The 458,842-nt window shown below is 68.2% G+C and carries 392 protein-coding genes, 1 pseudogene and 2 riboswitches; of the genes and pseudogenes, 205 read left to right on the top strand and 188 right to left on the bottom strand.

The annotated features are described in order from the left end of the window. Positions 1–212 precede the first annotated feature (212 nt). The gene (locus tag SB816_RS10140; RefSeq protein ID WP_410546874.1) at positions 213–5,888 is read left to right on the top strand and encodes an autotransporter outer membrane beta-barrel domain-containing protein; all 5,676 of its coding nucleotides are present in this window, start codon (positions 213–215) and stop codon (positions 5,886–5,888) included. 93 nt (positions 5,889–5,981) lie between these two features. On the opposite strand, the gene recJ is transcribed toward SB816_RS10140, so the two are convergent. Together recJ and SB816_RS10150 are read right to left on the bottom strand one after the other, a co-directional pair. Further along, positions 5,982–7,682 carry a single-stranded-DNA-specific exonuclease RecJ gene (recJ, locus tag SB816_RS10145; RefSeq protein WP_054502166.1) on the bottom strand — a complete coding sequence of 567 codons (1,701 nt, stop codon included), beginning with the start codon at positions 7,680–7,682 and terminating at the stop codon, positions 5,982–5,984. Further along, complete coding sequence (locus SB816_RS10150) at positions 7,664–8,602, bottom strand: hypothetical protein (protein ID WP_054502167.1); 939 nt, start codon at positions 8,600–8,602, stop codon at positions 7,664–7,666. The genes recJ and SB816_RS10150 overlap by 19 nt, the downstream gene beginning before the upstream one ends. A gap of 190 nt (positions 8,603–8,792) precedes the next feature. Here SB816_RS10150 and SB816_RS10155 point away from each other — a divergent pair, with 190 nt between their 5' ends. The 3 genes from SB816_RS10155 to SB816_RS10165 all read left to right on the top strand — a co-directional run bounded on the left by SB816_RS10155 (position 8,793) and on the right by SB816_RS10165 (position 11,594). After that, complete coding sequence (locus SB816_RS10155; RefSeq protein WP_231132972.1) at positions 8,793–10,025, top strand: lipoprotein-releasing ABC transporter permease subunit; 1,233 nt, start codon at positions 8,793–8,795, stop codon at positions 10,023–10,025. After that, positions 10,018–10,707, top strand: a complete 690-nt coding sequence (locus tag SB816_RS10160; RefSeq protein WP_054502169.1) for an ABC transporter ATP-binding protein — start codon at positions 10,018–10,020, stop codon at positions 10,705–10,707. The genes SB816_RS10155 and SB816_RS10160 overlap by 8 nt, the downstream gene beginning before the upstream one ends. Before the next feature lie 71 nt (positions 10,708–10,778). Next, a complete protein-coding gene (locus SB816_RS10165; protein ID WP_410546875.1) occupies positions 10,779–11,594 on the top strand; it encodes a TatD family hydrolase in 816 nt (271 codons plus the stop codon). A gap of 59 nt (positions 11,595–11,653) precedes the next feature. Here the strand turns inward: SB816_RS10165 and SB816_RS10170 are convergent, their stop codons facing one another. Together SB816_RS10170 and SB816_RS10175 are read right to left on the bottom strand one after the other, a co-directional pair. Further along, the gene (locus tag SB816_RS10170; RefSeq protein WP_410546876.1) at positions 11,654–13,051 is read right to left on the bottom strand and encodes a sensor histidine kinase; all 1,398 of its coding nucleotides are present in this window, start codon (positions 13,049–13,051) and stop codon (positions 11,654–11,656) included. Next, on the bottom strand, positions 13,051–13,746 hold the full coding sequence (locus SB816_RS10175) for a response regulator transcription factor (protein ID WP_175142909.1): 696 nt from the start codon (positions 13,744–13,746) through the stop codon (positions 13,051–13,053). Before SB816_RS10175 ends, SB816_RS10170 begins: the two co-directional genes overlap by 1 nt. 224 nt (positions 13,747–13,970) lie before the next feature. Between SB816_RS10175 and SB816_RS10180 the strand changes: the two genes are divergently transcribed. From SB816_RS10180 to SB816_RS10205, 6 genes are all read left to right on the top strand, one after another. After that, the gene (locus tag SB816_RS10180; protein WP_410546877.1) at positions 13,971–15,992 is read left to right on the top strand and encodes a ligand-gated channel protein; all 2,022 of its coding nucleotides are present in this window, start codon (positions 13,971–13,973) and stop codon (positions 15,990–15,992) included. Positions 15,993–16,057: 65 nt separating this feature from the next. After that, entirely contained in the window at positions 16,058–17,032 is a 975-nt protein-coding gene (locus tag SB816_RS10185; protein ID WP_410546878.1) for a siderophore ABC transporter substrate-binding protein, read from the top strand. A gap of 54 nt (positions 17,033–17,086) precedes the next feature. Beyond that, positions 17,087–18,058 (top strand): ABC transporter permease, encoded by a 972-nt coding sequence (locus SB816_RS10190; protein ID WP_395757828.1) that lies wholly within the window; start codon positions 17,087–17,089, stop codon positions 18,056–18,058. Further along, positions 18,051–19,028 carry an iron chelate uptake ABC transporter family permease subunit gene (locus SB816_RS10195; RefSeq protein ID WP_410546879.1) on the top strand — a complete coding sequence of 326 codons (978 nt, stop codon included), beginning with the start codon at positions 18,051–18,053 and terminating at the stop codon, positions 19,026–19,028. The genes SB816_RS10190 and SB816_RS10195 overlap by 8 nt, the downstream gene beginning before the upstream one ends. After that, a complete protein-coding gene (locus tag SB816_RS10200) occupies positions 19,025–19,783 on the top strand; it encodes an ABC transporter ATP-binding protein (protein WP_175142825.1) in 759 nt (252 codons plus the stop codon). The genes SB816_RS10195 and SB816_RS10200 overlap by 4 nt, the downstream gene beginning before the upstream one ends. Before the next feature lie 262 nt (positions 19,784–20,045). After that, on the top strand, positions 20,046–22,142 hold the full coding sequence (locus SB816_RS10205) for a TonB-dependent receptor (protein ID WP_410546880.1): 2,097 nt from the start codon (positions 20,046–20,048) through the stop codon (positions 22,140–22,142). 43 nt (positions 22,143–22,185) lie between these two features. Here the strand turns inward: SB816_RS10205 and thiM are convergent, their stop codons facing one another. Continuing rightward, positions 22,186–23,007 (bottom strand): hydroxyethylthiazole kinase, encoded by an 822-nt coding sequence (gene thiM, locus SB816_RS10210; RefSeq protein WP_054502176.1) that lies wholly within the window; start codon positions 23,005–23,007, stop codon positions 22,186–22,188. A gap of 62 nt (positions 23,008–23,069) precedes the next feature. Next, positions 23,070–23,203: riboswitch (TPP riboswitch) on the bottom strand. 122 nt (positions 23,204–23,325) lie between these two features. Between thiM and SB816_RS10215 the strand changes: the two genes are divergently transcribed. From SB816_RS10215 to SB816_RS10245, 7 genes are all read left to right on the top strand, one after another. Beyond that, positions 23,326–23,832: a sigma-70 family RNA polymerase sigma factor gene (locus SB816_RS10215; RefSeq protein WP_410546881.1), complete on the top strand. Its 507-nt coding sequence runs from the start codon at positions 23,326–23,328 to the stop codon at positions 23,830–23,832. After that, positions 23,829–24,809: a FecR domain-containing protein gene (locus SB816_RS10220; RefSeq protein WP_410546882.1), complete on the top strand. Its 981-nt coding sequence runs from the start codon at positions 23,829–23,831 to the stop codon at positions 24,807–24,809. Before SB816_RS10215 ends, SB816_RS10220 begins: the two co-directional genes overlap by 4 nt. 131 nt (positions 24,810–24,940) lie before the next feature. Then, positions 24,941–27,421 (top strand): TonB-dependent siderophore receptor, encoded by a 2,481-nt coding sequence (locus SB816_RS10225; RefSeq protein ID WP_410546883.1) that lies wholly within the window; start codon positions 24,941–24,943, stop codon positions 27,419–27,421. Further along, positions 27,421–29,301 (top strand): PepSY-associated TM helix domain-containing protein, encoded by a 1,881-nt coding sequence (locus tag SB816_RS10230; protein WP_410546884.1) that lies wholly within the window; start codon positions 27,421–27,423, stop codon positions 29,299–29,301. Before SB816_RS10225 ends, SB816_RS10230 begins: the two co-directional genes overlap by 1 nt. A 72-nt stretch (positions 29,302–29,373) precedes the next feature. Beyond that, positions 29,374–29,805 (top strand): bleomycin resistance protein, encoded by a 432-nt coding sequence (locus tag SB816_RS10235; RefSeq protein ID WP_054415789.1) that lies wholly within the window; start codon positions 29,374–29,376, stop codon positions 29,803–29,805. 2 nt (positions 29,806–29,807) lie between these two features. Further along, positions 29,808–30,131 carry a hypothetical protein gene (locus tag SB816_RS10240; protein WP_410546885.1) on the top strand — a complete coding sequence of 108 codons (324 nt, stop codon included), beginning with the start codon at positions 29,808–29,810 and terminating at the stop codon, positions 30,129–30,131. Positions 30,132–30,335: 204 nt separating this feature from the next. After that, positions 30,336–30,950: an ATP-binding cassette domain-containing protein gene (locus SB816_RS10245; protein ID WP_410546886.1), complete on the top strand. Its 615-nt coding sequence runs from the start codon at positions 30,336–30,338 to the stop codon at positions 30,948–30,950. 13 nt (positions 30,951–30,963) lie between these two features. Here SB816_RS10245 and SB816_RS10250 read toward each other — a convergent pair whose 3' ends face one another. Next, the gene (locus SB816_RS10250) at positions 30,964–31,725 is read right to left on the bottom strand and encodes an SDR family oxidoreductase (protein WP_410546887.1); all 762 of its coding nucleotides are present in this window, start codon (positions 31,723–31,725) and stop codon (positions 30,964–30,966) included. A 259-nt stretch (positions 31,726–31,984) separates the two neighbouring features. On the opposite strand from SB816_RS10250, the gene SB816_RS10255 reads away from it, so the two are divergent. Continuing rightward, positions 31,985–32,716, top strand: coding sequence for an SDR family NAD(P)-dependent oxidoreductase (locus SB816_RS10255; RefSeq protein WP_410546888.1), 732 nt, complete (start codon positions 31,985–31,987; stop codon positions 32,714–32,716). Positions 32,717–32,748: 32 nt separating this feature from the next. Here SB816_RS10255 and SB816_RS10260 read toward each other — a convergent pair whose 3' ends face one another. The 10 genes from SB816_RS10260 to SB816_RS10305 form a co-directional block, all read right to left on the bottom strand. Next, on the bottom strand, positions 32,749–35,292 hold the full coding sequence (locus tag SB816_RS10260) for a fused MFS/spermidine synthase (RefSeq protein WP_410546889.1): 2,544 nt from the start codon (positions 35,290–35,292) through the stop codon (positions 32,749–32,751). A 76-nt stretch (positions 35,293–35,368) separates the two neighbouring features. Next, positions 35,369–37,024: an arylsulfatase gene (locus SB816_RS10265; RefSeq protein ID WP_410546890.1), complete on the bottom strand. Its 1,656-nt coding sequence runs from the start codon at positions 37,022–37,024 to the stop codon at positions 35,369–35,371. A 46-nt stretch (positions 37,025–37,070) separates the two neighbouring features. Next, entirely contained in the window at positions 37,071–38,093 is a 1,023-nt protein-coding gene (locus SB816_RS10270) for a haloacid dehalogenase-like hydrolase (protein ID WP_410546891.1), read from the bottom strand. After that, positions 38,090–39,451: a hypothetical protein gene (locus SB816_RS10275; RefSeq protein ID WP_410546892.1), complete on the bottom strand. Its 1,362-nt coding sequence runs from the start codon at positions 39,449–39,451 to the stop codon at positions 38,090–38,092. Before SB816_RS10275 ends, SB816_RS10270 begins: the two co-directional genes overlap by 4 nt. Continuing rightward, positions 39,448–40,959: a VWA domain-containing protein gene (locus tag SB816_RS10280; protein WP_410546893.1), complete on the bottom strand. Its 1,512-nt coding sequence runs from the start codon at positions 40,957–40,959 to the stop codon at positions 39,448–39,450. The genes SB816_RS10275 and SB816_RS10280 overlap by 4 nt, the downstream gene beginning before the upstream one ends. Then, positions 40,944–41,969, bottom strand: a complete 1,026-nt coding sequence (locus SB816_RS10285) for a VWA domain-containing protein (protein WP_269872391.1) — start codon at positions 41,967–41,969, stop codon at positions 40,944–40,946. The genes SB816_RS10280 and SB816_RS10285 overlap by 16 nt, the downstream gene beginning before the upstream one ends. Next, positions 41,956–42,453 (bottom strand): DUF4381 domain-containing protein, encoded by a 498-nt coding sequence (locus SB816_RS10290; RefSeq protein ID WP_269872390.1) that lies wholly within the window; start codon positions 42,451–42,453, stop codon positions 41,956–41,958. The genes SB816_RS10285 and SB816_RS10290 overlap by 14 nt, the downstream gene beginning before the upstream one ends. Then, on the bottom strand, positions 42,450–43,394 hold the full coding sequence (locus SB816_RS10295) for a DUF58 domain-containing protein (protein WP_410546894.1): 945 nt from the start codon (positions 43,392–43,394) through the stop codon (positions 42,450–42,452). Before SB816_RS10295 ends, SB816_RS10290 begins: the two co-directional genes overlap by 4 nt. Positions 43,395–43,404: 10 nt before the next feature. Next, positions 43,405–44,376 carry an AAA family ATPase gene (locus tag SB816_RS10300; RefSeq protein WP_269872388.1) on the bottom strand — a complete coding sequence of 324 codons (972 nt, stop codon included), beginning with the start codon at positions 44,374–44,376 and terminating at the stop codon, positions 43,405–43,407. A gap of 91 nt (positions 44,377–44,467) precedes the next feature. Beyond that, the gene (locus SB816_RS10305) at positions 44,468–45,616 is read right to left on the bottom strand and encodes a formylglycine-generating enzyme family protein (RefSeq protein ID WP_410546895.1); all 1,149 of its coding nucleotides are present in this window, start codon (positions 45,614–45,616) and stop codon (positions 44,468–44,470) included. A gap of 581 nt (positions 45,617–46,197) precedes the next feature. Here SB816_RS10305 and SB816_RS10310 point away from each other — a divergent pair. Further along, positions 46,198–46,965 (top strand): hypothetical protein, encoded by a 768-nt coding sequence (locus tag SB816_RS10310; protein WP_269872384.1) that lies wholly within the window; start codon positions 46,198–46,200, stop codon positions 46,963–46,965. A gap of 15 nt (positions 46,966–46,980) precedes the next feature. Then, on the top strand, positions 46,981–47,949 hold the full coding sequence (locus SB816_RS10315; protein ID WP_269872382.1) for a hypothetical protein: 969 nt from the start codon (positions 46,981–46,983) through the stop codon (positions 47,947–47,949). A 28-nt stretch (positions 47,950–47,977) separates the two neighbouring features. Here the strand turns inward: SB816_RS10315 and SB816_RS10320 are convergent, their stop codons facing one another. Further along, positions 47,978–49,888, bottom strand: coding sequence for a tetratricopeptide repeat protein (locus tag SB816_RS10320; protein ID WP_410546896.1), 1,911 nt, complete (start codon positions 49,886–49,888; stop codon positions 47,978–47,980). Positions 49,889–50,149: 261 nt separating this feature from the next. Here SB816_RS10320 and SB816_RS10325 point away from each other — a divergent pair, with 261 nt between their 5' ends. After that, a complete protein-coding gene (locus tag SB816_RS10325; RefSeq protein ID WP_410546897.1) occupies positions 50,150–53,584 on the top strand; it encodes an autotransporter domain-containing protein in 3,435 nt (1,144 codons plus the stop codon). Positions 53,585–53,678: 94 nt separating this feature from the next. Here SB816_RS10325 and SB816_RS10330 read toward each other — a convergent pair whose 3' ends face one another. The 5 genes from SB816_RS10330 to SB816_RS10350 all read right to left on the bottom strand — a co-directional run bounded on the left by SB816_RS10330 (position 53,679) and on the right by SB816_RS10350 (position 57,568). Beyond that, positions 53,679–54,065, bottom strand: a complete 387-nt coding sequence (locus SB816_RS10330) for an Hsp20/alpha crystallin family protein (protein ID WP_269872379.1) — start codon at positions 54,063–54,065, stop codon at positions 53,679–53,681. Between the two features lie 34 nt (positions 54,066–54,099). Beyond that, positions 54,100–54,543: an Hsp20/alpha crystallin family protein gene (locus SB816_RS10335; RefSeq protein ID WP_076413142.1), complete on the bottom strand. Its 444-nt coding sequence runs from the start codon at positions 54,541–54,543 to the stop codon at positions 54,100–54,102. Positions 54,544–54,817: 274 nt separating this feature from the next. Beyond that, positions 54,818–56,440, bottom strand: coding sequence for a chaperonin GroEL (groL, locus tag SB816_RS10340; protein WP_049073230.1), 1,623 nt, complete (start codon positions 56,438–56,440; stop codon positions 54,818–54,820). Between the two features lie 31 nt (positions 56,441–56,471). Continuing rightward, positions 56,472–56,789 (bottom strand): co-chaperone GroES, encoded by a 318-nt coding sequence (locus SB816_RS10345; RefSeq protein ID WP_410546898.1) that lies wholly within the window; start codon positions 56,787–56,789, stop codon positions 56,472–56,474. Positions 56,790–56,947: 158 nt separating this feature from the next. Further along, positions 56,948–57,568, bottom strand: coding sequence for a diguanylate cyclase (locus tag SB816_RS10350; protein WP_410546899.1), 621 nt, complete (start codon positions 57,566–57,568; stop codon positions 56,948–56,950). Positions 57,569–57,784: 216 nt separating this feature from the next. Here SB816_RS10350 and SB816_RS10355 point away from each other — a divergent pair, with 216 nt between their 5' ends. The 6 genes from SB816_RS10355 (at position 57,785) to SB816_RS10380 (ending at position 61,463) form a co-directional block, all read left to right on the top strand. Then, on the top strand, positions 57,785–58,381 hold the full coding sequence (locus SB816_RS10355) for an NAD(P)H-dependent oxidoreductase (RefSeq protein ID WP_175188678.1): 597 nt from the start codon (positions 57,785–57,787) through the stop codon (positions 58,379–58,381). 19 nt (positions 58,382–58,400) lie between these two features. Next, positions 58,401–59,000, top strand: a complete 600-nt coding sequence (locus SB816_RS10360) for a TetR/AcrR family transcriptional regulator (protein WP_116792188.1) — start codon at positions 58,401–58,403, stop codon at positions 58,998–59,000. A gap of 78 nt (positions 59,001–59,078) precedes the next feature. Then, entirely contained in the window at positions 59,079–59,471 is a 393-nt protein-coding gene (locus SB816_RS10365) for a hypothetical protein (protein ID WP_348995429.1), read from the top strand. 78 nt (positions 59,472–59,549) lie between these two features. Beyond that, positions 59,550–60,806: a hypothetical protein gene (locus SB816_RS10370; protein ID WP_410546900.1), complete on the top strand. Its 1,257-nt coding sequence runs from the start codon at positions 59,550–59,552 to the stop codon at positions 60,804–60,806. 209 nt (positions 60,807–61,015) lie between these two features. Beyond that, positions 61,016–61,180: a type II toxin-antitoxin system RelE/ParE family toxin gene (locus SB816_RS10375; protein ID WP_244976825.1), complete on the top strand. Its 165-nt coding sequence runs from the start codon at positions 61,016–61,018 to the stop codon at positions 61,178–61,180. Next, the gene (locus SB816_RS10380) at positions 61,173–61,463 is read left to right on the top strand and encodes a HigA family addiction module antitoxin (protein WP_200904303.1); all 291 of its coding nucleotides are present in this window, start codon (positions 61,173–61,175) and stop codon (positions 61,461–61,463) included. Before SB816_RS10375 ends, SB816_RS10380 begins: the two co-directional genes overlap by 8 nt. 100 nt (positions 61,464–61,563) lie before the next feature. Here SB816_RS10380 and SB816_RS10385 read toward each other — a convergent pair whose 3' ends face one another. Then, the gene (locus SB816_RS10385) at positions 61,564–61,893 is read right to left on the bottom strand and encodes a DUF202 domain-containing protein (protein ID WP_410546901.1); all 330 of its coding nucleotides are present in this window, start codon (positions 61,891–61,893) and stop codon (positions 61,564–61,566) included. 36 nt (positions 61,894–61,929) lie between these two features. Next, positions 61,930–62,283 carry a DUF202 domain-containing protein gene (locus tag SB816_RS10390; RefSeq protein WP_410546902.1) on the bottom strand — a complete coding sequence of 118 codons (354 nt, stop codon included), beginning with the start codon at positions 62,281–62,283 and terminating at the stop codon, positions 61,930–61,932. Between the two features lie 216 nt (positions 62,284–62,499). Here SB816_RS10390 and SB816_RS10395 point away from each other — a divergent pair, with 216 nt between their 5' ends. The 8 genes from SB816_RS10395 (at position 62,500) to dld (ending at position 73,413) form a co-directional block, all read left to right on the top strand. Beyond that, a complete protein-coding gene (locus tag SB816_RS10395) occupies positions 62,500–63,756 on the top strand; it encodes an MFS transporter (RefSeq protein WP_254607586.1) in 1,257 nt (418 codons plus the stop codon). Positions 63,757–63,799: 43 nt separating this feature from the next. After that, positions 63,800–65,296, top strand: a complete 1,497-nt coding sequence (locus tag SB816_RS10400) for an NAD-dependent succinate-semialdehyde dehydrogenase (RefSeq protein ID WP_269872370.1) — start codon at positions 63,800–63,802, stop codon at positions 65,294–65,296. Between the two features lie 27 nt (positions 65,297–65,323). Then, a complete protein-coding gene (locus tag SB816_RS10405) occupies positions 65,324–66,748 on the top strand; it encodes a Rieske 2Fe-2S domain-containing protein (RefSeq protein ID WP_410546903.1) in 1,425 nt (474 codons plus the stop codon). 17 nt (positions 66,749–66,765) lie between these two features. Beyond that, positions 66,766–67,719, top strand: a complete 954-nt coding sequence (locus tag SB816_RS10410; protein WP_410546904.1) for a PDR/VanB family oxidoreductase — start codon at positions 66,766–66,768, stop codon at positions 67,717–67,719. A 12-nt stretch (positions 67,720–67,731) separates the two neighbouring features. Further along, complete coding sequence (locus tag SB816_RS10415; protein ID WP_410546905.1) at positions 67,732–69,342, top strand: GMC family oxidoreductase; 1,611 nt, start codon at positions 67,732–67,734, stop codon at positions 69,340–69,342. Next, positions 69,339–70,118 carry a GntR family transcriptional regulator gene (locus SB816_RS10420; RefSeq protein WP_054502196.1) on the top strand — a complete coding sequence of 260 codons (780 nt, stop codon included), beginning with the start codon at positions 69,339–69,341 and terminating at the stop codon, positions 70,116–70,118. Before SB816_RS10415 ends, SB816_RS10420 begins: the two co-directional genes overlap by 4 nt. 26 nt (positions 70,119–70,144) lie before the next feature. After that, the gene (locus SB816_RS10425; protein ID WP_410546906.1) at positions 70,145–71,602 is read left to right on the top strand and encodes a sulfatase-like hydrolase/transferase; all 1,458 of its coding nucleotides are present in this window, start codon (positions 70,145–70,147) and stop codon (positions 71,600–71,602) included. Positions 71,603–71,721: 119 nt separating this feature from the next. Then, on the top strand, positions 71,722–73,413 hold the full coding sequence (gene dld, locus SB816_RS10430; RefSeq protein WP_410546907.1) for a D-lactate dehydrogenase: 1,692 nt from the start codon (positions 71,722–71,724) through the stop codon (positions 73,411–73,413). Positions 73,414–73,470: 57 nt separating this feature from the next. On the opposite strand, the gene SB816_RS10435 is transcribed toward dld, so the two are convergent. Continuing rightward, positions 73,471–74,991, bottom strand: coding sequence for a flagellin (locus tag SB816_RS10435; RefSeq protein WP_205760210.1), 1,521 nt, complete (start codon positions 74,989–74,991; stop codon positions 73,471–73,473). Positions 74,992–75,114: 123 nt separating this feature from the next. After that, positions 75,115–75,972 carry a LysR substrate-binding domain-containing protein gene (locus tag SB816_RS10440; protein ID WP_410546908.1) on the bottom strand — a complete coding sequence of 286 codons (858 nt, stop codon included), beginning with the start codon at positions 75,970–75,972 and terminating at the stop codon, positions 75,115–75,117. 122 nt (positions 75,973–76,094) lie between these two features. On the opposite strand from SB816_RS10440, the gene trpB reads away from it, so the two are divergent. The 3 genes from trpB (at position 76,095) to SB816_RS10455 (ending at position 80,702) form a co-directional block, all read left to right on the top strand. Beyond that, a complete protein-coding gene (gene trpB, locus SB816_RS10445) occupies positions 76,095–77,303 on the top strand; it encodes a tryptophan synthase subunit beta (RefSeq protein ID WP_410546909.1) in 1,209 nt (402 codons plus the stop codon). Then, positions 77,300–78,088, top strand: a complete 789-nt coding sequence (gene trpA / locus SB816_RS10450) for a tryptophan synthase subunit alpha (protein WP_144657927.1) — start codon at positions 77,300–77,302, stop codon at positions 78,086–78,088. Before trpB ends, trpA begins: the two co-directional genes overlap by 4 nt. Before the next feature lie 163 nt (positions 78,089–78,251). Next, positions 78,252–80,702, top strand: coding sequence for a DNA internalization-related competence protein ComEC/Rec2 (locus tag SB816_RS10455; protein WP_410547124.1), 2,451 nt, complete (start codon positions 78,252–78,254; stop codon positions 80,700–80,702). Between the two features lie 17 nt (positions 80,703–80,719). On the opposite strand, the gene SB816_RS10460 is transcribed toward SB816_RS10455, so the two are convergent. Both SB816_RS10460 and SB816_RS10465 read right to left on the bottom strand, forming a co-directional pair. Then, entirely contained in the window at positions 80,720–82,036 is a 1,317-nt protein-coding gene (locus SB816_RS10460; RefSeq protein ID WP_410546910.1) for an ArgE/DapE family deacylase, read from the bottom strand. 33 nt (positions 82,037–82,069) lie between these two features. After that, entirely contained in the window at positions 82,070–83,386 is a 1,317-nt protein-coding gene (locus SB816_RS10465) for an MFS transporter (RefSeq protein WP_054502205.1), read from the bottom strand. A 137-nt stretch (positions 83,387–83,523) separates the two neighbouring features. Here SB816_RS10465 and SB816_RS10470 point away from each other — a divergent pair, with 137 nt between their 5' ends. Next, entirely contained in the window at positions 83,524–84,504 is a 981-nt protein-coding gene (locus SB816_RS10470; protein ID WP_054502206.1) for a LysR family transcriptional regulator, read from the top strand. Positions 84,505–84,526: 22 nt separating this feature from the next. On the opposite strand, the gene SB816_RS10475 is transcribed toward SB816_RS10470, so the two are convergent. After that, the gene (locus SB816_RS10475) at positions 84,527–85,420 is read right to left on the bottom strand and encodes a TonB family protein (RefSeq protein ID WP_336235066.1); all 894 of its coding nucleotides are present in this window, start codon (positions 85,418–85,420) and stop codon (positions 84,527–84,529) included. A 16-nt stretch (positions 85,421–85,436) separates the two neighbouring features. After that, positions 85,437–86,324 carry a LysR family transcriptional regulator gene (locus SB816_RS10480; RefSeq protein ID WP_116792528.1) on the bottom strand — a complete coding sequence of 296 codons (888 nt, stop codon included), beginning with the start codon at positions 86,322–86,324 and terminating at the stop codon, positions 85,437–85,439. A 149-nt stretch (positions 86,325–86,473) separates the two neighbouring features. Here SB816_RS10480 and SB816_RS10485 point away from each other — a divergent pair, with 149 nt between their 5' ends. Continuing rightward, a complete protein-coding gene (locus tag SB816_RS10485; protein WP_410546911.1) occupies positions 86,474–88,117 on the top strand; it encodes a GMC family oxidoreductase in 1,644 nt (547 codons plus the stop codon). A 137-nt stretch (positions 88,118–88,254) separates the two neighbouring features. On the opposite strand, the gene cfa is transcribed toward SB816_RS10485, so the two are convergent. Further along, the gene (gene cfa, locus SB816_RS10490) at positions 88,255–89,430 is read right to left on the bottom strand and encodes a cyclopropane fatty acyl phospholipid synthase (RefSeq protein WP_054502210.1); all 1,176 of its coding nucleotides are present in this window, start codon (positions 89,428–89,430) and stop codon (positions 88,255–88,257) included. 393 nt (positions 89,431–89,823) lie between these two features. Here cfa and SB816_RS10495 point away from each other — a divergent pair, with 393 nt between their 5' ends. From SB816_RS10495 to greB, 4 genes are all read left to right on the top strand, one after another. Continuing rightward, on the top strand, positions 89,824–90,396 hold the full coding sequence (locus SB816_RS10495; RefSeq protein WP_064526851.1) for an AAA family ATPase: 573 nt from the start codon (positions 89,824–89,826) through the stop codon (positions 90,394–90,396). A gap of 139 nt (positions 90,397–90,535) precedes the next feature. Continuing rightward, positions 90,536–91,471, top strand: a complete 936-nt coding sequence (locus tag SB816_RS10500; protein ID WP_064526849.1) for an alpha/beta fold hydrolase — start codon at positions 90,536–90,538, stop codon at positions 91,469–91,471. Positions 91,472–91,561: 90 nt separating this feature from the next. Then, positions 91,562–92,407 (top strand): 3',5'-nucleoside bisphosphate phosphatase, encoded by an 846-nt coding sequence (locus SB816_RS10505; RefSeq protein ID WP_054502213.1) that lies wholly within the window; start codon positions 91,562–91,564, stop codon positions 92,405–92,407. 89 nt (positions 92,408–92,496) lie between these two features. Then, positions 92,497–93,048: a transcription elongation factor GreB gene (gene greB / locus SB816_RS10510; protein ID WP_024069367.1), complete on the top strand. Its 552-nt coding sequence runs from the start codon at positions 92,497–92,499 to the stop codon at positions 93,046–93,048. A 182-nt stretch (positions 93,049–93,230) separates the two neighbouring features. Here greB and SB816_RS10515 read toward each other — a convergent pair whose 3' ends face one another. The 3 genes from SB816_RS10515 to SB816_RS10525 all read right to left on the bottom strand — a co-directional run bounded on the left by SB816_RS10515 (position 93,231) and on the right by SB816_RS10525 (position 96,183). Further along, positions 93,231–94,262 carry a DctP family TRAP transporter solute-binding subunit gene (locus SB816_RS10515; RefSeq protein WP_049073254.1) on the bottom strand — a complete coding sequence of 344 codons (1,032 nt, stop codon included), beginning with the start codon at positions 94,260–94,262 and terminating at the stop codon, positions 93,231–93,233. A gap of 74 nt (positions 94,263–94,336) precedes the next feature. Further along, on the bottom strand, positions 94,337–95,635 hold the full coding sequence (locus SB816_RS10520; RefSeq protein WP_410546912.1) for a TRAP transporter large permease: 1,299 nt from the start codon (positions 95,633–95,635) through the stop codon (positions 94,337–94,339). Beyond that, complete coding sequence (locus SB816_RS10525) at positions 95,632–96,183, bottom strand: TRAP transporter small permease (RefSeq protein WP_054502215.1); 552 nt, start codon at positions 96,181–96,183, stop codon at positions 95,632–95,634. Before SB816_RS10525 ends, SB816_RS10520 begins: the two co-directional genes overlap by 4 nt. Positions 96,184–96,550: 367 nt before the next feature. On the opposite strand from SB816_RS10525, the gene purL reads away from it, so the two are divergent. Continuing rightward, positions 96,551–100,600, top strand: a complete 4,050-nt coding sequence (purL, locus tag SB816_RS10530) for a phosphoribosylformylglycinamidine synthase (protein WP_410546913.1) — start codon at positions 96,551–96,553, stop codon at positions 100,598–100,600. Positions 100,601–100,872: 272 nt separating this feature from the next. Then, positions 100,873–102,498 (top strand): methyl-accepting chemotaxis protein, encoded by a 1,626-nt coding sequence (locus SB816_RS10535; protein WP_395756690.1) that lies wholly within the window; start codon positions 100,873–100,875, stop codon positions 102,496–102,498. Positions 102,499–102,575: 77 nt separating this feature from the next. Here the strand turns inward: SB816_RS10535 and SB816_RS10540 are convergent, their stop codons facing one another. Together SB816_RS10540 and SB816_RS10545 are read right to left on the bottom strand one after the other, a co-directional pair. After that, the gene (locus SB816_RS10540; protein WP_410546914.1) at positions 102,576–103,298 is read right to left on the bottom strand and encodes a LysR substrate-binding domain-containing protein; all 723 of its coding nucleotides are present in this window, start codon (positions 103,296–103,298) and stop codon (positions 102,576–102,578) included. A gap of 36 nt (positions 103,299–103,334) precedes the next feature. Continuing rightward, positions 103,335–104,108, bottom strand: coding sequence for a MipA/OmpV family protein (locus SB816_RS10545; RefSeq protein WP_116792521.1), 774 nt, complete (start codon positions 104,106–104,108; stop codon positions 103,335–103,337). Positions 104,109–104,248: 140 nt separating this feature from the next. On the opposite strand from SB816_RS10545, the gene SB816_RS10550 reads away from it, so the two are divergent. Both SB816_RS10550 and SB816_RS10555 read left to right on the top strand, forming a co-directional pair. Beyond that, the gene (locus tag SB816_RS10550) at positions 104,249–104,917 is read left to right on the top strand and encodes a response regulator transcription factor (RefSeq protein WP_410546915.1); all 669 of its coding nucleotides are present in this window, start codon (positions 104,249–104,251) and stop codon (positions 104,915–104,917) included. Further along, complete coding sequence (locus SB816_RS10555) at positions 104,914–106,272, top strand: ATP-binding protein (RefSeq protein ID WP_410546916.1); 1,359 nt, start codon at positions 104,914–104,916, stop codon at positions 106,270–106,272. The genes SB816_RS10550 and SB816_RS10555 overlap by 4 nt, the downstream gene beginning before the upstream one ends. Before the next feature lie 54 nt (positions 106,273–106,326). On the opposite strand, the gene SB816_RS10560 is transcribed toward SB816_RS10555, so the two are convergent. Continuing rightward, complete coding sequence (locus tag SB816_RS10560; protein WP_054502222.1) at positions 106,327–107,313, bottom strand: Bug family tripartite tricarboxylate transporter substrate binding protein; 987 nt, start codon at positions 107,311–107,313, stop codon at positions 106,327–106,329. Positions 107,314–107,331: 18 nt separating this feature from the next. Beyond that, complete coding sequence (locus SB816_RS10565) at positions 107,332–108,285, bottom strand: alpha/beta fold hydrolase (RefSeq protein WP_410546917.1); 954 nt, start codon at positions 108,283–108,285, stop codon at positions 107,332–107,334. 110 nt (positions 108,286–108,395) lie between these two features. Between SB816_RS10565 and SB816_RS10570 the strand changes: the two genes are divergently transcribed. From SB816_RS10570 to SB816_RS10580, 3 genes are read left to right on the top strand one after another with little or no spacing between them, the layout of a single operon-like run. After that, entirely contained in the window at positions 108,396–109,313 is a 918-nt protein-coding gene (locus SB816_RS10570; protein ID WP_144657909.1) for a LysR family transcriptional regulator, read from the top strand. Between the two features lie 48 nt (positions 109,314–109,361). Beyond that, on the top strand, positions 109,362–110,834 hold the full coding sequence (locus SB816_RS10575; RefSeq protein ID WP_020928243.1) for a M20 family metallopeptidase: 1,473 nt from the start codon (positions 109,362–109,364) through the stop codon (positions 110,832–110,834). Positions 110,835–110,847: 13 nt separating this feature from the next. After that, positions 110,848–111,282, top strand: coding sequence for a hypothetical protein (locus SB816_RS10580; RefSeq protein WP_410546918.1), 435 nt, complete (start codon positions 110,848–110,850; stop codon positions 111,280–111,282). Positions 111,283–111,392: 110 nt separating this feature from the next. On the opposite strand, the gene crcB is transcribed toward SB816_RS10580, so the two are convergent. Continuing rightward, a complete protein-coding gene (gene crcB / locus SB816_RS10585; RefSeq protein ID WP_054485157.1) occupies positions 111,393–111,764 on the bottom strand; it encodes a fluoride efflux transporter CrcB in 372 nt (123 codons plus the stop codon). 163 nt (positions 111,765–111,927) lie between these two features. Further along, positions 111,928–111,991: riboswitch (Fluoride riboswitch) on the bottom strand. 104 nt (positions 111,992–112,095) lie between these two features. Here crcB and SB816_RS10590 point away from each other — a divergent pair. From SB816_RS10590 to SB816_RS10600, 3 genes are all read left to right on the top strand, one after another. Beyond that, entirely contained in the window at positions 112,096–112,653 is a 558-nt protein-coding gene (locus tag SB816_RS10590) for a DUF1415 domain-containing protein (protein WP_054502228.1), read from the top strand. Between the two features lie 247 nt (positions 112,654–112,900). Continuing rightward, positions 112,901–113,893 (top strand): Bug family tripartite tricarboxylate transporter substrate binding protein, encoded by a 993-nt coding sequence (locus SB816_RS10595; RefSeq protein WP_144657906.1) that lies wholly within the window; start codon positions 112,901–112,903, stop codon positions 113,891–113,893. A 9-nt stretch (positions 113,894–113,902) separates the two neighbouring features. Next, positions 113,903–115,201, top strand: a complete 1,299-nt coding sequence (locus SB816_RS10600; RefSeq protein WP_410546919.1) for an alpha/beta fold hydrolase — start codon at positions 113,903–113,905, stop codon at positions 115,199–115,201. Positions 115,202–115,284: 83 nt separating this feature from the next. Here SB816_RS10600 and SB816_RS10605 read toward each other — a convergent pair whose 3' ends face one another. Genes SB816_RS10605 through SB816_RS10615 form a run of 3 tightly spaced genes read right to left on the bottom strand, consistent with a single transcriptional unit; the run spans position 115,285 to position 132,390 of the window. After that, positions 115,285–116,043 (bottom strand): SapC family protein, encoded by a 759-nt coding sequence (locus SB816_RS10605; protein ID WP_410546920.1) that lies wholly within the window; start codon positions 116,041–116,043, stop codon positions 115,285–115,287. 9 nt (positions 116,044–116,052) lie between these two features. Further along, positions 116,053–130,710 carry a filamentous hemagglutinin N-terminal domain-containing protein gene (locus SB816_RS10610; RefSeq protein ID WP_410546921.1) on the bottom strand — a complete coding sequence of 4,886 codons (14,658 nt, stop codon included), beginning with the start codon at positions 130,708–130,710 and terminating at the stop codon, positions 116,053–116,055. Positions 130,711–130,734: 24 nt separating this feature from the next. Beyond that, positions 130,735–132,390, bottom strand: a complete 1,656-nt coding sequence (locus SB816_RS10615) for a ShlB/FhaC/HecB family hemolysin secretion/activation protein (protein WP_054502233.1) — start codon at positions 132,388–132,390, stop codon at positions 130,735–130,737. Between the two features lie 486 nt (positions 132,391–132,876). Here SB816_RS10615 and SB816_RS10620 point away from each other — a divergent pair, with 486 nt between their 5' ends. After that, positions 132,877–133,701: a DNA-binding response regulator gene (locus SB816_RS10620; RefSeq protein WP_175142794.1), complete on the top strand. Its 825-nt coding sequence runs from the start codon at positions 132,877–132,879 to the stop codon at positions 133,699–133,701. After that, positions 133,694–136,378, top strand: a complete 2,685-nt coding sequence (locus tag SB816_RS10625) for an ATP-binding protein (protein ID WP_410546922.1) — start codon at positions 133,694–133,696, stop codon at positions 136,376–136,378. The genes SB816_RS10620 and SB816_RS10625 overlap by 8 nt, the downstream gene beginning before the upstream one ends. A gap of 14 nt (positions 136,379–136,392) precedes the next feature. On the opposite strand, the gene SB816_RS10630 is transcribed toward SB816_RS10625, so the two are convergent. Then, positions 136,393–137,061, bottom strand: coding sequence for an O-methyltransferase (locus SB816_RS10630; protein WP_336235055.1), 669 nt, complete (start codon positions 137,059–137,061; stop codon positions 136,393–136,395). 83 nt (positions 137,062–137,144) lie between these two features. Between SB816_RS10630 and SB816_RS10635 the strand changes: the two genes are divergently transcribed. After that, complete coding sequence (locus SB816_RS10635; RefSeq protein WP_054502236.1) at positions 137,145–137,807, top strand: TetR family transcriptional regulator; 663 nt, start codon at positions 137,145–137,147, stop codon at positions 137,805–137,807. A gap of 60 nt (positions 137,808–137,867) precedes the next feature. On the opposite strand, the gene SB816_RS10640 is transcribed toward SB816_RS10635, so the two are convergent. The 5 genes from SB816_RS10640 to SB816_RS10660 form a co-directional block, all read right to left on the bottom strand. Next, positions 137,868–138,866: a DUF4105 domain-containing protein gene (locus SB816_RS10640; protein ID WP_410546923.1), complete on the bottom strand. Its 999-nt coding sequence runs from the start codon at positions 138,864–138,866 to the stop codon at positions 137,868–137,870. Further along, on the bottom strand, positions 138,863–140,242 hold the full coding sequence (locus SB816_RS10645) for an HdeD family acid-resistance protein (RefSeq protein ID WP_410546924.1): 1,380 nt from the start codon (positions 140,240–140,242) through the stop codon (positions 138,863–138,865). The genes SB816_RS10640 and SB816_RS10645 overlap by 4 nt, the downstream gene beginning before the upstream one ends. Before the next feature lie 135 nt (positions 140,243–140,377). After that, positions 140,378–141,829, bottom strand: a complete 1,452-nt coding sequence (locus SB816_RS10650; RefSeq protein WP_054502434.1) for an NCS1 family nucleobase:cation symporter-1 — start codon at positions 141,827–141,829, stop codon at positions 140,378–140,380. 243 nt (positions 141,830–142,072) lie between these two features. Next, positions 142,073–142,867 (bottom strand): alpha/beta fold hydrolase, encoded by a 795-nt coding sequence (locus tag SB816_RS10655; RefSeq protein WP_410546925.1) that lies wholly within the window; start codon positions 142,865–142,867, stop codon positions 142,073–142,075. 75 nt (positions 142,868–142,942) lie between these two features. Beyond that, complete coding sequence (locus SB816_RS10660; protein WP_410546926.1) at positions 142,943–144,244, bottom strand: UDP-N-acetylglucosamine 1-carboxyvinyltransferase; 1,302 nt, start codon at positions 144,242–144,244, stop codon at positions 142,943–142,945. A gap of 238 nt (positions 144,245–144,482) precedes the next feature. On the opposite strand from SB816_RS10660, the gene SB816_RS10665 reads away from it, so the two are divergent. Then, positions 144,483–144,914, top strand: a complete 432-nt coding sequence (locus SB816_RS10665; protein WP_064527078.1) for a DUF1801 domain-containing protein — start codon at positions 144,483–144,485, stop codon at positions 144,912–144,914. Positions 144,915–144,930: 16 nt separating this feature from the next. On the opposite strand, the gene SB816_RS10670 is transcribed toward SB816_RS10665, so the two are convergent. Further along, entirely contained in the window at positions 144,931–145,413 is a 483-nt protein-coding gene (locus SB816_RS10670) for a hypothetical protein (protein ID WP_175166800.1), read from the bottom strand. A gap of 61 nt (positions 145,414–145,474) precedes the next feature. On the opposite strand from SB816_RS10670, the gene SB816_RS10675 reads away from it, so the two are divergent. Beyond that, on the top strand, positions 145,475–146,272 hold the full coding sequence (locus tag SB816_RS10675; RefSeq protein WP_054502243.1) for a hypothetical protein: 798 nt from the start codon (positions 145,475–145,477) through the stop codon (positions 146,270–146,272). A gap of 61 nt (positions 146,273–146,333) precedes the next feature. Here SB816_RS10675 and SB816_RS10680 read toward each other — a convergent pair whose 3' ends face one another. The 4 genes from SB816_RS10680 to SB816_RS10695 form a co-directional block, all read right to left on the bottom strand. After that, entirely contained in the window at positions 146,334–146,972 is a 639-nt protein-coding gene (locus SB816_RS10680) for a hypothetical protein (RefSeq protein WP_054502244.1), read from the bottom strand. Between the two features lie 179 nt (positions 146,973–147,151). Beyond that, positions 147,152–147,559, bottom strand: coding sequence for an EF-hand domain-containing protein (locus tag SB816_RS10685; RefSeq protein ID WP_410546927.1), 408 nt, complete (start codon positions 147,557–147,559; stop codon positions 147,152–147,154). A gap of 152 nt (positions 147,560–147,711) precedes the next feature. Then, the gene (locus tag SB816_RS10690) at positions 147,712–148,620 is read right to left on the bottom strand and encodes a DNA/RNA non-specific endonuclease (protein ID WP_081273576.1); all 909 of its coding nucleotides are present in this window, start codon (positions 148,618–148,620) and stop codon (positions 147,712–147,714) included. Positions 148,621–148,783: 163 nt separating this feature from the next. Continuing rightward, positions 148,784–149,611, bottom strand: a complete 828-nt coding sequence (locus SB816_RS10695; protein ID WP_054502245.1) for a hypothetical protein — start codon at positions 149,609–149,611, stop codon at positions 148,784–148,786. Positions 149,612–149,870: 259 nt separating this feature from the next. Between SB816_RS10695 and SB816_RS10700 the strand changes: the two genes are divergently transcribed. From SB816_RS10700 to SB816_RS10710, 3 genes are all read left to right on the top strand, one after another. Then, entirely contained in the window at positions 149,871–152,036 is a 2,166-nt protein-coding gene (locus SB816_RS10700) for a TonB-dependent siderophore receptor (protein ID WP_240317357.1), read from the top strand. A 143-nt stretch (positions 152,037–152,179) separates the two neighbouring features. After that, positions 152,180–153,355 carry a sensor domain-containing diguanylate cyclase gene (locus SB816_RS10705; RefSeq protein ID WP_064527072.1) on the top strand — a complete coding sequence of 392 codons (1,176 nt, stop codon included), beginning with the start codon at positions 152,180–152,182 and terminating at the stop codon, positions 153,353–153,355. A 107-nt stretch (positions 153,356–153,462) separates the two neighbouring features. Next, positions 153,463–154,257, top strand: a complete 795-nt coding sequence (locus SB816_RS10710; protein ID WP_240317356.1) for a hypothetical protein — start codon at positions 153,463–153,465, stop codon at positions 154,255–154,257. Positions 154,258–154,319: 62 nt separating this feature from the next. On the opposite strand, the gene SB816_RS10715 is transcribed toward SB816_RS10710, so the two are convergent. Continuing rightward, entirely contained in the window at positions 154,320–154,742 is a 423-nt protein-coding gene (locus SB816_RS10715) for a hypothetical protein (protein WP_063570071.1), read from the bottom strand. 203 nt (positions 154,743–154,945) lie between these two features. Here SB816_RS10715 and SB816_RS10720 point away from each other — a divergent pair, with 203 nt between their 5' ends. The 6 genes from SB816_RS10720 (at position 154,946) to SB816_RS10745 (ending at position 159,857) form a co-directional block, all read left to right on the top strand. Continuing rightward, positions 154,946–155,926 carry a Bug family tripartite tricarboxylate transporter substrate binding protein gene (locus tag SB816_RS10720; RefSeq protein ID WP_410546928.1) on the top strand — a complete coding sequence of 327 codons (981 nt, stop codon included), beginning with the start codon at positions 154,946–154,948 and terminating at the stop codon, positions 155,924–155,926. A gap of 59 nt (positions 155,927–155,985) precedes the next feature. Then, entirely contained in the window at positions 155,986–156,942 is a 957-nt protein-coding gene (locus tag SB816_RS10725; RefSeq protein ID WP_082391539.1) for a tripartite tricarboxylate transporter substrate binding protein, read from the top strand. 85 nt (positions 156,943–157,027) lie between these two features. Beyond that, a complete protein-coding gene (locus SB816_RS10730) occupies positions 157,028–157,672 on the top strand; it encodes a flavin reductase family protein (protein ID WP_020928207.1) in 645 nt (214 codons plus the stop codon). A gap of 37 nt (positions 157,673–157,709) precedes the next feature. Further along, a complete protein-coding gene (locus SB816_RS10735; protein WP_410546929.1) occupies positions 157,710–158,324 on the top strand; it encodes a glutathione S-transferase family protein in 615 nt (204 codons plus the stop codon). Positions 158,325–158,337: 13 nt separating this feature from the next. Beyond that, positions 158,338–158,952 carry a carboxymuconolactone decarboxylase family protein gene (locus SB816_RS10740; RefSeq protein ID WP_410546930.1) on the top strand — a complete coding sequence of 205 codons (615 nt, stop codon included), beginning with the start codon at positions 158,338–158,340 and terminating at the stop codon, positions 158,950–158,952. Beyond that, positions 158,949–159,857, top strand: coding sequence for an amidohydrolase family protein (locus SB816_RS10745; RefSeq protein WP_410546931.1), 909 nt, complete (start codon positions 158,949–158,951; stop codon positions 159,855–159,857). Before SB816_RS10740 ends, SB816_RS10745 begins: the two co-directional genes overlap by 4 nt. Positions 159,858–159,870: 13 nt before the next feature. On the opposite strand, the gene SB816_RS10750 is transcribed toward SB816_RS10745, so the two are convergent. The 6 genes from SB816_RS10750 to SB816_RS10775 form a co-directional block, all read right to left on the bottom strand. Further along, positions 159,871–160,833 carry a LysR family transcriptional regulator gene (locus tag SB816_RS10750; protein WP_049073298.1) on the bottom strand — a complete coding sequence of 321 codons (963 nt, stop codon included), beginning with the start codon at positions 160,831–160,833 and terminating at the stop codon, positions 159,871–159,873. Positions 160,834–160,896: 63 nt separating this feature from the next. Beyond that, positions 160,897–161,868, bottom strand: a complete 972-nt coding sequence (locus SB816_RS10755; protein ID WP_054502253.1) for a Bug family tripartite tricarboxylate transporter substrate binding protein — start codon at positions 161,866–161,868, stop codon at positions 160,897–160,899. Positions 161,869–161,912: 44 nt separating this feature from the next. Continuing rightward, entirely contained in the window at positions 161,913–164,243 is a 2,331-nt protein-coding gene (locus tag SB816_RS10760) for an acyl-CoA dehydrogenase (RefSeq protein ID WP_410546932.1), read from the bottom strand. Further along, entirely contained in the window at positions 164,240–165,463 is a 1,224-nt protein-coding gene (locus SB816_RS10765) for a CaiB/BaiF CoA transferase family protein (RefSeq protein WP_410546933.1), read from the bottom strand. Before SB816_RS10765 ends, SB816_RS10760 begins: the two co-directional genes overlap by 4 nt. Positions 165,464–165,557: 94 nt before the next feature. Next, complete coding sequence (locus tag SB816_RS10770) at positions 165,558–166,355, bottom strand: enoyl-CoA hydratase/isomerase family protein (protein WP_020928199.1); 798 nt, start codon at positions 166,353–166,355, stop codon at positions 165,558–165,560. 35 nt (positions 166,356–166,390) lie between these two features. Further along, a complete protein-coding gene (locus SB816_RS10775) occupies positions 166,391–167,611 on the bottom strand; it encodes a CaiB/BaiF CoA transferase family protein (protein WP_054429765.1) in 1,221 nt (406 codons plus the stop codon). A gap of 182 nt (positions 167,612–167,793) precedes the next feature. Here SB816_RS10775 and SB816_RS10780 point away from each other — a divergent pair, with 182 nt between their 5' ends. The 4 genes from SB816_RS10780 to fhuE all read left to right on the top strand — a co-directional run bounded on the left by SB816_RS10780 (position 167,794) and on the right by fhuE (position 172,823). Next, complete coding sequence (locus SB816_RS10780) at positions 167,794–168,939, top strand: alpha-hydroxy acid oxidase (RefSeq protein WP_410546934.1); 1,146 nt, start codon at positions 167,794–167,796, stop codon at positions 168,937–168,939. 155 nt (positions 168,940–169,094) lie between these two features. Then, entirely contained in the window at positions 169,095–169,769 is a 675-nt protein-coding gene (locus SB816_RS10785; protein WP_410546935.1) for a hypothetical protein, read from the top strand. A 64-nt stretch (positions 169,770–169,833) separates the two neighbouring features. Beyond that, complete coding sequence (locus SB816_RS10790) at positions 169,834–170,427, top strand: hypothetical protein (RefSeq protein WP_336235041.1); 594 nt, start codon at positions 169,834–169,836, stop codon at positions 170,425–170,427. Positions 170,428–170,627: 200 nt separating this feature from the next. Further along, positions 170,628–172,823 carry a ferric-rhodotorulic acid/ferric-coprogen receptor FhuE gene (fhuE, locus tag SB816_RS10795; protein ID WP_410546936.1) on the top strand — a complete coding sequence of 732 codons (2,196 nt, stop codon included), beginning with the start codon at positions 170,628–170,630 and terminating at the stop codon, positions 172,821–172,823. 83 nt (positions 172,824–172,906) lie between these two features. Here fhuE and SB816_RS10800 read toward each other — a convergent pair whose 3' ends face one another. The 4 genes from SB816_RS10800 to SB816_RS10815 form a co-directional block, all read right to left on the bottom strand. After that, positions 172,907–173,509, bottom strand: a complete 603-nt coding sequence (locus tag SB816_RS10800; protein ID WP_054447826.1) for a hypothetical protein — start codon at positions 173,507–173,509, stop codon at positions 172,907–172,909. A 57-nt stretch (positions 173,510–173,566) separates the two neighbouring features. Continuing rightward, positions 173,567–174,010 carry a DUF695 domain-containing protein gene (locus SB816_RS10805; RefSeq protein ID WP_054514974.1) on the bottom strand — a complete coding sequence of 148 codons (444 nt, stop codon included), beginning with the start codon at positions 174,008–174,010 and terminating at the stop codon, positions 173,567–173,569. Positions 174,011–174,180: 170 nt separating this feature from the next. Next, the gene (locus tag SB816_RS10810; RefSeq protein WP_410546937.1) at positions 174,181–175,044 is read right to left on the bottom strand and encodes a prephenate dehydratase; all 864 of its coding nucleotides are present in this window, start codon (positions 175,042–175,044) and stop codon (positions 174,181–174,183) included. A 23-nt stretch (positions 175,045–175,067) separates the two neighbouring features. Continuing rightward, positions 175,068–175,949 (bottom strand): LysR family transcriptional regulator, encoded by an 882-nt coding sequence (locus SB816_RS10815; RefSeq protein ID WP_054482633.1) that lies wholly within the window; start codon positions 175,947–175,949, stop codon positions 175,068–175,070. A gap of 85 nt (positions 175,950–176,034) precedes the next feature. On the opposite strand from SB816_RS10815, the gene SB816_RS10820 reads away from it, so the two are divergent. From SB816_RS10820 to SB816_RS10845, 6 genes are all read left to right on the top strand, one after another. Further along, a complete protein-coding gene (locus SB816_RS10820) occupies positions 176,035–176,880 on the top strand; it encodes an HpcH/HpaI aldolase/citrate lyase family protein (RefSeq protein ID WP_410546938.1) in 846 nt (281 codons plus the stop codon). A gap of 34 nt (positions 176,881–176,914) precedes the next feature. Next, positions 176,915–178,228, top strand: a complete 1,314-nt coding sequence (locus tag SB816_RS10825) for a CaiB/BaiF CoA transferase family protein (RefSeq protein ID WP_410546939.1) — start codon at positions 176,915–176,917, stop codon at positions 178,226–178,228. Positions 178,229–178,279: 51 nt separating this feature from the next. Further along, positions 178,280–179,278, top strand: coding sequence for a cyclase family protein (locus SB816_RS10830; RefSeq protein ID WP_410546940.1), 999 nt, complete (start codon positions 178,280–178,282; stop codon positions 179,276–179,278). 70 nt (positions 179,279–179,348) lie between these two features. Continuing rightward, on the top strand, positions 179,349–180,335 hold the full coding sequence (locus tag SB816_RS10835; RefSeq protein ID WP_327762635.1) for a tripartite tricarboxylate transporter substrate binding protein: 987 nt from the start codon (positions 179,349–179,351) through the stop codon (positions 180,333–180,335). A 65-nt stretch (positions 180,336–180,400) separates the two neighbouring features. Then, positions 180,401–180,856, top strand: coding sequence for a carboxymuconolactone decarboxylase family protein (locus SB816_RS10840; protein WP_410546941.1), 456 nt, complete (start codon positions 180,401–180,403; stop codon positions 180,854–180,856). A 217-nt stretch (positions 180,857–181,073) separates the two neighbouring features. Beyond that, on the top strand, positions 181,074–181,790 hold the full coding sequence (locus SB816_RS10845) for a hypothetical protein (RefSeq protein WP_144419121.1): 717 nt from the start codon (positions 181,074–181,076) through the stop codon (positions 181,788–181,790). A gap of 18 nt (positions 181,791–181,808) precedes the next feature. Here the strand turns inward: SB816_RS10845 and SB816_RS10850 are convergent, their stop codons facing one another. Further along, positions 181,809–182,207 carry a hypothetical protein gene (locus tag SB816_RS10850; RefSeq protein WP_144419122.1) on the bottom strand — a complete coding sequence of 133 codons (399 nt, stop codon included), beginning with the start codon at positions 182,205–182,207 and terminating at the stop codon, positions 181,809–181,811. 220 nt (positions 182,208–182,427) lie between these two features. On the opposite strand from SB816_RS10850, the gene SB816_RS10855 reads away from it, so the two are divergent. Continuing rightward, complete coding sequence (locus tag SB816_RS10855) at positions 182,428–184,341, top strand: B12-binding domain-containing radical SAM protein (protein ID WP_410546942.1); 1,914 nt, start codon at positions 182,428–182,430, stop codon at positions 184,339–184,341. Here the strand turns inward: SB816_RS10855 and SB816_RS10860 are convergent. Next, on the bottom strand, positions 184,277–185,320 hold the full coding sequence (locus SB816_RS10860; RefSeq protein ID WP_410546943.1) for a helix-turn-helix transcriptional regulator: 1,044 nt from the start codon (positions 185,318–185,320) through the stop codon (positions 184,277–184,279). The genes SB816_RS10855 and SB816_RS10860 overlap by 65 nt on opposite strands. A 226-nt stretch (positions 185,321–185,546) precedes the next feature. Between SB816_RS10860 and SB816_RS10865 the strand changes: the two genes are divergently transcribed. Further along, positions 185,547–187,664 carry a TonB-dependent siderophore receptor gene (locus SB816_RS10865; RefSeq protein WP_410546944.1) on the top strand — a complete coding sequence of 706 codons (2,118 nt, stop codon included), beginning with the start codon at positions 185,547–185,549 and terminating at the stop codon, positions 187,662–187,664. Positions 187,665–187,756: 92 nt separating this feature from the next. Here SB816_RS10865 and SB816_RS10870 read toward each other — a convergent pair whose 3' ends face one another. Then, positions 187,757–188,629, bottom strand: a complete 873-nt coding sequence (locus tag SB816_RS10870; protein WP_410546945.1) for a leucine-rich repeat domain-containing protein — start codon at positions 188,627–188,629, stop codon at positions 187,757–187,759. A gap of 552 nt (positions 188,630–189,181) precedes the next feature. Here SB816_RS10870 and SB816_RS10875 point away from each other — a divergent pair. Next, positions 189,182–189,637: a GIY-YIG nuclease family protein gene (locus SB816_RS10875; protein ID WP_155755626.1), complete on the top strand. Its 456-nt coding sequence runs from the start codon at positions 189,182–189,184 to the stop codon at positions 189,635–189,637. A gap of 70 nt (positions 189,638–189,707) precedes the next feature. Further along, a complete protein-coding gene (locus SB816_RS10880; protein ID WP_155755627.1) occupies positions 189,708–190,415 on the top strand; it encodes a hypothetical protein in 708 nt (235 codons plus the stop codon). 475 nt (positions 190,416–190,890) lie between these two features. Here the strand turns inward: SB816_RS10880 and SB816_RS10885 are convergent, their stop codons facing one another. Next, on the bottom strand, positions 190,891–192,903 hold the full coding sequence (locus tag SB816_RS10885) for a DUF4034 domain-containing protein (RefSeq protein ID WP_410546946.1): 2,013 nt from the start codon (positions 192,901–192,903) through the stop codon (positions 190,891–190,893). Between the two features lie 274 nt (positions 192,904–193,177). On the opposite strand from SB816_RS10885, the gene SB816_RS10890 reads away from it, so the two are divergent. From SB816_RS10890 to SB816_RS10905, 4 genes are all read left to right on the top strand, one after another. After that, the gene (locus tag SB816_RS10890) at positions 193,178–193,600 is read left to right on the top strand and encodes a hypothetical protein (protein ID WP_156330738.1); all 423 of its coding nucleotides are present in this window, start codon (positions 193,178–193,180) and stop codon (positions 193,598–193,600) included. Continuing rightward, a complete protein-coding gene (locus tag SB816_RS10895) occupies positions 193,600–195,018 on the top strand; it encodes an FAD-dependent oxidoreductase (protein WP_175142771.1) in 1,419 nt (472 codons plus the stop codon). The genes SB816_RS10890 and SB816_RS10895 overlap by 1 nt, the downstream gene beginning before the upstream one ends. Before the next feature lie 97 nt (positions 195,019–195,115). Further along, positions 195,116–195,760, top strand: a complete 645-nt coding sequence (locus SB816_RS10900) for a hypothetical protein (RefSeq protein WP_410546947.1) — start codon at positions 195,116–195,118, stop codon at positions 195,758–195,760. A 135-nt stretch (positions 195,761–195,895) separates the two neighbouring features. Then, positions 195,896–196,108, top strand: a complete 213-nt coding sequence (locus tag SB816_RS10905) for a hypothetical protein (RefSeq protein WP_175142770.1) — start codon at positions 195,896–195,898, stop codon at positions 196,106–196,108. Between the two features lie 113 nt (positions 196,109–196,221). Here SB816_RS10905 and SB816_RS10910 read toward each other — a convergent pair whose 3' ends face one another. The 7 genes from SB816_RS10910 to SB816_RS10940 all read right to left on the bottom strand — a co-directional run bounded on the left by SB816_RS10910 (position 196,222) and on the right by SB816_RS10940 (position 202,656). Then, positions 196,222–196,533 (bottom strand): hypothetical protein, encoded by a 312-nt coding sequence (locus SB816_RS10910; protein WP_175142769.1) that lies wholly within the window; start codon positions 196,531–196,533, stop codon positions 196,222–196,224. Between the two features lie 347 nt (positions 196,534–196,880). Continuing rightward, complete coding sequence (locus tag SB816_RS10915; protein ID WP_410546948.1) at positions 196,881–197,729, bottom strand: class I SAM-dependent methyltransferase; 849 nt, start codon at positions 197,727–197,729, stop codon at positions 196,881–196,883. 150 nt (positions 197,730–197,879) lie between these two features. Further along, complete coding sequence (locus tag SB816_RS10920; protein ID WP_410547125.1) at positions 197,880–198,674, bottom strand: ABC transporter substrate-binding protein; 795 nt, start codon at positions 198,672–198,674, stop codon at positions 197,880–197,882. A gap of 132 nt (positions 198,675–198,806) precedes the next feature. Beyond that, a complete protein-coding gene (locus SB816_RS10925; protein WP_343719818.1) occupies positions 198,807–199,577 on the bottom strand; it encodes an MBL fold metallo-hydrolase in 771 nt (256 codons plus the stop codon). Between the two features lie 4 nt (positions 199,578–199,581). Beyond that, positions 199,582–200,553 (bottom strand): Bug family tripartite tricarboxylate transporter substrate binding protein, encoded by a 972-nt coding sequence (locus SB816_RS10930; RefSeq protein WP_410546949.1) that lies wholly within the window; start codon positions 200,551–200,553, stop codon positions 199,582–199,584. A 27-nt stretch (positions 200,554–200,580) separates the two neighbouring features. Next, complete coding sequence (locus tag SB816_RS10935; RefSeq protein ID WP_410546950.1) at positions 200,581–201,627, bottom strand: Ldh family oxidoreductase; 1,047 nt, start codon at positions 201,625–201,627, stop codon at positions 200,581–200,583. Between the two features lie 36 nt (positions 201,628–201,663). Then, positions 201,664–202,656, bottom strand: a complete 993-nt coding sequence (locus SB816_RS10940; protein ID WP_410546951.1) for a Bug family tripartite tricarboxylate transporter substrate binding protein — start codon at positions 202,654–202,656, stop codon at positions 201,664–201,666. Between the two features lie 109 nt (positions 202,657–202,765). On the opposite strand from SB816_RS10940, the gene SB816_RS10945 reads away from it, so the two are divergent. Continuing rightward, on the top strand, positions 202,766–203,665 hold the full coding sequence (locus SB816_RS10945) for a LysR family transcriptional regulator (protein WP_006387054.1): 900 nt from the start codon (positions 202,766–202,768) through the stop codon (positions 203,663–203,665). A 135-nt stretch (positions 203,666–203,800) separates the two neighbouring features. Here the strand turns inward: SB816_RS10945 and SB816_RS10950 are convergent, their stop codons facing one another. The 9 genes from SB816_RS10950 to SB816_RS10990 are packed head-to-tail and all read right to left on the bottom strand — an operon-like array spanning position 203,801 to position 214,366. Continuing rightward, positions 203,801–204,970 carry a CMD domain protein gene (locus SB816_RS10950; protein ID WP_082401910.1) on the bottom strand — a complete coding sequence of 390 codons (1,170 nt, stop codon included), beginning with the start codon at positions 204,968–204,970 and terminating at the stop codon, positions 203,801–203,803. Between the two features lie 24 nt (positions 204,971–204,994). After that, the gene (locus SB816_RS10955; protein WP_410546952.1) at positions 204,995–206,353 is read right to left on the bottom strand and encodes an acyl-CoA thioester hydrolase/BAAT C-terminal domain-containing protein; all 1,359 of its coding nucleotides are present in this window, start codon (positions 206,351–206,353) and stop codon (positions 204,995–204,997) included. 10 nt (positions 206,354–206,363) lie between these two features. Beyond that, positions 206,364–207,935 (bottom strand): ABC transporter substrate-binding protein, encoded by a 1,572-nt coding sequence (locus SB816_RS10960; protein ID WP_049054664.1) that lies wholly within the window; start codon positions 207,933–207,935, stop codon positions 206,364–206,366. Between the two features lie 31 nt (positions 207,936–207,966). Continuing rightward, positions 207,967–209,007 carry an ABC transporter ATP-binding protein gene (locus tag SB816_RS10965; protein ID WP_410546953.1) on the bottom strand — a complete coding sequence of 347 codons (1,041 nt, stop codon included), beginning with the start codon at positions 209,005–209,007 and terminating at the stop codon, positions 207,967–207,969. Then, positions 209,004–210,026, bottom strand: a complete 1,023-nt coding sequence (locus SB816_RS10970) for an ABC transporter ATP-binding protein (RefSeq protein WP_410546954.1) — start codon at positions 210,024–210,026, stop codon at positions 209,004–209,006. The genes SB816_RS10965 and SB816_RS10970 overlap by 4 nt, the downstream gene beginning before the upstream one ends. Continuing rightward, complete coding sequence (locus SB816_RS10975) at positions 210,023–210,925, bottom strand: ABC transporter permease (protein ID WP_024069310.1); 903 nt, start codon at positions 210,923–210,925, stop codon at positions 210,023–210,025. The genes SB816_RS10970 and SB816_RS10975 overlap by 4 nt, the downstream gene beginning before the upstream one ends. 29 nt (positions 210,926–210,954) lie before the next feature. Continuing rightward, complete coding sequence (locus SB816_RS10980; RefSeq protein ID WP_054415963.1) at positions 210,955–211,929, bottom strand: ABC transporter permease; 975 nt, start codon at positions 211,927–211,929, stop codon at positions 210,955–210,957. After that, positions 211,926–213,401, bottom strand: a complete 1,476-nt coding sequence (locus SB816_RS10985; RefSeq protein ID WP_410546955.1) for a SidA/IucD/PvdA family monooxygenase — start codon at positions 213,399–213,401, stop codon at positions 211,926–211,928. The genes SB816_RS10980 and SB816_RS10985 overlap by 4 nt, the downstream gene beginning before the upstream one ends. After that, positions 213,398–214,366 carry a LysR family transcriptional regulator gene (locus SB816_RS10990; protein ID WP_054502285.1) on the bottom strand — a complete coding sequence of 323 codons (969 nt, stop codon included), beginning with the start codon at positions 214,364–214,366 and terminating at the stop codon, positions 213,398–213,400. The genes SB816_RS10985 and SB816_RS10990 overlap by 4 nt, the downstream gene beginning before the upstream one ends. A gap of 636 nt (positions 214,367–215,002) precedes the next feature. Here SB816_RS10990 and SB816_RS10995 point away from each other — a divergent pair. From SB816_RS10995 to SB816_RS11005, 3 genes are all read left to right on the top strand, one after another. Further along, entirely contained in the window at positions 215,003–215,506 is a 504-nt protein-coding gene (locus SB816_RS10995) for a CinA family protein (protein ID WP_410546956.1), read from the top strand. A 14-nt stretch (positions 215,507–215,520) separates the two neighbouring features. Continuing rightward, positions 215,521–216,030, top strand: a complete 510-nt coding sequence (locus SB816_RS11000; protein ID WP_082401922.1) for a DUF421 domain-containing protein — start codon at positions 215,521–215,523, stop codon at positions 216,028–216,030. Positions 216,031–216,104: 74 nt separating this feature from the next. Next, entirely contained in the window at positions 216,105–216,332 is a 228-nt protein-coding gene (locus SB816_RS11005) for a hypothetical protein (protein WP_116792470.1), read from the top strand. A 55-nt stretch (positions 216,333–216,387) separates the two neighbouring features. Here the strand turns inward: SB816_RS11005 and SB816_RS11010 are convergent, their stop codons facing one another. Beyond that, entirely contained in the window at positions 216,388–217,539 is a 1,152-nt protein-coding gene (locus SB816_RS11010) for a DJ-1/PfpI family protein (RefSeq protein ID WP_410546957.1), read from the bottom strand. Positions 217,540–217,684: 145 nt separating this feature from the next. Between SB816_RS11010 and SB816_RS11015 the strand changes: the two genes are divergently transcribed. The 3 genes from SB816_RS11015 to SB816_RS11025 all read left to right on the top strand — a co-directional run bounded on the left by SB816_RS11015 (position 217,685) and on the right by SB816_RS11025 (position 222,814). Beyond that, positions 217,685–218,692, top strand: a complete 1,008-nt coding sequence (locus SB816_RS11015) for a GlxA family transcriptional regulator (RefSeq protein WP_410546958.1) — start codon at positions 217,685–217,687, stop codon at positions 218,690–218,692. A 106-nt stretch (positions 218,693–218,798) separates the two neighbouring features. Continuing rightward, positions 218,799–220,034, top strand: a complete 1,236-nt coding sequence (locus tag SB816_RS11020; RefSeq protein ID WP_410546959.1) for a GGDEF domain-containing protein — start codon at positions 218,799–218,801, stop codon at positions 220,032–220,034. Positions 220,035–220,105: 71 nt separating this feature from the next. Then, a complete protein-coding gene (locus SB816_RS11025; protein WP_410546960.1) occupies positions 220,106–222,814 on the top strand; it encodes an autotransporter outer membrane beta-barrel domain-containing protein in 2,709 nt (902 codons plus the stop codon). Positions 222,815–222,974: 160 nt separating this feature from the next. Here SB816_RS11025 and SB816_RS11030 read toward each other — a convergent pair whose 3' ends face one another. The 4 genes from SB816_RS11030 to SB816_RS11045 all read right to left on the bottom strand — a co-directional run bounded on the left by SB816_RS11030 (position 222,975) and on the right by SB816_RS11045 (position 227,553). Then, positions 222,975–223,481, bottom strand: coding sequence for a GNAT family N-acetyltransferase (locus SB816_RS11030; RefSeq protein WP_082401924.1), 507 nt, complete (start codon positions 223,479–223,481; stop codon positions 222,975–222,977). Positions 223,482–223,646: 165 nt separating this feature from the next. Further along, complete coding sequence (locus tag SB816_RS11035) at positions 223,647–225,170, bottom strand: amidase (RefSeq protein ID WP_064525742.1); 1,524 nt, start codon at positions 225,168–225,170, stop codon at positions 223,647–223,649. An 11-nt stretch (positions 225,171–225,181) separates the two neighbouring features. After that, entirely contained in the window at positions 225,182–226,168 is a 987-nt protein-coding gene (locus SB816_RS11040) for a Bug family tripartite tricarboxylate transporter substrate binding protein (RefSeq protein ID WP_100503481.1), read from the bottom strand. Further along, a complete protein-coding gene (locus tag SB816_RS11045) occupies positions 226,165–227,553 on the bottom strand; it encodes a D-serine ammonia-lyase (protein ID WP_410546961.1) in 1,389 nt (462 codons plus the stop codon). The genes SB816_RS11040 and SB816_RS11045 overlap by 4 nt, the downstream gene beginning before the upstream one ends. 123 nt (positions 227,554–227,676) lie before the next feature. Between SB816_RS11045 and SB816_RS11050 the strand changes: the two genes are divergently transcribed. Then, on the top strand, positions 227,677–228,636 hold the full coding sequence (locus SB816_RS11050) for a LysR family transcriptional regulator (RefSeq protein WP_410546962.1): 960 nt from the start codon (positions 227,677–227,679) through the stop codon (positions 228,634–228,636). Positions 228,637–228,724: 88 nt separating this feature from the next. On the opposite strand, the gene SB816_RS11055 is transcribed toward SB816_RS11050, so the two are convergent. Both SB816_RS11055 and SB816_RS11060 read right to left on the bottom strand, forming a co-directional pair. Further along, on the bottom strand, positions 228,725–229,042 hold the full coding sequence (locus SB816_RS11055; RefSeq protein ID WP_410547126.1) for a hypothetical protein: 318 nt from the start codon (positions 229,040–229,042) through the stop codon (positions 228,725–228,727). 66 nt (positions 229,043–229,108) lie between these two features. Further along, positions 229,109–229,528, bottom strand: a complete 420-nt coding sequence (locus SB816_RS11060) for a GNAT family N-acetyltransferase (protein ID WP_205412702.1) — start codon at positions 229,526–229,528, stop codon at positions 229,109–229,111. Between the two features lie 61 nt (positions 229,529–229,589). Here SB816_RS11060 and SB816_RS11065 point away from each other — a divergent pair, with 61 nt between their 5' ends. Then, the gene (locus SB816_RS11065) at positions 229,590–229,832 is read left to right on the top strand and encodes a hypothetical protein (RefSeq protein WP_064523154.1); all 243 of its coding nucleotides are present in this window, start codon (positions 229,590–229,592) and stop codon (positions 229,830–229,832) included. Positions 229,833–230,093: 261 nt separating this feature from the next. On the opposite strand, the gene SB816_RS11070 is transcribed toward SB816_RS11065, so the two are convergent. Both SB816_RS11070 and SB816_RS11075 read right to left on the bottom strand, forming a co-directional pair. Further along, on the bottom strand, positions 230,094–231,059 hold the full coding sequence (locus SB816_RS11070) for a 2-hydroxyacid dehydrogenase (protein ID WP_410546963.1): 966 nt from the start codon (positions 231,057–231,059) through the stop codon (positions 230,094–230,096). A gap of 185 nt (positions 231,060–231,244) precedes the next feature. Beyond that, positions 231,245–232,240, bottom strand: a complete 996-nt coding sequence (locus tag SB816_RS11075; protein WP_054502295.1) for a Bug family tripartite tricarboxylate transporter substrate binding protein — start codon at positions 232,238–232,240, stop codon at positions 231,245–231,247. A 174-nt stretch (positions 232,241–232,414) separates the two neighbouring features. On the opposite strand from SB816_RS11075, the gene SB816_RS11080 reads away from it, so the two are divergent. Then, entirely contained in the window at positions 232,415–233,305 is an 891-nt protein-coding gene (locus SB816_RS11080) for a LysR family transcriptional regulator (protein ID WP_054482681.1), read from the top strand. A gap of 165 nt (positions 233,306–233,470) precedes the next feature. Here the strand turns inward: SB816_RS11080 and SB816_RS11085 are convergent, their stop codons facing one another. From SB816_RS11085 to SB816_RS11100, 4 genes are all read right to left on the bottom strand, one after another. Next, positions 233,471–234,055 carry a hypothetical protein gene (locus SB816_RS11085; RefSeq protein WP_410546964.1) on the bottom strand — a complete coding sequence of 195 codons (585 nt, stop codon included), beginning with the start codon at positions 234,053–234,055 and terminating at the stop codon, positions 233,471–233,473. Beyond that, on the bottom strand, positions 234,052–235,356 hold the full coding sequence (locus SB816_RS11090) for a YcxB family protein (protein WP_410546965.1): 1,305 nt from the start codon (positions 235,354–235,356) through the stop codon (positions 234,052–234,054). Before SB816_RS11090 ends, SB816_RS11085 begins: the two co-directional genes overlap by 4 nt. A gap of 355 nt (positions 235,357–235,711) precedes the next feature. Then, the gene (locus SB816_RS11095) at positions 235,712–236,101 is read right to left on the bottom strand and encodes a DCC1-like thiol-disulfide oxidoreductase family protein (protein WP_006387081.1); all 390 of its coding nucleotides are present in this window, start codon (positions 236,099–236,101) and stop codon (positions 235,712–235,714) included. Between the two features lie 249 nt (positions 236,102–236,350). Then, positions 236,351–236,971, bottom strand: a complete 621-nt coding sequence (locus tag SB816_RS11100; protein ID WP_410546966.1) for a DUF2239 family protein — start codon at positions 236,969–236,971, stop codon at positions 236,351–236,353. Between the two features lie 209 nt (positions 236,972–237,180). On the opposite strand from SB816_RS11100, the gene guaB reads away from it, so the two are divergent. The 3 genes from guaB (at position 237,181) to SB816_RS11115 (ending at position 241,863) form a co-directional block, all read left to right on the top strand. Next, entirely contained in the window at positions 237,181–238,641 is a 1,461-nt protein-coding gene (gene guaB, locus SB816_RS11105; protein ID WP_006387084.1) for an IMP dehydrogenase, read from the top strand. A gap of 120 nt (positions 238,642–238,761) precedes the next feature. Further along, entirely contained in the window at positions 238,762–240,354 is a 1,593-nt protein-coding gene (gene guaA, locus SB816_RS11110) for a glutamine-hydrolyzing GMP synthase (RefSeq protein WP_410546967.1), read from the top strand. A 306-nt stretch (positions 240,355–240,660) separates the two neighbouring features. Further along, entirely contained in the window at positions 240,661–241,863 is a 1,203-nt protein-coding gene (locus tag SB816_RS11115; protein ID WP_031688679.1) for a tyrosine-type recombinase/integrase, read from the top strand. Between the two features lie 89 nt (positions 241,864–241,952). Here SB816_RS11115 and SB816_RS11120 read toward each other — a convergent pair whose 3' ends face one another. Both SB816_RS11120 and SB816_RS11125 read right to left on the bottom strand, forming a co-directional pair. Next, positions 241,953–242,198 carry a helix-turn-helix transcriptional regulator gene (locus SB816_RS11120; protein ID WP_410546968.1) on the bottom strand — a complete coding sequence of 82 codons (246 nt, stop codon included), beginning with the start codon at positions 242,196–242,198 and terminating at the stop codon, positions 241,953–241,955. A gap of 79 nt (positions 242,199–242,277) precedes the next feature. Beyond that, positions 242,278–243,258, bottom strand: coding sequence for a LuxR family transcriptional regulator (locus tag SB816_RS11125; protein ID WP_226342120.1), 981 nt, complete (start codon positions 243,256–243,258; stop codon positions 242,278–242,280). Between the two features lie 91 nt (positions 243,259–243,349). Between SB816_RS11125 and SB816_RS11130 the strand changes: the two genes are divergently transcribed. From SB816_RS11130 to SB816_RS11170, 9 genes are all read left to right on the top strand, one after another. Further along, the gene (locus SB816_RS11130; RefSeq protein ID WP_031688685.1) at positions 243,350–243,571 is read left to right on the top strand and encodes a hypothetical protein; all 222 of its coding nucleotides are present in this window, start codon (positions 243,350–243,352) and stop codon (positions 243,569–243,571) included. A gap of 15 nt (positions 243,572–243,586) precedes the next feature. Beyond that, positions 243,587–244,465 (top strand): helicase RepA family protein, encoded by an 879-nt coding sequence (locus SB816_RS11135; protein ID WP_031688686.1) that lies wholly within the window; start codon positions 243,587–243,589, stop codon positions 244,463–244,465. Beyond that, complete coding sequence (repC, locus tag SB816_RS11140; RefSeq protein ID WP_031688687.1) at positions 244,455–245,324, top strand: replication protein C, IncQ-type; 870 nt, start codon at positions 244,455–244,457, stop codon at positions 245,322–245,324. Before SB816_RS11135 ends, repC begins: the two co-directional genes overlap by 11 nt. Before the next feature lie 630 nt (positions 245,325–245,954). Next, on the top strand, positions 245,955–246,242 hold the full coding sequence (locus tag SB816_RS11145) for a TraK family protein (protein ID WP_031688689.1): 288 nt from the start codon (positions 245,955–245,957) through the stop codon (positions 246,240–246,242). 293 nt (positions 246,243–246,535) lie between these two features. Further along, on the top strand, positions 246,536–246,907 hold the full coding sequence (gene traJ, locus SB816_RS11150; RefSeq protein ID WP_031688691.1) for a conjugal transfer transcriptional regulator TraJ: 372 nt from the start codon (positions 246,536–246,538) through the stop codon (positions 246,905–246,907). Positions 246,908–247,172: 265 nt separating this feature from the next. Then, the gene (gene trbJ, locus SB816_RS11155; RefSeq protein WP_031688693.1) at positions 247,173–247,958 is read left to right on the top strand and encodes a P-type conjugative transfer protein TrbJ; all 786 of its coding nucleotides are present in this window, start codon (positions 247,173–247,175) and stop codon (positions 247,956–247,958) included. A gap of 17 nt (positions 247,959–247,975) precedes the next feature. Then, positions 247,976–248,251, top strand: coding sequence for an entry exclusion lipoprotein TrbK (trbK, locus tag SB816_RS11160; protein WP_031688695.1), 276 nt, complete (start codon positions 247,976–247,978; stop codon positions 248,249–248,251). Then, positions 248,248–249,864, top strand: a complete 1,617-nt coding sequence (gene trbL, locus SB816_RS11165; RefSeq protein WP_410546969.1) for a P-type conjugative transfer protein TrbL — start codon at positions 248,248–248,250, stop codon at positions 249,862–249,864. Before trbK ends, trbL begins: the two co-directional genes overlap by 4 nt. A 66-nt stretch (positions 249,865–249,930) precedes the next feature. Beyond that, positions 249,931–250,161 carry a type I toxin-antitoxin system ptaRNA1 family toxin gene (locus SB816_RS11170; RefSeq protein ID WP_011347386.1) on the top strand — a complete coding sequence of 77 codons (231 nt, stop codon included), beginning with the start codon at positions 249,931–249,933 and terminating at the stop codon, positions 250,159–250,161. A gap of 425 nt (positions 250,162–250,586) precedes the next feature. On the opposite strand, the pseudogene SB816_RS11175 reads toward SB816_RS11170, so the two are convergent. Beyond that, a pseudogene (locus SB816_RS11175) lies at positions 250,587–250,694 on the bottom strand (type II toxin-antitoxin system ParD family antitoxin); the annotation flags it as partial. A gap of 164 nt (positions 250,695–250,858) precedes the next feature. Here SB816_RS11175 and SB816_RS11180 point away from each other — a divergent pair. The 5 genes from SB816_RS11180 (at position 250,859) to SB816_RS11200 (ending at position 254,638) form a co-directional block, all read left to right on the top strand. Then, a complete protein-coding gene (locus SB816_RS11180; RefSeq protein WP_410546970.1) occupies positions 250,859–251,428 on the top strand; it encodes a recombinase family protein in 570 nt (189 codons plus the stop codon). Between the two features lie 43 nt (positions 251,429–251,471). Continuing rightward, the gene (locus tag SB816_RS11185; RefSeq protein ID WP_410546971.1) at positions 251,472–252,362 is read left to right on the top strand and encodes a sce7726 family protein; all 891 of its coding nucleotides are present in this window, start codon (positions 251,472–251,474) and stop codon (positions 252,360–252,362) included. Positions 252,363–252,369: 7 nt separating this feature from the next. Then, positions 252,370–253,314, top strand: a complete 945-nt coding sequence (locus tag SB816_RS11190; RefSeq protein WP_410546972.1) for a sce7725 family protein — start codon at positions 252,370–252,372, stop codon at positions 253,312–253,314. A 5-nt stretch (positions 253,315–253,319) separates the two neighbouring features. Then, a complete protein-coding gene (locus SB816_RS11195; RefSeq protein ID WP_410546973.1) occupies positions 253,320–254,342 on the top strand; it encodes an RES family NAD+ phosphorylase in 1,023 nt (340 codons plus the stop codon). 65 nt (positions 254,343–254,407) lie between these two features. Next, positions 254,408–254,638 (top strand): hypothetical protein, encoded by a 231-nt coding sequence (locus tag SB816_RS11200; protein ID WP_410546974.1) that lies wholly within the window; start codon positions 254,408–254,410, stop codon positions 254,636–254,638. Between the two features lie 464 nt (positions 254,639–255,102). Here the strand turns inward: SB816_RS11200 and SB816_RS11205 are convergent, their stop codons facing one another. The 5 genes from SB816_RS11205 to SB816_RS11225 all read right to left on the bottom strand — a co-directional run bounded on the left by SB816_RS11205 (position 255,103) and on the right by SB816_RS11225 (position 260,356). Further along, positions 255,103–255,507: a hypothetical protein gene (locus SB816_RS11205; protein WP_410546975.1), complete on the bottom strand. Its 405-nt coding sequence runs from the start codon at positions 255,505–255,507 to the stop codon at positions 255,103–255,105. Further along, positions 255,494–255,949, bottom strand: a complete 456-nt coding sequence (locus SB816_RS11210) for a hypothetical protein (protein WP_336235003.1) — start codon at positions 255,947–255,949, stop codon at positions 255,494–255,496. Before SB816_RS11210 ends, SB816_RS11205 begins: the two co-directional genes overlap by 14 nt. 52 nt (positions 255,950–256,001) lie before the next feature. Then, positions 256,002–258,260, bottom strand: a complete 2,259-nt coding sequence (locus SB816_RS11215) for a TonB-dependent siderophore receptor (protein WP_410546976.1) — start codon at positions 258,258–258,260, stop codon at positions 256,002–256,004. A 156-nt stretch (positions 258,261–258,416) separates the two neighbouring features. After that, entirely contained in the window at positions 258,417–259,256 is an 840-nt protein-coding gene (locus SB816_RS11220; protein ID WP_026382904.1) for an AraC family transcriptional regulator, read from the bottom strand. Positions 259,257–259,582: 326 nt separating this feature from the next. Continuing rightward, the gene (locus SB816_RS11225; RefSeq protein WP_144657800.1) at positions 259,583–260,356 is read right to left on the bottom strand and encodes a hypothetical protein; all 774 of its coding nucleotides are present in this window, start codon (positions 260,354–260,356) and stop codon (positions 259,583–259,585) included. Positions 260,357–260,589: 233 nt separating this feature from the next. Between SB816_RS11225 and SB816_RS11230 the strand changes: the two genes are divergently transcribed. Next, complete coding sequence (locus tag SB816_RS11230) at positions 260,590–261,726, top strand: hypothetical protein (RefSeq protein ID WP_372412656.1); 1,137 nt, start codon at positions 260,590–260,592, stop codon at positions 261,724–261,726. Between the two features lie 30 nt (positions 261,727–261,756). Here the strand turns inward: SB816_RS11230 and SB816_RS11235 are convergent, their stop codons facing one another. The 6 genes from SB816_RS11235 to SB816_RS11260 form a co-directional block, all read right to left on the bottom strand. Further along, positions 261,757–262,731 carry a zinc-dependent alcohol dehydrogenase family protein gene (locus SB816_RS11235; RefSeq protein WP_410546977.1) on the bottom strand — a complete coding sequence of 325 codons (975 nt, stop codon included), beginning with the start codon at positions 262,729–262,731 and terminating at the stop codon, positions 261,757–261,759. Positions 262,732–262,810: 79 nt separating this feature from the next. Further along, entirely contained in the window at positions 262,811–263,113 is a 303-nt protein-coding gene (locus SB816_RS11240; RefSeq protein WP_054415662.1) for an ArsR/SmtB family transcription factor, read from the bottom strand. A gap of 163 nt (positions 263,114–263,276) precedes the next feature. After that, complete coding sequence (locus SB816_RS11245) at positions 263,277–264,032, bottom strand: SMP-30/gluconolactonase/LRE family protein (protein WP_410546978.1); 756 nt, start codon at positions 264,030–264,032, stop codon at positions 263,277–263,279. A gap of 13 nt (positions 264,033–264,045) precedes the next feature. Next, positions 264,046–265,014 carry a zinc-binding alcohol dehydrogenase family protein gene (locus SB816_RS11250; RefSeq protein WP_064528828.1) on the bottom strand — a complete coding sequence of 323 codons (969 nt, stop codon included), beginning with the start codon at positions 265,012–265,014 and terminating at the stop codon, positions 264,046–264,048. A gap of 22 nt (positions 265,015–265,036) precedes the next feature. Further along, positions 265,037–265,525 carry a YybH family protein gene (locus SB816_RS11255; RefSeq protein ID WP_269875496.1) on the bottom strand — a complete coding sequence of 163 codons (489 nt, stop codon included), beginning with the start codon at positions 265,523–265,525 and terminating at the stop codon, positions 265,037–265,039. 133 nt (positions 265,526–265,658) lie between these two features. Continuing rightward, the gene (locus SB816_RS11260) at positions 265,659–266,105 is read right to left on the bottom strand and encodes a MarR family winged helix-turn-helix transcriptional regulator (RefSeq protein ID WP_054415657.1); all 447 of its coding nucleotides are present in this window, start codon (positions 266,103–266,105) and stop codon (positions 265,659–265,661) included. Positions 266,106–266,300: 195 nt separating this feature from the next. Here SB816_RS11260 and SB816_RS11265 point away from each other — a divergent pair, with 195 nt between their 5' ends. From SB816_RS11265 to SB816_RS11275, 3 genes are read left to right on the top strand one after another with little or no spacing between them, the layout of a single operon-like run. Continuing rightward, on the top strand, positions 266,301–266,858 hold the full coding sequence (locus SB816_RS11265) for a hypothetical protein (protein ID WP_410546979.1): 558 nt from the start codon (positions 266,301–266,303) through the stop codon (positions 266,856–266,858). Positions 266,859–266,860: 2 nt separating this feature from the next. Next, positions 266,861–267,874 carry a hypothetical protein gene (locus SB816_RS11270; protein WP_410546980.1) on the top strand — a complete coding sequence of 338 codons (1,014 nt, stop codon included), beginning with the start codon at positions 266,861–266,863 and terminating at the stop codon, positions 267,872–267,874. Between the two features lie 54 nt (positions 267,875–267,928). Next, positions 267,929–269,137: a hypothetical protein gene (locus SB816_RS11275; RefSeq protein ID WP_336234993.1), complete on the top strand. Its 1,209-nt coding sequence runs from the start codon at positions 267,929–267,931 to the stop codon at positions 269,135–269,137. Between the two features lie 5 nt (positions 269,138–269,142). Here the strand turns inward: SB816_RS11275 and SB816_RS11280 are convergent, their stop codons facing one another. Further along, on the bottom strand, positions 269,143–270,081 hold the full coding sequence (locus SB816_RS11280; RefSeq protein ID WP_054502328.1) for an AraC family transcriptional regulator: 939 nt from the start codon (positions 270,079–270,081) through the stop codon (positions 269,143–269,145). A 169-nt stretch (positions 270,082–270,250) separates the two neighbouring features. On the opposite strand from SB816_RS11280, the gene SB816_RS11285 reads away from it, so the two are divergent. Then, positions 270,251–271,105: an SDR family oxidoreductase gene (locus tag SB816_RS11285; protein WP_410546981.1), complete on the top strand. Its 855-nt coding sequence runs from the start codon at positions 270,251–270,253 to the stop codon at positions 271,103–271,105. 20 nt (positions 271,106–271,125) lie between these two features. Here the strand turns inward: SB816_RS11285 and SB816_RS11290 are convergent, their stop codons facing one another. Further along, positions 271,126–271,962 carry an SDR family oxidoreductase gene (locus SB816_RS11290; RefSeq protein ID WP_410546982.1) on the bottom strand — a complete coding sequence of 279 codons (837 nt, stop codon included), beginning with the start codon at positions 271,960–271,962 and terminating at the stop codon, positions 271,126–271,128. Positions 271,963–272,035: 73 nt separating this feature from the next. On the opposite strand from SB816_RS11290, the gene SB816_RS11295 reads away from it, so the two are divergent. Beyond that, the gene (locus SB816_RS11295) at positions 272,036–273,055 is read left to right on the top strand and encodes an AraC family transcriptional regulator (RefSeq protein WP_410546983.1); all 1,020 of its coding nucleotides are present in this window, start codon (positions 272,036–272,038) and stop codon (positions 273,053–273,055) included. Here SB816_RS11295 and SB816_RS11300 read toward each other — a convergent pair. Continuing rightward, a complete protein-coding gene (locus SB816_RS11300; protein WP_175166867.1) occupies positions 273,002–273,439 on the bottom strand; it encodes an RrF2 family transcriptional regulator in 438 nt (145 codons plus the stop codon). The two genes, SB816_RS11295 and SB816_RS11300, sit on opposite strands and share 54 nt — an antisense overlap. A gap of 87 nt (positions 273,440–273,526) precedes the next feature. Between SB816_RS11300 and SB816_RS11305 the strand changes: the two genes are divergently transcribed. Continuing rightward, positions 273,527–274,501, top strand: a complete 975-nt coding sequence (locus SB816_RS11305; protein ID WP_054502332.1) for an alpha/beta fold hydrolase — start codon at positions 273,527–273,529, stop codon at positions 274,499–274,501. Positions 274,502–274,543: 42 nt separating this feature from the next. Here the strand turns inward: SB816_RS11305 and SB816_RS11310 are convergent, their stop codons facing one another. Further along, entirely contained in the window at positions 274,544–275,449 is a 906-nt protein-coding gene (locus tag SB816_RS11310) for a LysR family transcriptional regulator (RefSeq protein WP_054502333.1), read from the bottom strand. Between the two features lie 175 nt (positions 275,450–275,624). On the opposite strand from SB816_RS11310, the gene SB816_RS11315 reads away from it, so the two are divergent. The 3 genes from SB816_RS11315 (at position 275,625) to SB816_RS11325 (ending at position 279,050) form a co-directional block, all read left to right on the top strand. Continuing rightward, positions 275,625–276,950 (top strand): amidohydrolase family protein, encoded by a 1,326-nt coding sequence (locus SB816_RS11315; protein WP_054502334.1) that lies wholly within the window; start codon positions 275,625–275,627, stop codon positions 276,948–276,950. A gap of 65 nt (positions 276,951–277,015) precedes the next feature. Then, on the top strand, positions 277,016–278,209 hold the full coding sequence (locus SB816_RS11320) for an arabinose transporter (protein WP_410546984.1): 1,194 nt from the start codon (positions 277,016–277,018) through the stop codon (positions 278,207–278,209). A 52-nt stretch (positions 278,210–278,261) separates the two neighbouring features. Next, positions 278,262–279,050 (top strand): SDR family NAD(P)-dependent oxidoreductase, encoded by a 789-nt coding sequence (locus SB816_RS11325; RefSeq protein ID WP_054502336.1) that lies wholly within the window; start codon positions 278,262–278,264, stop codon positions 279,048–279,050. Positions 279,051–279,094: 44 nt separating this feature from the next. On the opposite strand, the gene SB816_RS11330 is transcribed toward SB816_RS11325, so the two are convergent. Next, complete coding sequence (locus SB816_RS11330) at positions 279,095–279,928, bottom strand: AraC family transcriptional regulator (protein WP_144657769.1); 834 nt, start codon at positions 279,926–279,928, stop codon at positions 279,095–279,097. 134 nt (positions 279,929–280,062) lie between these two features. On the opposite strand from SB816_RS11330, the gene SB816_RS11335 reads away from it, so the two are divergent. The 3 genes from SB816_RS11335 to SB816_RS11345 are packed head-to-tail and all read left to right on the top strand — an operon-like array spanning position 280,063 to position 282,298. Next, positions 280,063–280,767, top strand: a complete 705-nt coding sequence (locus tag SB816_RS11335; protein ID WP_064528853.1) for an O-methyltransferase — start codon at positions 280,063–280,065, stop codon at positions 280,765–280,767. Between the two features lie 17 nt (positions 280,768–280,784). Next, positions 280,785–281,501 (top strand): siderophore-interacting protein, encoded by a 717-nt coding sequence (locus SB816_RS11340; protein WP_269875519.1) that lies wholly within the window; start codon positions 280,785–280,787, stop codon positions 281,499–281,501. A gap of 50 nt (positions 281,502–281,551) precedes the next feature. Then, a complete protein-coding gene (locus SB816_RS11345) occupies positions 281,552–282,298 on the top strand; it encodes a BPL-N domain-containing protein (RefSeq protein WP_175189490.1) in 747 nt (248 codons plus the stop codon). Positions 282,299–282,310: 12 nt separating this feature from the next. On the opposite strand, the gene SB816_RS11350 is transcribed toward SB816_RS11345, so the two are convergent. Further along, on the bottom strand, positions 282,311–283,849 hold the full coding sequence (locus tag SB816_RS11350) for an FAD-dependent monooxygenase (RefSeq protein ID WP_410546985.1): 1,539 nt from the start codon (positions 283,847–283,849) through the stop codon (positions 282,311–282,313). Positions 283,850–283,915: 66 nt separating this feature from the next. Between SB816_RS11350 and SB816_RS11355 the strand changes: the two genes are divergently transcribed. The 3 genes from SB816_RS11355 to SB816_RS11365 all read left to right on the top strand — a co-directional run bounded on the left by SB816_RS11355 (position 283,916) and on the right by SB816_RS11365 (position 286,205). After that, complete coding sequence (locus tag SB816_RS11355) at positions 283,916–284,509, top strand: TetR/AcrR family transcriptional regulator C-terminal domain-containing protein (RefSeq protein ID WP_054502342.1); 594 nt, start codon at positions 283,916–283,918, stop codon at positions 284,507–284,509. Between the two features lie 413 nt (positions 284,510–284,922). Continuing rightward, positions 284,923–285,684 (top strand): cobalt ABC transporter substrate-binding protein, encoded by a 762-nt coding sequence (locus SB816_RS11360; protein ID WP_054502343.1) that lies wholly within the window; start codon positions 284,923–284,925, stop codon positions 285,682–285,684. A gap of 110 nt (positions 285,685–285,794) precedes the next feature. Continuing rightward, on the top strand, positions 285,795–286,205 hold the full coding sequence (locus SB816_RS11365; protein WP_410546986.1) for a MerR family DNA-binding protein: 411 nt from the start codon (positions 285,795–285,797) through the stop codon (positions 286,203–286,205). Between the two features lie 26 nt (positions 286,206–286,231). Here SB816_RS11365 and SB816_RS11370 read toward each other — a convergent pair whose 3' ends face one another. Then, positions 286,232–287,176 (bottom strand): LysR substrate-binding domain-containing protein, encoded by a 945-nt coding sequence (locus tag SB816_RS11370; RefSeq protein ID WP_410546987.1) that lies wholly within the window; start codon positions 287,174–287,176, stop codon positions 286,232–286,234. 120 nt (positions 287,177–287,296) lie between these two features. Between SB816_RS11370 and SB816_RS11375 the strand changes: the two genes are divergently transcribed. Next, positions 287,297–288,514, top strand: coding sequence for an MFS transporter (locus SB816_RS11375; RefSeq protein ID WP_410546988.1), 1,218 nt, complete (start codon positions 287,297–287,299; stop codon positions 288,512–288,514). Between the two features lie 20 nt (positions 288,515–288,534). Here SB816_RS11375 and SB816_RS11380 read toward each other — a convergent pair whose 3' ends face one another. Continuing rightward, positions 288,535–289,434 carry a LysR substrate-binding domain-containing protein gene (locus tag SB816_RS11380; RefSeq protein WP_144657759.1) on the bottom strand — a complete coding sequence of 300 codons (900 nt, stop codon included), beginning with the start codon at positions 289,432–289,434 and terminating at the stop codon, positions 288,535–288,537. A gap of 129 nt (positions 289,435–289,563) precedes the next feature. On the opposite strand from SB816_RS11380, the gene argH reads away from it, so the two are divergent. Continuing rightward, positions 289,564–291,087 carry an argininosuccinate lyase gene (gene argH / locus SB816_RS11385; RefSeq protein ID WP_410546989.1) on the top strand — a complete coding sequence of 508 codons (1,524 nt, stop codon included), beginning with the start codon at positions 289,564–289,566 and terminating at the stop codon, positions 291,085–291,087. 38 nt (positions 291,088–291,125) lie between these two features. Beyond that, positions 291,126–292,103: a Bug family tripartite tricarboxylate transporter substrate binding protein gene (locus SB816_RS11390; RefSeq protein ID WP_410546990.1), complete on the top strand. Its 978-nt coding sequence runs from the start codon at positions 291,126–291,128 to the stop codon at positions 292,101–292,103. A gap of 59 nt (positions 292,104–292,162) precedes the next feature. Here SB816_RS11390 and SB816_RS11395 read toward each other — a convergent pair whose 3' ends face one another. Beyond that, the gene (locus SB816_RS11395) at positions 292,163–292,654 is read right to left on the bottom strand and encodes a GNAT family N-acetyltransferase (protein WP_410546991.1); all 492 of its coding nucleotides are present in this window, start codon (positions 292,652–292,654) and stop codon (positions 292,163–292,165) included. A 343-nt stretch (positions 292,655–292,997) separates the two neighbouring features. Between SB816_RS11395 and SB816_RS11400 the strand changes: the two genes are divergently transcribed. Next, the gene (locus tag SB816_RS11400; protein ID WP_410546992.1) at positions 292,998–294,032 is read left to right on the top strand and encodes an AraC family transcriptional regulator; all 1,035 of its coding nucleotides are present in this window, start codon (positions 292,998–293,000) and stop codon (positions 294,030–294,032) included. Here the strand turns inward: SB816_RS11400 and SB816_RS11405 are convergent. Further along, positions 294,016–294,921: a LysR family transcriptional regulator gene (locus SB816_RS11405; protein ID WP_054502351.1), complete on the bottom strand. Its 906-nt coding sequence runs from the start codon at positions 294,919–294,921 to the stop codon at positions 294,016–294,018. The genes SB816_RS11400 and SB816_RS11405 overlap by 17 nt on opposite strands. Before the next feature lie 156 nt (positions 294,922–295,077). On the opposite strand from SB816_RS11405, the gene SB816_RS11410 reads away from it, so the two are divergent. Next, positions 295,078–296,484, top strand: a complete 1,407-nt coding sequence (locus tag SB816_RS11410) for an MFS transporter (protein WP_410546993.1) — start codon at positions 295,078–295,080, stop codon at positions 296,482–296,484. 131 nt (positions 296,485–296,615) lie between these two features. On the opposite strand, the gene SB816_RS11415 is transcribed toward SB816_RS11410, so the two are convergent. Beyond that, on the bottom strand, positions 296,616–297,191 hold the full coding sequence (locus SB816_RS11415) for a hypothetical protein (RefSeq protein WP_144657751.1): 576 nt from the start codon (positions 297,189–297,191) through the stop codon (positions 296,616–296,618). Between the two features lie 359 nt (positions 297,192–297,550). On the opposite strand from SB816_RS11415, the gene SB816_RS11420 reads away from it, so the two are divergent. The 4 genes from SB816_RS11420 (at position 297,551) to SB816_RS11435 (ending at position 302,166) form a co-directional block, all read left to right on the top strand. Then, positions 297,551–298,264, top strand: a complete 714-nt coding sequence (locus SB816_RS11420; RefSeq protein WP_049073369.1) for a gluconate 2-dehydrogenase subunit 3 family protein — start codon at positions 297,551–297,553, stop codon at positions 298,262–298,264. Between the two features lie 3 nt (positions 298,265–298,267). Beyond that, on the top strand, positions 298,268–300,043 hold the full coding sequence (locus tag SB816_RS11425; protein ID WP_049073370.1) for a GMC family oxidoreductase: 1,776 nt from the start codon (positions 298,268–298,270) through the stop codon (positions 300,041–300,043). 10 nt (positions 300,044–300,053) lie between these two features. After that, positions 300,054–301,370, top strand: a complete 1,317-nt coding sequence (locus tag SB816_RS11430; RefSeq protein ID WP_410546994.1) for a c-type cytochrome — start codon at positions 300,054–300,056, stop codon at positions 301,368–301,370. A gap of 124 nt (positions 301,371–301,494) precedes the next feature. Beyond that, entirely contained in the window at positions 301,495–302,166 is a 672-nt protein-coding gene (locus tag SB816_RS11435) for a lysozyme inhibitor LprI family protein (protein ID WP_054502355.1), read from the top strand. A gap of 122 nt (positions 302,167–302,288) precedes the next feature. Here SB816_RS11435 and SB816_RS11440 read toward each other — a convergent pair whose 3' ends face one another. Continuing rightward, positions 302,289–302,798, bottom strand: a complete 510-nt coding sequence (locus tag SB816_RS11440; RefSeq protein ID WP_410546995.1) for a GNAT family N-acetyltransferase — start codon at positions 302,796–302,798, stop codon at positions 302,289–302,291. A gap of 252 nt (positions 302,799–303,050) precedes the next feature. Between SB816_RS11440 and SB816_RS11445 the strand changes: the two genes are divergently transcribed. From SB816_RS11445 to SB816_RS11455, 3 genes are all read left to right on the top strand, one after another. Next, on the top strand, positions 303,051–303,260 hold the full coding sequence (locus SB816_RS11445; protein WP_054502357.1) for a hypothetical protein: 210 nt from the start codon (positions 303,051–303,053) through the stop codon (positions 303,258–303,260). A 77-nt stretch (positions 303,261–303,337) separates the two neighbouring features. Further along, entirely contained in the window at positions 303,338–305,098 is a 1,761-nt protein-coding gene (locus tag SB816_RS11450; RefSeq protein WP_410546996.1) for a VRR-NUC domain-containing protein, read from the top strand. Next, positions 305,095–307,365 (top strand): ATP-dependent DNA helicase, encoded by a 2,271-nt coding sequence (locus tag SB816_RS11455; protein WP_410546997.1) that lies wholly within the window; start codon positions 305,095–305,097, stop codon positions 307,363–307,365. Before SB816_RS11450 ends, SB816_RS11455 begins: the two co-directional genes overlap by 4 nt. A gap of 102 nt (positions 307,366–307,467) precedes the next feature. On the opposite strand, the gene SB816_RS11460 is transcribed toward SB816_RS11455, so the two are convergent. Further along, positions 307,468–307,872 carry a group III truncated hemoglobin gene (locus SB816_RS11460; RefSeq protein WP_064528918.1) on the bottom strand — a complete coding sequence of 135 codons (405 nt, stop codon included), beginning with the start codon at positions 307,870–307,872 and terminating at the stop codon, positions 307,468–307,470. A gap of 173 nt (positions 307,873–308,045) precedes the next feature. Continuing rightward, the gene (locus SB816_RS11465; protein ID WP_175166879.1) at positions 308,046–309,575 is read right to left on the bottom strand and encodes an MFS transporter; all 1,530 of its coding nucleotides are present in this window, start codon (positions 309,573–309,575) and stop codon (positions 308,046–308,048) included. A 172-nt stretch (positions 309,576–309,747) separates the two neighbouring features. On the opposite strand from SB816_RS11465, the gene SB816_RS11470 reads away from it, so the two are divergent. The 10 genes from SB816_RS11470 (at position 309,748) to SB816_RS11515 (ending at position 321,721) form a co-directional block, all read left to right on the top strand. After that, entirely contained in the window at positions 309,748–310,632 is an 885-nt protein-coding gene (locus tag SB816_RS11470; RefSeq protein WP_116792417.1) for a LysR family transcriptional regulator, read from the top strand. Positions 310,633–310,855: 223 nt separating this feature from the next. Beyond that, positions 310,856–311,362, top strand: a complete 507-nt coding sequence (locus SB816_RS11475; RefSeq protein WP_054502362.1) for a PaaI family thioesterase — start codon at positions 310,856–310,858, stop codon at positions 311,360–311,362. A 176-nt stretch (positions 311,363–311,538) separates the two neighbouring features. Beyond that, positions 311,539–313,011 carry an amidase gene (locus SB816_RS11480; RefSeq protein ID WP_410546998.1) on the top strand — a complete coding sequence of 491 codons (1,473 nt, stop codon included), beginning with the start codon at positions 311,539–311,541 and terminating at the stop codon, positions 313,009–313,011. 197 nt (positions 313,012–313,208) lie between these two features. Then, positions 313,209–314,828 carry a methyl-accepting chemotaxis protein gene (locus SB816_RS11485; protein ID WP_054502364.1) on the top strand — a complete coding sequence of 540 codons (1,620 nt, stop codon included), beginning with the start codon at positions 313,209–313,211 and terminating at the stop codon, positions 314,826–314,828. A 6-nt stretch (positions 314,829–314,834) separates the two neighbouring features. After that, entirely contained in the window at positions 314,835–315,371 is a 537-nt protein-coding gene (locus SB816_RS11490) for a chemotaxis protein CheW (RefSeq protein WP_410546999.1), read from the top strand. Further along, the gene (locus SB816_RS11495) at positions 315,368–316,714 is read left to right on the top strand and encodes a CheR family methyltransferase (protein WP_410547000.1); all 1,347 of its coding nucleotides are present in this window, start codon (positions 315,368–315,370) and stop codon (positions 316,712–316,714) included. The genes SB816_RS11490 and SB816_RS11495 overlap by 4 nt, the downstream gene beginning before the upstream one ends. Next, the gene (locus SB816_RS11500) at positions 316,707–317,372 is read left to right on the top strand and encodes a chemotaxis protein CheW (RefSeq protein WP_054502367.1); all 666 of its coding nucleotides are present in this window, start codon (positions 316,707–316,709) and stop codon (positions 317,370–317,372) included. Before SB816_RS11495 ends, SB816_RS11500 begins: the two co-directional genes overlap by 8 nt. Then, a complete protein-coding gene (locus SB816_RS11505) occupies positions 317,369–319,630 on the top strand; it encodes a hybrid sensor histidine kinase/response regulator (protein WP_410547001.1) in 2,262 nt (753 codons plus the stop codon). The genes SB816_RS11500 and SB816_RS11505 overlap by 4 nt, the downstream gene beginning before the upstream one ends. Then, entirely contained in the window at positions 319,627–320,643 is a 1,017-nt protein-coding gene (locus SB816_RS11510) for a chemotaxis response regulator protein-glutamate methylesterase (RefSeq protein WP_054502369.1), read from the top strand. The genes SB816_RS11505 and SB816_RS11510 overlap by 4 nt, the downstream gene beginning before the upstream one ends. Before the next feature lie 34 nt (positions 320,644–320,677). Beyond that, positions 320,678–321,721: a PleD family two-component system response regulator gene (locus tag SB816_RS11515; RefSeq protein WP_054502370.1), complete on the top strand. Its 1,044-nt coding sequence runs from the start codon at positions 320,678–320,680 to the stop codon at positions 321,719–321,721. Between the two features lie 39 nt (positions 321,722–321,760). Here SB816_RS11515 and SB816_RS11520 read toward each other — a convergent pair whose 3' ends face one another. Then, positions 321,761–322,240, bottom strand: a complete 480-nt coding sequence (locus SB816_RS11520; protein WP_410547002.1) for an Lrp/AsnC family transcriptional regulator — start codon at positions 322,238–322,240, stop codon at positions 321,761–321,763. A 179-nt stretch (positions 322,241–322,419) separates the two neighbouring features. On the opposite strand from SB816_RS11520, the gene SB816_RS11525 reads away from it, so the two are divergent. Continuing rightward, positions 322,420–323,706 carry a cystathionine gamma-synthase family protein gene (locus SB816_RS11525; RefSeq protein ID WP_395756613.1) on the top strand — a complete coding sequence of 429 codons (1,287 nt, stop codon included), beginning with the start codon at positions 322,420–322,422 and terminating at the stop codon, positions 323,704–323,706. Positions 323,707–323,725: 19 nt separating this feature from the next. On the opposite strand, the gene SB816_RS11530 is transcribed toward SB816_RS11525, so the two are convergent. From SB816_RS11530 to SB816_RS11555, 6 genes are read right to left on the bottom strand one after another with little or no spacing between them, the layout of a single operon-like run. After that, positions 323,726–324,370 carry an NTP transferase domain-containing protein gene (locus SB816_RS11530; RefSeq protein ID WP_395756612.1) on the bottom strand — a complete coding sequence of 215 codons (645 nt, stop codon included), beginning with the start codon at positions 324,368–324,370 and terminating at the stop codon, positions 323,726–323,728. Positions 324,371–324,377: 7 nt separating this feature from the next. Beyond that, a complete protein-coding gene (locus SB816_RS11535) occupies positions 324,378–325,412 on the bottom strand; it encodes an XdhC family protein (protein ID WP_410547003.1) in 1,035 nt (344 codons plus the stop codon). Then, positions 325,409–327,709 carry a molybdopterin cofactor-binding domain-containing protein gene (locus tag SB816_RS11540; RefSeq protein ID WP_410547004.1) on the bottom strand — a complete coding sequence of 767 codons (2,301 nt, stop codon included), beginning with the start codon at positions 327,707–327,709 and terminating at the stop codon, positions 325,409–325,411. Before SB816_RS11540 ends, SB816_RS11535 begins: the two co-directional genes overlap by 4 nt. Positions 327,710–327,738: 29 nt before the next feature. Then, positions 327,739–328,383 (bottom strand): isochorismatase family protein, encoded by a 645-nt coding sequence (locus tag SB816_RS11545; protein ID WP_054434741.1) that lies wholly within the window; start codon positions 328,381–328,383, stop codon positions 327,739–327,741. Then, entirely contained in the window at positions 328,380–329,453 is a 1,074-nt protein-coding gene (locus SB816_RS11550; RefSeq protein WP_054502377.1) for a 2,5-dihydroxypyridine 5,6-dioxygenase, read from the bottom strand. Before SB816_RS11550 ends, SB816_RS11545 begins: the two co-directional genes overlap by 4 nt. 35 nt (positions 329,454–329,488) lie before the next feature. Then, positions 329,489–330,322 (bottom strand): alpha/beta fold hydrolase, encoded by an 834-nt coding sequence (locus SB816_RS11555; RefSeq protein WP_410547005.1) that lies wholly within the window; start codon positions 330,320–330,322, stop codon positions 329,489–329,491. Between the two features lie 314 nt (positions 330,323–330,636). On the opposite strand from SB816_RS11555, the gene SB816_RS11560 reads away from it, so the two are divergent. The 4 genes from SB816_RS11560 to SB816_RS11575 all read left to right on the top strand — a co-directional run bounded on the left by SB816_RS11560 (position 330,637) and on the right by SB816_RS11575 (position 336,828). Continuing rightward, positions 330,637–331,794: an FAD-dependent monooxygenase gene (locus tag SB816_RS11560; RefSeq protein ID WP_064528902.1), complete on the top strand. Its 1,158-nt coding sequence runs from the start codon at positions 330,637–330,639 to the stop codon at positions 331,792–331,794. Positions 331,795–331,838: 44 nt separating this feature from the next. Further along, complete coding sequence (locus SB816_RS11565) at positions 331,839–332,369, top strand: (2Fe-2S)-binding protein (RefSeq protein ID WP_175166887.1); 531 nt, start codon at positions 331,839–331,841, stop codon at positions 332,367–332,369. After that, positions 332,366–335,302: a c-type cytochrome gene (locus SB816_RS11570; protein WP_410547006.1), complete on the top strand. Its 2,937-nt coding sequence runs from the start codon at positions 332,366–332,368 to the stop codon at positions 335,300–335,302. Before SB816_RS11565 ends, SB816_RS11570 begins: the two co-directional genes overlap by 4 nt. 209 nt (positions 335,303–335,511) lie before the next feature. Then, positions 335,512–336,828, top strand: a complete 1,317-nt coding sequence (locus SB816_RS11575; protein ID WP_006385090.1) for an MFS transporter — start codon at positions 335,512–335,514, stop codon at positions 336,826–336,828. 96 nt (positions 336,829–336,924) lie between these two features. Here SB816_RS11575 and SB816_RS11580 read toward each other — a convergent pair whose 3' ends face one another. The 3 genes from SB816_RS11580 to SB816_RS11590 all read right to left on the bottom strand — a co-directional run bounded on the left by SB816_RS11580 (position 336,925) and on the right by SB816_RS11590 (position 340,924). Continuing rightward, positions 336,925–337,392, bottom strand: a complete 468-nt coding sequence (locus SB816_RS11580; RefSeq protein ID WP_026384857.1) for a MarR family winged helix-turn-helix transcriptional regulator — start codon at positions 337,390–337,392, stop codon at positions 336,925–336,927. A 93-nt stretch (positions 337,393–337,485) separates the two neighbouring features. Then, positions 337,486–338,676 carry an MFS transporter gene (locus SB816_RS11585; RefSeq protein ID WP_410547007.1) on the bottom strand — a complete coding sequence of 397 codons (1,191 nt, stop codon included), beginning with the start codon at positions 338,674–338,676 and terminating at the stop codon, positions 337,486–337,488. A 1-nt stretch (position 338,677) separates the two neighbouring features. Continuing rightward, positions 338,678–340,924: a TonB-dependent receptor gene (locus tag SB816_RS11590; protein ID WP_410547008.1), complete on the bottom strand. Its 2,247-nt coding sequence runs from the start codon at positions 340,922–340,924 to the stop codon at positions 338,678–338,680. 126 nt (positions 340,925–341,050) lie between these two features. Here SB816_RS11590 and SB816_RS11595 point away from each other — a divergent pair, with 126 nt between their 5' ends. Further along, the gene (locus SB816_RS11595) at positions 341,051–341,671 is read left to right on the top strand and encodes a TetR/AcrR family transcriptional regulator (RefSeq protein WP_336236276.1); all 621 of its coding nucleotides are present in this window, start codon (positions 341,051–341,053) and stop codon (positions 341,669–341,671) included. 101 nt (positions 341,672–341,772) lie between these two features. Here the strand turns inward: SB816_RS11595 and SB816_RS11600 are convergent, their stop codons facing one another. Next, positions 341,773–343,317 carry an MFS transporter gene (locus SB816_RS11600; protein ID WP_336236275.1) on the bottom strand — a complete coding sequence of 515 codons (1,545 nt, stop codon included), beginning with the start codon at positions 343,315–343,317 and terminating at the stop codon, positions 341,773–341,775. Between the two features lie 155 nt (positions 343,318–343,472). Here SB816_RS11600 and SB816_RS11605 point away from each other — a divergent pair, with 155 nt between their 5' ends. After that, positions 343,473–344,348: a LysR family transcriptional regulator gene (locus SB816_RS11605; protein ID WP_006385087.1), complete on the top strand. Its 876-nt coding sequence runs from the start codon at positions 343,473–343,475 to the stop codon at positions 344,346–344,348. 77 nt (positions 344,349–344,425) lie between these two features. Here the strand turns inward: SB816_RS11605 and SB816_RS11610 are convergent, their stop codons facing one another. The 4 genes from SB816_RS11610 to SB816_RS11625 all read right to left on the bottom strand — a co-directional run bounded on the left by SB816_RS11610 (position 344,426) and on the right by SB816_RS11625 (position 348,211). Next, the gene (locus tag SB816_RS11610; protein WP_054502385.1) at positions 344,426–344,872 is read right to left on the bottom strand and encodes a universal stress protein; all 447 of its coding nucleotides are present in this window, start codon (positions 344,870–344,872) and stop codon (positions 344,426–344,428) included. A gap of 133 nt (positions 344,873–345,005) precedes the next feature. After that, on the bottom strand, positions 345,006–345,692 hold the full coding sequence (locus tag SB816_RS11615) for a GntR family transcriptional regulator (protein ID WP_054502386.1): 687 nt from the start codon (positions 345,690–345,692) through the stop codon (positions 345,006–345,008). Between the two features lie 108 nt (positions 345,693–345,800). Continuing rightward, positions 345,801–347,204 (bottom strand): dipeptidase, encoded by a 1,404-nt coding sequence (locus SB816_RS11620; RefSeq protein ID WP_410547009.1) that lies wholly within the window; start codon positions 347,202–347,204, stop codon positions 345,801–345,803. Positions 347,205–347,236: 32 nt separating this feature from the next. After that, on the bottom strand, positions 347,237–348,211 hold the full coding sequence (locus SB816_RS11625) for a tripartite tricarboxylate transporter substrate binding protein (RefSeq protein ID WP_410547010.1): 975 nt from the start codon (positions 348,209–348,211) through the stop codon (positions 347,237–347,239). A gap of 133 nt (positions 348,212–348,344) precedes the next feature. Between SB816_RS11625 and SB816_RS11630 the strand changes: the two genes are divergently transcribed. Both SB816_RS11630 and SB816_RS11635 read left to right on the top strand, forming a co-directional pair. After that, the gene (locus SB816_RS11630; protein WP_410547011.1) at positions 348,345–349,259 is read left to right on the top strand and encodes a LysR family transcriptional regulator; all 915 of its coding nucleotides are present in this window, start codon (positions 348,345–348,347) and stop codon (positions 349,257–349,259) included. Between the two features lie 212 nt (positions 349,260–349,471). Continuing rightward, positions 349,472–350,515: a D-cysteine desulfhydrase family protein gene (locus SB816_RS11635; RefSeq protein ID WP_054502447.1), complete on the top strand. Its 1,044-nt coding sequence runs from the start codon at positions 349,472–349,474 to the stop codon at positions 350,513–350,515. A gap of 60 nt (positions 350,516–350,575) precedes the next feature. On the opposite strand, the gene SB816_RS11640 is transcribed toward SB816_RS11635, so the two are convergent. The 6 genes from SB816_RS11640 to SB816_RS11665 are packed head-to-tail and all read right to left on the bottom strand — an operon-like array spanning position 350,576 to position 359,298. After that, the gene (locus SB816_RS11640) at positions 350,576–351,562 is read right to left on the bottom strand and encodes a tripartite tricarboxylate transporter substrate binding protein (protein WP_054415546.1); all 987 of its coding nucleotides are present in this window, start codon (positions 351,560–351,562) and stop codon (positions 350,576–350,578) included. Between the two features lie 60 nt (positions 351,563–351,622). Then, a complete protein-coding gene (locus SB816_RS11645; protein ID WP_410547012.1) occupies positions 351,623–353,602 on the bottom strand; it encodes an acyl-CoA synthetase in 1,980 nt (659 codons plus the stop codon). A 17-nt stretch (positions 353,603–353,619) separates the two neighbouring features. Further along, positions 353,620–354,753, bottom strand: a complete 1,134-nt coding sequence (locus SB816_RS11650; protein ID WP_269874989.1) for an acyl-CoA dehydrogenase family protein — start codon at positions 354,751–354,753, stop codon at positions 353,620–353,622. A 9-nt stretch (positions 354,754–354,762) separates the two neighbouring features. Further along, positions 354,763–355,959, bottom strand: a complete 1,197-nt coding sequence (locus tag SB816_RS11655) for an acyl-CoA dehydrogenase family protein (RefSeq protein WP_054415542.1) — start codon at positions 355,957–355,959, stop codon at positions 354,763–354,765. A gap of 11 nt (positions 355,960–355,970) precedes the next feature. Next, positions 355,971–357,152, bottom strand: coding sequence for an acetyl-CoA C-acyltransferase (locus SB816_RS11660; RefSeq protein ID WP_175166899.1), 1,182 nt, complete (start codon positions 357,150–357,152; stop codon positions 355,971–355,973). Between the two features lie 25 nt (positions 357,153–357,177). Further along, positions 357,178–359,298, bottom strand: a complete 2,121-nt coding sequence (locus SB816_RS11665) for a 3-hydroxyacyl-CoA dehydrogenase NAD-binding domain-containing protein (RefSeq protein WP_410547013.1) — start codon at positions 359,296–359,298, stop codon at positions 357,178–357,180. A 283-nt stretch (positions 359,299–359,581) separates the two neighbouring features. On the opposite strand from SB816_RS11665, the gene SB816_RS11670 reads away from it, so the two are divergent. The 4 genes from SB816_RS11670 (at position 359,582) to SB816_RS11685 (ending at position 363,635) form a co-directional block, all read left to right on the top strand. Then, positions 359,582–360,508 carry a LysR family transcriptional regulator gene (locus SB816_RS11670; RefSeq protein WP_116792390.1) on the top strand — a complete coding sequence of 309 codons (927 nt, stop codon included), beginning with the start codon at positions 359,582–359,584 and terminating at the stop codon, positions 360,506–360,508. Between the two features lie 433 nt (positions 360,509–360,941). Next, positions 360,942–362,240 carry a hypothetical protein gene (locus SB816_RS11675; protein WP_410547014.1) on the top strand — a complete coding sequence of 433 codons (1,299 nt, stop codon included), beginning with the start codon at positions 360,942–360,944 and terminating at the stop codon, positions 362,238–362,240. Next, positions 362,222–362,809 (top strand): hypothetical protein, encoded by a 588-nt coding sequence (locus tag SB816_RS11680; RefSeq protein WP_054502396.1) that lies wholly within the window; start codon positions 362,222–362,224, stop codon positions 362,807–362,809. Before SB816_RS11675 ends, SB816_RS11680 begins: the two co-directional genes overlap by 19 nt. Before the next feature lie 94 nt (positions 362,810–362,903). Beyond that, positions 362,904–363,635, top strand: a complete 732-nt coding sequence (locus SB816_RS11685) for a hypothetical protein (protein ID WP_410547015.1) — start codon at positions 362,904–362,906, stop codon at positions 363,633–363,635. Positions 363,636–363,659: 24 nt separating this feature from the next. Here the strand turns inward: SB816_RS11685 and SB816_RS11690 are convergent, their stop codons facing one another. Beyond that, complete coding sequence (locus tag SB816_RS11690) at positions 363,660–364,115, bottom strand: DUF2000 domain-containing protein (RefSeq protein ID WP_410547016.1); 456 nt, start codon at positions 364,113–364,115, stop codon at positions 363,660–363,662. Positions 364,116–364,196: 81 nt separating this feature from the next. Further along, positions 364,197–365,477, bottom strand: a complete 1,281-nt coding sequence (eno, locus tag SB816_RS11695; protein ID WP_410547017.1) for a phosphopyruvate hydratase — start codon at positions 365,475–365,477, stop codon at positions 364,197–364,199. 206 nt (positions 365,478–365,683) lie between these two features. On the opposite strand from eno, the gene SB816_RS11700 reads away from it, so the two are divergent. The 3 genes from SB816_RS11700 to sodC all read left to right on the top strand — a co-directional run bounded on the left by SB816_RS11700 (position 365,684) and on the right by sodC (position 368,689). Continuing rightward, positions 365,684–366,553: a LysR substrate-binding domain-containing protein gene (locus SB816_RS11700; RefSeq protein WP_144657696.1), complete on the top strand. Its 870-nt coding sequence runs from the start codon at positions 365,684–365,686 to the stop codon at positions 366,551–366,553. A 157-nt stretch (positions 366,554–366,710) separates the two neighbouring features. Then, positions 366,711–367,955 (top strand): DUF445 domain-containing protein, encoded by a 1,245-nt coding sequence (locus tag SB816_RS11705; RefSeq protein ID WP_144658017.1) that lies wholly within the window; start codon positions 366,711–366,713, stop codon positions 367,953–367,955. A gap of 206 nt (positions 367,956–368,161) precedes the next feature. Continuing rightward, complete coding sequence (gene sodC, locus SB816_RS11710; RefSeq protein ID WP_054502402.1) at positions 368,162–368,689, top strand: superoxide dismutase family protein; 528 nt, start codon at positions 368,162–368,164, stop codon at positions 368,687–368,689. 16 nt (positions 368,690–368,705) lie between these two features. Here the strand turns inward: sodC and SB816_RS11715 are convergent, their stop codons facing one another. The 6 genes from SB816_RS11715 to SB816_RS11740 all read right to left on the bottom strand — a co-directional run bounded on the left by SB816_RS11715 (position 368,706) and on the right by SB816_RS11740 (position 373,424). Then, on the bottom strand, positions 368,706–369,347 hold the full coding sequence (locus tag SB816_RS11715) for a glutathione S-transferase family protein (RefSeq protein ID WP_054502403.1): 642 nt from the start codon (positions 369,345–369,347) through the stop codon (positions 368,706–368,708). A 149-nt stretch (positions 369,348–369,496) separates the two neighbouring features. Continuing rightward, positions 369,497–370,717 (bottom strand): MFS transporter, encoded by a 1,221-nt coding sequence (locus SB816_RS11720; protein WP_116792383.1) that lies wholly within the window; start codon positions 370,715–370,717, stop codon positions 369,497–369,499. 101 nt (positions 370,718–370,818) lie between these two features. Next, positions 370,819–371,610: a type I methionyl aminopeptidase gene (map, locus tag SB816_RS11725; protein ID WP_269874999.1), complete on the bottom strand. Its 792-nt coding sequence runs from the start codon at positions 371,608–371,610 to the stop codon at positions 370,819–370,821. Further along, the gene (locus SB816_RS11730) at positions 371,611–371,856 is read right to left on the bottom strand and encodes a ParD-like family protein (RefSeq protein WP_054415514.1); all 246 of its coding nucleotides are present in this window, start codon (positions 371,854–371,856) and stop codon (positions 371,611–371,613) included. It lies immediately after the preceding gene. Between the two features lie 89 nt (positions 371,857–371,945). Next, a complete protein-coding gene (locus tag SB816_RS11735) occupies positions 371,946–373,106 on the bottom strand; it encodes a PAAR domain-containing protein (RefSeq protein ID WP_410547018.1) in 1,161 nt (386 codons plus the stop codon). A gap of 36 nt (positions 373,107–373,142) precedes the next feature. Further along, entirely contained in the window at positions 373,143–373,424 is a 282-nt protein-coding gene (locus SB816_RS11740) for a hypothetical protein (RefSeq protein WP_231132841.1), read from the bottom strand. A 146-nt stretch (positions 373,425–373,570) separates the two neighbouring features. On the opposite strand from SB816_RS11740, the gene tssA reads away from it, so the two are divergent. Continuing rightward, the gene (gene tssA / locus SB816_RS11745; RefSeq protein ID WP_343719177.1) at positions 373,571–374,683 is read left to right on the top strand and encodes a type VI secretion system protein TssA; all 1,113 of its coding nucleotides are present in this window, start codon (positions 373,571–373,573) and stop codon (positions 374,681–374,683) included. A 35-nt stretch (positions 374,684–374,718) separates the two neighbouring features. Here tssA and SB816_RS11750 read toward each other — a convergent pair whose 3' ends face one another. The 5 genes from SB816_RS11750 to SB816_RS11770 form a co-directional block, all read right to left on the bottom strand. Beyond that, on the bottom strand, positions 374,719–375,513 hold the full coding sequence (locus SB816_RS11750; RefSeq protein ID WP_410547019.1) for an OmpA family protein: 795 nt from the start codon (positions 375,511–375,513) through the stop codon (positions 374,719–374,721). A gap of 2 nt (positions 375,514–375,515) precedes the next feature. After that, complete coding sequence (gene tagF, locus SB816_RS11755; RefSeq protein WP_054415506.1) at positions 375,516–376,499, bottom strand: type VI secretion system-associated protein TagF; 984 nt, start codon at positions 376,497–376,499, stop codon at positions 375,516–375,518. Continuing rightward, on the bottom strand, positions 376,496–380,200 hold the full coding sequence (tssM, locus tag SB816_RS11760) for a type VI secretion system membrane subunit TssM (protein ID WP_064522809.1): 3,705 nt from the start codon (positions 380,198–380,200) through the stop codon (positions 376,496–376,498). Before tssM ends, tagF begins: the two co-directional genes overlap by 4 nt. Before the next feature lie 119 nt (positions 380,201–380,319). Continuing rightward, complete coding sequence (locus SB816_RS11765) at positions 380,320–381,711, bottom strand: hypothetical protein (protein WP_410547020.1); 1,392 nt, start codon at positions 381,709–381,711, stop codon at positions 380,320–380,322. Positions 381,712–381,775: 64 nt separating this feature from the next. Next, positions 381,776–382,627 (bottom strand): M15 family metallopeptidase, encoded by an 852-nt coding sequence (locus SB816_RS11770; protein WP_054504393.1) that lies wholly within the window; start codon positions 382,625–382,627, stop codon positions 381,776–381,778. Between the two features lie 370 nt (positions 382,628–382,997). Between SB816_RS11770 and SB816_RS11775 the strand changes: the two genes are divergently transcribed. Genes SB816_RS11775 through SB816_RS11800 form a run of 6 tightly spaced genes read left to right on the top strand, consistent with a single transcriptional unit; the run spans position 382,998 to position 391,543 of the window. Further along, a complete protein-coding gene (locus SB816_RS11775; protein ID WP_054504394.1) occupies positions 382,998–383,750 on the top strand; it encodes a hypothetical protein in 753 nt (250 codons plus the stop codon). Positions 383,751–383,776: 26 nt separating this feature from the next. Continuing rightward, positions 383,777–386,653, top strand: a complete 2,877-nt coding sequence (locus SB816_RS11780; RefSeq protein ID WP_175166908.1) for a type VI secretion system Vgr family protein — start codon at positions 383,777–383,779, stop codon at positions 386,651–386,653. 8 nt (positions 386,654–386,661) lie between these two features. After that, on the top strand, positions 386,662–387,621 hold the full coding sequence (locus tag SB816_RS11785; RefSeq protein ID WP_410547021.1) for a DUF4123 domain-containing protein: 960 nt from the start codon (positions 386,662–386,664) through the stop codon (positions 387,619–387,621). Between the two features lie 45 nt (positions 387,622–387,666). Further along, on the top strand, positions 387,667–388,434 hold the full coding sequence (locus SB816_RS11790) for a hypothetical protein (RefSeq protein ID WP_410547022.1): 768 nt from the start codon (positions 387,667–387,669) through the stop codon (positions 388,432–388,434). Further along, the gene (locus tag SB816_RS11795) at positions 388,427–390,736 is read left to right on the top strand and encodes a hypothetical protein (RefSeq protein ID WP_410547023.1); all 2,310 of its coding nucleotides are present in this window, start codon (positions 388,427–388,429) and stop codon (positions 390,734–390,736) included. The genes SB816_RS11790 and SB816_RS11795 overlap by 8 nt, the downstream gene beginning before the upstream one ends. A 27-nt stretch (positions 390,737–390,763) precedes the next feature. Continuing rightward, entirely contained in the window at positions 390,764–391,543 is a 780-nt protein-coding gene (locus SB816_RS11800) for a hypothetical protein (RefSeq protein WP_410547024.1), read from the top strand. A 36-nt stretch (positions 391,544–391,579) separates the two neighbouring features. On the opposite strand, the gene SB816_RS11805 is transcribed toward SB816_RS11800, so the two are convergent. The 6 genes from SB816_RS11805 to tssJ all read right to left on the bottom strand — a co-directional run bounded on the left by SB816_RS11805 (position 391,580) and on the right by tssJ (position 400,645). Continuing rightward, a complete protein-coding gene (locus SB816_RS11805) occupies positions 391,580–391,969 on the bottom strand; it encodes a hypothetical protein (RefSeq protein ID WP_410547025.1) in 390 nt (129 codons plus the stop codon). A gap of 32 nt (positions 391,970–392,001) precedes the next feature. After that, complete coding sequence (locus SB816_RS11810; protein WP_211485659.1) at positions 392,002–392,496, bottom strand: hypothetical protein; 495 nt, start codon at positions 392,494–392,496, stop codon at positions 392,002–392,004. A 127-nt stretch (positions 392,497–392,623) separates the two neighbouring features. Then, the gene (locus SB816_RS11815) at positions 392,624–397,750 is read right to left on the bottom strand and encodes a type VI secretion system Vgr family protein (RefSeq protein WP_343719386.1); all 5,127 of its coding nucleotides are present in this window, start codon (positions 397,748–397,750) and stop codon (positions 392,624–392,626) included. Positions 397,751–397,775: 25 nt separating this feature from the next. Beyond that, a complete protein-coding gene (icmH, locus tag SB816_RS11820; protein WP_054504401.1) occupies positions 397,776–398,555 on the bottom strand; it encodes a type IVB secretion system protein IcmH/DotU in 780 nt (259 codons plus the stop codon). Between the two features lie 50 nt (positions 398,556–398,605). Beyond that, positions 398,606–399,952, bottom strand: coding sequence for a type VI secretion system baseplate subunit TssK (gene tssK / locus SB816_RS11825; RefSeq protein WP_269876043.1), 1,347 nt, complete (start codon positions 399,950–399,952; stop codon positions 398,606–398,608). 75 nt (positions 399,953–400,027) lie between these two features. Next, on the bottom strand, positions 400,028–400,645 hold the full coding sequence (tssJ, locus tag SB816_RS11830) for a type VI secretion system lipoprotein TssJ (RefSeq protein WP_231132838.1): 618 nt from the start codon (positions 400,643–400,645) through the stop codon (positions 400,028–400,030). A gap of 156 nt (positions 400,646–400,801) precedes the next feature. On the opposite strand from tssJ, the gene SB816_RS11835 reads away from it, so the two are divergent. The 15 genes from SB816_RS11835 to SB816_RS11905 all read left to right on the top strand — a co-directional run bounded on the left by SB816_RS11835 (position 400,802) and on the right by SB816_RS11905 (position 420,856). Next, complete coding sequence (locus SB816_RS11835; protein WP_410547026.1) at positions 400,802–401,539, top strand: hypothetical protein; 738 nt, start codon at positions 400,802–400,804, stop codon at positions 401,537–401,539. 66 nt (positions 401,540–401,605) lie between these two features. Continuing rightward, a complete protein-coding gene (gene tssB / locus SB816_RS11840) occupies positions 401,606–402,130 on the top strand; it encodes a type VI secretion system contractile sheath small subunit (protein WP_054504404.1) in 525 nt (174 codons plus the stop codon). Further along, positions 402,123–403,616, top strand: a complete 1,494-nt coding sequence (gene tssC / locus SB816_RS11845; protein ID WP_068959502.1) for a type VI secretion system contractile sheath large subunit — start codon at positions 402,123–402,125, stop codon at positions 403,614–403,616. Before tssB ends, tssC begins: the two co-directional genes overlap by 8 nt. 40 nt (positions 403,617–403,656) lie before the next feature. Continuing rightward, entirely contained in the window at positions 403,657–404,160 is a 504-nt protein-coding gene (locus SB816_RS11850; protein ID WP_006384074.1) for an Hcp family type VI secretion system effector, read from the top strand. Positions 404,161–404,230: 70 nt separating this feature from the next. Next, complete coding sequence (gene tssE, locus SB816_RS11855) at positions 404,231–404,716, top strand: type VI secretion system baseplate subunit TssE (RefSeq protein WP_054504406.1); 486 nt, start codon at positions 404,231–404,233, stop codon at positions 404,714–404,716. Positions 404,717–404,769: 53 nt separating this feature from the next. After that, positions 404,770–406,608 (top strand): type VI secretion system baseplate subunit TssF, encoded by a 1,839-nt coding sequence (gene tssF / locus SB816_RS11860; RefSeq protein ID WP_054504407.1) that lies wholly within the window; start codon positions 404,770–404,772, stop codon positions 406,606–406,608. Next, a complete protein-coding gene (tssG, locus tag SB816_RS11865) occupies positions 406,572–407,672 on the top strand; it encodes a type VI secretion system baseplate subunit TssG (RefSeq protein WP_054504452.1) in 1,101 nt (366 codons plus the stop codon). The genes tssF and tssG overlap by 37 nt, the downstream gene beginning before the upstream one ends. 19 nt (positions 407,673–407,691) lie before the next feature. Next, entirely contained in the window at positions 407,692–410,376 is a 2,685-nt protein-coding gene (tssH, locus tag SB816_RS11870) for a type VI secretion system ATPase TssH (protein ID WP_410547027.1), read from the top strand. A gap of 16 nt (positions 410,377–410,392) precedes the next feature. Next, positions 410,393–413,092, top strand: a complete 2,700-nt coding sequence (locus tag SB816_RS11875) for a type VI secretion system Vgr family protein (RefSeq protein ID WP_410547028.1) — start codon at positions 410,393–410,395, stop codon at positions 413,090–413,092. Between the two features lie 14 nt (positions 413,093–413,106). Next, on the top strand, positions 413,107–413,952 hold the full coding sequence (locus SB816_RS11880) for a DUF4123 domain-containing protein (protein WP_167517703.1): 846 nt from the start codon (positions 413,107–413,109) through the stop codon (positions 413,950–413,952). Continuing rightward, positions 413,942–416,581 (top strand): T6SS effector BTH_I2691 family protein, encoded by a 2,640-nt coding sequence (locus SB816_RS11885; RefSeq protein ID WP_410547029.1) that lies wholly within the window; start codon positions 413,942–413,944, stop codon positions 416,579–416,581. The genes SB816_RS11880 and SB816_RS11885 overlap by 11 nt, the downstream gene beginning before the upstream one ends. Beyond that, positions 416,581–417,510 (top strand): DUF6708 domain-containing protein, encoded by a 930-nt coding sequence (locus SB816_RS11890; protein ID WP_144657653.1) that lies wholly within the window; start codon positions 416,581–416,583, stop codon positions 417,508–417,510. The genes SB816_RS11885 and SB816_RS11890 overlap by 1 nt, the downstream gene beginning before the upstream one ends. 46 nt (positions 417,511–417,556) lie before the next feature. Then, on the top strand, positions 417,557–418,291 hold the full coding sequence (locus tag SB816_RS11895; RefSeq protein ID WP_410547030.1) for a putative type VI secretion system effector: 735 nt from the start codon (positions 417,557–417,559) through the stop codon (positions 418,289–418,291). A 100-nt stretch (positions 418,292–418,391) separates the two neighbouring features. Beyond that, positions 418,392–419,438, top strand: coding sequence for a hypothetical protein (locus SB816_RS11900; RefSeq protein WP_410547031.1), 1,047 nt, complete (start codon positions 418,392–418,394; stop codon positions 419,436–419,438). 77 nt (positions 419,439–419,515) lie between these two features. Continuing rightward, complete coding sequence (locus tag SB816_RS11905; protein ID WP_054504414.1) at positions 419,516–420,856, top strand: carotenoid oxygenase family protein; 1,341 nt, start codon at positions 419,516–419,518, stop codon at positions 420,854–420,856. A 112-nt stretch (positions 420,857–420,968) separates the two neighbouring features. On the opposite strand, the gene SB816_RS11910 is transcribed toward SB816_RS11905, so the two are convergent. The 6 genes from SB816_RS11910 to SB816_RS11935 form a co-directional block, all read right to left on the bottom strand. After that, positions 420,969–421,715, bottom strand: a complete 747-nt coding sequence (locus tag SB816_RS11910; protein WP_410547032.1) for a DUF2894 domain-containing protein — start codon at positions 421,713–421,715, stop codon at positions 420,969–420,971. Next, positions 421,705–422,361, bottom strand: coding sequence for an OmpA family protein (locus SB816_RS11915; protein WP_054504415.1), 657 nt, complete (start codon positions 422,359–422,361; stop codon positions 421,705–421,707). Before SB816_RS11915 ends, SB816_RS11910 begins: the two co-directional genes overlap by 11 nt. After that, the gene (locus SB816_RS11920; RefSeq protein ID WP_410547033.1) at positions 422,358–425,657 is read right to left on the bottom strand and encodes a DUF802 domain-containing protein; all 3,300 of its coding nucleotides are present in this window, start codon (positions 425,655–425,657) and stop codon (positions 422,358–422,360) included. Before SB816_RS11920 ends, SB816_RS11915 begins: the two co-directional genes overlap by 4 nt. Positions 425,658–425,667: 10 nt before the next feature. Next, a complete protein-coding gene (locus SB816_RS11925; protein ID WP_064522771.1) occupies positions 425,668–426,555 on the bottom strand; it encodes a DUF3348 domain-containing protein in 888 nt (295 codons plus the stop codon). A gap of 172 nt (positions 426,556–426,727) precedes the next feature. Beyond that, positions 426,728–427,369: a PQQ-binding-like beta-propeller repeat protein gene (locus tag SB816_RS11930; RefSeq protein WP_064522769.1), complete on the bottom strand. Its 642-nt coding sequence runs from the start codon at positions 427,367–427,369 to the stop codon at positions 426,728–426,730. Between the two features lie 36 nt (positions 427,370–427,405). Then, positions 427,406–428,623 carry a helix-turn-helix domain-containing protein gene (locus SB816_RS11935; protein WP_410547034.1) on the bottom strand — a complete coding sequence of 406 codons (1,218 nt, stop codon included), beginning with the start codon at positions 428,621–428,623 and terminating at the stop codon, positions 427,406–427,408. A 183-nt stretch (positions 428,624–428,806) separates the two neighbouring features. Between SB816_RS11935 and SB816_RS11940 the strand changes: the two genes are divergently transcribed. Continuing rightward, complete coding sequence (locus tag SB816_RS11940) at positions 428,807–430,036, top strand: SMI1/KNR4 family protein (RefSeq protein ID WP_054504420.1); 1,230 nt, start codon at positions 428,807–428,809, stop codon at positions 430,034–430,036. Positions 430,037–430,048: 12 nt separating this feature from the next. Here the strand turns inward: SB816_RS11940 and SB816_RS11945 are convergent, their stop codons facing one another. Continuing rightward, a complete protein-coding gene (locus SB816_RS11945) occupies positions 430,049–431,479 on the bottom strand; it encodes a CoA transferase (protein WP_175166924.1) in 1,431 nt (476 codons plus the stop codon). A gap of 110 nt (positions 431,480–431,589) precedes the next feature. On the opposite strand from SB816_RS11945, the gene SB816_RS11950 reads away from it, so the two are divergent. Further along, positions 431,590–432,801 carry a citrate/2-methylcitrate synthase gene (locus tag SB816_RS11950; protein ID WP_410547035.1) on the top strand — a complete coding sequence of 404 codons (1,212 nt, stop codon included), beginning with the start codon at positions 431,590–431,592 and terminating at the stop codon, positions 432,799–432,801. Positions 432,802–432,832: 31 nt separating this feature from the next. On the opposite strand, the gene SB816_RS11955 is transcribed toward SB816_RS11950, so the two are convergent. Together SB816_RS11955 and SB816_RS11960 are read right to left on the bottom strand one after the other, a co-directional pair. After that, positions 432,833–433,312 carry a DUF6882 domain-containing protein gene (locus SB816_RS11955; RefSeq protein WP_054504422.1) on the bottom strand — a complete coding sequence of 160 codons (480 nt, stop codon included), beginning with the start codon at positions 433,310–433,312 and terminating at the stop codon, positions 432,833–432,835. Between the two features lie 202 nt (positions 433,313–433,514). Beyond that, positions 433,515–434,324 carry a nucleotidyltransferase domain-containing protein gene (locus SB816_RS11960; protein WP_169537871.1) on the bottom strand — a complete coding sequence of 270 codons (810 nt, stop codon included), beginning with the start codon at positions 434,322–434,324 and terminating at the stop codon, positions 433,515–433,517. A gap of 135 nt (positions 434,325–434,459) precedes the next feature. Here SB816_RS11960 and SB816_RS11965 point away from each other — a divergent pair, with 135 nt between their 5' ends. Both SB816_RS11965 and SB816_RS11970 read left to right on the top strand, forming a co-directional pair. Beyond that, entirely contained in the window at positions 434,460–435,002 is a 543-nt protein-coding gene (locus SB816_RS11965; RefSeq protein ID WP_410547036.1) for a MarR family winged helix-turn-helix transcriptional regulator, read from the top strand. Further along, positions 434,999–435,760: a DNA alkylation repair protein gene (locus tag SB816_RS11970; RefSeq protein ID WP_410547037.1), complete on the top strand. Its 762-nt coding sequence runs from the start codon at positions 434,999–435,001 to the stop codon at positions 435,758–435,760. The genes SB816_RS11965 and SB816_RS11970 overlap by 4 nt, the downstream gene beginning before the upstream one ends. Before the next feature lie 61 nt (positions 435,761–435,821). Here SB816_RS11970 and gstA read toward each other — a convergent pair whose 3' ends face one another. Further along, on the bottom strand, positions 435,822–436,427 hold the full coding sequence (gene gstA, locus SB816_RS11975; RefSeq protein ID WP_410547038.1) for a glutathione transferase GstA: 606 nt from the start codon (positions 436,425–436,427) through the stop codon (positions 435,822–435,824). Between the two features lie 111 nt (positions 436,428–436,538). Here gstA and SB816_RS11980 point away from each other — a divergent pair, with 111 nt between their 5' ends. The 3 genes from SB816_RS11980 (at position 436,539) to SB816_RS11990 (ending at position 438,825) form a co-directional block, all read left to right on the top strand. Next, positions 436,539–437,414 (top strand): LysR family transcriptional regulator, encoded by an 876-nt coding sequence (locus SB816_RS11980; protein WP_175166929.1) that lies wholly within the window; start codon positions 436,539–436,541, stop codon positions 437,412–437,414. Positions 437,415–437,494: 80 nt separating this feature from the next. Then, positions 437,495–437,923, top strand: coding sequence for a GNAT family N-acetyltransferase (locus tag SB816_RS11985; RefSeq protein WP_054504427.1), 429 nt, complete (start codon positions 437,495–437,497; stop codon positions 437,921–437,923). Positions 437,924–438,018: 95 nt separating this feature from the next. Beyond that, complete coding sequence (locus tag SB816_RS11990; protein ID WP_410547039.1) at positions 438,019–438,825, top strand: DUF169 domain-containing protein; 807 nt, start codon at positions 438,019–438,021, stop codon at positions 438,823–438,825. Positions 438,826–438,866: 41 nt separating this feature from the next. Here SB816_RS11990 and SB816_RS11995 read toward each other — a convergent pair whose 3' ends face one another. After that, positions 438,867–439,769, bottom strand: a complete 903-nt coding sequence (locus tag SB816_RS11995; RefSeq protein ID WP_175143772.1) for a LysR family transcriptional regulator — start codon at positions 439,767–439,769, stop codon at positions 438,867–438,869. Between the two features lie 107 nt (positions 439,770–439,876). Here SB816_RS11995 and SB816_RS12000 point away from each other — a divergent pair, with 107 nt between their 5' ends. Both SB816_RS12000 and SB816_RS12005 read left to right on the top strand, forming a co-directional pair. Next, positions 439,877–441,085, top strand: a complete 1,209-nt coding sequence (locus SB816_RS12000) for a CynX/NimT family MFS transporter (RefSeq protein ID WP_410547040.1) — start codon at positions 439,877–439,879, stop codon at positions 441,083–441,085. Between the two features lie 84 nt (positions 441,086–441,169). Next, positions 441,170–441,838: an HAD family hydrolase gene (locus tag SB816_RS12005; protein ID WP_175143774.1), complete on the top strand. Its 669-nt coding sequence runs from the start codon at positions 441,170–441,172 to the stop codon at positions 441,836–441,838. A gap of 68 nt (positions 441,839–441,906) precedes the next feature. Here SB816_RS12005 and SB816_RS12010 read toward each other — a convergent pair whose 3' ends face one another. From SB816_RS12010 to SB816_RS12055, 10 genes are all read right to left on the bottom strand, one after another. Beyond that, the gene (locus SB816_RS12010) at positions 441,907–442,290 is read right to left on the bottom strand and encodes a c-type cytochrome (protein ID WP_054504456.1); all 384 of its coding nucleotides are present in this window, start codon (positions 442,288–442,290) and stop codon (positions 441,907–441,909) included. 173 nt (positions 442,291–442,463) lie between these two features. Next, positions 442,464–443,417 carry a DMT family transporter gene (locus tag SB816_RS12015; RefSeq protein ID WP_410547041.1) on the bottom strand — a complete coding sequence of 318 codons (954 nt, stop codon included), beginning with the start codon at positions 443,415–443,417 and terminating at the stop codon, positions 442,464–442,466. Between the two features lie 128 nt (positions 443,418–443,545). Next, positions 443,546–444,418, bottom strand: a complete 873-nt coding sequence (locus SB816_RS12020; RefSeq protein ID WP_175166932.1) for an AraC family transcriptional regulator — start codon at positions 444,416–444,418, stop codon at positions 443,546–443,548. 105 nt (positions 444,419–444,523) lie between these two features. Then, positions 444,524–445,816, bottom strand: a complete 1,293-nt coding sequence (locus tag SB816_RS12025; protein WP_054504432.1) for an RNA polymerase sigma factor — start codon at positions 445,814–445,816, stop codon at positions 444,524–444,526. Continuing rightward, the gene (locus SB816_RS12030; RefSeq protein ID WP_054504433.1) at positions 445,813–446,220 is read right to left on the bottom strand and encodes a VOC family protein; all 408 of its coding nucleotides are present in this window, start codon (positions 446,218–446,220) and stop codon (positions 445,813–445,815) included. The genes SB816_RS12025 and SB816_RS12030 overlap by 4 nt, the downstream gene beginning before the upstream one ends. Before the next feature lie 42 nt (positions 446,221–446,262). Continuing rightward, positions 446,263–446,676, bottom strand: coding sequence for a YciI family protein (locus SB816_RS12035; RefSeq protein WP_054504434.1), 414 nt, complete (start codon positions 446,674–446,676; stop codon positions 446,263–446,265). 159 nt (positions 446,677–446,835) lie between these two features. Next, entirely contained in the window at positions 446,836–447,189 is a 354-nt protein-coding gene (locus SB816_RS12040; RefSeq protein WP_054504435.1) for a YciI family protein, read from the bottom strand. A gap of 127 nt (positions 447,190–447,316) precedes the next feature. Further along, positions 447,317–448,447, bottom strand: a complete 1,131-nt coding sequence (locus SB816_RS12045) for an OmpA family protein (protein ID WP_269875567.1) — start codon at positions 448,445–448,447, stop codon at positions 447,317–447,319. Further along, positions 448,444–449,307 (bottom strand): motility protein A, encoded by an 864-nt coding sequence (locus tag SB816_RS12050; RefSeq protein WP_054504437.1) that lies wholly within the window; start codon positions 449,305–449,307, stop codon positions 448,444–448,446. Before SB816_RS12050 ends, SB816_RS12045 begins: the two co-directional genes overlap by 4 nt. A gap of 278 nt (positions 449,308–449,585) precedes the next feature. Beyond that, complete coding sequence (locus tag SB816_RS12055; RefSeq protein ID WP_116792345.1) at positions 449,586–450,182, bottom strand: GNAT family N-acetyltransferase; 597 nt, start codon at positions 450,180–450,182, stop codon at positions 449,586–449,588. Between the two features lie 107 nt (positions 450,183–450,289). Here SB816_RS12055 and SB816_RS12060 point away from each other — a divergent pair, with 107 nt between their 5' ends. Next, positions 450,290–451,807 carry an NYN domain-containing protein gene (locus SB816_RS12060; RefSeq protein ID WP_336235402.1) on the top strand — a complete coding sequence of 506 codons (1,518 nt, stop codon included), beginning with the start codon at positions 450,290–450,292 and terminating at the stop codon, positions 451,805–451,807. Positions 451,808–451,848: 41 nt separating this feature from the next. Here the strand turns inward: SB816_RS12060 and SB816_RS12065 are convergent, their stop codons facing one another. Continuing rightward, complete coding sequence (locus tag SB816_RS12065; RefSeq protein WP_410547042.1) at positions 451,849–452,679, bottom strand: AraC family transcriptional regulator; 831 nt, start codon at positions 452,677–452,679, stop codon at positions 451,849–451,851. A gap of 106 nt (positions 452,680–452,785) precedes the next feature. Between SB816_RS12065 and SB816_RS12070 the strand changes: the two genes are divergently transcribed. Then, a complete protein-coding gene (locus tag SB816_RS12070; protein WP_144658011.1) occupies positions 452,786–453,070 on the top strand; it encodes a hypothetical protein in 285 nt (94 codons plus the stop codon). Here SB816_RS12070 and SB816_RS12075 read toward each other — a convergent pair. Then, positions 453,060–454,058, bottom strand: a complete 999-nt coding sequence (locus SB816_RS12075; RefSeq protein ID WP_116793403.1) for a YgfZ/GcvT domain-containing protein — start codon at positions 454,056–454,058, stop codon at positions 453,060–453,062. The genes SB816_RS12070 and SB816_RS12075 overlap by 11 nt on opposite strands. Before the next feature lie 157 nt (positions 454,059–454,215). Between SB816_RS12075 and mltG the strand changes: the two genes are divergently transcribed. The 5 genes from mltG to SB816_RS12100 all read left to right on the top strand — a co-directional run bounded on the left by mltG (position 454,216) and on the right by SB816_RS12100 (position 458,832). Further along, a complete protein-coding gene (mltG, locus tag SB816_RS12080) occupies positions 454,216–455,346 on the top strand; it encodes an endolytic transglycosylase MltG (RefSeq protein WP_395756570.1) in 1,131 nt (376 codons plus the stop codon). Next, entirely contained in the window at positions 455,343–455,966 is a 624-nt protein-coding gene (gene tmk / locus SB816_RS12085; RefSeq protein WP_054504442.1) for a dTMP kinase, read from the top strand. The genes mltG and tmk overlap by 4 nt, the downstream gene beginning before the upstream one ends. After that, positions 455,963–457,012 carry a DNA polymerase III subunit delta' gene (gene holB / locus SB816_RS12090; protein ID WP_054504443.1) on the top strand — a complete coding sequence of 350 codons (1,050 nt, stop codon included), beginning with the start codon at positions 455,963–455,965 and terminating at the stop codon, positions 457,010–457,012. Before tmk ends, holB begins: the two co-directional genes overlap by 4 nt. A gap of 76 nt (positions 457,013–457,088) precedes the next feature. Further along, positions 457,089–457,859, top strand: a complete 771-nt coding sequence (locus SB816_RS12095; RefSeq protein WP_410547043.1) for a TatD family hydrolase — start codon at positions 457,089–457,091, stop codon at positions 457,857–457,859. A gap of 40 nt (positions 457,860–457,899) precedes the next feature. Next, positions 457,900–458,832, top strand: a complete 933-nt coding sequence (locus SB816_RS12100) for an ankyrin repeat domain-containing protein (RefSeq protein ID WP_395756567.1) — start codon at positions 457,900–457,902, stop codon at positions 458,830–458,832. Positions 458,833–458,842: the final 10 nt, after the last annotated feature.

Below are 458,842 nucleotides of genomic sequence, written 5' to 3' on the forward strand. Positions count from 1 at the left end.
CATCCTCGTGGATGCGCCCGTTTTCTTTTGTGGCGCCGAGCGTCATTTGGTCCTGCTTCGAGGCGGCGGCGAAACTTTCCGCCAGTTTTGTGCCGAAAATGCTGAGGAGTATTGCGTCAATGATTCATTCTCGTTGACGCGTTTTCCCCTGGCAGTTTTGCGGCTCGGCCTCGGTCATTCTGACCGTAGCGGCCGCGGAGTTCAAAACCATCATGACCCTTGCTTCCTCGCGCGCCGCTTTCCGCCTGCAGCCCCGGCCAACCCGCAGCCACGCCAAGTCCAGGCGTTTCATTCCCCGCAAAACCACCACCGCCCTCTACGTCGCTCTGGCGCTCTCGGGGCAGGCGGCCGGCGTGCATGCGGCAGAAGTGGCAGGGGAGACGCCCACGAAAACGGCTGGCACGCAGAGCATCCTGCTGACCAAGGACAACACGCCGTTCTTGGCGGCGCAGCCCGCCGGGCTGGATGGCCACAACGGCAGTGCCAAGGGGCAGCCCTATGCGTCCGCGACCGATGGCGAAACGGCGTATGTCTTCACCACGCAAGACGGTTCGCTGCGCGACAACAACGTGGTGCGGGTAAACAGCGCCCTGGTCGGTGGCGCGGCGGGGACCCCGGCCGTCAAGGTTGGCGAAAATGGCGCCCGCGGCGCGGACGCCATTCATGGCAGCAATCTTCGGATTGTCATCGGCGGTGGTTCAGTCAAGGGGGGCGCAGGCGCCCATGGCATGAATGGCCGCGGCGCTGTCGAAGGCGGAGATCCGCCGGTAAAGGGCGGCAATGGCGGCGATGGCGGTGCGGCCATTGTGGGCAGCGACCTGGACATTGTGTTCACCGATTCCACGCCCGCAGGATCAATCAGCGCTGGAACGCCCGGGTTTGGGCGGCAGGGCATTGGCACGGCAGGAGGCGAGGCCCAGGAAAGCGGGGTCCACGGCCGCTATGGGGAGGCTCTCCACTTCACCGGCGGCAACAACCTGCTCACGCTCGAGCGAGGATCCACCATCAACGGTAGCGTGGTGCTGGATGCGCCTGTCGGCTCGTCCAGCAGTTCGCTGCATATCTTGAATAATGCGGCAGAGTGGATTGATTTGAACGGAACGCACCAAACAGGTTTCGCCGACATCAAGCAAGGGCCACAGCGCAGTAAGCTGGCGGCCACCTTGTTTCCCGCCGATGATTCGGCTGCCGTGATAAATCGCATGCGCATGCCGCAACTCGCCATTGGCGAAGGCGCTACGCTGATGGTGTCGGGAACGGGCTTGACGCGGATCGGCGACCTGGTCTTCAAGGATGGCAGCACCTTCTCCGTCATTGCCCGCAGCGCGCTCAAAGGCGACGGCACGAAATCCAGCAATCCGGAAAGTCTGCGGCTCATCCTCAATAACAGCAAGGCCACCATCAGTAGAACCGGCACGACGTTCAACCTGGCCGGCATCACCGACGGCAGCGCGACCGATCAGTTGCTGTTTGTTACCCAGAATCAAGTCGAATCGGAAGTCTTCGTCGAGGGCGATTTCGCCAAGACCGCCGTCGGCGGCATTGTCGTCACCGACACCTCGCCGGTCGATTACCTGACGTTCGCATCCGGCATTGCAATGGGCGGGGAGCGGACCCAAGAGGAGGTCGACAAGCAGGATACATTCGGCGGGATGCTCCCGCTCCTGCCTGTGATACCGGCCCACCCCATCGGCTACCAGGCCACCTACAAGCTCAGTTGGCTCGAAGACCCCGCCAAGGCACACGGTACCTTCACGATTGCCGAAGGCGGCGACTTTACCCTGGGCGCGGCGCTGAGCGACATCAAGGACCTTCCGGCGTCCAACAAGTGGGATGGCAAGAGCCTGACCAAAGCCGGCCCGGGCGTGTTGCAGTTGACGGCGGCGAACCTTTACACCGGCGCCACCACGATCTACGGGGGCGTGCTGAAGACCGGGATCGCGGACGCGTTTGCAAAAAGCAGCGAGCTGACGATTGGCCCAAGTGCCACGTTGAACCTTGGCGGATTCTCCCAGGCCGGGAGCGAAGACAGGGCCATCATCAACAACGGCGTCATCCTGTTCAACAGCATGAATGCCGGCAAGACGGGCACAAATTCGGCGAGCCTGACCGGTAACCTGCTCAATGCCGGCACGCTCGATCTCGACAACGGCGACGATACCGTTGGCAAGACGTTGCGGATCATTGGCAATTGGACTGGCAGTACCGACAGCCTCATCAAATTGGCCGCCGCTCTTGGCAACGGCGACGACAGCGTTGCCGACAAAGTCGAAATCACCGGCACCGCCACCGGCTCCACCAAAGTCCAGGTGCGCAATATCAATGGCGCGGGGACGACAGGCACGACAAACGGCATCACCCTGATCACCGCTGGCGAAGATAGCGCAAGCGGCGCCTTCACCCTGAGCTCCGGAACCCTCACCGCCAACGGCCTGGTCTATTCGCTCCTGAACAAGGCCGATTCGGCCAATCAGAAAGTCTGGTATCTGAGCAGCGCCAAGGATAATGATGGCGATGTGCCGGCCCCTCCTGCTCCCGAGCAGCAGGCCCCCCCTTCTGCAGGTGAGCACCAGGACACTGACAACGTCATCCGTCCCACGATCGAGGCCGGCACCACGCTGCCCTTCGATTTCTCAAGGGCGCTGACCGCCGAAGAGAAGGCGCAATATGTCGTCAACGCAGACGGGGACATGATCTTCGCCGAGGGCGTCACGCTGGACATGACGATGCCCGGCATCACCGAGGCAGAGAAAAGCGGCGTCGGGATCGCAAGCGTCACCGGGGCCATCAAGGGCGATTTGCCCAACGTCATCCTCAACGGCGCGGCGCAACCCGATTATTTGACAGCCAACGTGTCCAGATCTCCGGACGGCAAGACCCTGCAAGCCGGCTACAAACTCAGTTGGAACGAAACGGCCGATAAGGCGCACGGCACCTTCACCGTTGGCGGCGGCAGCTTCGAGCTCGGCGCGGCGCTGGCCGACACGGGGGCGAACACCAACGGCGCCACGCCGTGGGACGGCAAGACGCTGACCAAGAACGGCCCGGGCACGCTGGTGCTGGCAGCCAGCAACCGCTACACCGGCGACACCATCATCAACCAGGGCGAACTCAAAACCGGCGCCGAAAATGCTTTCTCCACCAGCGCCAATCTGACGATTGCCGCGGATGCCAAGCTCAACATGGGCGGCTTTGCCCAATCCGTGGGCGGCAACACGCACGGCGCCATCACCAATCGCGGCATCATCGCGTTCAATGACAGAGGCGAGGGCAGCAAAGGCGCCAGCCCGATGAGCCTGGCCGGCAACGTCAGCAATGCCGGCAGGCTCGAGCTCGACACCGGCGACAGCACCGTTGGCAAGACCTTCCAGGTCCAAGGCGACTGGTTCGGCGATGTCGGCAGTTTGATTTCCTTGACCGCGGCACTGGCGGGCGATGACAGCAATACCGACAAAGTCGACATCACTGGCGCCGCCACCGGCACCACCAGAGTCAAGATCCGTAATGTCGGCGGCGCGGGGGGCGAAACCACTGCCGATGGCGGCATTACCCTCATCACCACGGGCAGCAGCGTGGCCAATGCTTTCGTGCTGGACAGCCCGGTCACCGCGGGCGGCTACGTCTATAAGCTCAGGCAAGGCAAAAAAGACGCCACCGGCAAGGTCAACGAGGGCATTTGGGTGTTGAGCAGCTTGGCGGACACGTTCATTTCGACGATTCCGTCAACGAAACCGCTCGTCATCACGACAGGGCAGGCGCCCGGCGTCGACAACCTGAAGGACTACATCAATGAAGATGGAAACCTGAATATCGCCGCCGGCGATCCCATCAAGTTGACCGACGCCCATCCGCCCGCCACCAGCGAAGCGTTGGGCACGCCTCGGGTGATCCTGACCTTGCCAAATACCGGGCCCGCTGGCAACGATACCAACGGCATCCATCTCAACGGCACGCCCAGCGTCACCGTCTTCGATACGAGCGCGACCGAGATCGATTACCTGACGCCTCGCCTCCAGGTCGCGACGGGCGACGCCAAGAAGCTGGAACTCAGCTACAAGCTCCGTTGGAATGAGGACGACAAGAATAAATCGAGCGGCAACTTCACCATTGCCGAAAACGGCGCGTTCAAACTGGCGACGGCGCTAGCCGATGTGTCGGGGGTCGATGCGGCCACCAATGATTTCAAGTGGGACGGCAAAACCCTGACCAAAAAGGGCGCGGGCACGCTGGAACTGGCGGCCGCCAGCACCTACACCGGCGCCACCACCGTCGAGGCGGGTACGCTCAAGACCGCGATCGTCAACGCGATTGCCAATACCAGCAATGTGACCATCCGTCCTGGCGCCACGCTCAATTTGGGGGCGACGAACCAGAACTTCGCCGGGATCGAGAACCAGGGGACCCTGGTATTCAACGACGTTCAAGCCAACGGGACGCCGGTATCCACGCCGGTCACCCTCAAACTCGGCGCCGCCGGCACGAGGGGCAAGTTTCTCAACAGCGGCACGCTCAATCTCAAGAACTGCGACTCTTGCGCCGTGCAGACCTTTACCATCGACGGCGATTGGGAAGGCAGGGAGGGCAGCGCGGTGATTCTGGGCGCGGTGCTGGGGGGCGACGGCAGTCCCGCCGACCAGCTCATCATTCAAGGCGTGGCCAGCGGCAAGACCGCGGTGACCGTTGAAAATGAAGGCGGCGCGGGCGGCCAGACCGTGGAAGGCATCACCCTCATCACCGTGGCCGAAGGCGCGAGCGGCACCGATACCTTCGTGCTTGCCAACGACGTCACCGCGGGCGGGTATGTCTATTCGCTCAACAGCAAGGAAAATGCCGACAAGAAAGCCAACGGTATCTGGTATCTGACCAGCGCCAAGCGACCGTCGGCGGGCTCCGACGACATCAGGAATCACAACGTCAGTCCCTTGTTCGGCGCCTACGCCAGCAACCTGCTTGCGGCGAACACGCTGTTCAACACCAGCTTGAGCGATCGCGAAAGCGGCGAATCCGTCGACCCCGTCACCGGCGCGCGCGGCCGCGTCTGGGCCAGGGTCGCAGGGGGAACCACGCACGGCATGATGTTCGACGGTGCAAACCGCTTCAGTGCCGACCGCAGCCTGCTGCAATTGGGGGGCTCGATCATCGCTGGCAGTATCAACGGCCAGGATGCGTGGCGCGTCGGCCTCATGGCGGGCCATGGTCAGCAACGCAGCAAGACCCGCAACGCCGCCACCGGCAACGCCCGGGGTCAGGTGGACGGCTATAGCGCTGGCGTGTATGGCACCTGGTATCAGGACGGCCAAAGCCACCGCGGCGGCTACGTCGATGGCTGGCTGCTCTACAACTACTTCGACAATAGCGCTGAAGGCAGCGGCCTCAAGGAAAAATACAAGGCCGACGGCATGACCGCCTCGATCGAAGCCGGTTATGCCATCGACGTGGCATCCTTCAGCAATGGTGGCGGCCGCGAACACCGCCTGAGCGTGCGGCCGCAAGCGCAGATCATGTACGGCGGCGTCAAGGCCAGGACTTTCGTGCAGCAGGACGCGGGCCCGACCACGGTCAAGGGGGAGGGCGATGGCAATATCCAGACGCGCCTCGGCGCGCGCCTGGCCATGGTCAGCAGCTCGGCCACCGCTGGCGCCAGCCTTGCCGGCCAGGTCGAAACCGCGCTTGAATTGAACTGGTTGCACAACACCAACAAGTACGGGGTCACGATGGGCGCCAATCGCAACTGGATGCTTGGTGCGGAAAACGTCGGCGAAGCCAGGATCGGCGTTTCGGGCAACCTCAGCGACAACCTTGCGCTGTCAGCCAACGTCACCCATCAACAGGGCGACCACGGCTACCGGGACACCCAGGGCGGCCTGAGCCTGAAGTACCGGTTCTGAGCCGGGAAGGGTGCGCCCAGCCAGCCTGGTCGCACCCTCATGGCTGCAAAGGGGGCACAGCCAGTCCGCGCGGCGGGCGCCGGGCGGGCAACATCACCCGGCGTGTTCGATCACCAACTGCACCGACACCATTCCGTTCCACACGTTCTGCTCCAGCCGGTAGGCCGCCTGGATGTGCTCGGGCAAGGACTGGTCGTGGCCGAACCAGATGGCATCGAAGCGCTGGTGACCGCGTTCGAGCGACAGTTTCAGGTGCTTCTCGCCGACCAGGCGCTGGTTGCGCACCACGAATTCGTCCAGGAACAGCGGCGCGGCAAAACCCGCGCCCCAGACCTGTTGTTGCAGCAGGCCGGCGACCTCGGCGTTGGCGTAACCGGATTCGAGCGAACCGTCGGTCTCGATGACCGGCTCGAAGCTGTCGCGTCCGGTCAGTTCGCGCACGGCGGCATCGAAGGCCGGGGCGAAGGCCGGGAAGTCCTGGCGGCCCAGCGTCAGGCCGGCCGCCATGGCGTGGCCGCCGAACTTGCGAATCAGGTTGGGGTGGCGCTTGGACACCAGGTCCAGCACGTCGCGCAGGTGCACGTCGGGAATCGAACGGCCCGAGCCGCGGATCTCGTCGTCGCCGGCCGGCGCGAAGGCCAGGGTGGGGCGCCAGAATTTCTCTTTCAGGCGCGAGGCCACCAGGCCGACCACGCCCTGGTGCCAGCCCGGGTCGAACACGCAGACCGTGGCGCCGGGCGCGGCGTCGGGCGCTTCCATGGCCGCCATGGCCTGTTCGCGCATCTCGGCCTCGATGGTGCGGCGCTCGCGGTTGATGTTGTCCAGCTCGCGAGCCATCTCCAGCGCCTGGGCCTCGTCGTCGGTGGTCAGGCAGGCGATGCCCAGGCTCATGTCGGCCAGACGGCCGGCGGCGTTGATGCGCGGGCCCAGCGCGAAGCCCAGGTCGAAGCCATTGGCGGCGCGCGGCTCGCGCCCGGCCACGGCGAACAGGGCGCGCAGGCCGGGCTGCAGGCGGCCGCTGCGCATGCGCTGCAGTCCCTGGGTCACCAGCAGGCGGTTGTTGGCATCGAGCTTGACCACGTCGGCCACCGTGCCCAGCGCCACCAGGTCGGACAGCGCGTCCAGGCGCGGCCCGCCATCGGGGGCGTAGACGCCGCGGCGGCGCAGCTCGGCGCGCAGCGCCAGCATCATGTAGAAGATGACGCCGACGCCGGCCAGGTTCTTGGACGGGAAGCCGCAGCCCGGCTGGTTCGGGTTGACGATAGCCAGGGCGTCCGGCAGCGTGTCGCCGGGCAGGTGGTGGTCGGTGATGACCACGCCAATGCCGGCGGCGTTGGCCGCGGCCACGCCGTCGACGCTGGCGATGCCGTTGTCCACGGTGATGATGATGTCGGGCTTGCCGGCGCGATGGCGGCAGGCCAGCTCGACCACGGCGGGCGACAGGCCGTAGCCGGTCTCGAAGCGGTTCGGCACCAGGAAGTCGACATCGGCGCCCATGGCCGACAGGGCGCGCAGGCCGACGGCGCAGGCGGTGGCGCCGTCGCAGTCGTAGTCGGCCACGATCAGCAGCTTCTTGCCGGCCTGGATGGCGTCGGCCAGCACGCCGGCGGCGTGCGCCGAGTGCGTCAGGCCGGCCGGCGGCAGCAGCGCGGGCCAGGCCAGCTTGGTCTGGTCGGGATGGGTGACGCCGCGCGCGGCCCACAGGCGCGCCAGCAGCGGGTGGATGCCCGAGGCTTCCAGGGCGTGGCAGGCGGCGAGGTCGGCGCGGCGGACGGTTAAGCGGGGTGAGACCACCAGGCGCTCCAGTTTTTCTTGGGCGCGGGCAGCAAGCCGAGCAGGCCCCCGCGCGGTTTCAGGGTGAGGGTGGCGCTGCGATCGTCGCCCAGCAACAGCAGTTCTGCGGGCTGGTCCGGCAGGCCCTTGGGGCCGGCCAGCGCTTGCAGGCGCTGCTCGAGCGCGGCCAGGGCGTCGAGCCAGGCGGCCCAGTCGCCCGCGCGTTGCGCGGCATCCAGTTCAGTCATGACCTGTTCCGGGCCGGCCGGGCGCATGGCCCACGGCGTGCCGCCGCCATACAGCCACAGGGCGTTGACGGGCGGCAGGCCGCGCGCGGCGCGCGATTCGTTGGCGGGATGCTCGTGCCAGGACATCTGGATCTCGTTGAGCAGCCGGCGCCAGGGCCGGGATTCGGCATCCTGGCGCCACCAGTCGTTCAGGCGCTGGCCCGCCACCGCCAGCGGGCTGGCGGTCTGGGGCCGCAGGCCGTCCGGCAGGCGCAGGCGCCAGCGGGCGGCCGTCAACGGTTCGACGGCAAAGCCGGTGTCTTCGAACAGCGGACGGGCGGTCTCCAGCAGCGCGGCGGTCTCGGCGTCGCGCAGGTCCATCTGGGTCGGGTCGAGCAGGGTGGCCTGGTCGGTGCCCAGGGCCAGGTGGACCAGTTCGGCCAGCCAGATGGGGCCGTCGCCGGCCTGGCCGTCGGCCAGCAGCGGGCCCAGTCCGGCGCCCGGCAGCAGGCCGGGTTCCGTGGCGTAGCCGGCGCGGCGCAGTTGCCAGGCTTCGAACGCGGTACAGCCCTGGGTACGGATGTCGTGGGCCTGGACTCGGGCGCTGCCGGCCTGCAGCCAGTGGTGCAGGGTAGGGGCGCGCTCGGGCAGCAGCTTGGCCAGTTCTGCGGCGACGGGAAGGGCGGGCAGGGCGCCCGGGATGACGATCAGCATGGCCAGGATTGTAGTCGCTGGCCGGACCCGGACCCAGGCCGGGAACTAAGCCCGGCCCCGACTGCCATAGCTTGTCACGGCTTGTCTTCCATTCCCGCATTCCGGGGACGGTTTTGCGGCCGGTTAATGCCATAATGCGCTCGTGCTGAAAATACCCTACGAACTCTGGATCGGCGCCCGCTATGCCGGGTTGGCCCGCATCCGCCAGCGACGCGGCCGCCGCGATCGCTTCATCTCTTTCATCGCCGCCAGTTCCATGGCAGGCATCGCGCTGGGCGTCGCCGCCCTGATCGTGGTGCTGTCGGTCATGAACGGCTTTCAGAAAGAGGTCCGTGACCGCATGCTGTCGGTGCTGCCGCACATCGAGCTCTACATCCCGGGCGCCGCGCCCGAGCGGGTGCTGGAGCAGTGGCAGCAGTTCGCCGACGCCGCCAAGCGCAACCCCGAGGTCAAGGCCGGCGCGCCATTCGTGGCGGCGCAGGGCATGCTGGTGCGCGGCCAGGCGCTGCGCGGGGTGCAGGTGCGCGGCATCGACCCGGCCACCGAAGGCAACGTCTCGGACCTGCCGCGGCAGATGGTGGCGGGCAAGCTGGCCGACCTGAAGCCGGGCGGCTTCGGCGTGGTGCTGGGCAACGAGCTGGCCGACGGCATGGGCGTGAAGGTGGGCGACACCTTGCTGATGCTGGCGCCGCAGGGCTCGATCAGCCCGGCCGGCTTCGCGCCGCGCATGCGCCAGTTCACCGTGGTCGGCGTGTTCTCGTCGGGCCACTACGAATACGATTCCTCGCTGGCCTTCGTCGACAACGACGACGCGGCCAAGGTCTTCCGCGATAGCGGCACCGCCGGCGTGCGCCTGCGCATCGCCGACATGCAGAAGGCGCCCGAGGTGGCGGCCGAGCTGCGCAACGTGCTGCCGCCGTACGTCATGGCGAGCGACTGGTCGCGCAACAACCGCACCTGGTTCGCCGCCGTGCAGACCGAAAAGCGCATGATGTTCCTGATCCTGGCGCTGATCGTGGCGGTGGCCGCGTTCAACCTGCTGTCGTCGCTGGTGATGGCGGTCAAGGACAAGCAATCGGACATCGCCATCCTGCGCACGCTGGGCGCGGGGCCGGGCGAAGTGGCGCGCATCTTCCTGGTGCAGGGCGCGCTGATTGGCGTCATCGGCACGCTGCTGGGCGTGGCGGGAGGCATCGTGATCGCCTACAACGTCGACGTGATCGTGCCGTTCATCGAACGCCTGCTGGGCGTGCATTTCCTGCCGCGCGAGATCTATTTCATCAGCGCCTTGCCGTCCGACCCGCAGGTGGGCGACATCGTGACCATCGGCGTGACCTCCCTGGTGCTGTCGCTGCTGGCGACCTTGTATCCCAGTTGGCGCGCCTCGCGCCTGCAACCCGCACAGGTGCTGCGCCATGACTGATACCGTGACTCCCGCGCTGCAGGCGGACAACCTCGTCAAGATCTATGACGAGGGGCCGGCCCGCATCGAGGTGTTGAGCAACGTCAGCCTGAGCGTGGCGCGCGGCGAAATGGTCGCCATCGTCGGCGCGTCCGGCTCCGGCAAGAGCACGCTGCTGCACATCCTGGGCCTGCTGGACGTGCCCACCAGCGGTTCCGTCTCGGTCGACGGCCATTTGGCCGTCGGGTTGTCCGAAGCGAAGAAGAGCCAGGTGCGCAACCGCAGCCTGGGCTTCGTCTACCAGTTCCACCACCTGCTGCCGGAATTTTCGGCGCTGGACAACGTGGCCATGCCGCTGATCGTGCGCCGCGAGAACCGCGACAAGGCCCGCGAGGCGGCGCGCGAGGTTCTGGGCCTGGTTGGCCTGGCGGCGCGCGAAGGGCACTTTCCGGGGCAACTGTCGGGCGGCGAACGCCAGCGCGTGGCGCTGGCGCGCGCGCTGGTGACGCGGCCGGTGTGCGTGCTGGCCGATGAGCCCACCGGCAACCTGGACCGCCATACCGCGCACAACATGTTCGAACTGCTGACGCGGGTCAATCGCGAGTCGGGCACGGCATTTGCGATCGTGACCCACGACCCCGAGCTGGCGGCGCGCGCCGACCGTCAGTTGCTGATGGAAAACGGCCGGCTGGTCTCGGGCTGACGCCCGCGGCCGGTCCGTGGGCCGGGCGGCGCGATGATTGTGCAGGAAACCCGGGCAAGGAGGCCGCGCCCATGCTGATCGACACCCATTGCCACCTGGACGCCGCCGAGTTCGATGCCGATCGTCGCCAGGTCATCGGACACGCGCTTGAAGCCGGCGTCCAGGCCATCGTCATTCCCGCCATCGAACGGGCCAATTTTGCCGTCGTGCGGGAGCTTGCCGGGCAGGTGGCCGGCGGCGCCTACGCGCTGGGCATCCATCCTCTTTATGTGCAGCGCGCCGACGATGCCGATCTGGACGCCCTGCGCGACGCCATCCGGCAGTCGCTGGGCGATCCCCGTTTCGTCGCCATCGGCGAGATCGGACTGGATTTCTTCGTGCCGGAAATCGCCTCGGGCGAGCCGCGCGCGCGGCAGGAACGTTTCTACGCCGCCCAACTGGCCATGGCGGCGGAATTCAAGCTGCCGGTGCTGCTGCACGTGCGCAAATCGCAAGACATCCTGCTGAAGTACCTGCGGCGCCACGAGCGTATCGGCGGCATCGCGCATGCCTTCAATGGCAGCGCGCAGCAGGCCCAGGCCTTCGTCGAGCAGGGCTTCGCGCTGGGGCTGGGCGGGGCCATGACCTACGAACGGGCATTGCAGATCCGCCGCCACGCCACTGACGTCGACCTGCGCCATCTGGTGCTGGAGACCGACGCGCCGGATATTCCCCCGGCCTGGCTGCATCCGCCGCAGCGGCGCAACCGGCCCGGCGAGCTGGCCCGCATCGCCCAGGTGCTGGCCGGACTGCGCGGTATCACGCCGGCGCAGGTGGCGCAGGCGACCACGGCCAATGCGCTGCGGGTGTTGCCGCGGCTGTCGGCCGCGATCCTGGCCGACGACTGATCCCTGACTATTGGTGCCCGGCGACTGATTCCTGACGATTGGCGACGCGGCCGCGTGGGTCAGGCGGCCATGCGCGGCAGCTCGATGCGCACGCTCAGCCCGTGCGGGGCGGCGTTGCGCGCCGAGATGCGGCCCTTGTGGGCCGTCACGGCGGCGCGCGCGATGCTCAAACCCAGGCCGGCGCCGCCGGGGGGCGCGTCCGCGGCGGGGGCGCCCTGGTAGAACGGTTCGAACAGATAAGCCAGTTCCTTTTCCGGCACGCCTGGGCCGTTGTCCTCGATTTCCAGGCAGGCTTCGCCGGCGTCGGCCAGCAGGCGCACCTGGATCGCGCCGCCCGCCGGCGCGAAACGCAGGGCGTTGCGCAGGACGTTTTCGATGGCGCTGGCCAGACTGTCGCGGTCGGCCGCGATGCGCAGCGGCGGCGGACGGTGCCAGCCAATGGCGATCTGGCGTTCGCCGGCCTCGAAGCGCGCATCCTGCACCACGTCGTCGACCACGTCCGCCAGGTCCAGCGTATCGGTGGGCAGGGGCAGGGCGCCCATGCGCGCCAGCCGCAGCGTGCTGCCCACCAGCGTGTCCAGGCGCTCGCATTCGCGTTCCATGCGGTCCAGTTGCAGGTCCTGGCGCTCGTCCTTGCGGCGCGCCAGTTCCACGCCCAGGCGCAGGCGCGCCAGCGGCGAGCGCAGTTCGTGGGCGATGTTGCGCAGCAGTTGCTCGCGCGTATCGACCAGCGCCTGCAGGCGGCCGGCCATGGCGTCGAAGTCGCGCGCCAGCAGGCCCAGTTCGTCCTGGCGCCGCGACAGCGCGCCGGGGGTGCGGGTATCGAGCCGGCCGGCGGCCAGGGCGCGCGCGGCGCCGCGCATTTGGTCCAGCGGCGCGGCCACGTGGCGCGTCAGCGCCCAGCAGAAAGGGGCGGTGATGGCCAGCGCGAACAGCAGCAGGCCCAGCGCCACCGGCGTCAGTCCCAGCACTTCCCAGTGCGAGGAGTCGAACGGCAGGAACAGCATCAGCAGTTCACGGTTGTCCGGCAATGTCAGCAATTGCGGATCCCACCACGACACGCGCAGCGCGGCCGGATCGGCGGGGACTTCGATGGAGGCGGCGATCAGGCCTGGATCGGGCGCGGCGCGGAAGGCCGCCAGCCAGTCGTCCAGGCGGGTCGGCAACCGGCGGCCGAGGATGTCGCGGTCGTGCGTGTCGACGATATAAATCTTGAGCGCCGAATAGCGCGCGTCCATGGCCTCGACCCAGCGCCGCAGGCCGTCGGCGCCTTCGCCGCGGGCGATCTGGGCCGCGTCGCGCGTCAGGTTGCCGGGGTTCAGGCCGTCGAGCGAATCGACGCGGTACCAGGCCACCACGGCGGTCAGCATCATGCCGCAGACCGTGATGACGGCCATCGCGCCCCAGAAGGTCAGGAAGGCGCGCCAGAACAGGGAGCGGACGGGCAGCCCGCGCATCAGGCCGCGCCGGCCAGCACGTAGCCCAGACCGCGCAGGTTGCGGATGGCGGGGGCGTCGCCGGCCTGGTCCAGTTGCAGTTTCCGGCGCAGGCTGCTGATGTGGGTGTCGATGCTGCGGTCGTAGCGATCGGCGGCGCGGCCCAGCGCGTACAGGCTGATCTGTTCGCGCGGCACCACTTGGCCCGGGGTGCGCATCAGGACTTCGAGGACGCGCTGTTCGGCGCCGGTCAGCAGCACTTCCTGCTCGCCCAGGCGGGCGCGGCCGCTGGCGGCGTCCAGCGATAGCGCGCCGACGTTCAGCTCGGGCGGGGAGGGGGCGGGCTTTTCCTCGAAGCGGCGCAGCACGGCGCCGATGCGGGCCTTGAGTTCGCGCGGACCGAAGGGTTTGGCCAGGTAGTCGTCGGCGCCCAGTTCGAGTCCCAGCACCCTGTCGGTTTCACCGCCGTGGGCGGTGAACATGATGACGGGGCGGCGCGAGTGGCGGCGCAGATGGCGCAGCAGATCGAGGCCGCTGCCGTCCGGCAGCATCAGGTCGAGCAGCACCAGATCGAAGCAATCTTGCATTGCAAGTGGCAGACCTTGGGCGCTGTTGTGCGCCAGGGTCAGTTCGATGTGGCCGGGCTCTAGGTACTCGCGCAGCATCAATGCCAGGTCGACGTCGTCGTCGATCAACAGGATGCGGCGCGTTGCCATGGGGGAGGGTATGGGCATGCGCTTGGGTTCTGTTGCCACGGCAGCATAGCGGGTCGCCGGCGGCAGAAGTGTCAAGAAGTGCGAAGAAAGTAAAAGTTGCGGAAAGCGTGTTGCAGCTCACGCTTGGCCTCAATTCTAATATGAGAATAGTTTTCATTAAAAATTGAAGCGGAGCGGGGCTGCGCGCGGGGCGCGGCCCTTCCGGGACGGGAGAGTCTGAAATCATGAGCTGCAACGATCTGGCCGCGCGCCGCGCATTCGGCCCGCGTACCGGCCTGGCTGTCGCCTTGTGCGCCAGCGGCCTTGCCGCCGGTCATCCGGTCTTGGCGCAATCGGCCGCGCCGGCCGACGCCAGGACGCTGGATACCGTGGTGGTGACGGCCAGCGGCTACGAGCAGCAGATCCAGGACGCGCCGGCCTCGATCAGCGTGATCACGCGCCAGGATCTCGAAAAGAAGTTCTACCGTGATGTCACCGACGCGCTGGTCGAAGTGCCGGGCGTGGTGGTCACCGGCGGCGGCGACCGCCAGGACATCAGCCTGCGCGGCATGGGCCCCAAGTACACGCTGATCCTGATCGATGGCAAGCGCCAGAACTCGCGTGAAACCCGCACCAACTCCGATTCCGGCGGCGTCGAAGGCGGCTGGACGCCGCCGATCTCGGCCATCGAGCGCATCGAGGTGGTGCGCGGGCCGATGTCGTCGCTGTATGGTTCCGACGCCATGGGCGGGGTGATCAACATCATCACCCGCAAGGTGCCCAACGAGTGGGGCGGCGAAATCCGCATGGACACCACCATCCAGGAAAGCAGCAAGTCCGGCGACATCTACCAGGGCAACTTCTACCTGGCGGGCCCGATCAAGAATGACCTGCTGGGCCTGCAGATCTACGGCCAGGCGACCCAGCGCGACGAAGACAGGATCGTCGAGGGCTACCGCAAGCGCAACGCCACCAACATCACGGCCAAGCTGGCGCTGACGCCCAACCGCGACCACGACATCGTGCTGGAAGCCACGTCCAGCCGCCAGAAGTACGAGAACACCCTGGGCAAGACCGTGGCCCCGCTGGCCCCCGGCGTGGCCTGCGCGCGTACGGGCTGCCCGGCCTCGTCGGAAACCGACTACCGCAGCAGCAAGTGGGCGCTGTCGCACACCGGCCGCTGGGGCTGGGGCGTGTCCGACAGCTACGTGCAGCAGGAAGAGTTCGACAACCGCTCGCGCCAGATGAAGATCAAGAACCTGGACCTGCAGACCAGTTGGACGCTGCCGCTGGGTTCGCACATGCTGACCCTGGGCGGTACCTACCTGACGCAGCGCCTGACCGACCAGACCGGCAACCAGCTCGCCGGTGGTCCCAGCAAGGTGGAGCGCTACCAGTGGGCGCTGTTCGCCGAGGACGAATGGCGCCTGGTCGAAAGCTTCGCGCTGACCGGCGGCCTGCGCATGGACCAGGACGAGAACTTCGGCAGCCATTTCAGTCCGCGCCTGTACGGCGTGTGGCACATGGCCGAGCGCTGGACCCTGAAGGGCGGCGTGTCCACCGGTTTCCGCGCGCCCGACCTGCGCCAGACCGTGGCCGGCTGGGGGCAGGTCAGCCGCGGCGGCAACATGTACGGCAACCCCGACCTGACGCCCGAGAAGTCGGTGACCCAGGAACTTGGCCTGCTGTATGACGACGGCGAGGGCTTCAATGCCGGACTGACCCTGTTCAACAACAACTTCAAGGACAAGATCACCCGCGTCGCGTGCCCGCTGTCGCAGTGCACCGATGGCCCCAACCAGTTCGGCTCCAACCCCACCACCTACATGAACGTGGACAAGGCGGTGTCGCGCGGCGTCGAGGCCAACCTGAAGCTGCCGCTGGGCCGCGACTGGTCGCTGACCAGCAGCTACACCTTCACCAAGTCGGAACAGAAGTCCGGCCAGTACCAGGGCCAGCCGCTGAACCAACTGCCCAAGCACCTGTTCACCACCACGGTCAACTGGCAGGCCTCCGACGCGCTGCAAGCGTGGGCCCGCGTCAACTACCGCGGCAAGGAAAGCCAGCCGATTACCGGCCCGTCCTCGACCTCGCTGGTGGCGCCGTCGTACACCTTCGTCGACCTGGGCGGCTCGTATGCCGTGAACAAGAAGGTGTCGGTGTACGCCGGCATCTACAACCTGTTCGACAAGCAGGTCGGGTACGACGACTACGGCTACGTCGAAGACGGCCGCCGTTATTGGCTGGGCGTGGGCGTGAAGTTCTGAGCCCGCGAGCAACAACCGGGACGCGCCGCCGCCTGGCGGTGTTCCCGCAACCTGGAGAGACAAGCATGACGATGAAGCAAACCTTGGCAGGGCGCGCCGGCCGCTGGCTGGCGTGTGCCACCACGGCCCTGGCCCTGGGCGCCGCCAGCGCCCCGAGCATGGCCCAGGACGCGGCCCGGAGCGTGCCGGTCAAGCACGCGCGCGGCGAGACCGCCGTGCCGTCCAACCCGGCCAAGACCGTGGTGCTGGACCTGGCGGTGCTCGACACCCTGCACGCGTTGGGCGTGGACGTGGCCGGCGTGCCCAGCGCCGCCAAGCTGCCGCCGCAGCTCGCCCAGTACGCCGACAAGCGCTACCTCAAGGTTGGCAGCATGTTCGAGCCCAACTACGAGGTAATCCACGCGGCCCAGCCGCAGGTGATCTTCGTGGCCGGCCGTTCGGCGCCCAAGTACGACGAATTGGCCAAACTGGCGCCCACGGTCGACCTGACGGTTGACGCCAAGGACCTGGTCGGCAGCGTCACGCGCAACACCGAAACGCTGGCCGCCATCTATGGCAAACAGACCCAGGCCAGGGAAAAGCTGGACGCGCTGCGCGCCTCGATCGCGGCGCTGCATGGCCAGGCGGGCAAGGCGGGCACCGCGCTGATCGTGCTGACCACCGGCGGCAAGATGAGCGCCTATGGTCCCGGCTCGCGCTTCGGCGTGATCCACGACGCGTTCGGCTTCGCGCCCGCCGCCAAGGACCTGAACGTGTCGAACCACGGCCAGGCGATCTCGTTCGAGTTCATTGCCCAGACCGATCCCGACTGGCTGTTCGTGATCGACCGCGACGCCGCCATCGGCCGCGAAGGCACCTCGGCCCAGCGGATGCTGGACAACGACCTGATCCGCCCGACCAAGGCCTGGAAGCAGCAGCGCGTGGTCTACCTGAACGGCTACAACTGGTACCTGCTGGGCAGTGCCGGCCTGACGGCCATGCAGCAGAACGTGGACGATATCGCCCGCGCGCTGTCGGGCGCCAAGCCGGACGCCAAGTAAGCGCATGGTCCATCGGATGGCGTCGGAGTCGGCCGGGTGAAGCAGGGCGGGATGATGACCGGCTGGGCCGGGCTGGCGGCCTTGTTGCTGCTGTTGCTGTCGTTGTGCGTGGCCAGCGTCAGCCTGGGCGCGGGGTCGTTTTCGTTCGCCGCGCTGGCCGGCGGGCCGGACGCCGAGCGCGCCTGGCGCCTGCTGCTGGTCAGCCGCGTGCCGCGCACGCTGGCCCTGCTGCTGGCCGGCATGGCGCTGGCGGTGGCTGGGCTGATCATGCAGATGCTGGTGCGCAACCGCTACGTCGAGCCGACCACGGCCGGCACCGTCGAGTCGGCCACGCTCGGCATCCTGGTGGTGACGCTGCTGGCGCCGGACACGCCGGTGATCGGCAAGATGCTGACGGCCACCGGCTTCGCGCTGGCGGGCACGCTGCTGTTCCTGGCGCTGCTGCGGCGCGTGCCGCTGCGCACGCCGTTCATCGTGCCGCTGATCGGCCTGATCCTGGGCGGCGTGATCCATGCGGTCACCACCTTCGTCGCCTATCGCTATGACCTGCTGCAATCCCTGCATGCCTGGACCACCGGGGATTTCTCCGGGGTGCTGCGCGGCCGCTACGAACTGCTGTGGATCGGCTTTGCGCTGGCGGCCGCGGCCTATCTGGCGGCGGACCGCTACACCGTGGCCGGCATGGGCCGCGAGTTCGCCGCCAATCTCGGCCTGAACCATGCGCGACTGACGCTGGTGGGTCTGCTCATCGTGTCGGCGATTTCCGCCGTGGTGGTGGTGACCGCCGGCGGCATTCCATTCCTGGGCCTGATCGTGCCGAACGCCGTCAGCCTGATGCTGGGCGACAACATGCGCCGCGCGATTCCGTGGGTGGCGATGCTGGGGGGCGTGTTCGTGCTGGCCTGTGACATCATCGGCCGGCTGGTGATCCATCCCTACGAGGTGCCGCTGGGCACGGTGGTGGGCGTGGTGGGCAGCGTCCTGTTCCTGTGCCTGTTGCGCAGCCGGGGAGCGCGCCGTGGCTGAATCCGTGTCGCGCCTGTTGCCTTCGCCGCAGGCCTGGCGCCTGGCGCTGCTGGCCACGGCCGCGTTGCTGTGCGTTGTCGGTTTCATGACGCTGGGCGCCAACGGCCAATGGGCTTTCGTGCTGCCGTTCCGGGGCGGCAAGCTGGCGGCGATGCTGCTGGTGGCCTACGCGGTGGCGGTGTCGTCGGTGCTGTTCCAGACCGTGACGCACAACCGCATCCTGACGCCGGCCATCATGGGCTTTGACGCGCTCTACCTGCTGATCCAGTCGCTGGTGGTGTTCGGCTTCGGACAGGCGGCCGGCGCGGTCAACCATCCGGTGGCGGCCTTCGTGCTGGAAGTGGGCGCGATGACGGCCTTCGCCTGCCTGCTGTTCCGCTGGCTGTTCACGGACGCCGTGCGCAGCCTGCATTTGATGATGCTGGTGGGCATCATCTTCGGGCTGCTGTTTCGCAGCCTGTCCAGCTTCGTGGTGCGCCTGATCGACCCGAACGAATTCCTGGTGCTGCAGGACCGGATGTTCGCCAACTTCAATTCAGTGCGCACCGAACTGCTGCCGATCGCGCTGGCGGCTGTGGCCGCGGCGACGCTGCTGGTCTGGCGCATGCGGCGCCGCTACGACGTGCTGGCGCTGGGCCGCGAGATCGCGCTGAACCTGGGCGTGGACTACCGCCGCACCTTGTTGCTGACGCTGGCCGCCATCGCGGTGCTGGTGTCGGTGTCCACCGCGCTGGTGGGGCCGGTGACGTTCTTCGGGCTGCTGGTGAGCAACCTGGCCTATCAGGCGATGGGGTCGGACCGGCACCGACACACCGTGCCGGCCGCGGTGCTGCTCAGCGTGATCTTCCTGGTCGGCGGGCAGACGTTGCTGGAGCGCGTGCTGCAACTGAGCACCACGGTCAGCGTGGTCATCGAATTCGTGGGCGGAGTGATGTTCCTGGCCCTGATCTTGCGCAGGGGACGCCAATGATCGATATCCAACAAGTCAGCAAGCAATACGGCGACAGCGTGGTCGTGGACCGGGTGTCGCTGGCCTTGCCGGCCGGCGGCGTGACCGCCATCATCGGCCCCAACGGCGCCGGCAAATCGACGCTGCTGTCGATGATCAGCCGCCTGTTGCCGATGTCCGCCGGCCGCATCCAGGTGGACGGCCTGGACGTGACGCGCAGCGACAGCCGCGAACTGGCGCGGCGCCTGGCCATCCTGCGGCAGGACAACCACCTGCCGCTGCGCCTGACGGTGCGCGACCTGGTGGCGTTCGGGCGCTATCCGCATTCGGGCGGCCGCCTGACACTGGACGACAAGGTCCATATCGACCGGGCCATCGCCTACCTGGACCTGGAACCGCTGGCCGGCCGCTACCTGGACGAGATGTCCGGCGGCCAGCGCCAGCGCGCGTTCGTGGCGATGGTGCTGTGCCAGGACACGCGCTATGTGTTGCTGGACGAGCCGCTGAACAGCCTCGACATGAAGCACGCCGTGGCCATGATGGGCACGCTGCGGCGCGCCGCCGACGAACTGGGCAAGACCGTGGTGCTGGTGCTGCACGACATCAACTTCGCGTCCAGCTATGCCGACCGCATCGTGGCGATGAAGGCGGGCAGGGTGGCGCATTGCGGCACGCCCGCCGAACTGATCCGTCCCGAGGTGCTGGGCGACCTGTACGAATTGCCGATCGACGTGCACGAAATCGGCGGCAAGCGCATCTGCGTGTATTACCGCTGACGGTCGCGGGGAGCGCGCTGGGTCGCGGGACGACGCCGGCGCGCGGCGGGAAATTTCCGGGGACGGAATACGAGCGGACTGGGACATCCGGCCCGTCGCGCACGCTTCGCACAGACATGCTGAATAACATCTGAATTGGACGCGTGTCTCATTTATCGTGGCCCCCAGGCAACGTAATGATAAAAGCATTGCGAGTGATTCTCGTTGTCAAGAGAATGGCGGTTTCTTCCATTTCAAACGACTTCGAAAAGACCCGCAGGCCATGCACGTCCTCCGCCCCCTCACCGCCGCCCTGTTCGCCGCGGCCCCCTTGGCCGTCCACGCCCAGGCCGCCGCGCCCGCCGCCACCCTGCCCGCGATCAGCGTCGTCGGCGCCGATGACACCGCGCAAAGCTACAACCCGCCCGCGTCCACCAGCGCCACCAAGATCGACGCGCCGCTGCGCGACATTCCCCAGACGGTGAACGTGGTGTCGGCGCAGGTGCTGCGCGACCAGCACGCCATGTCGGTGCAGGACGCGCTCAAGAACGTGCCGGGCGTCAGCTTCTCGACCGGCGACGGCCAGCGCGACCAGGTGTCGATCCGCGGCTTCACCGCGATCGCCGACCAGTTCGTCGACGGCTTCCGCGATGACGCGCTGTACTTCCGCGACCTGTCCAACGTCGAACGCATCGACGTCATCAAGGGGCCGGCGGCGGTGCTGTACGGCCGCGGTTCGTCCGGCGGCCTGATCAACCGCATCACCAAGAAGCCGGGCGAGGACATCTCGCAGGTCGGCCTGAGCTACGGTTCGTGGAACGACCGCCGCCTCGACCTGGACCTGGGTCGCGCCAACGACAGCGGCAGCATGGCCTGGCGCCTGACGGGCGCGGTGGAAAAGGGCGACAGCTACCGCGACAAGCAGTTCATCGATCGCAAGGCGATCGCGCCGTCGGCCCAGTTCAAGCTGGGCGAGAACACCACCTTCCTGCTGCAGACCGAATTCCTGGAAGACCGCCGCCTGACGGACTTCGGCATCCCGGCCTACCATGGCCGGCCGGTGGACGTGGACCCGTCCACCTACTACGGCGCCGAGAACGCGCGCGACACCGACTACACCCAGACCCGCGTGCAGTCGTACGCCGGCACGCTGACGCACCGCTTCAATGACAACTGGTCGCTGCGCAATGCCACGCGCTACTACCACTACACGCTGAACCGCAACAACACGCTGCCGGGTTCGGTCAACGAAGCCGCGCAGACCGTGTCACTGACCCACGGCAACGTGCTGCGCGACGAACACGGCTGGACCAACCAGACCGAGCTGATGCAGCGCGTGCACTGGGGATCGGTGCGCCACGACATCCTCTACGGCGTCGAGGTGGGCCAGCAGAACAAGGACCTGGTGAGCTATTCCAACCCCAACGTGGCGGTGGTCAACCTGTTCGATCCGCAACTGCCGACGCTGCGGCGGCAGGCCGTGGGCGCGCCTGGCTCCGACAACCTGGGCCGCTTCAGCACGCTCGGCCTGTATGTGCAGGACATGGTGTCGCTGGGCGAGCACTGGAAGGTGCTGGGCGGCGTGCGCCATGACCGCTTCGAGCAGAAGACCGAGGACCGCCGCAGCGGCCAGAACCTGCAGCGCACCGACTCCAACCTGAGCCCGCGCCTGGGCCTGGTGTTCCAGCCGGACAGCGTGCAGTCGTACTACGTGTCGTGGAGCCGTTCCTACCAGCCCTCGGGCGAGGCCTTCGCGCTGGCGGCCAACAACGTCGACCTGGCGCCGGAGAAGACCACCAACTATGAAGTCGGCGCCAAGTACGATTTCCTGGATGGCAAGCTGTCGACCACGGTGTCGGTGTTCCGCCTGGAGCGCACCGACATCAAGGTGACCAACCCGGTGACCAACACGCTGGTGCCGGTGGGCACGCAGCGCACCGACGGCGCCGAGTGGACCCTGTCAGGCGACCTGTCCAACGGCTGGCGCGCGATGCTGGGCTATGCCTATCTGGACGCGCGCGTGACGCAGTCGGTGGCGCGCGACGCCGGCAAGGACGTGGAGGGCAAGCGCGCCACGCTGACGCCGCGCCATGCCGGCAACGTCTGGATCACCAAGGACCTGGGCGACGGCTTTGGCGCTGGCGCCGGTCTGAACCTGGTGGGCGCGCGCTTCGCCAACCCGGGCAACACGGTTACGCTGCCGGGCTACCTCACGGCGGACGCGGCGGCGTGGTGGCGCCAGGGGCCGTACTCGGTGCAGTTGAACGTGTACAACCTGTTCAATGCCGGCTACATCGTCTCGGCGCACGGCACCAGCCCCAACCTGAACATGCCGGGCGCGCCGCGCAACGCCATGCTGAGCCTGCAGTACCGCATGTAAATGGAAAGGCGTCCGCGCGCCGACAGGGCGCGCGGATGTGGTTTCAGCGCAGTGGCGACTCGGCCGTCAGGCTGTCGGTCTCCAGCGCCGCCAGCGCGTCGAGGAAGCGCCACGCGAACGAGCCGGGGCCTTCCGCCAGCGCCCCGGCGCGCCGGCCGGCGATGCCGAAGCAGGACAGCGCCGCCACCGCCGCGGTGTAGGCGTCAGCGCGCGCCACCGCCGCAAAGGCGCCGACCACCGCCGTCAGCGCGCAGCCCGTGGCCGTGACCTGAGGCATCAGCGGCGATCCGCCGGCCACGCGCACCTCGCGCTGGCCGTCTGTCACGAAATCCACTTCTCCCGTCACCGCCACCACCGTGGCGCGGGCCCGCGCCAGCTCGCGCGCCGCCTGCTCGGCCTGCTGCACCGGGTCGCGCGCATCCACGCCCTTGCTGGCGCTCTGGCCGCCTCCCAGCGCGATGATCTCCGACGCGTTGCCGCGGATCACGGCGGGCCGCAGGTCCAGCAGGCGCCGCACCGCGTCGCGGCGGAACGCGGTGGCGTGGTGCGCCACCGGATCCAGCACCCAGGGCGTGTCCGCCTGGCTGGCGGCGGCGGCGGTCCGCAGCATGCTGTCCAGCCAGGGGGCCGAGAGCGTGCCGATATTGATCACCACCGCGCCGCTGATGGCGGCGAATTCGGGCGCTTCCTCCGCCGCGTGCACCATTGCTGGCGAGGCGCCGATGGCCAGCAGCGTATTGGCCGCGGTGTTCATCGACACGAAGTTGGTCAGGCACTGCACCAGCGGCGCGTCGCGGCGCACGGCCGCATACAGGTCGCGCGAAGCCAGCGCCAGGTCGGACAGGGTAGGAGTGAGGGAGGCCATGCCGGCGGGTCCTTGCAAGGGGACAACGGGCGGGGCGGGGCGGCGTGGCGCGGCATGGCGGGCCGGCGGGATGCGCACCTTCCCTACGCCAGGATTGTCTGGATCAGGTTCAACGGGTCTCTCGCGCCGCGTGCCGCGCTGGGCGCGGCCGCCATCGGAATCTCAGCTTCTTGCCGAAGCTCCCCGGGTGGATGGGGCTATGTTCGGAGGGGGGAGGGGGAATGTCAAGCTGCGCGGACTGCGCGCTTGCCGATGCCTGTCTCCTTTCACTACAATGGAGAATGGTTATCATTCATAAGCCCGCAAGGGCGCGCGGCCATGCCCCCCACGACGCAGGATCGAATCGAATCGCTTTATGTGGATCACCACGGCTGGTTGCACGGTTGGCTGCGCCTTCAGTTGGGCAATTCTTTCGAGGCCGCGGACCTGGCGCATGATGTGTTCGTGCGCCTGTTGCGCCGGCCGGCGGCGGCGGATGCGCGCGAGCCGCGGGCTTTTCTGAGCACCATTGCGCGCGGCCTGCTGGTCGACCATTGGCGGCGGCGCGAACTGGAGCGCGCCTGGCTCGACGTGCTGGCCCGCACGCCGGAAGCGCAAGTGCCTTCGCCCGAAAGCCGTCTGCTCATCCTCGAGGCGCTGATCAAGATCGACCAGATGCTCGACACCCTCAAGCCCAAGGTGCGCCAGGCCTTCCTGTGGGCCCAGCTCGAAGGCTTGACCTGCCGGCAGATCGCCGAGCGGCTGGACGTGTCGCTGACCACCGCCGAGCGCTACGTCGCCAGCGGGCTGCGCCAGTGCTACCTGTTCCGCTTCGAGCCGACATGAGAGCGCCGGGCGCGGCGGCGCCGATTGCCGCCTCCATTGTCGACCAGGCCATCGATTGGTCGGTCAAGCTCAACTTCGGCCAGGCCGACGCGCGCACCCGCGCGGCGTTCGAGCGCTGGCGCCGGGCCGCGCCCGAGCACGAGCTGGCCTGGACCCGGGTGCAATCGCTGAACGCGGATTTCAATACGGTCCCACAAGGATTGGCGTTGGATACGTTGACCGCCCTGAACGGTGCGCGCCGGCGCCAGCGCCGCGTGGTGCTCAAGAGCCTGCTGCTTGCCGGCGGCGTGTTGGGTATGGGCTGGGCGGCGCGCGAGCAGGTGCCGTGGCAGCGGCTCACGGCCGACGTCAGTACCGGCCTGGGCGAACGCCGGGCCCTGACGCTGGCCGATGGCACCCGCCTGGTGTTGAACACCGACAGCGCCGTGAGCCTGCGGCTGGACGGCGCCGAACGCGTGGTGGTGCTGCATCGCGGCGAGATATCGCTGGACACGGGCAGCGACCCCGGCTCGCCGGCGCGGCGGCCATTCCGGGTGCGCACGCCCTATGGCGTCGTCGAGGCGCTGGGCACTCGCTTCGTCGTGCGGCTGGACGACGATGGCGCCCGGGTCAGCGTGCAGGAGCACGCCGTGGCCCTGACGCCGGCCGAAGGCGGCGAGCGTGTCATCGTGCAGGCGGGCCAGCAGGGCTGGCTCGACCGCTGGCACGCACAGCCCCTGCAGCCGCCGGCCATGGAAAGCGCGGCCTGGGTCGAAGGCGCGATCGCCGGCAAGAACATGCGGCTGGCCGACCTGCTGGCGGAACTGTCGCGCTATCGCCGCGGGCGCATCAACTGTGCCCCCGAGGTGGCGGACCTGCGGGTATCGGGCACCTACCACGTCGACGACACTGACCGGGCGCTGGCCTTCCTGGCGCAGACCCTGCCGGTCCGGGTGCGCTACTGGACGCGCTACTGGGTGACGGTCGGCCCGGCCTGAGGCCGTCATGCCGCGTCACGATCCGGCCTTGAAAAGGGCCGAAAAAAAGTTGCTGAAAAAATGAGGGGATTCGCGTTCTTGTCCGGCCTACAGGGAAAGACACCTTTCAACCTGGCCTTCAAGACTACGCAATGACACTCGCTCGTACCCCGAAGACGGCGCGCCTGGCGCCCGTTCCCACCGTGCTGCGCACGGCCCTGTCCGGCATCCTGTGCGGCGCCGCCCTGGCGGCCTGGCCGGTCGCCGCCGTGCGGGCGCAAGCCGCGCCCGCGGTGCAGGAGGCCGAGCGCGGCTTCGCCATCGCCGCCGGCCCGCTGGACCAGGCGCTGAACCAGTTCGCGCGCGCCGCCGGAGTGAATGTGTCGTTCGATGCGTCCCAGGTCGAGCGCGCGCAGACGCAGGGCCTGAACGGCCGCTGGACCACCGCGGGCGGCCTGGCGGCCTTGCTGGCCGGCACCGGCTTCGAGGGCGTGCGCCAGCCCAGCGGCGGCTACGCGGTGCGGCGCGCCGCGCGCGGCAGCGCCGTCACGCTGGACGCGGTGACGGTGACCGGGCAGGAATACCGCAGCATGTCCGAAGGCACCGGCTCCTACACCGTGCCCTCGGTCATGATCGGCAAGGGCGACCAGCGCCTGCGAGACATCCCGCAGTCCGTCAGCGTGGTGACGCGCCAGCGGCTGGACGAGCAGAACCTGACCTCGGTCTACGACGCGCTGGAAAACACCACCGGCGTGACCCTGCAGCAGAGCCCGCAGGGCGGCAAGTACATCTATTCTCGCGGCTTCGAGGACAGCGTCATCCAGTACGACGGCGTGCCGCTGGAACGCGGCTTCTACGGCCGCGCCAGCAATTACTCGGGCGGCACCGCCATGTATGACCGCGTCGAGGTGCTGCGCGGCGCGGCCGGCCTGCTGCAAGGCTCGGGCTCGCCCGGCGGCGCGGTGAATCTGGTGCGCAAGCGTCCGCTGGCGGAAGACCGCTACATGGTCGAGACCAAGGCCGGCAGTTGGGACCGCTATGGCCTGCAGGTCGATGGCAGCGGGGCGCTCAATGCCGATGGCAGCCTGCGCGGCCGCGCGCTGGTGGACCGCCAGGACAACCACTCTTTCGTCGACCGCGTCCACATGAAGAACACGACCTTCTACGGCACGATCGAATACGACTTCACGCCATACACCCAACTGAACCTGGGCTACAGCTATGAAGACCTGCGCGGCCGCCCGTCGATTTCCGGCCTGCCGCGCTACAGCGACGGCGAGGAGATCGACTTCAAGCGCTCCACCAGCTACGGCGCCAACTGGAACCGGCAGCAAACTTCGAACCAGGGTTTCTATGCGGACTTCACGCACGCCTTCAACGACGACTGGCGCTTCAAGGCCACGGGCGCCTACGTGCAGGAAAAGCAGTACCTGAAGTACACCGCGTCCAGCCGCGGCGTGAGTCCGGTCACGCAGATGGCCCAGGTCAACGTCGCGCGCACGGTCGCCGACCTCGACGCCTCCGGCATGGACGCCAACCTGACCGGCAAGTTCTGGGCCTTCGGCCGCACCCATGAGGTAGTGGTGGGCGCCAACTACGCCCACACCAAGATCGACACGTCGTATTCGTACATCACCAACTACGCCACCTTCAACGCCTTCCAGTTCAATCCGGACCTGCCCGAGCCGACCACGGCCGCGCTGCGCGCGTTCACCGATGAAGTCCGCCTCGGCACGAGCCGCGAGCTGGGCTTCTACGGCGCGACCCGCCTGCAACTGACCGATCCATTGAAACTGGTGCTGGGCGGCCGTTTCAGCCGTTCCACCCGCATCTGGACCACGGACACCACCAGCGCCGGCAGGCTGACCAACGGCCAGACGGTGCAGGCCAATACCCACTTCACGCCGTATGCGGGCCTGATCCTGGACCTGTCGCCGCAGTGGACCACCTACGTCAGCTACACCGACATCTTCCAGCCGCAGAGCGAGGTCAACGCGTCCGGCCAGTCGCTCAAGCCGATCGTTGGCGAGAACTACGAGCTGGGCCTGAAGGGCGAGCTGCTGGACGGCCGCGTCAATACGGCGTTTGCGATCTTCCGCATCGACCAGAGCAACCGCGCCCAGGTGGACTTCAGCTCCAGCCCGACCTGCGCCGAGAACTACTACTGCTACACCGATGCGGGCAAGGTGCGCAGCCAGGGCTTCGACGCGGAAATCAACGGCGAAGTCACCCGCGGCTGGAACGTCTATGCCGGCTATACCTTCAACACCACCCGCTACCTGAAGGACGTCAGCAGCGAGGGGCAGGCGTTCGCCTGGCACACGCCCAAGCACATTTTCCGGCTCTGGACCACGTACCAGTTGCCGGGCGACCTGAACGCCTTCACGCTGGGCGGCGGGGTCAACGTGCAGAGCGGGCAGTCGCGCCAGATCGGCGCGCTCACCGCCAAGGCCAGCGGCCGCGCAGTGTGGAACGCCTACGCCAAGTACCAGATCAACCGCAACTGGGCCGCCACGCTCAACCTCAACAACATCTTCGACAAGACTTACTACAGCGCCATCGGCAACATGGTCAACGGCGTGCACTATGGCGATCCTCGCAATGCCATGCTGACGCTGCGCGGCACGTTCTGATGCGCCAGGGCGGGCTGCGCCAGCGCATGGCCTGGCTGCACACCTGGTGCGGCCTGGTCTGCGCCTGGCTGCTGTGCGTGATCTTCCTGGCCGGCACGCTCAGTGTGTTCCGCGCGCCGATCTCCCATTGGATGGGCGCCGAACCGACCCTGCCGCGCGACATGCGGGACGTTGGCAAGCCGGCGGTGCTTGCCGCCGCCGGGCGCTTGCTCGACCAGGAGGGCGCGGGCGCGCGCTTCTGGCGCATCGAGCTGCCGCCAGCGGGGGATCGGGCCTTGCGCCTGATCTGGCGCGATGCGAGCGGCGTGACGCGCGAGGCGGCAATGGACCCGCGCAGCGGCGAGCGGCTGCCCCAGCCCTGGGGCCGCAAGACCGAGGGCGGCCGCCACTTCATGGTGCTGCATTACACACTCTATGGCGGCGATTTCGGCTTCTGGCTGGTGGGCTGGCTGTCGGTCGGCATGCTGGTGGCGCTGCTGAGCGGCGTCGTGGTGCACAAGCGCATCTTCAAGGACTTCTTCACCTTCCGGCCGGGCCGGGGCGCGCGTGCCTGGCTGGACGGCCACAACGCCAGCGCGGTGCTGACGCTGCCGTTCCAGTTGATGATCGTCTATACCGGCCTGGCGATCTTCTATACCAGCTACATGCCGGGACCGCTGCGGGTCCTGTACGGCGAACAGGGCATGACGCGGTGGCGGGCGGAACTGGCGGCGGCAGGGCCGGGCGCCGACGCCGGCGCCGCCAAGGTGGACGCCGGGTTGACGCCGGGGGTGGCCGCGCGCCTGCAACTGGGCGTCTTTCTGGATGCCGCGCAGGCCGCGATGGGCGGTCCGGCGCGGATGGTCATGGTTGAGCGTCCCGGCCAGCCCAACGAGACGATCCGCGTGTTTGGCCGCGTCGACGAGGACGCCGCCGTGCGGCGTTTCACCGCCCAGGCTGGCCGCGCCGCGTTCCGCGCGGCCACCGGCGAGATGACCGAGCTGCGCCGGGCCGACGCCCCGCCCGGCGCCGACGTGGCGCATGGCGTGATGGAGCGGCTGCATCTGGCGGCCTATGGCGGCTGGCCCCTGCGCTGGCTGTACTTCCTGTTCGGCCTGGCGGGCACGGTGATGATCGCCACCGGCGCGGTGCTGTACGCCGTGAAGCGGCGCGCCCGGCACGATGGCGCATTCGGCGCGGCCACGCCGGTTTTCCAGCGGGTGGTCGAGTCGCTCAATGTCGCGGCCATTGCCGGTAGCGCGGTGGCCTGTATCGCCTATTTCCACGGCAATCGCCTGATCCCGGCGGACTGGCCGGCGCGCGAATCCTGGGAGATCCGGGTGTTCTTCCTGGTGTGGCTGGCGACCTTGCTGCATGCGCTGCTCCGGCCGCCGTCGTGCGCGTGGCGCGAGCAGTTCGGCGCGGCGGCGCTGCTGTGCCTGTCGCTGCCGCTCGTCAATGGCTTGACCACCGGGCAGTCGATTCACACCTATGTCAGGGCGGGCGACGTGATCGCCGCGTCGGTGGAGGGCGTCGTTCTGCTCGCCGGCTTGCTGTTCCTGTGGTTGGCCGGGAAGGTGGGGGGCGCACGCTGGTCGCCGCCGCTGGCGGGCCGCACGCCACCCGCGCCGCCTGGTTATCGCTGGCGCGTCCTGGCGCGCGTTGCGGTGGCGGTGGCGGGCGGCTATGCGCTGGCAGCCCTGGTCGCGATCGCCCTGGCGCAATGGCTGGCATCGGTGGGTTGGGTCGGCCGGCCGGTGGCCGTCGTGGCGGGCACCTTGTGCGCATTCCTGTTCTATGGGTTGGCGGTGATGTGGGTGTTCGCCGTGCGGCGGGCGTGGCTGTATCTGCTGGTGGCGGTGGCGGTGCTGGCGGCGTGGGTCTGGGTGGCAGGGGCGTGACGTTGCCGGGACGGGATGCGGCCGGCGTCGTTTCTGTCATCATGTCGAATAATCAAAAAAGCGGAGACACGCATGACCGAATTACGCCGAGCCCGAATGGTTCCGGAGTTGCTGGTGGCCGACCTGTCGCGCAGCCTGGCTTTCTGGATGGACCTGTGCGGCTTCAAGATTGCCTATCGACGCGAGGCGGAGGGCTTTGCATACCTGGACCTGGACGGCGCGCAGTTCATGCTGGAGGAAGTGCGCGGCGATGACAACTGGATCACGGGCCCGCTGGAGGCGCCGCGCGGACGGGGCGTCAATTTCGAGATCAAGGTGGCCGCCATCGAGCCCTTGCTGGAGCGGCTGGCGGCCGCCCGCTGGCCGTTGTACCGGGAACCCGAAGCGCGCTGGTATCGCAGCGATGCGATCGAAGTGGGCGTGCGCCAGTTCCTGGTGCAGGACCCCGATGGCTATCTGCTGCGCTTCTCGGCCTGGGTCGGCGATCGACCGGCGGCGCATTGACGATGCGCGCGCTGATCCTGGCGCTGGCCGCGCTGGCCGTATCGTTCGTGACCACGGCTCATTCGGCGAACATCCCCTGTTCCGGCAAGAAGGGCGGCGTGGAACGCTGTGCCGGGGAGAAGTTCCTCTGCCGTGATGGTTCGATCAGCGCCTCGAAGCGTGTCTGCACGGGCCCGGACGGCGCCGCCCAATCCCTGGTGTCGCCGCCACCCGCGTCCGGTTCGAGCGGCACGTGCCACTGCCGCGACGGCCAATACTGTACGGGCCCGCGCGGCGGAACCTTCTGCTATTCGGACAGCGGAAAAAAGTCGTACCTGAGGAAGTGACGCGCTGCCGTCACGTGGCCTCGCGCTTCAAGTGCTTCCAGACCTTCGCCATCGAGGCCAGGCGGGGGCGAGTAGCGGTGGCCGCGCCGTCGCGCATGGCCGGGGCCTGGCGTGTCGTCGCGTGGTCGGGGGCGGCCCGGCGGGTTGCGCGGCAGGCACCGCGCGGTCCTGGCGGGGCGGCACGTTCCTGCGTACACTGGCGCCATGCTGCGCATTGACCATCTCACCAAACGCTACGGCGACCATCTCGTCTTCCAGGGGCTGACGCACACCTTCGGCCCCGGCTGCGTGGCGCTGTGCGAAGAGGACAGCACCGGTAAATCCAGCCTGCTCGCCATCATCGCGGGCGTGATCGCGCCGGATGGCGGCGAGGTCTGGATCGAGGGCCATTCGCTGGGCGGGGCGCCCCAACTGGCCAAGTCCCGCCTTGCCTACGTGCCCGACAACTGCCTGGCGTCGCCGCAGCAGACCGGGCGCGGGTTGCTCCAGCAGGTCGCGGCGGAGAAGGGCGTGGCGGTGGATGACGCGGTGCTCGACCTGGCCGCGCGGCTGGGGCTGGAACCGCACCTGGACAAGCGCTTCGAGCAGATGTCCACGGGCACGCGCCGCAAGGTCTACCTGACCGCGGCCGCCCTGGGCGATCCGGCCGTGGTCATCGCCGACGGCCCCAGCAACGGGCTCGATACGCCGGCGCGGCGTGAACTGGCCGAGCTGTTCCTGGCCTGGGGCCGGGACCGCGTGGTGCTGTTCGCCAGCCACGATCCCGAACTGGTGCAGGCCTGCGGGGCGACCGTCATGGAGGTGGCCGCGCTGCGCTAGCGCGGCGCTCCGGTTACTTGCCTCCGGTGACGTCGACGAACGTCCCGGTGACGTACGAGGCCTCGGCGCCGGCCAGCCACAGGATGGCGCGCGCCACTTCCTCGGGCTGGCCGCCGCGGCCCATGGGCACGGTGTCCTTGATGCGGTCCACCCGCCCCGGTTCGCCGCCGCTGGCGTGCATCTCGGTATAGATGTGGCCGGGACGCACGCAGTTCACGCGGATGCCTTCGCGCGCCACTTCCTTGGAAAAGCCGATCGTGAAACTCTCCAGCGCGCCCTTCGAGGCGGCGTAGTCCACGTATTCATTGGGACTGCCGAGCCGCGCCGCGCCCGATGACACGTTGATGATGGCGCCGCCCCGGCCTTTGTGGCGCTGGGACATGCGCCGGGCCGCCTGTTGCGCGCACAGCATGGGGCCGATGGCGTTGACGGCGAAGATTCGTTGCATCCGTTCGAACGTCAGGTCTTCCACCCGCGATTGCCGCGCGATGATCGCGGCGTTGTTCACCAGCACGTCCAGACGGCCGAATGCCTGGTCGATGGCGGCGAACAGATGGGTGACCTGTTGCGGGTCCGCGCTGTCGGCGCGCACGGCCAGGGCGCGGCGCCCCAGGGCCTGGACGTCGGCGACCACCGCCCGCGCCGCCACTTCGTTCAAGACATAGCTGATCGCCACGTCATAGCCCTGCGCGGCGGCCAGCCGCGCGGTGGCGGCGCCGACGCCGCGGCTGCCGCCGGTGATCAGGATGACGGGGGCTTGGGATTCGGTGGCCATGAAAAGGGGCTCCTGCTGCGAAGTTCGGGATGGGTGCGTCGGGCGCGCCTGCGCCGCGCCGGTCACTATACTTCGCGCGGATCCGCGCCTCCAAGGCTGCTTCACGCGACGGGCGCCGGAATTCCCGGATGCGCCGGCGGGTCAAGGCGTCATCGGGCGCGCGATGCCGATACACTGCAGTCGCCTGCGCATGGCGCGGTGTCGACGGCGGCCGCGCAAGGCTTGCCCGGCCCGCGCCCGGTTTTCAAGGAGTGGATTCATGGCACGCATCTTCATCACCGGTTCGGTCGATGGCCTGGGACTGGCGGCCGCGCGCGCGCTGCTGGCGGACGGCCACATGGTGGTCGTGCACGGGCGCAATCGCGAGCGCCTGGGCGCCGCGCGGGAATTGTTGTCGCAAGGGGCGCTGGCGGTGGTGGGCGACCTGGCCGACCTGGCGCAGACGCGGGAGCTGGCGGACCAGCTCAATGCGCTGGGTCGGATGGACGCGGTCATCCACAATGCCGGCGTCTTCACCGGCCCGGCCATCCTGCCAGTCAATGTCATCGCGCCGTATGTGCTGACCGCCTTGATGGCGCGGCCGCGACGGCTGGTCTACCTGAGCAGCGAAATGCACTACGACGGCAGGCCGGACCTGGACGGCATGGCCTGGGATGGCGGCCGCGAAAGCGGCTCGTATTCGGACAGCAAGCTGTTCGTGACGGTGTTGATGGCGGCCGTGGCGCGCCGCTGGCCGGATGTGATCAGCCAAGCGGTCGATCCCGGCTGGGTGCCCACCAAGATGGGCGGGCCCAACGCGCCGGACGATCTCAGCCTGGGACATGTGACTCAGGCCTGGCTGGCGACGACCGATGACGCGGCGGCGTCGCGCAGCGGCGGTTACTGGCACCACCAGGCGCGTCGCGAGCCACATCCCGCCACGCACGACGAGGCCTTCCAGGCGCGTCTGCTGCAGGCCTTGCGCGGCGCCACGGGCATTGCGCTGCCGTAGCGGTCTGCCCTCCCGTGGGCGCGCAGGCCGGCCTAGCGGGAGTCGGCTGTGTCCGTGCCGCTCATGAACCAGCGCAAATAAGCGTTGTTACGGCCGGCGCGGGCCAGCACGGGGGCGTCGCGTGACCAGCCCTCGCGATCGCCACGATACGCGGCCAGCGCGCTGCGATAGAACAGGTCCAGCACCGCGCGCTCGCCGTCGATGTCGGCGGCCCACTGGACGGGCGGACCCGCCAGCGGCGGCGCGTTGCGCTGCGCCATCAGCGCCGGCAGCGTGCGCACGATCTCGCGCGGCCGGACCCAGGGGGCGTATTCGATGGACGGCCTGTCATCCGTGACCGGCGCGGCGCCGCCGGCGAAGCGCGCCAGTCCCTCGCGGTCGGTCACCCAGGTCGCCAGCAGTGCCGCGACCGAGGGCACGCCGACCTCGGCCAGGGCGTCATGCAACGCTGGCACGGCAAAGCGCCGCGCCATGCGCTCCGGCACCAGCGGCAGCGGATCGGGCGATCCCACCAGCAGCATTTCATGCAGTTCCGTGGTCCAGAGCGAGGCATGCGGGAACACCGCGATGAAGCTGGCCACCAGAGCGCGCGTGTCGTCCAGGTTCTGCGTCGGCAGGGGCAGCCACTGCGCCACGATGCCGTGCGGATTGAGGCGGCGCGCCGCCAGTTCGTAGAAGTCGCGGGAATACAGGTTGACCACGCCCGCGGCCGACGGCGGCGGCGGTTCCAGCGTGATCAGGTCGTAGGTGTCGGCGCTGGCCAGCAGCTCGCGCCGGCCATCGCGCAACCGCACCTGCAGGCCGCTGTCGCGATAGGCGTCATAGGCGCCATGAAAGTGTGGCGCGGCCCGCAGCACGCCGGGCAGCAGTTCGGCAACCACCCTGCGCTTCAGGCCGGGATAACGCGACAGCGCGCCCGCCGTGATGCCGGTGCCGTAGCCGATGACGAGCGCGGATTCGGGCTCGCCGGCATGCACGATCAGCGGCAGCAGGGCCTGCAGCCGCATGTAGCGCAGCGATGGCATGGCGTCGCCCGAGTTCGAGACGCCCTGGATGTAGAGGCGATTGAAGCGCTGCGCGCCGCGGCCATTCTCGACCACCGCCACGGTGCCGCCGTGACTCTCGTGATGGAACACCAGCGGTTTGCCGCGCGCGCCCGGCATGAGCCGCGCCAGGTGGTCCTGTGGCAAGGCCCAACCGATGATGAGCACGGCGACGCCGAGCGCGCCGGCCAGCGCCGGGGCCATGGGGGCGGCCGCGCGGCCACGCCAGGTGGCCGCCACGCCCACGGCGCAGGCGGTCGCGGCCAGCAGCGTCAGGCTGCGGATCGTACCCAGCCAGGGCAGCAGCACGAAGGCGACCAGCGCGGTGCCGGCGATGCCGCCCAGCGTGTTGCCCGCCAGGGCCAGGCCCGCGCCGTGGCTGCGGCGTTCGCCCGGGGCGACGATCTGCAGCACCGCTGGAAAGGCCGCGCCGAGCAGCAGCGTGGGCAGCAGCACTACCGCGCCCGCGGCCACGGCGAAGCGCGCGCTCATGCCGGCCAGGCCGCTGTCGACGAGGCGGCGCATGGCGGCCTCGGCCAGGTCCTGGGCCGGCGCCAGCCAGACGCCCAGCAGGGCGGCTTCGGCCAGGGCGATCAGGCCGGCGCCCGCCACCAGCGCCGCGAACACGCGCCACGGATCGCCGAAACGGTGGCCCCAGCGCGCGTACAGCGCCGCGCCCAGCGCCAGCCCGGCCAGGTAGACCGCCAGCACCACCGAGAACGCGAAGGCCCGCGTGCTCATGAACGGGATGATCATCTGCGACCACAACACTTCGTAGCCCAGCGCCACGGCGCCGGCCACCGCGTACAGGGCCACGGCCAGCCGGGCCTCGGACGACAGGCGCGGCGCGTCATGGAGGGCGGGGCTGTCGGTGGCGCGCGCCGGCCGCCGGCCGCGCAGCGTCCACGCGCCCCAGGCGGCGGCCAGGTTCAGGGCCGCGGCGGCCAGGGCGGTGCCCTGCACGCCAAGCGCGGGAATCAGCAGGAAGGCGGGCAACAGGGCGCCGGCGATGGCGCCCGTGGTGTTGGCCGCGTACAGGGCGCCGCCGTCATGGCCGGCGCGGCCGGCGCCGACCGCGCGCAGCAGGATGGGCAGGGTGCCGCCCATGAAGAAGGGCGCCAGCGCGACCACCGCGAACAGGGCGGCCCAGGCCAGCAGCGGCTGCTGCAACTGCCAGCGGGCGAACAGGCCGGCGCTGTGCGCCAGCGCGACGGTGACCGCCAGCGCGGACAGGCCGATCGCCAGTTCGACGATGGCGTACAGGCGCCAGGGATTGGCGTGCCGCTCGGCCAGCCTGCCCAGCCGCCAGCTACCCGCCGCCAGCCCCAGGAAGAAGGCGCTGACGGCCGTGGCGATGGCGTGAACCTCGACCCCGACGATCAGGGAAAGCTGCTTGATCCACAGGATCTGGAATATCAATGAGGCCGCGCCCGACAAGCCCAGCAGCGCGCAGGCAGGCGCCAGGCTTGCGCCCGAGCCTGCCGCGCTGGCGGCTTCCTTCGGTGGCGCGCTCGCCACGCCTGCTTGTGCCATACGGGACGCTCCATGGAATGAAAGGACTGCCATCACACGCAGGCGGCGCCCGCCGAAGCGGGCGCCGCCCGGCGCGTCATGAGCCGGCCTTGCCTTGCTTCTTGGCGGCTTCTTCGAAGTGCTTCTCGATGGCCTTGTCCACCGCTTCCTGCACCTGGTCGACGCTGAAGCTCGCCGGCCGCTGGCTGGGCGGGTACTCGATGAAGGTCTGCAGGAACTCCGACGCCTTGGCCGAGCCGATGAACGCCAGGTAGGCATTCTTGGACAGCCAGTCGTTGTACTGGTCGGAGACGATGTCGGCGCGTTCGTACGGATCCATGCGCAGGTTGAACACCTTCGGCACGCGCAGGCACACGAACGGGTCGCTCCAGACCGCGAAGCCGCCCGGCGCGCGCTGCTCGCAGAACACGACCTTCCAATTCTCGAACCGCATGGCCACCAGCAAGCCATCGTCGTTGAAGTAGTAGAAATCGTCGCGCGCGCTCTTGTCCGACTTGCCGGTCAGGTAGTCGAGCTGGTTGTAGCCATCCAGATGGACCTTGTAGCTCTTCTGCCCGCCGCTGGGCGCCCAGCCCTTGAGGAGGCGATCCTTCACGTCGGTGTCACCCACCGCCGCGAGCAGGGTCGGGAACCAGTCCATGCCCGACACGATGCCGGTCTTGGTTGTGCCCGGCTCGATCTTGCCCGGCCATCGCACCATGGCAGGCACCCGGAACGCGCCTTCCCAGTTCGAGTCCTTTTCGTTGCGGAAGGGCGTGGTGGCGGCGTCGGGCCAACTGAACTGGTTCGGCCCGTTGTCGGTGGTGTAGACCACGATGGTGTTGTCGGCGATGCCCAGGTCGTCGAGCTTCTTGAGCAGCTTGCCCACGTCCTGGTCATGCTCCCACATGCCGTCGGCGTAGTCGTTGCCCGGCATGCCGCTCTTGCCCTTGTGCTCGGGCCGGATGTGGGTGTAGATGTGCATGCGCGTGGTGTTCATCCACACGAAGAACGGCTTGTCATCCTTGGCGTGCTTGTCGATGTAGTCCAGCGCCGCGCCCACGGTCTCGTCGTCGATCGTTTCCATGCGCTTGGTGGTGAGGGCGCCGGTGTCCTCGATCTTGCCGTCGGCCGAGGCCTTGATCACGCCGCGCGGCTTGTAGGCCGCGATGATGGGATCCTTGGGGTTCTGCGGCCAGTAGGGGCGTTCCGGCTCCTCTTCGGCATTCAGGTGGTAGAGGTTGCCGAAGAACAAATCGAAGCCGTGTTTGGTCGGCAGGTACTCGTCGCGGTCGCCAAGGTGGTTCTTGCCGAATTGCGCGGTGTTGTAGCCATGCGACTTGAGCGCCTGCGCCAGCGTGATATCGCGATCCTGCAGGCCCACCGTGGCGCCCGGCACGCCGACCTTGGACAGGCCGGTGCGGCGTGGCGACTGGCCCGTGATGAAGCTCGACCGTCCGGCCGTGCAACTGTTCTCCGCGTAGTAGTCCGTGAATATCGCGCCTTCCTTGGCGATGCGATCGATGTTCGGCGTGGTGTAGCCGACCACCCCTCGTGTGTAGGCGCTGATGTTCGCCTGCCCGATGTCATCGCCGAAGATCACCAGGATGTTTGGCTTCTTTGCGGCTGCGTCGCCCTGGGGCTTGGCCTGCCCCGCCGGCGTCTGCGCCGCTGTCTGCGCCTGCGCGCCGCCCATGGCCACCAGGCCGCTGGCGGCCAACAGCGCGGCTCCCCACCATCGTCTTGCCTTCATGACTGCTCTCCTTGCCCGCTCGGGGCGCGTTGATGCACCACAATCACTACTGCTCGAACGCATACACCTGCTTCCAGTCTTGCTGCATGTCCACCACCGTCCACCCCTGACGGCGAGCCTCGTCCAGCGCCTTGTCCAGGCGGCCGACCTTCGAATCCCGGTCGTAGGCCCATTCGCGCCGCGCGTCGGTGTGATGTACCAGCGCGGCCAGCCGCGGTCCGGGCCCGGCGGCGGTCCACTGCAGCATCTGCAGGTCGCCGTCCGAGTTGCCGAAGGCCAGGATCGGCCGCTTGCCGATATGGCGCTGGATGGCCACGGGTTTGCCCGGCCCGTCATCGTTGAATTCGAGCTTGGCGGTGCGCCACAGGGTGGGTTTGCCGTCGCGCACGTCGTAGGTGGTCACGAACGTCGTGCCGATCATCTGCTCGGGCGGAATGCCATACGCCTGCTGGGCCCACGCGCGCATGAATTCGACTTCGCCGCCCGAGACGATGTAGGTCTTGAAGCCGTTGGCCCGCAGGTAGTCGAGCAATTCGCGCATCGGCTGGTAGGTCATGGCGGTATAGGGCTGCTGGAAGCGGGGATGGCGCGCCGTGCCGACCCAGTGCCTGACGCTGTCGGCGAAGGCCTCGGTCGTCATATCGGCATGCGTGACGCCGACGATCTTGGCCAGCCCTTCGGCGCCGCTGGCCGCCAATGCCGCGTGGTCGCCCGCGAGCGCCGCCTGGTAGGGTTGCTCGCGCCGCCACTGCGGGTGGCTGGGCGCCATCTCCTTGACCCGGTCGAGCGAGAACAGCAGTTCGAAGTACGCCGGCTGTTCGCTCCAGAGCGTGCCGTCGTTGTCAAACACGGCAATGCGATCGGCCTCGGCCACGTAGCCCGTTGCGCCCGGCGTGGTCACGGTCCGCACGAATTCCACGATGGCGCGGCGCGATGGGCCGTCGTTCCACGAAGGCAGCGCGGCGGCCTGCTGCGGGCGTTGGCCGGCACAGGCCGACAGCAGGCTGATCGCCAGCACTGCGCACAGCAGGCGCCAGCGGCGCCAGACCTGCATTCCCCAGTCACTCATGCGTTGCTCCTCGCGGGCCCGCGGCCCGTTGCCGATGCGCCCTCCGGGCGCGGATTCAGGTGACGCGGCAGGGCGTGCGGCGCGGGCCGCATCGCGGCGGCCAGCCACGCCTGACGCCAGGCTCGCGACGTGGCAAGCCATTGCGTGCGCGCTGTCGGGTCCTGGCGTGTCGGGCCGTAGGTGGCTTCGAGGAGGGCGGCGCCCGCCTCTTGCTGTGGTGTCGGCGATGCGCGCAGCGCGTCCCGCAGGGCCGGCGCGTGGGCGGCGCGGCGCAACCAGCGATAGAACGCGGTGAGGCCGGCGTCAGGGCGCCCGCACGCGCGCCGCCATTGCCGCCACGCATAGCGTTCGCCGGCGCGGTAGCGCGCCAGGGCTGTCCGGCAATGAGCGCGCGCCGCCGTCGCCATGCGTTGAATCGGCGCGCGCATCAGCCAGGCGAGCAGCGCCAGCCCGACCACGGCGGCCGTGGTGTGGATCCAGGCCATGGGAATCACCCAGCGCAGGCCCTGGCGCAGGTGCGCCAGGTCGTCGGCCAGCGAGAAAGGTGGCGTGGCGGCAGGCGCGGCGCCGACCTGGAAAGCCCGGGCCGGCAGTCGGGCCGGGGCGGACCCCGCGCCCGGCTCGTTCCATGACAGGGCGGGCAGGGTGGACTCGCCGGCCGCCAGCGGCTCGTAGTCGGCGCGGTCGATGCGCTGCCCGCCGAGGAAGCCGCCGCGGCCGTCGGTCAGTGTCGTCACCGCCGGTTCGTGCGGATAGCGCCTGAAGCCTGGCACGTCCCGCAGCGGGGCGGGCGGCAGCAGCATCGGCTGCATCCCCATGGCGCGCTGGGTGACCGAACGCGTGATGCGTCCGCCCACGACAACCGGATCGGGCGCGAGGGTGAATGTCTGCGACACCTCGGGCGCGCGCGCGGCGGATGGCGCGGCCGCCGCTGCCGCCACCGCGAACGAGAGCGCCTGGCTGGCGCCGGCGGCGTCGCGCTGGCCGGGGCCGACCTTGGCGCTGACCCGCAGCGGCGGCACCGTGACGGTGCCGGCCGTGAGAGGGCTGAGCAGGTAGGTATAACGCAGGCCGCTGTAGGCCACGCCATCGATGGTCTGGTGCAGGATCTCGCCTTCGCCCGAGGCGGGGGTCACCATCACGCCCGGCAGGGCCAGCGCGGGCAGCCGCGGCGGCTGGGTGAACCAGGTCGGCGTCAGCACCTCCAGCCGCAACGGCACGGTGGCGCCCGGCGCGATCGCATCCGTATCCTCGATGCTGGCGCGCACGCGCAGCTCCGGCGGCGCGTCCTGCGCCGGGGCGGCGCCGCCGGCCAGGGCAAGCGCGCACAGCAGACAGGCTAGCAGGCCGGGCTTCATGGCGCGGCCTCGCGCAGGCTGTCTTCCACGGCGAACTTGCCTCGCAGGAACTGGGCGGGCGACAGCGTCAGGTTGCGCAACCACACGTCTTCGGAGACGGCCTTGGGCGTTGCGGCCGCCTTCATCCGGGCATCCTTGGCGGCGCGGTCCTGGCGGCTCTGGTCGGGCGGCTCGGCCTCGTCGCCCTGGTCTTCCTGCTTCATGGCGGCCAGCAGGCGGCGCAGGATGTCGCGATTGAAGATGGCCTCGGGCCAGCCCGGCCGTTGGGCCAGCGCCTTGTCATAGGCCGCCAGCGCGGCGTCGTATTGATGCAGGCGGGTCTGGCAGTTGCCGACGTAAAAGTGCGCCTCGGGCTTGTCCAGGGCTGAGAAGGCCGTCAGCGCCGCGGCGTAGTCGCCGGCCGCATAGGCGGCCCGACCCTTCCAGTAGGGGTCGACGAAATGCGTCGCCGCTGCCGCGTAATCGCGGTGCTCGAAGGCGCGCCGGCCCTGCTGGTCCGGGGTCAGGAAGGCGTCGGCCCAGACGCCGGCCTGAACCGCCTGCGGCGCGGTCCAGATGGCGGCCGCCAGCAGGCAGGCAGACCACGTCACACGCCAGCCTCGCCGCAGCGCCAGCAACGCCAGCAAGGCGATCGGCCAGCACAGCCAGTAGCCGGCGTCGCGCCAGTGCGGCTGCGCGCTGGCGGCGTCCTGCACTGCGCGAAAATGCTGCTGCGCATGCAGGCGGACCCAGTCCAGGTCGTCGGCCGTGCGCGTCAGGCTGCCCAGCGGCGCGTGCGCGGCCTGCGCCAGATCGCGCAGCGCGCCGGTGTCCAGGCCATTGACGCCCACGGCCATGACCAGCACCTGCAGGTCCGGCGCGGCGCGGGCGGCCTTGCCCACCGCGTCCAGGGTGGCGGGGTCGGCGCCATCGGTCAGCAGCAGTACCGAGCCGCCGGCGCGCTCGGCGCGCAGCACCTGGCCGGCCAGGGCAATCGCCCCCGCGACGTCGCGGCCGCGCGCCGGCAGCAGGTCGGTGGCCAGCGCCTGCGCGAACAGGTCGAGCAGGGCGGTGTCGTCGGTCGGCGGCAGCACCAGGTGGCTGGTGCCGGCATACGCCACCAGCCCGGTCTTGGCGCCTTTGCGCTGGGCGGCGATGTCGCGCACGCTGCGCTTGACCGCTTCCAGCCGGCTGGGCGGCACGTCCGCCGTGTCCATCGAGGCGGACAGGTCCACCGCCAGCACCAGCGGCGCCACGTTGTCCAGATAGGCGGGTTCGTCGCGCTGCCAGGTGGGGCCGGCCGCGGCGATCGCGCCGAGCGCCAACAGCGCCGCCAGCACGTCGATGGGCCGCGGACCGCGGCTGGCCGCCGAGCGCAGCAGCAGGTAGGGCAGCAGTTGCGGCGCGATGCCGCTGTGCTGCGGTCGGGCGTGCATGGCGCGCCAGCCGATCCAAAACAGCGCGGCGGGCGCCAGGCCCAGCAGCCACAACGGCCGCAGGAAATGGAAGGCGCTCAGGTCGATGTCCATGCGCTGTCCTCTTTCGCCCGCGCGGCCGGCGCCGGCCGGCCATCCCGCCGCCACGCCCACAGCGCCGCGACGCCATGCCACAGCGCCAGCAGCAGCATCGCCAGACCCACGGGCGCCCAGAAGAAATCGCGCTTGGGTTGGTGGCTCAGCGTATCGACCTGGCGCGGCGTGATCTGGTCCAGGGTCGCGTAGACCTGCTGCAGGCTTTCGCGGTCATTGGCCTGGAAGAAGCGTCCGCCGGTGGTCTGTGCGACGTGTTCGAGCAGCGCGAAGTCGACCTTGTCGTCGCCGCGGGCCCGCGGGTCGCCCATGCCGATGGTGTGGACGCGGATGTGATGCCGCGCGGCCAGGGCGGCGGCCCGCTGCGGCGGCACCGCGCTGCCGGTGTCGTTGCCGTCTGTCAGCAGGATCAGCACCTTGTCCGGTTCGTCCATGGCGTCGAGCATGCGGATGCCCAGGCCGATGGCATCGCCGATGGCGGTGTTGGGTCCGGCCATGCCAACCGCCGTGTGCCGCAGCAGCAGTTGCAGCGCCGCGTGGTCCAGCGTCAGCGGCGCCTGCGGATAGGCGGCCGTGCCGAAGACGATCAGCCCCAGCCGGTCGTCGCCGCGCCGGGTGATGAAGTCGGCCACTACCGCCTGCACGGCGCGCCAGCGGCTGACCGGCAGGCCCTGTGCGTCGCGGAAGTCAGCGGTGTCCATGGACTGCGAGATATCGAGCGCCAGCAGCACGTCGCGCACGGGACGGCTGTGCGTGAGCGGCGGCTCCACCCATTGCGGCCGCGCCAGGGCCAGCGCAAGAAGCAGCCACACCGCGACGCCGAGCCACAACTGGCCGTTGCCGCCGGCGGGTTCGGGGCGGTGCGGAGAACGGCCGGTGAGCGTGGCGATCTGCTCGAAGAACGGCATGCGCAGCGCCTCGCGGCCCGGCCTGTAGGGCGGCAGCAGGCGCCAGGCGACCCAGGCCAGGGGCGCCAGCGCCAGCAGCCATGGATATTCAAGCCGCCACATGGTGTCGCTCCATCCAGGCGCGCGTTTCGCTCAGCAACTGCCGTGTCTGCGCCGGCGGGAGGCCGCGCAGGGTATCGTCGGGCGCATAGGCGATCAGCGCCAGCAACCTTGCGCTGTCAGGCGCCAGCGCGACGCTGCCGGTCGCCAGCGCCCGGACCCAGGCCTCGCCGCTGAGGGCGCCGACGCCACCGCGCTTGCTCCCCGGCTGCGCCGCCAGCGCGGTGCGCTTGATCAGCCCGGGCAGGGCGCGCAAGGCCAGCGGATCGGCCTGCACGGCCAGGTCGAGCCGGCCCAGTTCGGCCAGCGCCTCGCGCCGGTAGCGGTTGCGGCGCCGGTGGCGCTGGGCGGCGAGCAGGCCGCCGCCCAGCAGGCCCAGCAGGATGACGGCCAGCACCAGCCAGCCCCAGGTCTGCGGCCAGTAGGGGACGGGCGCGGGCAGCGGCAGCTCGCGCAATTGGTCGAGGCCGGGCGCCTCGGCGCTCATGCCGGGCCTCCCGGCGCTGGCATGCGCCCGAGTTCGCGGCGCAACTGCGTCAGTTCATCCGCGGCCGTGTCGATCGACAGCAGCGGCACCTGGCTGCGGCGCAGCAGGTCCGCCACATCGCGCAGGCGGCCGCTGAAGAAATCCGCAAGGGGCCGACGCTCGCGTTCGCGGCCGATCGCAACCTCGATCTGTAGTTCGCCCTGCGAAACCACCAGCCGGCCTCGGCGCGGCAGGTCCTGCGCCATGGGGTCATACACCAGCATTGCCAGCACGTCGTTGTGCGCAGCCAGCAGCCGCAACAGTCGCAGTGTCTGCGCGTCGGCGCCGACGAAGTCGCTGATGACGCAGACCAGTCCATCGTGTGGCATCAGGGCTTGCGCGGCGCTCAGCGCCTGGTTGAGCGCGCCGTCGGCCGCGCGGGCAGGGCTGTCGGCCGACAGCGCGCCGTTGGCGCGGGTCACGGCGGCGAGCATCGCGCGCACCCGGTCGCGGCTGCGCAGCGGCGCGATGGCGCGGCTGCCTTCGTCACCGAAGACGATGCCGCCGACCCGGTCGCCGGCCCGGTAGACCGTCCAGGCGGCCAACGCGGCCAGCCGCGCGGCGACGGCGCATTTGAAGGCGCGCACCGAGCCGAAATACATGCTCATGCGCTGGTCCACCACGATCAGCGCCGGCCGGTCCCGTTCCTCGGTGTAGGAGCGCACATAGGGCTTGCCGTAGCGCAGCGAGGCGCGCGCATCCAGTTGCCGCAGATCGTCACCCGCCACATAGCGGCGCAGCTCCGAGAAGTCCAGGCCACGCCCGCGCAGCCGCGACGCATGCATGCCCGCCAGCACGCTGTGGGGCTTCTGGCGCGCGCCGAGCGAGAGCCCGCGCACGGCCAGCTCCAGCCCGATCAGCTCGGACAGCGGCGGATGCACGGGATGCGGGGGCGTGCTCATGGACAGGTTCCTAGGCCGGCACGGCGACGGTGTCGAGCAGCCGGTCGATGGCCGCCTCGGGGGTCACCCCTTCGGCCACCGCGTCGTACGACAGGTGCAGGCGATGGCGCAGCACCGGCCGCGCCACGGCGCGCACGTCGTCGGGCGTGCTGAATGCGGCGCCACAGAGCCAGGCGTGGGCGCGCGCGGCGCGGTCCAGGGCGATGGCGCCGCGCGGGCTGGCGCCGATCTGGAGCCAGCGCCCCAGGTCCGCGTCGCACTCGGCTGGCTGGCGCGTGGCGTTGACCAGGTCCACGATGTATTCGTCGACGGCAGGCGCGACTTGCACTGCCGCGACCTCTTCGCGACAGGAGAACAGCGCTTCCTGCGACAGGGGCGCCCCTGCCTGCGAGCCCCCCGTGGCGGCCGGATGGCGCAGCAGCGCCAGCATCGCCACCTCATCGGCGGCGGCGGGATAGTCGAGCCTGATCTTCATCAGGAAGCGATCCATCTGCGCTTCCGGCAGGGGATAGGTGCCTTCCTGCTCGATCGGGTTCTGCGTGGCCACGACCATGAAGAGCGCCGGCATCGGCCGGGTGGTGCCGCCCACCGTGACCTGCCGCTCTTCCATGGCCTCCAGCAGCGCCGACTGCACTTTGGCCGGGGCGCGGTTGATCTCGTCGGCCAGTATGATGTTGCCGAACAGCGGCCCCTGCTGGAACTGGATGCGGTGGCCGCCCGCGCCATCGGCCTGCAGCACGTCGGCGCCGGTGATGTCGGAAGGCAGCAGGTCTGGCGTGAACTGGATGCGGCTCATGCGCGCGTCCAGGTTGGATGCCAGCGCCCGCACCGTGCGGGTCTTGGCCAGTCCGGGCAGGCTTTCCAGCAGGATGTGGCCGTCGGCCAGCAGGCCGACCACGATCATCCTGACGACCGCGTCCTGGCCCAGCACCTGTTGGTTGATGGCGCGTTCGAGCGCGAGAATGGCATCGCGTTGACTCATGAAGACAAGCCCCTCCCCATGTGGTGGCTTCGTTCATGCGGGCGCCTGCCACGGACGGCGTGGCGGCGCGGCAGTTCCAATGCGTGTTATTTCAACGTTGTGCCAGGGCGTCCTGGCGGGCCCGCGCGACCTTCCATTGTTCCGGCGTCATCACCGTGCGAAAGCCCAGGTGCGACATGCCGTTCATGGGATCGTTGCCGCGCCTGGCGCTGGCGCGATAGCTGATGCAGTAGGTATCGCTGCACAGGAATGACCCGCCGCGAACCACCCGCTTGGGCGCGTTCTGCGGCACGTTGCCGTCGTCAGGGTCGAAACTGTCTTTCGGCCCGGCCGGGTCCAGAGGGGGCTGGCGGTATTGCGATTGGGTCAGGAAGGCATCCCTGCGATACCAGTCGGCCGTCCACTGCCAGACGTTGCCCGCCATGTCGTACAGGCCATAGCCATTGGGCGGAAAGCTCGCCACGGGCGTCGTGCCCACCTGCACCTTTTCATCGGTCACGACCGGGAAGGGCTGGCGCTGCTGGGTATCCCAGATGTTGGCCATGGCCTGGCCGCGCGGGGCGAGCTCGTCGCCCCAGATGTAGGTGGCCTGCTCCAGTCCGCCGCGCGCCGCGAATTCCCATTCCGCTTCGGTGGGAAGCCGCTTGCCCGCCCACGCCGCATAGGCCTGCGCGTCTTCGTACGAAACCTGCACGACCGGATGATCGTCCTTGCCTTCGATGCTGCTGGCCGGCCCCTGCGGGTGCCGCCAGTTGGCGCCCGCCACGAAGCGCCACCAGCGGCTGTAGTCGCGCAACGAGACTTCCTGCTCCGTGCCGGTGAAGACCATGGCGCCGGGCACCAGGGCGGCGTCGATGGGGCGGGGTGTGCCTGGCGGCAATTGCACCGCCAGGTCTTCCCAGCGCGGCTTGCGTTCGGCGGTGGTGAGATAGCCGGTGGCGTCGACGAAGCGGCGGAATTCGGCGTTGGTGACGTCGTGGGCGTCCATCCAGAAACCGGTCAGGCGCACCCTGTGCGCCGGGCGCTCGTTCGGTTGCGACATGCGGTGGTCATTGCCCATCAGGAATTCCCCGGCGGGAATCCAGGCCATGCCTTGCGGGCCGTTCTTGCCGTCGCCCATTCTGGCGGGGTGCTGCTTCGAGGGGGCGGGCGTGGACGTGCTCGCGACGTAGCCGCCCAGCGCGGTGGCCGCGACGATGATGGACGCGACCGTCAAACCGATCTTCAATTGCTGTTTCACGTGACCTCTCCGAATTGATGCGCACTGCCAAAACGGAATGCCGGCCCTAGAGCCTGACGGGGACACCACAAACCTGCCTGATCGAACTGACTAAACGATTATCGAATTATTGCGACTATCGAATTAATGCGGATACAAAGCTAATACGATCAATGGAGAAAAACCTAGCGCATTATCGAAACAACATGTAATGGCGCTCTGTTGCGGCGCGGAAATATCGCGAATGGAAAAGTCCGGTGCGGTTCCCTTCGCGGATAATGCCCGGCCACGCCACACACGTTGGATATTCGCAAAAATGTTGATATCGCCTGGCGGATCGGTTAATAACTGAAAACCCCACCACGACAAACCAGGGCGTGGCGCGGAAATAATGCGGATTATTCTCCGTGCGCATTCGCCCTGGCCGCAGTCCGCAGGTTGTCATTGGCCGCTTTCCAGGGTGATCGATGAAACACGCTGCTCCGCCTTTCCGAAGATACGAGTCATTTACGGCGCGGCGAGGCGCGCGCATCGGCCTGCCCCGGCAGGCATGAAACACATCCGATTGGATTGAGGACGCATGAGCACGCACAGGTGACGGCATGGACTATTCCCTGATTCTGTTTCTTCTGGCGCTGGCGTTCTTCCTGCTGTTGTTGCTGGCCATTAACGTCGGCAGGCGGCTCGGCCGGGGCGGCGACGAGAAAAGCCGCGCGGGATCGGCCGCCGTCGAGGCCTCGGTGTTCGCGCTGCTCGGGCTGCTGATCGCCTTCACTTTCTCGGGCGCGGCTCAGCGCATGGCGGAGCGTCGCAATCTCCTGGTGCTGGAGGTCAACGCCATCGGCACGGCCTGGCTGCGGATCGACATGCTTGCCGCGCCCGCGCAACCCCCATTGCGCGACGCATTCCGCCGCTATGTCGACGAGCGCATCAACTACTACCGGCATGTGGCCGACCTCGAGGCGCGCGAGGCGATCGCCGCCAGGGTGGCGGCCTTGCAGAAGCAGATCTGGCAGGGCTCCATCCACGCTGCCAACGACAGCGTGCCGCCGTTTGCCGCGTCGTACATCAATGCGGTCAACGAGATGTTCGACGTCGCCACCACGCAATCGGCCGCGCAGAAGGTGCATCCGCCCCTCATGGCCTACCTGTTCCTGTGCCTGCTGGCGCTGCTCAGCGCCGGACTCGTCGGCATGAACCTCGCCGTCGCCAACCGATCTGGCTGGATGCACCAGATGGTCTATGCGTTGGTCATGACCGCCGCGCTTTACATCATCATCGATTTCGAATTTCCCCGGATAGGCGCCATCCGCATCGACCAGAGCGACGCGTTACTGCTGTCGCAGCGGCAGGCCATGGTGGACCCATAGGCGAGGAACCGGATCATGGCGACATTGACGTTGCGGTGGCGGCGGCCGGAATGGTGGCTGGCGGGGCTGCTGGCCTGGACCACGCCACCGCCGGCCGCGGCGCAGGGCCTGCGGTTGACGCACGATGACCTGCAAAAGCGCGCCAATGGCGTGCTGGCGCTGATGTCGTTTTCGATCGTTCCGGACATCACCACCAGTTCGCTGAAAATCGGCAGCGGCGGCGGTTCGACCGCGGGTTCGAACGAGTTCTTCATGACCCAACTTGGCGGCGGCGACACGATATCCAAATCGGTGCCGATCTATCTGGAGGGCGTGCTGGCCGCGAGCCGCTACGACCCGACCTTCGTCGCCACCCAGGGCGCCGAAACGCGGCGGATTCCGACGCGCTGGAACAGCATCTCCGCCACGGGCGGGATCGGCTGGGACTTCAAGCTCGCCGACGAACTCAAGCTGCGCCCGATCTTCAACTTCGCGCTGGGCAATGTCTCGAGCGACCTGCGCGCGGCCAGTTGGTACGTGGGCCGCCAGACGGGCCGCGATATCGACTTTCTCGACAAAGGGTCGCTCAATGCCTATGGGCTGGGCGGGTCCTTGATGCTGGACTACGAGCATTATCGGCCGGGCTATGAGGTTGACGTGGAATTGCGCTATTCCGACATCCGCCTGCAGAGCTTCAACAGCTCGGCGGCGGTCACCGGACGGGCGACCGCGCAATCGGCCAACCTGTGGGCGCGTTACCGCGCGCCCACCGGCCTGACGGCATTGCAACGGCCGCTGCGTTACGTGTTGGAACTGACCCATTCGGAATTCCTGGGGGACCAGCGCGGCATTCTGGGATTCGATCGCCTGACGTCGCTTGGAGCCGGACTGGAGTTGGACTCCAGCGCCTATGACGTCTTCATCACCCGAACCCGGCTGGTGGGCCGCTATGTGCTTGGCACCAATGTGCGCGGCTTTTCCGTGGGCCTGGCGGTCAGTTTCTGAAGTTGCCCGCCAGCGATGGCCGGGGATCTCATTCGTCGGCGGAACGGGCCGTATGCAAGGCGCGCAGCGCGACCGCCACCTCTTCCAACACCGGCTGCCACGCATCCGGGGCCGATTGGCGGAACAGGCGCACCGACGGATACCAGGGACTGTCGCGGCGCTCGCGCAGCCAGCGCCAGTCGGACGCGAAGGGCAATAGCGCCCAGGCCGGGCAGCCCAGCGCGCCGGCCAGATGAACCGGCGATGAATCCACCGACACCAGCACATCCAGCAGGGTCAGGATGGCCGCGGTGTCGTCGAAGTCGTGGATATCCTGGCCCAACGGCACCAGGTTCAGGCCCGGCGGGGGCGAGGCCGCCTGGGCGGACGCCTCGCCGACCTGCAGGCCGATGAAAGTGACGCCAGGCTGTGCCAGCGGCGCCATATCGGCCAGCGCCAGGGAACGCTGCGCGTCGCGCGGATGGGTCGGCCTGCCCGCCCAGGCCAGGCCGACCAGGGGGCGCGGCAGGTCCGCCAGCCGCGCGCGCCAGCGAGCCACGCGGGCCGGGTCGGCGCGCAGGTAGGCGGTGCGCACGGGCAGGTCGTCAAGGCGCAGGCCCAGCGCCAGCGGCAGGCTCATCAGCTCGCAGTGCAGATCGAACGGCGGCGGCGGCGAACCGGCGACGATGACTTCATCAATCCCGTCGCTGCGCCGCGCCAGTGCGTGGCATGGCTCCTTGACCTCCAGGACGATGCGCGCGCCGCTGCGCGCGCGGGCCAGTGCCACCAGTTGCAGGAACTGGAAGGTATCGCCGTAGCCTTGCTCGTCATGCAGCAGCAGCGTCTGGCCGGGGATGGGCCGGCCGTCCCAGCGCGGCTTTTGCACGTGGCGGGCCAGCGCCGCCGTGTGCGCCAGGTGATAGCGGTAGCGGTATTCGCGCCAGCCGGCATCGAAATCGCCCTCCGTCAGCAGCACCTCGGCCAGCTCGAAGCGCGACCCCGTGTCGCCCGGCTCCGCGCGCAGCACGTGCTCCAGGGCGTCGCGCGCTTCCCGCAGCTTTCCTTGCGGCCGCAGGGCCTGGACCAGCAGGCGCAGCAGAGCGACATGACTCCCCGCCTGCGCCAGCGCGTCGCGCAGCAACGTTTCGGCCTGGGCGTAGCGGCCCTCGCGGAGCAGCGCCTCGGCCTCGCCCAGCGCATGTTCATCGGGCGGCGCGGCCAGCGCCGGGACGCCGCCGGGAATTGCCCGGGCCTGGCCAGGCCGTGGCCGCGCACGTTCCAGCGCGGCCAGATTCAGGTGCGCCTGCGGCAGCAGCGGATCGAGCTCGATGGCGCGCCGGATGGCGGCCAGGGCGGCCTCGTGCCGGCCCTCGTCGCCCAACGCCACCGCCATGTTGCTCAAGGCCTGCGCGTAGTCCGGGTCCAATTCCAGGGCGCGCCGGTAATGCGCCAGCGCCTGCGGGTTGTCGCCCAGGCGCTTGCAGGTGTTGCCCAGGTTGTTGTGGGCCTGCGCGCTATCGGGCAGCAATGCGGCCACGCGCTGCAGGCAATCGAGGCTGGCGGCCAACTGGCCTGCCTCCTGCAGGATGATGCCCAGGTTGTTCCAGCCCTCGGCCAGCCCCGGATCGGCGGCCACCGCGCGGCGGGCGGCCGCCTCGGCTTCGTCGAGCCGTCCCTGCTGGCGGCACACTTCCGCCAGATTGCTGCAATAGGCGGCCGGCGCCGCGGGCGACTGGCAGGCCGCGCGCAGATGCGCCAGCGCCAGCGCTGGATGGCCGTACGCATGCGCGATCAGGCCGAGCAAATGCCGCGCGTCGGGCTGGTCGGGAACCGCGTCCAGCACGCGCAGGCAAAGGTCTTCGGCTTGCGCGGCCTGACCGGCGTTCCAGTGCGTGTGGGCCAGGGCGATCGCCTCGCGGACGGTCAACGGCGGGGCGGCGCGGTCGGCGGTCGGGCCCAAGAAGGTCGCTCCTTGTAAATCGGCATTGGCGGCAAAAGTGCGATTATCTTCGCGGTGGGCAGGAATTGACCAGTGATTGCGCCTTTTCTTTTCGCTTCAGCCGCCCTGGCGCGGGCTATATTGTGCGCAAATATTCCGCCCATCGGCCAAAAAAGGTCGGCTCGTCCTGTCGTGGGCGCGCCGCGCTGATCGCATGCGTTCGTGCCACCTTCACGGTGGGCCAGGATGACGCAGGCCGTCGCAAAAACAAGGGATCCCGCTTTGAACCACATCTACCGTCTGGTATGGAACCGTCGCCTGCGCGTCTGGCAAGCGGCGTCGGAACTGGCATCGCAAGCGCGCGCGGGCGGGATCTCGCCCGGCCCCGTCCTGCCTTGCCTGCCGCGCCGTCATGCGCTGAGCGCCGCGCTGGCGCTCGCGCTGGCCGGGACCGGCGGGGCGGCCCAGGCGGACTGTATCCGCGTCGGCCTTCTCGTTCAATGCGCCTCGCCAGCCAATCCTGTCACGCCGTCCTACGCGGATGCGTCCAATAACCTGGAGGTCACCGTGACTGGCACGGGGTCGTTGGGCGTCATACCGCCCGGCGGCGGCACCGCGCTCAGCCTGACCGGCAGCAACGTGACCGTGTCGAACGATGGCAGGATCGACCCCAACCCGCTTGGCGTGAATTCGGCCGGGTCGACCGGCGTGTTCGTCGGCAACAGTTCGGCCGGCGTCACACGGGTGACCAATGGGATGACGGGGACGATTGTCGGCGTCACCCCCGGCGTCGGCGGCGGCTCCAGCCTGCCGTCGCTCCTGGGCATGGCCGTGGCCGTGCAGAACGGCAGCGGCGGGACGAGCTATCTCACCAACGCTGGCATGATAAGCAGCAGAGATGTGGACGGCACCGTCACCGCGGCGGCGGACAAGGCCGTCATTGCCGCTTACGGCGGCGCGAAGGTGGAATTCCTCAACGACCGTACCGGCACCATCGTCGGCCGCGTCGCGTTCGCAGCCGCCGGCATTTCCGGCGAGGGGCACAGTTTCACCAATGCCGGGACCATCGTCGGCGGCGTATCGCTGGGCCAGGGCGGCAACAACACCTTCACCGCCGTTTCGGGTTCCGTCGTGTTTCGCGGTTCGGGATCCTCGTCAGCCGACCTGCCGGTGGCCGGTCAGCCCGGGCTTGCCTTCGCGCCAGCCGGCACGGTCGATGGCGGCGTGGGCGGGGGCAACACGCTGGTGCTGCAGAACGCGCTGCCGTCCGCCGGCACCGGCAGCGGCACGGGAGGGGCGGTCACCGCCATCTCGGGGCTGACCTACATCAACTTCCAGAACCTGCGTATCAACAGCGGTTCCTGGATATTGCAGGATTCGCCCCTGGTCTCCGGCGGCAGCGTGACGCTCAACGGCGGCCTGGCGACGCTGCAGCACGGCGCCATGCTAGGACTCGGCCCGATCAGCGCGAATGGGGGCGCGATCGCCGCCGCCGGTGTGCCGGGGGCGTTGAGCATGTCGAATGACTTCGTGCTGGGCCCTGGCGGGCTGACGGTCACCGGCGCCAACGGCATGACGCTGTCCGGCACACTGTCCGGCGCGGGGGGGCTGAGCCTGACTGGCAGCGGCACCGTCATCCTCACCGGCGCCGGTAACCATGCCGGTGGCACTTTCGTGCAAGCGGGCACCCTGCAGATAGGCAACGGCGCGAACTCGGGCAGCCTGGCCGGCGATGCGGACATCGCGGCGGGCGCGGCGCTGGTCTTCAATCGCAGCGATACGATCCGCTTCGACGGGATACTGCGCGGCGCCGGACAGGTGCGCCAGGCCGGCGCCGGCACCCTGGTGCTGGCCGGCGAGAACGCCTTCGCGGGCACCACGGTGGTCGACGCGGGCACGCTGCAAGTGGGCGATGGTGGCCATCGCGGCTCGTTGAGCGGCAATATCGTCAACAACGCCAACCTCCGGTTCGATCGCGCGGACGACTCCGCCTACGGTGGCGCGATTTCCGGCGCGGGCGCAACGACGAAGCTGGGAGCCGGGACGCTCGCGCTGACCGGCGACAGCAGCGCCTACACGGGCGCGACACAGGTGGCGGCCGGCACGTTGCAGGTGGACGGCAAGCTTGGCGGCCAGGTGCTTGCCGCGAGCGGGTCGACGCTGTCCGGCTCCGGAACGCTGGGCGATGTGACCATCGCGTCCGGCGCCACCCTGGCGCCGGGTAGCGCCAACCTTCCCACGGGCCGCATGAACGTGCAGGGGGACCTGACCTTCCAACCGGGAGCCGTCTACCGCGTCGCCACCACGCCGGATGGCTTGGCCAGCAGTGTGCGGGTGGCCGGCGGCGCCAACCTGGCGGGATCCGTGCTGCATATCGGTCAGAACGGCAACTATGCGCCCGCCACGGTCTATTCCATCCTGACGGCGGACAACGGGGTGCAGGGACGTTTCGATAGCGTGTCGAGCAACCTGGCGTTCCTGACGCCTTCACTGGCCTACGACAGCCAGCGCGTCGATCTGGTGGTGAGCCTCAAGCAGGTCCCGTCGGATGACGGCGGCTCGCGCCCGATCCAGTTTGTCGACGCCGCGGCCAGCGGTAACCAGCGCGCGGTGGCGCGGGCCCTGCAGAGCCTGGCGCCCGATAGCGCACTGTACCGGCACGTGTTGAACCTGCCCGACGGCATGCCCGCGCAGGCGTTCGATGCGCTCTCCGGCGAAGCGCATGCCAGCGCGATGTCGATCCTGCAGGGCGCCACCGGCGCCATGGCGCAGATGCCGCTGTCGCGGCTGCGCGCCAACCTGGGCGCCGGCTGGGCGCCGGGCGCGCCGACGGCGCAACTGGGCAGGGGCGATGCCGCGTCGCTGCCGCAATCGAATGCGCAGCCGCTCTGGACTCAGGTGTTCGGCAATTGGACCACCCTGGGCGGCGACGGCAACGCCGCCCGTACCACGCAGACTGACTCGGGCGTGATCCTCGGCGGCGACGTGGTGGTCGGCGCGCAATGGCGCCTGGGCGGCGCCCTGGGCTACACCAATAGCCGCAGCCGCACCAGCGACCGGGCCTCCAGCGCCGACGTCGACAGCTACAGCGTCACGCTGTATGGCGGCCGGGCCTTCGAGGCCGGCGCGGGCCGGATCAATCTCAGCTTGGGGGCCGCCTATACGTGGCACGACGTCGACACCCGGCGCAGCACCGCCGCCGCGGGCCTGGACCAGACGCTCAAGGCCAGCTACGGCGCCAGCACGGGACAGGTGTTCGGTGAACTCGGTTATGCCGTGCCGTTGAATGACCGGGTCACGCTCGAGCCTTTCGTCGGCGCCAACTTCAGCGACCTGCGTACCCGCGGCTTTTCCGAATCCGGCGGCGACGCGGCGTTGCGCGGCGAGAGCGGCCGCAGCCGCATCACGACCACCACGTTGGGCCTGCACGCGCGCAGCGATTTCGAGAGCGCCGGCGCGCGCGGCGCGGTGCGGGGCACGCTGGGATGGCGCCACGCCTTCGGCGACCGCAATCCGCTCAGCACGATGTCCTTCGTGCAGGGCGGGGACGCGTTTTCGGTGACGGGCGCCCCTGTGGCGCGCGACGCCGCGGTGGTCGAGCTAGGCGTGGGCATCGACGTCAGCAAGCGCACCACGGTGAGCGCGCTGTACGGCGGGCAATTCGGCGATGGCAACCGGCAGAACACCGGGTCGCTGGAAGTGAGATACCGCTTCTGAATCCTCGGCGGCAGGGGGACGCCGGCCGCGGCAGGTCAGGACATGAAGGCGCCGCGCCACGGCGGCCTGGCGGCCCCGCGGCGCGGCGCATCGTTTACGCCACCGTCACCGGAATCTGGCGCGGCTGCGCTTCGCGCACACGCGGCACGCGCAGCGTCAGGACCCCTTGCTTGAGGTTGGCGCTGATCGCCTCCTTGTCGAATTCCGGTCCCAGGCGGAACGAGCGGCGGAACAGCGGCTCGCGCAGTTCGCCGTGGATCAGGCGCAGTTCCTGCGGCACTGGCACGGCGGCTTCGCCTTCGATGACGAGCACGTCGGATTCGACCTTGATGTTCAGGCGCTCCTTGGTGACGCCCGGCAGGTCGGCCAGCACCGTGACGCCGGCGGTGTCCTCGAAAATGTCCACGGCGGGCAGGGTGGCGGGGCGCCGCTGCGCGGCGCGGCCTTCTTGTTCGACAACGAGTTCGTTACGCGTATTCATGATGGTATCTCCTGAACAATGCGACGGGCGGGCGTTACTGCACCGGGATGAGGCGCGGCTTGGAGGACTCCTTCTTCTTGATGGAGACCAGCAGGCAGCCATCGACATAGCGCGCCTGCACGTTGTCGGCGTCGACGTCGGCCGGCAGTTCGATGGCGCGCGTGAATGAACCGTCGGCGCGTTCACGCGCGTAATAGCGCGCGTTTTCGGGCAGCGCCTGCGTCTCGCGCGTGCCGCTGATCGTCAGCAGGCCCTTTTCGATGGACACTTTCAGGGTGTCCGGGTCGATGCCGGGAATGAATGCCACGACGACCGCGGCCTCGTCCGACACGCCGATATTGACCGGCGGAAAATGTCCGCGCGGCAGGGCGCGCAGGGTGGCGGGCAGGCCCGCGCCGCGCAGGATGCGGTCCATCTGTTCCTGGACCGCATCGAAGAAGGACTCGACACCGGTATCGGTGAATGGGTAGTTCGCCATGATTACCTCCCAAGATGGTTGGACAGGATCGGGGCCGCTTCATGCGTCGCAATCGCCAGCCGCTCGACCGCTTCAACAGAGATATAAGTGCGGTCCGCGCGGATTCAAGATCCCGCGTTTTTGATTCGTGAAATCGGTTGGCGCGAATGCATAGACGCCATTGAAGAGCGGCCCGCGAGGACCCGGGAGGGTGGCCCGGTCGCGCGCCGCGACGCAAAAAAAAGGCACCGCGCCCGTGGCGCGATGCCTTCACGCTGCCCCGGTCCGAGCCCGATCAGAAGTCCATGGCTTCGGCCGGCGCCGCCTGCGGCTTGGTCTCTTCGGCGGCCTGCGCGACGGTGGCGTCCGTCGTCAGGATCAGGCCGGCGATCGACGCCGCGTTCTGCAGCGCGGTGCGGGTGACCTTGGTCGGGTCGACCACGCCGATCTCCACCAGATCGCCATACTCGCCGGTGGCCGCGTTATAGCCAAAATTGCCCTTGGCGTCCGCCACCTTGGCCACCACCACCGACGGTTCTTCGCCGGCGTTGGCCACGATGGCGCGCAGCGGCGCCTCCAGCGCGCGCCGCACGATGCGGATGCCGGCATCCTGGTCGGCATTGGCGCCCTTGAGGTCCTGGATGGAGGCGCGGGCGCGCAGCAGCGCCACGCCGCCGCCGGGCACGATGCCTTCCTCGACCGCCGCGCGGGTCGCGTGCAGCGCATCGTCGACGCGGTCCTTCTTTTCCTTCATCTCGACTTCGGTGGCGGCGCCCACCTTGATGACCGCCACGCCGCCCGCCAGCTTGGCCACGCGTTCCTGCAGCTTCTCGCGGTCGTAGTCGCTGGTGGCGTCCTCGATCTGCTTGCGCAGCGTCTTGACGCGGGCGTCGATGGCTTCCTGCTTGCCGGCGCCGTCGATGATGATGGTGTCTTCCTTGCGCACCTCGATGCGCTTGGCGCTGCCCAGGTCCTGCAGCGTGGCCTTGTCGAGCTGCTTGCCGGTCTCTTCGGAGATGACGGTGGCGCCCGTAAGGATGGCGATGTCCTCCAGCATCGCCTTGCGGCGATCGCCGAAGCCCGGCGCCTTGACCGCGGTGACCTTGAGCACGCCGCGCATGGCGTTGACCACCAGCGTGGCGAGCGCTTCGCCTTCGACATCCTCGGCCACGATCAACAGCGGCTTGCCGGCCTTGGCGGCGCTTTCCAGCACCGGCAGCAGCTCACGCACGTTGGAGATCTTCTTGTCGTACAGCAGCACCAGCGGGTCGTCGAGCTGCGCCACCTGCTTCTCGGGATCGGTGATGAAGTAGGGGCTCAGGTAGCCGCGATCGAACTGCATGCCTTCGACGATATCGAGCTCGTTGTCCAGCGACTTGCCGTCCTCGACGGTGATCACGCCTTCGCGCCCGACCTTGTCCATCGCGTCGGCGATGATCTTGCCGATGGCTTCATCCGCGTTGGCCGACAGCGCCGCCACCTGCGCCGTTTCCTTGCTGGTGGAGATCGGCTTGGACAGCTTGCGCAGCGCCTCGACCACGCCCGACACGGCCTGGTCGATGCCGCGCTTCAGGTCCATCGGGTTCATGCCCGAGGCGACGTACTTCATGCCTTCCTGCACGATGGCCTGCGCCAGCACGGTGGCGGTGGTGGTGCCGTCGCCGGCCACGTCGGCCGTCTTCGAGGCCACCTGCTTGACGATCTGCGCGCCCATGTTCTCGAACTTGTCCTTCAGTTCGATTTCCTTGGCGACCGAGACGCCGTCCTTGGTGATGACGGGCGCGCCGAAGCTGCGTTCGAGCAGCACGTTGCGGCCCTTGGGGCCGAGCGTCACCTTGACGGCGTCGGCCAGGATGTTGACGCCCTTGACCACGCGGGTGCGGGCGTTATCGTGGAATTTGACGTCTTTGGCACTCATGTCTTGCTCCTCAGTTCGCGATGGCCGGGCCTCAGGCGGCCTTCTTCAGTTGCTTGTCCCGCGGCGCGAGCACGGCGAAGACATCGTCCTCGCGCATGACCAGCAGTTCTTCGCCGTCGACCTTCACGGTCTGGCCGGCGTACTTGCCGAAGAGGACTTGGTCGCCCACCTTGAGTTCGGGTTCGCGCAGGGAGCCGTCGGCGTTGCGCTTGCCCTGCCCGACGGCCAGGACTTCGCCTTGCTCGGGCTTTTCGGCGGCCGCATCGGGGATGACGATTCCGGACGCCGTCTGGCGCTGTTGTTCGATTCGCTTGACGACAATCCGGTCGTAGAGGGGACGGATCTTCATGACTCTATCTCCTGAAGTCTTGATCATCAAAAAGTGAACGCCGGCGCGTCGTCACGGCATTGCGCCGTCATGCGCCGGGCATCCGCGATCGGGATGCGCAAAAAATCTATGGGCGCGCCAAAGGCGCTTCAAGAGTCAAAAATGCATCAAAATGAAACTTAAGGAATCAAAAATCCATTCCCCCGCCCGAGTCGGTAGAGCACCTTGCGGCGCAGTTCGCGGCCGTCCGGTTGCAGCGGAACCGGGCAGGGCATGGGGCGTCCGCCGTCGGCGTCCAGCGTGCTGTCGTCGCCGTCCACCAGGCGCCACAGTCCTCCCTTGCGCGGCCTGAACAGCCAGCGCACGTAGCCCTTGCGCGCCGCCAGCGCGATCAGGTCCCGTTGGTCCGGGGCTTCCACCACGACCGCGTCGTGCGCGGACGGCAGGTCGGAATAATCGGCGAAGGCGCGGTGGCCGGCCACGGCTTCCGCGACCGGCGCGTTCAGGCGCCACCAGGGCGGGCGCGCCACGCGCTCGACGTCCCACGCGCCGAGCGCCCATCCGGCGTCGATGATCGCGCGGTCGAGCACGGCAAACTCGTGCCAGCGCAGGTTGAGCTGCACCGCCGAACCGGCGACTGAGCGCAGCCGGCGGCCGGGCTCGCCATCACGGTGAAAGCCGTGCCAGTGCAGGGTGAGGATGAGGGGAGTGTCGGCCTTGCGGATGGCGCTGGCCGTCACGGCGTACAGCGGGCGTTGCAGCGCGCGTGTGTGCGCAGCGATCGTCTCGATGATATCCATGCGTGTGACTCCAACGTCGGGCCTGCGGGGCAGGCCGCGGTAACGATTTCGCTGCAGCAAATTTATCGCTTCGGGCGCCCATGCTCAAGATCGCGGCGGGCATGGTCGGCGGACATGCCCGCCGCCGCCACCGCGACCGCAGCCAAAGAATTTTTCACAACCTACTAAAAGTAGGCTACGATTGGTATATAGAAACTTTGATACGGAAGACCCCGCATGCACGCCCTTATCGTTGTCGCACATCCCGATCCGGCATCCCTGACCCACGCCGTTGCCGCCCGGCTCGCGCAGGGCATTGCCGCCTCCGGTACGGAACACACTTTCGAGATCGCGGATCTGGCCGCGCAGGGGTTCGATCCGAGATTCACCCAGGCCGACGTGGCCCTGCACCTGAAGCAGGCGGCGCCGCCGCCGGACGTCCTCGCCGAGCATGCGCGGCTCGACCGCGCGGATGCGTTGGCGTTGGTCTACCCGGTCTACTGGTGGTCATTTCCCGGCTTGTTGAAGGGCTGGATCGACCGCGTGTTCACCAACGGCTGGGCCTATGACGCCAGCGCGGACGGCAAGCTGGTCAAGAAATTGCAGCGCCTGCCGGTGCACCTGGTTGCCATCGGCGGCGCCGATATGCGAACCTACGACAAGCATGGCTATTTCGGCGCCATGAAAACGCAGATCGACCACGGCATCTTTGGCTACTGCGGCGCGCGCGTCGCGACATCGGAATTGCTGCTTCCCTCGGATACCGGCTCTCCGGCGTCCCATCTCGACGCGGCGCACGTTATCGGCCAGCGGATCTTTGCCGTGCCGTCCTGATCGATACCCGAGAATACAGATGTCCGCCGCTCCCGCCCCGCCGCCACGCCGCCGCCTGTCGAAAGACGAGCGCTCGCGCCAGTTGTTGGAAGTCTCCTGGAAACTGGTCAGCGAGGAAGGCTCCGACGCCTTGACCCTCGGGCGCCTGGCCGAAGAGGCCGGGATTTCCAAGCCGGTGGTCTACGACCACTTCGGCACGCGCAATGGCCTGCTGGCCGCCTTGTACCAGGACTTCGATGCGCGCCAGACGGCGATCATCGACGACGCCATCGCCGCCAGCAAGCCGACCCTGAAGGACAGGGCCGGCGTCATCGCCGCGAGATACGTCGCGTGCGTATCGGCGCAAGGGCGCGAGATTGCCGGGGTGCTCGCGGCGCTGGACGGCTCGCCGGAACTGGCCGCCGTGAAAAGGCAGTACCAATATGCCTTCATCGAAAAATGCCGGCGCCTCTTCGCGCCCTTCGCCGGGCCGCAAGGCATCGCCACGGCCAGCCTGTGGGCCATGCTGGGCGCGGCTGACGCGCTCTCGAATGCGGCCGTCGCCGGTGAAATTCCCGAGGCGCAGGCGCGCGACGAACTCTTCCGGACCATCCTGGATATGGTCAAGCGAAACAAGTGACGCCCGGCGCGGCCGGCGCGCCGTGCCCGGCCGATGCCCCGTCCGCACACGACCGGCCTGCCCGGGAAAGGAGTTTTCATGGATGTCGCACTCGGCGCAAGAATGGGCGGGCCGGAGGCCGGGCTGCGGTTCCTGCCCGCCGTCGTCGCGTACCGGCCCAGACTGAAGGCGGCATTGGCGCCGGTCGTGGTGCCTGGCGCCGCCACGCTGGATATCGAACTCTTCGTGGGAGGCAGCATCAGCGACTACGCCGAGTCGGGGTTCAGCGCCGTGGCGAAGTACTCGGGCAAGAAAGCGGCTCTTGCGGTTGTCATCCAGGTTCCGCGTCACGAGGCGATGGCGGTGAACGAGGCGGACGCGAATGCGGCGGTGGCGGGCTGGGTGGCCCGCGGGCTGGAATCGATGAAACGGTCCGCCAGCGCCGGCGCGCTGGATCTGGCCGGGGTGCTGGCGGCGCTAAAGAGCGCGTAAGCGCCGGCCCGGCGGCCTCGCTTCAATCGCCGGCTCCGGTATATTCGGCCTACCCCAATTTCCGGCTGCGCTCACTCCATGCCATCGTCCATCTTTCGTCCTCATATTCCTTCCCTCGGGGCCCTGGCGATGGTCCTCCTGTCGCTGCCGGGTGCGCAGGCCGATGCCGCCCAGCGCACCGTCTACAAGGGCACGCTGCAAGGCGCCGGCGAGGTGGTGCTGGAACTGGATGACGCGGCTGGCGCCAACGGGGTCGTAAGCGGACGCTATTTCTATCCCAGGAGCGGCGTCGACATTCCCCTGCGCGGCACGGGCGAAGTCCTGTACGAGCCCAAGCCGAATCCGGCACGGCCGCCCGCCTCGGACACGGCCACGATCGAACCCGCCGATCGCGCCGCCAGTTGGCAAGGCACGCGCGATGAGAAGGGCTATCGCGGCCAGTGGATCGACGCGCGCACCGGCAAGCAACGCCGCTTCGACCTGCAGCGGGTGGCCGGCTACGACACCGCCCAACTCGAACGCGACCGCGCCAAGGCGCGGGCCACGCAGGTCGACCCGGTCGACATCGACCTCGGGGCGGGCATAGATGCCACCCGCGCGCCCTACGAAACGTTGAAGCTGGCCGGCCACGCCAAGCCGGTGGGCAAGGAAGCCGGCTCGGCCGCGGTGGCCTACCGCATGTGGGTGGATCCGCGCACCAGGTTCGCCTATCCACGGCTCAGCCGTCACCCCGATCCGCAGGTCATGCGGCGCGTCAATGACCTGCTGGAGCAGCGCCACTGGCGCAAGAGCCTGGGCGCGCTGGAATGCATGGCGTCCGCCTATACCAGCACGAATCCCGGCGCGGGCACCCTGGGCGGCTTCGACGATGAAAACATCAACGTCACCTGGCTGTCGCGCGCGCTGCTGACCGTGACCGAAGCTGGCAGCCTGGATTGCGGCGGGGCACATCCCGCCAATCATTTCGAGCCATACACCTTCGACTTGCTGCGCGGCGAATACCTCGATTGGAACCGCGTGTTCGATGCCTACGCGCCGGGTCAGCGCAGTTTCGGCCGCGAGCCCAGCGCCGCGCTGCGGGGGCTGGTGGAGCAGGTGGTCAAGGCCGGCCCGCCCGAGGACCGCGCCGAGCAGCATCCCAACCTGGAAGATTGCGCCGATCTCTGGCCGCAATACCTGGCCCTGGGCGCCACCGCGCCGGGGGCATTGAGCCTGTCGGTGTCCGGCGTGGGGCACGCCTCGGGCGCCTGCCTGGGCACGCACGGCAGCGTGCCGTTCAAGGCACTGCGGCCCTCCCTCAAGCCGGGGGGGCAGGCGTATCTGGTAACCGACTGAGCGGGCGCGGCGCCGCTGCGGTGGCGCGGCTTGCACACACACGCCATTCAGCTTCTCGCTGCCGTGCCGTGTTGCGCGGTGATGGTCCCGCCTGTCTTTTTGCGTGCGTCCGGACTCAAACTGATAAACGGCGTGTCATCGTTGACGGTCCGGTGTTCGGTGCGCAGGATGGGTCCTTGCAGACGCGATGCCGATTGGGAAGTCGCGCGGTGAACACAATCACCGGCTATAAGCTGCACTCGTTGAAAGGCGAGCTCGCGAACCAATGGTCAGTCTGGGTCAACGGCAATTGGCGCGTGACATTCCGCTTTACCGAGGCGGGTGTCGAGCTGGTCGATTATCGCGACTACCATAGGAATCATCATGATGCATAACCCTCCGCATCCGGGCGAAGTGTTGCGGGAAGACGTTATTGCCCCCTTGGGCCTGTCGGTGACAGACGCCGCTGATCGCCTGGCGATGTCGCGGGTGGCGCTGTCGCGGGTACTCAACGGCAAGGCCGGTATCAGCCCGGACCTCGCCGTCCGATTGGAGCAGGCGGGCGCGGGCACCGCGCAGGCGTGGGTTGCGATGCAGGCGAACTACGATCTGTGGCAGGCGTTGCAGCACGAGCAACCGCCAGTCAAGCCCCTGGCCTCCGTGGCGGATGCGCATTAGGCCGGCTTGCGTCAGCAGCGTGTGACCGTCTCGAACGAAAAGCGCCACCAAAGGCGGAGCGCGGTGAGAAGGCGGGGAGGGGCAGTGTCGCCCTGAGCGTTCAGGACAGCGCCGCGTGGAAAAGGCGCACGCCGTGCCAGGCGCCCGCCAGGCACAGCAACAGGGCCGCGCAGGTGGCCGCCATGACAACCCGCCGGTCCGGCGCGCTGGCGCGCGCGCCTGACGAGGTGGACAGGCGCGCCCGGACGCGGGCATACAGCCAGCCGGCCGCCGCCACGACAAGCAGCCCGACGCCGATCGCGGCGGGCTCCCCGTGCAAGGCTCCCCCGCGCATCAGCAGGAAACTGTTCAGCACCAGGCCCAGGCAGGTGCGCCGCCAGGCCAGCAGGGTCCGCTCGGGTTGCAGCCCCGGATCGCGGGGATAGGTCATGGTTGGCGCATCGCCGGCCGGTTAACAGGATGAGGATCAAGCGTGGCTGAGCAGCAGCCAGCACACGCCCGCGCCGATGGCAAGCATGGCCAGGCACAGCAGCGCCAGGGCAGGGCTGTGCGGCAGCGCGGCGGCATGGCGCATGGCGATTTCATTGCCGCGCCAGCGCAGATAGGCGCTGGCGCAGGCCAGCACCGCGAGCAGGCACAGGCCGAGCGCGAGCCCCGTGCGCACGATCGGGTCGCCCGCCATGCCGGGTTGGTCGAGCAGCAGGCCGGCCGCCAGCAGCGCCAGCGCCGAGCGGATCCAGGCCAGGAAAGTGCGTTCGTTGGCCAGGGAATAACGGTAGTCGGGGTCGCTGCCGTGATGGCGCCAGTGGGGACGTTGCATGGGCTTGGGGCTCGAAAAGAAGCGTGATCGGTCGGACTAGGGTTAGTCCTAGTGAGTCTGAGGATTGAACTTAAGAACTATATAGGACTATAGTTTTGACACGGCGCGGCGTCAACGCGGCGGATCTCGAAAAACAAGGGGCGAGACATGGCAACAGCAGCACCAGCGCAGGTGAATGTACGGGGGTGGGTCGTGACAGCGCTTCTGGCTCTGTTCATGGTCATCAATTTCATGGACAAGGCGATTCTCGGCATCGTGGCCGTGCCGCTGATGCAGGAGCTGAGCATCGAGCCAGCGCAGTTCGGCATGATCGCCAGCAGCTTCTTCCTGTTCTTTTCGGTGTCGGCGATCGGTTTCGGCTTCCTGGCCAACCGGGTGTCGTCCAAGGTCGTGCTGGTGGTGCTGGCCGGCATCTGGGGGGTGTCGCAAATGCCGCTGGCGTTCTTCGCCTCGGTGCCGTTGCTGTATTTCTCGCGCATCCTGCTGGGCATTGGCGAGGGGCCGGCGTATCCGCTGGCGCTGCACTCCTGTTACACCTGGTTCAGCGACGACCAGCGCAATGTGCCGTCGTCGGTCATCTTCCAGGGCGTGACGGTCGGTCTGCTGATTTCCGGGCCGGTGCTCACCTACATCATGCTCAACCATAGCTGGCACGCGGCGTTCCTGCTGCTGGGCATCCTGAGCATCGTCTGGATGGTGCTGTGGCTGCTGTTCGGCGGCGACGGGCAGGTCCGCAACGCCAGTGCCAGCGCCGACGCAACGCAAGCGCGCGTGCCGTACTGGGTGCTGCTCACGGATCGCACCTTCCTGGCCAACATGCTGCTGTACTGGACCACGTACTGGATCTTCTCGGTGATGTTCACCTGGATCCCGGCCTACATGAGCAAGGCGCTGGGCTACTCCACGCAGGAAACCGGCTGGATGTTCATGATCTTCACCGGCATCAATATTCCGCTGGTGCTGGTTGGATCGTGGCTGTCGCAGCGCATGCTCAAGCGCGGCATCGCGTCGATCTACGCTCGCGGCTGGCTTAGCTGTGCGTTCGTGCTGCTGGGCGGGGCCTGCATCCTGCTGTCGCTGTATGTGGCCGAACACCCCACGCTGCGCGTGCTGCTGCTGGCGCTGGGCTGCAACCTGCCGCAACTGACCTTCGTGCTGAGTTCGGCGATCGTCGCCGAGATCTCCTTCGATTCGCAGCGCTCGGCCGCGATGTCGATCAGCAGCGCGCTGGCAACCACCGGCGGCCTGGTGGCGCCGGCCTTGATGGGCCGTTTCATCGGCAGCGGCAACACCGTCGCGGCCGGCTATGAACAGGGCTTCCTGGTATCCGCGGTGCTGGCCATCGGCGTGAGTCTCGTCGGCGTGCTGTTCATCAATCCGCAGGCCAGCCGCCGGCGCATGCAGGCCCGCATGACCGCCGTACCGGGCGCCGTCGCAGGAACCATGCCGGGAGGCGCGCGGCGGTTGTCATGACGGATCTTCTTCCCCCTTCTAGAACCACGATGAGTCACAAGCCATGAAGCAAACGAAACACGAGCCCACCGCGGCGGTCGCGAGCCAGGACGCGGCGGCCTATCCCCGCGACCTCGCCCTTTGCGTGGGCGGACAGTGGCGCGGCGCGCCGGGGCGCGAAACGCTGGCGGTGCGCAATCCCGCCAGCGGCGCCGAGCTGGGCAGGCTGCCGGTGGCCACGGACGAGGACATCGACGACGCGCTGCGCCACGCCGACGCCGCGTTCGCCACCTGGTCGCGCACCAGCGCCTGGGATCGGGCGGCGATCCTGATGCGCGCGGCGCAGTTGATCGACCAGCGGCGCGGCGAGCTGGCAGTGGTCCTGACGCTGGAAAATGGCAAGCCGCTGGCCGATGCGGACGGCGAGCTGAGCCGGGTGATCGAGGGCATCGTCTACTGCGCGGAGGAATGCAAGCGTGCCTACGGCCGGCAACTGCCGCCGCGCTCGGCGCTGCTGACGCAGACCACCGTCAAGCGTCCGATCGGGCCGGTGGCGGCCTTCGTGCCGTGGAATTTCCCGGCGTTCCTGGCCGCGCGCAAAGTGGCGGCGGCGCTGGCGGCGGGCTGCACCGTGGTGCTAAAGGCGCCCGAGGAGACCCCCGCCATCGGCATGCTGCTGGTGCGGGCGTTTCTGGACGCGGGCGTGCCGGCTGGCGCGATCGGCCTGCTGTATGGCAAGCCGGCGCAGATTTCCGAGCGCCTGATCGCCTCGCCCGTGATCCGCAAGGTCTCGTTCACCGGCTCGGTGCCGGTGGGGCGCTTGCTGGCCATGCTGGCCTCGCGCCATCTCAAGCCGTGCACCATGGAGCTGGGCGGCCACGCGCCGGTGATCGTCTGCGACGATGTCGACGTCGCCCGCACCGCGCACGCGTGCGTGGCGTTCAAGTACCGCAACAGCGGCCAGGTGTGCCTGTCGCCCAGCCGCTTCTTCGTGCAGGACAGCCTGTACGAGCCCTTCGTCGCGCATTTTGTCGAATACGCCAGCCAGTTGCAGGTCGGCGATGGCCTGGCGCAAGGGGTGCGCATGGGGCCGCTGAACAACGAGCGGCGCCTGGCCGCGGCGACCGAACTGGTGGACGATGCGCGGCGGCGCGGCGCCCAGGTCAGGCTGGGCGGGGCCCGCCAGGCGGGCGCGGGCTACTTCTTCCCGCCGACGGTGCTGACCGACGTGCCCGCCAGCGCCCGCATCCTGCGCGAGGAACCGTTCTGCCCGGTGGCGCCGATCCTGTCCTTCGGCGACCTGGACGCCGCCATCACGCGCGCCAATGCCGTCGAGTACGGGCTGGCGGCCTATCTGTTCACCAACGACCTGCAACGCGCCGCCACCTTTGCCGAGGACATCGACGCGGCGTGGATCGGCATCAACAACTTCACGCCCTCGCTGGCCGATGCGCCGGTCGGCGGCGTCAAGGACAGCGGGCTGGGCTACGAAGGCGGGCCGGAAGGCCTGGACGCATATCAGCAGATCCGCTTCGTCAGCCAATCGAATCTGCGAGTTTGATCCATTCCCATCATCAGGAGACAAGACATGACACAAGCCACGAGTTCCGTGCGCCCGACCCGCAACGAGCATCCGTTGCGGTTCTCCGGCTACCAGCAACGCAACCGCCCCGGCCCGGACCTGGAGCTGACCAGCAGCAATCCCGGCACGCCGATGGGCGAATACATGCGCCGCTACTGGCAGCCGGTGTGCCTGTCGCAGGAACTGACGGACGTGCCCAAGGCCATCCGCATCATGGGCGAGGACCTGGTGGCGTTCCGCGACAAGAGCGGCGACGTTGGCGTCATGCACCGCCAGTGCGCGCACCGTGGCGCCTCGCTGGAATTCGGCATCATCGCCGAGCATGGCATCCGCTGCTGTTATCACGGGTGGCACTACGGCGTGGACGGCACGCTGCTGGACGCGCCCTGCGAACCGGATGCCACGCGCCTGAAGGAAACCGTGTGCCAGGGCGCCTATCCCGCGTTCGAGCGCGACGGGCTGGTCTTCGCCTACATGGGGCCGGGCCAGGCGCCGCCGTTCCCGGAATTCGATACCTACAGTCTGCCCGCCGATACCCGGCTGGTGCCGTTCTCGAATATCTACCCGTGCAACTGGCTGCAGGTGTACGAGAACATCATGGACCACATGCATACCGCCGTGCTGCACAACCACATGGTGGTCGAGGGCGTGGATGCGGCGACCTCGGCAGGCGTGTCGCTGGAAGGCTTCGGCGACATGCCGGTCATGCAATGGGAAGCCACGCGCGACGGCAATGGCTGCGTGTTCATCGCCTCGCGCCGCCTGCCCGGCGACAGGATCTGGGTGCGCATCACCGAAATGGTGTTCCCCAACTACCTGCAGATCGGCTCGCTGCTGCCGACCGCCGCGCGCGAGCGCCATGGCACCGCCGGCTGCACCCGCTGGAGCGTGCCGGTCGACGACGAGAACATGATCATCTTCGGCTATCGCCACTTCAACAGCACCGTCGACCCGGACGGCCTGGGCAACGAAGCGGACTGCGGCGTCGACAAGATCGACTTCCTGGAAGGGCAGACCGGCAACCGCAGCTACGACGAAGGCCAGCGCGCGCCGGGCGACTGGGAGGCCATCGTCAGCCAGGGCCGCATCGCCGCGCACGGCGCCGAGCATCCCGGCGTCTCGGACGTGGGCGTGTACCTGTGCCGCAAGCTGTTGCGCAACGCCGTGCAGGAAAAGACCCCGCCCTACGCGCTCTACCAGCAGTTGCAGGAGCAGGGCAGGACGCTGCCGATCTATGCCCAGGATTCGGTGCTGGATATTCCCGAACTGGCCGACAAGCAGGCGGACCGCAAGCAGTTGGCCGCCGCCGGCAAACAGGTGCTGGAAATCATGCGGTCGGCCGACGCGCTGCCGGCCGACCAGCGCGATGCGCACGTGCGCGCCCGGCTCGATGGCATCGACCGCGCCGGCCGGGCGGCCAGCGCCGGCTGAAGGATGCGGAGAAAGCCATGCTGAAGCTGCGAGTCAGTGCGATCCGGTATGAGGCGCAAGGCATCTACGCCTTCGACCTGGTCGATCCGGGCGGCGCGCCGCTGCCTGCGTTCGAGGCCGGCGCGCACCTGGATATCCGTACCCCGGGCGGCGTCAACCGCCGCTATTCCCTGTGCAACGCGCCGGGCAGCACTGACCGCTATTGCATCGCCGTGCTGCGCGTGCCGGACAGCCGCGGCGGTTCGCGCGCCATGCACGAGCAGGTGCGGCCCGGCGATCTGCTGGAGGTGGCGGGCGTGCACAACTACTTCCCGCTGCGGGAGGACGCCGGCCATTCGCTGCTGCTGGCCGGCGGCATCGGCATCACGCCGTTGCTGGCGATGGCCGAACGGCTGCGCGCGCTGGGCCGGCCGTACGCGCTGCACTACTGCACGCAGTCACCCGAGCGCACCGCCTTCGCCCGCTATCTGGCCGACGACCAGTGGCGCGGCCGCGTCTTCCTGCACCACGATGGCGGCAACCCCGCCAACGGGCTGGATCTCGGCCAACTGCTGGCGCGGCGGCCGGACGATGGCCAGCTTTACTTCTGCGGCCCGCCCGGCTTCATGCGGGCGGTGCAGGCGGCCTGCGCCCATTGGCCGGCCGAGGCGGTGCATTCGGAGCATTTCGGCGCCGACCTGGCGCCCGCGCCGCCGCCCGCGGCGGACAGCGCGCCGGCCAGCCTGACGCTGCGCCGCAGCGAGCGGTCGGTGCCGGTGGCGCCGGGGCAGACCATCCTGCAGGCCCTGCGCGGCGCCGGCGTGGCCTGCAATTCATCCTGCGAGGCCGGGCTGTGCGGCGAATGCCGGCTGCATTACCTGTCGGGCCTGATCGAACACAACGACTACCTGTTGAGCGACGAAGAACGCGCCGACAGCGTATTGATCTGCTGCGCGCGTGTCCGCGAGGGCGCCGTGGTACTGGACATCTGAGGGGAAGGGAACGTGGAGACCAGGGAGTTTGACTACATCGTCGTGGGCGCGGGCTCGGCCGGATGCGCCGTGGCCGCCAGGCTGGCGCAGGACCGCAAGACCACGGTGCTGCTGCTGGAGGCCGGTCCGCGGGACCGCAACCTGTGGATCCACATCCCCATCGGTTATGGCAAGACGATGTTCAATCCGCAACTGAACTGGCAATTCGAATCCGAGCCTGAACCCAACCTCGACAACCGCAGGATCTACCTCCCGCGCGGCCGCACCTTGGGCGGGTCCAGCTCGATCAATGGCCTGGTCTACATCCGTGGCCAGAAAGAGGATTTCGAGCGCTGGCGGGCACTGGGCAACGTCGGCTGGGGCTGGGACGACGTCCTGCCGTACTTCAGGCGGTCCGAGGCCAACGAGCGCGGCGCCGACGCCTGCCATGGCGGCGACGGCCCGCTGGCGGTGTCCGACATCCGCGGCCGCCACCCGCTGATCGAAGCCATCATCGGCGGCGCCAACGAGCTGGGCGTGCCGCGCACCGACGATTTCAACGGCGCGCGGCAGGAAGGCGCCGGCTATTTCCAGTTGACCACCCGCAATGGCCTGCGCTGCTCGGCCGCCAAGGCCTACCTGCGTTCGGGCATCGCCGGCGCCAACCTGTGCGTGCAATCCGATGCGCACGCCACCGGGCTGATCCTGGAGGGCCGCCGCGCCGTGGGGGTGTCGTACCTGCGCGGGGGCCAGGCCTGCCAGGTCCGCGCGCGGCGCGAGGTGGTGCTGAGCGCCGGCGCGATCCAGTCGCCGCAATTGCTGATGCTGTCGGGCATCGGCGACGCCGACGCGCTGCGGTCCCTGGGCATTGCGCCGGTGCACCATCTGCCCTCGGTCGGCCGGAACCTGCAGGATCACCTGCAATCGCGGCTGATGTACCGCTGCACCCGGCCGATCACCACCAACGATGCCCTGCGCACCTGGTGGGGCACGGCCCGCATCGGCCTGCAGTGGATCCTGCGACGCGCCGGGCCGGTGGCGGCCGGCATCCAGTTGGGCGGCATGTTCGCGCGCACCAACGACACCGAGCAGACCCCCAACGTGCAATTTCACTTTGGCACCATCAGCGCCGACATGACGGCCGGCCGGCCGCATGATTTTTCCGGCTTCACCCTGTCGGTGTGCCAGTTGCGGCCGACCAGCCGTGGCCGGCTCGACCTGGCTTCGCCCGATCCGCTGGCCGCCCCGCGCGCGCGCTTCAACTACCTGGATACCGAGTTCGACCGGCGCACCATGATCGAAGGGGTGCGGATGGCGCGGCAACTGGTGCGCACCCGTTCGCTGGCGCCGTACGTGGCCGACGAATACCGCCCCGGCTTCAACGTCGAGTCGGACGATGAAGTCCTGCGTTTCATCCGTGGGTACGCCACCACCATCTTCCACCCCGTGGGCACCTGCCGCATGGGCGCCGACGCCGAGTCCGTGGTCGATACCCGGCTGCGGGTCCGCGGGGTGGACCGGCTGCGCGTGGTCGACGCCTCGATCATGCCCCTGCTGCTTTCCGGCAATACCAACGCTGGTAGCATCGTGATCGGCGAGAAAGGCGCCGACATGATCATGCAAGACAGGGAGAAAATCTCATGAGTACCTTGGAACGTCGTCTGGAAATCTTCGAGACGTTGCATGCCCCCGATCCGACCCGCCGGCCCAAGTACCAGCGGCTGGTGGAGGTGTTGATCGACGCTGTCCGGCGCGGCATCTGGCAGCCGGGCGACCAATTGCCGGCCGAGGAGGAACTGGCGCAGCTCACGCCGTTCAGCCTCGGCACGGTGCAACGGGCATTGCGGGACCTGGTGGAGCAGGGGCTGGTGGTGCGTATGCACGGCCTGGGCAGCTTTATCGCCGAGGCGCCGCGCCAGATCGAGGATCCCTGGCATTGCCGTTTCCTGGACGACGATGGCTCGGTGCTGCCGATCTTCTCGCAGGCGATCCTGCGCGCGCCCGTGACCGGCGCGGGCCCCTGGAATCGCCACCTGGGCACCGAGGCCAACGTCATGCGGCTCGACCGCATCATCATCGTCAACGATGAGTTCCGCATTTCCAGCCGCTTCTACGCCGACCGCCAGTTGCTCAAGCGCCTGTGGGACATGCCCATGGACAAGCTCAACGGCGCCAACTTCAAGAAAGTCATCATCCAGCAGTTCAAGTTGCCGATCACCAACATCACCCACCTGGTGAAGCAGGCCGATTTCGACGCGGAATCCTGCGAGCGCATCGGCGTGCCATATCCCTACCGCGGCATCTACATGCAGGCCGTGGCGCGGTCCGGGCGCGGGCAGTGCGTGTACTACCAGGAATTCTTCCTGGGCCCGACCTCGCGCGATCTCGCGTTCCCCGATTCGAATTTATCAAGCGGCTGACATCAGCCATCCAACCTAGTAGAGCCATGACCGTGAAACCGAAGAACCTGTTGATCATCATGTCAGACGAACACTCGCCCAAGGCCCTGGGCTGCTATGGCAGCGAGATCGTCAAGACCCCTCATCTCGATGCCCTGGCCGCGCGCGGCACCCGGTTCAGCTCGGCCTATTGCGCCAGCCCGGTGTGCATTCCCGCCCGGGCCTCGTTCGCGGTGGGCAAGTACATTCATCAGATCGGCTATTGGGACAACGCCGACGCCTACGACGGCGCGGTGCCCAGTTGGCATCATCGGTTGCGCGAACGCGATCACGACGTGGTTTCGATCGGCAAGCTCCACTTCCGCCAACCCGGCGAGGACCACGGGTTCTCGGAAGAGATCATCCCCATGCACATCATCGAGGGCAAGGGCGATCTGATGGGCCTGGTCCGCAGCGAACTGCCGGTGCGCAAGGGCGCCTACAAGATGGCCCGCTTCGCGGGGCCCGGCGAAAGCTCATACACTTTCTACGACCGTGAGATCACGGCCCGCGCCCAGGTCTGGCTGCGCGAGGCGGCGCGGCGCGAATCGGACAAGCCGTGGGTGCTGTTCGTGTCGCTGGTGGCGCCGCACTTCCCCCTGACCGCGCCGCCGGAACACTATTACCGCTATTTCAACCAGAACCTGCCGCTGCCCAAGCTGTACGACAGGCGCGAGCGGCCGGACCATCCCTATCTGGTGGACTACCGCAACAGCTTCAACTACGACGATTATTTCGAGGGCGACGCCGTCAAGCGCGCCGTCGCCGGCTATTATGGCCTGTGCTCGTTCCTGGACGAGAACATTGGCAAGATCCTCAACGCGCTGGAGGACGCCGGCCTGGCCGATGACACCCGCGTGATGTACACCTCCGACCACGGCGACAACCTGGGCGCGCGCGGCCTGTGGGGCAAGTCCACCATGTTCGAGGAAACCGCGGGCGTGCCGCTGATCATGGCGGGCGACGACATTCCGCGCGGACGGGTGGTCGACGTGCCCGTCACGCATATCGACGCCTATCCGACCGTGCTGGACGCCGTCGGCAACACCGAGCCGGCCTTGCGCGAAGGCTATCCCGGCCATTCGCTGTTCGATATCGCCCGGGGCGAGACGCCGCGGCGCAACGTGCTGGTGGAATACCACGGCATGGGTTCGACCACCGGGGCCTTCATGATTCGCCACGGCAAGTACAAATACATCGAATACGTCGGCTATCCTGCGCAGTTGTTCGACCTGGAAGCCGATCCGGAAGAACTGCAGGACCTGGCCGCGGATCCGCGCCATGCCGACGCCCTGCAGGCCTGCCGCCGGCAGTTGCATCTGATCTGTGACCCGCAGGCGGTCGACCGCCAGGCCAAGGCGCGCCAGCAGACGTTGCTGCGCGAGAACGGCGGGCGCGAAGCGGTGATCGCCCGCGGCGATCTCGGTTTCACACCGGTGCCGGGTTCGGCCCTGGCGTTCGACTGACGTGGCGGGGGGCGGGGCATCCGCGAGGACGCCCGGCCTGCATTTGGCGTGCCCCGTGTCGGCGGCCCTGAGGGTTTGGGCCGCGCGCGGTTTCCAATCCGTTTCTTTCCGAGGACCGCATGAATCCTGATAACCAGCGTCTGCTGGACGAACTGCGCGGCATTGTCGGCGCGGACCATGTCTTGACCGATCCACGGCATACCCAACGGTTCCGGACCGGGTTTCGCTTCGGCTTCGGATCGGCGATCGCGGTTGCGCGGCCGGGCAGTCTTCTGGAGCAATGGCGCCTGGTCCAGGCTTGCGTGGCGCATGACAAGATCGTGATCATGCAGGCGGCCAATACCGGCTTGACCGGGGGATCAACGCCCGACGGCAATGACTACGATCGGGAGATCGTGATCATCAGCACGCTGCGCATGAAGAAAATCCAGTTGATCCGCGATGGGCGTCAGGTGATCTGCTTTCCCGGCGCTACCCTGGATCAACTGGAGAAGGCGCTCAAGCCGCTGGGACGGGAGCCGCACTCCGTCATCGGGTCGTCATGCATTGGCGCGTCGGTGTTCGGCGGGATCTGCAACAACTCCGGTGGATCATTGGTCCAGCGGGGGCCCGCTTTCACCGAGATGGCGGTGTTTGCGCAATTGGGGCAGGACGGCAAACTGTCCCTGGTCAACCATCTGGGCATCTCGTTGGGGCAATCCCCCGAGGATATCCTGCGGCGCCTGGATGACGGCACTTACCGGCCTGCCGATATCCACGACGGCGGGCGCGGGTCGGACCAGGATTATGCGCGGCACGTGCGCGATGTCGATGCGGATTCGCCCGCGCGATTCAATGCGGATCCGAAGCGGCTGTTCGAGGCGTCAGGCAGTGCCGGAAAGCTGATTCTCTTTGCCGTGCGCCTGGACACGTTTCCGGCGGAGACGCAGACCGACGTTTTCTATATCGGGACGAACGATCCCGCGGAACTGACGGATATTCGACGATACCTTCTGACGGCCCTGCCGGCATTGCCCATCGCGGGGGAATACATGCACAGGAATGCGTTCGATATCGCCGACGTCTACGGCAAGGACACTTTCCTGGCCATCCGCAGGCTGGGCACCGCAAGGCTTCCCGCCTTTTTCGCCTTGAAAGCGCGCGTGGACAATTTCTGCGCGAGGTTCTCGTTTCTTCCCAGGAACATGAGTGACCGGCTCCTGCAGTTCTTCAGCGCACGCTGTGGCGACCACCTGCCCGCCCGCCTGCGCGACTTTCGCGCCCGGTATGAGCACCACCTGATGATCAAGGTGTCCAGAAAGCTGACGGAGCCGCTTCAGGCTTTTCTGGACTCCCATTTCAAGAAGGCCACGGGCGCCTACTTCCTGTGTTCTCCGGAAGAAGGCGCGGCCGCGTTCCTGCTGCGATTCGCCGCGGCCGGCGCCGCCGTGCGCTACCGCGCCATGCATCCGGACGCGGTCGAGGATATCGTCGCGCTGGATATCGCCCTGAAGCGCAACGAACGGGACTGGCTGGAAGTTCTGCCCGAGGATATGGAGACCGTCATGGTGGCCAAGCTCTATTACGGGCACTTTCTCTGCCACGTCTTTCACCAGGACTACATCGTGAAGAAGGGCGTGGATTGCCTGGAGCTGGAGCACCGCATGTGGAAGCTGCTGGACGCGCGCGGCGCGCAGTATCCGGCCGAACACAACGTGGGGCATCTGTATCGCGCCGGCCCCGAGCTTCGCAATTTCTATCGCGCCCTGGATCCCTGCAATCAGTTCAACCCAGGAGTCGGGCAGCTTTCGAAGCGCAAGAACTGGGCGTGAGACACCAAAGCCGCGCATCGCCTCGCCGCGCGCGTTCGCACCTGCGCCAATGACGCCTCAATCCTCCTGCAGCAACGCCAACACGTTCTGCGCCAGTTGGTTGGCCTGCGTCAGCGCCACCTTGCTGGCCTGCTGCAGGATCTGTTGCCGGGTCAGGTTGGAGGTTTCGATGGCGTAGTCCGCGTCCTCGATGCGGCTGCGGGCCTGGCTGAGGATGCCGGCGGTGTGGTTCAGGTTGGTGATGACCGAACCCAGGCGGTTCTGCATCGCGCCCAGTTCGCCGCGCAGGCCGTCCACCTGGTCCAGCGCGTTGCTCACCCGCTTCATGGGCATGACCTTCATGTTGACCGTGGGCGGGGCGTCCTTCGGCTTGAATTCCACCTGCCCGGTGGCCGAAATGCTGATGTCGTAGAAATTGCCGTCGCTGCCGCTGATGACATAGTCGCCATTGGCGTTGCCGCTGGCGTCGGTGAGGTAGTGCACTTTGCTGTCGTGGTCGAACAAAGGCCGGCCGTCGGCGGTGACGGGCACGGGCGCGAGGCGCTGGAGGAAGTCGAACAGCTTGATCGGCGTGCCCTTGCTGACCGAATCGGCCGTGGCCGCGGCGGGAGGCGTGGTTGGCGCCGGGGCCGTCGCGGGTGGGGGCGTCACCGGCACCGGGACTTGCTGGCCGACGAGGTAGGCGGTGCTGCCGGCTATTTGGGCGCGTTCCGCCGCACTGAGTTTCGACACATCGAAGGGCGTCAAGCCGGCGACGTCGATATCGAGGGCGCCGCCGACGGGGGCCGGCAGCGTGACCCGGTAGGAGTCTCCCAGCGGATTCACGAATGGACCCACCGTTCGGACCACGTAGTTGCTGGTGCCGTTGAAGTCATATTGGATGAGGAATGCCTGGAACATGGTGAAGGTTCTGCCTCCGTCCCTGATGGCCAGCGTTGCCGGGGTGGTGGCGGGCGGGGGAGCCGCCGGGCCGGGAGCCGCGACGGCGGGGCCTGGCGGCGCGGCGATGTCCAGCATGGTTTTGTCGGTGGCGCCGCCCAGCCGTGGATCGCGCACCACGTCGATCCCGTCCAGGTTCAGCGTCCTGGTATTGACGAGCTTTGTATTGAGGTCGATGGTCTCGCCATCATGCGCGCCGACCTGGATCGAGATGCCGGCGTCCCGCGCCAGCACGTCCAGGTTGTTGAAACGGGTCTGGTGCGATATCCGCTCGATTTCGCCCAGTTGCTGGTCGATCTCGGCCTGGATGGATTCGAGGTCGCTGAGCGAGTTGGTGGAATTCTGCGCCTGCACCGAGAGTTCGCGGATGCGATGCAGGCTGCGATCCATCTCGCCCAGCGCGCCCTCGATGGTCTGCGCCAGCGAGATACCGTCGTTGGCGTTGCGCGCCGCCTGGCGCTGGCCGCGGATCTGCGCAGTGAAGTGGTTGGCGATGGCTTCGCCGGCGGCGTCATCCGCCGCGTGATTGATGCGCTGGCCGGATGACAGCCGCTCGATGGCCACGCCTTGCGCGGCCTCCGATTTGCCCAGATTGGTGCGAGCCCGCAGCGACAGGGACTGGCTTCTGATCGAGGGCATGTTGTTCTCCAATGCAAGATTGCCCGCCGGCGAGGCCGCGGGCCGATCAAAAATGCTAAGCCGATCCCCCGCCGGCCGTCTCGCCGCGCGCGCGAATCCCAGATTCGTCCTATGGAGCGCGGCTCAGGGAGCGTCGGACAGCGCCTGCGCCTTCAGCCAGCGCCTGAAGTCGGCAACGACTTCCCGGGCATCGGTGCGGGCGTACAGGCTGAACCGGCCGCCGGTATCCTGGAACCCGAGCGGGGCGGCCAGCCGGCCGGCCCGGATGTCGGCCTGCGCCAGTTCCCGCGGCGCGATGCCGATGCCCAGGCCGGCTACCGCAGCCTCGAGCAGATGGCCGAGCTGGTCGAACTGGCGCCGGGGCTGTTGCGCGTTCAGCGTCACGCCGTGGGCCTGCGCCCAGTGCTCCCAGGCGGCGGGGCGCGCCGCGGCATGCAGCAACGGGGAGCCCAGCACGTCGGCCGGCCGCCGGATCCGCCCGGCCAACGCCGGCGCGCAGACGGGTCCGATGCTCTCCCGGAACAGCGGCACCGCCTCGATGTCCGGCGACCGGTGTTCGTCGGCCACGATCAGCACATCGACCACGCGCCGTTCCAGCAATGCGATGTCGGCCGCCGTCTGCAGCCGCACCTGGACGCCGGGATGGGCGCGTTCGAAATCCTCGAGCCGGGGGATGATCCAGTTGGACAGCAGGCTGGCAGGCGCGCCGACGACCACCTCCGCCGAGGTGGCGCGGCCGAGCAGTTCGGCCAGGCGCTGCTCGAGCATGTCGAACGCCGGCAGGCAGACGCGTTGCAGGTCCTGGCCCGCCGCGGTCAGCCGCACGCCGTCGGAATGCCGCTCGAACAGCTTGCCGCCGAGCCAGGTCTCGAGTTGCCGGACCTGCTGGCTGACCGCGCTGTGCGACACGCCGAGCTCTTGCGCGGCGAGCGACAGGTTCAGGTGGCGGGCGGCGCTGTCGAAGACGCGCAGCGAATTCATGGGAGGCAGGTTTCTCATGCTTGGATATTAGAAAATCTGATATCGATGAGCAAGAAATCTATGATTTATCTGAGCATTTCGCCTAGATACCATGGCGGACATGTTCCCGAAGGCCTGAAATCATGTCTTTTATCCCACATCCTGAATATCCCGATGCCGCCGGGCAGTTCGGCCGTTATGGCGGCCGCTACATGCCCGAGACGCTGGCCCCGGCGCTCGATGCGCTGGAACACACCTTCCGCGCGGTTCGCGAGGACCCTGCGTTCTGGGCCGAGTACCGCGCCATGCTGGCCGACTACGTCGGACGCCCGAGTCCGCTGCTGCATGCCGAGGCGATCAGCGAGGAACTGGGCGGCGCGCGCGTCTTCCTCAAGCGCGAGGACCTGAACCACACCGGCGCCCACAAGATCAACAATTGCCTGGGCCAGGCGCTGCTGGCCCGGCGCATGGGCAAGCGCCGCATCATCGCCGAGACCGGCGCGGGGCAGCACGGAGTGGCCACCGCCACGGTGTGCGCCTTGTTCGGCCTGGAATGCGTGGTCTACATGGGCGAGGTCGACGTGGCGCGGCAGTCCTCCAATGTGGCGCGCATGGAGATGCTGGGCGCGCAGGTCCGGCCCGTGCCGGACGGCAGCGCCACGCTGAAGGACGCAATGAACGCCGCCATCCGCGACTGGATCGCGCATCCGGACGACACCTACTACCTGCTGGGGACGGGCGCGGGGCCGCATCCCTATCCCTGGCTGGTGCGGGAGCTGCAGAAAGTCATCGGCGAGGAGACGCGGGCGCAGATCCTCGCGAAGACCGGGCGGCTGCCGGACGCGATGGTCGCCTGCGTGGGCGGCGGCTCCAACGCCATCGGCTTCTTCCATCCCTTCCTGAACGATGCCGGCGTGCGGCTGTTCGGCATCGAGGCGGGCGGACGCGGCACGCAGACCGCCGAGCACGCCGCCAGCATCGGCGAAGGCTCCCCCGGCGTCCTGCATGGCTGCCGCAGCTACTTCCTGCAGGACGCGGACGGCCAGATCCAGAACGCGCATTCGATTTCGGCCGGTCTCGATTACCCCGGCGTCGGCCCGGAGCATGCCCTGCTGCACGATACCGGGCGGGTCGTCTACGAATCGGTCACCGATGCCGAGGCGGTCGACGCCTTTCTGTGGCTGACGCGGCGGCAGGGCATCATCCCCGCGCTGGAAAGCGCCCATGCCTTGGCCTATGCCAGGAAACTCGCCCCGCTCATGGAGCGCGACCAGGCGCTGGTGGTCTGCCTGAGCGGACGCGGCGACAAGGACCTGAATTCGGTCCTGCAATTCACCGGAGAGGCCGCATGAGCCGTATCGAACAGACCCTGGCGGCGTTGCGCGCCGCCGGCCGGCCGGGCCTGGCCGCCTATTTCACGGCGGGCGATCCGTCCTACGATGACTGCCTGGCCTTGCTGAAAGGCCTGCCCGCCGCCGGGGCAGACGTGATCGAACTGGGCATGCCGTTCAGCGACCCGATCGCCGACGGGCCCGTGCTGCAACAGGCCAATGCGCGCGCGCTGAAGGCGGGGCAGACCCTGCGCCGCACGCTCGACCTGGTCGCCGCCTTCCGCGAAGAGGACGAGCGCACGCCTGTCGTGCTGATGGGCTATCTGAACCCGCTGCTGCGCTATGAGGCGGCCAGCTTCATGGCCGATGCGGCCTGGGCCGGCGTCGACGGGCTGATCGTGGTGGACCTGTCGCCCGAGCACGCCGCCGGCATCGAGCGGTTGGCGCGGCGCCACGGCATTGCGCTCATCAAGATGACCGCGCCGACGACGACCGAAGCGCGCCTGGAGAAAGTGCTGGAAGGCGCCAGCGGCTTCGTGTACCACGTGATGCTGGCGGGCACGACGGGCGCGGCGCTGCCGTCGGACGCCGTGATCGCCGCTGCGCTGGAACGCATCCGGGCGAAGACCTCCCTGCCGATTGCCGCGGGCTTCGGCGTGCGCACCGCCGAACAAATGAAGGCGGTCGGGCGCCATGCGGATCTGGTGGCGGTGGGGACCCGGCTGGTCGAGGTGCTGGCGGCGGGCGGGGTGGGGGCGGCGCTGGCGGAAGTGCGCGGGTTGGGGGCGGCGGCAAGAGGGGAGTGATGGCTGGATGGGACACCGACGGTTTCCCGAGGTGGGCAAATCCCTTCATACACCGACCGCCTGAGCGCCTGTCGCCCTACGCTGATCCGTTTCCCGGGAGACGGATATCAAGGGGCGCATATTCTGCCTGGCCATCGTGGCGGGCGCGGGGGCGGTGCAGACACTGGCGGCGCTGCCGGGGGCGGGGTTCTACCTGACCGCCGGCGTGGCCTGCGCCGTGTTGCCCTTGGCTGCCCGGCGCTGGCAGGGCTGGCTGGCGGGGATGCTGGCCTGCCTGATCGCGGGGTTGCTGGTGGGCGCGGTCAATGCCGCGTTGCGGGCGCAATGGCGCCTGGATGACGCGCTGGCCGACGCGCACCAGGATGCCGTCGCGCGGCTGGCGTTGCGCGTGGCCGAGCTGCCCGACGATGACGCAGGCGGCGTGCGGTTCGTGGGCGAGCAGGTCGGGCCGGCGCGTTCCGGCATTCCGCGGCGCATCCTGGTGTCGTGGCTGGCGCCGCCCGGCGCGCAGCCGGGGCTGCCGGCGGTGGCGCCGGGCCAGGTGTGGCGCATGGCGCTGGTGCTGCGCCGGCCGCATGCGCCGCTCAATCCCGATGCGCCGGATGGCGAGGCGCGCCTGTTCGCGCGCGGGTTGCGCGCCACCGGCACGGTGCGGGGCCAGCCGCGATTGCTGGAAGACCAGCCCTGGGCGTCTGCCGGCATCGCCATCGAGCGTGCCAGGTATCGCGTGCGCGCAGGCATGCGGCGGGCGCTCGGCGGCCATCGCTACGCGCCGGTGCTGATCGCGCTGGCGATCGGTGATCAGGCCGGCGTGGCGCGGGACGACTGGCGAGTCTTCAATCGCAGCGGCATCACGCATCTGGTGTCCATCAGCGGCATGCATGTGACCTCGATCGCGGGCCTGGCGGCCTGGTTGCTGGCGGCGATGTGGCGGCGCGCGCGCTGGCGCGGCATCGGCCTGGCCGAGCGGGTGCCGGCGCGCATTGCCGGCGGCGCGGCGGCGATGGTCGTGGGGCTGGCGTATTGCCTGCTGGCGGGGTGGGGCGTGCCGTCGCGGCGCACGTTCTTCATGCTGTCGGTGGTGTTGGCGGCGGGCTGGTCGCGCCTGCGGATATCGGCGGGGCGGGTGCTGGCGTTCGCGGCGGCGGCTGTGGTGATGCTGGATCCATGGGCGCCGATGGCGGCGGGTTTCTGGTTGTCGTTCGGCGCGGTGGCGATCCTGCTGCGCGTGGCGCAGGCGCCGCGCGACGCCGATGCCGGGTGGCGCCAGCGCTGGGCCGCGGCGCTGGCGCAGGCGACGCGGCTGCAGTTGACCGTGACGCTGGGACTGACGCCGCTGCTGGCGTTCCTGGTGCATCAGGTCTCGCTCGGGTCGCCGCTGGCCAATGCGGTGGCGATTCCGGCGGTGACGTTCCTGGTCACGCCGCTGGCGCTGCTGTGCGCCATGTTCTCTGTGGCGCCGGCCACGGCCGGCGTGGCCGCGGTGGCGGGGCAGGCGGGGGCGTGGGTGTTCGACCTGGCGATGACGGTGGTCGCGTGGGTGGGCAACGCGGACTGGGCCAGCTTCACGGTGGCGGCGGCGCCGTGGCCCTGGCTGCTGTGGGCGCTGGCTGGGATGGCGTGGGCCTTGCAGGCACAGGGCTGGCCGGCGCGGCGCCTGGGCTGGCTGTGCATGCTGCCGCTGTTGTGCTGGCGGCCCGAAAGGCCCGAGCCGGGCTACTGGCGCATGAGCGCGATGGACATCGGCCAGGGCAGCGCGATCCTGGTGGAGACCGCGACCCAGGCCCTGTTGTTCGATGCCGGTCCGCGCCATTTCGGCGGCGGCGACGCGGGCGAACGGGTGATCGCGCCGCAGTTGCAGGCGCGCGGCATCGACAAGCTGGACGTGCTGGTTCTGTCGCACGCGGACCTGGATCACGTGGGCGGCACGCGCTCGGTGCTGGCGGCGGTGCCGGTGGCGCGCAGCTATGCGTCGTTCGATGTGGCGGCGTGGCTGCGGCGTGATGCCAGGCTATGGTCCGGGCAGCGTGGGGCATTGACGGTGGCGACATCGTCCCGGGGCAGTTTGCCGGCCGGCGAATCTTCGAATCGCGCACCGGACCGGGGCGCCTCCTACGTTTCTCCGGCCCGGATGCTGCGCTGCGAGCGCGGCGACAGTTGGCGTGTTGACGGCGTGACCTTCACCTTCCTGCATCCCGCGGCGGCAGCGGCCGCGCTGGAGGCCGATCGCAACGCCAACAGTTGCGTGTTGCGCGTCGCGGGCCGCGCCCATTCGCTGCTGCTGACCGGCGACATCGGCGTGGCGCAGGAGCGCGAGCTGGCCGCGCTCGGCCTGCCGCCGACCGATATCGTGCTGGCGCCGCATCACGGGTCGGCATGGTCATCCGGGCGGGAGCTGGTGGCCGCCGCGCATGCCGGCCACGCGATTGCCCAGTGCGGCTACCTGAACCGTTTCGGCCACCCGGCCCCGGCGGTGGAACGGCGCTGGCTCCGCGCGGGCGCGGCGTTCTGGCGCAGTGACCGCGATGGGGCGGTGACGGCCGAGTCGCGCGCCGATGGGCTGGCGGTGTGGGCGCAACGCGAGCGGCACCGGCGCTACTGGCATGGGCGCTGAGCCGGCCCGCGCCGGGTTCAGTCCGCCTGGTCGTTCGTTTCGCTGACGCCACACCATTGGGCAATGAAAAGCGCAATGGTCTTGGTGATCAGCCGCAGCGACTCGATGTGGACACGTTCATCAAAGCCATGGATGTCGAGCGACTTTGGACCATAGACCAGCGTCGGCATGTCGCCATAGATCACGAAGACACGGGCATCGAGATAGCCCGGGGTCGTGAAGCTTTCGAGCTCGCTCTTGAAGGCCTGCTGGTGGCAATCGCGCAGCGTGTTTTCGGCATCGCTGCCTTCTTCGAGCACGTAGCCTTCGGCATAGAAGCCGGTGTAGGCGACCTGGGGCGGCGTGCCGCCAAGCCGCGGGTCGGCGACGGCGTCGCGCAGGCAGGCGTCGATCTGCGCGCGGGCCTCATCCGCGGTGGTGCCCGGATAGATTGCCGCGCGCACGTCGAATTCACACCAGGGCGGTACCGTCGACGGCCAGTCGCCGCCCTCGATCTTGCCGATGTTGAAATTGATCGGATGGTCGAGATGTTCGAAATGGCGATGGCAGTGGTGCTCCGCGTTCCATTTGGCTTCGATCCCGCGCAACGCCTCGATGGCGGCGTAGGCGGCGTCGATGGCGTTGAAGCCGTTGGCCATCTCGCGGGTATGGGTGGGATGGCCCTGCACGCGGACCTTGAACCACAGCACGCCCACGTTGGCGCGCACCAGCATGTTCTCTTCCGGCTCCGGAATGATCACGGCGTCGGCCTGGTAGCCGCGCAGCAGGGCGGACAGGGCGCCGTTGCCGGTGCATTCCTCTTCGACCACCGACTGGAAATAGATCGGGGCGGCGGGTTCATAGCCGGCGGCGCGCACGGCGTCGTAGGCATACAGGTTGGCGGCCAGGCCCGCCTTCATGTCGGCAGCGCCACGTCCGTACATCCAGCCGTCGATGATCGCGGGGTCCCACGGTGAGCGGGACCACATATCCACGGGGCCGGTGGGCACCACGTCGATATGTCCGTTCAGGATGAGCGAGCGGCCCTGTTGCCGCGAGGGACGATAAGTGCCGACCACGTTGAAGGCGTTTTCATACGAGACGGTCACCGGGCCGAAGCCGGGGTGGGACTCGATGTCCTTGACGTCGATTTTCCAGCGGTCCATCGCGAAGCCGCGCGCGCGCATCGCCTCGTAGAGAAAGTCTTGCGCCGTATGCTCCTGTTCGCGCAGCGAGGGGAAGCGCACCAGATCCTGGGTGAAGGCCAGTTGGGCGTCGAAATGCGCGTCAACGGCTTGCAGGATCCGGCGGGTCTGCGCTGCGGTGAGCGCGGGCGGGGAGGTGGTCTGTGTCATCGGGTTTCCTGAAAGAAGGAGAAGCGGGGCGGTTCAGGCCGCGGCAGCGGGGGTGACGTCCAGCGCCAGGCGGCGCTTGTGGCCGGCCAGGGCCCAGATCGACACGAGCGTGATCGCCGACAGCGTCGAATAGAAGATCGCCAGCGGCAGCCATTGGCCGGGGTAGTGGTAGGTCAGCCAGGTGCCGACCAGCGGCGTCATGCCGCCCGCCACCGCGCCGCACAACTGGTACGACAGCGAGATGCCGGAATAACGCACGTGGGTGGGGAACGCCGAGCTGATGTAGCCGGCCATGGCGGAATAGATCGCGGCCATGAAGACCAGCACGATGGCGATGCCGCCGACGATGCTGTAGGGCGTGCCTTGCGACACGAGCATGAACATGGGATAGGGCGCCAACACCGAGAAGAAGGCCGCCGTAATGAGGACCCGGGTGGGGCCAACGGCGTCGGCCAGCCAGGCCGCCACCGGCTGCACGAAGAACTGGATGATGGCGACCACGAACAGGCAGTCCAGGACCAGCGTGCGGCTCAGGCCCATTGTCTGGGTCGTGTACGACAGCATGAAGGTGTTGGTGAAGTAGATGCCGCCGATCGCCACGGTGCACACCCCCATGCACAGCAGCACGGTGCGCCAGGCGGTGCGCAGCACTTCCTTGGCCGGGATCTCGGCGCGTTCCTGGCGCTCTAGCACTTTCGCGAAATCGGGCGATTCATTGACGCCGACGCGGATGAAATAACCGACCAGCAACAGGACCGCGCTGATCAGGAAGGGAACGCGCCAGCCCCAGCTCACGAAATCGGCTTCGTCCAGCGTGGTCAGCAGCCGGAACGCGAGTAGCGACAGGATCAGGCCGGCCGGGCTGCCCAATTGCGCGAACGAGGCGGCGAACGTGCGGCGGCGTTGCGAGGCGTGTTCGCCGGCCATCAATACAGCGCCGCCCCACTCGCCGCCAACCGCCAGCCCCTGTGCCAGGCGCAGCAGCAGCAACAGGGCGGGCGCCCAGAGGCCGGCGGTGGCATAACTGGGCAGCAGGCCGATGCCGACCGTGGCCAGCCCCATGATGACCAGGGTCGCCATCAGTGCGTTCTTGCGGCCGACACGGTCGCCCAGGTGGCCGAAGAGGACGCCGCCGAGCGGCCGTGCAAGGAAGCCGGCGGCGAACGTGCCAAACGACGCCATGGTGCTGATGAACGGATCGGCGGTGGGGAAGAACACTTTGCCGAACACCAGCGCGGCGGCCGTGGCGTAGATGTAGAAGTCGTACCACTCGATGGTGGTGCCGACGAATGCGGCGGTCGCGGCCCGGACAGGTTGGCGCGCCGCCGGAGCATGGGCGGGAGCGGTCATGGGGTTTCCTCTTGTGGGTGTTGTCGTTGTTCGAAGGCGTCTTTATCGCGCCCGCCTCGATATAACGTCAATTTATGATTTTTAATTTTTCACTTAAGTTAAATTGATGTCTTGCCGATTCCCTGCAAAGGCCGCCGATGAACAACGCCCACCCCGCCGACGCCCGCAGCGGCGACCGCCTCGACTGGAACCTGCTGCGGACCTTCCTGGTGATCGTGCAGGAGCGCAGCATCAGCGGCGCGGCCGCCAAGCTGCACCTGACGCAATCGGCCGTCAGCCAGGCGCTCAAGCGACTGGAGGAACAGTTGGACCGGCGCCTGATCGAACGGCACAACCAGGCGTTCACCGTCACCAATGCCGGTGAAGAGGTGTGTCGCGCGGCGCAGGCCATCTATGGCAATGTCGCGCAGTTGCTGACCGACGTCTCGCAGACGGAAGTCGAGGCGACCGGCCGCATCCACTTGCTGGTGGCCAGCCGTATTCACTCCCAGGTCTATGACGATTTCTGGGCGGCGTTCCATGCGGCCTATCCGCGCATCGAGGTGCAGATGGATGTGTTGCCCAGCAGCGAGATCGTTACGCTGATGCAGCAACGCGTGGGCACGGCCGGCATCGCGCTTTGCCGGCAGATGCCCAAGCGGCTCGAGAACAAGGTTTTCCTGCACCAGCGCTACGCGCTGTTCTGCGGGCGCAACCACGCATTGTTCGGTCGTCAGGACCTGCGCATCGAAGACCTGATGGGCGAAAACTTCGTCTCTTTCGCCAGCGATGCCCTGGGCGACAGCCTGTCGCCGCTGACGATTTTTCGCGACCAGCGGGGGTTTTCAGGGCGGGTGGTGGCGACGTCCACGCAGCATGACGAAGTCAAGCGCTTGCTCGTCGCCGGCTTCGGCATCGGTTGCCTGCCCGAGCACAGCGTACGGCGCGATCTCGCCGAGGGCCGGTTGTGGCGGCTGCCGCCCGGCGAGGGCGTGTGTTCGGTCGACCTGCACCTGTTGTGGCACCGGGACGTGCAACGCAGTCCGGCCGAGGCGGCCTTCCTCAAGCACTTTCGCGACTACATCGACGGTTTCACCATGGCCGAGCGGCTGGTGCCCGGCAACCTGCCGCCGCCTTGATGCGTCAGGTCCCCCGCCCGGGTCAGCGGGCCCGGGCGGCGATGCCGTCGCGCACTTGCCGGAACATCGTCATCGCGGCGGGCATGGCATCGCGTTGGGTGGCGCAGGCCATGCGGACGCGGCCTTGCGGCAATACGATGTCGGCATAGTAGTGCAGCGTGTCCGGGTGGCTGGGGCCCGGCGCTGCGAGGTAGTCCAGGCCCTGCGCGCCGTCCAGGGTGAACCGGTCGTACAGCTCGATGGACCCGCCCAACCGGCGCTGCCGGCGTTCGGCGGCGGCGACCTGCGCGCTCGGCGCCGGCGCGGCGGGGGGCTGGGCGCCAGCCTGCGTGGCCTGGAAGCCGATCCGGCACAGGTACCTGGCGTCCCGCGCCCTGGGCGGGAAGCCATCGGGGCTGGAGATCTCGATCTGGGCGTCGTACCTGCCGCGGGTGGGCGCGGGGCCGGCCCGCAGCGGCGAGGGCACGGTGACGCTGAAGCCGGTGGCTGCGTCGACGTAGCGGCGCGGCGGGATGTCGGCGGGCGGACCCCGGTCGGTGGCGGGCGCCGTGTCGTCTTCCTGCTGGAAGCGCAGCGGCAGCATCAGCTCGGTCTTTTCCTGGGTCATGGCGTCCGGAAAAGCGGGCAGCGGGCCGGCGCGCCGCACCATGGCGACGGCGGCCTGGTCGACGGCGGCGTCGCCGGAGGACCGGCTCACCACGACGTCGTAGATGGTGCCGTTGCGTAGCGCCGTGATCTTCAGGGACAGGCTGATCGGGCCGCTGAGGCGGTGCGCCTCTTTCGGATAATCCAGGCGGCTGATCAGGCGGCGTTGCACGGCCCGGGTCCATTCGGCTTCGTTGCCGGGGGCGGCGGCCATGACGGGGACGGCGGCGCAGGCCAGGGCCAGGCCGATAGCGAGCAAGCGTGAGCGCACGGGGAGTCTCTCCTGGTCAGCCGAATGCCGCCCGCACCGCGTCGAAAGACGCGGCGATCATCGGCTCCTCGCGCCGCGCGGCCAGCGTGATGAAGGCCAGTTCCGCCTCGATCGACAGCCCCGGCGCCAGCGCCAGCCCGTGCGCCTGCGATTCGCGCAGGGCGATGGAGTCGCGCGCCAGGGTCAGGCCGACGCCGGAGCGCACCAGGTCCAGCATCGAGGCCTCCTGGTCGACTTCGGCGACCGCGTTGGGGGCGACGCCCAGTTCGCTGAATTTCGTCGCGAGCAGGCGGTGATGGACCGAGTCGGGCGGCGTCCAGATCCAGGGCAGCGCGGCGATCTCGTGCCAGCCGCGGCCGGCCAGTTGCGGGCCCCAACCCTTGGGAGCGACCACGTAGTAGGAGAACGCCGCCAGCGGCAGGGCATGCAGGGCGGGCTGGCCGCTGGCCTGGTCGCGCGGGCCGAGGGAAAAGCCGACGTCCAGCTCGCCGTTGCGCACCTGGCGCGCAACCGAGCCGGACATGCCGTGGCGTAGCGTGGGGCGGATCTTGGGATAGTGCTGGACCAGGTGGCGCAGGGTGGCGCCCAGCCGCAGGAATTCGGGGTCGAGGATGGTGCCCAGGCGCAGTTCGCCCTGCACCGTGACGCGCAGCGCGCCGATGGCGCGCTCGAAGTCCTCGAGCGCGTCCAGCACGCGCTGGGCCGAGGGCAGCAGCGCGCGCCCATCGGCGTTGGGCGCCAGGCCCTGGGCGGTGCGGGTGAACAGCGGCAGGTCCAGGGCTTCCTGGAAGCTCTTGAGCTGCAGGCTGAGCGCGGGTTGCGTCAGGTGCAGGTGTTCGGCCGCGCGCGTCAGGTTGCCGACGCGCGCCACCGCGGCGAAGGTGCGGATGTGCTTGAGGTCCATGGCTCCGGTCCCGTCAGGGCGATACCCATTATTAAAGAGTCTTATAAAGCGCTTTTCAACAATTCATTGGACAGGGGCGTCCGGCTGCGCGACAGTGGCGCAGCGACTGGTGACTGACAAGAAGTCGAGACTCAAAAGAAGAAGCGCAAATGGAGACATACGACTACATCATCGTGGGCGCCGGGTCGGCTGGCTGCGTGCTGGCCAACCGCCTGAGCCGTGACCCGGCGGCGCGCGTGCTGCTGCTGGAGGCGGGCGGCCGCGACAACTACCATTGGATCCACATTCCAGTCGGCTACCTGTACTGCATTGGCAACCCGCGCACCGACTGGATGTACCGCACCGGCGCCGAGCCTGGGCTGGGCGGGCGGTCACTGATCTATCCGCGCGGCCGGGTGCTGGGCGGTTGCTCGTCGATCAACGGCATGATCTACATGCGCGGCCAGCGCCAGGACTACGACGAGTGGGCCGAGGCCGCCGGCGATCCGTCATGGCGCTGGGACGAGGTGCTGCCGGTGTTCAAGCGCAGCGAAGACCATTATCGCGGCGGCGACGAATTCCACGGCGTCGGCGGCGAGTGGCGGGTCGAGGCGCAGCGGCTGCGCTGGGACATCCTCGACGCCTTCGCAGACGCGGCGGAGCAGGCGGGCATCCCCCGCGTGGCGGACTTCAACCGGGGCGACAACTTCGGGGTCGGCTATTTCGATGTGAACCAGCGCCGCGGCTGGCGCTGGAACACTGCCAAGGCGTTCCTGCGGCCGGTGCGCGAGCGGCCCAATCTGCGGGTGATGACGGGCGCGCACGCCGAACGCCTGCTGTTCGAGGGCTCGCGCTGCGTCGGCGTGCAGGTGCGCCGCGAGGGGCAGTCAGTCAGCGTCCGCGCGGCGCGCGAGGTGGTGCTGGCGGCGGGCGCCGTCAATACGCCGCAACTGCTGGAATTGTCGGGAATCGGCGAGCCGGCGCGCTTGCGCGAAAGCGGCATTGCGCTGCATCACGCCTTGCCCGGCGTGGGCGAGAACCTGCAGGACCACCTGCAACTGCGCGTCATCCTGAAGGTGCGCGGCGTGAAGACGCTGAACCGCATCGCCTCGACCTGGTGGGGCAAGGCCGGCATCGGCCTGGAATACCTGCTGAACCGCAGCGGGCCGATGAGCATGGCGCCGTCGCAGTTGGGGGCGTTCGCCAAGTCCGATCCGGGCCAGGCGCGCGCCAACCTGGAATTCCACGTGCAGCCTTTGTCGCTGGGCGCCTTTGGCGAGCCGCTGCATGGTTTCGATGCGTTCACGGCCAGCGTCTGCAATCTGCGGCCGGTGTCGCGCGGCAGCGTGCACGCGCAGGGCGCGGACGGTTCGCTGCCGCCGGTGATCACGCCGAACTACCTGAAGGAAGAACAGGACCTGAAGGTGGCGGCCGACGCCATCCGGCTGGTGCGGCGCATCAGCGCGGCGCCGGCCTTGCAGCGCTACCAGCCGGAGGAATGGCTGCCGGGCCCGGCCTGCCAGAGCGAGGCCGAGCTGCGCGAGGCGGCCGGCAAGATCGGCACCACCATCTTCCATCCCGTCGGCACCTGCGCCATGGGCCGCCGCCCCGACGACGGCGCGGTGGTGGATGCGCGCCTGCGCGTGCATGGCCTGCAAGGCTTGCGCGTAGCCGACGCGTCGATCATGCCGACGATCACCTCGGGCAACACCAATTCGCCCACCATCATGATCGCGGAGCGGGCGGCGCAGATGATTCTGGAGGACGCGGTGCGCGTCGGCGCCGAGGCGCGGGCGGCCGAACTGGTCGCGTGACGCGGGGCGGGACGCGACCGTGGCGATCCGGGCGTGGCGCGTTGGAGGGGAGCGGCCAGGCCCGACATTTCCAGCCTGGAGCCCGGGCGGCGCCTTCCAGAGGAGGCGGTCCCCGGAAGGCGCTCCCCGAGTCCGCCTCAGCGCAGCGACCGGTACATCTCCTGGCGCTGCGGATGCGTCAGGATCACCTGCCACAGTTGCCCCTCGCGCGAGCGGAAGAAGCCGGCGCAACACATCAGGTAGTACTGCCACATGCGGTAGAAGCGCGTGCCGTAGCGCTCCTGCAACCGCGGCCAGGCGCGCTGGAAATTGTCCCACCAGGCCATCAGCGTGCGGTCGTAGTCGGCGCCGAAGTTGTGCCAGTCCTCGATGATGAAGCGGCCTTCGACCGCGGTGCTGATCTCGCGGGCCGACGGCAGCTTGCCGTTGGGGAAGACGTAGCGGTCGATCCAGGGATCGGTGCTCTGGCTGGTCGAGGCGATGCCGATGGTGTGCAGCAGGAAGATGCCGCCGGGCGCCATCAGCCGTTGCACATTGGTGAAGTAGGTGTCGTAGTTCTTGGGGCCGACGTGCTCGAACATGCCGACCGACACCACCTTGTCGAAGCTGCCCTGCAGGTCGCGGTAGTCCTGCAGCAGCAGTTCCACCGGCAGGCCGCGCACGCGCTCCTGGGCCAGCGCCAATTGCTCCTTGGAGACGGTGATGCCGGTGACCTTGACGCCATAGCGTTCGGCCGCGAACTTGGCCAGCCCGCCCCAGCCGCAGCCGATGTCCAGCAGCGTCTCGCCGGGCTTGAGCTGCAGCTTGCGGCAGATCATGTCGAGCTTGGCTTCCTGCGCGGCTTCGAGCGTGTCGGCCTGTTCCCAGAAGGCGCAGGAATAGATCATGCGGCTGTCGAGCATGGCCTCGAACACGTCGTTGCCGGCGTCGTAGTGCTGCTCGCCGACTTCGAAGGCGCGGCTTCGGGATTGCAGGTTGAACAGCTTGTGGCGCAGGTGTTCGGCGATCAGCTTGACGCGCGCCAGGCCCAGCGCGGCCGAGCCCATGTCGGCGCGCAGCAGGCGGGTGAAGAGTTCGTCGAGCTGCTCGCAGTCCCATTCGCCGTCCATGTAGGACTCGCCCAGCCCCAGCGACCAACTGGCGAAGACGCGCTCGTACATGTGCTTGTCATGGACCTGGATGTCCCAGGGGCGCGAGCCGTTGATCCGGACATCCGCGCGCGCCAGCAGGTCCTGCAGGACCTTGGGCGGTGCGGGGGGGCCGGCGTCGGCGCGGGGTGGCGTTAGCTGAGTAGTCGGACTGCTTTGGTGCATAGTGGCTCCATATCAATTCTGGACTGACTGATCTGGCAATGCTCGAAGCGCATAACTCTCGCCCGGACCGGCGGATGGAATCCAATTTAATGATTGAATCGGCTCGATAGGCAATCGTAATTTCAGCGGGGTGTCAGCGCCGTGACACCGCGGCCGCTGACCCGGGACCCGCCAATCTTAACCAACGTATGCTGCTGCGCAAGGCCCAGACGCATCCTGCCACCAACAGGGCCGGGGCCAGGATAAAGACCATGGGGCCAATGGTGCCGTAGGCGCCCGACAGACGGTCGCACGCCGCTACACTGGTTGCGCGCCGCCCGGACAGGTCCGGGCGGCATTCGTGCCTGTCGCCGGCGGATTCCGCCGGGTCGCATCCGTCTCAAGGAGAGTCCCATGGCTGCGCGCATCCATCTTTTCGGCGCGTCCGGCTGCGGCGCCACCACGCTGGGCGCCGCGCTCGGCGCACGCCTGGGCGTGCCCCACCTCGAAGCCGACGACTACTACTGGCTGCCGACCGATCCGCCATTCACCGACAAGTATCCCAAGGAGGAGCGTTGGCGCCGCATCCGCGAACGGCTGCGAGGGCATGACGATTGGGTGCTCAGCGGCGGTTCGGTCTACCACTGGGGCGAGGGCCTGATTCCCGCGTTCACGCTGGTGGTGTTCCTGCGGCTGCCGGCGGCCGAGCGCATGGCGCGGCTGCGCCGCCGCGAGGTTGAACGCTATGGCGCGGCGCTGGAAAACGATCCCGCGGTGCGTGAGAAGAGCCGCCTTTTCCTGGAATGGGCCGCCGGTTACGACACGGGCGCCGAGGGAACGCGCACTTTGGCGCAGCACCGGGAATGGATCCGCCAACTGCATTGCCCGGTGCTGACGCTGGATACGCGCGCCAGCGTGGACGACCTGGCGGACCAGGTGCTGGCCGCATTGCCGCCGGACATGCGCGTATCCAGGAGTCCGGCCTGAGGCATTTAGCGGCCATCCCGCGCCGACTGGGGCGCGGCCGCCGCGCCGGCGTCCGGGCGGCGGCGCGCGCTTCCGATAAGATACCCGCCATGCACGGCGCCGCCATTGCGGCCGCGCGCCGGTTTTTCGGAGCACAACGATGCTGGATGCGAGCCTGGAACCCCGTTTGGAATTCGTCACCTGCGCCAGCCCGGCGGGCCTGCACCGCATGGCGTACTGGGAATGGGGCGATCCGGCCAATGACCGGGTGCTGGTCTGCGTCCATGGCCTGACCCGCAGCGGGCGCGATTTCGATACGCTGGCGCGGCGCCTGGCGGGGCAGTTCCGCGTGGTGTGCCCCGATGTGGTCGGCCGCGGTCGCTCGGACTGGTTGGTCAATCCGGCGTTCTATACCGTGCCGCAGTACGTGTCCGACATGACCACCCTGGTGGCGCGGCTGCGGCCCGCCTCGCTGGCTTGGGTCGGCACCTCGATGGGCGGGCTGATCGGCCTGGGGCTGGCCGGCGCCGCCGCGTTCGCGCGGGCGATGCTGCCGCTGCGCCCGCATGCGGGCATGCTGCCGCCGCAGGACGGCATCCGTTTGTCGAAGCTGGTGCTCAACGACGTCGGCCCGCGCCTGGAGACCGGCGCGCTGGCGCGCATCGGCCAGTACGTGGGCGAACCGGGCGCGTTCGGCTCGTTTGCGGAGGCGGTGGCGGCCATGCGCGCCAATTCCGAGACCTTCGGCCCGCACACGGACGCGCAGTGGGACCACCTGGCGCGCTTTGTCTATCCGGAGCAGGGCGGGCAGTGGGTCAAGCACTACGACCTGGCGCTGGCGCAGCCGATGGCGTTGCAGACCGGCGAGGAACTGGCCGCCGGCGAGCAGATCCTGTGGCGTTCGTATGACGCGGTCGACTGCCCGATCCTGATCGTGCGCGGCGAGCATTCCGATCTGCTGACCCGCGCCACCGTCGACGAAATGCGCCAGCGCAATCCGCGCGCCCGGCTCTACGAGGTGCGGGGCGTGGGCCACGCGCCGACGCTGATGGCCGACGACCAGGTGACGGCGGTGGCGGATTTCCTGTTGGCGTGACGGCCGCCTCGGCGGCCCCGTCGATCAATTGGGGACGCCGCTGGCCGGCGCCGCTACCCAGGGGGGCGGGGCTTCTCTACAATAGGTTCCATGACTACGCCCGTTCTCAACATCGATTTGCATTGCCATTCCACCGTGTCCGATGGCGCCCTGGCGCCGCGCGACGTGGCGCAGCGTGCGCACGCCAACGGTGTCGATGTCTGGGCCCTGACCGACCATGACGAGATCGGCGGCCTGGCCGAGGCCGCGGCCATGGCCGGTGAACTCGGCATGCGCTTTGCCACGGGCGTCGAGATCTCGGTGACCTGGGCCGGCCTGACGGTGCACATCGTCGGCCTGCGTTTCGATCCGTCCAATGTGGCGCTGGCCGACGGCCTGCGCAAGACGCGTTCGGGCCGCGCCGAGCGGGCCCGCCGCATCGGCGAGCGGCTGGCCGAGATGGGCATGCCTGGCGCCTACGAAGGCGCGCTGCCTTTCGCCGGCAACCCGGAATTGATCAGCCGCACGCACTTCGCGCGCTATCTGGTCGAGGCGGGTTACTGTCCCGACGTGCAGACCGTCTTCACCAAGCACCTGGGCGACGACCGCCCCGGCCACGTGCCCATGCAATGGGCCACCTTGGCCGAGGCGGTCGGCTGGATCCGCGGCGCCGGCGGCATTGCCGTCATCGCGCATCCGGGGCGCTACAAGTACACGCCGCTGCAGTTCGCCGCGCTGTTCGACGAATTCCTGCAGTTGGGCGGCGTGGGCATCGAAGTCACGACCGGCAGCCACACCGTTGAAGAGGCGCGCCAGTATGCCGAGGTGGCGCGCCGCTATGGTTTCCTGGCCTCGCGCGGGTCGGACTTCCATAGCCCGAAAGAAAGCCGCATGGACCTGGGCCGGCTGCCCCCGCTGCCGCCGGACCTGAAGCCGGTCTGGCACGACTGGTTCTAGCGCGGGCGGCGCGCCGCCGCCCGGCTCCTGGCATGGCGTGTCCATGCCGCCCTTGAATTGACTGATCGCGCGTCGACCGCGCCGCCGCCATGAACAAAGCATTTGTCAAAGAATCCGACAACGAGGACGACGATGACCTGCCGCAGGCCCAGGCATTGCCGGCCGGCACCAAGAACTACATGACGCCGGAAGGCTACGAGCGCCTGCGCGGCGAGCTGACGCACCTGATGAACGTGGAGCGGCCGGCGGTGGTGCAGGTGGTGTCGTGGGCCGCATCCAACGGCGACCGTTCCGAGAACGGCGACTATCTCTACGGCAAGAAGCGCCTGCGCGAGATCGACCGCCGCATGCGTTTCCTGACCAAGCGCCTGGACATCGCCGAGGTGGTCGACCCGGCCGCCCAGCCCAACCGCGACCAGGTCTTCTTCGGCGCCACGGTGCTGTATTCCGACAAGGCCGGCGAGGAACATACCGTCACCATCGTCGGCGTGGACGAGGCCGAGCCGCTGGCTGGCAAGATCAGTTGGATTTCGCCGGTGGCGCGGGCGCTGATCAAGGCGCGGGAGGGCGACACGGTGGTGCTGCGCACCCCCGGCGGGATCGAGGAGCTGGACATCCTGGAAGTGCGCTACCCGGAGTAGGACGGCGCCGCGCGGCGTTGCGGCGCCGCCGCCAAAACGGACCCTCCAAAAGGCGACGGGCGCCGGCTTGTGGCCGGCGCCCGTCTTTGGTGGGCGGGATCTGACGTCCCTGCCTCGGTTGGCGGCTTGCGCCGCCGTTCCCCTGGGGCTTGCTGCTTGTTCGGTATCGTGTCCTGGCCGGATTACTTCTTGCGCGCCGCGATGGACTTCTCGGCCAGGTTGACCAGGTCCTCGCCGATCTGCTTCTTCCACTTGTCGTAGACGGGCTGGGTGACCTTGGCGAAGGCGTCATGCTCGGCCTGGCTGAGCGAGGTCACGGTGACGCCGTGGCCCTCGATCTCCTTGAGCAAGGACGGATCTTCCGGCGTGACGCCCTTGCGCGCGATCACGATCTGCTGCTTGCCGGCGTCCAGCGCGGCCTGGCGCACGATGTCGCGGTCCTTCTCCGACCACGAATTCCACACCTCGCGGTTGACCACGAAGATCAGCGGATCGGCCACGTAGTTCCACAGCGTCAGGTACTTCTGGCCGACGGTGTAGAGCTTGGAGCCGGTGTAGATCGACAGCGGGTTCTCCTGGCCGTCGACCGCGCCGCTGGCCAGCGCCGGCTGGGCGTCGGCCCAGCTCATCTGGGTCGGGTTGGCGCCCAGCGCGGTGAACGTGTCGATGTAGAGCGGCGAGCCGACCACGCGCAGCTTCATGCCCTTCATGTCCTCGGGCCGCTTGATCTCGCGCTTGGAGTTGCTGAGCTGGCGGTAGCCGTTTTCGCCCCAGGCCAGCGGCACCACGCCGGCCTTCTCGATCAGCTTGAACATCTCCTTGCCCACGTCGCCCTGCACCAGCGCGTCGATGGCGGCGTAGTCCGGCATCAGGAAGGGCAGCGAGAACAGGTTCAGTTGCTTGATCTGCGGCGACCAGTTGATGGTCGAGCCGACGGCCATGTCGATCACGCCCTGGCGGATGGCGGTGAATTCGCGGGTCTGGTCGCCCTGCACCAGCGAGGTGCCGGGGTAGACCTTGATGTTGATGCGGCCCTGCGTGCGCTCGCGCACCAGGTTCGACCAGATCTCGGCGCCCTGGCCCCACGGGAAAGTGGTGCCGACGACGATGGAGAGCTTGTATTCGGGCTTGTAGTTCTGCGCCTGCGCGGCGGCGGGCAGGCCAACCACGGCGGCGGCGCACAGGGTGGCGCCGATCAGCTTGCGGAAATTCATGTTGCGTCTCCTCTCTTTGCGGGTCTGTCTGTTGTTGTCATGAATGCATGCCGGGCGGGTTGCGCCCGGTTCCCTCAATAGCCCAGCTTGCGCGGCAGCCATAGCGCCAGCTGCGGGAACACCAGCACCGCCACCAGCACCAGGAACATCGCGCCCAGCAGCCACACCACCCAGCGCACGGTCGATTCCATCGGCACGCGCGCGATGCGGCACGACACCATCAGGTTGACCGCCAGCGGCGGGGTGAACTGGCCCAGCGCCACCTTCAGCGTCAGGATCACGCCGAACCACACCGGGTCCCAGTTGTAGGCCTTGGCGATCGGCATCAGCAGCGGCACGAAGATCAGGAAGATGGAGATGCCGTCCAGGAACATGCCGACGGTCATCAGCAGCAGGATCAGCAGCGCCAGCACGCCCCATTCGCCCAGCCCGGAATTGACGATGGCGTGGGTGATCGGGTCGATCACGCTGAGCGTGGACAGGGCCCAGGCGAAGATGCCGGCCAGCGTCACCACCAGCATGATCACGGCCGACAGCTCGGCCGCCTCGCGCAGGATCACGTACAGGTCGCGCAGCTTGATGGTGCGGTGGATGCACATGCCCACGAACAGGCCGTAGAACACCGCCACCACGGCCGCCTCGGTGGGCGTGAACCAGCCCATGCGCATGCCGCCCAGGATCAGCACCGGCGCGGCCAGGCCCCACGAGGCCTCGCGCAGGCTGCGCCAGAACGGCGGACGCGGCAGGTGCGCTTCCAGCATGCCCATCTTGTGCTTGCGCGACAGCCACACGGCCGGCACGATCAGCGCCAGGCCGGCCAGGATGCCGGGCACCATGCCGGCGGCGAACAGCGCTGGCACCGAGGCCTCGGGTACCAGCACCGAATAGATGATGAAGGCCACCGAGGGCGGGATGAGGATGTCGGTGGCCGCGCCCGCCGCCACCACCGAGGCCGAAAACGCGCCCGGATAGCCGGCGCGCGACATGGCCGCGATCATCACGGCGCCCACCGCGGCGGCGCAGGCCGGGCCGGAGCCCGAGATGCCGCCCAGGAACATGGCCACGGCGATCGACACCAGCGGCAGCATGCCGGGGCCGCGGCCGACGATGGCGATGGCGAAATCCACCAGCCGCTTGGCCACGCCGGAGCGGTCGAAGATGGAGCCGACCAGCACGAACATCGGAATCGCCAGCAGCGGGTACTTGGCCAGCCCGGCGTAGAAATTCTGCGGCACGGTCAGCAGGCCATACCAGGGCGTGTCCAGGTTGGACAGCACGATGGCCACGGTGCCGCCGATGCCCAGCGCCACGCCGACCGGCACGCCGATCAGCATCAGCGCGATGAAGACCGCGAACAGGATGCCGGCGATCATGCCTGGCCCCCGTCGGCCTTGGGCAGCGGCGCTTTCCACAGGCGCCGCAGCGTGCCCAGGGTGCGCAGCGAGATGGCGGCGGCCATCACCGGCAGCCAGATCGAATACCACCAGGTCGGCACGCCGATGGCGGGCGAGGTTTCCTCGTAGATGAATTCATCGGACACCAGCTTGACCGACAGCACCGTCAGCAGCACGAAGAACGCCAGCACGCAGAAGTTGGCGATCAGCGCCATGATGCGCTGGCGCCGCGGCGAGCCGTTGTCGGCCAGGATCTCGATGCGGATGTGGTGGTTGCGCACGAAGGCCACGCTGCCGCCGGCCATGGTCAGCACGATCAGCAGGAACACCGAGATCTCTTCGGTCCAGGCGAACGACTGGTCGGTGAAGTAGCGCACCAGCACGTTCAGGAAGGTAATCAGCGCCAAGGCCGCCAGCAGGATCACGGCCAGCCAGTCCTCGATGGCCAGCGGCACTTTCACGGCGGGGTCTGCTTCGGCGGGGATGATCGGTTCGACGGGCTCGGCGGGGGCTTCGGGGCGTGACATGTGAGGCGACGGCCAGCGCGGCGAGGCGCTTTCTTGGTATGGGGTCGCTGCATCCTACCGTCGGGGCGGAAGGGCGGGTGTTCGTGTTTTCCCGCGCTGCGGTATGGCCGCAACATGGTGCATCGCAATAGCCGGGGTGCTGGGGCGGGGCGTGGGTCCGCCATAATCCGCGCGGGGGGCAAGGCTTAGCGCGCCATATTGCTGTGCAGCAGGCCCCACGCCTCGTCGCGGAATTCTTTTGTAACAATGACCAAAGCCGGACGAATTCGGGCCGGATCGGGACATGGCCGTGCTTCCGTCCGGGAAAACCCGCCAAGCGGGGTAAAATCCTGTTTTTGCTTCCCTCCTTATATACGGCGCCCGCATCGTGTCCCTTGTTCAGCATCTGCCTGGTTCCTCCGTCCTGTCCTCCTTTCGTCGTGACCGCCTGCTGGCGCAACTGAAGGAAGCCGGCCTGCCGGTGGCCGACATTTCCGCCCGCTACGAGCACTTCGTCAGCACCGACGCCGCCCTGACGGCCGAGCAGCAGCAGCACCTGGCCCAATTGCTGGACTACGGCACCCCCGCCACCGGCGAGGCGCCGGCCAAGAGCCTGGCGCTGCTGGTGATCCCGCGCCTGGGCACGATCTCGCCGTGGGCCAGCAAGGCCACCGACATCGCCCACAACTGTGGCCTGTCGGCCGTGCACCGCATCGAACGCGGCGTGCGCTACGTCATCACGCCCGAACGCGGCCTGCTGGGCAGCAAGACCTTCGACGCCGACATGCTGGCGCGCGCGGCCGACTGCCTGCACGACCGCATGACCGAAACCGTGGTCGACGCCAGCTTCGACGGCCAGGCGCTGTTCCAGCCGCTGGCCGGCAAGCCGATGCGCACGGTCGACGTGCAGGCGCGCGGCGCCGCCGCCCTGGTCGAGGCCAACAGCACGCTGGGCCTGGCCCTGTCCGATGACGAGATCGAATACCTGGCCAAGTCGTTCAGCGACCTGGGCCGCGATCCCACCGACGTCGAACTGATGATGTTCGCGCAGGCCAACAGCGAACACTGCCGCCACAAGATCTTCAACGCCCAGTGGGTGATCGACGGCCAGGAGCAGCCCAACACGCTGTTCGGCATGATCCGCGCCACCCACAAGGCGCAGCCGGAAGGCACCGTGGTCGCCTACTCGGACAACGCCGCCATCATGGCCGGCGGCCCGGCGCAGCGCTTCCAGGCCGGCGTGCCCGGGGTGACGGGCGAGGGCGTGGATGGCGCCAAGTACATCCGCCGCGACACCACCGTGCACACCCTGATGAAGGTCGAGACGCACAACCACCCGACCGCGATCGCGCCGTTCCCCGGCGCCTCGACCGGCGCCGGCGGCGAAATCCGCGACGAAGGCGCCACGGGCCGCGGCTCCAAGCCCAAGGCCGGCCTGACCGGTTTCACCGTCTCGCACCTGCGCTTCGACGAGGCCACGCAGCCCTGGGAAGCCGACCACCACGGCCTGCCGGACCGCATCGCCTCGCCGCTGTCCATCATGATCGACGGCCCCATCGGCGGCGCCGCCTTCAACAACGAATTCGGCCGTCCCAACCTGCTGGGCTATTTCCGTTCGTTCGAGCAGACCGCCGGCGGCACCCGCTGGGGCTACCACAAGCCCATCATGATCGCGGGCGGCCTGGGCAGCATCGACGCCGGCCTGACGCACAAGGACGTGATTCCCCCCGGCGCGCTGCTGATCCAGTTGGGCGGCCCGGGTTTCCGCATCGGCATGGGCGGCGGCGCCGCCTCCAGCATCAGCATGGGCAGCAACTCGGCCGAGCTGGATTTCGACTCGGTCCAGCGCGGCAACCCCGAACTGGAACGCCGCGCCCAGGAGGTCATCGACCGCTGCTGGCAGCAGGCCGAGAACAACCCCATCATCGCCATCCATGACGTCGGCGCGGGCGGCCTGTCCAACGCCTTCCCGGAACTGGTCAACGACGCCGGCCGCGGCGCCATCTTCGATCTGAAGCGCGTGCCGCTGGAAGAATCCGGCCTGTCGCCCGCCGAGATCTGGAGCAATGAATCGCAGGAACGCTACGTCCTGTCGATCCTGCCCAAGGACCTGGAGCGCTTTGACGCCATCGCGCGCCGCGAACGCTGCCCCTACGCGGTGGTCGGCGTGGCCACCGAAGAACGCCAACTGCGCGTGGTCGACGGCGAGGGCCTGCCCGGCCTGGACACGATCCGTCCGCAGGGCGAGGCCGAGGTGCGTCCGGTCGACGTGCCGATCGACGTCATCCTGGGCAAGCCGCCGCGCATGACGCGCGACGTGCGCCGCCTGCCGGGCGTGTCCGAGCCGCTCGACCTGGCCGGCATCGACCTGACCGAAGCGGCCTACCGCGTGCTGCGCCACCCCACGGTGGCCAACAAGTCGTTCCTCATCACCATCGGCGACCGCACCGTCGGCGGCCTCTCCAGCCGCGACCAGATGGTCGGCCCGTGGCAGGTGCCGGTGGCCGACTGCGCCGTCACCCTGGCTGACTACCAGGGCTTCCGCGGCGAAGCCATGGCCATGGGCGAACGCACCCCCATCGCCATGCTGAACGCGCCGGCCTCCGGCCGCATGGCCGTGGCCGAGGCCCTGACCAACCTGGCCGCCGCCGACGTGGCGCGCCTGGAAGACATCAAGCTGTCCGCCAACTGGATGGCCGCCTGCGGCGTCGACGGCCAGGACGCCGCGCTGTACGACACCGTGTCGGCCGTCAGCGAGCTGTGCCAGGCCGCCGGCCTGTCGATCCCGGTGGGCAAGGACTCGCTGTCCATGAAGACCTCCTGGGAACAGGACGGCGAGCAGCGCCAGGTGGTGGCGCCGGTGTCGCTGATCGTCACGGCCTTCGCGCCGGTCGGCGACGTGCGCGCCAGCCTCACGCCGCAACTGCGCACCGACGCCGGCGACAGCGTGCTGATCCTGATCGACCTGGGCCGTGGCCTGCACCGCATGGGCGGCTCGATCCTGGCGCAGACCTACAACCAGGTCGGCGAGACCGTGCCGGACATCGACTCGCCCGAAGCGCTGCGCGCCTTCTTCGTCACCATCCGCACCCTGGCCGAGGCCGGCACCATCCTGGCCTACCACGACCGCTCCGACGGCGGCCTGTTCGCCACGCTGGTGGAAATGGCCTTCGCCGGCCGCACCGGCATCTCGGTCAACCTGGACATGCTGACCTTCGACCCGCAATCGGCCGATTGGGGCGACTACAAGATCCGTCCGGAACAGGTGGCGGTGCAGCGCGACGAACTGACGCTCAAGGCGCTGTTCGCCGAGGAAGCCGGCGCCGTCATCCAGGTGCCGGCCGCCCAGCGCGACGCCGTCATGCAGGTGCTGCGCGGCGCCGGCCTGTCGGCCCACTCGCACGTCATCGGCGGCCTGAACGGCGGCGACGAGGTCGAGTTCTACCGCGACGGCAAGAAGGTCTGGGGCCAGCCGCGCGCCGACCTCGGCCGCGCCTGGAGCGAAGTCTCCTACCGCATCATGGCGCGCCGCGACAACCCGGCCTGCGCCCAGGCCGAGCTGGACGTCTGGAACGACACGCAGGATCCGGGCATGAGCCCGAACGTGGCCTTCGACCCGCAGGAAGACGTGGCCGCGCCGTTCATCAACAGCGGCAAGCGCCCGCGCGTGGCGATCCTGCGCGAGCAGGGCTGCAACAGCCAGGTGGAAATGGGCTGGGCCTTCGACACCGCCGGCTTTGACGCGGTCGACGTGCACATGACCGACCTGCTGGCGGGCCGCGTGGACCTGGCGCAGGTGCAGGGCCTGGTGGCCGTGGGCGGCTTCAGCTACGGCGACGTGCTGGGCGCCGGCGAGGGCTGGGCCCGCACCATCCGCTTCAACAGCAAGCTGTCGGATCAGTTCGCGGCGTATTTCGCCCGCCCCGACACCTTCGCGCTGGGCGTGTGCAACGGCTGCCAGATGATGGCCGCGCTGGCCCCGATGATCCCCGGCGCCGAGCACTGGCCGCGCTTCACCCGCAACCTGTCCGAGAAGTACGAGGCGCGTCTGTCGATGGTCGAGCTGGCCAAGTCGCCGTCGATCTTCTTTGCCGGCATGGAAGGCGCGCGCATCCCGGTCGCGGTGGCGCACGGCGAAGGCTACGCCGACTTCTCGCAGCAGGGCGACGCCGGCCGCGTGCTGGCGGCGGCGCGCTACATCGACAACCGCGGCAACGCCACCGAGGCCTATCCGTTCAACCCGAACGGCAGCCCGGGCGGCCTGACCTCCGTCACCACCGCCGACGGCCGCTTCACCGTGATGATGCCGCACCCGGAACGCGTGACCCGCAACGTCATGATGTCGTGGGCGCCCGAGAAGTGGGGCAACGCCGACAGCGGCGGCCAGTTCAGCCCGTGGATGCGCATTTTCCGCAACGCGCGCGCCTGGCTGAAATAAGAAGCGCCTCAGCCCGCGCGTGTCGCGCGAGCTGCCCCCGAGAGGCCATGCGTCACGCAGGACATGGCCCACCTGGCAAAGCCCCACCGGTTTCGGTGGGGCTTTTTTCATGCGAGCAACGCGCGGCGGCTGGGGAGGCTCGCCGGTATTCGCTCCGTTGCTGTAATCGGTGCTGTAACCCAATGAGATATTTAACTTTTCATTGCAATAAGCCGTAAACAGGAGGACAGCCGCCCGCGGCGGCCTCCTGCAAACCCCGAGTGGCCCTCCCCATGTTCAAGAATCTGAGTATCCGCGCCGTCCTGACGACCGCGCTCTGTATCTTTTTCGCCCTTTTCCTGGTCACCGGCATCGCCGTCTACCAACAACTGACCTCCAACCGCAGCTCGATCGAGGTGATGCTGGACACCAACCTGGTGCGCGCCAACGCGGTCGACTCGGCCGGGGCCGAGCTGCTGCGCGCGCGTCTGGTGCTGCTGGCGGCCCAGACCACCTTGCTGGAAGGCAAGAGCATCGACAGCCTGGCCAGCATGCAGCGCCTGGACGGCTACACCAAGAAGGCCGCCGACCTGATCCAGAGCGCGCGCCAGAATCCCGAAACGTCGCCGGTGGGCAAGCCCTTGTTCGACGAGGCGCTGGCCGCCTATGAGGTCTACCAGCGCGACGCGATCACGCCGATGATCGCCGCGATCCGCGCCGGCAAGGCGCAGGACGCCAGCCGCCTGAACCTGGAAAAGGTCACGCCGCTGGGCATCGCCTTCACCCAGGCGATCCAGAAGTACGTGGACTTCGCCGACGAAATCGGCAAGCGCGTGGCGCGCGAAGCCAACGCCCGCATCAACGGCGCTATCGCCTTCCTGATCGGCCTGCTGGTGGTGGTGGCGGTGCTGGTGGTGGGCCTGTACGCGGTGTTCGCGCGCTCGGTGTTCCGGCCGCTGCACGAGGCCGGCCGCCTGTTCGATCGCATCGCCGGCGGCGACCTGACCAACCGCATCGAGCAGCGCGGCAACAACGAAATCGGCGTGCTGTACGCGGCGGTCAAGCGCATGCAGGACAGCCTGGCGCGCACCGTGGCCGCCGTGCGCCAGGGCGTGGAAGAGATCCACACCGGTTCGCGCGAGATCGCGGCCGGCAACATCGACCTGTCCTCGCGCACCGAGCAGCAGGCCGCTTCGCTGGAAGAAACCGCCGCCAGCATGGACGAGTTGTCGTCCACCGTGAAGAACAACGCCGACAGCTCGCGCAACGCCTCGCAATTGGCGACGGCGGCGTCCGACGTGGCCACCCGCGGCGGCCAGGCGGTGGGCGATGTGGTCGGCACCATGCGCGCCATCGCCGACAGCTCCAACCGCATCGCCGACATCGTCGGCGTGATCGACGGCATCGCCTTCCAGACCAACATCCTGGCGTTGAATGCCGCGGTGGAAGCGGCCCGCGCCGGCGAGCAGGGCAAGGGTTTCGCGGTGGTGGCCAGCGAAGTGCGCGCGCTGGCGCAGCGCAGCGGCCAGGCCGCCAAGGAGATCAAGGGCCTGATCGACGACTCCGTGCAGAAGGTCTCGATCGGCTCCGACCAGGTCGAAGCGGCCGGCGCCACCATGCAGGAGATCGTGACCTCGGTGCGCCGCGTGACGGACATCATCAACGAAATCTCCAGTGCCTCCGAAGAGCAGTCGCAGGGCATCGAGCAGGTGAACCAGGCGGTGTCGCAGATGGACAGCGTGACGCAGCAGAACGCCGCGCTGGTCGAACAGGCCGCCGCGTCGGCCGCGTCGCTCGAAGCGCAGGCGCAACGCCTGCGCGAAGCGGTGGCGGTGTTCAAGCTGCAGACCGGCCGGGTGATCGACGCCGAGGCGCCGGCCTTGGGCCGCGGCGCCGAGCCGGCGCTGATCGCCGCCTGAATCGCCGTCCTTCGGGGCGCGGGACGCCTGTGCGTGCCGCGTCTTGTTGATGAGGTGGCGCCGCGCCGCCGTTGCGGTCAGTCCGCCAGCGCCTGCGTCAGGTGCGCGATCAAGGCGCGGGTGCGCACCGGCAGCCGGGGTGCGCTGGTCAACGCGTACAACGCCACCGGCTCCAGTTCCCAATCCGGCAGCACTGCGACCAGCCCGGGCGCGGCCTCGCGCAGCGGCGCGATGCCGGCGCCGCGCGCGGCCAACTGCCGCGCCATCTCGGGATCCTCCACGCAATAACGTTCGCGCGTCATGACGACGGCGCGGTCCTGGCCGCGCCGCAGTTGCCAGCGCGCGGGCGCGCCGTGGTCGTCGGCATGCACGCCGATGCAGTCGTGCGCCGCCAGGTCCGCCGGGTGTCCGGGGGCGGGCCGCCGCGCCAGGTAGTCGGGGGCGGCATAGAGCCCGGCGCGCAGGGTGCCCAGGCGATGCGCCAGCCAGGACGGGTCGGTGGGCGGTTCCAGCCGGATCGTCAGATCGGGGCGGTCCGGCGCCGCGGGCGCGGCCCGCGTCACGCGCAATTGGAACCGCAGGCCGGGATGGCGCGCCGCGAAGGCCGCCAGCAAGGGCGCCAGCGCCTGCCGGGTGCGGGCGTCGGGCAGGTCCACGCGCAGCAGCCCGGCGTCGCGGCCCGCCGTGGCCACCTGGCGCGGCGGCGGCGTCAGTGGAATGCCCAGCGCCGCGGCGGCGCGGCCGAAAGCCCCGACGCTGGTGACCTTGGCGAACACTTCCATCCTGGGCAGCGGTGTCATGGCGCGGGTTTCCTTGGAAGGCGCGGCCGGGGCCGCTCAGAAGGCGTAGACCACGCCGACGCTGCCGAACAGGTTGGCGCGGCGCTCGGTCAGCGGGCTGTCGCGTGCGTCGCCCAGCAGCGTGTTCACGCCCAGCGTGGTGATGGTGCTCCAGCTCGGGTTGATGCGGTACGACCAGGTGGTGAACAGCGCCGCCGACTTGAAGCCGGAGGACGGCGAGTAGGTCGACAGCCCGGCGCGGCTGCTGGCGGCCTGCGAGGAGGTGACGCCGTACCAGGTCTGCATGGCGTCGTGGCTGGCCCACTGCGTGCTGGCGCCGATATTGACGCGATGGGCGCCGTCCTGCCAGGCGGCGTAGGTGGCGCGCAGTTCGAGCGTGCCGCCGTAGGCGCTGCGCGCGGCCTGGCGGTAGGCGGCGCCCAGGGACAGTGGGCCGGGCGCCCATTCGACGAAGGCGCCGTAGGTGCCGTGGAAATCGATGTCGTCCAGGCCCTTGGTGCGGTCGGCGTCGCTGGAATCGCGGCCCAGGCCCATGCCGACGAACACGCCCGCCTTCCAGTCGGGCGCCAGTGCGGTCTGCAGGCCCATCGCAGGCAGGCCGGCGCGTGGCGAGATGAAGAAGTTGCCCGAGTGGTAGTTGACCAACGGCACCGGCAGGGCGCGGTATTCGCGCGAGCCTTCGTAGACCGGCACGTAGCCGACGCTCAATCCGATGAAATTGGTGCCAGGTTGATCGGCCTGGGCCGGGGCGGCGGCGCAGGCCAGGGTGGCGGCCGTGGCGGCGCCAGTTGCTAACATAGCCAGCTTCATTGCGGGAACTTTCCTTTCTCGTGGGCGGGCGCCCGGCGATGGCCGGAGCGCGGCAAGGCGCCATTGTCGGGGCCGGCTTTTAAAAATTCTTTAAATCCGGGGCGGCACAATGCGACGCCATGGAGAGTCAGGGAGCGTTCTTGCAAGTTCTACTGGTGGAAGACGATGCGATGCTGGGAGACGCCTTGCGCGCCAGCATGGCGCAGGCCGGCATGCGCGTGGACTGGGTGCGCGACGTGCCCGAGGCCCGGCTGGCGCTGGTTGACCACGGCTACGGCGCCGTGCTGCTCGACCTGGGGCTGCCCGGCGGCAGCGGCCTGGCCGTGCTCAAGCACCTGCGCGGGCGCTACGACGCCACGCCGGTGCTCATCATCACCGCGCGCGACCGCCTGAGCGAGCGGGTGCAGGGGCTGGACGCCGGCGCCGACGACTATATCGTCAAGCCGTTCCAGCTCGACGAGCTGCTGGGCCGGCTGCGCGCCGTCGTGCGCCGCAGCAGCAATTCGGTGGTCTCGGTGCTGCGCTGCCGCGATGTGTCGCTGGATCCGGCGCGGCGGGTGGTGACCCGCGCGGGCGCCGAGGTGACGCTCAGCGCCAGCGAATACCGCACCCTGCTGGCGCTGATGGAGCGCGCCGGCCAGACCGTCAGCCGGGAGCAGTTGGAATCCGCCGTCTACGGCGGCAGCGGCACGATCGAAAGCAACACCGTGGCGGTGTACGTACACCAATTGCGGCGCAAGCTGGGCGAGGACCTGGTTGCCACCGTGCACGGGCTGGGCTATCGCATTGCCGGCGGGGACGCGCCGTGAAGACGCTGCGCAAGCGCCTGACCGTCACGCTGTTGCTGACCCTGCTGCTGACCTGGGCGGCGGTGTTCCTGTTCCAGCAGCACGCGATGACGGAGGCCCGCACCGGCATCCGCGACCAGGCGCTGGTGGACTCGGCCAACCAGACCATCCTGTCGCTGCGCCGCAGCCTGCTCGAGGAACGGCCGGACGAGCGCTTCGAACTGCCGCCGTCCAGCCATTTCCGTGGCGAGCGCGCCTCGGTGCAGATCTGGTCGCTGGCCGACCGGCGCCTGGCGCTGCGTTCGCCGGAATCGCCGGCCCAGCCGCTCAATCCGCATTTCGATGATGGCTTCCGCGACAGTGTGATCGACGGCATGCGCTGGCGCGTGTATTCGCTCAGCGACGCCTCCGGTCAGGTGCAGGTGCAGTTGGCCCGCGCCGACAGCGTGCTGCGGGCCGAAACGGTGGCCGCCTTCAAGCGCGGCCTGGTCATCGTCACCGCCTTGTTCCTGCTGCCGGCGGCGGCCACCTGGATCGTGGTGCGCCAGGCCTTCCGGCCGGTCAACCAGGCCGGCGAAGCGATCCTGCGGCGCGCGCCGTTCGATCTGGCGCCCTTGCCGCTGGACCGCCTGCCGGGCGAATTGCATCCCTATGTGCAGTCCATCAATGCCCTGTTGCTGCGCCTGCAGGCCGCCATGGACCACGAGCGCCGCTTCCTGGCCGACGCCGCGCACGAACTGCGCACGCCGCTGGCCGCGCTCGGCGCCCAGACCGAAGTGCTGCTGCAACGCATCGCCGACACGCCGGCCGCCGACGCCGCCCTGCAATTGCGCGCGGTGGCGCAGCGCACCGCGCGCCTGGCCGAGCAATTGCTGGACCAGGCCCGCATGGACGCGGCCAGCGAATCCGACGCGGATTCCGGACCGGTGGCGCTGGATACGCTGGTGGTGCTGCTGGTGCGTGACTGCGAGGCGGCCGCGGCGCGCAAGCGCCAGCGCATCCTGCTGGACGTGCAGGCCTGCGGCGCGCGCGGCGACATGGACACGCTGGGGGTGCTGGTGCGCAACCTGCTCGACAACGCCCTGCGCTACACCCCCGAGGGCGGCCAGATCGCGGTGTCCTGCGGGCCGGACGAATCCGGCAGGGCCTGGCTGCGGGTGGCCGACGACGGTCCCGGCATCGCGCCGGCCGAACGCGCGCGGGTGTTCGACCGCTTCTACCGCGCCCCGGGCGCCAATGGCGGCGGCAGCGGCATCGGCCTGTCGCTGGTGGCGCAGATCGCCGCGCGCCATGGCGCCGTGGTGGTTTTCACCCCCGGCCTGAACGGCCGGGGGATCGGCCTGATGGTCACCTTTTCCGCGGCCGCCGCGACATGAAAAAGGCCGGCGCAAATCGCCGGCCCGCGAAACAGGCGCCGTGGCGCGCGGGGCTTACTGATCCAGTTGGATCTTGGCGTCGGCCGCCACGTTCTTCCACTTCTTCACGTCGCTGGCGATCACGTTCTTGAACGCTTCGGACGTGCCGGCCACCACCGTGCCGCCCAGGCTGGCCAGCTTGGCCTTGACCTCGGGGTTGTTGAGCGCCTTGACCGAGGCGTCGTGCAGCTTCTGCGTCACGTCCGCCGGCAGGCCCTTGGGCGCCAGCAGGCCGTTCCAGGCGTTGGCCTCGTAGCGCGGCAGGCCGGCTTCCTTGAAGGTCGGCGTGTCGGGCAGTTCGGGCGAACGGGTGTCGGCGGCGATGGCGATGGGGCGGATCTGGCCGCCCTTGATGTACGGCAGCGAGGCAGGCACCGGCTCCCAGATCATCGACACCTGGCCGCTGATGACGTCGGTGAAGGCCGGGCCGGCGCCGCGATAGGCGATGTGCATGAGCTTGGCGCCCGTCATCGACTTCATCAGTTCCATCGCGAGGTTGCCCAGGCCGCCCGCGCCCGACGAGGCGTAGGTGTACTTGTCCGGGTTGGCCTTGGCGGCGGCGATCAGGCCGTTCAGGTCGGCGGCGGGGAAGTCCTTGGTCACGCTCAGCACGCCCGGCACGGTCACCAGTTGCGTGATGGCGGTGAAGTCCTGCACCGCGTCGTAGGTCAGGTTCTTGTACACCGCCGGGTTGGTGCCGTGGGTGCTGGACGAGGCCAGCAGCAGGATGTAGCCGTCGGGCGCGGCGTCGGCCACGAAGCGCGTGCCGATCGAGCCGCCCGCACCGGCCTTGTTCTCGACCACCACGGTGGCGCCCAGCTCGGTGCCCAGTTGCGCGGCGAACACGCGGCCGATGATGTCGGCGGTGCCGCCGGGGGCGAACGGCACGATCAGGCGCACGGGCTTGTTGGGGTAGTCGGCCTGCTGCGCCGAGGCCGCGCCCGCGATCAGCGAGGCGCCGCTCAGCAACGCGACGGCGATTGCGGTTTTGGTCAGTTTCATGGTGTCTCCAGGCGAAGGTTAGTCGAGGCCGTTGAGCCAGTCGACGATGAGTTCGGCGATGCGGTCGCTGTTGCGGTCCAGCATGCAGAAATGGGAATTGCCGGCGATGCCCGCTGCGGGCAGGTCCAGCACGTCGGCGCGGCGGCCGGCCCGCCGCAGGGCGTCCCAGTAGGCGTCGGTCTGGGCGCGGTAGCGTTGCCAGGTGTCGTGGTGGTCGAAGTGGTCGCCCCATACCAGCAGGTGCGGGGGCAGTGGGCCGTCGACCAGTCCGGGCGTGCCGGTGGGTTCCACCGCCACCACCGCGCGAATCGGACCGGGGCATGCGCGCGCCAACTGCGTGGCGTAGCCGCCGCCCTGGCTGTGGCCGATGACGATGCAGGGGCCGGCCAGATCGAGCAGTTCGCGATAGGCGTCCAGCGCCATGGCGTCATGCGCCAGCCAGCGCGGCACGAACTGCTTGGCGAAGGTGTCGAAGGCCTCGGTGGGGAATTGCTGGCCGGGGTGGGCGCGGCGCGGCTGGCCGGCGGGCGCGTAGCCGCCGGCCGGGCCGACGCGGAACAGGTGCCAGGCTTCTTCCTTGGAACGGAAGATCGGCGCCGCGTCATAGATCTGCGGGTACATCGCCCACGAGGCGCGGCCGCGCTCGGGCGCGTCGGCCACGAACACGTCATAGCCGGATTGCAGCAGCCGCCACAACCAGCCCTGGCGACCGTCGGGGGTGCTCTCCCATTGCGCGCCGGTCATGCCGCCGCCGTGCCACAGCAGCACCGGATGCGGGTGGCGCGGCTCGGCCAGGCGGTATTCCTGCACATAGAGCTGGCCGGCGCAGTAGCTGCCGTTCATGTCGATGGCGCGCGCGGCGCCGTTGCCCACCACCTGCCTGCGCAGCACCGGCAGTCCGCTGGCCGCGACCTCGCGGCCGCCCAGGAAGTGGCTGCGCAGGGATTTCAGCAGGACGGGGGCGTCGGACATCGGCATCTCCAGGGAACGCCGTAATACTAGTTGTAACAAGCGCGGGGTTTGTGCAAAATGTGCAGGGCCTGTGCCGATACGGCACAGCCAAACAAGAAGAGGGGAGACGGATGGACATCAAGTGGCTGGAGGACTTCGTGGCGCTGTCGAAGGCGCGCAACCTGTTCCAGGCGGCCGAGGCGCGCAACGTGACGCATCCGGCCTTCGGGCGCCGCATCAAGGCGCTGGAGGACTGGGCCGGCGTGCCGCTGGTCGAGCGCGGCCACCAGGTGTCGACGCTGAACGCGGCCGGGCGCAGCATGCTGGCGGCCGCCATCGACGTGCTGGACATCCTGCGCGAGACGCGCCAGGGTCTGCAGAAGCCGGAACAGGAGCGTGTCCGCCGCATCGCCATCGCCTCCGGCAAGACGCTGGCGCATTCGGTGCTGCCGGGGCTGATGGCCAGGGTGCAGCAGGGCATGCAGCCGTTCCAGTTGAAGGTGGTCACCACCACGCTCAACTTTGGCATCGACATGCTGGCCGACGGCGAGGTCGATTTCCTGCTGTGCCACGCGCACGAGCCGCTGTACGCGCAGATCGACAACCCCAACTACCGCTTTCGCCGGGTCGGCGCCGACAAGCTGGTGGCGGTCAGCGCGCCGCTGGCGCCGGGCAGCCGCCATCCGCGCCATGCCGTGCCCAAGCTGGCCTCGGATCCGGCCGTGCCGTTCCTGGCCTACGCCGACAGCATGTCGCTGGGCCGCATCCTGCGCGATCGCCTGCGCGGCCTGTGCGTGCCGGCGCGGTTGCAGGCCATGTATGAATCCGACCTGGCGGACGCGCTGCATGCCATGGCGCGGCAGGGCTTCGGCCTGGCGTGGCTGCCCCACACGCTGGTCGAATCCGACCTGCGCGCCGGCGCCCTGGTGCGCGCCGACAGCGCGCGCAACGACATCCACATGGAGATCCGGCTGTACCAGTCGGTGGCCAACGCCAAGCCGCTGGCGCGCCAGGTATGGGGGCGGATCGAGGCCTACGCGGCGCGCTAGGCATAAAATAGAGGATTATTCCGCTTCCCGACCACAGGATCCCGCGCCATGAACGCACGCATCCCCGACGACGCACTTCCTCCTACCCTCGATCCGAAGGCTCTGCAGGCTTTTGTGGACGACAAGTGGGACAACGAGATCATCCCCGCGCTGACCGACTACATCGCCATCCCGGCCAAGAGCCCGGCGTTCGACGCCGACTGGGAAAAGAACGCGTTCATCGAGCGCGTGGTGCGCGACGCGGCGCAGTGGGTCGAAGCCCAGAAGGTCTCGGGCCTGAAGCTGGAAGTGGTGCGCCTGCCCGGCCGCACGCCGGTGATCTTCTTTGACGCGCCCGCCACCCGCAGCGATAACGGCGACACCGTGCTGCTGTACGGCCACCTGGACAAGCAGCCGGAATTCTCCGGCTGGCGCGCCGGCCTGGGCCCCTGGACTCCCAAGTACGAGGACGGCAAGCTCTACGGCCGCGGCGGCGCCGACGACGGCTACGCCGTGTACGCCTCGCTCACCGCCATCATGGCGCTGGACAAGCAGGGCATCCCGCGCCCGCGCTGCGTCGGCATCGTCGAGACCTGTGAAGAATCCGGCAGCTACGACCTGCTGCCCTACGTCGACGCGCTGCGCGACCGCCTGGGCAACGTAGCCCTGGTGGTGTGCCTGGATTCGGGCGCCGGCAACTACGACCAGTTGTGGATGACCACCTCGCTGCGCGGCATGGTGTCGGGCACGCTGGAAGTGCAGGTGCTGGACGAAGGCGTGCACTCGGGCGACTCCAGCGGCGTGGTGCCGTCGTCGTTCCGCATCCTGCGCCACCTGCTGGACCGCCTCGAAGACAGCGCCACCGGCCGCCTGCTGCCGCAGAGCCTGCACTGCGAAATTCCCGCCGACCGCATCGAGCAGGTGCACGCCACCGCCCGCATCCTGGGCGACGAAGTGTGGCGCCGTTTCCCCTGGAGCTGCGGCGCCGACGGCGGCTTCGTGCTGCCCATGACGACCGAGCCGGAACAGGCCCTGTTGAACCGCACCTGGCGCCCGACCCTGTCGGTGACCGGCGCCGAAGGCCTGCCGCCGCTGTCCAGCGCCGGCAACGTGCTGCGCCCGCGCACCGCCTTCAAGCTGTCGCTGCGCCTGCCGCCGCTGGTCGACGCCGTCGCCGCCTCGGAGGAAATCAAGGCCCTGCTGGAAGCCGACGCGCCCTACAACGCCAAGGTCCTCTTCAAGGCCAACGAAGGCGCCGCCACCGGCTGGAACGCGCCGGCCTCGGCGCCGTGGCTGACCCAGGCGCTGGATGCCGCCTCGCAGCAGTACTATGGCGCGCCCTGCGGCTACATCGGCCAGGGCGGCACCATTCCGCTGATGAGCATGCTGCAGAAGGGCTTCCCCAAGGCCCAGTTCATGGTGTGCGGCGTGCTGGGCCCCAAGTCCAACGCCCACGGCCCGAATGAATTCCTGCACGTGCCCTACGGCAAGAAGCTGACCGCCGCGGTCGCGCAGACCATGGCGGCGATGCCGGCGGCCTGATCGGCGTTGGCGGATGAAAGAAAGCCCGGCCTGGCCGGGCTTTTTTCATGGCGTGGGATGCGCTGCCGAGGGGCGCGCCGATGGGCGGAACACGACGCGCATGGCTGTCTCGGACGTCACCCGCAGGAGTACGTCGCAGCGGGGGCGGGTGAATCGTTGCGCGATCCGCCGCAGTAATGCCCATAGGCCGCTCAGGATGAAGACGGTGTCCGTGATCGGGTTGGGAATGAATGAGAGGGGGGGCCGTATTTTGGGGCGCGATCTGTACTACGCTGTACAGGCCGTCCGTCGCCAGCAGCGCCTGCATGCGTCGCGTCAGCATATCCATGGCGCTGATGTTCTCGACGTAGAAGTTCTCGCGTTGCCGCAGCAGCATCACCAGTTCATCGTCGGACAGGCGGTTGGCGAAATAGGTGAGCGCGATGGCCATCCGTTTCTCTCGTGGTAGTCGTGGCGCCACTCTAGCGCGGCCCCGTCGCGCGGTGCCACAGGCTCCGGCAATGTCGGACGGAGGGTGGATTGCGAGCGCGGCCGTCAACGGCGCCCCGGCCGCCGCCGTCACAGCGTCCGCACCAGCGCCATCGCCCCGAACAGCGCCGCCAGCCCCAACCCGAGCGAGAGGCCGGCGTACAGCAGCGCGGTGCCGATGCGCCCCTGTTCCACATGCAGCGCGGTCTCCAGCGCGAAGGTCGAAAAGGTGGTGAAGCCGCCGACAATGCCGGTGGTCAGGAACAGCCGCGTCGGCTGCGACACCGAGAACTTCAGCGCCAGCAGTTCGGTGATCAGCCCCATGACGAAGCAGCCGATCACGTTGGTGGCCAGGGTGGCGTAGGGGAAGGCGATCCAGCCCAGACGCAACGCGGCCAGGCTCATGCCGTAGCGGGCGGCCGAACCGAGGCCGCCACCGATGAAAACCAGCAATAGATTCAAGATTTCTCTCCAGGTGAAACGATGGAGAGCAACAGCCTGGGGCTTGTCCACGGGCCGCGCCGGTTGCAGGCGCGGGCGGCCTGCGACGAGGCCGCGGCCCGAAAAACAAGAAACCCGCCGCGGCGGGTTTTGTCCGGACGGCACCCGCTGCGGGCATGTTGCCCGGTCAGCAGGAGCCATCAGCCGAGGGATCGGCGGTTTTGGGAAGCTCCATTCCCATTGCGATCGATTGTATCCCAGGCGCGGCGGCCGGGCGTGGCCCCAAAGCGAACCCGGTCGCGGGCGCCTTCCACCGGTCGCCTATACTCGCGGTTTGCCAGGATTACCCGCCATGATTTCCACTTCCGACGCCTACGCCAACGTGGTTGCCGAAACCCGCCACTGGCTCACCCAGGCCGTGATCGGCCTGAATCTCTGTCCGTTCGCCAAGGCGGTCCAGGTCAAGGACCAGATCCGCTTTGCCGTCAGCGATGCGACCGATGCCGAAGGCGTGTTGACCGACCTGCAGGACGAGCTGGCGCTGCTGGCCGAGGCCGATCCGGAAAAGATCGACACCACGCTGCTGATCATCCCCGACGCGCTCGATGATTTCCTGGAGTTCAACGACTTCGAGGACCTGTCGGACCGCCTGCTCAAGCGCATGCGTCTGGTGGGCGAGCTGCAAGTGGCCACGTTCCACCCCCGGTTCCAGTTCGCCGACACCCAGCCGGACGATATCGAGAACTACACCAACCGCTCGCCATATCCCATCCTGCACCTGCTGCGTGAAGACAGCATCGACCGCGCGGTCGAGTCCTTCCCTGACGCCGCCGAGATTTACGAGAAGAACATCGACACGATGCAGCGGCTGGGCCTGGAAGGCTGGAAGCGGTTGATGAGCAAGTCCTGAGGCGGGCTTTGCTCAGGTTCCAGGCGGGCCTCTCCTGCGCGGGGCCGCGCAGGCGCGCGGCGTGGCGGCGAACCCGGCACCGGGATATCCCTAGATAGCCCCCGCGCCATATTGCATACAAGATACCGTCATTGAGACCCCCCGCCGTTCGGCGGGCGGCCTGTGCTTCCTTCCCCCTTGTTCATCGCATGGCTCGCGCGGCCGCCTGTCGCGCGGACGTCGTGCGCGCCTGTCTGGAGAGAGCCTTATGCCGTTCACCCGCCGCCACGCCCTGGGCGCGCTTGCCGCGCTGCCGTTGCTGCCTCGCCTGGCGTTTGCCCAGGCCCAGGCCGATTTTCCCACCCGCCCCGTGCGCCTGCTGGTCGGCTTCGCGCCCGGCGGCCTGACCGACATCGCCGCGCGCGCGCTGGCCGAGCGCATGGGCAAGATCCTCAAGGGCAACGTGGTGGTCGAGAACCGGCCGGGCGGCCAGGCCATCATCGCCACGGTTGCGGTGGCGCGGGCCGAGCCGGACGGCTACACGCTGGGCTTTGCCGGCACCAACGGCATGATCCTGAACCCCTTGCTCTACAACAACTTGCCGTACCAGCAGTCGGACTTCAAGCAGTTGGGGTCGATGGGCAAGTCGCCGATGCTGCTGATCGTGCATCCGGCGCTGGGCGTCAAGAACGTGCAGGAATTCATCGCGCTGGCCAAGAAGAAGCCGGGCGACATCACCTGCGCCCATGCCGGGCGCGGCGTCATCAACCACCTGGCGCTGCTGCACTTCCAGTCCAAGACCGGCACGCAGTTCCAGGACGTGCCCTACAAGGGCAGCGGCCCGGCGCTGCTGGACCTGATGGCGGGCACGGTGCAGAGCACCTTCGATTTCCCGACCTCGGCGCTGCCCAACATCCAGTCGGGCAAGCTGCAGGTGCTGGCGGTGACGGCCGACCGGCGCCTGTCGAGCCTGCCCGACGTGCCGACCATGAAAGAGGCCGGCGTCGATGGCTTCGAGCTATACACCCGCATGATGATCTCGGGCCCGGCGGCGATGCCGGCGGCGGTCGCCGCGACGCTGGAGAACGCGGTGCGCGAAGGCACGCGCGACCCCAGCCTGGTCAAGCAGTTCGCCGAGCAGGGGGTGACCGTGGAGTTCACCTCGTCGGCCGACCTGGACCGGGTCATCGCCGAAGAGTCCGCCATGTGGGCCGGCGTGATCCGCGCCAACAACGTGCCCAAGACCGACCTGAAAGGCTGAGGACGCGCCATGACCGAACAAGCCCGCATCACCGTCAGCCCCGAATCCGCGCTGATCGACGTGCCGCGCGAGATCCGCATCGACGGCTTTCCCGCCTACGCCTTCGTCACCGTCACGGCCCGCATGTCGATGAGCGGCGTGCCGTGGCGTTCGCAGGCGGTGTTCATGGCCGGCCACGACGGCAGCCTGGATCTGGCGCGCGATTGCCCGGTGTCCGGCAGCTATGCCGAGCCGTCCGCCATGGGGCTGGTGTGGTCGATGACCTGCGAGGAGATGGACCGGGTGGTGTTTCCGCCCGATCGCACCGAGCCGCTGGCGATCGACCTGCACGCCACCGACGGCCAGCGTGAGGCCGCCGCGCGGCTGGTGCAGACCTTCGTGGCCGAGGGCGTCACGCATCGCGCGGTGCGCGAGCAGGTCGGCGGCATGACGCTGTCGGGCGAACTCTACACGCCCGCCGGCCCCGGCCCGCACCCGCTGGTGATCTACATGAACGGCTCGTCCGGCGGCGTCAACGCGCCGCGCGCGGCGCTGTTCGCGGCCCGCGGCTACCAGTGCCTGGCGCTGGCCATCTTCAATTACGATGGCCGGCCCAAGTACCTGAACGACATGCCGCTGGAATACTTCGAGCAGGCGCTGCGCTGGGCCCGCGCCGAGCTCAAGCCGCGCGATGGTTTCGTGGCGCTGTCCGGCATCAGCCGCGGCGGCGAGACCTCATTGCTCGTGGCGTCGCACTATCCCGACCTGGTGAGCGCGGTGGTGGCCTACGTGCCGTCGCCGGTGACGCATGGCGTGGTCAGCGCCGGCGAGCCGGGCACGGGACGCAATGCGCAGGTCTGGCGCAAGGGCGGCGAACCCTTGCCGCACCTGTGGCAGGACAACCCCAGCGCCGATTGGGAGGCGGCCTACGCCTCGGATCCGCCCTATCGGCAGACCCATGCGTTCCTGAGCGCCAGCCGCGATGCCGCCGCGTTCGAACGCGCCCGCATCCCGGTGGAACGCTATCCGGGCCCGGTGCTGCTGGTGAGCGCGTCGGACGACGGCTTCTGGCCCAGCACCGCGTATTCCGAGATCGTCATGCGCCAGCGCGAGGCGCACGGGCTGCCCACGTCGCATTACGTCTGCAAGGGGGCGGGGCATCACGTGCACTATCCGTGCCTGCCGGCCACGCTGATCAGCAAGCCGCACGCCATGTCCGGCCTGTTGCTGGACGCGGGCGGCACGCCGCCGGCCAACGCTGCCGGCAATGAGGGATCCTATCGCGCGGTGCTGGCCTTCCTGGCGCGCGCGACCGGGCAAGGCCAGTAACGCGCACGGCCCCGACCGGCGAGGCCGGCGGGGCCGTGGGGCGCGGGCTGGCGCATGCGCCGGCCCGCGGGCGTTCCAGAAGATCATGCCTCGGCGGCGGCTTCCTCGGTCGCGGCGACCGGCTGCACCTGGTCGATCAGGCTGGGCCAGATGTTGATCGACAGCAGGTGGCAATAGACCAGCGGCAGCCAGCCATTGGCGCGCCAGCGCAGGAATTCCGCTTCCGGCAGCTTGTTGAACTTGGCTTCGTCGATCACCTTGAAGCCGGACATGGCCAGGCGCTGGCCGTCGGCCAGGGTGATGTCGGCGCGGTTCTCGATCAGCAGGTCGGCGTCGGCCAGGGCGCGCGCGAATTCCAGCGTGTAGGCGTGCTGGTTCTGGTAGTCGCGGCAGAATTCCAGGGCGCTGCGGGCCAGCGCGGTCGGCTCGCCGGCCTCGTCGAAGAACGGGTTGTCACGGCCTTCGACCACCGAGGCGGCCTTCTCGTCGACGCACAGCGTGTACTGGCTGCGGTCTTCGTTCTCCATGAAGATGAAGGGATAGCGGCGCACGTAGGCCGGGATGTAGGTGCCGGGGCGCCATTGGCCCTGCGCGTCGACGAACAGGTTTTCCTGGCCGCGCACGCCCAGCACCGCGACCGGCGTGGGCTGTTCGCCATCGGTGAAGACGATGGGGAAGTGGCGGCACGCGGTCGGCAGCTCGGTGGCGACCAGCGGCACCGCGTTGGTCCTGGCGGCGTAGGCGAAGCCGGTGTTGCCGGCCAGCGACAGGTTGGCGTGCGCGCCGGCGGCGAGCGGACGGGGTTGCTCGTAGAAGAGGGGAAGCGAGGTTTGCGTCGTCATGGTGTCTGGTCAGAGAGTACGGGATTGGATGTCGGTGTCGCGGCGCGCGTCGTCGGCGGCGCCTTCGACGGCGGGGCGTTGTGGGTTGCCGCCCGGGGTTTGCAGCACCGGGTGGTTGCCGGTCGGCACGGTCAAGACCGCATTGTCGCCGGAAGGCAGTTGCCAGGAAAAGGCCGAGGCCACCGTCAGCACCTGCGGATCGGCGAAGGCGCCCAGCACGTCGGGGCCGAAGCCCTTGGACGGCACGGTGCCCTGGAACAGCGGGTTGGCGGTGGGCGTGCTGGGGATCACCGAGCGCGGGGCCGTGACCGCCGCCAGGCGGTCGATCACGTCCGTCTGGCCCCAGGTGGCGCCGTTCATGTAGTACGGCGCGCCGGCCAGTGAGCTGCGGATCGTGGTCGCGGCCATGGAGCCGTTCTTGCCGCCGATCGCGCCCCACATGTCGGCCGAGCCGGCGTTCTGCACGGTCAGCCCGGCCACGTTCAGCTTGTGGCTCGGATCCGCGTCGTTCAGGCCGATGCGCAGCGCGCCCACGCCGGAGGCCAGCGTCAGCGAGGTCTGCGGGCCGCTCAGGCCGATGGCGGTGATGTCGCCGTTGGTCTGGATGACCGCGTTGCCGCCTTGCAGCTTCGCCGGCGCGCCCAGGTTGATGGGGCCCTGCGTCACCAGCAATTGCGCCGGCAGCGTCAGCCCGGCGCCGCCGGTCTGGGTGAAGCCGGTGGCGGCCTTCACGGTGCTGCCCGCGCCAAAGGACGTGGTGCCGGTCGGGCTGGTATTGGCGATGCGGATCGAACCCGTGTCGGCGGTGACGTTCTTGCCAAATGACAGCGTGCCGCCCGAGATGTCGATGCCGTCCGGGCCGGAGGCGCGCACCGCGCCGTTGTAGCTGGCGGACTTGGCCTCCAACTGCTGCACACGGTAGGCGCTGACGTCGCCGTTGAACACGATGGTGTCGACGGCGCGCAGGGTCAGCGAACCCAGGCCGGCGGCGTCGCCCGCGACCTGGATGTTCTTGCCGGCGTTGACGTTCAGGTTGTTGCCGTTGCCGCCATCCAGCTTGCTGCCCAGGATCACCGAGCCGGTGTCGCTGGTCAGGTCGCGGTCGCCCTTCAGGGTCACGGCGCCGTTGTAGACCTGGTCGCCGGTGGTGTGCGTCTTGCCGCCGCCCAGGGTGGTGGTGCCGGTGACGGCCACGGTGCGCAGCGGCGTGGTGGCGCCGACGTCGCCCTGGATATCGGCGTTGCCGACGATGACCAGGCCTTGCTGGCCCGGCTGGGTGCCGTCGACGCCGGCCTTGAGCTGCACGTTGGCGCCGGTCAGGGTGGTGTCCACGCCGCTCAGGATGACGTGCTGGCTGTATTGCTGCGAGCCGGTGGTGTCCACCGAGCCGCCGTTGATCAGCACGTCGCCATTGCCGCCGGTCTGCACCGAGGCGGCGCGCACCGGGCCGTCCAGCACGATGTCGCCGGCGGCGCTGACCTTCAGGTCGCCCAGGCGCGAACCCTGGCCGACCGGGCCGGAGAAGGTCACTTCGCCTTGGTTGGCGACGACCGTCAGGCCGTGGCCGCCATCGACCGCGCGGTCGAAGCCGATGTCGCCCTGGCGGCTGGTCACCGAGACGTTGCCGCCCACGGTCACATTGCCCTGGTACGACTGTTCGCCGTCGGTGACGATGCTGCCGGCGCCCAGCGTGGCGTTGCCCGTGACCGTCAGGCTGGCCAGCGGATCATTGGCGCCCAGCGGTCCCTTGAGCACGGCATTGCCGTCGATGGTCAGGTCGTGCTCGCCGTCGCCGCCGCCCAGCAGGCTGACGGTGCTGCCCTTGAGCACGGTGTCGGTGCTGAACACGGCGCGTTCGCCATAGGACTGCGTGCCGGTGGTGTCGATCAGGCCGCCGTTGATGGCCAAGGTGCCGCCCGCGTCGGTGTTGACCGACGCGGCGTACACGGCCTTCTCGAAGGTGGTGGTTCCGTTGCTGTTGACGGCCAGGGCGCCCAGGCGGCCCGTGGCGGCGTCGCCGACCTGTTCGGCAAAGCGCACGTCGCCGCTGCCGCTGCTGACCGTCAGGCCGCTGCCGTTGCCGCTGGTGACCGTATCGTTGAAGGTCACCTTGGCGTCGGCGGTGCTCAGTTGCGCATTGCCGGACAGTTCGACCTTGCCCAGGTAGGATTGTTCGCCCACCGTCTTGAGCGGGCCGCCGCCGAGCGTCGCGTCGCCGTCGACGGTCAGATAGGCCAGGCGGCCATTGGCGCCGGCGCCCACCGGGCCGTTGATCGTGGCCGGACCTTCGATGGTCAGGCCCTGGCCCTCGTCGGTCGAGTTCGCGCCGCCGGCCAGGGTGACGCTGGCGCCCTTGAGCGTGACGTTGCCGCCCAGCGTGACCAGCTCGCCGAATCGCATGACGCCAGTGGTGTCGACGCGCTCTCCCGTGATGGTCACGGCGCCCGGGTCGTCGGTCTGCACCGATGCCGCGTAGACCGAACCATTGAAGGCGGTCGTGCCGGCCGTGTCGACCGTCAGGTTGCCCAGGCGTTGCGTGGCGCTGCCGACCGCGTCGAAGCTGACGTCGCCGCCGGCCGTGGACACGACGTGCAGGTCATGCGTGCCGTCCAGCGCGCCGTCGAAGGCCACGCCGCCGGTGGTGGCGCTCAGCGTGTGATCGCCGCTCAGCGTCACGGCGCCCTTGTAGCGCTGGTTGCCGGTGGTGGCGATGCTGCCCGCATTGAGCGTGGCGGCGCCGTCCAGCGTCAGGCTGGCCAGCTTGGTGGTGGCGCCGATGGCGCCGGTCAGCAGGGCCGTGCCGTCGATTTCCAGCGCATGGGCGCCGTCGGCGCCGTTGGCCAGGGTGACGGTGGTGCCGGTCAGCACCGCATCGTCGCCCAGCGTCACGTGGCCGACGTAGGTCTGCGTGCCGCTGGTGGTGACGCTGCCGCCGTTGATGGCCGTGTCGCCGGTGCCCGCCTGGTTGAGCGAGGCGATGTCGACCGCGCCGCCGTAGGTGGTGGTGCCGCTGCTGGTGACGGTCAGCGCGTTGGCGCCCGACACGGCGCCCGTGAAGGCGACCGCGCCGCTGCCGGTGGTCACGCTCACGGTGCTGGCCAGCGTGGTGGCGCCGTCGACGCCGAAGGCGCCGTTGGCGGTGGTGTACGCGCCGCGCAGCGTGGTGGCGCCGTTGTACTGCTGGGCGCCGGTGGTGGCGACCTGGCGCAGGTCGATGTTGTTGCCGGTGATGGTCAGGCTGGCCAGGTTGGAGGCATTGCCGCCCAGCGTGACGTCGCCGTCGTCGGCCACGATCACGGCCTGCTGCGCGCCGCCGTTCAGCGCGCCCGAGAGGGCGACGCCGCCGTTGGCGCCGTTGGCCGTCAGGGTGCGCTTGCCGCCGGCCAGCGTGGCGTTGCCGCTGATGCCGATGGCGCTGCCGGTCAGGTCGCCGTTGAGGGTGACGTTGCCGGTGTAGGTCTGGCTGCCGCTGGTGTTGGCGGCGGCCATGGCGATGGCCGCGCCGCTCACGGACAGGTCATGCACGTCGGCGCTGGCGATGTCGTGGCTGACGGTGACGTTGCCGGCGGTGGAGGCCAGCGCGACGTCGCCGCCGTTGCCGGCCGACAGGCCGACCGTGCTCGCCAGGTTGCCGGCGGAGGCGATGCCGATGTTGCCGTCGGCCGTCGCGACGCGGCCCAGCGTCAACGGACCGGAGGCGTCCACATAGATGTCGCCGCTGCCCAGGACATTGGCCTTGAGATTGCGGGCCGACGTGGTGAAGTGGTCGGCCTGGGTGCCGATGCCGGTCTTGCTGGTCAGGTCCAGGCTGTTGGCCGTGAGGGTGTTGTCCAGCCCCAGCAGCGAGCCCTCAGCGGCGCTCAGGATCACGGTGCCGCTGGCGGCGCCGGCGTTGACGATGCCGATCTCTACATCGCCGTGCTGCGAGGTCAGCGCGATGGTGCGGTTGTTGCCGACGGCGGTGGCCGAGGCGTTCAGCGAGCCGGTGGCCGTGGCGCTGATGTCGCCGTTGGCGGCGCTCAGCGACGCGTCGAGCGCGCCGGTGTTGGTCAGCGTCAGGTTGGCCGGCGTGCTGGTGCCGGTCAAGCTGGCCCCGATGGTGCGGGCTTCGGTCACCAGCGTGGTGTTGCCGCCCGCGGCGCCGCTGCTGAAATTCAGCGTGGTGCCCTTGACGTTGATCGTGCGCGGCGTGGCGCCGGCGGCCACCACGTCCTGCGTGCCCTTGAGCGTGATGGTGCCGTTGGCCTGCACGCCGGCGCTGGCCAGCGTCAGCTTGCCGCCCGAGGACAGCAGCAGGTTGGCGGCGGTGTTCGACATGCCGCCGCTGGCGTCCAGGTCGCCGGCCGTGGTCAGGTAGACCGAGCTGATGGCGCCGCTCTGCTGGATGTTGCCGCTGTTGGCGCTGAGCGCACGCGTGCCGATGTTGTTGACCACGATGACCGCGCCGTCGGCGGCGGTCGACAGGTTGCCCAGGGCGCCGAGGTTGGTGCGCAGCGCGATGCCGCCCGAGCCATTGCCCGGGTAGGCGGCCGAGCCGATGCTGCCGCCGGCGACGGCCGTCAGCGTGTTGCCCAGGACCAGGTTGTTGGCCACCGCGCCCAGGATGGAGCCGGCCGCGTTCAGGCTGATGTCGCCGCCCGCCGAGGCGTCGATCGTGTTGACCGACAGGTCGCCGCTGGTGGTGGCGATCGAGATGTTGTTGCTGGCCGAGCCGTTGCGGCTGATGGCGCTGGTGACCAGGGTGGGGCCGGCGGTGGTGATGCCGATCGCGCCGTTCTGGGTGATGACCGACGCCAGCGTGGTGCCGGCCGCGCGGTTGTCGTTCAGGTAGATCGCGCCGGCGCCGGTGACTTCGGCGGTGATGTTGGCGGCGGTCGTCTGCAGATTGTCGGGCGAGCCGGCGGCGCCGCCGATGCCCGCGCCGGCCTTGAGCACAACGTTGTTGCCGATGATGCGCGTGGAGTCCTCGCGGTCGTCGACGATGGTGCTGCCGGTCTTGCTGAAGTCGATGTTGACGGTGCCGGCGCCAGCGTCGATGTTGCCGGCCACCAACTGGCTGTTGGCGCCGTTGCCGGTGATCTTGATCGCGCCATTGGACGAGATCGCGTTGGCGATCTGCAGATTGCCGGCGGCCGCGATGTCGATGGTGTTGCCCGACAGGTACGAGTAGACGGAGTTGTTGTCCGCCGCCAGGTACATGCCGCCGCCGGTGGTGGCTTCGACGCGCTGGCCGGTCGCGTTGATGCGGCCGTTGCTGGCGCCGATGGCGTTGGCGGCGTTGAGCGCCACGCCGTAGGCCTTGACGGTGGCGCCGGCGGCGTCGGCCAGGATCGAACCGTTCTCGGCGTTGAGCGTGACCTGGCCGTGGTTGGCGCCGGCCTGCACGTTCTTGACCGTGATGTTGCCCGAGGTGGTCTTGACCGAGATGTCGTTGCCGGTGGCGTCGGTGCCCGAGGTGACGCTGGTCAGCGCCAGGCTGCCGTTGCCGGTGATGCGCGTCTCGCCATTGGCGACCGAGGTCGTCAGGCCGCCCAGCAGGTTGCCGCTGCTCTCCAGGTAGAGCGAGCCGTCGCCGGTGACGGTGGCCGACACCGGGCTGTTGGGCGCGGCGATCTTGATGGCCGCGTCGCGCGTGCCGATGCCGTTCTGCGCGGACAGCGTGATGGCGCCGGCGCCCGCGCCCGAGAGCGTGCCGCCGCCGTACAGGATGCTGCCCGTCTGGGCGTTCAGGGCCAGGGCGTTGCCGGTGCCGTAGCTGACCGTGCCGACCAGGATGTCGCCGGTGGTGGTGGTGACCGACAGGTCGCCGCCCGCACGCAGGTTGCCCAGGTTGATCGAACCGGTCTGCTTGAGCCAGATGCCGCCCGAGGCGGTGGCGGCGATGTTCTTGACCTGGGTGTTCAGGGCCAGGCTGGACGAGCCGATGGTGTTGGGCGTGTCGCCCGACCCGGTGGACAGCGTCAGGTCGCCGGCGACGATCTTCGAGGAGGCGTTCAGGCCCTGGATCGAGCCGCCCGTGTAGTAGTACGGGTTGGTCGACAGCGACACCGAGCCATTCTGGGTGACGTCGATGTCGTGCAGCTTGATCGCGCCCACGGCCTGGTAGTTGAAATTCAGGCCGGTCGTGTCGCGCACCGTGGTCAGGGTGGTGACGTTGCCGGTGTCGGCGCCGCTGAACGTCAGGTTCTGGGCGTCGATGGTCAGGAAGCCGGCGCTGCCCAGGTTCGAGCCCTGCGCGTTGGTGCGGATGATGGTCAGGTCGGACAGGTCGGCCAGGTTGTCGACGTAGATGCTGCCCGGCGTGGCCATCGTCAGCTTGCCGGTGTTCAGGTGCAGGCGCGCCGAGTTGGACGCGCCAATCGTCGCGGCCGTGCCGTAGTTGGCCGTCAGGTTGACGCTCTTGCCGGTGACCAGGTTGCTGTTGTTGATGCCGGTGATGCTGCCGCGCGCGGTCGACAGGGTGACGGCGCCGTCGGTCGACGTGACGGTGCCCACGGTCAGGTTGCGGCCATTGCTGCCGGTGTCGGCGGCCAGCGTGACGTCGCCAGCCGCGGTAACCGAGGTTGCCTGCAGGCCATAGGTCTCGTTCAGCGCGATGCTGCCATCGGCGCGGTCGGTCCTGGTGGCGCTGAGCGTGACCGTGGTGGTGCCGCCGTTCAGGGCATTGGTGCGGATGGCGCTCTTGTTGCCGATCGAGCCGTTGGCCGTCAGGTTGACGGTGGTGGCGTTGTTGATCGTGCCGCTCAGGATCGAGCCGCCCGTGTTGTTGACCGAGAAGGCATTGCCATTGGTGTTGACCGTGCCGAGCTCGATGTCGCCGAGGGTGTTGCCCACCGAGCTGGCGCCGGTCGAGGTCAGGCTCGGCAGGCTGGTGTTGCCTTCCACCGTGATGAACGCGCCGCCGTTGTCGGCGCGGCCGCTCAGCGTGCTGACGCGGGTGTCGATGGCGTTGCCGGTGCCGGCGGCGCCGATGGCGTTGGCCGCCGTCAGGGTCAGGCCGGCCGCGTCGATCTTGCTGTTGGCGTCGCCGTCGCCCAGCAGCGAGCCGCCGCGCGAGTACAGCGCCACGTTGTCGTAGCCGACATTGATCGCGCCCACGGTGATATTGCGGTCGCTGGTCACGCTCAGGTTCAGGCCGCCCGCGTCCTCGACCTTGGTCAGGACCAGGCCGGCGCTGCTGCCGCTGCCGCCGTCCGTGGCCTGGAACACGATGTTGCCGCCGTCGCGGGTGGGCGAGGTGATGCCGTAGCTGCGGGCGCTGTTGCCGGTGGAATACAGCGTCAGCGCGTCGATGTGGCGGTCGGAGTCGATGTAGACGTCGCCGGCGTTCTGGATGTTCACCAGCGGCGCCGACAGGTTGATCTCGCGGCCCACTGCGCCGATGGCGCCCGAGCCCTGGGTGGTGATCTGCACCGACGCGGCGGTGACGCGCTGGCTGTCGTCGGCGCTGCCCAGGATGCTGTTGTTGCTCGACAGGCGCACCGTGCCGTTCTCGGTGGTGTCGATGATGCCGATGTCCTGGCCGACGTTGCTCGACAGCATCAGGTTCAGCCCGGTGTTGTCGCGCACCTCGTTGACCTGCAGGCGGCTGCCGTTGTGGGCCACGTCGAACAGCAGTTCGTTGGACAGGATCTGGTAGGTGGCCGCCGACGAGCCGGTGGCGTACAGCGACAGGCTGGCCAGGTCGCGGTCGTTGTCCAGGTAGACGTGGCTGCCGGCGGTCAGGTACAGCTCGCCGGTAGTGGTGTGGATCGAGCCCGAGTTGTCGCCCGACGCCACGCCGATCTGGCCGCTGGCGCCCAGCGTGACCACGTCGCCGGTGATGTGCGAGGTCGGCGTCAGGTTCAGGATGTGGGCGCCCGAGCCAAAGGCGCCCAGGCTCACGGTGTTGGCCGGGCCGACGTCGACGTTGCCGACGTACAGCGTGCGGTCGCCGTTGAACGAGAAGTTCAGGCCGGTCAGGTCGCTGACCTCGGTCATCGTGTAGACGCCGGCGTCGGTGACGTTGAACGTCAGGCCCTTGGCCGCCACCTGCACCACGTTGTCCACGGCGCTGTTGGCGTGGTTGGCGGTGATGTTCAGCGAGAATAGGTCGCTGGCGTTGTTGACGTACAGGTTGCCGCCCGACTGCGTGGTCAGTTGGCGGGTGTCGGTCTGCATCGCGTTGCCGGCGGCGCCGATCGACTGCGTGGCGGTCAGCGTCAGGACCGGCGTGACGAAGCGGCCGGTGCCCTGCGTGATCGAGCCGTTGGTCACGTTGACCTGGGCCGAGCTGGTGGCGCTGTTGTCCAGCAGCGTCAGGTTCCTGTTGTTCGACACCCACAGGCTGCCGCGGACGTTGGACGAGAGCGAGTCGACGCTGACGAACAGCGGCTGGTTGGTGGCGTAGGTGCCCGTGACCGAACCGGCGTTCAGGGTCAGCGCGCCGGTGGTGATGTTGGGCGAGCTGGCGCTGGAGCTGTTGCCATAGATGGTGCCGTTGCTCGCCAGCGTCACCGAGCCGCCGGCGGCGGTGCTGACGTTGTTGACCGTCAGCGCGCGGTCCGACGAGATCGACAGCGCCAGGTTGCCGGTATTGGTGATGTTGTTGAGCGTCAGGCCGGCGACGCCGGTGGAGTCGCTCAGCGAGAACGCCGTCATGCCGCTGGCGCTGATGTTGTACGTGTTATTGATCGAACCGCTGCTGCTGCTGTGGTTGGCCGTCAGCGACAGCGCGGTCAGCGCCTTGTTGTTGGCGACGGACACGTTGCCCGCCGAGGCAATCGACAGGTTGGACGCGCTGGTCTGCGCCGAGACGCTGCCATTGGTGCCGAGCGCGCTCAGGCTGACGTTGTTGCCGGTGATCAGGCCCGAGCCGCCGATGGTCGGGGCCAGGTCGGTATTGGCGTAGCGCGAGGTCAGCGACACCGAGCCGCTGCCGGTGTTGATGGCGTTGGCGGTGATGGCGGTGTCGGTATTGATCGTCAGCGCGGCGCCGCTCATGCTGGCGCCGATCGACAGATTGGTGCCGCCGCCGATCGTCAGCGACTGGCTGCCCAGGTTGCCGAAGGCGTAGCTGTTGGTGTCGAAGTTGGCGCTGCTGCCGGCGTCGCGGCGCGACAGGTACAGGTTCAGGCTGTTCAGCGCCAGCCCGCCGTTGTTCAGGTTGATGTCGCCGTTGTTGGTGATGGCCAGGTTGCTGGTGCTCAGGCGCAGCGCGCGGCTGCCGGCGCCGATGGCGCCGGTATTGGCGTCGCGCGCGGTGTAGCTGTCCGAGCCGGTGGCGGACAGCGTGACGCTGCCGGCCGTGATGCGGCCGGTGCCGCCATCGCTGGTGATGCTGGAATAGACGCCGCCGCCGGCGGTGGTCAGGCTGACGGAATTGGTGGCGGTGATGGCGCCGACCTGGATGTTCTTGCGGCCGCTGAAGCTGAAGTCGGTCAGGCCGCCCGTGACCTGCTCCAGGTACTGGGTGGTGCCGTCGTCGCTGAGGGTGATGACCTGGCCGGCGCCGCCGCCGATGGCGAACGTGCTGGCGCTGCCGGCGTTCTTCAGGCTGTTGATGGTCAGGCTGCGCAGCACGGTGTCGCTGCCGACGTACATGTTGTTGCCGGCGGTCAGGCTGAGCGCCGAGGTGCCGCTCAGGGCCAGCGTGCCGCCCGTGATGGACGAGCCGATGGAGCCGTTCGAGCCGGCCGTCAGCGCGACGGTCGCGGCGCGGATGACGCCGGGACTGGCCGGATTGTCGTTGCTGATGTTCTGGGCCGATGCCAGGCTGACCTTGCCGTTGGCGCCCGCGTCGATGTTGCCGACCAGCAGGTTCTTGTTGTTGGCGGTGAAGCCGAAGTCCAGGTTGGTCGAGCTGGCGATGTCCGTCAGGTGGATGCCGAGGCCGTCGTCCGTGAGCGTGAAGGCCGTCAGGTTGGGCGCGGTGATGCCGTATACGCCATTGGCCGTGCCATTGCGCGTGACATTCAATCGCGTCAGGCCGGTGAGGCTGTCCACGGCGATGTTGCCGCCGCTGGTCAGGCTGACGTCAGGCGCCTGCAGCGTCAGCGCCGCGCCGGCCGCGCCGATCGCGCCGCCCGCCGTCAGGGCGATGTTGCTGGCGCGGATCACGGTGGCGGCGTCGCCGTCGTCCAGCAGCGAGCCGCCGCTATTGGCCAGCGTGGCCGCGCCGCCGGCGCTCAGGCTGCCGATGGTGGTGGTGCCCGAGGACTGGGTGTAGCCGATCTGGCCGCTGCCGGCCTGCAGGCGCGTCAGCTTGATGTTGCCGGTGGTGCCGTTCAGGTAGATGTCGGTGCCGGCGGTGGCCTGTACGTTGGCCTGGCCCGCCGCGCCCACGCCGATGTAGCGCAGGGTGCCGCCGTACACGCCGCCGATCGTGCCCGCGGCCGACAGCGTAATGTCGTTGGCGCCCGCATAGACCCCGCCGCCGCTGCCGTACAGCGAGCCGTTGGCCACGTTCAGCGTGACGTTGCCGGCGTTGCTGCGCACCGTGCCGGCCAGCAGCGCGTCGCCCTGGCGCAGGTCGATCTGCACGGCGTCGCTGGCGGTGATGTTGTTCAGGGTGACGATGCCGGTGTAATTGGCGTAGCCGGTGGGATTGGGCAACTGGACATAGAAGCCGCCATTGCTCGCCGTGCCGCTCAGGTAGCCGGTCAGCACGTCCAGATAGCCCGTGCCGGTCGCGCCGACCGCCTTGCCGGCGCTCAGGTTGACCGAGTTGGCCAGCAGGCGGGTCTGCTTGTTGCCGTCGTCGCGCAGGTCGCCCGCGGCGTTCAGCGTGATGCTGCCGCTGTAGCCGGCGTCGATGTTGCCGACGGTGATGTCGCGGTCGCCGTAGAAGCTGAAGTTGACCGAGTTGCTGTCGCGGACCTCATGGATCGTGTGGCCGCCGACATCGTCGGTGATGTTGAACAGCAGCGACGGCGCGCGCACGTCCAGCGTGTAGCGGTCGTCCACGTCCTTGTGGCGCGCGTACACCGTCAAAGAGGTGAGGTCGGCGATGTCGGTGGCGTAGAGGTTGCCGCGGGTGTCCAGCGTCAGGCCCGGCGCGTTGACGGCGACGAAATTGGCGCTGGTGCCGATGTCCTGGGCGGCCCGCAGGCTGACGTTGTTGGCGGTGACGCGCGTGTCGGCGATGCCGTCGTCCAGGATGCTGCCCTGGTTCGATACCAGCGTGATGTTGCTGCCGGCGCGCAGGTTGCCCAGCTTCAGGCTCTGGTCGCCGGTGAACGAGAACTGGCTCAGCAGCGAACTGTAGACCTGGCGCAGCTCGTAGGCGTTGCCCAGGTCGTCATTGACGTCGAAATTCAGGAACGGCGCGGCTACCTGGATGGTGTTGCGGCGGGCCGGATCGGCGTGCGAATTGGTGATGCCCAGGTAGGTCAGCGTCTTGGCGGGATTGTCGACGTAGATGTCGCCGCCGCTGCCCAGCGTGAGGCTGGTGGTGGCCGTCGTGAGGTGGTCGCTGGCCGTGCCGATGTGTTGCTGGGCTTGCAGGAGAATGCTGCTGCCCGCCAGCGCGCTGTTGGCATTGGCGCGCACGATGCTGCCGCCCTGCGCGTTGAGCGAGAGCGTGCCGGTGCCGGCATCCAGCATGTTGGCGCTCAGGTTCGCCACGCCGGTGACGAAGATGCCGTTATTGGCCTTCAGGTCGTCCAGCAGCACCGAGCCCTGGGCCTGGTTCAGGTAGATGCTGCCGCCAGTGGCGTTCAGCACGCCGGCGGCGGTGCGCAGGTAGGTGCCCGCGGTGCCGACGGTGTAGCTGGTGTTGGCGGCCGGGGCCAGCAGGGTGACGACGTTGCCGGTGATCAGGGAGGCCGACGTGCCGGTGATGCTGCCGGCGCGCGCGGTCAGCGTGACATTGCCGGCGCCCGCGTTGATCTGGCCGGCGGCGATGCTGTTGCCGGTCAGGTTGATGGCGCCGCCGCCGGAGCCGACGTTGTTGGCCGAGACGCTGCCCGCGCCGGTGATCGTGACGGGTCCGCCGTTGGCCTGCGCCTGCGTGATGTTCAGGTTGGCGCTGGAGCTGTCCAGGTAGACGCCGCCCGCGCCCGCGGTGGCGGACAGGGTGCTGGCGTTGGTCTTGAGGGCGCGCGCGGCGTTGCCGATGATGCCCTGCGCGGCCGACAGCGTGAGCGACGAGGTGGAAATGCTGGTGGCGTCGTTGCCGTCGTCGACGATGTTGCCGAGGAACGAGGTCAGTGTGGCCGAGCCCGCCTTGATGTCGCCCAGGGTCAGGTGGCCGCTGGTCTGCGCGACCAGGTTGCCGGTGGTGTCGATCGCTTTCAGGTTCAGCGGGCCGCTGTTTTCCACGTACACACCGCCGCTGCCGCTGGTCGCGATCAGGGTGGCCGTCTGCGTGCGCAGCGCCTGCGTCGACGAACCGATGGCGCCGGCGCGGCCATCGCTGCCAGCGGCGCTCAGGGTGATCTGGCTGGCGCCCACCTGTCCCGTCGAGGTGGCGAGGATATGACCGGCCGTCGACGTCAGCGCCAGCGTGCCGGCGCCGAGGGCCACGTCGCCGACGGTGATGGTGCGGTCGCCGGTGAACGAGAAGTTCAGGCCCGACTGGTTGACCGTGTTGAGTTGGTAGCCGCCGTTGTCCTGCAGGGCGAAGGCCAGGCCCGGCGAGGTCAGCAGGAAGCTGTTGTTGACGTTCGGTTGGGCGTGGCGGCTGGTGATGTCCAGCGAGGTCAGGATCTGGTGGTTGGCCACCGCCAGGTTGCCGCCGGTCGCCAGCGACAGCAGCGCCGTCTGGGTATTGACCGGGGCGGCCAGGTCGCCGATGCTGCCGCCGCTGGCGTCCAGCTTGACGCTGTTGCCGGCCACCACCTGGTTGGCGCCGCCGGTGTTGCGGATCGAGCCGGCGCTGGTGCGGACCAGCGCCGCGCCGGTGCCGGCGTCGATGACGTTGGCCAGGTTGATGTCGCCGGTGGCGTTCAGCGTGATCGCGCCGCCGCGGCTGGTCAGCTTGCCGATATTGTCCAGCGTGCTGCCCACGCCCAGCGCTTCCAGCGTGATGGAGCCGCCCTGGGTGCTGATCTCGGTGTTCGAGTTCTCGAAGCGGATGCCGCCCGTCTGCGTCGAGCGCATCGTGAAGCTGTGGCCGGCGGTGGTCTTCAGGTTGATCGCGGCCATGTCCGCGACCGTGATCTGGCCGGTGGCTTCCAGCTTGATGTTGGTGGTGCCGGCCAGGCTTTCCAGCAGGCCGCGCGACACGGTGTTGTTGGCGGTGTTGGCGTCGCCGCCGTTGATGGTGCCGTCGCCGGCTGCGCCGTCCTGCGAGCCGCCGCCGCTGGCGGAGTCGACGATGCGCAGGTCGGTCGGGTCGATCAGCAGCAGGCCGGTCTTGCCTTTGGGCGCGCGCAGGTCGGCCGAGCCGGTCAGGCCGATGTTCTTGTTGCTGGAGACTTCGGCGAAGCCGCCGTCGCCGCCTTGCGCGCCGCCGCGCGCCGACAGGCTGCCGGCGAATGCGGTGGCGTCGTTGGACCACATGGTGACGTTGCCGCCGTTGCCGCTGATGAGCGCGTCGGCCTTGAGGGTGGCGCCCCCCGCCACCTTCACGGTCGACGACTTGCCGCTGAACGCGGCCGAGCCGTCGTCAGGCGCGACGCCCTGGCTGCCCAGCGCGATCTCGCCGCCGCCGGCCGCGCCGGACACGTCGATCGCGGCGCCGCGCGCCACGTTGACGTGTTCGCCGGTCACCACCACCTTGCCGCCACGCTCGCCGGCGTTGACGCCGGTGGCCTCGACGGTGCCGGCCACATTGACCGTGCCGGCGTCGCCGCCGGACAGCACGATCTTGCCGTTCTGCGTGCCCACCGCCCTGGCGCTGACGATGCCGTCGGTGTTGACCACGTTGTCGATCACGCCCTTGACCGCGCGCGCCGTCATCAGCACCGTGCCGCCGTCGGCGCGGATCACGCCGTTGTTGGCGACGAGGGCCGAGACCGGCTTGCCATCGGCGTCCTTGGGCAGCTCGCTGACGGCCGAGGTGGCGTCAAAGCTCAGCAGGCCGTCGCCGTGGAAGTCGACCGTGACGGTCTTTGCGCCGGCCAGGGCCACGCGGCCCAGCTTGGCCTCGATCACGCCCGAGTTGCGCACCGCCGGCGCCACCAGCACCGCCAGGCCGCTGTCCTTGATGCTGATCGTGCCTTCGTTCACGATCATGGCATTGGCCTTGGACGAGGGCTGGTCGAACTTGTACTTGCCGGCCAGGAAGTCCTTGTCGCTGATGTTGGCGGTGGTGGCGACCAGTCCGCCCACGTCCACGCGCGCGCCCTTGCCGAACAGCACGCCGTTCGGGTTGACCAGGATCACGTTGCCGTTGGCGTTGAGGCGGCCGAAGATGGCCGACGGATCATTGCCGACCACGCGGTTCAGCGTGACGCTGTTGCTGCCCGGCTGACGGAAATTGACCGTCTCGTTGGCGCCGATGCTGAAACCCTTCCAGTTGATGATCGCCTTGCCGGTCGACTGGTTGATGTCCAGCGTGCCGTTGCCGCGGTCATTGATGGTCGCGCCGCCGGCCACGACGTTGCCGCCGGTGGGGTTGGCGTGGGCGCCGCCGGAGACCAGCGAGCCGATCACCATCGCCATGGTGGTGAGCGCGGGCAGGGGCGGGGCCTTCAGGGCCTGGCGGCGGGCGGATTGGGCGAGGATGCGGGATTGACGAGTCATGGTCGGTCGCTTTTCTGTCGCGGATTAGTACTGGGCCGAGAGGCTGAAGAACACGCGGGGATCTTTGTTGCCCTGGGTCAGGACGTCGGAACTCATGGGCTTGGCCACTTCGATCGTGGCGTACAGATTCTTGGTCAGGTTGGCGCGCATGCCGGCGCCGTAGGAGGACAGCTTGGCGCGCGTCAGCGGCGCGCTTTCGCTGCGCGACCAGATGTGGCCGCCGTCCACGAACGTGTAGACGTGCGCGCCGCTGGGCAGGAAGCGGTCGGTGGAGATGGCATAGCGCAGTTCCAGCGACGCGGCCACGCCCGAGTCGGCCGACATTTCGCCGTCGTCGTAGCCGCGGCCGAAGTTGGGGCCGCCCAGGGCGAATTCCTCGCTGGCCAGCAGCGGGCTGGCGCTGTACTGGCCGGCGAAGGTGGCCACCAGGCTGAAGCGGTCGGACAACTGCTGCAGGCGGGTCAGTTCGGCGGTGAGCTTGAGGAAGTCCGGGCGGCCCTTGGCGCGCGAGGCCAGCTCGTTGCCTTCCTTGGAGGCGCCCATCGCGTCCAGGCCCTGGTGCACGGTGCCGCGCACGGCGGTGATGCCATTCCAACTGTCGGTGCGGTCATAGCTCAGGCCGGCGCGCAGCACGCGCAGGCGGTCGCGCGTGAAGGGGGTTTCGACAATGTCGGTGGCGACGTTGCGCACGTCGAGCATGCCGAAGGCGCGCAGGTTCTCCAGGCGCGACCGGATCAGCGGATGGGTGACGGTGGCTGAATAGGCCTGCACGTCGCTGGCGACGTTCAACGGAGCCAGTTCGCGGCCCGGCTCGCTCTTGGCGTAGCTGGCGGCCACGTCGACCGTCGTGCCGCTGTCGGACACCAGCATGTTGTAGTTGGCGCCCACGGCCTTGCTGCGGTAGGCCGGGAAGCCCACGCGGCCGGTCAGGGTGAGACTGTCGGCGCGGCCGCCGAACGAGTTCAGCGTGACCTGGCCGGTCATTTCGCTCCAGCCCAGGTAGGGCGAGGCGCGGTTGTCGATGCCCAGGCGCGCGTCGACCGCCTTGCGTTCGCTGCGCACCACCAGCACCGAGCCGCCCACTTCCGTGGGTGAGGCTTCCAGCGAGGCGCGCACGGTCAGGCCGTTCAGGTCGTTGGCGAGCAGCAACTGGCGCTCGACTTCCGCCACGTTGATGGGACGAACGCCGCGCAGGCGCTGCACCAGCTTCTCGACCGCCGCCTGCGCCGGGCCGATGTCGCCGTCATATTTGACGTCGGCGATGTAGCCCTCGACCACCATGATGCGGAAGCGGCCGTCATCGATGGTCTGCGCCGGCACGATCACGCGCGTGGTGACGTAGCCGTCGTTGCGGTAGCGCAGCTCGATCTCGTTGGCCACCTTGAAGGCGTCCGCGACGGTGATCGTCTTGCCGACCAGCCCCTGGTAGAGCGGGCGCAGCGAATCGGCCGGGTAGCGGGTCACGCCTTCCACGCGCATGTCGGTCAGCGTGAAGGTCAGCTTGTCGGCGCCGGCGGGCGCTTCCGTGGCGCCGCCTTGCTGCACCGTCACCGGCGGTGCGGCGGGGGTGCTTTCCGGCAGGACGGGTTGCGGCAACTGGCGGCCGGGTTCGGCGCCTGACGGCAGGCGCAACTGCACGTTCTGGGCGGCAACCGGCCCGGCGGCGAGCGCCAGCACCACGGCGGCAAAGCCGGCGCGTAGGGAGAAAGGGGGCTGGCGGAGGACGGCGGGGCGGGGTTGGGCTGGACGGCGCATGGATACGTAAGTGATGATTCGTTACAATCAGAATTAAACGAAGCTATTTGATATATTTCGTAAACATCAATAAACGGAATTTCTAAAGTTCTTTACAACTCCCCGACACTGCGGGATTCTTGGCCGGGCAATGGCATCCTTGCGGATGCGTCAGAAGAGGGAGCGTGCCGGCGTGGTGTCCAGGTGTCGTCGGGATCTCGTCATCGCGAGGCGTTGCGATGGTTCGGGTCGACGAAGAGCCCAGACTTCCGGCAGATTGCTCGATGTAACAAACACTATCATGTGTGAATAATGATTGCGATTGAGAAGTTTGCCGGAATGCACGGCACGTTTGCCAAAAGGAAAAATATTCACAAACCCGGCACGGTTTCGTCGCTTGTTACCAACGCGCCCCTGCCTCGGCATGAAAGAATGCGCGGCATGAATGACGCCGCTTCCCATCCGCTTATCCCGGGCCAGCTTGCCGGCTTGCGCGTGCTGGTCGTCGAGGACCGGCCCGAGGACCGCATGCTGCTGGTGGATTTCCTGACCAGCCAGGACTGCCGGGTCTACGTGGCCGAGGATGGCAACGACGGCTACCGCAAAGCGCAACTGGTGCAGCCGGACATCATCCTGATGGACGTGAACATGCCGGGCTGCGACGGCCTGGCGGCCTGCCGGCTGCTGAAGGCCGATCAGGCCACGCGCGCCATTCCGATCATTTTCCTGACCGCCGCCGCCCTGCCGGCCGAGCGGGTGGCGGGGCTGTCCGCGGGCGCGGTCGATTACGTCGCCAAGCCGTTCGATTTCGAGGAAGTGCGCCTGCGCTTGCTGATACATCTGCGGGTGGCGCCCGTGCCGGCCGCGACGCCGCCCGCCAAGCCGGCCGAGGACGGGGCGTCGTCCGCCGCCACCGGCGCGTCGCTCGACGGCGTGCTGTTCCGCGCCGCGCGCAAGCTGCTGCGCGAACGGCTCGACCACACGCCCGAGCTGGTGGCCCTGGCCCAGGCGCTGGGCACCAACGCCCGTCGGTTGAACCAGGCTTTCCGTCGCTGCGCCGGCACCACCGTGTTCGAGTTCCTGCGCGAAGAGCGCATGCGCGAGGCGCGCCGCCTGCTGTGCGAGACCGGCCTGGACATCCAGGCCATTTCGCAGGCGGTGGGGTATGGCAACCGCGGCAATTTTTCCACCGCTTTCCGCGAGCGTTTCGGCATGGCGCCCACCGCCTTGCGCCAGGAGCAGGATCCCCATGCCTGACCGTCGCCTGGGCTGGCTGGCCTGGTTGCTGTGGCTGGCCCTGTCCTGCCTGAGCCTGCCCGCGCGCGGGCAGGATGCCCAGCCCGTGATCGATCTGAGCACCGTGGGCGGCACCCTGCCGCTGGTCGGCGAGCTGCGGGGCATCGAGGACAAGGCCGGCGATCAGGATGCCAGCCGGGTCCTGGACGGCGCCTGGCAGCCGGTGACCGCCCGCTGGCTCAACCGGGGATATTCCGCCTCGGCGTTCTGGCTCAGGCTGGAGGTCAGCAATACCTCCGACCGCGCCCAGGAACGCTGGCTCTCGTTCGGCGTGCCCCGGCTGGAGGACGTGCGCTTCTATCTGTTCGCGCCGGGGCAGCGGCAGCCTTCCGGCATTCTGCTGGCGGGCAACCGCGAGCCGCTGGCGCGGCGCGAGGTGCCGGCCACCGTCTCGGTGGTGCCGCTGCGGCTCGAGCCGGGCCAGCGCATGACGGTGCTGGTGCGGGTGCAGAGCCGTTCGGCCATCAGCATGGAGCCCACCCTGAGGACGCCGGCGGCCTTTGTCGGCGTGACCCAGCGCAACACCATGGTGGTGGCGCTGCTGATCGGCGCGCTGATGATGGTCGGCATCTACGCCGCGGTGCTGGGCGCGGCCCAGCGCGATCCGGTCTACCTGTTGCTGTCCGCCGCGATCTTCATCGAGATCCTCTACAGCCTGTCGTTCCAGGGGCTGCTTTACCGCTACGTCCTGACCGGCGGCGGCGAAATGGTGTTGCGCGCGCCGAGCGTCCTGGCGACGCTGGCGGCCTCCCTGTTCGGATTCATGGCGATGCTCTTCGCCGACCTGCACCGCGTGCGGATCTGGCGTGGCGTCTATCAGGCGTTGATCGCCGCCGGCCTGGCCGGCGCGGTCTGGGCCGCGCTGGGCGACTACCGCGAGGCCGCGCAGGCGCTGATCGGACTGATCTTCCTGTGGGCGCTGGTGTGGCTGGTGTCCATGGCCGACGGCTGGCGCCGCGGCCACGCCAATGCGCGCATCTTCCTGCTGTCGTTTGCGATTTATTGTTCCTGCCTGTTCCTGCGGGTGGCCTACATCCAGGGCCTCCTGCCGGGACGCTGGGCGGGCGGGCCGGAAGTCGCCTGGGATCTGCTGTCGGTGTCGCTGATGCTGGCCGTGCTGCTGCATGGCCGTTCGCGCCAGCATCGCCAGGAACGGCTGGCGGCCCAGCGCGAACTGGCGCAGGCGCGCGAACGCGAACACCAGCGGCTGGATCAGGCCGTCACCGAGCGCACCCAGGCGCTGCAGGCGGCATTGATCCTGGCCGACGAGGCCGGCCGCGTGCGCCAGGACTTCCTGGCGCGCATCAGCCACGACCTGCGCACGCCGCTGACCTCGATCATCGGCTTCGCCGACCTGATCCAGGCCGGCGGCCGCGACGACGCGCCGCGCGGCGCCGTCATCCGCCGCAGCGCCGACCACATGCTGGGCATGGTGAACGACCTGATCGACTACGCCGCCGGCGCGGGCGGCCAGGCCTTGCGCCTGGCGCCCGAGTACGTGCACGCCTTGCTCGACACCGTGGCCAAGGAATCCGCGCCGATCGCGGCGCGGCAGGACAACCGTTTCGAGCTGCGGGTGGCGGACGCGCTGCCGGCCGTGCTGGAGATGGACGGCAAGCGGGTGCGGCAGGTGCTGTCCAATCTCATCGACAATGCCGCCAAGTTCACGCGCGGCGGCGTGCTGACACTGACGGCGGACTATGCCGCTCCAGGCGCGGGCGAAGCCACGGGCTGGTTGACGCTGTCGGTGCGCGATACCGGGTGCGGCATCGCGCCCGCGGACCGGCAGCACATCTTCGAACCGTTCCAGCGGCTGGGCGCGGCCGAGAGCCAGCCCGGCGTCGGGCTAGGCCTGGCCATCGTCCAGCAATGGGTGCAGCGCATGAATGGCCGCATCCACGTCGACAGCGAAGTCGGCCAGGGCACCACCATCAGCGTGTCGCTGCCGGTCAGGCAGGTGGACGAATCGGGCGTGTCGCATCACTACATCGCCGCCGCGGCGCATGTGCTGCCCCAGCTCGACGGATCCGGGCGTCGCATCTGGCTGGCCGAGGACACGCCGGAAATCCGCGAGTTCCTGGTCGAGGAACTGGCCAGCCTGGGCTTCCAGGTGGAAAGCGAGGCGGACGGCCGCGGCATGGTGGCGCGCATCCAGGCCGATAACGCGCGCCGGCCCGACCTGATCCTGACCGATCACCGCATGGAAGGCGCCGACGGCTCGGCCGTGCTGCGCGCGGCCCGCGCGCGCTGGCCGGACCTGCCGGTGGTGGCGGTATCTGCCACGCCGCAGGAGACCGCGGCCCTGGACGGCGTCGGCTATGACGCCAGCCTGCTCAAGCCCATCAATCTGGTCGAGCTGCGCCACTTGCTGGGCCGGCTGCTGCATCTGCCGATGCCTTCGACGGCCGGCGAGCCGGCCCCGGCGCCGTCGCCGATGCCGCGCCTGTCGCGCGCCGAACTGGAACAGGTGCGGCGCCTGCTGGACATCGGCGGCATTTCGGACCTGATGGATTGGGCGCGCGCCGTGCAGGCGCGCGATCCGGCCTTTACGGATTTCAGCCAGCAGGTGCAGCGCCTGGCGCGGCTGGGCGATCTCGCGGCCATCGGCGAGCTGTGCGAGCGCATGCCGGTGGCGTGAGCCGGCGCCGCGTCCTACCCCAGCCGCATCGACAGTTCCACGTCGCCGCCGAAGGGCGTCGACAGGTAGCCCGACGCCGGCGAGCGCACCCGCGCCAGGTATTCCGGGCAATGGTCGGCGTTGTCCGCCACGATCAGCGCGCCGGGCCGCAGGCGGTCCTCCAGCAATGCCAGGACGTCCGAATAGAGCGCCTTGGCGCCATCGAGCAGGACCAGGTCGATGCGGTCCGGCAGCCCGGTGGCGAGCGTTTGCAGCGCGTCGCCCTGGCGCTGTTCCACCAGGTCGGCCAGGCCGGCTTCGGCCAGGTGGCCGCTGGCCAGCGAGACCTTGGAAGGCTCGAATTCGGTAGTGATCAGCCGGCCGCCGCCGTTGTCGCGCAGCGCCGCCGCCAGGTGCAGGGTCGAGATGCCGAACGAGGTGCCGAATTCGATGATGGAACGGGCCTGTGTGCTGCGCGCCAGCATGTACAGCAGCGTGCCGGTCTCGGGAGACACGGCCAGCGGCAGGTCCTTCATGCGGCCGTAGAACTCGCGGTATTCGGTCTTGCTGCGCATCAGCCGCGACTGTTCGGCGTCGGACATGTTCGCCAGGGCGGGGTCGGCATTGGCCCAGGAGGCGTCGGCCTGCGTGAACAGCCGGTCGAGCAGCGAGGCCAGGGGCGCGGAGGTCAGGGTGTTGGTCATGGTGATGGGTTTCCAGTCGGAGGGCTCCGGTTTAGAATACGACGAATTCGTCGCATTTCCCTATTCGCATTTCGCGCGCCGCCATGACCACACGCCGCAGCACCCGGCTTTCCGAGAGAAAACAGCCGCAGCAGGCCCGTTCGGCCGAGCTGGTCGCGGCCATCCTGCAGGCGGGGGCTCAGGTTTTGGCCAAGGAGGGGGCCACGCGCTTCACCACTGCCCGCGTGGCCGAGAAGGCCGGCGTCAGCATCGGTTCGCTCTATCAATACTTCCCCAACAAGGCCGCCATCCTTTACCGCCTGCAGACGCAGGAATGGCAGCAGACGTCCGACCTGCTGCGGCGTTTGCTCGAAGACACGCGCTACGCGCCGCCCCGGCGCCTGCGCAACCTGGTGCATGCCTTCGTGCGCTCGGAATGCGAAGAGGCCGTGATGCGCGTCGCCCTCAACGACGCCGCGCCGCTGTACCGCGATGCGCCCGAGGCGCGCGCCACCAAGGAAGAGGGCGGCCGCGTCGTGCTCGCCTTTCTCGGCGAGGCCTTGCCTCAGGCCAGCGACGCCACCCGCGCGCTGGCCGGCGATCTCATCACCCACACGCTCAGCGCCGTCGGCAAGCAGTTCTCCGAAAGCCCGCGCAGCGAGGCCGAGATCGAGACCTACGCGGACGCGCTGGCCGACATGCTGTGCGCGTATCTCGACAGCCTGGCAGGCGACAGTCGACAGCCGCGCCGGCGTGCCGCCAAGTAATCTGCAAGGGGGAGGCTGTCTCTCGCGCCATTGCGTACAACTGCCAGGGGGCGGACGCCATTACTGTTCCACCGACGACGGTTGCGCGACGCCCGGCACGCCGCGCCGGATGTTGCGCGAATACTGCGCCGCGTCCCGCGTGGCGCGGGCGCGGTCGGTGTAGCGGCCGGCGTCGCGGTACGCCTGCAAGCTGTCCGCGCCCGCCAGGGCGCCGAGCCGGTACAGATATTCCGGCAGGTACCCGGACAGCAGCAGGCGGTAGTCCAGCGGCAGGCCCGGCACGATCTTGTCGGCCAGCCGGTACACGATGGTGATGCAGTTGGCCGTGAGCGTGTTGTAGAAGCGCGGCTGGCGCCGCAGGCGCGTGGCCGTTTCCACGTACGACAGCAGCAGTTTGCGCGGCGCGCCGGCCGGCATGCGCACGCGGTAAAGGTAGCCGTCCTCGCCGCGCACGTTGGTGCGCACGCGCAGGCTGTCTTCCTCGGCCGAGGCCAGCACCGACAATTCGTACTGGCGAAAGAATCCGCCGATCTCCGAGAATGTGTCATTGCGCTTGCGCCGGATTTCCACCGAGAACACCACGTACTGGCCATCGGTGAACCCGAACGACACCAGCGCATGCGCGATCGCCGGCCGGCCCCAATACGACAGCGCCAGGTCCACCGAGGCCAGCTTCGACAGATCGTAGCGGCGGGTTTCCCAGCGCGCGTCGAAGTCGGTGCGCGAACGCCAGTCGAAGTTGCGCACGTTATGCAGCGTCAGGCGGTCGCCGTCCACCTCGCCGTAGGTGGTGCGGGCCACTTCCGGCATCCAGTCGCGATCGTTGGATGGCCGCATGCCCCAGATCCACCAGGCCAGCAGAATCAGCAGCATTGCCGCGAACACCGCCGCGGGCAACCGATATCCCCAGGCCAATCCGGCCAGCGCGGCGGCGGCCAGTGCCAGCCAGGCCAGCGGCGCCAGCACGCGCGCGCGGCCCCCGCCGGGCGACTGGAACCACAGCGCCAGCGCGCCCCACAGCGCGCCCGCGATCACCACGGCCGCCAGCAGCCCCGTCATGACTGGGTCTGGGCGTTGCGGGCGACGGCCTCGCGGTCCTGGCGGCGCCAGCCGGCGCGCAGCGCGGCGATCTGGCGCAGCGCCGCCTGCGACATCTTCCACCAGCCGAACGGGCGCGGGTCGGCCAGCATGCTGAGCGCGCGCGCATAGTCCAGCGTCAGGCCCGGGGTCCAGGCCATGGTCAGGGCGCGCTTGCGGATCTGCGCCGCCACCCATAGCTCGGGCGTGAACAGCAGGCGCCACATCACCCCCCAGCCGGCATCCGGGCCATGCAGGCGGCCGACCACGCCATCCAGCGCCGCTTCCAGCGCGGCCGAGACCGAGCTGGAACAGTTGCGGTGGGTCAGGTTGTAGATTTCGATCTTGCGGTATTCGTCCCAGAAGGCCGCCAGCTTGGCCGCGTCGTAATTGCGGATGCGCACCTGCATGGTCGACGGGCACCAGGCCTTGGACTCGGTGGCGTAGTCGGGCTGGTACACGCCGGGCACGTTGTTGTCGGCGGTGGCGCGCAGCAGCGTGCCGAACTGTTCGGGCGAGTGGTCGATTTCCACCGCGGGGTACAGGCTGATGTAGATGCCTTCGGGCGATTCGAGCGCGGCATGGCCGGTGGACACGACGCCATTGATGTCCACGGCCGCGATGTAGCGGTCGACCACCGGGTAGTGGCGGGTCTCGGTCCTGGCCGAGCCGGACGGCGTCCATACATGCACGGTCAGGGCGCGCTCGCTGGCCTGGGGCGGGCCATCGAACACTTTCTGCGCCGGGCCGTCGGCGCGCGTCGGCATGAAGGCGGGGTCGGGATTGGCGGCCAGCGCCGGGTTGGCATCGAGGCTGCGCACGCGGCGCGCCAGCCACAGCAGCTTCACACCCGAAATCGCCAGGAACAGGCCGATGCAGTACGGCACCGTGCCGACGTAGTGGGTGGGGTAGGGCTGGAAGAAGAAGATTGCCAGCAGCACCTCGGCCACGCCCGAGGCGAACACCACGCGCCAGCGCTGGTAGCGCACCACATAGGCGGCGATGCACTGGATCAGCCCGTCCACCAGGAACAGCAGTCCGAAGATCATCGACAGCACGAAATGCCCGTGGTGCTGGCCCGCCAGCACCAGCGTGCCGGCCGCCAGCACGAACACGCCCTTGGTGTAGCGCAGCACACGCTGGCCGCCGACCCCCGACTTGGCGATCGCCAGGGTGGCGATGCCTTCGACCACCAGCAGCGCGGCGAAGAAATTCAGCGGGAAATAGAGCGCGTTATCGAGCGCGTCGATGAAGACGAACGCGCCGGCGGCCAGCATCAGCCAACCGCCGATCATCAGGGCGCGGGCGCGCTTGTGCAGATAGTCGACACCAAGCAGCAGCAAAACCAGGTGGCTCATGGGGGCGCAGTCTCCATGCAAGGGTGCGATGCCACGTAGGGCGGATATCGCATGCAGGGTACCGCGAGCGCGTCCCGGTCGTCGAGTCGCGGCTGCCCGCGCCGGCGCCTGGCGGCCGGCTCGGGCAAGGACGCGTCAGGCCAGGGCCGGGACCGCGCGCGGGCGCAGCGTGGCCAGCACCCAATAGACGCCGCCGCCGATTCCCACGCCGAAGAACCAGCCGTAGGTGGCCCACCAAGCCGGCAGCAGGTCGGTGAAGTTGGGCAGGATGGTCGAGAACACGCTGCCGATGCCGGTGGCGATCAGCGCGTTGATGTTCCAGCCGCCCTGGTAGCGGTACTCGCCGTGCTCGTCGTACAGCGCCGCGACATTGATGCGGCCCTTGGCCACCAGGTAATAGTCCACCAGGATGATGCCGAGCAGCGGCCCCATGGTGGCGCCGATGGCATTGACGAAGTGCGCCGCGCCGCCTTCCCACGGCGCGAACGGATACAGCACCAGCGCGATCAGCGCCGCGATGTAGCCGCCGCGCTTGAAGTCGATGCGCTTGGGGAACACGTTCGAAATATCGAACGCGGCCGACACGAAATTCGCCACCACGTTGATGCCCAGCGTGGCCACCGCGAAGGTCAGGGCGGCCAGCAGCGCCAGCACCCAGCTATCGAACTTGGTGGAGATCTGCTCGGGGTGCAGCAGCACTTCGCCATAGACCTTGTAGGCGGCGATGGTGGTGACGCCCGCCACCAGCGAGAACGCCACCAGGTTCACCGGCAGGCCCCACAGGTTGCCGCGCTTGACGGCCTGCCTGTCGCGGGCATAGCGCGAGAAATCGCAGAAGTTCAGGTACAGCGCCGCGAAGTAGGTGATCCAGGTGGCGCCCACCGCCATCAGCGCCCAGAAGCTGCCCGGCGCGCCGTTCACGCCCGCGTCGCGCGTCTTGTCGAGCAGCACGTCCATCGGGATGCCGTGGTCCAGGCTGAAGCCGCCGGCCTTCACGCACAGCCCCACGGCCAGCACCAGCATGGCGATCCACACCGCCGGGCCGGCCCAGTCCTGGAAGCGGCGCACGGTCTCCATGCCTTTCTGGATGATGAGCAGTTGCAGCGCCCAGATGCCGACGTAACAGATCAGCTCCAGCCCCGAATGCCCCAGCCATTGCGTGTTCTGGTGGAAGGCCAGCAGGCTGTCGTTGCGCACCAGCAGCGCCACGATGGCGCCCGAGGCCGCCGCCGTCTGCGCGCCGTACCAGAAACAGGCCACCACCGCGCGCACCAGCGCCGCCAGGTTGGCGCCCCAGATGCCGAACGAGGCGCGCGCCAGCACCGGGTAGGGCACGCCGGTCTTTTCGCCGGCATAGCCCATCAGGTTCATCAGGAAGAAGATCACCAGCGAGCTCAGGCCGATGGCGATCAGGAAGTTGACGAAGCTGCCGCACAGCAGGAACAGGCTGGCGGCCAGGTAGTAGCCCCACAGGCTGTGCACGTCCGAGGTCCAGACGTTGAAGATGCTGAAGGCGCCCCAGCGGCGCTCCTTGGTGGGGGCCAGGTCCTCGTTGTAGAGACCGGGCGACGGATTTCGGATATCGATGGCGAGCTCCCTGGCCCACGTGTGGGCATGGCCGTAAAGGAAGCCGGGCCGACCAATACAGCAGCAACACTTGGACGGAGCCTGGCGCGTACTATGGTGTGCAAAGAGTGTATACAACCTTTGCGCCAGATCGCCCCTGGGGTTTTCCCTTCCGGTGGACGCGTGCGGGGAGCGGGCGGGAGGCGCGGACGCCGTGGGGGCGGCGCCAGGGCGTGGCGTCGGGACCGGCGAGGGCCGGAGGGATCAGCCCGGCAGCGCGCCCCGCAGCCACTGGCTGGCCAGGTCCAGCACGATGTGCGGTTGCTCGCGGTGCGGCACGTGGCCGCAGTTTTCCAGCAGCGCCTGCCGGCCGCCGGCCAGGCGCGCGATGATGCCGGGATGGGCGGACGAGCCGTACTCGTCCTCTTCGCCATGCAGCGCCAGCACCGGGCATTGCACCCGGCGCAGCGCGTCATCGAGGTTCCAGTGCGCGAAGGCCGGCGACAGCCAGGTGTCGACCCAGGCGCTCAGGACCCAGGCGGCCTTGTCGCCGTGATACTTCTTCAGGCGGTCCAACTGGCCCGGTTCGGCGAAGTTGCGTTGCGCCGCGCGGATGCCGTCGAGCGTGCGGTCCTCGGCGAAGGTCTGGGCCGACTCGGTGATCAGCGCCCGGCAATCGGCCGCATGGGCCGCCGCGCAGCAGATGCCCATGCCGCCGCCGACGCTGTGCCCGAAGGCGATGAAGGGGCCGATGTCGAGCGCCCGCCGCAGGTCTTGGAAGCCGCCGTTGGCCTCGGCTTCGACGAAGCCCGTGGCCAGCGTGGCGGGGTTGGGATCGGAGCGGCCGAAGCCCAACCGGTCATAGGCGATGACGGCGCGGCCGGTGGCCAGGGCCAGGCGCTCGGGAAAGTCGCGCCACAGTTCGACGCAGCCCAGCGAATCATGCAGCAGCACGATCGGCGCCGCGTCCGCATCGCGCCCGGCCGGATCCCAGCGCCGCGCGAACAGGCGGCCTTGCGGGGTGGGCACATGGACATCCTGGCTGGCAATCGACGACATGGAGGGATCCTGGGAAGCAAAAAAGCGCCGTGGCGCCATTTGGAGGAATCGCGGGATTATAAAAAACCGCCCGCGCTATTCCTCGGCCGTCCATTCGACCTGCACGCCCAGGCTGCGCAGGTTCTCGACAAAGCGCGGATGGGCGCGGCGGATCGGGGTGGCGTTGCGGATCTCGGAGCGTCCCTCGATGCTGCTGGCGATCATGAACAGCGCGATCGCCACGCGGATGATGTAGGGGCTTTCGACCACCGCCGGCGTCAGCGGATTGCCGCCGAAGGTGATGACGCGGTGCGGGTCCGACGAGAACACGTGGGCGCCGAACTTGGACAGCTCGCCGGTCCAGCCCAGCGCGCCGTCGTAGACCTTGTTCCAGAACATCGCGTTGCCCTCGGCGCACACGCCCAGCGCGATGAAAATGGGCAGCAGGTCCACCGGGAAATACGGCCAGGGCGCGGCCTCGACCTTGGTCAGCACGTTGCTGGTGAAGGGCGTCTGCACCTTCAGCGGGCCGTCGCGCAGCGCGCGCGACCAGCCGTTTTCATGCACGATCTTCACGCCGAACTTGGCGAAGGTGCGGTCGATCAGGGGGAAGTTGGCCGGCGTGCTGTTGCGCACCACCACGTCGCCGCCGGTGATTGCGCCCAGCGCCAGGAACGTGGTGATCTCGTGGAAGTCTTCCTCGAAGGTGAACTCGCCGCCGCGCAGCGTGGCGCCGCCGCGCACCGTCAGGCGCGAGGTGCCGATGCCGTCGATGTCGGCGCCCATCATGGTCATGAAGCGGCAGAACTCCTGCACGTGCGGCTCGGACGCGGCATTGGTCAGCGTCGATTCGCCGGCCGCGGCGGCCGCGCACAGCACGAAGTTCTCGGTGGTGGTGACCGAGGCGTAGTCGAGCCAGTGATGGGTCGGCTTGAGCGGACCGGCGCTGCGCACCAGCAGCGAGCCGCTGGCGCGTTCGACCTCGCCGCCGAACGAGCGGAAGATGTCCACGTGCGGATCGATCTCGCGCACGCCCAGCGTGCAGCCCTTGACGTTGTCTTCCAGCCGCGCCACGCCAAAGCGCGCCAGCAGCGGCGACACCAGCATGATGGACGAACGCATCTCTTCGGGCAGGCGGTGGCGGGCGGCGTCGAAGGTGGTGTCGCGGTGGTGCAGGTCCAGCGTGCGGGTGGCTTCGTCCAGCCGCACCTCGCTGCCCAGGGTGCGGAAGATGTCGAGGATCTTGCGCACGTCGGTGATGTCGGGCACGCCATGCAGCCGCAGCGGCTGGTCGGTCAGCAGCGTGGCGCACAGGATCGGCAGCACGGCGTTCTTGTTGGCCGACGGGATGACGCGGCCGCGCAGGGGGGTGCCGCCGTGGACGATGAGATTGGACATGGGTGAGGAGCTTGGACGACAGGTGGGACGGCTAGGGGAAAACGCGGGGGAAATTGTACCGGCATGGCCCGATGGGCGTTGGCCGTGCTCAGGGGAAATGGTGTCAGACTGCAAACCGGGTGACCGGACGTCGCGGCCGCGGGGGAGGGCGTGGCGCGCCGCCGCATGGACGCATGCCGGCGGCTTCGGTATAAAGACCGGCAGGCGCCGCGCCCGGCGCCACCCACAGGGAATCGCCATGCCCAGCGCCAAGTCCGTCACGAACGCGCACGCCCCGTCGCAGTTGATCGATGCCCGCATCCGCGAGCTGCACGACTGGCGCGGCCCGTTGCTGGCGCGGGTGCGCGAGGTGATCCTTGCGGCCGATCCCGGCGTGATCGAAGAGTGGAAGTGGCAGGTGCCGGTGTGGTCGCTGGGCGGCATCCTGTGCACCGGCGAAACCTACCAGCGCGCGGTCAAGCTGACTTTTCCCAAGGGCGCGGCGCTGCCCGACCCCGCCGGCCTGTTCAACGCCAGTCTGCAGGGCAACGCCCGCCGCGCCATCGACATCCGCGAGGGCGAGGCCATCGACGCGCAGGCGCTGACGGCGTTGATTCGCGCCGCCGCGGCGCTCAATGCCGCCGGCGGCAAGGCGCCCGCCGCCGCCCGCAAACACGCCAAGCCGGCCTGAGCGGCGCCTCCCGTTTTCAGGCCAAGGGGCCGCGGTTCGCAGGGGAGCGGAACTTGCGCAGCATGACCGCGCCGCCGATCGTCAGCGCCAGGCCGCCGCCCAGGTAGGGCAGGCCGAAGATCAGCAACCAGAAGAAGAGCGCCGTCTTGGCGTCGCGCGCCTCGGCCGATCCGGCGGCATGCCCGCCCAGGTCCATTCCCGGCAGGGCGGCCAGCAGCGTCAGCAGCAGCGTCACGCCCAGCACCAGGCAGCCCCACGCAATGCGGCGCCGGTTGTCGGCCACGCGCAGCAGCGCCGCCGCCACCACCACCGCCACCACGAGGCACAGCACACTGCCCGTGATCAACATGCGGTCCAGCGCCACCGGGTCGAGCGGCGCGTCGGGCTGGTCCAGCCCGAAGGCCATCTGCAGCAGTGAGTTGAGGACGCCGTAGGCGGCGCGGCCAATGACCAGGCCAAAGCCGACGCTGGTCAGCCACTTGATTACGGTCGGGTTCATTCAAGATATCCTTGCTGTTGCCTGAACGTCAGAGAATACGCTATTACGAGGTTCGCCCCGGATGTCCGAACATCACCAGTTCATCTTTCCCCGTTACCCCCATCTGCCGCCGCCCGACTGGCCGGCGCTGCAGACGCGCCTGCTGGCCGAGGGCTATCTGCTGGAGCCGCGCGGCGATCGCGTGCCGCGCGAGGCCCTGGACGACCTGAGCCATCGGCTGGCGCGCTTGAAGGAAGGCTCGTTCCAGTATCGCCACGGCCTGCGCACCACCGGCGACGTGATCGCGCTCTATCAGTCCGCCGGCCATCTGCCGCCCGATATCCCGGTGCGTCATCACGACACGATGGAAGAGACGCTGGCATTGCTGGCGGCGCACGGCGTCGCGCCTGATGCGTCGCTCGACGATGAGCGCAGCAACTGGCGCGGCCCGTATTGCTGCCTGGGGCCGGCGGCCCGCGCACTGCTCAACCCCGCGCAGCGCGCGCATTACGACGCCGATCCGGCCGGGTTCAGCGTGGTGATGCTGGCCTACGAGGGGGCCGAGCCGTATGTCGGCGTGGGCGAGAACCTGGAAGTGCCGAGCCTGCCGGGCTCGGATGAACGGCTGGAGGAATTGCCGCCGTTCGGCTCGCACGTCGATTTCATCGGCGTGGCGTACGAGGATCCGGCGGTGCGTTGGCGCAACCCGGCGGACGGGCGCGAATACCATCTGTTCGACCTGGACTGGCATTACAGCCTGGCGCTGGGGTTCCGCATGATCCGCGCCAACTGCCTGGAAGAAGGCAGCGCCGAGGCGCTGGCGCGGGCGATCGGCCAGATGGTCGACCAGCCGATGGCATGCAGCCACCGGCATCTGTGAAACGCGGACGCCAGGCCTGCTGTGGCAGGCCGGGGGCGTCGCATCGAGGCCGTCGCGTCGATCAATAGTAGATGTCGACGTAGTCGGTCAGGCCGCCGCACGCTTCCATCTGCTGCAGGCGCCAGTACTTGCGCTTGCCGGTGGCGCGGAACTCGTAGTCGCCGGTGCGTTCGCAGCGGCGGCCCTTGTCCGGCGCGTCCACGATCAGGATGGTGCCGCGGAAGGTGAAGCGGTCGGCCGAGATAGACAGCACCTGGCCCTTGATCGTCACCGAGCCGTTTTCGTTGGCGTGGCCGCCTTCCAGGCGCACCACGTCGTTCTCGTCCACCGCCTTCAGCTTGCCGCGCGCGTCGGTCCACAGCCATTGCACGCTGATGCCGCTGTTATGCAGCAGTCGCTCGTAGGCGGCCTGGTCCTTGATCTCGGTTTTCTGCGCGCCCTGGGCCTGGGGTTGCGCCGGCGCCTGGCTCTGCGTCTGCGCCGAACCGCGCGGCGGCAGGCGGCCGTCGTTCTGCGCGGGCGGCTGCTGGGTCTGCATCTGCGTCTGGCCCTGCGATTGGGCAGCGGCGCCGCCGCGCGGGGGCAGATCGCCCGCCAGCGTGGCGGAGGCCGCGGTGGCCAGGGCCAGGCCCAGCGCCAGCAGGCCGGCTATCCGTTTCTTGCCGGCCAGGGCCGGGGCGCGATCTTGGTTCTTGTGCATGATTGTCGTGAAGAAAGGAAGGGGGAAAGCGCGCTGTCGCCGGCGCGCGGGCGGTGGCGCCGTCAACTGGGGACGTAACTTAGCACGTGGCCGCGACGGGGTAATTGCGATTTCCGTCTTGTGTATCCAATCGTTAACTTGGCAGCGCAGGCGGCGTCGGGAGCCGCCCGCGCGTGCCTTCACGGCTTGGCGTAGTGGTTCTTTTCGTACTTCGGCCGGGCCTGGAAATTCTTCAGGGCATAGGCGAGGAATTCGGCCTTGCTGATGCGGCCGTCGCCATCCGTGTCCATCGCGGTGATCTGCTCGGGCGTGGCTTCCTGCAGCAGCGGGCCGCGGGTCAGATAACCGTCGGCATTGATGTCCTGCTTGTTGAACGCCGCTTCCATGCGGGTCAGGTATTCCTGCTCGCTCATGGGGCCGTGGTTGGCGGGCTCGATGGCGGCGTCGGGCGCGGCCGGTTTGACGGGGGCGGCTTTCGCGGGCGCGGCCGGGGCGGCGGCGGTATCGGACGCCGCGATCGCGTTGGCCGCAAGGCCTGTCAACAGCATCGCCGCGACCAGCCTGGCCATCAGGGTGGCGTGTTTCATGATTCTCCTTGTTCTCCGAAAGGCGGCCATGCTGTCAGGCGGGGGCGTTGCCGTGGCCGCGCGCGGCTCATTTTGCCTGAAGCGGCGACGCCGGCGCCGGATGCAATCTTTCGGTTACCAATCCGCCGCGCCAGGCCGCGTGCAGGCCGCGATTATTGCGGCAGCAGCCGCAGCCCGGTGCGCTTGACGAACTCGTCGTAGCCGATCGGCGGCCCGGCCTTGGTGCTGGCGCTGTTGGCCTGCCAATGCACCCACGAGCGGTGCGTGGTGGCGTCGTACACGACCTTGTATAGATACGTGGGCACGGCCACGCCGGCGCCGATGGTCTTGGGACGGTCGTCATACACCGGGCCGGTGAAGACGTACACGTCGCCGGCCGCCCGCATCACATACTGGCGCGTGTCCTGCTCGATGCGGCTCCAGGGGCCGGCGTTGTGCTTCTGGTCCTGCGGCACCATGTTGGCCAGCGAAAAGCTCTGCGCCATGGCCTCGGGCGTGGCCATGTCGCCGGCCGGCGCCATGTGGCCGCGCGAGTAGCCCGAGCCGCGGTAGTCATCCAGCTCCGAACGCTCGGCGCGCGGCACCCGCGCCTCGGCGTAGAACTTGTCGGTGCGGTGCAGTCCCTTGGCCTGCGCCAGGTTCTCGCGGTTCAGCCGCTCGGCCACGAACACCGGCGTCTTGGTCGAGCCGTTGTGGAGGATGGCGAACGAGGAGAAACAGACTTCGCGCAAGCGTTGCGCGGCGGGCACCGCGGGCGGCTGGGCATTCGGGAAAAACTGCGGACAGTCGCTGAAGGCGGTCTGCACCAGCGCCGCGTTGGGCGCGGGCAGGGCCACCGGCGCGCTGCGCTGCAGCGACGGCCATTCCAGGCGCGACAGCATGTCGCCAACCGCCGCCGGCATCTTCCATTGCGGATGCAGCACATAGGTGGCGGCGCCGAAACTGGCGAGCGAGGTGACGATCAGCGCGCGCAGGAAGCGCGGCACGCGGCCGGCGGCGCGGCTTTGGGATCGGGAGGGGGAGCTTCTCTTTCTGGGAGCGGGTTTCTTCGCGCGGGTCATGCTACCTGGGGGCTACGGACCGGCCGCCGTGCGGGCCGGCCAAGGTGACCCCGGATTGTAGATGAGTGACGGATTTGTCACGCCGCGCCGCGCCCGCGCCGGAAGGGACATGATGTCGCATCCGGCCCGGACCCCTCGGCGGGGCCGGGCAATCCACGGACTATCAAGCCTCTGCTTCGGGTTCCCGCCGCTGCGCTTCGAATTCCGCGCGGTTGTGCAGATCGAAGTACAGCACCTCGCTCCATTCCAGCCCGAGGATGTAATCCACGCGCTGGTTGCCGCCGCCGTCGAAGCCGTCATCCAGGCGCAGGCCATGGAAGGCGTCCAGCGGCGCCGCGCCGCGTTCGCGGGTGGCCGCCAGCAATTGGCGGCCCGCCTCGGCCGGGTCCGCCGGCAAGGCGTCGAGCGCTTCGCCCGCGCGCCGGCAACGCGCCAGCTCCCGTTCCACCTGGGTCTTGAGCGCGGCTTTGTCCGCTGCCGCCATCAGATCCAGTTCGACCGTTTCCAGCAGCAGATAGTCGTTGCGATGCGCCTCCAGGAAGGCGATGGTCTCGTCCAGCGCCGCCAGCAGTCCGGACGGCGCCCGCGTGTCCGTTTCGGTCTTCGCGCGGGCCGGCGCGAACAAGCGCTTCAGGCCCGCTAGCAGTGACGGCTCCGGGTCCTGCGCCACGTCTTGCGCGGCGGGCGCGGGGGCCGATGCGCCGCCCGGCGCCACGGTCGTCCGCACGATGTCGGCAAAGCGCTTGATCCGCGCCAGCCCCGGCTCGAAGCGGCTGCTGATGGCGTGCAGCGGGGTGCGCTGTTCCGGTTCGTCGTTATCCAGGCCGTCGGAGATCAGGGAGGCGCACAACTGTGGATCGCCCGACATCAGCAGGCGGTACGAGAACGGCACCGCGTAGGGCCATTCGGACAGCCCGGTGATGGTCTCGGGCCGGTCGGCGTAGGCGGCGGGTCGATTGCTCAGGCTGTAGAGATAGGATCGGTTGGCCATGGGGGCGCGGCGCGTGGGAAGGGAAACGGGACGCCGGCTCCGGGGAAGGGCGCGGCACGGATGCGGCGCAGGCCGCCGCGTGGCGCTATTGAACCGCGGCGGCCTTGGCGCACGGTTGCAGACTGCCACGATTTACCACCAGGTATTTCTGGCGCGGCGGCCCGTCCCTGGCATTTAGCTGAAACAGTGTGACTATAATTCCGCCTCATCATGTAATAAGACTGGTTCTTATTGTCATTCACATGCGAGCGGAGTTTCCATGGCTGTAAGCCTTTCGTCCCGCCGGCGCCCGGTGCATTTCCGGGCCCGGCAATTGCCTTTGATCGTATTCGGCCTGGGCCTGCCGGGCGCCGTCCTGGCGCAGTCCGCCCCTGCCGAGGTCCACTTGCCCGCCGTCACCGTCACGGGCAGCGATGTCGAACAGACCGCGGTTGGCCCCGTGCAGGGCTTTGTCGCCAAGCGCGCCGCCACCGCCACCAAGACCGACACGCCGGTGATGGAAACGCCGCAGTCGATCAGCGTCATCACCCAGGATCGCATGACGCTGCAGGGCGCCCAGTCGGTGCAGCAGGCGGCGGGCTATACGGCCGGCGTCACGGCCGGCGCGTTCGGGCCGGACAATCGCGGCGACTCCATCAAGATCCGCGGCACCGATTCCACCCAATACCTCGACGGCCTGCTCAACGCCGTGGGGTCCTACAACAACACCCGGCCCGATCCCTACGCGCTGGAGCGCATCGAGATCCTGCGCGGGCCGTCGGGCATGCTGTACGGGCAGGGCGCCATCGGCGGCATCGTCAACCAGATCAGCAAGCGGCCGCAGCCCGAAGCGATGCGCGAGATCGGCGTCAGCTACGGCAACCACAATCGCAAGCAGATCCAGGCCGACCTCACCGGCCCGATCGACGAAGACGGCAAGTGGCTGTATCGCGTGGTCGCGCTGGGGCGCGACAGCGACAGCTCGGTCAAATACGTCGACGACGACCGCTATTTCATCGCGCCGTCGTTGACCTGGCGGCCCAGTGCCGCCACCTCGTTGACGCTGCTGGCCAATTTCCAGAAAGACAATAGCGGGTCGATGGTCGGTTTCTTCCCGTGGCGCGGCACGCTCACCACCACGCCGGCCGGCCGCATCCCGCAGGACTTCTTCGTCAGCGAACCCGACTTCGACAAGTACACCGCCAGGCAGAGTGCGGTGGGCTACCAGTTCGAGCACGCCTTCAATGACAACGTCACGGTGCGGCAGAACCTGCGCTACACGCACAGCGAGGTCGACTATCGCAGCATCTACACCGCCGGCTTCAACGGCGCCGGCCACGGCTGGGTGCCGGGCAGCGACACGCTGCTGCGCCGCGTGATCTACCAGAACCAGCCGACCCTCAAGCAGTTCGTGGTCGACACCCAGGGCCAGTTCAAGTTCCAGACCGGCCCGATCCGCCACACCCTGCTGACCGGCATCGATTACCAGCGCTCCGTGCTGGATGCGCGCCAGGGAGTGGGCGGCACGGTCGCGCCCATCGACGTGCACAACCCCGTGTACGGCAACTTCACGCCGCCCACCTCGACGGTCAGCGCGCCGACCTCGCGCGGCAACCAGTTGGGCCTCTACATGCAGGACCAGCTCGAATGGGAGCGTTGGCTGCTGATGCTGGGGCTGCGCCATGACCGCTCGCGCGCGTCGGTGGACGATACGCCGTCCGGGTCGCGCGATGACAGCGAGATGAGCAAGCGCTTTGGCCTGATGTACCGCTCCGAGGCCGGCCTCAATCCCTATCTGAGCTACTCGGAATCGTTCCAGGGCCTGGCCGGCTTCAACCGCGCCAACCAGGCGTTCAAGCCGCTGCGCGGCAAGCAATGGGAGGCCGGCCTGAAGTACCAGCCGCCGGGCGAAAACCTGACGGTCACCGCCAGCGTGTTCGACATGACCGAGAAAAACCGCAAGGTCGCCGGCGTGGTCAACGGCATTGCCGACACCGTGCAAGTGGGCGAGGCCCGCACCAAGGGCGCCGAACTGGAAGCGCTGGCGTCGCTGGGCAATGTCGATCTGGTGGCCACCTACACCTTCCTGGACGCCAAGGTGGCCAAGGGCACGCCGGCCGAAGAGGGGCGCCAACTGGCCAGCATTCCCCGGCACATGGCGTCGTTCTGGGCCAACTACCGCTTCAGCGTGATGGGAACCCCGGGCTTCCTGGCGGGGGCGGGCGTGCGCTACAACGGCAGCAGCGATGACGGCACCGGCCAGAACGGCGTGCCCGCCGTCACCCTGTATGACGCCGTGCTGGCCTACGATGCGGGTCCCATGCGCCTGGCGCTGAACGTCACCAACCTGTTCGACAAACAGTACGTGGGCACCTGCCTTGCCCGTGGCGATTGCTTCTTCGGCACCCGCCGCACGGTGATCGGGAGCGTGACCTACCGGTTCTGACGTCCCGCCGGGAGCGCGGTCAAATTGGGGACTTATGACCCCGGGGCGACCGCTTTCCCGTCACCTATCCGCGGCGGATTTCCCCCTAAAATTGCGAACGCCGCCGCAATTTCCTCCTGGCGTGCCACCTCTTTCCGGCCGAGATGCACGTCGATCTCCTCACCCTGTACTTCATTACCATCGGGACGCTGCTGGCCAGTGCCGGCCTGACGTTCTGGGAGTATCGAACCCACCCCCACCGCAGCCGCTCGCTGGGCATCCTGGCGGCCGGCTTCGGCACGCTGGCGCTGGGCTGTATCTGCGCCTTGTTCCGCGCCGACCTGCCGGCCGCGATCGGCGCGCCGCTGAGCAACTTGGTGATCCTTGGCGGTTACCTGCTGGTGCTGGACAGCGTCGCCTCGCTGAGCGGGCGCCATTACCGCAAGCGTTCGATGGGCTTGCTGGCGGTCATGGCGCTGATCTGGCTGGCGGCCGGCGTGCCGGGGCAGGACGTGGTGTGGAAATACGTCAGCGCCTTGCCCATCGCCCTCGTCAGCGCCCTGACCGCGTGGGAACTGCTGCGCTGCGATTCCATGGGGATGCCGAAAACCCGCAACTTCGCCGTGGCGGTGGCCGGCGTGCACGCGCTGATCTATTTCGGCCGCGCCTTCCTGCTGCCATGGTGGGTGGCTGCCGAGGGGCCCTGGGTGCAACTGCTGGCCAGCAACATCACCATGTACGAAGGGGTGCTGTATTCGGTGCTGCTGCCGATGACGCTGATCAAGCTGATCCGCGAGGAAACCCACGTGCAACTGGTGCACGAGTCGCAGACCGACTACCTGACGCGGCTGGGCAACCGCCGTTGGTTCTTCGAGCAGGGCGCGCGCCTCATCGCGGCCAGCGCGGGGCGCGAGCCTGTCGCCGTGCTGGCGTTCGACCTGGACCAGTTCAAGGCCATCAACGACCGCTACGGCCACCATACCGGCGACCTGGTGCTGGCGGCGTTCGCCACCGTGGCCCGCGACGCGCTCGGGCCGCAGGTCATCCTGGCGCGCCTTGGCGGCGAGGAATTCGCCGCGCTGCTGGCGGGCGATGACGCCCGCCGCGCCCATCAATTGGGGGCGGCGGCGGCCCGCCGCTTCGCCACCACCATCGCCAACCCGGCCGACGGCCTGGGCATCGCCGCCACGGTCAGCATCGGCCTGGCCTATTTCGACGAGGACGTGCCGCCGCTGGCCGATGCGCTGTCGCGTGCGGACCTGGCGCTGTATCGCGCCAAGTCCCTGGGCGGCAACCGGCTGGAAGCGGCCCTGGCGCCGGAGCGCGCCGCCGCGGACTGAGGCGCCGCCGTCGCGGCCAGTGGCGCGGCCCGCGCGGCGAAATGCCCGGGGCCGTTCAGGGACGGGCCTATGCTTTGCGTCGACGCTTTGGACCGATAATGACGGCCATGACGACTTCCACGCCCGCTTCCTCCGACCGCGACGGTTTCTGGTTCGACGCCGCCGATCCCGACATGGCGCTTGAACGCGCCGGCAACCATGTCCGCCTGGCGCGCGCCGAGCCACCCTGGCTGGTCGTCGATCAATCCATTGCCACCATGACGCTGGGCCGCCGCTGGCCCGGGCAGTTGTGGCGCGTGCGCGTGGCGCAACTGGGCGACATGTCCGGACTGGTGGCGCAACCCGGCTACTGGCGCGCCGCCGCGATCGAACTGCTGCAACCGCTGCCGCTGGGCGCGCTGTTCGGCCCGCACGGCGAGGCGGTGGTCGACATCCTGGCCCGCATTCCCGAACTGACGCGCGAACAGGCGCGGGCGTTGGGCGCCGATCTGCCTGCCGACGGCTGGGACCGCTACGGTCGCGCCTGGGAGCGCTGGTCGAAAGACGAAGAGGGTGTCCCCACGCCTGCCGATGCGCCGCCGCAATCGGAATGGTATGGCGTGCTGGCCGCCGCGAGCCGTCGGGGCGGGGCGCGTTCGCCCGTGCATGGCGGCTTGCTGCAGATCCACGGCCTGCTGCGGCAACGCGCCCAGGCCGTCGATGGCGACGCCGCGTTCATTCGCGAAGTGGACGAGGACGGCGAGGTCGACGAGTCGCTCGCGGCGCCGTGGGACGGGGCCAGCGACGCCTTGCTGTTCGCCGCCATGGCGCGGGGGGCGCCGCAATACCTGTCGACGGCCGACACCGATGTGCTGTCGCGGCCCTGGCGCGAGGTGTTTGGCGACCCGGCCGGATCGATGTGAGCCAACTCGGCCATGGCAGCCGTCAGGGCATGCCGCGCGGCGCAAGGGCGCGCCGGCGCGCTTTATTCCTCGCCCCGCCAGGACTTGCGCCGCCGCGCCCGCGGCTTGGGCGCCACGCCCAGGCGCGGATCGCGCGCCAACGCCAGTTCCACCAACCGGGCCGCCAGCGTCTCGAACGCCTCGTCGGTCTGCGGCAGGTACAGCCACTTGCCCAGTTCCGGGTGCGGCAGCAGGCTCGGCATATCGGCCAGCAGCGCCGCGTGGCGGTCATGCGAGGTGCACACCATCACGCCGTTCCAGGGGATGTCGCGGTCGGCCACCACCAGGTACAGCGCGCCGTCCAGGTAGGCGGCGTCGCAGCCGAACATCTTGCGGCGCAGATAGCCGGGATCACGCTCGAGCGGGTCGAGGATCCACAGCAGTGAATTGGCGCGGGCGGCGCGCTGGCGGGAAGGGGGCGAGAACAGGTCGGGGCGTTGTGGCATTGCGAACGGCGCGGGCGGATGGGCCAGGTTCAGACGATACCCGATCCCGGCCGCGCGCCGTTCAGGGGCATCCGTTACCCAGGCCGGCGGGCGCCGGCCCGCGCGGTGTCCGCACAAAGCAGATATGCGATCCCGCGCATAGCGTCATCGCCGCCCCGCGCCTACCATGCTGCAAACACAAGAACCCCCAGGGTGGAGACAGCATGAGAATGGCAAGTGCGCTGACCGCGGTCAGCCTGTGGCTCGGCGCGGGCCTGATATCGGCGGCCGTGGCGGCCGGGGCCTATCCCGACCGGCCGGTCAAATTGATCGTGCCGTTCCCGGCCGGCGGCGCCACCGACCTGATGGCGCGCTCGCTGGCGCAGGGCCTGGGCGAAAAGCTGGGCCAGACCGTGGTGGTGGAGAACCGCGGCGGGGCGGGGGGTACCATCGGCGCCGAGGCCGTGGCCAGCGCCGCGCCCGACGGCTACACGCTGCTGTACTCCACCATGGGCGTGCTGACCATCAACCCGTCGCTGTACCCCAAGCTGCGCTACGACCCGCAGCGCAGCTTCGCGCCGGTGTCGATTACCAATCTGACCTCCAACCTGCTGGTGGTCAACCCCGACCTGAAGGTCAGCTCGGTCGCCGAACTGGCCGAACTGGCGCGGCAGCGGCCGGGCGAGCTGACCTTCAGCTCTTCGGGTAACGGCACCACCAGCCACCTGGCCGGCGAGATGTTCAAGACGGCGGCGCATGCCGACATCCGCCACATTCCCTACAAGGGCACCTCGGGGGCCATCAACGACTTCCTGGCCGGCCGCATCTCGATGATGATCGACACCTCGTCCAACTTCATCGAGCAGGTCCGGCAGGGCAAGGTGCGGGCGCTGGCCGTGACCAGCCGCCAGCGGCTGGCGGCGCTGCCCGACGTGCCGTCGATGTCGGAGACGCCGGGTTTCGAGGACTACGAGGTCAGCCTGTGGTCCGGCGTGCTGGCGCCGGCGGGCACGCCGCGTCCCGTCATCGACCGCCTGAACGCCGACATCAAGGCGGTGATGACGTCGCCGCGGATGGTCGAGCGCATGGCCGGCTACGGCATCCAGACCACCCACAGCACGCCTGAAGCCTTCGCCGAACGCATCCGCGTCGATACGGCGAAATGGGCGCGCATCATCGAACAGTCCGGCGCGCGCGCCGATTGAGGCCTCGGCTCCCGGCCCGCCCCGCGGCCGGGCCCCTGGAAGGAAATCCCATGCGATTGATGCTTCGATCCCTGCTGGCGGCGGTGGCCCTGTCCATCGGCGCCGCGTCCGCGGCGGCGGCCTATCCAGACCGGCCCGTCGTTCTGGTCAATCCCTACGCCGCCGGCGGCCCCGCCGACGTGGTGGCGCGCAGCCTGGCGCGGGCGCTGGAAAAGCGCCTGGGCCAGCCGGTGGTGGTGGAGAACAAGCCCGGCGGCGGCGCCTCCATCGGCACCGGCTTCGTGGCGCGCGCCAAGCCGGACGGCTACACGCTGCTGCTGGGCACCTCGGCCGGCCACGTGGTCACGCCGCTGATGCAGAAGACCGCGTACGACGGCGTTAAGGGCTTCGCCTTCTGCTCGGTGGTGGCGGTGCAGCCCATCATGCTGGTGGTCAATCCGTCGCGCGGCATCCGCTCGGTGCCCGAGCTGATCGCCCGCGCCAAGGCCGAACCCGGCAAGTGGAGCTACGGCTCGGCCGGGGTGGGGGGCGCCACGCACCTGGGCGCCGAACTGTTCCAGCAGGTTGCCGGCGTGCAGTTGAACCACATTCCCTATGCCGGCGCCTCGCCCGCCATCAATGACGTGGTCGGCGGGCAGACCGACCTGGCCATGCTGAACCTGTCGGCCAGCCTGCCGTTCATCCGCCAGGGGCGCCTGCTGGCGCTGGCCTATGCGTCGGACAAGCGCTCGCCCTTGCTGCCGGACGTGCCGACGCTGGCCGAGGCCGGCGTGGCGGGCGCGGACGCGGCCACCTGGTACAGCCTGGCCGCGCCGGCCGGCACGCCCGCGGACATCGTGCGCACCCTGAGCGACGCCGTCCGGGCCGTGAACGATGATCCCGACTACCGCCGCGTCATGCAGGAGCAGGCGATAGCGTTGATGGCGCTGTCGCCGCGGGAAGCGGACGCCTACGTCGCCAAGGACCTGGCCGACATGCGCAGGCTGCTGGGCACGCTGGGCTTGTTGGCCAAATGAACACAGGGTCACCGGACACACGACCACGCATGCGCACGGCCGTCGGCCAGGCGCGGACGCGGCGCCGGCCACCAGGAACGCATCCATGAACTTCGATTTCAGCGAACTCAGCGCCACCAACGCCTTCAAGCTGCTCTCCAGCGTGGTGGTGCCGCGCCCCATCGCCTGGGTGGTGAGCCAGTCGGCGCAGGGGCAGCGCAACGCCGCGCCGTTCTCGTTCTTCAACGTGGTCAGCAGCGACCCGCCCATCGTGGCGCTGGGCATCGGCCCGCGCGGCGGGCAGTTGAAGGACACCTCGCGCAACATCCTGGAGACCGGCGAGTTCGTCATCAACCTGGTGTCGGCCGAACTGGCCGCGCAGATGAACCACACCAGCCTGGACTACGTGGCCGACGTCGATGAGCTGACCCGCGCCGGGCTGGCGACCGCTCCCTCGCGGGTGGTCGCGCCGCCGCGCATCGCGCTCAGCCCGGCGGCGCTGGAATGCCGCGTGTGGCAGGTGCTGGATGCGGCGCCACAGCGCGTCATCGTGCTGGCGCGGGTGGTGGCGCTGTACCTGCGCGACGACGCGTTGCTGGACGCGCAGCGCTTCCATGTGGACACCCCCGCGCTGCGCCTGCTGGGCCGCATGCACGGCGCCGGCTGGTACGCGCACACCAGCGACCTGTTCCAGATGCGCGCGCCGGACGCCGCCAACGATCCGGCGGTGCGGCCCGCGCAGGGCCATTGAACCGCGTCACGATTTCAAATTTCCTGGGAGCCTCTTGATGAAACTGCATTGGTCGCCGCGCTCGCCCTTCGTGCGCAAGGTGATGATCGTCCTGTACGAAGCCGGCATCGCCGACCGCGTGACGCTGGTGCGCACGCCGGTCGCCATGGACAAGCCCAACCTCGACCTGGTGGCCGACAACCCGCTGATCAAGCTGCCGACGCTGGTGCTGGACGACGGCACGCCGGTCTACGACTCGCGCGTCATCTGCGCCTACCTGGACGGCCTGGCCGGCGCCGGCCTGCTGCCGGCGGACCCGGCCGCGCGCCTGCTGGCCGAGCGGCGCCAGGCGCTGGGCGACGGTTTCCTGGACGCGCTGCTGTTGTACCGGCAGGAACGCAACAAGCCGGTCGAGAAGCAGACCCAGGCCTGGCTCGACGCCTTCGCGCCGAAGACCCGCGCGGTGCTGGCCGTGCTGGAGGCCGAGGCGCCAGGCCTGCGCGCCAGCCGCTTCGACCTGGGCCTGATCGCCATCGGTTGCGCATTGTCGTATCTGGACTATCGTTTCCCGGACCTGGCCTGGCGCGACGGCCATCCGGCGCTGGCCGCCTGGCACCAGGACTTCAGCGCGCGGCCCTCGGTTGCGCGCAGCCAACCCGACGAAACGCCTTGAGCGAAGGACGATGATGAGCCGCATCCCCCTGCCCACGCCCGACAGCATGAGCGACGACCAGAAGCGCGTCTACGAACGCATCGTCTCCGGCCCGCGCGGCCGGCTGGTCGGCCCCTTGCGCGCCGCGCTGCACAACCCCGAACTGGCCGAGCGCTGGCAGGCGCTGGGTGCCTTGCTGCGCTTTGGCACCAGCCTGCCGCCGCGCGTCAGCGAACTGGCCATCGTGGTCACCGCGCGCCGCTGGAACAGCCAGATCGAATGGCACATCCACGCCCAGGCCGCCCGCGCCGCCGGCATTGCCGACGCGGTGCTGGACGCCATCCAGGCGCGGCGCGAACCCGTATTCGACAACCGCGACGACGAGATCGTCTACGCCTACGCCCGCCAACTGCAGGAGACCGGCCAGGTCGAGCCCGCCCTGTACGCCGAGGCGGTGCAGCGCTGGGCCGCCGTCGGCGTGGTCGAACTGACCGCCGTCATCGGCTACTACACCATGGTGTCGATGACGCTGAACGCGCACGAGATCCCGATGCCGGACGACGCGCCCGCGCCGCTGGACGTGCCACAACAGGACGGCTGGCCGGCGCTGAGCCGGCTGGCGCCGCTGGTCGGGGAGGGCAAGGCATGACCGCGTCCGCCGACTCCACGCAACCCTACGTGCCCGACAGCGTCGAGACGCCGCGCATGCCACAAGCGCCCACCGAACCGTTGCCGCCTCTTGCCTGCGACACGCATTGCCACGTGTTCGGCCCCTACGAGCGCTTCCCGCTGTGGCATCCGTCCTCTTACGCCGCGCCCGACGCGTCGGCGCAGCGCTACCTGCGCATGCTGGACACCCTGGGCGCCGCGCGCGGCGTGCTGGTGCAGCCCGCGCCCTACGGCACGCATCCCGATGCCTTGCTGGACGCGCTGGCGCAGGGCGGCGACCGCCTGCGCGGCATCGCGGTGGCCGACCCCTCGGTCAGCGACGCGCAACTGCGGGCTCTGTATGACGGCGGCGTGCGCGGACTGCGCTTCGTCGAGGCGCGCGATCCCGCCGGCAATCTGTTTCCTGGCAGCGTGGGGTTCGACCAGGTCGCCGCGCTGGCCCCGCGCATGAAACACCACGGCCTGCATGCACAGTTGTGGGCGCCGTGCGATACCTATCTGCGCCATCTGCCGGCGCTGGCGAAGCTGGACCTGCCGCTGGTGATCGACCACCTGGGCAGCCTGGTCCCGGCGCGTGGCGACCAGGACCCGGCGTTCCAGTTGCTGCGCGGCCTGCTGGCCGACGGCCGCCTGTGGATGAAGCTGACGCTGTGCCGCGTCGGCAGCGCGCCGGACTACGAGAATGCGCGCTTCCTCCACGACGCCTTCGTCGCCGCCAACCCCGACCAGGTGCTGTGGGGCTCGGACTGGCCGTTCGTGCGCATGGGCGAGTCGGCGCCGTCCGCCGACGCCCTGGTGGCGGTGGCGCAGCGCTGGCTGGGCAATGACGCCCTGCGCCGCAAGGTCTGGGTCGACAACCCGGCGCGGCTCTACGGCTTCGATTGAAGCGCCGGCCCCGTCAGGGGCTGGCGTGCCACACGCCTTCGCCGCCGATCTCGCGCACCAGGCTCTGGATCTGCGCGGCCACCTCGGTGACGGTGCGGCCCGGCCCCTTGGCGCGGGCGAACGCCATCGAGATGATGCGGCCCATGGCCGGATCGCGCAGCGCCGCGATGCCCAGGCGGCCTTCCTGCACCTCCTGCCAGACCGCGTGCAGCGGCAGCACCGTGTACATGTGCTCGTGTTCGACGATGGACTTCATCAGCGGCAGCGAATCGGCCTCGATCAGCGGCGCGATGCTGATCTTGCGCGCCCGCGCCAGCCCGTCCAGCGCATTGCGCAGGCCGTTGGGCGCGCCGGGCAGGATGAAGGGCAGGCCATCCAGTTGTTCGAAGGCGACTTCGCCGCCGCGCGTCAGCGGGTCGCCGGCCGCGCCCACCAGGTACGAATCGACCGAGGCCAGCGCCTGTTCGCCCGGCGGGCACTTGTCGCCATAGCGGTACAGGATGGCGATGTCGACGCGGCTGTCGGTCAGCCATTCCTCGATCTGGCCGCTGGAGCCTTCCAGGATCTTCAGGTGCACCTTGGGAAACTGCTTGCGCAGCCGCGAGAACAGCCGCCGGATCAGCGGATGCGCGGTGGACGGCAGCAGCCCCAGCGTGACCTCGCCGGCCGGCTCGCGCGCCTCGCCGTTCAGCTCCAGTTCCAGCCGCTCGGCGTCGCCCAGCAGCGTGCGCACCAGCGGAAACAGGCGTTCGCCCACTTCCGACAGGTGCACGCCGCGGCCGGTGCGGTTGAACAGCCGCGCGTTGCACTCGCGTTCAAGCGCGTTGATGCGGCGGCTCAGCACCGACTGGTCCTGGTCCAGATACAGGGCGGCGCGCGAGATGCTGCCCAGTTCCGCGATCGCCAGGAAGGCCCGCCACTTGTGCAGGTCGGCGGTGACGTCCAGGCTCAGGCCCGTGGCTTTGGCAGGCGGCATGATCGATAAGGCGGCAACGAAAGAGACGGCATAAGGGTACGGCAAAAGCGGGCCGGCATGGGACTATTCCAGCCCCAGCTTGCCGCGCCGGATCACCTCGCCCCATTTCTTCGATTCGGCCTGCATCAGCGCCTGGTAGGCCTCGGGCGTGGTGGCCGTGGGAATGGCGCCCTGGTCGATCATCTTCTGTCGCAGGGCCGGTTCGGCCAGCGTCTCGGCGATGGCTTGCGACATCTTCTGCACGATCTCCGGCGGCGTCCCGGTCGGCGCGATGATGCCGTAGTTCGATTCGACGATCACACCGGGAAAACCCGCCTCCTTGGTGGTCGGCACGTCCGGCAGGCCCTCGAAGCGCGTCGGGCTGGCCACCGCCAGCGTGCGCAGCTTGCCGGCCTTGATGAAGCCCAGCACCGCCGAGGCGTCGCCCGGGAACATCTGCACCTCGTTGGACAGCAGCGCCGTCACCGCGGGCGAGGCGCCCTTGTACGGCACGTGCATGATGTCGATGCCGGTCTGCTGCTTGAGCAGCTCGCCGCCCAGGTGCGGCGTGGTGACGTTGCCGGCCGAGCCATAGTTGTACTTGCCGGGCTGGCGCTTGGCGCTGGCGACGAAGTCGGCCAGCGTGGCGTCGGGCAGGGACGGGTTGACCACGATGACCAGCGGGATGCGCGCCACCAGCGACACGTACTGGATCCTGGACACGTCATACGGCACCTTCATGACGTGCGGCAGGCCGGTGATGGCGCCCGGCACGCCGAAGCCGAAGGTGTTGCCGTCGGGCGTGGCGCGCACCGTGGCGTCCACGCCGATGGTGCCGCTGGCGCCGGCCTTGTTCTCGATCACGATGGTCTGGCCCAGCCGCTGGCCCAGCGCCGGCGCCAGCAGCCGCGCCAGGTTGTCGACCGAGCCGCCGGGCGGGTAGGGCACGATCAGCCGGATCGGCTGGCTCGGCCAGGGCGCGGCGGCCTGGCCCGGGGCGGCAAAGGCGGCGCCCAGCAGCAGGGCGGCTGCCGTCAGTGCGGTAGCGTTTTTCATCTGTCTCTCTCCTGTGGCGCCGGCTCGGGGCCGGCGCGTCGTTGTCATGCGCCTTCCAGTCCCAACTGCTTGGCGTAGATATTGCGCTGGATCTCGTTGGTGCCGCTGAAAATGGTTGCCGCCAGCGCGTTGACGTACGGCGCCAGCGCGTGCACCTGGCCGTTGCCATAGCCCAGCCGCATCGCCGCGCCGCCGTATTCCTCGGCGATCTGGATCAGCAGGGCGCCCAGCCGCTCGTGCGTCTCGGTGGCCCAGACCTTCAGCAGCGACAGCTCGGGCGGCAGCGGCCGGCCGGCCTTCGCCAGTTCCGCGAAGACGCTGTACATGGCGGTCAGGTCGGCCGCGTCCAGCCGCAGCTCGGCCAGCCGGTCGGCGAACGCCGGGTCGGCCAGCAGGCCGCGCTGGCGCGCGATGCTGAAGATCTGCTGCAGGGCATGGTTGGCGTGCTTGGGGCTGCCGCTGAACAGCCGCTCGAAGCCCAGCAGCGCCTTGGCGATGCCCCAGCCGGCGTTCAGCTCTCCAACGACGTTGGCGCGCGGCACGCGCACCTGGTCGAAGAACACCTCGCAGAATTCCTCGTGCCCCGACAGCGTGCGGATGGGACGGCGGCTCACGCCCGGGCTGGCCAGGTCCACCAGCAGGAAGCTGATGCCGGCCTGCTTCTTGACCGTCTTGTCGGTGCGCACCAGCATGAACATGTGGGTCGCGTCCTGCGCCAGCGTCGACCAGGTCTTCTGGCCGCTCACGATCAGGTCGTCGCCGTCCACCAGCGCCTCGCAGCGCAGTGAAGCCAGGTCCGAGCCGGCGTTCGGCTCCGAATAACCCTGCGCCCACACCGCCTCGCCCGACAGGATGCCCGGCAGGAAGCGCGCGCGCTGTTCCTCGGTGCCGTGGCGGACCAGGATCGGCCCCAGCATCACCAGCCCCTGGTCCGGCGCGCGCGCCACGCCGTGGCGTTCGGCTTCCTCGATGAAGGCGATCTGGCGCGCCGGCGACAGCGCCATGCCGCCGTGCTCGCGCGGCCACGACGGCGCGATCCAGCCCTGGCGCGACAGCGTGAAATACCAGTCCTTGATTTCGTCCCAATGCAGCCGCCACGGCACGTGGCGCAGGTGCTCGGGGTAGTGGGCGCGGAAGAAGCCGCGCACCAGCCGGCGGAAGTCGGCTTCCGGCATGCCGTTCCAGTCGGCCTCGCGCGGGAAGTCCGTGATGGGCGTGGCGTCGTCGTCATCGGCGCTGGGCGCGGGCAGCGCCGCCAGCGCGCCGTAGCGCTGGCGATGGGCGGCGGCATTGCCCAGCCAGGCCGCCAGGTGCAGCGCGCTGCGGAAGTACAGGCTGACGTCGCATTCCTCGGTGTAGCCGATGGCGCCGTGCAGTTGGATCGCCAGCCGCGCCGCCTCCAGGCCGGCGCGCGCGGCGCGGGCCTTGGCGCGGCTGGCCAGCGTCTTGCGCAGGGTGGCGTCGTCCGGTTGCGCGGCCAGTGTGTCGAGCGCATCCAGCAGGCTGTTGGCTGCCAGCTCGACCTGCATGGCCGCGTCCACCAGCCGGTGCTGCAAGGCCTGGAACGACGCCAGCGGCCGGCCGAACTGCTGGCGCGTGTTCAGATAGGCCACCGAATCGGCCAACACCTGCCGCGCCACGCCCACCAGTTCCGCCGACTGCATCAGGCGGCCCAGGTCCAGCGCCTCGTCGACCGCGTCCAGCACGCCGTCGCGCGCCAGCAGCGCGTCCGCCGGCACCACGGCCGACTCGATCGCCAGGTGGCAGGCGGCGGCGCCGTCGGCGCGCGGGTGGACCTGCGCGGTCACGCCCGGCGTGCCGGCCGCGACGAAGAAGAGGGCGGTGCCGCGCTCGCCATCGGCCGTGACCAGCCAGCCATCGACGCCGGCCCCCGGCACCACGTGGCGCTTCTCGCCATTGAGCACGTACGCGCCCTCGCGTTCGATCACGCTGACGCCGAAGGCCGTGGCGGCCTCGCCGGCCTCCAACTGGCCCTCGGTTTCCTGCCAGGCCAGCCCGAGCAGCGTTTCGCCGCCGCACACGGCCTGCAGCAGCGCGTCGCGCCGCGCCGCATCGACGGGCGCGATCCGCGCCAGCAGCGCCGCCGGCAGCACGCCGGCGCCGACCAGCGGCTCGGGCAACTGTGCGCGGCCCGCTTCCTCCAGCACCGCCGCCATCGCCCGCCAGCCCAGGCCCAGGCCGCCCAGCGTCTCGGGCACGCTCATGCCGAGCCAGCCGACCCCGGCGATCTCGCGCCAATAGTCGCGGTCCGGCGGCGTCTCGGCGCGCTTGCGCTGGCGCTGGTCGCGCCGCTGCAGGAAGTCGCGCGCGCTGTCGCGGATCTCTTCGATCAGGTCATGGTCGACGCCGCTCATACGATGCCCTCCGCCTGCAGCCGGGCGATCTCGTCGTCGGACAGCCCCAGTTCGGCGCGCAGGATCTCGGCCGTGTGCTCGCCCAGCAGCGGCGGCGGCAGGCCGCCCGCGATCGGCGTGCCGGAAAAATGGATCGGGTTGCGGATGACCGGCAGGGCGCCCAATCGAGGATGCTCGACGCTGCCCAGCACGCCACGGTGGCGCACCTGCGGATCCTCGAACACCTGGTCCATGGTGTAGATCGGCCCGCAAGGCACGTTGGCCGCCGCCAGCGCCTGATTCCAGTCCCGCACGCCGCGGGCGCGCATCGCCGGCTCGATCAGCCGCGACAGTTCGGGCTGCGCGGCGGCACGCTTGGGGTTGGTATCGAAGCGCGCATCGCGCCCCAGCTCGGGCAGCCCGATCACCTCGCAGAACGCGCGGAACTGCGAGTCGTTGCCCACCGCCACCATCAGGTGGCCGTCACTGCATTCGAAGGCGCGGAACGGAGCGGTGATCTGCGAGGCCGAACCCATGCGCGCCGGCAACTGCCCGCTGGCCAGGTAGTTCATGCCGATGTGCGACAGCGCCGCGATCTGCGCGTCCAGCAGCGCCAGGTCGATGTGCTGGCCCGCGCCCGACACCAGGTCGCGGTGCCGCAGCGCCGCCAGGATGGCGCATACCGCATAGAAGCCCGCCGTCAGGTCCGACACCGAGTAGCCCGCCTTGACCGGCCCCGCGCCCGGCTCGCCGTCGGGCACGCCGGTCACGCTCATCAGTCCGCTCATGGACTGGAAGATCGGGTCATAGCCGGGCAGGTGGCTGTAGGGCCCGCTCTGGCCGAAGCCGGTGATCGAGCAATACACCAGGCGCGGATTGAGCGCCGCCAGCGCGGCGTAGTCCAGCCCGTAGCGGCGCAGGTCGCCGGCCTTGAAGTTCTCGATGAGGATGTCGGCCTGCTGCGCCAGCCGCCGCACCAGCGTCTGGCCCTCGGGCCGGGAGATGTCGATGGTCAGCGACTTCTTGCCCCGGTTCATGGCCACGAACGACGAGGTCTGCGGGCTCGGCGCGCCGTCGCGGCCAGGCAGCGGATAGCCCTGGTGGCGCACGTCGTCGCCGCGCCCGGGGCGCTCGACCTTGATCACGTCGGCGCCGAAGTCGGCCAGCATCTGCGCCGCCCACGGCCCCGAAAACACCCGGCTCAGGTCCAGCACCTTCACGCCGTCCAACGCGCTCGTCATGTCGTCTCCTTGTCTTTTTTGCGAAGTGTAGGCAGCGCCGGGCCTTGCACCTACGGCGCCGCCGCAATAGCTGTTATGCGCGGGGCCCGTGCCGCTAACGGCCCTGGAACACCGGCGCGCGCTTTTCCAGGAAGGCGCGGCGCGCCTCCATGGCGTCCTCGGTCTTGGCGATGGCCGCCGTCATGTCCTGCTCGTAGCGATAGCCGTCGCGCAGGCTCATGTCCTCGATGGCGTTGAGCGTCTGTTTGGCCAGCATGGTCGCCAGCGGGCTCTTGGACGCCAGCTCGCGCGCCAGTTCCAGCGCGCGCGGCATCAGCGCGTCCGCCGGCAGCGCTTCCTCGACCACGCCGAGCCGGTACAGCTCGTTGCCGTCCACCCGCAGCCCGGTCAGCATCATGCGCCGCAGCCGCGAATGGCCGAACAGCCGCATGCCATGGCGGCCGCCGCCCAGCAGCCCAACGTTGATCTCGGGCAGGCCCACCACCGCGTCGGACGCCGCCAGCAGGATGTCGCACGAGGCCACGATCGCCAGCCCCGCGCCCAGCGCCGCGCCGTTGATGGCGCCCACCACCGGCTTGGCGCATTCGCGGATCGCATGGAAGCACTCGCGCGTGCGGCGCGAGTGCTGCGGCAGGTCCCCCGGCCCCTTGATGGTGGCGGCGCGGTTCTTCAGGTCGGCGCCGGCGCAGAAGGTCTTGCCCTGGCCCGACAGCACCACCGCCCGCACCTCGGGCGTCTCGGAAATGCGGTCCAGCACCCACGACAGCTCGTTCATCATCTCGGTGCTGAGCGCGTTGACGGGGGGATTGGCCAGCAGGATGGTGGCGACGCCGCCGTCGAGGCTGACGTCCAGCGCGGTGTAGGGCCCGGCCAGGTTTTCCGGCATGGTCATGGTGTGTCTCCTTGTGGTCCGGTCTGTGGGGCCGGTCAGATGATCTTGCGGTCGCGGTAGTCCTGGATCTGCGCCGCGCTCAGTCCCAGTTCGGCCAGCACCTCGTCGGTGTGCTGGCCCAGCAGCGCTGGCGCGCGGTCCACCCGCAGCGCCGATTGGCCAAAGCGCAGCGGGTTCATCACCTGCGGCACCTCGCCGGCGGCGGGATGGGGCAGGCGCCGCAGCATGCCGCGGTGCAGCACCTGCGGGTCCTCGAACACCTCGGGCACCGTGTTGATCGAGCCGGCCGGCACCCCGGCCCGCTTGAGCAGGTCCAGCCAGTGGGCGCGCGGCTCGCGGATGAAAATGGCGTCCAGCAGCGGATCGAGCGTGTCCAGGTTCTTCACGCGCTGGCTGTTGCTGACATAGCGCGGATCGCGCGCCAGGCCGGGCTGGCCCAGCGCCTCGCACAGGGTGGCGAACTGCGCGTCGTTGCCCACCACGATGACGATGTCGCCATCGGCGCAGGCAAAGGTGCGCTGCGGCTGGATATTCGGGTGCGCGGTGCCGGTGCGGCGCGGCACCCGTCCGCCCAGCAGGAAGTTCATGGCCTGGTTGGCCAGGAGGCCCACCTGCACGTCCAGCATGGCCACGTCGATGTACTCGCCTTGGCCGGTCTGCGCGCGCCGCAGCAGGGCGGCCACGATGCCCAGCGCCGCGTACACGCCGGTGGTCAGGTCGACGATCGGCACGCCCACCTTCTGCGGCCCGCCGCCCGGCCGGTCGTCGCGCTCGCCGGTCACGCTCATCAGCCCGCCCATGGCCTGGATCAGGAAGTCGTAGGCCGGCTCGGCCGCGCGCGGCCCGGTCTGGCCGAACCCCGTCACCGAGCAATACACCAGGCGCGGATTGATCGCCGACAGCGACGCATAGTCCAGCCCCAGCCGCGCCAGCGTGCCGACCTTGTAGTTCTCGAGCACCACGTCTGCGTCGCGGCACAACTGCTTGACCAGCGCCTGGCCCTCGGCCGTCTGCAGGTCCAGCGTGATCGAGCGCTTGCCCCGGTTGGTGGCCACGAAATAGGCGCCGTCCGCCGTGTCCTGGCCCTGCTCGTCCTTCAGGAAGGGCGGCCCCCAGGACCGGGTGTCGTCGCCCTGGCCGGGCCGCTCGACCTTGATGACATCGGCGCCCAGGTCGGCCAGGATCTGGCTGGCCCAGGGGCCGGCCAGCACGCGGCTCAGGTCGAGCACTTTCAGGTTTGATAACAGCGGCTGCAACGCCTTCTCCTTGACTGCTGTGAAGTGCGGCCAGTCTAGGATTTCCGCGCCGCGGCAGGCTCCACCCGGATGGCAAAGCTGTTATGCGTGATGGGACGCCGTCCCCGGTACAATTCGGCCCATCATGCCCGGGTCGCAAGGGGCATTCCGGTAGTCCGTGCAGCGTAGACAAAGGTCCCCCGATGCGCCTGAACCAGTGCCAGAATTTCCACGACTTCCGCCGCATGGCGCGCCAGCGGCTGCCCGGCCCGATCTTCAACTACATCGACGGCGCCGCCGACGATGAGACCACCTACCGCCGCAACACCGAGGCCTTCGAGGCCTGCGACCTGGTGCCCGACGTGCTGCGCGGCGTGGCGGATGTGGACATGTCCGTCACCGTCATGGGCCAGAAGCTGGCCATGCCGGTCTATTGCTCGCCCACCGCGCTGCAACGCCTGTTCCACCACGACGGCGAACGCGCCGTGGCCGCCGCCGCCGGCAAGTTCGGCACCATGTTCGGGGTGTCGTCGCTGGGCACCGTCAGCCTGGAAGAGGCGCGCCGGATCAGCGGCGGCCCGCAGGTCTACCAGTTCTACTTCCACAAGGACCGCGGCCTGAACCGCGACATGATGGCGCGCGCCAAGGCCGCCGGCGTGCAGGTCATGATGCTGACCGTCGACAGCATCACCGGCGGCAACCGCGAGCGCGACAAGCGCACCGGCTTTGCCATCCCGTTCCGCCTGAACCTGGCCGGCATCGCCCAGTTCGCCATCAAGCCCGCCTGGGCCATCAACTACGCCACCCACGAACGCTTCCGCCTGCCGCAGCTCGACGGCCACGTCGACATGGGCGGCGGCGCCATGTCCATCAGCCGCTATTTCACCGAGATGCTCGATCCCGCCATGACCTGGGACGATGTCGCCGCCATGGTGCGCGAGTGGGGCGGCCAGTTCTGCCTGAAGGGCATCATGTCGGTCGAGGACGCCCAACGCGCCGTCGACATCGGCTGCACCGGCATCGTCCTGTCCAACCACGGCGGCCGCCAGCTCGACGGCTCGCGCAGCGCCTTCGACCAGCTCGCCGAGATCGTCGACGCCGTCGGCGACCGCATTGACGTGATGATGGACGGCGGCGTGCAGCGTGGCACGCACGTGCTCAAGGCGCTGGCGTTGGGCGCCAAGGCCGTGGGGCTGGGCCGCTACTACCTGTTCCCGCTGGCCGCCGCCGGACGGCCCGGCGTGGAACGGGCGCTGGAACAGATGCGCGTGGAGATCGAGCGCGCGATGAAGCTGATGGGCTGCCGGACGGTGGCGGAGCTGCAGCGCCGGCACCTGCGGTTCCGCTGAAGCGGCCGCTGGCGGCGGGTTTGATACAGTCGCGGAACTGCCCGATAAACAGAACCCCCCCGCCGGTGGACCGCCGCTCGTCAGTTGGATAGCGATCCGGCTTGCGGAATGTCGGGGACCGCCCGGACCCGGATCGTCGACGCTTTGGAGTCTTCATGCACATTCGTCCCCGTCTGACCGCTTCGATCGCCGCGCTGACGCTGGCGCTGCTGGCCGCGCCGCCGGTCATCGCCGCCCCTGTCCAACCCGAAGCCCCCGCGGGCGCGACCGCGTGCGCCTTCAGCGCCTGGGCCAACTACGACAAGCCGTCGATCACCGTGCGCGACGCGCCGTCCGCCAGCGCCAAGGCCCTGGGCCAGATCCCCGCCAGGCCCGCCGCCGGCGAGCCGGAGTATTCCTACAGCGTCACCTTCGACGTGAAGGAAGCGAAGGACGGCTGGCTCAGGATCGCCAACGCCAGCGACGCTTACAACGAGGATGAATATCCGGAGCGTGCGCCGCGCAAGCTCTACAAGGGCGAAGGCTGGATCCGCGCCGACGATGCGCGGGTCGGCATCCAGTCCGCGCGCGGCTATGCCAGGCCCGACGCCGCCAGCCAGCGGTTGGTGGACCTGGGCAGCGACTGGCTGACCGAAATGGGCAAGATCCAGGGCATCCGCGCCTGCCACGAGGACTGGGTGCTGCTGGATTACCTGGTGGACCGCAAGCGCTCGCCGCAGGACGAGATCGTCGAGCGCGCCAAGGGCGAACGACTGGCGGGGCGGGCGTGGTTCCGGGGACTGTGCGACGTGCAGGAAACGACCTGCGACATGAAATCGGTGGATCGGTGAGGGCAGGGTTCATGCCGGTGGTCCTGGCGCGGGTATCCATTGCGCAACCGGAACAGGGCGACCCGTGGCCGGCTCCAAGATGATTCAACAGTGCTTATTCATGACTTCAGCGGATGAGGCTGAATTCGCTGGCGCGCTCATGAAAGCCCGCCCCTCGATCCGGTTCATCAACATGCAGGAGCAGCCGGACGTCGAGCGGCCGGGATACAGGACTCGAATCGATGCGTGTGAAGGGGTTCATGTAACGATCGTGGATTCCTCCATCATCTCCGAAGCGGATTTTCACAATCGCTACGTGAAACGTCATCCCTCGGGAAAGGGCTGGATCTACGCGCTGGTCGGGTCAGGGCTGGTCAGCCTTTTGAGGTCAAGAACCGCGGATTTTCTCCCGGATTCCCTTCTCAACGGCGAGCTGCGGGCATCAATTCCGGCGGGTGACGAGAATACCGAGGCATTCGTGGCGATCGTGCTGCGCGAGGCAAAGGCGCGCGCGGAGAAGTTGGTATCCATCGACGCGGCCACCGGTCAGCGCGGAACCAGGGTCGACCGAAAATTCATTGCATGGCCGGACGCGGCACGCAGATTCGACGGCGTGAACGGGGCATACCTGGCCAATGGCGCACACGCATTATTTGTTCCGACAGGTGTTGGGAAGTAGTTCCCGCCAAGCCAGGCCCGACGCGGCCAGGACAGCGGCACCATAGCCCGGACGCGCGCGTGCCACGCGTCGAAAGCCCCTGCAAGGCCTGGCCAAATCGGGGCAATCCCTATTGTGCATATTCGCAACACAAATGCACATGATAAGAGTTCGCATTACACTTGCTTGCCAATTATTCACCAACCCTGCAAGGAAGCGTCATGCAAGACCCGCGGCCCGCCAGCCTGATTTTCCCCATTTGTCCACGCCTCGCCCTGCGGCGCACCACCAGCCTGGTGCTGATGGCGCTGGCCAGCGGCACAGCGCTGGCGCAGGAGTCGGGCGTCGCCACCTTGCCCGCCGTGCAGGTCCAGGCCGACGGCGATCCCACCACCACCGAGGGCACGGGCTCCTACACCCCACGCGCCACGGCGGCCAGCACCGGTCTGCCGCTGACGCTGCGCGAAACCCCGCAATCGGTCACCGTCGTCACGCGCCAGCGCATCGAAGACCAGGACATGCGCTCGCTGACCGACATCCTGGGCAACACGCCCGGCATCTCGGTGCAGAACTACGACAGCGAACGCTACACCTTCAGCTCGCGCGGCTTCGCCATCAGCAATTATCTGTACGACGGCGTGCCCACCAGTTTCGAGACCGGCTATTCGGCGGGCGAATCATCCATCGACCCCATCATCTACGATCGCGTCGAAGTCGTGCGTGGCGCAACGGGCCTGCTGACCGGCACCGGCAACCCGTCCGCGTCCGTCAACCTGGTGCGCAAGCACGCCACCAGCCGCGAATTCACCGCCGACCTGAGCGTCAGCGCCGGCACCTGGGACACCTACCGTGCCACCGCCGACCTGTCCTCGCCGCTGAACGCCAGCGGCAGCGTGCGCGGCCGCATCGTCTCGGCCTACCAGGACAACCACTCGTACCTGGATGGCTACCAGAACCGCAAGAAGGTCTTCTATGGCGTGGTGGACGCCGACCTGACCGCCCGCACCACCTTGAGCGTCGGCTTCAACTATCAGGACAACGACCCGCAACGCAGCAGTTGGGGCGGTTTCCCGCTGTGGTACGCCGACGGCGGCCGCACCGACTGGAAACGCTCGCTCAACACCGGCGCCGACTGGACCAAGTGGGCCAGCACCACCGAAGGCGCCTTTGCCAGCCTGGAGCACCGCTTCGACAACGGCTGGCGCGTGCAGGCCGTCGGTTCGCACTCCAAGCACGAAATGGACGGCAAGCTGCTCTACCTGACCGGCTGGCCCGACCGCGTCACCGGCCTGGGCATGGGCGCCTCGGCCCAGCGCTACTACGGCGACCGCAAGCAGAACAGCCTGGACCTCAAGGCTTCCGGCCCATTCTCATTGTTCGGCCGCCAGCACGAAGCGGTGGTCGGCGCCAGCTTCACCCGCCAATACGCCGATTTCCGCAACCGTGGCGCGGTCTCGCCGGCGCCCATCGGCAATTTCCTGGACTGGGACGGCTCGTATCCCGAACCGCAGTGGAGCGACACCTCCACCCTGGCCAGCCGCTACACCACCAAGCAGGCCGGTTGGTACGGCGCCCTGCGCTTCAGCCTGGCCGACCCGCTCAAGCTGATCGTCGGCGGCCGCTACAGCACGTGGAAGACCGATGCGGTAGGGTGGGGCGGCAGCAGCCGGCAGGCGTTCGACAAGGACGCCTTCGTGCCGTACGCCGGCCTGCTGTACGACATCAACGAGAACTACACGGCGTACGTCAGCTATACCGGGATCTTCAACCCGCAGGACAAGCAGGACCGCAACGGCAACTGGCTCGATCCGCTGGAGGGCAAGGCCTACGAGGCTGGCATCAAGGGTGAATTCCTCGAAGGCCGCCTGAATGCCTCGGCGGCGGTATTCCAGATCAACCAGGACAATCTGGCGCAGGACGACGTCGGCTATCTGGTGCCCGGCACGCTCAACCAGGCCTCGCGCGCCGCCAATGGCACGCGCAGCCGGGGCTTCGACCTGGAAGTGTCGGGGGAAGTCTCGCCCGGTTGGAACGTGGCGGCGGGATGGTCGCACTGGACCGCGCGCGACGGCGACGGCAGCCCCATCCAGACCGACCAGCCGCGCAGCCTGGTGCGCTTGTTCACCACCTACCGATTGCCGGGCGATTGGAACCGGTTGACGGTGGGCGGCGGCGTCAACTGGCAGAGCCACGTCTACACGATCGCCAACGGCCCCAGTGGCGAGGAGCGCGTGGGGCAGGGCAGCTATGCGCTGGTCAACCTGATGGCGCGCTACCGGTTCGACAAGAGCCTGTCGGCGCAGTTGAATATCAACAACCTGATGGACCGCAAGTACTACTCGCAGATCGGCTTCTACAGCCAGGGCGCGTGGGCGGCGGGGCGTAGCGCGACGTTGACGATGCGGTATCAGTATTGAGCGCGAGCCCGGCCGGTTCGGCCGGGCTGACTCATCGTCCTGGAGACGGCGTCCGTCATGCCTATCGCGGGCGCCGGGCCCGGTCAGAAGCTCGGCTTGCGGCTGTTCGACTGGTTGATGAACTCGATCCGCGCGTTGGTCCAGGCCGGGTCATACAACTGCACGCTGACGCCGCTGTATTTCAGCACCGCTTGCGTCATGTCGGTCGAGCAACCCATGCCGGGATTGGTGCTGGGCTTCTGGCACCACTCCAGGTTCAACTGGTTGGGAAAGTTCGACTGCTTGCCGTATTTCTGCACCACGGCCTGCGCCATGGCGTCCTTGTTGGCCGGCGTCCACGGCATTTCGTAGCTGACCTGGGACACCGCCAGCGGCCGCTGCTTGTCGACCGGCACGCGCGGCTCGAAATGCACCACCAGCCGAACGCCATCTTTTTCGTAGCTGAAATTCTGCGGCTGCTTGGTATTGGTGACGGGGTTCAGCGTCGGGTAACCCGCCTTGATCTGATGCTTGCCCACGCCGAAATTCTTCGCCGCGGCGGCGACCGCTTCGTCGTAGTCCATGCCCGTCTTGACGCCGGCGATGTCGAAACTCCGGGCATCGACCGAGCGCGGCGGCTCGGCATTCGCGGGGGCGGCAACCACGGCGGTGATGGCGGAGATCAGGAGTGCGGCTTTGAACTTCAAAATAATATCCTCTGCAAGTGGCGACCGGCCTGATCGATGGCGCGGCCGGTTGGCCTTTCAGTGAAGCTGGTCGGAGCCTTCCGGCTGTAGTTCCGCCAGGCCATTCCAATCGGGATCCTTGTACGTGCCCAGTCGGATGGGATAGACCGGATGCCCCGCCAGGCAGGCATTGAACGCATCCAGGAACGCTTCGACGTCGTGCGTGTAGAAACGCCATTCCTTCTGGTGATTGCCGGTCAGGCAGGCCACCTGCACGCCGATGTCGGAGTCGTCGAAAGCCTGTTCGATGGCTTCTTCGAAGCGGTTGGTGCTTTGCTTGTCTTCTTCATTGGGCATGCCGTTTTCGATGCCCGTGTACGGCCAGGAAATGATGACCAGGTTCTCATTGACCTGGCGTGTGGGCACCGGCGGCAGGCCGGTGCGCAAGCGGACCACGACCAACAGATCGTTGATGCGGGCTTCGCCCACGGACCAGAGGTCGCCTGGAAAAATACGGCTCATTGAACGGGATCCCGGGTTGCTGGCCGGGCCCGCGGGCCCGGCGCTTCTTATTGCCCGGCAACGTTGCGCGCACGCACTGCCGAGGGAAGGTCCGCATTATCAAGGGCGGATTTGCGTATGTCCCCAATAAAGTGCAACCGGATCTTTCGCCAGGTCGGCGAACGCGGGGATCACTGGCGGGGATAAGAGCCCAGCAGCCGTATCTCCGGATGGGCCGCCAGCATGGACGCCAGCGGCTCCTGCCGGGCGTGGCCGGCCACCTCGATCACGTAGCGATGCGTGTCCAGCGTCTTCCTGCTGGGCCGCTCGTAGATCGTCAGCACCGGCACCTTGGCATCGACCAGCGCCGCCAACGTGTCGTTGAACCTGTCGTCGGATGTGTCGACCAGCAGCGAGGTCTTGTCGCGCCCGGTCGGCGCTGGCATCGCGCGGCCCAGCACCCACCAGCGGGTCACGTTGTGCGGCCCTTGCTCGATGCCGTCCACCAGCGATACCAGCGAATAGACCGACGCGCCGACCTTGGGGCCGAACGACGCCTTGTCATGGCCCGGGCTGTCGGCCACCGTCTTGGCGGCGGCGCCGCCGCTGGCGGCCTCGGTGCGCTTGACCCTGGGCATCTCGCGGTCGACCCACGGCTTGACCTCCTCGAACGCCACCGGGTGCGCCAGCACCTCCGTGACGTCCGCCAGTTTGGTGCCCGGCTTGGCCAGCAGGCTGTAGCCCAGCATCTTCGGATACTCGGCCACGATCATCACGTCCGGCAGCTCCAGCACGGCATCCAGGTACGGCGTCACGCCCACCACCGACGTGGTCACGGGCACGCAGGCGCGTTCGATCTTGCCGGACTGGTAGCCCTTGAACAGGTCGTCGCGCGTCAGCGGCACCAGGTCAGCGGGGCCGAACAGATCCAGGCAGGCCTGGTGCGTCCACGAACCCGCCGGCCCCAGGTAGCCGATCTGGCCGGCCACGCTGGCGGCCAGCGGCAGTGCGAACATCGAGCAGCCGACGAGCGTCGACAGAATGGTCTTCTTCATGCTTTCCCCTTGTAGCGCGCGGGTCAGGCGCCCGCGTTGGCATACTCTACAACGGCAATGTCGCGAAAGGCGCGGATCAGCGCCAGCCGTGGCGACCCGCGCGACCAGATCAGGCCGAAGCGGCGCGGCTCGCAGGGCTCGGGCAGCGGCAGGGCCAGCAGGCCGAGCCGTTCGATTGCGCCGTTGGTGGAACGCGGCAGGATCGCCACCCCCAGGTCGCGGCTGACCATCACCGCGATGGATTCGATGGCGTTCAGCTCGAAGCGCTCGCGCGGCGTGATGCCGACGCGCCGCAGGTAATCGTCGATGTGCTGGCCGCCCCAGTCGCTGCGCTGGTAGCGGATGAAGGGTTCGGCCGTCAGCAGGCTGTGCGGGTGCCGACCGGCATGGCGCGGCGCCGCCGCCAGCACGTAGGGTTCTTCGCGCAGCAACTGCCAGCCCAGGCTCTTGGACAGCGGGTAGGGCGCTTGCAGTGCGATGGCGGCGTCCAGTTCGCCGCTTTCGATGGCGGGGTAGAAGCGCGCCGAGTGGCCCGGCTGGATTTCGACGTTGATGAGCGGATGGCGCCGCACCAGGTGTTCCAGGATGGCCGGCACCATCGAATTGAGCGCCGTATTGCCGGCCCCGAGCCGCAGCTCGCCCATTATTTCGTCGGAACGGGCCAGGTAGCGGATCTTCTCGATCCGTTCCAGCACCTCGCGCATCGGCCCGATCAGTTCGGTGGCCTTGGCGGTCAGGTGCACGGTGCGGCCGGCGCGCGCCACCAGCGCCACGCCCAGCTCCTGTTCCAGTTTGCGGATCTGCTGCGCCACCGCGCCGTGGGTCAGCCCCAGGCGGCGGGCGGCCTCGGCCATGGAGCCATGGCGCGCCACGGCGGCCAGCGTGTGCAGGAAGTCGGTGTTCATGATGATAGATATTCTATCGTCTTATCGTAATTTGGCTGTCCCCGATCGCACGTCTCCAGCGCCACAATGCGGCCAGGAGACATCAATGAGAAGCAAGCTTTTCGTTCCCGCCTCGCGTCCGGAACTGTTCGACAAGGCCCTGGCCAGCGCGGCCGACGCGCTGTCCTTCGACCTGGAGGACGCGGTCGCGCCGACCCGCAAGCAGGAAGCCCGCGCCGCCTTGGCGGCCTGGCTGGCCGCGCCCGCGTTCGCCGCCGTCCATGAGCAACATCCCAAGAAAATTATCGTCCGCGTCAACGCCGCCGACACGCCCGACTTTGCCGCCGACCTGGCCGCGCTGCGCGGCCTGCCCATCGACGTGCTGAACCTGCCCAAGGTCGAAAGCGCCGCCGCGCTGCGCGCCGCGATCGACGAGGCCATGGACGCCGGCTTCGCCGGTGAATTCCTGGTCACCGTCGAAACCCCGCTCGCGCTGGCCGACGCCGCGCAACTGGCGGCGGCCCATCCGCGCGTCGCCGGCCTGCAACTGGGCCTGGCCGACCTGTTCGAGCCGCTCGGCATCGAGCGTTACCAGCCCGACACGCTGCGCGCGGTGATGCTGTCCCTGCGCCTGGCCGCCGGCTGCGCTGGCAAGTACGCCATGGACGCGGCCTACGCCCGCGTGCGCGATGCCGAGGGCTTTCGGGCCGAGGCGCAACTGGCGCGCTCGCTCGGGTTCCTGGGCAAGTCGTGCGTGCATCCCAGCCAGATCGCCATCGCCAACGAAGTGTTCGGCTTCAGCGCGGACGAGATCGCCCAGGCCGAGCGCATCGTGTCCGCGAGCCGCGAGCATGACGGCGTCGGCGCCTTCGTGCTCGACGGCAAGATGATCGACGCCCCCTTCGTGCGGCGCGCCCAGGACGTGCTGCTGGCCGCCGGCCGAGCCGCCTGACGCGGCCGCGCTACCGATTTTGAGTGAATCCGCAATGCAACAAGCATCCCCCGCCGACCTGCCGCTGGCCGGCATCAAGGTCCTGGACCTGAGCGCCTACATCGCCGGCCCCTATGGCTGCGCCCTCTTGGGCGACATGGGCGCCGACGTCATCAAGGTCGAGCCGCCCGAAGGCGACAACCTGCGCAAGTACCCGTCGACGCTGGCCAGCGAAAGCCGCGCCTTCCTGGGCATCAACCGCAACAAGCGCGGCCTGTGCCTGAACCTGAAGGAAGCCGCCGGCCACGAGATCCTGCTGCGCCTGGTGCGCGAGGCCGACGTGCTGGTCCACAACTTCCGGCCGGGCGTGCCCGAGCGCCTGCGTATCGACTTCGCCACGCTGTCGGCGGTCAACCCGCGCCTGGTCTATTGCGCCATGACCGGTTATGGCGCGGTCGGCCCGATGGCGCGCCACGCCGGCTACGACCAGGTGCTGCAATCGATGACCGGCATGTGCGCCGCCCAGGCCAAGGCCGACGGTCCGCCCGAAGTGCTGTACGGCTCGGTGGTCGACTACTACGGCGCCGCGCTGATTTCCAACAGCGTGGCGGCGGCCCTCTACCGCCGCGAGAGGACCGGCCGTGGCCAGGCGATCGAGGTCTCGCTGCTGGGCAGCGCGCTGGCGATGCAGTCGGCCCGCCTGGTCTGGGCCGATGGCGAACCGCGCCATATCGAGCGCGACATGCGCTCGGGCGGCATCACCGGCATCCATCCCACCCGCGACGGCTACCTGTACCTGTCGGCCAACACGCCGCACTTCTGGCGCGCGCTGTGCGGCCATCTGGACCTGCCGGAGCTGGCCGAACACCCCGACTACGACTCCGTCAAAAAGCGCGCCGCCCAGGCCGCCGTGCTGGTGCCCCTGGTGCGCCAGGCGCTGGCGCGCGCCTCGGCGCGCGAATGGGCCGAGCGCTTTGGCCAGAGCGTGCCTTGCGCCGAAGTGCGCCCGGTCGAGGACATGTTCGATCATCCCCAGGTCGAGGCCATGGGGCTCATGCGGCCGTACCACAACCCGCAGGCCGGCGACTACCTGGGCCTGGCGCAATGGGCCCACTTCGGCGGCGCCGCGCAAGCGCCTGCCGATGAGTCGGGGGAGGGGCGCGGCGAATCTGGAGCAGGGCGCGGTGAGTCCGAGGCGGCGCGCGACGAGTCCGAGGCAGGGCGCGGCGAGTCCCGAGCAGGGCGCGGCGAGTCCCGAGCAGGGCGCGGCGCGCCCGGTCTGGGCGAACACAGCGAAAAAATTCTGTCCACCCTGGGATACACCGCGTCCGAAATTGCCCAATTACGGCAATCCTCGGTGGTGCAATAGCCGCCACAACGATCATAAGACTCGTCCGAGACAGAACGAGGAGACAAAAAAATGCTTCCACGCTACCAGCAGCGTCCCGACGGCTCCAACTGGGGCGACTTCGGCGACGACGACCAGCTCGGCACCCTGAACCACCTGGGCCGCCAGGCGCGCCTGGCCGCCGTCGCGGAAATCCGCGAAGGCCTGTCGTTTTCCCTGAGCCTGCCGCTGACGGTGCCGCGCGCGCCCGTGCTCAACCCACGGCGCAAGGGCCCCGTGATCCAGCCCGCCGAAAAGAACGGCGTGCCGGTGTACCGCTATCCGCTGGCGCGCGACGTGCCGGGCGCCACCGACGTCGTCAGCGACGACCGCGTCACGCTGTCGCCGCAGTACTCCACCCAATGGGACGCCCTGGGCCACGTCGGCGCGATGTATGACGCCCACGGCACCGGCCAGCCGCAGCCGACCGGCTACAACGGTTTTACCGTCAGCGAACCGCGCGCCGACGGCTTCACCGGCACCCAGGACCTGTCCATCGCGCCCATGGCGCGGCACGGCATCCAGGGGCGCGGCGTCATGGTCGACCTGCGCGCCCGCTTCGGCGACGCGCATCGCAAGGTCTCGTACCAGGACCTGATGGATGTGATGCACGCCGACGGCGTGCGGGTGCGCCCCGGCGACATCCTGTGCCTGCATACCGGCCTGGCCGACCTCGCGCTCACGCTGGGCGATGACGAGCAGGACCGGCTCAAGACCAGTTGCTGCGTGCTGGACGGCGCCGACGCGCAATTGCTGGCCTGGATCAAGGACAGCCGCATTGCCGCCATCGCCGCCGACAACCACGCGGTGGAATTGCGCAACCATCACCTGGAGAGCGGCAGCGGGCCGCTCTTGCCGCTACACGAACAATGCCTGTTCAAGCTGGGTTTGCCGCTGGGCGAACTCTGGCACCTGACCCCGCTGGCGCACTGGTTGCGCCAGCACGACCGCCACGCCTTCTTCCTGACCGCCGCACCGATGTACGTGCCCGGCCTGGTGGGCGCGCCAGTCAACCCCATCGCGACCGTCTGACCTCGGACGGACCGCGCCACGATCCTTGATCGATTCAACATCCCCTGCAGGGGAGACGTGAGGAGCACACATGAAGAAAACCCGTCACGCGGCCCTGGCCGCACTGCGCCCCGTGGCCGCCGCATTGGCCCTGGCCGGCACCCTGGGCGCGGCCCACGCCGCCGGCTACCCCGACCAGCCCATCACCGTGGTGGTGCCGTACTCGGCCGGCGGCGGCGCCGACAACGCCGCGCGCATCATCGCCCAGGGCATGGGTGAAGTCGCCGGCCAGAGCGTCGTCATCGAAAACAAGGGCGGCGCCAGCGGCTCCATCGGCGCCGCCTACGTGGCCCGCGCCAAACCAGATGGCTACACCGTGCTGTACGACGCCTCCGCGTTCTCAATCAACCCCGTGCTGCGCAAGCTGCCCTACGACGCCAAGAAGGACTTCATTCCCGTCTCGCAGGCCGTCAGCGTGCCCAACATCCTGGTCGCCGCCACCGGCTCGGCCTTCAACAGCCTGCCCGACTTCATCAAGGCCGCGCGCGCCAACCCCGGCCGCTACACCTACGCCTCGTACGGTCCGGGCAGCCTGGCGCAGATGGCCGCCGAACTGCTCAAGAAGGATGCCAAGATCGACATCGTGCACGTGCCGTACAAGGGCGGCGCGCCCGCCATCGTCGACGTCATGGGCGGGCAGGTCGACGTGTACTTCGCCAACGCCGCGTCCAGCCTGAACTACGTCAGCACCGGCAAGCTCAAGGCGCTGGCCGTGTCGTCGGCCGCGCGCATGCCCGACCTGCCCAACGTGCCCACCGTCAGCGAAGGCGGCGTCAATGCCTTCGACGTCGTCGAATGGAACGGCTTCTTCCTGCCGGCCGGCGCCGATCCGCAGGTCGTCGCCAAGCTGCAGGACCTGGTGCAGAAGGCGCTGGCCCGCCCCGAAACCCGCGACAAGCTCGCCAAGCTCGGTCTGACCCCGGTCGGCAGCAGCGCCGCGGACTTCTCCAAGTTCGTCGACGCCGAACAGGTCCGCTGGGCCGAGGTCGTGAAAACCAATAACATCACCGTGAACTGATCGGCCGGGGCGGGCAGCGCCGTTGCCCGCCCCGCCGACGCAAGCACCCAAGGGGAGATGCCGCAATGAGCCGGGAAGACGATTTCGAGCGCGGCCTGGCCAACCGCCGCGCCGTGCTGGGAGAAGAATGGGTGCAGCGCTCGCTGGACCGCGCCACCACCTTCACCGCCGACTACCAGAACCTGATCACCCGCTACGCCTGGCACGACATCTGGAGCCGCCCGGGCCTGCCGCACAAGACGCGGCGGATGATGGTGCTGGCGGTGACCTTGTCCTTAGGGCGGTGGGAGGAATTCGAGCTGCACGTGCGAGCCGCGCTGACGGCGAAGGACGAGTCGCGGCTGAGTCCGGATGAATTGAAGGAAGTGCTGCTGCAGAACGCGATCTACGCGGGCGTGCCGGCGGCCAATACCGCGTTCAATCTGGCGCATGGGATTCTGCGCGAGGTGGCGGGGGAAATTGGGTATGTGTTGGAGCCGGCGGATGCGCGGGGGGCGGATTTGTTTGGTGGGGGAAATTGAGGTTTTAGGCGCGAATGGCGAACAGATACCGTTATCTGCCTGATAATGGGAATTCCATAGCGCTTAGATGTTGGCAGTGTAAGATTGCTCGCTTTCCTAATAATGCAAGGTTATGCAGCTCCCTACGCTTACGGAAGAACAAGTCGGCAAGTTCCGATGGATATGCGAACGCTTTGGGCACGATATCCGACTGCCGCCAGCGGATCATTGGAAAACGATGTCCGATACCGATATTTGGATCCGCGTCGTAAGCCAGGTTGTCGTGGTGGGAAAATCCGATCCCGCCAAGCGGCTTTCCGAGGCCGCCATCCGGGAAAAATTGAACTACGAACGTCTATGTGCCATGCCCGAAGCCCAGGTGGCAATGGTGCTTGGCGAAGTGTTGCGTGAAATAGGTGCGCGCTACGTGTCCGACGTTAATCCGGAGCTTTCGCCAAAGGTCCTTGCCCTGATAAAGAACTTCGCCTTTCTTAAGGCGTACAAAGGCGGGCCGAGCGGTTTCATACGCTACGTGGTGGCGCTGAAAACGTCAGAGGAACGCTGGCAATATGTTGCGAAGTCTCTGGCCTATGTCAAGAACAAGGGAGCGCGTGACTTTCTTACATCCGGCTTTGGTCTGGCCACTGATCGCATTGCATTGGATAGCCGGGTCATGGGAGTGGTGAACAGAATCGTTCCTGAACTTCCAACAAAGGTACCTGCAACCTCATATGCCGCCGTCGAGACTCTTCTCGCGCAGGATGTATGCAAACCGCTTGGCATCACCCCTGCATTTTTGGATCAACTCCTGTTCAAAAATTATGGCTCGATTCTCGAAGGGCTTGGGTCGTCGATGGGTGACGCAGATCTGACTCGCGTGAGTACCGAATCCCTACTGCTGCAGTATCGTCAAATACAGCATGAATTGAAACGACGGGAAGTCCTGTACGAATAGCGAGAGAGTTAGGGTGCGTCAATCGAGGGTATCGCACCCGCAATCGAGCCGGGCAATATCAAATTCGACGTGTCCGGTCTCGGGTGTTTCTCCGAATTCGATCAAGAATCCCATCGTTTCAACCAAGCCTTCAGATGCCTTGGCTACGCGCCCGCGGCCTCGATAGGCGTAATGTCCGGTACGCTCCAGTTGTTCCGCCGACGCGGCGTCTTTCTCACCCTGAGGCCAGTCAACTCCGTAGGCGCCGCCGACTTCACCATCCATTGCAGACAGGCGATTCATGACGACGTCACCGGCCTTGACGGAGCAGGGCCAGCAGAAAACGGTGACTTCCCCTTGGTCGCTGCGAAGCGTGACCGAGGCGGCATCGTCGTCTGGTGCGTATCTTTCTACTGATACAACGGTGAGTGGTTTCATATCTCGGCTGCTCGCCTCTGTTTCCAATGCAGGATCATAAATCGCTGTCTTTATGTCGTTCCCGGTTCCGCACGAAACACTCCTTGTGGTCGAGGGAGGAATGGGGAAGCCGGTTGCCCACGTTATGCCCCTTGATTTCCCGTGTTACGCCGATGAGAACTCGCCGATAACTATAATCCCCCCTCGATCCCCGCTTTGACGGCATTTCCCGCCGTGTCTCATGTCCGCCACGCCCCTTCGCGTGCTGTCCGTCATCCCGCCGATGACGCAGCTCAATACGCCATACCCGTCCACCGCCTACCTGACCGGCTTCCTGCGCTCCCGCGGCGTCACGGCCACGCAGGAAGACCTGGCGTTGGCGCTGGTCTTGCGCCTGCTGTCGCCCGACGGCCTGCGCGCCGTGGCGGCCAAGGTGGATGCGTTGCCGCTGGACAAGCACACCCCCGCGATCCAGGCCTTCATCGCCATGCAGCCGCGCTACCTGGCCACCATCGGCCCGGTGATCGCCTTCCTGCAAGGGCGCGACTCGACACTGGCGCACCGCGTCGTCGGCCGTAACTTCCTGCCCGAGGGCCCGCGCTTCGCTTCGCTGGACGTGTACGTCGACGACGAGGGCGGCGATCCGCTGGGCTGGGCCTTCGGCGCCCTGGGCCTGCAGGACCGCGCCAAGCACCTGGCCACGCTGTATCTGAACGACCTGGCCGACGTGCTGCGCGACGCCATCGATCCGCGTTTTGAATTCGTGCGCTACGCCGAATCGCTGGCCGGCAGCCAGCCGACCTTCGACCCGTTGGCCGAAGCGCTGGCCGCGCCGCTGAACCTGGTCGACGACACCCTGCGCGACCTGACCCTGGAAGCGTTGGCGCGTCACCAGCCCACCATGGTGCTGCTGTCGGTGCCGTTCCCGGGCGCCGTCTACGCCGCCTTCCGCATCGCCCAGGCCATCAAGGCGCAAGACCCCAGGATCATCACCGTGCTGGGCGGCGGCTTCGTCAACACCGAACTGCGCGAACTGAAAGACCCGCGCGTCTTCGACTATTTCGACTTCGTCAGCCTCGACGCCGGCGAGCGCCCCTTGCTGGCGCTGATGGAACACGTGCAAGGCAAGCGCTCGCGCCAGCGCCTGGTGCGCACCTTCCTGCGCGACGCCGACAGCGGCGCGGTGCGCTACGTCAACCTGATCGAGCCCGACGTCGCCTTCGCCGAGGTCGGCACGCCCACCTGGGACGGCCTGCCGCTGGACCGCTACCTGTCGCTGCTGGACATGCTCAACCCCATGCACCGCCTGTGGAGCGACGGCCGCTGGAACAAGCTGACCGTGGCCCACGGCTGCTACTGGAAGAAGTGCAGCTTCTGTGATGTCAGCCTGGATTACATCGGCCGCTACGAAGGCGCCTCGGCCACGGTGCTGGCCGACCGAATCGAGGCCATCGTGGAGGAAACCGGGCAGACCGGCTTTCACTTCGTCGACGAGGCCGCGCCGCCCAAGTCCCTCAAGGCCCTGGCCACCGAGCTGATCGCGCGCAACGCCGGCATCTCGTGGTGGGGCAACATCCGCTTCGAGAAGACCTTCACCCCCGAACTGTGCGAACTACTGGCAGACAGCGGCTGCATCGCCGTCTCGGGCGGCCTGGAGGTCGCCTCGGACCGCCTGCTGAACCTGATGAAGAAGGGCGTGTCGGTCGACCAGGTGGCGCGCGTCACGCGCGCCTTCAGCGACGCCGGCGTCCTGGTGCACGCCTACCTGATGTACGGCTTTCCCACGCAGACCGTGCAGGATACGGTCGATGCGCTGGAATACGTGCGCCAGTTGTTCGAGAACGGCTGTATCCAGAGCGGGTTCTTCCACCGCTTCGCCTGTACGGTGCATTCCCCGGTGGGGTTGAATCCCGAGGAATACGGCGTGACGCTGCGGCCGCTGCCGGACGTGACGTTCGCCAAGAACGATATCGGCTTCGACGACCCGACCGGGGTGGATCACGACGCGCTGGGACGGGCGTTGAAGAAGGCAATCTATAACTACATGCACGGGATCGGGCTGGACGAGGACGTGCGCACGTGGTTTCCGTTCAAGGTGCCGAAGACGACGGTGGGGCGGCATCGGATTGCCAAGGCGTTGAGCCAGCGGGGGTGAGCGACAGGCCGCGCTTGTATTCCCCGGGCCCCACGCCAAACTCCTTCCGGAATGCCGCCGCGAAGTGGCTGGGATTCGAGTACCCCATATCGAACGCCACCTCCATCACCGTCACCTTGCCCGCTTGCAGTCGCTGCTGCGCCTCACGCATCCGTGCCTGCTGGAACAAGCCATAGACGCTGTGCCCGAACAACTCGCGGAATCCGCGCTTGATGCGCATGGCGCTCAAGCCCGTTTCCGCGGCCATCTGCGCCAGCGTGGGCGGATGGGCGAGGTCGGCCAGCAGATAGTCGCGCGCCGCCATCAGGCGTTGCCGTTGCGGCGCGGCGGCATTGGCGCGGCGAGTGTCCGCATGGCCGGCCTCGAGAAACAGCCCCGTCAGCATCATGGCCTGCGCTTCGCGGATCAGCCGCGCGCCAGGGGTGTCGCAGGCAGGCGTGCGCAGGTGCTTCAACTCGCGGCTGATGGCGAACGCGGCTTGATGCAGCTTTTCGCCGCGGTAGCCGGTGCGAAAGCAACTGCCGGAGTCCAGTGAGCGCCGCAGCGCCGCGTCCTCTTCGTCCTCGATCCACGTGCGCAGCACGTCCGGCCGCAGCGCAACGGTCAGGCTCTCGCACACCCCATGTTGGGCAAAGTGTCCACGGCGGTCTGGCGTGTAGTACAAGCAGCCCGACGTTTCCCTGATGGCCTCGCCCTGTCCGGCGACGCCGCCTTCCAGCCAGCAATCGGTCTCGCCGCGCAATTGGTACGACAGCAATACGCGGTTGCCGTCGTCACGCGTGTGCACGGTGAACGGCTGCTCGAATGCGCTTTGCCAATGGCACAGCTCGATGCCCTCCGCCACTTCCGCGTACACCAACCGATGTCGTTGTCCTGACAGGTAGTGCGCCAGGAAGTCCGTGTCGAACATCGAGGACGTGGGCACATCGGGCAGGGAGGAAATGGCGCCGTGGCGCGGCGCGTCGGGATGGGTCTTCATGAAGCGATGCCGGGGGACCCGTTTCGGGGGTGACGACCCGATCCGGGTAGTTAAAGGAATGAGACGCAATATTAAATGGAGCGGCTTCCAAGCAATACCCATACATCGCGCCGGCGACACGCGCCGGGTCTCGGGATGCATGCCATCAAACAAACGGACCACGCTCATGATCTTCCAATCCCGCGCCAGATGCGCATCGCCCCGGGTTCTTACCGTCGGATTTCATTTGCTGCTGCTGGCCTGGACCCAGCCCGGCGCGGCGCAGGCGGCCGCAGCGGCCACGGCGGGGGACGCGCGCACCTTGCCGTCCGTCGAGGTCGTCGGCATCCCGCAGGACGACGGCGTGGTGCCGCGTCGCTCCAGTTCCGCCACGCGCACCGACACACCCCTGATCGAGACGCCGCAGTCCCTCTCGGTGATCACCCGCGAACAGATGGACGCGCGCAACGTGCGCTCGGTCAACGAGGCCTTCCGCTACGCGCCCGGCGTCGCCACAGAATCCTGGGGCGCCGTCACCGCCTATGACGACATGAGTATCCGCGGCTTCAGCACGGGCAACGGCCCCGTCGACACCTTCCTGGACGGCATGCGCCTGAACCGCGGCGTCGTCTTCGGCGGCCAGCAGGTCGATCCTTTCCTGCTCGAACGCATGGAAGTGCTGCGCGGCCCCGCCTCGGTGCTGTACGGCACCTCCACGCCCGGCGGCGTCATTGCGCTGACCAGCAAGCTGCCGCGCGAAGACGCCGTGCGCCTCATTGAGCTTGAGGGCGGCACCAGCCGCTACCGTCGCGGGTCGTTCGACCTGGGCGGCAAGGCCGATGAACGCGGCACGCTGCTGTTCCGGGTCGTCGGCACCGCCATGAACAGCGATGGCCAACTGGACGGCACCTGGCTGCGCCGCCGCGCGGTCGCGCCCTCGCTGACCTGGCAACCCAGCGCTGCCACCCGCTTGACGCTGTACGCGCGCTACCAGGACGATCCCGGCCTGGGCATGATCTCGTCGGTGCCCGGCATCGGCAGCGTACTGCCCAATCCCCATGGCCAACTGCCGCCCCGCTTCAACGTGGGCGAGCCGGGCTACGACACGTTCGCGCGCACCATCCGCGCCGTGGGCTACCAGTTCGACCAGAAGCTGGCGGGCGACTGGTCGATGAGCCTGAACGGCCGCTACACCCGCGTCGACAGCGACTATGACGCCGTGGTCCTGGCCGCCTTGCAACCGGACCTGCGCACCATCGACCGCCAGGTGCTCGGTTCCACCGAGCGCTACGACAGCTTCACCCTGGACAACCAGTTGAAAGGCCGCTTCGCCACCGGCGCCGCGCGCCACGAACTGCTGGCCGGCCTGGTGTGGGAGCAGATGCGCGGCGACGGCGACTACCGCACGACCTACAACGGCACCAAGCTGGACCTCTACAACCCCGTCTACGGCGCGCCGCAGCCCGTCCCGCCCACGGTCATGGACAAGGGCATGCGCTCGACGCTGACCGGCCTTTACGTGCAGGACCAGGTCGCGCTGGGCAACTGGCACACCACCGTCGGCGTGCGCCAGGACTGGTCGACCATCGATTCCACCGACAGGCTCTGGCACAGCGGCTTCACCCAGAAGGACCAGGCAACCACCGTGCGCGTCGGCACGCTGTATCGCTTCGGCAATGGCCTGGCGCCGTATGCCACCTACGCGCAGTCCTTCGAGCCCGTGAACAGCCTGTCCGCCAGCGGCGAGCCGTTCAAACCGACCCGGGGCGAACTGTTCGAAACCGGCCTCAAGTACCAGCCGGAGAACTGGGACGCCCTGTTCTCCGCGGCCATCTACCACCTGAGCCAGACCAACGTGCTGAGCGCCGACCCCGCCAACCCGCGCCTATCCGTGCAGTCGGGCGAAGTCCGCTCGCGCGGGCTGGAACTGGAAGCGCATGCGCGGCTGTCGCCGCAGTGGAGCGTGATCGCGGCCTATACTTGGCAGAACGTCGAATACACCAAGGGCAATGCCAACGAAGTAGGCAGGACGCCGTCGCGCGTGCCGACGCGCTTTGGCGGCGTCTGGCTGGCGTGGGATGCGCCGTCCGGCCTGGGCGCGGCGCTCGGGGTGAGGCATAACGGCGGAAGTTGGGGCGGATACAAGACGCTGCAGGACTTCCGCGTGCCGGGATACACCTTGGTGGATGCGCAACTGCATTACGACCTGGGGCGGCAGGTGCCCAGCTTGAAGGGGACGAAGGTGCAGTTGAATGTGTCGAACTTGACGGACAAGCGGTATAGCGGGGGATGCTATGACCTGGATAACGGCTGCTTCGCGGGGGCGGGGAGGGTGGTCAGTTTGAAGGTGGGGTATCAGTGGTGAGGCGGGTGGATTGATGGCGGGGCGGGCGCGTCGGTGGACGGCCCGCATCCCCGGCTATCGAAGCCCAGACGCCGGGGAATGCGCTCATGCAGCTATGTCGTTGCCGCGATGTTGGAATGCCGTAGTTTGGCTCGCAGCTTGGCTTCCAATTCACCCAGGCCGATATTGCCGCAGCCCACCAGGGTCAGGTCTTGCAGGGCGGGTAGCGCCTCCAGGGTATTGATATCCGTGATCCGCTTGCAATATTGGATATTCAATTGCTCCAACGCCAGCAGGGCGGCAATCGGGCCAATGGTTTCCAACAGGCCTTGGTTCTTGAGCCGCAATGAACGCAGTCCGGAAAGCTGTTCGATTCCCGCCAGCGTTTTCAACGAGCGTCCCGCCATCAGGCCCAGCGATAACAGGGGCAACGCCGCGATGCGGTGAAACAGCGATTCATCGAACGGCACGTTGAATAGATTCAGCTCCAGAAGCGGCAGCCGCAAGGCCTGATCGAGCAGTTTTCCCGCCTTGTCCGGCAACATCGACAGCGACTTCAGCGCCGGAAAATCCTCCGCCTTGAACCGCATCGGAACGTTGACCTCCAGCGACTCCAACTGCGGCATCGGCCCCGCCGACCAGGTATATGACCCTGGGCAATCGAAAATCGACAGATGCCGCAGGCTGGCCGGCAGCATCTCGGCGCGCAGGTTCTTGACCACCGAGGCCTGGATATTGCCAGGGCCAATGGACAGATGGGTCAGGGATGGTAGCCGCGCGATCAATGCCGGCAATTCCTCTACCGGGTCCAGGGGCGGCGCCCACAGATGGACATATTCGATTGCCGCTAGCGTCGCCGTACTCGGCGGCGCATCGTAGAAAAGGACTTGATCCGAGCCAAGCGCCTGCGCGGCCTGCCGGCTGTGCATCAACAGCCATCGCTTGTCGCGGCCGGGTTGATGGGACGAAAACGGGGCTAGGGACATGGGGTTCCGTAAGAATAGTGTCTCGGGGCAGCACGAATATCGCCGATAGCCTGAGGTGTGTCTTGGAAGGGTAGAGCAATAAAGCAAAAAGAGCCTTGGCCAAGCGCACTTGATCACCCGAAGTATGCGTGAGATGACTATGAAGTCGGGTGTGTTGCGTGCCTTACTGGGGCAGCCTGTTGTAGGAAGTCACGCGTAGAGCTGGCCCAATGGGCTGGACGCTGGGGGGCGGAATTTCCTGATGCAGGCGACGGAGATCTGTCGAGTGGAAGAACCAGGGGGCATAACGAAGTAGACAGCCTGGAAAATTTAACAATAGTTGAAAATAGATTTCAAAGTACTATGTCGCGGTTCCGTGCAATTTTTCGCTTTTCTAGGGGGGCGAACCCCCCGGGGCGCGTGTACTGCACTTGATCTTTTTGATTGCGGATTGCCAAACGGGTGTGATTATGCGCGATCTTTCGAGGGTGGATTTTGTGTGATAGTTAATAGAATGTAATGTCTGTGTTAGTCGATCGTTCTGGTCGTTTTTAAAGTGAGAGGTTCCGATAAGTGATTAATCCGAGTCTATTCTGGCATGAACCTCAGTTTTTACGTTCCTATCCCTATGTTCCAGATCTGGATGTTGTGCCAAAAAAAGGTGGTGTGTATATCTACTATAGAGTGTATGGTGGTTTAAGTGACGTTTTCTATGTGGGCCGCGCGTTGAACCTTAGACAGCGAATTAAGGGGCAGATGAATAACTTGAAACTTATGAATGGGATAAAGGCTGCCGCGAAAGGGAAAAGATATTTGGCATACGCTGAAATTGTCCTCAGGCCCGGGCAGACAAAGAGCGCCGCCGTTAACGCTGCAGAAAAGCTCCTGATTCGTCATTTTGTTGATGATGGTCATAATCTGATGAACATTCAAGGTGTAAAAATTAAACTCCAGACGCTTGAAAACCAGCGACCGACCGCGCTCAAATCTGTTGTACCAATCCGCACCCAGATAGTGGCGCAACGTTGATTTTTTTGCCTGCAATGGCCCCCAGGGAACTTGGGGTTATTAATCTAATTAATATTGAGTTCAGGATGTTATGGCTTCGAATGGATTGGGGCTTTCATGCCGCGAGTGCTGGTGGCGGGTGCTGGTAATTTTTGCTGCTATTGGCTTTTTTGTAGTGGCCTGTGTGTCTAAATGGCCTTGGATGGAATCTCCTTGGTCCGCTGCCTCAGCCGTGGCCACGGCGGCGGCGGCACTTGTGGCTCTTTGGCTTGGAAGGATAAATATTGCTTCGGAGGAAACGAAGGAAAAAAACAATGCGTCCGTTATGAAAATATGCATAGAAGAGGACTTGAAAGAAATGCTTGTCCTATTGGGGCGCATCGCGGTGATAGTGAGAATGGCCGAAACAGCGAAAATTCCGGAAAAGGACCATGCGGCACTCTTAGGAGCTTTTAAAGATGCCGCTGATCGCATAGAAATGCCGTCAGCATCAAAAATGATTGATAAAGCTTCCTTTCTTGAAGTCGAACAGAGAGAGGCTTACCTGAAAATTCACACGGGCCTTCCTCATCTAAAACGACGGTGTGATAAGCTCCCTGACCTTAATAGATTTGGCCTGGATGCTGCAAAGTATTTCGATTCGGGTCTTCAAATTAAAGATGATATAAAAAAAATATCTCATTTCTCCAAAGTTTTTTTATCTGATCAAAAAAAATATTATTGGAGAAGCTTGAAATTTTGGTCGGATGCTTATGATTCTGGGGGAAGGAGTTTTCATGATCACCCGCTGGATCGATAAATATGTATTCGGATAAAAATGCTGTTTTATGCATTATCTCGGATATGGGTTGAGAGATTTCCTTTGACGGATGTATCATTTTGATCGGTAAGATTAAGGTGGCTCGTTCTGAGTCCTTCAATCTGGTCACGTCAGCACTATGTCGTGGGTACAGGCCGGGTAGGGGGTAGGCATAAAGAGCACACTTGTCGCGGCCTTCAGCCAAGCTTCCGTCCTTTGCTGATCGGCTGGGGGCGTATAAGACGGGAGGACCAACGCCATCGAGAGCATCAATGCGCAACTGTGCCGTGAACCGGTTCGCCACCATTTATGCCGAACGCTTCACTGACCCGTATCGCTGAGATAGCATCAACAAGCCTGACAGATCCTCGACCGGGTGTTTAATGCCTTAAACACAAGAATACTCACAGTCCCCTGGGAGTCGATATTCAGGACTGGATCAGTTTGAACGTCGATGATCCCAGGGTCCGTCTGCTTATTCCGCGGCCTTCGGCGGCAGATCCTCCGCCGTTACGCCGCCCCGTCCCATATACGCCCCGAACACCGTGCCAATGGTCTTGACCAGACTATGCGAGTTCATCACCTCGCCATGGATCTCGTCGATACCCTCGTCGTCCGGTTGCAGCTTGCTGGCGTGCCCGACCCATTCGATGGCGGCAAAGCGGTTCTTCTTGGCGCCGTGGCCGCGCGCATAGGCCAATCCGATTTCGGCGCTGGCGCGGGCGGCGCGCCAGTCGTCGTCTTCGTCGACCAGCGGCCGCAGATAATCGCGCACGCCGCTCTGTTTTTCCGCGTCGGTGCCGTGGTCGCGCAGCAGCACCCCGATGCGCAAGCGCGCCAGACCGTCGGCGCGCGGTTCTTCGCGCGACTCCTGCAACAGCCGCAATACCGTCTCGACATTCTCGCGGCGCGAGAAATCCATCTTGCCGTCGAACAGGTGCCGATGCGCCATGTTGTACTTGGCCAGCGGCGAACCATCGTCCACCGCGCGTTGCAGCCATTCGTCGCGCACTGCCTCATCCAGATAATGGTCGGGCGTGTTGTCGCGGAAGCCGCGGTGAATGTCGTACATGCTGCTGGCCGCGTCGGGAAAGCGCCGATCCGCCAACTGGCGTGTCAGGAAATAACCTTCCTCGTGCGCGCCGCCATCCCACAGCATCGCGGCGGCCGCCAGCACATTGAAACTGTCGTCCGTCTGGTCGCGGCCGAGTTCGGCGGCGCGATCCAGCAGTTGTTGCGCCTTGGCCGGATCCTTTTCAAACCCCCACAGCCCGAACTGATGCGCCACCGCCACCAACCCCTGCGGCGTCGCCAACTGGTTCCAGCCGCTCATGCGCTCCAGCACGCGCTTGAACGCGCCGTCGTCGTCCAGAATGTGGTGAATCAGCGTCACGTGCGCGAAACTGCGGAACGGCCCGTCCACTTCGCCAAAATACATATTCCCCGGGAACGCCGCCACGCTCTGCGCGTGCAGCTTGCGGGCACGCGCATGGTCGCCCAGTGAATAACTGACGAAATTCGCGAACCGACCGAGCGCCTCGCCGCGTTCCTGGGGCCGCAGATCGCGCTGCAGGAACGATTCGAAGGCCTGGCGATGGGCTTGCACCGCCTGCGTTTCTTCCGATTCCGGAAAATCGCTCAGCTCGTCCCACAGGCCGATCCAGCGGATCGCGTTGCGCTGCGGTTCCGTCAGCGTCTCGCACAGCGGGCCGCTGGCCAGGCCGTCGATATCCTCGTAACTGCCGCCCCAACGCGGTTGCAGATACTGCGCATACGCGATCAGCGTTTCCAGGTGGCCCGGGCGCAATTCCAGCGCGCGCAGCAGCCAGTAATCCTTGCCCTGTTCCATTTCATGCTCGGCGCGCGGCGCGAGCCATGCGGGCAGGGACCGCGGCGCCTGATCCGGTTGCAGGCGCGGCACGCCGTATTCCGCCAGATGCGCCAGCGCGGCGTCCATCAGGCCGGGTTCCTCGACATCGTCGTGGGTAATCGTTTCCGGAGGATTGCCTTCGAACAACTGGCGCAGCCAATACGGCTCTTTGAAATGCGCCGCCATTTGCATCATGGTCACGCAGGCCGCGACGGGACGCGGCGACAGCGTCATGGCTTTCAACAGCGCGGCGGCGGCGGTTTCGCAGGCCAGGGCGGCGCCGATCCAGCGATCCTGCGTCACGCTGTCCGCCCAGCCGAAGCCGCGGATATCCGCGGCGCGGCCGAAGCAGAAGTTACCCAGGACCAGGTGTGCGTGGTAGGAGTCGGGGCAGGCGGCGATCCAGGTCTGGAGGAAGTCGGCGGCTTGCGGGTAGGGGACGGTGCTGTAGTCGAAGAGGGTGCCGGAGAGGACGGCTTCGGAATACGCGGAAATCTGGCTGGCGGGGAGCGACCAATCCTGTTGTTCCAGGTCGGCGTAGTAGGCGTCGATTTGGGAAAACGCGCGGGATTGGACCAGGGCGCGGAGGTCTTGGCGGATGGTGGTGAGCGTGCGCAAGGATCTACCTGTCGTTAAATGCGGAGCGACCTGTAGGGGTCGGAATAACGCTTGATTATTGAAGCAAATTCACGATGGAGCGGGAGGATGATAAATTTCCATTTCGAAATGTAATATGATCCTTCGGGTCTGAGGTCTGAACAGGTCAGGTGGCTACCGTCAGGGATCCGTTATCTAGATAGCGGAGAGATTTACGACGTAATGCTGATAAGTACCAAGACCAATGGATGGAGGCTTGAGTTAGAAGTCGGCTCTGAACTTCTTGTGAGGATGTATGGAAGACATAAAAACAGCTCTCAATAGATACTTAAATGATAACTATTCTGATGGTGATATCGTTGAGGTTAAGAAAGTTAGAGATGATCTAGCTCCCGATTTTTTGTATGCGGGTAATCCGCTTTCGAAGATTTTATCCGAAATCAGTAGCGGCTTCCGTGCATTAGTAAGAGCGCGGATGCTGGAGCGAGTTAGGCCCGGAGTCTATTATTACAGGCCGAACAAATATTCCGATTCAATTGAAAATCTCCCGGTCGAATATAGTGGGCGTTCAGCGGTTTCTATAGTCGAGCCCCAGAATCTGATCGACATTATGAAACAATTTGAAGATGTGAAGTCTCTGGCAAGGAGTTCGGTTTTTTTAATTCAGCGAGACCTTGCTACGGCGGATGTGGGGCTGTTGCAGGAGGTTAGTTTTTAATGGATGCCGTTAATTCTCTAAGGCCAGGAACTAAGGACGGCCTTGCAATATTGGCTTTTAAAGTCCAAGCCTTGCAATTCGATCTGAATCGGGACTTGCAATTTATAAGTATGAAAGATCAATTGATACGCGGGCGTACGTTAGTACTGGCTGCTGCGAAAGCGGGTCTTGTTAACCCAGGCAGGAGCCTGGCGAACGGGAGTCCAAATATAATTGTTGTTGGGGGAGGTGTCGGTGGTGTATCTGCCGCTCTCATGGCGTGTGAACTAGGGCTAACAGTGCAACTTGTAGAGTCGACGTCTGCGTGTTTTTCCCTTTTAGGATTGGGTAGCGATAGACTATTTAGTGCGACAGTATACGATTGGCCCCATGAACATAGTGGTGGGCACTCCTTTCCCTATATGGAGCCTCTTCGGAATAAGGAAACTATCTCAAATCTTAAAAAGAAGGCTGCGGTGCTGCGTTTTCCGGATGTTCCCAAAACGGGAGCGGAAATGCGAAAATCTTTCCTGTTGCAGCTGGATAAATATAAAGAGAAGTATAGAGATAATATTGAAATAATATATGAGCATAGCCTTCATAGCATGGATGATGTCGCCGTGAATGAAGCGAGCGGAAGAGTGCGGGTCGATGTTTATGGTAAGGGGGGTGTAAGAAATTTAAATGCGCAAATAGTCATATTTGCTATCGGATTCGGCTTGGGTAAAAGTAATGAGCAAACTCTCGCTGCGAGAGATTTTTTTTCCTATAACGAGTTGGAAAGTGACATTAATAAGGCGCTCAATGGTAAAGGGAAGATTCGAATTTTTGGGGGAGGAGATGGAGGGTTGCAGGAGGCTCTCAGATTCTGTCTCGACCCGAATTGGCATGATCTTGGTGGTTGCGTGAATGAGCTGCGAGAAATTCTACGACATGCAAATCATGGGGCGCATTGGGCGCAGATGTGTGGGCGCATTCAATCCGCAGAGGATCAAGCCGTTCGCGCGTCGATGTGGGGTTATGAGGACGGTTGTGTATATCAGGAATTGGATCAAATATATTGGCGAGAAATGGAAGAATTGAATAATTTGGCGCCAGCAGCTCTCAAGGTTTGGTATGAAAGGGTTGTGCGAAAAGTCGAAATTGAAATTGAGCTTGTGGATGAATTGAAATTCAGCAAGAAGGTGTATGGCCTTAATCGTTGGTTGGTAGGGCTACTAATTCGATTGTCCGTTAAGGGTTCTGGGCGTGCCTCATTGTTTAGAAAGACCTCTGAAATGATCAGAAGCTCCGGTAATGAGGCGCCTGATGTTGAGTTACGCCGGATCGGGTTTTCTAGCGTGAGCAAGCAGGAGCAAGTGGGAACGGCAGGGTCGGAGGATCTGTTGCGACGCCTTGCTTTTCAAGGAATTCCGATGAATCTTGATCCCGTGGTGTAGGCCTTGAGTATTTTTGTGTTTGATATATGATTTATTATTTTTTTGATTATTTCTAGATGATATATCTGTAGGAGAAAAAAATAATGGGATTATTGGCGTGAAATTTACTGACTATTCTGGTGGTCCGGTGTCAGTTTTAGTTGTCCAAAACGCCATAGTGGCAGGTATAAAAAAAGCAGCTGGCGCCTACCCTAAAATTTCAGGACTTTCTCTGGATGCGGCTCCTGAGTATTTTTTGACGACGTCTATAGCCGTTCAGGTTGGGAGATTGGGTGTTCTAATTGATCTTGAGAAATCAGTAAAAGAGACGCTAATCAATAGCGGGGCGATTTCTACTGGCGTTGTGCCGAAGGATATCCGCGGTAATGGTCGGTTTGATATGGTTGTCCATAAAAAAAACGAGAAACCACGTTTTCTTGTTGAGGTGAAGCATCCGGTGGGATCATTTCATAGAATTGAGCGTGACGTAAAACGTCTCTCTGCGGTATTGGCAAGAGGTGGAGAGAGAAATTGCCTTCAGTCCGGATTCCTTGCCTCATTCGTTCGAAAAAATGTTCAGGTTGGTGCCGAAGATAGGCTCAATCGTTTGCTGGATGAGATAGGTGATAGGTGTCAGAAATTGGTAGAAAAGCAAGGTCAAAGAATAATTTTGAGTAGCATAGCAATGGATAAGGGAAGTGCATACGCGAGTGCCGCAGTGTGTATTCGAATTGATAAGGCCTCGCGCAAGAAAACCAAATAAAAACTGAGATTTTGTGAAAATTAATGACGATCGTTAGGAGGCTTTTTTATCGATCGTTAGGAGGCTTTTTATAGGGTGAGATGGCATCTTCGTTCGCGTCTATGTCGTACACTTCTCCGACAACCAAGGAGCCCCATGCCGATTCAAACCCTAGGCCGTTGCTGTGTCGTCCTGTTTCTCGCCGCGCTGACTTCCGGCTGTTCCCTGACCAACGAATGCCGCTGGAATCGCAGTAGCTGCATGTATGACGGCAAGTACGAGCCGGGCGAGGAAGACTACGCGGAATCCGAGGCGAAGCGCCTGAACAAGGCTTCGACCGATCGCTTGCGTAAAAGCTCGGGTGATTGAGCGATAGCTCAGCGCAGGCGGTGGCGTGGTGGGTGGCCCGGCATCCTGTCGACTGCCCACCCTTGCGAAGTGCTGGCATCCCGATGGCGCCAAGCACACCGCAACCGCGCCAATCAATGCAATGACCCTTCCGTCATCGCCACTCCAATATCCAACCGCGCCCCGTCCATAGCCGACTCTGCAAGATCCGCAATGTGATCGCAGAGGCTTTCAATGCCGCCTAGCAAGTTGGCGTTGATCCACGGCTCCAGCGGCTCCACGCCGGTGCCCTCGGGTTCCGTCGCGCTATTCCCCACGATCCGGGCGATGGCCCAGATGCCCAGGCAAGCCCGTTCAATCTTCCGAAGATCAGCAAATCGAATAGGGACGCTCTCCGGATCATCCGGCGTGGCCCAGCGGTCAAGGGTATAGGATTGGTCGTTCATCGCGGCTGCCTCTGTCATTAAGCTCGCGCCCCGTTGTCGGTCGGGGCGGGCGAGCACAAGGCCGGGTTGACAGACCGGTGACAAGGGAAACCGGCGCACACGAAGGTGCCCCAGCCAAGGCTCGCCCATGGAGGGACGTACGTCAGCCTACGGACATGAAAACGCCGCTGTTGCAGCGGCTGCCCGCCCTTGCTCTTCCGGCTGTCAATCCGGACGATCGTTGTTGCGATCGCAAGATGAGTATGGGCGTGACGCACATTGGCAGCAATGCCAAGGGTGACATTCTCATCCCTATCCGAGACGAGCGTTCAATAAGAAAAGGACCTCGCAAGGTCCTTTTTCAATTCTCAAGCCGCTTCCGGCAGGAAAAACCGATCCTTCAGCTCCTGCAACCCGATCCGATCCAGCATCTCAGTCAGCCTTTCCGCAGGCTTCCGACGCGGCAGATCCTTGTACTGCGCAATGATCAGCTCATTCTTCATCGAATGCTCCCACCCCACCAGCTCCGTCACGCTGACCTGGTACCCATGCGCTTCGAGCTGCAAGCACCGCAGCACGTTCGTGATCTGGCTGCCAAACTCCCGCGTATGCAGCGGATGCCGCCAGATCTCCGCCAGCGGATCGGCCAGCGCCTTGGCTTTGTTCTTGCGTAGCACCGATGCCACTTCCGCCTGGCAGCAGGGCACGACCACGATGTACTTGGCCTTTTTCTCCAGCGCGAAATGGATCGCGTCGTCGGTGGCGGTGTTGCAGGCGTGCAGGGCCGTGACCACGTCGATGGTCGCGGGCAGTTTGTCGGAGGTGATGGACTCGGCCACCGACAGGTTCAGGAACGACATGCCGCCAAAGCCCAGGCGCTGCGCCAGCTCTTCCGATGACTTGACCAGTTCCTCGCGGGTTTCGATGCCGTAGATGTGCGAGCCGTTCTTCAGCGCGTCGGGCTGTTCCTTGAAGAACAGGTCGTACAGGATGAAGCCCAGGTACGACTTGCCCGCGCCGTGGTCGGCCAGGGTGACGGCGCCGCGTTGTTGCTGGACGTCCTTGAGCAGCGGTTCGATGAACTGGAACAGGTGGTAGACCTGCTTGAGCTTGCGGCGGCTGTCCTGGTTCATCTTGCCGTCGCGGGTCAGGATGTGCAGGGCCTTGAGCAGGTCAATCGACTGGCCGGGGCGGATGTCGTGGGTTTTGTCGGACATGGGGGTAAGGCAATGCGCCCCGCGTGGGGCGGGGCGCAGTGGAAGGCGGAAAGCGTCATTTTAACGAAACCGGTGACTCTCCGTCCGGCAGCCGACAGGGCGGGCCTGCTTGGCGTTGAGCCGTGCGCGGGTCGGCCGACTAGCCGGCGGCTATCCGCCGGCAGCCGGCGCGACGGCGGCGCCGTCGATGCCGTGGCGGGCCAGGGCCTGGGCCACGAAGCCGCTGTGTTTCATGTCTTCGACGAAGTCGGCCAGGACGCGCGCCGCCGCTTCGCCGCGCCCGCGCGGCAGGCCCATGGCCTGGCGGATGGTCATGAAGCTGCCGGGCAGCAGGCGCAGGCCGCCCAGGCGGCCGGCGTCGGCTTCCAGTTGCTGGCGCACGCCGGCGGCGACGTCGGTGCCGGTCTGCAGGAAGGTGTCGACCACGGTGGGCGAGGTGGCGGCGCGGGTGATGGCGGCGCGTTGCAGTTCGCGCGTCAGGTAGAGGTCGTAGGCGCTGCCCAGGCCGACGGTGACGCGGTGGCGCGGGTCGTCGACCTCGGCGATCTCGCGCAGGGGCGAATCGTTGCGCACCAGGTAGGCGCCTTCGATCAGGACGTAGGCGTCGGTGAAGGCGATGCCGGCGGCGCGCTTGGGGTCGATGGCGAAGAAGCCGATGTCGGCGGCGTCCTGGCTGACGGTGTCGACGGCCTTGCCGGCGCTGTCCAGGACGATGAGTTCCAGGGCCACGCCGAGCCGCTGCGCGAAGGCGCGGGCCAGGTCGACGGAGACGCCGGCGGGGGCGCCGCTGGCGTCGCGGGTGGCCAGGATGGGGTTGCCGAGGTTGATGGTGGCGCGCAGCGCGCCGGTGGGGGTGAAGGCCTGGATGATGTTGGCGGGGATGTTGGTGGCGCCGGAATGGGCGGGGACGTCCGAACGTGCGGTGGTGCTGGAAATCGCGGTCATGGCGTTATTGGTGGAGGACAGTGGGAAATTCAAAGGCGATTGCTGATGGCTTGTCTGCCGTGGCGGAAGCTCACAGGCGGCAGCTACGGTTCAAGGGCCGCGGCGGATGGTTCACACCGGGTAGCAGCCGACTCACACGCTGTACCGCCCCGCACCCGGCGCACAGCACAGGTCGATCCGTTGCGGCTCCAGGTCATCCCCGAACCACGCATTGATCGCGGCGCGGCGCTCACCGACATAGACCGGCGCGCCATCGGCGTCGAGTTTCATGCCCAGGTCATGGCCCGGCACGAGCAGGGTATCGGGCCGCTTGCGCCACCATTCCCAGATGCGTTCCAGGCTGGCATGGCTGGCAGCGGCGTCGGCGGTGTCGACTACCTGGCCCGAGACCAGCTCGGCGCGGTTCTTAGCCGCATCGCCGGTGAAGAGGATGGGCTGGCGCGGGTCATCGACGTAGAACAGCAGATGCCCGGGGGTATGGCCGGGCGCGGCGATGGCGGTGATGCCGGGCAGGAAGGCGTCGCCGTCGCCGATGCGGCGCACGCGGTCCAGCCGGTCGAGTTCGCGCACGTACAGTTCGGGCAGCGGGTTGAAGCCGGGCGGTTGCGCGGCGGCCCATTGCAGTTCCCGCGCGCCGATCCAGACGGTGGCGTTGGGGAACAGCGTGAAGTTGACGGCGTGGTCGTAGTGGGCGTGCGTGAGGACGACGTCGGTGATGTCGGCCGGCGCGACGCCGCAGGCGTCCAGGTGGCGGCCGAGCAGGTGGCGCACGCCGAACGCGCCGACGTCCACCAGGATCCTGTGGCGGTCCGAGCGCAGCAGGGTGCTGGTGCTCCAGCCCAGGCCGCCATGGCAGACGGCGCGGCCGGGGTAGCCCTGGATCAGGATATCGATCTGGTACATGGGGTCACTCCGCGGTGATGTGGGCTTCGCTGATCAGTTGGCGGTAGCGTTGCAGGTCGTCGCGCAACTGGCGCGTGAATTCCTCGGGCGTGCCGGCGATGATTTCATTGCCGCCTTCGGTGGCCAGCTTGCGCACCACTTCCGGGTCCTTCACCGCCTGGACCACGGCGTCGTGCAGGGTGGCGATGATGCGCGGATCGGTGCCGGCCGGCGCCAGCAGGCCCTGGAACTGGGTGATGACGAAGTCCTTGTAGCCGAGTTCCTGCATGGTGGGCAGGTCGGGCAGGCTGGAGGCGCGGCGCGGGCCGGTGACGGCGTAGGCGCGCAGCTTGCCGGACTGGATGTGCGGGGTGGCGGTGACGGTGGTGTCGAAGGTGAACGACAGTTGCCCGCCCAGCACGTCGGTCAGGGCCTGGGCGTTGCCCTTGTAGGGCACGTGCGTCAGTTGGGTGCCGGTGCGCAGGGCCAGCAGTTCGCCGGCCAGGTGGCCGCCGGCGCCCAGGCCGGCCGAGCCATAGGTGACGGCGCCGGGTTTCTTGCGGGCGGCGGCGAGCAGGTCGTCGATGCTGTGCGCGGGCGATTGCTGCGGCACCACCAGCGCGTACTGGTAGCTGGTGATCTGGCTGATCGGGGCGAAATCCCTCAACGGGTCATAGGGCGTTTTCTTGTACAGCGACGGGTTGACCACCAGCGGGCCGCTGGCGTCCAGCAGCAGGGTGTAGCCGTCGGGCGCGGCCTTGGCGACGAAGTCGGTGCCGATCATGCCGTTGGCGCCGGGCTTGTTCTCGACCACGATGGTGCCCTTCAGGGTCTTGGCCATGCGGGCCGCGACCACGCGCGCGGTGATGTCGGCCGCGCCGCCGGCCACGTAGGGCACGATCAGGCGGATCGGCTGGCTCGGGTAGTCGGCGGCGCGTGCCAGCGGCGCGGCCAGGGTCGCCGCCAGGACCAGGGTGAGTCGGGCGATGTTCTTCATGTTGTCGGTCTCCTCCGGGATGCCGGCTCAGCCCTGGCCGGCGTGTTGGCGCAGCAGGGCCAGGACGTCCGCGGCCACTTCGATGCCATGGGCGCGCTGGCGCGCCAGCTTGGCCAGTTCGATCTCGCCGGGCTGGATCACGGGGCGGGCCGGGTCGGCGGCCGGGCTGGCGTGCAGGATGGCGGCGAAGTCGTTCATGCGTTCGGCCAGCCATTGGGTCGAGCCCAGGCGGCGGGTGTCGATCAGCAGGAAGAAGTGGCCCAGGTTCTGCGGTTCGTTGGGCGCGTCGACCCAGGATTTGACGTGGGTGAGGTAGGCGGCGTTGGACAGCAGGCCGGCGAACAGGTCCACCATCAGCGCCAGGCCGTAGCCCTTGTGGCCGCCTATCGGCAGCAGGAAGCCGTCCAGCGCCTGTCTGGGGTCGGTGGTCGGTTGGCCCTGGGCGTCGGTGGCCCAGGTGTCGGGGATGGCCTGGCCGGCCTTCAGGGCGTTGCGGATCTTGGCGCGGGCCACCACGCTCATGGCCATGTCGAGCAGGAAGTGCGCGCCGTCCGGGTTCGGCACGGCAAAGCCGATGGGGCTGTTGCCGACGCGCGCGTCGGTGCCGCCCCAGGGGGCGATGGTGGTGGTGGCGTTGCTGCCGATGATGCTGGCGTAGCCGGCCTCGGCGGCGATCAGGCCGTAGGGCGAGATCGGGCCGAAATGGTTGCTCTGGCGGGCGAACGCCAGGCCCACGCCGCATTCGCTGGCGGCCTGCATGGCGGCGCGCAGCGCGTGCATGCCGACCAGCGGGCCGACGCCGTTGTCGCCGTCGACCAGGCGCAGCGCGGGGGCGGGGCTGTCCACGCGGATGCGGGCCTGGCGGTTGATGCCGCCGACCTGCAGGCGCTCGCCATACGATTCGATGCGCGACAGGCCGTGGGTGGACAGGCCGAACAGGTCGGCCAGCACCAGGATGTCGACCACGTCGACGGCGTCCTGGCGCGGCAGGCCCAGGCCTTCGAAGGCGCGCACGCCAAGCTCGCGCAGTTCGGTTTCCGGGACGAGGGAGGGGGAGCCAGCAGTGGCGGCCATGATCAGCAATCCTTGTGTGAAAAAAAGAGGGGGGACTTATTCGGCGGAAAGACGGGCGTCTTTCACCACTTGGCTCCAGCGGCGCTCTTCGGCGTCGATGAAGGCGGCGAATTCGGCCGGGCCGGCGCCGGAAGGCTCGGCGGCGTCATGGGCCAGGCGCTGGCGCACGGCGTCGGTCCGCAGGGCGCGCTGGGCGGCGGCCTGCAGGCGCGAGATCGCTTCCTGCGGCGTGCCGGCCGGGGCCAGCAGGCCGAACCACTGCGAGCTTTCGAAGCCGGGGTAGCCCTGTTCGGCCACGGTGGGAACGTCCGGCAGGATCGGCAGGCGCTGGGCCGAGCCGACGGCCACGATCTTGATCTTGCCGGCCTGCGCATGCGGCAGCAGGCCGGGGATGCCGGCCGCGGCGGCGTCGATGTTGCCGGCCAGCAGGTCGGTGACCTGGGCGCCGGTGCCCTTGTACGGCACATGCACCACGTCGATGCCGGCGGCGGTCTTGAGCATTTCGAAGGCCAGGTGGCCGGCGCTGCCGTTGCCGGCCGAGCCGTAGTTCAGGACGCCCGGCTTGGCGCGCGCCAGCGCCACGAATTCGGGCAGGGTGGCGGCCGGCACCTTGGCGCCCACGGCGAACACCATGGGCAGCTTGGCCAGCAGGATGATCGGGGCGAAGTCGCGGCGCGGGTCATACGACAGGTTGGGCATCATGGTCGGGTTCACCGCCAGGGTGCCGACGTGGCCCAGGATCAGCGTGTAGCCGTCGGGCCGGGCGCGCGCCGCTTCCACCGTGGCGATGCTGCCCTGTCCGCCGCCCTTGTTCTCGACGATGACCTGCTGGCCCAGGTCGCGCGACATTTCCACGGCGACGGCGCGCGCCACTACGTCGGAACTGCCGCCGGGGCCGTAGGGCACCAGCAGGCGGATGGGGCGTTGCGGCCAGGCGTCGGCGTGGGCCGAGAAGGGGGCGGACGACAACAAGGGGGCGGCGGCCAGCGCCAGCGCGGTGCGCAGGCAGGCTCTCCGTAGCGGATTCATGGGTGGGGTCTCCTGTTCGGGCCGCTATTGGTTGCGGCTGGGAGACATCGTGCCCCGCCCTCGGAATCGAGTAAAGTGCAAAAATTCGTTCAATTCTTGATGAAAACGCATGAATTTCGATCTTGCCGATCTGCGCGCCTTCCTGGCGGTGGCCGACCTGGGCAGTTTCCGCGCCGCGTCCGAGGCGCTGCACCTGTCGCAGTCGGCGCTGTCGCGCCGCGTGGACAAGCTGGAGGCGGCGCTGGGCGTGCAACTGATGACGCGCACCACGCGCAAGGTCGAGCTGACCACCCTCGGCCGCGGCTTCGTGCCGCGCGCCCGCAGCGTGCTGAATGAGCTGGAGAGCGCGCTGGTCGGCATCCGCGACGTGGCCGAGCGGTTGTCGGGCATGGTGACGATTGCCTGCGTGCCGTCGGCGGTGGCGTATTTCCTGCCGGATGTGATCCGCGAATACCACGCCAGCTATCCGCGCATCCGCATCCGCATCATCGACGAGTCGTCCTCGCAGGTGCTGACGGCGGTGGCGCGCGGCGACGCGGATTTCGGGCTGACCTACATCGGCGCCAATGACGCGGAGATCGAGTTCAAGCCGCTGCTGGAAGAGCCGTTCGTGGCGGCGGTGAGCCGCAAGCATCCGCTGGCCAAACGCAAGTCGGTGGATTGGGCCGACCTGGAGGCGCATCCGTACATCACGCTGGCGCAGGGCAGCGGCAATCGTTTCCTGATGGACCAGGCGCTGGTGCACAGCGGCAGCCGGCCGCGCCATTTCTGCGAGGTGCAGCACGTGCCGGCGCTGGTCAGCATGGTGGAGGCGGGCCTGGGCGTGGGCGTGGTGCCGCGGCTGGCGATGCCGGATGAGGATCATGGCACGCTGGTCAGCGTGCCGCTGCGCAATCCCGCCGTGAGCCGCACGATCGGGCTGATCCATCCGCGCGGCAAGACCTTGAATCCGGTGGCGCGGCTGTTCTACGACCTGCTGTCGCAGCGGGTGGAGGCGCGGCAGAAGTAGGCGGGTGCGCGGTTCAAGCGGCACGCCGCTGCGTTGTCGGCCGCCTGCGGACGACGGGCATCAACCGCGAGCCGCAAAGCAGACAGGCCGCGAAAACGCGGCCTGTCCGGGTACTGCGCGATGCGCGCGCGATCGTCAGACCTGCACGACCACCGGCTCGCCCAGGTTCAACATCAACCGATTGGCCCACGCGAAGATCGCGTCCGAATGCAGCAGATCCAGCACTTCGCCGTCGCTCAGGCCCACGTCCTTCAACGCCTGGATGCTGGCCGCATCCACCGAGGCCGGCGCATCGGTGATCTGGATCGAGAACTTGCCGATCGCCAGTTCGCGCGCGGTGGTGCCGGCGGTGGCCGGGTCCTCGAACACCTGCGCGATCACGTCATTGCGCTTGGCCAGTTGCTCGAAGCGCTGCGCGTGCACCGAGGCGCAGTAGACGCAGCCGTTGACGCGCGACACCACGGTCGCGCCCAGTTCACGCTCGGCACGCGACAGGCCGCCGGGCGCGTACATGATGGCGTTGAACGCGGTGGAGCGCTGGCGCAGGATCTCGGGCTGGTGCACCAGGAACAGGTAGTAATCCGAGACCTTGGCCTTGGGGTGGCTTTCTTCCAGGACCGCGATCTGCTCGGGCGTGGCGCTGTCGACCTGGACCACGTCCAGCCACGCCTTCCACTCCAGCACTTCGTTGGTGAAGCCGTGGGCCTTGATGACGTCGCCGGGTTCGGTGGCGGCGGTGTTGGCCGGGAAGGGCGCGGGCGGGGTGCCGGCCGCGATCGGCTTGGTTTCCAGCGCCAGCATGGCCTGCAGGCCGGCGACCAGGCGCACCTGATACGACAGGAACGCCACCAGTTGCGACAGCGTGACCACGGCGGGCGTGGAGACGCCGGCGGCCGGCAGGGTCTTGAGCGCGGCTTCGTCGCCTTCGACGGGCTTTTCGATCAGTTTGCGGGTGAACTCCAGGATCGCGGCCAGGCGCGGGTCGGCGGCGTCCGCCGGCTTGCCGGACTCGGCCACCTGGATGTCGGCGGCGCTGGCGCCCGCTTCCACCAGGCGCTGGCGGTAGTGCGCGGCCAGCGCCGGCGACGGCGTCAGGCGCGCGGCGTACAGCGCGACCAGCAGGCGCTCGGCCAGCGTCAGGCCGGGCAGGGCCGGGTCGAACAGGGCGTCGTAGCTGCCCTGGGTGGCGGCGGCGACCTTGTCGCGCTGGTGGCGCACGGCGTAGGTGGCGCTGTCGGCCTTCAGGCCGACGAGCTGGTCCACCAGGTCGCGGGCGGCGTCATAGACGATGGGGGGTTGTGCCATTGAGAAAATCTCCTTGGATGTCGTTCAGCCGGCGTTGCCGGGCGTGGCGGCGGCGCCGGCTTCGGCGCGGTTTGCGGACGGCGCGGCCTGGCCGCGCGCCTTGACCGCGGTGTCCAGGAACTTCAGCACGCCTTCCCACGATTGCTCGTCGGCGCGCGCGTTGTCCTTGGGGTTGCCGCCGCTGGTGCTGATCTTGCCGGACACGGGGTGGGCGTAGACCAGTTGCGTGGTGGGCACGTAGGGGAACAGGATCGAGTGGCCGCCGTTCTCGTAGTCCAGCCATTGGACCGGATACGGATGCTGCACCTCGGCCAGCTTGTCGCGCACCATCTTCGAGTACAGGCTGGACGGCCACGAGCCGTCGTCGGTGGCGGACAGCAGCATCACCGGGCCCTGGATGTCCTCGACCTTGATGCGGGCGCGGGCCACGGCGTCGGGGTCCTGCAGCGCGGTGAGGATGGCCTTTTCGTGGCGATGCGGCGCGGGGCCTTCGTCGAACGGCGCCCAGGTGGCGGTGCGGTTGTTTTCCCAGACGTGCGGCAGGGGCTTGCCGCCCAGCAGCCAGGTCGGGCCTTCGCGGCCGATCTTGGGGTCGCAGGCGTTCTGGCCGCTGTGGACCACGGCGCCGGGCACGTAGGCCACGACCGCCGACACTTCCGTGGGGAAGGTGGCGCCCAGCAGCAGCACCAGTTCGCCGCCGCGCGACTGGCCGCTGATGGCGACGAAGTCGTGCCTGGGCTGGACCTTCTTGCGCAGCCAGCGCAGGCCGGTCTGGAAGTACTCCAGCGGCGTGTTGGAGATGTAGTCCGACAGGCCGGGCGCCTTGAAGTAGGCCAGCGCGAAGGCGGCGTAGCCGCGCGACGCATACAGCGCGGCGCGCGGTTCGTTGATGCCGCCGCCCGAGCCGTTCAGGATCAGCACGGCGGGATGCGAGCCGGGCGTGGCGCCGGGCGGCAGGTAGAGCGTGCCGACCAGGCCTTCCTCGCGCACGTCCTGGCGGGTGACGCCTTCGGCCGCCAGGCGCTGGGTGAAGCGCGCCACGCTCTGGGCGCCGGCCACGCGCGCCACCACTTCGGTGACCAGCGGCTCGCTGACCGGGTGGTTGAAGTGCTCGCGGCTGGGCGAGTCCACGGGCGACTGCGACCACACCAGGCCCATGGGCGAGAGGCCGCTGTAGTCGCCCGAGACGGGCGCGTCGCGCGTCAGGTCGACCACGCCGTCCTCGCCCGCGACGAAGGCGGCGTGGCTTTGCCACAGCACGCCGTTGCGACGGGTGAGGGCGGTGATCTCCACCGTCTGGCCGGGCGCGACGTGCTCCACCCGGATCTGGCGGGGCACGTCGATGAGTGCGTCGGCGGGTTGGATGCTCAGGGTAGGAACCATGATGCGCGCCTTACTTGGCCGAGTCCTTGGTGACCATCATGGCGGCGGTGCGGTCGCTGGTCATGGGGGTGACCTTCAGGCCCTTCTTGGCGGCCCAGATGTTCTTGTAGTGGTACAGCGGGATGATGCCGACGTCGTCGGACACCAGCTTGACCGAGTCGCGCAGGATGGCTTCACGCTTGGCCACGTCGAATTCCGAGGTGGACTGGTCCAGCGCGGCGTCGACCTTGGGGTTGCTGTAGTGACCCCAGTTGGAGGCGCCCAGGCCCTTCTTGGCGTCGACGGTGGCCAGGATGTTGACCAGCGCGTAGCTGGCTTCGCCCGTGCCGTTGCCCCAGGCCAGCATGCTGACCGCGAATTCGTTCTTGTTGGCGCGACCCGAGTACACGGCCCATGGCACCACTTCCACTTGCGTCTTGACGCCGATGCGGGTCCAGAACTGCGCCACCGCCTGGGCCGTTTCCGGGCCTTGCGGGTAACGGTCGTTGGGCACGTGCATGGTCAGCTTGAAGCCGTCGGGGAAACCGGCTTCGGCCAGCAGCTTCTTGGCCTTCTCGACGTCGTTGGGGATGTCCTTGACGTCGGGGTTGTAGCCGAAGGTACCCTTGGGCATCCACTGGTTGGCTTCGGTGGCGGCGCCCTGCAGGATGCGGTCGGCGATGGCCTTGCGGTTGATCGCCAGGTTCAGGGCCTGGCGCACGCGCACGTCCAGCAGCGGGTTCTTGTCCAGCGGCTTGCCGTTGTTGTCGGTGATGTACTGGTTGGGCGCGGGGTTGAAGCTGGGTTGCAGGATCATGACGCGCAGGCCGTCGTACGGGTAGACCGAGATGTTGGCGGCCTTCTGCAGCTTGGCCAGGTCGGACACCGACACCTTGTCGATCACGTCGACGTCGCCGGCCAGCAGCGCGGCGGTGCGGGCGGCGGCGTTGTTGATGTAGCGGTAGTTGACCTTGTCCCAGGTGGCCTTCTCGCCCCAGTAGCCGTCGTTGCGTTCCATGATGACGCGGTCGCCGGGGGTATAGGACACGAACTTGTAGGGGCCGGTGCCGATCATGGCCTTGCCCGAGTTGTAGTCTTCGGTTGTGGACTTCTCGCCGACGTGCTTGCTGACCACGTGCACCGACGCCAGGTTCAGCGGCAGGTCGGGGTTGGGCGCCTTGGTCTTGACGATCAGGGTCAGCGGGTCCTTGGCGGTCATCGTGTCGATGGTGCGCAGGTAGCCGGCGTAGGTGGCCACGCTGCCGGGCACGGCGCGGGCGCGGGTGTACGAGTAGATCAGGTCGTCGGCGGTGAACGGCGTGCCGTCCTGCCACTTGACGCCTTCGCGCAGCTTGAATTCCCAGGTGGTGCTGTCCAGCGGCTTCCAGCTCACGGCCAGGCCGGGCTGAAGCTTGTTCCACTTGTTCTCGATCAGCAGGTCCCAGAAGTGCAGGGCCACCGAGCGGTCGCCGGCGTGGTTGTTCAGTTGCGGGTCGAGCGAGGACAGCGGATCGGCAAAGCCGATCGACAGGTTGTCGGCCGAGGCCGCGGCGGACGCGCCCAGGATGGCGGCGGTCAGGGTCGAGAGAATCAGGCGTTTCATGTTCGGGGTCCTTGGTGAGGGGGAACTTCTTTCAGGCCATGTCGTTCAGGTGACAGGCGCTCAGGTGGTTGATGGCGATTCCCTTCAGGGTGGGAACCTCGGTTTTGCAGCGCGCCATCGCATGCGGACAGCGCGGGTGGAAGTGGCAGCCGCCGGGCGGGTTGAGCGGGCTGGGAATCTCTCCCTTGATGGCGGTGAAGGTCTTGTGGCGCGATTTCAGGTTGGGGATCTCGGCCAGCAGCGCCTGGGTGTACGGATGGTTGGGGCGGCGGAAGACTTCGTCCACCGGCGCCGTCTCGACCACGCGACCCAGGTACATGATGACCACGCGGTCCGACAGGTGCTCGACCACGCCCAGGTCATGGCTGATGAACAGGTACGTCAGGTTGAGCTGTTCGCGCAGGTCCATGAACAGATTCAGGATCTGCGCCTGGATCGACACGTCCAGCGCGGCCACGGCCTCGTCGCACACCAGCATCGACGGCTGCACCGCCAGGGCGCGGGCGATGCCGATGCGTTGGCGCTGGCCGCCGCTGAACTGGTGCGGATAGCGCTGGCGCAGGGCCGGGTCGAGGCCGGCGCGTTGCAGTTGCGCGCTGACGTAGTCGTCGAAGTCGCCGTTGCCGACCAGGCCGTGGATGCGCGCGGCCTCGCCGACGATCTCGTCCACGCGCAGGCGCGGGTTCAGGCTGGCATACGGGTCCTGGAAGATCATCTGCACCTTCAGGCGCGCGGCGTGGGCCTGGGCCGGCGTCATGTCGGCCGGGCGCTGGCCGTTGATCAGCAGCTCGCCGCCGGACGGCGTCAGCAGGCCGGCCGCGATGCGGCCCAGCGTGGACTTGCCGCAGCCGGACTCGCCGACCAGGCCGACCACTTCGCCGGGGCGCACCAGCAGGTCCACATGATCGACGGCGCGGGTGATGGCGGGCGGCTTGGACAGGCCCAGGCGCTGCAAGGCCCGGCCGGCGGCGCCGACGGGGCGTTCGCCGAAGCGCTTGCTGACCTGGCGCAGGTCGATGAGCGGGGTGGCGTTGGCGCCGTCGCGGGTATCCGGAATCGTCGTCGAGGTCATGCCGTCACCTCGCCCGGTTGGCGCGACGGATGAAAGCAGCGCACCTGGTGGCCGGGCAGCACGTCGGTGATGGCGGGCTGCTGGCCGCATTGCGCCGTGGCGCGCGCGCAGCGCGCCGCGAAGGCACAGCCGGCGGGCAGGGTGAGCAGGTTGGGTGTCATGCCGGGAATCTGGCGCAGGCGTTGGCCGCGCTGGTTGTTGCTGGGCAGGCTGTCGATCAGGCCCACCGTGTAGGGATGCTGCGGACGGTCGAGCACGTCGTCGACCTTGCCGTGTTCGACGATGCGGCCGGCGTACATCACCGCCACGTCGTCGGCCAGGCCCGCCACCACCGACAGGTCGTGGGTGATCCAGATGAGGCTGGTGCCGTGCTGCTGCGCCAGCTTCTGCACTTCGGACAGGATCTGCGCCTGGATGGTGACATCCAGCGCCGTGGTCGGCTCGTCGGCGATGATGAGGTCGGGCCGGTGCAGCATGGCGATGGCGATCGCCACGCGCTGGCGCATGCCGCCGGACAACTGGTGCGGATACGCCAGCAGCCGTTCTTCCGGGCTGGGAATGCCCATCATGCCGAGCGTGTCGCGGGCCAGCTCGCGGGCCTGCGCCTTGCTCATGCTGTTGTGGGCGCGCACCGTTTCGATCATCTGCACGTCGACCCGCAGCACCGGGTTCAACGTCATCATCGGATCCTGGAAGATCATGGCGATGCGGTTGCCCTGCAGCTTGCGCAGCTCGCGCGGGGCCAGCTGGGTCAGGTCGCGGCCCTGGAACAGCATCTGGCCGCCGACCACGCGGCCGGGGGCGTCCACCAGGCCCATGATCGAAAAGCCGGTGACGGATTTGCCCGAGCCGGACTCGCCGACCAGGCCCAGGATCTTGCCGCGCTCCAGCGTGAACGACACGTCGTCCACGGCGGGCAGGGTGCCGGCGCGGGTGAAGAAGTGGGTGCGCAGGTTGCGCACTTCCAGGGTCGGCACGTTGGCGGCGGCCGGCGCCGCGACGGGACGGGCGGCGCTCATTTGTGGGTCCTCGGGTTCAGCACGTCGCGCAGGCGGTCGCCCACCAGGTTGATGGCGACGATGGTGATCAGCAGCGCGATGCCGGGGTAGAAGCTGATCCAGTATTCGCCGGACAGCATGTATTGGAAGCCGTTGGAGATCAGCAGCCCCAGCGACGGTTCGGTCACGGGCACGCCCAGGCCCAGGAAGCTCAGGGTGGCTTCGAGCGTGATGGCGCGCGCGATCTGCAGGGTGCCGATGACGATCAGCGGCGGCAGGCAGTTGGGCAGGATGTGCTTGAGCATGATCCGCCAGTTGGGGATGTCCAGGCAGCGCGCCGCCTCGACGTACTCGCGGCGGCGCTCGACCAGGGCCTGGCCGCGCGCGGTGCGGGCGTAGTAGGCCCATTCCAGGATCACCAGCGTCAGCACCACGTTGCCCACGCCCTTGCCCAGGTAGGCCAGGATCATCATGGCCACCAGGATCGACGGGAACGACAGGATCAGGTCCACCAGCCGCATGATCAGCGCGTCGACCTTGCCGCCGGCATACGCCGCCAGCAGGCCCAGCAGCGTGCCGATAATGCCGGCGATCAGCGCCGAGCCCACGCCCACCATCAGGCTGATGCGCAGGCCGTACAGGATGCCCGACAGCAGGTCGCGGCCCTGGCCGTCGGTGCCGAGCCAGTAGTGGAAGGTGTTCAGGCCGTTCATCGTGCCCGGCGCCAGGCGCGCGTCCAGCACGTCGATCTGCAGCAGGTCGTAGGGGTTCTGCGGCGAGATCCACGGCGCCAGGATGGCGGCCAGGATCAGCAGGGTGGCGATCACCAGCCCGAACACCGCCGTCTTGGACGACAGGAATTCCAGCAGGTTGCGGCGCCAGGGCGATTCACGCTTCAGCGCGGGGGCGGCGGTTTGCATGGCATTTGCCTGGGGAGTGTTCGGAGCGCTCATGCCGAGGCCTCCAGCCGCACCCGCGGGTCCAGCACTTTGTACAGGATGTCGACGATCAGGTTGAGCGTCACGAACAGGCACACCACCACGATCAGGTAGGCCACGATCACCGGGCGGTCCAGCGCGTTCAGGCTGTCCAGGATCAGCTTGCCGGCGCCGGGCCAGGCGAAGATGCTTTCGGTGATGACGGCGAAGGCGATGGTCGAGCCCAGCTCCAGGCCCAGCACCGTCACCAGCGGGATCATGGTGTTGCGCAGCACGTGCACACAGACCACCCGGAACGGCGACAGGCCCTTGGCGCGGGCGAACTTGACGAAGTCCAGCGGCATCACGTCGCGCACGCCGGCGCGGGTCAGGCGGATCACCAGCGAGATCTTGAACAGCGACAGGTTCAGCGCCGGCAGGATCAGGTGGCGCCAGCCGTCGGCCGTCAGCCACGACCACTGGAAGCCCAGGAATTCCACCGTCTGGCCGCGGCCGCTGGCCGGCAGCCAGCCCAGCGACACGCTGAAGGTCATGATCAGCATCAGCGCGACCCAGAAGGTCGGCAGCGAGAAGCCGACGATGCTGCCCGCCATCACCAGCTTGGAGAAACGGCTGTCGGGATACAGCCCGGCCAACAGGCCCAGCGGCAGCCCGATGATCACCGCCAGCAGCAGCGCGGCGATGGCCAGTTCCAGGGTCGCCGGCAGGCGCTGGATCACCAGCTCGACGGCGGGAATGTTGTAGACGAAGCTGTTGCCCAGGTTGCCGTGCAGCGCCCCGTTCAGAAAGCCCAGGTACTGTTGCCACAGGGGCTTGTCCAGCCCCAGTTCGGCGATGATGCGGGCGCGGTCGACTTGGTCGACGTCCTGGCCGATCAGGATGTCGACGGGGTTGCCGATGGCGTGCAGCCCGACGAAGACGATCAGCGTCATCAGGAACACGACCACCGCGGCTTGCGCCACGCGGCGGAGCAGCCAGCCGGTCATTGCGCGGTCTCCGCCTGCCGGGCCGCGCCGGGCGCCGGGGCCGGCGTCCATTCGTCGCCGAACACCTCGGGTTCCGCGAACGCTTCCATGTTGGCGTAGTGCGTGGCCACGTCCTCGCGGTAGAAGAGGCCGGCGATACCCTGCGCCAGGCGCTTGGCGCCTTCGCTGATGGCGGGGATGTCGCCCGACACGGTGCCGTGCGTCAGCGCGGCCGGGTACGAGAAGCAGTGCACCCGGTCCAGGCCTGGACAGGCGCCCGGGGTCTTCTCCTGCAATTCGAAGGCCGCGCCCAGGTCGGGCGAATCATGCAGTTCCTGGTCTTCCTCGCCGGCGGGCGGGATGTAGCGGTCGCCCCAGGCGCGCACGTGCGGCGCCAGCGCGGCGAATTCCGGACGCACGGTCCAGTCGATGCGAAAGCCGGTCGAGAACACCAGGAAGTCCAGCGTGAAGACGCCCTTGGGCGTGGTGACGCGGATTTCGTCATTGACCAGCGCCAGGTCCTGCACGCCGCAGCCCAGGTTGAAGCGGGCGTTCGGGTGGCGCGAGACGCGCAGCGTGCTGCCGCGTGGCGGCGGCACCTGGGCGGCGTTGATGTAGTGGCGGATCTTCCACTTCCATTCATCGGGCAGGTTCAGGTGGCCGTGGGTCAGGCCGGGGTTGCCGGCGCCCTTGCCCTTGTTGATGCGCGGAATGTCGTCGCGGCGGATCAGCAGGTCGACGCTGGCCGCGCCCGCTTCCAGGGCGGTGGCGGCGCTGTCCATGGCCGACGCGCCCGCGCCCACCACGCCGACGCGCTTGCCGGCCAGGGTGGCGTAGTCCAGCACGTCCGACGAATGCGCCCAGCGGTCGCGCGGCAGCTTGCGCGCGAAGTCCGGCACGTAGGCGCCGCCCAGGCCGTCGCGGCCGGTGGCCAGCACCACGCGGCGCGCCAGCACGGTCTGGCGGCCAGTGGGCGATTCGATGTCCAGTTGCACCAGCCGGTCGGCGCGCGGCAGCACGGCCAGCACGCGGTGCTGGTTGCGCACGTCCAGGTTCAGCACGCGGCGGTACCAGCGCAGGTAGTCCATCCATTGCAGGCGCGGGATCTTGTCCAGTGCCTCCCAGGCCTCGGCGCCGAACTGCGCCTCGAACCAGGCGCGGAAGGTCAGCGCGGGCAGACCCAGCGCCGGGCCCGTCAACTGCTTGGGCGAGCGCAGGGTCTCCATGCGCGCGGTGGTGGCCCACGGCCCTTCATAGCCTTCGGGCGACTGATCGAAGATCGGCGCGACGATGCCCAGGTGGGTCAGCGACGCGGCGGCGGCCAGGCCGGCCATGCCGCCGCCGATGATGGCCACGTCCAGCACCGGCTGGCCGTCGACCAGGCGCGGCGTGACCCAGGGCTTGGCGGGGATTTCCAGCCAGGACAAATCCTGGCGCAGGCGCGCTTCCAGCGCGGCCAGGCCTTGCGGGGCGGGAGCGAGGGGGTGGTTCATGCGGGGGTATCCGTAAGAGGGGTGTCATCGCCGTAGATCGACTGCAGCAGCGCGCCGTGCTGGCAGGCGTCGTGCAGCACGAAGCCGGGCAGCAGTTGCGCGGCGGCCTGCGCCAGCGCATCGGCCATGGCCTGGCAGGCCGGCGTCAGGGGCTGCGACTGCGAGGTGATGACCCCGAAGAAAAAGGGGATGTCCAGGTCGATCGGGCGGATCGCCACGCCCGCCATCGGCGCGCCGTAGGCGGTAATGGGTTCCAGCACCGACACGCCCAGGCCCGCGCGCACGGCGGCCAGGGCGTTGACGGACGAATTGGTTTCGATGGCGCCGGCGGCATGGCCCAGCGCCGCGTCCAGCCGGCGGCGCAGGCGGTAGGGATTGGCCATGGTGATGACGCGGCGCCCGGCCAGCTCGGCCACCGGCACCACGTCATGGCGCGCGGCGGGATCGTTTTCGGGCAGCGCCACCACACAGGGCGCCTGGCCGATCCAGTGCACGGTCAGGCCGCGATGCTCCAGCGGCAGGCTGGTCGCGCCCAGTTGCGCCGTACCGCTCAGGACGGCGTGCACCACGCGCTCGGGCGAGGCGCTGCGCAGTTCGATGCGGGGGGCGAGGTTGGCGTGCGGCTCGATGCGCTTGAGCGCGTCCGGCACCAGCCCGGCGGCCAGCGCCGAAGTGGCCGCCAGCAGCAGCGGCTGCGCCTGGCCACGGGCGATTTCCTCGGCCCGGTCGCGGATCTGGCGCAGGCTGGACAGGGCGCGTTCCACGTCGTCATAGAGCAGGAAGCCCTGCTCGGTCGGCGTCACGCGCGGCCCGCTGCGGGCGAACAGGGCATAGCCGATCTCGGCTTCCAGTTCCTGCAGCAGGCGGCTGATCGCGGGTTGCGAGCGGCCAAGCAGACGCCCGGCAGCGGTGACGCTGCCCGTGGACATGACGGCCGCGAAGGCCTCGAGTTGACGAAGTTCCATCTGTCTTGCTTTATGCCAAGGACGAATTCTTGCGTATCGAGTATGCGCCCGGCAAATAATTAAAGGGCATAAGCAAATTCCCTAATCGGGATTTCCTTATGCTCTTTCATTACTTCGCGTTATTTCAATGACTTAGGCGTTCATGGCGAGGCTCGCAGCGGTTGCCCTGGCGGAGCGGCGCCCGCTACAGGCGATAACAAAGCCAGGGATAGGCTCGGAAAGGCTCAACCCGTCCCGGTCTGGAGTACACCGTGTAACGCCTGCTTCGCCCTGGTTGCAGGGAGCCGAAATACACTGCCGCATCCTCAACTCGCAGTTACTGACATGAAAATTCTCTGTAGCCTGACCGTCATGGTTGCCCTTCTCGCCGGCTGTGCGGTCTACACGCCCGATGGGGCAGTGGTGGTGGACCCTCACCGCGGCGGCGGCGGCGGTTTCTGTCCGCCGGGCCAGGCAAAGAAAGGGAACTGCTGACCAGGCGCCGCGGGCCCGCCGCGCATTGCGGGCCTGCCTGCATCGCTCCCCCGGGGCTGTCCCGCAAGATCGGGCGTGTCACGCCGCGCGCGGCCTCGCCGGCGACTTCCTCGGCATGGAAGTTGCTGAAAGCATGAGATCTCGACTACCGGGAGGCGGGAGATGAATGCAATCGAGCGGGTGGCGGCTTTCATGCATAGGGAAGGGCTGACATTGGTCACTGCCGAGTCCTGCACGGCCGGACTCATAGCCGCCACCTTGGCGGACGTGCCCGGCGCCGGGGCACTGTTGGATTGCGCATTCGTCGTCTATTCGCCCCAGGCCAAAATGCGATGCCTGGGCGTTTCGGCCCGCACGCTCAGAACCCACAACCTGACGAGCGAAGCCGTCGCGGGCGAAATGGCTCTGGGCGCGGCCCGACGCAGCCGAGCGAACGTGGCGATATCGAACACGGGCGTGACCGACGACACCGATGCGGCAATCCCCGCGGGCACGCAGTGTTTTGCCTGGGTGTTCAAAGAAGGGGTGGCGGATTCCGCGCCCGCGGTTTACGCGGAGACCCTGCGCTTCACCGGAGGCCGCAATGCCATCCGAGCGGCGAGCGCGCGGCATGCCTTGGAAAGGATGGTCACCTATTACACCGAGTGGCGCGCGGTGCAACGCTGACAAGGGGCCTGGATATGAGCGAGCTTTCGGAGATCTTCGCGCTGCAGGCCGGCTTTGCCGAGATGTTCATTCGCGGAACCACCATGTACTGGGTCCTGTATGCCTTGCTCCGGGCGTCGGGCCGGCGCGATCTGGGGTCGCTCGGCGTGGCCGACATGCTCGTCCTGGTGTTGGTCGCGGACGCGGCGGGCAATGCGATGTCCGGCGATTCGTATTCGCTCGGCGACGGGATCATCGTCGTGGCGACCATTGTCGGTTGGAGCTATTTTCTGGATCGCGTCAGCTATTACGTCCCGCCGCTGCGTCGGGTGCTGGAGCCGAAGCGGGTATGCCTGGTTCGAGACGGGCAGTTGATTGTGTCCGGCCTGCGGCGCGAACACATCACCCGGGGTGAATTGATGGAGCAATTGCGGCTGAAAGGGGTGGACCGCCTCTCGCGCGTCAAGCGGGCGTATCTCGAGTCGACGGGCGAGTTCAGCGTGATCGAGTTCGAGGACGGGCGGCGGGAGAGTCCGAAGGCATGAGACGGCCCTTCGGCATGGCAATTGCTGGCCCGTCCCGCACCGGCGCAGCGCGGCCGGTGAAATCGGAGAACACCATGTCGAAGCCAATATTTCATGCAGCGTCGAACAGCGAGCGGCATAACGGCCAACCCGAGGCGGACAAGCCGGGACGCGACGTTCCCAATCCCGACCCGGATACGGGGTCGGGCTACCCCGCCGGCGGGCATCGGCGCGAACAGGGCAAGGACGCATACGGCCGCGGCCCGCTGCAACGTCGTCAGGCTGGCTTGCCGCCCGATCCCGCCACCGACGAGCCGTCGTGAGCGCGGCGGGCAATGCCGATCCGGGTGCGGGACAGATGATGAATGCCCGCACAGGTCAAGGCCGCGGTCCGGGATACTCCAACTGCAGCGCGACGAATTCCGCGGTGTCCTGCCCATAACGCGTCCGCAACAGTTCGAGGATGTCTGCCAACACGGGTCGGGCAGCCGTGCGGTCTGGGCCTGGTTCCCGCGCCTGCAGTGGCAGGGGATCGCCCGCGCCCCATCCTCCGCTGTCGGAGAGGTAGATCAAGCCGCTTGCCAGCGCGACGGGCGCCGCGTCGATCGTGGCGCCGACCACCGCAGTGCGATAGGTGCGCGCAAATGCGTCGGCGGCGAGCGCCAGGCGCAGGTCATCGGCGCCCGGCGATAGCCGCGCCACCAACGTCTCATGGTTCCAGAGGGCGACGGCGTTCTTCGCCGCAGTGGCGACATGCCCGGGCCGTAAGCGAAAGGCCGATCCGTCATGCGTATCTTCCCAACCTTGCTCGCCCAGGTCCCGCGCCAATTCACGGGCTTTCGATTGGCCCGCGATGACTTCCACCAAGGCCAGCGACAAGGGGATCGAGGCGCTGACACCCGTGGTGGTCACCACGTTTCGATCCGCCACGTAGCGCCGGTCCTGCCGCCATTGAACCGAGGGGAAGCCGCGCGCCAGGGCGCCTCGGGAATACCAGTGCGAAACCGCCTGGCGCCCGTCCAGCAGACCTGCCCGCGCCAGCACCCACGCGCCGTCGCAAATGCCGATGACCACCGCGCCTTTTTGGGACTGGGAACGTACCCAGGACAAGAGGCGCGGGTCCGCGTCGTCATGCACGGCGGGAACAATGACATAGTCGGCGCCCTGGGGATGGCGTTGATCGAAAGCGGCGACATCGGCATCGGGCCGCGCGCTCAACGCCGGAAAGAAGCGTATTGGTCCCGACTCGATCCCCAGGGCCCACACCTCGGCGGCCCCCGATCGTTTCAGCACCGCGTACGGCACCACGAAATCGACCAGCTCGGTATTGGCGTTGTGCGCGATGACGGCAATCACTGGCTTGCGCTGCGCCACCGGCAGGCGTGGATCGGGTAGCGGGGGCAAGCTTTCGCCGCTCAGGATCGGCGCGGATATGTCGGCGCGATCCCACCCCATCCAAAGCGCGGCGGCCGCCGACGCAACAGCCAACGCACAATAAAAAAAGGCCACGCGATACCGCTTACCGAACATTGACACACCGCTTCCAGACGACGAGGGCTACCTCAATCCCGTTAGCCTACGTGCCGGGCGCAGTTGGCAGCAATGACAAAATCCGGCTGTTTTCTGCCAACCCCGCGTTAAGATCGCCGGTTCCGCATTCACCGCTTCGAACGCCATGCCGTCTGCCGCTGCCTCGCCACGCCTTGTCGCCATTGTGGCGTTTCCGAAAGCACAACATCTGGATATCGCGGGTCCGGCGGACGTCTTTGCGATGGCCTGCGCGTTGGGCGTTGACTCGCCCTACCGTGTTGTCGTGCTGTCCGGCGGCGGCGGCCCCGTCACGCTATCGAACGGGCTGACTTTGCATACCGCAGCCGCGGCGGACATCGATCCGCTCGGCATCGACACGTTGATCATTGCCGGCGGCGAACGCGAAGGGTTGGAGCACGCCGCGGCCGACGCCTCGTTGGCGGCCTGGGTAGGGCGCGCCCGCGGGCCTGTGCGTCGCCTGGCTTCGGTATGCACGGGCGCGTTTCTGTTGGCGCATTGGGGCCTGCTCGGCGGCCGGCGCGTGACGACTCACTGGGAGTCGGCGCGAGTGCTGGGGCAGTACTTCACGGACATGGACGTGGATGCCGATGCCCTGTACCTCCAGGATGGCAAGCTCTGGACTTCGGGCGGCGTGACCGCGGGCATCGACATGTGCCTGGCCATGGTCGAACAGGATGCCGGGCGCTGGCTCGCCGCGCGCGTTGCCCGGCAACTGAATCTGGCACTGAGGCGCCCAGGCAACCAGGCGCAGTACTCCCTGATACTGGAGGGGCAGGCCGGCGCCTATGGCGAGTTGGTCGATTGGCTACGACAACACCTGGCCGAAGCGATCAGCGTCGAGCGCATGGCTCAAGTCGCGGGGCAGGCGCCGCGCACCTTCCACCGCGGATTCACGCGCGCCACCGGATTCACGCCACGCGACTTCCTGGAAGCGCTGCGCCTGGAGGCGGTGCGAACCGGGCTGGAGGCGGATCAAGCGCTCAAGATGTTGGCCAGGGCCACGGGGTTCCGTTCGGAGGCGCAGCTTTCCAAGGCATTTCAAAGACGCTTCGGACTCGCGCCTTCGCAGTATCTCGGCCGCGGCGCAAGCGGCGGCAGCCGCCACGGATCCCCTGCGCTTGACAATCCTTGACTGTTGAGTCCTGGCGATACATTACGACACACTGTAATCTTTTCGGCACACATTGTGTCAGTCGGGCAAAGGCCGGACTGGGTGTCATTCCAAGCGTCCCCTGACTATGCCCGTCACCCTCCTTGAGTGGTCCGTGCCGGCGGCGATCCTGATGTGCGCCGCAGGCCTCTGCGCCGCGCGCTTTGCCGGCTTCCACACGCTACGGTGGGGCGGCGCCCTGGGCTGCCTGGGCGCGGGCTACGCCGTCATGCTCGTACAGGCGAGCAACCTTGCCCCGTACAAGCAGGTCGTCGAGGATGCTTTCATCCTGGGCGGCGTCATCCTCGCCTGTCGCGCATTGCTGAGCCGGCGCGGCCGCCAGATTCCGCTCCACTTCGATGTTGCGGTCCTGCTTGCCTCGACGGCGATGGTGGTTGTCTCGGTGGCGCTGTTCGCGAGCGCGAAGCTGGAGACCTTCTTCGTCCTGGCCTGTTGCGCGCTGGTCACCTGGCGGACCACGCTGTCCTTCGCCAAACAGGCCGCGACCACGTCGGACAGGGTGCTTGCCGCCACCTTTCTCTTCATCGCGCTGGTATTGACGGGGCAATGCGTCCTGTACATCGCTGCTCCTGCGCCCATGCTCGCAACGGGAGAATGGCGAGCGTCCGTGTGGGGGATCCTGATCCAGTACACCGGCCTGCTTGGCAGCATTGTGCTGACGCTGGCGGTCTTCATCGCGACGAGCTACGACGCGATAGAGAAATACCGGCGTCACGCTCATACCGACGCCCTCACGGGCCTGTTGAACCGGCAAGGCCTCGACAGCCTGCTCGCCACCGTTTCGGGACGCCCTTTTACCGAAGGCGAGACGCCGACGGCCCTGATCATGGCCGACATCGACAACTTCAAGCGCATCAACGATCGGTACGGCCACCCGTTTGGCGATATGGTGCTGGCGCGATTTGGCGCCTTGCTCCGGCCGCATGCGCAGGCGCGTGCCCATGCCGCGCGCCTGGGAGGAGAAGAGTTCCTGCTGTTGCTGCCCGCTGCGGATCTGGAGAGCGCCGCCGCGATCGCCGAGGAGATCCGTGCGGGTTTCGCGGCGCAGCGCTGGGCGCAGCATGCGCCCGATTCACGCTTCACGGCCAGCATGGGCGTGACGCTGATGCAGGCGGGAGAGCCCTTCGCCAGCGCGCTCAAGCGCGTGGATGACCTGCTCTACACGGCCAAGCGGCGAGGACGGAACTGCACGGTCGCGGGTCCGGCGCCAGCCGACGCGGGGCCTGGCCGGCGCGCCTTTGGCGCCTCGGGAACAGGTCCGGCGCGGCGACATGGCGTCGAAGGCGCCGTCCAGCATGGGTAAACACCTATAAAAACACGGCGCCGCGTGCCGTAGTGCTCGCGTGTGGCTCGCATCTACTTGGGAGGAATGTCGTGGTCGACGAAAAGCGTAAGCGTGCCGGGTGGTCAAGGTGGATAATCCTGGCCGCTTCCGCCGCCAGCCTCTCGAATCCCGTTGGCGGGCAAACGGTCTCCAGTACCGGCGACGTGCAGCCCGGGCCGGTGGTATCGCCGGACTGGGACGTCGGCGGCGACCTCATCGTCGGCGATTCCGCCACCGGCACGCTGACCATCAGCAATGGCGGGTCGGTGCGCAACGATTGGGCCTTCATCGGCAATCTCAACGGCGGCGTGGGCACGCTGACCGTGACGGGTATCGACGGCAGCGGCAAGGCGTCCAGTTGGACCAGCCTCAGCGCCGTGTATATCGGCACCGACTCGGGCAGTACCGGCACGCTGCGCATCCTGGACGGCGGCGTGGCGCAAAGCCAGTCGGGCACCCTTGGCGGCAGTGCCGGCAGCGTCGGCACGGTTGTCGTATCCGGTGCGCGATCCACCTGGAATCTCAACACGGTCAGCGCCTTCCTGATCGGTTCGGACGGCAAGGGCACGCTGCAAATCGACAATGGCGGCGCCGTGCATAGCGGCCAGGGGATGATCGGCTGGAACGCCGGCAGCGAAGGGCACGTTACGGTATCGGGGCGCGCATCGGTCTGGGACCCGCTGAACAACATCTACGTCGGTTTCGACGGCACCGGGGAGCTGCTGGTGCAGGATGGCGCCACCGTGCACACCGAGGCGTCGACCCGCCCCGGGGGCGCGGCATCGATCTACATCGGCAGGGGCGTGGGCGGCATCGGCACGGTGACCGTCTCGAGCACGACGGGCGACATCTCGACCCTCTCGTCCACGGACCGCATCGAAGTCGGCTCGGCGGGCACGGGAACGTTCACGGTCGCGAAGGGCGGCCTGGCCATCGCGGCCGTTGATACATGGGTTGCCACCGACGGCACGGCCACCGGCACGCTGAACCTGACCGGCGACGCCAGCGGTCGTGGCGTGCTGGAGACGGGTTCGGTCATCAAGGGCGCGGGCAATGTCACCGTCAACCTGAATGGCGGCGTCCTGCGCGCCAACCGGGACGAGGCCAATTTCCTGAGGGGCTTTGCGACGCAGGCGGTGGGCGCCGGCGGCGCCTGGTTCGACACGAACGGCCATGATGTCGGCGTGCGCACCGCTTTCTCCGGCACATCCAGCCTCAACAAGCTGGGCGCTGGAACGCTGACGTTGTCGGGCAACAGCGCGGCCTTCACCGGCAACACCGAGGTGCAGGCCGGTACGCTGCAGGTCGACGGCGTCCTGGGCGGCCCGGTGGATGTGCTGACCGGCGCGCGGCTGACCGGGACCGGACGCGTCGGCGCGACGAGCAACAAAGGCACCATCGCGCCGGGCCCGCGCACGGGCTTCGGCACCTTGACGATTGCCGGCGACTACGCCGCGCAGGGCGGCAACCTGGAAGTCCGCACCCGACTGGGCGGCGATGACTCGCCGACCGACAAGCTGGTGATCACCGGCGCCACCGCGGGCGCCACGCCGGTCACCGTGAAGAACATCGGCGGCGCCGGCGCGCAGACACAACGCGGCATCCAGGTCGTGCAGGTCAACGGCGTCTCCGCGGGCCAATTCAACCTTGCCAACGGCGACTACGTCATCGGCGGGCGCCCGGCCCTCGTGGCGGGCGCCTATGGCTATGTGCTGCAGCAGGATCCGGCCGACGGCGGTTGGTATCTGCGCTCGTCCCTGGCCGACCTCGGCGCGCCCCAGGTCGGCAGCGGTTCGCCGGCCGCACAGCGCCCGTTGTACCAGCCCGGCGCGCCCGTCTATGAAGCCTACGCCAACACGCTGCTTCAATTGAGCCGTCTGCCGACGCTGCGTCAGCGCGTGGGCAATCGCCTTTATGATCCTGCGGACAGCGGCCGCAACGGCGTATGGAGCCGGGTCGAGGGATCCACGGCCAGGCTTGAGCCCTCGGTGTCCACCACGGGCCAGCACCAGAATATCGACAGTTGGAAAGCGCAATTCGGCGTGGATCGCATCCTGTCGGGCGAGCCGGGCGGCTCGCGCCTCGTGGGCGGTCTGGCCTTGCACTATGGCAAGGCCGACACCCGAGTGTCGTCAGTGTATGGCAATGGCACGATCGACACGGCGGCCTACGGCCTGATGCCGACGCTGACCTGGTACGGCAAGGACGGCCTCTATGTGGATACGCAGGCGCAGGCAACCTGGTTCGACAGCGACCTGAAGTCCCGGCTCGCGGGCAAGCTAAAGGATGGCCAGCACGCGCGCAGTCTTGGCCTCGGTATCGAAGCGGGCAAGGCCTTCTCCTTGAACGATCGCCTGGCCCTGATCCCGCAGGCTCAGCTTGCGTACGCATCGACGCACTGGGGCAGTTTCAATGACAGGTTTGGCGCTCGCGTCGACGGCGACAAGGGCAACAGCCTTATGGGCCGCTTCGGTGTGGCGCTGGACTACAAGCGCGAGTCTCAGGCCGGCGGGCGCAACGGTGAAGCGAGCGTCTACGGTGTCGTCAACCTCAAGCACGAGTTCCTGGACGGGACCCGCCTGCGGGTTGCCGATGTGCCGTTCAGCAGCCGAATGGCGCGCACCTGGGGCAACCTGGGCGTCGGCGCCAATTACGGTTGGGGCGGGCGCTATGCCATCTACGGTCAGGTCGACGCCGATGCGGATTTCTCCGGCAGCTATGTCGTCACTGCCACCGCAGGGTTCAGGATGTCGTTTTAGCGGCAGGGCCGACTTTGAACGCCAGCCAGTGGCAATCGCGGCGATGCAGAAATCTCCATGCTGGACCGTGAAATCGGGAAAGGCATCGACGATTTCCCATTCGCCGCAGCGGTCGGTGAAGGCGCTGACCCGGCGGGCGAAGGGAAGACGTGCCGCCGGATCAGGCCCGGGGCGCCCGCAGTCTTGCCATGCTGTACACGTCCGCGTAGCGCCCATCGCGGATGGCGTAGTCGCGCAACTGGCCCTCGACCTCGAAGCCATGCTTGCGATAGAGCCCGACGGCGGCCTCGTTGTCGCAATAGACCATCAGCTCGACCCGACGCAGGTTCATCCAGTCGTCCGCGACCCGCAGCAGCTCGCCCAGCAGGCGGCTGCCGATGCCCTGGCCCTGCCAGGCGCGGGCCACCCCCATGCCGATGGCGCCCGAGTGGCTGCGGCGCACGCGCGCGGACTGCTCCAGGCTGGCGCTGCCGACGACCTCGCCCAGGTGGGTGGCGACCAGCGCCAGCAGGCGCTCGTTGTCCGGGGCCAGCAGCCTTCGCCAGCGCTCGGGCGACTGGTAGGGCATCTGCAGCACCTGGCGGGCGACGTCGGGATCGTTGTAGAGCGCGGCCATGCCGGGCAAGTGGTGCTCGGCGAGGCGTTCGATGAGGATGGGGGAGGTCACGGGGGCGGCGGCAAGGGAATCGGGCAACGCCAATGATAGCGCCGGCCCAGCCTGGCCCGCCCAGCCCCGGTTCGACCGATCCGAACCCGACCCGATGCTTCCGCGCTGCCCCACCCGCCTGACTCCGCGCTTGAACTGCCAAGACTCGGCGAGCAAGCCTCGGCCTCACACCGCCGACACGCTCCCCGCCGCGCTGCCCGATGCCGTGCCCGGCGGCGCCGTCACGATCGACGTCAATGCCGGCTCCGCCGCCTTCAGCCCCGCCAGGTCCGGCCGCGGCCGCCGCAGTTCCTCATTGCCCGCGAACGCGGACTCCATCCCCTGCGCCGCCGCCAGCACCTCGCGATCCCCGCGGAACCTGCCCACGATCTGCAAGCCGAACGGCATCCCCTTGTGATCGCGCCCGCAAGGCAGCGTCAGCGCCGGATGCGTGGTCAGCGTGATCACATACGTCAGCGCCAGCCAGCGGTAATAGTTCTCCTGGCGCTTGCCGTTGATGGCCTCGGCATACAGCCGCGTCCACGGAAACGGCGACACCGGCGTGGTGGGCGACAGGATCAGGTCGTAGTCGTCGAAGGCGCGCTGGAAGCGCTTGATCAGGCGGGTCTGCTCGGCCTGCGCCCAGGCGCAGTCCTTCAGGCTCATGGCCGCGCCCATCTCGAAATTGGCGCGGGGGTTGGGGCCGAGGCTGGCAGGGTCCTTCTCGTAGGCCTCGCGCATGCCGGCCACGAAGGCTTCGGCGCGCAGCACGTCGAAGCAGCGGTGGGCCTCGCCGAAGTCGATCTCGATGGGATCGCAGGCCGCGAACAGGTGGCGCATGGCGGCGATCTTGGCGCGGAAGGTGGCGCGGATGCCGTCGTCCACGTCGCACAGCCCGAAGTCTTCGCTGTAGGCGACGCGCAGGCGGCCCAGGTCGGCGTTGCCTGGCGCCAGGAACTGCAGCGGATCGAGCGGATAGCTGAGCGGGTCGCCGGCGTCCGGGCCGGCGCTGGCGGCCATCTGCAGGCAGGCGTCGGCCACGGTGCGGCCCATCGGGCCGACCACCGAGATCGGCGTCCAGCCCAGCGGCTTGCGCACGCTCGGCACCACCCCCGGCGACGGCCGGAAGCCGACCACGCCGCACTTGGCGGCGGGGATGCGCAGCGAGCCGCCAGTGTCCGACCCGGTGCACAGCGGGAACAGGTCGCTGGCCAGCGCCGCGGCCGAGCCGCCCGAGGAGCCGCCGGCATTCAGGTTCGGGTTGAAGGGATTGCCCGTCGCGCCCCACACCGTGTTGCGCGAATTGGCGCCCGCGCCCATCTCGGGCACGTTGGTCTTGGCGGCCACGATGGCGCCGGCGTGACGCAGGCGCGCCACCAGCGTGACGTCCTCGGTCGGCACGTGGTCGCGGTAGATCGGCGAGCCGAAGGTGGTGAGCAGGCCGGCGGTGGGCTCCAGGTCCTTCACGCCCAGCGGCAGGCCATGCAGCAGGCCCAGCGTGTCGCCGGCCATCACCGCCTGCTCGGCCGCGCGCGCCTCGATGCGGGCGCGCTCGAAGGCCGTGGCGGTGACGGCGTTGATGTACGGGTTGACCGCCTCGATGCGTGCAATGCACGCCTCCAGCAGTTCCACCGGCGACAACTGGCGCGCGCCGATAAGGCGCCGCAGTTCCACCGCGGATAACGAGACGAGCGAATCGTCCAGGGTCATGAGTGCTTCCTTCAATCGATCTTGATGTTGGCGCGCTGCGCGACGTCGCGCATCTGCGGCAGTTCCTTCTGGATCAGCGCTTCGCCCTCGGCGGCGCTGGAGAAGGCCGCCTCGAAGCCTTGGGCTTCCAGGCTCTTGCGCACGTCGGGCGATTCGACCGTGGCGCGCAGGGCGGTTTCCAGTTTGGCCTTGACGTCCGCCGGCAGGCCGCGCGGCGCGGTGAACATCAGCCAGGTGTCCATGGCCACCGACGGATAGCCTTGTTCGGCGAAGGTCGGCACGTCGGGCAGGAAGGCCGAACGGGTCGGGGCCGACACCGCCAGCACGCGCACCTTGCCCAGCTTGCTCTGCGGCAGCGCGGCCGCCACGGTGTCGACCGAGAACGGAATCTGGCCGCCGATCAGGTCGGTCATGGCCGGCGCGCTGCCCTTGTAGGGGACGTGGATCATCTTGATGCCGGCCGCGGCCAGGAACGCCTCGCCGACGAAGTGCGCGGTGGTGCCGGCGCCGAACGAGCCGTAGGCGGGCGGTTCCTTCTCGCGCGCCTTGGCGTAGGCGACCAGTTCCTTCAAGTCCTTGACCGGCACCTGCGGATTGGCCAGCAGCGCCAGCCCGGTGCGGCCCACGATGCCGAGCGGCTCGAAGCTCTTGACCGGGTCATACGGCAGCTTGGCCTGGATCGCGGGGTTGACCGTGAAGGTGGTGCCCGAGCTGACCAGCAGCGTGTAGCCATCGGGCGCGGCCTTGGCGACGTAGCCGGCGCCGATCGCGGTGCCGGCGCCCGCGCGGTTCTCCACCACTACGGTCTGGCCCAGTTCCTGGCCGAGCTTCTGCGCGATGACGCGGCCGAGCACGTCGGTCGCGCCGCCGGGCGGAAATGGCACCACCAGCGTGATGGGGCGGGTCGGATAGCCGGTCTGGGCGCTGGCCGGGGCGGGGGCGGCAAGGGCGCCCGCCAGGGTGACACCAAGGGCAATCAAGGCAGTCTTCATGTTCATGCTCGACGAGAGAGGTGGAAGGACGGCGCGTCGGTCGGCGCCTGGGGGGCGGCCGCGAGTCGTTGCCCGCGGCTCAGGAATCGGTCGTACTCTTCGGCCGGCACATACAGCCCGCCGGTGGTCCAGGCCAGATGCGTGGCGCGCGTCAAATGCGGCAGCAGGCCGCGCTGGCGCAGCCACTGCTGCCCGGCCGGGCTGCCCAGCAAGTGGCGCGGCCCGGAAAACCCGGCCGCCGCCGACGGCTCGATGCGCAGGCCCTCGCTGTCGTGCAGCCGCGCCAGATCGCCGTACAGGGTGTCGTCGGCGACGGTGTAGACGCCGGCCAGCGACTGGCCGACGGCGGCATACGCCAGGTCGGAGGCGCGCGGCACTGCCAGGCCGTCGGCCTCGGTCTGGTTGGTCAGGCCGATGTCGTAGACCGACGGCGGCACCGGCACGCCGGGCAACTGGCCATGGCCGGCCATCATGCGCAGCAGAAAGCAGGGCGACTGCACCGGTTCGGCAAAGAAGCAGTGCGCGTGCGCGCCGTACAGCAGCCACAGGCCGAAGGCGATGCCGCTCGGCGCGCCGCCCACGCCGCAGGGCAGGTAGACGAACAGCGGATGCTCGGCATCGACCACGATGCCGGCCTGCGCGATCTGGTCGCGCAGCCGCAGCGCCGCCGCCGCGTAGCCCAGGAACAGCGAGGCCGAGCGCTCGTCGTCGACGAAGTAGCCGCGCGGGTCGGCCTCGACCTGGCGGCGGCCGGCGGCCACGGCCTTTTCGTAATCGCCGGGGTGTTCCACCACCTCGACGCCCCGGGCGCGCAGGCGCGCCTTCTTCCATGCCTTGGCGTCGGCCGACATGTGCACGGCGGCGCGAAAACCCAGCGCCGAAGCGATCACGCCGATCGACAGGCCCAGGTTGCCGGTCGATCCGACGGCCACCTGGTATTGCGCGAAACAGGCGCGGGCCGCAGGCGCGGCGAGCTTGCGGTAGTCATCGCCGGGCGCGATCAGGCCTTGCTCCCAGGCCAGCTTCTCGGCGAACTCCAGCACCTCATGAATGCCGCCCCGCGCCTTGATCGAGCCGGCCACCGGCAAAGCGTGGTCGGCCTTGATCCACAGGCGTCCGCCATCCGGCGCCAGGCCCAGCGCCTGCTGCATGGCGGCGGCCTGGCGCAGCGGCGACTCGATCACGCCGGCCGAGGCTTCCAGTTCGGGGAACAACTGCGCCAGCAACGGCGCGAAGCGCGTGAAGCGGTCGTGGGCCGCCTGCACGTCGGCCAGGCCGAAGGGGACGCCGGTGTCGGCCGCGCCGCCATCGGGGCGGGTCCACAGCAGCGGTTGCGCCGCGCGCAACGCCTGCAATGAAAAAGCGGGAACGGAAGCCTGGGACGGGGTCATGCCTGCGTGTTCCATAGAGGGAGCGTCATGCAACGGTCACATCCTAGGCGGCGGCTCCGTATTGCGGCAATATGAATTGCTAGAATCATTCATTGCGTTTTACGCAAACCAAGGGCAAACCCGATGAACCCGCAAATCCTGCAGGAAATGGCCGTGCGCTACTTCCTGGAAGTGGCGCGCTGCGGCTCCGTCAGCGTCGCGGCGGAGCGGCTGGACGTGGCGCCGTCGGCGGTCAGCCGCCAGATCGCCCGGCTCGAACGCGAATTGGGCACCCTGCTGTTCGAGCGCCGCTCGCGCGGCATGGCGCTCAACGCCGCCGGCGAACTGCTGGCCGCCCACGCCAAGCGCGCGCACCAGGACGTGGAGCGCGTTGCCGGCGAGATCATGGGCCTGCGTGGCTTGCGTCAGGGGCTGGTGCGGGTGGTCTGCACCGAAGGCTTCGCGCATGACTTCCTGCCGGCCGCCATCGCCGTTTTCCGCCGGCAATACGCCGGCATCCGTTTTTCGCTGGACGTGTGCTCGCAGCGCGAGGTGCCCGTCCGGGTGCGGGACGGCACGGCCGATATCGGCGTCACGCTCAGCCTGACCTCGCACCATGACGTACGGGTCGAGCTGCGCATGCCGGCGCCGGTGCGCGCGGTGGTGGCGCCCGACCATCCGCTGGCGGGCCGGTCCGAGGTATCGCTGGCCCAGTTGATGGCCTATCCGCTGGCCTTGCCCGATGCCGATTCGACGCTGCGGCAGCTGATCGACATCAGTTGCAGCCGCCAGCAGTTGTCATGTGAACCGATGTTCTCCAGCCGCAGCGTCGACGCGCTGGTGGCGTTCGCGGGGGCGGGCGGCGGCGTGGCGTTCTGCGGCGAACTGGCGATCCGTTATCGCCTGCGCGCCGGGCAGGTGGTGGCCCTGCCGCTGCGCGACCGCGAAATGAACGAACGCCACTTCGAGGTGCAGACGCTGGCCGGACGCGTGCTGCCCGAGGCGGCCAAGGCCTTCATCGCCAGCCTGCGCGCGCAACTGCACGCGGACGGCGGCGCGGCGCCGGCGCGCTGGCGGGAGAGCGGCGCGGCGCCCGCGCCTTAGCGGGAGCGGGGCGCGGCGCCCGCGCCTTAGCGGGAGCGGGGCGCGGCGCCCGCGCCTTTATTGGGAGAGCGTTGCGACGCCCGCGCATTTAGTGCGAAAGCGGCGCGACGCCAGCGCCTTGGCGCGGTGTCGCGATCATGGCGGCCTGGCGCGCGGCCAGCCAGGCGCGGCCCTTGGGTGTCAGCGTGGCCACGGCGGTCCCGGCGTCGCCGGCAGATCGGCGCGCCAGATCCACCAGGCCGTTGCTGGTGGCGTCTTCCCAGGCCGACAGGCGCGGACACGAAGTGCGCCACGCCTCCATGATGTCGGCATAGGTGCGGGGGTGCTCGGCAACCCAGATCAGGAACTGCGTCAGGTTGCCCAATTGCGAGGCGCTGGCCTCGATGGCGGGGGTGTCGTCGGACATGGCGTGCTCCAGGCGCGAAGTACCGGTTTTCACGATACTCCTGCGCCGGCGCCGTGTCCCGGCCCTCTACTGGCTGATGACTTTTTTCATCGATGGCGCCGCATGCAGCGTGTATTGCTCGCGTTCATAGAATGGAATCGCGTCGGGCCGGGCATCCAGGAACACCGCCCCCATGCCGCGAGCGCGCGCATCCGCCTCGGCGTAGGCCATCAGCGCGCGGCCGGCGCCGCTGCCACGCACGGCCTCGTCGACCACCAGATCGTCCACATGCAGATGCGGACCGCGCGCCAGCGTGTGCACGGGCCGCATGCCCATCACGCCGATCAGCCTGCCGTCGCGGTAGGCGCCGACCAGTTCGTAGCCGCCATGCGATTGCCGCCGCACGCGCTGCAGGAATTCGGCTTCATCGAGGGCGGTGCGCAATTGGCTGATCAGGGGAAAGGCCTGGGCCCAAGCGGACGGCTCGATTCTGCTGCAGATCACCATGATGTCTCCGGATCGTTTGGCGGCAGGCTACCATGGTCCGGCCCCAAACAGAGGAGCGGCCATGGAAGAAGCATTGAACGGATTTCAGATCACGCGTGGCGCGTTGCAGGTCCAGGACGGCTACGTGCCGGTCATCGAGGCGCGGGGGCCGGCGCCCGACGGCCGCATCCTGCATGGCGCGGTGGCGGTGACCGAATACGGCGTGTTCGAGGATCAGGAAGAGGCCATCAACGCCGGTTGGACGATCCGGGTGCGGTCGATCGCGGCGCGCGCCGATGGGCTATCCATCACGATCGATGCGTGACGCGGGCAATCGCGTCGAATGTGGGGCGATGGCGCCGCAATCGCGGAAAAATGCCAATACGCCTGGGCGGAGATTGCTGGCGTCCCGACTCGCCCCCAGGTGCCGATGCAAAAAAAATCCGGCCCGAAGGCCGGAAAAAACTTACAACAACAAGCACAACGGCTCGCCGGCACGAGCCAGTGCGGTGAGAAATTTATCATGTATGAGATAAATTACAAGATGTAGTGTCCATTAAATGGACGCTTGCTGCGGCCATCCCTCTCAAACCACCCGCGTCACCGTCTTGCCGTCGCGGAACCAGCCGTCCAGGTTGGCCAGCATCAGGTCCGCCATGGCCCGCCGGGTTTCGTGCGTGCCGCTGGCGATGTGCGGCAGCATCACCACGTTGTCCATCGCGTTCAAGGCGGTTGGCGTGGCCGGTTCATGCTCGAACACGTCCAGGCCCGCGCCGGCGATGGCGCCGCTTTGCAGCGCCTGGACCAGCGCGGCTTCGTCGACCACCGTGCCGCGCGCAATATTGATCAGCCAGCCGCGCGGACCCAGCGCCCGCAACACCTCGCCATTGACCAGGTGGCGCGTGGCGCCGCCGCCCGGCACTGCCAGCACCAGGAAATCGCACTCGGCCGCCAGCGTCGTGATGTCCGGGCAATAACGGTAGTGCGCCGGCGCGTCCGCGCGCGGCTTGCGGTTGGTGTACAGGATGGGCATATCAAATGCTTCGGCGCGCCGCGCGATCTGCAGGCCGATATTGCCCAGTCCGACGATGCCGCAGCGCTTGCCGCTCATGCGCGTGCCCAGGCCGAAGCCTTCCTGCGGCCAGCGGCCGGCGCGCACGAAGCGGTCGGCCTCGGCGATGCGGCGCGACGCCGCCAGCATCAATGCCAGCGCGGTGTCCGCCACGCAGGCATCGAGCACGCCCGGTGTGTTGGTGACCCGCACGTCGCGCGCCTGCGCCGCCGCCAGGTCGATGGTGTCGTAGCCCACCCCGAAACTGAATACGCCTTCCAGCGCCGGCAGCGCGTCGATCAGCTCGCGCGATGCGCCGAAGCGGCCGCTGGTGGCGATGCCGCGGATCGCCGCGCCGTGGTCGCGCAGCAGCGCCGCCTGGTCGGGGCTTTGCCACCAGCGGTGCACGCGGTAGCGCGACTCCAGTTCGGCGGTCAGTTCGGGCAGCAAGGGGCCCACCATCAGCAGGTCGGCGAGGGGCTGGGAAGCAGTCGTGGTCATGTCGGGTGTCATGGTTGTTGCAGCGACCCGCGGGCGCGGGATTCGCAAGAAAAGGGGCGGCGGGACGACCGAAGAGGAAAGCCGTCTGCGCCGGGACGGACAGGGGGCAAAAAAAATGGGCGGTGCGCAATGCCGCGCCCTCGGGGCGCGTCATCGCATCGTGGGCGGTCGCCTCGCCCGCCCGATCATTGGGTCTGGATATGCCGTGTCTTGATGATCTCCCCGTAGCGCGCGCGTTCGCTGGCCGCCAGCGCCTGCAGTTCCTGCGGCGTCGAACCGTGCGCCAGCGCGCCCTGCGATTCGAGCTTGGCCTGCATCGCCGGGTCGCTGGCCACTTCGCGGATCGCGGCCGACAGCTTGTCGATCACCGCCTGCGGCGTGCCCGCCGGCGCCAGCACCGCCGTCCATGAGCCGGTCTGCGCATTCTTGACGCCGGCCTCATCGATGGTCGGCACGTCGGGCAGGGCGGGCGAACGCGTCGCGCCGGTCACCGCCAGCGCGCGCAGCTTGCCGGAGTTGACGTAGGGAATGGTCTCCAGCACCGATGCGAACAGCATGTCGACGCGGCCCGCCATCAGGTCGGTCATGGCCGGGCCGCCGCCCTTGTAGGGCACGTGCATCAGGTCGGTGCCGGTGGCCTGCTGGAAAATCTCGCCCGACAGGTGCGGCGCGCCGCCGGTGCCGGAACTGGCGAAGGTGTGCTTGCCCGGTTGCGCGCGCGCCAGCGTCACCAGGTCCTTCACGTTCTTGGCGGGCAGGGTGGTGGGCACCACCAGCACGAACGGCAGGTCCGAGAACAGCGATACCGGTGCGAACGCGGTGGCCGGATCGGAATGCAGCTTGTAGATCCACGGATTGATCGCCAGCATGCCCGAATTGGCGAACAGCAGCGTGTAGCCGTCGGGGTTGGCGCGCGCCACCAGATCGGCGGCGATCTGCCCGCCGGCGCCGGGGCGGTTGTCCACCACCACCGAGGCCGCCAGCTTGTCGCCCAGCGCCGCCGCCAGCAGGCGCGCGGAAATGTCGGTGCCGCCGCCCGGCGAGAACGGCACGATCAGGTTGATCGGGCGGTCCGGGAACGGCGCGGCCTGCGCCGCGGCGGGCAGGGCGCCACAGGCGGCCAGGGCCAGGGCCGCGGCAAGGAAGCGGCGGCGCGGGCGTGCGGAATTGCGTGTCTCCATGGTCTTCTCTTTGTAGTAGTGAGCGGCGCGGGCCGCGGAAAGTCGATGCTGCGATGGCACTCCTTTCGCGGGGCGGAAAAACGCGCCCCGGTGCTGCGGCCGAGTATAGGAACGCCGGCCGATGGATGACTATTCGAGCTATAAATAGCATTGATCAATTCAAGGATTGAATCGATGGAATTCCGCCAGCTCGAATGCTTCATCGCCGTGGCCGAGGAGCTGCACTTCGGCCGCGCCGCCCAGCGCCTGTGCATGACGCAGCCGCCGCTTTCGCGCCAGATCCAGTTGCTGGAGCAGGACCTGGGCGTGACGCTGTTCGAGCGCAGCAGCCGCCAGGTCGAACTGAGCGCCGCCGGCCGCCGTTTCCTGCGCGACGCGCGTCACCTGCTGGAGTATTCGGCCCGCGCCACCGCCAGCGCCCGCCGCACCGCCGGCGGCGACGCCGGCCACATCACGCTGGGCTTCACGGCGGTGGCCTCGTACCGCCTGATGCCCTCGCTCATCATGCGGGCCCGCAAGCGGTTGCCGGGCGTGGAGATCCAGTTGCGCGAAACCGTCAGCACCGACCTGTCGCGCCTGCTGCTGGCGCGGGAACTGGACGCGATCCTGGCGCGCAGCGTGCCGCAGCAGGCCGGCATCGAGGCCCGCCTGATCGAGCGCGAGCCGCTGGTGCTGGCGCTGCCGGCGGATTCACCGCTGTGCGAACAGGAGGTGGTGCCGCTGCGGCTGCTGCAGGGCCAGCCCTTCGTGCTGTATTCGCCGCGCGAAGGCAAATACTTCTATGACCGCATCGTCGGCGCGTTCGGCCTGGCCGACGTGCAGCCCGACTACGTGCAGCGCGCCAGCCAGACGCATACCTTGCTGGCGCTGGTGCGGGCCGGACTGGGCGTGGGCATCGTGCCCGATTCGGCGCGCGAGCTGCGCCTGGAGGGGGTGGAGTTCCGGTCGCTGGGCCAGCGCGACCTGTATGCCGATATGTACCTGGCCTGGCATGCGCAGCACGACAACCCGGCGTTGGCCGCGTTCCTGCGGCAGGTGGCCGAGGTGCTGCCCCCCGCGCCCTGACGGGGGCGACAGCCGGGGGCGCGCCAGGCGTGTCGTCGCCGTTCAACGCGATGGGAAGGGCATTGCGCAGGCGCCCGTGGCGTTCAACGCGATGGGCAGGGCATTGCGCAGGCGTCCGTGGCGTTCAACGCAACCGGCCAGGGCATTGCATGGCGTTCGCGGCGTTCAACGCGACACGGCGTTCGCATCCGACTTCAGGCTCTCGATGATCCGCAGTCCGTCCCGGTGGCGCTGTTCGCCGGTCTCGCACGACTTGCAGATCGCGCCGACGTACAGGCCGTCGACCACCGTCTCGGCGAACACGCCCGACCGGTACTGGTGCCGCGCATCGGTCTCGACCCGGTACCAATCCCGATCGCCGATCCGCACCCGCTCCAGCGGCTGGCGGATATCGGCGTCGGGACTGGTCGCGCGCAGCACCGCCCGCAACCGGAAATAGCGCTTGAGCGGCGAGGCATAAAGCGCTTGCAAGCGGGCGTCATCGTCGTCGCCTTCGAGCGGCTTGGCCTGCATCAGCAGGGTGCAGGTTTCCTGCGTCTGTTCGCAGGCCTCGCTTTCGCAGACCAGTTGCACGCGCCGCATGCCGCTGCGCGAGACCTCGCCTTGTGGCGAGCCGTCCACCACCCAGCCATCTGGCAACTGCACCGACAGGCCATGCGGCAGATCGAGGGTGTCGGCGGAAGCGGCGGGCGCCAGCGCGCCAAGCGCCGCGCACAGGGCCGTCAGGCGGATCAAGGCCGGCCCGCTCATGGCGTACCCCCGCGCTGGCGATGATCGCCGCCCGCGCCGCCCGTGAGGGCGCGTTCGAACAGCGCCAACTGCTCCGCGTCCAGCGCGCGTCGGGGCAGGATCAGCGGTTCGCCCTCCCGCCGCATCAGGATCAGGTGGTCGCCTTGCCGCTCGACCCGGTCGAAGCCGGTCGTCGCGAAGCTGTTGATCCACCCGTCCTGCCGGACTTCGAGCCGGTCGTCATACAGCCGCGCCTCGTGTTCCTCGGCCGGCATGCGCCGGTGCATCTGCCCGGCCAGCTTGTACGCGTGGCGGCGCCGGGACCAGGGATGCAGCAGAATGATGACGGCCAGGATGGCCCAGAACCCCAGCGTGATCTTCCAGAAACTGTCCGTGAACATCTCGCCGAACAGCGGCCAGGCATAGCGCAGCGGCACCCGCTCGGGGTCCAGCAGCCACAGCAGCACGAATATCAGCGGCACCAGCAGGGCGGTCAGCGCGAAGGCCAGCAGGAAACCGCGCCGGCGGCGCCGCCGCATGCCGGGACGTTCGATCTGCCACGAAATCGCGGCGGCCCGGTCTTCCTGGTTCAGCAGGAAGCGCGTCGTCAGCAGCGGCGGCGCGGCCTCGGGCGCCTGCCGCGCTTGCGGCGGGTGCTGCGTCGCGTCCGGAGCGCCGGCGTGGCAGGATGCGGCCCACGCCTTGATGCGCGCCACCTGCTCGTCGGATAGCGCCTGTCGCGGCAGGGCGTACACGTCCTCGATGTTGCGCAACTGGATGAACAGGTGTTCGGAGGTCTCGGCAAGCCCCTGGATGCGCGAGCACGCCATGGCCGTCTTGCGTCCCGGCAGGGTGACGGTAAGCCCGCCAGGCTGAAAGTAATAGAGCGGGTGGATGGTCTGGTCGAGCCCTTCGTCGCGGCACCAGCGCGCCAGGCGCCCGCGCACGATCGCCGGATGGCGGAAGTAGTAGATCAGCACCGGGATGGCCACGACCAGGATGGGCACGCCGTCCAGCCCGAACAGGTCGTGAAAGAAGCGCGAGAGGAACGGGCCGAAGCCCTGCTCGCCGCTATCCCGCCAGGAAGAGAACCCCAGCATCCCCAACAGTGCCAGCACCACCCACGTCAGGAAGTACAGCGCGCGCCGCCGGGCGGCCCCGAACATGTCCGCGTAGCTGAACAGCGCGGCCGCGATGCGGTCCTGCAGCGTGATCGGCGCGGTCAGCGAGAAGCCGTCGGCCGGCATCGCGCCGGGCGCTTCGTCCAGGGGCGCAACGGGCGGCGTCAGCGTGCCGTCGGCAGCGGTGCTCGGCTCGGGCATGGGGTCTCCGTCAGGGGGGGGATCCGCAATTTAGCATTGCTGCGGGGCGGGGCGGGGCGGGGCGGGACGAGCCGAGACGGAACTAGGCTAGGCGGGACGGGGAGAGGCGCGGCGGGGAGAGGCGCGGCGGGGAGAGGCAGGGCGCGATGAGGCAGGACGCGATAAGGCAGGGCGCGATGAGGCAGGACCCGGTGAGGCAGGACGCGGTGAGGTAGGACGCGGTGAGGCAGGGCGCGATGAGGCGGGGCGCGGTGAGGCAAGGCGCGACGAGGCGAGGCAACGCGGCGAGGCAAGGCAAGGCAAGGCAAGGCAAGGCAAGGCAAGGCAAGGCGCGCGACCAAGCGCGCCGCCGCTGTCAGGCCGGCATCTTCTTTTTGCCCAGCAGCGCCAGCGTCAGCGCGCGGCCACGGCTCATGAAGGGATACAGCGCCGCCGACAGGCACGGGCGGCGGAAGATGGCGGCATTGATCTGGTTGAACAGGTCGCTGTCGGAACTGAGCAGCGCCAGCCGGTTGATGCAATCGGCGCCCCAGTAGATGTGCCCCTCCAGCCGCAGCAGCATGCCGTCGTTCAGGTCATAGCCACGGTCGCGGAAATACGCCACCAGTTCGGGATGCTGGCGCATGTCGAGCAATTCGACCGGGCCGACGGCCTTGCGCAACTGCACCATCCGCACGTAGTTGGTGCAGAACGGGCAGTCGCCGTCGTACAGCAGGAAGTTGCGGGGCGCGGTATCCGTATCCATGACGTACAGCTTACCAGCGGCGGGCGTCGCTTGCTTGGGGCGCCGGGATGCCGCCGACGCACGATTGGAAGCGGCGCATGACGCGCGCGACGCCATGCGCCAGCGGCGCGCGCAGCCATGCGGCGCAGCGACGGCCCGCAGTCATGGTGGGGAGGTATGGGGCGCAGGTGTGTGGCGCAGGTATGTGCGTAGGGATAAGGCGCAGGAACAGGCCACCGGGACCGCGCCCAGCGATACGCGGCTTGCCGCTCAGGCCTGCTCATCCGCCCACGCCAGCGCCATGGCGTAATCGCGCACGTCCGCCGGCCATGCGGCCACCTGCCGCGTGAAACCCGCGCGATCATCGGCATACAGCGCCCGCGTGGCCTCCTCGAAGCCCGGCAGGTTGCCGCCCATGCTCGACATGAAGTGATAGGCCGCTTCCTGCCGTTGCCGCTGCTGGTCGCGCGCCTCGTTGTCGCGGCGCGCCTGTTCCACCAGTTTGCGCAGCGCCACCGACGCGCCGCCCGGCTGCGCCGCCAGCCAGTCCCAGTGGCGCGGCAGCAGCGTCACCTCGCGCGGCACCACGCCCAGCTTGGGCCGTCCGCGCCCGCGCGGGGCGGCGTCGACGTGGTCCGCTTCCTCGGCGGGCGCGGGGGCGGCATCGGCCGGCGCCTGATAGCGCGCGCGGATGTCGGCGTCAGCGCCGCGCAGGTCCAGGTCGACCTGCTTGCCGGTGTGGTCGTCGAACACCAGAATCGCGCCGTCGCCATGACGGTTGGCGTGACCGTCCTGGGCCTGCTTGACGGCCAGGGCGACCTCGGCGAGCGCGCCACGCGCCAACAGGCGGTGGCCTTCGAAAGCGGTATGGGGAAGGAGAGGTTGGGTCATGGCGTACAGGGGTTTTATTTACCCGGATAAATTTAATGTCTGGCATTGTGCGGCTTGCCAAAGTGCTTGTCAATATAACCCGGGTAAAAATAGTGCAAGGTCGCAACGCCTATTGAAAAAAGTCGCAAAAATTCCGTCCCGACCTAGGGTCAACACCTAGTCAAAACACGTCAGCGGCGTATAATCTTGCTTTGCGCCCGGAGTTACCCATGCGTCTCGTTCAAAAAGCGCTCACCTTCGACGATGTGTTGTTGGTGCCTGCGTATTCCGAGGTGTTGCCGCGCGACACCTCCCTGGCCACGCGCCTCACCCGAAACATCTCCCTGAACATCCCCCTTGTGTCCGCCGCCATGGACACGGTCACCGAATCCCGCCTGGCGATCGCCATGGCCCAGGAAGGTGGCATCGGGATCATCCACAAGAATCTGTCCGCCGACGCCCAGGCCCGTGAAGTCGCCCGCGTCAAGCGCCACGAATTCGGCATCGTGATCGATCCGGTCACCGTCACCCCCCAGATGAAAGTGCGCGACGCCATTGCGTTGCAGCGCCAGCATGGCATCTCGGGCCTGCCGGTGGTGGAAGGGCGCAAGCTGGTGGGCATCGTCACCAACCGCGACCTGCGCTTCGAAGAGAACCTGGACCAGCCCCTGCGCAACATCATGACGCCGCAGGAACGCCTGGTCACCATGAAGGAAGGCGCCACGCTCGATGAAGCGCAGGCCCTGATGCACAAGCATCGCCTGGAACGCGTGCTCATCGTCAACGACGGTTTCGAGCTGCGCGGCCTGGCCACCGTCAAGGACATCGTCAAGAACACCGAGCACCCGCTGGCCAGCAAGGACGCCCAGGGCCAATTGCGCGTCGGCGCCGCGGTCGGCGTCGGTGGCAACACCGAAGAGCGCGTTGAAAAGCTGGTCGCCGCCGGCGTCGACGTGCTGATCGTCGACACCGCCCACGGCCACTCCAAGGGCGTGCTGGAAGGCGTGCGCTGGGTCAAGCAGAACTATCCCAAGGTCGAAGTCATCGGCGGCAACATCGCCACCGCCGCCGCGGCGCGCGCGCTGGTCGAGCACGGCGCCGACGGCGTCAAGGTCGGCATCGGCCCCGGCTCGATCTGCACCACCCGTATCGTCGCCGGCGTCGGCGTGCCGCAGATCCACGCGATCTCCGAAGTCGCCAAGGCGCTGGAAGGCACGGGCGTGCCGCTGATCGCCGACGGCGGCATCCGCTACTCGGGCGACGTCGCCAAGGCCCTGGCCGCCGGCGCGTTCTCCTGCATGATGGGCGGCATGTTCGCTGGCACCGAAGAAGCGCCGGGCGAAGTGGTGCTGTTCCAGGGCCGTTCGTACAAGTCGTACCGCGGCATGGGCAGCCTGGGCGCCATGACGGAAGGCTCGGCCGACCGCTACTTCCAGGACCCGGCCAACAACGCCGACAAGCTGGTCCCCGAAGGCATCGAAGGCCGCGTCCCCTACAAGGGCAGCGTGCTGGCCATCATCTACCAACTGGTCGGCGGCATCCGCGCCTCCATGGGCTACTGCGGCGCCGCCACCATCGACGACATGCGCACCAAGGCCGAATTCGTGGAAATCACCTCCGCCGGTGTCCGCGAATCCCACGTGCACGACGTACAGATCACCAAGGAAGCGCCCAACTACCGCGCCGACTGATCCCCGTACAGTCAACTACAATGTCATGCATCACGCACCGGCAGAACCGCAAAATCAGTCAGCGGGTCTGCCGGTGCGGTTTTATTTACAGCGATTTCATTCCTTACCGGTAGAGTCTCCATGCACCAGCGCATCCTCATTCTCGACTACGGTTCGCAAGTCACCCAACTGATCGCCCGCCGCGTGCGCGAAGCCGGCGTCTACTCCGAAGTGCACCCGGGCGACGTCGACGATGCCTTCATCCGCGACCAGATGGCGCAGGGCCTGAAGGGCATCATCCTGTCGGGCAGCCACGCATCGGCCTACGAAGAAGGCTCCATGCGCGTGCCGCACGCCGTGTTCGAGCTGGGCGTGCCCGTGCTGGGCATCTGTTATGGCATGCAGTCCATGGCGCAACAACTGGGCGGCGTGGTCAGCTTCTCCGACCACCGCGAATTCGGCTACGCCGAAGTCCGCGCCCACGGCCACACCAAGCTGCTGGAAGGCCTGGAAGACTTCACCACCGCCGACGGCCACGGCATGCTCAAGGTCTGGATGAGCCACGGTGACAAGGTCACCGAGCTGCCGCCGGGCTTCAAGCTGATGGCCTCCACGCCGTCCTGCCCCATCGCCGGCATGGCCGACGAAGATCGCCGCTTCTACGCCGTGCAGTTCCACCCCGAAGTCACGCACACCGTGCAAGGCAAGGCCATGCTGGCCCGCTTCGTCAACGAGATCTGCGAATGCCAGGGCGACTGGAACATGCCCGACTACGTCGCCGAAGCCGTCGCCCGCATCCGCGAGCAGGTTGGCGAAGACGAAGTCATCCTCGGCCTGTCCGGCGGCGTCGACTCGTCGGTGGCCGCGGCCCTGATCCACAAGGCCATCGGCGACCAACTGACCTGCGTGTTCGTCGACCACGGCCTCTTGCGCCTGGACGAAGGCAAGCAGGTCATGCAGACCTTCGCCGAGAACATGGGCGTCAAGATCATCCACGTCGACGCCACCGCCCAGTTCATGGGCAAGCTGTCCGGCGTGGCCGACCCCGAAGCCAAGCGCAAGATCATCGGCCGCGAGTTCGTCGAAGTGTTCCAGGAACAGGCCGGCAAGCAGAAGAGCGCCAAGTGGCTGGCCCAAGGCACTATCTACCCCGACGTCATCGAATCGGCCGGCGCCAAGACCGGCAAGGCCACCTCGATCAAGTCGCACCACAACGTCGGCGGCCTGCCGGACACGCTGAACCTGAAGCTGCTGGAACCCCTGCGCGAACTGTTCAAGGACGAAGTCCGCGAACTGGGCGTGGCCCTTGGCCTGCCGCCGCAGATGGTCTACCGCCATCCGTTCCCGGGCCCGGGCCTGGGCGTGCGCATTCTGGGCGAAGTCAAGCATGAATACGCCGAGCTGCTGCGTCGCGCCGATGCGATCTTCATCGAAGAGCTGCGCAATACCAAGGACGAGGCCAGTGGCCTGACCTGGTATGAACTGACCTCGCAGGCGTTCGCCGTGTTCCTGCCGGTGAAGTCGGTGGGGGTGATGGGGGACGGTCGGACGTATGAGTACGTGGTCGCGCTGCGCGCGGTGCAGACGTTTGACTTCATGACGGCTGATTGGGCGCCGTTGCCGCATCCGTTGCTGGCTCGGATTTCCTCGCGGATTATCAATGAAGTGCGGGGGATCAATCGGGTGGTGTATGACGTGTCGAGCAAGCCGCCTGCGACGATTGAGTGGGAGTGATTCGGCGTTTGGCACAGGCTGGCACCGAGTAGCACGAGAACACACCTAAGCCCGCGTCGCTGCGGGCTTTTTTGTGATTATGTCCGGCACTGGCCGGCAATCTTTGGCATCGCTAAGCACTGTTTTTTCATGGCATGATGAATGGTATTGAATGCTTCGATGCCATGAGATGCCATCGATACCATGTAGCCATCTTTCTGGTTCTCATGGTATTGATATGTCGTAACACAATGATTTTATTGTGTTTTTACGCCAGAATGGATTGATTCCAGATCATGGTATTTGAGCCGAATCAGGGCGAGAATCATGCTGACCGATACCAAGCTGCGTAACCTCAAGCCGAGGGACAAGCTCTACAAGGAAAACGACCGTGACGGCCTCTATGTGGCCGTCACGCCCGCCGGGGCGATCTCGTTCCGCTACAACTACTCGATCCACGGCCGGCAGGAGACCATCACCTTCGGCCGCTATGGCGTTGGCGGCATCACCCTTGCGGAAGCCCGCGAGCGGTTGGGCGAGGCCAAGAAGATGATCGCGGCCGGGAAGTCGCCGGCCAAAGAGAAGGCGCGGGACAAGGCCCGCGTCAAGGATGCGGAGACGTTCGGGGCGTGGGCGGAAAAGTGGCTGCGCGGCTACCAGATGGCTGACTCCACCCGCGACATGCGCCGTTCAATCTACGAGCGCGAGCTGAAGCCTAAATTCAGCAACCAGAAGCTGGTGGAGATCACCCACGAGGACTTGCGGGCGCTGACCGATGCCATCGTGGAGCGCGGTGCACCGGCGACCGCAGTGCATGCTCGCGAGGTGATGTTGCAGGTCTTTCGCTGGGCCATCGAGCGCGGCCAGAAGGTCGAGAACCCGGCAGAGCTGGTGCGGCCGACAACTATCGCCAAGTTCGAGCCGCGCGACCGTGCGCTGACGCCCGACGAGATCGGTCTGATGTATCAGTACATGGAGCGCATCGGCACAACGCCATCCATTCGGGCTGCCGCCAAGTTATTGCTGCTGACGATGGTGCGCAAGAGCGAGCTGACCAACGCGACCTGGAGCGAGATCAACTTCAGCGAGGCGCTTTGGACCATCCCGAAGGAGCGGATGAAGCGACGCAATCCGCACCTGGTGTTCCTGTCCCGGCAGGCGCTGGACATCTTCATTGCCCTCAAGACCTTTGCCGGCGGATCGGACTACGTGTTGCCGTCGCGGTACGACTCGGACTTGCCCATGAGCAGCGCCACGCTCAACCAGGTGCTGACGCTGACGTATCGGCTGGCGCAGAAGGAAGGGAAGTCGCTCGCCAAGTTCGGGCCACATGACTTGCGGCGCACGGCCAGCACGTTGTTGCATGAGGCCGGCTACAACACGGACTGGATTGAGAAGTGCCTGGCGCACGAGCAGCGAGGCGTCAGGGCCGTCTACAACAAGGCCGAGTACCGCGAGCAGCGGACGGCGATGTTGCAAGACTGGGCGGACATGATCGACGAATGGACACTGAAGCGGCCGAAGGCGTAAGCCAGAAGATGACAGTTCGCTCGCCTGTCCGAACATCGAGGCATGGTCCCGGGTTTCATTGACACTTGAGGGGCGCTGCGTTTTAGCCGCTAAAAAGTGGCTGCTGCGACCGACGGGGTGAAGCCGGGACGCATGGCCTGAGTGCCCGATGCCTTGCGCGCCTCTATCCATTCCTCGACCTCGGCCAAGTCCCAGGCGACGTTTCGGCTGGTGAGCGCAATGCGACGCGGAAACCCCCCGCGCTGCTCCATATTGAAAATCGTGCGCTCAGACAGCGGGATCATCGCCAGTAGCTTCTTGCGGTTGATGAGCATCTTACTTGTCGTTGTCTGCATCCCTTGGCCTCTTTCAGTCACTTGCGAACATGTGCCTGATGGTGCCTGTGAGTGCGGATTGTTTCGTCCTATTAGTTGGTCAATTTGGTTGACGCCGCGAGCGCGACTTTGAACTCAAGTGGAACATCGCAGGGATCGACGCCAGTGCCTTCGATACGGCTTGGCGTTCTATACCTAGCTTTCGCGCAATCTCCGACTGGTTGAGCCCAGACCACTGGAGCATCAGCATCAGTTTTTTGCGGTCTGACAGCTTTGAGTCCACCATGAGCCGCGCTTGATTGCGCAACTCCGCTTTGTCTGCTGGCTGAAAGGTTTGGCCGGCGACGTAGTGGAAGAAGTAGCTGTCAACCAGTTGATCGCCCGATTTCACTTGAGGCGTAGCTGGCTTTGCGCACTGCTGGCTGAGCCTGGCAAGTTCGAGATCGAACTGCGCGAGTGAGCGTCTTGCTTGTCTGTATGAGGGATTCCATGCGCCATTCGGCAATTTGGGCCGGTGATCCAGGCAGTACAGGCTGCTGAGTCGAAGTTTCTCCTCGGGGTCGTCAGCCTTTGGGTCATCGCTCCCACCGGCGAACGAGGTCAACTCGGCGAGTGCTCCGCAAAACCGGCAGAAGCCCTGCTGACGTTCACCATTCAAGCGGGTGTCGCGCACCTGTGACTTGGTTGGTCGTTTGCAGGCACAGTCCCACACCAGTTCGATCAGTGATTCCAGCGTTGCGACAAAACGCTGATCTCTCGCAGACTGTCGATCTTCCGTGAGAACGAACGCGCGCAGCAATTGCCGCTGCAAGCGAACCATCGCATCAAGCCCCACCAGTCGAATGATCGCGCTGAAGCTCACTCCCGTGCCGGCGCCGGGGACGTGGCCCGAATAGCGCACTGGAAGGGCTGCCATGTAGGCGGCCACGGCGGGATCGATCAGCTCCTGTATCAATCGCACGATGGGATAGCGCCGCGAGGATGCGGAGTACGGCCGCCAGCGATCCTGAAACTGCCGGATGGCTTCCGAGACGGTGGGGTCGCAACCTTCCCAGATAACGATGATTGGGTCATTCTTCATGTCAACCATTTTGGACAATTAATAAGATGTAGGCAACCCCCAATAGCACCTAACCTTCGTAGCAATTCAGTTGATAACGGAGGTTTACGCAATGACGATAGAAGACACGCTGCTGCAACGCTTCGGCCCACTGCTAAGCATCGCGCAGCTCGCCACTGTCCTTGATCGCTCGCCTGATGGACTGCGGATCAGCTTGCGCGCAACGAACGAGTGGGCGCAGCGAATCAACAAGGCCCGCTTGAAGATCGGCCGGCGGGTCTACTTTCGAACCTCGCAGATCGCCGAGGTGTTGAGCGACGAGTCCTTGTACTGAGCGGGGAACAGCGTCATGGCGATTGATGTACTGGCGGCGTTTGAGCACGAACCGCCGGTGCTGGACTTCTTATGGCCTGGCTTCCTGGCGGGAACGGTCGGCGCGCTCGTCGCCCCAGGGGCTACGGGCAAGAGTTTCTGGGCGCTAGAAGCGGCCATGAGCATCGCATGCAGCGTTCCGGGTGGCGACCTCGTGGGCCTTGCCCCCGCACATTCCGGGCGCGTGGTCTATCTGGCCGGGGAAGACCCGCCGCCCGCGCTTGTGCGGCGCGTTCACGCCATCGGCCAACACCTCGGGCACGCAGCTCGCCAAGCCATCGCAGAGAACTTGGTGCTTGAGCCGATCATGGGCAAGCGCATGGACATCATGAACAAGGCTCACCTGCGCCGCGTCATTGAGGACGGTGCCGGGGCGAGGCTGATTGTGCTGGATACCCTGAGCCGTATTCACGCCCTCGATGAGAACAGCAACGGCAACATGGCCCACCTCGTGGCCGTGTTGGAGCACGTTGCGGCCACCACGGGCGCATCCGTGCTCTACCTACACCACGTCAGCAAGGGAAGCGCCCGCGAAGGGCAAACCGACCAGCAGCAGGCTGCGCGTGGCGCATCGGCGTTGATTGACAACGCCAGGTGGTGTGGTTACGTCGCTCGTATGACCGAGGATGAGGCAAAGCGCCTCAGCGACCGCCCCCACGACCGGCAGCCCATCGGTAATGAGCGCCGCAGCTACTTCGTGCGTTTCGGCGTCAGCAAGCAGAACTACGACGCCACGCCGCTTGATCGCTGGTACATGCGGCACTCCGGCGGCGTACTGGTGCCAGTGGAACTGCATGAGGCCCGCAGGAGTGAGGAGAAGGGATGCGATGGCCGGAGGCGAGGCGATGGCTTTTGACCTCACCCATGCCAGGCACGATCCAATGCACTGCTTGGTCCCCGGCTTGTTCCGCAGTCTCAAGCGCGGAGAACGGAAGAAACTCAAGCTCGATGTGACGTATCACTACGCCGAGAATGAACAAGCGCGGTTCGTCGGCTTTGAGCCGCTCGGTGCCGATGACATGCGGCTGCTGCAAGGTCTGGTGGCTCTTGGCGGGCCGAAAGGCATTATCCTGACGCCGGAGCCAACAGCAGACTTACCGAAGCAGCTCCGTCTATTCCTTGAGCCGAAATTTGACGCGGTAGGGCAGGATGCGCTTGTCGTGAGAGAGAGCATGACCAGTCTACTAAGCGAGATCGGCTTGACCGATGGCGGCGACAATATCAGGGCGATCAAGGCGTGCTTGCTGCGCATGGCAAACGTGACAGTGGTAGTCACCAAAGGGAGCAGGCAACGGTCTTTTCACTTGATGAGCTATGCCTTCGATGAGGAGGACGGACGGCTATTCGTCGCGCTGAATCCTCAGATTGCAGAGGCGATTCTTGGGCGGCGTCCGTATACCCGCATTGAGATGGCCGAGGTGCGGGCGCTACAAACCGATCCGGCCCGCCTGATTCACCAACGACTATGCGGCTGGATCGATCCTGGCAAAGCCGGCCGCGTGGAACTGGATACCCTTTCCGGTTACGTTTGGCCGGACGAAGCGAACACTGAGGCCATGAAAAAGCGCCGTCAGAAGGCCCGCAAGGCGCTGGCCGAGCTTGCTGCCGTGGGCTGGAAGGTGAGCGAATATGCGGAAGGGAAGTGGGAAATCGGGAGGCCGAAGCCCGTAGTAACGTTCCCCAATCTCCGTAGCAACGTTCCCCTTCATCCGTAGCAACGTTCCCCGCCAAAAACTGGAAAACACAGTAACGGCGTGGGCTTGCGGCCAGTTCGAAAATTCCATCCATGATCTTCCAAGATCATCCACTAGGCGCGGCATTTGCCGCCGCCCTGTAGGGCGACGCCAAGCCCTTGCCGATGGTCGGCCTTCGGCCGTTGAGTTGTACGCCAGAAGGGTGGTCAGCTCCGGTCGGTCCTTTTTTAGCGGCTAAAACGCTACGCCCCTCAAGTGTCAATGGACTGACGTTGTATGTTGTAGCGCGCTATAACATACAACAGTTCTATTCGGTGCCACGGTCACATATGGCCCACTTTTTTTGGCGCGCCCACCAAGCTGCAGCATCGTCATTTTCGGCGAGGCTGGCCATTGTCTCCGTTCCGACGATTGCGGCCGGCTGAGCATTGACTCTTGAGGGGCAGCAAGCTGCCAGGCAATCTTTCGGCTCCCTTTTTGGCGTTCAACTTTTCCGTGGTGCTGAATCTGAGTGGTGCCTATCGCGGTTTCGATAGACGTGCTTGCGTCACTCGCTTCATGTCAACCAGTTTGGCCAATTATTGGAATGTTGCGCAGGCTGCCAATCCGTAACCTTCGGAGTAGTTCAGTTGATAACGGAGGTTTACGGATATGGCGACAAAGATTGAACAGGAACTGGCCGCGCGGCTCATGCGCGCGCAGCAGACCGGGCGGCTGAAGCGGAAGGACTACTTGCCCGCGTTCATGGCGGCGCGCTCGGACGTGATGGAAGCAATGGCCGCAGGCTTTGCGCTAAAGATCATCTGGGAGCACATGCACGAGATCGCGCGCATTCCGTTTCGCTATGAGACTTTCCTGAAGTACGTCCATCGGCACATCACCAACGCGTCGGCTGGTTCCGAAAATCCCATAACTCAACCGCAACAAGCGGCGGAATGAATCGCTGCGATACGCAAATGGATCGCTGCAAGCGCACGGAAACCATGCGGAAACCGGCCATTACTGTTCATTTTTGCGCTGTTGCGTTCCAAACGTGCGGTTTCCGCGAAAGATTTGCGGTGCCGGACGCGGACTTTCCTTGGAGTAATCAACGCCGTTATGCGGGCAGGATGTGTGAAGTAGGCCCACCCGCAAGCGGGTGGTCCTTCTTCACGTCCCCTTATTCGCGCCGGGGGCGCTCAACGGGGCATCCTGCTCTGCGAGGCTGCCGGCTACCGCCGGCTGGAGAATGAATGGACGACGCGAAGAGAGTCACGCGGAAGAGCAGCCCGCCCATCAAGGTGTACTGCCTTCCCGAAGAGCGTGAACTGATCGAGGCGAACGCCAAGAGGGCGGGGATCAGCGTTGCGCGCTACCTGCGCGACGTGGGCCAGGGCTACCAGGTCAAGGGCGTCATGGATTACGAGTACGTGCGCGAGCTGGTGCGCGTGAATGGCGACCTTGGCCGGCTGGGCGGCTTGCTCAAGCTTTGGCTCACCGACGACCTGCGCACGGCCCGCTTCGGCGATGACACGATCCTTGCCCTGCTGGGTCGGATTGAGGCCACACAGGACGAAATGAGCCGGCTCATGAAATCTGTGGTGCAGCCTAGGGCCGAATCATGAGAGTTTTAGCCGCTAAATTACAGTGTGCTCCACGCGACACAAGCCTCTTCCGGGCCGCCGGCCTGGGCGTTATCAACACTTGGGAGGACGCATAAGGCCAGAGACACCCCATAAGGGCCGAGAACAGAAACACTGAAGTCCGGGCCTCAGTGCCAAGGGCGATACCGATTAGCTAGTGGCGTAGCTCTTCGATGAAACCTTGCCGTGGGCAAGCGCGAGCTTGGTCAAGGCATTGCCTTTCTTTCATCGAATGGAGATTGCGACCATGAAGCACGTCCGTTTTTTTGCGGCTAAAACCGCGCTCGCCGCCGTTCTGGCCGGCTGCATCGTCATCACGCCTGTGCAGGCGGGTATCCCTGTCATCGACGGCACCAACCTGTCGCAGAACATCATGACGGCCATCGAATCGGTGGCCCAAACGCTCAAGCAAATTGAGCAGTACAGCACCCAGCTCCAGCAGTATCAGAACCAGCTCCAGAACACGATGGCCCCGGCCGCGTATATCTGGGATCAGGCGCAGTCCACCATCAATGGGCTGATGAACGCCGTCAACACGCTGGACTACTACAAGACGCAGCTCGGCAGCCTGGACAGCTACATCAGCAAGTTCCAAGACGTGAACTACTACAAAGAGTCGCCGTGCTTCTCGGCTACTGGCTGCTCGGCCGCCGAATTGACCGCCATGAACAACGTGCGGCAGCTCGCCAGCCAGTCGCAGAAGAAGGCCAACGATGCCTTGTTCAAGGGCTTGGACAAGCAGCAATCGAATCTGACGGCCGACGCGGCGACGTTGCAGCGCCTCCAGTCGGCCGCGCAGGGTGCGACCGGCCAGATGCAGGCCATCGGCTACGCCAACCAGCTCGCCAGTCAGCAGGCCAACCAGCTCTTGCAGATTCGCGGCCTGTTGATTGCGCAGCAGAACGCGGTGGCGACCAAGATGCAGGCCGACGCCGACCTTGAGGCCCGGCAGCAGGCGGCGCACGCCACTTCGACCGAATCCCGGATCGGGAAAACGGCCAGCCCGAAAAACTGGCTCGAACTGACCCGCTGACCAGGGAGGCCCACACCATGAAAACGACGATGCTGCTTGCCGGCCTCGTGGTGGCGCTGCTGGCCGGCTGCGACAACAAGCCGGCCACCCAGGCCATGCCAGAGGTCAATGACGCGAACTGCCAGATCGAGAAAATCAAGAAGATCGAGGACAAGGCGACACGCGAAACCTTCGCGGGGTTGTGCTCGCGCCGGTCGCCGACCGGCGGCGGCATCGCCCCGACCGAGAAGCCGATGAACTGGCTGGAGCTGGCCGACCCGAAAGACCTGAAGGGACAGGAGGCGAAGCCATGAAAGCACTGCACAAGGCGGCGCTGATCGGCGTCGCGCTCGCGCTTTACTCCTCGGCCGCGTCGGCCCAGCTCACCAATCAGGGGATGCTTGACCAGGTGGTGACGGAGTTCGCCACGCGGGCCACGGCCTGGCAGACGGTGGTGATGAATGCCGCGACATTCTTGTTCTGGACGCTGGGCACGATCTCGCTGGTCATCACCTTCGGCTTCATGGCGCTGCGCAAGGCCGACATTGGCGAGTTCTTCGCCGAGTTCATCAGGTTCATCCTGTTCTTCGGCTTCTTCCTCTGGTTGCTGCGCAATGGGCCGAACTTTGCCAACTCGATCATCCAGTCGCTGTCCAGGATTGGCGAGCAGGCTTCCGGCATCTCCTCGATCACGCCGTCGGGCATCGTCGATGTGGGCTTCCTGATCTGGAAGCAGGCCATCAACAACCTGTCGGCCTGGTCGCCTATCGACAGCTTTGTAGGCGTGATCTTGAGCGCCGGCATCCTGCTCCTGCTGGCCGTCATCGCCGTGAACATGTTGCTGCTGCTCGTGTCAGCCTGGCTGCTGTCCTATGCCGGCATCTTCTTCCTCGGCTTCGGCGGCTCGCGTTGGACGTCCGACATGGCGATCAACTACTACAAGACCGTCCTGGGCGTGGCCGTGCAGATCATGACGATGGTGCTGCTGGTCGGCATTGGGAACGATCTACTGTCCAGCTTCTACGCCAAGATGAACAAGGGCACGCTGAACTTTGAAGAGCTGGGCGTGATGCTGGTTTTCTGCCTGGCGTTGCTGATGCTGGTCAATCGTGTGCCGCCGCTGGTCGCCGGCGTCATTTCCGGTACGGGCATTGGGAACGCTGGCGGCATTGGCAACTTCGGCGCGGGCGCTGCTGTAGGTGCCGCGATGGGCGCGGCCAGTGTTGCGGCCGGCGCTGCGAGCATGGCCGGTGCTGCCGTGATGAGTGGTGCGGCCAACATCGCCGGCGGGGCTTCGGCCGTCAAGGCCGCTTTCGAGAAGGCGCAGGGCAGCGCGACGAGCGATGCCGGCGCGGGCATGGACATGATGGCGAGCATGGGCGGCGCGAGTACATCGAACGCTCAGGATTCAGCCGGCGCAGAGGGATCGCCGTTCGCGCAGGCGGCAGGCTTTGGCGGTTCATCGTCGGATGGCGGCAGCTCGGCCAGATCGAAGGGTGGCGACAAGGCCAGCGTCGGCGACAAGGGCAGCAGCTCGACGGCCAGCACCGGCAACGGTGCCGACAAGGCTGCCAAGAGCGAACCCAAGCCTGCTGGCGGGGCAGGACAGGGGCCGCAGGCCGCACCAGGCAGCACCGGCCCCGTTGGTTTGACTCGTGCCGCAGCATTGGCTTCGGGCACCGCTGGCGAGCTGGCGAAGGGTGCGGGTACTGTGCTCAAGGGCAAGGCCATGCAGCTTGCGGAGAGCTTCCAGGAGCGAATGGGCCAAACGATCGGGGGCCAAATGGCAACAGCGATCCGAGCCAGCACAGCAGCAGAGGCTCCGGCCTTCGACGGCGACAGCTTGGCCGGCGAACAGGCCGGCAATCAGGCGGCCGATCCCGATGATGAAGTCGCTGCTTTCGTGAATCGCTCGACGCCGGCATGAAAGGCGCGTCGGCCGGCGTGGGGCCGGCCGACACTTCCACTAACCCACCTGATGGAGAGGTGAATCATGGCAACCTTGAATCCTACCAACGCAACTCAGGCAGTGCATCATGCGGCCGTGCAGCTCGCGGCCCTAGACTGGATTGACCAGGATGCAGCCCGGCAGCTCGGGCCGCTGGCCGAAGCAGTCGCCAATGCCTTCATGGTCGTGTTCTACCAGGCCGAGACAGGCCGAGCGACGCCGGCCGACTTCCGTGAGGCACTGAATGCCGTGCGCCAGTCGCTTCACCCCGCGTAAGCTACACACCAGGAACAGCAAGGGCGGCCATTGGCCGCCCTTGTCGTTTCCGGGCCTGCATCGTCGGAAGTGGCGATGCGCGCCGGCGCTCGAGCATCGCCAGATCGGGCGATGACGCCCCGCCTTACTCTTCCCCTTGGCGTGGATCTCGCATCGTCATTCCCGGCGATGAGATCCACCTGCAGCACCGCCAGGAATGGCGATGCTGGCCAGCGCGCTCACCACGCGATGCCGTGCATGGTTCGCGCACGTGCCGCGACCTGGTGCGCGTGCTCGATATAGGCCGGGTCGGCCGTGGCCTCGGCGTCGGCCAGGAATGCGGCCACGGCTTCGGCAGTGGTCAGGTCTTCGGCTGGGTCAAAGGGCGTAAGGAGTTCTAGGCCCGCATCGACGCGGCGGACCAGCTCGATAGCTTGGGCGATGTCAGCCAGACGGGCGCGCACCTGGTCAGTGGTAACGGCACGGCCTGGGTCGGCTTTGAGCGCATCAAAGGCCGGGCCTACTTGTGCATGCAGCCAGGCTTCCTCGGCTTCCTTCCTGCCCATGGTTCACTCCTCTGCTGGATTCTCAAAATATCTCACATGCTGTCCATGAAACGGTGGTTTTTTGGACAGCCACCAGTATCAGTTTTCGCTCCCTTTTAGCTACCAACAAGTGTTAAGATAGCTGTCAATTTTTCAGTGTTCTGATCGCGTCAATGAATCAACGCATTGGTTACGCCCGTGTATCGACGGATGACCACCACCTAGACTTGCAGCGCGACGCGCTCATGCAGGCTGGGTGTGGCGTGATTTATGAGGAAGCGGCCAGCGGTAAAAGCGCATCCCGCCCAGAACTTGAGCAGTGCCGAAAAGCGCTGCGGGCTGGTGACACACTCATTGTCTGGCGGCTGGATCGATTGGGGCGCAGTTTGCCTGACCTAGTTCAGATCGTGGCAGATCTTGAACAGCGCGGCGTCGGTTTCGAAAGTCTGACGGAAAAAATCGAGACCAGCAGCGCGGCGGGCAAGTTGGTTTTCCATGTGTTCGCAGCTCTGGCTGAGTTCGAGCGGGGCTTGATTCGGGAGCGCGCTCGGGCTGGACTATCTGCTGCTCGTGCCAGAGGTCGCGTCGGTGGTAGGAGACCCAAATTGGACGAGCAACAGGTGCGTGAAATCAAGGTGTTACTACGCGACCCTCATATCCAGGTGGCTGATGTGGCTCGTCGTTATGGAGTGTCGCGCACAACTTTGTATAAGCACGTGGGCGTCATAGCTCCAAGGATATGAGGATATAGGATGCTCGCGAAAAACGCATGCTTGAGGTGAGGGTATGAAGACTCACAGCTCAGTGCAACTTTCTGCTTTGACTCGGCTGTTCTCCGCTGCCGTTTTCCGTGAAATGGCAAAAAAAGGTCAATCTGGCCTGTTTCGTCGACTCCTGACGCAGACTGAATTGATTGAGCATTTTGACCAATGCGTGACTGTTGGGGATATCTTCGATTCTGCATTCGATATTCTGAAAATTGCAGGGCAGCGCGACGAATACGTCTATCGAGCAGCGATTACTCAGAAAATTTTGATGGGAACTCATTCGCTCCGTACGGCCTCAATGCTTAATGAGTTTCGTGTTGGCAGCTGCAAAGCTGATCTCGTTATCTTGAATGGCACCGCGACTGTCTACGAAATTAAGTCGGAACGCGATTCTCTTTCACGGCTTGTCAACCAGGTCGAGAACTACAAACGAGTTTTCGCGGCAGTTAATGTGATCGCAAGCGAAGGCCACATCGATGGTGTATTGAAAATAATCCCGGATGACGTGGGAGTGATGTGCCTTTCTAAGCGATATCGTATTACACAGGTGCGCGAAGCAATAGTTTGTCCAGATCGGATCTGTCCGGTGACAGTGTTCGAGTCGTTGCGAATGGCCGAGGGCATCGCAATTTTGCGGGCGATGGGCGTGACAGTACCAAATGTTCCAAATACGCAGAAGCACGCTGCCATGCGGGATCTCTTTACTGCGCTTGACCCAGTTGCTTTACATAGAGAGATGGTACGGACGCTCAAGCGGACGCGTGATCTTGCACCACTCAGCGACTTCGTAGATCGCTTGCCTAGATCTTTGCAGGCTGCGGCGTTGTCGATACCTGTGCGCCATTCTGAGCATTCGAAACTCATTGCTGCTACAGCAACTCCGCTACACTCGGCCATGAATTGGAACTAACCGACTTATGTACCATCCCTATTTCCGCGGAAAACAATTTGAGCTCATCACGATTCGCGAGATGGCGAAGTTGCTTGCTGAAAAAGAATTTATACCCGTGATCGAGCCAGTACGCGAGTCTCTCGGCGGTCTCAAGAAGACTTTGAGTGCGGTATCCGACTCGGGCGGACGCGCAATTGTAATAGTCAACCCTTATCACGGTGACCATCAGGAAGATGGTGCAAGTATCACCGGTCTTCTACAAGAGGATTTTAAGGATACTGGAAATATTTCTGCCGGCATTCTTTTGCGTAGTGATATGACGGTCGAGGAGGTTATGACTTGCTATGACCAGCACGGTGATCATCAGCCAGTTCTAATTCACGCAGGCTTTACTGCGGCTAAGGCATTGGCAGTGGAGCTGGGGGACAAAATGGCTGGTCTCACTAACGTCTTCGTCGAAGATCAAGCCAATACGCTATACCGGAAACATTTTGAGGGCACTAACCGCATCTTGATTCGGGATGGATTTAAGCGAAGGAAAAATGCTGAATTTGCTAAAATTCCAGTCGAGGAATTTTCTGAGCTACATTTGACCTTTCAGAGTGATCTGGGGATGAATGGCTTTGGCGATTTTCTGACGGTTGGCGATGTTTATTCTGATGGCGGCGGACCTGCTTATGCCGTTGCAATTCATCTTACCTTCATTGACCCTAATGCTGATGACGTGATGCGTATTTATCATTTCGTCTCGACCACGAATGATACGCCAACCGATCCTGCCGGAAAATTTGCTCAGGCTCTGGCAAAGTTAATTGAGAAACTGGATAGTGGTACGTCCCATATCCTCGAAACCGAGGCAATCCAGGAATTTCGTGGCCTGCATGCTAAAGGTCATTTTCCTGGTCTTGGTTACGTCAAAAAGCTCTCGATGAAGCATCACATCGAGACGCTTGCTGCTTATTTCGATTGAACTGCATGGCAAAGCGTTTTTGTTGCCCGGAATGCTTTGACGATCGCGCCCTCCGCGATCAGCTTTTTCCGTCGCTCGATCCTGCCCATGGGACATGCGATTTCTGTGGAACTGCTGAAACCCCGCTTGTTGAGCCAAGCAAGCTTGCCAACTACTTCGAACTGCTCGTCAATGTCTACGAGCCGAGTGAGGATGGGAGGTTGCTTGTCGAATGGATGAAGGACGACTGGCAGCTCTTCAGCCATCAGCGCATGGACATCGCCCACGCTAAAGAACTTCTCGGAGAAATTCTTGATGACGGCGAGATCGTCAGGCGTAGTTTTGCTCCGTCGGCAAGTTACATCAGTGAAGGCCTCGCACAGTGGGACAAGCTGCGCGACGAGATGATGTATGGGAATCGCTGGTTTCTTGATGTTGCTATTGATCTAGATCGTCTCCGCCAACTCCTCGACATGCTGCTGGCCCCTGAATTGCCTCAGCAATGGTATCGAGCGAGAATCCGTACCGACGACAATATTTTTCCCATCGATCAAATGGGAGCCCCACCGAAGCGGCGTTCGTCACATGGTAGAGCCAATCCGGCGGGTATCCCTTATTTGTATTTAGGGTCACTCCCAGATACAGCCGTTGCGGAGATTAGGCCTCATACTGGCGAGTATGCATGTGTCGCCGATTTTACGATTCCAGATATAAAGGCTGTGGATTTGCGTAATCCGCGCAAACTGGTTTCACCGTTCATCTTGACGGATGCAAGCGAAATTGGTCAGCTGCGTGCTGACTTACCTTTTCTTGAGCGCCTAGGTGATGAATTGACGCGACCCGTTCAACCAGCTGGTGCGGCGATTGACTATATTCCGAGTCAGTATCTTTGTGAATTCATTAAAAAGAGCGGCTTTGACGGCGTCGTCTATCGAAGTTCTGTTAGCGATGGCATCAATCTCGCCTTGTTCAATCCTGAGCAGGCGGTTGGCGGGGGTGTAGCGCTCTATAACGTGACCAAGGTATCGGTCCAGGTCGCTGGCGCTTAATGAGGCTCTACATACAAGCCTATCGTTGACCTCGATTGCCGGATAAAAACGCAGGAGGAAGCAACATGACCAAACCGTATCAGGAAGACCAGGGAGAGCCGTTTTTCATCACTGAGGAAGTCGAGGCCGATCTTGTCGCGGCTGGACATGTATTCGAGCAACCAGGGCACGTCAGAACCAAGAGCCTGCGCGAAGTCCTGGTGGGCCTCCCTGACGGCGAGCTGGCGGCTTGGCCCGACGCGCTATCGAAAGGGGAAATCGAGCGCCGACTGACTGGTCAGGATCACTCCGTCTGACGATATCAGCTTAGACCCGCTTAGTGTTTAATGGTATTTTTCATGGTATCCATAATTAAATAATCTATAAACCATTGTTTTTAAACATGTTTTTGTTTCAAAATACAATCGAGTGGGAGATTCCGCTTCGCTTCGCGAACGGTAAATGAAAAAGGCGCTTCGGCGCCTTTTTCATTGGTTGGGGACTGCTGCTGAAGCAGGCGGAGTCACTGTCGAGCGCTTGATCGAAGTGGGTGTGGCGTAGTGGGGGGGCTTCGGCTCCTGGCTAGACAATGTGAGATTGGAGCCGGATGGCAATGCGCTCGAAAGCGTCGCTACTCCATCTTTCGCACTGGCAAAAGACGCGCCTTTCTGGCGATAAAGCGTTTATTGATCACAGCCCATCAACAGTCAGGCCCGCATCGCGCCGCGACAATGCGCAGCGATACGGTTGCATCAGCGCTCGGACACTGCGTAAGCCATCATCAACCGGGTGACCCCCCCTCCTTCGAGAGCAATGCTCTAGCCATCTCCACGGCCTCCTCACGCGAAGCCGCCAGAAGCAGCGGGTAGCCCCAGAACTTGGCGAAAAGGACGGCGAATGCCTTGTAACCCAGGCGTTTGGCCTGGTTGGGTTCGATCTGAATCATGGCCAGAACCTGCTTTCGCAATTGGGCCTTGTGCTTTTTCATCCAGAGCGCGAGGCGTTTCTTCTCTTCCGGCGAGTGCTGGTGTTCCTCCGCGGGCGGCGCGGTATCGCTCAAGATGACGAAGGGCTCGTCGCGCCGCAAATTGGCTTCGAACGCGTCGAAGTCCTTCTGGTGATCGTGTCCGGGTCCCTGCGCAAGATTCATCCAGACCAAGGGGAAGTCAGAGCTATTCATCGGCATGGCCGTTTTCCTTGTTTTTGATGCGACGCCAGGTGGCCGCGATAGCGAACACGCCGGGCAGCGTAATGAAGAACACAGCCGAAAAGGCCACGTGCCAACCGTCACGCAATCCGTCGGCGATTCCCCCGAGGGTATTCAGAACGACAAGCAGGCTGCCCAGGACCAGCGCAACCCACTGGGTCTTACGGGTTCCGATCAGCGCGAAGAGCACCGCGACGATCCAGCAACCATAGAACGTGGGAAACATCCACAGTACGTCGGGCTCAAACGTGATCGCCGGTGTTGCTCCTTGCGCTCTCACGAAGTCATTGACGTAAAAGAACAACTGGAAGGTGACGAACAGCACTGCGCCAGCGGCTGTCGTCAACCAGAACAAGGCGACCTTGTCGGGTTTGTTCACGGCCAGGGTTTGCGCGAGGGGCAGGGGAGGCTTGAGGGGCATAAGGGCTTTCTCGATGGGTTTGCGACTGCGGAAGCGTTCGCCTGGGTTCAAATCAATACCGATAGTTCAGCGTGACCATCACGTTGCGTGGCGCGCCATAACCCACGGTGTCGAAATCGCCTTTTTGCTGCGCGTATTTCTTGTCCAGAACGTTGTTGACGTTGACGGTGACGTTGGTCTGCTTCGTGACGTCGTAACGGCCCATCAGCGATACCAGCGCATAGGAGCCCTGTTCCCCGCCCAGCGAACTGGTGCCGGTATTGGGCGCCTGGTAAAAGCGGCTTTGCCATTTGATGCCTCCGCCCAGCGTCAACTTGCTCCAATCCCCCGGCAACTGGTACGTGGTGAAAAGCTGCGCGGTGGTGCGCGGCAGTTGCGAATTCAAGCGAACGCCATCGCCGTCTTGCGCCGTGAAATGAGCGATACCCGCATAGATGTTCCAGCCGCGCGCCAGCTCGCCCTGCAAGTCCAGCTCGATCCCTCGGGATTTCGTCCCGTCCGCGCCTTTGTAGGCCTGGCCGCCGGCTGGCGTATAGGAGCCGGCGACGATCTGCGCCGCGTTGTCGAGCCGGGTCTCGAACAAGGCCACCGACGCATTCAGGCGCCCGTCCAGGTAAGCGCCCTTGAGGCCGATTTCCTTGGTCTTTCCCTTTGACGGCGTGAGCACGTTGCCATTGCTGTCGCGATAGTCGGTCTGCGGGTTGAAGATGCCCGTATAGCTGACGTAGGCCGAATAGGTGTTGTCGATGTCGTAGATCAGGCCGGCATACGGCGTGAATTCGTTGCGCTTCTTGTAGTGCAGCGAGCTGCCGTCGGCGGTATCGTCGATTTCGTAGTTGCTGAAGCGGCCACCCACGATGAGTTTCAGGGGCGCGGCCAGCGAGAAGCGGGCCGCGCTGTAGACACCGCTCTGCTTGATTCGGGTGCGGGTCGGTATCCAGGGCATGGCTTCGAAGTCGGGGCGGGGCAAGGCCGGAGTCAAGTCATAGATGTTGACCGGTGTAAAGCCCGGATAGAACGGCGCGATGTCCTCCTGGCTGGCCGTGCGGCGCGAACTCGTCGCCCCGACCACCAGGTCATGCTGGCGGCCGAGCAGTTTGAAGGGGCCGCTCGCCATCACGTCGAAGGTGTTTTGACGGCTGCGGGCTTCGGACGCCAGTGCTACCGGATAGGCCCCGGAGGGAAAGAATCCCAGTCCCGTGGCGCGATCGGGGCGGCCGACCAGGCCGGCCAGTTTGGCATCGGATTCGGTGCGGTACTGGTTGGCGATGGCACGCAGTTTCCAGCCGTTGTCAAAGCGGTGCTCGACCTCGGCAAACGCCGTCTTGAGGGTGTTGTCCCAATGGCTCCAGTCCTGCGCGTAAGTCCTGGAGCGTGAATATTCCGCCTGCGTGCCGTCGCTGAACCATAGTGGCAATCCACCCCAGGTGGCGCCCTTCGGCGTGATGTCCTGGTAGTCATAGCCCAGGCTCACCGTCGTGTCCGGGGTCAGGTCTGCCTCGATGATGCCGTAGAACGACTTCCTTTCCGGTCTGTAGCCGTCGAGGTACGAGTGCCCATCTTGGTAAGTGCCGACGAGGCGGGCGCGGATGCGGCCGTCCTCGGTCAGCGGCGTCGAGATGTCGCCCATGCCCCGGTAGGTGTCCCAGCTCCCCGCGCCAAGCGAAGCGGCGGCCGAGAAATCACGGGTCGGTCGCTTGCGCACCAGATTGATGGCGGCCGACGGGTTGCCGGTGCCGGTCAACAAGCCGGACCCGCCGCGCACGACCTCGACGCGATCATAGAACGCGGTATCGATGGAACCGATTCCGCTCCCGTTGACGGTGTTGCCGACGACGGTGGGGATGCCGTCGTACTGAACGTTGTTGATCAGGAAACCACGCGAATAGAAACTCGTTCGTTCGCTGTCGGACTGGTAGGAGGCGATGCCCGTCGTGTTATCCAGCACGCTCTGCACCGAATTCAACTGCTGGTCGTCCATGCGCTGACGCGTGATCACCGTGACCGCCTGCGGCGTTTCCCGCAGCGACAGCGGCAGGCGGGTGGCGGCCGTTGTTTCGCCCGTCGTATAAGAGCCCGTACCTTCGGTGGTCGCCGTATCCGTGCGGCCGGTTACGGTTATGGCCGGCAAAGCGATTTCCCCTTGAGATGCTTCCCGCGCCTCGGGTTGGGCCGGCGCGGATTCCGCGGCAAATACGCCCTGTGCGCTAATGAAAAAAACGGCCGCGGCGGCCGAGCCGAGCGCGCTACGGGGCGCAGCCCTCATGGAGTGACCATCCGGACGAGAACGGACGAAGCGTTCGTTCGGCATATTCATCGGCCAACGGGGCTTCCCAGCGGGGGTGAGAGTAGGCATCAACAAGACTCATTTGCATTTGGATGCCAAATTAAACACTGCGCATGGGGCGGCCACATGGCGAAACTGGGCCAGATTGTTATTCAGTTAGGCCAGATCCCGTCAGGGCGTTCAATCGGGAAGCGTGATGCCGGGAACGCCAGCCAGCGCTTCGCCGTTCAGGCGATCCGAGAGGTATCGTGCCGGCGGCTTGCCCATTGCCTTGCGGAACATCGTTACGAACCCGCTCGCGTTTTCGTACCCGAGCTCCAAAGCCACCGTTTGCACGCTTTCGCCCTTGGTCAGGCGTTGCAGGGCAAGGATCACATGCAGTTGCCGACGCCAGCGTCCGAAGCTCATGCCAATTTCGTGCAGCAGAAGACGGCTCATGCTTCGCTCGCTCATGCCGATGCGAATAGCCCAGTCGGCCTTCGAGGTCTTGTCCGTGGGATCGGCCAGCATCATTTGCGCCAGGCGGCGCAAGCGCGTGTCGCGCGGCATGGGCAGATGCAGGTCTTCGACGGGCGCTTCCACCAGCTCGTCGAGCAACGCGGCAATCAACCGGTCTTCCCGTCCCCCCAGCGGATATAACTCAGGAAAACCGGCCGCCCGCAGCAGCAATTCGCGCAGCAGTGGCGATACCGAAATCGTGCAACAGTCTTTGGGAAGATCCGGTGTGGCGTCCGGCTCGACAAACAGGCAATAGCATTCCGTTTCACCGGCCCCGCGCGCCGCATGGGGTAAATCTCCCGGTATCCAGATGGCGCACTGTGGCGGCACGATCCAGACGCCGTCTTCAATTTCGCAGTTGAGGATGCCTCGCACGGAGTAGATCAGTTGCGCCTTGCGATGCTGGTGCCTCGCGTTCTCCCAGTCCTTTCTTACCGATGTGGCACTCAAGGCGACAACGGGGCGCGAGACGCTATCGACATCCCTTGGCACGGTTAGATCGGTGATTGCGACGCGCGACATTGTGTCTCGTAGCGGCTCGGATGGAAAATGAGGCTTTGGCCTGAACGAAAAATATTATGGTCATCTTGCTCAATTGCGTCCAGTGGCGCCAAAACCAAGGTGCGATTCACCGTGCTGCCCGGTCGTGCTGTACGGGCTGCGGCGGGAGCCGTCGGTTGCTCGGGCAGGGGACTCGCCAGCCACGATGTCCGGGACGCCGGTCATAAGTGAGGAGGTGGTGTCGCATTGCGAACGGTAATTGAAAAAGGCGCCTTGGCGCCTTTTTCATTGCTCGCGTTTGCCGCGTCAGGGCGCGCGGCGTCACATGCGGATGTCGGTGCGGCAGCCTACGGCTTGCTGGACGCAAAGCGCCAGCAGGCCGTGCGCGCCTTGCTGCCGACGCTGATCTGGTTCGTGTCGAACGACTCGATCAGGGGCTGTCCGCCGACGCAGGCGACGATGAACGTGGCTTGCGTGTCGTAGCGATATGCCAGGCGGTGCGTGGCGCCGGGCGCGAGCCCCAGGTCCTGGGTGACGTAGGTCCGTTTCGTGCGGGAGAACTCGCTGTTGTGCGAGGCGCAGACCGTGCCGTCCTTCTGCCCCTTGGCGGCGTACACATTGCAGTAGCCGACAGCCACTGACGCCTTGCAGGTGTTGGTGTAGGTGATATAGCCGTCGGCCGTCCGCCCTTGCTTGAGACATTCGCTCTGGTTGGGGCCGTAAACCAGCGTCTGGCTTGCCGGCTTGGGCTTGGCGGAGGCATTGGCGGCGGCGCCGGCCGATGCGGTCTTCTTGGCATTCGGACTCGAACTGGCGGCCGCCTGTTTCAGCATCTCATCCCTGGCTTTCTGAAGGGCGCCGAGTTGGCACGTCCGCCAGGTTTTATAAGGACCTGCGGGAATCCTCCCCAATTCATCGCGGGTGAGGTCTATCTCTTGGTCTATTACATTGGTGTTTTTGCTTGCCTGGAAGCTCTCCTGATAGCGCTGCAGATTTTTATTCAACCCATTGGCATATTCGGGGCCATAAACTTGAATCTGTTCAGCCTCACATGCCGCCAGGGCATATGGGGAGGCCAGGCTGCAGATGACGAGGGCAATGATTCGACTGGCAATTTTCATGGCGGCGGTCCTGCGCGTTGTGCGGTATCGGGATGGGGAACGTGGACGGGGGGGACAATATTCGAAACCCGCCGACGCGCGCATCTCCAAGATTGGGGATGCGCTGCGGCATTTACATCAGCTAATGGCTCGGCACAGATCGCAAGAGTCACGGGTAAGAACGACCCATCCCTGCGGTACGATCTCCGCTCCCGCAGCGTCCCCCAACAGATCAAGAAAACGGAGAAACCCGAATGCGCATGAAGGCCCTTGCACTGTGTTTGATGACTGGGTTCGCCGCCACGGCCGCGGCCCAGGACAGCACCCTGACACTGCGGCAGGCCTTGAAGCAGATGCCGCAGGTGGTGCTGTCCAGTACCGACGCGATGCAGATCGTTTTCCTGGATGTGCAGGCCTGGCGCGGCCTGGAGCCGGCTGCGCCCTCGGCGGACGGCATGCGGCGGCTGAGCATTGCGCGACAGATCCGGCCGCTCGAATCCATCGGGTCTGGCTTGCAGTCCTGGTCAGAGAACGCGAAGGTGCCGTTCGATGAGGTGGCCTTCTTCGCCGGATTTGGCCGCGCGCCCGCCAACATCAGCTATTGGGGCTTGAAGAACAAGGAGGCCGTCGGGAAGCTGGTCGCCAGCCTCAAGCGCATCGATTTTGCCGCGGTGGAGGGCGATGCGCCGGGCCTCATCGCCAATGACAGCGAAGGCAAGATGAATCTGCAAAAGGCCAACCAGCAGGATCCCTGGCGCGGCATGATGGGCATGCCGAGTTTTGTCCTGCCGTTGAACCGGGCGCTGATCCAGGCCTCTTCGGCCAAGGGGATGCAGATACTGGCCCAACCCACGCCGTCGGTGGCCGATAGCGAAATCGTGGCCGCCTCGCTTGCCGGGCTGAAGGAAGGCGTGCCCGCGGACCGGGGGCAGATCGTGCAGGCCGCGGTCATCTCTCCCATCATGGGCCTGGCCACGGTGGATCCCGCGAAGGTGCTGTTGTCGACGAGTGTCGATGCGGATATCGCCAAGCAGAATCTCAAGGCCGCCGTCGAAGCGAACCGCAAGGGTATTCCGCCGTACTTCTCGGGGATCCTGGCCGATGCCCAGGTCAATAAGCTGCCCGCGGTCGTGATTTCCCTGGCTTACGCCGATTGCGCCACGGCCAGGCAGGCCGTCGACGGGATCCGCGCCGCCTGGAAGCAGAGCATGGCTGGCGCCCAGGATGCCAAGGTGGCCGGCACGACGGTGCAGGCCGGCAAGCTGTGCGCCGCGGTCGTGAGGGCGACCGCGCCCAAGGCGGATGATGCCGGCAATCCGGTGCTGGCCGAGGTGATGAATCGGTACATGCGCCGCGAGTTCACTTTGCTGCAGATCGGCACGGCGCCCTGAGCGTAGCCGCGGGGGGCGGGTTGGTGCGGTCTACGCAGCCGCCCGGTCCGCCACCGCAATCGCAATCTTCCCCCGCAACCCATTAGTCGCGCTCTCCAGCCGCGCATGCGCCGCCGGAATATCGGCAAGCGAATACACCGCGCCCACGTGCGGCCGCAGTTGACCACGCTCGACCAACGCGCTCAGCTCATCCAGCTTGCCGCGATTCTGGCGCGTGAACACGAAGTGGAAGCTGGCGTTCCTGCCCCAGGCCTGGATCAGATTCTGCGGCTGGGCGATATCGACAATCGAAACGACGCGCCCCAGTTGCGCCAGCGCGTCGGGGCTGCGCGATAGCGTGTTGCCGCCGATGGTGTCGAACACGACGTCGACGCCGCATCCGCCGGTCTCGCGCTGGATCGCGTCGACATAATCTTCCTTCTCGTAGTCGATGACGACGTCGGCGCCCAGGCCGCGCACGAATTCGACATTGCCTTCGCGCACGGTTGTGTAGACCCTGGCGCCGATGGCTTTCGCGAGCTGGATCGCGACATGGCCGACGCCGCCGGCGCCGCCGTGGATCAGGATGCTTTCGCCGACGCGCAGCCCGGCGCGCACCACCAGGGCTTCCCAAGCGGTGCCGCCGACCAGCGTCAGGCTGGCCGCTTCCAGGTGGCTCAACGAGGCGGGCTTCCTGCCGATGATGTTCTCGGCGGCCACGTGGTATTCGGCGTAGCTGCCTGGGCCATCGAAGATCTGCGGGGTGTACCAGACTTCATCGCCGGGGGCGAAGGCCGTCACGCCCGGGCCGACGGCTTCGACCACGCCGGAGACGTCGTGGCCGGTGATGGCGGGCAGGGGCACCAGATCGGGGTAATCGCCACGGCGGACCTGGTAGTCGAGCGGGTTGATGGAGGTGGCGTGGACGCGTACCAGGACCTGGCCGGGTTGTGGAACGGGTTTGGGAACGTCGCGCAGTTGCAAGGAGTGGGGGCCGCCAAAGGCGGTGAGTACGATGGCTTTCATGGAGGGGATCCTTATTTCGGTAAAACGGGATATCGCAAAATGTCGATTTGATGGGTCAAAAAAAAGCGAAGCCGGAACCCTACAGCTCTTTCCCGATGATCTCGGCCAGGGCGCTGATGGCGGCTTCGTTGCGCTTGTAATACGTCCAGGAGCCGATGCGGGTGGCTTCGACCAGGCCGGCGCGTTGCAGCGTGGCGAGGTAGTCGGACACCGTGGACTGCGACAGCCCGACGCCTTCCTGGATGCTGCTGACGCAGACGCCGACCGTATGCACATCTCCCTCGTCCTGCGGGGGGAAGCTGTTCACGGGGTCCTTCAAACCCTTCAGGATTTCAAGGCGCGTGCGGTTGGAGAGGGCTTTGAAGACGTCGAGCAGGTCCATGGGAAGGATGATATCGGAACTTCGCGATATGTCAATATCGCGAGCCACCGCGCGCCAGCCGGTAGATGCGGCCGATCGAACCTGAAAGGGCTGTCACGTAGATGTCGGGCGGTTCCGTCGCAACGGCCAGATTCGAGTGGTGCTCGCCGGGGATGTCCCGCACCTACAGCAACGCTCCTGTACGGTCCAGCACCCAATAGCCGCCGCCGTTGTACAGGGCGACGTACATCAATCCATCCGGTCCGATGCGAACGCCATCCGGCGTATGCCGCCCCTTGGACGAGGGCGGGGCCAGGGCGTCGAGCCGTGCGAACACACGGGGATGAGTCAAGGTGCCGTCGCCGGCCGTCTGGTATTGCAGGATGCTGTCCGTGCCGCTCTCGCCGACATACAGGGTTTGTTCATCGGCGGCCAGCGCGATGCCGTTCGCATTGTCGAGGCCGCTGGCCACTTCCTCGGCGACGTCGCTTGCTTTGGGCAGGAAAAAGACCTTGCCTTCGCCCGGCCGCTCTCCGGACGCGGTGAAATAGAGGTCGCCCCGCCGGTTGGCGATCAGGTCGTTGGGGCGGTTGAATCGTTCGCCCGATCGCGCCTGGCGGACAGCGCCCAGTCGCTTGCCATCGAGGGAAATGTTCTCGATCACGCCGCCGTCGTAGCAGGCCACCCACAGCGTGCCGTTGGCGGCCGCCAGCCCATTGGCGCCGCAGCCGGGCAGGGCGGCAACCACCTTGTGGCCCGTGGCGTCGAGCTTGTTTACCGTCGAGGCCTGGTAGTCCACGAAATACAGCGTCTGGTTCACGAGAATGGTGCCTTCTGGAAAGCCCAGGCCGTCGGCGACGACATTGATTGCCGTGGATTCGGCGCAGGCGCTGCTCGCCAGGGTCGCGGCGAGCAAGAGGCTGGTGAGAAGTCTGGACATGGAAGGGCTCCGGTCAGGGGATCATGATGACCCGGCCGAAGGCCTGCCGGGACATCACATGGCGATGCGCCGCGCGGACATCGCTCAAGGGGAATGTCTTGTCGATCGCCACGCGCAGTTCCCCCGCGGCCACGCGCTGCAGCAGCGCCTGGACGCTGGCGTGCACGCGCGCGTGCTCTTGATCCAGGAGCGTCGGGAAGAAAACGCCGTGCAGGCTCTGGTTGCCGCGCCAGAGGCTTACCGGATCGAGTTTTTCCTGGTCGCGCCCGGACACGCCCACTGTCACCAGCCTGCCTTTGTAGGCCAACGCCCGGACCCCGCGCGCCAGGGTGCTGCCCGCGATGCTGTCGACGATGACATCCACGCCACGCCCGGCCGTGAGGCGGGAGATCTGCTCCACAAAGTCGCTGCTGGCATAGTTGATGCCTGCCGTCATGCCATAGGCGCTCAGCCGCGCCAGCCGCGCGTCGTCCGATGCCGTGGCGTACACCGTCGCGCCGGCGCGATGCGCCAGTTGAATGGCGGCCAATCCGAGCGCCCCGGCGCCGGCATGTATCAATACGGTTTCGCCGGCGACCAGGCCGCCTGCCGCAAAGAGGCATTCATGCGCGGTTCCCCAGGCGACGGGTACCGCGGCGGCGGTTACCGTGTCCAGCGTCGCGGGGATCAGCCAGGTGTCCGCGGCCGGCGCGGCGACGCGTTGCGCATGGGATCCCCAGCCCAATACCGCGACGACGCGGTCGCCGGGTTTTCGGTCGCGCACCTGCGCGCCCACGTCCAGGATGGTGCCGGCGCATTGGTATCCCACGATGTGGGGAATCCGCGCCAACGGGCGGATCTCGCGATTGATGAGGTCGCCGCCTTCCACGGAGATCGCCTCGATGCCGATCAGCACGTCATCGGGACCGCAGACCGGTTCGTCGACTGTTTCGTAGCGGAACACGTCAGGCGAGCCGTTTTCATAATAGACCGCTGCTTTCATGGTGAATCTCCTTCCTGGATCGCTATTGCGCGGAAATGGGAACGATCGAGCCGATGCGCCAGCCCGCCGGTGTGCGTACCGCCACTTCGTAGACCAGGTAGGCGGCCGTGCGCGCGTCGGCGGCGGTGCGCCCCAAGGTGATCCGGGTCGGGGCGTAGAGCTGGGCAACATCCGGCGTCAGGGGAACGATGCGCAGCTTTGCCAGGTCGGGCTCGAATTTCCAGATGCCCTTGAACGTCTCGCGGAAGTGTTCGATCAATTCGGCCTTGCCCCAGAACTGGTATGGCCGGGCGACGAACGTCACCGGGTCGCCCTCGGCGCCGGACGGGGCGAAAACAGCGCTGAAGGCGTCGAGGTCGTGGGCTGTCGCCGCCCGGGCCTGTTGTTCAAAGACCGCCTGCACCTGTTGCCGATCGGCGAGCGTGAATGCGGCGCCGGCGCCGGCGTGGGCGGCGAGCGGCATGGCGCTGGCCATGCCGCCGAGCAGCGCCATTGTGAATGCCGTCTTCATCTTGTGCAGCCGCAAGGCGGCCTGCGGCATCGCGAGAGAGGGGTTCAACATGATTTAGCCTTATATGCCCATATTTGGAGGCATTGACGGAACCTGGGCGCGTCACGCAATGCGGCTGAGGGGGGGCGGGGTATTAGCTTGGAACCGAAAGGTCCAGGGTGGTGATGCGGTGCATGATGCGCCGCATCGCCAGCGCGTCTTCCTTGCCGAATACGGCTTCGAACTGTTGCTGGGCGCGTTGCCAGGCCTTTCTGCCCGCGGTTTCCATCTTCACGCCGGCGTCGGTCAGGGTGATTTCCCTTTCCCGGCGGTCCTGCCTGCCTATGGATATGCGGATGAGCCCGTCGCGCTCGAGAGGGCGCAGGTTATGTCCCATCGTTGCGCGATCGGTGACCAGGTGCTCGGCCAATTCGGCGATCGTGAGCGGCCCCCGCGTGGCGAGCAGATTCAGGATCGCGTATTGCGTGTTGCGCAGGTCGGCCTGGGCCAGGCACTGGTCGTAAAACCGGCCCAGGTGACGGGCGGCCTTGCGGATGGCGGTGCTATTGCAAACCCCGGGAGGCAGGTCTTGTTGGCTCATGGGTCGGATCGGTCAGATGATGGCGCAATATTACGGGCATATAAGTGTATTTGTAAAGACCATGCGGCAGCGAGACTGCCGCCAGCCCGGCGTGCCTTAGACTATCGCAACATTGCATTGCGGGTCGATGCGTCCGCTCCCCTATCCATACCGCGCCAGATGACACCTTCATTGTTCCGAGCAAGCGTTTTCGCCATGACCCTTCTGGCGTCCACGATCGTCCACGCACAGCAGCCGCAGGTCGGCGCATGGCGCAAGGTCTTCGATTCCCGGCTCGACAAGCAATTCCATTTCTCGATGCTGCCCGCCGCCGCGCCGGTGGCGAGCAAGTGGGCGGCCTTCGACGCCAAGGGCGGCAAGGTGGTGTGCTGCCTGGTGGTGCAGGGCGAAGCGGTCACCGAGGCCGAGCTGGAAAGCGCCTACGACATTCCCGGCCCGTGGATCACCGACCTGACCAACGGTTGGAACCTCGACGCCGCGCCGTACCGGCCGCGCGTGCAGTTGCTGCGCGTCGAAGGGGCGCTGGCCGGGCACGAATTCGGCGGCGGCGCGGATGCGCGGGGCGGCTTGCTGGTGCCGGCCGATGCCCGCGCGGCGGCGCGGGATGCACTGGAGATTGGCGACCAGCGCTACACCGTGACGCGCAAAGATGCTTCGCTGGCCGACGACGATGGCGGCGTCACCACCTACAGCCTGCGCCCGGCCTCGGGTGGCGCGGCATTGAAGGTGGAAGTGCCGTTCGCGACGTATTGAGCATGAGCGATGCCCTGCGGATCGAAGAGGCCCCGCTGACGGGCGACGACATTGCGCTGCTGCGCCGATGCACCCGCGGCAAGACGCTGGCCCTGATAGCCTGCCTGCTCGTGTTCCTGCTGCTGGCCAGCACGATCCTGCTGGTCGGCGTCTTGGCCGTGTCCGAATGGCGCTCGCTGCGCGGCGCCGATGGCGTGATGGTGTTGCTGGTGGCCGTCGGCGCGGGCGTGGGCGTGGCGTTCTTCGGGCGGCGGTTGCTGCGGGTGCCGCGCGCCTGGCGCAGCGTCGCGCGCGCGCTCAAGGGGCGGGGGACCAAGCAGATCGTGTCCGGACACCTGACCGGCTTCGGGCCGGGCGAGCGGCCGGGCATCAGCTACGTGTTTGGCGAACAGCGGGTGGAGGTGGCGCTGCCTTTCTGGAACGAGGCCACCAGCGATACCCGCAGCGGCGCCCGGCCGGCCGACGCCGTGGCGTTGACGGATCTGCCGGTGCGGCTGCACGTGCTGCCGTTGCTGCCGGATGCGCCGGGCCTGTTGCTGCGGGTGGATTACCCGATGAGCGGGCAGGCCTGGACGTCGCTCGAGGAGATCAGCGACGCCGATCGCGAGAACGTGAGACGCGAAGAGCGGGGCGTGCGCAAGTTCTTCCTGCTGGCGGCGCTGGCGCCGCTGGCGGTCAGCCTGTTCGTGCCGCCGGTGATCCTGCTGGCGGCAGTCCTGGCGCTGATGGGGCTGGTGCTGGGCATGCGCAGTCCGCGCCTGAAGCGCGCGCGTCACAAGCAGGGCGTGCGCGGGGTGGTGGAAGAGGCCGTGACGTATCGCCTGCGCACGCCGAACTCGCTCACGGTGTCGCTGGCCCACAATTACCGCGTGGGCGGCGTGATGTATCGGGTCGACCATCTCGGGCCCGCCGCCCAGCCGGGGCAGCGCGTGGAATTCGAATACGTGGACGCCGGCGCGCTGGGGCAAAGGGAGCTGTCTTTCCGGATCGAAGAGCAGCCCCCCATGACGTTGTGACCGCTTGCCAGCCCGGCAGGCGTGCTGAATCTTGCTGACGAAAGGGAGTGTGGTGTGTCCGAACCCATCGATGTGTCCGGCGAACCTGTGGGGTCGGTGACCCGTGATGGCCGTTTCCGGCTGGGCCTGACCGGGCCCGACAGCCATGTGCTGGTCAGGGAGGCGGGGCGCGGGGACCTGGTCATCGGGCCGGCCGGCGGGGACCCGAAGGCCGATCTGCGCGTGGCGCTCGATGACGTGATTCACTGGCCGGCGTTCGATCCGTTCGCCACCCCGGCCGGGTCGCCGTGGCCGCGCCACCTCTACTACCACGGCAATGACAGCGGCTTCCTGCGCTGGTCCGAGCGGCGTCCGATCGAACAGTTCACCTGGGCGCCGGCGTTTGCCGACACGCGCCGCATCGACGCCCGCGCGGCCGATATCCAGACGCTGCAGATCCGGCTCGATGCGGTGGCGGGGCATCTGGACATCGCGGTGCCAGGCGGGTTGCGGCTGGGCCTGCTGGGCGATCTTTCCCGGATCGCCGTCACGGGGGCGACGCCGGACATGCTGTCGCTGCATCCCGCGTTGGGCCGGCGCGCCAGCCAGGCGCCGTATGGGTTGCCCGACCTGGGCATGCTGCGGTCGGTGACGACGCTGGCGCTGTACGGCGAGCCGTTGGCGCAGCCAATATCGCTGCAGGGGATCGAGCGCTTTGCCGGGTTGGAGCGCCTGTCGTTGTGGGGCGGCTTTGCCGACTGGGACGCGCTGGCCCGTCTGCCGCATCTGAAGAGCCTGGAGATCCGCTTCGCGCCGGACCTGGCGGGCCTGCCGCCGCTGGACACCTGGCCGCTGTTGGAACGGTTCATTGGCTTTAACGTCGATGACGACGCCGGCAAGCGCTTGAAGGCGCAACTGAAGGCGCGGGAAAAGGTCCGGGCGTGGGCCGACTATACGTCGGTCAGCAAGCTGCGCAAGCCGCAGTGGTGGCAAAGCGAATATGGGCGGCCGTTTTCAGGATGGAGCGGCCGCATGGCGAAGTCGGCCAACGCGGCCTATGACATTGCCCTCGATGCCTTGCAGGGCGCCCGTGACGCCGACGCGGCGCAGTCGGCCATCCAGGCGTTCGCCGGCCATTTCAACGGGATGAAGGGCATCGAGACCGCCGAACGCGAAGACATCGGCGAGGCCGTGTGGCAATTCAGCCAGCTCGCGCGGCTGGCCGAGCTGGGCGTGACGGAGGCGCAGGCGCTGCGTTGGTTCGATGCGGTTCGGGACTATTGACGGCGTCAATGCGTGGCCGCCAGCCCCTCCAGCCGCGCGGCCGGCAATAGCGAAAACACGGTCTTCATCTCGCGCGCTTCCTCGCCGGGGCTGCGTCCGAACAGGCGCTTGAACTCGCGGTTGAACTGCGACGCGCTTTCATAGCCGACGCGTCCGGCGGCCGCGGCGGCGGTGAGGTTGTCGCGGATCATCAGCAGGCGGGCCTGGTGCAGCCGGATGGACTTGATGTACTGGATGGGCGAGGTGCCCGCCACGGTCTTGAAATGGGCGTGGAAGGCGGGGGCGCTCAGGCCCGCTTCGCGCGCCAGGGTGGCGACCTCCATGGGTTGCGCATAGTCGTCGTGGATGCGTTGCAGCACCCGCGAGATGCGGCCGAAGTTGCCCTGGCTGGCCAGCGCCGCGCGGATCGCGCCGCCTTGTTCGCCGACCAGCACGCGAAAACACAATTCCCGCACGATGCCCGGGCCGATGATGCGGGCTTCGACCGGCGAGGCCAGCGCCCGCAGCAGCCGCAGCGTGGTGTCCGCCAGCGTATCGTCCAGCGGCGTGGAGGTGATGCCTTCCGGCGCCGGCGGCGTCTGGCCTTCGCGGCCGTCCAGCGAGAGAACCAGGTCGGCGATCGTGGTCGGGTCGAGCCGGATCTGTATGGCCAGCAGCGGTTCCTCGGGCGAGGCGTCGGTTTCGGTGGAAAACGGCAGCGGCACCGACAGCACCAGGTAATGGCGGGCGTCGTAGCGGTAGACCTTGTCGCCCAGGTAGCCGCGCTTGCTGCCCTGGCAGACGATGACGATGCAGGGTTCGTACAGCACCGGGGTGCGTCCCAGCGGGTGGTCGGCGCGCATGAAGCGCACGCCGTCGAGCTGGGACCGGGTGTAGCCCTGGTGCGGCGCGAGCTGGGCGAGCAGGGCGGACATCGTGTCACGGGCGGGATGCGGTGCAGTCATGGGGGAATGTCTTGGCAAAGAGTCTTGGGCATCATTTTGCACCGAATCCGCGATAAATAAAGAGCGGAAAAGAGGAATAGGCAATCATCCCATAGCCCTGTGCCTATCCGGACGGGGCCGCCGCGCCTAGCATTTGATCCTGTAATCCAACCCCTCAGGAGATCAGGAAATGCAGACGATCCAAACCAACAAGACCTGGTTCATCACCGGCGCGGCGCGCGGCATCGGGCTGTCGCTGGCCCGCCAGTTGCTGGCGCGCGGCGACTACGTGGCCGCCACTTCGCGCACGCTGGCCGGCCTGCACAAGGCGCTGGGCGAAGAGCATCCGCGCCTCTTGGCGCTGGAGGTGGACCTGGTGTCCGAGGCCAGCGTCCAGGCCGCCATCGACAAGACCATCGCCGCCTTTGGCCGCATCGACTACGTGGTCAACAATGCGGGCTACGGCCAGCAGGGCCCGCTGGAAGCGCTGGACGACGACGAGGTGCGCCGCAACTTCGATGTCAACGTGTTCGCGCCGCTGCACGTGCTGCGCCATGCGCTGCCGCACCTGCGCAGGCAGGGCAGCGGCCACGTCTTCAACGTCGCTTCGATCGCCGGCTTCGCCGGCGGCTACGCGGGCTGGGGCTGCTACGTGGCGACCAAGTTCGCGTTGGCCGGGCTGACCGAGACCCTGGCGGCGGAGACCGCCGAATTCGGCGTCAAGGCCACCGTGGTGTACCCCGGCCCGGTGCGCACGGACTTCCTGAACGACAACAGCCTGGTCATCGCGCGCCGCAAGATCGCCGACTACACCGCGGCCCAGGCCTCGCTGGACCTGCACCGCGAAGGCATGAACGGCCGGCAGGACGGCGATCCCGAGAAGCTGGCCCTGCTGATCCAGGAGGTCGCGGCCCTGGACGCGCCGCCGCTGCATCTGTTCGTGGGCAAGATCGCCAATGACCTGGCCGAGCAGAAGCTGGAGACGGTGCGGGCGGATTTCGATGCGTGGCGCCAGCGGGCGGGGGTGGGAACGGACTTTGCTTGAACGGCGACGCGCCGGCAATGTCAGCGCGCGGGCCGGCGTTGCAGGCGCAGCATTGCCTGCATGCCGGCCAGGAATTCGGCGTCGCTGCTGTGCCAGCGCGCGTTCGCCAGATGCTCGCTGTCGGGACCGGCCGGAAACCGCAGTTGCTCGCTCTCTTCCGTTGCCGCGGCGTGGATGGCCGCGGCAACCTGTTCGGGCGTCGTTACGGCAGCGCCGGGCGCGCCCAGTTGCGCGAACAGTTGGGCCGCATACGCCTCATAAGGGGCGGTGACCAGCCCGCTCATGCGCGGCATGCCGTTCGCGGTGAACGCGGTGCCGGGGCCATAGCCGGGTTCGACCAGGCGCACGCGCACTCCTACGGAATGCAATTCGTAGTACAGGGCCTCCGTGAAGCCTTCGATGGCCCACTTGCTGGCCGCGTACGGGGCCACCAGTGGCATGCCCGCGAAACAGACGCTGGACGTGACGTTGATGATCGTGCCCTGGCCTCGTTCGCGCATCAGCGGGATGACGGCCTGGCTCGTACGCATGACGCCGAAGGTATTGGTTTCGAAGACCTCGCGTATGGTTGCCAGGGGCGTGGATTCCAGCGGCGAGAGCAAACCGATGCCGGCGTTGTTGACCAGGACGTCGATCTGGCCGAATGCCTCCAGCCCCTGGGCGATGGCCTGGTCGATGCTGTCCGCGTCGGTGACGTCCATTCGCACGACGCGCACGGCCCCTGGCCCCGAGGAACGGAACATCTCCGGATCCGGGCGGCGCATGGTCGCGACGACGTTCCATCCGTGCGCGGCGAAATTGTCGGCGGTGGCCTTGCCGTAGCCCGACGAGCAGCCGGTGATCAGTGCGGTCTTCATAGTCGCTCCTTGTTCGATAGGGCCATCGTAGATCGGTTGACCAAGACGATGAATAGCGAATAATCTGTAAACCATGCGAGATCGTCTTGATTCAGACCCGCTGGGCGCCATCGTGGTCTTGCTGCGTCCACAAACCGTTCTGTCCAAGTTCGTCAGTGGCGCGGGGCGGTGGGCAGTGCAATATCCCGACTTCGGGCATCCCAGTTTCGGCTTGATGCTGACCGGCGCGTGCTGGCTCCAGGTCGACGGCGCCGAGCCATTCCTGTTCGAGGCGGGAGACTACCTGCTGTTGCCTTCCACGCCGGGCTTCAGGATGGGCAGTGACCCGGAGGCGTTGAAGACGCCGACGATACGCGTGGCCACGACCGAGCCCGTGGCGGAGGTGCGTCACGGCGAGCCGCGCGACGAGGCTGCCGTCAGGATGTTGGGCGGTTTCTTCATGTTCGATGCCGCGAATGCGCCGTTGCTGTTGGAACGGTTGCCGAGGGTGGTGCATATCAAATCGGGCGATCGCGGCGCGGAGCGGTTGCGCTGGATAGCCGGCGTGATTGGCGAGGAAAGCGTGAACCCGCGGCCTGGCGGCGATGCGATCCTCACCCGCCTGGCCGAAATCATGCTGATCGAGGCGTTGCGCTGGCATCCGTCGCGCGCGGACGGCGCGGCGCCTCCTGGCGGCCTCTTGGCCGGGCTGGCGCATCCGCGCATGGCGGCCGCGTTGCGCCTGATCCATGGCGATGTCGCGCACCGTTGGACCATCGAGGAACTGGCGGGCCGGATCGGCATGTCGCGCGCGGCGTTCGCGGCCCGTTTCATGCAAGTCCTGGGCGTTCCGCCAATGGAGTATGTGCTGCGCTGGCGCATGGCGCTGGCCAAGGACATGTTGCGCCATGACGGCTTGTCCCTGGGAGAGGTCGCGCATGCAATCGGCTACCAGTCCGCGAGCGCCTTCAGCGCGGCGTTCAGCCGCTCGGTGGGGCTATCGCCGAGCGTGTTCGCAAGGAGGGATGCGCCCGGGGACGCGCCACCGTCGCGACCCGTGTCACCGCGACCGCCCGCGCGCCGCCGGCGCCCTGATTTCCCCCGCGATCTCTGACAGCGGAACCTCCCCGAACGCCGTCATCAGCGCCGCTTCGGCCGCCGCCAGCGCGGCGTTGATGCGCCGGTTCACGGCGGCTTCCACCGGGCAGGCGTCATTGTCCTGCGCCGGGCCGACCGCGAACAGCGTGGTGTGCGCGATGGCCTCGCACACGTCCCGCACCGTCAGGGAGTCCAGATCGCGGGCCAGCGTCCACCCGCCGCCCGGGCCGCCGGTGGAGGTGACGAAACCCGCGTCGCGCAGCGCGCCCATCGTGCGGCGCACGACCACGGGATTGGTGTGCAGCATCAGCGCGATGGTCTGCGACGTGGTCGTGCCGCCGCGCAGGTGCATGTGGACCAGGACGTGCAGCAGGCGGGCGAGGCGGGTGTCTCGTTGCATGGATTCGGGGTCGTGGAAATGTGCAACTTTTAATGTTACTCTTTTGGTGAACATTTGTGCCATCTCACGCCTTTATCCAGAGCCGACATGCCCGCAGCCCGCCAACGCTTCATCGAGACCAACGGTATCCGCCTCCATGTGAGGGAGCAGGGCGAGGGGCCGCTGGTCATCCTCTGCCATGGCTTTCCGGAGACGTCGCATGCGTGGCGCCATCAACTCGACGCGCTGGGACAGGCGGGGTTTCACGCGGTCGCGCCGGATCTGCGCGGCTATGGCGACAGCGACTGTCCGCCGGACATCGCGCACTATTCGGCGCTCGATGTGATCGGCGATCTGGTCGGGCTGGCGGACGCGCTGGGCCAGCGCCAGGCGGTGCTGGTCGGCAACGACTGGGGCGCGTCGATTGCCTGGCAGGCGGCGCAGTTGCGCCCGGATCGGTTCCGGGCCGTGGCGGCGCTCGGGGTGCCGATGATGGGACGCGCGCCGATGGCGCCGAGCCTTCTGTTCCCGCAGAATGAGCAGGCGTGGTTCTACACGCATTACTTTTCCGAACCGGGCCTGGCCGAAACGGCATTCGAGCGGGATGCCGAGGCCACGTTGCGCAAGATCTATGTCTGCGCGTCGGGCGCGTTGGGGCCGCGCGATGCGACGACGCCCAATCCCTTCGGCATGGTGCCGCGCGGCGGCGGGCTGCTGGATGTGTTGCCCGACCCGGCCGCGCTGCCCGCGTGGCTTTCCACGGCAGACCTGGCGCAGTTCGCGCGGGCGTTTGCCAAATCGGGTTTTCGCGGCGGCTTGAATTACTACCGGAACCTGGACCGCAACTGGCGGGACCAGGCCGCTTTCGCGGGGCTGCTTATCGAGGTGCCGGCGCTGTACCTGGCGGGCGAGTACGACACGGGGCTGGCCATTCCCGGCATGCGCCAGATCATCGAGGCGATGCCGCGGCTCGTGCCCGATCTGCGCGGCTCCCAGGTGATTGCCGGCGCCGGGCATTGGTTGCCGCAAGAGGCGCCGGATGCCGTCAACGCGGCGTTGATCGGGTTTTTGCGCGGGCTGTGAGGCGTCGTGGGTAGACGCCTTGCCGCTGGACCCTCCTGCCGCTTAGAGACCGGCGCAGATCTCTGAACAGAAATCCAGGAATGCCTCCACCGCCGCCGGCGCCAGGCGCCGCGACGGCCGGGTGACATACAGCGGATACGTCTCGCCGTTCCATTCCGGAAACAGTTCGACCAGCTTCCTGTCGGCCAGCAGCTCGCGCACGTTCAGCGCCAGCACCTGCGCCACGCCGGCGCCGTTCAGGCACGCCTGCACCATCAGGTCCACGTCTGTCGTCGTCAGCGGCCCCCGGGTGTCCACCCGCAACACTTCCCGTCCGCGATGAAACTCCCAGCCGAAAGGTCGGCCGCGGCGCGGGTCGATGTATTGGATGCAATCGTGCTCGGCCAGTTTCTCGGGTCGCTTGGGCCGGCCGTGGCGCGCCAGGTACGCGGGCGACGCCACCGTCAGGACGCGCGTCTGCAGCAGCAGGCGTGATGTCATGGTGGACGGCGGTTGCGGGCCGAAGCGCACCGCCACGTCAATGCCTTCAGTCACCAGGTCGCCGATATCAGGCGCCTGCACCACCATCAATTCCAGGCCGGGATGGCGCTGGCGCAGCAGCGGCAGATTCGGCGCCAGCACGTGGCGGGCGAAGATGGGATTGAGGCTGACCCGCAGGGTGCCGCGCACGGTGACCGAGGCGCCAGAGACGTAGCTGGCGGCCTCCTCGATGCCCGCCAGGTGGGGCGCGGCGCGCTCGTACAGGTTGGCGCCGTCACTGGTCAGATGCAGGGTGCGGGTGGTGCGGTCGAGCAGGCGAACGCCCAGCCGCTCTTCCAGCCGCGAGATCGAGCGGCTGACGCCCGAGGCCGACAGGCCCAGGACGTCGCCCGCGCGGCTGAAGCTGCCGGCCTCGACTACGGCGGCCAGCACGCTCATTCCGGACAGCAGTCGTCCGTCGAAGCTCATGGATATCCCCGATCTTTGATTTTTTGCACAAATGATTTGATCGAATCTACCTTTATCAAAGATCCAGCGCAACCTATCGTGGCATCCGTGACGGCGCGAAGCGCGGATTTTCGCAAGAATGTCCTGGCAATCGCGGCCGCGCCGACTGGTTCATCCCATTTCCACGGAGCTCTCCATGACTGCAACTCGCACGCTTTTCCAAGGCGGCACCGTCCTGACGCTGGACGCCAAGGTTCCCAATCTCGCCACCGGCGACGTCCTGGTCGAAGGCGACCGCATCGTCGCGGTCGGGCCGGCGCTGCCGGCCGATGACGCACAGGTCATCGACGCCACCGGCCATATCGTCATGCCGGGCCTCATCGATGCCCACCACCACATGTGGCTGGGCGCGATGCGCCGCATGCTGCCCAACGTGGACGATCTGTTCGCCTATATCGACGTGGTGGCGGAACAACTGGGCGCGCACTACCGCCCGCTGGACATGTATCTGAGCACCCGGCTGACGGCTGCCGCGTTGTTGGACGCGGGCATCACCACGGTGATCGATGCCTGCCACAGTTCGCGCAGCCCCGAGCATACCGACGCGGCGCTCGACGCCTTGGCGGAAACCGGCATCCGCGCGCTGCACATGGTGGGGCCGGCGATGGACAAGCGCGCGTCCAACGCCCATCTGCCGGGAGATCTGGGGCGCCTGGCGCACGCCTGGAACGACCCCGGCAGCCGGGTGCGGGTGGGCCTGTTCGGGCAGCTCAACCTGGGATGGTGGCAGGCCGCGCGCGAGCTGGACATGCGCATCCTGACCGAGTTCATCGGCGACCTGGCCAAGCTGTCGCCCGAGTTCGCGCAGCCGGGCGTCCTGGGGCCGCACAACATCTTCAACCACTGCACCCGCCTGCCGCGGGAAACGTGGAAGCTGCTGGCGGATGCCGGCGTGAACATCACGATCAATCCGCGCTCGGATGCGCTGTTCGGCTTCGACGACGACACGTTCGCGTACCAGCAGGCGGTGGATCACGGCCTGGCGCCGGCGCTGGGGATCGACCTGGACACGGCGTTCGGCAGCGACATGTTCGGCGAGATGCACGCGCTGTTCGGCCAGCAGCGTTCGGCGATGCGCTACCGGCGTTTCCGTGGCGAAGCCGATGTGCCGGCGCCGATCTCGGTGGAAGCGGTGCTGCGCGCGGCGACAGTGAACGGCGCGCGCGCGGCGGGGCTGGAGGACCAGGTCGGCACGCTGACGCCGGGCAGGCAGGCCGACATCATCATGGTCCGCACCCAGGGCGTGGCGGTGTTCCCGGTGAGCAACGCGATCGGCACGATCGTGCAGGCGGTGGAGCGCGCCGATGTCGATACGGTGATGGTGGCCGGCGAACTGCGCAAGCGCGCGGGACGGCTGCTGGGTGTCGACCTGGCGAAGTTGAATGCCGAGGTCACGGCGTCGCGCGACTACCTGATCCAGGCCAGCGGCTACCGCAACGCGCTGTTCGGCGCCGCGGCATAACGGCGCGGGCGGCCCGGCGCGCCGGGCCGCCGGTTTCTTTCATCCATTTCGCAAAGGAGGCTGCCATGTCAGCTTTTGCCTCGACGCGCGCCTCGCGGGGCGATCCCGCGTCCTTGTCCCGCCCGGCGCCGGGCATCATTGCCGCGCTGTTCTGCGGCTATCTGGCTGTCGGCCTGCCGCTGCCGGTCATCCCGCTGTTCGTGCACGCGCATCTGGGATTCAGCAATCTGGTCGTGGGGCTGGTGATCGGCATTCAGTTCCTGGTCACGGTATTGACCCGCTGCTACGCGGGCAGGGTGACCGACCAGGAGGGCGGCAGGCGTTCGGCGCTGCAGGGCGCGCTGGTGATGGCCCTGGCCGGACTGCTGTATCTCGTTGCCGCCCTGCCTGGCCTGTCGCCCGCCGCCAGCCTGGGCGTCATCGTGGCCGGCCGGTTGGCGGCGGGTCTGGGCGAAAGCCAGTTCGTGACGGGCTGCGTGTCGTGGTCGATCGCGTCGGTGGGGCCGCAGCGCGCGGGGCTGTCGATGTCTTGGACCGGTATCGCCATGTTCGCGGCGCTGTCTATCGGGGCGCCGATGGGCATGGCGATGTATCAGCGTTATGGGTTGGCGGCGTCGATGGCGGCCTGCATCGCCGCGCCGCTGCTGGCCACCGTGATTGCATTGGGGACCGCTTCATACCCGTCGCCCCGCGGCGCGCGGCTGCCGTTTCATCGCGTCGTCGGCCGCATCTGGCGCGAGGGGCTGGGGTTGATGCTGCAAGGCGTCGGGCTGTCGGGCCTGACGGCGTTCGCGTCGCTGTATTTCGCCGCGCGCCAATGGGGCAGCGCAGGGTGGGTGATGACGGCGTTCGGCGCCGGTTTCATCGCCGTGCGGATGTTGCTGGGGCATTTGCCGGACCGTCTGGGCGGCTACCGGGTGGCGGCGTGGTCGTTGGCGGTCGAGGCGATCGGGCAGGCGCTGCTCTGGTTCGCGCCCAATGCGGGCGTGGCCCTGGCCGGGGCGATGGTCACGGGGCTGGGCTGCGCGCTGGTGTTCCCGGCGCTTGGCGTCGAGGCACTCAAACGCGTGCCGCCGGCCAACCGGGGCAGCGCGATGGGCGCGTTCGTGGCCTTTCTCGATATCGCCTATGGCCTGGCGGGGCCGGCGGCGGGCGTCATCGCCGGCCATTTCGGCTATGCAGCCGTCTACGCGTTCGGCGCCGGATGTGCATTGCTGGGCGCGGCGCTGGCGCTGGCCCTGCGTCCTTCGCAGGCTTGAATTTCATGGTCGGCGCCGCCTGGCGGGCGCCGGCATTTTCCAGGAGCAAACCATGTCTCGCATTTTCATTTCCGGCTCGTCAGCCGGCCTGGGCCTGATGGCCGCGGAATTACTGGTGCAGCAAGGGCATCGGGTGGTGCTGCATGCCCGCAGCGCGTCGCGCGCCGACGATGTTCGTCGGGCGCTGCCGGCGGCGGAACAGGTGGTGGTCGGCGATTTGGAGACCATCGCTGGCGCCCGCGAAGTGGCCGCGCGGGTGAACGCGCTGGGCCGCTTCGACGCGGTGATCCACAACGCCGCGGTCGGCTATCGCGAGCGCCATCGCCTGACGTCCGATGGCGTGCCACACGTGTTCGCGGTCAACACGCTTTCCGCCTATCTGCTGACGGCGCTGATCGAGCGTCCGCGGCGGCTGGTGTACCTCAGCTCCGGCATGCATCACCACGCCGACGCCAATCTGTCGGATCTGCTGTGGCGCGCGCGGCGCTGGAATGGCTCCGAGGCGTACGCCGAAAGCAAACTGCACGATGCCATGCTGGCTTTCGCGGTGGCGCGGCGCTGGCCGCAGGTCTACGCCAACGCCCTGGAGCCGGGGTGGGTGCCGACCCGGATGGGAGGTCCGGGCGCGCCGGATGATCTGGACCAGGCGCACCGCACCCAGGCTTGGCTGGCCGCGGGGGAGGACCGCCGGGCCGATGTGACCGGGGCGTACTTCTACCATCTGAAACGCAAGGCGGCGAATCCTCAGGCGCTGGATCTCGCGTTGCAGGACGAGCTTCTGGCGCAATGCGCTGCCTTGTCGGGGGTGGCGTTGCCACCGCCAGACCCCGTCCGGGTTTGAAGCATCATTAGCTGGCGCGGCGCGCGCGATCCGTACGCCGGGGCTCAGCCCGCCGCGCGCCGTTGCGCCATGTAGCGTGCGGGCGACGTCCCCAGCGCCTTGCGGAACATCGTGACAAAGCCGCCGGCGCTTTCATAGCCCAGTTCATCGGCCACCTGTTGCACCGACGCGCCGGTGCCGAGCCATTTCACCGCCAGCATCAGATGCAATTGCTGGCGCCAGCGGCCGAAGCTCATGCCGGTCTGCTGCGTGAGCAGCCGCGCCAGGGTGCGCTCGCTCAGGCCCACGCGCCGCGCCCAGCTCCGCATGGTGCCGCGGTCGGCGGGATGCTCCATGATGAGCTGCGCGATCTTGCGCAGGCGGGGATCGGACGGCATCGGCAGGTGCAGGGTGCCCAGCGGGGCGCATGCCAATTCATGCAGCAGCAGGCAGACCAGGTGCATGGCGGGGCCATCTTCCGGGTACAGCAGCGGCAGTTGCGCGGAGCGGATCACCAGTTCGCGCAGCAGCGCCGTGGTCGACACCGCGCAGCAGGTGGCGGGCAGGTCGGCGGCGACCGCGGGTTCGACGAAGGCGACGTAGACCTCGATGGTGCCGGCGGCGGTGATCTTGTGCAGCACATCGCCTGGCACCCACAGCGCGCTTTGCGGGGGGACCAGCCACAGGGCGCCTTCGAGCTCGCACGTGAGCACGCCGCGCAGCAACAGCATCAGTTGCGCCTTGCGATGGCGATGGAAGTCCTTTTCGAGCCGATCCAATCCGTGCAGGTCCAGGCTGGCCACGTCGATGCCGGCGGCGCCCATGGTCACGACGGGGCGCGGCACCAGGTCGGGATCGGTCCATTCCGGGGCGTCGTCGAGGTTGGTCAGGACGGGCATGGCGGCGATTGCGCGGGATTGGCAGGAATTCGGAATTTGTTGGCGTAGTTTACCAATGCTGCCAGATCCAGGGCTTCCTACGATGGCGGCACGGCGGTGCGATCCGCCACCGTTCATTGCCAAAGGAAGCAATCATGGATTCACTGAGTAGCGGGCGCGTCGCCCACACCCTGCAACGCCTGTTGGCCGAGGCGGAGATCGCAGACAAGGGCCTGATGGACCAGTTCGAAGGCGGCATGGCCGCGCTGTCCGAGCAGGCCTATGCCGACATCATCGCTGACATGGTGGCCGAGGAGCGGCGCGACCTGCGCGGCGTGTATCGCGGCTACGCCGGCAACTTCCTCAATGTCGCCCCGGCGTACGGCCGGTTCCTGTACCAATGCGCGCGGGCGCGGCGGGCCACGTGCATCGTCGAGTTCGGCACGTCGATGGGAATTTCCACCATCTACCTGGCCGCGGCCTTGCGCGACATGGGGGGCGGCCAGTTGATCGGCACCGAGCTGGAGCCGGCGAAGGCGGCGCGCGCCCGCGCCAACCTGGAGGCCGCCGGCCTGGCGGACCTGGTCGAGATCCGTGTCGGCGACGCCCGCGAGACGCTGGCGCAGGTCGACGGCGAAGTCGACCTGGTGCTGCTCGACGGCGCCTTCAGCCTCTACCTGCCGGTGCTCAAGCTGCTCGAGCCGCACTTGCGCGGCGGAGCCCCGATCCTGGCGGAGAACGCCTGGACGCAGGGCAACGACTACCTGGATTACGTGCGCGACCCCGCCAACGGCTATCTGTCGCAACCGCTGCCGGTCACCGAGGGCCGCGGCAACGAATTCACCATCGTGACGCGATGAACGGGGAGCGCGCAGAAATGACGAATTCCTCGCAGGGCCGCATGAGCCGCGCTTTCACCCGGCTTTTCATGAAGCCGACGCGCATCATGGCGGCTGAAAGCCTGGCGGGCGGCTTGCGCCTGCTGACGCTGCAGAGTCCCGCGTTCCGCGAAGCGCGCTGGGTGCCGGGGCAGAAAGTGCAGATCGCGATGGGGTCGGCCTTCGTCGCGCGGACCTACACGCCGATGGACTGGGACGCCGCAACCGGACGCACCCGCATCGTGGCGTACTCGCATGGCGGCGGCCCCGGCAGCGCCTGGGCCGAACGCGTCGAGCCCGGAGAGGCGTGCGATGTGTTCGGTCCGCGCGCGTCGCTCAATCTCGACCGCTCCGTGGGGGCCTGCGTGCTGTTGGGCGACGAGACCTCGATTGGCGTCGCCTGCGCCCTGCAACGCGCGATGGGGGGCGAGGCGCGCTGCCTGCTCGAGGTCAACGAGGCGGCCGCTGTTCGCGATGCGCTGGCGCGGCTCGGGCTGGACGCGGTCGAACTGTTCGGCCGGCAGGCCGGCGACGCGCATCTCGATGCGATCGAGCATCGCCTGCCGCCACTGGCGGCCGCGGGCGCGGCCTTCATCCTGACCGGCAGGGCGTCGACCATCCAGCGCCTGCGCCAGGCGTTGAAAGCGCTGGGCGTTGCCTCGGGACGCATCATGGCCAAGGCATACTGGGCGCCCGGCAAGACGGGACTGGACTGACGCGGGGGCGTAATCGGACTTGCCTATACTTTGGTTTTTGACGGGTCGATATGGCGTTCCTGCGTTTCCTGCTTCTGGCCTTGGCGCTATCGTTGGCGGCGCCCGCCGCGGCGCTTGCCGGCACCGCGGACAGGTCCGTGCGTGTCGCGGTGTATCGCGGGCCGGCCGCGTGCGACTCCTGCGCGGCCGCGGCCCGGCGCGCCATCGAAAAGACGGACGCGCGTTATCAGGTCGACTTCGTCGGCCCCGACGAGCCGATCGACATCTCCGACGCCACCCTGGCGCGCTACGACGTGTACGTGCAGCCGGGCGGCGGCCAGGATATTCCCGCCGCGCTGAGCAGCCTGGGCGACGAGCGGGTGGACGCGATCCGCCGTTTCGTCGCGCGCGGCGGACGTTATCTTGGGCTGTGCATGGGCGCCTACCTCGCCGACGCGTCCAACCTGGGCCTGATCGCGCAGGACCTGGATTCGGAAGTCGGCCGCCCCGGCTTCCCGATCAAGACCATCGAGGACGCGGCGGTCGCTGTCCGTTGGGCGGGCAGGGACGACAGCGTCTTCTTCCAGGACGGCCCCTACCTGCGGTCGCAACCCGGCGATGCGCGCTTTCACGCGATCGCCACCTACGAGAATGGCGATCTGGCCGCGGCCCGCTATTCGTTCGAGCGCGGCCTGGTGGTCCTGAGCGGCCCGCATCCCGAAGCCGGGAAATCGTGGTTCGTGGACGCGGACATCGCGCTGGACGAGATGCCCGAGCGCGACCTGTTCAAGGACCTGCTGGACCAGCTCGATCTTTGAGGCCGGCCGTCGTCATGCGCCGTCATCCGAGCGACGCAGCACGAAGCCATCGGGCCGCACCAGCACCGTGCCGCTGTCCGCCAGGCCCGTCAGGCTGCCCCAGTCGCCGTCGCTGAAGACGAAGTCGCGGCCCGCGGCAAGCACGCGGGGCGTGGCCGGATCGAGGCTGGCGCGGGTCGATGCCGCGATCGATGCCGCCGGACCGGCAAGCAGGACGAAGCTGTCACCGAACAGGTCGAGCGTCGAGAGCCGCTCGGCGCCGCGCTGGATCCAGGCGTGCGGAAAGCGCGTGCCGGTCTGGGCCTGCAGGACGTCAACGGCGGCCGGCGCCTCGGCGTGTGTGGGCGCCCCGGCTGCCGGATAGCGGTGCCGCAGGATCAGGGCGCCGGGGTCGATCAGTTCCCTGAAACTGTCGCGATTGCGCTCGGTCTCGATGCCGAAGCGGGTGTCGAAGTCGGTGCGCAGCAGCGCCTGGCGGCCATTGCGCAGCGCCAGCGGGCGCCGCTCGGCGTCGTAGCTGTCCAGCAGATCCGGAACTGCCTCGCCACGCATGACCGCGGCGAGTTTCCAGGCCAGGTTGTGGGCGTCGGCGATGCCGGTGGTGGCGTTGAAGCCGCCCCAGGGCGGCATCAGGTGGGCGGCGTCGCCGCACAGGAAAACGCGGCCGGACCGATAGGCATCGGCGACGGATACGCCGGTGTTCCAGGCGCCGTGCTGCAGGATCCGGACCTCGAGATCCCGCAGCCCGATCGCCGCCCGCACCAGCCCCGGCAGGGCGTCGTCGGCGGGCGGCCCCAGGGCCGGATCGTATTCCAGGTGGAACGACCACTTGTCGGTGTTGTTCATCGCCAGGAACAGGCCGCGCACCGTGTCGTTGGCGATTTCGCACTGACTGAAGGTGCGGCCTTCGACGACGCGGGCCAGGTCGGCCTGGAAAAAGATGTTGACCAGGTGTTGAGGGGCGGCCGTGTCCGTCCTGCCGATGCCCAGTTGCCGGCGGATGGCGCCGCGACCGCCGTCGGCGCCGATCAGCCAATCCGCCTCGATGACCGATTCGTGATCGTCCGGGCCGCGCACCCGGGCGCTGACGCAGGCGCCCGAGTCCTCGAACGCCAGCATTTCATGGCCGAAACGCACATCGCCGCCCCGCGTTTGCAGGGCGTGGCGCAGCACCGGTTCGATCCAGGTCTGCGGGCAGGCCACGAAGCCGGTGGGCGAGGCGCCGGCCGCGGCCATTTTTGCGCGCATGGCCGGGATGTTGATGATCGGTTGCGCGTCGACCAGGGTGGCGCCGCGGCGGGCGCCGCCAAACGCGCCTTGCTTCCAGGCGCCGTCGGCCGCCGCGCGCACCGCTTGCTCCACGCCGACCTGGCGGAACAGCTCCATGGTGCGGGTGTGGATGCCGCGGGCGCGGGGCAGGGGCGAGACGCCCTGTTGCCTTTCGACGAGGATGAACGGAACGTCGAGCCGTTGCAGGAAGAGGCCGGCGCTCAGACCGACCAGGCCCCCGCCCACGATCAGGACGGCGGTACGCGAGGGAAATGCGGGCATGTGACACCTTTCTTGGGTAAAATCTATCACTGATAATTTAATCTATCACTGTTAGAGAAATCAACCATGGCAAAAATCCGCAGGGAACAGGTGGTGGACGTGGCGCTCGAGCTGCTGGATGAGGTGGGGCTGGATGGCCTCTCGACCCGGCGGCTGGCGCAGCAGCTTGGCGTCGAGTCGGCGACGCTCTACTGGCACTTCCGCGACAAGTCGGTGCTGCTCGGCGAGATGGCGTCGGCCGTGCTGGCGCGGCACCACACACTCGCGGTGCCGGCGAGCGCGGCGCAATGGCCCGCTTGGTTCGCGGACAACATGCGCAGCTTCCGCCGCGCCTTGCTGGCCCATCGGGACGGGGCGCGCCTGCACGCAGGCACGGCCCCGGGGCCGGGCGATCTGGCGGGCATCGCGCGCAAGGTCGCCTACCTGGTCGGCGCCGGCTTCACCCGGGAGCAGGCGGGCATGGCGTTGTTCGCGGCCGGGCAGTACACGCTGGGCTGCGTGCTCGAGGAACAGGCGCGCGCGGCCATGACGCAAGGGGGCGCGGACGAGGCGGTGGGCGGGAACGAGTTGGCCGGGGCCATGGATGCCGAGGCGGCGTTCGAGTTCGGACTTGGCGTGATCGTCGACGGCCTGCGCGGCCGGGTGGGCGCGGCGGCCTGATGACGCGACGGCGGCGCGACTGCCGCCGCCAGGCTGCCGACATTGCCGGGGCCGGGCCGGCCGACGAAGAGTCCGATTTTGATTCTCCGTCCCAGGCGGTTTCGCGTGGGTCCGGCGCGCCGCGCGAGGCCGCTGCGCACGAGACCGACGGTGCATGGCGGCGGTCCGCGCGGGGGCCATTCGGCGGCGGGTCGCTTCCTTGACATGCCCAGGTCGTTTTACATAATCGTGATTGATTGATTCTCCTTTGTGATTTTGGGTTGTCTTCGAATGCCAGGATTCAATGCTCGGACCGAGCGAGCGCCGTCGATCGCCGCGGCGCGGTTTTCCATTCCCCCGGAACGGAGCGAGGCGTGGCCATGCGCCCGGCGCGCCGGCTGTTCACTCCCACGTTTCATTTTCCGGAGCACGCAATGAAGAAAACCCTGTCACTCGCGATCGCGGCGTTGGCGCTGACCGCCACCGCGCAGGCCCACCAGGTCTGGATCGAACAGCCCGCGGGCAAGCCCGCCATCATCCGTTTCGGAGAATTCGCCGAGAACCTGCGCGAAGCCTCGCCGGGATACCTGGACGGCTTTGACAAGATGACGGCGACCTTGCTCACCGCCAAGGGCGAGGTGCCGTTGACGGCGACCAAGGCCGCCGATGGCTTCACGCTGTCGCAGAAGGTGGGTGGCAAGGACGGCGTGGTGGTCGACGGCCCCATGAACACGCTGCGCACGTTCAAGCATGGCGGCGAACCGCTGCAGACCTGGTTCCAGATGAATGCCCGCTACGTGCCCGACGCGGCCGCCGCGACGGCGCCCAAGCTGGTCATGGACATCGTCCCCACGGGGCAGGCCGGCCAGTTCCAGGTGGTGTTCAAGGGCCAGCCGCTGCCCAAGACCAAGCTCGTCGCCATGGTGGACTCGGGCTGGGAACAGACCGCCTACACCGATGAGCAGGGCAAGGCCCATTTCAGCCTGCCGTGGAAAACGCAGTACGTGCTGCGCACCATGCACATCGACCGCACGCCGGGTGATCGTCCGGGCGCAAGCGGACCCGAGCACTACGACGCCATCGGCTATGTGGCCACGCTGACCTTCGTCAAGCCGGATGGCGCCGCGCCGCTGCCCGCCGTGCCGGTGCGTCCGCCCAACAAGGTGCAGGCCGCGCCTGCCGCCGCTGCCAAGTAAGCCCGCGCAGTCCGCGATTCGCCGCGGGCCGCGCGCCGTGGCGGATCGTCGCATGGCTCGCGGCCATGCATTTACCGGCGTTTCGCCGGTGTTTTTCTACAAGGTCAGGAATGAATATCGGGGAATTGGCGCAACGCACCGGATTGGCTCCATCGCGGATCCATTCCTACGAGAGCGCCGGTCTGCTCAAGACGGTGACCCGCCCGCACGCCGACAACCGAACCTATCTGCCGGAGGCCATGCTGGCACTGACGTTCATCACGGCGGCGCAGCAGGCCGGCTTCGGCCTGGACGAAATCCGGCCGCTGTTGCCGCTCGGGCGCGATGGCTGGGATCCGTCCGCGCTGTTGGCGGCGTTGCGGCGCAAGGTGGAAAAGATCCAGTCGCTGGAGGCGCGGCTGGCTCATAGCAAGGCGCAACTGGTGGGGTTGATGCGCGATGCCGCGACCCGCCCCGATGGCGCCGACCGCGAGCTCTGCGCGCAGCGCGTGCTGGCGCGGGTGATGGGCAGGACGGCCTAGCGCGTCAATTGCGGGCCGGCCGCCGGTCACGGGGCGGTTCGCGTTGATGCCTGCGCCGGCAGGCCGTCGCTGGCGCGGGCGAAGCGCTCCACCAGGAAATCCAGCAATTGCCGCACGCGCGGCGCCAGGTAGCGGGTGCCGTGGAACACGGCGTGCACGCCGGCTTCAGGCACGCGGTATTCAGGCAACAGGGCCACCAGGCGTCCGGCGCGAATGTCGTCGGCGGCGTCCCAGATGGTCTTGCGGGCGATGCCGCGACCGGCCAGCGCCCAGCGGCGCGCCAGCGCGCCGTCGTTGGTTTCCCAGGCCTGGTCCAGCGGTACGGTGTAGGTCTCGGGCCGGCCGTCCCGCGCGAAGTGAAAGGTGTTCAACGGACCGGCCGCGGTGACCAGCACGACGAATGTGTGATGCGCCAGATCGGCGGGCACGCGCGGCATGCCGTGCCGCGCCAGATACTCGGGCGATGCGCACAGCACGCGCCAGTTGGGGGCGAGCGGGCGGGCGACCAGCGCGCCGTCCTGCGGCCGACCGAAACGGATGGCGAGGTCGATGTCGTCCTGCAACAGGTTCGAGAGCGAGTCCGACAGCGTCAGCGCGATTTTCAACTGCGGGTGCGCGACGCTGAATTCGTCCAGCCACTGGCTCAGCAGGTGGCGGCCGAAATCGGCGGAGGCCGAGATCCGCAGTTTGCCGCGCACTGCGTTCTGGCCCGCGTGCAGCGCGGCCTCGGCGTCCTCGACGGCGCGCAGGGCGATCTCGCAGTGTGACAGGTAGAGGCGGCCTTCGTCGGTCAACTGCAGTTGGCGCGTGCTGCGATGGAACAGTCGGGTGCGCAGCGCGGTCTCCAGCTTGATCAGCCGCGCGCTGGCGGCGGCGGGCGACAGCCCCAGCTTGCGCCCGGCCGCCGACAGGCTGCCCAATGCCGCCGCTTCCACGAATAAACGCATATCGCCCAATCGGTCCGTCGCCATTTCAAATCCAGATTTGAAAGTCATTCAATGAATAGGCCAATTATCAAATAAATCCGCAAGAAGCACACTGGCGCGTCTTCAATCGGCGTGTGGCCCCTGAGGGGCAAAGGAGTGCGAACCATGAACGGAATTTCCGGGGCGGCGGCAAGCGCGGAGCGGCAGGCCGCTGCGCCGCGGCTGCCGATGGCGGCGTTGCTGGCGCTGACGATGTGCAGTTTCATCGCGACCGCCAATGAAACCGTGGCCGCCGGCCTGCTGCCGCAGATTGCGCGTGGCTTCGGCGTGTCGCAGGGCTGGGCGGGGCAGTGGGTGACGGCCTGCGCGTTGGGCTCGGGGCTGGCGGCGATGCCGTTGACGATCGCGCTGCATGCGTGGCGGAGGCGCCTCGCGCTGCTGTTGTCGGTGGCCGGATTCATCGTCGGCAATGCGGTGACCGCGCTGTCGCCGTATTTCGAACTGGCGCTGGCGGCGCGCCTGTTGGCCGGTATTGCCACCGGACTGGCCTGGAGCCTGCTGGCCGGCTATGCGCGGCGGATGGTGCCGGGCCCGTTGCAGGGACGCGCGATGGCGGTGGCGATGGTCGGCATTCCCATGGCCCTGGCGTTCGGCGTGCCGCTGAGCGCGTGGCTGGGCGAGCTGGCGGGATGGCGCGCGGTGTTCGGCGCGTTGTCCGGGTTGAGCGTGGCGCTGGCGGCATGGGTGCTGCGTTCGGTGCCCGATTACCCTGGGCAGGCTGCCCGCCGCCGCCTGCCGCTACGGCAGGTCTGGATGACGCCGGGGGTGCGGCCGGTCCTGGCCGTCATCCTGTTCTGGATCCTCGCGCACTACACCCTGTACACCTATATCGCGCCTTTCATGGCGGCGCGCGGCCTGGCCGGGCGCGTGGATGCGGCGCTGCTGGTCTTTGGCGTTGCGGCGCTGTGCGGCATCTGGATGACGGGCCTGCTGGTGGATCGTGGCCTGCGGGCGCTGGTGCTGGCCAGCCTGGGCGTGTTTGCGCTGGTGGCCCTGGCGCTGGGCCTGGGGTGGGCGACGGGGCCGGCGGTATTCGTGGCGATCGCGCTGTGGGGCGTGAGTTTTGGCGGCGCGCCGACGTTGCTGCAGACGGCGCTGGCGGATACCGCGGGCGAGGGCGCCGAGGTGGCGCAATCGATGCTGGTGACGGTGTTCAACCTGGCCTTTGCGGCGGGCGGGGCGCTGGGCGGGGTGTTGCTCGAAACGGCAGGCGCGCAGGCGCTGCCGCGTGGCATCCTGGCGCTGCTGGGGGTGGCGATCGCGGTGGCGTGGAGCGCCAGGGGCCACGGCTTCAAGCCCGGCCGGCGGCGGGCGGCGCGTTGAGCGCCGGCGCTGCCGGCGTGCTAGCGCGCCGCCGGCGGTCGTTCCAACGCCGCGAACGTCTCGCGCACGCAATCGGCCATGCGCCGCGCCAGCGAGTTGACCGGGTGGTGCTCGGAGGTGACGGCGTAGCTGTGGAACTCCACTTTTTCCGAGAACGGGATTTCGCTTAGCTCGGCGATGCCGAGCGCGCGCGGGACCACCGGGTTGACGATGGACACGCCCAGCCCCTTGCCGACCATGCTGCAGATGGTGGTGGCGTACGGCGTTTCGATCGACAGCACGCGGGTGTCGTCGGGAAAGTGCCGGTCGATGGCGGCGCGGTTGAAGCTGCCGGCCGGCAGCGAGATGAAGTCCTGGTCGCGGAAGTCGGCGGGCGTCAGCGCGGCCCGCGCCGCCAGCGGATGCGCGCGCGGCACGATGGCGGCGCCGTGTGTGGTGTTGATGCGCTCGTAACGCAGTCCCGGCAGATCGGTGTGCAGCGAGCAGAAGCCGATATCGCAGACGCCGGTGGCCAGCCATTTGGCGACCGCGTCGGAGCCGCCCGTGTTGACCACCACCGGGATGTCCGAATGCTTTTCGCGGAACAGGCGGATTGCGTCGGGCAGGACGCATTGGGTGATCGAGCCGACCGCGCCGACCCGCAGCAGGCCGGTGCCGCGCCGGCGGATCGAGCTGGCGCTGTCGTTGAGCGATTCCAGGCCGATGAAGGCGCGTTCGACGTCGGCGTAGAAGGCCTCGGCCTCGGGCGTCGGAATGATGCGGGTGCCGACGCGCTGGAACAGCACGAATCCCAGCGTCTTTTCCAGCAACGCGATCCAGCGGCTGACGTTGGGCTGCGAGGTGTGCAGCAGGCCGGCCGCGGTGGTCATGGAGCGCGTCATCATGACGGCGCGGAAGGCCTCGACTTGTTTGAAATTCATGCGTTTGACGGTCGGGAGACAAGCCGGCAAATCATATCATTTTTGTATGAGAAGCCGTAAAGATCTGATTTGACGTATGAATTGGCGCGGCGGGAGACTACGGCTTTCCTTGTTTCCCTCCGGACCGATATGGAATCCAAAGTCAGCGCCCGTCTCAAGCAACCCCTGGCCAAGGAGGTGCTCGAGCATCTCTTCCTGCCGCGCCTGAACCGCGAGTTCTTCGCCAACTTCGACATGCTCACGCAGATCAACCTGGCGCACCTGCTGATGCTGCGCGAGCGCGGCATCGTCGCTCACGACGCCGCGCGGCGGCTGGCGCGGGCGCTGTTGCAAATGCAGGCCGACGGCCCGCACGCGGTCGAGCTGGACGCGGCGCGCGAAGAGGCCTATTTCAACTACGAGGCGCACCTGATCAAGGCCGTGGGGCAGGAACTGGGCGGCCGGCTGCACACCGCCCGCAGCCGCAACGACATCGGCGCGACCATCGACCGCATGCGGGCGCGGGATTTCACGGCGCGCATCGGCAGCGCGCTGATCGGCGTGTCGCGCGCCGCGCTGGCGCAGGCCGAGCGCCATGCCGATTGCGTGATGCCGGGCTACACCCACATGCAGGCGGCGCAGCCGATCACCTATGGCTATTACCTGTCGGCGCTGGTGGATGCGTGGTCGCGCGATATCGGCCGGCTGGCGCACGTGCTGGAAACGGCGGACGCCTCGCCGCTGGGCGCCTGCGCGCTGGCGGGCACCTCGTTCCCGATCGACCGCGACAGCACCAGCGCCATGCTGGGCTTCAGCGGCCCGCTGGCCAATGCGCTGGACAGCGTGGCCTCGCGCGATTTTGCGCTGGAACTGAGCGCAACGCTGTCGATCATGATGATCACCTGCAGCCGCATGGTGCAGGACTTCTACATCTGGTCGACGCCGGAGTTCGGCTATCTGTCGTTTCCGGACAGCATTGCCAGCACCTCCAGCATCATGCCGCAGAAGAAGAACCCGGCGGTGCTGGAATACCTGCGCGGCAAGACCGGCCACCTGATCGGCCTGACCGGCGCGGCGCTGTCGACGGTCAAGTCGACCCACTTCACCCATTCGGGCGACAGCAGCCGCGAAAGCACCCGCACCTGTTGGGAGGCCTGCGAGGAGGCGCTGAAAGCGCTGGAATTGGTCCACCTGCTGGTCGAGCAGGTGGCGCCGAACCGCGAGCGCATGGCGGCGCGCGCGGCGGATGATTTCTCGACCGTGACCGACCTGGCGGACCTGTTGGTGCGCCAGGCCGACGCGTCGTTTCGCGATGCGCACCACATCATCGGCGCGGTGGTGCGGCAGGCGCTGGAGCAGGGCCTGCCGGCGCGCGCGATTGCGCCGGCGATGATCGTGGCGGCGGCCGAGGAACAGCTTGGCCGGCCGGTGGCGCTGGCGGCCGACGATATCGCCGCCTGCCTCGACCCGGTGCGCAATGTGGCCGCGCGCCTGTCGCCGGGCGGCCCGGCGCCGCGGTCGGTGCGGGCGCGCCTGCGTGAGCAGCACGCGGTCCTTGACGCGCGCCAGGCGGCGATCGACGCCGCGCGCGAACGCGCCGCCGACGCCCGCGAGACGCTGCAACGGCGCGCCCGCGCGCTGGTCCATCAGGAAAACGGTATGGCCGCCGCCTGAGGCGCCGCCGTATGAATCAAACCAAGGGGAATTCCGTCATGTTCAAAGCACTGCCCAAACTTGCCGTGGCGCTGGCCGCGGCCCTGAGCCTCAACCCGGCGGCCCACGCGGCGCCCGCCTATCCCGCCAAGCCGATCACGCTGGTGGTGCCGTTCGCGCCGGGCGGCACCGTCAATCTGATGGGGCGCCTGCTGGCCAATCGCATGTCCGAGGCGCTGGGGCAGACGGTGATCGTCGAGAACAAGCCGGGCGGCGGCGGCAGCATCGGCGCCAACTTCGTGGCCAAGGCGGCGCCGGACGGCTACACGCTGCTGCTGGCGACGATGGGGCAGCAGTCGATCCTGCCGCTGATTTCGAAGAACCTGCCCTACAACGCCGACAAGGACTTCGCGCCGGTTGCGCTGTTCTCGACGGTGCCGAACGTGCTGGCGGTGTCCAGGGACGCGCCGGCCGCGACGGTGGCCGAACTGGTGGCGTACGGCAAGGCCAATCCGGGCAAGCTGAACATGGCCTCGGCGGGCATCGGCTCGGTGAACCACCTGACCGGCGAACTGTTCATGTTCCGCTCGGGCGCCCGTTTCGAGCACGTGCCGTACCGGGGCGCGGGGCCGGCCACGTCGGACCTGCTGTCGGGCCAGGTGCAGGTGCTGTTCGCCAACCTGCCCAATGTGCTGCCGTACGTCAAATCGGGGCAGGTACGGGTGCTGGCGGTGGCCAGCGACAAGCGCAGCGCGTCGATTCCCGACATCCCGACGCTGGCCGAGGCCGGCGTCAAGGATGCGGTGGTGGAATCCTGGTACGGCGTGATGGCGCCGGGCGGCACGGACCCGCAGGTCATCCGCAAGCTGCAGGACACGGTGATCGCCATTGCCAATGACAAGGCACTGCTGGGGCAGTTGGCGGAGCAGGGCGCGGTGCCGTTTCCCGGTGGCAGCGAAGACCTGGCCAAGCTGTCGGCCGAGGAGACGGGGCGCTGGAAGCAGATCATCGACAGCGCCAGGATCCAACTGGATTGAGGCGGGGCGTCCGGGCGCGGCGCCGGCGGCCGGTTGCGCGCGACCGGCCGTTTTGCTTTCTACAGCGCCATCACCATCTCATGCCACGCCATGCCGCCATGATCGGACGGCGACGGCCGCACGTACTGGTAGCCGAGCTTGCGGTACAGCGCGACGTGGCGCTCCTTGCACATCAGGTGGATGGTCCGCTTGCCGAGGCCGCGGGCCTGCTCGACGAAGGCTTCCATCAGACGCGTGGAATATCCCTTGCCCTGATGGGCGGGGTCCACCACGACCGACATGATCACCACGTTGGGGGCGTCGGGATCGTGGCCCACCAGTTCCTTGAAGGCCTCGTCGGCCATTACCACCTGGTGGGCGCAGCCGCTGTTGATGAAGCCGACGATGATGCCGTCCTCCTCGAGCAGCAGGAAGCCCTGCGGATACTGGGCGATGCGGGTGGCGATCTTGGCGTGGGTGGCGGCCTCGTCGCCTTCGTAGGCGGTGTTTTCGATCTCGAAGCAGCGGTCGGTGTCGGCGGGAGTGGGGGCGCGGAAAGTCAGGGAAGGCATGGGCGTGGCGGGAAGGCGGGCCGGTCAGGCTGATGGCAAAAGGGATATGGTAGCGGCTCCATGAAATGCATGCGCCGGAGCAAAAAAACGCGCATTCCCCGGGAGGGGAATGCGCGAAATCGCTGTGCGGCGCGCGTCGGAAGTCCCGGCGCGGCGCCCCGCTGGCATGCGGTACTTCGGCCCGAGTCCGCGTACGTCTTGCGGAATCTCCTGGCAAGCTTAGATACTGTTAGTCTCGTGGCTATACCGTGCGTCTCATTTTTTGGTCGGAGACGCCGAATTTACTTTTTGTCATATTTGGCATCCCGCTCCGTCCGCGCCATCCGCGCGGCAACCCGCAAGCATGAACCCGAGTGCTTACCCCGTCGGCCAACCGCCGCGCATGCCACCCGCGATCGCCCACCATCATTTCGATGTGGCGGCGCAGGCGCCTGAGCGCCGGCTTTTGGCCTGGCGCGACCAGGTCGGGCACGTGGTCGACGTGCTGCCCAGCCGCGACGCGCTGCGGCAGCCTTTCAATGCATCCATCGACCGCTATCGCGCCGGCTCGCTGATGTTCACCGAGTGCCGTTCCGACGCCATGCAACTGGAACGTTCGCTGGTGCGCATCTCGCGCGACAACATCCGCGATTTCGCCTTGCACGTATTCCTGGAGGGCGGCGTTGACGAGGTGACGGTGCGCAATGGCTCGCGGCCCGCCGCCGATGGCGGCGCGGCGCGGGTGATGGCGCTGGACTTGGGCCAGCCGATGCGCATGCGGCGCCGGGCCTGCCGGCTGTTGACGCTGTTCGTGCCGGCGGATCTGGTGCAGGAGGTGTTCCCGGATCCGCAGGCGATCCACGGCCGCATGCTGCGTGACGCCATGCCGTTGGCGCGGCTGGCGATCGGGCAGGTCGCGGCGCTGGCGCAGTCGGTGCGGGGTCTGGACCGGGCGCGGGCCGAGGCCGACATCACGGCCTGTGCGCGTCTGCTGCTGGCCGCCTTCGGCAGGGAGGCGCGACTGGCGGGCAATGCCCGCGCCGCCGCACGGGCGGCGATGTTTGCCCAGGTGCGACGCCACATCCAGGCCAATCTGCACCAGGCCGGCCTGACGCCGGACTCGGTGATCCAGGCGCTGTGCCTGCCGCGGCCGACGGTGTACCGCCTGTTCCAGCACGAGGGCGGGCTGGGCGCCTATATCCGCCATCTGCGGTTGCGGCTGGCGGCCGAGGAACTGGTGCGCTATCCACATCTGGGCGTCATGGAAATTGCCTACGGGCTTGGGTTCGGCAGCGCTTCGGACTTTGCCCGCGCGTTCCGGCGCACCTACGACATGCCGCCGCAGGAATTCCGCGAGCAGTCCTGGCGCTGGCCCGAACGGGTCACGTTGCGGGCGTAGCGAGCGCGCAGACCTGCCGCACGCAGTCGCGCAGCCAGCGGTGCCCGGGGTCGGCATCCATGCGCGGATGCCAGAGCATCGAGATCGTCAGGCCGGGCGCCTGCACCGGCAGCGCGAAACTGTGCATGCCGGCGCGCAGGTTGGTGGTGTGGCGTTCCGGCACGCTGGCGATCAGGTCGGAGGCGCGCGCCAGGGCCAGCGCGTCGGAAAAGCCGGCGACGATGACCGTGATCTGGCGCGCCAGGCCGAGCGCGTGCAGCGCGTCGTCGATCGGCCCCTTGTCCAGGCCGCGGCGCGAGACCAGCACATGCTGGCCGGCGGCGTAGCGCGCCGCCGTGACCTTGCCTTTGGCCAGCGGATGGCCGGCGCGCACCACGCCGATGAATCGGTCGCGAAACAGCGCCCGTGTGCGGATCTCGGGGCTGCTGGCGGCGCCGATCACGCCGGTTTCCAGATCGGCGCTGCCGTCGCGCAGCGGGGTGCTGTCCTTGTCTGGCTTTTGCACGAAGCGCAGCCGCACGCCTGGCGCCTCGCGTTGGGCCAGGGCGATCAGCGCCGGCCCGAAGTATTCGACGAAGCCGTCGCTGACGCGCAGGGTGAAGCCGCGCGAGAGCTTTGCCGGGTCGAGCAGTTCGGCGGGGCGCAGCACGGCCTGCGCCTCCTGTACCAGGCGGCTGACCTGGTCGCGCAGTTCCTGGGCGCGCGGCGTCGGCACCAGGCCGCGGCCGGCCCGCACCAGCAGCGGATCGCCGGTGGTCTCGCGCAGCCGCGCCAGCGCCCGGCTCATCGCCGAGGGGCTCAGGCGCAGGCGGCGGGCGGCGCGCGCGACATTGCCTTCGGTCAGCAGGACGTCGAGCGTGAGCAGCAGGTTGAGGTCGGGGCGGGACATGGCGCGACGGTATCACGGCGCGGCCATGAGATGGCGTCAAACGCACGAATAAAGTGCAAATGCTGCGTCTTCCGCCATGTGCCTGGCGGTCCTACGCTGGCGGCTGGGCTGTTCCGGCGCGCGCCGGACGGCCGTTTCCAACCGCTACGGACCTTCATGTCGCAACCCCTTCCGCATTCCGTCCCGGCCGCCCGCGCCGTCGCCTGGCCGCTGGCCAGCCTGGCCCTGTCCCTGTTGCTGGCCTCGCTGGGCACCAGCAGCGCCAACGTCGGCCTGCCGACCCTGGCGCGAGTCTTCGATGCGCCGTTTTCCCTGGTGCAGTGGATCGTGCTGGCCTATCTGCTGGCGATCACGCTGTGCGTCGTCGGCGCGGGCCGCCTGGGCGACCTGATCGGACGGCGGCGCCTGTTGCTGGCGGGCATCGCCGTGTTCACGGCGGCCTCGGCGCTGTGCGGACTGGCGTCATCGTTGTGGCTGCTGCTGGCGGCGCGTGCGCTGCAGGGTGCGGGCGCCGCCGTGATGATGGCGTTGACGATGGCGTTCGTCGGCGATCTGCTGCCCCGGGAGCGGACCGGCAGCGCCATGGGGTTGCTGGGCACGATGTCGGCGGTGGGCACCGCGCTGGGGCCGACCCTGGGCGGCGCGCTGATCGCCGCGCTCGGTTGGCGCTGGATCTTCCTGGTGAACCTGCCGCTGGGCGTGTTGGCGCTGGCGCTGGCGCGCCGCCACCTGCCGGCGGACCGGGGCCGGGCGGGGGGCGGCGCGCGCTTCGATCTCGCGGGCACGTTGCTGCTGGCGCTGACGCTGGCGGCCTACGCCTTGGCGATGACGCTGGGCGGCGGCCATTTCGGCGCGCTCAATGCCGCCCTGCTGCTGGGCGCGGCCGGCGGCGGCTGGCTGTTCCTGCGTGCCGAGGCGCGCACCGCTTCGCCGTTGCTGCATCCGGCGATGCTGCGCCAACCGTTCCTGGCGGCGGGGCTGGCGATGAACGCGCTGGTGTCCACGGTGATGATGGCGACCTTGGTCGTCGGCCCGTTCTATCTGACTCAGGCGCTGGGGTTGAGCCCGGCGCGGGCCGGGCTGGCGATGTCGGCCGGGCCGCTGGTCAGCGCGCTGTGCGGCGTGCCGGCGGGGCGCCTGGTGGACCGCTGCGGCGCCGGGCGCATCACGCGCGCGGCGCTGGTCGCGCTGGCCGTCGGCACGGGCCTGCTGGCGGCCGCGCCCGCGGCGCTGGGCGTGGCGGGCTACATCGGTCCGATCGTGTTGCTGACCGCGGGCTATGCGACGTTCCAGGCCGCCAACAACACCGGCGTGATGGCGGCGATCGACGCGCGCCAGCGCGGCCTGGTGTCGGGCATGCTGAACCTGTCGCGCAATCTGGGACTGGTGACCGGGGCGTCGGTCATGGGCGCGGTGTTCGCGCTGGGGACGGGCGCGACCGACCTGGCGGCGGCGCCGCCAGTGGCGGTGGCGCGGGGCATGGCGCTGGCCTTTGGCGTGGCGGCGGGGCTGGGAACGGCGGCCTGGATGATCGCGTGGCGCGGCCGGGCGCGAAGCGCGTAGCGCGCGGTCGATGACAGGACGATTGCCTAAAAGGCGAAGGTCTGGCGCAAGAGTCCGCCGCCATCCAACCGCTCGCTCCATGACGTGCCGCGGCGCCCGTATGGCCTGCGCGCCGAGTCGATCGCTCGACGCTAGGCCGCGCCCATCAGCCGCAGGATCCACCAGGCCAGTCCCACCGCCACCGCCGCCAGCACAATGCGGCGCAGGCCGCCGCCTTGGCGCGGCACCGCGCCGGGCGCCGAAGCGTCAACCACGGACGGGCCCGGGGCGGCCGTTGGCGCCGCGCTGCGCACGTCCGGGATATCCGTTTCGATGATGAATTCCGGCTTGGCGGCGGCGTGGCGCGCGTCCGGTCCCGCCAGGCCGCCGATGTCCACGCCGGCCTCCCGCAGCGCGTCCCACAGGCCGCTGTCGTTCAGGCCCTCGCGCACCGCCTCGATACGGTCGCGGTCCGCGCGGGGCACCTCGTCCATGCTGTCGTAGCGGCGCCCGTTCACGGTGACCGCGCCGTCCTTGATCTCGACCTCGAAGCGACCGTCGCCGTCGGCGCCGACGTAGCGCCATTGCTCGGTGAGGGCTTCTTCGGTGTCGTGTCGCACGCCACGCAGCCCGCCAAAGGCATCCTGCGGATCGCCCGAGACGCCGCTCGACATCGACCAGCTACGCGTGGTGGTCGAGCTGCGCCAGGTTTTGCTTTTTTCCGTCATCGAATCGTTTCCGTGAGTAACGTTTGTTATTGGGCCGGAAGCGGGTACGCGGTGGCCGCTGGCTGACTGCGCACTATACAGACGCGGTGCAGTCCTGAATTCGTCTGACAGTGTCCTTAATGCAAAAGTAAATCCCAAGTCAAGAAAATCGATCTGATCCGGTCGGAACAGCAGATCAGTTGGTCTGAAAAGCGCATAATGAGGGCCACCTTTCCTTGCGTCCCTTTTCAAGGATCGGTCTGCTTTTCAGTAACGAAGAAGAGCGTGTTGTCACCAGGGCGCGGCCCGGCAGTTCGTGTTTCCAGGAGTGCATGTGCGGCTGTGCGCCAGGACGACTTGGAATTTTCACGGAGATGTCTATGACACAAGATGCAAAGCCGCGCAGGCGGTTTCTGCAGGCGCTGGCCATCGTGCCCGCGTCGACGCTGGCGGTGGGGGTGGCCGCCACGGGCTGTACCAACGCCGCCGACGGCGGCGCGGCCCGCTCGGCCAAGGCCTATGAGCCTACCTACTTCACCAAGCCCGAATGGAACTTCATCGTGGCAGCGGTCGATCACCTGATTCCCGCGGACCAGTACGGCCCCGGCGCCATCGAGGCCGGCGTGCCGGAGTTCATCGACCGCCAGATGGAAACGCCGTATGGCCACGGCAAGCTCTGGTACATGCAGGGGCCGTTCCATCCCGACGTGGCGCCGGAGCTCGGCTACCAGTTGAACCAGAATCCGCGCGAGGTCTACCGCCATGGCATCGAGGCCTGTGACGCGTGGTGCAAGAAGACCCACGGCAAGGTCTTCGCCGAACTCGACAAGCCCCTGCAGGAACAGATCCTGAAGGACCTGCAGGCCGGCAAGATCGAGTTCGACGCGGTCCCCGCCAAGACCTTCTTCAGCTTCCTGCTGGGCAACACCAAGGAAGGCTTCTTCGCCGACCCGATGTACGGCGGCAACAAGAACATGGTGGGTTGGAAGATGGTGGGTTTCCCGGGCGCGCGCGGCGACTACATGGACTGGGTCGACCAGCCCAACGTCAAGTATCCCTACGGGCCCGTGTCGATTTCCGGGGAAAAGGGGTAAGCGATGGCGATCAAGAAAGACAAAGTGGACGCGGTGCTGGTGGGCTTCGGCTGGACCGGCGCGATCCTGGGCCAGGAGCTGACCGAAGCCGGCCTGCACGTGCTGGCGCTGGAACGCGGCGCCATGCAGGACACCCCCAAGGACGCGGAATATCCCAAGGTGCTGGACGAGCTGGCGTACTCCGTGCGCGGCAAGCTGTTCCAGGACCTGTCCAAGGAGACGGTGACGATACGGCATGGCGTGGACGACGTGGCCGTGCCGTATCGCCAGAATGGCTCCTTCCTGCTGGGCACGGGCGTGGGCGGCGCGGGCTTTCACTGGAACGGCATGCACTACCGCGTGCTGCCCGAGGAACTGGAACTGCGCACGCGCTACGAAACGCGCTACGGCAAGAACTTCATTCCCGAAGGCATGACGATCCAGGACTTCGGCGTCACCTACGACGAGCTGGAACCGTACTTCACCAAGTTCGAGTACGTCTGCGGCACCTCGGGCAAGGCCGGCAACCTGAACGGCAAGATCGTCGAGGGCGGCAACCCGCTGGAAGGCAAGCGCAGCAAGGAATTCCCGCTGCCGCCGCTGGCCACCACCTATGGCGCGCAACTGTTCGACAAGGCCGCGCGCGAAGTGGGCTTCCATCCGTATCCGGCGCCCGCGGCCAACGCCTCCGGCCCGTACACCAACCCGTACGGCGTGCGCCTGGGGCCCTGTAATTTCTGCGGCTTCTGCGAGAACTACGGCTGCTACATGTATTCGAAGGCCTCGCCGCAGACCACCATCCTGCCGGTGCTGCTGAAAAAGCCCAACTTCGAACTGCGCACCCACTCGCACGTGATCAAGGTCAACCTCGATTCGACCGGCAAGAAGGCCGTCGGCGTGACCTACATCGACGCGCAGGGCCGCGAGATCGAGCAGCCCGCCGACCTGGTGATCCTGTCGGCCTACCAGATGCACAACGTGCGCCTGCTGTTGTTGTCTGGCATCGGCAAGCCCTACGATCCCAAGACCAACGAAGGCGTGGTCGGCAAGAACTACGCCTACCAGATGAACGGCGCGGTCAACGTGCTGCTGCCCAAGGGCACCCAGCTCAACCCGTTCGTCGGCACCGGCGCCGGCGGCGTCGGCATGGATGACCTGAACGGCGACCAGTTCGACCACGGCCCGCTTGGCTTCATCGGCGGCGCCAGCATCCGTCACATCCGCTACGGCGGCCGTCCCATCAAGATGACGCCCACCACGCCCGGCACCCCGTCCTGGGGCACCGCGTGGAAGGCCGGCGTGCAGGACGCCTACCAGCGCTACATGACCATCGGGATCTCCGGCTCGGTGATGTCGTACCGTGACGCCTACCTGTCGCTGGACCCGACCTACAAGGACAGCTTCGGCCAGCCGCTGCTGCGCATGACGTTCGATTGGCACGACAACGAATTCGACATGCTCGGCCACATGGGCAACAAGATGGAGGAAGTGGCCAAGGCCATGAAGCCGGAGAAGCACTTCGTCGCGGTGCGCAAGAAGGGCGCGCGCTACGACACCCGGGTCTACCAGAGCACGCACAACACCGGCGGCGCCATCATGGGGGCCAATCCCAAGGAAAGCGTGGTCAACAAGTACCTGCAAAGCTGGGACGTGCCTAACGTGTTCGTGATGGGCGCCTGCGTGTTCCCGCAGAACATGGGCTACAACCCGACCGGTCTGGTGGGCGCCCTGGCGTACTGGGCCGCGCAGGCGATCCGCGACCAGTACCTGAAGAACCCCGGCCCGCTGGTCCAGGCGTAAGGAGCCGACAATGATGAAGAAAACCATTGTTGCCGCGCTCTCGATCCTGGCTTGCGGCACCGGCTGGGCCGCCGATGGCACGCCCGCCACCGCGGATGCGCAGTTGATCAAGCAGGGCGAATACCTGTCGCGCGCCGGCGACTGCATCGCCTGCCACACCGCCAAGGACGGCAAGCCGTTCGCTGGCGGCCTGGGCATCGAGTCGCCCCTGGGTACGATCTATTCCACCAATATCACGCCCGACAAGGACACGGGCATCGGCAACTACACGCTGGAGGACTTCGACCGCGCCGTGCGCCGTGGCGTGGCCAAGGACGGCCATTCGCTGTATCCGGCCATGCCGTATACCGCCTACGCCAAGGTCACGCCGGATGACGTCAAGGCCCTGTACGCCTACTTCATGCACGGCGTCGAGCCGGTCAAGCAGGCCAACAAGGACACCGACATCACCTGGCCGCTGTCGATGCGCTGGCCGCTGGGCGTGTGGCGCTGGATGTTCGCGCCCGACGTGGCCACCGCGCCGGTCACCGCCACCCCCGCCAACGACGCGGACAAGCAGGCGCTGCTGCGCGGCCAATACCTGGTCGAAGGGCTGGGCCACTGCAGCACCTGCCACACCCCGCGCGGCTTCGCGCTGCAGGAAAAGGCGCTGACCGACGCCGACGGCTCGGCCTTCCTGTCCGGCGGCGTGGTCGAAGGCTGGCTCGCCAAGAACCTGCGCGGCGACATGGCCGACGGCCTTGGAAGCTGGAGCAAGGAAGACATCGCCGCTTTCCTCAAGTCCGGCCGCAACGGCCATTCGGCCGCGTTCGGCGGCATGGCGCAGGTGGTGCAGGACAGCACCCAGCACCTGACCGACGCCGACGTCAACGCCATCGCGGTGTATCTGAAGAGCCTGCCGCCGGTGAACAAGAACGCCACCCAGCCGCTCGCCTACAACGACACCGTGGCGCAGGCCCTGCGCAGCGGCAAGGATACGAGCGACGGCGCGATGACGTTCCTGAACAACTGCGCGGCCTGCCACCGCAGCACCGGCAAGGGCTACGCGGAAACCTTCCCGCAGTTGGCGCTGAGCTCGACGGTGAACTCGGCCGATCCCGCGTCGCTGATCCACATCGTGCTCAAGGGCGCGCAGATGCCGGGCACCTCGGCCGCGCCGACGGCGTATGCGATGCCGGGCTTCGACTGGCGCCTGACCGACAAGGAAGTCGCCGACGTGGTGACCTTCGTGCGTTCAAGCTGGGGCAACCAGGGCGCGGCGGTGAGCGCGTCGGACGTGGCCAAGGTGCGCAAGGACGTGGGCGCGGCCAAGGCGCCGGCGCGATAATCGCGCTGCCGTGGGCCGGCCGGCCCGCGGCGCCCCGATGGGATTCGCCCGCTTCGGCGGGCAAATTTCTCCGGTGTCACCGGGCATGTTGAACACCTTTACACCTTCTGGAGAATTCCCCACCATGATGCGTCCTCTGCTCTTGGCGGCATCGCTGGCCGTGGCCGGCAGCGCGACGGCGGCGCCTTCCTTCAACTGCGCCAAGGCCGCCACGCCGGTCGAGAAAGCGATTTGCGCCAACCCGGCGCTGGCGGACCAGGATGCGGCGATCGCGCGGCAATACAAGGATGTGCGGGACAAGCTGGATGCCGAAGCGGCCAAGTCGCTGACCGCCGATCAACGCTATTTCCTGGGCATGCGGGACAGGGTCTATGAGCAGCCTTTCACGCACAGCACACCTGCCAAGGAAATGGCCACCTTCATGCGGGCGCGCCTGGCTTTGTTGAAGGCCATCAATCCGCATCCGGCCGCCGGCTTCGTCGGCAAGTGGCGCAACATCGAGGGCGAGATCGAGATCACGCGAGGCGCCAACGGCGAGTTGGCCGTGGCGGTCAATTCGTGGATGCCTTACTACGGCAATTGGATCTGCGACCTGAGCGGCAATGCGGTGGTTGATGGCGACAGCCTGAAAGTGACCTACCAGGACGGTCCGCCCTGGGTCGTGACGCTGACGCGGCGCGGCGCCGTGCTGGTGGCGCGCCAAACGGCGCCTGCTGGCACCCCCGACGACGGCTCGGGTCCGCCTTTCTGCGGCCGCAATGGCGGCGTGGCCGGCGACTGGTTCGCGGCGCGCTGACGCGCCCCCGCCAGGCTCACTGGCGATTGATCAGGTTTTGCCTGTCCTGGATGAACCCGGGCAGGTTCGGGCGTTCTCCGTCGCCACGCTGGACGTTCAGGCGCTGGCGGGGGCGCGTGTCGTCACACCGGCCGCTCGTAGCGGCGCGCCTGCACCTCGATGCCGCCGATCCGGTCGGTTTCGGTGCCGGTGTTGCGCCAGCCCTGTCGTTCGTAGAAGTCGATGGCGCGGGCGTTGCCTTCGAGCGCATACAGATATAGGCGCGACGCGCCGCGCGCGCGGGCCCAGGCCTCGGCGCGCGCCACCATGAGCTTGCCGGCGCCGGTGCCTTGCCAGGGCGGCAGCACGTGCAGGTTGTCCAGCAGCACCGCGCCGGGGTGATCGTGTTCCTGCTTGACGCAGACGAAGCCGATCGGCTGGCCGTCCTGCTCGGCGATGAACACGGCCTGCGCGTCGGCGTCGCGCATCCGGTCCTGCCAGTGGACCATGCGGTCGTCGGCCAGGCCGGCGTCGAGAAAGCCATCCGGCAGCAGGCCGCGATAGGTGACGGCCCAACTGGCCGCGTGCATGGCGGCGATGGCATCGGCGTCGCGGGCGGTGGCCTGGCGCAGGGTGACGGCGGAACGGGACATGGATTCCTTTGGGACGATGACGGACGATCCGGCCTGGCGCGTGGCCAGGGCGAGCATGTTGCCGGATGAGTTTGACAGGTTTGGCGGCGTCCAGCAGCATCGTGCCATGAACCGTCCGCACCGCCCGTCCGCCCTGATTATTCGCCCCGCTGGGACCTCGGTGGGGTAGCGCGCGTCGCATCATCGCTACATCAACCCGCCAATGGCGGGTTTTTTGTTGGCGCGCCCGTTGGTTTTCTCCAGAGGCAGTCCATGCAATCGAACGCGTTTTCCGTCCCGTCCCCGGCCGAACCGGTGCTGCATTTCCTGGACTTGCCCGATGCGGTCTGCAAGGCGCGGTTGCGGGCGCGCAATGAATCGGGCGCCCATCCTTACACCACCAGCGAGGCGCAGTACGACGCGATCACCGCATACTTCGTGGCGCCGCAGGACGACGAGGGGTTCGAGATCGTGCGCCACTAGGTACAAGCCGAGGGCGGCGGACGGCGATACGGCCTGCTATGATTACTGGATAAATACCCAGTTACCAAGACCGGCTGATGCTGCCCCCGCACCGCTACTACTACCTGCACAATTTCCAGCGCGCGCTTGCGTGGGTCGGTGAGCGCTACGCGGATCTGCTGGATGCCCGCGAACGCCGCTTCATGTCGGATTTCGCCGCGCTGCCGCAGGCCTCGCAGGCGTTGCTGGTGCGCATGTTGATGCGGCGCGGGCCGTGGTTCCGCGCCAGCCGCCTGGCCTACGAGGAAATCCCCGATACGGTCGAGGCCGCCGCCCCGTTGCTGACGCTGGGGTGGCTGGAAGCCGACGCTCCCATGACGCTGGACGAACTGTTCGGGCTGCATACGCGGCCCGAACTCGACCGGTTGTTCGCCGACTCCCGCCCTAAGGGCGCGGCGCGCAAGGCCGACCTGCTGGCGCGCCTGCGTGCCAGCCAGCCCGAGGCGCAGCCCTATGCGAGCTGGAATCCCGCCGCCGGCCCCGACCGCGCAGGCGCGGACGGCACGCGCGTCGTTGCGGCCGGCCGCAACGCGGCGGTGCCGTTCGATCCGGCCTGGCGCGTCGCGGTTGCCGACCTGTGCGAACGCCTGCGCCTGATGTTCTTCGGCAACCTGCACCAGGACTGGTCAGAGTTCGTGCTGGCGGACCTGGGCGTGTTCCAGTACGAAACGGTGCCGTTCGAGCCTTCTTCGCGGGCCTTCCAGGCGCGGGAAGACGTCGACCGCTACCTGGCCCTGCATGCCTGTCGCCGGGCGCTGGATGATGGCCCGGACGTCGATGCGCTGTTGCAGGCGGTGGCCGACTGCGCCAGCGGCAACGCCTGGCTGGAAAAGCGCCGCGCCAAGGTGCTGCTGCGCCTGGGCCAGGCCTGCGAGCGGGCCCAGGATTGGGCGGCGGCGCAACGGGTGTACGCGCTGTGCGCCTACCCCGGCGCGAGGCATCGCCGCATCCGCGTGTACGAGCGCATGGCGCGTTTCGACGAGGCGCTGGCGTTGGCGCTGCAAGCCGAGGCCCGGCCCGAAAGCGAGGAGGAATCCCAACGCGTGGCGCGCATGTTGCCGCGCCTGCGTCGCAAGCTGGGGCAGGGCGCGCCGCGCGGCGCGGCCGCGCCGGTGAGCCGTTTCGACCTGGCGCTGGAGCGGCCCGAGCCGACGGTGGCGGTGGAATTCGCCGCGCGCGATCACCTGCACCGCGACGAGGCGCCGGTCCATTATGTCGAGAACACGCTGATCAATTCGCTGTTCGGCCTGCTGTGCTGGCCGGCGGTGTTCGCGCCGTTGCCGGGCGCATTCTTCCATCCGTTCCAGCGCGGGCCGGCCGACCTGGACGCACCTGATTTCCACGCCCGGCGCGAGGCCCTGTTCGCCGCCTGCCTGGCGCAACTGGACACGGGCGAGTACCGCGTCACGATCCGCCAGCGCTACGCCGCCAAGCAGGGCGTGCAATCGCCGTTCGTGTTCTGGGGCGCGCTGGACGAGGCGCTGCTGGAGCGGGCGTTGGACCACCTGCCGCCAGCGCACCTGAAACTGTTTTTCCTGCGGCTGCTGCGTGACGTCAAAGCCAACCGGTCGGGGCTGCCCGACCTGATCCGCTTCCAGCCGGACGCGCCCGGCTATGAACTCATCGAGATCAAGGGGCCGGGCGACAAGCTGCAGGACAACCAGATACGCTGGCTGGCGTACTGCGCCGAGCATGGCATGCCGGTGCGCGTCTGTCATGTCAGTTGGCGCGACGCGGCGTGCGCATCGCAGCCGCCGGCCTCGACGCACCGTGCCGCCCCGGAAGGACCGGCGCCATGACGTACGCCGTGGCGGTGCGCGCGCTCTGCGAATTCACGGCCCGCGCCGGCGACCTGGATCTGCGCTTCACGCCCGCGCCCAGCGGCCTGGAGGGCATGGCCGGCCACGCCGCCGTGACCGGCCGGCGCGGGCCCGCCTACGAAACCGAGGTGGCGCTGACCGGGCAATACGAAAACCTGCTGGTGCGCGGCCGCGCCGATGGCTACGACCCGCAGGCCAATCAGGTCGAAGAGATCAAGACCTACCGCGGCCGGCTCGACAGCGTGCGCGACAACCACCGCGCCGCCCATTGGGCCCAGGCGCGGGTCTACGGTCACCTGCTGTGCCAGGCGCGCGGCCTGGCGCAGGTCCGCGTGGCGCTGGTGTACTTCAACGTGGCCACCGAAGAAGAAACCCTGCTCGTCGAGACCCGCGATGCGGCCTGGCTGGCGGCCTTCTTCCACGAGCAGTGCGAACGCTTCCTGGCGTGGTCGCGCACCGAGCTGGCGCACCGCCAGGCGCGTGACGCGGCGCTGGAGAAGCTGGCGTTTCCCTATGGCGAGTTCCGCAGCGGCCAGCGCGAATTGGCGGTGTCGGTGTACCGCACGGCGCGCGACGGCCGTTGCCTGATGGCGCAGGCGCCCACCGGCATCGGCAAGACGCTGGGCACCTTGTTTCCGCTGCTCAGGGCCGCCCCGGGCGCGGGGTTGGACAAGGTGTTCTTCCTGGCGGCCAAGGGTTCGGGGCGCGGGCTGGCGATGGCCGCGCTGGATACGCTGAACGCGCAGCCGGCGGCGCCCGGCCTGCGGGTGCTGGACCTGCAGGCGCGCGACAAGACCTGCGAGCATCCCGACAAGGCCTGCCATGGCGATTCCTGCCCGCTGGCGCAGGGCTTCTACGACCGCCTGCCCGCCGCGCGCGAGACGGCGCTGGCGCAGCCGCGGCTGGATGCCCCGGCGGTGCGCGCGGCGGCCCGCGCGCATCAGGTCTGCCCGTATTACCTGTCGCAGGAATTGATCCGCTGGAGCGACGTGGTGGTGGGCGACTACAACTATTACTACGACGCCACCGCCATGCTGCACGCGCTGACGCAGGCGCACCAATGGAAAGTGGCGGTGCTGGTGGACGAGGCGCACAACCTGGTCGACCGCGCGCGCCGCATGTACACCGGCGAATTGAGCCAACTGGGGCTGGCGGCGGCGCGCCAGGCCGCGCCCAAGGCCCTGAAAAAGCCGCTGGACGGCCTGCAGCGTTCCTGGACCGCGCTCAACAGGAAGCAGGCCGAGTCCTACCAGGCCTACGACGAGGCGCCGGCCGGTGTGCTGGCGGCGGTGCAGAAGGCGGTGGCCGCCATCACCGACTACCTGGGCGAGGCGCCGCTGGCGCAGGACGATCCGGTGCTGGCCTTCTATTTCGAGGCGCTGCATTTCATGCGGCTGGCCGAGCAGTTCGGGCCGCACGCGCTATTTGACGTGACGCGGGCCGAAGGCGGGGCGCGCGGCGCCAAGACGCCGCCGTCCACGCTGTGCGTGCGCAACGTGGTGCCGGCGCCGTACCTGGCCGCGCGGCACGCGGCGGCGCACGCCACCGTGCTGTTCTCGGGCACCTTGAGTCCGCAGCAGTTCTATCGCGACACCCTGGGCCTGCCGGCCGAGGCCGCGTGGATCGACGTGGCCGCGCCGTTCCAGGCCGAGCAACTGGCGGTCAAGGTGGTCGGTCATGTGTCGACCCGCTACCGCGACCGCGAACGCTCGCTGCAGCCGATCGCCGACCTGATCGCCGACCAGTACGCGCGCCGGCCGGGCAACTATCTGGGCTTTCTGAGCAGCTTCGACTACCTGCGGCAGGTGGCCGATCTGATGCGCGCGCGCCATCCGCAGGTGCCGATCTGGCTGCAGACGCCGGGCATGGACGAGGCCGGCCGCGCCGCCTTCCTGGGACGCTTCACCGAAAGCGGGCAGGGCGTCGGCTTCGCGGTCCTCGGCGGCGCTTTTTCCGAGGGCGTGGACCTGCCCGGCAAGCGGCTGATTGGCGCCTTCATCGCCACGCTGGGGCTGCCGCAGGTCAATGCCGTCAACGAGAACATCAAGCGCGCCATGGAGCGGCGCTACGGCGAGGCGCAGGGCTACGACTACACCTATCTCTATCCCGGCATGCAGAAGGTGATCCAGGCGGCGGGCCGCGTCATCCGCACCGAGCAGGACGTGGGCACGGTGCACCTGATCGACGATCGCTATCGCCGCGCCAAGGTGCGCAACCTGCTGCCGAGCTGGTGGCGGGTGGATTGAACGAGGATGCCGCCCATTGCTGCTTCGCGCCTGCCGCGGGGCGGGCGTTCAGGGGACAGGCCGCCGCCGGCCGCGCCGACGCGTTGAGCGCGCGGGCCGCGCTCAGGCGGAGCGCAGTTCGGTCAGCGGCTGGTTCGGGTCGCGGCTGAGCTGGTAGCCGTACCACAGGCTGCGCGCCATGCGCTTGGCCATCTCACCGGCGGCATCGGCCAGCGCGCGGTTGGGCAGGGCCGCCAGGGTCTCGCCCCACAGCGCCAGCCAGCGCTCGAACAGCTCGGCGCTCAGGTGCGGCATGGCGGCATGCTTGGGCATGGGCATGCCGGTGAACCGCCGCGTGCCAAGCAGTACGGCCGACCAGAAATCCGAGAGCGTCGCCAGGTGTTCGTCCCAGTCGTGCACCTGGGCCTCGAACACCGGACCCAGCGCGGCATCGGCGCGGGCCTTGGCGTAGAACGTATGCACCAGGCCGCGGATTTCGGCTTCGGTGCAGATGTCGGGTTCGGGCAGGTCGGGTTCGGACAACGGAGGCTCCTGGCGGCGTGAAACGGCAGCACGAATAGTAGGGCGAGGCTGCGCGAGGACGGATTGATCTGGCGCAAGCCGCCGCATGGCCCCGGGCGCGCGCGGGCGCGGGGATCATGCGGCCGGCGATCCATGCGCCCGGGCCCTGCGGCCGACGATCAATGCGCCTGGGTCCGCACCCGCGTCATCGGCGCCGTCTCGGGCCGCGCCAGCAAGGCGTAGACCAGCACGGCCAGCGCCAGCGCGAATCCGGCCAGCGCATACAGCACCTGTCCGAAGGCCTGGTCGTAGGCATGGTGCAGCAAATCGCCGGCGCCGGACAGCAGCGCGCCTGCTTCGTCCAGTTGTCCGAGGGCGGCGCGGTTGGCGGCCTGCAGCAGGGCCGGAGCGCCCGCGTCGGGCAGGGCGGCGGCGGCCTGGGCGTGGATCAGGGTGGCCAGCAGGGCGCTGAGAACGGCAATGGCCACCCCATCCGCGGATACGCGCACGGTATTGAAGATGCCGGTGGCCATGCCGACCCGCTCGTGCTCCACCACGCTGACCGCCATGGCGTCCATCAGCCCCCAGGGCAGCCCGATGCCGATGCCGATCAGGCTCATCGGCAGCCACAGCCGGTCGGCGTTGCCGCCCAGGTCGCGGGCCAGCCAGGCCAGGCCGATGGCCGCCAGCACCAGGCCGGTGCTGGACAGCGCGGCAGGGCTGAAGCGGCGCGTCAGCAGCGCGGCCAGGAACGGCACCACCAGCAGCGGCGTGGCCAGGCCCATCATCAACTGGCCGGCGCGCAGCGCGCTGTGGCCATCGATGCCGATGAAGCGGCTGGGCAGGAGGGCGATCAGCGCAATGAACAGGAACGCCGGGGAGGCCGCCAGCGCCTGCACGCCGACAAAGCGCGGGCGGCGGAACAGCGACAGGTCCAGCATCGGATGCGTGGCGCGGGTTTCCGCGAGGATGAAGGCGATGCCCAGCAGCGCCGAGGCCAGCAGCGAGCCAGCCACCGCGGGATCGGTCCAGCCGTTTTCGGGGGCCAGCAGCATGCCATAGGTGAACAGCCCCAGCGCACCGGTGAAGCTGAGCGCGCCGCGCCAGTCGAAGCGGCCGCCGGCCGCGCCCGGGGTGGCGCGCACGCTGGCCGCGACCAGCGCCAGCCCGCCCAGCCCGACCAGTCCGGTGCCGTGGAACACCCAGCGCCAGCCGGCCGTCTGCACCAGCCAGCCGGAGATCAGCGGTCCGAACGACAGGCCGATGCCGAAAGTGGTGCCCAAGAGGCTGAAGGCGCGGGCGCGAGCGGCGCCATGGAACAGCGGCGCCAGCGACGACATGGCCGCGGCGAACGCCGCGGCGCCGCCCACGCCCTGCATCAGTCGCAGGAAGTCGATCCAGCCGGCGGACGGCGCCCAGGCGATGGGAAAGGTGAAGGCGCAGAACCAGGCCAGTCCGCCCAACCAGACGCGGCGCGGGCCATACAGGTCGGTGAGGCTGCCGGACACCATGATGACGCTGCCGTAGGCCAGGATGTAGCCGTTGAGGATCCAGTTCAGTTGCACGGGCGTGCCGCCCAGCGCCTGGCTGATCGACGGCAGGACCACCGCCGGGCCGGTGAAGCACAGGGGAATGAGCACGGCTGTGAGGCAGGCCGCCAGCAGTTGCAGCCAGCGATTGGAGGCGGGAGAGGGATGCGATGGGGTCATGTCGGTAGAGCGGCGCGAAGCCGGGTGGGCAAACAGAAAATGGGCGAGCGCGGCGCCCGGACGGGGCGCCATGGAACGCAATGCCGGCAGGATAGGCAGCCTCTGATAAAAGAAAAATAGGCTAGGATTCCGAATATTCCGGACATTCATGTCCGTATTGAAGGAAATTGGCATGGACAGCCTGAGTGGTATCGGCGTTTTCGTGCTGGTGGCGGACACGCGCAGCTTTGCCGAGGCGGGGCGGGTGCTGGGCGTGTCGCCGTCGGCGGTGGGCAAGAGCGTGGCGCGGATGGAGGCGCACCTGAAAGTGCGGCTGTTCCACCGCAGCACGCGCCACATCACCCTGACCCCGGAGGGCGAGAAATTCCTGGAGCGCTGCCGCCGCATCCTGTGCGAGGTCGAGGCCGCCGAGCTCGAACTGTCGGAGGCCGCCGGCACGCCCAGCGGCCGGCTGCGCGTCAGCCTGCCGCGCTACAGCCGGCTGTTCGAGCCCGCCATCGCCACCTTCATGAAGCAGTATCCGCAGGTGCGGCTGGACCTGGATTTCACCGATCGCATGGTCGACGTGATCGGCGAGGGCTACGATGCCGTGGTGCGCTCCGGCGAGATGCAGGATTCCGGCCTGAAGCGCCGCCGCCTGGGGCCGTTCCGCCGCATCCTGGCGGCCTCGCCCGATTACCTGGCGCGGCATGGCACGCCGCGCCGCGCCGCCGACCTGCTGGGCCATTGCTGCCTGCACTATCGCTATCCCAGCACCGGCAAGCTGGAGCAATGGCCGCTGAAGACGGCGGCCGGCGCGCCCGCGCCCGAATTGCCGCTGACGCTGGTCTGCAACAGCGTCGAGACCCGCATCTTCCTGGCGCTGGGCGGGTTGGGGATCGTCTGCCTGCCGGATTTCACCGTCCGGCAAGAGCTGGCCGCGGGCAAGCTGGTGACGGTGCTGGACGAACGCACCCGGGGCAATGCGACCATGTGGGCGGTGTGGCCCGCCAGCCGCCATCCGTCGCCCAAGCTGCGCGTGTTCGTCGATCATCTGGCGCAGCAGTTGTTTCCCTGAGAGGGGCCTGCCAGGCGAGCCCAAGCCCGGAATTCCCGGCGCCAGGCTCGCCCGCCACAACCGGACTGCCGATCGAAGGCCGCCAGCAGTCCAGCCGTCCAGGCACGAACCCTGGCACCCCGGAGGCGGCCCAGCCGCCGGGCAATCCGCCCCGTTCCTGGCTTGATATATGATGTTCGTCATATTCGCCCTCGACGATGTTTCCCCTTCAGGAGAACCGCGCATGACTTCCGCTTCGACTCCCGCCGGCAGCGCCTCACCGCAACGCGAGCCCAGCCTGGTCGACCAGACCGGCGCCGGCCTGGATGGCCTGGCGCAACTGCGCGCCTTGCTGGCCTCGGGCCGCAAGCCGGGCATCCTGGTGTCGCTGGATTTCGATTTCGTCGAGGCCGAGGAAGGCCTGGCGGTGTTCGCCGGCACGCCCGGCCCGCACGCCTACAACCCGATCGGTACGGTGCATGGCGGCTATGCCGCGACCCTGCTGGACTCGGCCTGCGGCTGCGCGGTGCATTCGCGCCTGTCGGCCGAACAGGCCTACACCACGCTGGAGCTAAAGGTGGCCTATCACAAGGCCATCACGCGTCACAGCGGCCGGCTGCGGGCCGAGGGCAGGGTGCTGTCGTTCGGCCAGCGGGTGGCGTACGCCGAGGCCAAGCTGACCGATGCCGAGGGGCGCCTGCTGGCGTCGGCGACCTCGACGCTGCTGGTGTTCGCGCGGCCGGCGGCCTGACGCGGCGCGGCGAGTCGCGGCGCAGACCGGCGCGGTCGCGGCGGTCTGCGCCGTCCTGAAGGGCGCGGGGCAGCGCATGGCCGCTGCCCGCGCGGCATGGCCCGGCTCTTGCCGCGCTTGCGCGCCTGGCTGGCGTAGTATCGTCGGCCTGCAAAGCAAAAAGAGGAGACAACACCATGAATGCAGCCATCCCGGCGGCCGCCGGCAGCCTGGACGATATCGTGGCCATGCCCGCCCACGCGCTGTCGGACGCGATCCGCCAGCGGCGCGTGTCGTGCCGCGAAGTGATGACCGCTTATCTGCGCCATATCGACGCGGTCAACCCCAAGCTCAATGCGCTGGTCGCGCGGCGCGAGCCGCAGGAGCTGCTGCGCGAGGCCGACGAACGCGACGCGCAGTTGGCGGCGGGGCATTGGCTGGGCTGGCTGCACGGCATGCCGCAGGCGCCCAAGGATCTGACGGCGGTGCGCGGCATGGTGACCTCGATGGGTTCGCTGGTGTTCAAGGACCAGGTGACGGGCCACGACTCCATCGTGGTCGAGCGCATGCGCGCGGCCGGCGCCATTTTCATCGGCCGCACCAACGTGCCGGAGTTCGGGCTGGGCTCGCACACCTACAACCTGGTCTATGGCACCACGGTCAATCCCTATGACGTCTCCAAGAGCGCGGGCGGCAGCAGCGGCGGCGCGGCGGCGGCGCTGGCCGCGCGCATGCTGCCGGTGGCCGATGGCAGCGACTTTGGCGGCTCGCTGCGTAACCCGGCGGCCTTCTGCAACGTGTACGGCATGCGGCCGTCGGCGGGGCGGGTGCCGTTTGGCCCGTCCAGCGAGGTGTTCCTCAAGCAACTGTCGTATGAAGGCCCGATGGGCCGCACGCCGCGCGACGTGGCGCGGATGCTGGCGGTGATGGCGGGACCCGATGCGCGCGTGCCGCTGTCGCTGGGCGACGATCCGGCCGTATTCGCGCAGCCGCTGGAAGCCGACCTGCGCGGCCGGCGCATCGGCTGGCTGGGCGACTGGAACGGCTATCTGGCGATGGAGCCGGGCATCCTGGATCTGTGCGTCCAGGCGCTGGCCGATCTGGGGGCGGCCGGCTGCCAGGTGGACGATTACCGCGTGCCGTTCGACGGCGAGCGGCTTTGGCGCATTTGGCTGGCGCACCGCCATCTGATGGTGGGCGGGCAGTTCCATGCGCTGGTGAACGATCCGCAGACCCGCAAGCTGGTCAAGCCGGCGCTGATCTGGGAGGTCGAGGGGCTGGACGGCATGACCGCGCGACAGGTCTACCAGGCCACCGAGGAGCGCAGCGCCTGGTACCAGGCCGTGCTCGGCATCTTCAAGGAGGTGGACTACCTGGCGGTGCCGTCGGCGCAGGTGTTCCCGTTCGATGCCCAACTGGACTGGCCCCGGCAGATCGCCGGGCGCGCCATGGATACCTACCACCGCTGGATGGAGATCGTCACGCCCTGGACGCTGGCCGGCTGCCCGGTCATCAGCGTGCCCGTGGGGTTCGGCGCCGCCGGGCTGCCGATGGGAATGCAGTTGATCGGGCCGCCGCGCGGCGACCTGGCGGTGCTGCAACTGGCGCGCGCCCATGAGCAGGTGCGCGACTGGGTCCAGGCGCGTCCGCCGCAGAGCTTGTGGGGCTAGGGCGGGCGCCGGCTTGCGGCTGTCCGCTACGCGTTGTCACACGAAAACACAAGCCCGTGTAACCGGGCTTGGCTTTTTCCCGACGAAGCGGGGACGGAATTGCGGGTTTGCCCTGTTTTTCCGTAGCTGACAGGGCTCGCCTTTGCAATAATTGTCGATTATTTCCACATCTGGTCATGAATGGGGCGTCCTCCGGTATGAAGAATCTGACACTACGCGAGCGCATCATCGCCAGCTTCCTGGTGATCCTGGCCATCATGGGCTTGATGGTGGTGGTCGATTACCAGCGGCTGCTGCAGGTCGAGGCCGAGGCCAGGTCGATCAACACCGACGCCGTGCCCGGCATCTACTACAGCACCTCGATCCGCGCCTCCTGGTTCGCCGGGTTCGTGGCGGTGCAGGACGCTTTCAATACCGACACGGAGCAGGAGCGCCGCGCCGCGCTGGCGGCCCTGCCGCGCAGCGACCAGCAGTTGCAGGAGAACATCGACCAGTACCGCCGCACGGTGCTGCGCGGCGAAGACCAGCGCATGTTCGAGGAATTCGAGAAGACGCTGCAGGCCTACATGCGCATCCGGGCGGAGATCCTGGACCCGGCGGTGTCGACCGATCCCGTCCGCGCGCAGGCCAAGATCAAGGCCGACCTGCGTCCGGCGTTCTACCTGGGGCGCGACGTGCTGGCCAACATGGTGGCGGCCAACAAGCAGCAGGCCGATGAATCCGCCATCGGCATCCAGCGGGCGGTGGACAAGGCCGAGGTCGGCATGCTGGCGTCGCTGGGGCTGGCGGTCATCGCCGCGGTGATCTGCGGCATCCTGTTGATGCGCGCCATCGTCAATCCCATGCGCAGCATCGTCAAGACGCTGGAAGCCACCGGCGGCGGCGACCTGACGCGCCGCCTGACGCTGTCGCGCAAGGACGAGTTCAACACGATCGAGAGCGGCTTCAATGGCATGGTCGACGAGCTGACCGGACTGGTCGGCAAGACCCAGCGCTCGGCGGTGCAGGTGGCCACCTCGGTGACCGAGATCGCGGCCACCTCCAAGCAGCAGCAGGCCACCGCGTCGGAAGTGGCGGCCACCACCACCGAGATCGGCGCGACCTCGCGCGAGATATCGGCGACGTCGCGCGAGCTGGTGCGCACCATGACCGAGGTGTCCAACGCCGCCGAGCAGACCGCGTCGCTGGCCGGCAGCGGCCAGGTCGGCCTGGCGCGAATGGAAGACACCATGCGCAACGTGGTCGGCGCGGCCGGCTCGGTCAACGCCAAGCTGGCCATCCTGAACGAGAAGGCCGGCAATATCACGCAAGTGGTTACCACGATCACGAAAGTGGCTGACCAGACCAACCTGCTGTCGCTGAATGCCGCCATCGAAGCCGAAAAGGCCGGCGAATATGGCCGCGGCTTCGTGGTGGTGGCGACCGAGATCCGGCGCCTGGCGGACCAGACCGCCGTGGCCACCTACGACATCGAGCAGATGGTGCGCGAGATCCAGTCGTCGGTGTCGGCCGGCGTGATGGGCATGGACAAGTTCTCGGAGGAGGTACGGCGCGGCATGGCCGATATGCAGCAGGTGGGCGACCAACTGTCGCAGATCATCCAGCAGGTGCAGACGCTGGCGCCGCGGGTGCTGATGGTCAACGAGGGCATGCAGGCGCAGGCCACGGGCGCCGAACAGATCAATCAGGCGCTGCAGCAGTTGAGCGACGCCGCGCAGCAGACGGTGGAATCGCTACGCCAGTCGAGCCTGGCGATCGAGGAACTGACGCTGGTGGCCAACGACCTGCGCAGCGGCGTGTCGCGCTTCAAGGTCTGACGCGCCATGTCCGAGCAGGCCCCGATCCCTTTCGCGGCCGCTGGCGCCACCGCCGGGCGCCGGCTGTACCTGCTGTTCCGCATCGCCGCGGACCGCTATGCGCTGGACGCCGCCGACGTGATCGAGGTGTTGGGCATGCGCACGTTCAAGCAGGTGCCGGGTACGCCGTCCTGGGTGGCCGGCATGTTTGACTGCCGCGGCGTGGCCGTGCCGGCCATCGACCTGAGCGCGCTGGCCGGCGCCGGCGCGGCGACGCTGGTGACCAGCACGCGACTGGCGCTGGTGCGCTACCGGCCCGCGGGCGCGGCCGATGAACGCCCGCTGGGGCTGATCCTGGAGCAGGCCACCGAGACCGCGCACTATGATCCGGCGGCGTTCCAGCCTTTCGGCCTGGAGACGCCGCAGGCGCGCTACCTGGGGCCGGTGCTGAGCGACGGCCGTGGCATGGTGCAGGCGGTGAGGGTGGCCGACCTGTTGCCCGACGCGGTGCGCACGCTGCTGTTCCCGGCGGGAGCGACGTCATACGAAGGAGCCCGGGCATGACAGGGGTGGATGCCTTCAGCGCGGTGCTCAAGCGCAAGATGGGGCTGGACAGCGGCTCCATCGGCAGCGCCGCGATCGAGCGGGCGGTGCGCCACCGCATGCAGGCGGTGGGCAGCGACGACGAGCAGGAATACCTGGCGCGCCTGCAGACCTCGCCGGCCGAGATGCAACAGTTGATCGAGGCGGTGATCGTGCCGGAGACCTGGTTCTTCCGCTATCCGGAATCGCAGGCGGCAATGGCGACGCTGGCGCGCGAGCGCCTGTTCGCCCCGGGGGCCGAGGCGCGCGCGCTGCGCGTGCTGAGCGTGCCCTGTTCCAGCGGCGAAGAGCCGTATTCCATCGCCATGGCGCTGCTCGACGCGGGGGTGCCGCCCGCACGCTTCCAAATCGACGCGGTGGACATCAGCGAACGCATGGTCGAGTTTGCCCGGCGCGGCTGTTATGGCCGCAATTCGTTCCGGGGCGACAACCTGTCATATCGCGACCGCTACTTCACCGAGACCGCCGACGGCCACCAACTGGCCGACGCGGTGATGGCGCGGGTGCGTTTTCTGTCGGGCAACCTGTTCGACGCGCATCTGCTGCCGAACGTGCCGCCCTACGATTTCGTGTTCTGCCGCAATCTGCTGATCTACTTCGACGCCGCCACGCAGGAGCGGGCGGTGGCGCTGCTCAAGGGCTTCGCGCGCCGCGACGGCGTGCTGTTCGTGGGGCCGGCCGAGACCAGCCTGATGACCGGGCGGCGCCTGCCGGCGGTGCCGCTGGCGCGCGCCTTCGCCTTCCACGCCGAACCGGCGGAACCGGCGGCGGCCTGGACGCCGCCCGCGCCTCGGTCGCTGGCGGGGCAGATGCCTGCCGCTGCATCGGGCCATGCATCCGCCCGCCCGCCGACGCAAATACCGGCTCCAACGCCGCCTCGGATGGCGACCTCATCGCCGGGCGCACAGGCGCCGGCAGCAGGCGCGCGCGCCGCCGCGCCGTCGCCGTCCGCGTCACGCCCGTCGCCTGCCGGCTTGCCGGCCGGCGCGGATATCAAGGCCGCCTTGCGCGCCATCGCGGGGTTGGCCGACCAGGGGCGGGTGCAGGAAGCCATGGCCCGGTGCCGAGCCCACCTTGCCGAGCATGGCGCCAGCGCCGAAGCGCTGTACCTGCTGGGCCTGCTGCAGGACGCGGGCGGCGACACGCGCCAGGCCCAGGCGGCCTATCGCAAGGCGCTGTACCTGGACCCGACCCATCGCGAGGCGCTGCTGCACCTGGCCGCGCTGGTCGAATCCGAGGGCGACGCGGAAGGCGCCCGCCGACTGCAGGCGCGCGCCGCGCGCCAGGAGGCCCGCCGTGAGTGATTTCCTGGCCAGCCTGGCGCAAGTGGACGACTGCTGGAACCGTATCGGCAGCCGCGGCGACAAGCGCTGCGAGCGCCTGCCCGAGTACGTCCATTGCCGCAATTGTCCGGTGTATGCCGGCGCGGCCAAGCGCATCCTCGACCGCCTGCCGCCGCAGATCGACACGCCCGAGGACGGCGCGGCGCCCAAGGTCCAGGCGCGATTGTCGTCGCTGCTGGTGTTCCGCCTGCAGGGCGAATGGCTGGGCCTGCCGACCAGGACGCTGGATGAGGTGGCCGGCACCCGCGCCATCCTGTCGCTGCCGCACCGGCGCGACCCCGCGGTGCTGGGCGTGACGAACGTGCGCGGCACGCTCACGGTCTGCGTCTCGCTGGTTCGTCTGCTGGGCCTGGACGGCGCGGCGGTCGACAACGGCCGCGAGCGGCCCGCCGCGGCGCGCATGCTGATCTTCGGCGGCGCGGGCCGCGCGGTGGTGCTGCCGGTCGATGAAGTGGAAGGCATCCACAGCGTGGACCTGGAGGCGCTGGAAACGCTGCCGGCCACGCTCGAGGGGGCCAGCCTGAAGTATTCGCGCGGGGTCGTTCGTTGCGGCGCCCGCAGTGTCGGGGTGCTGGACGAGACCCTGTTGATGCAAGCATTGGAACGGAGCCTGGCGTGAACCCGGACCAGATGCGCGATGCCTCCCTGCTGGAGCTGTTCCAGTTGGAAACCCGCAACCAGGTGCAAGTGCTGAACAACGGCCTGTTGGCGTTGGAACACGATCCGACCTCGGCCGCGCAGCTCGAGGCCTGCATGCGCGCGGCCCATTCGCTCAAGGGCGCGGCCCGCATCGTCGATCTGCATCCGGCGGTGCGCATCGCGCACGCCATGGAAGACTGCCTGGTGGCGGCGCAGGAAGGGCGCCTGCGGCTGCAGGCCGCCGACATCGACGCGCTGCTGCAAGGCGCGGACCTGCTGCAACGGGTCGCCACGCCCGGCGCCGAGCTGGGCGACGCCATCGACGAGCTGGTGGCGCGGCTGTCCAATGCCCCCAATGCACCGCCGGCCGCGCCGGTGGTCGAGCGCGCGCCCAAGCCTTCGGATTTCCTGCCGCCGATCCACCAGCCCGACGATCCGCCGCCGGCGCCGCCGCCCGGACGCCGCAGTTCCGACCAGGCGCTGGGCGAGGGCGAGCGGGTGCTGCGCGTCACGGCCGACACGCTCAACAGACTGCTCGGCCTGTCCAGCGAGACGCTGGTCGAATCGCACTGGATCGCGCCGTTCAGCGCTTCGATGCTGCGGCTGCGGCGCCTGCAATCGGGCGCCAGCCAGGCCCTGGACAGCCTGCGCGCGGCGCTGGCCGGCGTGCAGGTGGACGCCCGTGGCCAGGCCGCGCTGGACGACGCGCAGCGCATCGTCCAGGCCTGCCAGCAGGAGCTCATCCAGCGCGCCGGCGAGGTCGACGAGTTCGGTTGGCGCATGGGCCATCTGGCGCAGCGCCTGTACGACACCGCGCTGGCCTGCCGCATGCGGCCGTTCGGCGACGGCCTGGGCGGCATGGCGCGCATGGTGCGCGACCTGGGCCGCTCGCTGGGCAAGCAGGTGCGCCTGGAGATCGAGGGCGATTCGACCCAGGTGGACCGCGACATCCTCGACAAGCTGGACGCGCCGCTGATGCACCTGTTGCGCAACGCGGTGGATCACGGCATCGAGATGCCGATGGACCGGCTTGACGCCGGCAAGCCCGCCGAAGGCCGCATCCGGCTGTCGGCGCGCCATGCCGCCGGCATGCTGCTGATCGAATTGAGCGACGACGGCGCGGGCATCTCGCTGGACCGTCTGCGGGTCGAGGTGGTGCAGCGCAAGCTGACCAACGCCGAGACCGCCGCCCGCCTGAGCGAGGCCGAGCTGCTGGAATTCCTGTTCCTGTCCGGCTTCAGCACGCGCGGCGAGGTCACCGAGATCTCGGGCCGTGGGGTCGGGCTGGACGTGGTGCAGACCATGGTGCGGCAACTGCGCGGCGCGGTGCGCATCCACCAGCAGACCGGGCAGGGCACGCGCTTCGTGCTGGAGATGCCGCTGTCGCTGTCGGTGGTGCGCAGCCTGCTGGTCGAGGTGCAGGGCGATATCTACGCGTTTCCGCTGGCCTACGTCAGCCACGCCTTGCAGGTGCGGGCCCAGGACATCGAGCAACTCGAAGGACACCAGCATTTCCGCTTCAGGGACCGCCAGATCGGCCTCGTGTCGGCGCGCCAGATCCTGCATTCCGGCGCGCCGGCGCCGGCCGCCGAGACGCTGCCGGTGGTGGTGGTGGGCGACCATGACCGGCTCTACGGGATCGCCGTGGACCGCTACGTGGGCGAGCGCACGCTGGTGGTGCAGCCGCTCGATCCGCGCCTGGGCAAGGTGCAGGACGTGATGGCCGGCTCGCTGATGGACGACGGCACGCCGCTGTTGATCCTGGACGTCGAGGACATGCTGCTGTCGGTGCAGAAGCTGGTCGAGGGCGGCCGCCTGGCCAGGGTAGACGGCGGCGGTCCGGTGGCGCAGGCGCGCCGCCGCAAGCGCGTGCTGGTGGTGGACGATTCGCTGACGGTGCGCGAGCTGGAACGCAAGCTGCTGCTGAACCGGGGGTTCGAGGTGGCGGTGGCGGTGGACGGCATGGACGGCTGGAACATGCTGCGCAACGAGGCCTTCGACCTGGTCGTGACCGACGTCGACATGCCGCGGATGGACGGCATCGAGCTGGTGTCGCGCATCAAGGCAGATCCCAAGTTGCAAAGCCTGCCGGTGATGGTAGTGTCTTACAAGGATCGCGAGGAAGACAGGCGGCGCGGGCTGGATGCGGGCGCCGACTATTATCTGGCCAAGGGTAGTTTCCACGACGACGCCTTGCTGGACGCCGTGGAAGACCTGATCGGAAAGGCGCGGACGTGAGAATCGGAATCGTCAACGATCTTCAGATGGCGGTGGAAACCCTCAGGCGCGTCATCGCGCTGGAACCGGGGCTGGAAGTGGCGTGGGTCGCTTCCAATGGCCAGGAGGCCGTCGAACAGTGCGCCCTGGACCGGCCCGACGTGGTGCTGATGGACCTCATCATGCCGGTCATGGACGGGGTCGAGGCCACCCGCCGCATCATGGCTGAATCGCCCTGCGCCATCGTGGTGGTCACAGTTGACGTGGCGCGCCATACCGCGCGGGTGTTCGACGCCATGGGCTATGGCGCGCTGGACGCCGCCGACACGCCGGTGGTGGGCGGGGCCGACCTGCGCAGCGCGGCCGCGCCGCTGCTGCGCAAGATCCGCAATATCGGCTGGCTGATCGGCCGCTATGGCGCCAATCGCACCGCGCTCAGCCCGGTGCCCCGGGCCGCCGCGCACGCCGACCCGTCGCAGGGCCTGCTGGTGATCGGCGCGTCGGCCGGCGGTCCCTCGACGCTGGCGCAACTGCTGCGCGACATCCCGGTCGGCTTTCCCGCCGGCATCGTGCTGGTGCAGCACGTGGACGCCTCGTTCGCGGCCGGCATGGCGGACTGGCTCAACGACCAGATCGCCCTGCCTGTGCGGCTGGTGCGCGAAGGCGAACGGCCGGCGCCGGGGCAGGTGCTGCTGGCCGGCACCGACGACCATCTGCACCTGCTGGCCGATGGTACGCTGCGTTACACCGAGAATCCTAAAGAAAGCCTGTACCGACCCTCTATTGATGTATTTTTCCATAGCGTCGCGCAGCACTGGCGCGGCCTGGCCGTGGGCGTGCTGCTGACGGGCATGGGGCAGGACGGGGCGCGCGGCCTGAAGGCGCTGCGCGAGCGCGGCTGCCTGACCATCGCCCAGGATCAGGCCACCAGCGCGGTCTATGGCATGCCCAAGGCGGCCGCCGCCATGCAGGCCGCCGTTGAAATCCGTCCGTTGGACACGATCGCACCCCGCTTGATCCAGGCGTTTGCCTGAGCCGGCGGACAAAGTAGAAATCAAGGAAGACGCTATGCACCCTCCCATTGACAGCCCGGCCTCGGCCGACCTGAACTCGCACGCGGCCATGGTGCTGTTGGTGGACGATCAGGTCATGGTTGGCGAGGCCATCCGCCGGGCCCTGGCGATGGAGGGCAACATCGACTTCCACTATTGCTCGGATCCGTACAAGGCGCTGACCGTCGCGGTGCAGACGCGGCCCACCGTGATCCTGCAGGATCTGGTGCTGCCGGGCGTGGACGGCCTGAGCCTGGTGCAGGAATACCGCAACCATCCGGTCACGCGCGACATTCCCATCATCGTGCTGTCGACCAAGGAAGATCCGGCCATCAAGAGCGCGGCCTTCGCCGCCGGCGCCAACGACTACCTGGTGAAGCTGCCCGATTCGATCGAACTGGTCGCGCGCATCCGCTACCACTCGCGCTCGTACCTGGCGCTGGTGCAGCGCGACGAAGCCTACCAGGCGCTGCGCCAGAGCCAGCAGCAGTTGCTGGAAAGCAATATGGAGCTGCGCCGCCTGACCAATTCCGACGGCCTGACCGGGCTGGGCAACCGCCGCTATTTCGACGAATACCTCAACGCCGAATGGCTGCGCGCGCGCCGCGATGGCCGTGAAATCAGCATGCTGATGATCGACGTGGACCATTTCAAGTCCTACAACGACACCTATGGCCACATCGCCGGCGACGAGGCGCTCAAGCGCGTGGCCAACACCATCTTCGCCAGTTGCGACCGCTCCACCGACCTGGCCGCGCGGTTTGGCGGCGAGGAGTTCGCGCTGGTGCTGCCGGGCACGCCGGCGGGCAGCGCGCGCCTGGCCGCCGAGAAGCTGCGCCGCGCCGTCGAGGCCATGCAGATTCCGCAGAAGGACACCAACGGCGGCCCCTGGTTGACCGTCAGCATCGGCACCGCCACCGCCGTGCCGGCCGCCGACCAGCCGTGCACCGACCTGATCCAGGTGGCCGATCGCGGCCTCTATCAGGCCAAGAACCAGGGCCGCAACCGCGTGGTGCAGGGACCGATGCCGTCCGCCGCGGATACGCCCGACGCTTCCTGACACGCCTTGCGATTGGGGTTTCTCGACCGCGGATCCGCATCACAGGTGCAGCTTGGTCGACGACTTCACTTCGTGCATCGACAGCGTGCTGAGCAGTTCCTTCACGCCGGGCAGCGTGCGCAGCCGGTTGCGCACGAATTCGGAATAGGCGTCGAAGTCGCGCGCCACGATGTGCAGCAGGTAGTCGTGCTGGCCGGTGGTGTTGTGGCAGGCCAGCACTTCGGGCATGGCGGCCACCGCCGCCTCGAACGCGTGGCAGGTTTTCTCGGTGTGGTTGTCCAGCGAGATGCTGACGAACGCCACCACGCCCATGCCGAGCGCGCGGCGGTCGAGGTTGGCCTGGTAGCCGCGGATGACGCCCGAACTTTCCAGGCGCTTGAGGCGCTTCCAGCAGGGCGAGGCCGACAGCGACACGCGCTCGGCCAGTTCGGCGTTGGAGAGGCGGCCATCTTCTTGAAGGATTTTCATGATTTTCCAATCGATCGCGTCAAGTTGATGTAACAAGGCAGTCTCTTTCATGGTTTCAATGCTGTGGGAAACGATATTTCCCATTATCCGATTCCTGAAGCAGAAATGGAAAGAATATTGTGGCCGGACGCGCCCATACTCGCTGCATGCCCTGGCCGGCGGCGCTATCGTGTCCGAATCCGTGATATCGCCGTCAGGTAGGCCGCACTTCCCCCATCGAGAGGCACGCCATGAGTTATTCCAGCTATCACAAGAAAGACATCTCCGGCCGTCCGCTGCACGCCGAAACGCAGATGATGTCGTACGGCTTCGATCCGTTCCTGTCCGAGGGCGCGGTCAAGCCGCCGGTGTTCCTCACCTCGACCTTCGCCTTCCGTTCGGCCGAGGACGGCGCCGAGTTCTTCGACCTGGTGTCGGGCCGCAAGCCGCTGCCGCAGGGCGAGTCGGCCGGGCTGGTTTACAGCCGCTTCAATCATCCCAACCTGGAAATCGTCGAAGACCGCTTGTCGCTGCTGGACGGCTCGGAGGATGCCGCGGTGACCTCCAGCGGCATGTCGGCGATCAGCGCGGTGTTCCTGGCGTTCCTGCGCCCGGGCGACCAACTGGTGCAGTCGGTGCCGCTGTATGGCGGCACCGAGACGTTGATCGCGAAGATCTTCCCGGAATGGGGCATCGGCTCGCACCCGATCCACGACGGCCTGTCGGCGCAGAGCATGCGCGAGGCGCTGGAAGCGGCCGCGGCCAAGGGGCCGGTCAAGCTGTTCTACGTGGAAACGCCGGCCAATCCGACCAACGCGCTGATCGACTTCCAGGCCATGAAGGCCGAGCTCGACGCGTTCGCCGCGCGCCACGGCTACCGCCCGATATCGGTGTGCGACAACACGCTGCTGGGCCCGATCTTCCAGAAGCCGGCCGAGCATGGCGTGGACCTGTGCGTGTATTCGCTGACCAAGTACGTGGGCGGCCACAGCGACCTGGTGGCTGGCGCGGTCACTGGCGCCAAGGACCTGATCAAGAAGGTGCGGGCCATTCGCAGCGCCTTCGGCTCGCAGCTCGATCCGCATTCGTGCTGGATGATCACGCGCTCGATGGAGACCGTGGTGCTGCGCATGAAGCAGGCCGCGCGCAGCGCCACCCGCGTGGCGCAGTGGCTGGCCGGCAATCCGCACGAGAAGGTGCGCATCTATCACCCCGAGACCATCGCCGACGAAACCTATCAGGCGGTCTACAAGCGCCAGTGCGCCGGCCCGGGCTCGACCTTCGCCTTCGTGCTCGACGGCGGCCGCGCCAAGGCGTTCCGCTTCATCAATGCGCTGCGGCTGTTCAAGTCGGCGGTGAGCCTGGGCGGCACCGAATCGCTGGTGTGCCATCCGGCCTCGACCACCCACTCGGGCGTGCCGGCGGCCGAGCGCGACGCGGCGGGGGTGTCCGAAGGGCTGATCCGCATTTCCATTGGCCTGGAGCACGAGGAAGACCTCATCGCCGACATGGACCAGGCCATGCGCAGCGTGGCCTGAGGCGCGGCGGCGGGCGGCGTCAGACCGTTTCGGGCGGCCAGTCGACGCGCGCGGGCGCCAGCGCGTCGCGCAGCGCCGCCAGGTCGGCGGGCGTGTCCAGGTCGGTGACGTAGGCGCGGTTGGCGCTGTCGAAGACGGCATGGCGCCCGCTGCGCGGGTCCAGCCATTGGCGCAAGCCGACGCCGGCCGGCAGCGCGTCGGCGGCGCGCGCCGCGGCGGCCGACAGCAGCAGCGGATGGCCGGGCGCGCCGGCGATGCGCGGACGCAGGCTGTCGGTGCCCGGCGCGCAGGCGCGCCATTGCGCCAGCAGGTCGGCGATGGCGCTCGCGTCGAGCAGGGGCAGGTCGGCCAGCACCAGCAGCAGGTCATGGTCGGGATGGGCGCGGGCGTGTTCGCGCAGCGCCAGGCGCTGCGAGTCGGCGAGCGTGGCGTCCGGCCGCGCCTGAGCCAGCGGCGTGATCGCGGCGCGTCGCGCCAGCGGCGCCAGGACGTCCGCGTAGGGGCCGATGACGACGCGCACCGGCGCGACGCCCGCCTCGCGCAGGCTGCGGGCCAGCCGTTCCAGCAGGCTCACCCCGTCGATGCGCAGCGCCGGCTTGGCGCGGCCGCCCAGCCGCGATCCCCGCCCGGCGGCGAGGATGATGGCGGCGATCGGGGCGGGCATGACGCGATCAGGTGGAGCAGGCGCCGGCCAGGTCGACGGGGGCCATCCGGACGCCGTCGCGCGTCTTGCCGGCGGCCACGCTGTCGAGCGCGCCGTGCGCCACGCCGTTCTTGGCGGCGACGATCTCGGCCATGATGGAGAGCGCGATCTCGGCGGGCGTCTTGCTGCCGATGTAAACGCCGGCGGGGCCGCGCAATCGCGCCAGGTCGGGGGCGCTCAAGTCGAAATGCTCGCGCAGCCGCGCCCGGCGCGCGTCGCTGTTGCGGCGCGAGCCGATCGCGCCGACGTAGAACGCTTGCGACTGCAAGGCGTCGATCAACGCCAGGTCGTCGAGCTTGGGATCGTGGCTCAGCGCGATGACGGCGGTGCGGCGGTCGGGCCGCAGGCGCAGGATCAGGTCGTCGGGCATCTCGCGGCTGTGAACCGCGCCCGGCATCGTCCAGGCTGGCGACTGGGTATCGCGCGGATCGCACACGATGACCTCGAAGCCCAGCGTCAGCGCGATCTGGCACAGGTAGGCGCTGGTGTCGCCGGCGCCGATCACGATCAGCCGCACCGACGGGCCGAAATGCGAGGTGAAGGTGGCGGCCGTCAGGCGCGGCAGGCCGTCGGCGGGGCCGGGGCGCAGGCTGGCGGCGCCGGTGGCCAGGTCCAGCTCGCGCTCGATGCAGTCGCGGCGCAGGCAGTGATCGCGCAGCGCCGGCAACTGGCTGGCGGGGCCGATGGCCTCCATCACCAATTCCAGGGTGCCGCCACAGGGCAGGCCGAACTGGCGCGCCTGGTCGGCGTGCACGCCGTAGCGCAGCACCTCGGGCCGCGCCGCCGGGGCCGCGCCGGCGCGCACGCGCGCCACCAGATCGTCCTCGATGCAGCCGCCGGACACCGAGCCGGCGACCTCGCCGCGGGCGTTCAGGGCCATCAGCGCGCCCGGCGGCCGCGGCGCCGAGCCCCACGTGCGCGCCACGGTGACGAGCCACGCCGGCACGCCGTCACACTGCCATTGCGCGGCCTGCTGCAGGACCAAGGTGTCGATATCAATCATGCGGACCTCGGGGAGCGGTCTGGATGGGCGAGGACGGCGCGCACCACGTCGGGCGTGAAGGGCGCCTGATGGAAGCGCCTGCCGGTGGCGTCGAACAGGGCGTTGGCGATGGCCGCCGGGCCGGGGACCGAGGCGGATTCGCCGGCGCCCATGGGCGGCTGGTCCTGGCGTGGCATGAGCAGCACGTCGATGGGCGGCAGGTCCTTGAAACCGATGATGGGATAGCCGCCCCATTCGCGGCTGGCCACGCCGGCCGCGTCGAACTGCACGCGCTCGAGCAGGCAGCGGCTCAGGGTCTGGTTGATGTTGCCATGGATCTGGTGGCGCACGCCATCGGGGTTGACGATCATGCCGGTGTCCTGGCCGACGACCACGCGCGAGAGGATGATGCGGCCGCTGACGGGGTCCACGCTCAGATCGATGATCCAGGCGGCCCAGGCGGCGCCGAAGCCGGGGAACTTGCTGTGCACGTAGCGCGCGTAGGCCACGCCACGGCCATGCAGGCGGCCGTCGGCATCGGGCGTGCCGCGGCTGCCGGGCGTTCGTTCACGCCAGCCGGCGCGCGCCGCGGTCGCCTCCAGCAGCGCGATGGCGCGCGTGTCGTCCAGGTGCCTGAGCCGGAACGCGACCGGGTCGGCCCCGGCCGCCTCGGCCAGCTCGTCGATCATGCAGTCGTGCGCGAACGAGCTGGGCAGCGCCGAGACGCCGCGCAGCCACGAGGCGCGCACCAGCGGCGCGGTGTCGTGGCAGACGATGCGGCGGCTGGCATAGCGGTAGGGCGGCACCGCGGTGCGGTCGCCCATTTCCAGCACGCGCGGCTCGCCCGGCACGGCGCCGGTCAGCAGCAGCGCCAGCAGCGGCGCGTCGTTGGACGGATAGCGCACCTCGAAATCATAGGCCAGCAGTTGGCCCTCGTCGTCCAGCGCGGCGGCCACGTCCATGAGTTGGCCCGTGCCCTTGGGTTCCCACTGGTGTTCCTGGTCGCGCATCAGTTGCACCCGCACCGGCGCGCCGACGGCGGCCGACAGCAGCGCGGCGTCGGCGCAGACGTCGTCGGCGCAGTTGCGGCCATAGCAGCCGGCGGCCTCCATGCGGATGATCTCGATGCGGTCCTCGCCCAGCTTGAGCAGGCGGTTCAGGTCGGCGCGCAGCATGTGCGGATTCTGCGTGCCGGCCCACACGGTGAGGCGGCCGTCGCGATGGTCGGCCACCGCGCATGAGGGCCCGATGGACGCGTGCATCTGGTAGGGCCAGACGTAGGTGCGGCGCAGGTGCACGGGGGCGGCGGCACAGGCGGCCTCGACGTCGCCTTCCTCCAGCAGCAGGCGGCGGCGCGCGGGGTTGGCGCGGATGGCGCTGGCCAGGTCGTCGAGCGCGGGCGCGGGCGGCACCGGCTTCCAGCGCACCTTGAGCGCGCGCATGGCGGCTTCGGCCTGTTCCTCGCGGTCGGCCACCACGCCGATGAAATCGCCTTGCACCACCACCTGGATGCGGCCCGGCAGGTGCGCGACGGAATCGCTGTCGACGCTGATCAGGCAGCGGCCAATGAAGTCGCCGGCGTCGCGGCCGGGGTGCGGCGGGCGCACCACGCGGCCGTGGCGCATGCCGGGCACGCGCACGTCGTGCACGAAGCTCAGTTCGCCGGTGGCCTTGGCCGGAATGTCGACGCGCGCGACCGCGCTGCCGACCACGGTGTAGTCGCGGGCCGGCTTGAGCCGCACCTGGGAGTCATCGGTGGCCAGCTCGAGCCGGGTGTGCTGGCCCTGCACCAGTTGACCGTAGTGCAGGGCGCGTTCGTCGCCCGCATCGGCGGGACGCACGACGCCGTCGCGCAGGCGCAGCGTGTCCGCCGCCACGCCCCATTGCCGCGCGGCCCGCGCCAGCAGGCGCTCGCGCGCCTGGGCGGCGGCGCGGCGCAACGGCGCGGCCGAGATCTGGATGCTGGCGCTGGCGATGGTGGGCCCCTGGTTGGGGGTGGCGTTGGTGTGGCCCAGCACCATTTCCAGCCGCGCCATCGGCACGTGCAGTTCCTCGGCCACGATCTGCGCCAGCGCGGTGCGGATGCCAGTGCCCAGGTCGACGTGACCGTTGAAGGCCAGCGCGCGCCAGCCGCCCGGCGCGGCATCATCGGCCAGCACCGCCACGAAGACCTCGGGCGTGTCCTGCACGTAATCCGAAACGACACCCGGCTGCCCGGGCGCCGGACGAGGCGGCGCGGTCGGCGCGCGCACGACCAGCAGCGCGCCGGGGTGGCTCAGCAGCGCGTCGTGCAGCGCGCGGGGATGGGGCAGGTTCATGGGCGAAGGCGATCCGGGCCGATCAAGGATTATGCCGCCAGCGCGCCGATGTCGGCCAGGGCCTGCTCCAGCGGCATGACGGCGGCGTACTTCTGCGCCATGTCGAACAGGTTGGCCTCGTGCGGTCCGAGCGCGCGGTCGCCGCAGCAGTCGGCCACCACCAGCGGCCGGAAGCCGGCCTGCATGGCGTCGACCACGCTGGCGCGCACGCAGCCGCTGGTGACGCAGCCGGCCACCACCAGCGTCTGCACGCCGCGCTGCGCCAGCCACGGCGCCAGCATGGTGCCGTAGAACGCCGACGGCGTGCTTTTGCGCACCACGTACTCGCCGGGCGCGGGCGCCAGTTGCGGCACGATGGCGCTGTTGTGGCTGTCTTCCTTCAGGGTCAGCATGCCCGGCACCTTCAGGCAGAAGATGTTGCTGTCGGCATCGTCATCCGAGAACACGATGCGGCTGTGCGCCACCGGCCAGCCCTGTTCGCGCGCATGCGCCAGCAAGGCGCGGGTGCGCTCGATGGCCTGCGGGATGTTGCCGCCGCCGAACACGGCGGGGTCGGCGAAGCCATTGACGAAATCGATGATGAGCAGGCCGAACGGCGCCTTCAGCGGCAGCGGCGTGCCGAAGCCCTGGCGGGCATAGGCCGAGATATCCCCGGCGGGAACGGTGGTGGTCATGCCAGCTCCTTGCGGCGGGCGGCGCGCGCCAGCCCGGGTTCGTCCTGCACCACGCCGTCGATGACGACGGCGCGATCATCCAGCGTCACGGTGCAATGGCGCATCGGGATGTCGATGTGGCAGGCGGTGGTGCGTTGGCCGCCGGCCTCGTTGTTCGGCCCCATGGACCAGAGGAAGTTGCCCTCGAAGGCGCGGGCGTCCATGCCGATGTGGGTCTCCTTGCCGTAGTGGCCCAGCATCGACCAGTGCGCGCGCGGCTGCAGGCCCCAGCCGATGTGCGAGACGGCGTACGCTTCCGGGTCTTCATACGAAGCCATGTAGTCGCGCAGCACCTCGGCTTGCAGGCCGCCCTGGATGCGGGTGACGTAGCCGCGTTCCACGGTGAGGGTGATCGGGTCGGTGACGTAGTCCTTCATCGGCAGCAGGATGTCGCCGCGGTCCAGCACCACCTGGCCGTTGCTGTGGCCTTCGTCGGGCCAGGTCAGCACGAAGCCGCTGGGCCAGTGGTCCCAGCGCCCCGGCTCGTCGACGAAGCCGTATTCGGAGATCGCCGGAAAGCTGCCCAGGCGGCATTGCAGGTCGGTGCCGGCCCGGGAGGTGATGCGCATCTGGCTCGCCTCGGCGATTTGCGCGGCGGCCGCGCGCACGCGGGCGCGGTCGGCCTCGGTCGGCACCAGGCGGCACAGGATCTCGGGCGGCTCGACCGCCAGCAGGATCTTGGTGCCGCCCTGCAGGATCTCGTGCTGCTCGGGCGAGAACAGCAGCGTCATCAGGTCCAGCACCAGGTCGCTGGCCTTGAGCGCGGCGATGGCGGCGGGGTTGCCGGTCAGCGGCGTGGTGCCCAGGTAGGCCAGCGAGTCGCGGCTGAGGGATTTCTCGCCGTTGACCGGCGGCAGATCCAGGCGGTTGACGCGCGCTCCCATGTCGCCGGCGGCGGCGATGGCGCAGCGCAGCGTCTGCGGATGGGTGTCGGCGCCGGTGAGCACGGTCACGGTCTGGCCGGCTTCGAGGCGGGAAAGCGTGAGCACCTGTTTCCAGGCGCGGATCAGGTCGATGTCGCTGACGGGCATGGCGGACTCCTGTCCGGTAAGGGGGAAAAGGGGATTCAGCCGCGCGGCTCGAGAAAGTCGCCCAGCGCCTCGTGGAAGCCGGCCTCGTTATCCCACGGGATCATGTGGCCGGCGGCGGGCACGCGCCGGTGCAGGGTGTCGGGCGCCAGGCCTTGCCATTCGGCCACGTCCTCGTCGCCGACCACGCCGCCGTTCTCGGCGGTCATCAGCAACTGCGGCACGCGCACCCGCGGCAGGTCGGCATGGATGTCGTCGCGGCCGAAGTCCTCGAAGCTGCGCACGATGGCGGGCTCGTGGCAGGTGTGCAGCCATTGCGCGCGCAGGCGCCGCTGTTCCTCGGTCCAGGTGGGGCAGAAGGCGCGCATGGCCTCGGCGTCCATGCCGTGCGTGGCCTGGCGGATCGAGTCGACGTACCAGGCCAGCTTGGCGGGGTAGGGGCGGCGGCCCGGGCCGGAGACGGGCGGGTCGACGATGACCAGCCGCGTCAGGCCGGCCGGCTGGCTGCGTGCCGCGCGCACCGCGATGCGTCCGCCCATGGAATGGCCCATCAGGGCGTAGCGCTGCAGGCCGAGCGCCTGCGCCAGGGCAAGCACGTCGGCGGCCTGCGCGTCCAGGCTGTAGTCCAGGCCGGGGTCGGCGCTGGACAGGCCGCGGCCGCGCACGTCCAGCACATAGGTGTCGTAGCTCTGGCCCAGGCGCTCGGCCACGAAGCCCCAGGTGACCGCCGGGCTGGTGATGCCAGGGATCAGGATGAGCGCGTCGCGTTCGGCGCGCGCGCCGTCCGCGCCGCCGTAGCGCAGGTAGTGCTGGCGGATGCCGTTGGCGTGGACGTTGGCGCCGTACAGGAAGGTGCTGGATGGTTGGCTCATGCCGTGCTCCGGGTGGGTCGATGCCAGGACGGGATCCGGCGGTCATTGCTTGCGCCGCGCAGGGCGCGGATCGAGCGTGATGACGTGAAGCGCGGATCCATCTTAGGGTTTTCGATAAATTAAAAAAACAGTGTAGACGCTCTATTCTTGCAAACAGCGAGGTGAATCGCAAAGCCGATGTTCATAGTGGTTTTTACCTATATGTGCATAAAAATGCACTGTTTTGGACGCAGGCGAACAGTTTCGGATCCACGATGGTGCGGTTTTCCATCTGGAAAAAATAGAGTGTATGCATAGAAAAGTAGGAGAGCCTCTTGTCTAAATCCCCCCGCATCGCCGTGATCGGCGCCGGCCTCGGTGGCGCCGCCACCGCCTCGCTCCTGCTGCAGGAAGGCTTCGACGTGCGCGTGTACGAACAGGCGCCGAGTTTTTCGCGGCTGGGCGCCGGTATCCACGTCGGTCCCAACGTCATGAAGATCCTGCGCCGCATCGGCATCGAGGACGCGCTCAACGCCCAAGGGTCGCACCCCGACTACTGGTACAGCCGCCACGGCCTGACCGGCGACGTGCTGGCGCAGATTCCGCTGGGCGACTACGCCGTCAAGACCTACGGCGCGTCGTACCTGACGGTGCACCGCGGCGACTTCCACGCCCTGCTGATCGAGGCGCTGCCCGAGCGCGTGATGGCGTATTCCAAGCACCTGGTCGGCGTTACCGACCGCGGCAACGACGTCGAGATGCGCTTTGCCGACGGCAGCGTCGAGCATGCCGACATCGTGATCGGCGCCGACGGCGTCAATTCCCACATCCGCGAGGCCCTGCTGGGGCCCGAGCCTCCCAAGTACGCCGGCTACCTGGCCCACCGCGCGGTGTTCCCCACGCCCGAGGTCAAGGCCGGCATGCTGCCGTTCGACGCCTGCGTGAAGTGGTGGACCGATGACCGCCACATGATGACGTACTTCGTCACCAGCAAGGCCGACGAGCTCTACTACGTGACCGGCGTGCCGGTCGAGCAATGGGACCTGAACGACCGCTGGCTGCCCAGCAGCAAGGACGAAATGCGCGAAGCCTTCCAGGGCTGGCATCCCACGGTGCAGGCGCTGATCGACGCCACCGTCGAGGTCACCAAGTGGTCGCTGCTGGAGCGCGACCCGCTGCCGCTGTGGAGCCGCGGCCGCCTGGTGCTGCTGGGCGACGCCTGCCACCCCATGAAACCGCACATGGCGCAGGGCGCGGCCATGGCCATCGAGGACGGCGCGATGCTGGTGCGTTGCTTCAAGGAAGTCGGGGCGCATAATCACGAACTGGCTTTCGCGCTGTACGAAGCCAACCGCGCCGAGCGCGCCAGCAAGGTGCAGCGCATTTCGCACGACAACACCTGGCTGCGGACCAATGAGGACCCGAGCTGGTGTTTCGGCTACGACGTGTTCAGCGAGCCGCTGGTCGAACCGAAGGCCAAGGCGGCGGCCTGACGCGCCCGCCGTCCTTCATCCACCAGACCTTCGCCACGCACACCATGGGACATCCCGCCAACACCCCGCCCGCCGCCGAGCCGATCGGCCTGAAGGTCAACGGCAGCGTCGTGCGCGTGGCGGCGCCGCCGGCGACCTCGCTGCTGCTGGTGTTGCGCAACGATCTGGCCCTGAACGGGCCCAAGTACGGCTGCGGCCTGGGCGAGTGCGGCGCCTGCACGGTGCTGATCGACGGCGTGGCGGCGCGGTCCTGTGTGATTCCGGTGAGGGCGGCGCAAGGGCGCGAGATCACCACGCTTGAAGGCCTGGGTTCGCGCGAGCGGCCCGGGCCGACGCAGCGCGCCTTCATCGAATGCCAGGCGGCGCAGTGCGGCTATTGCCTGAACGGCATGATCATGACGGTCGAGGCGCTGCTGCGCCGCGACCCGGCGCCGTCCGAGCAGGCGCTGCGCAGCGAGCTGCATCACAACCTGTGCCGCTGCGGGACGCATGTCGAGATCATGCAGGCGGCGTTGCGCGCGGTGCAATTGCGGGCCGAGGCGGCGCCGCGCGGGTGCGAAGGGGCTGGCGCATGAGCGCGTTGCTGCCCGAGGCCTCGGCGGGCGCCATCGCGCCGCCGTCCGATCTGCTGCATGGACTGGCTCTGTGCCCGCCCGCGGCCCGCTGGGACGGCACGCGCTATCGCGGCAGCGCGCTCGAGAGCGTGAGCCTGGAGCAAGCGCGGGCCCAGGCGGGCGTGGTGGCCGTAGTGCGGCGGGAGCACTTTGTCGGCGTGGTGGCGGTGACGCCGGCGCATGCGCGGCAGGCGCTGGCCTGCATGGCGCCCGTGTGGCGCGGCGATGGCCCGCCTGCGCGCGAGGCAACCGTGATCCGTTCGGAAGCGGATCCGGACGACCAGCGTGAGTATCTATGGCGATCTACTGAAACGGCGTCCGGCGCGCGTGTCGCGGCTTGGTGCCTGGACGGCCGCCTGACGCTGTGGCTGCCGCCGCGGGCGGCCGCCGCGCAGGCCTGGCTGCGGCGCGAGCTGGCGGCGCTGATGGACTGTCCCGGGCATGCGGTGCGCCTGGCCGACTGGCCGCAGGGCGCGGCCGAGGCCGGCCTGCCGCCGCACGCGCTCGATCTGCTGGACGCCGCCGCGGACGCCGCGCTGCTGTCCGAGGCGGTGGGGCGGCCCGTGTGCGTGGCCTGCCGGCCGGCGGCCGCGACCACCCTGGCGCTGCGCGAAGCGGACCTGGCGGCGGGGCCGGCGCTGCGTTCGCGCCACCCCTGGGCCGTGCGTCCCAGCCTGGCGCGCCTGCTGGCGCGGCCCGGTCACGCCCAGGCCTGCGGCCAGGCCACGGTGCAGGGCGACAGCCCGGTGCTGGCGCCGGCGGCATCGCGGGATCTGCCGCATGCCAGCATCGACGAATTGAACGCGGCCCAGGTGTTCGCCGGCGAAAGCCTGTGGCACGAGCGGGCGCTGGCGGCGGGCGAGGATCCGGTGGGCTGGCGGCTGCGGCACATGGTCGATGATCGCGGCCGCGAACTGGCGCGCCAGGTGGTGGAACAGGCGCAGGCGGCCACCGCGCAGGAGGCCACGTCGGCCGCCGACGGCCTGCTGCGCGGCACCGGCCTGGCCACGGCGCAGGTCCGCTGCGAGGCCGAGGATGGTTCGGCGCAGATGGTCTGGAGCGCCTGGGTGGCCGACGTGGCGATCCAGCCCGCCACCGGGCGCATCGAGGTGACGCGCGTCGTCGCCGGCCACGACAGCCAGGACTTGCGCGCGGCGCAAGGCGCGACCACGCGCCTGGCCATCACGCGCCAGCAACCCGAGCGGCTGGCCGATGCCCGCCGCCTCATTGCCGGCCCGGCGGCGTTCGACGATTGGCGCGGCGCCGAACCGATGCCGTCGACCGCGGGCTCGGATGCGGTCGCCATCGCGGCGCCGGACGTGCCCGGCCCATTGCGTGAAGGACGTCTGGATGTGGATGGCGTGCTGACGCTGCCCGCCGCCGCCGCCATCGCCAACGCCATCCAGGACGCCACCGGCGTGCGCCTGCGGCAGGCGCCGTTTGACGCCGGCCAGTTGCGGCTGGCGCTGGCGGACCGGCGCGCGGCCGGCGGGAAGGGCGCATTGCGCCGCGGCTGGGGCTGGCTGGCGGCCGGCGCGGCCGGACTGGCGGCCATGGCCACCGCGTTGTGGCCGCTGAAGCCGGCGCTGCCGCTGACGGCCGGGCCCGACGCTTCTTTGTATTCGGCGCAGGCAATCGAGCGCGGCCGGCTGGTGGCGGCGGCCGGCGACTGCGTGGCCTGCCACACCGCGCCGGGCGGCGCGCGCAACGCCGGCGGCCTGGCGCTGGAGACGCCGTTCGGCGTGATCTATTCCACCAATATCACCCCGGATGCGCAGACCGGCATCGGCCGCTGGTCATACGCGGCCTTTGAACGCGCCATGCGCCACGGTATCCACCAGGACGGCCGCCAGTTGTATCCGGCGTTTCCGTACACGGCCTATGCCAAGCTCAGCGACGCCGACCTGCAGGCGCTGTACGGCTACCTGATGTCGCAGCCCGCGGTGGCCGCGACGCCGCCGCGCACCGAGCTGGGCTTTCCGTTCAACCTGCGGCCGCTGCTGGCCGGCTGGAACCTGCTGTTCCACGATCCCAAGCCATTCACGCCGGATCCCTCGCAGGACGCCGAATGGAATCGCGGCGCGTATCTGGTGGAAGGCGTGGGCCATTGCGCCGCCTGCCATTCGCCGCGCAACGCGCTGGGCGCGGAGAAGGGCGGTCTGGCCTACCTGGCCGGCGGCCAGGCCGAGGGCTGGAACGCGCCGGCGCTGAACCGTCTGGCCACGGGCGAGCGGGCCTGGTCGGGCGAGGAACTGTTCCAGTACCTGCGCACCGGCTATTCGCCCCGCCATGGCGTGGCCGCGGGCCCCATGGCGCCCGTGATCCATGGGCTGGCCGAACTGCCGGCCAGCGACCTGAAGGCCATCGTCACCTACCTGATGGCCGTGCCGGGGCGGACGCCGTCGGCGGCGCGCGCGACGGCCACGGCCACGGCCACGGCAAGCGCCGCCACGTCGGCCAGCGTCGTCGCCGCCCCGGCGGTCACGACCGCAACCGCCGCCACCGCCATCAACGCGGTCCCCGCGCCCGCGGCCGTCAGCGAGGCCATCACGCTGCGCCGCGCCAGCGGCGAACGCATCTACCAGAACGCCTGCGCCGTCTGCCATGAAGCCGGCAGCGGGCCGACCCTGTTCGGGGTCAAGCCCCTGCTGGGCCAGAACACCAATCTGCACGCCGCATCGCCGGACAACCTGATCCAGGTGATCCTCCACGGCATCCAGGCCCCGGCCGACGATGCCCTGGGCTACATGCCGGCGTTCGGCAACAGCCTGGACGACAGGCAGATCGGCGATTTGATCGACTATTTGCGCGCGCGGTTCGCGCCGGAGGAAGAGGCTTGGCCAGTTGACACGACGACCATAGGCAGGCTGCGCCAGCACGCGCAGCAGCAGTAAGGGGAAGACGGGGCAGCGGATCGGCCCATGGCGGGTCCGGCCGCGCCTCGCGACACAACATCGCGCGCATCGGTTTTCCATCGACGCCTGCCCGGCGCCGAGGGGCGCGGTCGACCTTCGCATCCGCGAAGCCGGCCGTGCGCCGAACCGGGGCCCGACGCCTTTCCAGGCGCGGATCCCGCGCGCGGCACACAAAGGGAATCACGCATATGTCAGCTTCATTCATCACGGTGGAACAAGGCATCAAGACCGCCGGCGTCGGCAAGTTCCAGTACCGGCTGTTCATGATCTTCGGGCTGGTCTGGCTGGCCGACGCCATGCAGGTGCTGTCGATCGGCTTCAGCGCGCCTTCGATCGCCCGCACCTTCGGCATTCCGGTGCCCGAGGCCTTGCAGACCGGCACCGCGTTCTTCGTCGGCATGCTGATCGGCGCCTTCGCGTTTGGCCGGCTGGCCGACCGCATCGGCCGCCGCCCGGTGCTGATGATGGCCGTGGTCATCGACGCCTGCGCCGGCGTGGCCTCGGCCTTCGCGCCGGACTTCGCCTGGCTGCTGTTGCTGCGCTTTGTCACCGGCATCGGTGTCGGCGGCACGCTGCCGGTGGACTACACCATGATGGCCGAGTTCCTGCCGAGCGAACGCCGCGGCCGCTGGCTGGTGCTGCTGGAATCGTTCTGGGCCCTGGGCACCATCTGCCTGGCGCTGCTGGCCCTGGCCGCGCTGTCGTGGGGCGACGATGCCTGGCGCGTGATCTTCTTCGTCACCGGCCTGCCGGCGCTGATCGGCGTGGTGCTGCGCTTCTACATCCCCGAGTCGCCGATGTACCTGAACCGCAACGGCAAGTCGGGGCAGGCGCGCAAGGTGCTCGAACGCGTGGCCCGCGTCAACGGACGTCCGACCGACATCCCCGAGCTCAAGCCGGAACTGCATGAGCGCAAGCCGCTGTCGGCGCTGTTCTCGAACGCGCTGCGCCGCCGCAGCATCGCGCTGTGCCTGGCCTGGGCGCTGATCTCCATCGCCTACTACGGCGTGTTCGTCTACCTGCCGATCAAGCTCAGCAGCCAGGGCTTCGCCTTCATGCGCGGCCAGGAATTCCTGGTGCTGCTGGCGCTGGTGCAGTTGCCGGGCTTCGCGCTGTCGGCCTACGGGGTGGAGCGCTGGGGCCGCAAGCCCACGCTGGTCGGCTTCCTGATCCTGAGCGCGGTGGGTTGCATGCTGTACAGCCTGGGCACCTCCAGCTTCCTGGTGGTCGGCTCGACGCTGCTCATGAGCTTCGCGCTGCTGGGCACCTGGGGCGCGCTGTATGCGTTCACGCCCGAGGTCTATCCGACCGACCTGCGCGCCAGCGGCATGGGGCTGGCGGGCGCGGTGGCGCGTTTCGGCGGGCTGTTCGCGCCGGCCATCATCGCGCCCATCATGGCCACCCACTTCACGCTGGCGCTTGCGGTGCTGGCGGCCATGCTGCTGGCCGCGGCGCTGTCGATCCGGGCGGTCGACGTCGAGTCGCGCAACCGCGCGCTGGACTGATCCGTCAGAAGGGCGGCGCGCATCCGGGAGGACGCGTGCCGCTCGCACGCCGGAAGCCCGGACGCCGGACGCCCGGACGCCGGACGCCCGGACGCCTCATTCCCCGGCGTCGCCCTCGATCATCTTGCGCAGCAGGAATTCCAGCGCCACGCGCTCGGCGGGATTGAGCGTGCCATAGGTGCTTTCGGTGATCTGCAGGGCGAAGGGTTCCATTTTTCGCACCAGCTCCTGGCCCACCGGGGTCAGGTTGATCACCACCTTGCGGCGGTCGTGCGGGTCGTGGTCGACCCGCACCAGCTCGCGCTGCTTGAGCCGGTCCACCACGCCGCGCACCGTGGCCTGGTCGATGACCGTGGCCTTGACGATATCCGCCAGCGAACTGCCCTGGTTGTCACGCACCGAGCACAGCACGACGAACTGCGCCGCGGTCAACTGCGAGTCGGGGATGTACTGCTGGAACAGGGCGGTATGCCGTTGGTACACGCGCCGCAGCAGGTGTCCAATCTGGTCGGAGAACAAATAGCTGTCCTTGTCGGGGGCGGACTTGTTTTTCACATTTCGCATAAGCCTATCCGAAGCCATACCCTGGGTACGATGATCTATCTCAATGGGATGTCCGGAAGTTTACGGGGCTTGCCGCCTTTGTGCCGACAGGGATCAGGTTTTTCGCAGCGCCGCCATGAAGCAGGCCACGGCCAGCACCGCGCAGGCGGCCGCCAGCGCATAGAACGCAGGCCAGCCGACGAGGGCGATCAATGCCGGCATGCCCAGCAGCGCCAGCGTGCCGACGAAGCGGCCCAGGCCGTACAGCAGCGCGTAGTCGGTGGCGGCCTGGCCGCCCGCCGCCCAGCCCAGGATCAGGCCGCCCATGACGATGTACAGGCCGCTGACGCAGGCGCTGATCGCGATCGAGGCCCCGATGGCCAGGTCGGCGTGGCCGATGCGCAGGGCCATGACGATGGCCAGCGCGCCGGCCACGGTGGCCGCCAGCAAGGCCCACAGCAAGGGCCGCGGGGCGCAGCGCCGCAGCGCCGCCGGCAGCGCCAGGGCCATCGCCAGGTTGGCCAGCGGCGCGGCCACCCCCAACGCCCAGCCGATGCGGGCCAGCGGCACGCCCAGGTCCACCAGCATCAGCCGGTTCAGGTTGAACAGCGCCATCAGCGCGCAGGTGACCAGGCTGATGCGCAGCAGGCGCCCGGCCATGGCCGGTTGCCGCAGGGCGGCCCGCAGGCCCGGCCTTGCCTGCCGCGCCGCCGCTGGCGCGGCGTGGTCGGGCAGGCGCCAGGCCGGCAGCGTCGCGAACGCCATCAGGGCGGCCAGCAACAGCAGCGCGCCTTCCCAACCCAGGCGGGGAAACAGGCCGACCAGCACGCCGCCGCCCAGCACCGCGCCCAGCGACAGGCCGCCGACCTTGGCCGCCGATGCCGCGCCGCGATGGGCGTCGGCAATGTGCTCGACCGTCCAGGCGTCCAGCGCCACGTCCATGGTCGCCACCGCCAGCGTCGCGGCCAGGCCCAGCCCGAACAACGCGGCCAGCGGCAACGCGCCGCCCAGCGCGATCGCGGCCACCAGCAGCACCGCCAGGCCCTGCGCCGCCACGATCCAGCCGCTGCGCCGGCCCAGCCAGGGCAGGCGCCAGCGATCCACCAGCGGGGCCCACAGGAAGGTCACGCCGAACGGCAGGTACAGCGCGAATACCGGCGCCATCGAGGTCAGCGCATGGCCCTTGCCGCGCATGATCGGGCCGACGCCGCCCTGCACGAAGCCGAGCACCGCGCCAAGCGACACGTACAGGGCCGCGATGGCGGCCAGGCGCGCCCAGGGCGCGGCGGGTTGGCCGGTCCGCATGTCAGAACTTCCAGCTCATGCCGACGCCCGCCAGTCGTTCCTGTCCCAACCGCACAGAACTGACCGTGGGTCCCCAGCTCTGGCCCGCCACCAGATATCGCTTGTCGAACAGGTTGTAGACGAAGCCATAGATTTCCAGCGGCCCGTCGCGCCAGCCGGCGCGCAGGTTGACCACGTCGTAGGCGGGCAGGGTGAAGCTTTCCTTGACGTCGGCCGCGCGCGCGCCGACGTGCTGCCAGACGATCTGGCCGTTGAGCTGGCCAGGCAGGCCGAGCGGTCGCGCCGGCGCCTCGACTTCCACGCCCAGATTGGCGGTCAGGCGCGGCACATTGGGCACACGGTTGCCCGACTGGGCGCCAGTGGCGCTGCCGGCGGGCACCGAGACCAGTTCGGCATGGGTGTAGCCGGCGCCGCCGATCAGCTTGACGTTGGGATGCACGCGCGCCGCGAATTCCAGTTCGGCGCCCTTGCTGCGGTAGTCGAGCGAGGCGGGCGTGAACAGCAGGGCGGACGGGTTGAACACGATCAGGTGGCCGCGCTTGACCTCGTTCAGGAATACCGAGCCGTTCAGGTCCAGGCGGCGGTCGAACCATTGCGATTTGAAGCCCAGTTCGTAGGTCCAACTGGTCGAGGCCTCGAACGGCGTTTCCGGCTTGCCGGTCGGCGTGTTGACGGACACGCCGGCAAAGCCGCCCGAGACATAGCCGCGCGACACGGTGGCGTAAGTCATCAGCGCGTCGCTCCAGTCATACGACAGGCCGGTGCGGCCGGTGACGAAATTGTCGGACAGCGTGTCGTGCTGGCTGAAGTTGGCCACCACCGAGGGGTTGCCGTTGCCGGTGTAGCGGTAGCGCGCGTCCTTGGCCTCGTGCGTGTAGCGCAGGCCGGCCAGGGCCTTCAGTTTCGGCGTCAGCGGCACGCTGGCCTCGCCGAACAGCGAGGCGCTGTCGGTCTTGATGCGGTTGGCCTGGGTGCCGTTCTGGGTCTGGAAGTTGAACGCCGCCGGCGAGGCCTTGGCGGTGGTGTCGTTGCGGAAGCTGGAGTGGAAGTAGTTGGCGCCCACGGTCCAGCCCAGTGCGCTGGTTTCCGGCGAACTCAGGCGCAATTCCTGTTGCCAGCTCTGTTCCTGGAAGCGGATGTCGGCGTAGTCGGCGTAGGGCACGTTGTACACGGACGCGGGCCGGCCGGTCATCGCCGAATAGATCAGGCCGTCGGTCAGGTCGAAGGCCTGGCGCGAGCGCGAATCCAGGTAGCTGGTCAGCGAGGTCAGGGTGAAGTGCTCGAACTCGTGCTCGACCTTGACGCTGCCGCTGCTGTCCTTCCAGTCGATCTTGTTCTCGGGATCCGAGGCGGTCTGCGGAAAGCGCGGGTTCTGCAGCCACACGAAGCGCGGCGCGGCGGCCTTCTGCTGGTCGTACGACCCGGTGACCGTCACCACGGTGTTGGCGCCGGGCGTCCATAGCACCGTGGCGCGCGCCGCGCCCACGTCGGCCCAGCCGTCCTTGCCACCCGAAGCCAGGTTGGGGGTGGTCCCGTCCACCGTGGTGTAGCGCAGCGCCAGGCGCGCGGCCACGGTGTCCGACAGGGCCTCGTTGGCGATCAGTTCGCCCAGCCGGTGGCCGTGCGAGCCGATCTCGCCGCGCACGGTGTATTCGCGGTCGAACACCGGCTGGTTGGCGATCACGTTGATGGCGCCGCCCTGCGTGTTGCGGCCGAACAGCGTGCCTTGCGGCCCGCGCAGCACCTCGACCCGGTTCACGTCCAGCAGCGTCGGCGGCGCGCCGTAGACCGAGCGCGGCACGTCGTTGGCGTACATCACCACCGAGGTGTCGTCCGGCGACAGCGGCGCGAACGAGCCCACGCCCCGGATGGTGAAGACGTTGGAATTCTGGCCGCCCGTGTCTGTGAACGCCAGGTTGGGCGCCGAACGCGCCAGGCCGGCGTTGCCGGCCTGCGGCGCGGCGTCGGCGCGCAGTTGCTCGCCGTTCAGCACGGTCATGCCGATGGGCACGTCCTGCGCGCTTTCCTCGCGCCGGCGCGCGGTCACGGTGACGGCGGGCAGTTCCGCGGCGCCGGCCCCGGGCGGGTTGGAAGCGGCCTCCGACGCCGTCGTCGACGCCCACGCAGCGTCGGAGGCGGCTGCGGGAGGCGTTTGCGCCCGCGTTGAGAACGGGGCCAGGGTCAGCGACAACGCCAGCAGCAGGGGACGGCACAGGCGGCGGCGCGGGAGCGCGGGTGACGGGGGCAAGACAAACTCCAGGGTGGTTAATGAGAATTTGTCGCAATTCTATTGACTAAACGTTTGGTCAGTCAATTGATCAATGCGTTTCGCGCCCTTAACATGCCGGTTGCCGCAACGATGGAGACCTTCGGCATGACAGAGCTGCGCTCGCAATACACGACGCCCGACGCCCGCGACGTGATCCTGGAATCGGCGCTGACGCTGTTCGCCCGCCTGGGTTTCGACGGTTCGACCATGCGGCTGATCGCGCAGGAAGCCAAGGTCTCGCCCGGGCTGATCCACCATCATTTCAAGGACAAGGAAAGCCTCTGGTCCAAGGTGGGGGAATGCATCACCGAGGATTTCCTGGCCGCGATCGAGCCGATCACGCGCCAGCCCGTCACGGCGCGCACGGTGCCTGACATGGTGGGCAGCTATCTGCGCTACTGGAAGACGCACCCGGCCGCTTTGCGCTTCCAGCTTTGGCGCGTGATGGGGGCGCAGGAAGCCGAGCGCCGGGCGCGCTCCGAACGCCTGAACCGGCTGTTCGTGCCGGTCTTCGCGCAGGCCCAGAAAGCCGGCTTCGTGCGCGCCGACATTCCGGCGGGGCAGGCCATGATCACCACCGGCGCGCTGATCCAGTACTGGCTGCACAGCCACCTGGAAGTGGCCGACGCCATCGCGGCGGGCGGCGGCGCCATGCCGGACGAGGCGGCGTTCCTGGAGTACGTGTTGAGCCTGGTGGGGGCGCGGCGCCCGGGCGATACGGCCTAGGGGCCGTTCCTTTTCGTGATTGACAGGCCCGGGGTGCAGCGACCTTCCAACGCGTTTCGCACTGGTGCATGACGCCCGCCAGCCGGGCCTGCAACGGCGGATCAGCGCGGCGCGGGGGCGGACACCTTGGCGCCGCCACGCCAGCGGTTCACCAGCACCAGCAACGCGGTGGCCAGCAGCAGCACGGTGGCGGTGGCGATGACCGCCGCGTAGCCCGCGTCGAACGCGTCGCGGGCCAGCCGCGCCAGCGCGGCGCCTGTGTCGCTGGACAGGCCCTCGGCCACCACCAGCGCTTCGTCCAGGCTGTCGCGCGCCGCACCCGCCCCGGCTGCCGGCAGGCCGGCGGGCACGTCCAGCGTGTGCGCGTACACCCCCGACAGGATCGAGCCCATCAGCGTCACCCCCAGCGCGCCGCCCAGTTCATACGACACTTCCTCGATCGACGCGGCCATGCCGGCGCGCTCGGGCGTGGCGCTCTGCATGATGGTGCTGGACGCGGCGGTCATGGTGGCGCCGATGCCCACGCCCAGCACGCACAGGCTGGCGATCTGCGCCGCCAGCGCGCCGTCGTAGCTGAACAGGTAGCCGCCCATGCCCAGGCCGGACACCAGCAGCGAGACGAACAGCAGGCGCGCGCTGCCCACCTTCGGCAGCAGCCAGCCGGCCAGCGGGCCGGCGATGAACGCGGCCAGCGGCAGCGGCAGGATGTAGAGCGCGGCCTGGATCGGCGACATGCCCAGCACCAGTTGCAGGCGCTGGCTGAACACCAGCTCCATGCCGAGCAGCGCCGCCGCCGCGAACAGCGCCGAGGCCACCGCCGAACTGAAGCTGCGGTTGCGGAAGATGGCGAAGTCGATCAGCGGATGGGGCCGCGCGCGCTGGCGCCGGGCGAAGATGAACAGCATCGCGGCGCCGCCGGCGCAGGCCAGCGCGGCGTCCAGCCAGGACGGCTGGGCGCGGCCCAGTTCCTTGAGCGCATAGGCGGTCAGGATCAGGCCGACCATCACCTGCAGCGAGCCGACCAGGTCCCAGGGGCGCTGGCGGTCCGGCCGGCCGGCCGGGATGTAGCGGCGCGCCAGCGGCAGCGCCAGCAGCACGATCGGCAGGTTGATCAGGAACACCGAGCCCCACCAGAAGTGCTCCAGCAGGATGCCGCCGATGACCGGACCGAGCGCCGCGCCGCCCGAGGCCACCGAGGCCCAGACGCCGATGGCGATGGCGCGCTCGCGCTCGTCTGCGAAGGTCAGGCGCAGGATCGACAGCGTCGCCGGCATCATCATGGCCGCGCCCACCGCCAGTACCGCGCGCGCCGCGATCAGCGCCGCGGGGTGGGGCGAATAGGCCGCCGCCAGCGAGGCCGCGCCGAACACGGCCAGGCCCATCATGAACAGGCGCTTGTGGCCCAGGCGGTCGCCCAGCGTGCCCATGCCCAGCAGCAGCCCGGACACCACCAGCGCGTAGATGTTGACGATCCAGAGCTTGGACGAGGCCGTCACGCCCAGTTCGTGCGTGAGCCGAGGCAGGGCGGTGTACAGCACGGTCATGTCGACCACGATCAGCAATAGGGCGCTGGAAACGATGGCCAGCACCAGCCAGCGACCCGGCGCGGGCGCGGCGACAGCGGGCGAGGGATTGCGCTGCGTCATGCATTTACTCCTATAACGCCGGATATTTTCAATCTATGAAGCATGGATAAGAAGTTGGAATCCATCTATAAAATAGATGCATCGGTGGCGGCTCCGTCGCCCCGTGCGGCCGGCAACCGTTTTGAAGGCTTGCCTGGCCACCACTGGAGACAACCATGCACTGGACCCTGGAACAACTGCGGCACTTCGTGGCGGCGGCGGACGCCGGCTCGTTTTCGGCGGCGGCGCGCCAGGTGGGCCGGGCGCAATCGGCCGTCAGCACCTCGCTGGGGTTGCTGGAAGCGGACCTGGGGGTGGAGCTGTTCGACCGCTCGCGCCGCAATGCCACGCTGACCCGGGCCGGTGAAGTGTTGTTGCAGGAGGCGCGCGAGCTGTTGCGCCAGGCGGCGGGACTGGAGCAGCGGGCGCTGTCATTCGCGGCCGGGCAGGACGCGCACCTCAGCCTGGCGCTGGACGAGGCCTTGCCCGATCGGGTGCTGGGCGCGCTGGTGAAGGAGGTCTCGGCGCGCTTTCCCGCGCTGGAGCTGACCCAGTTGAACGGCACGGCCACCGAAGTGGCGGACTATGTCTCGCAGGGGCGCGCCAGCGTGGCGTTCCATTACGATCGCGGCGATCCGGGCGCGGCCTTCGCCCATCGCTACCTGGGCGACGTGGGACAGGGCATCTTCGTGGCGCGCGACCATCCGCTGGCCGCGTTGCCCGAAGTCACGCGCAACGATCTGGCGCGCCATCGTCAACTGGTGATGCGGATGGAGGGGGTGGAGGATGTGGTGATGAGTCCGTCGGCGTGGCGTTCAGACAGTTTCTACAGCATCGCCGCCATGGCCGTGGATGGCTTGGGCTGGGCCATTCTGCCGCTGAACATCGCCGAGTACGAGGGCTACCGCGAGGACCTGGCCAATGTGCCGTGCGTCGGCCTGTCGCTGCCGCCGTTGTCGGTGCGCACGCTCTGGCTGCAGGGCCGGACGCCGACGGCCACCGAGCGCTGGATCCAGGATCGCATGGAGCAACTGCTGCATCCGGCGGCCTGAGCGGGCCGGGGCGGCCGGGCGGCCGGCGCTGGCCGCCTGCGGAAGGCGACCGCGGCGGCGGCCCGAGCCCGGACCTGTCAGGCCTTCTTGCGATACACCAGCACCGGCGTGGTGGAGTGCGCCAGCACCTTCTGCGTCTGGCTGCCCAGCACCACGGCGGCCATGCCGCGCCGGCCGTGCGACGCCATGGCGATCAGGTCGCAATGGCGTTCGCGGGCGGTGTCGATGATGGCCTGGTAGGGATCCTCGTGGGTGGCGCGCAGCGTTTCGCAGGGCACGCCGGCCTCGCGCGCCTGGGTGGCGGCGGCGCTCAAGAGGCGTTCGGCCTGGGCGCGGATCTGGTCCTGGTAGTCGCTCAGGCTGTGGGCCACTTGCGCCGCGCCCATGGCGAAGACGTGGAAGGGCTCCTCGACGGTGAGGATGGTGGCCTTGGCGCCCAGCGACTTGGCCAGATCAAGGCTTTCGACCAGCGCTTCCGAGGACAATTGCGAGCCGTCCGTGGGAATGAGAATGTGCTTGTACATGGTGTCTCCCGTGTTTGTGCAGCGGCCGTCGCGACTTGCGACGGTTACGTAACACTGTATCGGTCGGGAGAGGGCGGCTACTTGAGCGGAATCAAACCTTGCGCAGGGTCAAACCGCCCCGCGCGGCCCCGCGTCAGCTCAACAGCGCCGCGACCAGGTCGCCGCCCGCGCGGTCGCTTTCGCTGAAATCGAGCGCCGTCTGCACGTGTTCCAGGTGCTCGTCCATCAGCGCGCAGGCGCGGTCGACGTCGCCGGCGCGGGCCGCTTCGATGAAGGCGTGATGCTCGCGCGATGAGCAACTGGCATCGTGCGAGCTCTGGTACAGCACGGTGATCACGGCGCTGCGCGCCGACAGCTCGCGCAGCATGCCGGTCAGCACCGAATTGCCGACGGCCTCGGCCAGCAGGATGTGGAAGTCGCCCAGCAGGCGGTTGCGGGCCTGCACGTCGCCGCTTTCGACCGCGGCGCGCTCCTGGGCCAGGTGGGCGTCGATGCGGCGGTAGTCGGCCGCCGTGGCGCGGGCGACGAACTCGCGCGCCAGCGCGGCCTCGAGGATGCGGCGCACCGCGTAGACCTCGCGCGCCTCGTTGGCGTCGGGCTTGCTGACGAAGGCGCCCTTGTCGGGCACGATGTTGATGAGCTTGTCCTTGGACAGCATCAGCAGGGCCGCGCGGATCTTGGTGCGGCTGACCTTGTAGACGCGCGCCAGCGCCTCTTCGCGCAGGCGGGTGCCGGGCGGCAGCCGGTGCGCCACGATGGCGGCGGCGATGGCCTTGGCGATATCGTCGGCGCTGGGATCGGCGGGAACTTCCTGGGTCATGAAGCGCGGGGCGGAAAGACTGTATGGGCAGCCAGTCTATCAAAATCCCGGGCTGGCAACATTTATTGCATACGAAAATTGTTGGAGCCGCTGCCTCGTCCGCCGCGCTCAGGCGCGGAACGCCGCCGGCTGATACTGGCCGAGCGCGTCGAGCAGCCGCGTCCAGGCCTGCACGCCCTCGCGGATCGAGCCGATGCGGAAGAACTCGTTGGGCGCGTGCACGTCCTCGTCCGGCAGGTTGAAGCCGAACATCAGCGTATCGATGCCGAGGGTTTCCTTGAACACCGACGTGATCGGCACGGAGGCCCCCAGCCGCACATGGATCGGATCGCGGCCGTCTTCGGTCCGCAGCACCGCCTGGGCCGCGCGCACCAGCGGATGGTCCGGCGCCAGCGTCGAGGCCGGCGAGCCGTCGTGCATCGCCACCACCTCCAGCGCGGCGCCGGGCGGGCAGTGCGCCCGCAGGTGCGCCAGGACCGCGCGGATCACCCGCGCCGGGTCCTGCCCTTGCACGACGCGCACGGTCAGCTTGGCCGACGCTTCGCAGGCGATGATGGTCTTGGTGCCGGCGCCGGTATAGCCGCCCCACATGCCGTTCACGTCCAGGGCCGGGCGCAGCGTGATGCGCTCGCGCGGGCTGTAGCCGGGCTCGCCATGGCTGGTCGCGCCCACGTCGTCGAAGAACGCCGCCTCGTCATAAGGAAAGGCGGCGGTGTCCTGGCGCTGGCGCGGCGTGGGCGGCGCGGCGTCGTCGTCGAAGCCGGCCACCGCGACGCGGCCATCGGCCGCATGCAGCGTGGCCAGCAGCGCGGCCATGTCGTGCAGCGCATTGCGCACGCCGCCGCCATAGCGCCCCGAATGCAGATCCTTGGCGGCCGTGCGCAACCGCACCTCCAGCGCCGCGTTGCCGCGCGCGCCGGTGTTGATGGTCGGCACCTGGGCGCTGGCGCGGCCGCCGTCGGCCGAGAGCACCGCGTCGGCGGCCAGCAGGGCGCCGTGGCGCTGGATCAGCGCGCGCAGCGTGGGGCTGCCGGTTTCCTCTTCGCCCTCGATGAACACCTTGATGTTGACCGGGCAACTGCGCAGCGTGGCCAGGAAGGCGAACACCACCTCCAGCGCCACCGTGGTCGACCCCTTGACGTCGGAGGCGCCGCGCGCATAGAGCCGGTCCCCGACCTGGGTCGGCTCGAAAGGCGGGGTGCGCCACAGTTCCAGCGGGTCGGCCGGCTGCACATCGTAGTGGCCGTAGATCAGCAGCGTGGGCTTGCCGGGCGCGCCCAGCCACTCGCCGTAGACGGCCGCCTCGCCGCCGCCCTCCAGCAATTGCACGTTGTGCAGCCCGTCGCGGCGCAGCCGCTCGCACAGGAAGTCGCGCGCCCGCGCCATGTGCGGGGCAAAGGCCGGGTCGGCGCTGACGCTGGGGATGCGCAGGAATGCCTTGAGCCAATGCGCGATCAGCGGCTGGCGCGCGTCGAGGTGCGCCAGCACCGGCTGGATGAGAGTGTCGGACATGCAGACTCCGTGGGAAGGAAGAGGGCGGCCGCTCATTCGGCCTGGAAACCGCTGCTGCGCACCAGTTCGGTCAGGCGCGCGGTCTGTTCGGCATAGAAGGCTTCGCTGGCGCCCAGGGTCTGCGGCTCGAACAGGATCTTGCCCTGTGCCAGCAGCGTCTTGCGCGCGGCGGGGTCGGCCAGCGCCGCCTCGACCGCCGCGTGCAGCTTCTGCGCCACCGCATCGGGCGTGCCTTGCTTGACCATGTAGGCGGTCCAGATGGTGTAGTTGAAGTTCTTCAGGCTGGCGCTTTCCTGCACGCTCGGCACGTCGGGCAGCATCGGCAGGCGGTCGCGGTTGAGGGTGCCGATGATGCGGATGCGGCCTTCGCGCCGCAGGTCCTCGTAATTGGCCTGATAGGGCACGATGGCGAAGTCGATCTGGCCGCCCGCCATGTCGGTCAGCATCGGCGAGGCGCCGCGATAGGGGATGTGCGTCAGCGTCAGGCCGGCGCGCTTGGAAAGCGCCTCGGTGATGAGGTGGATCATCGAACCCGCGCCGCCCGAGCCGTACGTCAGCGGCGCGCCGCCGCGCCGGGCCAGCGCCACCAGTTCATCGACGTTGGCCACGCCCAGCCCGGCGCGCGTCATCACCACGTAGGGCGAGGTGGCGACCGGCGCGATCATGCGGAAGGCCTCGGGCTTGTAGTGGACCGACTTGTTGGTCAGCCCGGCCAGGATCAGTTCGTTGGGCGAGCCCTGGAACACGTAGTAGCCGTCGGCCTTGGCGCCCAGCACGCGATTGGCGCCGAGCACGCCGTTGGCCCCGCCCAGGTTCTCGACGATGACCTGGCCGCCCAGCGCCTGGGTCATCGGCCCCTGCAGCGCGCGCGCCGTGATGTCGCTGGCGCCGCCGGCCGGATACGGCACCATCAGCGATACCGGCCGGGCGGGGTAGTCTTCGGCGGCGGCGGCGCCCGTGGCCAGCAGGGCGAGGGTGGCGACGGCGGATAACAGCAGTGTCTTCATCGGAGTCCCTTGGGTGTTGTGTGTTTTCCGGAATGCTAGAAGCGCTGTTTTCATCTGTCCAATCGATTGATTGGCTGATTACAATGCGTTTTATGCATGATCTTTCGCGGCGCGGCCGCGTCCCGGAGATTTCATGAATCTGTCGCAACTGGCTCATCTGGTGGCGCTGCTGGAGACCGGCTCGTTCACCCGCGCCGCGGAATCGCTGCACCTGTCGCAGCCCGCGTTCAGCCGCAGCATCCAGTTGCTGGAGGCCGAGCTGGGGGCGCCGCTGGTGGACCGCATCGGCAAGCGCAACGAGGCCACGCCGCTGGGTCGGCAGGTGGCCGCGCGCGCCCGCCGGGTGCTGGCCGAGGTGCACGAGATCCGGCGCGAGGCCGAGCTGCTGGCGCAGGGCGAGGCCGGCGCGGTGGCGCTGGGCCTGGGCGCCGCGCCCGGCGCGCTGTTGAGCGTGCCGCTGATGCGCCATGTGATGGACGCCTATCCGCGGCTGCGCGTGCGCCTGTCGCGCGGGCCGACCGACGCGCTGCTCGCCGGCCTGCGTGAACGCGCCCTGGACGCGCTGGTCGTGCACGTGCGCACGCTGGACGACGACGCGGACCTGGACGTGGCCGCCATGCCCAGCCTGGCGTCGGGCTTTGTCTGCCGCCCGGACCATCCGCTGCTGGCGGGCCCCGCGCCGTCGCTGTCGCAGGTGCTGGCGTATCCCGTGGTGTCCACCGGCCTGTCGCCGGAGATCCGGCGGCGCGTCGCGGCGGCGCGGCCGGACGGCTTCGAACTGCACATGGAAAGCGAGGACATCGCCGGCCTGCTCGATATCGCCGCGCGCTCCGACGCGCTCTATCTGGGCGTGCTGGCGTCGGCCGCCGGGCCAGTTGCCGAGGGCCGCCTGGCGCGCCTGCCGCCGCCGCCGGATTTCGACATCGCGGCGCATTTCGCCTTTGTCACGCTGCGCGGACGCAGCGAAAGCCCGGCCACCCGCATCGCGCGGGAGTTCTGCTTCGAGCAGATGGGGCGGGCCGCGCAGGGGGCGGCCGCCGAGGGCTAGGGCCGGCTCACACGGCAAGCAGCCTCGCGCAGGTCCGGGGAGGCGCCTCGCCGCGTCGACGACCCCTGGCGCGACGGATTCATGCCGCTTTGTGCACAATCGGCACGCCAGCCCTGATCAATCGCGCGGCCGTCTTGGCGTATCCTGCTGCGGTCGGCGCCTCGCGCCAGCGGCGCGCGCCGCCGGCCATGCCTTTCTCCCTGGAATTCCCCATGCCCACTGGCCTTTCGTCCGCGTTGCAGCGCTTTCCCCGTCATGCCTTGCTCGACGGCCCCACGCCGATCCAGCGCCTGGCCGGGCTGGAGGCGGCCCTGGGCGCCGCGGCCAACGGCGTGCGCCTGTACGTCAAGCGCGACGACCATATGTCGCTGGGCGGCGGCGGCAACAAGCTGCGCAAGCTGGAGTTCCTGCTGGGCGAGGCGCGCGCGCAGGGCGCCGATACCGTGGTGACGGTCGGCGGCCTGCAATCGAACCACGCGCGCCTGACGGCGGCGGCCGCGGCCCGCGCGGGCATGGCCTGCGAGCTGGTGCTGGGTCGGGTGGTGCCGCGCGACGACGTCGATTACGAGGAAAACGGCAACATGCTGCTGAACCGCCTGTTCGGGGCGACGGTGCATGCGCTGCCGGTGGGCGCCGATGCCATGGCGGCGGCGCTGGAGCGGGTGCGCGCGCTGGAGCTGGCCGGGCGCCGCGTCTACCTGGCGCCGCTGGGCGGGTCGACGCCCGTCGGCGCGCTCGGTTACGCCGCCTGCGCGCTGGAGATCCTGGCGCAGTCGCGTGAACTGGGGGTGGACTTCGCCCGCATCGTGGTGGCCAACGGCAGCGCCGGCACCCATGCCGGCCTGGCGGCCGGGGTGGTCGCGGCGGGCCTGCCCGCCAGCCGCGTGCAGTCGTTCACCACGCTGGCCGACGCGGAGGTCGCGCATGCCAAGACGGTAGACCTGACCGCCGCCACGCTGGCGCTGCTGGCGCAGGGCCAGGCGGACGACCTTGCGGCGCCGGCGCCCAACGACATCCTGGTCGATGGCAGCCAGCGCGGCCTGGCCTATGGCGTGCCCACGCCTGCCATGCTGGAGGCGGTTGGCCTGCTGGCGCGCAGCGAAGGGCTGCTGCTCGATCCGGTGTATTCCGGCAAGGCCTTTGCCGGCCTCCTGGCCGACGTGCGCGCCGGCCGCCACGCGCCGGGCAGCGACGTGCTGTTCGTGATGACCGGCGGCGCGCCCGGCCTGTACGCCTACAAGTCCGCGTTCCAATGAAAAAACGGGCCGGCCGCCGCGAGGCGCCCGGCCCGTCCAGGACGGAGCCTGGGGGCGGTGTCAGTCCTTGGCCATCAGCCCCAGGTACTCGATCAGCCCCTTTTCCTTGACGTAGGTCGCCTGGGCCCAGGCCTTGTAGTCGGCGCTGTCGCGGTAGGCGGGTTCCTGGTTAAGCTGTTTCATGACCTCGATGCTGGCCGGGTCGAACAGCGCCTTCTTGAAGGCGTCATGCAGCGTCTTGACCACCGCCGGGTCCATGCCCTTGGGACCGGCCAGGCCGTAGGGCGAGGTCGATACGACCTTGTAGCCCAGCTCCTGCGCGGTCGGCACGTCGGGCCAGCGCGTGGTGCGCTTTTCGCCGAACGTCACCAGCAGCCGCATCTTGCCCGAATCGACGAACTGGTCCCAGCCGGTGGCGTCGCTTTGCGCCATCACGTGGCCGCCCAACAGCGCCTGCTGCATGTCGGCGTTGCCCTTGTAGGGCACGTGGTTCAGCTTGACCTTGGCGTTGATGGCCACTTCCTCGATCAGCAGGTGGGGCGACGAGCCCACGCCGGTCGAGCCGTAGTCGATGGTGCCCGGGTGCTGGCGCGCGGCCTCGATGTACTCATTGAAAGTCTTGTAGGGCGAGTCGGCGCGCACCGTGAAGCCGAAGGTGTAGCCGGACAGGCCGATGATGAAGGTGAAGTCGTTGATCGGGTCCCACGAGGTCTTCTGCATGTACGGCATGCGCAGCATGGCCAGCGTGTACAGCGCGACGGTGTAGCCGTCGGGCTTGGCGGTGCGCGACATGGTCGCGGTGCCCAGCGTGCCGCCCGCGCCCGGGCGGTTCTCGACGATGACGGGCTGGCCCAGGTACTTGGATGCGTCCTGCGCGACGATGCGCAGGTGGCGGTCGGTGGAGCCGCCGGCCGGGAACGGCACGATCAGCGTGATGGGCTTGGTGGGAAAGGCGTTTTGCGCCGACGCCGCGGGCGCCAGCGCGCCGCCGGCCAGCGCCAGCAGCAGGGCGCCGAGGCAGGCGCGGCGCAGGGGTTGGTGGGCCATGGGGCTTGTCTCCGATGTGATTATGGTTTTGTGTGTCGTGGCTGTGTTGTGAGGCGCCGGTCAGCCGCGCAGGGCGACCTTGACCGGCAGTCGTTGCAGCGCCTCGCGCAACTGCTCCTTCAGCGGCGCGGGGGTGGCGGCGTCGGCTTCTACGGCGACGTCGGGCTGCGCGTCGGACAGCACGCGCAGCAGGGGACTGTCCGGCGGCAGGCCGGCCTGTTCGAGGACGCGCTCGACCACGGCGCGCGCCGAGACCGCCGTGGCCAGGCGGCGCAGGTCGGGCTTGTAGATCTTGCCGACGTTGGTCATGGGCATCTGCTCGAGCACGATGACGCGCTTGGGCCGTGCCGGCGCCTCGTCGACGTGGGCGGCGGCGTAGGCGATCAGCTCGGCCTCGGAGACCTCGGCATCGTCGGCCAGGGTCACGAAGGCGATCGGCAGTTCGCCCGCGTACGGATCGGGCGCGCCGACCGCGGCGCAGATGCGCACCGCCGGGTGCGAGGCCAGCGCATCCTCGATGGTCTTGGGATCGATGTTGTGGCCGCCGCGGATGATCAGATCCTTGGCGCGGCCCTGCAGGTGCAGGCGGCCCTCGCTGTCCAGGAAACCGACATCCCCGCTGATGAGCCAGCCGTCCTCGGTGAAGGCGCGCGCCGTGTCCTCGGGGTCGAGAAAGCCGGGGATGACGTTGGGCGACTTGAACAGCAGCATGCCTGCCTGCCCGGGCGGCAGGTCGCGCGCCGGCTGCCCGGCGGGCGCATCCAGGCCGACCACGCGCACCTGCACATAGGGCAGCGGAAAGCCCACGCAGTTGACCGGAAAGCGCGAGCCGGGCGGTGTGATCGAGGTGATGCCGGCCATCTCCGTCATGCCCAGGCTTTCGTTCACGTGCAGGCCGAACAGGCGCTCGAAGCGCGCCGCCAGCTCCGCCGGCAACGGCGCGGCGCCGGTGCGGCAGTAGCGCAGCGACGAGATGTCGGCGCCGTCCAGCGGGATCTCGGCCAGCGCCGCCAGGATGGTCGGCACGCCCTGCAGCGAGGTGGCCCGGTGGCGCTCGACCAGCCGCCAGTAATTGCGCAGCACCTCGCGGTTGCGCAGCAGCAGCGTGGTCGGGATCACGGTCTGCACGCCGGCCGACAGCGCCGCCAGCGAGGCCGGCAGCACGCCCGCCACGTGGAACAGCGGATAGCCGTTGATGACCACGTCGCCGGGTCCCGCGCCCTGCAACTGCACCGCCGCCCAGGCCGTGAAGACCTGGTTGGCGTGGGTGTGGATGGCCAGCTTGGGCGCGCCCGTGGTGCCGCCGGTGTGGAAGTAGGCGGCCACGTCGTCGGCGCGGATCACGCGGCCGCTGACCAGCCGGTCCGAGGGCTGGGCAGCGCGCGCGCTGTTGAAGTCGAGCGCGAAGTCGGGCAGCGCCGGGCGTTGCGACGGCGGCTCGTCGTGCGGCGCGACGCGCAGCAGCGTGCGCAATGTCGGCACCCGCTCGCGCAGGCGCAGGGCCTTGGACCAGGACTCGCATTCGGTGTCCGAGCCGTAGGCGATCAGCACCTTGGCGCCGGCGGCGGTCAGCAGCGAGGCCAGCTTGTCCTCGGTCAGCAGCGGGTTGAGCGGCTGCACGATGCCGGCGGCCTCGCCGCCCCACAGCGCCAGATGGTATTCAAGGCAGCCCGGCAGCAGCACGCCGACGGCGTCAGTCGGGCCGAGTCCCAGGCTGTGCAGCAGGTTGGCGGTCTGGTGGATGCCGGCCAGCAGCTCGTCGTAGCGCCAACTGATGGCCGGCTCGTCGGGATCGGCGTTGCGCAGGAAGGTCAGCGCGATGCGGTCGCCAAAGGCGGCGGCCGAGTTGCGGAAGATCTCGTAGGTGCTTTGCACCGTCAGCGTCTCGGCCAGCGGCCGGGCCGCCAGGCGGCGCACGTCGTCGATGGTGCGTACAGGGAACGGCGCGGCGAAGGGCTGGCCCAGGGGCGCGGCGTTGGGTGCATCGATGGGTGAGTCGATGGGTGAGTCGATGGGTCGGTCTGTAGGGGCCTGCGTCATGATGCCGTCCTCGCCGCTTACGCGCGCCCCAGCGCGATGTAGCGCCGCAGGTGGTGGTCCTCGTCGCCGAGCTGGTGGTCGATCATGACCAGCCGCTTGGCGTAGTGCGCCAGCGGCAGCTCCCAGGTCATGCCGATGCCGCCGTGCAGTTGGATGCTTTCCTCGGCCACCAGCGTGCCGATGCGGCCGATGGTGTACTTGGCGGCCGACAGCGCCCGTTCGCGCGTGGCGCGGTCGGGGTGGTCGAGCGCGGCGGCGGCGTTGATGACCGCCGAGCGCGCCTGCTCGATCTCCAGCAGCACGTCGGCCATGCGGTGCTGCAGCGCCTGGAAGCTGCCGATCGGCACGCCGAACTGGCGCCGGGTGCGCAGGTATTCCAGCGTGGCGTCGCGGACGCAGTCCATCGCGCCCACGGCCTCGGCGCACAGCGCCAGGATGCCGCGGCCGGTGGCGTGTTCCAGCAACGCATGGCCGGCGCCGGCCTCGCCCAGCAGGCTGTCGGCGCCCAGCGCCACATTCTCGAACGTGAGTTCCGCGGCGCGGCCGCCGTCGATCAGGTCGTAGCCGCGCGCCGTCACGCCCGGCGTGCCGGCGCTGACCAGGAACAGGCTGATGCCGGATTCGTCGTCCTCGGCGCCGCCGGTGCGCGCCGACACCAGGAACAGGTCGGCATGCTCGCCCCCCGTCACCACGGCCTTGGCGCCGTTCAGCGCCCAGCCGTCGCCGCTGCGCTCGGCGCGGGTGCGCACGTCGTTCAGGGCGTAGCCGGAGGTGGGCTCGGCCGCGGCCAGTGCGGCGGTGATGCCGCCCGCGATCAGGCCGTCCAGCGCCTCGCGCTGCGCCGGGCTGCCGGCGCGGGCGATGGCGCTGCCGACCATCAGCGCGTCCAGGAAGGGTTCCAGCACCAAGCCGCGGCCCAGTGCCTCGAACACCACGCTGATGTCAAAGCCCGCGCCGCCCAGCCCGCCGTGTTCCTCGGCGAACAGCGCGCCGATGGCGCCCAGTTCGGCATACCGGCGCCAGAACTCGGGGTTGTAGCCCTGCGCCATCCTGGCGTGGCGTTCGCGCGTGGCGAAGTCGTATTGTTCGGCGACAAAGCGGCGCAGCATGTCGGACAGCATGCGCCGGTCTTCGGTGTGTTCAAAGTTCATGGCCGGCCTTTACAGTCCCAGGATCATCTTGGAGATGATGTTCTTCTGGATTTCGTTGGAGCCGCCGAAGATCGACAGCTTGCGGTTGTTGAAGTACTGCGCCGCGGCGCTGTCGGCGCCTTCCGGGCCGATGGGCGCGGCGTCGTAGCCGTCGTGCAGGGCCTCGGCCACGAATGGGCGGGCGTAGGGCCCCATGGCGCGGCGGTTCAGCGCGGTGATCTCCTGGCGGATCTGGGTGCCGCGGATCTTCAGCATCGAGCTTTCGGCGCCGGGCGCGCCGCCGCCGGCCACCGCCGCCACCACGCGCAGGTTGGTGGTGCGCATGTTGGCCAGTTCGATCTCCACCCGCGCCAGGCGCGCGGCGAAGTCGGGATCCTCGGCCAGCGGGCGGCCGTTCTTCTTCTGGCTGGCGGCCACCGCCTTCAGGCGTTCCAGCGCGGCGGTCGACTGGCCGACGCCGGCGATGTTGGTGCGCTCATAGGTCAGCAGGTATTTTGCGCAGGTCCAGCCGCGGTTTTCCTCGCCCACCAGGTTCTCGACCGGCACCCGCACGTCCGAGAAGAACACCTCGTTGACTTCATGCTCGCCGTCCAGCGTGATGATGGGGCGCACCTGCACGCCCGGGCTGGCCATGTCGATCAGCAGGAAGCTGATGCCTTCCTGGCGCCGGCCCTCGTTCGAGGTGCGCACCAGGCAGAAGATCATGTTGGCGTACTGGCCCAGCGTGGTCCAGGTCTTCTGGCCGTTGACGACGTAGTGGTCGCCGTCGCGCACGGCGGTGGTCTTGACCGAGGCCAGGTCCGAGCCGGCGCCGGGTTCGGAATAGCCCTGGCACCACCAGTCCGAGCCGTCCAGGATGCGGGGCAGCCAGTGGCGCTTCTGCGCCTCGTTGCCGTACTTGATCAGCACCGGCCCCAGCATGCTCAGGCCGAAGGGCACGATGCGCGGCGCGCCGGCCAGCGCGCACTCGTTGTCGAAGATGAACTTCTGCGTGGCGCTCCAGCCGGTGCCGCCGTATTCCACCGGCCAGTGGCTGGCGAGCCAGCCCTGGCGGTTGAGGATGGCGTGCCACTCGACCATGTCGGCGCGCGCCAGCAGCTTGCCCTGCGTGACCTTGGCCGACAGCCGCGCCGGCAGGTTGGCGGCCAGGAAGGCGCGGACCTCGTCGCGGAAGGCGTTTTCTTCGGGGGTGAATTCCAGATCCATCGGGCGATTCCTCAGTAGATTTCGAACAGGCCGGCCGCGCCCATGCCGCCGCCCACGCACATGGTGACGACGGCGTAGCGCGCGCCGCGGCGGCGGCCTTCCAGCAGCACGTGGCCGGCCAGGCGGGCGCCGGTGACGCCGAACGGGTGGCCCAGCGCGATCGAGCCGCCGTTCACGTTCAGGCGCTCCATCGGGATGCCCAGGCGTTCCTGGCAGTACAGCGCCTGCGAGGCGAAGGCTTCGTTCAGTTCCCACAGGTCGATGTCCTCGACCTTCAGGCCGTGGCGCGCCAGCAGCTTGGGCACCGCGTAGACCGGGCCGATGCCCATTTCATCGGGCTCGCAGCCGGCGATCGCCAGGCCGCGGAACGCGCCCAGCGGGCGGATGCCGGCGCGCTGCGCCTCGGCCGCTTCCATCAGCACGCAGGCGGCGGCGCCGTCCGACAGCTGCGAGGCGTTGCCGGCGGTCACGAACTGGTCCGGGCCGCGCACCGGCGCCAGCTTGGCCAGCGCCTCGTAGGTGGTGCCCGGGCGGTTGCAGGTGTCGTGGTCCACCGTGACCTCGCGTTCCGACACGGCGCCGGTGGCACGGTCGGTGACGGCCATGGTGGTGGTGACGGGGATGATCTCTTCGCGGTAGCGGCCGGCGGCCTGGGCGGCCTCGGTGCGCGCCTGGCTCTGCGCGGCGAAGCGGTCCTGCGCCTCGCGGCTGATGCCGTAGCGCGCGGCGACGATGTCGGCGGTCTCGATCATGGGCAGGTACAGCTCGGGCTTGTTGGCCACGATCCACGGGTCCATGCCGCTGACGCCGTCGTCGCGGGTGCGGATCTGCGACACCAGCTCGACGCCGCCGGCGAGCATGGCGGGCGCGCCGTCCATGACGATGCGCGCCGCGGCCGAGGCGATGGCCTGCAGGCCCGAGGCGCAATAGCGGTTGACGGTGGCGCCGCCGACGCTGACCGGCAGGCCGGCGCGGATCACCGCCTGGCGGCCGATGTTGCGGCCGGTGGCGCCCTCGGGGTAGCCGCAGCCGATGAAGGCGTCCTCGATCAGGGCGGGGTCGATGCCGCTGCGCTCGACCGCGGCGCGCACCGCGTGGGCGGCCAGGGTCGGCCCGGCGATCAGGTTGAATTCGCCGCGCTGCGCCTTGGTGATGGGCGTGCGGGCGGTGGAGACGATGACGGCTTCGCGCATATCGGTTTCCGTTGAATGAGTGGGGTCAGGCGGCCTGGTTCAGGCTGGCGAAATCGCGGCCGGATTCGGCCAGTTCCACCAGCAGCGGCGACGGCTTCCAGAACGCGGGGTCTTCCTTGGCAAAGGCGCGGATGTCGGCCAGCACGTTGGCCAGCCCGACGCGGTCGGCGTAATGCATCGGCCCGCCGCGATAACGCGGAAAGCCGTAGCCCGACAGGAACACCATGTCGATGTCCGAGGGCCGCAGCGCGATGCCCTGGTGCAGCACGTTGGCGGCCTCGTTGATCATGGCCGCCAGGTAGCGGCGCTGGATGTCCTCGGCGCTGAACGGGCGCGGCGTGATGCCGGCGCGCTGGCGCTCGGCGTCGATGATCGCCAGCACTTCCGGATCGGGCGTGCCCTGGCGGGCGCCATCCGGATACAGGTAGAAGCCGCGGCCGGTCTTCTGGCCAAACCAGCCGCGCTCGCACAGGCGGTCGGGAATCTGCACGTAGCGCAGCGCCGGGTCGCGGGTGGCGGCGCGGCGCTTGCGCGTGGCCCAGCCGATGTCGCCGCCGGCCAGGTCCACCATCTGGTACGGACCCATGGGATAGCCGAAGTCGCGCACCGCCGCGTCGATCTCGTAGGGCGAGGCGCCGTCCTCCATCATCATGTCGGCCGCCTGGCGGTGCACCGCCAGGATGCGGTTGCCGATGAAGCCGTCGCAGACGCCGGCGCGCACCGGGATCTTGCGCAGGCGGCGCGCCAGCTCGAAGCCGGTGGCGACGGTGTCGGCGGCGGTCTGGCGGCCCACCACCACCTCCAGCAGCTTCATGATGTTGGCGGGCGAGAAGAAGTGCAGGCCCAGCACATCGGCGGGGCCGCGCGTGGCCTGGGCGATGCGGTCCACGTCCAGGTAAGAGGTATTGGTGGCCAGCACCGCGCCCGGCTTGGCGACGCGGTCAAGCTGCGCGAACACCGCCCGCTTGACGTCCATGTCCTCGAACACGGCCTCGATGATCAGGTCGGCTTCGCCCAGCGCGGCATAGTCGGTGGCGCCGGTGAAGCGCGCCAGCCGGGCGGCGCGCTCGTCGGCGCTCATGCGGCCCTTGCCGACCAGCAGGTCGTAGACGTGTTCGACCCGCTGGCGGCCACGCGCCAGCGCGGCCTCGTCCTGTTCCACCATGACCACCGGCAGGCCCGCGTCCAGCACCGCCACGGCGATGCCCGCGCCCATGGTGCCGCCGCCGATCACGCCGACGCTGTCGAGCCGGCGCGGCTTGGCCTGCTTCAATTCAGGGATCTTGGCGGTCTCGCGTTCGGCGAAAAAGGCGTGGATCAGGCCGGCGCGCTGCGGGCTGTCCAGGCATTGCAGGAACAGCGCGCGCTCGGCGCGCAGGCCCTCGTCGAAAGGTTGTTCGACGGCGGCGCGCACGGCGTCCAGGATCTTCGCGGGCGAGAACAGGCCGCGTGTGCTGGCGGCGATGCGCTGGCCGGCGGCGTCGATCGCGGCCAGCGACGCGGCCTTGTCGGCCAGCGCCTGGCCGTCGCGGCTGCGGCGCGGCTTGGCGCCCTGCGCCAGCAGGCGCCGGGTGTAGTCCAGGCCGGCGGCCAGCGGGTCGGCGCCGCTGGCCAGTTCATCGGCCAGCCCGGCCGCGACGGCGGCCTGCGCCGTCATCGGCTTGCCCGACAGCATCAGGTCCAAGGCCGCGGCCGCGCCGATCAGGCGCGGCGTGCGCTGCGTGCCGCCGGCGCCGGGCAGCAGCCCCAGCGTCACTTCGGGCAGGCCCAGCCTGGCGTTCGGCAAGGCCACGCGGTAATGCGCCGCCAGCGCTACTTCCAGCCCGCCGCCCAGCGCGGCGCCGTGCAGCGCGGCCACCACCGGCTTGGCGCAGGCTTCGATCTGATTGCACACGTCGGGCAGGGCGGGCGGACGCGGCGGCTTGCCGAATTCGCGGATGTCGGCGCCAGCGATGAAGTTGTTGCCGGCGCCGGTGAGCAGCACGGCCCGCACCTGCGGGTCGCCGCCGGCCTGGTCGATGGCGCGCGCCAGGCCCGCGCGCACCTCGGCGCTCAGGGCATTGACGGGGGGATGATCGATGGTGACGACGAGGACGTCGCCGTCGCGGCGCGTGTGAACGGCGCCGGCGGGTGCGCTGGCTGTCATGGGACAGTGTCTCCGGTAGGGTCGCCGCCCGCGCCGGCCCTGGCCGGCACGGCGGCATCGCAGAGCGGGGCTCTGGCGAGGCCGGCGCGCCCGGGGCGGACGCGGCGCAGTCGCGGCGCCTGGCGGGCCAGGAACGGCCCGTCTTGTATCCGTCTATTCTTTCCCAGCAAAGAAGTCTTGACAATGGCATCCATAATTGACAACGACGATAAAGGAATTTGACAATAGGCACGGACCGCCGCGATGCAACGGGCAAAGCCAGTACCGGTCCGGGAGAGTCGACATGGATACAAAGGCGCTGACGTTGCTGGTGGAGATCGTGGATGCGGGCAACCTGAGCGAAGCGGCGCGTCGGCTGAAGATGACACGGGCCAACGTCAGCTATCACCTGACGCAGTTAGAGCGCGCCGTTGGCATGCAGCTATTGCGGCGCACCACGCGCCACGTCGAGCCCACCGAAATCGGACTCAAGCTGTACCACCACGGCCGCAGCATCCAGGACGAACTGGCGGCGGCGCGCGAGGCCGTCGAAACGCTGGGCAAGACGCCGCAGGGCAAGGTGCGCCTGAGCGTGCCGAGCGGCTACGGGCAGTTCGTGATGATGCCGTGGCTGATCGAGTTCAAGCAGGCCTATCCCGACATCGTGCTGGACGTGCTGTTCGAGAACAGCGTCGATGATCTGCTGCGCGACGAGGTCGACATCGCCGTGCGCATCATGTCCGAGCCGCCGCACAATCTGGTGGCGCGCGAACTGGGCCAGGTGCGCTACGTGGCCTGCGCTTCGCCCGCCTTCATGCGCGAGCGCGGCCTGCCGGACAAGCCGGCCGACCTGGCGCGCCTGCCCATCATCAGCGCCGCCGTGATCGGCCGGCCGCTGCGGCTGTCGGCCTACTACGGCGGCCAGCCGCGCCAGCACGTGGTGCTGGAGCCCACCGTCATTTCGCGCAACTACGCCTTCCTGCGCGAGGCGACGCTGGCCGGGCTGGGGATCGGCGTGGTGCCCGATTATGTCGTGCACGACGATATCGCGCGCGGCGACCTGCTGCCCGCCTTGCCGCAGTGGCGCTTGAGCATCTTCGGCCGCGCCATGTACATGCTGTACATGCCCAATCGCCACCATCCACGCGCCATTTCCATGATGATCGAGTTCATCCAGCAGCGCGCCCAGGCCGCGCACGAAGGACGGCCCGGACTGCTGGGAGCGGCCTAGGACCGGCTTTCGGCGGCGCCCGGCGGGGCCGCTGCCGTCGGGCGAGTTCCCCATCCATGTGATCGGCATGCGCTCCGCGCGGATACGGCGCGTCGCGGACGACCTGAAGGGCTTTTTCCAGGCCATGATGCGGGCCGACGCCATCCCGCGCGCGCTCGGCCGGGCTACGCACCGATCCCGGCCACCTTCGAACCGTGGTGACGCCCGCCAGGCGCGAGACGCGTGCCGCAAGCCGAACCCGGCGCCACGGACCTGGCCTCCGCACGGAAGTTTGACAAAAAGAAACATAATGATAAAAATGCCGACCATTCCCGCGCCGGCTGGCGCCGGGAGTCCCCGGCCGCGGCCAGGGCGGCCTTGACCGTCTCTTGCCCATCGCGCCTGGCGTAGGCGTTGTTCCGATCCATTGCGGGCCTTTTCTTGCGGAGCAAGTATGGCTTTCGTGTTCATGCGCCGGGCATGGTCCGGCCTGCGGCGTCCGGACGGCGCCGCGTTGCGGTGGGGCATGTTGGGACTGGCGGCGATGTTGGCGGGATGCGCGGGCGGCGAGCCGCGCATCGGCGACGCCTACACGGTGCACACCCCGATCTACGCCGACAATCGCATCTTCTATCTCAAGCCCGGCGACGATGAGCGCACGCGCGTGCTGGAGCAGGCCGGCGTGCCGGCTTCTTCCGACGCGGAACGGCAACTGGCGGTGCCCGCCAACGCGCCGCTCTCGATCATGATGCGGTCGGTCGAGATCCCGGCGCTGAAGGACGCGGCCGGCGTCAAGACCGCCGGCATCGACGGCCCGGCGGACTACGCGGTCATTCTCGACATCGCCGCCAAGGACGACGGCAGCAACCAGTCCATCGTGGTCTGGTACCAGCGCGGCGTGCAGCCCGATCAATCCCTGAACTTCTCCAATCTGCTGGTGTATTACGTGCAGCGCTGGGACGAGCGCGTGGCGCCGTCGTTCCGGCTGCGCGTGATGGACGTCACCACCGAACGCAACGCCGAGACCCTGCGCGCGTTGCAACGGGCGCAGGGCATGGCCAACGGCGCGGCCAGCCTGGCCAACAATCCGCTGGTCTCGCCGCTGGTGGGGGTGGCCTTCACCGCCGCCGAGCTGGTGCTGGCGAACCAGCGCAACCGCATGGTGCTGGACTACAGCGTGCAGCTCTATTCGCAGTCGGCGGTGAGCCAGTCGGCCGGCTCCAACCTCGGCCTGCTCAAGCAGGGCACCTATGTGGTGGTGGGGCGTCCGGTGGCCGGCACGCGCGCGTTCTGGGAAAAGGCGCTCACCTACAACACCCGCACCAACCAGGTGATGGACGGCGCCGAGCCGCTGAACGTGCCGACCGCGCTGGTGTCGGTGGGCACTTTCGAGAGCATCGTGCCCAAGTCGGTGCTGGAAAAGTCGGTGGCGCTGACGGCGCTGCTGAGCAAGGTCGGCGCCAGCGCCTCGGTCGAGCAGGTCAGCGACGCACAGGGCCGGCTGCAGGCCGCGCTGACCGCCTACACGCTGGGCGAACGGCTGGCGCGCTATCGCGACCAGAAGACGCTGGACGAGATTTCGACCAAGCTGGCCGACGATGATTTCTCCAAGTCCCTCGGCAGCGAGGAAGCCTTTCTGCTGCTGCGCGGCCTGAACGCCTGCTATCGGTTGCAGAAGCCGCTGGCGGATCTGGAGGAATTCCGCACCTATCACGACAAGCCGGAGGGCCAGGCATGCGCGGCCAGATCCTAGCGCCGCGCGCCAGCGAGGGCGGCGGCTTCCTGCGCTGGCTGCCCCGGTTGCTGTTGCCGGCCCTGGCCGCGGTGCTGTTCGGCGGCTGTGCGTCGACCGCCGGACAGGCCCGGCTCACGGCGCCGGCGCCGGCGGGCATCGCGGGTCCCGGACCGGTCACGGTGCCGGCTTCGTGGACGGCCGCCGCGACGCCGATGCCACGGCTGTTCTCGCATCGACTGCTGGTGCCGCCGCTGCAACTGGTGCAGATCGCCTTCTCCGCCGAGACCCCGACCGTGCTGGCGGCCATGCAGCGGTTCGCCGCCGCCGCGCCGTCGGCGCTGGAGGCGCGCGGCCTGTTGCGGGCCCGGACCCTGATCGAGCCGGACTCCGGCTGGCTGACGCTGATCGCCCGCGCGCAAGGCGTGGACTGGGTGTTCGGCCTGCAGTTCAGCGCCGACGGCGGCGGGCTGCTGACGTTGCGGCTGCGCACCGCGGGCGCCGGCAATATCGACAATCCGCGCCCGCAGGAAATGGACGCGCACATCGCCACCCTGGCGGCGCTGGCGCCGGGCCTGCTGGCCGATTGAACGCGGCGCGGCGGGCGCGCGTCTCTGGTATAAGGCCTGGAGTCGCCATCGGCCGCGAGGCCGATGGTCCGGACCTGACCGAGAGAGGTACCCCTTGCCGCATCCGCCCACCGCGAGCCGCCTGCTGGCATTGACGGCCCGCCAGTTCACCGCTCAGGTGCCCGCCATGGTCGCCGCCGCGCCGTGGGCCTGCGTGCTGTTCGCGCTGTCGCTGCCGGGCGCGCTGCTGCTGAACCAGGCGGGCGCTCCGCGCGAAATGTGGTTCCTGCTGGCGGCGGTGGTCAATCTGCTGGCCCTGGCGCGCGTGGCGCTGGCCTGGCAGCGCCAACTGGCGGGCGTGCCGCGCCACGCGCCGAGTCTGGATGGCGCCCAGGCCCGGGTGCTGGCCCTGGTGTTCGCGGCGATCGTCGCGATCGCCGCCCTGAAGTCGGTCAGCGGCAGCCTGACGCTCTCCCTGTATTTCCAGATGCCGAACACGCCCGGCACGGTGTTCCTGGCCATCGCGTTGCTGTTGCTGCTGATCCTGTGGCTGCCCATGACGCACTTGCTGGGATCCTGGTCCCTGGCCCTGCCGCAGGCCGCCCTGACGGACGGCTATGGCTGGCGGCGGTCGCGCCAGGCGCTGCGCGGCGCGGTCTGGCCGTTCGCCGCCGCGCTGCTGTTGCTGACGGGCCTGACCGAGGTGACGGGCGCCGCGTTGCGCCAGGCGCTGGTGTTGTGGCGCGCCGACGCCATCATCACGGCGGCGGGCGGCTTGTTGCTGACGCTGGCGCTGCTGCTGTTCCTGTCGATCCTGTGCGCCACCGCGTACCGCGAGCGCGCCTGAGCGGTGGCGCCGGCGCGCGGGCGTTCAACGCAGCATCGGCAGGCTGCCGGTCAGCGCGTTGATCCAGCGCTTGGCGCCGGCCAGGCCGACGCCGAGCAGCGGCTGGTCGCGGTGCGAGGTCTCGCGGTGCCGCGCCCAATAGTGGCCGGCGTCGTGGATCTCGCGGGCGTAGGCCGGAAACACGGCCAGCCGCGCGTCCTCGGGCGGCGGCTGCGTCAGCCGCTGACGCAATTGCGCCATCCGCACCGCATCGGCCGCCAGCACGATGATGGGCAGGTGCGAGATGGCCGACGAGGCCATGCCATCGGGGTCGCGCAGCGGCGCGCCGGCCCAGCCGGGCAGGGCGGCCGCGAGGCCCGCGGCCAGGCAGGCCGAGACGTTGGCGGCCTGGCCCACGCCGAGCGTTGCCGCCAGCACGATCACGATTTTCTCCGGCACGGCGGGCGCGGACGGGACGACAGGGGCGATGGGGACGGACATGCGCGTTTCCTCGGCAAAAGCCGCCATCGTCGACGCCGGCGGCCGTCCTGTCTTGAACGCCAGTGAACGCGTCGCGGGCCCTCAGCCGCGCCGCGCCAGCGCGCCGGCGCCGGCATAGACGGCGGCAGCGCCCAATTCGCGCTCGATGCGCAGCAGGCGGTTGTACTTGGCGGTGCGGTCGGCGCGTGACAGCGAGCCGGTCTTGATCATGCCGCAGTTGGCCGCCACGGCCAGGTCGGCGATGCTGGTGTCCTCGGTTTCGCCGGAGCGGTGCGACATCACCACGCCGTAGCCGGCGCGGCGCGCCAGCGCCAGCACGCGCCAGGTTTCGCTGAGCGTGCCGATCTGGTTGATCTTGACCAGGATGGCGTTGCCGATGCCCTGGTCGATGCCGGCGCGGAACAGCCGCGGGTTGGTGCAGAACACGTCATCGCCCACCAACTGGCAGGCGCCGCCGAGCGTCGCGCCCAGTGTCTTCCAGCCGATGATGTCGTCCTCGGCCATCCCGTCCTCGATCGAGACGATGGGGTAGTCGCGCACCAGCCCGGCCAGGTATTGCACCTGCTGTTCGGCGTCGCGCAGCAGGTTCTCGCCGTGGTAGCGGTAGCCGTCCGGGCCGTGGAATTCACTGGCGGCCGGGTCCAGCGCCAGCGCGATGTCGGCGCCGGGGCGCAGGCCGGCGCGCTCGATCGCGGCCATGATGAAGTCCAGCGCCTCGGGCGCATTGCGCAGGGCTGGCGCGAAGCCGCCTTCATCGCCCACGTTGACGCTGTGGCCGGCCGCCTTGAGGGCGTGGCGCAGCGTGTGGAACACCTCCGCGCCCATGCGCAGGGCTTCGCGGAAGCTGTCCGCGCCCACCGGCAGGATCATGAATTCCTGGAAATCCAGCGGGTTGTCGGCATGCGCGCCGCCGTTGATGATGTTGATCATCGGCACCGGCAGGGTCTGCGCCTGCACACCGCCGATGTGGCGCCACAGCGGCAGCCCCTGGCTGGCGGCGGCCGCGTGCGCCACCGCCAGCGACACGCCCAGCAGGGCGTTGGCGCCCAGCCGGCTTTTGTCGGGCGTGCCGTCCAGTTCGATCATGATCTGGTCGATCCGGGCCTGCTGGTCGGCGGGCAGGCTCAGCAGGGCGGCGCGCAGCTCGGTGTTGACCGCGCCGACCGCGCCCAGCACGCCCTTGCCCAGGTAGCGGGCGGCGTCGCCGTCGCGCCGCTCCAGCGCCTCGCGCTTGCCGGTCGAGGCGCCCGACGGCACCAGGGCCAGGCCACGGGCGCCGTCGTCCAGCCGGATCTCGACTTCGACGGTGGGATTGCCGCGGCTGTCCAGCGCTTCGTGGGCGGCCAGGTGGGTGATGTTCATGGTGGGCTCCGGAAAGGACTTGGGGAAAGGGTAATCGTCAGCTAATTCAAACAAGCAGGAATCGATTCAGCCACGCCGGCAGGTCGTCGGTGCGGCGATGAATCGGGCAATCAGCCATTTCAATGCCGGCATGCTAAAAATGGACCTTGAATCCGACAATGCAGTTTTTCTGCCTCTTCGTCAGTTTTCCTGACAGATGATCCGCCATGCGCCAGTTGCCGCCCCTGTCCGCCGTCCGCGCCTTCGAAGCCATCGCCCGCAGCGGTTCGGTCACCCGAGCGGCCGAGGAACTGTGCCGCAGCCATGGCGCCGTCAGCCGCCATCTGCGCCTGCTGCAGGAGCACGCCGGCGTGGCGCTGTTCGAGAAAGACGGCACCGGCCTGCGCCTGACCCAGGGTGGCGCCACGTTCTATGCCTCGGTGCGGGCGGCCTTCGACCAGCTTGAAAACGCCTACGAACGCCTGGCGCGCGAATCCCAGGCGCCGGGGCTGCACGTGGCCTGCAGCGCCACCTTCGCCATGCGCTGGCTGGTGCCGAACCTGGCCGTGTTCTATCGCAAGCATCCCGAGATCCGCATCCGCCTGTCGATGACCTCGGCGCGTGAAATGCGCAACGAGGGCGCCGACCTGATCCTGGCCTGGGACCTGTCCGGCTACGCCGAGACCGACCGGCGCCAGGCCCTGGCGCTGGCGCCGGTGCGTTTCGGCGCGGTCTGCACGCCGGCCTATGCGCGCAGGAAGCCGGCCACGCGCGCGCGCATCGCCCATGAATACACCTCCAGCGCCTGGAACCAGTGGGAGGCCATCACCGGGCAGCCGGCGGCGCAAGGCGACACGCTGGCGTTTCCCCACACCCACCTGTGCATCGAGGCCGCGCTGTCGGGCCTGGGGGTGGCGCTGGTCGAACGGCGGCTGATCTCGCGCGAGTTGCAGGAGGGGCAACTGGTGGCGCCCTACGGCTTCGTGCCGTTCGACGGCGGCCTGCGCGCGGTGCCGGCCGCCGGCCGCGCCCGCACCGCCCATGCCGATGCCTTCATCGCCTGGCTGCGCGGCGCGCTGGCCGGGCCCGAGGACTGATGGCCGCGCGGCGGGGCCGGCTGGCTTGGTATGCTGGACGGGCATTCCCGCCGGAGACTCCATGACCGATACGCCGCCTTCCGCCAGCCCGTCCTCGCCAGCCTTCGCCACCCGTTCGGCACTGGCGTCGCAGGCGCGCCGTGCCCAGTTGCGGCGCATGAAGATCGCCGCGCTGGCCCTGCTGGTGGCGATGATCAGCGGCTTCATCACGAGCCACGTCATGGGCGGCCAGGGCGTGTGGGCATGGGTGCGGGCCTTCTGCGAGGCCGCCACCGTGGGGGCGCTGGCCGACTGGTTCGCGGTGGTGGCGCTGTTCCGCCGGCCGATGGGCCTGCCGATTCCGCACACCGCCATCATCCCCAGCAACAAGGACCGCATCGGCGACAACCTGGCGGTGTTCGTGCGCGACCACTTCCTCGACCCGGATACGCTGATGGCGAAGCTGCGCGGCTTCGACCCGGCCGCGCGCCTGTCGCGCTGGCTGGCGCGGCCGAAGCAGGCGCACGCGCTCAGCGACGGCGCGCGGCGGGTCGCGCTGCAGACGCTGGACCTGCTGGACGACCGCGCGGTGCGCGGCGTGATCCAGGCGTTCGTGGTCAAGACCCTGCGGCGCTGGGACGCGGCCGGCAGCGCCGGCGAGGTGCTGGGCCTGCTGACCCGCGACGGCCGCCACCAGGAGCTGCTGGACGCCGCCATGGAGCGGCTGGGCGGCTACCTGGGCGACGAGGACGTCAAGGAACGCGCCTCGGCGCTGCTGGTGAAATTCGCGCGCAAGGAATGGCCACGCATCATCAAGGCGGTGGACGTGATTGCGTCGGTCGAGGGCATCGCCGACAACCTCGCGGACAGGCTGGCGCGGGCGCTGGTGCAGGAACTGCGCGATGTGCTGTCGGAACCGGATCACCCGGTGCGGCGCGATTACGAGGCCTGGGTGCTGGACTACATCGCGCGCCTGGGCAGCGATCCGGCGCTTGCCGCGCAGGTCGAGGCCATGAAGCAGCGCGCCATCGACCACCCCAAGGTGCAGGAGTACGTGCAGGGCCTGTGGGACGACATCCATGCCGCGTTGCGGCGCGACCTGAGCGACGAGCATTCGGCCCTGGCCGCGCATCTGGAAAGCGCCTTGCTGGCGCTGGCGCGCAAGCTGGGCGAGGACCCGGACCTGCGCGAGGCCATCAACGGCCACGTGCTGGGCGCGGCGCGGCGGCTGACCGGGCGGTTGCGCATCGGCGTGACCGAGCACATCGCGCGCACCGTCAAGTTGTGGGACGAGCGCCACCTGGTCGATGAACTGGAGCTGAGCGTGGGGCGCGACCTGCAGTACATCCGCTTCAATGGCACCCTGGTGGGCGGCCTGATCGGCGTGCTGTTGCATGCGGCGGTGCTGCTGGCGACGGGCTAGCGCGGCGCCCGCGGGGAGGGCGCCGGTCAACCATCGCGGATTTGCGGACATGTCCGATGTATCAGGAAGGAAGATTGCTGGCGAAGCGCCAGGGCGCGGTGCTATTGTCTTTGCCAGTCGCCGGGCCTGCCGTCAGATCCCCGGGACGACCGCCGCCCGGCCGGGCGGCCCGTATCACGCGCATCTCTCCCCAGGAGGCAAGTCCCATGAAGAAATTCTCGATTCTCGTTGCAACGCTGGCGCTGGCCGGCGCCTCGGCCGCCGCCCAGGCCGAGAGCGTCACGATGTCGGTCCTGAACGACGACGGCAGCGTGGGCAAGAGCGCGGGCACCATCACGCTCGAACAGACCAAGGAAGGCCTGAAATTCACGCCCAAGCTCACCGGCCTGCCACCGGGCGAGCATGGCTTCCACGTCCATGAAAACGGTTCGTGCGCGTCGACCACGGTCGATGGCAAGGTGATGCCGGGCGGCGCCGCCGGCGGCCACCTGGATCCACAGGGCACCAAGGCGCACAAGGGGCCGCTGGCCACCGACGGCCACCTGGGCGACCTGCCGTTCATCACCGTGGGCGCCGATGGCAACGCCAAGACGGCCGTGGTGGCGCCGCGCCTGAAGCTGGCCGACGTCAAGCAGCACGCGCTGATGATCCACGTCGGCGGCGACAACTACAGCGACACGCCCAAGCCGCTGGGCGGCGGGGGCGGCCGCATGGTCTGCGGCGTGGTGAAGTGACGCCCCGGGCCGCCTGCTAGGCGGTGCCGTTGCGGCCGTGGGCGCGGTAGCCCGGCCGCTCGGCCAGCCGGTCGTAGTAGGCGGCCACCGCCGGCAGCGCCGGCCGCAGGGCGCTGTCCAGCGGCGTGGCGAACCAGCGGTTGACCGACAGGCCGATGGCGATGTCGGCCAGCGTGAAGGCCTCGCCGGCCACGTAGGCGCCGGTGTCGCGCAGGCGCCGTTCCAGGATTCCCATGAAGTGCGCCCAGTCGCGGCTCGAAGCCTCGATGGCGGCGGCATCCCGGTGCGCCGGCGACTGCCGCGCCAGCGCCATGAAGGCATAGCTCCACGACCGGTTCAGGTCGGTCGCCTGCCAGTCCATCCACTGGTCGACCCGGGCGCGCAGCCTGGCGTTGGCCGGATAGAGCGGATTCGCCGCGTCGCCGCCATATTGGTTGGCCAGATAGCGGATGATGCTGTTCGATTCCCACAGCACGAAGTCGCCGTCGCGCAGCACCGGCACCATGGCGTTCGGGTTGAGGGCCAGGAAGGCCGCGTCGGTCGTCGGACGAAAGCCCGAGCCCCAGTCCTCGCGCGTGAACGGCAGGTCGAGTTCGACGCAGGTCCAGAGGACCTTGCGGACGTTGATGGAAGAGGCTTTTCCCAGGATGTTCAGCATGATCGCGGCGGGGCGGGGTGTTTGGCGAGGCGCCGCGCGCGGCGGCCTCGATGGCAGGCCAGTCTAGCGGCCGCCGCCGGCCGCCGCCAGATACAGATCGGGCCGGGCGGGACCACAACAGAAAGCCCGCCGGGGCGGCTGGGCGCCGTTCAGTCCGCCACGGCTTGCGGCTGGCGGCGCAGCCGCGCCACGGGCGAGGCCAGCAGCACCGCGAACTGGGCGGCAAAGCCGACGCTGGACAACCACAGGCAGGCTTCCATGCCCAGCCGCGCCGCCAGGGTCGCGCCGATCAAGGCGCCCACGGGCCGCGCGCCGAACGTCGCCGTGACGATCACGGCCGAGACGCGGCCCAGCAGCGCGTTGGGCGTGACCGCCTGGCGCAGCGTGGTGGTGGCGATGGTCCATAGAATCGGTCCGGCGCCGAACAGGAACAGGCCGACCCCGGCCCAGGCGCCCGCCGGCCACGCCAGCGTCGACAGCAGGATCAGGCTGGCGGCCAGCGCGCAGGTGGGGCCGGCCGCGATCAGCGCGCCGAACGACAGGCGCGCCGCCAGCCACGGCGCGGCCAGGGCCCCGGCCAGCATGCCGGCGCCGTAGATGCCCAGCGTCATGCCCACGCCGGCGGCGGTCAGGCCCAGGCGCTCCACCGCGTAGACCACGTAGACGGCCTGCAGCACGAACCAGGCGGTGTTGAAGCACACCGCCGTGACCAGCACCGGCCGCAGCAGGGGATGCGCCGCCACGAACGCGGCGCCTTCGCGCAACTCGCGCCACAGGTGGCGTCGCGTCGCCGTGCGTGGCGGCTCGGGCGGCAGGCCCGCCAGCAGCCCCGCCGCCAGCAGCGACAGCAGGGTGGCCAGGCCGTAGGCGACGGCGGCGCCGATGCCGCCGACCAGCGCGCCGCCCAGCGCCGGCCCGGCCGAGAACGCCGCGCTGCGCGCCAGTTCCAGCCAGCGGTTGGCCTGCGCCAGTTGGGTCGCCGGCAACAGCGTCGGCACCAGCGCGGGCGCGGCCACGTTATAGGCCACCGTGCCGACCGCGCCCAGGAAGCCCAGCACCGCCAGCGCGGCCAGGCTCAGGCCGTCCATCGCCAGCAGCGCCAGCAGGCCCAGCAGGCTGGCGGCGCGCGCGCACTCGGCGGCGGTCATCAGGGTGCGGCGCGCGATCCGGTCGGCCAGCACCCCGGCGGGCAATGACAGCAGCAGGAAAGGGAGGGTCTGGGCGGTCTGCAGATAGCCGGTCTGGGCGGCGTTGGCGCCCAACGCCAGCACCGCCACCAGCGGCGCCGCCGCCAGGGCGATCTGTTCGGAACATTGGGCGGCCAGGTTGGAGGCGGCCAGGCGGCGGAATGCCGTGGGCAGGACGGGCATGGAGGCGACGGCCGGCGCGGCCGCGAAAACGACGAGGGCCCGATCATGACCGGGCCCCGTGGGCGTCGCACTCCGTTAATTGCCGTCGCCGGCCGGCGGCGTCAGGGAATCGGCGGGTAGTCGCCGAAGCCGTCCGGCCAGGACGTCAGCACCTCGTAGCCGGTGTCGGTGACGACCACCATGTGTTCCCACTGGGCCGACAGCGAGCGGTCCTTGGTGACCACGGTCCAGCCGTCAGGCAACTGCTTGGTCTGCGGCTTGCCGGCGTTGATCATGGGTTCGATGGTGAACATCATACCCGGCTGCAGCACCAGGCCCTCGCCGGGGCGGCCATAGTGCAGCACCTGCGGTTCGTCGTGGTAGATCTGGCCGATGCCGTGGCCACAGTATTCGCGCACGATGCTGAAGTGCTCGCGGTGCGCGACGGTCTGGATGGCGTGGCCGATGTCGCCCAGCGTGGCGCCGGGCCTGACCGCCATGATGCCCGCGCGCATGGCTTCGTAGGTGGTGTTGACCAGCCGCCGCGCCAGCGGACTGGGCTGGCCGACGAAGTACATGCGGCTGGTGTCGCCAAACCAGCCGTCCTTGATGACGGCCACGTCGATGTTGAGGATGTCGCCGTTCTTGAGCACCTTGGCCGACGGGATGCCGTGGCAGATCACGTGGTTGGCCGAGGCGCAGATGGTCTTGGGAAAGCCGTGGTAGCCGACGTTGGCGGGGATGGCCTTCTGCACGTTGACGATGTAGTCGTGGCAGATGCGGTCGAGCTCGTCGGTGGTGACGCCGGGCCGCACGTGCTCGGCGATCATGTGCAGCACTTCCGCCGCCAGGGCGCCGGCGCGCCGGGCCATGGCGATGTCGGCGGCGGATTTGATGGAGACCTTGCGCGCCATTTACGCGGCCTCCTGCTGGCCGGCGGTTGCCTGTCCGTGGGACAGGGCGGCGATGCTGAAGCCCTCGGCCTGCTCGATGCGGATCAGCAACTGGCAGATGTCGGCGTGGCGCAGCTCGGGGTAGAGCTCGGACAGCATGCCGATGCGCATCCAGTGTTCGGCCTGCGAGTTGATCGAGCGGCTCAGCGCGCTGCTGGCCACGCGCAGATTCTCGTGCATCTGCTCGGAAATCTTGACGATGCCCATGGTGAGTGTTCCATATATGGTTTGTATATGGAACGTATGTTATCCCACCGTCGGGACTGGACGCAAACTGCCGCGGGGCGCACCCGGCGTCAGGCGCGCCCCTGGGCGGGGGACTTTTCCAGCAGGTCCATGGCGTCCAATTGACGGTAGCGCGCCGGATAGATCGAGCGCGCGTAGTCCTCGCACGGCGTGCCCTGGGTGGCGATGGCCATCACCACGAATTCGGCAAAGTCCTCGGGCGGACCGGCCTTGGCGTAGTCCGACGGGAAATTGCCGTCGGATCGGGCGGCGGCGCCCCAGGCCTTCATGTCGACGCGGGCGTTGTTGGCGTAGCTGTGGGCCAGTTCGTGCAGCACGGCGTGATCGATCATGGCCTGTTCGCCCGACATGCTGTAGAGCGTGATGCGCGAAAACATGGTCTCGCCCACCGTGTGCGTCTCGCGCGTCGGGTCGGCCCAGGGCGGGCCCTTCACCACTTGCGCGTTGAGGCGCGTGATGCGGTCTTCCAGCGCCATCCCCTTGGCCAGGCGGATCTGCAGATCGCGCCCTTGCAGCATCGCCTTGGGGGCGATGCCCAGGCTCTTGGCGACCTGTTCCGGTTGCGGCTGCGGTTCCTCGGTCAGGCGCTCGGTGAATTCCTGCGGCCGGCGCTGCATCAGGTCGCCGGTCCAGAGGGGATCGCGCGGTTCCAGCACCACCGGCACGCGCTGTCCGGCGGGCCAGGCTTCGTACATGACGCACTTGTCGTCCCCCGCGCGCGCCAGGTTGGCGGGTGGCTGGTAGGCCGACGGCCCGGTCAGCTTCACCGGAACCCGTTTGGCGTCGAACATGGCCTCGGTGAGCTTGAGCGTGTCCTGCACCTGGGCGCATTTCACCGGCGCGTCCTGCGCCGCGATGGGTTCGATCGCGGCCAGCGCCGCCGGCGCGCCGGCCTGCAGAGCCTGGGGCGCGTCGTTCACGCCCGCGCCGCCGCCATCACCGCCGCCATGTTCGAGCTGGTAGAACTGCTGGCTGGCGATCAGGGTGGCGCCGCAGGAGGTCTTCATGCCCTCCAGCGCGGTGCGGCGGTCGGAACTGACGCTCTGCACGCCCTCGACGATGGTGTGCTGGCCGGGGCACTTGGGGCAGGTGACGCGGTCGCCGACGCGGGCCATGGGCCGGCCGAAGATCTGTACGGATTCATCCCCCGTCACCACCACGCCGCCGTGCGAGGTGCGGTCACCCTTGCGTATTACGGATCGCTGCGCCATGGCCGCCCGTTGCTCCCGAATGAAGGTTAAGTCTGCTTACAGATAGGTGCCGTCCGGCGCCATGCGCGGGGTGCCCACGACGAAGGTGCCGTCGGGCGCCATGCGCACCGGGCCGCCGCCGCCGAGGTAGCGGCCATCGGGCGCGCGCTGGGGCGTACCCGCGACGTACGTGCCGTCCGGCGCGCGGGTGATGGGCCCACCGTCGCCGACGTAAGTGCCATCGGGGCAGCGTCGCGGCGTGCCGTTGATGAAGCGGCCGTTGGGCATCATGTGGAATGACTTGTTCATCGCGACTTCCTGGGTTTGGAGAGCTTGCATGATAGCGATGGTCCCTGATGCGTTTTGTAATAGGGCGTGTCATGTTCCAACGTAACGCGGTTACAGATATGGGATCATCGCTGCTTTCGCCGCCGGGCCATGCGCCGCTTGCGCATGGCTCGCCACCCGCAACGACACAAGACACTATGAGCGATATCGACGCACTGCTGCAGCCCATTCCGGGCGAGGCGCCTTGTGGCGCCGACATGGTCTTTTCCGCCGAATTCGACGCCATCCGCGAGGCCCGCCGCCAGGATGACCCGCACCTGGACCAGGGCGACTGGGTCATCGACATCAAAGAAGCCGACTGGCCGCAGGTGATCCGCATCTGCACCGAGGTGCTGACCCAGCGCAGCAAGGACGTGCGCGTGGCCGCCTGGCTGGCCGAGGCCTGGGCCAAGACGCGCGGCTTCGCCGGCCTGCGCGACGGCTTCCTGCTGGTGGACGGGCTGTGCCGGCGCTATTGGGATGGCCTGCATCCGGTGCCGGACGAGGGCGACGTGCAGCAGCGCGTGGGCAACCTGGCGTGGTTGCTGTCGCGTTCGCAGCAACTGGTGCGCGAACTACCCTTGACGCAGTCCGAGGGCGGGCGCTTCGGCGCGGTGCTGTGGGACAGCGCCTCGCAACTGGCCAACGCCATCAAGCGTTCGCCGCAGAACGCCGCCGACATGTCGCGTGGCAAAGTCACCCTGGAGCAGTTCGACGCCGCGCGCCGCGACACGCCGCCGGCGTTCTACGCCGAGCTGGAAAGCCAATTGCAGAGCTGCTTCGGCGCGGTCGACGTGCTGGAATCGACGTTGACCGAGCGTCTGGGCGACGAAGGCCCGGCCTTCACGCCGGTGCGCGCCGCGCTGAAGGACGTGACCGAGCTGGTGCATCGTTTCGCCCGCGAGGCCGGCCTGCTGGTGCGCGCCGACCTGGCGCCGGCGCCGTCCGCTCAGGCCGCGCCGTCCACCGGCGCGCCCATTACCCGCATGGAGCCCACCTTGACCGCTGCCGATCTTCCGCCCACGGCCTCCGCGGCCACGCGCGGCCCGCTGCAAACGCGCGACCAGGCCCTGGCGCAACTGCGCGAAGTGGCCGAGTTCTTCCGCCGCACCGAGCCGCACAGTCCCGTGGCCTATCTGGCCGACAAGGCCGCAAGCTGGGGCGAGATGTCGCTGCACCTGTGGCTGCGCACCGTGGTCAAGAATGGCGAAGCGCTCTCGGGCCTGGAAGAGCTGCTGGGCGTGCCCAAGCCGCCCGAGAACAACGGCTGAAATCCCGCCCGTGGCGCCGGCCGCGTGGCCGCCGCTCAGCGGCTGGCGCGGAATTCGATGCGGCGGTTCTTGGCGCGGCCCTCGGCGGTGGCATTGGTCGCCACCGGCTGGTCCGGCCCCGCGCCCAGCGTCTCGAAGCGGCCGGGCGGCAGCCCCTTGTCGACCAGATAGGTCCTGACCGCGTCGGCGCGGGCCTGGCTCAAGGCCAGGTTGGTGCTGCGGCTGCCGGAGCTGTCGGTGTGGCCAATGATCTGCACCTTGTCGCTGTGCAGCTTCGGGATCACGTCGGCCACCTGGTCGAGCAGTTCGCGCCCGCGCGCCGTCAGCGTGGCGCTGCCGGTCTCGAATTCCACCACGCGGTTGGTGAGCACCTTGTCCAGCAGTCCCTGTTCGTCCTTGCCGGCCGCCACGCGCAGGCCGTTGACGATCTTGTAGGTCGGGTTGAGCGAGGTGGCGAAGGCGCTGGCGATCTGCTGGCGCGAGGCCTCGTTCTGCACTTCGCCCTGCAGGCGGATCTGGGTGCCGTCCACTTCCAGTTGGCCGCGGTTGATCTGCTTGAGCGGCTGGCCGATCAGCTTGCCGACGTGCTCCGACCAGTTGGGGGGCGCGACCACGCCGCCGACCTCGATCTGGTCGATGACGTTGCCCACGCCATAGACCTGTTGCAGCCGAGCCAGCACGTCGGCCTTGGTGGCCTCGTCGGGCACGGCGCCGCTGGCCACCACCTGGCCGGGCTGCGGAATCACGTTGGCGGGGACGACGGTGGCGGCGTCCTGCGCCGCCGCGGCGCACGAGAACAGCGCCGCCAGGATCAGGAGAGAGACGCGCATGGTCAGGCTCCGGTGAAGACTTCGAGATAGGTGTCGAGCGCCATGCGCAGCGACAGCCTGGGTTGGTCCAGGTAGCTGGAGAGCTTGGCCAGGCCGTGGCTGGCCGACACGTGGTTGCGCACCCAGGGCGCGTCTTCCAGCACGATGTATTGCTCGGCAAAGGCCTGCGGCGTGGACAGCAGGCTGGCCAGCGTCTGCGGAGAGGCGCCGCGAAAACCCGCCACCAGCCGGTGCTTGCCGCCGATGCGGCCGATGAACACGGCGATCTCGAAATCCGCGCGCGCCAGGAACGGCGCGATCAGCGTCATCCAGTACGAGGCCACCAGATTGATGTAGAGCGGATCGTCCGGCAGCGGCAGCGCCAGCCCGCGGTCGAGCTGCGAGGAGCCGCTGGACATGACCGGTTCGAGCAGGATGCCCAGCGCCAGGACGATGTCGTGCACGTTGGCCGCGTGGCCGTTGCCGCGCAGCATGGCCTGCAGGCGCTCGACGGTCTGCAGGTCGACGAAGGCATCGAAGCCGTCGTCGGCCTCGGTGCGGATTTCGCCCTCGAGTTCGTTCAGGCTCTGCAGCGCCGGGCCGGGGTCGGCGTCGGTCATCAGCAGCGCGGCGGCGCCGCTCATGCGGTTCCACAGCCGGCTGAAGGCCATCGGGCTGCGGGCGATGAAGGCCAGCGGCCGCTGCACCTCGACCGAAGTCGCCGACAGGAACGGAAAGCGACGGCCCGACTGGTCGCGGCTGGGCTGGAGGTGCCCGGCGATGGCCAGCTTGCCGCGCGAGCCGAGGATGGCGAACGGCATCGGCTCGGCCTCGTCGTACAGCGTCTTCCAGTGCGGGTCCTGGGCCAGCAGCTCCATGGTGTTGGCGACCCAGCCGTCCAGCGTGCTCATCAGTTGTGGATGCGAGGTGTTCTTGACGAAGTCGCCGCGGGCCGGGATCTTGCCAAAGTAGGCCGTGCGGAACAGGGGGGACTGCAGGTTGCTCATTGCGGCGCTCCGGGTCGCGTCTGGGCGGAGGAGGATTCGGAAGTGGCGCCCACCACGGAGGAGGGCAGGCGCAGGTTGCGCAGGCCCTGGCTGCCGCCGGGCTCGCTGCCGCCGGCGCCGGGCGCCTGGGCGTTGCTGATGATGCGCAGCTTGACCGGCACCGTCACGTTCGACTTGCCCCAGCTCATGTTGAAGCTGCCGTCGGCGTTGGAGGTGCGCTGGGCGGTCGCGATCAGGCGTTCCAGGCCGAAGCGGCCGGGTTCGTTGACGATCTCGACCACGCTGCCGTCGAAGGTGGTGGCGGTGATGCGCGCGCCGGGCGCGCCCTGCGCATTGGGCCAGACGAAGTTGACCCATTGCGGCGGCGTGTTGCGGTAGCGAAGTTGCTGGCCGTCGATCTCGATGGTGTATTCGGTCACCCCGGCGGCGGGCTTGGGCTGGATCTGGAACAGCGTCTGCGGCTGGCTGGCCGAACCGGCGCCCGCGCCGCCGGACAGCGGCGCCACCCACTGCGCGAAGTTGGCGGTGAAGGTCGGCTGCAGGCTGATGCCCATGTCGCCCCAGGTGCGCGCCGTCAGGATGTCGCCGCGGCGCACGGTCAGCGGGCCGAGGGTGTCGTTGACGTATTTGGCGATGCTGCCCTGCGGGCCGAACACCTGGCCGATTTCGTCGCTGCTGGCTTCGACGCTGGCGCGCGAGGCGAACGGATACTTCTCGGCCAGGGTCTGGTTGAACGGCTGATAGACCTGTGCGTTCCAGACCTTGTTCAGTTCGCGCTCGGCCGGTTGCATGGCCACGGCGTAGGCCTGGATCAGCGGTCGCACCAGCAGCGGGCGCAGCGTCTCGCGCTGCGTCGCCGACAGGCCGGCCAGCATCTGCTCGTCGACCAGCTTGAGCGCGTCGGCCAGCTCCGAGTCCTTGCCTTCCAGCGTCTGGCGCAGCAGCACCAGCGAGCCGGGGCCGGGGTCGCCCTGGTTGTTGAGCAGGTTGAAGCGCGTGCGGATCTTGGACAGCGCGCCCATGTAGTTGCCCAGCAGCGACTGGTTCTCGCGCGTCACCACCAGGCGCGCCACGTCCGAGAACTCGCGGCCCACCGGACCCATCGGGATGGCCTCGCCGTTGGCGGCGGTGGCGGGCGCCGGCGGCGTCTGCCGCAGGATCACGCGCTTGAACCAGCCCACCACGCCGCTTTGCGCCTGCTGCAGGCCGGCGTTGACCAGCGACGGGTTGTCCCACGAGGTCTGCTCATAGGCGGTGTTGATCAGCTTGGCGATGGGCGAGGTCTGCGGGTCGCCCAGCCGGTTCATCGCGCCCACCGACTGCTCGAAGCTGGTGAAGGGTTTGATGGTCACGCCGCGCAGGAACTTCTGCCATTCCTGGGCGTACTCCGTCTTGTACATCGTCGCCAGGCTCTTCTGGATCTGCTCGGGGCTGCCGTCCAGCGTCAGGTCGTCGCGCGCGTTCACGCCCAGCACCCAGTCGCTGGTCTGCACTTCCTTCTTGGCGGCCTCGTTGATGGCGGGCTGGATGTATTGTTCCCAGGCCTCGCGGGTGAAGGTGCCGGGGATGGCGTAGCTGCCGGCCACCACGCCGGCGTCGTTCTCGCCGACGATGCGCGCCACCGTCATGGTCTGGAAGCGCGTGGCGGCGCGCGCCTTGAGCGTGGCGTAGGCGCGTTCGCGCGCCGGCATGCCCTGCATCACGGCGCGCAGGCTGGCGCGGGTCTTTTCCACCAGCGCCAGGTTGGTGTCGATCTGCGGCCAGCCGGCGTCGGGGGCGCGGCTGACGTAGAACGAGATCAGGCGCTCGGCGCTGCGGATCAACTGGTCGCGCGGCATGGCGCCGCGGTTGGTCTCCAGCCAGCCGCGCCAGAAACGCGTGATCTGGTCGGACAGGTGGGTCGGGTCGACGTGCTGGCGATTGGCCATCATCAGGTACGTCTTGAGCGCGTTGTAGGCGTCGTCGGCATTGGTCGGCGAGGCGTCCTGGAACAGCGTGTCGCCGCCCGCGGCATTCGCGCCGCGCAGCGCCTGCGGCGCAGGCTTCGGCGCGCCGCCGGCGGCCGCCGCGTTGCCGGACATGTCGACCTTGGCCAGGAAGTCCTCCAGGCTCACCTTGACCGGGCTCAGCATGAACTGGCGTGCGCCGTTGTAGTACTCGGCCAGCAGGCGTTCCTTGAGCACGTCGCCCTGGTATAGCCCCAGGCCCAGCGACCACGGGCGGCTGGACGAATAGCGGTCCAGTTGTTCGATGCGGTCCTGCAGGATCTCCATGGCCTCCAGGCGGCTCTGCAGGTCGGTGCGCTCGCTTTGCAGGCGCACCACCTTGTCCAGGTCGGCCTGCACGTTCTGCGCCAGTTGGCGGTTGCCCAGGTACGACCAGCTCCAGCCGCCCAGCACCAGGCCCAGCGCCAGCACCAGGCCGAAGAAGGTCAGGTAGCGCATGCGGGTCTTGGCCGGGCTGGCGTGCTGGCGCACCAGCTTCTTGTCGGCAAAGATCACGCTGGAGAACAGGTCGCGCAGGAAGAAGCCGTTGTGCGAGGACACGCTGCGCGCCTGGCCGCGCGGGGCCGGGCGCAGGTCGAAGCGCTCGGCCAGCCGTTCGGTCGAGGTGCTTTGCGACACGCCTTCCTGCAGCGCGCTGGTGAAGTAAAAGCCGCGGAACACGGGCTTGTACTGGAACGGGTTGGTCTCGAACAGCGTCGACAGGAAGGTGCGCAGGGCGGGCTTGATGCCGGCGAATTCCAGCGGGAACGTCAGCAGTCCCGGCGGCAGGTCGCGGTTGTTGCGCAGCGAGATCTGCGCCGTGCCCATTTCCTTGAGGCCTTCGTACAGTTCGTCGAAGCGTTCATCGAACAGGGCCAGCACGTCGCGGTTCTCTTCCGCGCCGTAGGGCAGGGTGGCGCCCCAGACGCGGTCGCGTTCGCGCTGGTCGCTGTCGGAGAAGAACTCGTTGAAGCCGGAAATCAGGTCGGCCTTCGTGAAGATGATGTAGACCGGCGCGAACACTTCCAGCCGGTCGGTCAGTTCCTGCACGCGCTGGCGCAGGTTCTTGGCCAGGTTGATGGCGAACTCGGGGCCGGCGCCGGTCAGCTCGTCGATGCTGGCGGCCACGATGATGCCGTTGATCGGCGCCTTGGGGCGATGGCGCTTGAGCAGGTCGAGAAAGCCCATCCATTCGTTGCGGTCTTCCTCGTGCACCGAGTAGCGGCCGGCCGTGTCCAGCAGGATGCCCTCGGTGGTGAAGAACCAGTCGCAGTTGCGGGTGCCGCCCACCCCGCGCACCGCCGCCCCGTTCTTGTCGGCGAAGGGAAACTGCAGGCCCGAGTTGATCACCGCGCTGCTCTTGCCCGCGGCCGGGTTGCCGATCACGATGTACCAGGGCAGTTCGTACAGGGCTTCGTTGCCCGAGACCTGGCCGATCTTGGAGGTCTTGATGGTGCGCACGGCCTGCACCAGCCGGGTGCGCAGCGCGTCCACGTCGCCGCGGTTGGCGGCGGCCGCGCCGGCCTGCACCTGCTGCTCGAGCATGTCGCCCAGGTTCTTGTTGGCGCGCCGCGCGCGGCGCCGGCGCCACAGGTAGGCGCACAACCAGATGAACAGGAAGATCCCCAGCGCGATGGCGGCCCAGACCAGGCCGATCTCGACCGTGTCGGCGAACAGGAACAGGAACACGACCAGGGCGATCAGGCCGATCGCCATGAACAGGCGCGGGTTGCCGAGGGCGCGCGATGTCCAATGTCGGCCTTCGCTCAGGGCGCTGGAGATACCGGAGAAGAAACCTGAAAGGCTACGCATGATTCTGGCTATTTTTATGTGGGTCAGGCGGAGAGGGACGGAGACAGCAGGGCGAGTGTGCGCAAAGCGGGGTCCTGGGTCATGACGGCGATGACGGGGGCTTCGGCCTGCGCGCAGGCCTCGCCGGCGACCGCCAGCGTCAGCAGGTGCGCGGCCGCGCCGGTGTAGCCGCAGGCGCCGCCCACGGCCAGGCAATCCTCATTCGGATCGAGTGTGGTGAACAGCGTGCTGGCCAGTCCCGCCGTTTCGAGCGGACGGCTGCCACGATGGTCGGCGTCGCTGACCAGCGCTCGGATGTCGTCCGCGCGCCGTTCCTGCTGCTGCAGGAAGTGGCTGGCCAACTCGGCCAGCATCGGTTCGCTGGCGGCGCCACGGGCGTCGGCGCCGGTGGCGCGGTGCGCCATGGGCGACAGGGCCAGCGCGAAGGCGCCGTCCGGCGGCGCGGCGCCGGCGTTGTCGCCGGCCCCGGCCTGGTTCAGGTCGAGCAGCAGGCCGGCGGCCGCTTCGCCGGGCACGCGTCCCTGCGGATTGGCGCTGTCGACCAGCATGCCGTCCGCGTCCCAGTCCTGCACCACCGCGGAGTCGATATAGGAATCGGCCGAGGCCACGATGCGCAGCGGCGCGCGCGCTGGCGTGACGGGCTCCAGCGCCAGTTGCCGCAGCAGGCCGTCGCTGGCCAGGGCGTCGCGCGCCTCGTGTGACCGCAGCGTCAGGCGGGCGGCGGGCCAGGCCGCGATGAGGCGGGCCTGGGCCAGCGCGTGCTCGCGCGCCGCCGGCGGCCATTGGGCTGGCAGCAGCAGTTCGACCTGCAGCAGCGGCCAATCGTCGTCGCGCTCCGGCGTGCCGTGATCCAGCACGTGGGCGCGGGCCTCGCGCGCCAGGCTCTCGACCACTTCGCACAGCAGGGCGGTGGCGCGCAGGCAGTTCTCGGCCTGCGCGGCGGCGGGCGCGGCTTGGATTTCGGCGGCCTCGCGCAGCATGTGGTTGTCCAGGTGCGCGGCGCGCGCGCTGAAGATGGGAAAGCCGCGGGCGTTCTTGAGCGTGTCGTCCAGGTCGGGCCGCTGCTGTTTCGCCAATGCCTCGTGGATCGCGGCCGCATCGCTGCCGGGCGCGGCGCGCGCGGCGCTTGCCAACACCGCCAGCCGCGTGGCGGCCGGCGCCGCCTGGGGCGCCTGGTCGCCGGGCTCCGCGGCCGGCGCCGCCGCGGCCGCGGCACGGGCTTCGCGGCGGGCGCGCGCGATGCGCAGGCCGGCCCAGCCGGCCGCGATCAGCGCCAGCGGCAGCGCGAACAGATACAGGCCGATGTCCAGCCCGGTGGGCAGCGTGCGTGATTCCTGCCACCAGATGATGACGGCCAGCCAGACCGCCCCGAAGACCAGGGCCAGCAGCAGGCCGGTTTTGAGAAAGCGGGTCATGTGGATTCGTAGCGGTAATCGGTTGTCGGGGCAGGGGGCAGGGTAGTCGCGCGAGATGATCGGCTCATTGCGCGGCCCCCGCGTCGCGTCGCATGACGCCGGGGCGCCGCAATTCGGTGTGGCCGAAGTCCATCAGCTTCCAGCGGCCGCCCCACGTCAGGCCGACACGCTCGGCGGTCTCGCCAAACAGCTCGTAGCCGCGCATGGCCCAGGGGTCCTTCTCCGACACCACCACCTTGCCATCGCGCAGGAACGCGCTGTCGGCGGCCAGGCCGTATTGGTGATAGCTCTGGTAGGCGCCGGCGTTGGTCACGTGGGAACCCTTGCTGGCCAGTTCTTCCTGGCGCTCGGGGCTGCGGTAGCCCTCGATCAGCACCATTTCATAGCCATGCTCTTCGCGCATGATGCGATAGGCGGCCAGCAGGCGCTGGCGGTAATCGGCGTCCAGCAGGTTCCAGTCGCGGCTCGCGCCGCCCAGGTTCGGGCGCACCAATTCCACCTCGCGCGTGGTGAAGACTTCGGGCGGCAAGGGCGGCGGCGGAACCAGTCTTTCTCCGGTCAGAAGGGCCTGGATGCGAGGGTCCGGGCCGGCCATCCGATCCTCGTAAATAAATGTGTGATTGTGTCGCATGACGAAAGCGAAAAGGGACGGAAGCAACACGACAGCGAGGCCCGCGGCGATCTGCCAGCGGTACGCGGAAAACGTGCTGCCGGCGCGGCCCACGCCCGCGCGCACCACCTGCGCGGAGCCGCCGACCATCCCGCCCGCATGTCCCGCGCCGCGCGCCACGCGGCGCCGCATTCCCTGCGCGAACGCACGCAGGCTCCGCGCGGTTCCCGTCCGGAATGACGGGAAGACCAGCAGCGCGGAGACGCCAATCGCAAGCAGAAAATATAGGGGCAGTAGAACTAGCAACGGTATCCCTCAATCACGAAGGCGTAATCTTTTGTTCTATTCGGGATTGAGGCAAGCGCTTGGGCGTTGCAGACAGCGTCGATGCTTTAGAAATCGTAACAAGAAGCCGTGATCTAAAAGATGTCATCAGGTATTCTCGGACACCTTGGTTAAAGGGGCTTCGTGCGCCCTTGCCGACACGGGATCTCGCATGGCAGAAGACGAAAAAAGATCGCGACCACCGCCTCCTATTCCCAGCTTGCTAGCCGGACGCTCATCCTCCGCGGATGCGCAGCAGTCGTCGCGCATTCTCGCCACGCTCGAAGGCCGCGTGCCCGAAGCCGAGGCGGGGCACTTGCCGCCCAGGCAACGTTCGAGGGCGCCGCTGCGGGTGCTGCTGGTGCTGCTCCTGGTATGTCTCGGCGCGGGGCTGTGGGCGGTCTATGACACGGCGGAATTGCCGGCCGTCGTGGCGCGCATCGAGCCGGATGCCCGGCCCGCGGGCAACCCGTCCGCCGGAGGCGCCGCCGCGGTCGCGACGCAAGCCAACCCGCAGGGCAATGCTCCCGCGAGCGCGCAGGCGCGCATGCCGGCGGACGCGCCTGCGCCGCCGCCCAGCGCGGCCGCCATCATCGACGATCATCCGTTGGCGCAATTGACGCAGCCCGCCGACGAGGGCGAACCCGCCAATCCGCTGGCGGCGCTGGCCGTCACGGCCGCCGCGCCCAAGCCCGCCACCGCGCCGCGCGCCGCAGCGCCGAAGGCCCCCGGCCCGACCACGCAGCGCGCCGAGCGCTCGCGCGAAGCCACCGTGATCGCCGCAGCAACGCCCGGCGCGGCGGCGTCGACGTCGAAGAGCGCGCCGGCGCGCGGCAAGGCGACGCCACGCAATGACAGCGACGCGGCCTTGCTGGCGACGCTGATGGCCTACGGCTTGCCGCCGGCGTCGCCGCCCGGCACCAAGGTCTACAAGACCGACGGTATCTTCGTGCGCGAGTTGCCGGGATCGTCGCTCGCCACCCGCCTCGGGGAATGCCGCAAGCTCGGTTTTCTCGAAAGCGAACAATGCCGCCTGCGCGTCTGCGCGGGCCACTGGGGCACGGCCCCTGAATGTCCCAACGCGCAATCCCACATCGAACCGTGATCGCGCCTGACCAAGGTTTTTCCTCGATGGATCCGACCGCAACCGCTGGCTTGTTCAATGCAGATGCCCGACTCTACCGTTTGCAAGGCGAGGGCGCGCTTGCGTCCCTGCAGGTGGAGGGTTGGATCGCGCGCGAGGCGCTTTCGAGCGTGGGCCAGTTGCGCGTGGTGGCGCTGTCGGATGACGCCGGCCTCTCGTTGCAGGACATGATTTCTCGCCCGGTCACGCTGTGGACCGCGCGCGCCGACGGCAGTCGCGCGGCGCGCAGCGGCGTGATTCGGGAAGCCGAGCTGCTGTCGGGCGACGCCGGCCTGGCGCGCTACCGGCTGACCGTGGCGCCGTGGCTGTGGCTGGCCACGCAGCGGCGCGCCAGCCGCGTGTTCGAAGGCAAGGCGGTGCTGGACATCGTGCGCCACGTGCTCGATGGCTATGAAGGCTATGTCTACCGGTTGGCGGCCGACGTCGAACCGGCGTTGGCGGGCCTGAAGCCGCGTCCCTACACCACGCAATATCGCGAGACCGACTACGACTTCCTGGCGCGCCTGCTGGCCGAGGCCGGCCTGGGCTGGACCGTGCTGGAAGACGAAAGCGTGCCCGCTCGCCACGTCGTGCAGTTGTTCGCCGACAGCCGCAACCTGGCCGAGGACGCCGAGTCCGCGAACGGCGGCATCCGCTTCCAGCGCGCCGCCGCGACCGAATCGCGCGACACCGTACAGGCGCTGGCGCGCCAGCGACGCCGCACGCCGGACAGCATCACCGTGCTGGGCTGGCATGACAGCGGCAAGCGCGCGGTGGCCGCGCAGTCGCTGGTCAATCCGGCCAGCGGCAACGGCGACGAGCATGGGCTGGATTGGTACGAGGTCGCCGGCCATGGCGGCTTTGCGGATGAGGCCCAGGCCCGCCGCCAGGCGGACCTGGCGACCGAAGCCGTGCGCGCCCGCGCGGAAACCTTCGTCGGGCGCGGGGTGGTGCGCACGTTCCGCTCGGGCACGCGCTTCACGCTGCAGGACCTCTCGTCGCTGGGGCCGGCGGGCGAAGCCGGCTTCGAACCGGTCTTTGCGCTGGACCGCGTCGAGCACGTGGGCATCAACAACCTGCCGCCCGAAACGCGCGCCTCGCTGGCGCAGCGGCTGGGCGGGCTGGATCAGTACCTGGCGCTGGATGGCGACGCCTTGGCCGGGCCGGGCGCGCAACCGCATGACGCCATCGCCTTGCGCGCGGATGCGGCCGTGCTGGCCAGGGCGCGCGAGGTCGGTTACGCCAACCGCTTCGAGGCGGTGCGCTGTGACCGTCCCTGGCGGCCCGCGCTGCCGCAACCACGTGGCGCGCGCCTGACGGGCGCGCCGTCGGTGCACGGCGTGCACACCGCTGTCGTCACCGATGCCGAGGGCGGCACGCAACCGAAAGAGCAGGACGAGATCCTGCGCAACAAGCGCGGCGACGTTCGCATCCGTTTTCATTGGCAGGCCAACGCCGCCGAGGGGGAGGCCGCCAGCCGCTGGGTTCGGGTGGCGCAGCGCCAGTCAGGCGCGGGCATGGGCATCAGCTTCGTGCCGCGCATCGGCCAGGAGGTGCTGGTGCGCTTCCTGGATGACGACATCGACCAACCCATCGTGGTGGGCGCGCTGTACAACGGCCGAGGCGAAGGCGGCACGCCCGCCACGCCCGGCGGGCGCCAGGGCGCCAAGGCCGACACGCAGGTCTATGCCGCCGCGCGCGATGGCGCGCCCAGCGCCCAGGCCAACCTGGCCTCGGGCAACGCGCCGGCCTGGCACGGCGCGGCCGGCGGCGACGAAAACCATCGCAACGCGGCCGCCTTGAGCGGCTTCAAGAGCAAGGAGTTCGGCGGCGCGGGCTACAACCAGATCGTGTTCGATGACACCGATGGCCAGTTGCGCATGCAGGTCAAGAGCAGCGCGCAGGCCAGCGAGCTGAACCTGGGACACCTGATCCATCAGGCTGGCAACTACCGCGGCGGCCTGCGTGGCCTGGGCGCCGAGCTGCGCACGGATGGCTACGGCGCGGTGCGCGGCGGCGCGGGCGTGCTGCTGAGCACGTATACGGCGACCGGCGGCCTGGCCAGCGCCATCGGCGATGCGGCCGGGGTGCAGGCGCTGGCGGGCCAGACTGAGCAGATGGCGCGTTCGCTCGACGGCGTGGCGGGCGCGCATCAGGGGCTGCGGCTGGCGACTGTGCAGGGCACGCGCGGGCCGGGCGCCAGCGTGCTCGATGGCGACAAGGCGCCGCTGGCGGCCATGCATCGCGCGGTTTCGGGCACGGTGGCCGGTGACAGCGTGGAAGGCGCGCGCGGTGACGCCTCGTCCAAGCATACCGACGCGGCGCAAGGCAAGGTGCCGCACGCCACCGATCCCGTGGTGCTGATGGCGGCGCGCGCCGGGCTGGCGCAGGTGGCCGGCCAGCACCTGCAATACACCGCCGGCGAGGCGCTGCACTGGTCGGCGGGCAAGGACCAGAACCTGGCGGTGATGGGCGCGCTGCGCCTGCACACGGGTCAGGGGCTGGGCATCGTGGCGGGACTGCAGCAGGGCGGATCGGAGTCCGGGCTGGACCTGATCTCGGCCAAGGGCAATGTCGACGTGCAGGCGCAGCACGACATCCTGCGGGTGCAGGCGCAGCAGGACATTACCATCGGCAGCGCCCAGACGGCGGTGGAATACGCCGCGCCCAAGCGCATCCGCATTGCGACGGCGGCGGGCGCCAGCATCGTGCTCGAGGGCGGCAACATCACCGTCACCGCGCCGGGCCGCATCGACGTCAAGACCGGCAACAAGCAGTTCGCCGGGCCGGACCGCCTGCCCTATGCCTTCCCCCAGTTCACCGTCTGCAAGCAGTGCGTGCTGGACGCGCAGGATGGCGTGCAGTCGATCACCGACAAAGCATGAGGGGCGGCATGATGGATTGGGAGTCGCGCCTGAATGACACGCTGGCCCAGGCCGTTGATCTGGCCGCCGATGTCGGCGCCGCATTGAATACCTTTCTGCTGGTGGATTTTCGCGGCCACGCCGAACTGTCCGCTCCGCTTCGGGCCAGCGCGGATCTGAGCCATGGCTCCATCTGGGTCGGCACCGAACTGGCGGTCTACGAAGACATCGCGCCGTTGCTGATCGAGGTCGATGACCTGACGCGCTTCGAACTGTGGCGCGGTCCCGGCGAGCCGCGTACCTCGGAATTGCTGCGCCTGCTGAAGCGGCTGCACCAAAGCGATAGCGGCGCGTATGCGCTGATCCATCTGGTGTCGCCATTGCCGCTGGCCGAACTGATGGCGCACTTCGCCTATTACGGGGAGTACGGCCTGCCCGATGGCCGCGAGTACTACCTGCACCTGTACGACAGCCGCATCCTGGACCGCGCCTTCCAGGTGTGGACGCCGGCCGAGCGCGCGCGGTTCCTGGCGCCGTTCAATCTGCTGCGCTACCCGCGCCGCGACGGCACCATGGCGCAGTGGACCGGCCCCGGCCAGCGGCCGGCCGACGATGCGCCCCGGCAGCAACCGTTCACGCTGGCGCAGCACCAGGCGCTGCTGGAGCTGGACTATCCAGACAAGCTGGCGGTGCAGATCCGCCGCATCTACCTCGGCGTGCTGGGCGAATTGCGGCAGGATGAACTGGTCGAGCGCGTGACCGAACAGATGGCGCGGGCGCGCTCATACGGCATCGCCAGCGAGCGCGACATGCTGGACTACGTGGCGTGGGGCATCACGATTTCCCCGCGCTTTGACGAACACGAGGCGATTGCGCCGGCGCTGCGCGCCTTCCAGGGCGAGGGGCTGTCGCAGGCGCTGGCACATGTGCCCGACGCGGTGTGGGATGGGCTGCTGCGGGCGGAGCAGGAACGGGGGATTGAATCATGATGGATAGGGACTGCGTGGGGCGTAGGGGGTGGAATGCGTAAAGGCTTGATCGTCTTGTTGATGTGGCTGGGGATGCTGACTGGTTGCAATAGCGAACCCAGCTATTCACGTCTCACGTTCGTGGTGCTCAATTACACGCCCTGGGATCTCGACAATGTTCGAATAACCGATTCGGAAGGCCGATCCGCCAGCATCGGTTCAATCGGTGTCGGTGGAGGTGAAGGTTCGGGTTCGTGCTGCTACACCTTGAAAGGGACGGATTTCACGGTGACTTGGCGGGGAGCAGACGGCGAGGAAGTCAGGAAGCACGTGTACGACGGAAAGGTCGACGAGGTGATTTTCAACAAAACGACCTCGGTACATTTTCCCGCGACCGAAATCCCTAAGGGAGATGGTCCCTTATACCTGCAGTTGCATATTTATCCCGACGAGCACATGGAGATTGCGCTCAGCCGCAAGCTTTTGGGCCAGACGCGTATTCCGCTCGTTGATACGACGGACTGGCTATACGACCAACATCGTGAAGCATTGAAAAACTATCGCAGCAGCTCGGAGCTCTTGCGCGTGCTGGCAAAAGTGGCCAAGGTTGCCTGGATGAAGTATCGGATCGAGGAAAAAGACGATATGAAGCAGTACATGTACATGTACTTCACGGTGGCATCGAACTTTGACTCGGACGCCGATATCGCGACGATACTCTCCCGGCCCGATAGGAAGCCCGGAGACTTCGCGCGCGAGATGAAGAATCTGCCTGAAGGGAAAATAGAGAAACTAAGGGCCACGGGGACCCCGCCTGGAGAAAAGAATGTCTGATCAAGCCCCAGTTCTGAGTGGCGTGGACCGAACTCCCGCTTCGGTACTCAAGGCGATGACTCGAAATGAAGAGGCATATCCCAGGAAGGATTGCAACGAATGTGGGGCGGTAATCAGAATTGGATTTTTCTTTGACGGGTTTGGTCGGAATCGCGATGCCGATGAAGCACATCCGACTTTCTACTCGAACATCTGCCGTCTGTGGGATGCTCACTATGACCAGAAGGATACCGGACGTCCAGTCAATCAATTCTGGTTCCGCTTTTACTACTCGGGGTTAGGGACAGAACTAAACGAAGACGCCAAGAACGACGATTTCATCTACGGGGCCACTGTTGCTGGAAAGAAGCTGCTCAGCGAGGGTGGTAAGCGACTGTCCTCTGCGGGAAAGAACATCACGCGTCTGGACGAGGTGCCAGAGCACGACATGCTCAAGCGCCTGCGCAGCGCTACGCAAAAGATGATCAAGGAGGGATCTTTTTCTCCTGTAGTCAAAGCGTATAAAGATGTGGTGAAGGATGTAAAAACACTACCCGACAAGGTTGTGCGTATTTGGAATGCATGGGATCCCGAGCGCTTGGCGAATCGGGCCAAAGGCACGTTGCGGGGATTCTGGGCGGGTTTCAAGAAGAATCCGCTGAAAGTGGCCTGGACTGCAGGCAAGGAAGTCGTCAAAGCCACAGCGCTGGAAGGTGTACCAATCATTCGTGACAACGAAACCGTGGCATACATCATGGGTACCGGTGTTGACGTACGAGTGGATGCAGCTCTGCACCAGCTGATGGCGGCGCACGAGGCTGTCAGCGCTGAAATGAATAATGTGCGCCGAATCGAGATTTCGGTTTTTGGCGGCGATCGAGGCGGCGTGATGGCGCGGCAGTTCATCAATGATGTGGTGAAAAAATTCCGGCGCCGCCATGATAAGGATCTGGCAATCATTGGCAAAAATGGAGCGCCAGACACAGAAATCCGGATTCGATTCCTTGGTCTTTTCGATTCCGTATCCTCAATCATGGATGAAAGTTCCTTTTTGGGGTTTTTGCCCATTGGCGACTTGATCAAACAGACTCATAAGGATCGGGCGTTGACCGTGCCTGCCGCGGTAGACAAGTGTGTCCACTTCGCGGCCGCTCACGAACTTCGGGCGAATCAGCGCATCGACAGCCTGGAGAAGACGCGTGGCGAGCAGTATCTCTACCCGGGATCCAGCGGCGATGTGACAGGTGTCGGGCCAGAGGGGACATTGGGCGCTCGAACCGAACTGTCCAGAATTCCTCTTCGCGACATGTTGAATCTGGCACTTGCCAATGGGGTGGCCATATACAGCATGGAGCAGTTGTTTGAGAGGCGGCCAATTGTTTTCTTGAAGTTCTCGCTGGCTGGTCAAGTCAAGGACAAAGGGGAGAACCACTATGTTACCGACTTGGTTGATGCTTATCGCGGCCTGGTGAAATACGAGCCCGGCATCGACTTCATGCCCCACATGGAAGTCTTCCTGCGCTGGCTCGCCGTCCGCTACCAGGACCCCGTCTTCAAGAGCGAGCTGTCAGATCCCGCGGAAAAGTGGATCAAGGATCGCGATTTCTTCACGCCCGAACAGGAATACAACGAAGAACTCCGCCGCGTGTCGGCGCTGTCCCGCGAAGAGCGGGCAAAGCCCGAAAACACGGCTCGCCTGAAAGAACTGGAGGCGCTGAAGGACGAACGCTGGGAGCGCGCGGCGGCCAGCCGTGGCGAGTTGCCGCCCAAGCGGTTCAAGCCGTTGTGGCAGCGGCTTGAGGAGGAATACCGGGCGCTGGAAGACGCCGAGCGCAAGGATGCCGAGAACGAGCGGCGCAAAGACGAACTCCGCCGCACTAATCCTGAGCTGGTGCGCCGCATCGAACAGGTGAACCAGGGTCCGCGCGATATGCAAAAGATGCGCAACGACATCATCGTGCGCAATGGCGGCAAGTTGACCGACGAAGACCAGCCCAAGGACCCCTTCGCCGACATGAAGGCAAGGCGGGCCACCGAACAGCGCCTGCTGAACGTATGGCGCGAAGCCAGCGCCGGCAAGAATCCGCTGCCGCCCAAGGTCATGGCGCTGTTCGACTTCCTGGTGCACGACGCCATGCTGAGCAGTTGGCCGGATCACCTGCTGGCCAGCACCACGCTGTACTTCCGCACGCGCGACAAGGACATTTTCGGCAAGACCGATTTCAAGGCCGAGGAGGCAAAGTTGAAGACCGATACCGCCGCTGCGGCGCGCGTGGACCAGATGCGGGCGAACCTGGATAGTATGGCGCCGGCCCGGCCCTAGACGACGCGCTGGCAGCGGGGAATCGAAATGCGGCTTGGGTGGACTCTGGCGCTGGTGCTGGCTGCGGGCATTGCAGGTTGCGGTGGCGAACCGACGTATCGCGGTATCAACTTCATCGTCTACAACTACACGCCTTGGGACCTCGATCAGGTTCGAGTCACCGACGCCAGTGGGCGGTCGGCCGTGACCGGCGCCATTGGCGTGGGCGGAGGTGAGGGCTCTGTCTCATGCTGCTATACCCTGAAGGGTACGGAATTCACGGTCACATGGCGAGGGGCGGATGCTGAAGAAGCCAGACGGCATATGTTCGATGGAAAACTCGATGAGGTGATCTTCGAAAAGACGGCACCGGTGCATTTTCCCGTCTCGGAGATTCCGGCGGGAGATGGGCCACTCTATCTGGAGTTGCATATCTACCCCGACGAGCATATGGAACTCGCGCTCAGCCGAAAGCTGCTGGGACAGACGCGGATTCCGATCGTCGCTGTCACGCGTTGGTTATACACAGAACACCGCGATGCGCTGGCGAATTACGGCAGCAGTTCCGACGTGCGGCGTGTGCTGGGGAAGGTAGCCGGGACCGCGTGGAAGAAATATCGAATCGAGGCGGAAGTCGACATGCGCCAATACATGCGCCTGTATTTCACCGTCGCCTCCGACTTCGACACCGACCCGGAAATCGCCGCGCTGCTGTCGCAACCCGGCCGCCAGCCCGGCGATTTCGCCAAGGCCGTCGCCGCATTGCCGGTGGCGACCATCGCACGCTTGAAAGCCCAGGGCACGCCGCCGGGCGACAAGAATGGTTGACGCCGACGCGGTCGCAACGCCCAGGCTACCGCGTATTCACGATTCGGACCGCGCTCCTGTGCGCCGCAGCCATCGCCGCAACCCGTTCCACAGCCAGTGCTTGATCCTGCCTCCATAGGCCCAGGACAGCACCATCAACCCCAGCATCGCCACCATGTAATACTCCGTCGCCCAGGGGGGCACCGGATTCAGCTCATGGATCCGGTCGAGGATCGGGTGAAACGGCAGGATTTCGCTGGCGGCCAGCAGGCTGAACACCAGGGCCAGCAGCGGGCCGGTGAAATGGGGCCGCTCGCCGTGGGTCGCATCGTCGGCCCAGTACCCCCAGTGGATGAAGCGCAGGACCTGGATCGCCACCACCAGCGCGGCGATGCCGACGGCCAGCGCCATGCCGCCGATGAGCAGAAGGATTTCGAGCGGAAACATGGCCGGCCGGCGTGGGCGGCGTCGCGCCGGGCCTAGGGCGCCGCCTGTACTTCGATCGTGACGGTATTGGACCGCACGCCATTGGACTCGATATAGACCTCGTACTTCGCCGGCTCCGTGGGCAGTCCCACCTGCGCCGCCAGGTCGGTGCTGAACTGCGTGCCGACGCTGATGCCCGGGCTGATCGGGATGCCCTTGGGCGGGCGCGAGCCCGGGATCTCGTCGACCTCGACGCCGGCGCGGGGCGGACGGCGCTTGTATTCGTAGGCCACGCCTTCGTAGGTCTTGCCGGTCTGGGTGTTGACCGCCACGAAGCGCGGCAACTTCTGATTTTGCGAGACGGGGATGATGCCCTGCGCGCATACCGGGATCACCAAGGCGCCGGTGGCCTGCGGCCGCACGCGCGTGGGCGCGGCGATGTTCAGTTGGTCATCGCTGCCGTGGTTGGGCGGGATGCAGGCGTGGTCCAACACGGTGCCGATGGGGGCGGTGGCGAAGGCGGGCGGGTCAATCCAGTCGGTGGTCATGGAAGCGGTCTGGGTAGCGGGTTGAGAGGGGGCGCGCGGACCGCCGACGGTCCGCGCCGACGCGGGCAGGGCGCAGAGCGCGGCCGCGAGCAGCAAAACCAGGGCCGGCGCCGCGCGGCGCCAGCCGTCAGAACGTGGGCCAGCCACCGGACATATCCACTTTGCGGACGGCCTTGGCGCAATGGACGCAGAAGCGGATGCTCATGCAGTCGGCGCCGAACATGACGCAGGCGCCGGTGTCGGCATCGCTGAACCGGTTCGCGGGCAGGCCCTGATGGCAGTGGTTGCCCCACTTGGAATAGAAAAACGGCCCCTTGTCGAGCTTGGACGAGTCCATGTCGGCTTCGTCCGGATGCGCCTGGACCCATTCCGGGCCGCTGGGCGTCATGCCGATCAGGTGGCCGATTTCATGGACGAAGGTCTCCTGCTGGTAGTTCATCGTCACCGGGTCCCAGGGGGACATCGCGGCCACGCACAGCAGGTTAGTGTTGTAGAACGCGAGACCGGCCGCCGCGCTTTCCATGAGTCGCACGCGCAATACGATCTTGCCGGCCGTGGGCACGGGCAGCAGCCCCTCCAGGCGTACGTTCACCGCATGGCAGGCCTTGGGCTGGGCCGGATCGTAGGGGACCGGCGTGACCCGATCGCGTGGCACCACCGCGCGCCGCACGCCGGCGGCCGGGTCGGTGTACTCGAACAGGCATTCCAGGAACCAGTCCTGGGCCGGATCGATGTTGTACCAGAGGAAGCTGACGTCGCCGGCGGCGTCGGCGAACTGGACCTGTGTGCTGCCGGCGCCCGGGCCCGCGTTGGCGCGGATGTAAAAGGGTTGCACCGGCTTCGGCGTGGCGAGCCGGTCCACGTGGCAGGCCACGATGGTGTACGGCTCGCGCTCGGCGCCCTGCGATTGGGCGTAGACCGACCGTGCCGCGCTGCGCAGGCGGGCATCGTCAGCGCTGTTGTCATAGATCACATCGTAATTGGCCTGGCCGCGCGTGGTCAGCGGCGGCAACTGCACCACGTCCACGCCGTGCCGCGCGTACTCGGTCGCGGTCGGCTGGAAGCCGTGGGGGCGCTGCATCGGCTCGGGGCCGGGCAGCATGATTTCCTGGATGTACAGGCGCCTGACCGTTTCCACGACCTCGGTGGAGATGATCTGGTTCTTGTCGTTGACCACCTCGAACAGATAGGTGTTCAGTCCGGCGGCTGGCAGCGCGATATCGTCGACGATCTTGGTGCCGTCCGGATCGGTGACGTAACTGTAGGAGCGCTGGTTCGGCTCGCGGTAGAGCGGCTGGCGGCTCAGTTCGCGCGCCGAGTACACCGCATTGCCCGGCCGCGGGCTGACCTTGACCGTGAAGCGGTGTTGGCCGGCCTTGTCGAAGCGCACCCGGATCTTGGGCTTGTTGGTCTGGCGGTCCAGGCTGGTGAGCGCCTGGCCGTCGTTCCAGCGTTCCTCGGCCTGCGGCAGGTTGACGTATTGCAGCTTGGCGCCGCTACGCGCCTGGTAGGCCGAGGCCACCGTGGTGGCCGGCCTTGGCGTGTCGCCCGCCGGTTCGCCGGTGGCGCCGCCGGGCACCCGCGCGGCGCCGGGCAGGTTGATGCCGGCCGCTTCCATCACGCGCCGGGCCAGGCCCGGATAGGGCGAGTTGGCCACCGCGGGGATGTTCATGATGGCTTGCGCCACCTTGGGCAGCGTCACGCTGGAAATGCTGGGCGATTGCAGGATGGCGCCCACCACCGCCGGGACCGCGGAGTGCGTCAGCCCCGGCGTGCTGAGAATGGCGCCGGCCACGGCGGGCAGGTTGCCCTGGGTGACGTCCGGCATCGACAGCAGCGTGTTCACGGTGGAGCCGAGCGCCGCGCCGCGGTCGCCCATGACGCCCATGGCCTGGGTCATCATCGGGCCGATGGCTGCGCCCACGCCGCCAGCGGATGCCGCCGCGCCCGCCGCGCCACCCGCGGCTGCCGAGGCTGCCGAGGCTGCCGAGGCACCCTCCGCGCCAGCGGCACCGTCCGAGGCGCCGGACAACATGCCGCCGGCTTTCGAACCCAGCGCGGCGGCCTGCGATGCCATCGCCGTGGCCTGGCCGGCCATGGCGCCGGCCTGGGAGACCGCGTCGGCGGCGTTGGCCAGGCCGGCAGGGATGGGCACGGCGCTGGCGAGCGCGCCGCCGGCGCCTTGCGTCAGGGACGCGGCGTTTTCACTTACCAGCGATTGCGTGGCATTGCCGGCGGCCGAAGCGGCGCGCCCCATCAGCGACGGGGTGCCGCCGCTCATCAGCGACGGCGTGACCGCGCTCACCGCGGACTGCGCCATGCCGCCGGCCTTGGCCGCGACGCCCGAGACCAGGCCGGAGCCGGCTTCGGTGACGGCGCCCATGGCTTTGCCGGCCATCGCACCCAGGTCCTGCACCGGCTTGAGCACGGCGCCGGCTATTGACTTGGCTTTGTCCAGCATGCCGGAAGCGGCTGTCAGGCCGCTCGAAAGCGCGCTGGCGCCACCGGCCAGGGCCGAGCCGGGGCCGCCCGCGGCGGCCGCATCGGCGGCGGCCGGCGCGGCGGCCAGGGCGTCCGAAGCGCCAGCGGCATTGAGCGCCTTGCCTGAACCGCTCAGGGCCTGGAGCAGCGCGTTGGGCCGGTGCACCAGTTCGGCCGTCACCAGCATCGGATCGCCGACCTGGCTGGAGGGCAGCGCGGGCAGGGCGGCCGCGTCGCTGGCCGGCCCGATCAGGTTGTGCGAAGCGCCCTTGACCGAGAACATGCCCGGGCCCTTGAAGAGGATGTCGCCGCCGTCCATGACGATGCTGCCCCCGGCCGCCTGCAAGGTGATGCGCGTGTTCGCCAGGATCTCGATGCTGTCGGTGGTGGAGGTGATGGTGATGTCCTGGCCCGCCAGCATTTCCAGCATGTCGGTGTGCGCGTGGATCGACACCGGCGCGTTGGCGGCGATGGCGCGCAGGCCGCCGTCCTGCACGAACAGGCTGGTGGAACGGCCCGAGGCGCTGGCGAAGGTCTGGCGCGCCGCGACATGGCCGTCGGCCTGGGTGGTGGCGTGCAGGTTTTCGCTGGCATGCAGGATCGCGCTGGCGGGGGTCGCCAGGTTCAGCGACGAGGGCGCGTCGACCAGCATGCGGGCGCCATCGATGCGTTCGACCGGGTCGGTGCCGCTGCGCTCGTTGGCACTGGCCTTCACCGCCTGCTGGCCGCCGACGCTGCCGGCATAGCGGCCGTCGGCCTTCGGGTCCAGCGCCTGGATCAGCGGGTTGAATTGTTCGTTGGCCGCCAGCGCGCGCGCCTGGCTCTGCGTGGCAACGTTGTCGATACGCTGCGCGGCATGTTGCGCGCCACGCAGCAACAGCAGCGCTTCCTGCGCATCGGCCTGGGTGGAGCGGGCGCTTTCGCGGGCGTTTGCCGACAGCAGCATGCCCTGGCCCGAACGCACCACGGTCCAGGCGTCGGAACGCAGCTCGAAGCCCGTGCCGCGCCATTGGCCGCGCGAGGATTCGTCGGCGCCTTGCTGCACCAGATAGCCCAGTCCCAATTGCGACGCGGCGATGGAACTGGACAGGCGCGTGCGCACCTGTCCGGCGGTGTCGTCGAACAGCCACTGGCTGTAGCCGCTGCCGTCCAGGGCCTGGCTGTGCCAGCCGCTGAGCGTGCCGGGATGGTTGGCATCGGCGTCCACGCCCGCGCTCCAGGGCGGCAGGTCGCTGTCGTTGTACAACTGCGCCACCACCACGGGCTGGTCGATGTCGCCGTCGAGGAATTCCACCACGACTTCGGTGCCCTGGCGCGGCAGGTGGTGCGCGCCCCAGTTCGGACCCGCTTGCGCGCCGGCCACGCGCAGCCAGGTGCCGGAGCGGTCGTCGCCGGGCGCGTTGCCGGCGTCGTCGCCGTGGCTGCGGTGGCGCAGCCCGCCCGGCAGCGGCCGTTCGCCGCGTTGCCACGGGAACTGCACCTTGACGCGCAGGTCGCGGCCGGTGGTGACGCTGGCGTCCTGCGCCGTCACCACCAGCGCGGTCACGCCCTCGGGGGCCGTGGGCCGGGCGCGCCAGGCCGGCAGCAGCGCGGCGGCGGCCGGCTGCGCGCCGAAGTTGTTGCGATAGGCGCCGTGCTCCAGATCGGGCGTGTCCAGCGCCTGGGCGGCCTGGCTGCCCAGGTTGTTGGCGGCCTCGTGTTCCACCCACAGCAGGGTGTAATGGTTGCCGCCCAGCTCATCGCCCGCGGCGGCATCGCCTTGCGCGTAGCGGTCGTGCTGGGTCAGCGCGAAGACGTGGCCCGGCATCATCTGGCGGGCCGTGCCGCCGCCCTCGAATTGCAGCGCGCGCGCTTCGTGCGCCTGCAGGCCGCGGCTGGCCAATTGCTCGGCCGTGGCATCGTCGGGATGGCGGCCGTGGCCGTCGTAGTCGTAGTCTTCCAGCGGCGGCAGCGCGCCGGCGTCCAGGGCCGATTCGGCATGGGCGCCGTGCGCCAGCAACGCGCGGTCGTTCCAGGCGACGCGGGTGACGGTGTTGGCGCGCAGCGCGCGCGCCGCGCCAAAGCGCGTGACGCTGTCTTCGGATTCGGTGGCGTCGCTGCGATGAAAACGCAGCGAGGCGGCGGGGTTGGCCGGCCGCGCCGCGCGGGCGTCGAACACCACCAGGCGGTGGCGCGCGCCGCCGCCGTCGGCCTGGCCTTCGCCCTGCTGGTGGTCGAAGCGAAAGCTCAGGCCGGCCTCGGCCATCAACCGCAGCACGAAGTCCAGGTCGGTCTCCCGGTACTGGGTGCGCACCGGGCGCGGCGCCAACGGTTCGGTGATCTCGAAGGCGAACGCGGCCAGCGGGTAGTCCGCGAACACGTCGGTCAGGATGTCGGTGACCGACTTGTCCTGGAACACGAAGCTGTCGCGCCGCAGCCGCAGCGTGGCAAGCCAGGGCGCGGCGTGCAGGCGGTAGCGCGCCAGCCCGCCGTCGGCGCCCAGCGCATCCACGCCTTCCACCACCGCGTGCCAGCGCCGCTGTCCGCCATCGGCCAGCAGCAGGCCGACGCTGATCTCCTTGCCCAGCAGGGATTCGATATCCAGTTCGGCGGACGAGGACAGGCAGTCCAGCGTCAGCGCGAACAGCTCGGACACGCCTTCGCGCAGGTGCATGCGTTCGACGGCGAGCGCCTCGCCCAGCGGGGTGTCGACGCGCAGCAGGCGGGCGTTCTGGGACAGCGAGGCAACATTCAGGCTGCTATAGCCCGCGGGCGGGGAGGAGCGATCGATCATGGTGCGTGGCGGTGTGCGTGAACCTTCAGGGCAGCGAGATGGTCAGGTGGGCGGCGCGCGGCCCGAGCTTGACGATGTCGTGATAGGGCGCCATGGCGGTCTGCATGTCGCCGTTCAGGAAGTGGGCCATGCCCAGGTAGGCCAGCAGGCCCAGCAGGGCGAACAGCGCGCCGATGCTCCATAGCGGCACGTCGCGCTTGAGCGTGTGGGCGATCTTGTCGGGCAGCGGCCAGTGCGGCGCGAAGCCGGCGCGCTTGCCGCGCAGCAGCGCGATCTCGTCGCCCAGGCGCGCGGTCAGGTAGCCGAGTTTTTCCTGGCCCTCGATCATGTACTTGCCCTGGAAGCCCAGCAGCAGGCACATGTAGAACACTTCCAGCGATTGCAGCCGCGGCGCGCCCTGGGCGCGCAGGTCCTCCAGGCGCGTGAAGAAGTTCTCGCCGGCCAGTTGCTCGCCGAACAGCGTCAGTTGCAGCGGTTGCAGCATCCAGGCATCGCGGATCGAGAAGCCGGAGTTCAGCACGGTTTCGTCAACCGCGGCGCAGAACGCGTACTTGGTGGCGTAGACGTCCTCGGCCGGGATGTCGAGCTTCTTGGCGCTGCGTTCGAAGTCCGCGAGGAACTGCTGCACCCGGGCCGAGAACGACGCGGCGCTGGCCGGCTCCTGCCCGCTCTTGAGCAGGAACAGCATCAGGAAACCGTCGTACAGCAGGTCCAGCAGTGACTTGGCGGGACGCGAGCCGTAGAAGTCGGCGGCGTGGGGCGGGAGCGAGGTTGCAGGCATCAGAGAGGGCGCGGCGGTGTTCATGGCGGCTCTTTCAGTGGGCGTCGGGTTGCGTCGGGTCGTACGGGCGCCGGTCAGCGGGTGACGGCGATCAGGTCCAGTTTCAGTTCGGGTATGCCGGCAGGCGCATAGATGGCGATGCTGCGGGCCTGCAGCATGCGGTCGTACAGCGAACCGCGCGTCTGCAAGGCGAAATAGCACGCGCCGGGCTTGACCGGCACCGCCGGCGGCACTTGCGGGGTGTAGGCCAGTTGCACGCCCGGCATGGCCGACAGCACCAGCTTCTCGACGTCGTCGGGCGCGCCGACCTTGAAGCGCAGCGGCACGGTCTCGGCCAGTTCGCTGGCGGGCGTTGCGGCCGACACCGACAGGTACAGCGCTGTGGTTTCGTCGAGCTTGTCGGAATCGAGCCGGCCGACGTGGAACGACGGCCGCAGTTCTTCCAGCACGATCGAGAAGTAGCGGGTCGAGATGACGGTGTCGAGCAGGTCGCGCAGGATCGTGTCGAGCTGCGCGAAGGCCGCGCCGGGCTGCTCGTGGCGATACACCGGCAGGTCGGCCAGCGTGTGCACTTTCGAGAACGTCATCAGCGCGCCGGCCAGCCGCAGCATTTCCTGGAACAGGCGCTCCGGATGCAGTTGCGGGTTGTGGAACAGGTGCGACAGCGCCGAATAGGCTTCGTTGGCGGTGTGCAGCAGCCAGAACGAGGCCACGTCGCCCGAGCGGAACTCGATGATGTTCTTGTTGGGTTCGCGGTGAAAGCCGTACAGCGCGTTGACCTTGGCCTGCAGCGCGTCCAGCAGGCGGCGCAACTGCTCGAACAGCGCGCCGCAGGCCTGCACCGTGAGGCTGGGGGCGATGAAGCTGGTGTCCAGTTCGTAACCGGCGCTGGCGGTGCGGCGCACGCGCGCCACCGGCAGGGTCAGCAGCGCGTCGCGCGGTTCGTGCTCGGACAGCAGCCGCACGTTCTTGCGCAGGAACGCCAGGTCGGCGGTGCTGGCGTTGGTGTAGAGGTCCGGCGCCGGGCTGTCCTGGTGCGCGTAGCGGGCATCGAAGCCCTGCGCCTGTTGCGCGTCGCGGTAGTTGCCGCCGATGTCCTTCATCGGATGCAGGGCCAGGTAGAACACGGCCTCGCTGGCGCCGTCGAGCCCGTCCAGCGCCACGGCCGGCGGCAGGTCGTCGTTGTGCGGCGCATTGTAGATCTCGCCGTCGGGAAAGATCGCCGACAGCTCGGTGGCGCGCAGCATGCCGTTGGCGAGCGCGGCGGCATCGAAGCGCGCCGCGCGCAGGCCCCAGGAATAGGGATGCAGCGCCCGGCTCATCTCCGCCAGGCGGGCCTCATGGTAGGCGTCCTGGCGCTGAAAATGCTGGGGCCGCAGGAACAGCCCCTCTCCCCACAGAATCTTCGCTGAATAACTCACGTTGGCGGGCTCTCGTTATTGACTATCTATATATAAAGAGGACGTTTCGGTGGACGCATCCGGCTCGCGCCGGATTCAGTTCGGGCATTGCAACGAACCGAGCCGGGACGGATCGAACGCGGGCATGCCCGGCGGCACCACGATCTTGCCGGTGGCGACCGTCATGGCGCAGGCGTGCGCGCCCAGGACGATGCCGGTGTCCTCGACCTCTTTGACCTCGAACACATATTTCCAGCGCTGCGGCGCGGGCGCGTAAAACAAGGCGGCAACGGCGATATACGCGGCGCCTTTCGGCACCTTCTCGACGTTTTCGAAACGCTGGCCTGGAGTCAGGGTGATTTCGCGCGACGCGATCAGACTGTCGCCCAATGCCGCCTTTTCCTGCGCAGTATCAACCAATTGCGTGAGCGGTGCGCGCTGAAATGCCTCGGCGTTCTTCAAATAGTATGCTTTCGTAACGACGGCGGTTGGCTGGCCGCTGCTCGCATTCAAATTTTCTCCGGCGTGTATCGCCAATTTCACGTCCGTGGGCGCATTCGGGTCCTTTTTCAGGCCCGCCGCATCGAGCGCCGTGCCGGTGATTCCGGCCACCGCGCCAAGGGCGGAAACCGCCGCACAACCAGTAATGACGGGGGCTGCCGCGATAAGCATCGTGGCGGCCAGGCATCGCGATAAATTGAGATGTTTTGACATGGCTCTTTATACCGGATCATTGCGACGGCATACAGATGACGGCACGTTGAGCGACATTTCGGCGTGAGTTACATGACGTAATGCCCTGTAGTGGTGTACTAACAAAAAGTTGTTGAAATACGCGGCCCTTGGTTACATCAGACACGTGCCCAAAAAATGCAACTTTCCCGGTATTTCCTCATAGGTGGCATGGTGGCGTTAATGGCCGGTTGCGCCACCACCAGCAAGCCCCAGACGGACGCTGAATACAAGCAGTCGATCACCCAGGCCACGGAGACGCTGGCCAACAAGGGCGGCGACGAGGCCGTGGCCCAATTCCAGGAAATCGCACAACGCAACCCCTCGCGCGGCGAGCCCTGGTCGTATATCGCCAAGATCCGCTTTGACGAGCAGAAGTACGGGGAAGCCATCGTCGCCGCCGACGAGGCGCTGAACCGCGATTCGAACGATTTCACCGCCAAGACGGTGCGCGCCGTGGGCGGCCTGCGGGTCGCGATGCAGTCGCTGGCGGACCTGCGCGCCGACGCGCTGCTGGCCGGCAATGCCCGCAGCGACGCGGTGGCCCTGGCCGCCGCCATGCGCGAGACGCTGGGCCAGGACGTGTTGTTCCCCGAGGGCCGCAAGCCGCCGCGCGGCGGCGGCGCGCGTCCGCCCAAGCCGCGCAACGAAGGCGCCGCCGGCACGGGCACGCCCGCCGCCGGTACGCCCGCCGCCGGTACGCCCGCAGCCGGTATGCCCGCCACGGGCGGCGCGCCGGCCTCGGCCGCCAACACCCCCGCGACGCCCGCGGCCAAGCCGGCGCAGGCGGGCGGCGCCGCCTCGTCCGCCCAGACGCCTCCGCCCGCATCGGGCCGCGCGCCGGATCCGTTCGGCAACCTCCTCAACAAACCCTGATCGGCCGCCGGACCCGGCTGGCCGGGTCCGCTTGCCATCGTCAATACGCACCCGCTTGGAGCCCCCATGGCTAAGAAAGAAAGCGTTCAGAAAAGACTCCAGAAAGTACGCCCGCCGCGCGTCCAGTTGACCTATGACGTCGAGAAGGGCGACGCGATCGAGCAAAAGGAACTGCCCTTCGTCGTGGGCGTGGTGGGCGACTTCAGCGCGCAGTCGGAAGCCGAGCTGCCGCGCCTGAAGGACCGCAAGTTCGTCAACATCGACGTCGACAACTTCGACGACGTGATGCGCGGCCTGGAGCCGCGCGCCGCCTATCGCGTCAAGAACCGCCTGACGGAAGAGGGCGGCACCTTCGGCGTCGACCTGAAGTTCCGCTCGATCGAGGACTTCCGGCCCGAGGCGGTGGTGCAGCAGATCGAACCGCTCAAGGAATTGCTGGAGATCCGCACCAAGCTGGCCGACCTGCGCAACAAGCTGGCCGGCAACGACAAGCTGGAAGACCTGCTGGGCGAGGTGCTCAGCAGCACGGAAAAACTGCAGCAACTGACCAGCGAAGCCGGCAAGGACGGCAAGGGAGGCAGCAATGAGTAATTCCGCCGCCGCGCAGAACGCATCCGCCCCGGCCGCCGCCGCCGACTCGGGCCTGCTCGACCAGATCGTCGAGCAGAGCCGGGTGGCCAAATCCACCGCCGAGCACGATCGCGCCAAGGACCTGATCGGCGAACTGGCGCGCGAAGTCATGAAGGGCACCGTGGTGGTGTCGGACAACCTGTCCGCCATGCTCGACGCCCGCGTGGCCGAGCTGGACCGCCTGATCTCCGCCCAGCTCAGCGAAGTCATGCACGGCGCCGAGTTCCAGAAGCTCGAAAGCACCTGGCGCGGCCTGCATTACCTGTGCCAGGAAAGCAATACCGGGCCGATGCTCAAGATCAAGGTGCTCAACGTCACCAAGCGCGACCTGGTGCGCGACTTCCAGACCGCCATCGACTTCGACCAGAGCCTGATGTTCAAGAAGGTCTACGAAGAGGAATTCGGCACCTTCGGCGGTTCGCCCTTCGGCGCGCTGCTGGGCAACTTCGAGATCACCCGCCAGCCCGAGGACATGTACTTCATCGAACAGATGTCGCACGTGGCCGCGGCCTCGCACGCCCCGTTCATCGCCTCGGCCTCGCCCGAACTGCTTGGCCTGGACAGCTTCGCCGACCTGGGCCGGCCGCGCGACCTGGCCAAGGTGTTCGACACCGTCGAATACACCAAGTGGCGCAGCTTCCGCGATTCCGAGGACTCGCGCTACGTCGGCCTGACCATGCCGCGCTTCCTGGGCCGCCTGCCGTACGACCCGAAAGAGGGCACCTCGGTGGAAGGCTTCAACTTCGTCGAGGACGTCGACGGCACCGACCATTCCAAGTACCTGTGGTGCAACGCCGCCTGGGCCTTCGGCGCGCGCCTGACCGCGGCCTTTGCCGACTTCGGCTGGTGCGCGGCAATCCGCGGCGTCGAAGGCGGCGGCCTCGTCGAGAACCTGCCGACGCACACCTTCAAGACCGACGACGGCGAGATCGCGCTGAAGTGCCCGACCGAAATCGCCATCACCGACCGGCGCGAGAAGGAACTGAGCGACCTCGGCCTGATCCCGCTGGTGCACTGCAAGAACTCCGACTACGCCGCGTTCTTCGGCGCCCAGTCGGTGCAGAAGGCCAAGAAGTACAACACCGATAGCGCCAACGCCAACGCGGTGCTGTCGGCGCAGTTGCAATACATCTTCTCCGTGTCGCGCGTGGCCCACTACCTGAAGGCGATGATGCGCGACAAGATCGGCAGTTTTGCGTCCGCGCAATCGGTCGAGAGCTTCCTGAACCGCTGGGTCTCGCAGTACGTGCTGCTGGACGACAACGCCAACCAGGAGCAGAAAGCGCAATTCCCCCTGCGGGAAGCATCGGTGCAAGTAGCCGAAGTGCCGGGTCGTCCTGGCGTGTTCCGGGCCGTGGCGTTCCTGCGGCCGCATTTCCAACTCGACGAGCTGTCGATTTCCCTGCGCCTGGTTGCGGAACTGCCCGCCCAGGCCCAGAAATCGTGATGACCGTCTGATTCAAAGCTTTTAACCGGAGAGTACTTTAATGAAGGACATCTACGTCAAATTCGGCAATCCCGCGCTCAAGGGCGAGTCCCAGGACAAGGACCACCCGGACTGGATCGAAGTGGGCTCGTGGCGCCACGAGATCATCCAGCCGCGTTCGGCCACCGCCTCGACCTCGGGCGGCCATACCGCCGAACGCACCGAGCACGGCGAAATGGTCTTCACCAAGGATCTGGACGTGGTCAGCCCGCTGCTCTACCAGCACGCCTCGGGCGGCACGACGTTTGACGAAGTGACCATCGACTTCCTGCGCGCCGACGGCGAAGGCAACCGCGTCAAGTACCTGGAAATCAAGCTCAAGTACGTGATCATCTCGCGCGTGGCGCCGGAAGTGGTCAGCGAAGGCCTGCCGCACGAATCGTTCTCGCTCAAGTACGCCGCGGTGCAGTGGAAGTACACGCAGCAGAAGGTGGGCGGCAACCAGGGCGGCAATTCCCAGGGCGCCTGGAGCCTGACCAAGAACGACAAGACCTACTCGGTCTGATCCCGACCGCGCGGCAAGGCGAAGGCCGCGGCTCGTCCCCGGGCCGCGGTTTTCCTGAAAGAGGTCCGTGATGAAGGGATTCGAACCCAGCCTGTTCGACAAGCTGTTCGAGGCGGACGGCCCGGCGCCGCACGCGCTGCGCCGCCTGTCGGTCGAGGAAATCAAGGAAACCGTCGCGCGCGACATCGAGGCCCTGCTCAATACCCGCATGGTCTTCACCGAGGCGTCGCTCAAGCGCTATCCGAACTGCCAGCGGTCGATCCTGACCTATGGCCTGTCGGATTTCTCCGGGCTCAGCCTGGCCAGCCACTACGACCGGGAATTCATCTGCCGGTCGCTGGAGCAGGCCATCGCCCGCCATGAGCCGCGGTTGACGCACGTGCGGGTGGTGCTGCAGGTCGACGGCCGCGCCACGTCGGTGCTGTATTTCGCGATCACCGCGATGCTGGACGTCGGCCCGGCCCACGAGCCGGTGACGTTCGACGCGACCCTGCAGCCGTCGACGCTGCAGTATTCGGTCAGCAAGGGCTGGGCCAAGGCCGCGGCGGCCGCCTGACAACATAAACGCACGCGGGCGCCGGCGGCCAGCCGCCGGCGAGGAAGGGAAAGATGGAAGAACTGCTGCCGTACTACGAACGCGAGCTGGGGTTCCTGCGCGGTTCGTCGCGGGATTTCGCCCAGCGCTATCCGAAGATCGCCGCGCGCCTGGGGCTATCGGGCGAGACCTGCGAGGATCCGCACGTCGAACGCATGATCGAGTCGTTCGCCCTGTTGGGCGCGCGCATCAACAAGAAGCTGGACGACGACTATCCGGAGTTCACGGAAGCGTTGTTCGAAGTGATGTACCCGCATTACCTGCGGCCGTTTCCGTCATGCTCGATCGCGCAGTTCGACATGGGCGGGGTGGCGGCGCAATTGACCGCGCCGGTGCGCGTGGCGCGGGGCACCGAATTGAAATCGCACGCCGTGCGCGGCGTGGCCTGCCGCTTCCGCACGGCCTATGACGTGACCCTGGCGCCGGTGGCCATCCGCCAGGCCACGTTCGCCTCGACCGCCAACGCGCCATCGGCCACGCAGTTGCCGCCGGGCGTGACCGGCCGGCTGTCGCTGACGCTGGCCTGCCTGGCCGAGACGCAAAGCTTCGCCACGCTGGCCGTGGACCGCCTGCGGGTCTATCTGCATGGCGAGCCGTCGTTCGTGGCGGCGCTGCGCGACTGCCTGTTCCTGCGCACCGCGGCGGCTTACATCGAAACCCAGCCCGGCCGCTGGAACCGGCTGCCTGACGTGCCGCTGGCGCAAGTGGGGCTGGCCGAGGACGACGCGCTGATCGACTTTCCGGCCAGCTCGCATCCGGCCTATCGGCTGCTGGCCGAGTACTTCGTCTTCTCCGAAAAATTCAATTTCGTCGACATCGATCTGGCGGCGCTGCGGCGCGCGGTCGGCCCGGCGCGCGAATTCACGCTGCACCTGCCGGTCAAGGGGCTGCGCGCCGATTCGAATACCGCGCGCCTGCTGGAGTCGGCGTCGGCGGATAACTTCCGGCTGGGCTGCACGCCGGTGATCAACCTGTTCGAGCAGCGCGCCGATCCCATCCGCGTCACGCATGCGGCGGCCTCCTATCCGGTGGTGGCCGACGCCCGCCGCGCCTACGGCTACGAGGTCTATTCCATCGACCGCGTGCGGCTGGTGCGGCAGAACGCGCAGGGCGATTCGGTGGTGGAGTTCCGGCCGTTCTATTCGCTGCATCACGGCGAAACGCCCGAGGGCGCCAGCCATTACTGGACCGCGCGGCGCGATGCGATGGTGGCCGAGCGCAGCCCGGGCTACGAAATGGAGATGTCCATCGTCGACATCGATTTCAACCCGGCCTTGCCACAGACCGAAACACTGAGCCTGGAACTGACCTGCACCAACCGCGACCTGCCGTCGCACCTGGCGGTGGGCCAGCCGGGCGGCGACCTGTTCCTGGAGGGCGGCTCGGTGGCGCGCGAGATCCGCATGCTGCGCCGCCCGACCCACACGCACCGCTTCCAGCAGGGCCGCGCGGCGCACTGGCGGCTGATCTCGCACCTGGCGCTGAACCACCTGTCGCTGGTGCACAGCGGCCTTCCTGCCCTGAAGGAGACGCTGCGCCTGTACGACCTGTCGCACGCGGCGGTGGCGGCGCGCCAGATCGAAGGACTGGTGGGGCTGGACTACAAGCCCGCGACCCACTGGATGCCCGGCGAGCCGTTCGCGACGTTCGTGCGCGGCATCGAGATCCGGCTGACGATCAATGAGGACAATTTCGTGGGCACAAGCCTGCATGCCTTCGTCGCGGTGCTCAACCGCTTCTTCGGCCTTTACGTGCACGCCAACAGCTTCGTGCAGTTGGTGGTGCTGTCGCGCCGCGGCGCGGAAGAGATCCTACGGTGTGCTCCATGCAACGGCGACGCGATCCTAGCGTAATCGAATCGCTGCTGGCCGAGCCGCAGCGCTTCAAGTTCTTCCAGGCCGTGCGGGTGCTGGAACTGTGGTTCGCGCGCCAGGAAGGCACGCGCGCCAAGAATGCCGTGCCGGCGCACCTGCGCTTCGTCAACTCGTCATCGCTGGGCTTTCCGGCCAGCGAGATCGCGGGGTTGACGGCCTTCGACAAGAACGGCCAGGCCCTGCATGACGCCGACGCGCGCCTGGCGGCGCTGGCGGCCGGCACGCTGGGGCGGGTGGAGATCGAGCCGGCCTTCTTCGGCCTCTTGGGCGGGCAGGGCGCCTTGCCGCTGCATTACTCCGAGATCCTCAGCCACCGCGAAAGCGCCACGCGCGATCGCGGCGCGCGCGCTTTCTTCGACATCTTCTCGAACCGGGCCGCGGCGCTGTTCTACGCGGCCTGGAAGAAGTACCGCATGCCGTTGCGGCACGAGACCGAGCAGGACCATCACTACCTGCCGCTGCTGCTGGCGCTGGGCGGGGTCGGCCATCCGGCGCTGCGCGACCGCCTGCATGCGGGCGAGGGCCGCGTGTTCGACGAATCGCTGGCGCACTACGCGGCGGCGGCGCGGCAGCGGCCGGTGTCGGCCGCGTACCTGCAGCGGGTGCTGGCCGACTATTTCCAGGTGGCCTTGCGGGTCGAACAGTTCGTCGGCCGCTGGTATCACGTGCCGCCCGAGAACCGCACCCAGTTGGGCCGGCCCGGCGCGGTGCTGGGCGTGTCCGCCATGGCGGGCGACCGCATCTGGCAGCGCGACCTGCGCATCCGGCTGTGGATCGGCCCGTTGTCCAAGTCGGCGTTCGCCGACTTCCTGCCCGGCGGCGCCCGCGCCCAGGCGCTGGAAAAGCTGCTGACGATGTTCGGCGGGCTGAGCTTCGAATACGAGGTGCGCCTGGTGATGGCCAAGGAGGACGTCGCCGGCAGCGCGCTGGGCGGCGACGCCGAGGGCGGCGGCGCGCGCCTGGGCTGGAATTCCTTTCTCTGCACCGAACCGTCGGCGTCGGACCGCGACGACGCCAGCTACGAACTGCACACCATCCACTAAGAACAAGACAACCGAGAACATGGCCACTCCCCTGAAAACCCTGATCGGGAAACTGAACCAGACCTGCCGCCAGGCCGCCGAGCGCGCCGCCAGCCTGTGCATGGCGCAAGGCCACTACGAGGTGGACCTGGAGCACCTGTTCCTGGCGCTGCTGGAAAAGCCCGCCAGCGATTTCAGCATCGTGGCGCGCCGCAGCGGCATCGAGGCCTCGGTGCTGGAGGCCGACCTGAACGCCGAGATCCGCGGCTTCAAGAACGGCAATACCCGCACCCCGGTGTTTTCGCCGCATCTGCCGCGCCTGTTCGAGCACGCCTGGCTGATCGCCTCGCTGGACACGCAGACTACCCGCATCCGTTCCGGCCACCTGTTGCTGGCGCTGCTGACCGAGCCCGATCTGGCGGCGCTGGCGCGGCGCGGCTCGCGCCTGTTCGAGTCGTTCCGGCTGGAAGAACTGAAGCACGATTTCGTGGCCCTGACGGCCGGCTCGGAAGAGGCCGGCCAGTCCGTCGCATTGGGCGATGACGCCGCGCAGGGCGAGGCCGCATCACCCGCGGCCGCGCTGTCCAAGACGCCGGCGCTGGACCAATACACCACCAACCTGACCGAGCGCGCCCGCGAAGGCAAGATCGATCCGGTGATCGGCCGCGATGCCGAGATCCGGCAGATGATCGACATCCTGACGCGGCGTCGCCAGAACAATCCCATCCTGACCGGCGAGGCCGGCGTCGGCAAGACCGCGGTGGTCGAAGGCCTGGCGCTGCGCATCGTGGCCGGCGACGTGCCGCCGGCGCTGGCCGGCGTGGCGCTGCGCACGCTGGACATGGGCCTCTTGCAGGCCGGCGCCAGCGTCAAGGGCGAGTTCGAGAACCGCCTGAAAAGCGTGATCGACGAGGTCAAGCAAAGCCCCACGCCCATCATCCTGTTCATCGACGAGGCCCACACCATGATCGGCGCGGGCGGGCAGGCCGGCCAGAACGATGCGGCCAACCTGCTCAAGCCGGCGCTGGCGCGCGGCGAACTGCGCACCATCGCCGCCACCACCTGGAGCGAATACAAGAAGTACTTCGAGAAGGACGCCGCGCTGGCGCGGCGCTTCCAGGTGGTCAAGGTGGAAGAGCCCAGCGAGACGCTTGCCGCCAGCATGCTGCGCGGCATGGCGCCGCTGATGGAACAGCATTTCGGCGTGCGCATCCTGGACGAAGCGATTGTGGCCGCCGCCCGCCTGTCGCACCGCTACATCAGCGGCCGCCAATTGCCGGACAAGGCCGTCGGCGTGCTGGACACGGCCTGCGCCCGGGTCGCGCTGGGCCGCAGCGCCACGCCGGCCCTGATCGACGACGCCCGCCACCGCCTGGCGCGCCAGGAAACCGAGCGCGCCGCCCTGCGCCGCGAGGCCGCCGCCGGCGCCGCGCAGTCGGCCCGCCTGCGCGAACTGGACGAGGAAATGGCCGCCACCCACCAGCAACTGGCCGACGCCGAAGCGCGCCTGGCCCAGGAAAGCGAGCTGGTGCGGCAGATCCACGCGCTGCGCGAGGAGCTGGAAGCCGCGGGCCAGGAGCCCGACGCCGAAGCGGGCGCCAAGCGCCGCGGCGGCAAGGCCGCCGAGCCGACGCCCGCCCAGGCGCAACTGGCCGAGTTGCAGCAGCAACTGCGCGCCCTGCAGGGCGAGGCGCCGCTGGTGCCGGCCTATGTGGATGCGCAGGTGATCGCCGAGATCGTCTCGGCCTGGACCGGCATCCCGCTGGGCCGCATGGTCAATGACGAGATCCGCACCGTGCTGGAACTGCAGCCGCTGCTGGCCGAACGCGTGATCGGCCAGGACCACGCGCTGCACGCCATCGCCCAGCGCGTGCGCACCGCGCGCGCCGGCCTGGAAGACCCGAACAAGCCCAAGGGCGTGTTCCTGTTCGTCGGCCCCTCCGGCGTGGGCAAGACCGAGACCGCGCTGGCGGTGGCCGACATCCTGTACGGCGGCGAGCGCAAGCTGGTCACGATCAACATGAGCGAATACCAGGAGGCCCACAGCGTCTCGGGTCTGAAGGGTTCGCCGCCCGGCTACGTCGGCTACGGCGAAGGCGGGGTGTTGACCGAAGCCGTGCGCCGCCAGCCCTACAGCGTGGTGCTGCTCGATGAAATCGAGAAGGCCCATCCCGACGTGCTGGAATTGTTCTTCCAGGTGTTCGACAAGGGCGTGATGGACGACGCCGAGGGGCGCGAGATCGACTTCCGCAACACGCTCATCATCCTGACCTCCAACGTCGGCTCGTCGACCATCATGCAGGCCTGCCTGAACAAGACCGCCGAGGAGCGGCCGGACCCGGACGCTTTGCAGGAATTGCTGGCGCCGCAACTGTACAAGGCCTTCAAGCCGGCCTTCCTGGGCCGCATGAAGACCATCGCCTACTACCCGGTGGATGACGACGCTCTGGCGCGCATCATCGGCCTGAAGCTGGCCCGCATCGCCGAGCGGGTGCAGACCAACCACCGCGCCGTGTTCGATTGGGACGACGCGCTGGTCGAGGCCGTGCTGGCGCGCTGCACCGAGGTGGACACGGGCGCGCGCAACGTCGACCACATCCTGAACGGCACGCTGTTGCCGCAGATCGCCGAGCAGGTGCTGGGCCGCATGGCGCAGGGCGAAGCGATCGCGCGCATCCGCGTCACGGCCGGCAAGAACGGCGACTTCCGCTACCGCCTGACCTGAGCCCGGAGCCAAGACCATGCCCCAGGATGCTTCCGGACTGTCCCGCCTGTCGACCGCCGGCATCGCGCAGGCCAACCGCCTGCTGGACCTGCGCACGCCGCTGGGCGATAACCGCCTGGTGGCCGAGACCCTGTCGGCCACCGAACAATTGAGTGGCGGCGCCTATCGCCTGGAGATCACCGCGCTGTCCGACGACGCGCATATTCCTTTGAAGGCCCTGATGGGCCAGCCCGTCACCCTGCGCCTGCAGACCGCGCTGGACCGCGAGCAGCCGCGCCTGTGGCACGGCCACGCCACGGCGGTGCGTTTCCTGGGCGCCAACGGCGGCCTGGCGCGCTATGGGCTGACCGTGGAGCCGTGGCTGGCGTTCCTGCGGGCGCGGCGCGACAGCTTCGCCTATCAGGACAAGACGGTGATCGACATCGTCGACAGCATCTTCGGCGACTACAAGGGCCAGGGCACGCTGGCGCCACAATGGCGCTGGGAGGTCAAGGACCGCGCCGTCTACGCCAAGCGCAGCCTGACCATCCAGTACCGCGAAACCGACTACGCCTTCATCGAACGCCTGCTGGCCGAAGAGGGCCTGTTCTACTGGGTCGAGCATGCCGACGACGGCCATACCCTGGTCATTGCCGACCACAACGATGCCTTCAAGGCCGGCCCGCAGGCCAGCGTGCGCTTTGCGCGCGCCGACGTGACCGAGACCGAAGACAGCATCCAGCGTTGGAGCCCGCGCCAGCGCTGGCAGACCAACGCCGTGCGCATGGCCAGTTGGGACTACCGCAGCGCCCAGGCGCGGCCGGTGTCGGCGCAGGCGGACGCCGGCAAGCTGGCGAACCCGTTGGAGCTGGTCAGCGACGACTACCCCGGCCAGTACGCCTACGAAGACAGCGCGCAGGGCGAGCGGCTGGCGCACAACGCGCTGGCGGCCCTGCGCGTGCGCCAGCAGAGCGTCGAGGGCGCTGGCACGGTGCGCACGCTGGCGCCAGGCCAGCGCTTCACGCTGACCGGCCACTATCAGCAGGGTGGTCCGTCCGCGTTCGTGGTGATCGCGATCACGCACCAGGCCCGCAACAACTTTGACGCCGACATGGGGCGCGCCGTCAGCGAGGCTTTGGGGGGCGACGACGGCGACGACGCCGATTTCTATCGCAACACCTTCACCTGCATCGGCAGCGACACCGAATTCCGTCCCGCGACGCAGGATGGCCACGGCGAGCGCCTGCATCCCCGTCCCACGGTGTTCGGCGCGCAGACCGCCCTGGTGATCGGCGCCGAGGAGCCGGTGCACACCGACCGAGACCACCGCATCAAGGTGCAGTTCCATTGGCAGCGTGGCAAGGCTTCCAGCAGCCGGATGGCGCATCCATCAGGCGATGAGAACGCGCCCGCCAAGGATGAGCTGGGCACCTGGGTGCGCGTGGCCGAGCCGGTCGCCGGCGGCGACTGGGGCGGCCATTTCGTGCCGCGCGTGGGCCAGGAAGTGCTGGTGGAATTCCTGCACGGCGATATCGACCGTCCGGTGGTGGTGGGCGCGCTCTACAACGGCGAGGGCGCCGAGGATGCCGCGCACAACAAGGTGCAGGCGGGCGGCGCCAACGCCACCGGCAATGCGCCGGCCTGGTTCGCGGGCGCCAGCGAGGGCCACGCCCACAACGCGGTCATGTCGGGCTTCAAGACCCAGGCGCTGGCGACCAGCGGCGCGGGCACCGGCGGCTACAACCAACTGGTGCACGACGACACGCCGGGCCAGTCGCGCCTGACTGCATCGACCACGCAGGCCGATTCGCGCCTGAACCTGGGCCACGTCAAACAACAGCGCGACAACGAACGCCTGCAGGACCTGGGCCACGGCGCCGAGCTGTCGACCAAGGAGGCCGTGGCGCTGCGTGGCGGCCAGGGCCTGTTGATCAGCGCCGACCTGCGCGAGAACGCCGAGGGCGCATTGCTCGATAGCGCCGAGGCGGCCAAGCAGATCGACGCCGCCCTTGAATCGGCCAGGGAGCTGGGCGACATCGCGGTCAAGCAGAAGGCTTTCCTGGAGGGGGATCCGCAGGCGCTGCCGGCGCACGAGGCGCTGGAGCACGTGCGGGACGTGGTCGAGGCGACCCAGGACGACCCCCGCGCGCAGGGGGGCGGGGCCAAGGTCGCGGCCTATAGCGAACCACATATCCAGGTCAGCGCGCCCAGCGGCATCGGCCAATACACCCCGGGCAACGCCTTCCTGGTGGCCGGCGGCACGCTGGCACAGGTGGCGCCGGACGTGAACTGGGTCAGCAGCGCCAACCTGGCGGTGGGCGTGGCGGCCGGCGTGGTGCTGTTCACGGCGGGCCACGAGGCGGGCGGTAGCCGCCCGGTGAAGGACCGTGGCCTGCGGTTGCACGCGGCGGGCGGCAAGCTGCGCCTGCACAGCCAGGGCGCCAAGATGACCCTGACGGCAGAGAAGGCGGTGACCTTCGCCTCGGCCAGCGCGGCCGTGATGGTGCAGGCCAGGCAGCGCGTGCTCGCCACCGCCGGCGGCGCCTATCTGCGCCTGGAGGGCGGCGGTATCCAGTTGCACGCGCCGGGCAAGGTCGAGCTCAAGGCGAGCGCGCATAGCTGGGTGGGGCCGCAGACCGCGCAGGCGAACCTGGCTTTCAAGGAAGCCAGTCCCTTGTGCGAAGCGCGGGTGCGCGGCGCGGCCCAACGTGGCGGCGCGGTCGTGCCGTTGGGCTAGACATGGACGTTGGCATGCTCGATTACCAGGCTTTCAGTTCCTACGGATTCGGTCTTGTGCAGGACGAGCGCACGCGCGGCGTGCCGCCGTTCGCGCAGCCCCAGGCGCTGGTGCCGCCCGCATTGCGGAAAATGCCCGACCTGATGCCGCGGCTGGTGGACTTGTCCGCCCTGGACGCGGCCGATCGCGCACAGGCGCTGGCCTGCCTGAACCAGGCGGCACGGGATGGCGAGGACCCTTGGCTGGCGTTGCTGCTGCGGTCGGACCGGCCCGCGGACGCGGTGGCGGCGCATTGCCGTTCGCGCATGATCGTCGATATCGACGGGCAGGGACCGTGCTTTTTCCGGTTTTTCGATCCGCGCGTGCTGGTGCAACTGTCGTGGATATTGGACTCCGACCAGATGGCCTGGTTGTGCGGCCCGGTAAGGCGCGTCCTTTTCTACCTGGATGGCGAATGGCATGCGCTGGACCGACCGGACGTCGCCGCGACGCCGCGCCCGCGGCTGACCGCCGAACAATCGTTCGCCTTGACCCAGATGCAAGCGTTGAATGAAGTGCTTGCCGACCTGGACAGCCCGGCGCCTGGCGGCCGCGTCGCGCTGGGCAGGACCGTGATGGACCATTTCCGCACGGCCCGCGAGCTGGGCCTGGCGACGGCGCAGGAACGCAAGGCGTTCGCCCGCCACGGCCTGGAGGTGCATCCCGCCTTCCACCGCCACGAGCGGGTGCGCGCTTGCCTGGCCGCGATGCGGCCGGATGATGATTACCCCTACCTTGCCGCGACGCAGGACCTGTCGGATGACGACTGGGCCGAGGTGCGCAGGGACTTGGAACGAACAGGAGAGCCCGATGGCCGATGATGTGAAGAGCTGCGGAAAGAAGCGCTCGTCGATCGATTGCGAAGAAGACTGCCCGTTTCATCGGATCGGTCTGCCCATCATGCCACTGCGCTATGCGGTGCTGAGCAAGGAGGACACTTCTCCCGCTTTGGAAGGCGACATGAATCTCCCCCAACTGGCCGAAAGGCCGTTGGGTGACAGCGCCCGCTACGGCGTACGGCCCTTGCGGCCGGGCTATCTGTATGTCTACGACGAAGCTCGCTCCGAACTGAAGGGCTATTACGTCAACGAGAACGGCACGCTGTACAACTTCGATATCGACAGGCCGGTGGATGCCTGCGAACGGACGTTCACCTGCACCATGGACCACCAGGCCCGGGCCTCGCTGCTGACCATTCCGAATGCGCGCAAGGCGACGTTCGTCTGGCTCACGTTTTCGGACGTGCAGTGGACCAAGGATGTCTGCAAGGCCCACAAAGGCAGGAAGGGCGCGGACATGCGTGAGCGGCACATGTTCAAGTTCGATGTGCAGGCCTGGCTCAGCAGTGGCAAGCACCCCAGTGCCAAGAGCATCAAGACGCTTACCGATACGGTGGCGGACTGCGTCCTGTCCAGCCGCCGCGATCTGGCGCCGTTTGAAATGGATAAGTTGCTGAGCTGGAGCACCACCGGCCTTCACGATCCGATTACCATCATTGGAGGCGTGATAAAACGCGTGGCCGAGGAGTTTCTGCCCGGCAAAGGCCTGCTGTTGGCCCTGCCCGACAGTACCGGTATCCTGCAGGACATCGCGCGGCTGATGCGTCGGCGCTTTGACGATTTTGTGTCGAATCCGCAAGACCTGCGGCCCCTGACGGTGTCGAAGTCCATCGAGTCGCTCAGCGAAATCATCATGCAGTCCGCCGAAAGCGATTTTTTGCGTCAACGCAGCGATGATGCTTCCAATTATTCCGTCTACGGCACAACCACCCCGCACATGGCCGCGGGGGCAGGCGGCTCGGGAGCGGGCGGCCTGGCGGTGGGCCAGTTGTTGATCGACCTGATCAATCCCGACAACAGGAAGGAGCGCATGGCCGGGGCGGAGAACTATCGCCACCCGACCGAGAAGGAACGCCAGACGGTGCGCTGGGATGCCTGGAAGAAGTACTTCGACAACTACGACGAGAACGCGCGCAGGGCATGGCAGAAGGATTTCGACGAGCGCCTGACGAAGTTCGACGCCGCCACCATCGTGCCGTTGGCCAAGGCGCACGTGGCCTGGCTCACGTGCGAGAAGACGGGCGAATCGTTCCAGTGCAATTACGATGTCAACAACGCGGACAGCGGTGAGGTCTACCAGACCGTGCTGGCGCTGTGCCTGGACGGCACGCAGGATAAGCGAATTTGCTTCAAGCAATACGCCGACTGGCTGCAAGGCGATCCGACCGACACGCGCAACCTGCTGCTGCGCGCCATGTTCCACAACCAGGATTTCGTGATCAGCAAGGTGGTCGAGGCGCACGAGGCGGCCCTGGATTGGAAGGCGATTCCCTGGGGCAATCTGCACGAATCCTATAAGACCGGACTCCAGGTGCTGAGCAAGGGGCAGGTGGACAAGACGGCGCGCCTGTTGGAGCAGATCATGGGGCCGGTAGTGCATGTGCTCAGGCTGGGCGTGGACAGCGCCATCGCGCGCAAGTTGGCCATGTACCTGGGATTGGTGGCGCAGCAGGATGTGGCGATTGTGGAAGTTGAAGGCGGCAAGAAAACATTCCGCGCCGCGCTGATCCGCGAGGTCTTGCGCCAGCACGGCGGGCAGGTCGACATGCGCCAGATGGAGCGCGCGGTGGCCGACGAACTGCGTCGGCTGGAGGTGCGCGGCGAGCAATTGGAAGGCACCGACAAGAAACGATGGTTCATGTTGGTCGACAAGGAAGCCGCGGCCAAGGTTCCGGCCGATCTGCGGGCGGGCGATCGGGCCCGGGCGTTGGCGCAGGCGACCATGACGATGGAGGAGTACGAGGCCAGGGAGCTATCGCGCTGGCGCACGGTGATCAATACGGACGTGCGGGTCGGCGTGGTTGGTTGCCTGTTTCAGACCGTGGCGGTGTACAAGCTCTGGAGCGACTTGGATTCGGCCATGCCGCACGAGCGCAGCGATGCGAGCTGGAAGTTCGTGGTCGGGATCGGCGCGGTTGGCGGCTCGGTGTCCGAGGTGCTGGGCAAGGCGCTACAGGGCCGCCTCGCCGCCAATATGCGGATTGGGTTGGGCGTGCACATCGAGACCGCGGCCAGCAGACTGTTGATGAGCTGGGGCAGCCGGCTTGGGGTCGTGACCGGCATCATCATGGCGGTATTCGATTTCAAGTCCAGCGCGGACCAATTCAATATCGAGAAGAATGGCTTGATGGGCGGCCTGTATCTGGCGTCGGGTATCCTCAGCCTGGTCGTCATCGGCGCGTTTGCCTTGTCGTATACGGTCGTGGGCCTGATCGCCGCAGTGCTCCTGATCATCGTGGCGGTGTTGATCGAGAAGTTCAAGGGCAACAAGATCGATGAATGGCTCAAGCGCTGCCTGTGGGGCAAGTTGCAGGGAGTGTCGGGGGCCGATTATTACTATGGGCTGCAACAGGAAGTGAACAGCCTGCGCGTGGCCCTGGGAGGGTCTTGATGGATCCCACCGGACTGACGTCCCGGTTTCCCAACGATCGTCCGTTGTCGGCGTTCGATCGCGAGCACCGGTTGCTGCAGAAAAAGCGGCTGGATGTGCCGTTGCTGGCGCAGTTGTGCGTGGTGAAGATGAATTCCAACAGCCTGCTGTCGGTGGACCGTTGGTATGGCGGACGCGGGTTCGTGGCGTTGCTCGGGGCGATCGGCCTGGCCTTCGCCATCGGCGGCATCCTGATGCTGGCCTGGATCCTGGTCGTGAACGAGCTGCCCAACGAGAACGGCCTGTGGGAAGCCATCTTCATCGGCATGGCCATGTGCGCGGCGCTGGGCGCGGCGAGCGCCTGGGTCGCCCACAAGGAGATGTTCCGCTGGACCTACTACCCCATCGCGCTGGATCGCAAGCGCCGCCTGGTGCACGTGTTCCGGCTGGACGGCACCGTGCTGACCGCGCCGTGGGACAAGATCTATTTCACGCTGGGGCGCGGCAAGGGCAGCTTCGGTTGGCTCAACTGGGACATCCGCGGACTGATTCTCGACCCGGACGGGGTCACGGTCAGGGAGACCTTTGCGTTCTGCATCACCACCAGCCGCATTGAGAATGTCCACTCGCATTGGGAGTTCTTGCGCCGTTACATGGAAGAGGGCCCGAAAGCGGTGCTGGACGCGGTGCTGTTATGCATGCCGGTCGATGGCAAGCGCGAGAGTTTTGCCGTTGGCAAGGAGCGCATCTTCGCCAACGATGCACAACTGCCGGGCTTCGCTTATCTGACCATGGTGCCCTTTAACTACCTGCACGCGATCATGCGCTGGGCCGTCATGCGCACCAGCAAGATCCCGGCGTTTCCGCCCGAGATCGAGGCGACGCTGCAGCCCGAACCGGGCGATCCGTATGTCCGCGACGCGTCGATGAATCCCGAAGACTTGCGTTGATCTGGCGAGCGGAGCGCGATCAATGGGATGTTCAGGATCGGCGGCAATGACGACTGAGCGGCATGACAAGGTCAGCAAGCTGACCGGCAGGATTGCGGGACTGCGCCGCGTCAGGCGCTCGCGCGATTTTGTGATGGCGCAGTTAGGCGGCGTTGGCGCGTCGGCGGTGTCGGCGGGCCTTGCTGGAATGGGTGGCGCGGCCATTGCGATCGCTACCCTCGACAGTACGGAGAAGGCGGACTTCGTGGAGTTCACGCTCGGCGGCGAGCCCGTTCGAGGCTGGTTCTGGCGGTTTCCCTTTGACGAGGGCGATGACATCGAACTGGTGGCCGAGCGCAACGGGCAGGCATGGATCGCCTACGGCGCCCGGCGGCCGGCCGATGCGCTGGTTGCGGTGTATCCGCATTGTTTCGAGGGGCGCCGGGCGCACTACGCTTCCACGTTCCGCTTCTGGGGCATCGTAGTGGGGGCGGTTTTTCTGTTCATGATGTGCCTGGATGCGATTTTCGCGATGTTCAAGGGCACATTCAGCCTCGCAGGGCAGTTGTCCGCGTATGCCATCTACCTGGCCTATGGGCTGCCCGCGCTGGTGCTGGTTTTCGGATTCCTGGCGTGGCGCGGTGGCCGCAAGACGGAAGGATTTGCGCGGTTGGCGGAGACCATTTTCGCCGGCTTTGGCTGGCGGGACGCCAGCAGCATTAATTTGCGCGAGACCTCCAGGGCGCTGCGTCGCGAGGGTGATGGGCGTGACTACGGCACGCTCTATTTCCGCTACAGATGAAGCAAGTGCGCGCGCGTCCGTAATTGGCTCGCGCCGTCGACAGTGCGAGTCGCAACAAGGAGGAGCAATGCGGCATGGCAGAGGCAGGGCCGGCATCACCATGGTCCCGGAGAAGAGCGGGGCATGGGGATGGCTGTTGCCCGCTGGTTCGCAGCGCGCGCGCAGCCCGGAGGATCCCTCCGTACTGTACAACGTGGTCGAAATCAATCCCGCCTGCCTGCGGCTGGTCGATCCCACCGAGAACCTGCGTGGCCTTGGCATCGTCATGACGATCATGTTCAGCCTGATGCTGCTGCTGATCGCAACCAATTTCATCCTGTTCTACGACACGGCGACGCGCGGCTACGGCGGAGAGTATCTGGCGTTCGTCGCAGGCGGCTCGCTGCTGGGGGTGTTCGGGCTGTGGCGCGCCTACCGCGCTGCGACCGCGCCCATGCAGTACACCTCCATCATCAGCCGGCGGTTGCGGCGCATCTACGCCTGGAGCAGGAAGGGCGGCTGGATTTCAGTGGACTACGACCGGGCCGTGGCATTCATCTTCAGGGGCCGGCTGGTGGCGCCCACAGGGGCGAGCGCGCCGGTTGTTTCGTTGCGGGTGGCCGAGCTTGAGCCGGGCTCGCGTCGCATCGCGCGCTGCGTCGCGCCCACCCGGATCTTTTCGTCGCGCGAAGCCGCCGCTGGCGCCTGGCAGTTCATCCGGCGCTACATGGACGAAGATCCCGCGGCAGTTCCTCCTGTGGTCCTGATGCCGAATCATCGCATCAATGCCTTTGCGTGGATGGACCGGGAACTGTTTACGGAGGAGATCGACCGGCAGCATTATCCCGCCGGCCTGTTCGACGGATTCGCGTTCTGGATCATCGCGGGGGCCTATTACCTGCCGAACTGGATGGAATACTGGGTACGTCGCTATGGCAAGCGGCCGCCGCTGCCTCCTGAATTGGCTGCCGCCCTGCAATGGGAGGGCGAGAATCCGTATCGCGTCGTACCGCCGACCCCGGAAGAAACGCTGGCCATGCAAGGCAAGCTTCCCCATATGAAAAAGCGCTGGCTGCACGCCAGCATCCTGGGAATCCTGTTGTGGGGCGTCCTGCCTTTGGGGTTCGTGCTGGTGACGGTATTGAAGTGGATAGCGTCATCAAATTAAATCCGGGTAATATTGACGAATATATTTAATCCGGGTAAAAATGTGTCCTGCGAATGATCGCAACCAAGGACACAAGTATGAGTACATTCGATCTGAACACCGGCGCCACCGCGCCGCTGGCCGATGAGGTTGACCTGGCCGACCTGCCCGTGGACGGCGCGCTGCCGCCCGGGCTGGACGGGGTCCTGGTCCGCAACGGCCCCAACCCCCTGCGCGGCCGTTTCGAGGGCAACGACGTGCTGTCGTGGTGGCCGCAGCCGGCGATGCTGCACGCCATTGCCTTCCACGACGGCCAAGCGACGGGTTACCGCAACCGCTGGGCGCGCACCCGGATCTGGGCGCGCGAATACGATCCGCAGGCCGAGGCCGGCCTGCCGGAGACCAATCCCAACGTCAATGTGCTGCGCCACGCGGGCGAAGTGCTGGCGCTGGCCGAGGGCGGGGCGCCGATGGCGATGACGCCAGCGCTGGATTTCCTGGGCGCCAGCCGGCGCCATCCAGGGCTGGCGGGCGGCATGACGGCGCACCCCAAGGCGGACCCCGAGACCGGGGAACTGATGAGCTTCCGCGCCCATTGGGAACGGCCCTGGCTGCGCTACGGCGTGACCGGCGCGGATGGCCAGCCGCGGGTGGATCAGGCGATCGAGCTGCCCGGGCCGTCGATGATGCACGACATGGCGATCACGGCGCGCTACAGCATCCTGCTGGACCTGAACGTGGCGTACGACTTCTCGATGCTGTCGCGCGGCTACCGCATGCCGCTGCGTTGGCATGACGAGCGCCAGTCGCGGCTCGGCGTGATTCCGCGCCACGGCGGCCCGGTGCGCTGGTTCGAGGTGGCGCCCTGTTTCATCCAGCACGTGGTGAATGCGTACGACCGTGATGCGTCGACGCTGGTCCTGGACGTGGTGCGCTATCCGGAATACCTGCGGCTGTCGCGCGAGGGCGCGGGTTTCGAGGACAGTCCGCTGGGCATGCTGTGGCGTTACGAGATCGACTTGGACGAGGGCGGCGTCACGGAGCGCGCGCTGGACAATGCCGGCATCGAGCTGCCGCGCATCAACGAGGCCCGGACCGGCCGCGCCTACCGCTACTGCTATGCGGTGGAGCAGCCCAACAACCGCGAGATGCGCGGCGTGGTGCGCTACGACCTGAAGACGGGCGCGCGCCAGCAGTATGCGGTGCCGGCCGGCGACCAGAACAGCGAGCCGGTGTTCGTGCCCCGGCCGGGGGCGCGCGACGAGGACGACGGTTGGGTTCTGGTGTGCGTGTATCGCCAGGCCAGCGATACCAGCGACGTGGTGGTGCTGGATGCGCGCGACCTGGCGGCCCGGCCGCTGGCGACGGTGCGTCTGCCCCGCCGCATTCCGGCGGGCTTTCACGGCGCCTGGCTGCCGCGCGAGGCGGGCGGGAAGTAGGCGCGGGGACGGCCGGGCGAGGGCGCCTGGACGGCGGTCTGCCGGCAGGGCGTCGGCGTGTCATTGTCCGAGCCGCGTGCAGGACGTCGCGCCTGCCCCCGGCGGCCCGGGTTCAGCGGCTCTTGGCGCGCGTGCTTTTCCTGGCGGGGGCGCGCGCCGTTTCCTTGGCCGGCGGCGCGGCGGCCGCCGTCAACTGCTCCATCCAGGCCAGCGTTTCGGTATAGATCACGAATTGCTGCAGATAGCCCGGCGACAGCTCGCGCATCAGCGACAGCGCGCGGTGCACGAGCTGGTTGGAATTGAGCGGGCCGGCGTTCTTGTGCACCTGCTCCTGCGACTGGCGCACCTGGCGGTCGGCGCTCAGGCCGGACCAGATCTCGCGCAGGCCATCCAGCACCGGCATGTCCGGATAGGCATCGCGGCGCGCTTGCGCGGCGATGGCGTCGGGGTCTTCGCCGGGCGCGCCGGGGTAGGCGAGATACGCCGCCAGCTCGGCCAGCGGCCCGCGCGCGGGCTTGGGAACCGCCATGGCCGGCGCGGGGCTGGCGTCGGGCGTAGCGGCATCGTCCAGCCCTTCGGCGGCGGCGTTGGCCGCGCTGGCCACAGCGATGCGCGCCGCATACGCCTGCAGCAACTGCGCCACTCGCTCGTCCAGCCGGGCGCGGGCCGCGCCGGCGTGGGCGGCCGCGCGCCGGGCCAGCGCCTCGATGAAATGGAAACCGACCGGATCGAGCCGGTCGTCGCCGCGCTCGCGCCAGGCCTGCAAGATGGCGGACGTGGCGTCGGCGGGCGGGGCGGCGTCGGGCGCGGCATCCGCGCCGGCCGTCAGCGCCGGGCCCAGGCCGCCATCACTGGCCACGCGCGGCCTCCGTGCCGTTGGACGGCTTGGGAAGGGGCATGATCTCGACCCGGCGGTTCTTCGCGCGGCCTTCCTCGTCGGCGTTCGAGGCCACCGGCTGTTCGGCGCCGAAGGCGGCGGCGAACACCAGCGACGACGGCACGCCTTCGTCGATCAGGGCGCGGGTCACGGTCAGCGCGCGCTGCGCCGACAGGTCCCAGTTGTCGGCAAAGCGCCGGTTGCCTTCGCGCACCTGCTGGTCGTCGGTGAAACCGCTGACCATCAGGATCTCGTCATTGGCCTTCAGGTAGGCCGACAGCGGTTCGATCAGGCTTTTCAGCACCTCGCGGCCTTCCGGCTGCAATTGGTCGGAATTGAGCGCGAACAGCACGCTGCCGCTGATGCCGATGCGGCCGTTGACGAGCGTCACGCGGCCGGCCGCCAGCGGCGCGGCCAGGGCCTGCTCCAGCGTCTGGCGGCGCTGGGTCTCTTCCTGGCGCTGCTTGACCTCGCGTTCCAGTTGGGTCGACAGCTCGAGCTGCACGGCCACCACGCTCACCAGGATCAGCACGAAGGCGCCCAGCAGCACCGACATCAGGTCGCCGAAGACGGCCCAGGTCGGCACCGCGGGTTCCACGCCGCCGTCGATGTCCTCGCCCGCGCTCATGCCGCCTGCGCTCCGGCGGTGGCGGCGCGCTGGCTGGCCAGTTCGCGCAGGTTCTCGACGATCTGCTTTTGCGACATGGTGCTCAGGTCGACCACTTCACGCGCCTGCGCCACGTAGTAGGCCAGTTGTTCGTCGCCACGGGCGATGGACTTGTCCAGCGCCGCTTCGATGCGTTCCAGGTGCGCCACGAGCTTGTCGTTGGACTCGCCGAACAGGCGCACCGCGGCGCCGAAGGCTTCGCCCAGGCTGGCCACTTCGGCCGCGCCGCTGGTCACCTGCGCGGCCACGTCGTCCAGGCGGGCGGTCTCGGATTCGACCTGCTCGGTGAACTGCGCGCCGACCCGGTCCAGCAGGTCGGTCGACGACGACACCAGCGCGTCCACCGCGCTGCGCTGTTCGCTGGAGGCGTGGTTGACGGCATCCAGCAGCGTCGCCAGCGTGTCCAGCAGGCGATTGCGTTCTTCCAGCATGGCGTTGTCGTAGGCCAGGCTGTCCGACAGTTTCTGGCGCAGTTCGCCGATGACTTCGGCGGCCGCGCGCGGCGCTTCGGAGGCGGCCTGCACCAGTTGGCCGATCTCGGCGATGGTGCCGCTGGCGTGGGCCTCGGTCTGGGTGGCGATGTCCTGCGCGGTCTGGGCCAGGGTGGCGCAGATTTCCTGCTGCAGGGCGGCGCTGCGGGCGCCGGCTTGTTCCCATTCGTGGCGCAGCGCTTCGGCCATGCGGCCCAGCTCGCCGGTCCAGGCGGCCAGGCGTTCCTGGTCGCGCGCGGCCAGCTCGGCCTGCAGGCCGGCCTGCGATTGGCCCAGGGTCTGCAGCAGCGATGCCGAATGCTGTTCGAAGGCGGAAGCCGCCGTGGTCAGGGCCTGCTGGTTGTCGCTGGCCAGTTTCTCGTTGGCCAGCTCCTGGCGTACCTGCGCCTCGGTCCAGGCCTGCGTCACGCCGCCGGCGGCCGTTTCCAGGCGGGCCGACAGGTTTTCCAGCAGCGCGGCCTGCGCCTGGGTCTGGGTGGTCAGGTCCTGCGCGGTGCGGGTCAGCAGTTGTTCCAGTGCCTGGTGGCGCGCGGCGGTCTGTTCGCCGGCCTGGCGCCATTCGCGGCCCAGGTCGGCGGCCATGGCGCCGAGCGAGGCGTGCCAGGCGGCCAGGCGCGCTTCGTCGCGCGAGGCCAGGGCGGCCTGCAGCTCGGCATGCGACTGGTCCAGCGTGCGCAGCAGCGACGCGGAATGTTGTTCGAACGCGGCGGCGGCCGTGGCCAGGGCCTGCTGGGTGTCGCCGGCCAGCTTCTCGCTGGCCAGTTCCTGGCGCACCTGCGCCTCGGTCCAGGCCTGGGTCACGCCGGTGGCGGCCGATTCAATGCGGGCGGCGACCGTGTCCAGCAGCGCGGCCTGCGCGTCGGAGCGGGTCGCCAGTTCCTGCGCGGTCCGCGCCAGCGTCTGGCTGACTTCCTGCTGGCGGGCGGCGGCTTGCGCGCCGGCCTGTTCCCATTCGCGGCCGAGCTTGTCGGTCAGGGCGCCGAGCGTGCTGGCCCACGTGGCCAGGCGCTGCTCATCGCGCGAGGCCAGGGCGGCCTGCAGGTCGGCGTGCGACTGGTCCAGCGTGCGCAGCAGCGTCGAGGCGTGTTGTTCGAAGGTGGCGGCGGCGGCGGCCAGGGCTTCGCGGTTGTCGCCGGCCAGCTTGTCGCTGACCTGCGACTGGCGCTCCAGCGCCTCGTGCCATTGCGCCGAGACGTTGCCGGCGGCGCTTTCCAGGCGCGCCGACACGTTCTCCAGCAGGCCGGCCTGGGTCTGCGCGTGCTCGGTCAGTTCCTGGGCGCTGCGCGCCAGGGCCTGGTTGATTTCGAGCTGGCGCTCGGCGGCCTGCGCGCCGGCCTGCTGCCATTCCTGGCGCAGGGTGGCGGACAGCGCGCCCAGGGTTTCGGTCCACGCCGCCAGGCGTTGCTGGTCGCGCGAGGCCAGTTCGGATTGCAGGGCGGTGTGCGACTGGTTCAGCGTGCGCAGCAGCGACGCCGAGTGCTGCTCGAAGCTGGCGGCGGCGGCTGTCAGCGCCTGCAGATTGTCGCCGGCCAGTTTCTCGCTGGCCCGCTCCTGGCGGTTCAGCGCCACGTTCCAGGCTTCGGACATGCTGCCCGAGGACGCCTCCAGCCGTTCGGACACGCTGTCCAGCAGCGCGGCCGAGCGCTGCTCGAAGGTCTGCGCGAAGCGGTCCAGCGAATCGCGCAGGTCCTGCGCCAATGCTTCGCTGGCGCGCTGCTGGCCGGCCAGCGCCTGGTTCCAGATGCCGGCCACGTTGCTGGTGGCGGCCTGCAGGCCGGCGGTCATGCCGTCGAGCTGGCGCTGCACTGCCTGGGTCACGCTTTCGTGCAGCGAGGCGGTCTCGCGCGACAGGCCGGCCATGGTGGCCTCGACGGCGGGCTGCAGCGCCGCGCCGGCCGAACGGGCGCTTTCGGCCACGCTTTCCTTCATCGATTGTTCCATCACGGCGGCCAGGCGCGCGTAGGCGGCCTCGGCCTTGCCCTGGAACGCATCCTGGCTGGCGAGCTGGCGCTCGTTCAGCGTGTGGTTCTGCTGCTCCAGGTTGCGCATCATGGCGTCCAGGCGGTCGACCAGCGCGGGCATGGCCTCGGCCTGCCGTTGCAGCACTTCGGCCTGGCGCTGCAGCAGCTTGAAGCTTTCTTCGCGCTGGTGCGCCTGGCTGTACAGGCGCAGCGTGGTGGCCGCCTTGGCGTCCAGCAGTTGCGCCGCCTGGATGCGGTCGCGCCGGCACAGCGCCGCCAGCAGGCCCAGCATGGCGGAGGTGGCCACGCCCGCGATCGAGGTGCCGAAGGCAAAGCCCAGGCCCTTGACCGGCGCGGCCAGCGAGGCGCGGATGGCGGCCAGGTCGGTGGCGCTTTCCAGGGCGGTGCCGGTGCCGCGCAGCGTCACCACCATGCCCAGGAAAGTGCCCAGCATGCCCAGCAGCACCAGCAGGCCGACCAGGTAGGGCGCCAACGCCGGGCCGGGCAGGCCCACGCGTTCGCCTTCGATGCGCAGCCGCACGGCGTTGCGCAGGCCGGCCGGCAATTGGTCGAGCCAACCGCCCAGGCTGGCGGGCGCTTCCGACAGGTTGCCGACCGCGCGTCTGAGCGACGCGGTGGCCTGTTGGTAGCGCAGCAATTCAAGCGCGCCCGCCACGTAGCAGGCGCAGATCAGCAGCGTGACGGCCAGCGCCAGGGGGTTGGTGCCCGCGTAGCCCGCGCCGATCCAGCCGGCCACGGCCAGGCCGCAAATGAAAACAACGATATTGATCAGATACTTGGACATAGTGTCCCGGTTAGCTGGCGCGAAGGGTGGCAAGCAGCCCTTCCACCGGTTGTAAACGAACATCCAATTCGGCCAGCAGCACGCTGCGCATATCCTTGCGGAACGTCTCCAGCCACGCGCCCGGCGTGGGCGCGGATAAAGCGGGTTGCGGCGCCGCGCTGGCCGCCGCCTGCGCGGGCGCGGCGGCGGGAGCGTCGTCCGTTGCGCTGCCCCCCGGCGCGGCCGGCGCCTGGGCATCGGCCGCCGGCTCGTCCGCGGTTCCGGCCGGGACCCCGGTCTCGGCTTGCGCTTGCGCCGCCGCTTCCAGCGCGGCCTGTTCGGCCAGCCGCAGCCGGTCGAAATGCCCCTGCAGCAACTTCGGAATCGCGCCCAGCAGCGTCCGCTCGCGCGGCAGCAGGGCGCGGTCCATGATGGCGTCCACCACCGCCAGCCGCGTCATCTCCGGCGTTTTGGCCGCGAGCATGCCGCGCAGGCGGCTGCGCAGGTTGCCGATGCTGGTTTCCATCGTGTGCTGCAACGACAGATAACGCTGACGAAAATTCGAGTAATCGGCGTCGTCGGCCTGCAGCGCCGCCACCTTGGCGGACACCTGTCCCGGCATCTGCCGCTTGGCGGCCGTGGCCGCGGTGTCGCTGGCGATGGCATCGGCCAGCGTGGTGCGGACGCGCTCGCACTCGCGCTCCTCGGCGCTGCTGAACTGGCGCGCGCCCGGCGCGATCGCCGGCGGTCGGTTGTTCAGGGCGGCGGACAGGGCAATCGCGTCGGTCCAGCCGAGCCACTGGCTCAGATGATCCGACAACGGTTGCCGGGATTCCGGCACGTCGACATCCGTCAGGCGAGTCAGCAAGCGAATGAGCGTCGGGCCGCTTAAACCTGTGCGCTGTGGGGCTTGCAACATACCACCAGAGTCAAAAAGGGGGGAGTTTACACGCTGGCGGGGGCTCGCTGGGTCGGAAAAGGGCCGCCGCGCCAATGCCTGCAACAATTTGTCAGGACGGCGCGGCGGCGCGGGACACCGCGGATCAGCGGGATCAGCGGGATCAGGGCGGATCGGGGCGGATCGGGGCGGATCAGGCGCTGGCGCGTGGCCGGCGCACCGCGCGCACCCGGCCGCTGCTGGCGCCGCCGCAATAGAGCACGTCGCCGCCGTCCGACTCCAGGCCGGAGACGTACACGCCGGGCGGCATCGCCAGTCGTTCCAACACCTCGCCACTGGCCGGGTCCACCCGCCGCAGCTCGCTGGCGTCGTCCTCCCAGGTGCCGTGCCACAGGTCGCCATCGACCCAGGTGACGCCGGTCACGTAGCGGTCGGACGCGATGGTGCGCAGGACGGCGCCGGTGGCGGGATCGACCTGGTGGATCCTGCGGTCCTTGTAGCGCGCGATCCAGAGCATGCCTTCGGCCCAGGTCATGCCCGAATTGCCGCCGCCTTCGGGCGCCGGCACGGTGGCCAGCACGCGGCCCGATGCCGGGTCGATTTTCTGGATGATGCTGTCGGCCAACTGGTAGAGATGCTTGCCGTCGAAGGCGGTGCCGGCGCGGGCGATGACGTCGATGGTACGAACCACGTCGCCGCTGGCCGGATCCAGCGCGTGCAGCTTGTCGCCGACCGCGATCCAGATGCGGCTGCCGTCGTACGAGACGCCGTGCACGTCCGTGACGCCGGGGAAGGGGCCGTATTCACGGAGAATTTCTGCGGGCTTGGTTTTCATGACGCTGTCCTTGTTGGGAGGGGTGACGTCTCCATGCTAGGCATTCGGCAGCGGGACCGGGAGTAACAATGTCGTCGCGAAACCGGGCAGGGGCGGCGTGATCCAGCGCCGCGCCCGGCCCTGGCCGAACGGATGCGCCTGGCCGGAAGCCGCCAGCGCCTCCAGGGCGCGCTGCACCTGGCGCTGACTGGCGCCGGTGGCCAGCGCCAGCGCCGAACTGGACCAGGCTTGGCCGTCGGCCAGCAGCGCCAGCACGGCGGCGTGGCGGTCCCGCACCGGCGGCGTCAACACGGCAACGGTGTGCGCGGCCGGCATCAATGCAAAGCCTTGCCGCGTTGCCCGGATTTCTGCCCAGGGCGCCAGGGCCGCCCGCAACCGGCCGATTTCCACCCGCAGCCGCGCGCGGTGCGAGTCATCGGGATAGCGGGTGCGGAACGCCTGTGCAATCAACGCGTCGCGCGGCGCGTCGTCCGGCCACGCCTGGCCCAGCGCCTGCGCCAGGGTGAAGAGCACGGGCCGGCTGGCCAGGGGCAGGGTGCGGCCCGCGCCATGCACGGCATAACGGCACGCGTCGATCACCAGCGTATCGGACGCGAGCAGCGCTTGCACCTGCTCCAGGCGCAGCACCTGCGTGTCGCCGGCGCGGTGCAGGTGCGCGGCCGGCGCTTCCAGTACGAGCGACGCCTGGCGCACCTCGGCCTGCAGCGCCGGGATGCCGGCCGCTTGCGCGGCGCGCGCGGCCAGGTCCAGCGCGGCGCGTGCCGCCGTGGCCTGCAGGCGCCGCAGCGCAATGCCGGCCAGGGCCAGCTCGTGCACCGCTCGCAAGGCCGGTGGAAAAGGGGCGGGATTCAGTTCCGACAGCACCTGCTCGGCCTGCTCCAGCCGTCCCATCAGGATCAGGCGGCGGCCGGCCAGATAGCCGGCGTAGGCCGCATTGCGCCGGTCGCCATGTTGCTCGAGCGTGGCGCGGGCGGCGTCGAGCGCCGTCTGTGGCCAGCCCAGGTCGCGCGCGGCCAGCGCGATCTCGGCCTCGGCCACCACGCAACGGGCGCGCGCCACCGGATCCTTGGCGCCGAACGCGCGGGCGGCGCGGCGCACCAGCGGCCGGGCGCGTTCGAAGTCGCCCAACTGCGCCAGCGCGATGCCGCGCAATGCCAGCGCCGGCGCATCGTCGCGCAGCGCCACCCGGCTCAACGCGCCCAGCGGATCGCCGCTGGCCAGCGCCCGCGCCGCGGCCATGATCAGCCCGTCCATGACGCTCCCGCCATCGTCCCCGCGCCCCGTTGCCACGTCCATTCGTGGATGCCGCCAATCTACCACCGCGCCACGGGCGCGGGGAGTTCGTCGGCGATGCGGCAGGGCGCCTGCGTCTGCCGTGGCGTCGTCCCCATCCCCCACGGGTAGAATCCGAACCGGCATCTCCCAGGAAACCTGAACATGAGCGAGCATCATTTTTCCGCCGACGACATCCAGTCGCTGCGCCAACACGGCATTGCCCTGTTCGCCGATCGCGTCCTGATCGCGGTCCAGCCGCCCCTGGACGAGGCGCGCATCGACGAGATCGAAGCGGCCTGTGCCGGCCCCTTGCCCAATGCGCTGCGCGACTTGTGGCGCCTGACCGCCGGCGGCGAACTGGCCTACGACCTGCATGCGCGCATGGACGGCAACGAAGAGGCCCTCAGTTGGTCCGAGCTGTTCTATGACGGCAGTGACCAATACCGCGACTTGGCGGGCTGGATCGAGCACGAGCAGGAATGCGCCGAAGAGGCCGCCGCGGAACACGGCGAGGCCTGGGACGGCAAGCTGCGCTATCTGCCGATCGGCGGCTTCGAATACTGCGACCGCATCTATGTGTGCGTGGAGCCTGGCCCGCATGCCGGCAGCATCGTGGCCTGGAAGCAGGGGCTGCCGGGCTGGACGCATGCGTTGCAGCAGGACGCCATCGCGACCGTCGCGGCGGACCTGCACGCGGCCTTTGCCGCGCTCTACCTGGAGCAGGATATCGACGACCCCGACAGCACCGGCATACGGGTGCTGGAATACCTGGACGAGCGCGTGGCCGATCACGGCATGCCGCAGGCCCTGGCGGACAAGCTGGCGGCGTTCTATCGGCGCGCGCTGGTGGACTGGCGCGCGCCGTTGGCGGCCGGCACGCTGGGCCAGTCGCCCACGCTGGCCAGGCTGGCCTTGCGGCATGCGTTGGCGCATGACGACGGCGCGCTGGTGGCGCAATTGGCGGCACAGGGCGTGGGCTTTGACCAGCCGTTGCGCGGCAGCGCGCTGGCGCTGGACGTGGCGCTGACGCAGCATGCCTATGCGGCGGCGCGGGCGCTGTTGCGGGCCGGCACGCCGGTCAGCGCGGAGGCGATCCATCGATTCGATCGCAAGCCGCCCGCCGACCTGGTGGCGCAGTTGCTGGCGCGCGGGGCGCGGGCCGACGGCCTGGGCGTGGCGCGATGCGTGGCTTGCGGGTCGCCCGAGGCCGCGCGCGTGATCGCCGCTGCCGCGGGCGAGGGGATCGCGGCGGCGTATGCCGAGGCGCGCGACGCGATGGCGGCCCGCTACGAGGAAGACCTGCGCCGCGTGCGGGCGGGCAAGCTGGGCCATTACCTGGGCGTGGACGGCCTGGCCGAACGGGTGGCCAACTTGCGCGCGTTTGTGCTTTGAGTCGGCCCCGGGCTAACGCGAGCCATCGCGCCAGGCCGCCTCGGAGGATCCCAAGGCGCTTGCCGGGTAATCCCAAGATTGCGGCGTGTCCGCGATCCGCAGCGGCGGCTTGACGCGCCGGACCGGGCCCCACGCGGTTGCCTCGATTTGTTCGGACCAGTCGGCTGCGCTTTCCGGCGCCAATGCCGGCCCGCCTTCCAGCAAGCCGCCATGCGCGACCAGCAATTGGGCGCTGCGGGCGAGCGACGCGCGCGTGGTGCTGCCCGCGCCGGTGGCCAGCCGTTCGGTCAAGCCCCGGATCGCCGCCGCCGCCATCAGATAGCCGGTGCCGTGGTCCAGCGCCTGGCACGGCAACGGCACCGGGCGGTCGCCACCCTTGGCGCGCATGCCGGCCTCGGCGATGCCGGTGCTCATCTGCACCAGGCTGTCGAAGCCGCGGCGGCCCCGCCACTCACCGCTCCAGCCATAGGCGTCCAGCGATACGTCGACCAGCGTCGGGTTGAGCTGGCGGCGGCGCTCGGCGTCCAGGCCCAGGCGGGCGAGGGCGTCGGCGCGATAGCCGTGGATCAGCACGTCGGCCTGGGACAGCAGGCGTTGCAGCGTGGCCAGCCCCTCGGCGGACTTGAGGTCCAGGCGCGCGCAACGCTTGCCCAGCACGACCTCGGGCACGGTGCCGGGCTCTTCCCAGCCGGGCGGGTCGATGCGCAATACATCCGCGCCAAAGCCCGCCAGGAAGCGCGTGGCCACGGGGCCGGCCAGGATGCGGGTCAGGTCCAGCACCCGCAGACCCTGCAACGGACGCTGGCGCGAAATGCGCCAAGCAGGGCGGGCGCCGCCGCCGCTGGCGGCGCGGTGCAGCAGGGGTTCGGCGGCAACGCTTTGGCCTTGCGGATGCTGGCGCCAGGCGTCCAGGCCGCGCATGGCGGCGGCGCAACCGTTGTGTTCGACCACCGCCGCTTCCAGTTCGTCGGCGCGCCAGCCTGCCACGGCGCGGGCGACGGCGTCGCGGTCGGCGGCCACGCCCAGGACCGCCAGGGCGGCGTCGCGATGATGGGGCGCGTTGGTGTGCAGCCGGATCCAGCCGTCCGCCGCGCGGTAGTCGCCGGCGACGGCGTCCCACAGCGGCGGCATGCTCCAGCCGATGGGGCGCAGGCTGGTGCCGAACCAGAAAGAGGCCAGTCGTTGGTCGACCTCGACCGCCGGCACGGCGGGCGCACCGGCCGCGCCTGCGCCGGCCGCGACGAATTCCGCCATGGCCAGGCCGGCGGCGCCGATCGCGGCGGTGGCGAATTCCGTGACGGCGAAGGCCGAGGGCAAGGCGCCCTGGCCGGTGATGGCGACCTGGCTCAGCAGGGCGGGATCGCCGCCCGCCGCGAGCCAGAACTGGCGCAGGTAGTCGGCGGTGGCCGGCGAGGGCGGGAGGGGGCGATGGATGGCGGACATGTGGCTTCCGGGTCGTTGAGCGATGACGCCAGGATTCATCTTGCCGCATTAATTGTCAATATTGATTAATATAATCAACCCATTGCCCTTCGTTCCTCGTCTCGCGACCCATGCCCAATTACCTGACCTCCGCCGCCGCGGCCACCCGCCTGGGCGTGTCGCGCCAGACCCTGTACGCCTACGTCAGCCGGGGATTGCTGCACGCCGAGACCGGCGCCACGCCGCGCGAAAGCCGCTACCTGGCCGAGGAGGTCGAACGGCTGGCGGCGCAGCGCACCCGTGGCCGCAAGCCGAAAGAGGTGGCCAAGGCGACGCTGAACTGGGGCCTGCCGGTGCTGGAGTCGGCCATCACCCTGATCGAGGATGGCCAGTTGTTCTATCGCGGTGAAAACGCCGTGGCGCTGGCGCAATCGTCCTCGGTGGAAGCGGTGGCCGCGCATCTGTGGCAATGCGACCAGGCGATGGCGTTCGGCGCGGCCGCGCCGGGGTTGCCCGAGGATCTGGCGGCGCTGTTCGCGCGCCATCGCGGCCAGCGCGCCGAGGCCGCGCTGTTGCCGCTGTTCACGGCGGCCAGCGATGACGATGCGACCGCGTTGTGGCAGCGCTCGCCCGAGCGCCAGGCGCAGGGCTGCGGCGCGCTGGTGCGCACGCTGGCGGCCTGCCTGCTGCAGACCGCGCCGGACGACGCGCCGATCCACGCGCAGTGCGCCCGCGCCTGGGGCGTGGACGCGGCGGGCGCGGATCTTATCCGCATGGCGCTGGTGCTGTGCGCCGACCACGAACTGAACGCCTCCAGTTTTACCGCGCGCTGCATCGCGTCCACGGGCGCCAGCCTGCGCGCCGGTATTGTCGGCGGGCTGGCGGCGTTGACGGGCGGCCGCCACGGCGCCACCACGGCGCGCGTCGAGGCGATGTGGGAGGAACTGGAACGTGGCGGTGGCGGCGCGGACGCCGGCCAGCGGCTGGCGCGGGGCTTGCGCGAGCGGCTGGCGCGGGGCGAAGACATGCCGGGTTTTGGCCACCACCTTTACTCCGCGGGCGATCCGCGCGCCAGCGCCTTGCTGGCGCGGATACTGCCGCGGCGCCCCGAGTGGGAGACATTGATCGAGCAGGCGTTCGAGCTATCGGGGCAGCGGCCCTCGGTGGACTTCTCGCTGGTGGCGGTGCGGCGCCATCTGGGCCTGCCGCCGGGCGCGGCCTTCGGCCTGTTCGCGCTGGGACGCTCGATCGGCTGGCTGGCGCATGGCCTGGAGCAGCGCGGCAGCCCCGATGTGATCCGGCCGCGCGCGGCTTATACCGGGATTCATCCGGACGCGGCCTGACGGCGGCGCGGTGGCGCACGCCGCCGGCGCGTCAGGCCTTGGACAAGGTCACCTGGCCGAACGTCATCCAGACGTGGGCGGTCTCCGAGGCCTGCGCGCGGTACGAGCCGCTGGCCTCGCCCAGCCGCATCGCCACGGCGGTGAATTCCCAGGCCAGGGCGTCATCGCATGGCACCTTGCGGTGGGTGTATGCCTCCAGGCCGTGGGCCTTGCCGAAGGCCAGCGCCAGTTGGGCGTGTTCGGCCAGTTCGGCGGGCACCGACGGGTGATCCCAGCCCCACAGGAAGCTGCCGTCCTCGCTGTTGGAGGTGCCGACGATCTGCACCGGCGCTTGGGCGGTGATGCCGCCGGGCAGTTGGAACACGATCAGGCCGCTGTCCATGTCCACGGACCATTGCTCGGCCTCGTCCAGGTGCCAGGTGGCGCAGTGCGCCGAGGTGGCGGCCCGCATGCCTTCCAGGCTCTGGGCGATGTAGTTGGAAACGTCGAAGGGCTGGGTGGTGTCGGACATGCGGGGCTTTGCGGGGGATGGAAAGGCCATAGGGTACCCGCAAAGCGCTGGCCGGCGCATCGCTCATGCGCGACCGGACCGCCGCGATCGCGCGGCGCCATGCCGAAGCGGGTGAACGGCGGCGTTCAGGTCGGCGATCAGTGACCCGGACGCGCCAGCACGTAGACGCGAGTGTCGCGGCCATAATGCGTTTCAATGGCGCTCAATACGTCAGCGGCGCGCCGGTCACGACTTCGTACAGGAACCGGTCCAGCCGCTCGGTCTGGCCGTCCGGCCGGTCGAAGAAGGGCGCCTTTTCCAGGGTCGGCAACGTGGTTTCCAGATAGGCGTGGATCAGCGGGAAGCGCGGGCCGTGCTCGGCCTCGCCGGCCTGCATCTTGATGGCCAGCAGCGCGTTGATCTCGTCGCGCAGCGCGGGGTCGGTGACCATGGCGTCGGCCAGGTCCGCGAAACGCATCGGCGGGATGCCGCGGCCGCTGTCGATCCATTGCGCGGCCAGCACCGGACGCAGCACGTACAGGTATTTCTTGAGCCGCACCGTGTCGCCTTGCAGCGATTCGCGGAAGTTGCGGCCGGCCATCGACACGTAATGCCAACGGCCCTTGATGTGCGAGAAATACTCGCTGCGGAAGTGCCGCAGCCAGGCGCTGGTGGCGTCGTCCTGGCGATACAGCACGGGCGAATCCAGCCATTCGAACAAGGTCGGGTTGGAGCCGCGCAGCAGTTGCAGCGCCTTGCGCAATTCCCAGCCGGACACGTCCAGCTCGTCGTCGATGGGCAGCTCGATCACGTCGCGCTGGGGCGCCACGCGCAGGTACCAGTCCAGCTTGTGCACGTACAGGAAGCGCACGTCGTAGTCGCTGTCTGGCGATGCGAACCCCCAGCCCCGGCTGCCGGATTCGCAGGCGAGCAGGACGCGGACATCGTGACGCTGTTCGATGTGTTCCAGGGTCGCCATGACGCGCTCGCGGATGGCCGGGTCGATGGGGTGGGCATGCAGGATCGAAGTCATGCTTCGGATGCTAGCACTTCGCCAGGCGGGCGCCGCGCGGGGCGATTGATCGGCGGAATGTCGCCATGGTCCGCCGGGTTGCCTCATATAGTTAGGCACCTTATCATATGCTGCCGTATCAAATGCCGAAACCCCATGCCACCCGCCATTTCCCTTATTTCCGCCATGCTGGAACCCAAGCACCACGCGCTGCTGGACGAGGCCGCCCGCCGCGGGCTGCAATCCGCGGACGGCATGCGGTTGTGTTTGCAGGTGCTGGCCCTGGCCGGCGCCATCGATCGCGATTGCGCCGCGCGCCTGGCGCCGCGGCAGTTATCGGAAGGCAAGTTCGTGCTGCTGTTCCTGCTGCACGGGCAGGCGGGCGGCCTGTCGCCGCACGAACTCGCGGCGCGCGCGGGGGTGACGCGCGCCACCGTCACCGGCCTGCTCGATGGTCTGGAGCGCGACGGCTTCGTTTCGCGCCAGCCGGGCCAGGACGACCGGCGCCGGATCGCGGTGGTCCTGACGCCCAAGGGCAGGACGGCGGCGGCCAAGTTGTTCAAGGAGCACACGCAGTGGATCGGCTCGTTGTTCGACCCGCTTTCGTCCACCGAGCGGCGCCAGCTCGGCGAACTGCTGGCGAAGGTATGGCGCGGCACTGACAGCGGGCGCGCGGCGTTGGCGAAGGATGCGCCATGAGCGCCGCCCGTCGAGGCGTCAAGGACATCGGCGCCGACCGCCTGGCGCGGCTGAACGCGGGCGCGCCGGCCACGCACCTGACCGAGTGCCTGGCGGTGGACTTTGCCCGGTTGATGCAGGCGCTGGCGCCCGAGGTGGGCGCCGATGGCATCGCCGCCATGCGGGCCGCGGCGGCGCTGGGCATCTCCAGGCGCATGGCGGTGGCGGCGCGCATCCTGCATGAACGCCTGGGCCCGGCCGGTTGCGCGCGGATGGCGGCGCAAGCGTCCGACACCGCGCGCGGCTGGGCCTGCTTCATGATCGGGGCGGCGCCGGATGTGCCGCTGGCGCAGCGCCTGGCGCGCATCCGGCCGTTGGCCGACGACGCGCACTTTGGCGTGCGCGAATGGGCCTGGCTGGCGCTGCGGCCGGCGTTTACGGCCGACCTGGACGCGGCCATCACGCAACTGCAACCCTGGACGACGTTGCCGTCCGAGCGCCTGCGGCGCTTTGCCAGCGAAGCGCTGCGGCCGCGCGGCGTCTGGTGCGCGCACATCGCCGCGCTCAAGGCGGATCCGGGGAGGGCGCTGCCGCTGCTGGAGCCGCTGCGCGCCGATCCGGCGGTCTACGTGCAGGATTCGGTGGCGAACTGGTTGAACGACGCCAGCAAGGACCAGCCCGACTGGGCCCGGCGGGTGTGTGCGCGCTGGCTGACGCACAGCCCGGTCGCGGCGACGCAGCGCATCTGCCAGCGGGCGCTGCGCACCATCGGACCGTAGCGCCGATCGTTGCGCCGCAAGCGCGGCCATCGGTGTCGATAATGCGTCGGCCGCGTGCGGCTCAACCCTGCGCTTCGGCCGCCAACGCGGCCTGCACGGCGGGGCGGGATTCGATGCTGCGCTGGAATTGCACCAAGGCAGGCCAGCGTGTCAGGTTCACGCCGAGTTGCGGCGCCCAGCACAGCACCGCGTACAGGTAGATATCGGCCACGCCATAGCGGTCCTGCACCAGGGCGTGCCGCGCGTGCAGCGCGGAGGCCACGTAATCGAGGCGTTTTTCCAGCCGCGCCTGCCACCATGTGCGCGCAGCCTCGGGCAGGTCGCGATTGAACAGCGGGCCGAATCCGCCGTGGATCTCCGCGGAGATGAAATTCAGCCATTCATGCAGCCGGTTGCGGGCCCAACTGCCGGCGGGCGGGACCAGGCCGGAATCGGGACGCAGGTCGGCCAGGTACAGGCTGATGGCGGGGCCTTCAGTCAGCACCTCACCCCCCTCGACCTCCAGCGCGGCAACGTAGCCCTTGGGGTTGATGGCCAGGAAATCGCGGCCGTCCGCGGTGCGCTTGGCGCGGTTATCGACGCGGATCAGGTCGAATGGCAGGTCCAGTTCGCGCAGCAGGATGTGGGGCGACAGCGAGCAGGTGCCGGGGGCGTAGTAGAGCTTCATGGAATCGTTTCGGGGTGGCCCGATCTGGGGGAAAGGACACCCAGGATCGCTCGGCCTGGAGTATTCGTAAAATTACTTCTTCAGAAACAAGGAATAAGTTGAGCTACTTCCATGATGAATCTGATCCATTGGCGGCTGCTGCTGGCGGTGGTGGACGCCGGCAATATCACCCATGCCGCGCGGCAGGTGGGCATGACGCAGTCGGGCGCGAGCCAGGCCATCGCCCAGCTTGAACATCATCTGGGCGCGCCCCTGTTCACGCGCGAGCGGCGCCAGAGCGTGCCGACCGCGCTGGGACTGCGGGTGGCGCATGAGGCCCGCGCCATGCTGGCCTCGCTGGGCCGCATCCAGGCGCTGGCGCGCGAAAGCGCCGGCGTGGCCGGCGGCGTCCTGCGGCTGGCCAGCTTTCCGATGGTGTTCTCGACCATCCTGCCGCCGGTGCTGCGACGCTTCCGGCAGTTGCATCCCGCCGTCGAGGTGGTGCCGTTGGAAGCCAGCGACAGCGAGATCGAGACCTTGCTGGCCGCCGGCACCGTGGACGTGGGCGTGGTGCTCAATCCGCCCGCGCGGCGCGGCGCCTGTCCGCTGGGCGAGGACGACTGGGTGGCGGTGCTGCCGGCCTCGCATCCGCTGGCGCGCGGCGCGTCGGTGACGCTGGCGCAACTGGCGGCGCAGCCGTTCGTGCTGGCCACGGGCGGTTGCAGCGTGCACGCGGCCAGCGTCGCGGCGGATGCCGGCCTGGCGCTGGCCGACGTGCGCGCCACGGTCATGGAATGGTCCAGCGCCTACGCGCTGGTGCGCGATAACGTCGGCGTGGCCCTGGTGCCCGAACTCACGCTGCCCGAGAATCGCCGGGGCCTGCGGGTGCTGCCCCTGGCCACGCCGGTGCGGCGGCGTTTCGCGCTGGCGGCGTCGCCGCAGGCCGCCAGCGCGCCGGCGGTGCTGGCCTTGTTCGAGATGTTGCGGCAGGATGACAGCAAGGCCTGAGGGCCGGGCGCGGGCCGTTGCGCGCCGTCATCGCGGCGACATCGGGGCGGCCTACGATCGCGGTTTTTGGCCGAGGCGACATGATCATCCGCAACGCAGAAGCCGGCGACAGCGCCGATATCGTCGAATTGCTGGCCCAACTGGGCTATCCGGGCACCGCGGCTTTCCTGCCCGGGAAGATCGAACGCCTGCTGGGGCACCGCGACGCCGAGCTGCTGGTGGCCGAGGACGGCGACCGGCTGCTGGGCTTCATCGGCCTGCACTTCATGGTGCAACTGGCGCTGCCCGGAGACTTCTGCCGCATCACCTATTTCTGTGTCAGCGACGCGGCGCGCGGCAGCGGGGTGGGCCGGGCGCTGGAAGAGGCGGCCGAGGCGCTGGCGCGGGCGCGCGGCTGTGACCGCATCGAGGTGCACTGCCACCAGCGGCGCACTGACGCGCACCGCTTCTATTACCGCCAGGGCTATGAGGAATCGCCGAAGTACCTGATGAAGTCCTGCCGCCCCTGAGCGCGGGCGGCGCGGTTGCGGCCACACAGGGTTGGCGCGCGCGCGCCGCGCTCGTGTAGTCTTGCCCGTTCCAACGACAAGTCCAAAGGACGGGCATGGAAGAGACAACCCAAGTGACCACGCAGGATGCGCCGCGCGACTGGGCGGCGCTGGTCGACGACCTGAACCGCCTGCTGCGGCTCAAGACCACGGTCATCGGCATGAAGCTGTACGAGGACGAGGCGGCGCTGGCGGGCGTGAAGGGGCTGCGCCGGCCCAGGGCCACCCATACCACCGACCAGATCGTCGGCATGGCGGCGCGGCTGGGCTGGACCGTTGGCATCACCGGCGACAACCTGGTCGGCGCGCAGTGCCGCGCGGTGATCGGCCTGGGGCCGCAGGACGAGGCCTGGCGCAGCGGCAAGGAGTACGTCGGCGTGTGGCACGCCACCGAGGCCGACGCCCGCGCGCGCCAGGAGGCCCTGTCCTGCGTGCCGGCGGGCAGGTACCGGGCGATGGTGGTGTCGCCGCTGGCCTCGGGCCGGCTCGATCCGCCCGACATCTGCCTGATCTATGCGACGCCCGGGCAGATGATCATCCTGATCAATGGCCTGCAATGGAAAAACTACCGGCGCTTCGACTGGAGCGTGGTGGGCGAGACCGCCTGTGCCGATTCGTGGGGGCGGGCGCTGGCCACCGGCGAGCCCAGCCTGTCCTTGCCCTGTTATGCCGAGCGCCGCTACGGCGGCGTGCCGGACGAGGAAATGCTGATGGCGCTGCCGCCGCGCTACCTGCCCATGGCGATCGAAGGGATGAAGGCGCTTTCGGCCAATGGCCTGCGTTATCCCATCCCGCCATACGGCATCCAGAACGACGTGCGCGCCGGCATGGGCGTGAGCTACGCGCAGCCGCCGCGGGGCTGAGACGGGCGGGCCTGGGATGGGCCTGGGATGGGCGGGGCTGTTCAGTCCCCGGCCAGCGCCGCCGCCAGCGTGCGCGCCGCCGGGCCCAGCGGCTGGTCGATGCGGTGCGCCAGGTAGACCTCCGTGGCCACCTGGCTGCCGCGCCCGAGGCTGCCGGTGGGCAGGCGCAGCAGCCGGCCTTCGGCCAGGTCGCGCTCGACCAGCCACAGCGGCAGGCGGCCCCAGCCAAGGCCTGCCAGGATCAGCGCATGTTTGGTGTCCTGGCCGCTGACGCGGCAGGTCTGCGGCGACAGCACCGCGAAGTCGCGGCCGGCGCTGAGCGTGGACGGATCGATCTGCACCACCTGCAGGTGATCGGCCAGGTCGGGCGCGGTCAGCGCCGCGCCGTCGGCCACGCGCGCGGCCAGGGGATGGTTGGCGCCGACCACCGCCACCATCTGTACCGACGACAACGCCTGCATGGCGATGCGCGGATGGCGGAAATGTTCGCCGGCGATGATGCCCAACTGGTGGCTGCCATCGAGCAGCGCGGCGATCGGTCCGCCCAACGGCAGCACCGCGACGCGCGTGGCGACCGACGGATAGGCCGCCCGCAGGCGGTTCAGCGCGGCGCCGACCTGGGCGATCGGATACAGGGTGTCCACCACCAGCGACAGTTCCAGCTCGACTCCTTCGCCCAATCCCTGGGCGCGGGCCCGCATGGCGTCGACCCGCAGCAGGATGTCGCGCGCATTGGCCAGCAGCGCCTGGCCTTCCGGCGTCATGACAGGGCGGTGGCCGCCCCGGTCGAACAGCTTCACGCCCAACTGCGTTTCCATGTTGGCGATGGCGTGGCTGACCGCCGACTGCACCCGCGCGAGCTGCCTGGCGGCGGCGCGGAAACTGCCGGTGTCGGCCACGGCCGCGAACACGCGTAGCTGGTCCAGGGTGAGGGCGTCTATCATCGTGCGTCCTGATCTATTTTCGAGATCGGTTCCATCAAAAGATTATCACTTATCAGAATCGGTTCCGGCCGGCATGCTGGCGGCATTGCAAGCGAGGAGAGGCAGGGATGGACAAGGTGGAAGGCGCGGCGCGGGCCGGCCAGCCGGCGGCGACCCGTTGGGGGGCGGTGCTGGCGATCGTGGGCGCCGGCGTGGTGGCGTCGTTGCAGGTCGGCAAGGTGATCATCGCGGCGCCCTTGCTGCGGCGCGACCTGGGGCTGGACCTGGCGTCGATCGGCACGCTGACGGCGGTGTTCTCGATCCTGGGCGTGCTGGGCGGCATCGCGGCGGGCGGCGTGATCGCGCGTTTCGGCGCGCGCCGCATGCTGCTGTCAGGCCTGGCGACGGTCGCGGCGGGCACGGCGGCGGGCGCGCTGGCGCCAGGTTATGGCGCGCTGCTGACCTCGCGCGTGGTCGAGGGCCTGGGGTTCCTGCTGATCACGGTGGCCGGGCCGGCGGCCTTGCAGCGCCTGGTGCTGCCCGCCAGCCGCGACCTGGCTTTCGCGCTGTGGAGCTGCTACATGCCGGCGGGCATGGCGATCGCGATGCTGGCCTCGCAGGCCTTCGGCGACTGGCACGCCTACTGGTGGTGCGCCGGCGCGGCCGCCGTGATCGCGCTGGCCTGCGTCGCCGCGCTGGCGCCGCCCACGCCCGCCGGCGCCGGCCTGTCCTGGCGCGGGCTGCGGCAGGACACAACCGATACGCTGGGCGCGGCCGGCCCGATGCTGCTGGCGGCTTCGTTCACGCTCTACAGCCTGATGTTCTTCGCGCTGTTCACCTTCCTGCCGGTGCTGCTGATGGACAAGCTCGGCCTGCCGCTGGCCACCGCCGGGCTGTACAGCGCGGCCGCCAGCGCCGCCAACATCATCGGCAACCTGGGCGCCGGCGTGCTGTTGTCACGCGGCTGGCGGCGCTCGACCCTGATCGCCTGCGCCAGCGTGGCGATGGGCGGGGTGGCGCTGCTGATTTTCCGCTCGGTGTTCCCGGCGATGCCGACCTTCCTGCTGTGCGTGCTGTTCTCGGCCGTGGGCGGCCTGATCCCGGCGACGCTGCTGGGCACCGCGCCGCGGGTGGCGCCTCGGCCCGCGCTGACGGCGGCCACGGTCGGCCTGGTGATGATGGGCAGCAACCTGGGGCAGGTGATCGGGCCGGTGACGGTGGGCGGGGTGATCGACCGCTATGGCTGGGCGCAGGCCTCGCTGGTGGTGGCGGCGGCGGCGCTGGGCGGCGTGGCCATCGCCTGGCGCCTGCGGCGGCTGCACGGCGCCCGCTTGTAGGCGCGGGATCCGGCCGCGGCGCGCCGATGCGGCGGCTGTCATGTGAACGGCCTATCATGGGGCATTGTTCCCGCTGGAGTCCCCATGCCTACGCCCGCCCCGCGCCTGGTCATCTTCGATTGCGATGGCGTCCTGATCGATAGCGAAATCATCGCGGCCCGCGCCCAGTCGCGCGCGCTGGCCGAACACGGCATCGCCATCACGCCGCAGGAAGCGGCGCGGCGATTCGCCGGCATTCCCGACGCCGATATGTGGCAGACCCTGCAGGACGAGAACGCGCGCGCCTTGCCGGCGGATTTTGCGCGCCAGTACGCAGATCGGCTGCAGGACACCTTCCGCCAGGAGCTGCGCGCCTTGCCCGGGGTGCGCGAGACCCTGGCCGCCCTGCGCCAGCGCGGCATGGCGTATTGCGTGGCCTCCAGCAGCACGCCGCCCAAGCTGGAGGCGGCGCTCAAGCTGGTCGGGCTGTGGGAGGAATTCGCGCCCAACGTATTCAGCACCGCGCAGGTGGCGCATGGCAAGCCGGCGCCGGACGTGTTCCTGTTCGCCGCGCGGCAGATGCGCACCGCGATCCTGGAGTGCGTGGTGGTCGAGGACAGCGTGCCCGGCGTGCGCGCCGCCCGCGCCGCGCGCATGCGCGCGGTGGGCTACATCGGCGCTTCGCACAACGGGCCGGACCAGCGCAAGCGCCTGCTGGACGAAGGCGCGTTCGAGGTCATCGACGACCTGCGGCGGCTGTCGGAGATCATCTAGCCGCGGTCGCGCGCGCGCCGCCATGGCATTGCCACCGGCGCGCGTCGGCGATGGCGGCGGGCCATGCGTCAGCGGCTCTTGGCTATCACGCCGGTCATGTATTCGTTCAGGTCGCGGAAATCCTTGACCGTCCAGGCGTGCGGCGGCACCTTCACGCCGTTTTCGCGCAAGGTCCTGGGAATCAGGTCGCCGTTGGGACGCAGGATCACCGAGGACACGATGACGCCCGGATAGTCGATCAGCCGCTTCCTGAATGCGGCGGTGGTCAGATCCGGGGTGGGCGGGTTGCTTTTCCTGGCCAGCGGCCCGGTACCCTTGATGTCCGCGCCATGGCACATGGCGCAGCGTTGCTGGAACAGATTCCTGCCGTTGATGTTCTCGGCATGGGAAGGCGAAGTTTGAACCAGCGCGGAAAATCCCAGCGCGGCCAGGGCAATCGTTGTTGTTTTCATGAAGGCGTGTGGTATCGATCGGCGTCACGCTCGGCCGACCTGGTGGCGCCAGGCCATGGTCCCGAACCGGGTGATGGCATCCAGGTCCTGGATCGCGCGAAAAAAAGCGCCTCGCATTCTAGGGCCTGGCGGCCTTGTCCGCTTGCCGTCGCGCGCTTGAGCGCCGACGCCGTCTAAGCGGGCAGCGGCTCGGGCTTGACCCGCACCGCGCTGAGCACGCCGATCACCAGCAGGGCGATGCCGGCCAGCGTCAACGGCTGCGGCATGCTGCCGCGCAGGATGAAGGCGTAGGCCAGCGCCGCCAGCGTCTCGAACACGATCAACTGCCCGGCCAGCGCGGTCGGCAGGCGCTGGCTGGCTTCGTTCCAGCACAGCGTGCCCAGCCACGAGGCGAACAGGCCGATGATGATCATCAGGCCGAGGAACACCTGCGGGCGCGGCCCCAGCGGCATGTCGAAACCGCTGCCGGTGGCGGCCATGCCGCCCCACAGCAGGCCGTAGCCGGCCAGCGCGAGCGGCAGGGTGGCCACGCCCTGGGCGGTGGCCCAGGTGCGCGGACTGCGGCCCGGATGGTCGCGCAGCCAATCGGCGTTGCGCAGCGGATACCAGGTCCAGCACGCCACCGCGCACAGCGCCAGCACGGCGCCGATGGCGTAGCGCGACAGGTCGGCGTCGGCCTCCTGGCGCAGCGCCTGCAATTCGACCTGGTTGACGCAGGCGATGCCCAGCGCGATCAGCGCCAGCGGGGGCGCCAGCCGCTTCCAGGGCAGGCGGCCGTCGCGGCGCGCGTTGCGCAGGTTGGCGCAGATGGCGATCACCACCGGCAGCGTGCCGATGATCATGGTGGGCACCGGGCCGCCGGCGCGCTGGATGGCGCTGGCCAGGCACAGGTAGTACAGCAGGTTGCCGATGGCGGCCAGCTTCAGGGCCTCGATCCAGTCGGCGCGGCTGAGCTGGCGCAGCGCCTTGCGGTCGAGCCAGGCCAGCGGGATGGCGATCAGGCCGAAAGCCAGATAGCGCGCCACCGATTGCAGGGCGGCGGGGTATTCCGGCAGCAGCAACGGGCCGACGAACACCAGCCCCCACATCAATCCGGCCGCCAGCGCGTACAAGGTTCCAGCCCACATGAAGATTCCCAACGGGTATTTGATAGACGGGGCAGTCTAGCGGCGGCTGGCGCGGCCGGTCTTGTACCAGATTGCTGCGGGCCGCGAACCCGGCGCGGCAGCCGGTGGGCGGCCCGGCGCCGGGCGGCTCAGGCGCGCACCTGCCTCTGGTAGCGGGCGGGCGTGACGCCGTAGCGGCGGGTGAAGGCGCGGGTCAGGTGGGCCTGGTCGGTCAGGCCGGCGGCCAGCGCGGCCTGGGCGGGCGGCTCGCCGGCGGCCAGCAGCCGCTTGGCCTCGAACAGGCGCAGCGCCATCAGCGTCTGCTGCGGCGTGGCGTGGTACTGGGCCTGGAAGCTGCGCAGGAAGTGGAATGGACTGAGGCCAGCCACGGCGGCCAGCTCCTCCAGCGTCAGGCGGCGCGCCAGATTGGCGCGCAGATAGTCGATGACCGGCGCGAAGCGCGGCGCGCCTTCGGGCCGCGGCGGCGCCGGCACGCGCGCATGGCGCCGGAACTCGGCCAGCAACGCGTGCAGCGCGCTATCGAACGCCAGGGGTTCGCGCGCCCCCCACAGGGCGTCGAGCAGGGCGGTGACGCGCTGCGCGCTGGCGGCGTCATGGCCCACCGCGCAATCGAACCACCAGCCGGCCTCGCCGGCCACTTCGGCGACCACGTCCGGGTCGATATAGGCCATGCGATAGCGCCAGCCGCCCGCGGTCTCGGCGCGGCCGGTGTGCAGTTCGTCCGGGTTCATCAGCACCACCGAGCCGGGCGGCGCCAGATGTTCGGCGCCGCGGTAGCGGAAGCGTTCCACGCCGGTTTCGATGGCGCCCAGGCCATAGGCCTCGTGGGTGTGCGGCTCGAAGGCGTGGCGAATGATGTGGGCGCGGTACAGCTCGATGCCGGGGCGGTGCGCCGGGCGGCGGAATTCGGCGCGGTCGTTGGGATGGTCGAAGGCCTGCGGCACCCCCGCGAGCGGCGGCTCGGGGCGCGCGTCGGAGGCGGCGGGCAGGAGGGAAGCCATGGCGGGATTTAAGCACGTCCGGCGCCGGCGTGTCCGGTGGCGTGGGAAGGCTGCCAGGCGGGCGCGGCGCGCGGCCGCCGGGATGGGGGAGGGGCGCGGCGGCGCTCAGTCCGCCGCCGGCTGCCCCCGCGCCCGGGCCAGCAGCATCTCGCGCTCACGCGCGTTGCGCGTCATGGCGGCGGCGCGTTCGAATTCCGTGCGCGCCTCGGCGTGGCGCCCGAGCCTGGCCAGCAGGTCGCCGCGCACGCTGGGCAGCCAGTGGTAGTTGGCCAGCGCCGGATCGCGCGCCAGTTCGTCGGCCAGGTCCAGCCCGGCCTGCGGGCCGAAGGCCATCCCCACGGCGACGGCGCGGTTCAGTTCCACCACCGGCGACGGCATGGCCTGCGCCAGCGCGTCGTACAGCGCCACGATGCGCGGCCAGTCGGTCTCTTCCGGCCGGCGCGCACGCGCGTGGCAGGCCGCCAGCCCTGCCTGCAGCGCATACGGCCCGCTGGCCCCGCCCAGGCTTTCGGCGCGTTCCAGCGCGGCCAGGCCGCGGCGGATCAGCAGGGTGTCCCAGCGGCCGCGGTCCTGCTCCAGCAGCAGCACGGGCCGGCCCTGGGCGTCGCTGCGGGCAGGCAGCCGCGAGGCCTGCAGTTCCATCAGCGCCACCAGCCCATGCACCTCGCTGTCGCCGGGCGTCAATTCGGCCAGGATGCGGCCCAGCCGCAGCGCTTCGTCGCACAGCGCCGGCCGCATCCAGTCCTCGCCCGAGGTGGCGGCGTAGCCTTCGTTGAAGATGAGGTAGATCACTTCCAGCACCGAGGCCAGCCGCTGCGTCCGTTCCCGCGGCCCGGGCACTTCGAAAGGCACGCGCGCCGCCGACAGGCTGCGCTTGGCCCGCACGATGCGCTGGGCGATGGTGGACTCCGAGGCCAGGAAGGCGCGCGCGATCTCGGCGGTGGACAGCCCGCCCAGCAGCCTGAGCGTCAGCGCCACGCGCGCCTCGGTCGAGAGCAGCGGATGGCAGGCGGTGAACACCAGGCGCAGCAGGTCGTCGCCGATGTCGTCCTGGCGCGCGGCGTCCAGCGCCTCGACGAAATCGGGTTCGACGTCGGCCTGCAGCGCCTCCAGTTCGTGGCCGATCTGCTCGTGCTTGCGGCGGTGGATGGCGTCCAGCCGCAAGCGGTCGCGAGCGCGGTTCTTGGCGGTGGTCATGAGCCAGGCTCCCGGGTTGTCCGGCACGCCGGTGGCCGGCCAGCGCTCCAGCGCGGCCACCAGCGCGTCCTGGGCCAGTTCCTCGGCCAGGCCGACATCGCGCACCAGGCGCGCGACGCCGGCGATGACGCTGGCGGCCTCGATGCGCCAGACGGCCTCGATGGCGCGGTGGGTCGCCGCCGATCCGGCCGGGGCGGTCATGCCTGCGGCGTCGCGCCGGGTTCCATGTAGAACACTTCCCAGATGTGGCCATCCAGGTCATCGAAGCCGTGTCCGTACATGAACCCGTGGTCCTGCGGCGGGCGCGGCGCCGTGCCGCCGGCCGCCTTGGCGCGCGCGACCAGGTCGTCGACCTCGGCGCGGCTTTCGCAGGACAGCGCGATCAGGGCTTCGGTGCCGCCCTTGGCGTCGACGACGGGCTTGTTGGTGAAACCCTGGAAGAAATCCTTCACCAGCAGCATGACATAGATGTTGTCGCTGACGACCATGCAGGCGCCCTGGTCATTGGTGAATTGCGGATTGAAGCTGAACCCCAGGCTCCTGAAGAAGGCCTGCGATTTCGCCATGTCGGCGATGGGAAGGTTGACGAAGATCTGCTTGTGCATGATGGGTCTCGCGGCGGGCGTCGTTGACAGGGATGGAGCGGTTCACTGGCCGTTGCCGGGCAGGTCGCGGAAGCGATCGATTTCCTGGCCGGGGCCGAAGTCTTCCAGCTCATACATCTGCCGCACCTCGATTTCGCAGGGCTGGCCGGGGAAGGGATCGGGGAAGCGCAGCGTCCATTGCAGGGCTTCTTCGCGCGAGCGGGCCTGGATCACGGTGTAGCCGGCGATCAGTTCCTTGGTGTCGGCGAACGGGCCGTCGATGACCTTGCGCTGGCCCTGCGCGTCGTAGTGCACCCGCCAGCCCTTGGACGACGGCTGCAGGCCGCTGGCGTCGAGCAGCACGCCGGCCTTGGCCAGGCCTTCATGGTAGGTCGCCATGGCGTCGAGCAGGCTGGCTTCGGGCAGCCTGCCGGATTCGCTGTCGGCGTTGGCGCGGACGATGATCATGAATCGCATCGGGAATCTCCTGGTATCGATGGGCCCGGCCGCACGGCGCGGCAGGGTCGGTACTGGCACGACGCATGGGACGCGCGAGAATCGACAGGGAATTGGGCGAATCAGGGTAAACACCTATCCGGGTCCGTCCTCGTCATCGCCCGCGGCGATGACCCGGCGCTACATGAAACAGGGCCCGAGTTCGCGCACCTCGACCGTGGCCCACTGCGCCGCCGGGCATTCGGCGGCCAGCGCCAGCGCCTGTTCGCGATCGTCGCAATTGAGCAGGAAGAAGCCGCCGATCATTTCCTTGGCCTCCGCGAACGGGCCGTCGACCAGCGTGCGCTGGCCGTCGCGTACCCGCAGGCGCACGCCTTCCTGGTCGGACTTGAGGGATTCGGCGCGCGCCAGCAGGCCGCGCGCCTGCAGGCCTTCGGCGTAGCGCAGCATCTGCGCGTAGGCGTCGCGCCCCTGTTCGGGCGTGCGCTCGGCGCGCTGGCCGATGGGTTCGACGATGAGCAGCATGTACGGCATGGCGGATTCCTGTTGGCGCCGGTCCGGGCGCGGGGCCGGCAGCCGCCAGATTACCGCCGTTTGGCCTGGCCCGGCCCCGCCGCGGCGCGAAAAAAAACCGGCCGGGGCCGGTTGGGATCGGGAGCGATCAGGACTGGGTGGCGGCCATGGCCTCGGTTGGCGTCAGGGTCGAGGGCGGCGCGGCTTCCAGCGGGGAGACGGCGGAAGCGGCTTCGGGGCGGGCGGCCACGGGCGCCGGCGCGGCCGCGGCCGGCTTGGCGTCGGCGGTCTTGGCATCCGTGGGCTTGGCGTTGCCGTTCGCGGCGGCGGCCGCCGGCTTGCCGTCGGCGCCCTTGGCGTCGGCCCGGGCCGGCTTGGCGGGGGCGGTGATGTCCATGATGAGTTCGACCCGGCGGTTGGCGGCGCGGCCGGCCGGCGTGTCGTTGGACTCGATCGGACGCGTTTCGGCGTAGCCCACGGCGCGCAGGCGGCTGCCGGCCACGCCGTCGCGCACCAGTTCGCGCAGCACGCTGGTGGCGCGGCTGCTGGACAGTTCCCAGTTGGAGGCGAACTGGCGGGTCTGGATCGGCACCGGGTCGCTGTGGCCTTCGACCGACACCTGGTACTCGTTCTTGTTCAGGATCGCGGCCAGGCGCTTGATCACGTCCAGGCCCGACGGACTGAGCGTGGCCTGGCCCGACGGGAACAGCAGCTCGTTGCTGATGCGGAAGCTGACCGATTGCTCGTTGATGATGACGTCGACCGACTTGCCCAGGTCGCCCAGGCCCAGCGACTCCTTGGACGGGGCCTTCAGGGGCGGGGCGGCCTGCGCAACCACCTCGCCGCCGTCGGGCGTGGCGTCGGCTTCGGCGGCGGTGGCCGTGGCGGCGGGCGCCGCCGGCTCGCCCCAACTGGCCGGGATCGCGGGCGTGTCGAATTCGGCGTATTCGCCGTCGTAGGCCGGCAGACCCTTGGCCGCCAGGCTGCCGACGATGTCGACCTGCTTCTCGCCGGATTCGGGGAAGTCGCCATGCAGGCGCGACACGGCCAGCATCACCACCAGCATGGCCAGCAGCAGCGTGATCAGGTCCAGGTAGCTGAGCAGCCAGTTCTCGGCGTCGCTTTCAACCGTTTCATCGACGTGCCAGCGGGCGTAGCGGTCCTTGCGGTCGCTCTTGCTGGGGCGCCAGCCGCTGTTGGCCGCCGCCTTCTGCGCGCGCAACTGGGCCTGGCGGGCCTGCTCGATCCGCTGCGCCAGGGAGGGGGAAATCAGGCTCATTGGCGCGCGGCGGCGGGGCGGGTGATGGACACGGGCTTGGCGGCGGAGGGCACCTGGCCCTCGGTCTTGCCGCGCGCGGCGGAGGCGCCGCCGTCGTAGATTTCGTCCTCGACGTGCATGACGAACGAGTTCAGGGTCTCGCGCACCACGGCCGGTCCGCGCTTCTCGCACATCATCGAGATGCCCTGCAGCACCATGTTCATGGACTCGACGCGGCGCGCGGTGCGGCGCTCGAGCTTGACCGCGATCGGCTTGCACACCAGGTTGGCCAGCAGGATGCCGTAGAAGGTGGTCATCAGGCCGATGGCCAACTGCTGGCCGATGGTGGTCATGCTGCCGTCGCCCAGCACCGCCATCAGGTTGATCAGGCCGACCAGCGTGCCCAGCATGCCGAAGGCCGGCGCGAACGTGGCCATGACGCGGAACATCTGCGCCTCGGCCATTTCACGGGCCTTGAGCCGCGCCACGCGCCATTGCAGCAGTTCGATGATCTGGTCTTCGGGGGTGTTGTCGATGATCAGTTGCACGCCGGTGCGCAGGAACGGATTGGTGACCTTCTTGAGTTCCTGTTCGACCTTGTGGACGTCGGTGTTCATCCACAATTGCGCCATGTTGACCAGTTCCTCGATGTCGCGCTGCTGGTCGTGCTGGTCGTGGCGGAACACCGTGCCGACCAGCTTGAAGACCCGCATCACTTCGGACAGCGGATAGGCGATGAACAGCGCGGCGCAGGTGCCGCCCAGCACGATGGCCAGTCCCGGCAGGTTGAAGTACATGCCGGGGTTGGTGGCGGCCAGCGCGATGACGATGACCAGGGTGAGCAGGCCGACAACGGCGCCGATGACGGTAGACGGATTCATGGATCTTGCCCGATTGCGAGGGAGCATCCCGTGCACGGAATGCGGGATGGTGGCAAATTCTAGCCACGCAAGCAGCCGGCCAATCCGTCGGAAAACGGGGCGAAAGGGGCGGTAAGCGCCGGCTTGAACCGGCGCCGGGGCGCGGCCGCTGGCGGAATAAATAGGGTCGGATTTATTTCGCGATCACGGGTTCAAGCCGGGCCAGGATGGGGGGAGGCGTCGCTTCTTCCTGGTGCGTCGGCAAGAACGCCGCGAGATCCGGCGGCCTCCGGCTGCGCTCAGGCCGGGCTGCCGTCCGCGCGGCCCGGCGCGGTCGACAGGCGCCGCGCCCGCCATTCGTCGCGCGTGATCTCCCAGATCTCGGCCATCTGCCGTCCCGAAACGAAACCGCGTTCCTCGGTGGCCACCAGCCGCATGCCGGTGCGCTCGGACAGGCGGCGCGAGCCGTCGTTGGCCGCCGCCTTGGGCGCGCGCAGCACTGGCTCGTCCAACACCTCGAACCAGAAGGCCGTGACCGCCTCGCTCGCCTCGGTCATGAAACCCTGGCCGCGATAGTCCGGGTCGAGCCAGAAACCGCGGTGGTTGCCCGGATCGTCGCGCATCAGGCTGATCAGCCCGATCAGGCGGCCAGGCTCGGCGCGCGGGCGCAGCGACCAATGCCACTGCGCGCCACGCCGCATGGCCGGCAGCGCCACCTGTTCCACATAGGTGCGCGCGCCGTCCTCGGGGTAGGGCCAGGGCACCTGTTCGGCCAGGTAGCGCACCACGTCCCACTGCGGGAAGATGCGCTGGATGGCGGGCGCGTCGTCCAGCGACAACGGTTGCAGCAGCAGGCGTTCGGTGCTCAACGGGGGATGGAGAAGGTCGTCAGGCATCGCGGTCGCGGAAAGGGGGCGGACGGAAATGTATATCATGGGCGGCAAATCGCGGCCAATCGCCCCGGCCAGGCGGCCGGGATGACCGCCGCAACGGAGAAACACTTATGAATGCCAACGAAAACGTCAGCATGGCGCTTTTTTGCGACTTCGAGAACGTGGCGCTTGGCGTGCGCGACACCAAGTACCAGAAGTTCGACATCCGCCCGGTGCTGGAGCGCCTGCTGCTCAAGGGCAGCATCGTGGTCAAGAAGGCCTATTGCGACTGGGAGCGCTACAAGGAATTCAAGGCGCCGATGCACGAGGCCAATTTCGAGCTGATCGAAATCCCGCACGTGCGCCAGTCGGGCAAGAACTCGGCCGACATCCGGCTGGTGGTGGACGCGCTGGACTTCTGCTACACCAAGTCGCACGTCAATACCTTCGTCATCATCAGCGGCGATTCCGACTTCTCGCCGCTGGTGTCCAAGCTGCGCGAGAACAACAAGAAGGTGATCGGGGTGGGGGTCAAGCAATCCACCTCGGACCTCCTGATCGCCAATTGCGACGAATTCATCTTCTATGACGACCTGGCCCGCGAAGGCCAGCGCGCCGCCGACGCCCGCCGCGACAACCGTGGCGGCGGCAACGCCGGACAGCGCCGCTCGCCCGACGAGGAGCGCCGCCGCAAGGAAGAACTGGAAGCCCGCAAGACGCAGGCCGTGGACATGGTGGTCGAGACTTTCGAGGCGCTGATGGCCGAGCGCGGCGACAGCGGCAAGATCTGGGCCTCGGCCCTGAAGGACGCCCTCAAGCGCCGCCGGCCCGATTTCAACGAGTCCTATTACGGTTTCCGCGCCTTCGGCAACCTGCTGGACGAGGCGCAGTCGCGCGGCTTCCTGGACGTCGGGCGCGAGGAGAAATCGGGCACCTACGTGTACCGCGACAGCGCGGGCGGCACGCCTGCCAGGAGCGGCGGCAAGCCGGCGCTGCGCGCCATGGCGGCGGCGGTCGAGACGCCCGAGGGCGCGGCCGATGCGGCCGTGGCCCCGGGTTCTCAGGCCGACGAAACCGATGCCAAACCCGCGCGCGGCGCGCGCGGAGGCCGCAAGAATGCGTCGGGCGGGCGGGGTGGCCGCCCGGGCGCGGGCCAGGCGTCTGGCCGCCAGGGCGCGCCCGCGGACCGGGAGGGGGGCGAACCGGTAGAGCGAGAGGATCGCGAGGCCTGGCCGCGACCCGGCCAGCCGGCCGCGGTCGAGACCGCATCGGTGGCGCCGCAAGCGGCGCCCGTCCTGGCCCCCGCGCCGGCCCCGGAGCCGGCCGCGCTGTCCGTCACGGACGACCATCCGTCCTCCACCGAGGCGCCGGCCGAACCGAAGAGCCGGCGCGGCGCGCGCAGCGGTCGTGGCGCGGCCAAGACCGCGCGGGCGGCCAAGACGCCGGCGCCGCAAGCCAGTCACGCGGACGGCGCCGCCGAGGCGCCCGCCCGCGCCAAGGCCGCGCCGCGGGACACGCCGGCCCCCGACGCCGGAACCCCGGGCAATGCGGCCGCCGATGGCGCCACGGCCGACGCCGCGCCGGCCAAGCCGGCGCGCAAGACCGCCACGCGCGCACGCCGTCCGCGCAAGGCCGCCGACGCCGAGTAAACCGGCGCGTGGGCACGGGCCGGCGCCATGCCGCCGGCCGTTCAATCTCCCACCGGACCCCGGCCGTCGTAGCGGCCGGGCGTGACGCCGTATTCCCGCTTGAACATCGCGATGAAGGCGCTGACGTTGTCATAGCCCGATTCCAGCGCGGCGGCCGTCACGCCCCGGCCGGCCGCCAATATTTCCTGCGCCCGCATCAATCGGGCGCGCTGACGCCACGCCCCCAGCGACAGGCCGGTCTCGGCCAGGAAGCGGCGCGCCAGCGTGCGCGGCGCCATGCCGATCGTGCCGGCCCAGGCGGCCAGCGGCCGGGTATCGGCCGGCGCGTCCGACAGCGCCAGCGCCAGGCGCTGCAGCCGCGGGTCGCGCGGCAGCGTCAGGCCATCGCCGGCGCGCGGCAGGGTGCGGATCTCGTCGCGCACCACGTCGGCGATGCGGATACGGACAGCGTCCCAGGCCGCATCCGGCCAGCCGGCGGCGCGCTCGACCGCCGCCAGCAGCAGCGCCGACGCCCGCAGGGCGCAGGGCGCCGCCGGCAGGTCGGCGCAGGCCGCGGGGCTGAGGTAGACGCTGTAGCCCGCGTACGGGCCATGCGAACGCAGCCCGTGCGGGCAGTCGGGCGGAATCCAGATCGCGTGCGCGGGCGGCGCGACCCATTGGCGGTCGCCCGCCACCACCGTCAGCAGCCCGCGATAGGCGCCGAACAACTGGCCGCGCGCATGCCGGTGCGTGGCGGTGTGGCGCAGCGCCGCGTCCTGGCGCCGCACGGCCAGCAGGGGCGGCCCATCGGGCGCGGCGGCCAGGTCGGGGGCGATCAGGGGCGGCGCGGCCTCGGCGGGTGCGGGGGGCGGGCAGGGGCGGCGCGTGGACAAGGAGGCTCCGGATTGGCACAAATGCGGTATTGATAGTCAAAATTACCGCAGATTTGCCGCGCGAGGGCGACTATCGTGAGTCTCTGCTCATCAACAGGAGAACATGATGCAAGCACAGGACCTATTGCCGGACGACCGCGACGCCGCCCAATTCGGGGGCGTGACCGTGCGCAAGGGCACGGTCGGCGCCTTTCTGCTGAACGCGCGGGTGTGGTGCGATGCCGAGGCGGCGCCGGCCGCGCGCGAGGTCGCCGCCCGCGACATGCGGGAGGCCCTGCCGGCGCTGCGCGCACTGGGGTTGTTCGAGGTGCTGGAGGTGCGCGATCCGGCGCTGCGGCGCTGGCTGGACGCGGCCGGGGCCGCGTCCGCCGGCGGCGAGGTTACGGCGTGATGGAATAGGGCAGCGGCGCGGCGGCGATGCGCGGACCGTCGGCCGCGCCCAGCCGCAGGTCGCCCTCGGGCAGCGCGGCCAGCGTGGTCTCGAACAGCACCGACACGCCGGCGTCACCGCGGGCCGCGTCGACGATGCGGCCGGTCGGCTCGCCCGGCTGGGTGGCGTCGAACACGTCCTGGCCGGCCAGCCCGGCATCGGCCACGCCGGCATCGGCGATGGTGCCGAACGCCATGCGGCGCTTGACGGTGCCGCGGTAGTGGCTGCGCGCCACCACTTCCTGGCCCGGATAACAGCCCTTGGTGAAGCTGACGCCCTGGATCAGGTCCAGGTTGACGGTCTGCGGAATGAAGACGTCCTGGGTCGCCGTGGTGATCCAGGGAATGCCGGCGGCCAGGTCGGCCGCGTGCCATTGCGCGGCCGGGACCTGCCCGAGCACGGCGGCCAGCGGCGCGGCCGCGGCCAGTTGCTCGTCGGACGCGATCCACCACCAGCGCGCCACGGCGCCGGCCGAGGGCGCGGCGATCCAGGTGCCGGAAGGCAGCTCGGCGCGTTGCCAGGGCGTGCGCGGCAGGGCGCCGGCGGCGGCTTCCAGGGCGGGCAGTTGCGCCGGGTCGGCCTGCACGCCGGCCACGTGCAGCGCGGCGGGAGCCAGCTTGACCTTGGCGCGCAGCACGAACATGGACAGGCGCTTGATCAGCGCCGCGGCCAGGTCCTGGCGCACCAGGGCGTACAGTTGCGGGGCATCTTCGGCCGGGGCGGCGCCGCGCCACATCACCAGGGTCGCCAGCAGGCGGCCCTTGGCTGTGCAATAGCCGGCCAGGCGGGCGGCGTCGGCGGGCAGTCCGGTGACGTCCTGGGTCAACTGACCGTGCAGGAAGGTCAGCGCATCGGCGCCGCTGGCGCTGAAAACGGCGAAATCGTCCAACGGCGCCAATTGCGCGCAACCTTCGGCGCGCGCCGGGATCGAAGAATGGAAAGCATGCATGGCTGCGTGGGCCCGTGACTCGTCATCAAAGGCTTGATGATAGCCGTGTTCTCATCGCCGCAGGCCGATGCCCGCGCAGGGCAAAGGGGCGCGTGACGCGCTCCGGCCCTCGTTTTGCTCCGACAGGTCCGCGCGATCCATTAAACTTCCCAGACTTATGAAGAAGCGACTCCGTTTTTACGTCCTGTGGTCATTCGTGCTCATCGTGCTGGCCGTCGCCGCGACCGTCGGCGCGGCCTGGCATTGGATGCATCGACCCATTCCCCTGTCGGCCGACAGGATCGATTTCGTGGTGGACCCGGGCAGCAGCCCGCGCACCGTCGCGCGCGCGCTGAACGCAGCCGGCGTGCCGGTCTGGGAGCCGGGTTTCGTCTGGATGGCGCGCCTGACCGAACAGGACAAGCTGATCAAGGCCGGCGGCTACCAGGCCATCAACGGCGACACGCCCTGGCTGCTGCTGCAACGCATGGCGCGCGGCGACATGACCCAGCGCCAGATCACCTTCCTGGAGGGCTGGACCTTCCGCCAGATCCGCCAGGCGTTGCGCGAGAATCCCGACGTCAAGCAGACGCTGGGGGACATCAGCGACGAGGCCCTGATGGAACGCCTGGGCTCGGACATCAAGCATCCGGAGGGCATGTTCTTCCCCGACACCTACATCTTCACGCCGGGCAGCACCGACTATGACCTGCTGCGCCGCGCGTACCAGGAAGGCCAGCGCATCCTCGACGACACCTGGGCCAAGCGCCAGCCCGACCTGCCGCTGTCCACGCCGTATGAAGCGCTGGTGCTGGCGTCCATCATCGAAAAGGAAACCGGCCATGGCCCGGATCGCCGCCGGGTCGCGGGCGTGTTTGCCAACCGCCTGAAGATCGGCATGCTGCTGCAGACCGACCCCACCGTCATCTACGGCATGGGCGACGCCTACCAGGGCCGCATCCGCAAGCGCGACCTGCAGACCGACACGCCCTGGAACACCTACACGCGCCCGGGCCTGCCGCCCACGCCGATCGCCGCGGCCGGCCGCGCGGCGCTCCTGGCCGCGGTGCAGCCTGAGCAGCACAAGTTCCTGTTTTTCGTCTCGCGGGGCAATGGCACCAGCGAGTTCTCGGTGAACCTGTCCGAGCACAACCGCAACGTTTCCCGCTATATCCTGGGCCAGACGCCGGCGCCCCGCCCGGCGCCTGCGGGCAGGCCCGCCGCGCCCGCCGCCGCGCCGACGCCCGAGACGGCAGCCACTTCCACGCCGGGCGACGATCCGGCGCCAGCACAAGGACAAGAACAATGACCTCACGCGGACGCTTCATTACGCTGGAGGGAGTCGACGGGGCCGGCAAGAGCACGCATACCGAGTGGATCGCCGAGTTCCTGCGCGGCCAGGGCCTGGAGGTCGTCTCCACTCGCGAGCCCGGCGGCACGCCGCTGGGCGAAAAGCTGCGGGCCCTGGTGCTGACCGACCCGATGGGCCTGGATACCGAAACCCTGCTGATGTTCGCCGCCCGTTGCGAGCACCTGCACCAGGTGATCGAGCCGGCCCTGGCGCGCGGCGCCTGGGTGGTCTGCGACCGCTACACCGACGCCACCTACGCCTACCAGGGCGGCGGCCGCGGCCTGGGGGCGGCGCGCGTGGCCGCGCTGGAAACCTGGATGCAGGCCGGCCGTCCAGACCGCACCTGGCTGTTCGACGTGCCGCTGGCGGTGGCGCGCGCGCGCCTGGCCGACGCCCGCGAGCCCGACCGCTTCGAACGCGAAGGCGCCGCCTTCTTCGAACGCACGCGCGCGGCCTACCAGGCGCGCGCCGCGGCCGAGCCCGACCGTATCCACGTGATCGATTCGACCCGCGCGATTCCCGAGATCCGCGCCGAGCTGGAAGCCGGCCTGCGCCAACTGGTGGCGGCCCGGCCATGAGCGCGCCCCAGTTCCTGCCCTGGCAGATGGAGACGGCGCGGGCCTGGCTCGGCAACCGCGAGCGCTTCGCCCACGCCTGGCTGGTGCACGGCCTGGCCGGCATCGGCAAGCTGGATTTCGCCAATGCCGCCGCCGCCAGCCTGCTGTGCGAGACGCCGCAGGACGGCCTGGCCTGCGGCCATTGCGCCGCCTGTGCCTGGTTCGCCAGCGGCAACCATCCCGACCTGCGCCGCATCCGGCCCGAGGCCGTGGCGGTCGAGGAGGGCGCCGACGCCGCCGAGGGCGCGGAAGAGGCCGAGCCGGCCACGGGCGCGGCCAAGAAAGCGCCGTCCAAGGAAATCCGCATCGACCAGATCCGTTCGCTGGAATCCTGGTTCAACACCGCCACTCACCGCGGCGGCTGGCGCGTGGCCCTGCTGTACCCCGCGCACACGCTGAACGTGGTGTCGTCCAACGCCTTGCTCAAGGTGCTGGAAGAACCGCCGCCGCATACCGTGTTCCTCCTGGTGGCCGACGCGCCCGACCGGCTGCTGCCGACGCTGGTGTCGCGCTGCCGCCGCCTGCCGCTGCCGGCGCCCGATGCCGATACCGCCTTGCAATGGCTGCGCGACCAGAATGTCGAGCCGGCGCGCGAATGGCTGGCCGCGGCCGGCGGCGCGCCGCTGGCCGCGTTGCGCCTGGCGCAGAATGCCGAGACCGCCTGCCCGCCGTGGCTGTCCCAATTGGTGGGCCCGCTGGCCAAGGGCCAGACGCCCGACGTCGGCACCCTGGCCGAAACCCTGGAAAAGGCCCCGCCGCTCGAGTGGATCGACGCGCTGCAGCGCCTCTATACCGACCTGATGCTGGCCGCCGCCGGCGCGCCGGTGCGTTATTTCCCGGCGCTGGCCGCCGCCGTGGCCGAGGTCGCCGCGCGCATGAACACGGCGCGCGCGGCCGAGGCCGCGCGCTGGCTGACGCGCCAGCGGGCGCTGGCCACGCATCCCTTGAATGCCAAGCTTTTCGCCCACGCGACCTTGCAGCGCGTGGTGCTATCCTGCCAGGCGTAACCTGCCGCGGCGCGGCGGCGGATCCGGCCAGTCCGGGTCGTCGTCCGGACGCCGCGCCTTTCCTCATCCCCGTCTCATGTACGTCGATTCCCACTGCCATTTGAATTTCCCCGAGCTGGCGGCCGACCTGCCCGCCATCCTTGAGCGGATGGCCGCCAACCAGGTGACCCACGCGCTGGTCGTCAGCGTCAACATGCCTGAATGGCCGGGCCTGATGTCGCTGGTCGAGCCGCAGCCGAACCTGTGGGCCTCGGTCGGCGTGCACCCCGACTACGAGGACACGCCCGACCCCGAGCCCGAGGAGCTGGCGCGCCTGGCGGCCCACCCGAAGGTGGTGGCCATCGGCGAGACCGGACTGGACTACTACCGCCTGTTCGAGCCGCTGGACTGGCAGCGCGAGCGTTTCCGCCGTCATATCCGCGCCGCCCGCGACACCGGCCTGCCGCTGATCGTGCACACGCGCTCGTCGGCCGAGGACACGGTGCGGATGCTGCGCGAGGAGCGCGCCGCCGAGGTCGGCGGGGTGATGCACTGTTTCACCGAGACCTGGGAAGTGGCCCAGGCCGCGCTCGACCAGAATTTCCACATCTCGCTGTCCGGCATCGTGACGTTCAAGAACGCGCATGTGGTGCACGAGGTGGCCGCCAAGGTGCCGCTGGACCGCCTGCTGATCGAGACCGATTCGCCGTACCTGGCGCCGGTGCCGTACCGGGGCAAGCTCAACGACCCATCCAAGGTGATCCACGTGGCCGAGAAGATCGCGGACCTGAAGGGCATCAGCGTGGCCGAGGTGGCACGAGCTTCAACGGAAAATTTCTTTAATCTTTTCAATAAGATAAAGAAATAATCTAACGTCAATTATTTAAAGTAATTTATCAGGATTACCCATGGCTGCCAGCGCTGCGTTCTCCCGTCACCGCCTCGTTTCACACTGCCGCAGCGCGCTGCTGGCGCTGTGCGTCGCCGTTTCGACGCCGGCGCTGGCCCAGGCCGCCAATCCGTCGGACTGGTGGGTCTACGTCGCCAACGACTATCCGGATGAAATCAAGGATCTGCTGGCGCAGGGCGCCGACCCCAACGTGCGCTACCGCAATGGCCAGCCGGCCCTGATGCGGGCGGTGGTCGACGGGGCCTGGAAGGTGTTCGACGTGCTGGCGGCCAACCCGCGCACGGACGTCAATGCCGAGAACCCGGCCGGCGAGACGCCGCTGATGTACCTGGCCATCGCCGGCCAGACCGAGCGGGCGCGGGCGCTGATGGCGCGCGGCGCCCAGGTCAACCGGCTGGGCTGGACGCCGCTGCACTATGCGGCCTCCAAGGGCCAGTTGGCCATGGCCAGCCTGCTGCTGGAACGCAAGGCGATGGTGAACGCGCCGGCCCCCAACGGCGAAACCCCGTTGATGATGGCGGCGTTGTCGGGCAACAAGGCGATGGTCGAGCTGCTGCTGAAGGCGGGCGCCGACGTCACCACCCGCGATACCAAGGACCAGAATGCCGCGGACTGGGCCCGCACCGGCAAATCGACCAGCCTGGCCGCCGAGCTGCAAACGCTGATCGCCCAGCAGGAGGCGGCCAAGCGCGCCCGCCGCGCCAGCGGCCCGGCGGAGCCGGAAACCGATCCGGCCGAGGCCGTCGAGGCGGCGACCGGCGTGGCTCCGGCCGATACGGCGGCGGCGCCGCCCGCCGTCCAGCCCGCGCCGCTGGACGCGCCGCCGCCGCTGGCCCAGCCGGCCGCGCCCGCCAAGCCCGCCAACGCGCCCAATGTGGGCGGCGTGTCCGGGGTGCGCCTGAACAACTACGACAAGCCCGCGACGCCCTGACCGCGGGCCG

The sequence above is a fragment of the Achromobacter sp. SIMBA_011 genome, from assembly GCF_046535435.1.
GTDB classification, from domain to species: Bacteria; Pseudomonadota; Gammaproteobacteria; order Burkholderiales; family Burkholderiaceae_B; genus Achromobacter; species Achromobacter dolens.

Bases quoted from the DNA above. Each gene is read 5' to 3' on its own strand.
- SB816_RS10140 (WP_410546874.1), top strand. From the start codon at position 213: ATGACCCTTGCTTCCTCGCGCGCCGCTTTCCGCCTGCAGCCCCGGCCA.
- SB816_RS10150 (WP_054502167.1), bottom strand. From the start codon at position 8,602: ATGCTGATCGTCATCCCGGGCGCCCTGCCCGCCCTTCCCGTCGCCGCA.
- SB816_RS10160 (WP_054502169.1), top strand. From the start codon at position 10,018: ATGACTGATACCGTGACTCCCGCGCTGCAGGCGGACAACCTCGTCAAG.
- SB816_RS10165 (WP_410546875.1), top strand. From the start codon at position 10,779: ATGCTGATCGACACCCATTGCCACCTGGACGCCGCCGAGTTCGATGCC.
- SB816_RS10170 (WP_410546876.1), bottom strand. From the start codon at position 13,051: ATGCGCGGGCTGCCCGTCCGCTCCCTGTTCTGGCGCGCCTTCCTGACC.
- SB816_RS10175 (WP_175142909.1), bottom strand. From the start codon at position 13,746: ATGGCAACGCGCCGCATCCTGTTGATCGACGACGACGTCGACCTGGCA.
- SB816_RS10180 (WP_410546877.1), top strand. From the start codon at position 13,971: ATGAGCTGCAACGATCTGGCCGCGCGCCGCGCATTCGGCCCGCGTACC.
- SB816_RS10185 (WP_410546878.1), top strand. From the start codon at position 16,058: ATGACGATGAAGCAAACCTTGGCAGGGCGCGCCGGCCGCTGGCTGGCG.
- SB816_RS10190 (WP_395757828.1), top strand. From the start codon at position 17,087: ATGACCGGCTGGGCCGGGCTGGCGGCCTTGTTGCTGCTGTTGCTGTCG.
- SB816_RS10200 (WP_175142825.1), top strand. From the start codon at position 19,025: ATGATCGATATCCAACAAGTCAGCAAGCAATACGGCGACAGCGTGGTC.
- SB816_RS10205 (WP_410546880.1), top strand. From the start codon at position 20,046: ATGCACGTCCTCCGCCCCCTCACCGCCGCCCTGTTCGCCGCGGCCCCC.
- thiM (WP_054502176.1), bottom strand. From the start codon at position 23,007: ATGGCCTCCCTCACTCCTACCCTGTCCGACCTGGCGCTGGCTTCGCGC.
- SB816_RS10215 (WP_410546881.1), top strand. From the start codon at position 23,326: ATGCCCCCCACGACGCAGGATCGAATCGAATCGCTTTATGTGGATCAC.
- SB816_RS10220 (WP_410546882.1), top strand. From the start codon at position 23,829: ATGAGAGCGCCGGGCGCGGCGGCGCCGATTGCCGCCTCCATTGTCGAC.
- SB816_RS10225 (WP_410546883.1), top strand. From the start codon at position 24,941: ATGACACTCGCTCGTACCCCGAAGACGGCGCGCCTGGCGCCCGTTCCC.
- SB816_RS10230 (WP_410546884.1), top strand. From the start codon at position 27,421: ATGCGCCAGGGCGGGCTGCGCCAGCGCATGGCCTGGCTGCACACCTGG.
- SB816_RS10235 (WP_054415789.1), top strand. From the start codon at position 29,374: ATGACCGAATTACGCCGAGCCCGAATGGTTCCGGAGTTGCTGGTGGCC.
- SB816_RS10240 (WP_410546885.1), top strand. From the start codon at position 29,808: ATGCGCGCGCTGATCCTGGCGCTGGCCGCGCTGGCCGTATCGTTCGTG.
- SB816_RS10245 (WP_410546886.1), top strand. From the start codon at position 30,336: ATGCTGCGCATTGACCATCTCACCAAACGCTACGGCGACCATCTCGTC.
- SB816_RS10250 (WP_410546887.1), bottom strand. From the start codon at position 31,725: ATGGCCACCGAATCCCAAGCCCCCGTCATCCTGATCACCGGCGGCAGC.
- SB816_RS10255 (WP_410546888.1), top strand. From the start codon at position 31,985: ATGGCACGCATCTTCATCACCGGTTCGGTCGATGGCCTGGGACTGGCG.
- SB816_RS10260 (WP_410546889.1), bottom strand. From the start codon at position 35,292: ATGGCACAAGCAGGCGTGGCGAGCGCGCCACCGAAGGAAGCCGCCAGC.
- SB816_RS10265 (WP_410546890.1), bottom strand. From the start codon at position 37,024: ATGAAGGCAAGACGATGGTGGGGAGCCGCGCTGTTGGCCGCCAGCGGC.
- SB816_RS10270 (WP_410546891.1), bottom strand. From the start codon at position 38,093: ATGAGTGACTGGGGAATGCAGGTCTGGCGCCGCTGGCGCCTGCTGTGC.
- SB816_RS10275 (WP_410546892.1), bottom strand. From the start codon at position 39,451: ATGAAGCCCGGCCTGCTAGCCTGTCTGCTGTGCGCGCTTGCCCTGGCC.
- SB816_RS10280 (WP_410546893.1), bottom strand. From the start codon at position 40,959: ATGGACATCGACCTGAGCGCCTTCCATTTCCTGCGGCCGTTGTGGCTG.
- SB816_RS10285 (WP_269872391.1), bottom strand. From the start codon at position 41,969: ATGTGGCGGCTTGAATATCCATGGCTGCTGGCGCTGGCGCCCCTGGCC.
- SB816_RS10290 (WP_269872390.1), bottom strand. From the start codon at position 42,453: ATGAGCGCCGAGGCGCCCGGCCTCGACCAATTGCGCGAGCTGCCGCTG.
- SB816_RS10295 (WP_410546894.1), bottom strand. From the start codon at position 43,394: ATGAGCACGCCCCCGCATCCCGTGCATCCGCCGCTGTCCGAGCTGATC.
- SB816_RS10300 (WP_269872388.1), bottom strand. From the start codon at position 44,376: ATGAGTCAACGCGATGCCATTCTCGCGCTCGAACGCGCCATCAACCAA.
- SB816_RS10310 (WP_269872384.1), top strand. From the start codon at position 46,198: ATGGACTATTCCCTGATTCTGTTTCTTCTGGCGCTGGCGTTCTTCCTG.
- SB816_RS10315 (WP_269872382.1), top strand. From the start codon at position 46,981: ATGGCGACATTGACGTTGCGGTGGCGGCGGCCGGAATGGTGGCTGGCG.
- SB816_RS10330 (WP_269872379.1), bottom strand. From the start codon at position 54,065: ATGAATACGCGTAACGAACTCGTTGTCGAACAAGAAGGCCGCGCCGCG.
- SB816_RS10335 (WP_076413142.1), bottom strand. From the start codon at position 54,543: ATGGCGAACTACCCATTCACCGATACCGGTGTCGAGTCCTTCTTCGAT.
- groL (WP_049073230.1), bottom strand. From the start codon at position 56,440: ATGAGTGCCAAAGACGTCAAATTCCACGATAACGCCCGCACCCGCGTG.
- SB816_RS10345 (WP_410546898.1), bottom strand. From the start codon at position 56,789: ATGAAGATCCGTCCCCTCTACGACCGGATTGTCGTCAAGCGAATCGAA.
- SB816_RS10350 (WP_410546899.1), bottom strand. From the start codon at position 57,568: ATGGATATCATCGAGACGATCGCTGCGCACACACGCGCGCTGCAACGC.
- SB816_RS10355 (WP_175188678.1), top strand. From the start codon at position 57,785: ATGCACGCCCTTATCGTTGTCGCACATCCCGATCCGGCATCCCTGACC.
- SB816_RS10360 (WP_116792188.1), top strand. From the start codon at position 58,401: ATGTCCGCCGCTCCCGCCCCGCCGCCACGCCGCCGCCTGTCGAAAGAC.
- SB816_RS10365 (WP_348995429.1), top strand. From the start codon at position 59,079: ATGGATGTCGCACTCGGCGCAAGAATGGGCGGGCCGGAGGCCGGGCTG.
- SB816_RS10370 (WP_410546900.1), top strand. From the start codon at position 59,550: ATGCCATCGTCCATCTTTCGTCCTCATATTCCTTCCCTCGGGGCCCTG.
- SB816_RS10380 (WP_200904303.1), top strand. From the start codon at position 61,173: ATGCATAACCCTCCGCATCCGGGCGAAGTGTTGCGGGAAGACGTTATT.
- SB816_RS10385 (WP_410546901.1), bottom strand. From the start codon at position 61,893: ATGACCTATCCCCGCGATCCGGGGCTGCAACCCGAGCGGACCCTGCTG.
- SB816_RS10390 (WP_410546902.1), bottom strand. From the start codon at position 62,283: ATGCAACGTCCCCACTGGCGCCATCACGGCAGCGACCCCGACTACCGT.
- SB816_RS10395 (WP_254607586.1), top strand. From the start codon at position 62,500: ATGGTCATCAATTTCATGGACAAGGCGATTCTCGGCATCGTGGCCGTG.
- SB816_RS10400 (WP_269872370.1), top strand. From the start codon at position 63,800: ATGAAGCAAACGAAACACGAGCCCACCGCGGCGGTCGCGAGCCAGGAC.
- SB816_RS10405 (WP_410546903.1), top strand. From the start codon at position 65,324: ATGACACAAGCCACGAGTTCCGTGCGCCCGACCCGCAACGAGCATCCG.
- SB816_RS10410 (WP_410546904.1), top strand. From the start codon at position 66,766: ATGCTGAAGCTGCGAGTCAGTGCGATCCGGTATGAGGCGCAAGGCATC.
- SB816_RS10420 (WP_054502196.1), top strand. From the start codon at position 69,339: ATGAGTACCTTGGAACGTCGTCTGGAAATCTTCGAGACGTTGCATGCC.
- SB816_RS10425 (WP_410546906.1), top strand. From the start codon at position 70,145: ATGACCGTGAAACCGAAGAACCTGTTGATCATCATGTCAGACGAACAC.
- dld (WP_410546907.1), top strand. From the start codon at position 71,722: ATGAATCCTGATAACCAGCGTCTGCTGGACGAACTGCGCGGCATTGTC.
- SB816_RS10435 (WP_205760210.1), bottom strand. From the start codon at position 74,991: ATGCCCTCGATCAGAAGCCAGTCCCTGTCGCTGCGGGCTCGCACCAAT.
- SB816_RS10440 (WP_410546908.1), bottom strand. From the start codon at position 75,972: ATGAATTCGCTGCGCGTCTTCGACAGCGCCGCCCGCCACCTGAACCTG.
- trpB (WP_410546909.1), top strand. From the start codon at position 76,095: ATGTCTTTTATCCCACATCCTGAATATCCCGATGCCGCCGGGCAGTTC.
- trpA (WP_144657927.1), top strand. From the start codon at position 77,300: ATGAGCCGTATCGAACAGACCCTGGCGGCGTTGCGCGCCGCCGGCCGG.
- SB816_RS10460 (WP_410546910.1), bottom strand. From the start codon at position 82,036: ATGACACAGACCACCTCCCCGCCCGCGCTCACCGCAGCGCAGACCCGC.
- SB816_RS10465 (WP_054502205.1), bottom strand. From the start codon at position 83,386: ATGACCGCTCCCGCCCATGCTCCGGCGGCGCGCCAACCTGTCCGGGCC.
- SB816_RS10470 (WP_054502206.1), top strand. From the start codon at position 83,524: ATGAACAACGCCCACCCCGCCGACGCCCGCAGCGGCGACCGCCTCGAC.
- SB816_RS10480 (WP_116792528.1), bottom strand. From the start codon at position 86,324: ATGGACCTCAAGCACATCCGCACCTTCGCCGCGGTGGCGCGCGTCGGC.
- SB816_RS10485 (WP_410546911.1), top strand. From the start codon at position 86,474: ATGGAGACATACGACTACATCATCGTGGGCGCCGGGTCGGCTGGCTGC.
- cfa (WP_054502210.1), bottom strand. From the start codon at position 89,430: ATGCACCAAAGCAGTCCGACTACTCAGCTAACGCCACCCCGCGCCGAC.
- SB816_RS10495 (WP_064526851.1), top strand. From the start codon at position 89,824: ATGGCTGCGCGCATCCATCTTTTCGGCGCGTCCGGCTGCGGCGCCACC.
- SB816_RS10500 (WP_064526849.1), top strand. From the start codon at position 90,536: ATGCTGGATGCGAGCCTGGAACCCCGTTTGGAATTCGTCACCTGCGCC.
- SB816_RS10505 (WP_054502213.1), top strand. From the start codon at position 91,562: ATGACTACGCCCGTTCTCAACATCGATTTGCATTGCCATTCCACCGTG.
- greB (WP_024069367.1), top strand. From the start codon at position 92,497: ATGAACAAAGCATTTGTCAAAGAATCCGACAACGAGGACGACGATGAC.
- SB816_RS10515 (WP_049073254.1), bottom strand. From the start codon at position 94,262: ATGAATTTCCGCAAGCTGATCGGCGCCACCCTGTGCGCCGCCGCCGTG.
- SB816_RS10520 (WP_410546912.1), bottom strand. From the start codon at position 95,635: ATGATCGCCGGCATCCTGTTCGCGGTCTTCATCGCGCTGATGCTGATC.
- SB816_RS10525 (WP_054502215.1), bottom strand. From the start codon at position 96,183: ATGTCACGCCCCGAAGCCCCCGCCGAGCCCGTCGAACCGATCATCCCC.
- SB816_RS10535 (WP_395756690.1), top strand. From the start codon at position 100,873: ATGTTCAAGAATCTGAGTATCCGCGCCGTCCTGACGACCGCGCTCTGT.
- SB816_RS10540 (WP_410546914.1), bottom strand. From the start codon at position 103,298: ATGACACCGCTGCCCAGGATGGAAGTGTTCGCCAAGGTCACCAGCGTC.
- SB816_RS10545 (WP_116792521.1), bottom strand. From the start codon at position 104,108: ATGAAGCTGGCTATGTTAGCAACTGGCGCCGCCACGGCCGCCACCCTG.
- SB816_RS10560 (WP_054502222.1), bottom strand. From the start codon at position 107,313: ATGAAACTGACCAAAACCGCAATCGCCGTCGCGTTGCTGAGCGGCGCC.
- SB816_RS10565 (WP_410546917.1), bottom strand. From the start codon at position 108,285: ATGTCCGACGCCCCCGTCCTGCTGAAATCCCTGCGCAGCCACTTCCTG.
- SB816_RS10570 (WP_144657909.1), top strand. From the start codon at position 108,396: ATGGACATCAAGTGGCTGGAGGACTTCGTGGCGCTGTCGAAGGCGCGC.
- SB816_RS10575 (WP_020928243.1), top strand. From the start codon at position 109,362: ATGAACGCACGCATCCCCGACGACGCACTTCCTCCTACCCTCGATCCG.
- SB816_RS10580 (WP_410546918.1), top strand. From the start codon at position 110,848: ATGAAAGAAAGCCCGGCCTGGCCGGGCTTTTTTCATGGCGTGGGATGC.
- SB816_RS10590 (WP_054502228.1), top strand. From the start codon at position 112,096: ATGATTTCCACTTCCGACGCCTACGCCAACGTGGTTGCCGAAACCCGC.
- SB816_RS10595 (WP_144657906.1), top strand. From the start codon at position 112,901: ATGCCGTTCACCCGCCGCCACGCCCTGGGCGCGCTTGCCGCGCTGCCG.
- SB816_RS10600 (WP_410546919.1), top strand. From the start codon at position 113,903: ATGACCGAACAAGCCCGCATCACCGTCAGCCCCGAATCCGCGCTGATC.
- SB816_RS10605 (WP_410546920.1), bottom strand. From the start codon at position 116,043: ATGACGACGCAAACCTCGCTTCCCCTCTTCTACGAGCAACCCCGTCCG.
- SB816_RS10610 (WP_410546921.1), bottom strand. From the start codon at position 130,710: ATGACTCGTCAATCCCGCATCCTCGCCCAATCCGCCCGCCGCCAGGCC.
- SB816_RS10620 (WP_175142794.1), top strand. From the start codon at position 132,877: ATGCGCGGCATGAATGACGCCGCTTCCCATCCGCTTATCCCGGGCCAG.
- SB816_RS10625 (WP_410546922.1), top strand. From the start codon at position 133,694: ATGCCTGACCGTCGCCTGGGCTGGCTGGCCTGGTTGCTGTGGCTGGCC.
- SB816_RS10630 (WP_336235055.1), bottom strand. From the start codon at position 137,061: ATGACCAACACCCTGACCTCCGCGCCCCTGGCCTCGCTGCTCGACCGG.
- SB816_RS10635 (WP_054502236.1), top strand. From the start codon at position 137,145: ATGACCACACGCCGCAGCACCCGGCTTTCCGAGAGAAAACAGCCGCAG.
- SB816_RS10640 (WP_410546923.1), bottom strand. From the start codon at position 138,866: ATGACGGGGCTGCTGGCGGCCGTGGTGATCGCGGGCGCGCTGTGGGGC.
- SB816_RS10645 (WP_410546924.1), bottom strand. From the start codon at position 140,242: ATGAGCCACCTGGTTTTGCTGCTGCTTGGTGTCGACTATCTGCACAAG.
- SB816_RS10655 (WP_410546925.1), bottom strand. From the start codon at position 142,867: ATGTCGTCGATTGCCAGCCAGGATGTCCATGTGCCCACCCCGCAAGGC.
- SB816_RS10660 (WP_410546926.1), bottom strand. From the start codon at position 144,244: ATGTCCAATCTCATCGTCCACGGCGGCACCCCCCTGCGCGGCCGCGTC.
- SB816_RS10665 (WP_064527078.1), top strand. From the start codon at position 144,483: ATGCCCAGCGCCAAGTCCGTCACGAACGCGCACGCCCCGTCGCAGTTG.
- SB816_RS10670 (WP_175166800.1), bottom strand. From the start codon at position 145,413: ATGAACCCGACCGTAATCAAGTGGCTGACCAGCGTCGGCTTTGGCCTG.
- SB816_RS10675 (WP_054502243.1), top strand. From the start codon at position 145,475: ATGTCCGAACATCACCAGTTCATCTTTCCCCGTTACCCCCATCTGCCG.
- SB816_RS10680 (WP_054502244.1), bottom strand. From the start codon at position 146,972: ATGCACAAGAACCAAGATCGCGCCCCGGCCCTGGCCGGCAAGAAACGG.
- SB816_RS10685 (WP_410546927.1), bottom strand. From the start codon at position 147,559: ATGAAACACGCCACCCTGATGGCCAGGCTGGTCGCGGCGATGCTGTTG.
- SB816_RS10690 (WP_081273576.1), bottom strand. From the start codon at position 148,620: ATGACCCGCGCGAAGAAACCCGCTCCCAGAAAGAGAAGCTCCCCCTCC.
- SB816_RS10695 (WP_054502245.1), bottom strand. From the start codon at position 149,611: ATGGCCAACCGATCCTATCTCTACAGCCTGAGCAATCGACCCGCCGCC.
- SB816_RS10700 (WP_240317357.1), top strand. From the start codon at position 149,871: ATGGCTGTAAGCCTTTCGTCCCGCCGGCGCCCGGTGCATTTCCGGGCC.
- SB816_RS10705 (WP_064527072.1), top strand. From the start codon at position 152,180: ATGCACGTCGATCTCCTCACCCTGTACTTCATTACCATCGGGACGCTG.
- SB816_RS10710 (WP_240317356.1), top strand. From the start codon at position 153,463: ATGACGACTTCCACGCCCGCTTCCTCCGACCGCGACGGTTTCTGGTTC.
- SB816_RS10715 (WP_063570071.1), bottom strand. From the start codon at position 154,742: ATGCCACAACGCCCCGACCTGTTCTCGCCCCCTTCCCGCCAGCGCGCC.
- SB816_RS10720 (WP_410546928.1), top strand. From the start codon at position 154,946: ATGAGAATGGCAAGTGCGCTGACCGCGGTCAGCCTGTGGCTCGGCGCG.
- SB816_RS10725 (WP_082391539.1), top strand. From the start codon at position 155,986: ATGCTTCGATCCCTGCTGGCGGCGGTGGCCCTGTCCATCGGCGCCGCG.
- SB816_RS10730 (WP_020928207.1), top strand. From the start codon at position 157,028: ATGAACTTCGATTTCAGCGAACTCAGCGCCACCAACGCCTTCAAGCTG.
- SB816_RS10735 (WP_410546929.1), top strand. From the start codon at position 157,710: ATGAAACTGCATTGGTCGCCGCGCTCGCCCTTCGTGCGCAAGGTGATG.
- SB816_RS10740 (WP_410546930.1), top strand. From the start codon at position 158,338: ATGAGCCGCATCCCCCTGCCCACGCCCGACAGCATGAGCGACGACCAG.
- SB816_RS10745 (WP_410546931.1), top strand. From the start codon at position 158,949: ATGACCGCGTCCGCCGACTCCACGCAACCCTACGTGCCCGACAGCGTC.
- SB816_RS10750 (WP_049073298.1), bottom strand. From the start codon at position 160,833: ATGCCGCCTGCCAAAGCCACGGGCCTGAGCCTGGACGTCACCGCCGAC.
- SB816_RS10755 (WP_054502253.1), bottom strand. From the start codon at position 161,868: ATGAAAAACGCTACCGCACTGACGGCAGCCGCCCTGCTGCTGGGCGCC.
- SB816_RS10760 (WP_410546932.1), bottom strand. From the start codon at position 164,243: ATGAGCGGCGTCGACCATGACCTGATCGAAGAGATCCGCGACAGCGCG.
- SB816_RS10765 (WP_410546933.1), bottom strand. From the start codon at position 165,463: ATGACGAGCGCGTTGGACGGCGTGAAGGTGCTGGACCTGAGCCGGGTG.
- SB816_RS10770 (WP_020928199.1), bottom strand. From the start codon at position 166,355: ATGACCATGCCGGAAAACCTGGCCGGGCCCTACACCGCGCTGGACGTC.
- SB816_RS10780 (WP_410546934.1), top strand. From the start codon at position 167,794: ATGCGCCTGAACCAGTGCCAGAATTTCCACGACTTCCGCCGCATGGCG.
- SB816_RS10785 (WP_410546935.1), top strand. From the start codon at position 169,095: ATGCACATTCGTCCCCGTCTGACCGCTTCGATCGCCGCGCTGACGCTG.
- fhuE (WP_410546936.1), top strand. From the start codon at position 170,628: ATGCAAGACCCGCGGCCCGCCAGCCTGATTTTCCCCATTTGTCCACGC.
- SB816_RS10805 (WP_054514974.1), bottom strand. From the start codon at position 174,010: ATGAGCCGTATTTTTCCAGGCGACCTCTGGTCCGTGGGCGAAGCCCGC.
- SB816_RS10810 (WP_410546937.1), bottom strand. From the start codon at position 175,044: ATGAAGAAGACCATTCTGTCGACGCTCGTCGGCTGCTCGATGTTCGCA.
- SB816_RS10815 (WP_054482633.1), bottom strand. From the start codon at position 175,949: ATGAACACCGACTTCCTGCACACGCTGGCCGCCGTGGCGCGCCATGGC.
- SB816_RS10820 (WP_410546938.1), top strand. From the start codon at position 176,035: ATGAGAAGCAAGCTTTTCGTTCCCGCCTCGCGTCCGGAACTGTTCGAC.
- SB816_RS10825 (WP_410546939.1), top strand. From the start codon at position 176,915: ATGCAACAAGCATCCCCCGCCGACCTGCCGCTGGCCGGCATCAAGGTC.
- SB816_RS10830 (WP_410546940.1), top strand. From the start codon at position 178,280: ATGCTTCCACGCTACCAGCAGCGTCCCGACGGCTCCAACTGGGGCGAC.
- SB816_RS10835 (WP_327762635.1), top strand. From the start codon at position 179,349: ATGAAGAAAACCCGTCACGCGGCCCTGGCCGCACTGCGCCCCGTGGCC.
- SB816_RS10840 (WP_410546941.1), top strand. From the start codon at position 180,401: ATGAGCCGGGAAGACGATTTCGAGCGCGGCCTGGCCAACCGCCGCGCC.
- SB816_RS10845 (WP_144419121.1), top strand. From the start codon at position 181,074: ATGTCCGATACCGATATTTGGATCCGCGTCGTAAGCCAGGTTGTCGTG.
- SB816_RS10850 (WP_144419122.1), bottom strand. From the start codon at position 182,207: ATGAAACCACTCACCGTTGTATCAGTAGAAAGATACGCACCAGACGAC.
- SB816_RS10855 (WP_410546942.1), top strand. From the start codon at position 182,428: ATGTCCGCCACGCCCCTTCGCGTGCTGTCCGTCATCCCGCCGATGACG.
- SB816_RS10860 (WP_410546943.1), bottom strand. From the start codon at position 185,320: ATGAAGACCCATCCCGACGCGCCGCGCCACGGCGCCATTTCCTCCCTG.
- SB816_RS10870 (WP_410546945.1), bottom strand. From the start codon at position 188,629: ATGTCCCTAGCCCCGTTTTCGTCCCATCAACCCGGCCGCGACAAGCGA.
- SB816_RS10880 (WP_155755627.1), top strand. From the start codon at position 189,708: ATGGCTTCGAATGGATTGGGGCTTTCATGCCGCGAGTGCTGGTGGCGG.
- SB816_RS10890 (WP_156330738.1), top strand. From the start codon at position 193,178: ATGGAAGACATAAAAACAGCTCTCAATAGATACTTAAATGATAACTAT.
- SB816_RS10895 (WP_175142771.1), top strand. From the start codon at position 193,600: ATGGATGCCGTTAATTCTCTAAGGCCAGGAACTAAGGACGGCCTTGCA.
- SB816_RS10905 (WP_175142770.1), top strand. From the start codon at position 195,896: ATGCCGATTCAAACCCTAGGCCGTTGCTGTGTCGTCCTGTTTCTCGCC.
- SB816_RS10910 (WP_175142769.1), bottom strand. From the start codon at position 196,533: ATGAACGACCAATCCTATACCCTTGACCGCTGGGCCACGCCGGATGAT.
- SB816_RS10915 (WP_410546948.1), bottom strand. From the start codon at position 197,729: ATGTCCGACAAAACCCACGACATCCGCCCCGGCCAGTCGATTGACCTG.
- SB816_RS10920 (WP_410547125.1), bottom strand. From the start codon at position 198,674: ATGACCGCGATTTCCAGCACCACCGCACGTTCGGACGTCCCCGCCCAT.
- SB816_RS10925 (WP_343719818.1), bottom strand. From the start codon at position 199,577: ATGTACCAGATCGATATCCTGATCCAGGGCTACCCCGGCCGCGCCGTC.
- SB816_RS10930 (WP_410546949.1), bottom strand. From the start codon at position 200,553: ATGAAGAACATCGCCCGACTCACCCTGGTCCTGGCGGCGACCCTGGCC.
- SB816_RS10935 (WP_410546950.1), bottom strand. From the start codon at position 201,627: ATGGCCGCCACTGCTGGCTCCCCCTCCCTCGTCCCGGAAACCGAACTG.
- SB816_RS10940 (WP_410546951.1), bottom strand. From the start codon at position 202,656: ATGAATCCGCTACGGAGAGCCTGCCTGCGCACCGCGCTGGCGCTGGCC.
- SB816_RS10945 (WP_006387054.1), top strand. From the start codon at position 202,766: ATGAATTTCGATCTTGCCGATCTGCGCGCCTTCCTGGCGGTGGCCGAC.
- SB816_RS10950 (WP_082401910.1), bottom strand. From the start codon at position 204,970: ATGGCACAACCCCCCATCGTCTATGACGCCGCCCGCGACCTGGTGGAC.
- SB816_RS10955 (WP_410546952.1), bottom strand. From the start codon at position 206,353: ATGGTTCCTACCCTGAGCATCCAACCCGCCGACGCACTCATCGACGTG.
- SB816_RS10960 (WP_049054664.1), bottom strand. From the start codon at position 207,935: ATGAAACGCCTGATTCTCTCGACCCTGACCGCCGCCATCCTGGGCGCG.
- SB816_RS10965 (WP_410546953.1), bottom strand. From the start codon at position 209,007: ATGACCTCGACGACGATTCCGGATACCCGCGACGGCGCCAACGCCACC.
- SB816_RS10970 (WP_410546954.1), bottom strand. From the start codon at position 210,026: ATGAGCGCCGCCCGTCCCGTCGCGGCGCCGGCCGCCGCCAACGTGCCG.
- SB816_RS10975 (WP_024069310.1), bottom strand. From the start codon at position 210,925: ATGCAAACCGCCGCCCCCGCGCTGAAGCGTGAATCGCCCTGGCGCCGC.
- SB816_RS10980 (WP_054415963.1), bottom strand. From the start codon at position 211,929: ATGACCGGCTGGCTGCTCCGCCGCGTGGCGCAAGCCGCGGTGGTCGTG.
- SB816_RS10985 (WP_410546955.1), bottom strand. From the start codon at position 213,401: ATGAACCACCCCCTCGCTCCCGCCCCGCAAGGCCTGGCCGCGCTGGAA.
- SB816_RS10990 (WP_054502285.1), bottom strand. From the start codon at position 214,366: ATGGAACTTCGTCAACTCGAGGCCTTCGCGGCCGTCATGTCCACGGGC.
- SB816_RS10995 (WP_410546956.1), top strand. From the start codon at position 215,003: ATGAATGCAATCGAGCGGGTGGCGGCTTTCATGCATAGGGAAGGGCTG.
- SB816_RS11000 (WP_082401922.1), top strand. From the start codon at position 215,521: ATGAGCGAGCTTTCGGAGATCTTCGCGCTGCAGGCCGGCTTTGCCGAG.
- SB816_RS11005 (WP_116792470.1), top strand. From the start codon at position 216,105: ATGTCGAAGCCAATATTTCATGCAGCGTCGAACAGCGAGCGGCATAAC.
- SB816_RS11010 (WP_410546957.1), bottom strand. From the start codon at position 217,539: ATGTTCGGTAAGCGGTATCGCGTGGCCTTTTTTTATTGTGCGTTGGCT.
- SB816_RS11015 (WP_410546958.1), top strand. From the start codon at position 217,685: ATGCCGTCTGCCGCTGCCTCGCCACGCCTTGTCGCCATTGTGGCGTTT.
- SB816_RS11020 (WP_410546959.1), top strand. From the start codon at position 218,799: ATGCCCGTCACCCTCCTTGAGTGGTCCGTGCCGGCGGCGATCCTGATG.
- SB816_RS11035 (WP_064525742.1), bottom strand. From the start codon at position 225,170: ATGACCCTGGACGATTCGCTCGTCTCGTTATCCGCGGTGGAACTGCGG.
- SB816_RS11040 (WP_100503481.1), bottom strand. From the start codon at position 226,168: ATGAACATGAAGACTGCCTTGATTGCCCTTGGTGTCACCCTGGCGGGC.
- SB816_RS11045 (WP_410546961.1), bottom strand. From the start codon at position 227,553: ATGACCCCGTCCCAGGCTTCCGTTCCCGCTTTTTCATTGCAGGCGTTG.
- SB816_RS11050 (WP_410546962.1), top strand. From the start codon at position 227,677: ATGAACCCGCAAATCCTGCAGGAAATGGCCGTGCGCTACTTCCTGGAA.
- SB816_RS11055 (WP_410547126.1), bottom strand. From the start codon at position 229,042: ATGTCCGACGACACCCCCGCCATCGAGGCCAGCGCCTCGCAATTGGGC.
- SB816_RS11060 (WP_205412702.1), bottom strand. From the start codon at position 229,528: ATGGTGATCTGCAGCAGAATCGAGCCGTCCGCTTGGGCCCAGGCCTTT.
- SB816_RS11065 (WP_064523154.1), top strand. From the start codon at position 229,590: ATGGAAGAAGCATTGAACGGATTTCAGATCACGCGTGGCGCGTTGCAG.
- SB816_RS11070 (WP_410546963.1), bottom strand. From the start codon at position 231,059: ATGACCACGACTGCTTCCCAGCCCCTCGCCGACCTGCTGATGGTGGGC.
- SB816_RS11075 (WP_054502295.1), bottom strand. From the start codon at position 232,240: ATGGAGACACGCAATTCCGCACGCCCGCGCCGCCGCTTCCTTGCCGCG.
- SB816_RS11080 (WP_054482681.1), top strand. From the start codon at position 232,415: ATGGAATTCCGCCAGCTCGAATGCTTCATCGCCGTGGCCGAGGAGCTG.
- SB816_RS11085 (WP_410546964.1), bottom strand. From the start codon at position 234,055: ATGAGCGGGCCGGCCTTGATCCGCCTGACGGCCCTGTGCGCGGCGCTT.
- SB816_RS11090 (WP_410546965.1), bottom strand. From the start codon at position 235,356: ATGCCCGAGCCGAGCACCGCTGCCGACGGCACGCTGACGCCGCCCGTT.
- SB816_RS11095 (WP_006387081.1), bottom strand. From the start codon at position 236,101: ATGGATACGGATACCGCGCCCCGCAACTTCCTGCTGTACGACGGCGAC.
- SB816_RS11100 (WP_410546966.1), bottom strand. From the start codon at position 236,971: ATGACCCAACCTCTCCTTCCCCATACCGCTTTCGAAGGCCACCGCCTG.
- guaB (WP_006387084.1), top strand. From the start codon at position 237,181: ATGCGTCTCGTTCAAAAAGCGCTCACCTTCGACGATGTGTTGTTGGTG.
- guaA (WP_410546967.1), top strand. From the start codon at position 238,762: ATGCACCAGCGCATCCTCATTCTCGACTACGGTTCGCAAGTCACCCAA.
- SB816_RS11115 (WP_031688679.1), top strand. From the start codon at position 240,661: ATGCTGACCGATACCAAGCTGCGTAACCTCAAGCCGAGGGACAAGCTC.
- SB816_RS11120 (WP_410546968.1), bottom strand. From the start codon at position 242,198: ATGCAGACAACGACAAGTAAGATGCTCATCAACCGCAAGAAGCTACTG.
- SB816_RS11125 (WP_226342120.1), bottom strand. From the start codon at position 243,258: ATGAAGAATGACCCAATCATCGTTATCTGGGAAGGTTGCGACCCCACC.
- SB816_RS11130 (WP_031688685.1), top strand. From the start codon at position 243,350: ATGACGATAGAAGACACGCTGCTGCAACGCTTCGGCCCACTGCTAAGC.
- SB816_RS11135 (WP_031688686.1), top strand. From the start codon at position 243,587: ATGGCGATTGATGTACTGGCGGCGTTTGAGCACGAACCGCCGGTGCTG.
- repC (WP_031688687.1), top strand. From the start codon at position 244,455: ATGGCTTTTGACCTCACCCATGCCAGGCACGATCCAATGCACTGCTTG.
- SB816_RS11145 (WP_031688689.1), top strand. From the start codon at position 245,955: ATGGCGACAAAGATTGAACAGGAACTGGCCGCGCGGCTCATGCGCGCG.
- traJ (WP_031688691.1), top strand. From the start codon at position 246,536: ATGGACGACGCGAAGAGAGTCACGCGGAAGAGCAGCCCGCCCATCAAG.
- trbJ (WP_031688693.1), top strand. From the start codon at position 247,173: ATGAAGCACGTCCGTTTTTTTGCGGCTAAAACCGCGCTCGCCGCCGTT.
- trbK (WP_031688695.1), top strand. From the start codon at position 247,976: ATGAAAACGACGATGCTGCTTGCCGGCCTCGTGGTGGCGCTGCTGGCC.
- trbL (WP_410546969.1), top strand. From the start codon at position 248,248: ATGAAAGCACTGCACAAGGCGGCGCTGATCGGCGTCGCGCTCGCGCTT.
- SB816_RS11170 (WP_011347386.1), top strand. From the start codon at position 249,931: ATGGCAACCTTGAATCCTACCAACGCAACTCAGGCAGTGCATCATGCG.
- SB816_RS11180 (WP_410546970.1), top strand. From the start codon at position 250,859: ATGAATCAACGCATTGGTTACGCCCGTGTATCGACGGATGACCACCAC.
- SB816_RS11185 (WP_410546971.1), top strand. From the start codon at position 251,472: ATGAAGACTCACAGCTCAGTGCAACTTTCTGCTTTGACTCGGCTGTTC.
- SB816_RS11190 (WP_410546972.1), top strand. From the start codon at position 252,370: ATGTACCATCCCTATTTCCGCGGAAAACAATTTGAGCTCATCACGATT.
- SB816_RS11195 (WP_410546973.1), top strand. From the start codon at position 253,320: ATGGCAAAGCGTTTTTGTTGCCCGGAATGCTTTGACGATCGCGCCCTC.
- SB816_RS11200 (WP_410546974.1), top strand. From the start codon at position 254,408: ATGACCAAACCGTATCAGGAAGACCAGGGAGAGCCGTTTTTCATCACT.
- SB816_RS11205 (WP_410546975.1), bottom strand. From the start codon at position 255,507: ATGCCGATGAATAGCTCTGACTTCCCCTTGGTCTGGATGAATCTTGCG.
- SB816_RS11210 (WP_336235003.1), bottom strand. From the start codon at position 255,949: ATGCCCCTCAAGCCTCCCCTGCCCCTCGCGCAAACCCTGGCCGTGAAC.
- SB816_RS11215 (WP_410546976.1), bottom strand. From the start codon at position 258,260: ATGCCGAACGAACGCTTCGTCCGTTCTCGTCCGGATGGTCACTCCATG.
- SB816_RS11220 (WP_026382904.1), bottom strand. From the start codon at position 259,256: ATGTCGCGCGTCGCAATCACCGATCTAACCGTGCCAAGGGATGTCGAT.
- SB816_RS11225 (WP_144657800.1), bottom strand. From the start codon at position 260,356: ATGAAAATTGCCAGTCGAATCATTGCCCTCGTCATCTGCAGCCTGGCC.
- SB816_RS11230 (WP_372412656.1), top strand. From the start codon at position 260,590: ATGCGCATGAAGGCCCTTGCACTGTGTTTGATGACTGGGTTCGCCGCC.
- SB816_RS11235 (WP_410546977.1), bottom strand. From the start codon at position 262,731: ATGAAAGCCATCGTACTCACCGCCTTTGGCGGCCCCCACTCCTTGCAA.
- SB816_RS11240 (WP_054415662.1), bottom strand. From the start codon at position 263,113: ATGGACCTGCTCGACGTCTTCAAAGCCCTCTCCAACCGCACGCGCCTT.
- SB816_RS11245 (WP_410546978.1), bottom strand. From the start codon at position 264,032: ATGTCCAGACTTCTCACCAGCCTCTTGCTCGCCGCGACCCTGGCGAGC.
- SB816_RS11250 (WP_064528828.1), bottom strand. From the start codon at position 265,014: ATGAAAGCAGCGGTCTATTATGAAAACGGCTCGCCTGACGTGTTCCGC.
- SB816_RS11255 (WP_269875496.1), bottom strand. From the start codon at position 265,525: ATGAAGACGGCATTCACAATGGCGCTGCTCGGCGGCATGGCCAGCGCC.
- SB816_RS11260 (WP_054415657.1), bottom strand. From the start codon at position 266,105: ATGAGCCAACAAGACCTGCCTCCCGGGGTTTGCAATAGCACCGCCATC.
- SB816_RS11265 (WP_410546979.1), top strand. From the start codon at position 266,301: ATGACCCTTCTGGCGTCCACGATCGTCCACGCACAGCAGCCGCAGGTC.
- SB816_RS11270 (WP_410546980.1), top strand. From the start codon at position 266,861: ATGAGCGATGCCCTGCGGATCGAAGAGGCCCCGCTGACGGGCGACGAC.
- SB816_RS11280 (WP_054502328.1), bottom strand. From the start codon at position 270,081: ATGACTGCACCGCATCCCGCCCGTGACACGATGTCCGCCCTGCTCGCC.
- SB816_RS11285 (WP_410546981.1), top strand. From the start codon at position 270,251: ATGCAGACGATCCAAACCAACAAGACCTGGTTCATCACCGGCGCGGCG.
- SB816_RS11290 (WP_410546982.1), bottom strand. From the start codon at position 271,962: ATGAAGACCGCACTGATCACCGGCTGCTCGTCGGGCTACGGCAAGGCC.
- SB816_RS11295 (WP_410546983.1), top strand. From the start codon at position 272,036: ATGCGAGATCGTCTTGATTCAGACCCGCTGGGCGCCATCGTGGTCTTG.
- SB816_RS11300 (WP_175166867.1), bottom strand. From the start codon at position 273,439: ATGCAACGAGACACCCGCCTCGCCCGCCTGCTGCACGTCCTGGTCCAC.
- SB816_RS11305 (WP_054502332.1), top strand. From the start codon at position 273,527: ATGCCCGCAGCCCGCCAACGCTTCATCGAGACCAACGGTATCCGCCTC.
- SB816_RS11310 (WP_054502333.1), bottom strand. From the start codon at position 275,449: ATGAGCTTCGACGGACGACTGCTGTCCGGAATGAGCGTGCTGGCCGCC.
- SB816_RS11315 (WP_054502334.1), top strand. From the start codon at position 275,625: ATGACTGCAACTCGCACGCTTTTCCAAGGCGGCACCGTCCTGACGCTG.
- SB816_RS11320 (WP_410546984.1), top strand. From the start codon at position 277,016: ATGTCAGCTTTTGCCTCGACGCGCGCCTCGCGGGGCGATCCCGCGTCC.
- SB816_RS11325 (WP_054502336.1), top strand. From the start codon at position 278,262: ATGTCTCGCATTTTCATTTCCGGCTCGTCAGCCGGCCTGGGCCTGATG.
- SB816_RS11330 (WP_144657769.1), bottom strand. From the start codon at position 279,928: ATGCCCGTCCTGACCAACCTCGACGACGCCCCGGAATGGACCGATCCC.
- SB816_RS11335 (WP_064528853.1), top strand. From the start codon at position 280,063: ATGGATTCACTGAGTAGCGGGCGCGTCGCCCACACCCTGCAACGCCTG.
- SB816_RS11340 (WP_269875519.1), top strand. From the start codon at position 280,785: ATGACGAATTCCTCGCAGGGCCGCATGAGCCGCGCTTTCACCCGGCTT.
- SB816_RS11345 (WP_175189490.1), top strand. From the start codon at position 281,552: ATGGCGTTCCTGCGTTTCCTGCTTCTGGCCTTGGCGCTATCGTTGGCG.
- SB816_RS11350 (WP_410546985.1), bottom strand. From the start codon at position 283,849: ATGCCCGCATTTCCCTCGCGTACCGCCGTCCTGATCGTGGGCGGGGGC.
- SB816_RS11355 (WP_054502342.1), top strand. From the start codon at position 283,916: ATGGCAAAAATCCGCAGGGAACAGGTGGTGGACGTGGCGCTCGAGCTG.
- SB816_RS11360 (WP_054502343.1), top strand. From the start codon at position 284,923: ATGAAGAAAACCCTGTCACTCGCGATCGCGGCGTTGGCGCTGACCGCC.
- SB816_RS11365 (WP_410546986.1), top strand. From the start codon at position 285,795: ATGAATATCGGGGAATTGGCGCAACGCACCGGATTGGCTCCATCGCGG.
- SB816_RS11370 (WP_410546987.1), bottom strand. From the start codon at position 287,176: ATGGCGACGGACCGATTGGGCGATATGCGTTTATTCGTGGAAGCGGCG.
- SB816_RS11375 (WP_410546988.1), top strand. From the start codon at position 287,297: ATGAACGGAATTTCCGGGGCGGCGGCAAGCGCGGAGCGGCAGGCCGCT.
- SB816_RS11380 (WP_144657759.1), bottom strand. From the start codon at position 289,434: ATGAATTTCAAACAAGTCGAGGCCTTCCGCGCCGTCATGATGACGCGC.
- argH (WP_410546989.1), top strand. From the start codon at position 289,564: ATGGAATCCAAAGTCAGCGCCCGTCTCAAGCAACCCCTGGCCAAGGAG.
- SB816_RS11390 (WP_410546990.1), top strand. From the start codon at position 291,126: ATGTTCAAAGCACTGCCCAAACTTGCCGTGGCGCTGGCCGCGGCCCTG.
- SB816_RS11395 (WP_410546991.1), bottom strand. From the start codon at position 292,654: ATGCCTTCCCTGACTTTCCGCGCCCCCACTCCCGCCGACACCGACCGC.
- SB816_RS11400 (WP_410546992.1), top strand. From the start codon at position 292,998: ATGAACCCGAGTGCTTACCCCGTCGGCCAACCGCCGCGCATGCCACCC.
- SB816_RS11405 (WP_054502351.1), bottom strand. From the start codon at position 294,921: ATGTCCCGCCCCGACCTCAACCTGCTGCTCACGCTCGACGTCCTGCTG.
- SB816_RS11410 (WP_410546993.1), top strand. From the start codon at position 295,078: ATGTCGCAACCCCTTCCGCATTCCGTCCCGGCCGCCCGCGCCGTCGCC.
- SB816_RS11415 (WP_144657751.1), bottom strand. From the start codon at position 297,191: ATGACGGAAAAAAGCAAAACCTGGCGCAGCTCGACCACCACGCGTAGC.
- SB816_RS11420 (WP_049073369.1), top strand. From the start codon at position 297,551: ATGACACAAGATGCAAAGCCGCGCAGGCGGTTTCTGCAGGCGCTGGCC.
- SB816_RS11425 (WP_049073370.1), top strand. From the start codon at position 298,268: ATGGCGATCAAGAAAGACAAAGTGGACGCGGTGCTGGTGGGCTTCGGC.
- SB816_RS11430 (WP_410546994.1), top strand. From the start codon at position 300,054: ATGATGAAGAAAACCATTGTTGCCGCGCTCTCGATCCTGGCTTGCGGC.
- SB816_RS11435 (WP_054502355.1), top strand. From the start codon at position 301,495: ATGATGCGTCCTCTGCTCTTGGCGGCATCGCTGGCCGTGGCCGGCAGC.
- SB816_RS11440 (WP_410546995.1), bottom strand. From the start codon at position 302,798: ATGTCCCGTTCCGCCGTCACCCTGCGCCAGGCCACCGCCCGCGACGCC.
- SB816_RS11445 (WP_054502357.1), top strand. From the start codon at position 303,051: ATGCAATCGAACGCGTTTTCCGTCCCGTCCCCGGCCGAACCGGTGCTG.
- SB816_RS11450 (WP_410546996.1), top strand. From the start codon at position 303,338: ATGCTGCCCCCGCACCGCTACTACTACCTGCACAATTTCCAGCGCGCG.
- SB816_RS11455 (WP_410546997.1), top strand. From the start codon at position 305,095: ATGACGTACGCCGTGGCGGTGCGCGCGCTCTGCGAATTCACGGCCCGC.
- SB816_RS11465 (WP_175166879.1), bottom strand. From the start codon at position 309,575: ATGACCCCATCGCATCCCTCTCCCGCCTCCAATCGCTGGCTGCAACTG.
- SB816_RS11470 (WP_116792417.1), top strand. From the start codon at position 309,748: ATGGACAGCCTGAGTGGTATCGGCGTTTTCGTGCTGGTGGCGGACACG.
- SB816_RS11475 (WP_054502362.1), top strand. From the start codon at position 310,856: ATGACTTCCGCTTCGACTCCCGCCGGCAGCGCCTCACCGCAACGCGAG.
- SB816_RS11480 (WP_410546998.1), top strand. From the start codon at position 311,539: ATGAATGCAGCCATCCCGGCGGCCGCCGGCAGCCTGGACGATATCGTG.
- SB816_RS11485 (WP_054502364.1), top strand. From the start codon at position 313,209: ATGAAGAATCTGACACTACGCGAGCGCATCATCGCCAGCTTCCTGGTG.
- SB816_RS11490 (WP_410546999.1), top strand. From the start codon at position 314,835: ATGTCCGAGCAGGCCCCGATCCCTTTCGCGGCCGCTGGCGCCACCGCC.
- SB816_RS11495 (WP_410547000.1), top strand. From the start codon at position 315,368: ATGACAGGGGTGGATGCCTTCAGCGCGGTGCTCAAGCGCAAGATGGGG.
- SB816_RS11515 (WP_054502370.1), top strand. From the start codon at position 320,678: ATGCACCCTCCCATTGACAGCCCGGCCTCGGCCGACCTGAACTCGCAC.
- SB816_RS11520 (WP_410547002.1), bottom strand. From the start codon at position 322,240: ATGAAAGAGACTGCCTTGTTACATCAACTTGACGCGATCGATTGGAAA.
- SB816_RS11525 (WP_395756613.1), top strand. From the start codon at position 322,420: ATGAGTTATTCCAGCTATCACAAGAAAGACATCTCCGGCCGTCCGCTG.
- SB816_RS11530 (WP_395756612.1), bottom strand. From the start codon at position 324,370: ATGCCCGCCCCGATCGCCGCCATCATCCTCGCCGCCGGGCGGGGATCG.
- SB816_RS11535 (WP_410547003.1), bottom strand. From the start codon at position 325,412: ATGATTGATATCGACACCTTGGTCCTGCAGCAGGCCGCGCAATGGCAG.
- SB816_RS11540 (WP_410547004.1), bottom strand. From the start codon at position 327,709: ATGAACCTGCCCCATCCCCGCGCGCTGCACGACGCGCTGCTGAGCCAC.
- SB816_RS11545 (WP_054434741.1), bottom strand. From the start codon at position 328,383: ATGACCACCACCGTTCCCGCCGGGGATATCTCGGCCTATGCCCGCCAG.
- SB816_RS11550 (WP_054502377.1), bottom strand. From the start codon at position 329,453: ATGCCCGTCAGCGACATCGACCTGATCCGCGCCTGGAAACAGGTGCTC.
- SB816_RS11555 (WP_410547005.1), bottom strand. From the start codon at position 330,322: ATGAGCCAACCATCCAGCACCTTCCTGTACGGCGCCAACGTCCACGCC.
- SB816_RS11565 (WP_175166887.1), top strand. From the start codon at position 331,839: ATGGGACATCCCGCCAACACCCCGCCCGCCGCCGAGCCGATCGGCCTG.
- SB816_RS11570 (WP_410547006.1), top strand. From the start codon at position 332,366: ATGAGCGCGTTGCTGCCCGAGGCCTCGGCGGGCGCCATCGCGCCGCCG.
- SB816_RS11575 (WP_006385090.1), top strand. From the start codon at position 335,512: ATGTCAGCTTCATTCATCACGGTGGAACAAGGCATCAAGACCGCCGGC.
- SB816_RS11580 (WP_026384857.1), bottom strand. From the start codon at position 337,392: ATGCGAAATGTGAAAAACAAGTCCGCCCCCGACAAGGACAGCTATTTG.
- SB816_RS11585 (WP_410547007.1), bottom strand. From the start codon at position 338,676: ATGCGGACCGGCCAACCCGCCGCGCCCTGGGCGCGCCTGGCCGCCATC.
- SB816_RS11595 (WP_336236276.1), top strand. From the start codon at position 341,051: ATGACAGAGCTGCGCTCGCAATACACGACGCCCGACGCCCGCGACGTG.
- SB816_RS11600 (WP_336236275.1), bottom strand. From the start codon at position 343,317: ATGACGCAGCGCAATCCCTCGCCCGCTGTCGCCGCGCCCGCGCCGGGT.
- SB816_RS11605 (WP_006385087.1), top strand. From the start codon at position 343,473: ATGCACTGGACCCTGGAACAACTGCGGCACTTCGTGGCGGCGGCGGAC.
- SB816_RS11610 (WP_054502385.1), bottom strand. From the start codon at position 344,872: ATGTACAAGCACATTCTCATTCCCACGGACGGCTCGCAATTGTCCTCG.
- SB816_RS11615 (WP_054502386.1), bottom strand. From the start codon at position 345,692: ATGACCCAGGAAGTTCCCGCCGATCCCAGCGCCGACGATATCGCCAAG.
- SB816_RS11620 (WP_410547009.1), bottom strand. From the start codon at position 347,204: ATGTCCGACACTCTCATCCAGCCGGTGCTGGCGCACCTCGACGCGCGC.
- SB816_RS11625 (WP_410547010.1), bottom strand. From the start codon at position 348,211: ATGAAGACACTGCTGTTATCCGCCGTCGCCACCCTCGCCCTGCTGGCC.
- SB816_RS11630 (WP_410547011.1), top strand. From the start codon at position 348,345: ATGAATCTGTCGCAACTGGCTCATCTGGTGGCGCTGCTGGAGACCGGC.
- SB816_RS11635 (WP_054502447.1), top strand. From the start codon at position 349,472: ATGCCCACTGGCCTTTCGTCCGCGTTGCAGCGCTTTCCCCGTCATGCC.
- SB816_RS11640 (WP_054415546.1), bottom strand. From the start codon at position 351,562: ATGGCCCACCAACCCCTGCGCCGCGCCTGCCTCGGCGCCCTGCTGCTG.
- SB816_RS11645 (WP_410547012.1), bottom strand. From the start codon at position 353,602: ATGACGCAGGCCCCTACAGACCGACCCATCGACTCACCCATCGACTCA.
- SB816_RS11650 (WP_269874989.1), bottom strand. From the start codon at position 354,753: ATGAACTTTGAACACACCGAAGACCGGCGCATGCTGTCCGACATGCTG.
- SB816_RS11655 (WP_054415542.1), bottom strand. From the start codon at position 355,959: ATGGATCTGGAATTCACCCCCGAAGAAAACGCCTTCCGCGACGAGGTC.
- SB816_RS11660 (WP_175166899.1), bottom strand. From the start codon at position 357,152: ATGCGCGAAGCCGTCATCGTCTCCACCGCCCGCACGCCCATCACCAAG.
- SB816_RS11665 (WP_410547013.1), bottom strand. From the start codon at position 359,298: ATGACAGCCAGCGCACCCGCCGGCGCCGTTCACACGCGCCGCGACGGC.
- SB816_RS11670 (WP_116792390.1), top strand. From the start codon at position 359,582: ATGGATACAAAGGCGCTGACGTTGCTGGTGGAGATCGTGGATGCGGGC.
- SB816_RS11675 (WP_410547014.1), top strand. From the start codon at position 360,942: ATGGCTTTCGTGTTCATGCGCCGGGCATGGTCCGGCCTGCGGCGTCCG.
- SB816_RS11680 (WP_054502396.1), top strand. From the start codon at position 362,222: ATGCGCGGCCAGATCCTAGCGCCGCGCGCCAGCGAGGGCGGCGGCTTC.
- SB816_RS11690 (WP_410547016.1), bottom strand. From the start codon at position 364,115: ATGTCCGTCCCCATCGCCCCTGTCGTCCCGTCCGCGCCCGCCGTGCCG.
- eno (WP_410547017.1), bottom strand. From the start codon at position 365,477: ATGAACATCACCCACCTGGCCGCCCACGAAGCGCTGGACAGCCGCGGC.
- SB816_RS11700 (WP_144657696.1), top strand. From the start codon at position 365,684: ATGCGCCAGTTGCCGCCCCTGTCCGCCGTCCGCGCCTTCGAAGCCATC.
- SB816_RS11705 (WP_144658017.1), top strand. From the start codon at position 366,711: ATGAAGATCGCCGCGCTGGCCCTGCTGGTGGCGATGATCAGCGGCTTC.
- sodC (WP_054502402.1), top strand. From the start codon at position 368,162: ATGAAGAAATTCTCGATTCTCGTTGCAACGCTGGCGCTGGCCGGCGCC.
- SB816_RS11715 (WP_054502403.1), bottom strand. From the start codon at position 369,347: ATGCTGAACATCCTGGGAAAAGCCTCTTCCATCAACGTCCGCAAGGTC.
- SB816_RS11720 (WP_116792383.1), bottom strand. From the start codon at position 370,717: ATGCCCGTCCTGCCCACGGCATTCCGCCGCCTGGCCGCCTCCAACCTG.
- map (WP_269874999.1), bottom strand. From the start codon at position 371,610: ATGGCGCGCAAGGTCTCCATCAAATCCGCCGCCGACATCGCCATGGCC.
- SB816_RS11730 (WP_054415514.1), bottom strand. From the start codon at position 371,856: ATGGGCATCGTCAAGATTTCCGAGCAGATGCACGAGAATCTGCGCGTG.
- SB816_RS11735 (WP_410547018.1), bottom strand. From the start codon at position 373,106: ATGGCGCAGCGATCCGTAATACGCAAGGGTGACCGCACCTCGCACGGC.
- SB816_RS11740 (WP_231132841.1), bottom strand. From the start codon at position 373,424: ATGCAAGCTCTCCAAACCCAGGAAGTCGCGATGAACAAGTCATTCCAC.
- tssA (WP_343719177.1), top strand. From the start codon at position 373,571: ATGAGCGATATCGACGCACTGCTGCAGCCCATTCCGGGCGAGGCGCCT.
- SB816_RS11750 (WP_410547019.1), bottom strand. From the start codon at position 375,513: ATGCGCGTCTCTCTCCTGATCCTGGCGGCGCTGTTCTCGTGCGCCGCG.
- tagF (WP_054415506.1), bottom strand. From the start codon at position 376,499: ATGAGCAACCTGCAGTCCCCCCTGTTCCGCACGGCCTACTTTGGCAAG.
- tssM (WP_064522809.1), bottom strand. From the start codon at position 380,200: ATGGCGATCGGCCTGATCGCCCTGGTCGTGTTCCTGTTCCTGTTCGCC.
- SB816_RS11765 (WP_410547020.1), bottom strand. From the start codon at position 381,711: ATGACCCGCTTTCTCAAAACCGGCCTGCTGCTGGCCCTGGTCTTCGGG.
- SB816_RS11780 (WP_175166908.1), top strand. From the start codon at position 383,777: ATGGATCCGACCGCAACCGCTGGCTTGTTCAATGCAGATGCCCGACTC.
- SB816_RS11785 (WP_410547021.1), top strand. From the start codon at position 386,662: ATGATGGATTGGGAGTCGCGCCTGAATGACACGCTGGCCCAGGCCGTT.
- SB816_RS11795 (WP_410547023.1), top strand. From the start codon at position 388,427: ATGTCTGATCAAGCCCCAGTTCTGAGTGGCGTGGACCGAACTCCCGCT.
- SB816_RS11800 (WP_410547024.1), top strand. From the start codon at position 390,764: ATGCGGCTTGGGTGGACTCTGGCGCTGGTGCTGGCTGCGGGCATTGCA.
- SB816_RS11805 (WP_410547025.1), bottom strand. From the start codon at position 391,969: ATGTTTCCGCTCGAAATCCTTCTGCTCATCGGCGGCATGGCGCTGGCC.
- SB816_RS11810 (WP_211485659.1), bottom strand. From the start codon at position 392,496: ATGACCACCGACTGGATTGACCCGCCCGCCTTCGCCACCGCCCCCATC.
- SB816_RS11815 (WP_343719386.1), bottom strand. From the start codon at position 397,750: ATGATCGATCGCTCCTCCCCGCCCGCGGGCTATAGCAGCCTGAATGTT.
- icmH (WP_054504401.1), bottom strand. From the start codon at position 398,555: ATGAACACCGCCGCGCCCTCTCTGATGCCTGCAACCTCGCTCCCGCCC.
- tssJ (WP_231132838.1), bottom strand. From the start codon at position 400,645: ATGTCAAAACATCTCAATTTATCGCGATGCCTGGCCGCCACGATGCTT.
- SB816_RS11835 (WP_410547026.1), top strand. From the start codon at position 400,802: ATGCAACTTTCCCGGTATTTCCTCATAGGTGGCATGGTGGCGTTAATG.
- tssB (WP_054504404.1), top strand. From the start codon at position 401,606: ATGGCTAAGAAAGAAAGCGTTCAGAAAAGACTCCAGAAAGTACGCCCG.
- tssC (WP_068959502.1), top strand. From the start codon at position 402,123: ATGAGTAATTCCGCCGCCGCGCAGAACGCATCCGCCCCGGCCGCCGCC.
- SB816_RS11850 (WP_006384074.1), top strand. From the start codon at position 403,657: ATGAAGGACATCTACGTCAAATTCGGCAATCCCGCGCTCAAGGGCGAG.
- tssE (WP_054504406.1), top strand. From the start codon at position 404,231: ATGAAGGGATTCGAACCCAGCCTGTTCGACAAGCTGTTCGAGGCGGAC.
- tssF (WP_054504407.1), top strand. From the start codon at position 404,770: ATGGAAGAACTGCTGCCGTACTACGAACGCGAGCTGGGGTTCCTGCGC.
- tssH (WP_410547027.1), top strand. From the start codon at position 407,692: ATGGCCACTCCCCTGAAAACCCTGATCGGGAAACTGAACCAGACCTGC.
- SB816_RS11875 (WP_410547028.1), top strand. From the start codon at position 410,393: ATGCCCCAGGATGCTTCCGGACTGTCCCGCCTGTCGACCGCCGGCATC.
- SB816_RS11880 (WP_167517703.1), top strand. From the start codon at position 413,107: ATGCTCGATTACCAGGCTTTCAGTTCCTACGGATTCGGTCTTGTGCAG.
- SB816_RS11885 (WP_410547029.1), top strand. From the start codon at position 413,942: ATGGCCGATGATGTGAAGAGCTGCGGAAAGAAGCGCTCGTCGATCGAT.
- SB816_RS11890 (WP_144657653.1), top strand. From the start codon at position 416,581: ATGGATCCCACCGGACTGACGTCCCGGTTTCCCAACGATCGTCCGTTG.
- SB816_RS11895 (WP_410547030.1), top strand. From the start codon at position 417,557: ATGACGACTGAGCGGCATGACAAGGTCAGCAAGCTGACCGGCAGGATT.
- SB816_RS11900 (WP_410547031.1), top strand. From the start codon at position 418,392: ATGGTCCCGGAGAAGAGCGGGGCATGGGGATGGCTGTTGCCCGCTGGT.
- SB816_RS11905 (WP_054504414.1), top strand. From the start codon at position 419,516: ATGAGTACATTCGATCTGAACACCGGCGCCACCGCGCCGCTGGCCGAT.
- SB816_RS11915 (WP_054504415.1), bottom strand. From the start codon at position 422,361: ATGAGCGCGGGCGAGGACATCGACGGCGGCGTGGAACCCGCGGTGCCG.
- SB816_RS11920 (WP_410547033.1), bottom strand. From the start codon at position 425,657: ATGTCCAAGTATCTGATCAATATCGTTGTTTTCATTTGCGGCCTGGCC.
- SB816_RS11925 (WP_064522771.1), bottom strand. From the start codon at position 426,555: ATGTTGCAAGCCCCACAGCGCACAGGTTTAAGCGGCCCGACGCTCATT.
- SB816_RS11930 (WP_064522769.1), bottom strand. From the start codon at position 427,369: ATGAAAACCAAGCCCGCAGAAATTCTCCGTGAATACGGCCCCTTCCCC.
- SB816_RS11935 (WP_410547034.1), bottom strand. From the start codon at position 428,623: ATGGACGGGCTGATCATGGCCGCGGCGCGGGCGCTGGCCAGCGGCGAT.
- SB816_RS11940 (WP_054504420.1), top strand. From the start codon at position 428,807: ATGAGCGAGCATCATTTTTCCGCCGACGACATCCAGTCGCTGCGCCAA.
- SB816_RS11945 (WP_175166924.1), bottom strand. From the start codon at position 431,479: ATGTCCGCCATCCATCGCCCCCTCCCGCCCTCGCCGGCCACCGCCGAC.
- SB816_RS11950 (WP_410547035.1), top strand. From the start codon at position 431,590: ATGCCCAATTACCTGACCTCCGCCGCCGCGGCCACCCGCCTGGGCGTG.
- SB816_RS11955 (WP_054504422.1), bottom strand. From the start codon at position 433,312: ATGTCCGACACCACCCAGCCCTTCGACGTTTCCAACTACATCGCCCAG.
- SB816_RS11960 (WP_169537871.1), bottom strand. From the start codon at position 434,324: ATGACTTCGATCCTGCATGCCCACCCCATCGACCCGGCCATCCGCGAG.
- SB816_RS11965 (WP_410547036.1), top strand. From the start codon at position 434,460: ATGCCACCCGCCATTTCCCTTATTTCCGCCATGCTGGAACCCAAGCAC.
- SB816_RS11970 (WP_410547037.1), top strand. From the start codon at position 434,999: ATGAGCGCCGCCCGTCGAGGCGTCAAGGACATCGGCGCCGACCGCCTG.
- gstA (WP_410547038.1), bottom strand. From the start codon at position 436,427: ATGAAGCTCTACTACGCCCCCGGCACCTGCTCGCTGTCGCCCCACATC.
- SB816_RS11980 (WP_175166929.1), top strand. From the start codon at position 436,539: ATGATGAATCTGATCCATTGGCGGCTGCTGCTGGCGGTGGTGGACGCC.
- SB816_RS11985 (WP_054504427.1), top strand. From the start codon at position 437,495: ATGATCATCCGCAACGCAGAAGCCGGCGACAGCGCCGATATCGTCGAA.
- SB816_RS11990 (WP_410547039.1), top strand. From the start codon at position 438,019: ATGGAAGAGACAACCCAAGTGACCACGCAGGATGCGCCGCGCGACTGG.
- SB816_RS11995 (WP_175143772.1), bottom strand. From the start codon at position 439,769: ATGATAGACGCCCTCACCCTGGACCAGCTACGCGTGTTCGCGGCCGTG.
- SB816_RS12000 (WP_410547040.1), top strand. From the start codon at position 439,877: ATGGACAAGGTGGAAGGCGCGGCGCGGGCCGGCCAGCCGGCGGCGACC.
- SB816_RS12005 (WP_175143774.1), top strand. From the start codon at position 441,170: ATGCCTACGCCCGCCCCGCGCCTGGTCATCTTCGATTGCGATGGCGTC.
- SB816_RS12010 (WP_054504456.1), bottom strand. From the start codon at position 442,290: ATGAAAACAACAACGATTGCCCTGGCCGCGCTGGGATTTTCCGCGCTG.
- SB816_RS12015 (WP_410547041.1), bottom strand. From the start codon at position 443,417: ATGTGGGCTGGAACCTTGTACGCGCTGGCGGCCGGATTGATGTGGGGG.
- SB816_RS12020 (WP_175166932.1), bottom strand. From the start codon at position 444,418: ATGGCTTCCCTCCTGCCCGCCGCCTCCGACGCGCGCCCCGAGCCGCCG.
- SB816_RS12025 (WP_054504432.1), bottom strand. From the start codon at position 445,816: ATGACCGCCCCGGCCGGATCGGCGGCGACCCACCGCGCCATCGAGGCC.
- SB816_RS12030 (WP_054504433.1), bottom strand. From the start codon at position 446,220: ATGCACAAGCAGATCTTCGTCAACCTTCCCATCGCCGACATGGCGAAA.
- SB816_RS12035 (WP_054504434.1), bottom strand. From the start codon at position 446,676: ATGCGATTCATGATCATCGTCCGCGCCAACGCCGACAGCGAATCCGGC.
- SB816_RS12040 (WP_054504435.1), bottom strand. From the start codon at position 447,189: ATGCCGTACATGCTGCTCATCGTCGAACCCATCGGCCAGCGCGCCGAG.
- SB816_RS12045 (WP_269875567.1), bottom strand. From the start codon at position 448,447: ATGAGCCTGATTTCCCCCTCCCTGGCGCAGCGGATCGAGCAGGCCCGC.
- SB816_RS12050 (WP_054504437.1), bottom strand. From the start codon at position 449,307: ATGAATCCGTCTACCGTCATCGGCGCCGTTGTCGGCCTGCTCACCCTG.
- SB816_RS12055 (WP_116792345.1), bottom strand. From the start codon at position 450,182: ATGCCTGACGACCTTCTCCATCCCCCGTTGAGCACCGAACGCCTGCTG.
- SB816_RS12060 (WP_336235402.1), top strand. From the start codon at position 450,290: ATGAATGCCAACGAAAACGTCAGCATGGCGCTTTTTTGCGACTTCGAG.
- SB816_RS12070 (WP_144658011.1), top strand. From the start codon at position 452,786: ATGCAAGCACAGGACCTATTGCCGGACGACCGCGACGCCGCCCAATTC.
- SB816_RS12075 (WP_116793403.1), bottom strand. From the start codon at position 454,058: ATGCATGCTTTCCATTCTTCGATCCCGGCGCGCGCCGAAGGTTGCGCG.
- mltG (WP_395756570.1), top strand. From the start codon at position 454,216: ATGAAGAAGCGACTCCGTTTTTACGTCCTGTGGTCATTCGTGCTCATC.
- tmk (WP_054504442.1), top strand. From the start codon at position 455,343: ATGACCTCACGCGGACGCTTCATTACGCTGGAGGGAGTCGACGGGGCC.
- holB (WP_054504443.1), top strand. From the start codon at position 455,963: ATGAGCGCGCCCCAGTTCCTGCCCTGGCAGATGGAGACGGCGCGGGCC.
- SB816_RS12095 (WP_410547043.1), top strand. From the start codon at position 457,089: ATGTACGTCGATTCCCACTGCCATTTGAATTTCCCCGAGCTGGCGGCC.
- SB816_RS12100 (WP_395756567.1), top strand. From the start codon at position 457,900: ATGGCTGCCAGCGCTGCGTTCTCCCGTCACCGCCTCGTTTCACACTGC.